Genomic DNA, 457,397 nt, shown 5'->3' with positions numbered 1-457,397 from the left:
GGAAGAGCGTGAAGACGAACCGTGCCGCTACGGCCTGGTCCACCCGACCACCACGCAAAACCCGTTCGTCAACCAGTTCGAACACTGGATCGGCCTGGGCAAGGACATGATCAACGCTGGCAGCCTGCTGAATGCGATCGGTTACCTGCTGATGCCTCCGGGCTGGGCACCGGATGGCAAGGGCCAGACGACGGAAGCCCTGCGGCAGCAGCAAGCAATGGAGCGTGCTGTGGCGGTCAGCGCGAGGTAGACAGGCAGGGCGGAATGAGAAGAAGCGGGCAGCGCAGGCTGCCCGCTTTTTTTATTACACTGAGCCCTCGGCCCGTATTTTGTACCCGAACTTCGACACGTTACCCGCTTCCGGAGAGACCCCCATGAAGGCCTGGATTGCAAAGTCAGTTGGAGCGCTTGGTTGTGCCATGGCATTTCTTGCGGGTCCGGCGAGCGGCGCCGAACCGGCTACGCTGGTCATTTCGGCCGGTACGCAACAACGCAGCTGGACAGTCGATGCGCTGCTAAATGACCGTCGGCTGACCGACGTGACGGTCGACGACGACAACCTGAAACGAAGGCTGACGTTCAGGGCGATTCCGGTCGCCTCCCTGCTGCGCGGCATGCCCGCGGAAGCCGGCGCGACCGCGACGACAGCGGCCAGCGATGGCTATGTCTCTCACCTGCCGCTCCGGATGCTGCTTGCCGATAGCGCCGACGCGCCGCGGGCCTGGCTGGCGGTAGAGAATCCCGCGAAGCCGTGGCCGAAGCTCAAGGGCCAGGGTATCGGGCCGTTTCGCCTGATCTGGACGCTGCCATCGGGGCGCGCCGCGTCCGTGGTCAACGAGAGTCATTGGACCTACAACATCGTACGCATCGATATCACCGCATCGCCCGCGGAGCGCTTTGCGGCCATCCGGCCCGCCTCCGACCAGCCAGCCGATGGCCCCGTCATGCGCGGCTTCGCGACGTTCCAGCGCGTCTGCTTCTCCTGCCACTCGCTGAACAAGGTTGGCGATGCTCACCTTGGCCCGGATCTCAACGTACCGTACAGCGCGGTGGAGTACATGGGCGACGACAAGCTGGCCAGGCTTATCCGCGACCCGCAGTCACTGCGCTGGTGGCCCGGCGCGCGCATGCCGGCAATCGGCGAAAAGACGCTATCCGATGCTGACCTGAAGGACCTGCTGGCGTACCTGCATCATATGGCCGGGCGCAAGGGATCCTGAGTCGGCGCGTTCCTACTGCGCGGGGGCCACCGACGCGCCCTGAATGCCATGCCGCCGCAGGGACGAGGCAACAAAGCCGCTGGCCTTCATGTCCTCGACAAACCGGGCCAGCACGGCGACGGCAGCATGGCTGCGCGCCTTGGGCAATCCCATGGCCTGCGCGATGACCATGAACCGTCCGGGCAGCAGCCTCAGGCCACGCACGCGTTCCGCGTCAGCCTCCAGCTGTTGCCTGACGCCGGCCGCGACGTCCAGTCCCTGCTCGATAAACACATCCACTACCGTGGGAGACGTGGCAGCGCGTACGATCTCGGCGTGCCTGAGTTCCCTCGTCAGGAACAGGTCATAGGCACTTCCCTTGCCCACCGTGACGCGCCGGCCTGGCTGGTCGACTTCGTCGTTGGCCTGGATCGCAGAGTGTTCGCGCACAAGGTATGACCCTTCGATGAGCACGTAGGGCGCGGTGAAGGCAATACCGGCGCCTCGCAAGGGATCGATGGCGAAGAAGCCGAAGTCCGCCTGCTCGTTCGTCACCGCTTCGACGGACTTGCCGGCGGCATCGAAAACGATCAGTTCCAACGCCAGCCCCAGCCGACGCGCGAACTCGCGTGCCAGGTCAATCGAGACGCCAAAAGGTTGCCCGTCGGCGCCCAGGTTGGCGAGGATAGGATTGCCAACGTTGATCGACGCCCGCAGCACGCCCTTGGGCGCCAACTCGGCAACAACGTGAGGGCTGGCCGCGGCAATGGAATTCGAAGAGGTCATGGTGATTGGATGTTCGTCCGGGGAACAGCGCGGCAGCACCCTGCTTGTCCGTGCCGCGCGCAGGTTCGCTCAAGCCGCAAGTTTGCCGGCGTGATGCTTCAGGAGTGACAGGACGGATGCGTCGATCGTAATGCCCTGTTCGCGCAGGCGCGCCATGTTAGACAACTCGATCTCGCCGGGAACGATCACGGGCTTGCCTTCCTCCGCAGCGGGACAGCCGTGCAGGATGGCCGCGAAGTCCTTCATGCGGTCGGCGAGCCATTTTGCGGATCCCAGCCGGCGGGTGTCGATCAGGATAAAGAAGTGCCCCAGGTTCTGCGGCTCGTCCGGTGCGTCGACCCAGGATTTCACGTGTGTCAGGTAGGCCGCGTCGGACAGCAGGCCGGCGAACAAGTCCACCACCAGCGCCAGGCCGTAGCCCTTGTGCCCACCGATTGGCAGCAGGAAACCGTCCAGCGCGGCGGCCGGGTCCGTGGTCTTGCGGCCTTGCTTATCCGTGGCCCATGTATCCGGGATGGCCGACCCCGCCTTGAGCGCATTGCGGATCTTGGCACGTGCGACCACGCTCATTGCCATGTCGAGCATGAAGTGGGCGCCGTTGTGACCCGGCACACCAAAGCCAAGCGGACTGTTGCCAAGGCGAGCGTCACTGCCACCCCAGGGCGCGATGGTCGTCGTGGCATTGCTGCCGATCATGCTGGCGAAGCCCGCCTCTGCCGCGATATGGCAGTAGGGCGATACGGGGCCGAAATGGTTGCTGCCTCGCACCAGCGCCATCCCGATACCGCACTCCCCGGCCACTTCCATGGCGGCCCTCAGCCCCTTCATTCCGACCAATGGGCCCACGCCATTGCCCCCGTCTACCCGCACGAGCGCGCTGGCAACCCGTTCGACCTTGATCGCCGGCCGGGCGGCAATGCCGCCGACTTCCAGTCGCTTGCCGTAAGACTCGATCCGGCTCAGGCCGTGGGTGGAAAGTCCGAAAAGGTCGGCCATCACCAGAAGATCGACAACTTCATCCGCATCGGCGGCGGTCAGCCCCAGGCCCTGGAACGCCTGGCTGCCCAGGGCGCGAAGCGCAGCTTCCGGCAAGGTTGCGCGGCTGTCAGTATGTACATTCATAGAATTACCCAATTGTGCTGGTACAGCGAAAGATGGTGGAAACAGGGAGAAACTGGTGCCGGAGGTCTAGTCGGCCCTGACATTGGCGCTGCGAACCACGGCACCCCAGCGATTCCGCTCGGCCTGGATAAACCGAGCAAAGTCCTCAGGGCCTTGCCCCATCGGTGCGCTGGAATCCTCGGCCAGGCGATGGCGTACCGCGGGACTGTTCAGCGCCTTCACGGCTTCCGCATGCAAGCGCTCGACCACCACGGTTGGCGTTTTGGCCGGGACCAGCAGGCCAAACCACTGCGAACTCTCGAAGCCCGGATAGCCCTGCTCCGCCACGGTCGGAACATCGGGGATCGTGGGAAGGCGCTGGGCAGCGCCCACCGCCAGGATGCGTAGCCGGCCGGCTTTCACGTGAGGAAGAAATCCGGGAAGCCCTGCTGCGGCAGCGTCGATATTGCCGGCCAGCAGATCCGTCATTTGCGCACCGGTCCCCTTGTAAGGGACATGAAGAAGATCGGCGTGCACCGTGACTTTCAGCATCTCGAAGGCCAGGTGACCGGCGCTGCCGTTACCGGCCGAGCCATAAGTCAATTTGCCTGGCTTTGCCTTTGCCAGTGAAACAAAAGCAGGCAATGACCTGGCATTCACGCTCGGGCCAACCGCAAAGACCATTGGCACCTTGGCCAACAGGGTCACGGGCGCATAGTCCTTTCCGGGATCGTAGGGCAATCGGGGCAACATGGCCGGATTGACCGCCAGCGTGCCGACGTGTCCCAGCACCATGGTGTAGCCATCCGGCGCCGCACGCGCTGCGTCCTGCATGGCGACAATGCCCTGGCCACCGCCCTTGTTATCCACGATCACCTGCTGCCCCAGGCCCCTGGACATTTCCGCCGCGATGGCGCGCGCGATAACATCGGAACTACCTCCCGGCCCATAAGGCACGATCAGCCGTATGGGCTTGGCTGGCGTCCACGCCTGAGCCTGCGCCTGCGCAGGCATCGGCATTCCCATGCAGGCCGTCGCGACGCAGAGCGCCAGCATCAGTCCATGGCCTGGCCGTTCACGACGTGCCGGGGAACGTGAAAGTGCACGCCCAGGTGCTGTGATCGTATCGGGTTCTTCAAGATTCATATGCTCTTCTATAGAGATGGATTTCGTGATCAAGCCAGGCCACACATTGCTGCGAGGTTGTCTCCCCCCTCGCAGGCGACCACCAGACGTCGCTGATCTGTGAGGCCATGATCTACGCCGCCAATTTCCGTGTAAAGTGCAAATATTCGATGGATTCTTGCGTATAGCACATGAATTTCGACCTGGCCGATTTGCGCGCGTTTCTCGCCGTAGCCGACCTCGGCAGCTTCCGGGCCGCTTCGGAGGTACTCTTCCTTTCGCAATCAGCGCTGTCACGGCGCGTCGACAAGCTGGAGGAAGCGCTTGGCGTGGAGCTCTTTGTCCGCACGACCCGGAAGATCGAGCTGACCGCCGTTGGACGTGCATTCATGTCCAAGGCGCGCAATGTCCTGAACGACTTGGAAGAAGCAATGCTCGGCATCCGCGATGTTGCCGAGAGACTGTCCGGAGAGGTCACGTTCGCGTGTGTTCCCTCGGCGGTCGGGTACTTCCTGCCATCCGTCGTAGCGGAATTCCATCGGCGCTACCCGCGCATCCGGCTGCGCGTGATGGATGAATCGTCAGCCGACGTCTTGCTCGCGGTGACTCGCGGCAATGCCGACTTTGGCCTGACTTACATCGGCACCCAGGAAGCCGACATCGAGTTCAAGGCGCTGATGGAAGAGGCCTTTGTCGTGGCGTGCCAGGTCGGCCATCCGCTCGCAGCCAGGAAGAAGCTGAACTGGTCGGAACTCGGCCAATACGACTACATCACCCTTGCGCAAGGCAGCGGCAATCGCTTTCTGATCGATCAAGCGCTCGCGCGCGTACCCGCCAAGCCTCGCTGGTTCTGTGAAGTCCATCACGTGCCTGCGCTGGTGAGCCTGGTACAGGCGGGTCTTGGCATTGGCGTGGTGCCGCGGATGGCGCTGCCGCCGGAAGGGCACAAGGCATTGACGGCGATCCCGCTCACGGAACCACGGGTGACGCGCACGCTGGGATTGATAACGCGGCGAGGCCGCGCGCTGCCGGCCGCCGCGAAACTGCTCTACGACCTTTTGGTTGCGTCAAAAGGCGCAGGGGGGAAGGCAACGCCCGTACGCAGCAAGAAAACCTCACCTCCCCCGCCTGGCCTGGGTTTCAGCTAGGTTTTCTCCGGCATCGCCGACGAATGATGGCTTGTGATCAGCCATTGCGAACCAGTCCAGCGATAGGTGTACGTATAGCGAGCCTTAACGACGGCGCCCGTTCGTGCGAACGTGAAGGTATAGATGCCGGCATCCACCGCGTAATTGCAGCCCAGCTCAATATTGCGGAAGTCGATTTTTCCGGAGGGTCGGCTTTGCAGGAATTCTTTGAAATAGTCCAGCTTCTCGGCGGGGGTCAGGCGCGGCTTGTTGGATACCGTCGGCAGCAGGATCGACCGTTCCGCATAATTGGCCACCACCTTGTCGGGATCGCCTGTCTGCAGTGACTGGTTCCATCGATCAAACAGCGCGGCGATTTCCTGCTCTGAAGTCTGCTTGCAGGATTCCGTGCGGGATGCCTGTGGATTGGCCGGCGATCCCTGGTTCATGGCGCATCCGGCAAGTGTGAAGGCCAGGGCGGCAACGCAGGTCAGCTTCATGGCTAGCTCCTTGGATTTTTTGGTTAGAGCCAGAATGCACGCAATGCAGTATGGACTATCCCGCAGGGGTTAGCCATGTCTGCATCGTGCCGGCGCAGCGGAGACAATCCACCTGTTAAGCGACGCCTTAATTCATGCGACGGTGCTAAGCCTGCGCTGCTCCTGCCCGAAGGTCCGTCATGATCTGCTCGGCAAGGAAATCGCAGGGCGGACGCTTCGACTTCGCGCTCCGTGCAAGGATGAGTTCAAGCGGAGGCAGGTCGGGCAAGCCATGCGCCTGTCCCAGCACGGCCAACTGCTGTGGAATCGCGCATCGGGCCAGCGCCGCGACGGCCAGGCCAGCCTCGACCATGCTGAGCAAACCCAGCAGGCTCGGGCTTTCATACGAAGTTCGATGCGGAATCCGTGCCCGATCCAGGCTGCGGATCGCGTTCTCGCGCGCCACGCTCCCCGGCATGAACACGGCAATAGGCAACGGCCTGTCCTCCCAGACCTGCGGCCCGTTCGCCATGGCGGCCCACGCCATCGGCTCGTACCGGATGAAGTCGCCAGACAAGCCCTTCACGCGCGTGCCGCAGACCAGGTCGACCGTGCCGTCCTTGACCAGCGGTGCGAGCGCGCTGCTGGGCAGGCCGACTACCTGGATCTGCACTTTCGGATACGTCGTCGAGAACTTCTTCAACACCGAGGGCAGCAGCGATGACGCGTAGTCGTCGGGCACGCCGATCGCTACCTTACCCGTCACCTCGGGCCGTACGACCGCGGCCCAGGCTTCGTCGTGCAGGGCCAGCATGCGCCGTGCGAAGCCCAGCAGCACTTCACCCTCATGCGTCAGCACAATGCTGCGCGGCCGCCGCACGAACAAAGGCCGGCCCAGTGCCTCCTCAAGTGCCTTGATTTGCATGCTGACAGCGGACTGCGAGCGGTTCACCGCCTCTGCGGCCCGCGTCATGTTGCCGGTCTCGGCGACGGCGACGACCGTGGCGAGAACGTCGTGGTCAAGCATCTTCATAAGTATCAGAAAAACTGAACGCAACAATCAACATTATGCGTTTTTCTTCTTGAAATGGGCATGCGATATTTCGTCAGACAGCAACCAGAGACGTGGCCGCAACCTCGCGCCACGCCTTGACCGCGGGATTCCGGTACCGCCATCCGAGCATGGACAACAAAGCCGCTTCGTCACTCGTCGACCACCCGCTACGCGCCCCCCTGGCCGCTGAACTGCACGCCCGACCCTTTCTTCGGCTCAGCGGCAGCGTGTCATTGACCCACTATGCGATCTACTCGGATGAGGATCCTGCGATCCACGAGTCTCTCGTTCGCACCTTGTGCGAGCAGACAGGCATGCCGCTACCCATGGACGGCGTCACGCACTACGCCATGCAATCTCCCTTCGGCTGGCAGCTGAAGTGGGAGCGGCACACCGAGTTCTCCACCTTCACGTTCGTCAGTCCGCGCGACGACACCGACTACTTCAACGACCTCGCCATCCATGGTGTGCCGGCGGACTGGCTCAGCCTGCTGGCGGGCAAGCGGTTTCATGCGGTCCGCATGGAATTGCTGTCCGGGAATGCCGCGGCTGCCGTGAGCGCGGACTTGCGCCACTGGCTTGACGGGCCGATTCTCGTCGGCAGCGATGTCCTTGGCGGCGGCAAGGTCTATTGCGACTGGAATGTGCGGGCTGACGGCTACATGCGCATCCTTGCGATCGATGAGGACTTCCGCGAGGAACAGGGCGGCAGGCTGCTGCAGCGGCTCTACGAGATTGAGACGTACCGCATGATGGCCTTGCTTGCGCTGCCGGTCGCACGCAGCTTGGGCCGGGAGCTCGACGACATCCACGCGTCGCTCCAGGAACTGATGCGGGCCATGGACGCCCGTCGCGCCGGCGAGGACGATGCGGGACTGCTGGACAGGCTTACCGAACTGGCCGTGCGCGTGGAATCGCTGTCCGGGCACAGCGGGCGCTTCAGCGCTTCGCGTGCGTATGAGCGCATCGTCCTGGCGCGGATCCAGGAGTTGCGGGAACAGCGAATCGAAGGCATGCCGACGATCTCGGAGTTCATGGAGCGACGTTTCGGACCCGCCATGGAGACGTGCAGGAGCGTCTGGTCGCGCCACGAGCAGATCGCGGCACGGGTCGCGCGGGCGGTCGACCTGCTCCGCACCCGCGTCAACCTGACCCAGGAACGCGATGTCACCAGGCTGCTTGCCGGACTGGAGCGTACCGCGCGGAACCAGCTGCACCTGCAGCATGCCGTCGAGGGGCTGTCGGTTGCCGCGATCTCGTACTACGTGTTGTCCATCGCGGCAGCGGGGTTAAAGGCGCTGCATGTCGTAAAGCTACCCGTCGATCCCGAGCTCGCGGAAGGCCTGTTGATCCTTCCCGTGGTGCTGATCGTATTCGGGATCATCAAGCGCAGCCGGACCCAGAAATCCAACGAGAGCCATGTTCAGGCCATTTCAGCCGGCCGCGCGTAACAAGAGCCGTCATTCTGAAGCACTTCCTACCGTTATACGCATATGAACTCCTTCATGGGCATCGACCCCTCACACATATCGTGGCCTGGCGCCACCCGGCAGTCGCCGCAGGCCGGGCCGCGTTCGATGAGCCAGGTCAGATCCGAGTCTCGCGCCCTCGCGCAAAGGACGCCGACAGAAGTGCTGACGGACAACTCAAACGATCGGCCGGACGTCGCGACGATCGCGGTGCTGGGCTACAACTAAAAAAAACGCCCGCCCGGAAACCGGGCGGGCAAGTACTGCCTCTCCTTACCTCTTACTGCTTCAATACTGTCGTTACTACCGCCGCGCTGCGCGCTTCAACGTGCAGCCGCCTTCATCCGTACAGCCGCCGCATCCGCCGCAGCCGGGGTACGGTTCGCCAGCCCCAGCACCACCTGCCAGGCAAACGACACCGCGCCGACGATAAACACCACGTCGCCGAACGTGCGCACCCAGCGCAGCGTCTGCAGGATTGGCTGCTGCATGAATGCCTCGCTGCGCGAATACCACGTGCCATGCTCGACGCTGGCCAGGAACTGGATGATGCCGATGGGCAGCAGGCTGGTGCCGATCATCAGCACCAGGCCGACGTTCAGGCCCCAGAAGGCGGTCTTCATCAGCGCCGGGCTGAGGCGGTAGGCCGGCCGTACATAGCGCAGCACCAGCAGCGTGAAGCCCAGCGCCAGGAAGCCATAGACCCCGAAGAGCGCCGCATGCGCGTGGACCGGCGTGGTGTTCTGGCCCTGGATGTAGTACAGCGCGATCGGCGGGTTGATCATGAAGCCGAAGACGCCGGCGCCCAGCATGTTCCAGAACGCCACCGCGACAAAGCACATCAGCGGCCACTTCAGGTCGGCCATCCACGGCGCGCGCTGCTTCAGGCTCCAGTTCTCCCAGGCCTCATGGCCCAGCACGATCAGCGGCACCACTTCCAGCGCGCTGAACGCGGCGCCGACCGCCATCACCGGCGTGGTGGTGCCGGCAAAGTACAGGTGGTGGAAGGTGCCGGGGATGCCGCCGAGCATGAACAGCGACGCCGAGGCCAGGCTGGCCGTGGTCGCCATCGGGCGCGACACCAGCCCCAGCGTGGCGAAGATGAAGGCCAGCGCGGTGGTGGCGAAGACCTCGAAGAAGCCCTCCACCCACAGGTGCACCACCCACCAGCGCCAGTACTCCATCACCGTCAGGCTGGTGCGCTCGCCGTAGGCCAGGCCCGCACCGTAGAACAGCCCGATCGCCACCACCGACGAGGTCAGCAGCGCCAGCAGGTTGCGGTCGGTGCCGCGCGCGCGCAGTGCCGGCAGGATGCCGCGCATCATCAGCACGAGCCAGATCAGGATGCCGGCGAACTTGCCGATCTGCCACAGCCGGCCCAGGTCGACATACTCATAGCCCTGGTGGCCCAGCCAGAAGTTCAGGTGCGGCGGCAGCTTCTGCGCGATCGCCAGGTAGTTGCCGGCGAACGACCCCACCACCACGACCACCAGCGCCCAGAACAGGACATCGACACCGAGACGCTGGAACTTCGGGTCCTTGCCGCCGTTGATCAGCGGCGCCAGGAACAGGCCCGCGGCCAGGAAGCCGGTGGCGATCCAGAACAGCGCGCTCTGGATATGCCAGGTGCGCACCAGTGCGTACGGGAACCACTGCGACACGTCGACCCCGTAGAACTTTTGCCCCTCGACGGTGTAGTGCGCGGTAAAGCCGCCCAGGAACACCTGGAACACGAACAGCGCCACCACCAGGAACAGGTACTTGCCCAGCGCGCGCTGCGACGGGGTCAGCGCCACCGACAGCAGCGGGTCGCGCGCGGGCGCCTGCGGCGGCGTCTCTTCCTTGCCGCGCAGGAAGGCCCACGCCCAGACCAGGAAGCCGACACCAGCCAGCAGCACCACCACGCTGATCACCGACCACACCACGTTCTCGCTGGTCGGCTGGTTGCCGATCAGCGGTTCGTGCGGCCAGTTGTTGGTGTAGGTGGCCTCATGGCCGGGGCGCGCGGTGGACGCGGCCCAGGCGGTCCAGAAGAAGAAATGCGTCATCTGCTGGCGCCGCTCGGCGCTGGGCAGCGTGTTCTCCTTCATCGCGAAGTGCTCGCGCGTGGTATGCAGCGCCGGCGCGTCGGAGAAGAGCTGGTCGTAGTAGGCCGCGGTGTTGGCGATGGCCTGCGCGCGGCGGTTCGACACGGTCAGCACGTTGTTGGCCGGATCGGTGGCATTGCCGCGGTATTCCGTGCGCAATTGCTCGCGCAGCGCGGCCTGTTCGGGCGCGGCCAGCCTGTCGTACGGACGGCCGTACACGTCCTGCGCCGCCAGCTCGAGCCACGCGGTCAGTTCGCGGTGCAGCCAGTCGGCGGTCCAGTCCGGCGCCTGGTAGGCGCCGTGGCCCCAGATCGAGCCGAGCTGCATGCCGCCCACCGATTGCCAGGCGGTCTGGCCGTCCAGGATCTCGTCGCCGGTGAACAGGGTGCGGCCTTCAGCCGTGACCACCTTGGCCGGTATTGGCGGGGCCTGCCGGTACACCTCGACGCCGTAGTAGCCGAGCAGGGAGAAAGTGACCGCCAGTACGGCGATCAGCAGGAACCAGAGTCTGCGGTAGGAACCCATGATGCGATGTCGTTGGTTGTGATGGCTGGTGCGCGGCTCAGGCGTGGCCCGCGCAGCCGCAACCGGTGGCGGGCGCTGCGGCGTCCACTGCGGACACGATGGCGTTCTCGAACAGCACGTTGTTTTCCAGGTGGATGTGCTCCATCAGGTCTTCGCGCAGCGCGCGCAGGCCCAGGTAGAGCGCGCGCCAGGTATTGCAGGCCGCGCGCGGCAGCGTGATGTCGTTGGTCAGCGTCGCCAGCCGCTGCAGGGCCACGCCGTGGTCGTCATGCTCCATGCGCAGGACCGTGATCGGCCGGCCGGCAGCGGCGTGCATGCCGCGCGTCAGCATCGGGAACAGCACCTGCTCTTCCTTCTGCATATGGGTCTCCAGCTCGCCGAGCATTTCGGTCAGGTGGTCGGCCAGGCCCAGCGGACAATCGGGCCGGTCGCCGTGGACCTGCTCGACCCGGCGCGCCAGCCGGATCAGTTCGGGCAACTCCTCGCGGTGGCGGGCGTGGAAGCGCGTCAGGATGTGGTCGATCAACGCGGCCGGCGTCGCAGTATTCCAGTCCTGGCCGGCCGGTGCGGCGTCGTCGTGCAGGGCAAGAAGCCGGGCTTCGATACTGTCGATGGCGGTGGCATCGAGGCCCTTTTCCAGCGCGGCATCGCGCAGGGTCTGCTTGCCTCCGCAGCAGAAGTCGAGCGCATAGTCATGGAAGATGCGCGTTGCGCCGGGGATGCGGCGGGCCAGTTGGCCGAGCGATTGGTCCTGGAAGGTCATGAGGTGCTCCTGTGTGGAAAGTTGCGTCTGCATGACATAACGCGAAGAGCGTGCCTGAAAAAAACCAAGCCAGATCAATGGGTTGCAACACGAACGGTCATAAATACCCTAGACTCCCAGTGGTATAAATAACCCTATACGGTGTTTTTCACCATGGCCAATCCCGCCATCGTTCCCGAGTTGCTCGCCGACCTGGTCGCCGACCTGCCCCACGCCGTGCGCCTGCAGCGCCTGGTCAGCGGCCTGCGCGCGCATTTCCGCTGCGGCGCCGTGGCGCTGCTGCGGCTGGAAGAAGACCACCTGCGCCCGGTGGCCGTCGACGGCCTGGTCGGCGACGCGCTGGGGCGGCGCTTTGCCGTCGGCCTGCATCCGCGCCTGGCGGCGATCCTGGCGCGGCGCGGCGTGACCTGCTTCCACCACGACAGCGTGCTGCCCGACCCGTACGACGGCCTGATCGACGAGCACGTGGGCGAGCCGCTGCCGGTGCACGACTGCATGGGCACCAGCCTGGAGGTCGAAGGGCAGCCATGGGGCGTGCTGACGCTCGATGCGCTGGCCGTGGGCACCTTCGACACCGCCGCGCAGGCCGAGCTGCAGCGGCTCACCGTGGTCGTCGAGGCGGCAATCCGGACCACCCGGCTCGAGGCCGAGATCCTGGCGCTGCAGGTGGCCCGGGGCAAACCCGTTGCCGATGAAGGCACCGCCGGCGCCGGAGACATCACCGGCGAAATCGTCGGCCAGAGCGCGGCCATCGCCAACCTGTTGCACGAACTGGAAGTGGTTGCCGATACCGAGCTGCCGGTGCTGCTGCTGGGCGAGACCGGCGTCGGCAAGGAGCTGTTCGCGCACCGGCTGCACCGCCAGTCGCGCCGGCGCGCGCAGCCGCTGGTGCACGTCAACTGCGCGGCGCTGCCGGAGTCGCTGGCCGAGAGCGAGCTGTTCGGCCACGCCCGCGGTGCCTTCTCCGGCGCCACGGGCGAACGCCCCGGCCGCTTCGAGGCGGCGGACGGTGGCACGCTGTTCCTCGATGAAGTCGGCGAGCTGCCGCTGTCGATCCAGGCCAAGCTGCTGCGCACGCTGCAGAACGGCGAGATCCAGCGGCTGGGCTCGGACCGGCCGCGCCGCGTCAACGTGCGCGTGATCGCCGCCACCAACCGCAACCTGCGCGAGCATGTGCGCGACGGCTCGTTCCGCGCCGACCTGTACCACCGCCTGTCGGTCTATCCGATCCCGATCCCGCCGCTGCGCGAGCGCGGCAACGATGTGCTGCTGCTTGCCGGCCGCTTCCTGGAACTGAACCGCGCCCGCCTGGGCCTGCGCAGCCTGCGCCTGTCGCCGGCGGCGCAGGATGCGCTGCGGCGCTATCGGTGGCCCGGCAACGTGCGCGAGCTCGAGCACGTGCTCAGCCGTGCCGCGCTGCGCGCGGTCAGCCGCGGCGCCGGCCGCAACGACATCGTCACGCTGGAGGCGGACCTGCTCGACCTGGACGGACTCGACGCGCCGCCTGCGGGGCTGGCGGAAGCCGCTCATGCCGCCCATTCCGCCCATTCCGCGCAGCCAGCAATCGTCCCCGGTACAAGCCTGCGCGACGCCGTCGACCAGACCCAGCGCGCCTGCATCGAGCAGGCGCTGCTGGCCCAGGGCGGTAACTGGGCGCAGGCGGCGCGGCAGCTCGGCGTTGACGCCAGCAACCTGCACAAGCTGGCGAGGCGCCTGGGCTGCAAGTGAAGGCGCGAGCGGCATTGGCGATGGCAAAGCGCGCCTCGTCTGCCTAAGCTAGTCAGACGTCGTTTGCAGTGCAACATGGTGTGGTGTCGCCAACACCCTGCGGCCGGCGCAACCTGTGGACCCCTACCGGAGATGCCCGTGATGATGACCGCAACGCAAGCCTTCTGGCCATTCCCTGCCTTCTTCACGACAGGCTTTGCCAGCCTGCAACAACTCCAGACCATGCAGGCGGATCTCGCCGAGACCTGGCGCCGGATGGCGGAACTGAACCTCGAATTTGCCCGCAGCATGGCAGACGAAATGCGCTTCGACACCGTGGGATTGCTGATGGAACACGATCCCGAGGCCCTGTACGCGCGCGAGATCGCCAGTGAGATGCCGCTGCTGGGCGGCCCGCTGCACTATGCCTCGGCGATGCTGGAACTGCTGGCGCGCGCCCAGCAGAAATGGCTCGATGGCTGGGGCCACCTGTTCATGCAGGGCTCGCTGACGGACTGGACGGCGGGGGCGCAGGCGGTCACCGACATCCCTGCCTGGCTGGTCCGGGAAACCCCGCGCCCGCGGGCGGGCTGACCCGGCAAGGGCGCCGTGGCGGCGCGTGCCCGCACGCCGCGGCCAATTTTTCCTGCGCGCCTTGCCATGACCACGCGCGCACCCCGGTATCATGCAAATCATCACACCCTGGTCCGCCATCCCTGCCGTCCCGGCTGGCGGACCTCCACACAGGACTGGTTCAGGACGCGCCCCGCTTCATGCCCTCATATCCACTGGTCCTGCTGCTTACCGTCGCCGTCGTCTGCTGCATCGGCATGGCCATTGCCACCTGGCCCCGGCGCGACGACCCTACCGTCCAGGCGTTCCTGGTATTGGCCTTCGGCGCGGTGGTCTGGAGCGGCGGACGCCTGCTTGAGATCAGTTCGACCGACCTGCCCGGGCGCATCCTGTGGGCCAAGATCCAGTACATCGGCATCGTCGCGGTGCCGATCGGCTGGCTGGTGGCGATGGTGCACCTGAGCCGCCCGCGCTACGTGGTGCCATGGTCGCGGCTGTGGCTGCCGGTGCTGGCGGCGGTGGTGACGGTGGTGCTGGTCTTCACCAACGAGCGGCACCACCTGGTCTGGACACGCATTACGCTGATGCCGCCCGGGGTCTCGCCCGGCGCGGTGTTCGAGCATGGCGCGGGCTACGTCGTGGTGGCCTTCTGGTCTTACTCGCTGCTGGCGCTGAGCTGGTATTTCCTGATGACGGCCGAAGTGCCCAACGACGCCCTGTCGCGCCGCGGCCGCGTCATCCTGGCCGGCGGCCTGGCCCTGCCGCTGATTGCCCATGTCGCTTACCTGAACCGCTGGACCGGCCCGCTGGGCGGCGACCTGACCCCGGCCACGTTTTCGCTGATGGCGGTGCTGGTGTGGTTCTGCGCGCTGCGCACGCACCTGGACGATATTGGCCACTACGCCCGCCTGCGCGTGTTCGATGCGCTGCGCGAGGGCTGCGTGATCGTGGACGCCAAGGGCGCGGTGGTCGAATTCAACCCGGCGGCAGCCCAGTTGTGGCCGGAGTTGCACCGCGGCAGCCCTGTGCCGGCCGGATGGGAGACGGCGCTGGACTCGGCGCAGGCCGCACCCGGCCTTGCGCCCGCCACGCCGCTGGTGCCGCCGGGTGCCCCGTTCGAGTTGACCGTGGAACGGGTCGAGCGCCTGGACGGCAGGCAGATCGGCAGCCTGGTGTTCATGCGCGATATCAGCCGCTTCCAGTCGCGCGAGCTGGCACTGACCGCGCGCCTTGGCCAGACCGAGGAGCAGCTGTGGCAGGTGCAGGCCGACCTCGACGTCGACGCGCTCACCGGCATCCCCAACCGGCGCTACTTCCAGCGCGAGTCGCTCGCCGCCGTGACCCGCGCCCATGAGCGCGGCCAGGCGCTGGGGCTGCTGATCCTGGATGTCGACCTGTTCAAGCAATACAACGACCTGCACGGGCACCTGGCCGGCGACGACTGCCTGCGCCAGATCGCCTGCGCGCTGGCCGGCACGGTGGCCGGCGAGCAGTTCTGCGCGCGGCTCGGCGGCGAGGAATTCGCGGCGGTGCTGCCCGGCGCATCGCGCGAGGAAACCCGCGACGTGGCGCGTCGCATGGTCGCAGCGGTGCGCGAGCTTGGCCTTGCGCACCGCGGCACGCCGGTGCAGCCCGTGGTGACGATCAGCGTCGGCGCGGTCTGCGCCGTGCCCGAGTCGCCTCGGCTGGACCCGCTGCTGCACCGCGCCGACAGCGCGATGTACCGCGCCAAGCGCGCGGGCCGCAACTGCTACATGCTGGATGGCGAAGCGGCCTGACCGCCTGTGGCCGGGCCATGTCGCCGGCTAACCCGCGCGTACCGCCAGCGCACCCTGCAGCGCCACCAGCCGAACCGCCGCCTGGCTGACCCACGCCGGCCGCGGCGCCGCATCGAGCCAGTACTTGACCTCAAGCCCGAGCGCGGTGTCGCCGCTGATCACCAGCTTGCGCTGGAAGAACAGCGTGTCGGTATCGGCCTCGCCGCCGAGCAGCCGCAGGTAGTCCACCGCGGCGGCGCGCAGCGTCAGCGCGGGTTCGCCGCCGGCAGCGGCGGTGCGGAAGCGCCCGCCTTCGCAGCGGAACGGCACTTCCAGCCCCAGGTCCTGTACCGTCAGCAGGAATACATGGCCTTCCAGCGCAGCCGGCGGCTCCAGCCAGCCGGCGCGGCGCGCCAGCTCCAGCGCCGCCACCAGCGGCAGCGCGCGTGCCCGCGCCGGCATGCGGCGATGCACGCCGGTCATCAGCTTGTGCAACGTGTTCATGCCCGTGCCTCCCACGCAATGCCGGCGCTGCCATGCCAGTAGCCGTTGCACGGCTGCGCTCCCGCCGGCACGATGCCGCTGGGTGCCGGCGCGCGCGCGCCCGCGCGGATCGCCGCCAGTTGCTGTACCACTTCCAGTGTGCCGGTCGAATGCGGGCTGACGCGCAGCAGGTCGACGCCCATCGCGGCCATGGCGAGCGCCTCGCCGCACAGGTCCAGGCAGGTCGCGCTCTGTGTCTGCACGCCGTTGAGCGTGAAAAACGCCTGGCCTTCGCCAGTGGCGGCGACCAGCCCGTCGGGGTAGTCCATGCAACGGAACTCGCAGCTGTCCTTGCGCAGGCGATGGTGGCGCGCGGTGAAGCAGCGCGCCGAGAAGGCCAGCGGCATGCGGCCCCAGACAAAGGCCTCGACCGTGGTGCCGCCCGGCCGCGCCGCGGCCAGCGCGGCCAGCGTGCGGCCGTCCATTTCCACCGGCACGACGCAACCGGCCGCGCCCTGCTTCGCCAGCCAGGCCAGTGTGTCGGCGTGGTAGACGTTCAGGTGCGGGCCGGCGATGAACGGCCGCCCGCCCATGCAGCGCACCGCGCCAAGGTCGTTGGCCTCGACCAGATAGCCGTGCTGATCGCAGGCGCGGCGCATCCAGGCGATGTCGGTATCGGACTCCACCAGCACCGGCGTGGACAGCACCACCTCCTTGCCGGCATCGCGCAGCATCTGCGCGATCTCCAGCCATTGCGCGTGGCGCAGTTCGTGGCGCCGCGTGCAGACGGTCTCGCCGAGGTAGACGCGGTCCACCGGGGCGTCGGCGACCGAGGCGTAGAACTGCAGCACGCGCTCGCGTGGCCAGTAATACAGCAGCGGACCGAGGGAAATGCCAAAGTCCGCGGCGGCGGGTCGTGATGTGGCTTGTGGAGCGGCTTGTGCGGCGGCTTGTGCGGCGGCTTGTGTAGCGGCTTGTGCGGCGGCTTGTGTAGCGGCTTGTGCAGCCGGTTGCGGCACGGTGGCCGCGGCGGTGTCGGGCATGGCAGTGTCCATCGTGGCGAAGGCGGCGGGATCGAGGCAGGTCGCGTCCATTGGCATCACCGCCATGGCCGGTCGTAGGCGCCCTGGGTCACCTGGTCGCCCTCGGCATGGCGGCCCAGCGTGGCCTGCCATTCCTGGCGCGGCGCGAAGCGCGCGGGATCGCCGCAGACGTCGTCGATGGCCGCGCGCAGCACGCCGACCACATCGGCGACATAGCGCGGGCTGCGCTGCCGGCCTTCGATCTTGATCGCGGCAATGCCCATGCCGACCAGCGCGGGCAGCAGCGACAGCGCGTTGAGGCTGGTTGGCTCTTCCAGCACATAGCCGCGCTCGCCCTCCACCTCGAAGCGGCCCTTGCACAGCGTCGGATAGCCGGCCGGCTCGCCGGGCGCGTAGCTGTCGATCAGGATGCCGGACAGGCGCGCCTGCATGGTGCCGTCCTGCTCGGTCCAGCGCACCGCATGCGCCGGCGAGCAGACCCCCTTGTTGTTGGGCGAATCGCCGGTCGCGTAGGAGGACAGCAGGCAGCGCCCTTCGGCCATCACGCACAGGCTGCCGAAGCCGAACACTTCCAGTTCGACACTGGTCTGCCGCGCGAGCTTGCCGATCTGCGCCAGCGACAGCACCCGCGGCAGCACCACGCGGCGGATATTGAAGCGCTCGCGCATCAGTTCGATGGCATCCGCATGCGTGGCCGAGCCCTGCACCGACAGGTGCAGGCGCAGCCCGGGATGGCGTTCGCAGGCATAGCCCATCAGCCCGGCGTCGGCCATGATGACCGCATCGGCACCCAGTTCCGCGGCGGCGTCGACGGCGCGGTGCCACTGCGCCACCGCGCCCATCTGCGCGAAGGTGTTGATCGCGAACAGCACTTCGGCACCGCGGGCATGGGCTTCCGCGACGCCGGTGCGGATGTCGGCCTCGGTGAAATTCAGGCCGCCAAAGTTGCGGGCATTGGTGGCATCGCGCAGGCCCAGGTAGACCGCGTCGGCGCCGTGCTGCAGCGCCATGCGCAGCGCCGCCAGCGACCCGGCGGGTGCAACCAGCTGGGGCCGGCGTGGCGCGCAGGCAGGCGCAACGGTGGCCGCATCCGGGCCAGTACAGGCAGTTGTCATGGTGTGGAAAGCAGGGACAAGGGAAACAGGACAAGAACAGCGGCCGATGCTAGCCACGCGCTGGCGGCAGGGGCTTGATCCCGCGCAAACCGGCACCAACGGCACATGGCTCGCGCCGGCGTATGCCGGTCGGCGTAGGCCGATGGCAGTCAGCGCCCGTGCGCTTGACCTGCGGCAAACGCAGGGTCTTTCCGCTGTGCCACGCTTCGCCAGTCACCCCCGCGCCAGGCCGGCTGCCGGCCACACGCGATTCACCTTCCGGAGATCCCTTTTATGAACGAACACTGGCTGAAGCTGGCCGGCCGCCGCCTGTTGCCCATCGTGCAGGGCGGCATGGGCATCGGCATCTCGGCGCACCGGCTTGCCGGCGCAGTGGCACGCGAGAACGGCGTGGGCACCATCGCCAGCATCGACCTGCGCCACCACCACCCCGACCTGATGGCACGCACCCGCGGCGTGCGCGACAAGGCCGGCATCGAGGCCGCCAACCTGGAGGCGCTCGACCGCGAAATCCGCGCCGCGCGCATGTTGTCGGAAGGCCGCGGGCTGATTGCGGTCAATGTGATGAAGGCGGTGGGCTCGCACGCCTCGCTGGTGCGCCAGGCTTGCGAAAGCGGCGCCGATGCCATCGTGATGGGCGCCGGCTTGCCACTGGACCTGCCTGAACTGGCCGCCGACCACCCCAAAGTGGCGCTGATCCCGATCCTGTCCGAGTCGCGCGGCATCGGCCTGGTGCTGCGCCGCTGGATGAAGAAGGGCCGGCTGCCCGATGCCATCGTGGTCGAGCACCCGGCCCATGCCGGCGGCCACCTTGGCGCCGCGACGATCCAGGACCTGTCCGAGCCGCGTTTTTCGTTCTCGCGCGTGCTGGCCGAATGCCGCGAGCTGTTCCAGTCGCTGGGCCTCGCATGGGACAGCATCCCGCTGATCGTGGCCGGCGGCATCGACAGCCATGCCAAGGTGCGCCACTGGCTCAACGAGGGTGCCGCCGCGGTGCAGCTCGGCACCGCCTTTGCCGTCACCGAGGAATGCGATGCGCATCCGGCCTTCAAGCAGGTGCTGGCCACCGCGCGGCCCGAGACGCTGCGCGAGTTCACCAGCGTTGCCGGCCTGCCGGCGCGCGCGGTGCTGACGCCGTGGCTGTCGCGCTACCTGTCGAGCGAGGCCAGGCTGCAGCGCCGCGCCAAGGTACGCGAGTGCCTGGAAGGATTCGATTGCCTGCAATCGTGCGGCCTGCGCGACGGCATCGCGCGCATCGGCCAGTTCTGCATCGACCTCAAGCTGGCGCAGGCGGTACGCGGCGACGTGGAACGCGGGCTGTTCTTTCGCGGCAAGGGTGCGCTGCCGTTCGGCGAAGCGATCCGCCCGGTGGCCGAGCTGATCCATTACCTGATGACGGGGGAAAAGCCTGCGGCACTGATGCCGGCCAAGGCAGCGGCCACGGCCTGAGCGCTGTTGGCGCGTGCCGGTTCGCCGGCACGCGGCGCCTGACTCCCCGAGCGGCCGTCAGGCCGCCGCCAGCTCGCCCGGGCCGGCCTGGCGCGCCAACCCATCCGGATCGATCAGGTAGATCTTGCCGCGCTCGATCCGCACCAGCCGCTCGGCGCAGAACCTGTGCATCACGCGTGACAGGGTCTCGGGCGTGATCCCCAGCTTTGACGCAATCACGCGCTGCGTGCAGGCCAGCCAGGTGCGCCGCGTGGCGAACGCCTGTTCGCGCAGGAAGCCCGCCACGCGCTGCAGCGCGGTCTGCAGGCTGATCGCCTCGATATCGCGCATCAGCCCATGCAATCGGCCCGACAGGTTGCGCAGCAACTGCGCAGCCAGCAGCGGATCCTGCATGACGGCCTGCCACAGCGCCGTCTTGCCGATCTGCAGCACCAGCGTGCGCGTCTGCGCCTGGCAGGCCATGCGCCCCGGCACGTCGAGGCAGAGCAGGTCTTCGCCGAAGGCCGCGCCCGGGCCGAAGACTTCGATGGCGCGCTCGCCGGCGGCTTCGTCGCCGGCCGGTGGCTGCAGCGCCAGCTTGACCAGGCCCTCCAGCACGATCGTCAGGCCGGCACCTGGCTCGCCGCCACGGAACAGGTATTCGCCCTTGCGCAGGCAGCACAGCGTTGCCGCGGCGCGCAACTGCGCCACCACGGCTGCATCGACGCCGCGGAACAATGGCAGCGCTTCCAGGTTGATGGCTTCACCCATGGTGATGACCTCCTTCGACATGACTGCCTTCAGCATTCCGGGCCGCATGGCGCGGCGGCAGGCCGCCACGGCGGCGCATCTGCCGCATGCAGCGCAACGCGGACAACAATTGCCAGCCCAGCCACGCATTGGCCGCGGCGAGCAGCAGGCCGCCGGCGCGGGCCAGCGGCAGGGGAGCCAGCGGCAGCGCCAGCAGCAGCCCGTAGGCTGCCAGCAGCAACCAAGACTGGCGGCGCTGCCGGGCGGGCACGATGATGGCCTGCATGGCCGGCACGCGCGCGCGCGGCGGCAGCAGCCGGCGCAAATGCAGCCAGACCAGGAACGGCACGATCTTGCCGAGCATCGCCGTGACCGGCAGCACGCCGCTGCCGACCAGCGCCATGGTGCCGGCCCACCACGCCACCGGTACGTCCGAATCCGGCCACACGATCGCCGCCGCGCCCAGCACGGCGGCACCCAGCATGCTGGCGCAGGCCACCGGCCACAGCAGCCACAGCGGATCCTGGCGGCGCCGCGCGCGCAGCGTGCCGGCCAGCCCGCAGGCGGCCACCACGGCGACAAAGGCCAGCCACGCCAGCAGCAACGCCTGGCCAAAGGCAGGTTGCCCAGGCCACAACAGGGTTGCCATGCTGAACAGCGCCAGCGGCACCCAATGCGCCATCGGCAGGCCGCGCGACAGTGCCGCGGGCAGGCGCCGCGTCTGCCAGAACATCGGCAAGACCGTGTTGGCCACGCCGGTCAGCAGCGCCGCCAGCCAGCCGCCCAGCGCCCACGCCATATGCATGCCCAGCACCGGCGCCACCGGCACCTGCCACCAGCCGCCGAAGGTGCCGGCCAGCGCGATGCCGCACAGCGCCGCGGCCAGCAGCGGCGCGCCGATGCCGGCCAGCGTGCGCGTGGTGGCGTCTACCGCGACCACGCGCCGCCCGGCTGCGAGCAACAGCGCGCCAGCCAGCAGCAGCAGCACGCCGGCCGCGGCGGCGGCCTGCATGCCTGCCGGGGCGCCGCCGAGCAGCCCGAAGCCCAGCCCGGCGGCCACGCCGGCACCGGCAACGGCGACAAATGGCGCGAGCACGCCGGCACCCGGCACGGCCACGCCCGCCACCACCGGCATCATCTGGAACAACGCGCCCACCATCACCGGCATCAGCATGCCCAGCGCGAGCACATGGACCGCCACCAGCGTCAGTGGCGCAAAGCGGTCCGGCAAGCCGTCAGCGGGCCCCGCCGCGAGCAGCAGCCCTGCCGCGGCGCCCAGCCATGGCGCCGGCACCAGGCAGCCGAACACAACCGCGGGGCGCGGCGCGCGCTCGTAGTCGAGGTTGGCGGCTTTCATCCCGGTTGCCTTGCCTCGCCAGCGCTACGCGATGCCATGCAGCACGGCATCAAGGTCCGGCACGTGCGCGCGGCACATCGGGAACAGCACGTTTTCTTCCTTGATGTTGTGCTGCTGCAGCAGCACCACCAGCGTGTCGGTCTCTGCCGCGAGCGCATTGCCGTCGCGCAGCGACAGCCATTCGCGCACGTTGTCCATCAGCGCGCGCACTTCATCGTGTTCGTGGCGCATGACGGCGGTTGGGCCGCCGGCCATGCCGGTGGCCTGTTCGAAGGCGGGGAACAGCCGCGCCTCTTCCGCGCCGAAGTTGCCGCCGAGCGCGGCCTCCAGCTCGGCGAACGCCGCGGCGGCCTGTGTCCAGTCGCCTTCGCGCAGCGCGCCTTCCAGGCGTGCGAGCGCGGCGTCGCAACTGCGGTGCTGCTGCACCAGGGTATCGATGCCATCAGACATGGTGTGGATTCTCCGGACCGGTATTGACCGGATGCTAGGGCGCCGCCCGGCGTGGGGATTTGATCGGGGATAAGTCGGCCGTCAATAACCGGTGTAAGGGGGGTCGGCGTGTCGATATATCACAACGTGATATGTGAATCGCGTCGGACGCAGCACCATTTCCGCTCGACGTACACGCAAGGCCGGCCGGAAAATGCGACGCCGCGCGCACATGCGTAAGCGCGAACCTCGCGTTTTGTTGATCTGGCGCAGGTAGTGCGGGGCCTGTCACGCGGAAAATTGCCTTCCAGACGCGCGCGCGACTGACAGACGCCGGCGTTCCCCTGACAGGTAGCCCCCGATACCGAACCCATGCCTTACACCGATCTACCGGCCGATCTACTGGCCGACCCCCCGGCCGATCCCCCGGCCGAAGCGCAGGCCGCCACCCCGCTGCGCCATCGCCTTTCCACGCGCATCATCTCGCTGTCGCTGGCCGTGCTGCTGGTGGTGCTCGGCATGATCTCCGGCACGCTGTGGCTGTCGTGGAAGCTCGAAGGCGCCGGCGCCGCCATCAATGACGCCGGCAGCCTGCGCATGCGCGCCAACCGGGTCGCGATCGAGCTGACACTCGCGCACGCGCAGCGCGGCAATGCGCTGGCGATGCAGGTGCAGGCGCTGGACGGCACGCTGGCGCAGCTGCGCCAGGGCAACCCGTCGCGCCCGCTGTTCCTGCCCGATGAACCCGCCATCCACGCCCAGCTCGAGCGCGTCACCAGGGACTGGCACGCCCACCTGCGCCCGATCGCCATGGCCGGCGCCGACAGCACCGCGCCGGCACGCTATATCGCCGCGCTGCCCGGCTTCGTGGCCCAGGCCGACACGCTGGTCGGCATGATCGAGCGCGACAGCGCGCGCAAGACCGACCTGCTGCGCCTGTCGCAGACGGCGCTGGCGCTGATGGCCTGCGTCGGCACCGTGGCGGTGATCTACCTGCTCTACCTGTGGATCATCCTGCCGGTGCTGCGGCTGCAGGACGGCCTGCGGCGCATGGCCGCGCGCGAGTTCTCGCTGCGCCTGCCGGTGGAGACCCGCGACGAGTTCGGCACCCTCTGCGAAGGCTTCAACCGCATGGCCGGCGAACTGCAGGGCCTGTACAGCGACCTGGAGGCGCGGGTGGCGCAGAAGACCGCCGAGCTGGAGCGCCAGAACCGCGACCTGGAGACGCTGTACGACATGGCGGCGCTTTTGAACCAGGCCAGCGATGCAGACACCATGGTGCGCGGCTTCCTGGCGCGCGTGATGCGCCAGTTCGACGCCGAGGGCGGCAGCGTGCGCGTGCTCGACCCGCGCAACGGCCGCATGCACCTGCTGGCCAGCGCGGGCTTGCCCGTGGCGCTGGCTGAGGCCGCGTCCTGCGCCGCCGCCGATGCCTGCCATTGCGGCGAGGCCACGCGCGAAGCGGTGGTCACGATCGCCGACCTGCGCGGCACGCGCCGCGCAGGCGGCGTGGGGCAACCCGACGCCGGGGCGCAGGACAGCACGCCGTGCGCGCGCAACGGCTTCCAGGCGCTGGCGGCATTCCGCATCGAAAGCCAGCGCGGCGCCACCGGTGTGTTCGCGCTGCATTTCCGCGCCCAGCGCACGCTGCCCGCCTCCGACCGGCAACTGCTCGAAACGCTGGGCCAGCACCTGGGCACTGCGCTGGAGCACCTGCGGCTGTCGGCGACGGCGCGCCAGCTCGCGGTGGTCGAAGAACGCAACCTGGTGGCACAGGGCCTGCACGACAGCATCGCGCAGGGCCTGAACTACCTGAACCTGCAGGTGCAACTGCTCGACGACGCGGTCGCGCGCGACGACCTGGCCGAGACCCGCGAGATCGTGCCGATGCTGCGCCACGGCGTGGAGGAGAGCTACCAGGACGTGCGCGAGCTGCTCAACAATTTCCGCTCGCGCCTGGGCGGCGGCGAACTGCGCCCGGCAGTGGAAGACACCGTGGCGCGCTTCCGCCGCCAGTGCCGCACCGAAGCCACGCTCACCATCGACGAACAAGCCGACGGCATCGGCGCGGGCGGCCGGCCGCTGTCGCCGGAACAGCAGCTGCAGGTGCTCTTCATCCTGCAGGAAGCACTGTCCAACGTGCGCAAGCACGCCCTGGCCGCGCACGTGACGGTGGCGCTCAGCCACGGCCGCGACTTCCGCCTGGTGGTGGAGGACGACGGCGAAGGCTTCGATCCCGCCGAACCGGCCACGCGCGCCGAAGCGCATATCGGCCTGAACATCATGCGCGAGCGCGCCGCCCGCCTGGGCGCGCAGCTGCACGTGCGGGCCGCCCCGGGGCGCGGCGTGCGCATCGAGCTGGTGCTGCCGCGCCGCGCCCCACAGAACCCCGAGACCCAGCCATGACCATCCGCATCCTGCTGATCGACGACCACACCCTGTTCCGCTCCGGCATCCGCGCGCTGCTGCAGCGCCAGACCGACTTCGAGATTGTCGACGAAGCCGCCGACGGCGTGGAGGGGATCAAGCGTGCCAAGCAGCATCGCCCCGACGTGATCCTGCTGGACCTCAACATGCCTGGCCTGTCGGGACTGGAGGCGCTGCAACTGCTGGTGGAAGACCTGCCGCAGACCGCGGTGATCGTGCTGACGGTGTCCGAGGAAGCCGAGGAACTGGCCACCGCGCTGCGCAGCGGTGCGCGCGGCTACCTGATCAAGAACATCGAGACCGAGGCGCTGATCGCCGGCATCCGCCGCGCCGCCGCGGGCGAGCCGGTGATCTCCGACAGCATGACGGCCAAGCTGGTGGCGCAGTTCCGCGCGCCGGCGCCCGCCGCGGCGCCGCGCCACGACGACGCGCCACGCCTGACCGCGCGCGAGCGCGAGATCGTGCAGGGGCTGGCGCGCGGCGAAAGCAACAAGGAGATCGCGCGCGATCTCGGCGTGGCAGAAAGCACGGTAAAGATCCACGTGCAGAACATTTTGAAGAAGCTGAACCTGGCCAGCCGCGTGCAGGTGGCAGTCTACGCGGTCGAGCACGGCCTGACCGAGGCGGGCTGAACGCGCGGCAACAACGTGGCAATGTGCTGCCCCAGCCGCCATGCAGTGCGCCACGAGAGCCTTGCAGTGCCCGGCGTCGTCCGATTCCTACACCGATATCAGTCCCTGCCCGGAGGGACGCGGGCGAGCCTTGACCTAGGCTGAACCTTGAGCAGTGGCCTTTCAGATGCGCGGCCGCTTCGGAACGGAAGCCCCCGGCTTCCCCGATCCACGAACAAGGAGCAAGCCATGGGAATCGGCACTATCCTTCTGATCATTCTTGTCCTGCTGCTGTTGGGTGCCCTGCCGGCCTGGCCGTACAGTTCCGGCTGGGGTTACTGGCCAAGCGGCGGCCTGGGCCTGATCGTCCTGATCGTGCTGCTGCTCGTGGTTCTCGGCCGGATATAGCGTTCCGGCCGTCCAGCGGGCGACGGCGGCTGGCAGGCCCCGGCGTGAGCGGCATCGCTGCGGCGTTGCCGCTCACGCCGGGGCCGATGCCGCGTCGTCCGCATTGTGTTTGTCTATCACCCCACCCCAAGGAGACTGACATGCCAGCCAAATCGAAGGCACAACAGCAGGCCGCCGGAGCGGCGCTCTCCGCCAAGCGCGGGGACACCAAGGCCGGATCGCTGAAGGGTGCTTCGCGCTCGATGTACAAGTCGATGAGCGAAAAGGAACTCGACAAGATGGCCTCGACCAAGACAAAGAAGCTGCCCAAGCACAAATAGAGATTGCCCAAGGAAAAAGTCAGAGCGCTGGCGCGTTCCTGCATCCTGTCGTTCCCGACGCGGGGACGACGCGCCACCGGCGCGTGCATGCTGCCGCGCCGCTTCGGTTCTTCCCTTTTCAGCGCTTCCCCGCCTCGCCGTTCTGTGGCCCGCCGCAATAGCCAGGCAGCCGCCTGGCCTTGCTGCTGCGCGCCAGCTTGATGGATTCCGACAGCGCCAGGCCAAAGCCCGCGATGCTGTGGACATCCTGTACCACCCGATCGCGCAGGAAGCCGGCCCAGCGAAAATCCCCATAGGCGCTGCCCGGCTTGCGGTAGGCACCGGCCTCGCGCGCGAACGCCGCAAGGCTGCGGTATGGGTCGTCGCGCATGCCCATCACGGTGGGCGGCAGCGCCCTGCGGCCCCGGAGCTTGCCGTGCTCGTCGTACGGGTGGACATGGCCGAGCTGGCCCATGCGCTTCCAGAAGGCCGACGGTGCCAGTTTGCTCAGGTCGCGCAGGATGCGCACCGGCGCCCACTGGTATCCCAGTTCAAGCCAGGCGCGGGCCCAGTGATGGTGATCGACGATATAGAGAGCGCCACCGGGACCCACCACGGTCTTGATGCGGTGGCTGCGCATGAAGCGACGCAGCTGCGCGAGGTCATTGCGGTCCGCGTGGCGCCGCGTGACTTCCTTCTTGTGGCTGACGTGGGTATAGCCCAGCGTCAGTTGCGTGGGGCGCAGCCGCGCCAGCTCGGCAATATCCTTGCCGTTCCGGGGGCTGGCGCGGTCGCGCCGTTCAGTTGTGTTCCGCACGCTTCTGGTCAACGAAATGCTCGAGCTCGCTGCCCGGGTCTTCATTGCCGGTGGACTGCTCGGCCACCGATTCCCGTGCCAGCGGCCGCGGCCAGAATTCTCCTTCCCCGTCCCGCACCGGCTCGCCGTGCGCGTTGGGGTCGAAGTCGGTCCACTGGCCGCATTCCCAGCAGCCCTGCGCGCGCTCCAGGTGGCCGGCGCCGGCTTCGCGCAGCACGTCGACCACGACCGAGGACAGGCCATTGCCAACGCAGGCGGCCAGCATCACCTCGCCGGCGTTCTCGTCGGATTGCGCCGCTGCCTTGGCCTCGTCGGGCCGGCGCACCGACATGATGGAAACGTCCCATACCGAGAATCCGCGAGCGAACAAGGTCCGCGCGGCGTCTTCGGCAGTGGCGATGGAGTCGAAGCGACCCGCTACGATCGGTGACATGGTGGCTCCCTGGTTTCGATGAATGGATGCGGTATGAAAGGGTGCGGTACGTCCCCGAGCCGCTCGCAAGAGCCACGCCCGCGCCGGATCTGCACGGCGGCGGCCGTGGTGGTGGGTGGCACGTGCAATTTTTGCAAGCACGGCTCCCGAACTACATGCACGGCCCGCTCGGCACCGGCGCCGGCTCAGCCGTTGACGACCTCGCCACCGTTGATGTGCAGGATCTGCCCCGTGATATAGCTCGCCGCATCCGAGGCCAGGAACACATAGCCGGCCGCCACTTCGAACGGCTGTCCCGGCCTGCCCATCGGCGTCTTCTTCCCGAACTCGGCGACTTCTTCGGCAGTGAAGGTGGACGGGATCAGCGGAGTCCAGATCGGGCCCGGCGCGACGCCATTGACGCGGATGCCGCGTTCGACCACCTGCAACGCGAGCGAACGCGTGAACGACACGATCGCGCCCTTGGTCGCCGAGTAGTCGAGCAGGTGCTTGCTGCCGCGATACGCGGTCACCGAGGTGGTGTTCAGGATCGACGCGCCCGCCTTCAGGTGCGGCAGTACCGCGCGCGTCAGGTGGAACATGGCGAAGACGTTGGTGCGGAAGGTGGCCTCGACCTGGCCTTCGTCGACCTCTTCCAGCGATTCCTTGGGATGCTGCTCGGCGGCGTTGTTGACCAGGATATCGAGCTTGCCGTACTGCTGCAGCGTCTGGCGCGCGACCCCTTCGGCATGGCTGCAGTCGGCAAGGTCGCCTGCGATCGCGAGGCACTTGCGCCCGGAGGCTTCAACCAGTTCGACCGTTTCGCGAGCATCGGCATGCTCGTCGAGATAGGAGATGGCAACGTCGGCGCCTTCGCGCGCGAAGGCCACGGCAATGGCGCGGCCGATACCGCTGTCGCCACCCGTGACCAGCGCCACGCGCCCTTGCAGGCGGCCGCTGCCGACGTAGTCGTCCGCGCCGCTGTCCGGCTGCGGCCGCATGGGCGCTTCCAGTCCCGGCTGGCGATCCTGGTGCTGGGGTGGGACGCTCTTCGGTGTGGACATGGCTGACTCCTGTCTGTGGCGGACACGCGGGCCCATGCGCGTGCCGCGCAAGTTCCATGCCGCTGGGATGTACTCCGCACCCACTCGGCACTTTGGCGCAGCGCTTCGAACACGCCCACGGCGGTGACGTGGCAGGCGCCCGTAACCCTTACATCGCCCGGCAATCCTTACAGCGCTGCGGCACGCTCGGCGCCGAACCGGCGTGGTAGCGAAGGGGCACGGATTTTGCGGGTTGTTGGTTGTTTATTGCGGGTTCATTTTGCGGTTTTCCCGGAGGAAACACCGCACTTCAAACGGCCCGGCGGCGCCGCAGCCAGCTTCTGCGCAGGCACAGCCCAGCCGGACCATTCAGCCAGGAGGCAAGCAATGTTCAACTTCCGCAACGACCGCGGCAGCCGCGGGGGCAATCAGGGCCAGCGCCGCGAGGGCGGCCAGCCATCGGGCATGCGCGACGAGAACCGGGGCAGCGGCTCCGAAGACTGGGGCCGGGAATGGGGTGAAGACTGGCGCGGCGAGCAGCGCAATGAAGGTCGCAATGAAGGCCGCAGGGAGGGACGCAGCGAGTGGCGTGGCGAGGGCCAGGGCCGCTATGGCAGCGAGTCTTACGGCAACGAAGGCCGCGGCGGCGAATCCTCGCGCCACGGCGGACCCTGGTACCAGCAGGACACGCCCGCGGGCCAGACCCGCGGCAGCTGGGGCCAGCCGGGATATGGCGCGTCCGATGCGGGCGGCACCGGCCACCCTTACAGCAGCGGCTATGGCGGCTACAGTCCGTCGGCGCAGGACAGCGGCTATCGCAGCCAGGAGCGCGTATCGGGCTATGGCTATCGCGATGAAGACCGCTTCGGGCCGCGCGGCCGGGGCGGCGAGCGCGACGAACGTGACAGCGGCGCAAGGGACGAACGGGGCGAACGGGGCGAACGGGGCGGCCGTGCCATGCACTGGCGCGAAGGCATGGAGCGCGACCGCAGCCAGCGTGGCGGCGAACCGAGCTATGGTAGTGGCTACTACGGCGATTCCGGCCGCGGTGGCCAGTCGTTCAGCGGCGGGCAGCGGGTCTATCCGGACGATCCCGGCTATCGCCGCAGCCGGGCCTTCGGCCAGCAGGCGGCTACGCAGGGACAGCACGCCGGCCGGCGCGTGACCGGACCCAAGGGCTATCGCCGCTCCGACGAGCGCGTGCGGGAAGACGTGTGCGAACGCCTCGCCATGAACCCGTACATCGATGTCGGCGAGGTCAGCGTGGAAGTCGCCAACGGCGTGGTCACGCTGGATGGCACGGTGCGCGAGCGCCGGGAGAAGTATGTGATCGAGGAAATCGCTGACGCCGTGTTCGGCGTGACCGAAGTCGACAACCGGCTGCGTATGGGAACGCAAGGCGGCCGGGGCTCCGCCTGGGCCGCCGGCTCGGAGGTCGGTGGGGAGGACACTGGCAGCGGCACAGCGGGCAGCGCCGGCATCTCGCCGGAGCGCACGCTGAACAAGAGCTGAGCTGTAGACAACCTGCGCGGCGCGGCCACGCGCCGCGCCGCCCCGCGCCGCCCCCAACATGCCACGCCACCCCCGCAAACTTCGTCCCGGCAGCAAGCTGATGGTGCCCCTGGACGCGCTGCGCCCGACCCAGATCACCGTCGGCGGCTACCACGTCGCGCAAAAGGTCCACGTGACCCGCCGCGTGCCGCCCGAGGCGCGCGCCGCCTTCCTCGACAAGCACCGCGTCCACCTGGTGATCGGGCCGGAACAAGGCCTCTACGTGGTCGACCACCACCACTGGGTGCGCGCCTGGCACGACCTCGGCCTGACCCACGTGCCTGGGCTCGTCCAAGCCGATATCAGCGACCTCGATCCGCCCGCGTTCTGGCGCCACATGGTCGCCAACCACCTGGTCCACCCGTATGACGAGCACGGCCGCCGCCGGCCGCTGACCGAACTGCCCGAGGCCATCCACGACATGCGCGACGATCCCTACCGCAGCCTGGAGGCGTTCGTGCAAATCGCCGGCGGTTATCGCAAGGTCAAGACCGCCTATCCGGATTTCCGCTGGGCCGACTATTTCCGCCGCAACGTGCCGGGTCCGTTCGACACGGCGCATCACTTTGCCATAGCGCTGGCGCAGGCCTTCCGCCTGGCGCATGCTGCGGGGGCACGCGAGCTGCCCGGCTATCTCGGCCCCCTGCCGTGCTGACGCGGGCGTCGGTTGGTGGTCGGTTGGCCGCCGGTTGGCCCGTTGGTTGACCTTTAATCGCCGCGCCCTGCCACGCTCAGCAGCCGCAGCAGGCGGGCCTCGTCCGCGCGCAGCCGGGTCACCGATGGCGCGCGCCCGCCAACTTCCAGCTCGCCGCACAGGTAAGCGTCAATGACGCCCGGATGCACATAGCATTTGCGGCACACCGCCATGGTGTTGCGCAGCTGGTGCGCCACCTCGCGGATGGCGTCGGCCACGGCCTTCTTGCGCGCGGTTTCGCTGGCGGCTTCCGGCAGCTTGCGCAGGATCGCCAGCGCATGCACGCTGCCGGCCCAGGTGCGGAAATCCTTCGCGGTAAATTCGCCGCCCGTGGCCTCCTTCAGGTAGGCATTCACGTCGGCCGAGCCGATCTCGCGGATCTCGCCGTCGCTGTCGCGATACTTGAACAGCCGCTGGCCGGGCAGGTCGGCGCAGTTGCGCACGACCCGCGCCAGGCGCGGGTCGTTGACCGACACATCATGGGTAATGCCGCTCTTGCCGGTGAACTGGAAGCGCAGCCGGCTGCCGCGCACGGTCACGTGCCGGCGCCGCAGCGTGGTCAGGCCGTAGGTACGGTTCTGCTGCGCGTAGCGCGGCGAGCCCACGCGCACCAGCGTGGCATCGAGCAGCACCACCACCGCGGCCACCACTTTCTCGCGCGGCATGCCGTTGCGGCCCAGGTCGCGCGCGGCGCGGGCACGCAGCCGTGGCAGCACCGCGCCGAAGGCCGGCAGGCGTCCGTACTTGTCTGAATCGCGCAGTGCCGCCCATTCGGGGTGGTAGACGTACTGCTTGCGCCCGCGCGCGTCGCGCCCCGTGGCCTGCAGGTGACCGCGCGCGTCCGCGCAGATCCACACCGCCTCGTACGCCGGCGGAATGGCCAGCGCGGCAATGCGTGCCAGCGTGGCCTGGTCGCGCACGCGTTCGCCATCTGGCCTGATATAGCTGAAGCCGGTGCCCTGGCGGCGCCGCGTGATGCCGGAACTGCCGTCCTCGACGTAGCGCAGGCCGGCCTCGCGCAGCACGGCGTCCAGCGCCGCGGTGGGGTCGGTGGAGGGCAGGGTGCTGTCCATGCGGGCTGCGTCCTCGCGGCGGCGCCGCTCTGCACTACTCGGCGCCGGGCGGCGGTGCGCCGGCGGAACCGTAGGCCGTTGCTGGCGACGGCACCCCTTCACCCATGCCGACGGCATCATCGTCGGGCTCCGGCGCCGTGCGCCGCGGCTTGGGCTGCAAGGCACTGTCCGCACTGACCGGGCCGGCACGCGCCAGGGTGATCATCTCGCGCAGCCAGTTGACCAGCAGGCTGCTGTAGGCGCGCTGGCATTCCTCATCGGTCAGCCCGTGGTCGGCGCCCTTGATCACGCGGTAGGTCATCGAGTTGGCATGCACGCATGCGTCGACATAACTCATCACCGCGGCGTGCGGCACCACCTGGTCGTGCTCGGACTCGATCACCAGCACATCGCCGTTGAATTCCGCGCAGGCGCGCACGGCGCGGTTGTCTTCCGGCGGGACCACGCTGCGCCGGTACGCCACCAGGTCCTGTTCGCGGTGCAGCTGGCGCTTGGGCAGCTCCCAGCCGGAATCCATGTACAGCGCCGGCGCGCGGAACCCCATCCACCGCACCGGGCGCATCGTGCTCAGCAGCGCCGCGAGGTAGCCTCCGTAGCTGCTGCCTACCACCGCGATGGCGTTGCGGTCGACTTCCGGCTGCCGTACCAGCGTGTCATACGCGGCGACTACGTCGGCCAGGTTGCGCATGCGGGTGACGGTCTCGTATTGCGACTTGGTGCCGGCGTGGCCGGTCAGGTCGAAGGTCAGGCAGACGCAGCCCAGGCCCGCGACCTTGCGCGCGCGCGCCAGGTATTGCTGCTGGCTGCCGCCCCAGCCGTGCACAAACAGCACGCCGGGCAATCTGGTCTCGGGACTGATCAGGGTGCCGGCAATGGTGCCGCCCTCGCTCTGAATCTGCAGCAGTTCTTCATGGGTTGCCATGGGAATCGGGCTCCAGCCTTGCGTACTTGGTGAGGGGACCGACGTGGCGGTCCTCTCCCTGGAAATAGATCACGGCGTCGGCGGGCACCGGCACGTTGGCGCCGTACACCTCGCGCGTGGACGCCACCACCTGGTTTCGGTCCGGATCGTCCTGCAGCGCCGCCAGCGCCGCCAGCTCGGCACCCGTGGCGCCGCCTACGCGCCATGACTGCTCGAGCACGCCGCCAAGGATCTGCTCGCGGTCGGCGTCGGGGCCCGCGGCCGGGCCAAAGGCCACGTCGTAGTTGCAGCGCGTCAGCATCATGCCGCCATAGCAGCCCAGCGCGGCGTCGTGGTACACCATCGCCGCGCGCACCGCGGCCAGCGTGCGCGCGTCGAACGGCTGCTGCAGCAGCGCGTCGAAGCCGCCGCGCACCACCGTCAGCGTCGAACCGCCGTAGACCTGCTGGCCACGGTTGTTCTCCGTCAGCCCCTGCGTGCCGCAATAGCTGGCGCGCAGTCCCGCCAGTTCCACCTGGCCGACGCTATAGGTCTGCGGCGCGTCCAGGTCACGCTCCACCACGATGCCGTGGGCTTCCACCACTGCATCGGGCATGGCGGCCAGCGCTTCGTCGAGCGCGCGCTCGCTGTCGACCACGCACTGGCCCAGCCCGCCGATGCCGCATGGCTCCTTCAGCCGGACCGGACCCAGTGCCAGCAGGCGCTTTCCGGCCGTGCGCGCATCGGCCATGGTGAACGCAGTGAAGCCCGGCAGGGTCGCGCCGACCACGCGCTGCACGAAGGCTTCGCTCCAGCCTTCGGGAGCGGCGGCGCCGGGCTCGACCAGCCCATGCGTGATCGCCTTGGTGGCGACGAACGCGTAAGGCACCACGCCGCCGAACAGGTCACCCTCCCCATGCACGCCGATGCGCGTGGCAAGCTCCTGCCCGATCAGCGTCTGCGCGGGCACGAGGTAGGGACGCGGCCGGTCGGACGCGGCTTCATCGTAGGCGCCTGCGTAGCCGATCCCCACGATCTCTGCCACCTTGCGCGCGATATTGGCCATGGTGGTGCCAAGGTGGCTGTCGGGCTGCCCGAGTGAATCGCAGCCGTACACCATGACCGCGCGGGACGCAGCGGCGGCCGGTCCCATCTGCTTGCGCTTGCTTGCCTTGTTCGGATCGGACACGGGAGGCTCCTTGCTCGATAACGTGGTTGGCGCGACGGGTTCACGGCGTGCGGCAGGCATCCAGCATGAGCATGCGTACCGCGGTCCGGTGCTGCGGGTTATGGACTGGCCTCGGCGGTGGCATGCGCATCGGCGCCGCTGCCACCGTCCTCGGGGCGGATCTGCCGCGAGGCGCGGGCGTGCTGCTTGGCCGCGTGGTTCTCGCGCGCCTCGTCCAGTGAATGGCTCATCTTGACGCCATCTTCCTTGTCGGCCAGCTCGGCCAGGTGGCGGTAGAAAGTCACCAGCTGCCGCAGCTCTTCCTCGTCGAGGTCCTCGATCGAGACCAGCATGTTGCTGGCTTCCCGGTGCGAGGCCAGCAGTTCGTTGAGCTTGAGGTGGACCGCCACCGCATCCTTGTTCTGGCTCTGCTGGATCAGGAACACCATCAGGAAGGTGACGATGGTGGTGCCGGTATTGATGACCAGTTGCCACGTCTCAGAGAAACCGAACATGGGGCCGGTGATGGCCCAGGCGGCCACCACGCCCACCGCGAGCACGAACGCAGTAGGAGAGCCGGCATGGCGCGTGGCGGCGCCCGCGAACCGGTCAAACGCGTGCAGTACGCTGGCATGCGTGCCGGACGTTGGCCGATGACCGACGCCAGGCAGGATTGGGCTGGACTTGCTCATCGTTGCGCTCCTCGATCGCGCTTGCTCGTTCGCGCTGTTGCCTGTGCGCCGGCGCGGCGGCATGCTGATTTCATTGTATGGAGTGCATGGGGCCGATGTGCAGCGGGCGCAGTCCTACAACGCGCGCAGCACTTGCCTGGCATGCCGTGGCATACGGCTGGCGTTTCTGCATCGCGCGGCGCGCAACGCCGGTGGTCGGTCGCGCGGGAATGCTTCTTGCGCCGGACATGGCTTTCTGTCGAGGAGCCGAGATGAACCAGAATGCCCCTTCCCCTTCCCCTTCCCCTTCCCCATCCGCCGACGACGAAGCGCTGCGCGTGGCGGTGCGCGCCGAGATCGCCGCGGCGTTCGACGGCCGCTTTCCCGACGGCGTGACGCTCGACGTCGCGGATCGCCGGGTCACCGTGCGGGGCTGCGTGGAGGATGTCGACACCGCGCAGCGCATCGAGAAGGCCGCGGCGGTCAGCGCCGGCGTGCTGGGCGTACACAACGCGCTGTCGTTGCGCCACGAACCGCGGCCCGGGACGCCGGCCCAGCCGGAGGACAGCGGCATGCAAGCCGACCCATCGCAGCGCCCATCCGGGCAGATCAACCACAAGGTCTGACGCCACACGGTCTGACTCCCGAAAAAAGAGGCGCCGGATGGAATCCGGCGCCTCGTTCCTCGCTCAGTGGCACACCGCTTTCTCCCGGGTCAGCCCCACGGATCGTAGCGGTCCGCTTCCCAGTAAGGCGAAATGCCGTAGTACTGGTGGATGCTGGTGGCCCACTGCGAATCGGCCATGCTTGGCCAGTGGTCCTTGTCAAACCCGGGCGCGGCCTTGAGCCGGTCTTTCTCGACGCCGAGCACGAAGCACTTGCGGCGCGTGTCCAGCGTCAGCGCGGACCATGGCAGCGCAAACAGCTTCTCGCCAATGCCGAGGAAGCCGCCCATCGCCATCACCGCATACGCGACGCGCCCGCCCAGGACATCGATCATGATGTGGTCGATGGTGCCGATGTCGTCGCCCGCGGGGTCAACCACCTTGTTGCCCTCGAGCGTATCGGCGGCCATCACGAACGGGCCAGGCCCCGGGGAATTGCGGTCGATGCCGCCGACGATCGATGCGCCGCGCGGCTGCTCGCCAGGGGATTCAGGTTGGACTTGGGTCATGGACACCTCCGTTTGGGGTTGGCTGCAACAAGTCGCTGCAAAAAGTCATTCTGTCCGGGGCCGGCTGCCCTGGCCCTGGCGGCGCACATCGGCCGGCACCGGCGGCACCAGCGGGTCGAAATCCACCCAGCGGCCGTCGAGCCATTGCCCGTCGGCACGCTCCACGTCCTGCGCGCCGCCCTGGCGCAGCAGGTCCGCGACCGCGGCGGTATCGCCGCTGGGAACGTGCGCGGCCAGCAGCACGCCGGCGTTGCGCACCGGCGGCTGTCCGGTCACCGGATTGCTCCGCGCATCGCGCGCCAGCGCCAGCGCGCCCGCGAGCGAACCGAGATACGCGCCCAGGCCCACGGCAAACACCAGCACCAGGATCGACAGCGGCGGCACGGCGGACAGCGCCGAGACCAGCATGGCGCCCACGGCAGCACCCACCGCGGCGCCGATCACCACGCCGGCAATGGCACCAACGCCAGACTTGCGCGCACCGGCATCGGCGGCATGGTCTCCACCCAACGCATACGCCGCGTGCTGCCCCGGCGGATTGACGTAGAACAGGCTGAGGTCCTGGTCCGCGAAACCGCGTGCCTTGAGATGGCTGGCAACGGATTCTGCGGTACTGAAGCTGTCGAATCGACCTGCGACGATAGCAGTCATGCTGGCTCCATTTCTTGTTGATCGGAATCGCGCATCGGCTGCGCCCACGCTGCGGGCACGGCGATTACTGCGGCCACACTAGCCGCCACACAAGCGGCCACACTAGCGGCCACACTAGCGGCCGCGCGCGCTGCCCTTGCGCTGGCCTGCCGGCTTGGCCCCCACGGGCTGCTGCTCGCTGCCGCGCTTGAGCTTCCAGTCGACATCGTCACGCGCGGTCTGCATCTTCTTTTCGGCATGCATGGCGGCGCTCGGCGAGATCGGATCGCTGGCCGGGAACGTCATCTCCAACGAGTCGTCGACGGCGGCCTGGTAGGTCCTGGCCTCCTTGCCGCGCTGGGGCTTGTCCGTGCCCATGCCGGACCTGGCTCCGCCGGGACGGGACGCGGTGCCGGACTTGCCGGGCTTGTCGGGCTTGCCGGCGGCGGCGCTGGCACGCATGGCCTGCGGCTTGTCAGCCTTGGAGGCGGCCTTGGCTGCAGGGCGGGCCACGGTCTTCGCGGCTGACTTTGCAGCTGGCTTCGCCGCCTTGGCGGCGGGCTTCGCTGCCGGCTTTGCCGCTGGCTTTGCGGCGCTCTTGGCGGCAGGCTTCGCGGCGGGCTTGGTGGCTGGCTTGGCAGCGGGCTTGGCGGCCGCTCGCGCGCCCGGCTTGGCCATGGATTTTGCGGTGGATGCCGAGGATTTCGCGCCGGACGGCTTGCGGGCAACCTGCGCGGCCTTGTCGGACTTGCGGCTGGCGTTAGGCATGGTTGTTCCCTCCTTGGTTGAGTGACTGACCCATGCAAAGGCCGGGCCAGACTGCGCGACGCGCCGCGTGCCGGCCAAACGCCGCGCCGGGCCCGCCACCGGCGCGCAACTGCCCCCAAGACTGGCGCCCGACCGGGGCGCACAGCGCCTTACATGCCGGTAAAAACTACATCGTCAGGCAAAGGATGGAAGATGCGCGCAACGCGCGGCAGAGGCGGAAAGGGGGACGGGGCGGGAGACGGGGCGGGGGACGGGGCGCGCCCCGTCACGCCATGGCGGGCTGGCGCGGGAACCTGACGGCGATGCAGACGCTGAGCTTGTCGGCTTCGCAGCCCTCGCTTTCGGCGCTGAGCAGGGCGCCATGCATCTCGACCATGCGCCGCGTGAGCAGCAGCGCGGTGCTCTGCCGCGGCGGCATGGCGCCGTCGCCAGCGGGCCTGCGGCCGAAGAAGTCGGTCAGCGCCGCCAGCCGGCTGGCGCTGCGCTGCTGGTCCAGCGGTGGGCTCTCGGTGATGCGCAGCTTCACGTGGGCGGGCTCGCCGACCAGATGCATCGCCACCGAGCCCCCCGCCGGCGCGCGCCAGATGCAGTGCACCAGCAGGTGCCGCAGCAACGGGATCAGGCGGGTTGCATCGCCGTCGATGCCATACGCGCCATCGCCGGCGCCGTCGGTGGTGACGGGGGCCAGCAGCACCCCACGCGCCTCGGCGGCCGGGCGGCGGTCGGTAATGGCCTGCGCGGCTGCATCGAGCAGGTCGACGTGCTGCCAGCTCGGCACGTGCTCGTCCGCCAGCAGGCGCACCGATTCCTCCATTTCCTCGATCAGCGCCAGCTGCTGCTGGGTGCCGGCGCGGATGCCGTCGAGCGCGCGCTGCGCCGGGGCCGGCGCCGCATCGAAGGCGCGGTCCAGCACGTAGGCCCAGCTCTGGATGGCATTGAGCGATGAACGCAGGTCATGGGCCGACTGCTCGATCAGCGTGCTGACTTCCTGCACCGCGCGCACCGCGGCTGCCGCTGCATCGGTGGAAAGGTCGTCAGGAGCGTCCCGCTTGTTGTCCGGTGGCTGCGGTTGCGTCATGGTCGGATGGGGTCTGGTGTGCCAGGTTGGCTGCTGGACGTGGAAGCAAGAAACGTGCTGCGCGCAGCGCTGGGGAGGCCAGCCCGCATGTCGTCCGAGGCCAGTCAACCGGTCGCGGAGGATCCCGTGTCATTGCGCGAGGCGCGCAGCCACTCGGGCAGCTCCCCGCGGGCGGCATAATCTTCCAGCCGGTTGTACAAAGTCTTCAAGCTGATGCCGAGGATCTCGGCAGCATGCTTCTTGACGCCGGCGCACTGCTCCAGCGTGGCGAAGATCAGCTGGCGGTCGGCATCGGCCAGCGACATGCCCACCGGCACCGACACCACCGCCGCGCCCGGAGCCTGCGTGGCCGCCACCTGCAACGGCACCTGCACTTCGGTGATGAGATCCTCGTCGGCCATGATAAAGGCGCGCTGCACGAAATTGCGCAGTTCGCGCACATTGCCCGGCCAGGCATGCAGGCGCAGGCTGTCGAGCACGTTGGGCGCGAAGCGCCGCTGCGTGCCCTGCTCGCCATTGAGCTGGTCCAGCATCAGGTTGGCGATCTGGATCACGTCGTCGCCGCGCGCGCGCAACGGCGGCAGCTCCACCGGGAACACGTTCAGGCGGTGGAACAGGTCGGCGCGCAGCTTGCCGTCGGCCACGGCCTCTTCCGGGTTGCGGTTGGTGGCGGCCAGCACGCGCACGTCGGCATGGCATTCGCGGTTGGTGCCCACGCGCATGAAGGTGCCGGTCTCCAGCACGCGCAGCAGCTTGACCTGCAGTTCGGCCGGCATCTCGGTGATTTCGTCCAGGAACAGCGTGCCGCCGTCGGCGCGCTCGAAATAGCCCTTGTGCTGGCGGTCGGCGCCGGTAAAGCTGCCGCGTTCATGGCCAAACATCTCGCTCTCGATCAGCGTGGGCGAGATCGCGCCGCAATTGACCGCGAGGAAAGGCTGGCGGCGCCGCGACGACAGCTCATGCACGGTCTGCGCGGCCAGTTCCTTGCCCGTGCCGCTCTCGCCGATCAGCAGCACCGTTGCTTCGGTGGGCGCAACGCGCGCGAGCTGGTCATAGACCGACTGCATCACCTCCGAACTGCCCATCAGCCGGCCGAAGCGCCCGTAGCGGCGCAGTTCGCCGCGCAGCGAATGGATTTCTGCGCGCAGTTCGCCGGTGGTGGCCAGGCGCTTGAGCACGGTCTGCAGCCGTGCCACGTTGATCGGCTTGACCAGGTAATCGGTAGCACCGGCGCGCAGCGCGTCGACCGCGCTTTCAACGCTGGCATAACCGGTGGTCAGGATCACTTCGACGCCGGAAGCGCCAACCTCGTCGAACAGCTCCATGCCGTTGCCGTCAGGCAGGCGCAGGTCAGCGACGATTGCGTCCGGCATGTGCCAGCCAAACTGCAGGCGGGCTTCGCGCAGGCTGCCGGCGGTGGCGGAGGTGAAACCTTCCATGGCGACGATTTCCGCCAGCGCGGCACATGCGTTTTCATCGTCATCGACAATCAGGATGTGGGGCATACGATCCGTCAGTGAGACTTAATGGAAACTTCTGCGAAACCAGCAAAAACACCTGTCTGATTCCCCGTCCGGCACCAGGTACCGCAGCCGCCGCTGCGCGCCATGCGAAGCGCGGCAAGGCAGCCAATGCCAGGCAGTTCAGGACAGGGGCGGCACGGTTCCGACTGCGTACTGCCAGTCCACTGCGTAATGCAAGTCTAAGCGGGGCCTGACGTGGTGGTTGCCGGTGTCTGTCTGACACAGCTGTCGGAACTTTCCGCGCAGGACCGCGCGGCTATGGCAAGGCCCTGTGGCAAAGGCTAGCATAGGAACTTCCCACCTTCCCCCCTTTCCACACGTGAAGCTCGCCCAGCCCTGCCTTCGACCGTGCCAGTGACCACCACACCTCCGCGGCGCGCCAGCGCCGTCCCCGCCTCCACTCGCCAGGGCACGCTTTCCCCAGCGGCCGGAGAAGGTGCGCCGCGCCGCGCCGTACCCTCGCAGGTCTCGCTGCTGTGGGAAAGTACCGCGCCGGTCATGCAGCGTTTGATGGCGCAGGTGGAGCGGGTGGCGCCCACCGATGTCACCATGCTTGCGGTGGGGGAAAGCGGCTCGGGCAAGGAGGTGGTGGCCCGCGCCGTGCATGAGCGCAGCGCGCGGCGCAACGGCCCCTTCATCGCCGTCAACTGCGGCGCGATCCAGCCGACGCTGATCGAGTCGGAGCTGTTCGGGCACGAGAAAGGCGGATTTACCGGCGCGATCGAGCAGAAGGCGGGGTACTTCGAGCAGGCGCAGGGCGGCACCCTGTTCCTTGACGAAGTCACCGAAATGCCGCTGGAGATGCAGATCAAATTGTTGCGGGTTCTGGAAAGCCGCACCTTCCACCGCGTCGGCGGGGATACGCTGATCGTCACCGATGTGCGCATCCTGGCCGCCACCAACCGCGACCCGGTCGACGCCGTGCGCACGGGCCAGCTGCGCGAAGACCTGCTGTACCGGCTGGCCGTGTTCCCCCTGCATATTCCGCCACTGCGCGAGCGCCCGGACGATATCGTGCCGCTGGCCCGGCATTTCCTCGCCGAATACAACGCGATGGAACACGCCGACAAGGCCTTCTCGGCGGCTTCGCTGGAGCGGCTGGTGCGCTATGACTGGCCGGGCAACGTGCGCGAGCTGAAGAACGCGGTCTACCGCGCCTTTATCCTCGCCGACAAGATGGTCGAGATCGGCAATCCCAACCTCGCCACGCAGCCGCCGCGGCCCACCACCGTGGATGGCGTGGTCAACGTGCGCGTGGGCACCACGCTGGCCGATACCCAGCGCGAGATCATCATGGCCACGCTGGCGCGCTTCGACGGCGACAAGCGCCAGGCGGCGCGCGCCCTCGGCATCAGCCTGAAGACGCTGTACAACCGCCTGGACGCGTACCGCTCGCTTTAGGACAGCCGGTTCAGGACGGCGCCGTGCGACCGGCGGGCGGATCGGCCAGCGCGCGCGACAGTGCATCGATCGCCAGCGGCTTGGTCAGGTGCGCATGGAAACCGGCCAGCTTGCTGCGCCGCTGGTCTTCCGGGGTACCGCGCCCGGTCAGCGCCAGGAAGCGTACGTCCGCGCCGCACGTCTGGCGCAACGCCTGCAGGACCTCATAGCCCGACATGTCGGGCATCTCCAGATCGAGCAGCACGCAGTCGGGGCGGAAGCTGACCGCCAGCGCCAGCGCCTGGTGGCCGCCATGGGCCGCGCGCGCATCGTGGCCGAGCATGCTCAGCAGTTCGGCCATGCTGTCGGCGGAATCGGCATTGTCGTCGACCACCAGTACGCGCCGCCGTGGCGCCGTTCCCTGCGCTGGCGCGGCGGCTTCGCGGCGCGGCGCGCCGGAGCGCGGCAGGATCACGGTGAAGGTGCTGCCCTTGCCGGGCCCGGCGCTGTCGGCCTGGACCGCGCCGCCGTGCGCTTCGACCACGGCCTTGGCCAGCGCCAGCCCGACGCCGAGCCCGCTGCGGCTGCTCTCGGCTTCCTGCGAGAACAGGTTGAAGATCCGGTCCAGCGCCGCGGGCTGCAGGCCGCGTCCGGTATCGGAGACGGTTGTCACCACGCGCGCAGGCTCGACCTGGACCCGCACGCTGACGGTGCCGCCGCGCGGGGTGTACTTGGTGGCGTTGCTGAGCAGGTTCAGCAGCACCTGTCCCAGCCGGTTGGCGTCGGCGCGCACGTGGGGCGAGGCTGCGGGCAGCTCCGCCACCAGCTGCTGGCCAGCGGCTTCGAGCACCGGCCGGATCGCTTCCAGGCTGGTGCTGACCACGTCGTTGTACGCGGTCGGCGTCAGTTCCATCTTCAACTTGCCCGCGGTCACCCGGCCGACATCGAGCAGGTCGTTGACCAGACGTTCGAGCTGGCGCAGCTGCCGGTCGATGATCGCGGCGCAATGGCGGATGCGGGTATCGGCATCCGGCGTCAGCGCGATTACTTCGACCGCGTTGCGCACCGGAGCCAGCGGGTTGCGCAGTTCGTGCCCGAGGATGGCAAGGAACGATTGCAGGCGCCGGTTGCCGGATTCGAGCAGCTCCAGGCGCAGTGCGTCGCTGATATCGCGCGCGGTCCAGATCAGCCCGACCGGGCAGGCCGCGGCATCGCGCACCAGCACCATGCGGGTCTGGCAGCGCACGATCGTGCCATCCTGGCGGGCCAGGCGCTCGTCGCCGGCCCACTGGCCGCAGGCGCGCGCGGCTTCCAGCGCAAGACGGTCGCGCCCGGCGGCTGCATCCGGGCCGGTGTACAGCAGCGCCAGCGGCTTGCCGATCGCGTCAGCCTCCGCATATCCCGTCACGGCCTGCGCGCCGACGTTCCAGCTGCGGATGGTGCCATCCAGTTCCAGCTCGCAGACCGCGGTGCCGGGCAGGTTGTCGGCCAGCAGTTGGAGGCGCGACTCGGCCAGCCGCACATGATCGGCCGCGGCATCCTGGACGGTGGTATCGCGGCACGCCACCACGAAGCCGCCGGCGATCGCATGCATGACACAGGCGGCCTGCAGCTGGCTGCCGTCCCGCCGCACGCGCCAGCCCCGGTCGCGCGCGCTGCCGGCCCGCGCGGCGGCCTGCTGCCATTGCTGCGGCAGCCCGGCAGCGACGTCGTCGGCGCGATGCAGGCAGGAAAAATGGTGGCCGGCGATGTCTTCCACGCGGTGGCCGAACACGCGCCGAGCGGCCTCGGGCCATGCGACGATGAGGCCGTCGGCATCCGTTTCGAACACCGCGACGTCCTCGACCGCATCCAGCAGGCGCCGGTATTGCTCAGCCGTCGGCTGCCCCGCTTGCGCGGTGGGCACTCCTTCCGCATCTGCCAGATGTGGCGCGCGGGCACCTTTCGCCGCTAGCGGCTCCGACATGGGCACACCCTGTGTGGTTGTGGACGAACATGGCAGGCCGTCCACGACCGCGGATGCGAACGCCCGGCATGCCACCAAGCCCGGCACATGGCACGGCTAAATGCCCGCCAGCGGCGGGCATGCAGAACCATGATAGGTGTTAGTGGCACGGATCGCGACCGCAGCCATACCGCACGCCTGATCCGCGCACGCGCGCACGTCTCACGCGCACTCTCACGCGCACGCCACGCGCGCGCTGGCCGTGGCGCGCCGGACGGCTAGCGGCCCCGGCGCAGCTGGACCATCGCCGCCACCGCGGCGGACGCCCCGACCACCAGCGCGGTGGCCAGTATCGGATACCGGGCCGTGGTCGTATAGGGACATGACTGCAGCGCGGTGCGCGTGCCGCTGCGCTCCTGCAGTCCGCTGCCACTGCCATACAGCGCGTTGTCCTCGAGCGGGCCGGCCGGGTGGCGCGTCTGCTGGGCACGGCCCATGAAACGGCGCATGAAGCGGTCAAAGGTATGCGGTGTGTGATACGCCGCCGCGGAGAAGGCCTTGGCCGCGCCGCCGACGAAGAGGTCGCGGCGCGGGTTCTCGGCGGCGAACAGGATCGCATCGGCGGCCAGCGCCGGATCGTACAGCGGCGGCGGCAGGCGCGGCTCGACATCGAGGAAGTTCTTGGCATGCATGGCCAGCGGGGTTTCCAGGCCGGCGGGCTTGATCAGCGTGACGCTCACCGGCGCCTGCTCCTGCTCCAGTTCCAGCCGCAGCGAATCGGTAAAGCCCTTGATCGCGTGCTGCGAGGCCGCGTAGGCGCTCTGCAGGGGCAGCGGCCCGTCGGAGGCCTCGCTGCCCATGTTGATGATGGTGCCGCCGCATTCGCGCAGGTGCGCGGCCGCCGCCAGCGAGCCATGCACGGTGCCCCAGTAGTTGGTGTCGAACAGCCGCCGCTGGTCTTCCAGCGGCACGTCGCCGTGGCGGCCGAAGATCGTCACGCCGGCGTTGTTGATCCACGTGTCGAAGCTGCCGAAGCGCTCGATCGCGGCCTGCGCGACCTTCGCGACGTCTTCGTGGCGGCCCACATCGGCGGTGATGGTGATGACTTCGGCACCCTGCTCGCGCAACTCTTCGGCGAGCTTGTGCAGCGAATCCTCGCTGCGCGCGACCAGCACCAGCCGCGCACCGCGCGCCGCGGCCTTGCGCGCGGTGATCAACCCCACGCCGCTGGTAGCGCCGGTCAGCACGATCACCTGCGAGCCGATTTTCTTCAGGGTCGGTTTCATCTGCCGCTTCCTCCTCGGGGATAGTCCCGGCACCGCGCCGGACTTAGCGTTAACAATAGCCCTTCGCAAATTACGTTCCTGTTTGCGACGGCTTTGCTTCGGCTTCACGCCGGTTACGCGCCGGTTACGCGTCGGCCTGCGCGCGCCCGGACGTGCCCGGTCCGGGGCGGATGTTCGGCAGATTTACAACGTCCGGTAAGAACCACATGCCGGCCGCCGGCCCTGGGCGAACAGGGCGCCATCCTGCCCTGCTGTAGGACGGGCGCCGATTTCGGCCGCGCCATGTGCTGCCTAAGCTGGATGCATCTTCCCGCAACCGGCGACAGCCATGGCCAAGACGACGCGACAGGAATCCGGCGACGGCCGTACCGCGGCAAAGCGCACCGCCGCGCGCAGCGGCACCTCTGCCCGCAAGCGCTCGCCGCCGGCGGCGCGCAAGGCCGGCGTGGTTGCTCGCAAGCGCAGTCCGGCCAGCGCCGCGCTGGACAAATACCACCGCATGCGCGACTTCGGCGCCACGCCGGAGCCCAGCGGTGCCGCTGCCCGCGCGCGTGGAGCGCCGCGCAAGCGCGCCGGCGAGCTGTCGTTCGTGATCCAGAAGCATGCGGCGCGGCAGCTGCACTACGACTTCCGGCTCGAACTCGGCGGCACGCTGAAAAGCTGGGCCGTGCCCAAGGGCCCGAGCCTGGATCCGGCCGACAAGCGCATGGCAGTCCACGTCGAAGACCATCCGATGGACTACGCCGGCTTCGAGGGCGTCATCCCCGCGGGGCACTACGGCGCGGGCACGGTGATCGTCTGGGACCGCGGCACCTGGGTGCCGGTCGGCGACCCCGACGCCGGCTACCGCGACGGCAAGCTCAAGTTCGAGCTGCGCGGCGAGAAGCTGCATGGCCACTGGACGCTGGTGCGGATGCGCGGCAGCCGGCAGAAGGCGCAGGACGCCTGGCTGCTGATCAAGGAACGCGACGACGCCGCGATGCCGGCTTCGGCGTTCGACGTGGTCGAAGCCCTGCCCGACAGCGTGCTGGGCGGGACGGCGCGCAAGCCCAAAGGTGCCACCAAGGCCGCCAGCCCGGCGCCGAAGAAGGCGAAGGCCAGTGCCGGCAAGAAGGCCGCCGCCGCTGGCTCCGCCAAGGCGCTGAAGCCGCCGACCGGCGCGCCGCGCGCGGCGTTGCCGCTGGCGCTGGCGCCGCAGCTGGCCACGCTGGTCGACAAGCCTCCTGCTGACGCAGCGGCCTGGCGCTACGAGATCAAGTTCGACGGCTACCGGGTGCTGGCGCGCATCGACGGCAAGGACGTGCGGCTGTTCACGCGCCAGGGCAATGACTGGACCGCGAAGCTGCGCGCGCTGGCGCGCGACGTCGGCGCACTCGGGCTGCCAGACGGCTGGCTCGACGGCGAGATCGTGGTGCTCGGCAAGCATGGCGAGACCGATTTCCAGGCCTTGCAGAACGCATTCGATACCGCGCACGCCGAGGCGATCCAGTACTTCGTGTTCGACCTGCCCTTCTATGCCGGCCATGACCTGCGCAAGGTGCCGCTGGTCGAGCGCCGCGCGCTGCTGCGGCATATCTTTGCCGGCAATACCGCGCCGCGGCTGCAGTTCAGCGAGGACTTCGAGGCCGCGCCCGACGAGATGCTCGACGCCGCCTGCCGCATGAAGCTCGAAGGCGTGATCGGCAAGCGCGCCGATTCCAGCTACGTCAGCGCGCGCAGCAACACCTGGATCAAGCTCAAGTGCACCTTGCGCCAGGAGTTCGTGGTGGCGGGCTTTACCGATCCCAAGGGCAGCCGCACCGGCATCGGCTCGCTGCTGCTGGGCGTGCATGACAGCGGCGGCCGGCTGCGCTACGCCGGCAATGTCGGCACCGGCTTCGACACCCGTACACTCGACGAACTGCGCGCGCAACTTGACGCGCTGCGCGCCGGTACGTCGCCGTTCGCTCCTGTGCCGGCGGGTGTGAAGGGGCACTGGGTGCGGCCCAAGCTGGTGGCCGAGGTGTCGTTTGGCAGCTGGACGCGCGAAGGACGCGTGCGCCATGCCGTGTTCCACGGGCTGCGCACCGACAAGCCGGCGGGCACGGTCTCGGTGGAGAAGCCGGCTGCACCGGCCGGCAAGGGGACGAAGACGGGGACAGCTGCGGCGAAGGGGGCGGAGAAGAAAACAGCGGCGAAGAAGACAGTGGCGAAGACAGCGGCAGCGAAGAAGACACCCGCAAGGCGCGCAGCCAGGACCGCTTCGAAGAGCGCCGACAAAGCCCCGGCAAGATCCGCGACAGAAACCGCGGCAGAAACAGAAACCGCATCAAAAGCCAGCGCCCACGGCAGGCAGCCCACCGCGCTCGGCGGAAAGGTCAGGATCAGCCATGCCGAACGGGTGATCGACACCGACTCCGGGCTGACCAAGGGCGACCTGGTGCGGTATTACGAGCAGGCTGCGCCACTGATGCTGCCGCACCTGCGCGGCCGCCCGATCGCGATGGTGCGCGCGCCTGCCGGGGTCGGCGGCGAACAGTTCTTCCAGCGCCATGGCGACACGCTGCGCGTCGACGGTATCAACATCCTGGACCCGTCGCTGTGGCCGGGACACCCCGCGCTGCTGGAGATCGTGTCGGCCGAGGGGCTCGTCTCCGCGGCCCAGCTCAACGTGGTCGAGTTCCACACCTGGAACGCCAGCAAGCGCAGCCTCGACCGGCCCAACCGCATCATCTTCGACCTGGACCCCGGCGAAGGCGTGCCCTGGGACCATATGCAGGAGGCCGCCGCGCTGATGAAGGCACTGCTCGACGAGCTTGGCCTGGCCAGCTTCCTGAAGACCAGCGGCGGCAAGGGGCTGCACGTGGTGGTGCCGATCACGCCGCGCGCCGGCTGGGACGAGGTCAAGGATTTCGCCCTGGACGTGGTGCGCCATGTTGCCGCCACCATCCCGCAGCGCTTCGTCGCCAAGAGCGGGGCGCGCAACCGCGTAGGGAAGATTTTCATCGATTACCTGCGCAATGGTGTCGGCGCGACCACGGTCGCGGCGTTTTCTGCACGCGCGCGCCCGGGGCTCGGCGTATCGATCCCGGTCTCGTGGGAAGAACTCGATACGCTAAAGAGCGCGGCGCAATGGACCGTCGCCAACGTGGGCGCGCGGCTGCAGGCCTTGCAGGCCGACGATCCGTGGGCCGGCTATGCCAGCGTGCGGCAGGCGATCACGCGCGCCGCGGCGCGGCTCGGGCGCGCAGGTTGAGCCGCGCCGCGGCACATTTCTTGCCCCGATTCCATAGACAGCCGGCGTGAGCGCCGCGCCGCAACCTACGGAGAGACCGCAATGATCCACCTCAGCATTCCCGGTACGATCCGCGCCGCTGGCACCGGCACCGGCAGCAGCACCGGCGCGCCGCGCGGCCGGCGCGAGCTGCGCCGCCTGCTGGTTTCCTGCGCCATGCTGTCGTTCGCCGCCGCGCCGGTGCAGGCGCGCCTGCCGGCACCCACGCCCGAGCAGCAGCAGGCAGCTGAAGCCAAGAAGGCCAAGGAGGCGGAAACGGCCAAGCAGCAGGCCGAGGCCCTGACGCGCGTGCAAGACCAGCTGGCCACGCGCTTCGGCAAGGGTGCCACGGCAACGGGCGCCACCGAACCCGGAAAGGTCCCGCAGAAGGCTGCCGAAGCTCCTGGTTCTACAGGCCCGCACGGCGGCACCTCGCCAAGTGCCGAGGCACACAGCGGCGAGGCCGCGCGCCGCTAAGGCCGAGGCGGCGGCCAGATGCCGACCTGATGCCGACCTGATGCCGCCACCGCGCCCGGGATGCCGGCGCGCGAGCCCGGCACGCCTCTTGCCACGGCGAAGCGGAACGGCCTCATCGAAGGCCCGTGGATAAGCCGCCACAAAGGGGGAATGCAATGGACCACTTCTGCATGCGTGTAATAACTACAATCGAGACGTCACCTGGCTTGGCAAGATTTGCAAACCCGGCCCAAGGGCCGGTGCACCTTTACCTGTTTCCGAACCCGCCGCGCGCATGTGCGGCCGCGATCGGCTCCGGACGTGCGCATCCGCGCGCGTCAGCGTGACACCATGAGCCCGCAAGCCAATCGCGCCGCGCTGATCCTCAACGTCGAGGACCGCGAGGGCCCGCGCTACGTCAAGAGCCGCATCCTGCATCGGGGCGAGTTTTCCGTGATCGAGGCGGCCACCGGCCAGTCGGCCCTGGCACTCGTGCGCCAGCATGCGCCGGCGCTGGTGCTGCTGTCGTCGCGCCTGCCAGATATCAGCGGCCTGGAGGTGTGCCGGCTGATCAAGGACGACCCGCAGATCGCGCGCACCCTGGTGCTGCTGACATCGCCCGGCGTGGCCCAGGCGCGCCAGCGGGTCGAGGCGCTGAACTGCGGCGCCGACGGCTACCTGGTCGAACCCGCCGAGCCCGAGGAAGTGCTGTCGAGCATCCAGGCACTGCTGCGGCTGCGTGGGGCTGAAGACGCCTACCACCGCACCACGCAGGCACTGCACGACAACGAAGACCTGTTCCGGCAGCTGGCCGAGTCGCTGGCCGACGTGGTCTGGATCCTCGATCCGGCAGCCCGGCAGCTGCTGTTCGTCAGCCCGTCGTTCGAGGCGCTGTGGGGCCATCGCGCAGAAGACGTGATGGAAGACCCCCGCCGCTGCCTTGACCGCCTGGTCCCCGCCGACCGCCCGCGCGTCGAGGCCGCGCTCGCCAGCATGATGAGCGACGGGCGAATGGATATCGAATTCCAGATGACTCGGCCGGATGGCCAGCTGCGCGAGATCCGCGCGCGCGCCTTCCCGGTGCACGGCGCATGGCAGACAGTCGCGCGCGCCAATGCCGGCGATGTCCGGCCGATGCGCATTGCCGGCATCTGCCAGGACGTGACGCTGCAGAACCGCGCGGGACGCACGCTGCGCGACGAAGAACAGCGCAAGGACCAGTTCCTGGCCATGCTCGCGCATGAGTTGCGCAACCCGCTTGCGCCGCTGCGCAGCGCCGCCGACATGCTGCAGCAGCTGTCGCCGTCGCGCGAGGACATGTTCCGCGCGCGCGACATCATCGGGCGCCAGTTGCACCACCTGACCCGGCTGGTCGACGAGCTGCTCGATATCTCGCGCTTCAACCAGGGCCGCATTACGCTGCGGCAGGATCTGGTGGAACTGCGCGCCGCGCTCAATACCGCGGTGGAAGCCGTGCGGCCGGAGATCGACACGTACCGCCACACGCTGCGCCTGTCGCTGCCCGAGCAACCGCTGCCGGTGCGCGGCGACCTGGTGCGACTGACGCAGATCTTCAGCAACCTGCTGCACAACGCCGCAGCCTACACGCCCGCCGGCGGCCAGATCACGGTCGATGCCACGCTCGACGACGACCCGGCCGGCGCCGAGGCGGGCGGCTACGTCTCGGTACGCGTGCGCGACAACGGCACCGGACTGTCCGAGGCGCTGCAGCGGCTGCTGTTCGACCCGCTGGCCCCGCACGATCCCGCCGCCAGTGCGCCTGTCGGCACCAACAGCGGCAACGACAGCGGCAACGACAGTGGCAACGACACCGGCACCGCGCCCCGCAACGCCTTCCCGCACGACGGGCCCGGCATCGGCCTGACGCTGGTGCAGAAGCTGGTCATCCTGCATGGCGGCACGATCCGCGCCGCCAGTCCGGGTCCCGGCCAGGGCAGCACCTTCACCGTCAGGCTGCCGGTCGAGCCGTGGCACAAGTGGCACCCCGGCACCGGCAAGGGCGCGGCGCGCAGCGGCGTGCCGCGGCGGATCATGGTGGTGGACGACAATGCCGACGCGCTTGAAGCCATGACCATGACGCTGCAGAGCATGGGCCACACCGTGGTGACCGCGCCGGACGGACCCACCGCCGTCGCGCGCGCCACGGAGGCACGCCCGGAAGTCGTGCTGCTGGATCTCGGCATGCCGGCCATGGACGGCTTCGAGACCGCGCGCCGGCTGCGCGCTCTGCCCGAGATGCGCGGCGCCACGCTGGTCGCATTGACCGGCTTCGGCCAGCCCGACGACCGCCGGCGCGCGATGGAAGCCGGCTTCGACCAGCACCTGGTCAAGCCCGCCGACCTGGAGGCGCTGACGCGCCTGCTGGATACTCTGGGCGAGGCCCATGCGTAGCCATGCCGGCCCGCCATCAACCCTGACAAGGAGCCTACGTGCATACCACGCCCGACCCCGAACTGCCCCCGCGAGAGCCGGAAATCCCGCCGCCCGAGCCGCCGCCGGGCCCGCCTGAACCGGTCTCCGACCCGCCACCGGGCGACCAGCCGCCACCGCCGCCGCAACGCGCGCGCGGCAAAGGAGCCGTTACGTGTCCCGCATCATCTGGAAAGGCGCCATTACCTTTGGCCTCGTCAATATCCCGGTAGTCCTGCGGCCCGCATCGCGCAGCCAGACCCTGGACCTGGACCTGCTGGACGCGCGCGACATGGCACCGGTGGGCTACCAGCGCATCAACAAGAGCACCGGCAAGCCGGTCGACAAGGAGCACATCGTCAAGGGCTATCAGTACGCCAAGGACGAGTACGTGCTGCTGAACGACGAGGACTTCCGCCAGGCCAATGTCGAGGCCACGCAGACGGTCGACATCGTCAGCTTCGTCGACGCGCAGAGCATTCCGCCCTACTACTTCGACACGCCCTATTACCTTGAGCCCGACAAGCGCGGCGATCGCGGCTATGCGCTGCTGCATGCGACCATGCGGCGCACCGGCCGCGCCGCGCTCGCGCTGGTGGTGCTGCGCAACCGCCAGCACCTGGCGGCAATGCTGGTGCACGACAACGCGCTGGTGCTCAATACCATGCGCTTCGCCGACGAGGTGCTGCCGATCTCCGACCTGCGCCTGCCGAAGGCGTCAAGCGCCAAGGGCACCGGCGCCCATGCGCGCGAGATCGAGATGGCAACCAAGCTGGTCAAGGACATGACCGAGGACTGGAAGCCGGAGCAGTACCGCGACACCTATCGCGATGACATGATGGCGCGCATCGACGAGAAAGTGGAGTCCGGCAAGACGCACCAGCTGACCCAGCCTACCGAGGACGAAGAGGCGCCGCGCCGCAGCGCCAAGGTCATCGACATGGTGGCGCTGCTGCGCAAGAGCCTGGGCGAGCGCGGCAAGGGCGACGAGGGCAAGGGCCGTAGCCGCGCAAAGGCGGCAGAGGAATCCGAATCGGCGGAGGAAGCCGACGACGACAGCGCCAGCGAAAGGCCGGGCCGGCGCAAGACGCCTGCGCGCCATACCGCGGCGAACAAGGCGACCCAGAAGGCGGCAAAGAAGGCAACGGCTAAGCGGACCACGGCCAAGCGCGCTACCGCGGCCAAGCATGCGCCGGCCAAGTCGCATGCGAAGCCGCCTGCCAAATCACATGCCGTGGCGCGCAAGAGCGCCGGTGCGACACGCCGCAAGGCGGCCTGATCAGCACTGCATGACTGGGAATTCGGCTGGAAAACCGCGGCTGGAAAACCGCGGCTGGAAAAGCGGCCGGTGGCGCCGGTCTCCTGCGGCCCGCAGAAGCAGGGGCACAGGAGACCGGCGCGCCGGCCGCGCGCCCTCAGCGCGTCGAAACCTTCAGGTTGTCGTTCACCGAAGCCACCCCCTCGACACTGCGGATCGCATCCAGCGCGAGGTCATGCTGTTGCTGGCTTGGCACCGTGCCGCCCACCTCGACCGTGCCGTTCTTCGTCTTGACGTGGATACCGGTCGACTTGAGATCCTTGGTGGTCAGCAGCTTGGTCTTGATCCTGGTGGTGATGGCGCCATCCTCGACCGCCTGCTTGGCCTTGTCGGCATTCATGTCGGCGCTGGTGCCGCGATCGGCGTCAGGGCGGCCCGGCATGCCGGGCGCGGAATTCACCGGCGCCACCGGCATATTGTCGGCCGCGACGAACACCAGGCCGCTCTTGTCGAGGGCCTGCGCGCTGCCGGCAGCCGCCGCCAGCGCCGCGGCCACGCAGGCCAGCTTGAGGCTGCGCGCGGAGTATCGGGTAGATCGCATGGCTGTGTCTCCTGGTCAGGGTTCCAGCGCGTTCTCCGCGATGCGCTGCCTGGCAACGCGGGACCACTGGCATCTGTCAGTCCGCAAACTCCGTACCCGCGTGTTCGCCAAACGCCACGCCGTTCGCGCGGCGGCATGGGCGTGTAAATCGGGGCGCCTGTTGTAAAAGCGGGCACCTGCGCCGGGTGCAGCATGCGGCAGCGCCCGCCACGGCAAGCCGGTTGCCGACGCCGGCGCGGTTGGCATGGCGATTGCGATACCGGGAATGCGGCAGTCCGCCGCGTCAAGGAGACTAGCAATGGGACAGCAGCAACAGCCGGGTCAATCGCAGTCGGGCCAAAAGCAGCAGGACAAGCAGCAGGAACAGCAATCTGGCCAACGCGGCGGCCAACAATCCGACATGGAAAAACAACAAGGCGGTGGTCAAATGGGTAACCAGGACCGCGGCCAAGGCCAGCAGCAACAACAGGATCGCGGCAGCTCGCAACCGGGCCAGCAAAGCGGTCAACGCAGTGGCCAACAAGGCGGCCAGGGTGGCCAACAAGGTGGTCAGGGCGGCCAGCAAGGCGGACAACGCCAGCAATAACTTCAGTCGTCAGCTCGCCTGCTGACATAGAGGCAGCTATCCGGGTATGTGCGGCAGCAACATGCGGTGCGGCCGCAGGGGCATACGCCGGAACTTGATCGGCCGGATCTCCCGCACGGGAGCTCCGGCCCTTTTTCTGCGGACTTTTTCTGCGGACTTTTTCTGCGGACTTTTTCTGCCGAGCTTGCCGGTGCCGCCGCGGCTGCGCGCTTGCGCGGCTTACCGTGTATGCTGGCCGTGACGTCTTCCTGCTTGCCTTGCCTGCTACACGGTCTTGTCCAGCCACACCGATCCCGCCGTCTCCCGCCACGCCCCGCGTGAACCCCGCTCGCCAGGACCGGTGGCCAAGGTGCGCGCGCATGCCGGCGCGCACGTGCGCGCGCTGACGCGCAGCAATTCCGGCCTCTCCCTCGACTATGACAACCCGCCCGGCGACCCCGGCCTGTTCGGCCCCGACGCCGTCTGCTGGCGCGTGCATGCGGACTTCCCGGCGATGCTCGCCGGCGGCGTCAGCGCGCTGCTGCTGCAGGCGCTGCATCCGCTGGCGCTGGCCGGCGTGTGGGACCATTCCAGCTTCCGCACCGACATGCAGGGCCGGCTCGGCCGCACCGCGCAGTTCATCGCCGGCACCACCTACGGCAGCCACGACGACGCCATGGCGCTGATCGCGCGCGTGCGGCGCATCCATGCCGGCGTCACCGGCGTGGCGCCGGACGGGCGGCCCTATGCGGCGACGGATCCGGCGCTGCTGACGTGGGTGCATGTGGCCGAGGTGTCGAGCTTCATGGCGGGCTACCTGCGCTACGTCGGGCCGCTGGGCGAGGCCGAGCAGGACCGCTATTACGACGAGGTCGCGCGCATTGCGCTATTGCTCGGCGCGGCCGACGTACCGCGCTCGCGCGCGGCGGTGGCTGCCTACCTGGAAGCGATGCGGCCCCAGCTGCAGGCCAGCGAGCGCACCCGTGAAGTGGTGCGGCTGGTGCGCAAGATGCCGGTGGCAAATCCCATGCTGCAGCCGGCGGTGCGGATCATGGCCGATGCCGGCATAGCCTTGCTGCCACCGTGGGCGCGGCAGCAGCTCGACCTCGACGGGCTTTCGCTGAGGCGTTCCGCCACGCGGGCCGGCATGCGCGTACTTGCCCCGGCGTTGCGCTGGGCGCTGGGCGCGGGGCTGGCCGCGCGCGCGCGGCGGCGCGTGGCGCGCGGCCCCGATGTCGGCGAAGCTGCGGGCTAAGAGATCACAGCGCTGCCTTCATTTCGTTCACTCTGCGGTCGCTGCCACGCTGCCGGTGCTGCCGCGCAGCACCTTCTCCGGCAGCCGCGCCACCAGGAACGGCGCCAGCAGCGAGACCCCCGCGCTCATCAGGAACAGCAGCCGGAAGGCGTGCTCGGCGCCCTGGCGCACCGCCGCGGCATCACCGCCGTCCTGCGTGCCCGCCATGACGCGCTGGAACAAGTGCATCAGCACGTCTTCGCCGCCGCCCAGGTCGCTGACCGTCATGCCGCCATGCCGCAGCAGCGCGATCAGCACCGTGGTCAGCACCGCCACGCCGACCGCGCCGCCGAGCATGCGCGAGAACGCCGTCAGCGCAGTGGCGACCCCAACGTGCTGCAGCGGCACGGCGTTCTGCGTTGCCACCAGCCCGCTGGGCAGCTGCAGGCCAATTGCAAACCCGAGCACCACCATCACCAGTGCGCACAGCCAGACCGCGCGCGGATCGACAAACGCCAGCGCCACGATTGCCAGCGGCGCCACCAGCGCACCGGCCATCTGCAGCGGCTTGTAGCGCCCGCTCCACGACATCAGCCGGCCCGCCGCGAACGCGCCGAACGGGATCGCCAGCGTCAGCGGCACCAGCCGCAACGCGGCCGCATCGGCCTGCGCGCCACCCACCACCTGGAAGCGCAGCGGCAGCAGCACCGACATGGCGATCAGCTGGAAGAAGCACAGGAACAGCGTGATGCAGCAGATCGCCACGGTGGGCACGCGCAGCATCGCCAGCGGGATCACGGGATCGGCCGCGCGGCGCTCCTGCCAGATGAAGAGCGCCAGGCACGCGAGGCCTGCCACCAGCATCGCCAGCGTATCGGGCCGCGACGGCGACTGACCCTGCCCTAGGCGCGTCAGGAACACCAGCACGCCGCTCAGCCCCGCGCCAAACAGCAGCGCGCCCAGGTAGTCGATGCGATGGCGGCGCCCGCCCGCGGGCAGGTGGCGCAGCGCGCGCCGCACGGTGACCAGCGCCAGCAGCGCCAGCGGCAGGTTGATCCAGAAAATCCAGCGCCATGACAGGAAGTGCGCCAGGTAGCCGCCGATCACCGGTCCGGCCATGCTGGCCACCGCCCACACGCCGCTGACATAGCCCTGGTAGCGGCCGCGCTCGCGCAGCGGCACCACGTCGGCGATAGTCGCCTGCGACACCGACAGCAGCCCGCCGCCGCCCAGGCCCTGCAGGATGCGCGCAAGGATCAGCTGCGGCATCGTCTGCGCCAGCGCGCAGGCGGCAGAAGCCAGCAGGAACAGCACGATGGCGAAGGACAGCACGGAGCGCCGGCCGAGCAGGTCGGAGAGCTTGCCGTAGATCGGCGTGGTGACGGTCGAAGCCACCAGGTAGGCGGAGATCACCCACGCCATGTTGTCGAAGCCGTTGAGCTGCAGCGCGATCTCGGGCAGCACCACGGCGACGATCGACTGCTCCAGCGCGCCCAGCAGGATCGCCAGCATCAGCCCGAAGATCACCTGCATGACGGGCACCGGAGGTGTGGGCGCGCCGGTGTTGTGCTGGCCGGTGGGTGGGGTCGTCGAGGCAGGGGCGCCAGCGGCAGGAGCAGCGGCCGCGTGCGAAGGCGGCTGGGAGGGAACGGCGGTCATGGGCACCTGCGGCGGCAGGATCGCGGCAAGGACGCGCGGCGGCGCCGCGCGGTGACCGGTCCTGCTCTTGTTGCGGAGTCAAGGAGAGCGGCTATTGTAGGCGCTTCCCGCCGCCGGTGCTTGCCGTGCCCGGGCGCGCCGGCTCAGCTCAGAACGTCTCCCAGTCGCCGCCATCGGCCATGGCCGGCTGCGCTGCGCGGCGTGTCGCGGCCGGCAGCACTGGCTCCCGGCGGCGGTGGGTGACGGCCGGGCGCGCGCGGGTCGGCACGGCCGGTGTGCGTGCCGGCAGCACCGACTTCTGCGGCTTGCGCTCGATCGGGGCGCGCACCGCCGCGGGCACCGCGGGCTGGCGCGGGGCCGCGGCAGGGGCGCGGGGTGGGCGCGGCGGCGTGGGCGCGGCGGTGGGCTTGAGGGCTTGCGCGGTGTTGGCGGATCCGTTGGCGGGCGCCGTGGCGCGCGCCGGTTCGGCGTGCCGCTTCGCAGTGGCCCTGGCGCGTGGGGCAACGGGGGTAGCGGCCGCTGTGGGCGTGGCACGGGGTGCACGCGGTGCCAACCGGGCGGCCGGCGCGGCCGGCGCGAGTGCGGCAGGCATCACCGCCTTAATAGTTGCCTCAGTAGCCGGCTTAGTAGCCGGCGCCGCCTGTGCCTCCACTTCGAACCGCCCCACTTCCGATACCAGCCCGTCGGCCTGGTGCAGCAGGCTCTGCGCCGCCGCGGCGGCCTGCTCGACCAGTGCCGCGTTCTGCTGCGTCACGCCTTCCATCTGTGTCACCGCCAGGCTGACCTGCTCGATACCGATGGTCTGCTCGGTGCTGGCCGCCGAGATCTCGCCGATGATATGCGTCACGCGCCCGACGGCGCCGACGATATCGTCCATGGTGCGGCCGGCCTGCTCGGCCTGGCGCGCCCCTTCCTGCACCTGCTGCACCGAACCGCCGATCAGGCCGGCAATCTGCTTGGCGGCCGCCGAGGAACGCTGCGCCAGGCTGCGCACCTCCGCCGCCACCACGGCGAAGCCGCGCCCCTGCTCGCCCGCGCGCGCGGCTTCCACCGCGGCGTTGAGCGCCAGGATATTGGTCTGGAAGGCAATGCTCTCGATCACCCCGGTGATCTCGGCCACCTGCGATGACGACCGGGAGATGGTCTCCATGGTCTGCACCATCTCGCGCACGGCACGGCCGCCCTCGGAAGCGACCTCCGAGGCATTGAGCGCCAGCTGGCTGGCCTGGCGCGCGTTGTCGGCGTTCTGGCGCACGGTCGAGGTCAGTTGCTCCATCGACGCCGCGGTCTGCTGCAGCGACGCCGCCTGCTGGCCGGTGCGCACCGACAGGTCGGCATTGCCGCGCGAGATCTCGCGCGTGGCGCCCTCGATCGAGCCCGAGGCGCGCTGGATCCCCTGCACCAGGCCCGACAGGTGGCGGAAGGCGCGTTCCAGCGCCGCGAGCATGCGACCGGTCTCGTCGCGGCTACGCACCGCCACGCGGTAACGCAGGTTGCCCGTGGCCAGCGCCTCGGCGGCCCGCAGCGCCTGCCGCACCGGGCGCGTCACCGAACGCGTAATCGTCAGCCCCAGCAACGCTGCCAGCGCCACCGCGGCGGCCGCCATGCCCAGCAGCATGTTGCGGGCCCAGGCGTAGCGCGCGTCCGATTCCTTGACCGCCGAGACTGCGCCGGCCCGCCCCATCGCCACGATGCCATCGAGCTGCTCGAAATACGGCCCCTGCGCCGCCGGCAGCGTCACCGCCAGCGCCGCCCGCGCCCCGGCAAATTCACCGGCGCCGACCTGCCGCAGCACCATGTCGAGCTGGCCGTCATACGCATGCCGCGCCGCCTCCAGCTCGGCAAAGCGCTTCTGCAGGTCCGGTCGGCCGGAAGCCTCCATCACCTTGCCCATTGCCGCCAGCGTTTCCTGCATCGACTTGCGCAGCGCCTGGATGCGCCCGGCATTCTGCGCCGCCATGGCGGGGTCTTCGGTCAGCGTGGCGTCGCGCACCATGATGCCGACCTCCTGCGCGTCTTCCTTGACCCGGTTCAGGTCCAGCACCTTCAGCAGGCGGCCCTCCACGGTCATGCGCATCGCCTCGTTCATGCCGCCCAGGGCATAGACGCCCGACAAGGCGATGCCCACCAGCAGCACCACCACCACCGAAAAGGCCAGGGACAGCCGGACCCCGATGCCAATGTTGCGAAACCATGCCATCACTACGCTCCCTTCTGAACCGAAGAACTGAATGTTTTGTGTCCGTACGAGCGCGGTCCTGCCGGGGCCGGACGACGGCAATACGGCAGCGCAGTCGCCCTATCGGCGGTCAGCGCACAGTTCTTGAAGGGAAATGAGAATTAGAGGCAAAAACCCACGCAATTCGGTGGATTGCCTGTCCGCAAGGTGGCTTTTAATCACGCTGGGCATCCCGAACGGTCGGTTAATTCATCGACCACAGCGCCACAGAGCGCGACCCAAATGACGTAGGCACCAAAAAAAGAAGCCCACGCGCGGGGTGCTCGTAGGCTTTCCAGGACTACAAGAGCTCGAAACCAAGCTCTTGCCAAGAATATAAACGCGCTTACATGAGGTGTAAATCCCGTTTCTATCAGGGAAATCCCTTATGCCGTTATGAGGTTTTTCGGGCACTTTTGATGTTTTTGGCCCTGACGTCACTTCGGGGCGAATTTTTTTGTTTTTTCAGTTTTTCCTCCAGCTCCGGCCCCATAGGGCTGGCGGACCGGCCGGTACAAGGCCATTGTGCAGTCGCACAAAGTTGCTACAATACCACAGCACCGAGCGCAACAAATTTTGTAGAGCAAAGGCTCTAGGCCCAGCGCGGCACTCTGCCCGTCAACTCTTGTAAAACTTTGTTACTCTCGGCGCTGAAGTATTCCCCTTCTCTTCTGGCAGCGCCCACCGCCGGCATGTGCGCGACGCCCGGGGGCCCGAGCGCGAGGCCAACCGGCGCCGCAGCGCTGACGACCCGACCCGAGGCCGGTTCCGAGAGCGGAAGTTTCCCCTGCCGCCCTGGCCGCGCCGCCCACCCAGCCGCCTGCCAACGGATCGTCATCAGCCGCCAGAACCCTTGCGGGCTCTTCCGGAGTCGTTGTGAAGAAGAAGGAAATCCGGCCCAAGCACCCCAGCCGAAAAGAACTGCAGTACCAGCACCTCGCCGTCCATTCCGCCAGCCGCGCGCCGGTGGTCGTCCATCTGTCCAACGGCACACGGCTGCAGGGAATCGTGCTGGCGGCGGACAGCTACATGGTCCTGCTCGGACGGCGGCTGGACGATCCGCAGCCCACGCTCGTCTACAAGCAGGCGATTTGCCTGGTGACGCCGCTGGACACGCCGGTGGTCGGGATCGACCCGGCAATCGCGGCGGAATTCGTGCCTATCTATATACCGCGTACGCGCAAGCGGCGCTGATTCAAGCCACCCCCACCCTTCCCGCCCGCTGCGCCTACAACGCGGGCGCGGCACCTTGCGTCACGTCAATCTCTCCCGAAACTATCGCGGAGATCACTCTAAATCTTTGTCTTGCCCGGTCGATAACCCAAGCAACGGAGGCACTCTACGCCCTGCAAAGCAGGCCGCCAACGTTACGGCACTAGCCGGAATGCCCAAAACTTTGCATATAGGAGTCGTACCATGGCGCAAGTCATTAACACCAATTCGTTGTCTCTGATGACTCAGAACAACATGAACGCTTCGCAATCGTCGCTGAACACGGCGATTCAGCGTCTGTCGTCGGGCCTGCGCATCAACAGCGCCAAGGACGACGCAGCTGGCCTGGCCATTGCGAACCGCTTCACCTCGAACATCAACGGCCTGACGCAAGCTCAGCGCAACGCCAACGACGGTATCTCGCTGGCTCAGACGACCGAAGGCGCGCTGGCCGAAGTGACCAACAACCTGCAACGTATCCGTACGCTGTCGGTGCAAGCCGCCACCGGCTCGAACTCGGCTTCCGACCTGAAGTCGATCCAGGATGAAATCGGCCAGCGCATGTCGGAAATCGACCGCCTGTCGCAACAGACCGACTTCAACGGCGTGAAGGTGCTGTCGTCGAGCGCCAAGGCCGTGAACATCCAGGTTGGCGCCAACGACGGCCAGACCATCGCGGTCAACCTGCAAGAGATCAGCACCAAGACGCTGAACCTGCAAAGCTTCAACGTGAACGGCCCGCAAGCCACCGCAGGCGCTTCGTTCAACGGCACGGCCTCGATGACCGTGGCCGGCGCCGCCGTCGCTGCCGACTACCAGAAGGCCTACGGCGCGACCACCGCCGTTTCGCTCAACACGGTCGCGGAAAAGACTCCCAACACGCTGGCCACCACCCTGGGCATCGCAGGCGGCAGCGTCTCCATCGGCGCCAACGCCGTGGTCGACAAGAACGGCAACTGGTTTGCTGAAGTCCGGATCACCCCGGCTTCGGCCGCAGAGGCCCAGGCCCTGAAGAACCAAGGCATGTCGGGCGCCGTCAGCGGCACTGCAATGTACGCCTACGTGGCCGTGGACCCGGCTTCCGCCGACACAACGTCCACCGCCGGTACCGCCAAGTTCAGCCTCGACACCAGCAAGCTGACCGCCGCCAACCTGACGGCGGGCGCATCGGCCAACCCGCTGGCTACCCTGGACACCGCCCTGCAAAAGGTGGACGACCTGAAGAGCTCGCTGGGTTCGATCCAGAACCGCCTGGACTCGACCATCGCCAACCTGGGCACGACCATCACCAACCTGTCGTCGTCGCGCTCGCGCATCCAGGATGCTGACTACGCAACGGAAGTGTCGAACATGACCCGCGCCAACATCCTGCAACAAGCTGGCACCTCGGTCCTGGCCCAGGCCAACCAGACCACGCAAGGCGTGCTGTCGCTGCTGCGTTAATTGACTGACGCGTAGCAACGGAGCCGGGCTTCGTGCCCGGCTTCGGCATGGAGTGTTTCCCCAGGACTGCGGTCCTGGGAAAACATTTCAGGAACCCACCGAGTCGAGCCGACCATGGCTACTGCCGCTACCACTCCGACCATGCCGCTTTCCATGCTGGCGGTCCAGCCCACCGAGCAGCCGGACCGCCGGGTGACCGGCGTGCCCGCCGGAGCGGCAGCATCCGCCAAGCCGGGCAACGGCGCAAAGGGCGGCGAACAGCCATCGCCCTCGCTCGATGCGGCGCTCGCGCGCCTGACCGAGGCGCTGCGCACCGCCTCGGTCAGCGTCCAGTTTGAAATCGACAACACCGGCCACCGCGTCATCACCAAGGTGATGGACAAGGCCAGCGGCGAAGTGATCCGGCAGATTCCCACCGAAGAACTGGTGCGGATCTCCGATGCCATGTCGCAGTTGCAGGGCCTGTTCGTGAACCAGACCGCCTGAGCGCCCGCGAGAGCCAGGATTTGAAGTAGCACACTGGAGTAGAAGAATGGCAACAATCTCTAACCTCGGCGTTGGTTCCGGCCTGGACCTGGGCGCACTGCTCGACCAACTAACCGCAGCCGAACAGGTACCGCTGACGGTCATCAAGCAGAAGCAGTCCAGCTACAACACCAAGCTGTCGGCCTATGGCCAGCTGCAGAGCATGCTGGCGGCATTCCAGGGCGCGGCCAACCAGTTGTCAAAGCCAAGCTTCTTCAACGCAGCGACGGCCACCTCCAGCAATACCAGTGTCCTGACCGCCACCGGCAGCAATACCGCGGCCGCCGGCACCTATTCGGTCAACGTCACCGCGCTGGCCCAGGCCCAGTCGCTGGTGGGTGCGGGCCAGGCCAAGCAGGACGCGGCCATCGGCACGGGCACGATCCATATCGATTTCGGTGCCATCACCGGCGGCACGCTCGACAGCAATCCCGCCAGCCCGACCTACGGCAAGTACAGCGGGGCGACCTTCACCGCCAACTCGGGCTCGACCGGCTTCGACATCACGATCGACAGCAGCAACAACACCCTGCAAGGCATCCGCGACGCCATCAACAAGGCCAATGCCGGCGTCACCGCCAGCATCATCAACGATGGTTCCGGCACGCCTTACCGCCTGGTCCTGAACTCGAACAATACCGGCGCGACCAACAGCATGCGCATTTCGGTCGCGTCGGGTGACGGCACCAGCGCGCTGTCCGACCTGGTGGCCAACGACCCCGCGGGCGCGCAGAACCTGCAGCAGACCGTCACCGCCCAGAATGCGACGCTGACCGTCAACAACATCGCCATCCAGAGCGCCAGCAACCAGGTCAGCGGCGCGGTCCAGGGCGTGACGCTGTCGCTGGCGCAGACGGGCACCAGCAACGTCACGGTCCAGCGCGACAATGCGGCGGTGCAGAACGGTGTGCAGGCCTTTGTCACCGCATACAACAACCTGCAGAAGGCTGCCGCCAACCTGTCGGCCTATGACCCCGCCACGAAGACCGGTTCGCCTCTCACCGGGGATGGGGTGCTTCGCGTCATCCAGAACCAGATCCGCGGCGTACTCAACGCGCCGCAGCCGGGCAGCGGGTCGAACGCCATCACCGCACTGGCACAGGTTGGCGTGACGTTCCAGGTCGATGGCACGATGGCCCTGGATACCACCAAACTGACCAAGACAATGGCCGACAATCCGGGCGGCGTTGCGGCATTGTTCGGCAATGACGACGGCAAGAGCGGGTATGGCAACCAACTGAGTACGACCATCACGGCGCTGACCAGCAGCAAGGGTGCCCTGACGGCTGCCACCGATGGCATCAACCGCAGCCTGAAGGACCTGAGCGACCAGTACAGCGCGACCGAACTGCGCGTCAACGCCACCATCGAGAACTACCGTACGCAGTTCACCCAGCTGGACATGATCATGGCCAAGATGAAAAACACCAGCAATTACCTGACGCAGCAGTTCAATGCCCTGAACAACTCGTCAAGCAGCAAGTAATACTGCACGCCTTTACCGGGAGCCTATCGCCATGTTCGCGCGCAATGCCATCAATGCCTATTCCCAGGTCGGAATCCAGACCGGGGCCATGAGCGCCAGCCCCCACCGGCTGATCGTCATGCTGTTTGACGGCGCGCGCGCTGCCATCGCCAAGGCCAGGTTCCACATGGAGGCGGGAGATATCCCGGCTAAAGGCAACGCAATTTCAAAGGCGATCGACATCATCGTCAATGGCCTCAATGCAGTGCTCGACCATGAAGCTGGCGGCGAGATCGCCGGCGACCTGGAAGCACTCTATGACTACATGGTCCGGCGCCTGATGCAGGCTAACCTGCGCAACGACGCGGCACTGCTGACCGAGGTCGACGGCCTGCTTGGCAACCTCGCCTCCGCCTGGGCCGAGATCGGCGAACAACCGCAAGCCGTGGCGCCTGCGCCGTTGGCAGCCGTGGAGAACTGAAATGCATCCGTTTCAAATGAGTGTTTCGGACGCGGTCATCCGCGGCTACGAGGAATTGCTGCTCATCTCCGAGCAGATGCTGGAAGCCGCACGCGCCGGCAACTGGGATGCGATGAGCGAACTGCAGCAAGTCTATGTCGGGGAAGTCGACCAGCTGCGTGCCCTTGGGCCGCACCCGGCGCCATCGGCAGCAGAACGTTCCCGCCGCTATCAACTGCTCGAGCGCATCCTTGCACACGACGCGGCGATTCGCCAGATTGTCATGCCACAGATGTCGCAGCTGGAAGCCCTGCTGGGCAGCACGCGGCGCCAGCGAGAGCTCGGCCAGGCTTACGGCGTCTCGACCTGATCCATAGCGCGGCCGCGGCAGGCGCATGCGCCGCCGCTGCGCCCGCTTGCCGGTAGCACCGCTGCCAGGTCGCCGACAGCCGACCGAGCCATCGCGACCGCGATTCCCCCACTTCCCGGCTTGCACCATGACCGGCCTGCTTCTGCCACCAGACGCCACACCGACCCCGCGTCCCGATACGCAGACGCTACGGCCGACGCTGTCGGTCAACAAGCTTGCCGCATTGCTGCCGTCGCCCGACGTCACCCAGACGAACGCGCGCAACCCCGGCGAAGCCGGCAATGCAGCAATCCAGGCACGCCAGGCGCAGGACGTCGGCGCTGCTGCCCACATCGGCAACCGCCCCGCCGCCCTCACGTCGACCCGCGAAACCCTGAGCTTTGCCGCGCGCGCCATCCTTGACCTGCTGGGCAGAACGGAAGGTGGCGCCGCGCGCGCGTCAGCAACGCTGATGCCGGCGCCGCCGGGGCCGGCCATGGCCAGCGCGTTACCCGCCGCGCTAGCCGGGCTGGTGGAGCATAGCGGCCTGTTCTACGAATCGCATCTGGCTGCCTGGACAAATGGCGCGCGCACGCTGGCGCAAGTCCGGCAAGATCCACAGGCCACATTGGGCCAGCCGGCACAGGACGGCGCGCAGAATGCCGGGCCGGTGCGTCCGGTTGCGCTGCTGCCTGCGCCGGCAGCCGGGACCGTAGCCACGGCCAGCCATGCCACCGGGTACGTTGCTGCCGATGCCTCCATCAGCCCGGCCGACCTTCTCGCACAAGCCCTCGCCCAACGGGCTGGATCGCACAACCTCCAGGGCGACCTGCCTCAAGGCCAGCCATCGGCACCCCGTGATGGGGCCACGCTGGCAAACCCAACGCCCGCGGACCCGGCACCATCGGCATCGCGTAGCCCGATGCCGGCCCCGCACACCGGCACGGGCCCTGCGGCAACGCCACAGCAAGGCGCACAGCGCTACGAGGCCATGGCGCGCGCGGCCGACGCGCCGACACCCGCCGCCCGCGTGCTGCAATCTGCAAGCGACAGCCAGGGCAGCCAGCCAGTCAGCGCGGCACCCGCCGGCCCCGCCGTGCATCCCGGCGCCGAAGGACTGGTCCGCCAGCAACTCGAACTGCTGGCCTCGCAGCAATTTCGCTGGGTAGGCGAGGCATGGCCGGGCACCCATATGGCGTGGGAGATCGCTCGCGAGCCCGTTGAACCTGACGATCAGGGCAGGGGCGGCACCCAGGGCCAGACCTGGTCGACGCGCGTCTTGCTGGAGTTGCCGGAACTTGGGACGATTGAAGCACGGCTTTCCCTGTCGCCAGGGGGGCTGGCAGCGCGGCTGGTTGCAGGCGAGTCCAATGTTGCCAGCCGTTTCGACGATGCCCGCGGCAAGCTGCAGGAACGCCTGACGGCCAGTGGCATTGCGCTGCTGGAATTCACGGCCAGAACCGGTACACCCAGACGGCCGGGAGGTGCCCCATGAACGGCGGCGAGCTGCCGCGCGGCGCGGCCGTGGCGCTGAGCTACGACCACAAGGACAGTGCCCCGCGGGTGGTGGCCAAGGGATATGGTGTCGTCGCGGAGTCGATCATTGACCGCGCCAGGGAGGCCGGGGTCTACGTGCATGATTCGCCGGCGCTGGTAAACCTGTTGATGCAGGTCGACATGGACTCGCACATTCCGCCGCAGCTGTACGTGGCGGTGGCGGAGCTGCTGGCCTGGCTCTACCAGCTGGAGCAGGACAAGGCAAACGACACCGGATTCCAGCCAGTCTCCTGAGCACAGGCGACTGCCCGGTGCGATTGCCGGACACATTTGCCAGATCCTATGCCTCGGTCCTCAAGGGCGTGGCGGCCAGCATGCCCCGCACCGCCCCCGCGGCAACGCGCGCCACATCCCTCGCGTTGAAGGTCGAGCCCGGAGGTTGATGCCCCTCGCCACGCTCGCAACTGCCCCTTCCGAACAAAGCCTCGGCGATGCAACTCACACAGGCGCTGCGGCGCTGAACGCGATTAGCTCGGCCCGCTACTCCGGGACGGGCGACGGCGTTCAAGCCGCATGAAACGGCATGCAGGTCAGGCCTGTTGTCTTCGCGCCACCGGGCCCGCTTCGCACATCAAGAAGATGCTGGCACAGAGATCGGGATACTGCTGCCCAAGCTGGTAGCACCCCTCCAGGTATTCATTGGAGATGATGTCCGTCGCCAGCAACCGGTCCCATTGAAAGTTCGCCAGCGCCTTGAAGAAGATGCCGGAGCGATGCACCACTTTCAGTCCGGCCGCTGCAGCATCGCGTTCCAGCGTGTCGAGCGCATATGTGCGCCTATGCCCGTGCTCGGCCTCGGCCGGTGTCACGGCGGCATTGTGGGAAATCAAGCCCATTTTGACGGCGATCTGCCTGGAAGGCGCGTGGGCATTCGGGCACACCAGGAAGAGCCTGCCGTTCTCCCTCAACCATTCATCATTGATGCGTGCCAGCACACACACGGGGTCGTCCAGGTGCTCCAGCACGTGGGTCATGACGATGTTGTCGTAGCGCTTCGGCAAGGCCGCAGTCTCGAATAACGAGTTGACGAACTTCACGCTGCCGCCCAACCTCTTCCGGGCCTCCTCGATGGCGACGTCTGACGCCTCGACGCAGGTGATGTCATCGAAATATGGCAGCAGTCGGCTGGTGAACTCGCCCGTGTAGCTCCCGAGTTCCAGCAGGCTTCCCTTGTTCAGGAACGGTTCGAACGACCTCACCATGTACGGATGCAGCACATCCAGGTCGAAGCCATAGACATATTTCTCATGCCTGGCATTCTTTGAGTCATCCAGTTCGTTGTTGTAGTTTCGTCCTGCAGTCATTCATTCTTCCTGTCTGTATTCAGATTTCACGGGTGGAGCGGTCGCGTGTCCTTTTCCGTTACTCGTCCAACACCGCAAGACCGAACCCGAGTCGGCCGAATTCATTGCCGTTGTAGAGCATGTAGACCTTCCCATCCAGGTGGAAGGTATGCGGATAGCATTGCATCTGCGAATCCCAGCCATCTTCGGACACATCGATCCCTGCCTGGCTGTCGTCGCGCTCCCAATTGACCAGGTCCTTGGAAAAGGCATAGCCGAGCCTGTATGCGCTATCGCTCTGCTTCCTGAAACCATGTGCCTGCCTGTAGCAAAAGTACATGTGGTAGGTGCCGTTCAGTTGAAAAACTGTCGGCAATGCCTGGCATTCATCGGCGTTCAGCTTGTCGGCAATGATCGGCCGGCCGTCCCGATGCCAATTAATTCCATCGGTGGACCATGCATGCGCGATTTTGTAAACCCGATCGGGTGGGTCTGTGTCCGAGAACTGCTTCCACTGAGTTCCGTAGATGTACCACATGTGATAGAGGCCTTCGCGCACCATCACGAATGCGTCGCCGATCAGAAATGGCTCGTGCAGCGAAGCAGAGAGCACCGGGCCCTTTCCGTGCTTTTGAAAAGTGAGGCCGTTGTCGTTGCTGATGGCCAGACCGATCGAGGCGTCCGCGGAAACCGATACTTTCCTGTTCCAGCCCGTCGTATAGGCCAGAATCCTGTCTCCGTCCCTCACCACATGGACCGGAAATATCCCGTGCTCGTCAAAGCACCCCAGCTCACCCAATGCAATGACCGTGTGGCGCGAGACGTCGAGGACGTTTTGCATGGTCTTGTCGAAATCGACAAAGGCGATGTGGCTCAGGTACTTTCCAACGCTGTCGCGCTCCCTGGCCGAGAAATACACACGCACGCGGTCATTCATGACCAGTGCTTGCGGCGACTGCGCGAATCCGAAGCAATCATTCGGAAGCGCGTGCTCGGTGGGGTCGAAGATCTTTCCCAGCTTGGACCACTTCATAGCGCGGCCCACTTCTGACAGCTGGCCAGTCTCGCCAGACCGATACCCGATCGCCCCATCTCGTTGCCCTGGTACAGCATGTAAGTCTCGCCATCCAGTTCGAACACGTGCGGGTAGTTCACCATTTCCGAATCCCAGCCGCTTTCGGAGACATGCATTCCGGCAACCTCGTCTTGTCTGGTCCAGTTGACCATGTCGAGCGACGAGGCGTAGCCGATGCGGTAGCCGCCTTCCTTGCCCTTGTAGTTGTGGCTGTGGCGATAGGAGAAAAACATGTGGTATTTCCCGTCGCGGAAGATCACGTCGGGACAAGCCTGGCATTCATGCGCGCCCAGCACGTCTTCGATCAGGTCGCAACCCCGCTTGGTCCAGTTGATTCCGTCATTGGAAGACGCCATGCGAATCTTGTAGACAGGCTCTGGCCTGTCGCTGGTCTTCAGCCATTCCTTCCCGGCCACGTACCACAAGTGCCATCTGCCATCGAATTTTCTGATCCTAGGGCTGCCCAGCAGGAATGGCTCGTCCGGGCTGTAGGGAAGAACAGGACCCGGCCCTATTCGGGCGAACGTATGGCCATTGTCCCGGCTCGTCGCGACCCCGATGGTGCCATTGAACGGGACAGACTCGCAGCGGGTCCAGCCAGCGTAGTACACCCGCACTTCTTCCCCGTCGCGGATCACCGAGATCGGGTTGGTGCCGAATTCATCGAATGCTCCGCAGGCTCCAAGCCCCAGGATCGGCGCATCGCAGACATCAAGAATCCTGAGCAGATCGGTTCTGTCGAGATCGATATAGGACAGGAAGCTCCGGTACTGGCCATCCGGCGTCGGCGCCTGGCGAGAGCAGAAATACACCCTCACGAAGTTCTCGTACACCAGCACTGACGGAGATTGCGCGAATTCTTTCATCCAGCTTTCGCCCTGCAAATCTCGCGGATCGAACAACTTGCCTAGTTTTTCCCACTCGAGCATAGTTTGATTCCCTGAAATTTCGAGCCCCATTGCATCAACGAAGCAGGCACTCGATGCCATCCACATCGAAGACAGGGATGCCCAATTTCGTCTTGACCGCGTGGCGGTCGAACCAATAGTTGTCGATGAAGATCGCTCCCGCCGGATCAATGAACGTCGACTTGTCTTCGGATTCCGAGATCTGGATGATTTCCTCGAACACATGCTCGGAGATACCGCAGGCGCGCAGCGTCTCCCTGATGTCGTATCGATGCTTGGTGAGCAGTACCATCTGGATCCCGCGGTTCCGGCACTGGTATAGAAACGCCATCGCAAGCTCATGGACGCGCCGTCCGACCACCAACGTTTCGTCGAAGTCGATGTACACGCGGCGAAAGCTCAGGTCGGCCTTGAATCGGTTGCGCAGGGATCGGTCCAGTTGGACCGCGTAGTCGTTCTGCAGAATCGCGACAGGCACCCCGAGTGCATTGAAGAGAGTGAGCAACGCGAAGTTCACGCCCTTGTGCCTGAACAAGCCCATGGTGCTCGACTGGCGCGGCGCGAATTCCATAAGCTTGAATCTTCCGTCGCGATCCTTCTTGACCTGGAAGAACCAGGCACCATCCAGAGCCACCGTCTCGTTGATGCACTGGGCAATCCGCTTGATTTCGTCGGTGGCTTCGACCGCGGTGGATCGGAACGAGATGCCCATCTGAATCCGTTCCCGGGTCCTCGGGCCGATGAACAAGAGTCTTCCATCATGGGTGGTGAAACAATCGACGCTGAGTTCTTCGCCCGGGAGAAACTCCGTCACCAGCAGCCCAGGATCCTTCTTCAGATAGAAGTCCAGGTCCTCCTGGGTTTCTGCCACATGGGTGCCTTTTCCGCCCTGCCCGTCATTCGGCTTCAGGAACACCGGGAAGCGCATGTCGCGATAGGGCTGCGCGAACACCTCCGGACAGAAATCGAATGACCGGAACAGCTCGTAGGTGTCCCGCTTCATTCGTGCGATGCGATTTGTCTCGGCGCACGAGGTCAACACCCGGGCATTGATCCCGGCCTGATGGGCAGCCAGAAAATTCGCGATGGTGTCGTGTGTCGGATAGACGAAGTCGATTTCCAGCGTGTCGAGCAACCGGTTGAAGCGTTCGATGAAATCAGGCTGATCGACGTAGAGATCGTCCTCCACGTAGTGGTCGGGCTCGTAGATGAACGAAGCGTGGTCGCTCTTGCCGGAAGCACCAAAGATTTCCACATGGTGGCTGTACTTCAGCGAGCTATGAATCTCCAGCCCTATTTCCGAGCCGGCCGGAAATATCAGCACCCGATGTTTTTTCGCGATGTCCATGACGCGATCAGACGGCGTCCGTGAGGCTCAATTCCGCCAGGATGCCGCACGACAGTTCGGGATAGTCGATGGCGGCCTGGCAAAGCGCATCGATGATCGGCTCGTCCAGATTCAACGAGATCATCTGCCGCGTGGTCAACGGCTTCAGATAGATGCCCTCCATGCGCTTGATGGCATAGCCCGCTTCGAGGATGTCGTCGCGCAGGGAATCCACCGTGTAGTAGCGCTTGTGTCCGAGGAGAAAATCATGCTCGGACAGCTGCTGCATATCGGGAAGCAATCCCGCCAGGTGGCCAAGCCTGCGGTTCAGTACCTCGGCATTGGGCACGGTGACGAACATCCTGCCGCCCGGCGCCAGGAATTGCCGAAAGTGCCGCAGGATGCCGACCGGATCATCGACATGCTCCAGGATGTAGCCGAACATGATCACGTCGAATCGCTCGGACGTCTCGAATTCCTCAAAATACGATTCGGCGATTTCCACTTTCGAGTCGGGGAACTGCCGGCGAAAATTTTCGATGACTGCCGGTGACGCGTCGATGACGACATGGCGCTCGAAGTGCTGTTCGAAGACGCTCGACGTGATCCCGTGGCCAAGTCCCAGCTCGAGCAGGGAGCTCGCGCCTTCGGCAGACTGCACCACGCGTTTCGGGTACCACTTCAGCTGGATGACATTGTCGAAGTCGTAGATGTTCGAGCCTTGATAGGCTTGGACGTGATTGTCGAGGCTATTTTCCATGTTCATCTATCTGCAAATCGTCAGAATAGTTCCGTCTCTCAGATCAGCTCAAAATTCTCGACCATTTCCGAAACGACCTTTTCCCTGGGATTAAACATCATCACATCTACAATCGACAGCCAGGGAACGAATTCATTTTCGAATTGAACGTATTCGAGCGTTCTCGATTTGATGAATTTCAAATCGATGCCCTTCCTCTGGAAGGCGTCCTTCGAATACAGGTCCATGCCGCCGATGGCGTTCACATAGGTGGTGGCGCCAACCGCCCCGCACAGTGCCAGCACCTTGTCCTGGCTCTTCAGCCGGTGGTCAGCGTCGATCCCTGAAGCGATCCTGATCGCCGTCGAGATGCCCAGGTACTCGCAGGTCCTGGCGATCGAATGGTGCAGAAAGCCGAACAGGTTCGCGGCTTCATGGCGCACGATCTGTTCGACCAGCGGAAACGCCTGCGAAAAGTACGGCGCCCGACGGTATGCCCCCCTGAATTGGTTGAGCAGTTTGTCGCGATTGAAATCCACCGCCAGTTCGCGGTCGCGCACATCCAGAAAGTCGGAATCGCTTTTCAACGGCAGCGAGAACATCACGTCCTTGCCGTTCTGCAGCATGCGATTGCGGTTGATCCAGCCCTTCTTCGTGTACTTGATGTTGTCGTAGACGATGAACAGATCGGCCGATCCGATGAGCTGGAAATAGCCGATGTAGGGCATGAAGTACGGCTGCATGATGGCCACCTTCATGCAAATGCCTCGATCGGTGCTTCGATAGCTTCCTCAGGCATTGCCGCCCTCGCACCCCACGTCGCGATCAGCGCGGCGATCGCTTCGACCTGCGCGTTCTGCAGGTCAGGATAGATCGGCAGGCAAAGCACCTGCTGTGCGGCAGCGGACGCCACCGGCAAGTTGCCGGGATGGGCCGAGGGCAGGTTCCGGTACATCGGAAAGTCCGCGATCAGCGGGTAGAAGTAGCGGCGGGCGTAGATATCGTGCTCGCGCAACCTTTGGTAGAGCGCATCGCGGCTCAGCGCGTACTCCGGTTCAACTAGGATCGGGAAGTAGGCGTGATTGGCGACCCGTTCGCCGGCATCCAGAAGACAATGGATGCCCTCGGTGCCCTTGAGCAGATCGCGATAGAGCCCTGCGATCTCCGCGCGGCGCGCGAGTGCCTGGTCGATGTACTTCAGCTGCAGCAGCCCGAAGGCGGCATTGACCTCGCTCATCTTGCCGTTGATTCCGGGCGCGACCACCGTCACCTCGCCCACATGGCCGAAGTTTTTCAACCGGTCGATGCGCAGCTTGGTCTTGGCGTCGGGGCAGATGATCGCGCCGCCTTCAAAGGTGTTGAACACCTTGGTCGCGTGAAAGCTCAGGACCGAAAGATCGCCATGCCGCAGGATGCTGCCGCCGGCGTCCTGGACGCCGAAGGCGTGTGCCGCGTCATAGATGACCTTGAGGTTGTAGTTGTCGGCGATGGTCTGGATCGCCTCGACATCGCACGGGTGCCCATACACGTGGACGGGCATGATCGCGGTCGTCTGAGGCGTGATGGCCGCCTCGATTCTGGCCGGATCAAGATTGAGAGTCACAGGGTCGACGTCCGCGAACACTGGCTTGATGCCATTCCACAGCAGCGAATGCGAAGTCGCCACGAACGAATACGGCGTGGTAATGACCTCGCCTTCGATGCGCAAAGCCTGCAACGCAGTGACCAGGGCAATGGTGCCGTTCGTGAAGAGAGCCAGGTGCTGCACGCCCAGGTAGTCGCAAAGGGCCTGTTCGAGCTGATGATGAAACGGGCCGCCGTTGGTCAGCATCTTCTTGGCCCAGATCTCCTCGAGGTAGGGGATGAACTCGTCCAGCGGCGGCAGGTGGGGCTGGGTCACATAGACCGGATCTTTTCCCGATTGCGTCATGCTCGGCCTCCTTGAGCGCGACCGACTTCGAAGGATTCGGCGGACAAGCCCGCGCACCAGCGCCGCCACATCGTGCGCAGGGCACGTTCCAGTCCATCGGCGATCAGTGCGGGCTGGCCGACAGCCGATCGCGCGAAGCGATCGCGCAGCCCGGCGCGCAGTTGTGCCAGCTCGGGCAGGCGCTTTGTCCACGCCGCACCCAGCACCTCAAACGCCACGACATCCTGCGCGATGAATTCATCCAAGCCGACATGCCCGAGGACGCCGGCACCGACGCGGCCCGCCATGGTGCCACCGGCAATCGTCAGCGTTGGCACCCCCATCCACAGCGCATGCAAGCTGGTGGTCCCTCCGTTGTAGGGGAACGTGTCCAGGCACACATCGACCTGGTGGTGCAGCGACAGGTAGTGCTGCATGTCGGAGCGCGAATGGAAGTCGAGACGACTGAGTTCGATGCCCTCTGCACGGAACCAGTCGAGCAGCGCGTCGTAGCCCCCCTCGTGCGGCATGGCGCCCAGCACCATGCGCGAAGTGGGCACGGCGCGCAGCAGTTGCGACCACACGGCAACCACGTCCCGGCTCATCTTGTTCAGCCGGTTGAAGCTGCCGAAGGTCATGTGCCCCGCGCGCAATGCCGGCAGGTCGTTGACCGGGGGCGCCACTGGCGAGGGCAGAAAGGGCGCGTTCGCCGGCAAATACACGAGTTTCTCCGTGAACTGGCTGTCGAATCGTCCAGGTGGCAGCATGAAAGGATCGCCCAGGTAGTAGTCCATGGCCTCGAGGCCGGTGGTTCCTGGATAGCCCATCCAGCTTGCCTGCACCGGCGCGGGCTTGCGGGCGAAGGTCAGCAACCGGTTGTCCGCGGTATGGCCGGAGAGGTCGATCAGGATGTCGATGCCGTCGGCGCGGATCTTCTCCGCCAGTTCGGCCTCATCCATCCCCCCGACCCTGTGCCAGTGCCTCACATACCCGCGCAGGCGTTGGGTCACGTGGTCGTCCGCGACTCTCCGGGTCGAGTAGGCGTGCAGCACCAGGGAATTCCCGCCGGGCAGATGGTTGAGCACCGGCTCGAGAAAGGAGGCGATCGGATGGTTGTACAAGTCGCCTGACACGAAGCCGATCTGCAGCGTCCGCTCCGGGTCACGCGATCCGCCATGGGCACGCCAGGACGCTCGCCGCGGTGTTTCGAATTGCTCACCAAAGCGGAGATGCTCGGCGAAAAGGGACTCTGCCCCCGTCGTCGGGCAAAGGGTCAGGCTGTTCAGCAGGGCGCTGTGTGAAGTGTCCAGGTCGGGCTGGATCTGCAGGGCCCGACGGAAGCAGGCGGCGGCTTCGCCTTGCCGGCCTTGGGTAGTGAGCGATGTTCCCAGGTTGGCATGGAGGTAGCCCAGCGCCGGATTCGCCGCCAAACCACGCCGGTACGCTGCTTCGGCGTCAGCCGATCGGAACTGTTCCTGCAGCAGGATGCCCAGCTCGTTGTACCCGTCGGCCTTTGCCGGTTCGATGTCCAGCGCCTTCCGGTAGCTCGCCTCGGCATCCGCCGGCCGGCCCATGGCGCGGAGAACGCCACCCAACGCCAGGTGGGCATCGACATAGGAGGGCTCTATCTCCAACGCCCGCCGGCAATGCAACTCCGCCTCGGAAAGCCTGGCTTGCCCCCGGAGCACGACACTCAGGTTGCAATGGGCCTTGGCGTAGGCCGGGTCGATTTCCATGGCCCGGCGCATGCTGGATTCGGCCTCTTTCTTGCGCCCGACGCAAGCGAGGGTCAGGCCCAGATTGAGCTGTGCCTCGGCATCCTGCGGCAGCAGTCTCGCGGCCATCTCCATCGGCGGCAGCGCGTCCTGGGGGCTGCCTTCCACACTGGTCACGACGCTCAACATCTTCCAGGCAGCGCCGTGCTGCGGGAACCGCTGGATCAGCGAGCGAGCCAGCGCCTTGACCTCGGCATAGCGCTTCTTCCTGAGGGCCGTGTTGAGCTTGTCGAGCTCCTTAGAGCTCGGTTGCGCCTTGCCGTTCGCACGGCTCGACGCGGGCTTGGGACGCGGCGGCCGTGCCACGGCAGCAGGCGCCTGGGTGTCGCGAATCGAGCGGGCGATCTGCGCGCGAACTTCCAGCTGGCCCGCCAGTGCCTCCACGACTTCACCCTGCAAGCCGTGCTGCAGGCCCAATTCCAGTAATTCCCGTGCGGCGTCGATCTGCTCGGCCTGCATCAGCGCATCGATGTAGCCGAGCCAGTACTCGGTGTTTTCCGGCTGCGCCTCCAATGCCGTGGCGAAGTGGGGAAGCCCCTCGTTCGCCTGGCCCACGCGCACGGCCAGCCGGCCCAGACCGTAGTTCGCCTGCGCGTGCCGAGGTAGAGCTTCGAGAACGCCACGGTAGAGGGTCTCGGCGTCTGCAAGCTGCCCGGCCTGGTGATAGCTCATGGCCAGCTGCAGGGATTCGTCCAGCGCGTGCGCCAACGCCTCGAACACGAGGGTACCGTCCGCGCTGGGAGGTTGCTGCAGCACGGATTCGGCGGTGGAAGTCGACATTGAAGATCTTTCCTGATTCTTGGCGGTGTCAGCCCTGGTTCGGAGTGCAGGTGCGCCCACCAAACGGGTGCCCGAATTATCTGCAGCGGTGCGAAGAGCCAATAGCGGATCAGAAGGCAAATAACCCGTGTGATCCGGTCAGGCCCTTGGACAGGCCCTTACACCGGCATATTCATCATTTCCTGATATGCCTGCACCAGCCGGTTCCGCACCTGCACCCCCGTCTGGAACGAGATATTGGCCTTCTGCAGGTCGATCATCACGTCATTGAGCGCCACCCCCGGCTTGCCCAGCTCGAACGCCTCGGCCTGGCCGTAGGCGCGCTCCTGGGCCGCGTTGATGCGGCCCAGCGAGCGTTGCAGCTCGCTGGCGAAGCCGCCGCCGACCGGCGCTGCCGACTTGCTGGCGTCGTTGCCCGAGGCAACCTGGGACAGGCCGCGCAGTTGCTGCAGCATGCTTTCGATGGAAGAGATCGTGGTCATGTAAGGATTCAAGTCGGTCGGGAGAGCCCCATCAATCACATTCCATCAAGGGCCTGTGCGCGGTTCCCACCCAGTTTTGAGCCCTCGCAGCGTACCCGCCACCCTCCCCCCGCCATCGCCTGAATTCGGACGGAAAACCCGGTTTATTCACCGGATTGTCGGGCTCAAGTCTGGCCGATCATTGCCACCGTGCCGGAGAAGCGCGGGCAGCCGCCCAGCGTCGCTTTCCGGCCCTTGCCAGACCAACCATCGATCCGGGAGTACGCGTGTTTTCTCTGCAGCGTAATGTGAGCCGCGCCGTCAGCCGCGCCATGGGCCGTGCCGACGACCATGGCCGTCATCATCGCCCGAGCCGTCGCGAGCATCGCGGCGCCGGCGCAGGAGCACGCGCGTGACCGCGGCGGTTGCCATGCCTGGCCGGCCGGCCGAGGTGCTGGAACGGCTGAAGGCCAACCCCAAGCTGCCGCTGATGCTGGGCGGGGCGGCGCTGGCCGCTGCCATCGCCGTGGGCGTGCTGTGGTCGCGCGCGCCGGACTACAAGGTGCTGTACAGCAACCTGTCCGAACGCGACGGCGGCTCGGTGATTGCCTCGCTGCAGCAGATGAACGTGCCGTACAAGTTCGCCGAAGGCGGCGGTGCGCTGATGGTGCCGGCCGAGAAGGTCCACGAGACCCGCCTGCGGCTGGCCTCGCAGGGCCTGCCCAAGAGCGGCACCGCGGGCATGGAGCTGATGGACAACCAGAAGTTCGGCATCAGCCAGTTTGCCGAACAGGTCAATTACCAGCGCGGGCTGGAAGGCGAGCTGGCGCGCTCGATCGAATCGATCGCCGCCGTGCAGTCGGCCCGCGTACACCTGGCGATCCCCAAGCCGACGCTGTTCGTGCGCGAGCGCCAGAAGCCGACCGCTTCGATCGTGCTGCAGCTGTACCCCGGCCGCGCCATCGATGAAGGCCAGGTAGCGGCGATCAGCCACCTGGTGTCGTCGAGCGTGCCGGAGCTGACGCCCAAGTCGATCTCGATCGTCGACCAGCACGGCAACCTGCTGTCGAACAGCGGCAACGAGCGCATGCTCGACGCCACCCAGCTCAAATACGTACAGGCGCTGGAGCAGAACTACCTGAAGCGCATCGAGGCGATCCTGACGCCGATCGTCGGCAAGGACAACGTGCGCGCGCAGGTGACGGCCGACGTGGACTTCTCCATCGTCGAGCACACCGACGAGAGCTACAAGCCCAACCAGGACCCCACCCGCTCGGCCATCCGCAGCCAGCAGACCAGCGAGTCGAACCAGCAGGGCGCAACGCCACCGGGCGGCGTGCCCGGCGCGCTGTCGAACCAGCCGCCCGCCGCCGCGGTCGCGCCGGTGACCACGCCGCAGACGCCGCGTGCGGGCCAGGCGCCGGGACAGGCCGGCGCGCCCGCTGCCGGCCAGCCGGGCCAGCCCGGCCAGCAAGGCCAGGCCGTGCAAGGCGCGCAGGCCAGCACCGCCAGCAGCCAGGCAGGCCCCAGCGGCCCGAGCAACAACCGCCGCGATTCCACCGTCAACTACGAACTGGACCGCACCGTGCGCCATGTGCAGCAGGCACCGGGTGGCGTGCGCCGGCTGTCGGTGGCGGTGGTGGTGAACTACCGCCAGGCGGCCGATGCCAAGGGCAAGATGGTGGCGCAGCCGCTGCCGCCGGCGCTGCTGGCGCAGATCCAGAACCTGACCAAGGAGGCGATGGGCTTCTCGTCCGATCGAGGCGACTCGATCAACGTGGTCAACAGCCCGTTCACCGTGGACCGCGAGGTCACGCCGGAAGTCCCGCTGTGGAAGCAACCTGACATGATCGACCTGGGCAAGACCGGTGCGGGCTACCTGCTGCTGGCACTGCTGGCGCTGTTCGCGTGGTTCAAGGTGGCGCGCCCCATCCTGCGCCGCTACACCACGCCGCCGCTGCCGGCACCGGCAACCAAGGAAGAGACCGAGGCGGTGCTGCTGCCGCCGGAAGAGCCGGCCAATCCGGAAGTGCTGCGGCTTGCCGCCAAGTATGAAAGCGACCTCGCGCTGGTGCGCGACGCCGCACAGCGCGACCCGCGCCTGGTCGCCAGCGTGATCAAGAACTGGATTGCCAATGACAACCGCTAAGGCCATCTCCAAGGAAACCTCCGCCGGCGGCCTGCAGAAGAGCGCCATCCTGATGATGGCGATCGGCGAGGATGCCGCGGCCGAGGTGTTCAAGCACCTGTCGCAACGCGAGGTGCAGGAACTGGGCGCTGCCATGGCAGGCCTCAGTTCCGTCACGCGCGAGGAAATGGCCGATGTGCTGGGCGAATTCCGCTCCGAGACCGAGCAGTACCTGGCCCTGAACGTCGATTCCAGCGCCTTTATCCGCAGCGTGCTGAACAAGGCGCTGGGCGAGGAGCGCGCGCAGTCGGTGATCGAGGACATCCTGGAATCGCGCGACCCGGGCAGCGGCATCGACTCGCTCAACTGGATGGACGCGACCTCGATCGCCGAGCTGATCCGCGACGAACACCCGCAGATCATCGCTACCATCCTGATCCACCTGGACCGCCAGAAGTCGTCGGAGGTGCTGGGCCTGTTCACCGACCGCCTGCGCAACGACGTGATCCTGCGTATCGCCACCTTCGGCGGCGTGCAGCCGGGTGCGCTGCAGGAACTGACCGACGTGCTGACCAAGCTGCTGGCCGGCCAGAGCCTGAAGCGCAGCCGCATGGGCGGCGTGCGCACCGCGGCGGAGATCATCAACCTGATGAGCACCGCGCACGAGGAAGCAGTCATCGACGGCGTGCGGCTGCACGACGGCGACCTGGCGCAGAAGATCATCGACGAGATGTTCCTGTTCGAGAACCTGCTCGAGGTCGACGACCGCGGTATCCAGCGCGTGCTCAAGGAAATCGCCACCGAGTCGCTTATCGTCGCGCTCAAGGGCGCACCCTCGGAGCTGCGCGACAAGTTCATCCGCAACATGTCCACACGCGCCGGCGAGATGCTGCGCGAGGACCTCGATGCGCTCGGCCCGGTGCGCGTGTCGCAGGTCGAGGCAGAGCAGAAGGCCATCCTGCAGGTGGTAAGACGCCTGGCGGATGCGGGCGAACTCCAGATCGGCGGAGGCGACGATGCCTATGTCTGATGCATTACCTGAGCGCGGCCTGAACACACAGAACGCACAGAGCACACAGAACGCACTGAGTGCACGCGGCACGCAGCGGGGCGATCCCCCTGACAGCGCGCACGGCGGCGGTTTCGCGCCGTTCGAGCCGCCGCGCCGCGCGCGTGGGGGCGGCGCCGGCTGGCAGCGCTGGCAGATGGGCCCGCTCGACCCGCGCGACATGGCGTCGGAGGCGCCGGCCGACATCTTGCCGGCCGAGCCCGCGCCGCCGCCGATCGATTTCGCGGCGCTGGATGCAATGCGCGAAGGCGCGCGCAAGGAAGGTTATGCGCAGGGCTACACGCAGGGCCAGACCCAGGGCTATGGTGACGGCCACCGTGAAGGCTATTCGCGCGGGCTGGAAGCGGCGCGCAACGAGGCCGCGCAGCTGCAGGCGCTGGCCACGAATTTCCGGGGCGCGCTGGCAGGCGTCGACGACCACGTCGCGCGCGCGCTGGTGACGCTGGCGCTGGACGTGGCGCGCCAGCTGGTGCGCACCACGGTTGCCGAGGATCCCTCGGTGCTGCTGCCCGCCGTGCGCGAGCTGCTGACCAGCGAACCTGCGCTGCAGGGTTCGCCCAGCGTACTGCTGCATCCTGACGATGTGGCGCTGGTCGAGGCGCACCTGCACGGCGAACTCGAAGCCGCGGGCTGGACCGTGCGCCCGGATCCGACGGTCGCGCGCGGCGGCTGCATCGCCAGCGCCGCCAGCGGCGAGCGCGACGCCACGCTGGGCACGCGCTGGACGCGCGTGGTCAAGGCGCTGGGCCGCGACGATCCGTGGGAGCCGCCGCATGACTGAAGCCGTCGCACAAGGCGCCGCTCAAGCCGTCGCACAAGCCATCGCACAAGCCGCGCCGGATGGCGCATCGAGCCGGCATGCGCAACGCTGGATCGGTGCGCTCGAAACCGCATCGGCCGGTATTGCCGGCCTCGACAGCAAGCGCAGTTGCGGCCGCCTGACGCGTGCCGCGGGCCTGGTGCTCGAGGCCGTGGGCCTGCGCCTGCCGGTGGGCAGCGACTGCCTGATCGAGCTGCCCGCCGGGCAGTTCAGCGCCGACAGCAATGCACCCCGCACCGCCGAGGCGGAAGTGGTGGGCTTCGGCGCCGACCGTCTCTACCTGATGCCGCAATCCGACGTGGTCGGCCTGTTGCCAGGCGCGCGTGTTTATCCGCTGGAGCCGTCGCCGCAGCCGGCCGGCACCACCACGCCGCGCGAGCCGGGCTCCAAGCGCCTGCCGGTCGGCGCGGGCCTGCTCGGCCGCGTGCTCGATGCCGCGGGCCGTCCGCTCGATGGCCTGGGCCCGATCACCGCGGCGATGGAAGTGCCGCTGGCCGGCGAGCAGATCAACCCGCTGATGCGCGCCCCCATTGAAACCGTGCTCGATACCGGCGTGCGTGCCATCAACGGCATGCTGACGGTGGGGCGTGGCCAGCGCATGGGCCTGTTCGCGGGCTCGGGCGTGGGCAAGAGCGTGCTGCTCGGCATGATGGCGCGCTACACCAGCGCCGACGTGATCGTGGTCGGCCTGATCGGCGAGCGCGGCCGCGAGGTGAAAGAGTTCATCGAGAACATCCTGGGGCCGGAGGGCCGCCGGCGCTCCGTGGTGGTGGCGGCGCCGGCCGATTGCTCGCCGCTGCTGCGCATGCAGGGCGCCGCCTATGCGACCCGGCTGGCCGAGTATTTCCGCGACCAGGGCCAGCACGTGCTGCTGATCATGGATTCACTGACGCGTTACGCCATGGCGCAGCGCGAGATCGCGCTGGCGATCGGCGAACCGCCCGCGACCAAGGGCTATCCGCCATCGGTCTTCGCCAAGCTGCCGACGCTGGTCGAGCGCACCGGCAACGGCCCCGAGGGCGGTGGCTCGATCACCGCGTTCTACACCGTACTGACCGAGGGCGACGACCAGCAGGACCCGATCGCCGATTCGGCGCGCGCGATCCTGGACGGCCATATCGTGCTGTCGCGCAGCCTGGCCGAGTCGGGGCACTACCCCGCCATCGATGTCGAGGCTTCCATCAGCCGCGCCATGACCGCGCTGATTTCACAAGAGCAGTTCGCCTCGGTGCGCCGCTTCAAGCAGTTGATGTCGCGCTACCAGCGCAACCGCGACCTGATCAGCGTGGGCGCCTACGTGCCGGGCAACGATCCCGAGCTGGATCTCGCGATCCGGCTGCATCCGCGCATGGAAGCCTTCCTGCAACAGGACATCCACCTGCGCGCCGGCTACGACGACGCTATCGCCCAGCTGCACAGCCTCTTCGACAGGAGTGAACATGGCCAAGCCTTCACCGCTTAATACCCTGGCGGACCTCGCCCAGAATGACACCGACGCCGCCGCGCGCGAACTCGGCCGGCTGCAGGGCTCGCGCACGCAGGCGGAGCAGCAGCTGAACCAGCTGACGCAATACCGCCAGGAGTACCGCGCCCGCATGCAGGCTGTGGCGGCAGAGGGCATGACGTCGAGCCGCTGGCAGGATTTCTCGCGCTTCCTCGACTCGCTCGACCACGCCATCCGCCAGCAGACCGCGGCGCTGGCCAAGGCCGAAGAGGACCTGCTGGCCGGGCGCAACCGCTGGCAGCACCAGAAGCGCCGCCTGAATTCGTTCGACACGCTGATTGCGCGTGCCGAGGCCAGGGAAGACCAGATCGCCGCGCGCCGCGAGCAGCGCGCCAATGACGAATACGCGGCCCGGCTGGCACGCTCCGCCGCCAGCCGGCTCAGCTAGCCCGGACCGGTACCGGAAATCCGCAGCAGGACGACATGATCGATATCAGCCAGATTGTCAGCAACACGGCCAATGCCGCCAAGGCAGCAGCCAGTGCGGCCGAAAGCGCCAGGCGCGCCGCCGGCGATACCAGCGGCTTCGGCGACGCGCTGACGCGCGCCCGGGAAAGCAACCCGCAACAAACCCAGGCAACGAAGGCCAGGGACGCAGGCGCCGGGGAGGACAAGTCCGCGAGCAACAAGCAGGCGGCATCGGAGCCAGCGCGTGCCGACACCGGCAAGCCGCAAGCGGCGCCGGCGGGCAAGCCAGCCACCACCGACAAGGCGAAGGAAGACGACGACAGCACCACCAGCGCCGATGCCGCCGCGGCAGCGGCCGCCGCGGCGCTGGCGTTGCTGCTGCCTGCGGCCACGGCCCCGGCCCCGGCCCCGGCCACGGCAGCATCCGCCGCCGCGGGCGCTGCCGCCGCAGCGGTCGGGTCAGCCGCCGACGCGGGCAGCAACGCTGCGCTGCAAGCCGCGCTCGCCGGCGCCGCCCAGCCGACGGCTGCCGACGTTGCCAATGCCCCGGCACCGGCGCTGCAAGGCGACGCCGCCGCGTCACCCGCCACGCTGAAGGTCATCACCGCCGAGGCCAGACCGGCCCAGCCTTCGGTCGCCGACACGCTCGCCACCATCGCCTCGCAGCGTGCCGCGATGCAGGCCAGCACGCCAGCCGCCAGCGACGCCAGGTCCCCTGCCGTCCTTGCGCAATCCGTTCCGGCTGCCGGCATGCCGGCGCAGCAGGACAACGCCGGCCAGCAGCCTGACAGCGGCATTGGCCAGCATCGCGCCGATCCGCTTGCCGCCGCCAATGGCGCCGGGGAAGCGCGCCCGGCCGCTAACTCGTTTGCCGCCGCGCAGGCCGCGGCGCGCGCCAGCGAGGCCACCACCGCCACGACCAGCGCCGACGACGCGCCGGCCCTGGCCGCCGCGCTCGCGGGCCAGCACACGGCCCAGGCACCGGCGGCTGCCGCAGCCGCGGCAGCCGCCGCTCGTCCGGTGGTCGTCCCCGCGCTGTACGACAGCCAGTGGCCGCAGGCCCTCGGCCAGCAGATGATCCGCCTCAGCACGCAAGGCTCGCAAAGCGCCGAGCTGCAACTGAACCCGCCCGACCTCGGCCCGCTGAAGGTCGTGCTCAACGTGGTCAACGACCAGGCCCAGGCCCAGTTCGTCTCGCCGCACCAGGCGGTGCGCGCCGCGGTGGAAGCAGCGCTGCCGCACCTGCGCACCGCGCTGTCCGAGAATGGCATCCAGCTGGGCCAGACGTCGGTCGGCGCGGACGGTTTTGCCAACCAGGCCGGCAATGGGCAGCAACAGCAGCAGGCATCCGGCAACGGGCGCGGGCAACCGGCCTTCGGCACGGGCACGCTGGCCGGCGTGGAGAGCGCCGCACCGGCGGAACCGGTGGTTCGGCCCACGCGGGTGCCGGCGCGCGGCGAGATCGATACGTTCGCCTGATTTTCCAGAGGCGGTGCCGGGCAATCGGCACTTCCGCAACACAAAGGCCGCCTTCTCAGGCGGCCTTTGTGTTGATGGCCTGGGACGGTCGCCAACGTTGACGTAGTGCTGCTAGAATCAGTAATCATTTTTGCTTACCTTTCCAACCGTGATGCGCACGGAGGGAATCGGGTGAAGCAAAGTGAATTCCGGCGTTGGCTCGCCGGTCAGGGCGCTATCTTCCATGACGGTGCCAAGCATCTCAGGGTGTATCTCAATGGCAGGCAGTCCACCCTGCCACCGCCATGCGGCCCGGCATTCGTCGTAAAAGGAGTGTGGATATGTTGCGGTTTCCTGCCGATGTCGTCGCCGACGGTAATGGCTTTGTCGTGTCTTTCCCCGATATCCCGGAAGCCCTGACCAGCGGCGACTCCATCGAACACGCCTGCGCCATGGCAGCCGATGCGCTGGCCACCGCGATGGAGTTTTACTTCGAAGACGGCCGGCAGGTGCCGCTGCCGTCCAAACTCAGGCGGAGCCAGCACCTTGTGGAGTTGCCGGCCAGTATGTCGGCCAAGGTCTTGCTGCTCAATGAAATGCTCGCGCAGGGCGTCTCGCAGGCCGAACTGGCGCGACGCCTGCATACCCGCAAGCAGGAGGTCCAGCGTATCGTCAACCTCGACCACGCCACCAAGATCGACACCATCGAAGCGGCGTTTCGTGCCTTGGGCAAGCGGCTGGAACTGACGGTCGCCTGACCGGCCCGGCATGCCGGTGCCTGACGCGTCTATCTCGAACCATGACCTTCGACCTTTTCGACAACCTCGACGACCCCGCCCCCGCCAACCCCGCGCCCGAGCGCCTGGCCGACGGCGCGGTGGTGCTGCGCGGCCTGGCCCGCGCGGACGCCGAGGCCCTGCTCGCCGATGTGCAGGCGGTCATTGCCGCCGCCCCGCTGCGCCACATGGTGACGCCCGGCGGCCTGACGATGTCGGTGGCGATGACCAATTGTGGCGATACAGGCTGGGTCTCAGACGTCCGCGGCTACCGCTATGACCGCATCGATCCGCTGAGCGGCCAGCCATGGCCGGCGATGCCACCGCGGCTGCGCGCACTGGCGCAAGAGGCGGCGGAACAGGCCGGCTTTGCCGGCTTCGCGCCCGATGCCTGCCTGGTCAACCGCTATGTGCCCGGCACACGCCTGTCGCTGCACCAGGACCGCGATGAACGTGACTTCAGCGCGCCAATCGTGTCAGTCTCGCTGGGGTTGCCGGCGGTATTCCTGTTCGGCGGCATGCGCCGCGCGGAGCGGCCGCAACGCGTGCGGCTGGCTCATGGCGACGTGGTGGTATGGGGCGGCCCGTCGCGGCTGGCCTTCCACGGTGTGGCGCCGCTGGCCGACGGCGATCATCCGCTACTGGGGCGCGCCCGCATCAACCTGACATTCCGCAAGGCGCTGTAGCGCGATACCCGCGCCAGGCGTGTTTGGCACTTTGTGCAGGGTTTTCTACAGTCAAGGGACTGCAGAGAACGCCAACGCGCAAAGGACCCCACCATGCATCTCGAAGGCTCCTGCCATTGCGGCGCCGTCCATTTTTCGCTCGAATCGGACTCGCCGTGCCCGTACATGCACTGCCATTGCTCGATCTGCCGCAAGACCGCCGGCGGAGGCGGCTATGCGATCAATATCGGCGGCGATGCCGCCACCCTGCACGTGCGCGGGCGCAAGTCCCTTGGCATCTACCACGCGGTGATGCGCGAACCCGGCAAGCGCGCGCGGCGTTCGCCGGCACAGCGGCATTTCTGCGTGAAGTGCGGCAGCGCGCTGTGGCTGTGGGATCCGCGCTGGCCGGAGCTGGTGTATCCGCACGCATCGGCCATTGACACGCCGCTGCCGCGCCCGCCCGAGGTGGTGGAGGCCTCGCTGGAATCCGCCGCGCCCTGGGTCGATGTGCCCAAGCGCAAGGGCCACGTGCACTGCGACACCTGGCCGGAGGAATCGCTGGCGGACTGGCATAAGCGCCACCGTCTCTAGTCGCGCTGTAGTCGCGCTGTAGCCGCGCTGTAGCCGCGCTGACGGCGCCGGTCCACCACCGCCTTGCGCGGCGTCGCCGCGGGCCAGCGGCCTCAGGCCGGCAGGAAGCCCTCCACCGTCAGGTAGCGTTCGCCGGTGTCGTAGTTGAAACCCAGCACGCGCGCATTGGCCGGCAGTTCCGGCAGCTTCTGCGCTATCGCGGCCAGTGTCGCGCCGGACGAGATGCCGACCAGGATGCCTTCTTCGCGCGCGCAGCGGCGGGCCATCTCGCGCGCGGGTTCGGCATCGACCTGGATCACGCCGTCAAGCAGCGCGGTGTCGAGGTTCTTCGGGATAAAGCCCGCGCCGATGCCCTGGATCGGGTGCGGTGCCGGCGCGCCGCCGGAGATCACCGGAGAGGCCACCGGCTCGACGCCGAAGACCTTGAGCTGCTGCCACTTGTCCTTCAGCACACGGGCGCAGCCAGTCAGGTGGCCGCCAGTGCCGACGCCGGTGATCAGCACGTCGAGCCCTTCGGGGAAGTCGTTCAGGATCTCCAGCGCGGTGGTGCGTACGTGCACGTCGACGTTGGCGGGGTTCTCGAACTGCTGCGGCATCCAGGCGCCGGGCGTGGCGGCAACCAGTTCCTCGGCACGTGCGATCGACCCCTTCATGCCCTTCTCGCGCGGGGTCAGGTCGAAGCTGGCGCCATAGGCCAGCATCAGCCGGCGGCGTTCGATCGACATGCTGTCCGGCATCACCAGCACCAGCTTGTAGCCCTTGACCGCGGCCACCATGGCCAGGCCGATGCCGGTGTTGCCGGAGGTCGGCTCGATGATGGTGCCGCCCGGCTTCAGCACGCCGCGGCGCTCGGCGTCCTCGACCATCGACAGCGCGATGCGGTCCTTGATCGAGGCGCCCGGATTGCTGCGTTCGGACTTGATCCAGACTTCGTGCCCGCTGCCGAACAGGCGGTTGATGCGGATATGCGGGGTATTGCCGATCGTCTGCAGGATGTTCTGGAACTTCATCGTGTTCTCCGTGGCGGGCGCGGCGCGGCAGGCCCCTGGCGGGGCAATGGCGCTGCTGGATCGAAATGAATGGAAGATTCTAGTGCAAAGCGCCTGCCGGCTCCGTGGCGTATGATGATGCCCGCTGCGCATTACGCTGGCCGCTGGCCGCTGGCCACTGGCCACTGGCCGCTGGCCGCTGTCCGCTGTCACGCGCTTCCGGTTTCGCGCTTCCGGTTTCCCGCCCTCCTTTTACGCCCCGCATTGCCCCATGCATTGCCCCTGCTTTGCCCCCCGCTCCGATGCCTGACCATTCCCTGCTGTCCTCGCTCCTGATCTTTGGCCTTGGCGGTGTGCTCGGTGGGGTGGGCGGGCTGTTTGGCATTGGCGGCGGGCTGATCGCGATCCCGGCATTGGGCCTGATCTACGGCATGGACCAGCAGCTGGCGCAGGGCACCGCGCTGGTGATGATCGCGCCCAATGTGCTGATCGGCTTCTGGCAGTACCGCAAGCGCGCGGACATCGCCCTGCGTACCGCGCTGGTGCTGGGCTTGTCGGCGGTGCTGGCCACGTGGCTGGCGGCGCGCGCGGCCACGGCCATGGACGCGCAGGTGCTGCGGCGCATTTTCGCGGTCTTCATGATCGGGCTGGCGCTGTATTTCCTGTGGCGGCTGTTGCCGGGGCGCGCGGCCACGGTGCAGCAGGCGCGCGTGTCGCCGCGCTGGATTCCATTGGTGGGCGTGGTCGGCGGCGTCTTTTCGGGCTTCTTCAGCGTGGGCGGCGGCGTGGTCGCGGCGCCGGCGCTGGTGGGGCTGTTCGGGCTGCGCCAGGCCGCGGCTCAGGGACTGGCGCTGGCCCTGGTGACGCCCGGCGCCGTGGTGGCGCTGGGCACCTATGCCCACGCCGGGCATGTCGACTGGGCCAGCGGCATTCCGCTGTCGCTGGGCGGCATGCTGACGATCTCATGGGGCGTGGCGCTGGCGCACCGGATGCCCGAGCGGCGCCTGCGTGCGCTGTTTGCCGTGTGCCTGATCGCCACGGCCATCGTGATGATGGTGCGCGGCTGAAAACGCCGCGCGGCGGCTATTTGCGGAACACCAGGCTGAAGTTGTTCGCCGGCATCGGCACCGGTTCGTCGCAGCGCAACCCCTGCGCGGCGCCCAGCGCAATCACATCTTCCATGTCGCGCACGCCCCAGTCTGGGTCCGTGGCGCGCAGTTGTGCGTCAAAGGCGGCATTGCTCGGCGCGGTATGCGCGCCGCCGCGGCGATAGGGACCATACAGGTAGAGCACGCCGCCGGGACCCAGCAGCTTTCCGGCGCCGGCGAACAGCGCCTCGGCCGCGGCCCACGGCGAGATATGGAGCATGTTGATGCAGACCATCGCATCGGCGGCATCGATGCCCCAGGGCTGGCGGCACACGTCAAGGTCCAGCGGCGCACGCACGTTGTGCAGGCGCGCATGGGCGGTCCATGCGGCGATCGACGCGCGCGCGGCATTGTCCGGATCGCTCGGCTGCCAGGTCAGGCCGGGAAACGCCGCGGCAAAGTGCGCCGCGTGCTGGCCGGTGCCGCTGGCGATTTCCAGCACCGTGCCGCTGGCGGGCAGCACATTGCGCAGCACCGCGAGGATGGGCTCGCGATTGCGCTCGGTGGCAGGCGCCATGCGGCGGGCGTCGGGGTCGTGGGTCTGGTCGGTCATGGCGACTAGCTCGTTTTCCGGGGGGAACGGCTAGCGTAGCAGAGTCTGCGCGGACTCGGGATGCACAGGCGGCGGCGAAGCGCCGCCGCCTTCATGCCACGGTGACCGCTTGCACTCAGGCCTTCGCCAGCTTCACGCCAGCCGGGTCCGCCGTCAGGTATCCCACCGCCGCGCCGAAGCGGTCCTTGTAATTGGCACGCACCAGCGGATCCAGCGTCGCCTTGACCTTGTCATGCAGCGGCGATTCCCAGTCGCCCACGTGCTGGAAGTTGCTCATCACGTAGGTCCAGCCGTTGATCTCGTCCACCGCATGCAGCCCCGTCGACTCGGCGCCGGCCGGGCACGACAGCACGCGGCTGAGCACCTTGGTGTCGACGTTGTAGGCCCACAGGAAGTTGTTGACGTGGGTGTTGCTGTCCTCGCCCACGAACAGCGTGCGCAGCTTCTCCGAGAACTTGAGGTTGTCGGGCGTGGCGACCTTGTCCGGGTTGGCGAAGTTGCCGAGCGCGTCCTGCTGCTTCATCTTGCCGCCGCCGAGGTCTTCGCTGATCAGCGCCGGCACCGCGGCCATGTCGACCGGCACCCATTCGCTGTTGATCGCGTTGCCGCTCTTGTCGGCCTGGCCGCCTTTCAGGTTCAGCTCATAGACCGCGCCGGAGTACGGGCCCTCGACCTGGATGTCGCCCTGGTTGGCGGCATTGCCGGTGAGCATGCTCGACTCGATGCGCGACATCGCCGAGTAGGCTTTCTTGTCCTTGATATTGACCGTGGTGCCTTCCATCTTGGTAAAGCCCAGGCTGCCGCCGACCAGCGCGGCGTAGCGGTGGGTTTCCAGGTAGGCGGCGGCCTTCTCCATGCCCGGCACCAGCTTGATCCAGTTGGCCTTGCCGTTATAGAGGATGCGGGTGTAGCTGCTGTCGTTCGGATTGACGGTCTGCACGTCCATGATGTCGGCCAGCCTGATGCCGCCATCGACCAGCGCACGGATCTCGGCACTGGTAGCACTGCCCAGCTTGATCCACGACAGCGTGGCGCTGCCCGGGCCGGCGCCCGAGGTCTGCTGCCACTTGCCCACGTACAGCGAACCGCTGGACAGGTCGCGCGCCTGGTCGGCGATGAACACGAACAGGCCGCCGTTGGTGGCATCGTCACCCATCAGCACGGTGCGCTCGTCGGGCATGACCTGCACCAGCTCGTGCGAGATGCGGCCGAGGCAGTAGTGCTTCCTGATGGTGCCGGTGCCGTCGGGATTGACCGTCACTTCCGGCAGGTGGCCATAGTTGTAAGCGTTGGCCCGGTTGGCGTCGCCGTAGAGGTTCTGGCTGTAACCCTGCAGCTGCGTGACCGCGGCGGCGTCCTTCAGGTCGGTTTCGTACTCTTCGCTCGACAGGTGGGTGTTCCACGGCGACAGGCTCGCGCCGCAGGTGATCCACAGGCCGTTGACGCCGGAGGTATCGACGTTGTGGTATTTCACCGGCGTCAGCTTGCCGGTGGCCGGATCCTGGTCCAGCGTCACGATCGCGATCGGCGACGGCAGCAGGCCGTACATGCTGGTGTTGTTCTGGTTGCGCGAGGTGTACTCGAACTGCACTACGGCGAACACGGTATTGCCCTTCACGCCGGACACGGTCGGATTGGCCAGCTTCAGCAGCGAGCTGCCGTCCGGTGCGTCGGAGAAGAACTGGCGTTCCTTGCCGGCCACGGAGTTGTCCACGATCGGCTGGTTATTGATGTCGTAGTAGCCGCCGGCCACGATGGTGCCGCCCTTGCCGTCGGGCAGCGTGTCGCCGGTGACGAAGAACGGCTGGTAGGCGAGCTTGTAGGTGGTGCTGCTGCCATCGCTGAACGACACCTTCAGGCTCGAACCCACGGTGGTGGTCGCCATCGCGGCGGGATCCGCCAGCGTGGGCGCGTTCATCGGGATGAACTCCGCCGTCGTGAAGGTGGCGCCAGCCGCCGGGCTGGTGGGGGGCGCGGCCACGGCATCGTCGCTGCCGCCGCAGCCGGCCAGCAGGCCGGTGGAAGCCAGGCCAAGCGGTAGCATCGGCGCGCCCGCCAGCAGTTTCAGTGCCTTGCGGCGGCCAGCATCAGGTTTCTGTTGCATGTTTTTATCCGGGGAAAGGGATGGATTTGTGTTTTGACTGCTTGATCGCGCCGGGCACCACGCGGGCGGCCGGGCACCTGTTGGCACAGGCGGGCGGCGGGCGGCATTGCGCCCGACCGCCGCAGATCGTAGGCCGCGTTTGTGACAGGAAGTTGACGATGCAACACTTCGGCCGGAGGCAGGGCCGGACCCGGCGAGCCGCTGCGGTACACTCCCCAGTTCTGTCCGCAGGCCCTTGCGCCGCCCTTTTTCCCGTCCGTCCCGCTTGCCGACCTACACGCTAGCCCACCCCGTCCAGTCCGAAATCGAAATCCGCAAGAGCCGTTTCCTGGCCCTGGCCTTGCCGGTGGCCGACCGCGACGCGGCCATGGCCGCGCTGCACGCGCTGCGCGCGGAACACCCCACCGCTACCCATGTGTGCTGGGCGCTGCTCGCCGGCGGCGCGTCGGGCATGTCCGACGACGGCGAACCCTCGGGCACGGCCGGCCGGCCGATCCTGGAAGTGCTGCGCCACCACGACCTCGACGGCGTGCTGGCCGCGGTGGTGCGCTACTACGGCGGCGTCAAGCTGGGCGCTGGCGGGTTGGTGCGCGCTTACACCGATGCCATCGCCGCCGCGCTGAAATCGGCCGAACGGATCGAGCGCATCGCCTACGCCACGCTGACGATATCGATCGACTACGCCGACGAGCCGCGCGTGCGCCGCTGGATCGAGCAGGCGGCCCAGCAGGGCTGCACGCTGGCCGATACCGCCTACGGTGCGCTGGCGACACTGGTGCTGCGCCTGCCCGCCACGCAAGTGGACGCGGCACGCGACGCCTTGCGCGACGCCACCCATGGGCGCGCGCAGTTTCCGCAGGCAGAGGATTCCGATGGCTGAGCGCGACGCGTCCATGGCCGGCAACGACGGCGAGTTCACCGCGCAGGTGCTGCCGGGCGGCCAGACCTTTGCCGCCTCGCCCGAACTGAGCCTGCTGGAAGCCGCGTTGCTCGACGGCGTGTCGCTGCCCAACTCCTGCCGCAACGGCACCTGCCGGGCCTGTGCCAGCCGGCTGCATGCCGGATCGATCCGCTACCGGATCGAATGGCCCGGGCTGAGCCTGGATGAGAAAGAGGAAGGGCTGATCCTGCCGTGCGTGGCTTGTGCGGTCAGTGATGTGGTGATTGAGCCGTTAACGCTGGGGTGACGCGCCTCACCCACCCACCGCCAGAAAAAACCGCAACGCCAGCTTCAACCCATCCGGCCCCGCCGGGTCCGAGAACGCGTGCCCGCCCGCGCCGCCGCTCCAGGCGTGCCCCAGACCTTCGACCCGCACCATCCGCAAGTAGGGCGCCTTGCCTTCGGTCCAGTCGAATACATCGACCGCCCGCCGCATGCCACGCTGGATGCGCCGGGCCGGCACCGCCGCGAGCGGATGCGCGCCTTCCGGCTGCAGGTGCATCCACAGCGCAGCCGCCGCGGTGGCGTTGCTGAAATCGACCATGGCATCGGCATCGCCATGCAGCAGCAACAGCGGCGGCGGGCGCCGGCCGGCGAGGCCAAGGCGCAGCGCGTGGACGGCGTGGGCGTCGGGCCCGCGCTGGCCGCGCATCGCCCGTGCCGCCTGCGTGGCGTTGGTGGCGCTCCATGGCACGGCGCCGGAATGCGAGCCGACCGCGGCGAAGCGCGCGGGATAGCGCAGCCCGAGCATCAGTGCCATGGCCCCGCCCGCCGACAACCCGAGCACGCTGATGCGATCGGCCGCCACCGGATGGCGGCGGCAAGCCTGGTCGATCAGCGCCATCAGCAAGCCGGCTTCGGCGGCGCCCTGCGCGGCGGGACGGAACCAGTTCCAGCAGCGCTGCGCGTTGGCCTGCGAGCTCTGTTCGGGCATCAGCACCACCCAGCCCGCCTCGCGCGCCACGGCGGCGGCGCGCGTGACGGCGGCAAAGCTGGCGGTGTCCTGCCCGCAGCCATGCAGCAGCACCAGCATCGGCGCGCGGCGCCTGGCATTGACGCCGGCCGGCACGAAGATGCGATAGCGTCGCGGCGCGAGCGGACCGGCGCCCCAGCTGCCCTCTTCCCAGCGTCCGCTGCCACGGCTGCGCGGCGGCTCGGCTGGCGATACCACGCCCGACAGCGCGCGCTGCGTGGCGGCGGTGACTGCAGCGGATTGCTTCACCGCGTTGCGCACGATGGCCTCGGTCATCGGCTTGGTGAAGTTGCGGTTGACCGCGCGCTGCATGCTGCGGGCATTGCGCGTGGCGGCCTTGTTCAGCGTGGACCAGAGCTTTGCACCGGAAGAGTGGGGCATGCGGCGTCCTGTCGGCGTGGGTAACCCGTGCATCATATGCCGAGTCGCGTGCATGGCATGGCGCACAGCATCGGCATTGCATGCAACGCGATCCCGATCACTGCCTACAATGCAAGGGCCGTGTCGCGCCGAGGCACGCACAGGAGGCGAGCATGATCGATGCAACGAGCCAGTTCAGGCCCCTGGATCCGGGCCGCATTAACCTGATGGATCCGCTTGAAGTGCAGTACTGGTGCCGCGAACTTAACTGCAGCGAGCAGGACCTCGAAGCTGCCGTCGATGCCGCCGGCGACCATATCGCCGCGGTGCGGGACCAGCTCGAGTCAAACCCGCCGGGCACCCCGCCACACTGAAGCCCCGGGGCACGGCCGGATCATGCCGGCCGTGCCTGTCATGACCCCGCTTGCCCGATCCAGTGCCTGCGCCGTCGATCAACGGCGCAGGCACTGGTCGTGCGTCTCGACTATCTCGAACGGTTCCGGTGCTGGCGAGCGCTCCAGCGGCGGCCGCATACCCGGAATAAGCGCAGTGCAGACCGGAATTCAGTAATGCTGTGTTCGCGTGGGGCAGGTTTTGCTGCATGATTTCGGGCCCGGGTCAGGCCTGGCAGCAGACCGCGCCGGCCCGGGAGATCCGAGTACATGGGGGTCACCTACACGAGGACGCATCGACATGATCATCAAGCTGCCGGCCATCACCATTTGTGCAGCCCTGCTCGCCCCTGCTGCCTGGGCAGGCAACGACGCCCACTGGAGCTACGCCGGCCCGACCGGCGCCAGCCATTGGGGCGGGCTTGACGCCGGCTACAAGACCTGCTCGCTGGGCAAGCACCAGTCGCCCATCGATATCCGGACCGGCAAGGCCGTGAGCGCGGACCTGAAGCCGATCGGCTTTGGCTACACCGCAACGCAGGCAACCGTGGTCAACACCGGCCATACCATCCAGGTCAACCTGCCGGCAGGCGGGCAGGCCGAGTTCGACGGCGCGGCGTACAAGCTGGTGCAGTTCCACTTCCATACGCCGAGCGAGGAGAAGGTCAACGGCAAGACCTATCCGCTGGTGGCGCACCTGGTGCACCAGAACGCCGAAGGCAAGCTGGCGGTGGTGGCGGTGCTGTTCAAGACCGGGCGCGAGAATGCGGCATTGCAGCCGGTCTTTGCCAGCCTGCCGGCCAAGGCCGGCGAATCGCGCGAGCTGGGGGCACCGATTGACGTGGCGGCACTGCTGCCTGCGCAGCAGTCTTACTGGGCGTTCACCGGCTCGCTGACCACGCCGCCCTGCAGCGAGGATGTGAAGTGGCAGGTGCTGAAGACCCCGGTGGAGATTTCGGCGGCGCAACTGGCGGCGTTCCGCAAGCTTTACCGGATGAACGCGCGGCCGGTGCAGCCGCTGAACGGGCGGGTGGTGCAGGCGGGGCGTTGAGGGTTGTGCGCGCACCCATGACTTTTGCCTAGCCGATTGAGTGCTCCCTCTCCCGCAAGCGGGAGAGGGAGCAGACCAGCGGTATGCGGGAGCGCTGTCAGGAAAGCCCGCGCATCGCCAGCTCGCCGCCCAGCACCAGCAGCCCGCAGAAGAACAGCTTGCGGAAGCGCTCCGCACTGATGCGGTGGCGCAGCCATTGCCCGATGAACATCCCGCCCAGCGCAGGCACCAGCGCCAGCAACGAAGCCCCCAGCACCGGCGTGTGCAGCAACGATCCGCCCAGCGCCAGGCTGACCGCCAGCGCAATGGTCGAAATCGTGAAGGACAGCCCCAGCGCCTGCACCAGGTTTTCCTTTTCGAGTCCCAGCCCCTGCAGGTAAGGCACAGCGGGAATCACGAACACGCCGGTCACCGCAGTGATCGCGCCAGTCACCAGACCGACTACCGGCCCGAGCCAGGCCTCCGCTGCCGGCGGCACGTGCAACTTCACCGCTGCCAGTCCTACCACCGCATACAGGACCAGCGCCACGCCGAGCGCCGAGGTGGCATGGGTCATCATCCCCGCCGGCACCAGCGCCGCGCACAGCCACGTGCCGGCGCAGATCGCCGCCAGCATCGGCCACAGCCGGAGTACCAGTTGCCCGAAGCGCGGACCGCTGAACAGCTGCACCACATTGGTCACCATCGACGGCGCCACCAGCAGCGCCGCGGCCTGCGCCGGCGGCATCACCAGCCCGAGCAGGCCCACCGCGACGGTGGGCAGGCCCAGCCCCACCACGCCTTTGACAAAGCCGGCCAGCAGGAAGGTCAGGCCGATAAAGGCAGCTTGCGTGCCGATTGCTTCCATCGTCATCGCTGGCTCCTTCAGCCGGGCTTGCGGTCGTGCACCGCGCGGCTGTCGGCGGGCGCTTCGTCGCGCGCGTGCATGCCGTAGTCGCGCATCACCTGTGCCACGCGCAGCCGGTAGTCGGCGAACACGCCGCCGCGGCCGGCGGCCTGTGCCTCGCGGTGCGCCACGGTATTGCGCCACGCGATCACCGCGGCCTCGTCGCGGAAGAAGGACAGCGACAGCATCTTGCCGGGGTTGGTCAGGCTCTGGAAACGTTCGACCGAGATAAAGCCGTCGATGGCCTCCAGCTCGGTGCGCAGCCTTGCCGCGATAGCGAGATAGGCATCGCGGCGGCCCGGTGCGGGCTCGACTTCGAAGAGGACGGCGATCATGGGGGGCTCCGTATTTTGAATGGTGGACTCAGCAGAAATGCGGGATGCGGGCGTTCAACGAGGGACGATAACGGAACGCGCGCGCCAGTGCGGCCGGGTCGGCGCCGCGTGCGAGTAGCGCTGTCACCGTGGCGGCGGCGAGCGCCTGCGCCAGCCTGTCGCCAGGGCAAGCGTGGCGGCCATGGCCAAAGGTCCATGCGCGGCCGCCTTCCGCCCTGCCACTGCGCGAAGCCGCGGCCAGCAGCACCAGCACTGCGTCGCCGGCCTTGGCGTCGTGGCCGCACAGGTGTGCGTCGGCGGCGAGGAAGCGGCGCGTGTTCTGCACCGGCGGATCCGACACCGCCACCCGTGCAACCAATTCTTCCGGCGTGGTCCCGGCCGGCACCTTGCCGCGACCGAGATGCAGCAGTGTATTGCCTGCCAGCGCGGCGGTGGCTTCGCAGGCCTGCACCAGCAAGCCGATGGTGTTGGCGGCCACCGCCTGCGCATCGATGCCCGCAACCTGCGCGGCCTGGTGCAGCGACGGCAACGGGCCTGCTGCGGGCGCCGCGTCGGCGAGCCAGATACCAAGCCATTGCGCGGCGTCGGCGCCGGCTTGCACGGCGTTCGCATCGGCGAGCGGCGACTGTGCGGCGGCAAAGGCCGCCACATGGCCGGCCACTGCCGCGGCGGTGGCGCGATCCACGGCGACCGGCAGGCCGAGCAGGTCAGCCAGCGTCACCACCGGCAACACGAACAGGACGCCATTGATGCCTTCGGCGGACAATGCCCTGTCGGCGTCCATCAGCTCAGCCAGCGCAGCCGCCCGGTGCGCGGCTGCGGACGGATCGATGGCGGCCAGCAAGGGCATCAGCAACCCCTTCAACGGCGCGTGCGCAGCGCCGTCGTTCATGCGGATCAGCCGGCCGAACAGGTCCCCGGCGGGGGTGCCTGCCAGTGCGGGCGGCACCGGCTGCGCGGGCGGGCGTACGCGGCAATCGGGATGGGACAGCACCTCCGCGACTTCGCGCGCGCCGGCCGCAACCCACAGCCCGAGCCGCTGGTCGCGGAAGAACGGCCGGTGTGTCGCCAGTTCGCGGTAGTAGGGATAGGGATCGGGGTGCGTGACGGCGCTGATCGGGTCGATGGCATCGTCAGCGTCGGATACGGTGGCAGGCAGCATGGCGGCACATGGGGGCTGGATGTGCTGCCAGTTTGCCGCGTGCGCGGGACAAACGCTTCACGGCGGCGTGAAAGATGGATTGCTGCGTGGCGGTTCCCGGCCACCGGGCCCGCTTGCGCGCGAGCCCGGTGGCTTCCGCCTTTTCAGCCTTCTCCGCCTTTTCCACCTTTTGCAGAGCGTGCTTCAGAACTTCGACGTCACCAGCTCACCGCCATCCTGCGCCGCCTCCGCCACCGGGTCATCATTCCTGTGCGCCAGCCGGTACAGCACCGGCAACACCAGCAACGTCAGCGCCGTCGACGACAGGATGCCGCCGATCACCACCGTGGCCAGCGGACGCTGCACTTCGGCTCCCGTGCCGGTGGCCAGCGCCATCGGAACGAAGCCCAGCGACGCCACCAGCGCGGTCATCAGCACCGGCCGCAGCCGCGTCAGCGCGCCGTCCCGGATCGCCTGGTCGAGCCCCACGCCCTCTTCGCGCAGCGAGCGGATGAACGACAGCATCACCAGCCCGTTCAGCACCGCCACGCCGCACAGCGCGATAAAGCCCACCGCGGCCGAGATCGACAGCGGGATGCCGCGCAGCCACAGCGCCAGGATGCCGCCGGTCAGCGCGAACGGGATGCCGGTGAAGACCAGCAGCCCGTCCTTGACGTTGCCGAACATCGCGAACAGCAGCACGAACACCAGCCCCAGTGCCAGCGGCACCACCACGCGCAGCCTTGCTGTTGCCGACTGCAGCTGCTCGAAGGTGCCGCCCCAGCTGGTCCAGTAGCCGGCGGGGATGCGCACGCGCTCGCGGATCGCAGCCTCCGCCTCGGGCACGAAGCTGCCGATATCGCGCCCGCGCACGTTGGCGCTGACCACGATGCGGCGCTTGCCGTTCTCGCGCGAGACCTGGTTGGGGCCGGGCGCGATCTCCACGGTGGCGACTTCGCTGAGCGGGATATAGCTGGTGCGCGCGCCGGCCGCGGTGTCCTTTGGCAGCGCCACCGGCAGGCGCCGCAGCGCGTCCACGTCTTCGCGCACGGCATCGGGCAGGCGCACGACGATGTCGAAGCGCCGGTCGCCGCTGAAGAACGTGCCCGACACCTTGCCGCCGATGCCGATCGCCACCGCCTCCTGGATATCGCTCAGGTTGAGCCCGTAGCGCGCGGCCTTGTCACGGTCGATATTGACGCTGAGCATGGGCAGCCCGGTGGTCTGCTCGACCTTGACCTCGGCCGCGCCCGGAATGTCCTGCAGCACCGCGGCAATACGGTTGGCGGTGTCTTCCAGCACGGTGTTGTCGTCACCGAACACCTTGACCGCTACGTCGGAGCGCACACCCGAGATCAGCTCGTTGAAGCGCAGCTGGATCGGCTGCGAGAACTCGTAGTTGTTGCCGGGCAGCTTGCCGACCTCTTCGCGGATCGCGGCGATCAGCTCGTCGCGGGTGCGGCGCGGCGCGGGCCATTCGGACTGCGGCCTGAGCATGATGTAGCCGTCCGAGATGTTCGGCGGCATCGGGTCGGAGGCAATCTCGGCGGTGCCGGTGCGCGCGAACACGCGTTCGATCTCCGGGAATTTCTTCTTCAGCGTGGTCTCGACCTGCTGCTGCATTGCCACCGATTGCGTCAGGCTGGTGCCGGGAATGCGCAGGGCCTGGATGGCGAGGTCGCCCTCATTGAGATTGGGCACGAACTCGCTGCCCAGGCGCGTGGCGATCGCCAGGGACAGCGCCACCGCCACGCCGGCCAGCGCCAGCACCACCGGCGTTGCCGACAGCGAGCGGTCCAGCAGCACCGCATAGCGGCGCCGCGCCCAGGCCATCAGCCGGTTCTCGCGCTCGGCCACGCGATTGCCGATGGCCAGCGCCACCGCCGCGGGCACGAAGGTCACCGACAGCACCATCGCGCCCAGCAGCGCCAGCACCACCGTGATCGCCATCGGGTGGAACATCTTGCCCTCGACGCCTGTCAGCGCAAAGATCGGCAGGTACACCACCATGATGATGAGCTGCCCGTACAGCAGCGGCCGGCGAGCCTCGCGCGCGGCGGCAAAGACTTCATGCAGGCGTTCGGTGCGCGTCAGCGCGCGGCCATGCCGTTGCTGCGCATGCGCCAGGCGCCGCACGCAGTTCTCGACGATCACCACCGCGCCGTCGACGATGATGCCGAAATCCAGCGCGCCCAGGCTCATCAGGTTGGCGCTGGTGCGGGTGTGGACCATGCCGGTGAAGGTGAACAGCATCGACAGCGGGATCACCAGCGCGGTGATCAGCGCCGCGCGCAGGTTGCCGAGGAACAGGAACAGGATGGCGATCACCAGCACCGCGCCTTCCAGCAGGTTCTTCTTCACCGTGGCGATGGCCTTGTCGACCAGCGTGGTGCGGTCGTACACCGTGATCGCCTTCACGCCGGCCGGCAGCGTGCGGTTGATCTCCGCCATCTTGCGGTCGACCGCCTGCGACACCGTGCGGCTGTTCTCGCCGATCAGCATGAACACCGTGCCCAGCACCACCTCGCGGCCGTCCTCGGTGGCGGCGCCGGTGCGCAGCTCGCCGCCGGTCTGCACGCTGGCCAGGTCGCGCACGCGGATCGGCTGGCCCTGCGCGGTACCGACGATGACGTCGCGGATGTCGTCGAGCGAGCGCACCTGGCCCGGCACGCGCACCAGGTATTGTTCGCCACGGCGCTCGATATAGCCGGCGCCGACGTTGTCGTTGTTCTTCTCCAGCGCGGTCACCACGTCGGCGAGCGACAAACCGTACGAAGCCATCCGCTCCAGGCTGGGCGCGACCACGTAGGCGCGCGCATGGCCGCCGATGGCATTGATCTCGGTCACGCCCGGCACGTTGCGCAGCTGCGGGCGGATCACCCAGTCCTGGATCTCGCGCAGGTCGGACAGCGTGTACGGCGTGCCGTCGGGCTTGCGCGCATTGGGCTCGGCTTCCACGGTCCACAGGTAGATCTCGCCGAGGCCGGTCGAGATCGGGCCCATCGCCGGCGTGATGCCGGAAGGCAGCCGGTCGCGCGCTTCCTGGATGCGCTGGTTGACCAGCTGGCGCGCGAAATGGATATCGGTGCCTTCGCGGAAGATCACCGTGACCTGCGACAGCCCGTAGCGCGACAGCGAGCGGGTCTGCTCCAGCCCCGGCAGCCCCGCCATCACCGTCTCGACCGGATAGGTGATGCGCTGCTCGGTTTCCAGCGGCGAATAGCCGGGCGCGCCGGTGTTGATCTGCACCTGCACGTTGGTAATGTCAGGCACGGCGTCGATCGGCAGCCGGCTGTAGTTGTACAGCCCCAGCGCGGCCATGCCGGCCACGGCCAGCAGCACCAGCCAGCGCTGCTCGATGGCAAAGCGGATCAGGCGTTCAAACATGGCGCCCCCCGCTCAGTGCTCATGCCCGGCGCTGGCCTTGCCCAGCTCGGACTTGAGGATGAAGCTGTTGGCCGCGGCGTAGCGCGCGCCGGCCTGCAGGCCTTCGGTGATCTCGACCAGCTTGCCGCCGCTGCGGCCGGTCTTGACCGGCTGCACCGCAAACCCGCCCGGCACCGCGACGAACACGGCGCTGTGGCCATCGACCTGCTGCACGGCATCGGCTTCCACCGTCACCGGCACCTGCGTCGCGGCGCCGAGCACGCTGACCGTGACGAACAGCCCGGGCCGCCACGCCATGCCTGGATTGGACAGCGTGACACGGGCCTTGGCGGTGCGGGTCTGCTCGCCGAGCAGCGCGCCGACGTAGGAGACCTTGCCCTCGGCCTGCGTCTGCGAGGCGGTGGAGCGGATCCTGACGGTCTCGCCCACGCGCACCTGGTCGAGGTCGCGCGCCGAGACCACGAATTCGGCCCAGACCGAACTCAGGTCCGAGATGGTGAAGACGCTGGCGTCTTCCTTGACGGCCTCGCCCAGCGACAGGTGCTTCTCGACGATGATGCCGTCGAATGGGGCACGCAGCGCGAACTGGTTCAGGCTGCCGCCCTTGCCGTCTTTGACGTCCTTGCCGGCGCTCTCCGATGCGCCGATCGCGACCAGCTTCTGCCTTGCGTTCTGCACGGCGATCTGCGCTTCTTCCAGCGCTGTGCGGGCCTGCTGGTAGTCCTGTTCGGCGGAAATCTTTTCCTGCCACAGCGTCTTTTCACGCGCGTAGGTGGCGCGCGCCAGCGCCTCGCGCCGCTGCGCCGCGAGCAGTTCGCTGCGCTGCTCTGCCAGTGCCGTGCTGGCAAGCACGGCCAGCACCTGGCCCTTGGCGACCTGCTCGCCCAGGTTGGCCGGCACCGCCTGCGCCACGCCGGCGACGCGGGGCACCACGTGCGCGGTGCGGTCGTCGTTGAAGCGGATCTCGCCGGGGAAATCGACGCTGCCGCGCAGCGGCGCGGGGCCTGCCGTGGCCATGCCGATACCGGCCTGCTGCACCTGCTCCGGCGTCAGCTTGATGACGTGGGGCTGGTCGGCGGCCTGCGCCGGCGCAGCGGCGGCAGCGGGAGCGCTGGCCGAGGTACTTGCCGGCTTGCCGTGCGCGTGGCCATCGTCATGGTCGGCATGGTCGGCATGCCCGCCTTTTTCGGCGTGTTCGCCATGCTCGTGCCCGGCCTCGCCTGAGCCGCCGCCCTTGCCCGTGAACAGGATCGCCGCGCCGCCCAGCAGCCCCGCGACCAGGATGGCCACCACCGCGGCCCGTTGTTGCTTGCTCATTGCCATGCTTGGAGCCTTCCGTATCAGTGTCCGAGGATGCGGTCGATGCTGGCCGCCGCGTCATAGGTGCGGGCCAGCACGTCCAGGTAGCGGATGCGCGCCTGGAACAGGGTGCGCTGGGCATCCAGCACATCGAGGAAATTGAACTTGCCGGCCTCGAACCCGCGCGAAGCGGCGGCATACGCCTGTTCCGCCGCCGGCAGCACCGAGCCCTGCAGCGTCTGTGCGGCTGCGCGCGACACCGACAGCTGCGTCGACGCCAGCTGCAGTTCATTGGCCAGGCGGATGCGGTTGGCGGCATGCACATCCTGCGCGCGGTCGGCCCGGCGCAGCGTCGCGTACAGGTTGCCCTGGTTGCGGTCGAACAGCGGCAGCGGGATCGCTACGCCCAGCACGGCCATGTTGCGGTTGGCCTCGTTGTCGCGCTTGGCGCCGAGGCTGACGGTGACGTCGGGGTACTGGCGGCTGCGCGCCACCGCCACTTCAGCGCGGCTGCGTTCGGCGGAGAGCCGGCTGGCGGCCAGCAGCGGCGAGTCTTCCAGCGCGGTCTCCAGCGCCGCGGGCGCGGGGCGCGACGGCAGCGCGTCGAGGTCGCCTTGCGCCTGCGCGAAGCGCGGCGCGGCGTTGCCCCACAGGGCGGCCAGCGATTGGCGCGCCGACTGCAGCGCGCCGGTGGCCTCGGCCAGTTCCAATTCGGCGTTGGCCTGCTCGACCTGCGCACGGGTCGCTTCCAGCGGCGCAACCTTGCCGGCGGCGACACGGCGCGAGGCGGCCTGCGCCGCGCGGCTGGCGATGCCGACCGAGCCCTCGGCCAGCTTGATGCGCTCCTGCGCGACCAGCACGCCGAAAAAGCGCGCGATCACCGCCGCGCGCAGCCCGGCGCGTACGCCGCCCAGCTCGGCCTGCGCCAGCTCGCGGCCGCGCTCGGCCACGCCGATGCGGGCAGCGCGCTTGCCGCCCAGTTCGATCGGCACGTTGAACTGGCCAGTGGTCGAGCGCGTGGCGCGGCGCGTGTCTTCCATCGACACCGCGAGCTCGGGATTGGGAATCACACGCGCCTGCGTCAGGTCGCCCTCGGTGGCGTCCAGCTCCTTGCCGGCGGCGGACAGCGCAAAGCTGCCGGCTTCGGCCAGCGCCAGTGCGGCGTCCAGCGTCAGGGAGCCGGGTGGCTCTGACACGCCCACACCGGCGGCGTAAGGCGAGGGTGTGATGGCGGATGGTGGCGTCTGGGCGACGCCGGCAAGCGGGCTGGTCAGGATGGCCGCCAGCCCCAGCGGCAGCAAAAGTCTTCGCATCGAATTGCACCAGGAAAGAAACCGGGGAATTCGGCGAGACGCCTGAGTTCAGGAAATCATCGAGAAGTCAGGAAAGCGGGTAGCGTCGTCTCGCCGGCTAGGCGAGACGGGGCCACTGCGGGCGGTCGGGGGCCCTGGCGCTGTGGGAGGAGAAGCCCGGTTGCGGTGGGGCCTGCGCCTGTTCGACGTGCTGGCCGGCCTGCATGTGCGGCGCGTCGGCGCGTGCGAACGGCAGCGAGGCGATATGGCAGACGCCGCAGTCGGGATCGGCGATGCCCAGCGTGTCGCCATCGGCGTCGGCCTTGGCCGCATGCTGGCCGGCATCGGCTTTCTGCTGGGGATGGTGCTGGTGCTCGTGATGCCCCAGATGCGCCTTGGCCGCCGCTGCCACCTCATGCCGGCAATACGCTGCCGCCCCCGCCCAGGCAAACTGGAGCGGCAGGATCAGCGCGAGGAGGATGAGGAGCAGGCGTTGCATGTCGGGAATGGCGGCGAGCCGCAAGTTTAACCGAGGCTGGCCGGTGATCACGCGACGAGCCGATTACATTTGCGTCATGACGTAACAGGGGCACGTCGGCCAAAGCAATGTCAATTTATTTGAATGACTTATCCATACAGATCCCTCTTTGCGCTCGATCAAGACTTCTATAGTTCGTTACATGAACGGCACGCACACGACGCAGAACGTTCTGCCAAATTCAACGAACAATACTGGAGAAATCTCATGACCAAGACCGCCCGCTTTGCTTCCGCCCTGTTCCTGTCGCTGGCCGCCCTCGGCGCCGCGCAAGCCGCCACCGCTTCCGAACGGCTCCCAGGCGACAAGTATGGTTATGAGTTCCGCTCGCACGATGCCTTCACCGATGGCGCCCGCACCGGAAAGCCCGATCCGTATGTGGACGGTGCCCGCACCGTGGCAGGACTAGACCGCAGCGGCGTGTCGGCGGCACCGGCGCGCAGCTTCGACCCGTACAGCGAAGGCAGCCGCGTGGGTGGTTTCGATCCTTACGGCGAAGGTGCGCGGGCGTAATTGCCGTCGGTTTGCTCCCCTCTCCCGCTTGCGACGCTTGCGGGAGAGGGGACGGGGGAGAGGGGAGCCTTTGCCAAGGGTGTCAGCTGGCGTTCGGCGCAATGATGTGCGAACACTGACTACTGACAAAGGTGTTAATCCTCCCGCCCCATTCGCCGCATCGCCTCCCTCATGGTCCGCATCTGCGCGCTGAATACGGTGCAGGCTTCGCAGATCGCCAAATGGCTGCGCACGCGCAGCCGCTCCATCCACGACAACGGCTGGTCCAGACCCTTCATGGTCAGGTGGTGAACCTCTTCGCAGTCCGGCAGCAGGCGGCGGGCGGGGCGGTCGGGCATGGTGGTGGTTGCCGAGGGTTAGGTGGAGGAAGTCGCTGACAAGGCCGTTCAGCCCTTGCCGGCAGCGCCACGCTGCCCGAACCAGTGCAGTTCCAGGCATGCGCGCAGCCGCATGCGGGCCCGGTACAGCATGGCCCATGCATTGGTCGCGCTGATCTGCAAGACCTGACAGATTTCTTCGGTATCCAGCTCCAGCCACTCGCGCATCATGAACAGCCGGCCCAGCCGCGGCGGCAGCCGGTCGACGCATAGCTGCAGGATTTCGAAGAATTCGCGGCGCTCGAAGGCGCGCTCGGGATCGCCCCAGTCGGAAGGCGGATCCTGGTAGTGGCCGTTGCGCGTGAACAGCGCATCCAGCGCCTCCTGCTCCGATGGCGCCTCGCCGTCCTCCGGCGCCACCAGCGCCAGCCGCACCTCGCGCCGCCCGCTGCGCAGGCTGTCGATCAGCTTGTGCTTGAGGATGCCGACCAGGTAGGTGCGCAGCGACGACTGGCCGGCAAAGCGTTCCGGGTGCTCCAGCACGGCCAGCAGCGTCTCCGACACCGCGTCTTCCGCCAGCACTTCATCGCGCAGCTGCAGGCGCGCAAAGCGCAGCAGGTAGGGCCGTAGGGCCTGCAGTTCGGCAGGATCGAGGCTCATGGGGGCGCGTCCGCGGCGTGAGGGATGCGCCATCATACCGCCGGGCCCGCTTCCGGGCACGCGCTTCAGTTCAGCCCGCGGAACTGCCCGCACAAGCGGAACACATCCTCGTTCAGCGGCACCTCCCGCGCGAGGGCATAGCGCGTGGCCAGCTTGAGCAGCTCCTTGATATCGCGCCCGCTGGCCTTGGGGTAGGCCCGCAGCAGCGCCTCGACCAGCCCGTCGCCCAGCTCGGCGCCGAATTGCGCCGCCTGCAGCCGCCACAGGCGCCGCGCATCGTCCTTGCCCGGCGTTTCGTAGTGGATGGTGGCGATGCAGCGCGACAGGATGGCATCGTCGACATCGCCGATGCGGTTGGTGGTCATGAACAGCAGGCCGTTGAAGTACTCCAGCGTGCGCAGGAACTCGGCGACGATGGCGTTGTGCTCGAGGTCGTTGTCGCGGCAGCGGATATAGACGTCGGCTTCATCGAGCAGCAGGATCGCGTTCCAGCGCATGGCGCGCTGCAGGATGCCGCTCAGGCTGGCGCCAACCGACGCCGCCGTGGTGCCGAGCTGTCCCGAATGAACCCGGTACAGCGGCTTGCCGACGACCTCGGCATAGATCTCCGCGGTCAGCGTCTTGCCCAGCCCCGGCGCGCCCTGGCACAGGATGGTGGTGCCGCCCGACTTGCCGGGCACGAAGTCAGGCACCAGCACGTCCATGTGCGAGGTCAGGATATCGATCAGGTCGCGGTGGTGGTCCGGCAGCACCAGCTTGTCGCGCAACCCGGGCTGGTAGCGGTATTCGGACAGGTGCTGTACATGCACCCAGAGATTGCGGTGCCACTCCAGGTGGAAGAGATGCACGTAGCCGTGCAGCGGCACCGCCTCGAAGCCCGCTTCCACCCCGGCCTCGCGCCAGAACGATGCATCGCAGCTCATCTCGAAACGGCGCGCGAGCCGCTCCTCGTCATTGACGCAGCGGGCCGCCACGCCGTCGGGAACGCGCGTCAGCTCGGCCGCGCCCTTGGCATCCAGCGACCACGCCGGCCCGCTGGCGACAAACTGCGCGCCGAAGCGCTGCTGGTAGCGCACGAAGCGCTGCGCGTGGCGCTCGTACTCCTGCCGGAACTCGGCGCACTCCTTGTAGAAGCCGAACTCCGCCAGCAGATCGGGAATGGAGCGGTTGGCGATGTCGTCGCGCGTGATCACCATCGACGTGGTCATGCCGGCGCGGCGCTTGTGGTGGTCGGTCAGCTCGGAGTTGGCTGACTGCATGGTGTTGGCCAGCAGGTCCACCACCACGTACGGCATGCCCTGGTCGGGCGCCACGTAGCGCATGCGCCGTACCAGCCAGGGCAGCAGCACGCCGTCACGGTTGCGCTGGTAGAGCCAGCCGTCGATGGCATCGCGCGACAGGTAGGCCACCAGCCCGCCGATCAGCTGGTCCAGCGCCGGGATGACGCGCGCCTGTGGCGCATTGTGGATATTGTCGAGCGCCAGCATCTGGAACATCAGCGCGCGCTGGTTCTGGCTCTTGCTCAGCGTGTAGAGCGAGTTCAGCGCCTGCGCGTCGAACAGCTTGCTCGACACCAGCATGTCGCCGTGGCACACGCCGTGCTCCTGCAGCTGGCGGGCCAGCGGCGTGCCCGTGCCGATCATGGCGAGCAGCGGGTGGATCAGCGCTTCCGGAATCTCGAAATCCATCGAACACACTCCCGTTGGCCGTGCGCCCCGGGCGGGACGCCGCGGCGATTCACTGCAGGAAGAACGCGATGGCCTGCTCCACCACCGGCGGGTGGATGACATGCAGGCCATCGAATTCCACGTACTCGACCGCGTAGCCGGCGGCCCTGAGCCTGGCCGCATGGGCGCGGCCGCTGGTGGCGATGGGCAACTGCTCGTCGTCGCGTCCGTGCGCGACGAATACCTTCGGCGCGCCTTCCTGCATGAACACCGACATGAAGCCGCCGGAAAACGCCAGCACGTGGCTGGCAATGTCGCCATTGGTGATGCCGACCGACAGCGCGTAGCTGGCGCCATCGGAGAAACCGGCGAAGCCCACACGATCGCGGTCGATGCGGTAGCGCGACGCGACTGCGGCCAGCGCCCGGTGCAGGCGTTCCAGGTCCGGGCCGTTGCCGCCGATCACGATGTCCCAGGTCGGGTAGAGCGACTGCGGCGCCAGCACCAGGAAGCCGTGCCGCTGCGCATGGGGCTCCAGGTGCGGCAGTACCTTTTCGGCATGGCCGCCGGCGCCATGGAACATCACCAGCAGCGGCACCGGCGCACCGGCATCCAGGCCCTCGGGCACGAACAGCACCGCATCGCGCTCGGCCGCCACGGCCAGCCCGTGGCGGCCCGCCGGCAGCGGTGCGGCAGCCGGGCCGGACCGATCGGCGCGGTGCGCCGGATCATCGAAGGTGAAAGACAGGCGACCGAACAGGGAGGGATCGAGCATGGTGGCGGGGGATCCTGATGCGCTGGCGGGCTGAAAGTGCAGCGTCTGCGTCACTGATATTTTGTATATTACATACAAACGATATCTCGCGCCACCACCCGTCCGAGTGCCTGAATATCGATATGGGCTTTCCTTCGTTCCCCCGCCAGTCACCGTTCCCTATGCTGGGCCCCTGCGATTTTGATACGGAGGAATCACCCATGAACGCACCGCTGGCCATCGATGCCCCGCATGCCCGGCATGCGCTGCGCGCCGCGCTGGAAGGCGTACCGGCACTGGCCGGGCAGATAGGCACCGATGCCGCCGCGCGCGAGGCGCAGCGCCTGCTGCCGCATGACGGCTTTGCCCTGTTCCGCCAGTCCGGCCTGGGCCTGCTGCGCATCCCCGTGGAAAGGGGCGGGCTGGGCGGCTCGCTGGTCGACCTGTTCGAAGTGATCGCCTCGATCGCGGCCGAGGAATCGAACGTGGCGCACGCGCTGCGCATCCACTTCGACCAGACCGAATCGCTGCGCCTGTCGCCGCGCTCGGCGTTCAACGATCTGCAGGTGCAGCGCATCGTGGGCGGGGCCATCTTTGGCGGCGCCTCGACCGAGCGCGGCACCGCGCGGCCGGGCGAGATCACCACGGCGCTGCGGCGCGACGGCGCGCACTACCGCGTCAGCGGCAAGAAGTACTACTCGACCGGCACGGCCTTTGCCGACTATGCCCGCATCAACGTGCAGGACCCCGACGGCGAACCGGTCTTCATCATCATCCCGACTGACCGTCCCGGCTTCAGCGTGATCGACGACTGGGACGGCATGGGCCAGCGCATGACCGCCAGCGGCAGCCTGGTGCTCGACGACGTGCCCGTGCTGGCCGACGAAGTCGCGCGGCGCGGCAACACCACGCTGGTCGGCCGCCATTGCGGCGCGCTGCGCCAGCTGCACCTGGTGGCGGTGGCCGCCGGCATCGTGCGCAACGCATGGGCCGACGCCACGCGCTATGTGCGCGAGCACGGCCGCCCGGTGCTGCACAGCCCGGCGCCCACCGCGCGCGAAGACCACTTCATCCAGCAGGTGATCGGCGACCTGGCCGCGCACAGTCACGCCATCGACGCGCTGGTGCGCGAAAACGCGCGCGCGCTTGACCGCTCCGCCGACGCCTTGCACGTCGGCGCCGACGATGCCGAGGCACTGGTGCTGCAAGCCGCGCTGGCCACCGCGCAGACCCAGCTGGTGGTCAGCAAGCTGGCGCTGCATGTGGGCGAGCGCATGTTCGAGGCCGGCGGCGCCTCGGCCACGTCGCGGCAGCACAACTTCGACCGCCACTGGCGCAACCTGCGCACGATCTTCAGCCACAACCCGCTGCTGCACAAAGGACGCGTGGTGGGCGCCTACCACCTCAACGGCGAGACCACGCACCTGACCGAAGGCCGCGTGTTCTGACGCGCCGCGTCCGGAGACCAACCATGACAGCAAGCACCCCGCAGCGCCAGCTGCACCTGAACATCAACGCGCTGCATTCCGGCTTCGTGCCATCGGCCTGGCGGCTGCCGGACAGCAACGTGCGCGCCTTTGTCGACGTGCAGCACTACGTGCGCCTGGCGCGTATCGCCGAAGCCGGAAAGTTTGACGCCATCTTCCTGGCCGACAATGCGTCGATCGCCGACCAGATCTACTTCCGCCCGATCACGGCGCTGGAACCGACGCTGCTGCTGGCCAGCGTGGCGGCGGCCACCACCCATATCGGCCTGGTGGCCACGCTCTCGACCAGCTACAACGAGCCCTACAACATCGCGCGGCGCTTCGCCACGCTGGACCATCTCAGCGGCGGCCGCGCCGGCTGGAACGTCGTCACCACCGCCGACGCGGGCTCGGCGCGCAACTTCGGCCGCAGCGCGCCGATCGAGCATGGCCAGCGCTATGCGCGCGTGGACGAGTTCACCCGCATCGTCAAGGCGCTGTGGGACAGCTGGGAAGACGACGCCTTCGTCGGCGACAAGGACGCCGGCCGCTTCGTCGATCCCGGCAAGCTGGCGCCGGTGGCACACCAGGGCACCTTCTTCGACGTGCATGGCCCGCTGAACCTGCCGCGTCCGCCGCAGGGGCACCCCGTGCTGTTCCAGGCGGGCGGCTCGGCCGATGGCCGCGAACTGGCCGCCCTGCATGCCGAGGCGGTGTTCTCCGCGTCGCAGTCGTTCGAGGAAGCGCTCGCCTACAAGCGCGAGATCAACGCGCGCGCCGAGGCGCACGGGCGCGGGCCGCATGCCGTGAAGATCCTGCCGGGCCTGACCACCATCATCGGCGCCACCGAAGCGCAGGCACGGCAACGCCGCGACGAACTGGTCGAGCTGATCCCGTGGGACTACAGCCTGAACCGCCTGGCCGGCACGCTCGGCATCGCGGTGGAGCGCCTGCGCCTGGATGCGCCGCTGCCAGCCGAGATCGCGCTGCCGGCCGACGGCAACCACACCTTCTTCCGCGCCACGCTGGCGCTGGCGCGGCGCGAGCGGCTGACGGTGCGCGAGTTGATCCGCGAGCTGGCCGGCGGCGGCGGTCATCGCGTGATCGTCGGCACGCCCGAGCAGATCGCCGACGATATCGAGCACTGGTTCCGCCACGGTGCCGCCGACGGCTTTAACCTGATGCCCGATGCGCTGCCCGACGGGCTGCAGGATTTTGTCGACGGCGTGGTGCCGATCCTGCAGCGCCGCGGCATCTTCCGCACCGGGTACGAAGGCGCGACGCTGCGCCAGCATCTCGGCCTGCAGCGGCCGGCCGGACGCACGGCGGCACGCGCGGCGGCTTGAGCGGGCTTGAGCGGGCTTGAGCGGGCTTGAGCGGACAAGCCGCGCCATCGGGCGCGGCGAGCGCTTCGGCATCATCGGCCGCAGCGGCGCCGGCAAGTCGACGCCGCTGCGCACCATCAACATGCTGGAGCGCCCCGACGCCGGCCAGGTCCGCATCGACGGCGCCGACATCGGCGCGCTCGATGAAAACGGGCTGGTGGCGCTGCGCAGGCGCATCGGCATGATCTTCCAGCACTTCAACCTGCTCTCGGCACAAGACCGTCTTCGACAACGTGGCGCTGCCGCTGCGCGTGGCCGGAGTGCCGCGCCAGGAGATCGGCGCGCGCGTCGGCGAACTGCTCGATCTGGTCGGGCTGTCGTCCAAGGCGGATGCCTACCCGGCGATGTTGTCGTCAGTGCTGGTCAATATGTTCCGCTCGATTCCGTTCATCATCCTGCTGGTGGCAATGCTGCCGGTGACGCGGATGATCGTCGGCACCACCATGGGGACATAGCGATGGCTTTCTCCCCTCTCCCGCTTGCGCTTGCCTTTACCCACAACTTGCGGCGGCTTACTCGTCTTTCTGGAAGATCCGATACATTTCGGTGATTTCGTGCAGGGCGAGGAAGCCGCGCCAGAGGACGGTGGCTCCCGGGGGATCGTCGTTTTTGCGACCCAGGTAGCCACCGAGCTTGGCGATCCAAAGGACCGCGTCGCTGAGTTTTGGCGCCTCTTCCGGTGGCTTGGTTGTGCCGTGCGTGCGGCAGTACAAGGCCCGCCATTCGAGCGGTTGCAGTAGCACCGAGCAAGGGATATCGGCTTCGAGCCGGCCCAGCATGGTCGCGTACATAATGCGCCAGCCGATCACGGCGAACAGCGCCGTAGCACGTAGGAACCGCTCCAGCGTCCCGAACTGCCGCGCTTCGATCTGGCAGCCACTCTTCAGGACACGATGCCAGGATTCAATGGTCCAGCGCCGGGCATACCAGCTCAGTCGCTCCAGCGCATCTTCCAGCGTTTGGGTAGGCATTGAACTGAGCAACATCCATTCGAGCGGCTCAACGCCTTGGGGCGGCTCGATCTCCAGCGCGTGAATGGCAAACACTTCGAGACTCGGTAGATCCTCTGCACCGCGGCTGCGCGGCGGTCGCAGTTGGACGGGCACACAACGCAAAGCCAGTCGGGCGCTACGCGCCTGCCTGGCGCCGCTCCTGGGCACGTGCAATACGGTCTCTCCAAGTACAGGAGCCGCAGCAACCGTCTCCCACAGATACTTCTCTGGGTGGTCCACGCCTCGATTCCAGGCGGCCCGCACCAACCAGTCCACCCCCGCTGGGCGCGGCGCCAGGAACACGTCGTACACATCGCCCTCGCGATCGCTGACGGCAACAAGGTGCGTGTCCGGACACTGCATCTTGAGCGGCTCAAGGCATTCCAGCCCCTCCAGCCACTTCACGCTTTCCTTGTCACGAATGGACAGCGCCCGGCGCTGCCCGGCCTTGCCCGATGCTTGCGGCGCACGCACCCACGTCTTCATGCTCAACACGCCCAGTGGCAGGCCTTCAGGCGTCACCGCCAGCACGCTGTGCAACATGAATCCGTGCAAATTGCCGCCCGTGCCGTGACCAAGTCCCTCAGTCGCGGGCAAATTTGCCAGATTGAATTCCGTGGTGTCCTGCACCGCCAGTACGACAGGTACCCGCTGCATGCGACCCACGGTTTGAGCGACGTGGCTCGCCAGGATTCCGTCCGGGTCGACCGCCTCATTATCAAAGAAGCGATATGCCGCCTTGAGTTGGGCACCACTCAAGGCCTGCGGGAACGAAACATGGGCTTTTTGCGCCAGTCCGCGCGCCAATGCCACAAGGCGCTGCGTGCGACGCGCATCGCCCAATTGTGCGCCACTGAATTCGTCGCTGGCCCAGTCTTCGAGATCTTCCGTATCCGGCAAAATTGCCACCACTGATTGTCAACTTCACACGAAGTTAACACCGTCCAATCCGGTTTACAACCTTTCCAATCGAGATGTGGGTAAAGGCAAGCGCTTGCGGGAGAGGGGCCGGGGGAGAGGGCTGGCGCGTGCCAAGCATGAAGACGCTTTACTTCGTGGAGACTCCTGCTTTCTCCCCCGCCCCTCTCCCATAAATGGGAGAGGGGAGATAACATTCGGCATGCGGGCGCATCAGGCCGCTGTCGCCGCAATCGCCGCAATCGCCGGGACCGCCGGGACCGCCGCCAGCAACTCCCGCGTGTACGAATGCCGCGGCGCCGCCCAGATCTGGTCACGATCCCCAGCTTCCACCAGCTGCCCGTCCCGCATCACCAGAACGCGATCCGCGATATAGCGCACCACCCCCAGATCGTGCGAGATAAACAGGCACGCCAGCCCGTATTCCGCCTGCAGATCGGCCAGCAGGTTCAGCACCTGCGCCTGCACCGATACATCCAGCGCCGACACCGGCTCATCGCAGACCAGCAACCGTGGCCGCACCACCAGCGCGCGCGCAATGCCGATGCGCTGCCGCTGCCCGCCCGAGAACTCATGCGGATAGCGCTCCAGCGCCGCGGCCGGCAGGCCGACGCGTTCGATCATGGCCAGCGCGCGTTCGCGACGGACGTGGCGGTCGCGCACGCCGTGGATCTGCAGCGCGTCGCCGAGCAGTTCGCCCACGGTCTTGCGCGGGTTCAGCGAACCGTAGGGATCCTGGAACACCAGTTGCATGGCGCCGCGCCATGGGCGCATGTGGCGCCGGTCAATTGCAGCAAGGTCAGTGCCGTCGAACTCGATGCGGCCGTGTTCGTGGTCGGCCAGCCGGAGCACGGCACGTGCCAGCGTGGACTTGCCGCAGCCGGACTCGCCCACCAGCGCCACGGTCTCGCCCGGGGCGATCTCGAACGATACGCCGCGTACCGCATGCGTCTGGTGCGCGCCGTTGCGATGCACTACGTGCAGGTCGTCGATGCGGATCAGCGGCGCCGTGGCGGTCGCCGCCGCTGGTGCGCGCAGTTCCGGTTGCGTCAGCCGGAACGCGGCGGGCGTACCGTCGGCGCGCCGCGCCACGCGCAGCTCGGGCAGGCGCCCGGTGCGGAAATGCGGCGCCTCGCCGTTGCCGTGCGCGGTGCTCAGCGAAGCGCCAAGCAGCGCCCGGGTATAGGGATGCGCCGGCTGCCTGAACAGCGCGTCCGTCGCCTGCTCTTCCACCTTGATGCCGTCATGCATCACCGCCACGCGGTCGGCCCAGCGCGACACCACGCCCAGGTCGTGCGTGATCAGCAGCATCGCCATCGACAGCTCGCGCCGCAGCGTGTCGAGCAGTTCCAGGATCTGGGCCTGCACCGTAACATCGAGCGCGGTGGTAGGCTCGTCGGCCACCAGCAAGCGCGGCGAGCAGGCGATCGCGATGGCGATCATCACGCGCTGGCGCTGCCCGCCGGAAAGCTGGTGCGGATAGGCGTGGAAGCGCCGCGCCGGCTCCGGCATGCGCACTTGTTCGAGCAGTTCCAGCGCGCGTGCGGCTGCGGCGCGCGCCGACAGGGGCTTGTGCAGCCGCAACGCCTCCACGATCTGCGCGCCCGCGGTCAGCACCGGGTTCAGCGATGTCATCGGCTCCTGGAACACCATCGACACGGCATTGCCGCGCACCGCGGTCATGTCCCGCTCGGACAGCGGCAGCAGGTCGCGCCCTTCCAGCAGGATGCGGCCGCTGGCCTGTGCAGATGCCGGCAGCAGGCGCAGCAGCGCCAGTGCGGTGGTCGACTTGCCGCAGCCCGACTCGCCCACCAGCGCCACGGTTTCGCCCTGGCGGATGTCCAGGTCGAGGGCGGACACCGCGGGCCGTCCGGCGCCCGGGTAGCGGATGGTCAGGTCGCGCAGCGAAAGCAGGGATTGCGTCATCATCGGTCGGGATTCATGTGGCGGCATGCACCTCGGCGGCCAGCAGTTCCGGCTCGACCTGGATTTCCAGCGCCTCGTTGAAGCGCGCGAAGAACGCGCACAGCGCCGCGCGCAAGGTCAGCTCGACCACCTGCGCCTCGGAGAAATGTTCGCGCAGCTTCCCCACCAGCGTGTCGGTGACGCGCTGCGTGGTGACCTGCACGGTGTAGTCGCGCACCAGCCGCTCGACCGGATCCAGCCCGGGCACGTCGGGTTCGAGGATATTGGCCACGGTGTCCGCATCCACGCCCAGCGCTTCGAGCCGTGGCTCGTGATGCGTGATGCAGTAGTGGCAGGCATTGAGCCGCGATGCCGTGACCAGCACGATCTCTAGATGCCGGCGCGTGATCAGCGCATCGCGGGCGGAGTCGAGCAGCAGGCCGAACAGGTGCTCGACGGCGGGCGGCCGGTGGCCGAGCACCTTGAGCATGTTGCCGAAGGCGCCGTACTCGCGCTCCACGCGCCCGTACACGGCGCGGGCATCATCGGGAAGGCGGGAAGCATCGATAGGGTTGACGCGGGCCAAAAGGATTCTCCTGAAGGGAAGGCATAAGGGAAGGCATAAGGCCGCGCGGGCCACCTCAGCGGCTCTCGCGCGGATCGAAGACAGCGGCAAGCCCGTCGCCGATCAGGTTCAGTGCCAGCACCGTGATGCCGATGGCCACGCCTGGCAGCACGCAGACATACCAGTCGGTGCGCAGCACTTCGCGCCCGGCGCCGACCATGTTGCCCCAGCTCGCCACGTTGGGATCGCCCAGCCCGAGGAAGGCCAGGCTCGATTCGGTCAGGATCGCGGTGGCGACCATCAGCGAGGCCGACACCAGCACCGGCGTCAGCGTATTGGGCAGGATGTCGTGGACGATGATGCGGGCGTTGCTCGCACCCAGCGCTTCACTGGCGAGCACCATGTCGCCGTGGCGCAGGCGCAGCACTTCGGCGCGCACCAGCCGCGCCAGCGCCGGCCATGAGGTGATGCCGATCGCCAGCGCGATGCTGGTCACCGACGGCTGCGCGATGGCGACGATGGCGAGCGCGAACAGGAACGACGGGATCGTCTGGAAGAACGTCGTGAGCGCGCCGAACACGCGGTCGGCCCGGCCGCCGTAGAAGCCCGCGGCGATCCCGCCCGCCACGCCCAGGGCGACCGCCAGCGCGGTCGAGACCGCGGCGATCAGCAGCGACGTGCGCGCGCCGTGGAACAGGCCCGCGGCGATATCCCGGCCGAGCATGTCGGAACCGAACGGGAAGGCACGGTCGTGCCCCGGCCACAGCAGTGGCTCGGTGGCCATGTCGAGCGGATCGCCGGGATACAGCCAGCCCGCGCTTACGGCAGCGGCCAGCACCACCAGCAACAGCACGCTGCCGGTAAGCGCGCTCGGCGACGACCACAACCGGCGCCACGCGCCGCGGCGTGGCCGCGGCAGGGCCGGGGCACCGGCATTGGATTCGCCGGCCACCCCGGCCGGCAACGCTTGATAGGACGAAGACACTTCAGTACTCCTAGCGCGGCAGCCGGATACGCGGGTCGATGCGCGCGTAGACCAGGTCGACGATCGCGTTGACCGCGATCACCACCACGGAGCTGCACAGCAGGATGCCGAGCAGCAGGTTGTAGTCGCGCTGGTAGAGCGCGTCGAAGGCGGTGCGGCCCAGTCCCGGCCAGGAGAACACGGTCTCGACCACCACCGCGCCGCCGATCACCGAACTGGCCTGCACGCCGACCATCGTCACCAGCGGCAGCAAGGCATTGCGCAGCACGTGATGGGTCAGCACGCGGCGGCCGGGCGCGCCCTTGGCGACCGCGGTGCGCACAAAGTCCTGGCGGCGCATCTCGATCATGCTGGCGCGCATCAGCCGCACGTAGACGGCCATGTAGAACAGCCCGAGCGTCACCGCCGGCAGCAGCAGGTGCCGCAACACGTCCAGCGCGTAGGCCCAGCCGGTCAGGCCCGATTCGACCGTGAACATGCCGCCCACCGGCAGCCAGTCCAGCCACACCGAAAACACCAGCACCAGCATCAGCCCGATCCAGAACAGCGGCGTGGCAAAACACAGCAGCGCCAGCGACGAGATCACCGTATCGAGCAGGCGCCCGGCGCGGGCGGCCGCCAGCACCCCCAGCGTGGCGCCGGCGACCACCGCGAAGGCGATGCTCGCGCCCATCAGCAGCAGCGTGGCGGGCAGCCGCTGCAGGATCAGGTCGAGCACCGGCATGCCCTGGCGGAACGAAAAGCCCAGGTCGAGCTGCGCCAGGTGCCAGAGATACTTGCCCAGCTGCACCCACAGCGGCTGGTCCAGCCCGAACTGCGCGCGCAGCGCGGCCAGGTATTCCGGCGTGGCGGCGCCGGCTTCGCCGGCCAGCACCTGCGCGGCGTCGCCGGGCGCGAGCCGCAGCAGGAAGAAGTTGACGACGGCCATCGCCGCCACCACCCCGGCCGCCTGCAGCAGCCGCTGCCAGGCGGGCGTGCGCGAGCTCGTGTGCGCAGCCATCGGTCAGCGTGCCCCGTCGGCCTTGCCGGCGGTGGCAACCGTTGCATTACCGCCCGGCGGCACGGCAAACCACGCGTGCTTGAGCGACGCGTAGACCTGGTCGACACCGCTGACGGTATCGCGCAGCTGTGCCGACTGCACCGTGAAGAAGCGCAGCTCCAGCAGCGGCACCGAAGGCAGGTCGGTCTGCACCACGCTCTGGAACTTCCTGAACAGCTCCACGCGCTCGGCCTGGCTGGGCGAGCCCTGGGCCTGGTCGATCAGCCTGTTGGCCTCGTCGCCGCGATAGCCCGAACCGTTCGACCACGGGATGTTCTTGCCCACGGTATCGGCGCGGTAGGCGCGGGTGACGCCCACCAGCGGGTCGGCAAAGCCGGCGAACCAGACCACGGCCAGGTCGAAGTCGCGGTCGCCATAGACGCGCCGGGTATAGGTCGGCGTGTCCTGCGTGCGCACGGTGACGTCGATGCCCACGCGCTTGAGCGCCTGCTTGATGTACTCGGCGCTGCGCTTGTAGTCGTCGCCGTACGGCAGGTAGTCGATCTGGACCTTGAGCCGGTTGCCGTCGGCGCCGCGCTTGAGGCCGGCCGCGTCGAGCAGCGCCTCGGCCCTGGCCGGGTCGTAAGGGTACCTGGGCACATTGCCGTTGAAGAACTGGCCGAGCGTCGACACTACCGGGCTCACCGCCGGCTTGCCGAAGCCGAACCACACCACCTTGTTCAGTGCATTCAGGTCGATGGCATGCGCCAGCGCCTGGCGCACGCGCACATCCTTGAAGTACGGCCGGTCGACGTTGACATCCATGAACAGCCACGGCGACAGCCAGTCATAGCCGCGCGTCTCCAGCTTGAGCGACGGCAGCTGTGCCAGGCGCTGCGCATCCTTCAGCGGCACCGGGTTGAACGGCGCGTACTGCGCCTCGCCCTTCTCCAGCGCGGCGGCGCGTGCGCTCGCGTCGGGGATGACCTTGAAGATGATCTTGTCCAGGTAAGGCTTGCCCTTGTCCCAGTAGTTGGGATTGCGCTCCAGCACGATGTAGTTGCCCTTGCTCCATTCCTTGAAGACAAAGGGACCGGTGCCGACCGGCTTGTTGTTGTACGGGTTGTTGAGGATGTCGGTGCCTTCATACAGGTGCCTGGGCAGCACCTGCGCGCCGTTGCTGTTGAGCGAGCTGAGCACGGCCAGCGATGGCTCCGAGAAGCGCAGCACCACGGTCAGCGCATCCGGCGTGTCGACCTGCGTGACCTTGCCGAACAGGATCTGGTTGCGCGGATGGAGCTTCTTCCACACGTTCTCCAGCGTCCATTTGACGTCCGCGGAGGTGAACGGCTTGCCGTCGTGCCATTTGACATTCGGGCGCAGGTGGAAGGTGAGCGTCTTCGAGTCCTTCGAGATCTCCCAGCGCTCGGCCAGCGCCGGCTTGAGCTTGAAGTCGTTGTCGTATTCGATCAGGCCGTCAAAGACGTTGGCGCTGAAGAAGCCGGTCGGCGCGGCGGAATTCAGCGCCGAGGTCAGGATCACGGGCTCGGGCTGGATGATGGTGGTCAGCGTGCCGCCGGCGCGGGGCTTGTCTGCCGAGGCAGCGGGCGCGGCGCTGGCTTGCGAGGCGGCGCCAAGCAGGCCCAGGGTAAGCACGGCAGGCAGCAGCCACGCAAGCGGCGTGGCCGGCCGGAAGGTCCGGAGGAAGTTCGTCATGGTGGCTCGAAGCAGGACCGCGGCGCCTTGCGGGCGCCAGGGCAATGGAAGTCGCGGAACGACAGGGACCCCCAATATATGAAACGCGTTGCGCGCAGCGAACGAAGGTTTGCGCATGGCGATATGCGCGGCATGCGCCTATGCACATGCCAAAACGGCACTTCCGTCGTGCCACGGCCTGTGCCTGCGGGAGGCAGCCACCCTATATTGGGGGGCGACTTGCCGGGCAACGGCGTTCATCATGCATGGGAGACAGCGCACGCCCCACAGGACCCACGCATGGAACCCATCGCCCCCCAGCCGGCGCAGCGCACGCTGCGCCACACCCGCCAGATCCAGTGCCGCGGCTACCACCGCACCGATGGCCTGTTCGACATCGAGGCGGAAATGCAGGACATCACGCCGCTACCCACGTCACTGCCGTTCGCCAGCGTGCCGGCCGGCGGGCAGATCCACCACATGCGCTTCACCATGACCATTGACGCGGAACTGGTCATCCGCGGCATCGAGGCCCGTACCGAGACCGCGCCAACGCCGTGGTGCGCCGCCATCAATGCCGCCTACGCCGCGCTTGCCGGTCTGCGCATCGGCAAGGGCTTCCACCGCGAGGCCAAGGCGCGCCTGGCCGGCGCCAAGGGCTGCACGCACCTGACCGAGCTGCTGGGCCCGCTGGCGACCACCGCCATGCAGACGGTCATGTCGATCCAGCGCGACGCCACGCCGTGGCACACCAGGCTGGAAGGGCACGGCCCCATGCCGAAGCCGTGGGTCCTGGACAGCTGCCATGCCTACCGGGAATCCGGCGAAGCGGCAGCGGTGGTGTGGCCGCTGCACCGGCGCGCGGCCGCCTAGCGGCGGAAGAGCCGCCGCGCTTGCACGCTATTCGGCGGTGATGTTTCCGTCCTTGATCACCTTTGCCCATGAGGCGAGTTCCTGAGACACGAACCTGTCCAGGGACGGAGGGTCCATGTACGCGGCGAATCCCCCCTGCTCTTCAATCTTTCGTCGATAGTCCGGGCTTTCCACGGTCTTCCTGATCGACGCCGAGAGTTTCCTGACGACGTCAGGCGGTGTTCCTGCCGGTGCGAAAACGGCGAACCACGATTCAACGTTGTAGCTTGGCAATCCCGCCTCGGCAGAAGTCGGGACGTCGGGCATCGAAGGATGGCGCCTGGGACCGGTGTAGGCCAGCGCCTTGATCTTTCCGGCCCTGACCTGGCCGATGACCGATGGCGGCGTGGTCACGAACATGTCCACCTGGCCGCCAATCAGGTCGCTCACCACAGGGCCGGCGCCCTTGTACGGTACGTGCGTCAGCGGCACCTGGGCTTGCTTGCCGAACATGACCCCGGCGATATGTTGAATGGACCCATTGCCAGACGACGCATAGAACACGCCCCGACCATCCTTCTTGCCAAACGCAATCAGGTCGCGAAGGTTTTGTGCGGGAATCTTTCCGCTGACGGCAACCACATGCGGGGCACGCATCACCAGCGCAACGGAAGTAAAGTCAGCTGGCTTCCAGCGCGCCTGGGGAAACAGCGCCGGATTCCCAACGTGGTAGCCCGAGTACTGCATGAGGAGCGTATAGCCATCGGGCCTGGCTCGTGCGACGGCTTCAGTACCGATGTTGCCACTTGCGCCAGGCCTGTTCTCGATCACGACGGGCTGGCCCAGGTCCTTTGACAATTGCTCGCCAATCAGCCGCGCAACAATGTCGGTCGACCCTGCAGGTGCGCTCGGGACGATCATTGTGATGGGCTTGCCCGGATAGGCATCGGCAGCAAACGCCGGCGAGGCCGCCGCGAGCACGAGCGTCATCACGGAGGCTTTCATGCTCCAGTTCATGTTCTGTCTCCTATCGAAGTATTTATCGACATATTTGCCGGAACGGATTTCATCCATCCCGGCTCTTTTGCTGGTTGCCTGTTACTTCCTGAACAGCGCTTCCATTTCCTTGCGTACGCGGTACGCCGGCTGTTCCGCGTCGATGACAACGTCATCCCAGGTCAGGGACTGGTCCTTGGGCACATCCCGACGCAGCTTCAGGTGGTGGGCCAGGCCGAGAGGCAGGCTGCCAACGCGCAGGGATTCCCTGGCGGGGAACAACTTGCCAAAGACCGTGTAGCCGCCTTCGCCATCCAGCATTTCTCCTGCCTTCAGGTCGCGCTTTGCCGTGGCGACCACATCAGCATTGAAGTGCTGGCCTACGCCGGTGGGCTCGCGGCGCAACCCCACGCTTGCCACGGAGATGCCGAGCTCCAGGCCGATGAGGTGCCATTTCTTGTACTGCACCATGCATCGGCCATCGGGGTCGGTAAAGACCTGGTACTCCTTGAAGCAGCGGCGGATGTACTCGGTCGGTGCCTCGACGCAGACCCAGACCCCCTTGCGGATGTCGTAGCCCACCGACGTGCCGTCGGGGTTCAGCGACGACACCACATCGACCACACCTTTCGCCGACAGGACTCCGCCTTCTGACTTGAGCCGCATGACGGTTGGAATCTTCTCGACAGAAGCCGGCGCAAAGGTAATGCCTTCGGCCTGTACCTGGAGCCCGGTGGCATTCGCAATCGCCGTGCTTTCAATAGCCGGCTTCGAGCCGTCGAGGAAGGCATTGAACATCTTCGGGTTCATGCCGCCGATGCGCGCCTGTTCGGCCGTCACGCCCCAGTGGTCCCAGACCGTATCGGGCGTCGATTCACGGAAGTGGGGCAACCATTTGTGGCCGCGGCCCGCAGCGATGACAGGAAAGCCGCAGGTACGCGCCCAGTCGACAAGCTCGCAGGCCAGGCCAGGCTGGTCACCATAGGCAAGCGAGTACACCACCCCAGCCTCGCGGGCGCGATGAGCGAGAAGCGGCCCGCAGAATGCGTCGGCTTCCACGGTTACGTTGATGACGTGCTTACCGTGCCTGAAGGCGGCCAGGCAGTGGTCGACCGCGGCAATGGGGTTGCCCGTGCACTCGATGATGATATCGACGCCAGGGTGTGCGACCAGTGCCTGCCAGTCATCGCCAACGTGCGTCGAGCCCGTGCGCATGGCATCGTCCAGCGAAGCTGCCTGCGCGCGACCAGCTTCCCAACCCACTCGGTCGAGGCTGGCATGGGCGTTGGCGGGCACCAGGTCGGCAATGCCCACCATATGCACGCCAGGCGTGCGCGGCACCTGCGCCAGGTACATCGAGCCAAATTTCCCTGCGCCGATAAGACCGACGCGCACGGGGTTTCCCTGCTCGGCGCGAGCGAGCAGCTGAGGATAAAAGTTCATGGTCAATCCGGTGTGGTTGAAGCGAACAGGTGTCAGCTACGAGGCTGGGCGAGGAAGTCAAGGTCGCAGCCTTCAGGCGCCTGCATGACGGTGCGCTGATAGAGCTCCTGATAGCCACCGCGCTTTCGCGGCAGCGGCTTGCGTTCGGCCAGGCGGCGGGCAATCTCCTCCGGCTCGACCAGCAAGTCGATCGTCTTCTGCGATACCGACAAGCGAATCCGGTCGCCGTTTCTCACCGCTTCCAGGGGACCCCCGGCTGCCGCTTCGGGAGAGACGTGCAGCACGATGGTTCCGTAGGCGGTGCCGCTCATGCGTGCATCCGAGATGCGCACCATATCCTTCACGCCCGCCCTGGCGAGCTTCGACGGAATGGGCAAGTAGCCGGCCTCGGGCATCCCCGCGGCGAGCGGGCCGGCGTTCTTCAGCACCAGGATGTCGTCAGCGGTGACGTCGAGGTCGGGTGAATCGATGCGGTTTGCCAGGTCTTCCAGACCCTCGAACACCACGGCGCGGCCTTCCTTCTCGAACAGGGCGGGCGTTGCCGCGGCGCGCTTGAAGATGGCGCCATCGGGTGCGAGGCTGCCGTGCAGTGCGATCAGGCCACCCACGTGGCTTATCGGTTCAGAGAAAGCGCGGATGACCTTGCGGTCAACCCAGCCGGCAGGCTCGTCAAGGCGTTCACGCAATGTGCGGCCATCAACGGCCAGGCAGTCCAGGTTCAGCAAGGGACGCAGTTCGCGCAGCACGGCTCCCATGCCGCCCGCGGCATGGAAGTCCTCCATGTAGCCCTCGCCCACCGGCTTGAGGTCGACCAACACCGGCGTTTCATCCGAGATTTCGTTGAGGCGTTGCGGGCTGATGCGGATGCCAAGGCGACCCGCCACGGCAGTCAGGTGAATGATGGCGTTGGTCGAACCGCCCAGCGCCATCAGGACACGGAAGGCGTTCTCGACTGACTCCTGCGTCATGATCTGCGAGGGCAGGAGAGGCGAATGCGCAAGCCGTACGGCCGCCCTGCCGCTCTCTTCGGCGGCCACCAGGCGCTGGGAATCCACCGCGGGAATTGCAGCCGTACCCGGCAGCGACATGCCCAGGGTCTCGGCGATGCATGCCATCGTGCTGGCGGTGCCCATGACGGCACAGGTGCCTGCGGTCGTCGCCAGACGTGTCTCCACGGTCTGGATCTCGCACTGGTCGATTTCCCCCGCGCGAAACTTGCCCCAGAAGCGGCGGCAATCCGTACATGCGCCCAGTCGCTCACCCTTGTGCCGCCCCGTGGACATTGGGCCGGTGACCAGCTGGATGGCGGGGCGATTGGCGGAAGCGGCGGCCATCAGCTGCGCCGGCACTGTCTTGTCGCAGCCACCAATGAGCACGACCGCGTCCATGGGTTGCGCGCGAACCATCTCCTCGACGTCCATGGACATCAGGTTGCGGTACACCATGCTGGTCGGGTTGAGGAACACTTCGCCCAGCGAGACGGTGGGGAACATGCGCGGCAGGCCGCCGGCAGCCAGCACACCGCGGGAAACGGCTTCCACGAGTTGCGGCATGTAGCGATGGCAGTTGTTGAAATCGCTGGGTGACGCGGCAATGCCGATTACCGGTCGGGACAGCAGTTCATTGGAGATGCCCATCGAATGCGCCATCGAGCGGCGCAGGTAACGCGCAAAGTCGCGGTCACCGTAGTTGGTCAATCCGTTGTCGAGGCCAAGCGGTTCAGCCATGTTACGTCTCCGTGTGGGGTGCTGCGGCGCTGAACTGCACGGCCAGCATGTCTTCAAAAAACCGAGTCATCGAGCCCTTGTCACTAGCTCCGTGGCCGGTCAACAGGCTCATCTGGTAGGTCGCGGTGGCCGCGGCAAGCACCGGCATCGGGATGCAATGGCGGGCGCCCAGCTCGGCTGCGCTGACCAGGTCCTTGTAGGCGGCCTGAAGCGGATAGCCATCGCTGAAGTGGCGCGCCAGGATGCGAGAAAGGAAGAACTCCGACGCATAGCTGCGTCCCGTGCCGCTATTGATGACCGATGCAATCTTCTCGGCATCAAGCCCCATTCGCCGTGCCATCGGCAGGATCTCCGCCAGCGCCGCGCAGTTGATGTCGAAGAGCAGCTGGTTCACGAGCTTGGTGAGCTGGCCACTGCCGGCGTCCCCCATGTAGAGGATGTTGTTGCCCATGCGCTCAAGCCATGGCTTCACCGTCTCGAACGCCTCCTTCGCACCGCCACACATGACGGTCAGCGTGCCGGCTTCCGCGCGCGATTGCATTCCCGACACCGGGGCATCGAGGAACGCGATACTGGCCGCCGCCAGACGCGAATGAATATCCAGCGTGGCGCCATGCTCCATCGTGCTGGTATCGACCACGACGGCGCCCGGACGCAGCAGGCTTGTCAGCCCGCCCTCGCCGAACAGCACGTCCATCACCGCCGCGGTGCCGGGCAGGCTCAGGAACACAATTCGCGCGTCGGCGATGCCAGCCAGGGACTCGGCCGTCGTGGCGCCAGCGGCCTGCAATGCCGGATAGGCGTCCCGCACTTTCGACGTGACGCGCAGGTCCGTATCGGCATGCAGGAGATTCAGGGCCATCGGCTTTCCCATCTGGCCGAGGCCAACGAAGCCAACGATGGTGCGGTCGGAATTTGCGGCGCTCATGCGTCGGCCCTCTCGGAGATTTCGATCAGGTTGAGGTCGGGGTCGCGCAGGTAGATCGAGCGAATGCGGTAGCTGGCCCCGGTACGGGCCACTGGCCCTTCGATGATTTGCGCGCCCCGGGCATGCAGTCGCGCAATGACTTCATCCAGCGGAACCGCCGCGATAAAGCAAAGGTCCAGGGCGCCTGGTACGGGAAGATGGGCTTTCGGCTCAAACTCCTTGCCCTTCACATGCAGGTTGATTTTCTGCTCGCCGAACTTGAAGGCTTTGCGGCCTTCGCCGAAGGTCTCGAGGGCCATTCCCAACAGGCCGACGTAGAAGTCGACACACGCTTCCTCGTTGCTTGTGGTCAAGACCAGATGGTCCAGGTGATGAATCACCAGCGTCTCCTTTCTTGCAGTTTCGCGAATGGCTCGAATGTATGCGGCCAAAAGGAGGCGGAGGAATGCCTGATTTCGCATGGATCCTTCGCGTTTTGCGAAGGGAGACGGCAGTGCTGACTGCTAAGATGCCTGCATGTCACAGGACCTCATCAATCCTGCCCGTGTTGATTTCGTCACTTTGCGGCTGTTCTGTGCAGTGGCGCAGACGGGCAGCATCACCAAGGGCGCGGAGCGGTGCAACCTGGCGCTGTCGGCCGCAAGCAGACGGATTTCGGACTTCGAGGCCGCGTCCAAGGCAATCCTCATGGAGAGGACGGTTCATGGCATCCGGCTGACACCCGCCGGTCACGTCGCGCTTCAACACGCGATGCGCCTCTTCCAGGGATTCGAGCTGTTCAGCAATGAGCTGAGCGAGTATTCGAATGGGTCGCGGGGGCATGTCCGGCTCTGGGCGAACATGTCCGCCCTGGTCGAATTCCTGCCTTCTGCGCTAGAGAGCTTCCTGCACCTTTACCCAGACACCCGTGTCGAGGTCGAGGAGCAACTCAGCGGTGACATCGTCCGTGCAATCGTGGAAGGAATGGCCGACGTAGGCATATTCGTCGAGGGGCCGCCAACGCACGGCCTGAACGTGCTTCCCTACCGGACCGACCGCCTCGTCGTGCTCTGCTCGAAGACGCACCCGTTGGGCGGCGTCGACGAAATCGACTTTCGCAGCTGTCTTTCCTATGATTTTGTGGGCCTGAATCGCGGAAGCTCTTTGCTCAATACCATCTCCACCGCGGCGCACGACATTGGCTTCCCATTGCGGCTGCGCGTCCAGGTCCGGAGCTTTGATGCCATGTCCGAGATGATTGCTTCGAATCTGGGGATTGGCGTACTCCCCTTCGGCGCATGCTTCAGAAAGCTCGAGCCGCTGGGCCTGAAGGCGATACGCCTCGTGGATGACTGGGCAGAGCGAAGGCTGCTCATCGCCACGAGCGCCTCCCGCGCCCTGTCTGGCTCGGCTGCACTGCTCGTCGAACATTTGGGCAGGGCGCCCGATTGAATGATCAGCCTCAGTTGAGATGGCGCGCCATGTAGTGGGTGCGGGCGCCAAAGCTGCGCAGCAAGTTCAGGGACAATTGCGTCTCGCGAACCAGGCTGTCGACCGGGGTCAGGCTGAACCCATGCCGGGCGAAAAAGCCGGGGTGTTCGTTGGTCAATACCGTGGCGTTCGAGCAGCCGCAGGCGCGCGCTCTCATCAGCAGTGCGCTGACGATGTAGGTAGCCAGCCGGTGTCCGCGAAATTCCGGCAGCACCGCCGCCGTATGGATGGCGAAGGTACGGCCGTACTGCTCCCCATACGCGCAGCCAATAATCCGTCCGCCAAGCTCTGCCACATGGTAGAGCCTGCTGACGCCGCCCGCGTCAGCGAGCGTCAAGCCGCAAGTCTCCAGCACCCCTGCAATGGCTTCCATATCATTTCCCGAAGCCGCACGGAGTCGAACGTCTCTGATCATTTTGAACGCAGCGCTATGGCACCTCGCCTCTTCAGAGAGTAGTCGTTCGACCAGCTTCTGGGGGCAGGCACACCGAAAATCGCAGACTATGCCGTGGTGCAGACATGGCTGTCATCACCCAAACAAGTGGGTAGTGCGGGCTTGCGCACATGATGTGCAGCAGTCTGCACGCTTAGGCCGAGCTTCGGCTGTCATCTGTAAACAGCAGGCGCCTGCACTGTGGAAGGCGTCCAAGTCCTCGATTCGACCAGGCGGGGCAGCTCGGCAACCGTGCCAATGGGTTCTATGCCCAACGCTGCCAGCCGCTCCACCAGTTCCTCGAAGACCTCTTCCTTGCGCAAGCACCAGGTCGAGGCGAAGCAGCGCCAGAACGTCCAGCCCGCGCGCTCCAGAATGCGCTGCCGGTTCATGTCGCCGGCCCAATGTTCCGGGCCATGGTAGGCATCTCCGTCGCACTCGATGGCCAGGCGCGCGTCGTTGGCGCCCTCGACCACCATATCCAGTCGGTACGCCCCGCTCTTCACTTGCGGGATGACCCGGTAACCGCGCTGTACGAGCTTTGTGAAGACCTCGCGTTCGAAGCCGGATTCACACAGTTTGACCAGGCCGTCCTGGTCGCCCACATCTTGCGCGACCTTTGGCTTGCTGAAGTGCTCGAGCAGCGTCATCCGGATGTCCTTGTCGGAAACCTGCTCCGCCGTCACGGAGCGGACCAGGTACATCCGGTCGCGCGCGCGGCTGGCGGCCACGTTGAAGCGCTGGTCGTAGGCGTTCCCCGAGAGCGGGTGGCAGCGTTCGGGGTCAGCCACCATCGACAGGAACATGATGTCGCGCTCGCTCCCCTGGAAGGTACGCGCATCACCGCAGTCGAACTCGCGGCGCAGGAGTTCGGTGGCGGGGCAACGCTCCCGAACCATCGCATCGATGAACTTGGCCTGTTCCATGCCCAGCAGGGAAACCACGCCGATAGTGCGCCCGGCATAGCGCTCGTCTTCCAGGATGGCGCAGATTTCCGCGGCAATCGCTTCCGCTTCCAGCCGGTTGCAGTCGTGCCGGTCCCGCATGCCGCCCGGCACGTGGATGTCGATGAGCGGCGGGTCAAGGCGTTGCGACGCCAGCGGGATGCGCAACGGCTGGATTGCGCCTTTGTAGAACTGGTTGGAGTACGCAATGATGGGCGGCACGCAACGGAAATGCTCGCGCAGCATGACCTGGTCAGCGGCAAAGACCCGCGCAGCCAGGTCGTAGAGCGACTTCTCCGGCGTCATGTCCTGGCCGTAGGGCTGGTCGCTCAGGAACCGGGTGCGCAACTCGTCAATCGCGGCGCTGGACACGAAACCGCCATCCGGAGAGACCTGCTTGTCGTCGCCCACCACCAGGACTTTCTTGGCACGCACGATTGCCGGTAGCGCCCACAGGTCGGACTGGGAGGCCTCGTCGACGATGACCAGATCGAAGGCGCCGATGTCAGCGGGCATCGACTCTGAAATCTTGGCGTGGCTCATGATCCAGCATGGAACCGCGCCCGCGGCGTCCAGCATCGACTGCTGCGCGTCGCGCCGGTAGCGCACGGCATTGGGCCCGGTCCCCTTCCCGATGCGCCGGATGGCCGTCGCGTAGCCGGCCAGCGCCTGCAGCACCTTCGGGCTGGCATTGCGCTTGGTCGCCAGCCAGGCTGCCTTGCCCACGACATCCTTGTACATCTGGGCCAGCGCGGCCTCAAGATCCGTGCGCCGGGCATTCAGCGCCACCAGTTCCTTGCGTGCCTCGATCTTTTCCAGGTGCGTGCGTATGCGAGCCCAGTTCCAGGCCTCGCGCCAGGTGGCAGGGAATGCCGGATCCTCCGCCCCATTGGCCACTGGCACGCATGACACCCTTTCGGCAATGCGCGCACCGCCTGCTGCATGCAAGCGAGCGGCGCACGCCTTCACCCGGCCGATGACAGGGGCGAGCCCGCGCACCCGACGCAGTTCCACCATCAGTTCGGTGTACTCCGCCGCGACCCGCGCGCTTTCCTTCTGCGGACTCCCCAGTGATTCGTCGATGAAGTCCTGCAGCTTCTGCGTGACCGGCCCGCCCTTGCCGGCCAGCCGTTCCTGCAACTGGCTAAGCGCGATTGCTGCCTGCGCCAGTTCCGCGCGTGTCAGGTGCTGCATGATATGGCCGCGAACGACCTCATAGTCCTCATGGCTGCCGAACGCCAGGCCCGCGGGCGGGCGTGCAAAGACGGCTTCGCCTGCCCGGTGCAACAGCGCGTCGAACCGGGTCGCCATGCTGTGCGCCTTCCTGGCTGCCGCGGTGACCAGCTCCACCATGCGCAGTTGAGCGACGCCGCCCAGCAAGCCGGGCAGTTCAAGGACCTCGGCCACGGGATTCCAGCGGCTGGAGAAGGAGAGCACCTGCTCGTGCAGTTTCAGGTAGGACTGGACATGTTGCCAGTCGTCATGGGATGACGGCGTCAGGCCATTCACCTTCACCCTGGCAATATGTTCCTTCGCTTCCCCCGCGCCAAACGCCATGAAGCCGAATGGCTTGCCAGTCGTGGCCGCGCGCCCCACGGCCTCGACCGTCCTGGCATGGGCCAGCGCTTCCGAAGGAAAATCCACCGGCCGCTTCATAAAGGCCGAACGCGCCTCCACCAGACGCGCCGCATCGTCGAAGAGCGCCACCAATGCGCCGATTTCCGTGGCATATGACGGCTGCGCGCACTTGCGGCGCAGTGCCCCGGGCCATTCTGCTTCAGCCTCGGCCATGGCTTTCAGCGCGGCCTGGGCTTCGCCAAGCTGGGCCAGCAGCGCGCGGGCGGACTGCAGCACATCAGGCGTCAGCGCCCGCAGCGCAGGGAGTTCGCCAGTTTGCGTCGCGGCATCAAGCGACTTCAGCTTGCACAGGTGCGTGTGCAGTTGCGCAATATCGGCTGGTTGCGGCAATTCGTCCGGGCTGGGAAGGTCCGCTGCCAGGTAGGCCAGGTCCGCTCCAAGCTGGCGCCGGTCTTCGCGCAACCGCGCCGATTCCTCGGTGGAAAGCGGTGGCGCGTGCTGCGGATCCAGCGACAGTTCATCATCAAACCATGCATATTGCGGTGCGCCCTTGACGACGAGCTCGGCCAGTTCCTCAGCCCGGTAGCTCGCGCCGTCGACCGGGGTCTCGGCCAGCTGCTGCATGGCGATTTCGTCCACGCGCCGGTCAATGCTGACCAGCTCATGGTGCGTGTGGTCGATGGCCCGATGCATCCGGTCGATTTCGTCCCGCGTCGCCTGCGGATCGAGCTGCGAAACCTGATGCTGGATCGCCTCGATGGAAGCCTGGAACTGGCGGATGCCATCGCGATCGCCGGCCAGGAGCGCAACCGTCAGCGGCTGGACTTCCTTGGGAATCTTGCCTTGCAGTACCTCCAGGGCCGGTTCGCCCTTGGACGTCACCAGCACCCGCTTGCCGGTCGCCAGGTAGTGGCAAATGATGTTCGCGATGGTGTGCGTCTTGCCCGTGCCCGGCGGGCCTTGCACCGTCACGCCGGCGGCGCGCTCCAGGCGCTGCACGATGGTGACCTGCTCCTGGTTGTAAGGCAACGGGAAGTACAGCTCCCTGGTCTCGCCCTCGCCTGCCCCACCTGCCCCACCTGCGCCACCGATGCCGCGTCCCGAGAGCCCACGGAAATTGACCGCATGGTGGTCGAGCGGCGTATCCGAAGGCGGCGTCACCAGGGCCAGCGGACCATCGGGAATCTCGCAGCCGGCTTCCAGCTTGCCGCGGATATTCTTCAAATCGGCAACCAGGTAGTTGTTCGATTTCGGGCGAGTGAACAGCACCCAGGAATCGCTGACCACCAGATGCTCCCCGGCACCTGGTGCGTCTTCACCCCTGGCAAGGACCTCCACGTAGCTGCCTCGGCTGTCGAGGTTGCGCGCGACCAGTTTGAGCACGTCGGCGTAGCTTGACGCCGAGAACGGGGAAACCGGTGTGTCCTGGTGCCGGGAAAGATGCGCCTGCATCGCTTTCTCGCACTCCGAAGCGCCGTGGATGCCACATGCGACGAAGCCATCCATTTCACAACCAGGCTCGGCAGCGCGCGGCCGCACCTCCAGGGACATCGATTCCGTGTCCAGCGAGATTTCAAGCGGCTGGGTCAGCAGCGGATACTGGAAGTCAAATGGCTTTCCCTCGAAGCCCAGCTTCCAGCTCGCCATGCCCAGGCCCCAGACAAATTCGACCGGGTTCGCGGTCTGCTCGGCATGCAGCTGGTGTCGCAGCGCAAACAAGTCGCTGTAGAGCGAAATGGTTTTGCGCCGGGGCTTCTCGCGCGCGGCCCACTCCTGCCATTTGCTGACATAGGCGACAAGCGCGGCCTCGGCTTCCACACGCAGGTTGTCCGCCAACGCCAGATGCTCTGCCTCCGGGGCATCCTTCTGTGCGTTGCGAATCAGTGCGTCGAGCGCGGCCTCGATGAGTTGAGGCAGCTTGCCGCCGGGATCCGCATCTATGCGGAAAGCTTTACTGAATCGCCCGGAATCTGGCGTGGGTGGCGCAACTTCTTCCAGGCGTTCGACCTTCAGCCAGATGTGGTCGCCTTCTTCCTGAACGTCAAAGCAGACGCCAGGCAGGTTCGCCAGGTCTTTGGGGAAAAGCCGCGGCAGGGCCGATTTCCCAATCTGGAAGGCCCGCGGGTCGATGTCTTTGAGTTGCTCTTCGATATAGACGAACAGGCGATGGAGCAGCTCGCGCGGCGAAATGGACATGTATTACCTCGAATTTATGATGCGGCCAGCCTGACCGGTGCAGCCTGTCGTCGTAGGGCAGCTATTTGAGCAATATTTCGGCGGCTTCTCAAGGCGCAAGCAGCGTGGCCGGTAAAGCGGAGACATTGCGCTGTTGGTACTTGCAGACTGCGTGGAACGCAGGCCTATTTTCGATGCATCGGCGATGCCGATCGGCGTTACGCCAATTCAAGGTAAAGCTTCTCTGACTCCCGTTGGACAAGGGAGGTTCGCAACCCGCCTGCCCGTCGCCTGGCAGCAGTCCGAACTGACTTCTTCCCCATGTCCGGCTCTATACTGTGCATTGCACCCTTCACCCGGAGCCGAATCATGGATTACACCCCCGGTATCAGCCAGCTGGCCGGCCTGCTCGCCGACCCCGGCCGCGCCGCGATGCTATGGGCCCTGATGGATGGCAGCGCGCGCCCCGCGGGCGAACTGGCGCTGATCGCCGGCCTGTCGGCGTCGTCCACCAGCGGGCATCTGGCGCGGTTGACCGAGGGCGGGCTGCTGGCCGTGGAGACGCGCGGGCGCAACCGGTACTACCGGCTGGCCGCGCCGGAGATCGGCGTGGCGATCGAGGCGCTGGCGTCGGCGTCGCTGGCCAGCCGGCCGCCGCGGCTGCGCGACGTGCCGGTGTCGCGCACCGCGCCGCCGGCGCTGCGGCAGGCACGTACCTGCTACGACCACCTGGCCGGCGAGCTGGCGGTGGGGCTGTTCGAACGGATGACGCTTAGCGGCTGGCTGGTGCTGGACGCGCAGCGCGTGGAGCTGAGCAGCGACGGCACGCAGGCGCTCGCCGGGCTGGGCATCGACATTGCTGCGGCGCGGCGCAAGCGGCGCCAGTTTGCCTGCACCTGCCCGGACTGGAGCGAGCGCAAACCCCACCTCGGCGGCGCGCTGGGTGCGGCGCTGCTGGGCAGCCTGCTGGAGCGCGGCTGGGTCGAGACCACGCGCACATCGCGCGCGTTGCGCGTGACAGCGGCGGGCCAACGCGAGATCATGCGCATCGCGGCATGAATCGCGGCATGAATCGCGGCATGATCAAGCCGCACAGCACCACAGGAGATCTCGCATGGCCACACCTCTGGACGATGACACGCAGGACGCGCTCGCGCGTTTCTTCGCCCTGATCAACCTCGATGACAGCGCGCAGACCGCGGCGCAACTGTCGATGTTCGAAGACGCGCTGCTTGACGCCGAGGACGACGACACCGACGGCGGGGAGCTGCTGTGGGTGGTGCGCGAAGTCATCGACTGGCAATCTGGCTTCTTTGTCGACTGGAAGGACTGCCAGTCCTTGATCGGCTGCCTGAACCAGCTGTGCGAGCGCATCGACCTGGAAATCGACTGGGGCACGGACGAACCCGAGGAAGAGTCGTTCCTGGAAGGCACCAGCGTGCCCGAGCTGATGGAGCTGGCGCATAACCAGCTGCGCGTGGCCGGCTATACGCTGTGGAACTGGGATACCGGCGGCGACGCCTACGCCGGCTGGATCACGCGCAGCGAGGACGATGAAGAGATGCTGGAGCTGGCCGAGCAGCTGCGCTTCGAGGTCCGGCCCGCGGACCAGCCTTACTGAGCCACGCGCCGGGCTATGGCGGCTACGGCGCCAGCGTTTCCCGCTTGCGCGCCGGCGGGCGCCGCGTCTCGGGCACGCCGACGGTCTGCTCCAGCACGTCCAGGAACACGCGCACGCTGGCCGGCATCAGCTTGCGCGCCGGCATGAGCACGTAGACCTTGAGCGGCGACGAGGCATAGGCCGGCAGCACCCGCACCAGCTGGCCCTGCTCCAGCTGATCCTGCACAAAGCGCGGCGACAGCCGCGTCACCCCCAGCCCGTCGATGGCCGCCTTCAGCCGCAGCTCGGCGTTGTGGGTACTCATGCGTGGCTCCACGTCCACGCGCGCGATCTCGACGCCGTCGCGCAAGAATTCCCAGTGCTTGTCATCCGCGTTGCCCAGCGTGGGCCAGCCGTGCAGGTCCTGCGGCGTGCGTGGCAGCCCGCGCGCGCGGATCAGCCCCGGCGCGGCGTAGAAGCCGCGCTCGATCAGCACCACGCGCTTGCTGGCGAACGAGGTGTCGTGCAGCCCGGTATTGGTCATGACGAAGGCCAGGTCGTAGCCATGACGGACCAGGTCGGGCTGGTCCCAGCTGACATCGACCTGCACGCGCAGGCCGGGGTGCGCACGCAACACCCGCGTCAGCGTTTCCGACAGGTGCTGCGAGCCGACTTCATACGGGGTGGAGATGCGCAGCACGCCGCTGACCTCGGCGCTGCCCGAGGCGGCTTCGGCACTGATCTCATGCAGCTCGGCGAACAGCGGCGCGACCCGGTCATACAGTTGCTGGCCGCGCTCGGTGACACGCACCCGGCGCGTGGTGCGCTCGAACAGCCGCGTGCCGAGCTGGCCTTCCAGCCGCGCCACGGCTGCGCTGGCGGATGACTTGGGCACCTGCGCCAGTTCGGCGCCCTGGGTAAAGCCGCCGCCTTCCACCACGCGGCAGAAGACTTCCCAGTCTTTCCAGTCGATTGTCTTCATGCGGGAGTGGGAGCGGTGGGCGCGGTGGGGGTTGGAGGCGGCAGCCATGGAGGGACGGCATTGTCCCACAGTGTGGACAATAGCGCCGATCAATGCAAATGCCCCGCTGCGGCGGCCCCGTCGACGCAAATACACCTTGAGAACTTGCATGTAAACGCTCTAAAACAATCGATACGGTGCAGTGCCTGCAATCCGACGCCCGCCAAGAATCCAGGAGACCCGCGCCATGACCCAGCCCTTCCCGCCCCTGGCCTGCCTGGCCGGCAATTTCGCCCCGATCCTGATGGAGTGCGATGCGCACGACCTGCCGGTCAGCGGCGAGCTGCCGCGCGCGCTGCACGGCACGCTCTACCGCAACGGCCCGAATCCGCAGCACGCGCCGCGCGACGACCACTACCACTGGTTTATCGGCGACGGCATGGTGCATGCCTTCCATATCGAGGACGGCCGCGTGCGCTACAACAACCGCTGGGTGCGCACCAACAAGTTCGAGCGCGAACGCGCCGCGGGACGCGCGCTGTTCGGCAGCTGGGGCAACCCCGCCACCACCGATGCCTCGGTGCAGGGGCAGGAAGACGGTGTCGCCAACACGCATATCGTCTGGCACGCCAACCGGCTGCTGGCACTGGAAGAAGCCGACCTGCCGGTCGAAATGGATCCGCACACCCTTGCCACGCGCGGCAACTGCACCTTCGGCGGCGAACTGGCGGGTGCGTTCACCGCGCATCCAAAGATCGATCCGGTCACCGGCGAGATGGTGTTCTTCGCCTATGCGGCCGCCGGCCCCTTCACGGCGATGATGCGCTATGGCGTGGTCGATGGCGATGGCCGCCTGGCGCGGCTGGAACACTTTGAAGCGCCGTATGCCAGCATGGCCCACGACTTCATGGTGACGCAGCGGCACGTGCTGTTTCCGGTGATGCCGCTGACCGGCAGCATGGCGCGCGCCAGGCGCGGCGAGCCTGCCTATGCGTGGGAACCGCAGATGGGCACGCATATCGGCATCCTGCCGCGCGGCGGCAGCGTGGCTCAGATGCGCTGGTTCCGCGGCGAGGCATGCTACGTGTTCCACGTGATGAACGCGTGGGACGACGGCGAGCGCATTGTCGCCGACGTGATGGAATACCCGCGTGCACCGTTGTTCGGCGCCGCGGAGGGCGCGGACAATCGCGCACGGCTGTGCCGCTGGACCTTCGACCTCGGCGGCAATACCGACACCTTCACGCGCTCCTGGGTCGACGACATGCCGGGTGAATTCCCGCGCATCGACGAGCGCTTTGCCACGCTGCCCTGCCGCCATGGCTACTTCGCCTCGCGCCAGCATGACGCCAGCGTTCCCGGCACCTACGACACGCTGGTGCACCTGGACCTGCGTACCGGCGCGCGGCGCAAACATGCATTGCCGGCCGGCGACCTGGTGTCCGAACCGGTCTTCGTGCCGCGCGCGCCGGACAGCGCCGAAGGCGACGGCTGGCTGCTGGCTACCGTCTATCGCGGTGGCGAGCATCGCAGCGACCTGGCGGTCTATGACGCCGCTGCCATCGAGGCCGGCCCGGTTGCGCTGGCACACCTGTCGCATCGCGTGCCGTTCGGCTTCCACGGCAGCTGGCGGTGCGCCGCGCAGCCCTGAGACAAGCGCTTACCCGACGCTTAGCCGAACGCTTACCCGAACACTTACCCCAAACACCTACTCGAACAGGATTACCGAACGCGCCAGCTCGCCACGGCGCAGTTCGTCGAAGGCATCGTTGATGCGCTCCAGCGGCAGGCGCTGCGCGATCAGCTCGTCCAGGTGCAGCCTGCCGGCCATGTAGAAATCGACCATGCGCGGCATGTCCACCGGGAAGCGGTTCGAGCCCATCAGCGAGCCCTGGATGCGCTTCTCGGCGAGGAAGTCGCTGCCCTTCAGTTCGATCTTGACGCCCGGCGCGATCATGCCGATCACGGTGGCCGTGCCGCCGCGGTGCAGCATGGCAAAGGCCTGCTCGGTGGTCTGCTTCAGGCCGATGGCCTCGAAGGCGTGATGCACGCCGCCGCCGGTCAGCGCGCGCACGGCATCGGGCACGTCGGCATTGCCGGCATCGATCACGTCGGTGGCGCCGAACTTGCGCGCCAGTTCCAGCTTGGCCGGCACGCGGTCGATGGCGATGATGCGGCCGGCGCCGGCTATCGCGGCACTGTTGACCGTGGCAAGGCCAATGCCGCCGCAGCCGATCACGGCCACGGTCTCGCCCGGCTGCACCCTGGCGGTGTGGATCACTGCGCCCATGCCGGTGGTGACGGCGCAGCCGATCAGCGCGGCGCGGTCCAGCGGCATGTCGCGGCGGATCGCCACCAGCGCGTGTTCGTGGATCAGCATCTGCTCGGCAAAGGCCGACAGGTTCAGGAACTGGTTCATGGGTCCGCCCTGCCGTGCCGTCAGGCGCGGCTCCTCGCCTTCCCGGCGGCGGGTATCGGGCTCGACGCACAGTGACAGGTGCCCCGTCAGGCAATGCTCGCAATGGCCGCAGTACGCCGACAGGCAGGTGATGACGTGGTCGCCGGGCCTGACCGTGCGCACCTCGGCGCCAACCTGCTCGACCACGCCGGCGGCCTCGTGTCCCAGGATGGCCGGCATCGGGTACGGATAGGCACCGTCCAGGAAATGCAGGTCAGAGTGGCAGACGCCCACGGCAGCGGTGCGCACCAGCACTTCGCGCGGGCCGGGCTTGCCGATGGCAACGTCTTCGATCACAAGCGGGGTCTTGGGTTGATGCAGGACGGCGGCTTTCATAACGCTCCTTTGCGGCGGGCGTGCCGGGGCGGCACAGTGCAATGAAGCCAAAAACCATATCCGCAATCCATGGTTCAGGGAAGGCGCATGGCAGCAGCGCCACGATGTTTACAACTCTTCCTTGATCGGGAGCACACGCAGCACGCCGATGCCCAGATGTTGCAGCGCACCCATGCCCGGCTCGCTGTCATAGGTGGTGAGCTGCCCGCTCTCGCGCGTGGTCCACGTCAGGCGTGCGTTGTTACCGTCTGCATCGGTGCGCACGCCGATGCGGTAGGCCATGTCGAGCAGGCCGTCCTCGGTGGACTTGATCATGCGCTCGGCAAGTGCCGGGCTGTCTAGCACGATCCCCATCTCGGTGTTCAGCTTGGCCGAGCGCGGATCCATGTTGAGCGAGCCGATGAACACCAGGCGCCGGTCGACGATGTAGTTCTTGGCGTGCAGGCTGGCGCGGCTCGACGACATCCAGGAGCGCGAGCGCGAACCCTTGGCGGCCTTGCCGCGCTGCGCCAGCTCGGCATTGGCGCTGGGCTTGAGTTCATACAGCTCGATGCCGGCGGCCACCAGTGCCTGACGGTGCGGGGCATAGCCCGCATGTACGGCGCTGACATCGGTGGCGGCGAAGGAATTGGTCAGGATGCGCACGCGGATGCCGCGCTTTGCCAGCGCGATCAGCCAGGCCTCGCCGTCGTCGTCGGGGACGAAGTATGGCGAGATCAGCAGGACTTCCTTCTGCGCGCCGCTGATCATCTTCTCCAGGCGGGCGGTGGCATGGCCGGGTTCGTCATGGGTCTGGTGGGTGATCTTGGCGGCCTTGTCCGAGACCACCGTGGCCTTGCCGGTGTAGGCCGGCATATGACCGCTTTCGATGCCCTTGGCCAGGCCCGAATCGAGCAGTTCCTGCACATACTGGCTGGCCTTGGCCTGGTCGCCACGCGCTTCGAGCCGCTTGCGCAGGTTGCGCATTTCCACCGGCGCCTCCTTGCCCTCGGGGATCAGCGCCACCACCGGGTAAGAAGATTCGTCATTCCAGTATTCATCGAAGACCGCCGAAACCTGCGGCACCGCAGGACCGGCGATCAGCACGTCGAGGTCGCTGAAATCCATGTCGGTGCGGGCGGAGAAGTAGGCGTCGCCGATATTGCGCCCGCCCACCACCGACATCTGGTTGTCCACGGTCATCGACTTGTTGTGCATGCGCCGGTCCAGCCGGCTGAAGTCCCCCAGCAATTCCAGCCAGCGCAGGCTGCGGTTGGCGAACGGGTTGAACAGGCGCACTTCGATATTGGGATGCGAATCGACCGCCGACAGGATCTTGTCCAGATCGCCGCCGGTGCGCAGGTCGTCGAGCAGGATGCGCACGCGCACGCCGCGGTCGGCGGCGTCGATGATGTCGCCCAGCACCGCGGCGCCGGTGCCTGTGGGCTCGAGGATGTAGGTCTGCAGGTCAAGGCTGCGCTGGGCGGCGCGGGCCATCGCCAGGCGCGCGGCCAGCGCATCGGGGCCGGACGAGAGCGGGTAGAACAGCGACTCGCCAGGGCGCTGCGCGAGACGCGGAGCCAGTGCCTTGCCCAGTGGCGTGTCGGCGGTGGCGGCCGGCGCGTTGGACGGCGTGCGTTGCGCCGCTGCCGGCAGGCTGGCGCATCCGGTCAGGAGCATGGCCAGCACCACGGCCAGCGTGATCGCCAGCGGCAGCCCGCCCAGCGGCAAGCGCTTGCGGCAGGTCTCGAACGGATAGTGGCAGAAGAAAGTCTGGAACATCCATGGATCTCCCTGCGCCGGGAAGGCGCTGGCCCGGGACGCGCCGTGCAGACGACTGCACACGGACTGCATGTGGCGTGCCAGACCCGCTATCACGACAATACACCGCGCAAACAGGTGACGGCAGCGGTGCCATTCCTTTCCGCGCGGGGTCGTTGTCCTACATGGCTTGTGCAACGCGACATGGATTGCGTTGCGCGCATGTACTGCGGTTGCATCAAGGTTGCGGCTTTTCCTGCGCTGCATTTTCTCTTATGATCCGGCCGCGTAGCCGGGCTGTATATACCGCCCGGTATGCTGCCCGGCAGGCCGCCCGGTAGGCCGCCCGACAGCGGCGCCGGTTGCGGTACCGACGTGGGTACCGACGGCGGCACCGTCTGTGGCCCCCTCGGCCCGCGTTGCCTCCGCACGCGATCCCCGGCATAGTTGCGCGCTTTTGCGCGTCCCGACCCAAGTCCAGATGTCCAGCCAACCTTCCACTTCCGGCGCGCCAGCGCCCACGCTGCGCCGCACGCTGCGCGCCCGCCATCTCACCATGATCGCCATTGGCGGCTCGATCGGCACGGGGCTGTTCGTGGCGTCGGGCGCCACCATCGCGCAGGCCGGGCCCGGCGGCGCGCTGGCCGCCTACATCCTGATCGGCGCGATGGTGTATTTCCTGATGACCAGCCTGGGCGAGCTGGCTGCGTACATGCCGGTATCGGGATCGTTCGCCACCTACGGCGCGCGCTATGTCGATGAAGGCTTCGGCTTCGCGCTGGGCTGGAACTACTGGTACAACTGGGCGGTGACCATCGCGGTGGAGCTGGCCGCGGCGCAACTGGTGATGCTGTACTGGTTCCCGGACACGCCCGGCGTGCTGTGGAGCGCCCTGTTCCTCGGGCTGATGTTCGCGCTCAATGCCATCTCGGTGCGCGGCTTCGGCGAGGCCGAGTACTGGTGCGCGCTGGTCAAGGTGGTGACGGTGATCGCCTTTATCGGCATCGGCACGCTGATGATCTTCGGCATCATGCGCGGCGACATGCCGGCCACGCACGGCCTGGCCAACCTGACCCTCGGCGATGCGCCCTTCGTCGGCGGGCTGCCGGCGCTGATCGGCGTGGCCATGATCGCCGGCTTCTCGTTCCAGGGCACCGAGCTGATCGGCGTGGCCGCCGGCGAATCGGCCGACCCGGCGAAGAACATCCCGCGCGCGGTGCGGCAGGTGTTCTGGCGCATCCTGCTGTTCTATGTGCTGGCGATCCTGATCATCGGCATCCTGATCCCCTACACCGATCCCAGCCTGCTCAAGAATGACGTGCAGACCCTTGGCGTGAGCCCGTTCACGCTGGTGTTCCGCCATGCCGGCCTGGCCTTTGCCGCCGGCGTGATGAACGCTGTGATCCTGACCGCGGTGCTGTCGGCCGGCAACTCCGGCATGTACGCATCGACCCGCATGCTCTACAACCTGGCCACCGAAGGACGCGCGCCGCGCATTTTCGCGCGGCTGACGCGCAACGGCGTGCCGCTGATGGCGCTGCTGGCGACCACCGCGGTAGGCGCACTGTGCTTCCTCACCTCGCTGTTCGAAAGCAAGTCGGTGTACCTGTGGCTGCTGAACCTGTCGGGCATGACCGGCTTTATTGCGTGGCTGGGCATCGCGGTCAGCCACTACCGCTTTCGCAAGGGCTTTGTCGCGCAGGGCCATGACCTGTCGCGCCTGCCCTACCGCTCGCCGTTCTTCCCCTACGGGCCGATCTTCGCCTTCGCGCTGTGCCTGATCGTCACGCTGGGCCAGAACTACCAGGCCTTCACCAGCGGCAAGATCGACTGGGTCGGCGTGACCGCCACCTACATCGGCATCCCGATCTTCCTGGCGATCTGGGCGGGCTACCGCATCGTGCGCAAGACCCGCTTCGTGAGCTATGCCGAGATGGAATTCCCCGCGCTGCCGGCCGGCGGCAATGGCGCCATCATGCGCGACGCCGCCCCGGTGCCGGGAGAATAAGCGCGGTTCCCGAACGCTTCATGACAAGCAGTCAATAAAGCAAACCAGCACAACAACGCCGGAGACCTCGGTCGCCGGCGAGCGGGTGTACGCCACGGACGGCAAGCCCCGAGCGATGGCGCCGCGCTGCCCCTCTGCGGGCAGCGCGCTATCCGCACGCTATGCTTGAGGCAGGCGCGCGGCGCGAAAGCGCCGCGCGCTTTTTTTGTTTCGACGCCATCCATAGCCTGAGGACAGCCCGATGCGTAGCCGCCACCGCCTTTTCTCCCTGGCCCTGCTGGGCGCCCTCGCCGTGCCGGCCGCCAGCGCCGCCAGCTTCGACTGCGGCAAGGCACGCCTGTCCGATGAAATCGCCATCTGCGCGGACCGCTCGCTCAACGACAAGGATGTGGAACTGGCCACCAAGTACAAGCTGCTCAGCGGCCTGTCCGCCATGGGCGCGCGCGGCACCATGCAGGACCAGCAACGCGCCTGGCTCAAGCTGCGGCGCCAGTGCGGGCGCAATGTCGAATGCCTGAAGCAACGGTATAACGAGCGGCTGGGGGAGCTGGACAAGGTCTATGAGGGGATTCAGAAGCCGTTGTAGACAGGCTGGGCCATCGACCATCAGAAGCCCAGTTCGCTGTGCGAGCCCAGCCGGATCAACTGAAGCGTTCCAGCATCGGGCTTCCGATAGATCAGCAGGAGGTCCGGCCTGACATGGCAGTCCCGGCAGTCCCGCAACGCGCCGCCCAGGCCGTGGTCGCGGCATCGCGCAGGCAAGGCCTCGTCGCACGCCAGCAATTCGATAATGGCGGAAAGTTCATTTTCCTGGCCCTGCAGCGCCAATCGGTATGGACCTTTCAGTTCGCGTTTGTAGTCTCGTCTGAACTGGCTCGTCGGTTCAATCATCCTCATCGTTGAGATCCGCCATCAACGCCGCCACGGACCCGAATTTGCGCAGGCCGCCGGCCCGCGCTTCTTTCAGCGCTGCAATGGTTGCAGGGTTCGGAGTCATCAGCCCCGAAGGCAAAGCCTGCTCCAGCGCGATACGGGTCAACAACATGCGAACGGCGTCGGAAACGGTCAGGCCCATCGCTTCCAGCACGGCCGCGGCCTCGTCCTTGATTTGCTGGTCGATCCGGGTGCGAACGAAGGTCGAGGCGGGCATGGCAGGCTCCTGCGGATAATAACGAAGTGGATTATCGATTACTTGCCGGGCGGTGGATTTCAGAAAAATCTAACTCCCGGAAGTACCACAGTGTAGCTCAAACGAGCAACACCCACAGTAGGACTTAATCTCAGCCATGCAAGCACAAGCCACGTTTCGATCACCTGATTGAAAGAAGTCTTCCCGCTTCGTTGCTTTCTCCACGACACCCTTCCGCCTCGCCTTGACGCCGCCTTTCCGCATGTCCATCATTCCGACTTTTACTAAATGCGAATTATTCGCATTTGTATCAACATTTACATACAGGCCTGCCTGTCTTACCGCCACCCATGAATCACGCCGACTTCCGCGCCACCCGCCTGCGCGCACCCAAGCCTCGCCATCTCGCCGTATTGGCGCACCTGGCAGTCCTCATCGGCTTCCCGGCGGCGGCGGCGCTGGCACAGGAGCCCGCGGCGGGAGCCGAGCCGCAATCGCTGCCCGCCGTGACGGTCAGCGCCGCCGCCGTCGATGACGCGGGCCTGCAGCTTCAGAAAAAGGCCAGTACCGGTGCGCTGGGCTCGCGCACGCAACTCGACACGCCGTATTCCACGACCATCGTCACCGGCGAGGACCTGGCCGACCGCCAGGTCGCCAAGCTCGGCGACGTGTTCGCCATGGATGCCTCGGTCACCGACAACAGCAATGCCTACAACAGCTGGTCCAGCTACCTGACCGTGCGCGGCCTGCAGGTCGACTGGCAGAACGGCTTCAAGATCAACGGGCTGCCGTTCGTCGCCTACGGCATCACGCTGCCGTACGAGCATCTGGAGCAGGTGGAACTGCTCAAGGGCCTGCCGGGCTTCATGTACGGCTTTGGCACCCCGGGCGGCATCGTCAACTACGTCACCAAGAAGCCGACCGACACCTTTACCGCTTCGTTCGAGCTGGGCTACCGCGCCGCCAACGTGTGGAGCGAGCACATCGACCTCGGCGGCCGCGCGGGCCCGGACAACATGTTCGGCTACCGGCTTAACTACACGCACGAGGAAGGCACGCCGTACAACGCGCGCAACGTCAACCGCGACACGGTCTCGCTGGGCCTGGACGCACGCCTGACCAGGGACCTGACCTGGACCTTCGACTCGATCTACCAGGACCGCCGCACCGCCGGGCAGATGCCGTCCTTCAGCTTCTGGACCTACACCGGCCAGGCGCTGCCGGCCGCGGTGTCCGGCCGCATCCGCAACTTCGCCGGCAGCGACCAGCACCTGAACACCAACCTGCAGCTGTACACCACGGGCCTGCGCTACCAGGTCAACCCGGAATGGGCGGTCAGCACCAACTACAGCTTCAGCAAGGTCAACCGCAGCCGCAACGAGAGCCTGTATGGCGTGCTGAACCAGGCCGGCGACTACACCGACACGCGCTACGACACCGCGCAGAACCAGCAGGTCGGCTACTGGCAGGCAATGCTGGAGGGCAAGTTCCGCACCGGCCCGTTCGGCCACCAGCTGGTGGCCGGCCTGTCGTGGCAGAAGCAGATCGACCGCTATGACAACAACGGCTTCGCCGGCACGATCGGCACCGGCAATATCTTCGAGCCGAACACCAACACGTACTTCAGCTCGACCGCGTTCAACAAGGTGCGCAACAGCGACATCACGCAGAAGTCGATCTTTGCCAGCGATACCGTGCAGCTGAGCGAGCGCTGGTCGGTGCTGGCCGGGCTGCGCGTGACCAATTTCGAGCAGAACGGCTACGTCCCGGTGGCCAGCAACTACACCAAGAACGGCGTGGTCACGCCGACGCTGGCGCTGATGTTCAAGCCGGTGCCGGCGGCCACGGTCTATGCCAGCTATGTAGAAGCGCTGGAGCCCGGCTCGATCGTGCCGGATGGCTACACCAACGCGCGCCAGCTGCTCAGCCCGCTCCGCAGCAAGCAGTATGAAATCGGCGTCAAGGCCGACCAGCAGAAGTGGAGCGCCACCGCCGCGCTGTTCCGCATCGAGCGCGATGCAGAGTACGACAGTGTCAGCAACGGCCTGCCGACGCGGGTGCAGGACGGCTCCTCGATCTACCAGGGCGTGGAACTGGCCGGTGTGTACCGCCTGGGTTCCCAGTGGGAGTTCGGCGGCAGCGCGATGTACCTCGACACCTACTACGACAAGGGCAATACCAACATCGACAACCGCGTGGCCGGCGCGCCCGAGCTGGTGCTGGCGGGCCGCATCAGCTACCGCGTACCGTTCGTGCCGGGCCTGCGGGTTGGCGTCGACGGCAAGTACACCAGCAACATCAAGCTCAACGCGACCAACACGCTGGAGGCTGGCGGCTATACCGTGTTCAACCTCGGCGCCACCTACAACACGCGCGTGTACGGCAAGGACCTGACGCTGCGCGCGGCGCTGAACAACCTGACCAACAAGCGCTACTGGGGCTTCCAGTATGAAAACTACCTGCAGCCTGGCGATCCGCGCAGCGTGAGCCTGACGGCGAAGATCGCCTATTGAGTTCAGTCCTCCATACCGCCTGATTTTCTCCGCTCTCCCGCGTGCGGCAGAGGGAGAACACAACCGCAGGTTTGACGACCCCGCCCTTGAGCGGGGTCTTTTCATTTGTGCGCCGCCAGGCACGGCAGGTGGCGTCCCCTCCTCCCGCGGTCACCCCGCACCCCTTCCCTTCTTTCGGGAAAACGAATGTTGACAATCATGAATCCTTGATCTACAACATCGTCTACATCTTCCAATTATTTTGTAGACAATTTAGTAGACAGCGCAGCAAGGATTCCCACGGCGCACAAAAGAGCCAGACGGCCATACGTTCGCCTATCGTCAAGACAACCATCTGCCAGGAGACTCAGATGATGCAAACGACCGTAACGCCAGACGCGACCGCCGGCGCCCCGCAGGCAGGGCATGCCGCACACGGCAATGCCCTGATCAAGCCTACCTACGACGAGCGGCTGACCAACGAGGACCTGGCGCCGCTGCGCAAGCAGACCTGGGGCACCTACAACATATTTGCCTTCTGGATGTCCGACGTGCACAGCGTGGGCGGCTACATCACCGCCGGCAGCCTGTTCGCGCTGGGGCTGACCAGCTGGCAGGTGCTGGTGTCGCTGCTGGTCGGGATCGTGATCGTGCAATTCTTCTGCAACCTGGTGGCCAAGCCGAGCCAGATGACCGGCACGCCTTACCCGGTGATCTGCCGGGCTTCGTTCGGCGTGCTCGGCGCCAATATCCCGGCAATCATCCGCGGGCTGATCGCGGTGGCCTGGTACGGGATCCAGACCTACCTGGCGTCCAGCGCCTTCCTGGTGCTGGCGCTGCACTTCTTCCCGTCGCTGGCGCCGTATGCCGACCTCAAGCTGCACGGCTTTGCCGGGCTGTCCACGCTGGGCTGGGCCGCGTTCATGGTGCTGTGGGTGCTGCAGGCGCTGGTGTTCTGGACCGGCATGGAGACCATCCGCAAGTTCATCGACTGGGCCGGACCGGCGGTGTACGTGGTGATGATCGCGCTGGCGATCTGGCTGGTGAACAAGGCCGGCTGGGAGAACGTCAACTTCACGCTGAGCTTCGTCAAGTACACCGGCTGGGAAGCGGTGCCGGTGATGCTGAGCGCGATCGCGCTGGTGGTGTCGTACTTCTCCGGCCCGATGCTGAACTTCGGCGACTTCTCGCGCTATGCCAAGGATTTCAAGTCGGTCAGGCGCGGCAACTTCTGGGGCCTGCCGGTCAACTTCCTGGGCTTCTCGCTGCTGACCGTGATCACCACCTCGGCCACGCTGCCGGTGTTCGGCAAGCTGATCACAGATCCGGTGGAAACCGTCAGCCATATCGACAGCACCTTCGCCATGCTGCTGGGCGCGTTCACCTTCATGACCGCGACCATCGGCATCAACATCGTCGCCAACTTCGTGTCGCCGGCGTTCGACTTCTCCAACGTGTCGCCCAAGCACATCAGCTGGCGCACCGGCGGCATGATCGCCGCGGTGGCCTCGATCTTCATCACGCCCTGGAACCTGTACAACAACCCAGAGGTGATCCACTACACGCTGGACGTGCTGGGCGCCTTCATCGGCCCGCTGTTCGGCATCCTGATCGCCGACTACTACCTGGTGCGCCGCCAGCACGTGGAAGTCGATGACCTGTACACGCTGAACCCGCGCGGCCGCTACTGGTACCGCAACGGCTTCAACCCGGCAGCAGTGGCCACCATGATTCCCGCGGCTGTCATCCCGATCCTGTGCGTGGTGGTGCCGGCCTGGCAGGCGGCGGCCAACTACAGCTGGTTCATCGGCATGGGCATCGCGCTGGTGCTGTACCGCCAGCTGGCGCCGCGCATGATGCCGGGCCACCTGGCCTCGCCTGCCGACCCGGCCGCCAGCAAGGCCTGAACGACCACTCTCCAACGACCGCATCCATCTCAGAGCCGCGTCCATGAAGCTGAAGATCATCAACCCCAATACCACCGAAAGCATGACCGAGAAGATCGGCCAGTGCGCCCGCGCCGTGGCCGAGCAGGGTACGCGCATCAGCGCGGTCAGCCCGCGCATGGGCCCGGCCTCGATCGAGAGCCATTATGACGAGGCGCTGTCGGTGCCCGGCATCCTCGACGAGATCCTGGCGGGCGAGCAGGAAGGCGTCGACGGCTACGTCATCGCCTGCTTCGGCGACCCGGGCCTGTATGCGGCGCGCGAGGTGGCCCGCGGCCCCGTGATCGGCATCGCCGAAGCGGCAATGCACATGGCCAGCATGGTCGGCAGCAGCTTCAGCGTGGTTACCACGCTGGCACGCACCTGCAATATCGCCTGGCATCTGGCCGAGCGCTACGGCATGAAGCGCTTCTGCAGCAACGTGCGCGCCTGCGACCTGCCGGTGCTCGACCTGGAGCGCCCCGGCTCGGACGCGCGCCGCATCATCACCGAGGCCTGCCGCCGCGCGCTGGTGGAAGACCGCAGCGAATGCATCGTGCTCGGCTGCGCCGGCATGACCGATTTGTGCGACGAGATCGCCGACGCCATCGGCGCGCCGGTGATCGACGGCGTGACGTGCGCGGTCAAGCTGGCCGAGTCGCTGGTGTCGGTGCGGCTGGCCACCAGCAAGCGTGGCGACTGGGCGCGGCCGCTGCCGAAGGCGTATGCCGGCATGCTGGCGCCGTATGCACTGAACTGAGGCACTGAACTGATGTTTCGAGAACCTCTTACCCTATCGCGCAACATGCTCCAGACACGTTATCCCCGCGACCTGACCGGCTACGGTGCCCAGCCTCCTCACGCCCGCTGGCCGGGCGGCGCGCGCATCGCCGTGCAGTTCGTCCTCAACTATGAAGAAGGCGGCGAGAACTGCGTGCTGCACGGCGACGCCGCCTCCGAGCAGTTCCTTTCCGAGATCGTCGGCGCGGCGGCCTACCCCGACCGCCACATGAGCATGGAGGGCATCTATGAATACGGCTCGCGCGCGGGTGCCTGGCGCATCCTGCGCGAGTTCGAAAAGCGCGGCCTGCCGCTGACTATCTTCGGCGTGTCGATGGCGCTGCAGCGCCATCCGGAGCTGACGCGCGCCTTCGTCGAACTGGGCCACGAGATCGCCTGCCACGGCTGGCGCTGGATCCACTACCAGAACATGGACGAAGCCACCGAGCGCGAGCACATGCGCATCGGCATGCAGATCATCAGGGAGCTGACCGGCGAGCTGCCGCTGGGCTGGTACACCGGCCGCGACAGCCCCAACACGCGCCGGCTGGTGGTGGAGCACGGCGGCTTGGTGTACGACTCGGACTACTACGGCGACGACCTGCCCTTCTGGACTGAAGTCGAAGTCACCGGCGGCGAGAAGAAGCCGCACCTGGTGGTGCCGTACACGCTGGACTCGAACGACATGCGCTTTGCCACGCCGCAAGGCTTCAACACCGGCGAGCAATTCTTCCAGTATTTGAAGGATGCGTTCGACGTGCTGTATGAAGAAGGCGACCCCGGCGGACAGGACAGCCCCAAGATGCTGTCGATCGGCATGCACTGCCGGCTGCTCGGCCGTCCCGGCCGCTTCCGCGCGCTGCAGCGCTTCCTTGACTACGTGCAGGGCCATGACAAGGTGTGGATCTGCCGCCGTGTCGACCTCGCGCGGCACTGGGCGCAGGTCCATCCGTTCCGCCCCGCAACGACTGCCTCTGCAATTGCCAGCGCTGCCAGCGCTGCCAGGGAAGCCGCCACGGCCTGACCCGCGCCGTCCCCGTCGCCATATTTGTGTACGATATAGCCGTGTTTCGTCGCCACTTCCGGCGACACCCCGACTGTCCGTACCCAGATATGGCAACCACATCGAAGAAGGCGGCGCCCGTCGCGGCGGCGAAAGCGCCGCGACGGCCCGCATCCAGAACCGCGGCCAAGGCCGCCCCGCCAGCCCCGCCGGATGAACCGGCCGGCAACGAGTCCGCCGCCGGCGAGGCTTCCGCCACCGAAGCCATCTATCTTGGCCTGCTGACCGCGATCATGGAGCATCGCCTGCTGGCCGGCACCAAGCTGGTGGAAGAACGCCTGTGCGAAGTCACCGGCGCCAGCCGCGCGCGCATCCGGCAGGTGTTCGCCCGCCTTGCGCATGAAAAGCTGGTCACGCTGGTGCCCAACCGCGGCGCCTTCGTGTCGAGCCCCACGGTCGACGAGGCGCGCGAAGTTTTCCAGGCCCGCCGTGTGGTCGAACCCGCGCTGGCCGCTGAACTGGCGCTGGGCGCCACGCCGGCCAAGGTCCGCAGCCTGCGCCGCCATGCCATGGAAGAGGACAACGCGCGCGCCCGCGGCGACCGCGCCGCGATGATCCGACTGTCGGGCGAGTTCCATATCCTGCTGGCCGAGATGGCCGGCAATGCGATCCTGGAAAAGCTGATCCGCGAGATGGTCTCGCTCACCTGCCTGATCATCACGCTGTACGACCGCCCCGGCGCCCCCGCGTGCGCCGAGCACGAACACCGCCAGCTGATCGACGCCATCGAGCAGCGGGATGCCGCGCGCGCGAGCGCACTGATGGCCGAGCACCTCGAGCATATCGAAGGCTCGCTCGACCTGAGCATGCCCGACAGCGGCGCGCCTGATTTCTACAGCATTTTCAGCAAGGGTTGATCCGCGACTAGACTGCATCCAGGCCTTCCTCCAGGCCTTCGTCAACCGGAGACGCGCCATGGATGCTGTTCCCCCGCCAGCCACACCGCCAGAGCCAGCACCCCAGCTGGTGCCCAGCGGCTACCGCCAGGGCATCATCACCGCCATCACGGTGCTGCTGGGCTTCTCGCTGGCGTTCTGGCGCTTCTGGGGCTTCGAAAGCCCGGGCCACTGGAACGTGCGCGCGGTGTTCGCCGCGATCTCGCTGCTGGCGGCGGTATCGCTGCAGATCGTCGCGCTGTTCCGCGCGCTGCGCATCGAGGACGATGCGGTGGAGGAATACCGCAAGACAGTGCGGTGGTTTATCGCTTCCGCACTGGCGTTGCTGACAGGACTGGCCGTGGCAATGATCGACGCGGCGCTGTCACCCTGAATCCACCCGCACGTTCAGCGCCCCGCATCGCCGATGTCGATGCCGTCGACGCGATCCGGGTAGAAGGCCACGTGCGAGGCAATCGCCGCGACCGCATCGTAAGGCGTCTCGTAGCTCCACACCGCATCGCGCCCACGCTCGCCGGCAGCCGGGATGGAGAAGTAGCTGCAATCGCCCTTGTAGGGGCAGTAGGTGGCGTGATCGCTGCGCGCGAGCTGCGCCATGTCGACATCGGCGCGCGGGATGTACTGCACCGGCGCATAGCTGGCTTCCTGCAGCGTCAGCGCCGCGGTACTGTCGGCGACAACGCGGCCCGCCACCCTGACCACCACGCGCCCTTGCGTCGGCGTGACGGTGATGGGGTGGTCGGGGCCCGGGATCCTGACGGGCTTGCCTGGCATCGTCCTGCTCCTGCGTGGCGGGATGCAGGACATTCTAGGCGCTTGCCGGGCAACCTGCCGGCGCGGCGCAAACTGCGAGTGTCGCGCGCAACTTCCTGTGCGTTTCGAGGGTTACCCCGAGGCGTTTTCGCAAGCTTATGTTGCGTGCCGTTGCGTAGACTGGCTTGCGTTTTTCGCTGCCGGCCACGAATGTAAAAGCCGGGCGAAGCCTGATCACGACAATGCGCGCCGCCACGGCGCAGGAGCACGCAAATGAACTTCAACGGCAAAAACGTACTGGTCACCGGCGCACGCGGCAACCTGGGCCGCGCGGTCGCGCACGCCTTCGCACAGGCAGGCGCGCGCGTGGTGCTGCTGGACCGCCATGCCGCACCGCTGCCCGAAGCCGGCAGCGGCCACCTGGCGCTGCAGGCCGACCTGCTCGATGCGGACAGCCTGGGCAATGCCATCGGCGAAGCCGTGCAGGCGTGCGGGCGCATCGACGTGGTGTGCAACCTGGCCGGCGGCTTCGCCATGGGCACGGGCATCCACGAGACCAGCGCAGCCGACTGGAACCGCCTGTTCGACATGAACGTGGGCACGGTACTGAACATGGCGCGCGCCGTGGTGCCGCACATGCTGTCCGCCGGCGGCGGCGCCATCGTCAACGTGGGCGCCAATTCGGCGGCACGCGGGCTGGCGCAGATGGGCGCCTACTGCGCGTCCAAGGACGCGCTCGCGCGGGTGACCGAATCGATGTCGGCCGAACTGCGCGACCAGGGTATCCGCATCAACGCGGTGCTGCCCAGCATCCTCGACACGCCCGAGAACCGCCAGGCCATGCCGGATGCCGACACCTCGCGCTGGGTCGGCCTGGACGCACTGGCCGACGTGATCCTGTTCCTCGCCTCCGACGCCGCGCGCGCGGTGCAGGGCGCGCTGGTGCCGGTGGTCAACCGCGCGTAATGCGCATTACGGTCGCGCGCGCCGTGCCGGACCCACGGCACGGCACTTGTCGCTTCCGTCAAGACCATAGGATGTTCGCGGCCGGGGCACTATGCTGAATGGCGTTGCGCCACCGTGCCCACGTTTCGCCAAGGAGCAGCCACATGAACATCCTGATGGTGTTGACCTCACATGACCAGCTCGGCAATACCGGCAAGAAGACCGGCTTCTGGCTGGAAGAATTCGCCGCGCCCTACTACGTCTTCAAGGACGCCGGCGCTGGCATCACGCTGGCCTCGCCCAAGGGCGGCCAGCCGCCGATCGATCCCAAGAGCGACGACCCCGACGCGCAGACCGACGCTACCCGCCGCTTCCGCTCGGATGCTGACGCGCAGGCCGTGCTGGCCAGCACGCTGACGCTGGACCAGGTGAAGGCGGAGGACTTCGACGCCGTGTTCTATCCCGGCGGCCATGGGCCGCTGTGGGACCTGGCGGAAGACAAGCGTTCGATCGCGCTGATCGAGCAGTTCGTCCGGCTGGGCAAGCCGGTGGGCGCCGTGTGCCATGCGCCGGGGGTGCTGCGACACGTCAAGGGCGCGGACGGGCAGCCGCTGGTGAAGGGCAAGGAAGTCACGGGCTTTACCAACAGCGAGGAAGAGGCGGTGCAGCTGACCAAGGTAGTGCCGTTCCTGGTGGAGGATGTGCTGAAGGCCAGCGGCGGGCGGTTTACCCGCGGGGAGGACTGGGCCAGCCACGTTGCGGTGGAGGGAAGGCTGGTGACGGGGCAGAACCCGGCTTCGTCGGAGGCGGGGGCCGAGGCGGTGCTGGGGCTGTTGAAGTAAAGCCCGGCGCTTTCACGTCGCCGGCGGTCTGCTCCCCTCGCCCGCTTGCGGGAGAGGGGTGCGTTTGCCTGGGGTGGTAGCTTGCGGCGGACGGCTCAGCTTGCGATACCCCGGTTGAAGGTTCTTACTGCGGCACCAGCTCCAGCCTCTCCTTGCTCGCCTTCTCCACCGCCTTGCGCGTATAGACCAGCGGGAAATACTCCCCCTTGGCCCATAGCGGCGCCAGGTCGCGGTAGCGCGAGCTGGCCGGATTCCCCGACTGCCCCGGCGTGTTGATCACGCGCGAGCCATCCCAGTTGCCGACATCCAGCACCATGCGGAACGACGCCCCGGCGGTCAGCCGGAAATCGCTGTTGCGGTAGCTGGTGTTCATCGGCGTGAAGGCCGAGCCGCCGATCGGCCCGGCGTTGACGTTGAACTGCTGCCGCTCGGCATCGCTCAGGATCGGGTCCATCGGGTGCGCGAACACCGCGGTGTGCAGCTTGCCCCATTGCCAGCCGCGCGGGTCCGGGCCGAGCTTGCCTTCCACCTCCGCCATCGCGGCCTTCAGCGATTCAAGCATCACCGCGTTGCGCCGCGCCACCGGCATCCACGGATCGGGCTGCTCCAGCACCGCGACCACGCGCGCCGCATCGCCGGCGCCGACCAGCCGGGCAGCATCGGCGGGCAATGCCGCGCGCACCACTGCCTGGCGCAGGTGCTTGCTGAACCAGACCTCGAACAGCGCCGCCGCGGCGCTGTCGGCGCGTTCATTGCCGTCCCAGCCGCGCAGCAGGTCGAGCCCGCGCGCCAGTTGCGCGTCGTCGCTGCGCACGTCCTTCAGCAGCGCCACCACGCGCTGTGCCGGCAGCGACACCGTATCGTTCTGCCACGCCATCGAGTCCTGCACCGAGCTGCGCGGATTGGCGCCCACCACCGCCTTCAGGCGCCGCGCGCGCGAGCTGTCGCTCCATTCGTAGCCGACGCCCAGCTTTGCCGCCGGATGCTCGGGCGGGATGTTGTTCTCGTTGGCGGTGACGATATAGCCCGGCGTCGGGTTGTAGGCCCACGGCAGCTCGTCCATGTTGCGGTAGCCGGCCCATTCATAGCGGCCGTCGCCCGGCACCGGCGTCAGCCCGTCCCAGTTGGGGCGCTTGACGGTCAGGCCGCCGGGAATCCAGCCGATATTGCCGCCGGTATCGGCATAGACCTGGTTTTCGCCGGGCGCGCCCCAGCGGTTCATGGCGGCGCGGAACTGGTCCCAGTTGCGCGCGCGCATGTAGTCCATCGAGCCGAAGTACGGCGCCATGCCGTAGTCGAGCCACGCTGCGCGCAGCACCCAGGCGCGCGCGGCGTCGGCGTGCAGCACCGGGCCGTGGCGGGTGAAGTCGACGGTGACCTTGCGCGGCGCGGGCTCGCCCTTGACGACGATCTCCTCGGTGACGGTCTCCATCGGCTCCCAGCGGCCCTTGTACTTGTATTCGCGCGGGTTCGCCGGGTTCAGCTCGTAGCCGTAGAGGTCTTCCTGGTCCATGTAGAAGCGCGTCAGGCCGAACGCGATGGTGCCGTTATGCCCGATCGAGATGCCCGGCAGGAACGGTTCGCCCGCGCCGATCACCGACATGCCGGGCGCGTTCAGGTGGCTGATGTAGCGCAGGCTGGGCGCGCCGTGCGAGCGGTGCGGGTCGTTGGCCAGGATCGGCCGGCCGGTGGTGGTGCGCTTGCCGCCGATGACCCAGTTGTTGGAGCCGAGGCTGCGGCCGGTGTCGCTGCTGGGGTCGACCAGTGCATAGAGCTGGTCGAGCGGGATGCTGGCGGATTGCGCGCCGCTCCACGCGTCCTTGGGGAAGCGCGCGGCGGCGGTGGCCAGTTCATAGGCGCGGCGCAGTTCGGCGGCCGGCACCGTGCAGGGATCGAGGCCGGCGCTGAGCCTGGGTTCGACCGGCGGATCGAGTTCGCGCCGGATCCAGTCGGCGCGGACGGCATCGGCCCTGGCCTGGCAGAAGAGCTGGGCCCGCTCGATCTCGCCGGTGAAGTTCAGCGTCAGGCCGTGGTGGCGGATGCGCACGATGTCCTCGGCCTGCCAGCGCGCGGGCTTGTAGCCGAGCTTGCGGAACTCGGGCGGCAGCAGTTCCGGCTTCTGCTCGGTCAGCGCCACGTAGGCATTCACGCCGGCGACGAAGGCCTCGGCCACGCGCTTGGCGTCGGAGCCGTAGGCCAGCCATTCGCGGTACATGTCGCCGCGGAACAGCACCGCGCGCGCCATGCGGTCGCCGTCGGCGTAGGCGGGGCCGAAGTCCTTCGCCATCTCGCCGAGGCCGCGCTTGCGCCAGAGGTCGATCTGCCACAGGCGGTCGCGCGCCGCCATGAAACCCTGCACGTAGAAGGCGTCGTAGAGCGTGCCGGCGTAGATATGCGGCACGCCCCAGCGGTCGACCAGCACGGTCGCGGGCTTCTCCAGGCCGGGAACGGCCAGGCGGTCGGCGCGCGCGGGTGCCTCGGCCATGGCGGCGGGGATGGTGGTGGCAACGGTGGTGGCAACCAAAGCCAGCGCAGCGGCAAGGCGGCGGGGGGTGCGTCGCATCAGGTCTCCTCGGTTTTGTATTGGCTGCAAATGCTTTGCAGTCCACACCGAAGATAGTGCATGCGCGGCCTGGGCGCGAGTGGGTAAAGGAAGGCGCGGCCGATCTCCGCACGGCGATTGGAGTAATCAGTAGACGTCGCGCCGGTAGCGGCCGTCGTCGGCAAGCTGGCGCAGCGCGGATTCGCCGAGGATTTCCGTGAGCGCTTCGTTGACCCCGCCGGCCATGCCTTGCAGGCTGCCGCAGACATAGATCGCCGCGCCATCCTCTACCCACTCGCGCACCAGCGGCGCCTGCGCGCGCAGCGCGTCCTGCACGTAGCGCGGCGTGCCGCCGTCGCGCGACCAGGCATGGTCGACGTGCTGCAGCGTGCCGTCGGCCTGCCAGGCGGCCAGTTCGTCGGCAAAGAAAGCGTCATGCCGGGCCGAGCGCTCGCCGAACAGCAGCCAGTTGCGGCGCCGTCCCGCCACGGCGCGTGCCTTCAGGTGCGCGCGCAGGCCGGCCAGTCCGGTGCCGTTGCCGACCAGGATCAGCGGCCGGTCGTCGGCGGGCGGGTGGAAGCTGCGGTTGGTGCGGATGCGCAATGCAATATGCGCGCCCACGGCCGCATGCCCGGTCAGCCAGCCGGAGGCCAGCCCGAGCCGGCCGTCATCGCGGCGCGCCTGCCGCACCAGCAGGTCGAGGCGGCCGTCCTGCGGCAGCGAAGCGATCGAATACTCGCGGTGCGGCAGCGGCGACAGCGCATCGACCAGTTGCTGGGCCGGCACGCCCTGCATCGCGGCAAAGTGGGCATCGGGCAGCGGCATGCGCGTGGCCAGCGCTTCGGCCAGGGTCAGGTCGCGGGCGTCGCAGCGCACCGCAGTGGCGCCATCCAGCGCGAGCCGGGCCAGCAGCTGCGCGACCTCGGCCGGTGCATGGCACGGGCCGACCTCGGCGATGTCGCCCGGCTGCCAGTCGAGCGCATCGCGGTCGCGCGGCTCCAGTACCAGATGGAACGCCGGCGCGCCCTGGCTGCCGGGATTCAGGTGCCGGCGCTGCGCCAGCACCCAGTCGCCGTAGCGCGGGCGCTCCCAGTCGGCGATCTCCGCGCCGCCGCTCAGCGCCGACAGATGGTTCTGCCAGTGGCGCAGTGCGCCGGCATCGCCGTTGTCGACCTCGATCAGGTCGAACAGCGGCTGCGCGCGATGGCGCTGCAGCCAGTGATCGAGCGCATGGCCAAAGGCGCAGAAGCGCGCATAGCTGCTGTCGCCGAGCGCCAGGATGCCGTAGCGCAGCTCGCGCAGGCCATCCGCGCCGCCGGCCAGCAGCCGCCGCGCGAAGCCCGACGCGCTGTCGGGCGCGTCGCCCTCGCCGGTGGTGCTGACCACGAACAGCGCCTGCCGGCACGCGGCCAGCCGGCCGGCGTCGACCTCGGCCAGCGACAGCAATTGCACCGGCATGCCGGCGCCCTGCAGCGCGGTCGCGGTCTGCAGCGCCAGCTGCTCGGCAAACCCGGTCTGGCTGGCATAGGCGACCAGCGTGGCGCCGTCCGTGGTACTTGCCAATGCCGCCGCGCGCGCGCGCCGCTGGCGGTGGTGCGCCAGCACCGTGCCGCAGAAACCGGCATAGGCGGCCACCACGCCGGCGGCGATGGCGCTGCGCGAGGGCCCCAGCGCCGACAGCGCCACGCCGCCGGCCAGGGCCAGCCAGCTGGCGCCGGCAAAGGGTGAAAGGATGGAGCGGCTCATGCCAGCATCGCGGCAAAAGCCGGGGAAAGATGTTCGTCGAAGCCGCCCGGCGTGCGCACCAGGAAGCGCGCGGCAATGCCGTGGCGGCGCGCGTGCGCCATGCCGGCTTGCGGGCCGAGCACGGTCAGCGCGGTGGACAGCGCATCGGCCAGCATGCACTGCGGGTGGATCACCGTGACCGAAGCCAGTGCGTGGCTGGCCGGGTAGCCGGTGCGCGGGTCGATGGTATGGGCATAGCGCCGCCCGTCGCTGTCGAAGTAGCGGCGGTAGTCGCCCGAGGTGGCCACGGACAGGCCGTGCAGCGCCACCAGGGTCTGCCCGGCCTGTTTTTCCTGTCCGTCGCTGCCGAGGCCTGGCGGCGCTTCCAGTGCGACCCACCACGGCATGCCGTCAGGCTTGACGCCATGGCCGCGCAGTTCGCCGCCGACCTCGGTCAGGTGGTGTGCCAGGCCCTGTGCATCGAGGTAGCGCGCCACCGCGTCAACGGCAAAGCCCTTGGCGATGGCGCAAAAGTCCAGCGACACGCCGCCGGGCTGGCGTGCGCGCCTTGCATCGGCATCGAGTTCGATGCGCGACCAGCCGCAGCGGCCGCGTGCCGCCTGCACGGCATCGGGCGATGGCGGCGCGCTGCGCCGCGGTGCCGGGCCGAAGCCCCACAGGTCGACCAGCGGCCCCGCGCTCGGGTCATAAGCACCGCCGCTCTCGCGCGCCACCTGCAGCGCGCATTGCAGGACAGCAAAGCAATCTGGCGGCAGGTCTTGCCAGCTGCCCGGCGCGGCGCGGTTAAAGCGGCTGATATCGGAGTCCGCTTCCCAGTTGCTCATCTGCGCTATCACGCCGTCGAGCACGGCGACGATGCCCGCGCCGACGGCATCGGCATCCGCCCCGGGCGGCAGCAGGGCCACGACCGACCAGGTCGTGCCCATGCTCGCGCCGCCCCAGCGGTGCTGCCGGGCATCTTGCGCGGGCGGCACCGGGGGCGCTTGCAGCGCGACAGGGACCAGGATGCGGTTCAACGCGGCGAAATGCTTATTGCGGCAGCACTTCCACCGTCACCGCGTAGGTGGCGCGGCGCGACTTGGCCTGCTTGAAGCTGGCCTTGTCGTCGCGGACCTCGGCTTCCATCCAGTACATGCCCGGCGCCGGCCACTTGACGCTGAACTTGCCGTCGGCGTCGGTGGTGGCGCTGAACTCCTGCAGCTTGTCGCGGTAGCGGATGCCGCCCGGCACCACCTCGACCTTCAGGTTGGCGGCGGGCTTGCCGTCGAGCAGCAGGCGGAAGCTGGCGGTGTCGCCGGCGACCAGGTCATTCGGGTGCGTGATCGGCGCCAGTTCCAGGCCGCGGCCGGTGGTGCGCAGGCCCTTGTCGCTGGGCTTGCCGGCGGTGATGAAGGACTCCACGCGGCCTTCGGCCTGCGTGACCGTCAGCTCCTGCGCATTGGCCGGGACTTCCTTCGCGAAGTTCTCGGCCGACCCGCGCCAGCGCTTGGCCTGGCCATCGACCTTGTAGCTGGCAAACAGGCCCTGGTTGACCACCGCCACGCGGTACGTGCCCGGCTGCGTCAGGTGCAGGTCGAAGGTGCTGCGGTACTTGCCGGTGGCGGCGTTCTCGGCCTTGACGGCGCTGCCGTCGGGGGCGGTCACCTGCAGGTTGTCCAGGCGCAGCGGCACGTGCTCGAAGTAGAACAGGTCGTTGGAGACGGCGGCGTCAACGGTCACCCACGGGTCATTGCCCGACAGCACGGTGGCCGACGGCAGCAGCCACTGGCGGTGCGCGTGCGCGGCCAGCGGCGCCAGCGCGGCGAGGGCGAGCACGGCCACGCGGATGGCCATGCGGGAACGGGTGGGGGACACGATGGCAGACAGGATGGCGGTAGGTTTCATCGTCAGGCTCCGGGAAGGATTACGGCTTCAGGTCGACGGTGACACCGCCGAGTTCGTGGTCGCCCTTGGCGCGGGCGGTCTGTGCGGCTTGCGGCGGCCAGGTGAACGGCACGCGCACCAGTTCGCGCCCGCCGACTTCGCGCGCGGCTTCGACCACCAGCTGGTAGTCGCCCGCCGGCAGCTTGCCCAGCGGATTCTTGCCATCGCGGAAGCTGACCGTGTGCTCGCCCGGCGCGCGGGTCGCGCCCGAGATGCCGTCGGCCGGCATGTTCAGGTCGCGGCCGGCCTTGCGCCACCACTGGCGCATGTCCTTGAGCCACTTGGTGCCCTCGTTTTCCTTGAGCTTGCCGTCGTACCAGACCGCCAGGGTCTGCACCGGGCTCTGGTCGGCGCGCTCGACCCACATCGCCACGTAGGGCTTGTGGTACTCGGCCACGCTGAGGCGCGGGATTTCCACCTTGACGTTCAGGTCGGCGGCCAGCGCGGGACCCGCGAACGGGACCGTGGCCATGCCGGTCAGGGTGACGGAGAGCAGTCGGCGCATATTCGGAGAAACCTCGTCAGTGAGATGCAGCAGGAAAAAGGCAAATGGGGTTGGGTTGCCGGCGGGTCCGGTGATGCTCAGTGAATGCTCAGTGAATGAACAACACCGCCAGCAGCAGCGGCACCACCAGCCCCAGGCCGACCAGCGGCCACGTCGCCAGGCGCCCGCCCGCATGCAGCTTGAGCAGGAACAGGCCGGTAATGCTGAAGACCAGGCAGGCGAACGCGAACACATCCAGGAACAGACTCCATGCCTGGCCGGTGTTGCGGCCCTTGTGCAGGTCGTTCAGGTAGGAGATCGCGCCGCGCGTGGTTTTCTCGTACTGGGCTTCGCCGCTGTCGAGCTCAAGGCTGACCCAGGCATCGCCGCCCGGGCGCGGCAGCGCCACGTAGATTTCATCGGCCGACCATTCGGCCTCGCGCCCGTTGGCATCGACATCGAGCGCCTGTGCCAGCCATGCGGCCAGCGCTTCAGGCACCGGCGCCTTGCGATCGCGTGACTTGCCTTCGCCGGCGGGCTCCTGCGCGCGCAGCGCGTCGAGCAGCGCGGCGGGCGCGGTGGCGTGGCGCGTCTCGACCGCCGGCTTCGCCTCGATCTGCGACGCATGGTTGAGCGTGAAGCCGGTCACGGCGAACAGCATCATCCCGATCAGGCAGATCGCGGAACTGATCCAGTGCCACTGGTGGAGATGCTTGAGCCAGAACGCGCGGCGCTGCTGGCCGGAAGCTGGCTGGGATTCGGTCATTGCGGTGGTAAGCGGGTGGCTCCGGCGGAGCCGGCGGCCGGCCCTGCGCTGGGATCCTTGGAAGCTGGAGCGCCGCCTCGCGCACGTAACGCTGAGGTTGTGCCATTGTCATCACAATGACGGACGCCGCAGAGAAGGATAATCGTTCGCATTTGAATGCGCAAACGGTTCCGCGACGCGGCAGGTTACGACACATTACAAGGGTCAAGCTGGCGCGTGCCGAGGTCTCCCGCAGGCCCGGCAGCAGCCGCCCCTACGGCGACAATTGCAGCGGCTATTGCAGCGGTGCTGCGGCGTTACAGCCACATGCCCGCCGCCCACCCCACCACGCCGCTGGCCAGTACCACCAGCCATGGCGGCAGCTTCCACGCCATCAGCGCCACCAGCGCCAGCGCGACCAGCACGATGTCGAGCGGCCCGCGCACCGCGCCGACCCACACCGGCTGCCACAGCGCCGCCAGCAGCAGCCCAACCACGCCCGCATTGACGCCGGCCAGCGCCGCCTGTGCCCGGCGGTTACGGCGCAGGCTTTCCCAGTAAGGCAGCGTGCCGAGCACCAGCAGCGCGCCGGGCAGGAAGATCGCCACCGTGCACAGCAGCCCGCCAGCCCAGCCGGAAGGCGGCATCTGCGACGAAGCGCCCAGGAAGGCTGCAAATGTAAACAGCGGACCGGGCATGGCCTGCGCCACGCCATAGCCTGCCAGGAAGGTTTCCTTGCCGACCCAGCCGGGCGCCACCACTTCAGCGTCCAGCAGCGGCAGCACCACGTGTCCCCCGCCGAAGACCAGCGCGCCGGCGCGGTAGAAGGCGTCGAACAGGCGCGCGGCCGGATCGGCGCTCAGCTGCGCCAGCACCGGCAGGCCCGCCAGCAGCAAGGCGAAGGCTGCCAGCAGCAACGCGCCGGCCCGATGACCCATCGGCAGCCCGAGTGGCTCATGCGCGCCGGCCAGCGCCGGCCGCAGCAGCGCCGCGCCCGCCAGCGCCGCAACGGTCATCACCGCCACCTGTGTCCATGGCCCCGGCAGCGCAAGCACCGCAACGGTGGCCAGCAACATGATGGCAATGCGCAGCGCGCCCCGGCACAGGGTGCGCGCCATGCCCCACACCGCCTGCGCCACCACGGCCACCGCCACCAGCTTGAGCCCGTGCAGCACGCCTGGCGCGGCGGCCATGCCGTAGTGCGAGACGCCCAGCGCGAACAGGATCATCAGCACCGCCGACGGCAGCGTGAAGCCCAGCCATGCCGCCAGCGCGCCGGCATAGCCCGCGCGCGACAGCCCCAGCGCGATCCCGGTCTGGCTGCTGGCCGGGCCGGGCAGGCACTGGCACAGCGCGACCACATCGGCATACGCGGCTTCGCTCAGCCACTGGCGGCGCCGCACCAGCTCGTCGCGGAAGAACGCCAGGTGCGCGACCGGACCGCCGAACGACGTCAGGCCGAGGCGCAGGAACACCAGGAACACGGCAAGCGGCCCGTCATGGCGGTGGGTGTTTTCGGACGGGCTGGGCAAGGTGGCCATGTGCGCAGGGGACGTTGTAGATGAGAAAGGTTGTGTCGGTGCAACGCGCCGATTCTGCCGGATTTACAGGGACAACGGCGTGACATGAGCCTGCGGCATCACGTCCCGCCTGCCACGAAGAAACATAAGAGCTCGTTACATCACTTATGCGGCAAATGTATTAAAACCAAACAACCACACCACTCCCATGGGCGGTATTACCCCAATCAAGTTAGTTTGCCGCCCCGCCGTTAGCCCGCAGACGCACACGCATGCCCCGACAGGCGTCAACCATGAATGACGCCGCAGATGCGTGTCACCGATGAGCAATGCGCAATGCGCTGAAGGAGGAGTGAGAAGCATGCTGGACAACCTGAGCCTGAAGAAAAAACTGCTGCTGCCGCTGGTGCTGAGCTGGGTCTGCCTGCTCGGCGTCACGCTGTGGAACGCCTGGCACATACGCAGCCTGCGCATGGAAGAGCGCCGGCTGGACCTGATCCATGTCACCGACACGGTCGTCTCGGTGGTGGCCAATTACGAGGCGCTGGCCAAGGCAGGCAAGCTGCCGCAGGAGGAGGCCAGGCAGCAGGCCATCGACCGCGTGCGCGCCATGCGCTTCGGCAGCGATGGTTACTTCACCGTCATGCGTTCCGACAGCGTGGTGCTGATGCACCCGTTCAAGGAAGACATGATTGGCAAGGTGATGGAGGACACGAAAGATCCCAACGGGGTCTACCTGTTCCGCAACATGATCGAGGTCGCCAAGGGGCCGGGCAAGGGCTTCGTCGAGTATGCATGGCCCAAGCCGGGCGCCGAGGCGGCACAGCCCAAGCTCAGCTACGTGGCCACCTTCCGGCCATGGGACTGGGTTTTCGTCGCCGGCTTTTACATGGATGACATCGAAGCGACCTTCCACAAAGAGCTGATGAAAGCCTTCGGCCTGTTGCTGGCGGTCGGCGCGCTGATGTCGCTGGTGATGGTGCGCGTCTCCGCCAGCCTGCACCGCCAGCTCGGCGGCGAGCCGGCCACCACCGCGCAGATCGCCGGCCGCATTGCCGAGGGCGATCTCGGCAGCCATGTCGACGTGCGCCCGGGCGACGAGCACAGCGTGCTGTTCGCGATGCAGCGCATGCAGACGCGCCTGACCGGCGCGATCGGCAGCATCCGCGGCTCGGCCGACTCGATCGCCGGCGCGGCCAAGCAGATCGCCGCGGGCAATGCCGACCTGTCGCGCCGCAGCGAGGAACAGGCCGCCTCGCTGCAGGAAACCGCCGCGAGCATGGAGCAGCTGACCAGCACCGTGCGCCAGAGCGCCGACAATGCGCGCCAGGCCAGTCACCTGGCCGAGGGCGCCTCGGACATCGCCGTGCGCGGCGGCACCATCGTCAACCAGGTGGTCGGGACCATGGGCGAGATCAAGCAGGCCTCGGGCAAGGTGGTCGACATCATCGGCGTGATCGAGGGCATTGCCTTCCAGACCAATATCCTGGCGCTGAATGCCGCGGTGGAAGCCGCCCGCGCCGGCGACCAGGGCCGCGGCTTCGCCGTGGTGGCCGGCGAGGTGCGCACGCTGGCGCAACGCAGCGCCACTGCCGCCAAGGAGATCAAGGCGCTGATCGGCAATTCGGCGCAGCGCGTGGAAGACGGCGCGGTGCTGGTGGAAAGCGCCGGCAAGGCGATGGACGAGATCGTGGCAGCGGTCAAGCGCGTGACCGACCTGATGGGCGAGATGCGTGCCGCCACCGAGGAGCAGACCGGCGGCATCGAGCAGGTCAACCAGGCGGTCTCGCAGATGGACCAGATGGCGCAGCAGAACGCGGCGCTGGTCGAAGAAGCGGCCGCCGCCGCGGCCTCGCTGGAGGACCAGGCCGACATGCTGCACCGGGCCGTCGGCCAGTTCCGGCTGGCGGGGGGCTGATCCCGCCGGCCCAGTCCCGTTGCCGTCATACGCAGCCGCTGGCTGCGTGTATCATGAAGCGCAGCCGGCTGCATCGTGCGGCCGGCGCCCATTCTAAGCAGTCCACTACCGGGAGCGCACCATGATGGCATTCATCGGCACCGTGTTCGTTGGCCTCATCGTCGGACTGATCGCACGGGCGGTGAAGCCCGGCGACGACAAGATGGGCTGGATCATGACCATCATCCTCGGCGTGCTCGGCTCGGTGGTGGCCGGCTACGTCGGCCGCGCGATGGGCTGGTACCAGCCGGGCGAACCGGTGGGCTGGATTGCCTCGGTGATCGGCGCGATCGTGCTGCTGGTGATCTACGGCATGGTCCGCCGCAAGGGCTGACTGGCCTTGCGCACGGTGATCGCATCGTTGGCGTCGGCCAGGCTCGGCGCTTCGGGCTTGGCCGGCTTGGCCGGGGCAGGCGCCGCAGGCGCCGGGGGCTGAGCCACCGCGTCCGCGCGCGGCGGGGCTTCCAGCCCCTGCGCCATGGTGGCGCCCGGCACGGCTTCGACCGGAGCCGCCATGGTCGGCACGCGCGGCGTGCGCAGGCCCGGCGCGGCATCGCGGCAGCGCAGCAGCGCGCGGTCACCGCCTGGCGCCATTGCCGCCACCTGGGGCGCGATCGCTCGCAGCACCCGCACCGCCAGCGCGCTGGTAAAGCTGTAGCGCGCCGCGTAGGGTTCGCGCACGTTGACCACCACGGTGCCGAAGAAGCGCTCACCCAGCGTAAAGACGAAGGTTGCCGAGCGGTTCACCGAGCGCGACGAGATCAACCGACCGCCCGGGCCGTACACCTGGAAGCGCTGGTCGCCGGTGCCGGTCTTGCCCGCCACCGTCATCGATGCACCGTCGCGCCCCGGCACCGTGAAAGCGCCGCGAATCGACTTGGCGGTGCCGCGCTCCACCACATCGAGCATCGAACGCCGCGCCAGCTCGGCCACCTCGGCCGGCAGCACGCGCTTGCCCGATCCCGGCTGCAGCACGTAGCGCGTGGCGTAGGGGGTGCCGTCGGCAAAGGCCAGGCTGCGCACCGCGGCGCTCTGCGTGACCACGCCGCCGGCCAGCAGGATGCCGGCCAGTTCGGCCAGCGCCGCCGGACGGTCGCCCGCCGCGCCGATCGCACTGGCGTACGACGGCGTCAGCGAATCGAACGGGTAGCCGACCCGCTGCCAGCGCCTGGCGATGCGGGTGAAGGCGTCCTGCTCCAGCAGCGTGCGGATGCGGTTGTCCTGGCCCGCCTTGCTGCGCGTCTTGAACAGCCACTTGTACACTTCCTGCCGCTCGGCGGTGCTGGCGCGCAGGACCTCCGTCATCGTCGCCTCGGGGTGCTGGTCCAGGTACTCCACCATCCACAACTCCAGCGGATGCACCCGTGACAGGTAGCCACGGTCGTTCAGGTTGAACTTGTCCTTGCCGTACTTGCGGTACAGCGCGGGCAGGTCTTCCTTGGCCAGCTGCTTGTCGCCCAGGCGCGCGCGCATGATGCGGATATAGTTTTCCTCATCCAGGTAGGGGCGCGCGCTCAGCAGCGTCACCGACATGCGCACCGCGTTGATGTGCGGGATGGTCATGCGCACGCGGCCCAGCAGCGTGTCCAGCCGCTGCTCGGAATTCTTGCCGCGATAGCGCTGGTAGAAGTTGACCATGTAGGCGCTGCCTTCCTGGTCGGCGAAGCGCTCCAGGTACTCGCGCCGGCCGGGGGCATTGCGGTCCTCGAACAGCTCGCCGATATCCGGGCTGGCGTGGAAGGTCTCGTAGCGCACGATGTCGCGCATCATGCGGATAAAGACCAGGTTGACCGAGTGCTGGAACGCGATGCGCACGGTCATGTTGCGCTCGCCCGCCTCGCGCTCGAAGTTGGTGAAGCTCTGCAGCCCGCCGCCGGTGTAGAAGCCTTCACCGGCGCTGCCGGAGTACTTGCGCTCCATCGCGGCCTCGAGCATCGCCATCAGTTCGCGCTCCTCGGGCTTCTTCGTCTTGGACAGGTAATCCACCGCCCAGTGGGCGAGCGCATCCTGCCGGGCCAGCCGCACCCCGGCCAGCTCGGCGCGCCCCATGCCGGCGTACTGCGCGTGCAGCTCGCTGATGATTTCCAGGTAGGTCACCAGCGTGCGCAGCTTGGCGGTCGAGCCCAGGTTCAGGCGCCCGCCACTATTGATGTCGAACGGCTGGTCGATGTTGTCGGCCTGCACCCGCACCACATTGGCGTTGCCGACACGCTCGAACAGCGTGAAACTGGTCATCAGCCTCGACGGGTCGTCGTTATCGCGCAGCAGGTTGTGGCCGTACAGGCCCATGGCGCGCGCATCCGCCTTGTTGTTCACGCGCTGCAGCGTCTCGCTGACGATGCGCTGCGCCTCGCGGTTGACGGTGCTGTCGACCGTCAGGTCGAGCCGGTCCATGTCGTAGCGGCTTTCCACGCCGGTCAGGCGGGTGACGTCGGCACGCACGCGGTTGACGGCCTTGCGCGTGACGAACGGCTCCTGCGGCCCGCGCAACGGCGGCGCGGCCTTGTCCAGCGTCTGCGCCAGTGCCGCGTCGCGCAGCTCGGCGGTGATGATGCCGTTGGCAGCCAGCAGGCGCAGGTAGCTGCCGGTCAGCGCATCCAGGTTGGTGTCGTCGCGACGCAAATGGTAAGACGGGCGGCGCTGCGAGATGATCAGCGACAGCGCGCGCTTGTATACCTGCGCCTGGCGCGGGTCGGGCGCGCGCTGGTCCATTTCCTTGAGCAGCCGGTTAACTTCGCCGAAGTCCTCGCCGTACCAGACCCACAGCGCGTCGCCGATGCCGTTGATCTCGCCGAAGCCCTCGCGCGCCGACAGCGGCACGGTGTTGAGGTAGTCAACCACGATGCGCTCGCGCGCGCGCTGCGTGTCGGGCCCGTCGAGGTAGGCGCGCAGCGACGCCGACGCCATCTGCCGGAACTTCTCGGGGATCGACGCGGTGCGGCCCTCGGGCGAGTGCCGGTACTTCTCGATCTGCGTGGCCAGCGTGCTGCCGCCGGGCGCGTCGTGCGAGCGGTCGGCCAGCCGGATGACCTGGTCGATCACCGCGCGCGACAGCCGGCGCCAGTCCAGCGCCGGGTTCATGTTCGGGTATTCGGGGTTCAGCAGCCCCTGGTTCTCGACGTACAGCAACGCACTCACCAGCAGCGGCGGCACCGTGGCGAAGTCGGGATACTGGCGCTGCGGATAGCGCTCGAACGCCAGCGTCAGCCCGTTGCAGTCGCGCAGCAAGAGGCCGGCCTGGTTTTTCTCGCGGTACGGCGCGAAAAAGCCCTGGTCCATCAGCCTGACCATGTCGGGCGACATGCGCGCCTGCTCGGCCGGAACGTAGCCGCGCTGCTGCAGCCGCTGCGCGAACTGCGGCAGCATGCCGTAGCCCATGCGGGCATCGTACGGACCGGAATGCGGGAAGCGGATGCTGTCGCTGGCGCCGGGCTGGATCTCGAAGGTCAGCCGCTGGCCGAGCTCGCCGATCAGCCGCGCCTGCCAGTGCGAATTGCGCACTTCGCTCGCGACAATGCTATACACGACGTAGACGCCCCCGGTGAGGGCGACCGCCAAGCCAGCGAAGATCCAGCCACGACGCGACACGTTGGGCTTCCCTGTTGGGCCGGCGCTGCGCGCAGAGGCATGCGCGCACCGGCTCGAAGCGCATTATTCTCGCGGCACGCGCAGTGCGCGTGCCGCTTCTCTTGATATTAGTAGGAGTCGGGCCCGCGTGCAGCAAGCATGCGTGGGGTCTTCGCGACGTTCTTCGCGCCGTTGTTAACGCGCGTCATCCGGAGACGCGCTTGCGCCACATGCCGCCGCTGGCTTGCACCGCCGGCGTGCGTCGCTGTCATGCTTTCTGCGCGCGTGCCACCGGCCTTCCCCCGAACGGGTAACCCGGGTCGTTGTAGCCGTGGGTCGACGCATGCCCCGGCACGACCAGCGCATCGATCATGGCCTCTTCGTCCGGCGTGATTTCGACCCCGAGCGCGCCGAAGTAGTCCTCGAACTGCGCCAGCGTGCGCGGCCCCGCGATGACCGACGAGATGATCGGGTTGGCCAGCACCCACGCCGTGGCGAACTGCCCCGGCGTCAGGCCGCGCGCCTCGGCATGCGCCTTGAGTTGCTGCGCGATCACCAGCGATTCCTCGCGGAACTCGGTTTCCATCATGCGGCGGTCGGCGCGGCCGGCGCGGGTGCCCTGTCCCGGCGCCTGGCCGGGCGCGTACTTGCCCGTCAGCACGCCGCGTGCCACCGGGCTGTAAGGCACCACGCCCAGGCCATAGTGCTCGCAAGCCGGCAGGATCTCGACCTCGGGGACGCGGTTCAGCAGGTTGTAGTACGGCTGGCAGGCCACCGGGCGCGGCACGCCCAGCTCGCCGCACAGGCGGGCGATCTCGGCGATGCGCCAGCCGCGGAAGTTCGACACGGCCCAGTAGCGGATCTTGCCGCTGCGCACCAGGTCCCCCATCGCGCGGACCGCCTCTTCCAGGTTCTCGCCGGGGTAGTCGCGGTGCAGGTAGAGGATGTCGAGGTAGTCGGTCGCCAGCCGGTTCAGGCTGTCCTCGACCGCACGCGTGATCCACACGCGCGAGTAGTGCGAGTGGTTGGGCGCGGACTGCATGGCGTTGCCCAGCTTGGTCGCCAGCACCCAGTCGTGACGGTTCGAGGTCAGCAGGCGGCCGACCATCTGTTCCGAAGCGCCCTTGGTGTAGACGTCGGCGGTATCGATGAAGTTGACGCCCTGGTCACGCGCGCTGGCAACGATGCGCGCCGCCTCGGCTTCGTCGGTCTGGTCGGCGAACATCATGGTGCCCAGGCACAGCGCCGAGACGCGCAGGTTGCTGGCGCCGAGGCGACGGTAGGGCATGGTGGTGGCTGGCATGGGGTTCTCCGGATATGGGTGTGACCACGATCCCACATTTTGCCGGCAGTGCGGCAATCGTGCCGGCGAGCACACCGGCAGACGGCGGACAGCGAAACAAACGCGGCTGTCAGGCTCCTTTTATTGCGCCTTTTATTGCACCCCTGCTGCACCATGGCTACCCCACAATTCCGCGCGACAACCGCCTGAAATGGTTTCAAGATGTTGCTGGCACGCCAACTGGCGGCGTTTTGCCGCCATATTCTTGCGTTTGCCGGCGGCCCCACCCCGCCGGCCTGACCAGGAACAAGGATCGGACACCATGCAAACGGAAACCACGGATGTCGTCATCATTGGCGCAGGCCCGGCCGGCTCGGTCGCGGCGGGCCTGCTGCGCAAGCACGGGATCCCGGTACTGGTGATCGAGAAGGAAATCTTCCCGCGCTTTTCGATCGGCGAAAGCCTGCTGCCGCAGAGCATGGCCTATATCGAAAGCGCCGGCATGCTGCGCGCGGTGGTGGAAGCCGGCTTCCAGTACAAGAACGGCGCCGCGTTCTCCCGCGCCGGCCAGCACACTGCCTTCGATTTCCGGGAAAAATTCTCTCCCGGCTGGGGCACGACCTACCAGGTGCAGCGCGCCCGCTTCGACGATGTGCTGATCCGCGAGGCTGCACGCCAGGGCGCTGAAGTCCGCTTCGCGCATCTGGTCGAGAACGTCGACGTCGGCGGCGCGCAGCCCGAGGTGACGGTGCGCGCGCCGGACGGCAGCCAGTACCGGGTGCGCGCGAAATTCCTGCTCGATGCCTCGGGCTTCGGCCGCATCCTGCCGCGCCTGCTCAAGCTGGAGTCGCCGTCGGGCTTCCCGGTGCGCAGCGCGCTCTTCACCCATGTCGAAGACCGGATCGCGCCGGGGACCTTCGACCGCAACAAGATCCTGATCAGCGTGCATCCGCAGCACCCGGACGTGTGGTACTGGACCATCCCGTTCTCGGACGGCCGCTGCTCGCTCGGCGTGGTGGCGGAGAAGGCGTTCCTGGACAACTACACCGGCACCGAGACCGAGCGGCTGCGCGCGCTGGTGGCCGAGGAGCCGGGGCTGGCCAGCCTGCTTGCCGATGCCTCGTGGGACACCCCGGCGCGCCAGATCGCGGGCTACTCGGCCAACGTCAGCTCGCTGTGGGGCAACGGCTACGCGCTGCTCGGCAATGCCGGCGAATTCCTCGATCCGGTCTTTTCCTCCGGCGTCACCATCGCCTTCAAGTCGGCCAGCCTGGCGGCGGACTGCCTGGTGCGCCAGCTCGGCGGCGAAACGGTGGACTGGGAGAAGGATTTCGCGCAGCCGCTGCGTGCGGGCGTCGATTGCTTCCGCGTCTTTGTCGAGGCATGGTATGAAGGCCGCTTCCAGAAGCTGATCTTCCACCCCAACGCCACGTCGGAGATCCGCGGCATGATCAGCGCGGTGCTGGCCGGGTATGCGTGGGACCGCAACAACCCGTTCGTCGCCGATCCACGCCGCCGCATGGCAGTGCTGGAAGAGTTCTGCAACGTCTGACCGCCGCCGAGCCGGCATAGCCCTTATGCAAGGACAACAAGCATGACCAATCCGACCGTACTGGTCACCGGATCGTCGCGCGGCATCGGCCGCGCCATCGCGCTGCGCCTGGCGCGCGACGGCTATGACGTGGTGGTGCACTGCCGCGCACGCCGCGACGAGGCCGAAGCCGTGGCCGACGCGGTGCGCGCCCATGGCAGCAGGTCGCGCGTGCTGTGCTTCGACGTCAGCCGCCGCGACGAGGCAGCGGCCACCCTGCTGGCCGACATCGCCACGCACGGCTGCTACTACGGCGTGGTCTGCAATGCCGGGCTGGCCCGCGACGCGGCGTTCCCGGCCATGACCGGCGCCGAGTGGGACGAGGTGGTGCACACCAACCTCGACGCCTTCTACAACGTGCTCAACCCGGTGGTGATGCCCATGGTGCAGCGCCGCCAGCCCGGCCGCATCGTCACGCTGTCGTCGGTTTCCGGGCTGGTCGGCAACCGCGGGCAGGCCAACTACAGCGCCGCCAAGGCGGGCATCATCGGCGCCACCAAGGCGCTTGCCATCGAACTGGCCAAGCGCGCCATCACGGTCAACTGCGTCGCGCCCGGCCTGATCGACACCGACATGGTCGAGCCGCACGTGCGCGAGGAAGCGCTGCGCCTGATCCCGGCGCGGCGCATGGGCACGCCGGACGAGGTTGCTGCCACCGTGGCCTTCCTGCTGTCGCCCGATGCCGGCTATATCACGCGGCAGGTGATTTCGGTCAACGGCGGGATGTTCGGGTAAGGACGCGAAGATCCAATGAACGCGGTGAGCATCTTCTTCCTGCAGGCCATGCTGGTGGTCGCCCTGCCCTACCTGCTGTGGCGCGGGGCAGGCCTGCAGGCCGCCTTTCCGCTGGTGGCCGTGCAGGTGCTGGCCGGCATCATGCTCGGGCCGTCCGTATTCGGCCAGCTGGCGCCACAGGGCTGGTCGGCGCTGTTCGGCCCCGATCACTTGCCGATGCTGTCCGGCCTGCAATGGCTCGCCGTGACGCTGTTCTGCTTCCTGACCGGCCTGCATTTGCGCGAAGACGCGGCGACGACGCACTGGCATGACACCTTGCGTATCTCGCTGGGCAGCATCGCCGCGCCGTTCGTGCTCGGCGGCGTAACGGGGTGGTGGATGATCCGCGCCGGCTGGCCGGTGGCCGGCGAGCATGCCGATCCTTACTGGTTCGCCTGTGCGATGGGCATCTGCACCGCGGTCACCGCGCTGCCCGTGCTGGGCGCGCTGCTGCGCGAGATGCGGCTCACCGGCACCCCGCTGGGCCAGCTTGCGCTGCGCTGCGCGGCGGTCAACGACGCATGGGTGTGGTTGTTCCTGACGCTGGTGCTGCTGCAGCAGGGCAGCCAGCAAGGCGCCAGCGTGCTGGCCATCGGCGCGCGCGCCGTGGCCTATCTCGCCTTCATGTTCGGCGCGGTGCGCCCCGCGCTCGCCTGGCTGCTGCGCCGCCGCGCGCAGGAGACGGAGCTGCTGCTGGCGGTGGCGTTCTTCCTCGTGCTGGCGTCGGCGTTCCTGGGCGAGCTGGCCGGGCTGCACCACGTGATGGGCGGCTTCGTCGCCGGCCTGGTCTGGCCGTCGCAGGCGGCACAGCGCGTGCGCCAGCAGCTGGAGCCGATGACGGTGGTGGTGCTGTTGCCGTTCTTTTTCCTCGCCGCCGGGCTGCGGACCGAAATTTCGCTGCAGGAGCCGATGACACTGTGGATCGCGGCGCTGTCCCTGGTCGTCGCCATCGCCGGCAAGATGGCCGGCGTTGCGCTGCCGGCGTTGCGCGCGGGCATGGGCTGGCGCAAGTCGCTCGCCCTGGGCGCGTTGCTGCAGACCAAGGGACTGGTCGAGGTGGTGGTGCTGACCGTGCTGCTGGATGCGCGCGTCATCAGCACCACGGCATTCTCGGGGCTGCTGCTGATGGCGCTGGCCAGTACGCTGCTGGCGCGTCCGCTGACCTTGCTGGTGACACATGGCCGCTTGCGCTGAGCGGCTGCGGGTCGCGATTCAGAACACGTGCTTGATGCCCAGCATCGAACCGAACTGCGTACCGCCCACATTGGGCGAGCCACCCGTCGCCGCGCTGCTGACCGACAGCGCCAGTTGCCCGCCGTTGCCGATATAGCCCGCGGTGGCGTACACCGAAGTCCGCTTCGAGAAGGCATAGCTGGCGCGCACCGCGCCGAGCCACGCCTTGTTGGGGCTGTTGCGGTATTTCAGGTAGAACAGCTCGCCGGCCAGGTTCAGCGCCGGCGTGATGTCGTAGGCCACGCCGCCGTAGAACAGGTTGCTGCGTGGCGCCGCCAGCGCTTCGTTGCGGCGGCCGACCCAGCCCAGCCCCGCCTTGGCATTGCCCAGCAACATGTAGCCGCCAAGCGCCAGGCGGTCATCCTTGAGCGCGCTGGAGGTCAGCCCGCCGAACGCGCCAGGGCCGCCGCGCTGCGAGTCATAGACGCCCGAAACGCCCCACCAGTTGGTCTCGTACATCAGCATGGCCGACCATTCGCGGCAGGCGCGGCTGTCGGCGGGGTTCTCGCCGGCGCAGTTGGTGCCCGAGGGACTGGGGCCGGCGTTGATGGTGTCGCGCCCGAGGCTGTAGGTCGCCCCCACCGTCAGGCCGCCGAACTTGCTCTTGTAGGCGACCGCGTTGTCGGCGCGCGCATTGGGGAAGTAGCTGTCGAGCGAGCCGGAACCGTAGGCGTTGGGGCCGAGGATGTCGGTATCGAGCATGGCCCAGAACAGCATGGTGTACTGGCGCCCGAAGCTGACCTGTCCCCACTGGTTCTGCAACCCGACCCATGCCTGCCGCCCGAACAGCCGGCCGCCCTGGTTGGCGCTGCCGGAGTCGGCGCCAAAGCCCGATTCGAGCACGAAGTTCGCCTTCAGCCCGCCGCCGAGGTCTTCGCTGCCGCGCAGGCCCCAGCGCGACGGCACCGTGCCGCTCAGGTTGGGCATGCGCACCACGGTGTCGCCGCCGCCGACGTGGTTCAGGAACTCCACGCCGGTATCCACCAGCCCGTACAACGTCACTGACTGCGCCGCGGCCAGCGCGGGCACGGCGCACAGCGCGGCCAACGCCGATCGCACGACGGGTCGTTTTGCTCTCATCCCTCTCCTCCTGTTGTTGTTATCAATAGGCCCGCCATGCGGCGGGCAGCCGGCTCAATCGATGTAGCGCAAGCCGGCACGCGCCAGCGGCTCGCGCAATCCGTACATGTCCAGGCCCAGCTCGCCCGCGGCAAAGCGGGCGCGCTTGGCTTCCTCGTTGGCGCTGCGCGCGTAGGCAGCGTCGGCCACGGCGGCGGCCAGCGCCTTGGGCACGATCACCACGCCGTCGTCGTCGGCGATCACCACGTCGCCGGGATCCACCAGCCCGCCGGCGCAGACCACCGGCACATTGACCGAGCCGATGGTGGCGCGCGCACAGCCTTTGGCGTGGATGGCGCGGCTGAAGACGGGAAAGCCCATTTCCTTGAGGTCGCGCGCATCGCGCACGCCGCCGTCGATAACAAGGCCCTTTGCGCCCTGGGCGCGATAAGAGGTCGCGAGCAGGTCGCCGAAGAAGCCGTCGGTGCTGTCGGCGGTGCAGGCGGCCACCACCACGTCTCCCGGCTGGATCATCTCGGCGGCCACGTGCAGCATCCAGTTGTCGCCGGGCTGCAGCAGCACGGTGACGGCAGGGCCGCAGGTGGCCGCACCGGCGTACACGGGACGCATATAGGGCTTCATCAGGCCGATACGGCCCATCGCCTCATGCACGGTGGCGACGCCGAAACGCGACAGGCGCGCCACCACCTCGGGATCGGCTCGTTCGATGCGGCGGTGCACGACGCCGATCTGGTTCTGGATGGGTTGCATGGCGGATTCCTTTATCGTCGGATGGCGTGGATTACAACCCGCGCACCTTGAGTTGCGCGTCCAGCCGCGGATAGACGCGGCGCGCGTTGCCCTCGAAGATCTTGTGGCGCTGTTCGTCATTCAGGTTTGCCGTGGCGTCGACATAGCGCCTGGTGTCGTCGTAGTAGTGGCCGCTGCGCGGATCGATGCCGCGTACCGCGCCGATCATTTCGGAGGCAAACAGGATGTTGTCGACCGGGATCACCTCGGTCAGCAGGTCGATGCCCGGCTGGTGATAGACGCAGGTGTCGAAGAACACGTTGTGCAGCACATGCTCTTCCAGCGGCGGCACCTTCATTTCCTGCGCAAGGCCGCGGAAGCGGCCCCAGTGGTAGGGCACCGCACCGCCGCCGTGGGGGATCACGAACTTCAGCCTGGGGAAACGCTGGAACAGGTCGCTGGCCAGGCACTGCATGAAGGCCGTGGTGTCGGCATTCAGGTAGTGGGCGCCGGTCGTGTGGAAGCACGCGTTGCAACTCGTACTCACGTGGATCATGGCCGGCACGTCGTACTCGACCATCATCTCGTAGACCGGGAACCAGTATTCGTCCGACAGCGGCGGCGAGGTCCAGTGGCCGCCCGACGGGTCGGGATTCAGGTTCACACCCACGAAGTTGTATTCGGTGATGCAGCGCTTCAGTTCCGGCAGGCAGGTGCTGACGTCCGCGCCCGGCGACTGCGGCAGCATGGCGGCGCCGACGAAGTTGTCCGGAAACAGTTGCGCAACGCGGGCGCACAGTTCGTTGCAGATCGCCGCCCACGTGGCGCTGGTTTCGAGATCGCCGATGTGGTGCGCCATGAACGACGCGCGCGGCGAGAAGATCGTCAGGTCGGAGCCGCGCTCCTGCATCAGCCGGAGCTGGTTGCCGGCGATGGCTTCACGCAGTTCGTCGTCGGAGATGCGCAGGTCGGAGGGCCTGGGGCCGAGTTCCGGCGTGGCGAGGTTGGCCACCTGCTGTTTGCGCCAGTCTTCCAGCGCCTTGGGCGCGGTGGTGAAGTGGCCGTGGCAATCGATGATCATGGTGTCTCTCAGTCTTGTGGCCATGCGCTGGCCGGCACGAGCACTTCGCCGCGCATGATGGGGCGGGCCGTGCGCACCAGCGCGCTGCGCGCGATCGTGCCGGGCCGCTCGGGGTCGGTTTCGATTTCGACGGTGAACTCGCCGCTGGGGTGTTCGATACTGACGTTGTGCACCGGGCCACTGCCTTGCAACCGGGCGATGCCATCGGCCACCGTGCCGCGCAGCACGCACGCAGTTCCGGCGGTGACCGCGGCCAGCACGCCGATGGCCGCGTGGCATACGTGCGGGATAAAGCAGCGCGTCGCCAGCGTGCCGCCATCGCGCGGTGCGGCGATCAGGCACATCTTGGGATAGCTCTTGCCGCTGGCATCGCCCAGGCCCATGCTGTGGCCGGCGGCAAGGCGCAGCGCTTCCAGCGTCGCTTTCAGCGATGCGTCCTCATTGAGCGCGATTACGCTCTCGTAGCCGGTACGGCCGAGGTCGGTTGCACGCAGCAGCACCATCGGCATGCCGTTGTCGATCAGCGTGGCGTCGACGGCTAGGCCATCGATCACGAGCCGGTCGCGTGGATTGCCGGTGGGCAGCAGCGCGCTGCAGACCGAGCCCGCCGTGTCGAGGAAATCGATCACGATGGGTGCGGCAGTGCCAGGCACGCCGTCGATGCGCGCGTCGCCGCCGTAGCGCAGGCGCCCCCCCGGTGTCGGCACCGTGATGTCGCACAGCATGCCGGTGTTTCGCGTCAGCACGCGCGCCCGCGTGGTGTCGCCGCGCGGCGCGAGCATGCCGGCCTCGAGCGCGAACGGCACCACCGCGGCAAGCATGTTGCCGCAGTTGGGCGCGGTGTCGACGGTGTCGGCATCGGGCTGCAGCTGCGCGAACAGGAAGGCGAGGTCATACTCGCCCGCGATCCCGCCGCTGACGATGCCGGCCTTGCTGGTCAGCGGATGGGCGCCACCCAGCCCGTCGATCTGGCGCGGGTCGGGCGAGCCCATCGCCGCAAGCAGCAAGCGGTCGCGCGCCGCCTCGCCGGCGGGCAGGTCGGCGGCGCGGAAGAACGGGCCGCGCGAGGTGCCGCCGCGCATCAGGATGCACGGCACCGGGCGCAGGTCCGAATCGGGAAAGGCATTCATGGCAGTCGGTCGGTGTGGCGGGGTCGCCAGGGTGAGACGAGTATCGGCGCGGCGACGCCGCGCTGGGTTGCCATCTCGCCTGCCCAGTGTTCCAATCTGCTTATCGGTATGCCGCAGGCGCGGCCCGCGCCAAAGCCATGAATCCTTCCCCGCTCAGCCTGCATCACCTCTACGTGTTCGCTGGCGTGGCCGCGGCCGGCGGCGTGCGCCGCGCCACGGAAACGCTGCACCGCGCTTCATCGGCGATCGCGCGTTCGGTGGCCGCGCTGGAAGGCACGCTTGGCGTCGAACTGTTCGAGCGCAAGGGCCGCGGCATGCTGCTGACGCGCGCCGGCGAGCTGGTGCTGTTGCGCCTGCAGCAGATCGACGCGACCCTGCGCGACGTACGCGAGGAAGCCGTCCGGCTGCGCAGCCGCCATGGCGGCACCGTCGCCAGCTTGGAATCGCTCTACAACGAACGGCGCCTGGAAGTCGCCACGCTGCTGGCCGACGCGCACCATATGCCCAGCGTCGCAGGCGTGCTTGGCGTATCGCAGTCCGCGGTCAGCCAGGCGGTGGCGCGGCTGGAAGAGATACTGGGGCAGCCGCTGTTCCTGCGCACCGCGCGCGGCATGATCCCGACCGACGTGGGCGCGCGCTGGGTCCCGCGCTTTGAACGGGTGCTGGCCGAGCTGCGCCATATCACCGCCGACGTGGCGGCATTGCGCGGCGTGCTCGAAGGCGTGGTCACCGTCGGCGCGCTGCCGCTGGGGCGCACCCAGTTGCTGCCGGCCGCGATCGCGCGGCTGCATGCGCGCCATCCACGGCTGCGCTTCCGCTCGCTGGAAAGCCCGTACGAGGAACTGACCGCGGGGCTGCTGAGCGGGCGCATCGACCTGATCCTGGGCGCACTGAGGCAGGACGCCGCGCAAGGCCTGTCGACCGAGCCGCTGTTCGAGGACCGCATCGCGCTGATCGCCAGCGCCACGCATCCGCTGGCGTCGCGCAAGCGCCTGACGCTGCGCGACCTTGAACCCTATCCGTGGGTGCTGTCTCGGTCGGGTTCGCCGCTGCGCGAGGCGCTCGACGGCTTCTTCACCCGCCATGGCGGGCCCCTGCCCGAACCGCTGGTGGAGACCGGCGACCTGGCGCTGCTGCGCGGCCTGCTGCTGCGCGGCGAGATGATTACCGCGCTGTCCGCGCACCAGCTGCAGTATGAGTTCGACCAGTCCTCCCTGACGGAGCTGAACCTGCCGATGCCGGGCATGCGGCGGGTGATCGGCATGACCACCCGCGCCGGCGCGCGGCTGTCGCCCGGCGCCGACGCGCTGCTGGCGGAACTGCGCGCCTGCAGCACCGCCTGGCACCGCGACGGCGCCGGCGGCACGGCATCGCAATAAGGAAAAGGCAACGGGCCGGCAGCCGAAAGCAATACACCACAGGCGCGCCGAACGTAGACTGCCCTTGCCATGAGCGATGCGCTCGTGGCCTGCGCCGCCATCACACCGGACCGCGCCGATAAGCGGTGGCCGGCACCGGCCAGCGGCCGCATCCCAGCAGGCAACCCAGACAACGATAAAAGGCCCGCGCGCCGGGCCGCAGGAGGAGACGGCATGACCGCACGCCCAAGGCTCGATATCCGGGCCCACATCAATGACCGAAAGATGTCGAGCTACCAGTGGCTGTTGCTCGGCCTGTGCTTCCTGATCGTCGCCACCGACGGCATGGATGTCGCGATCATGGGCTTCCTGGCCCCCGACATCACGCGCGAATGGGGTATCTCGCGCGCCAGCTTCGGCATCGTGATGAGCGCGGCGCCGGTGGGTCTGGCGATCGGCGCGCTGATGGTGGGGCCGCTGTCCGACCGCTTCGGCCGCAAGAAGCTGCTGCTGGGCTCGGTGGCGCTGTTCGGCGTCTTCAACCTGCTGAGCGCGTTTTCCGACAGCGTGGTGACGCTGTCGCTGCTGCGCTTCCTGACCGGGCTCGGGCTGGGCGCGGCGATGCCGACCACCACCACGCTGCTCTCGGAATATGTGCCGGAGCGTTCGCGCAGCACGCTGATCGCGGCCATGTTCACCGGCTTCAACCTGGGCTCGGCGCTGGTGGGCTTCGGCGCGGCCGCGCTGCTGCCGCACTTCGGCTGGCGCGCGGTGCTGATGGTGGGCGGTGCGATCCCGCTGCTGTGCCTGCCGGTCTACCTGCTGCTGATCCCGGAATCGGCGCGCTACATGGTGGTGCGCAAGTTCGCGCCGGAGACAATCGCGCGCACGCTGCGCCGCGTCTGTGGCGGCGACGTGCCGCTTAATGCCGAATTCACCATCAGCGAGCCGCCCGTGCCGGCCACGCAGCCGGTGCGCACGCTGCTCTCGCCGGGCTATCGCGGCATCACGCTGGCGCTGTGGCTGACCTACTTCATGGGCCTGCTGGTGATCTACCTGCTGAGCGGCTGGCTGCCGACGCTGATCAAGGACGTCGGCCTGCCGATCGAGCGCGCCGCCAACCTGACCGCGCTGTTCCAGCTCGGCGGCACCGTTGGGGCGCTGGCAGTGGGCTACTACATGGACCGGCGCGCGGCCAACAAGGTGATCGCGATCGCCTATGTCTGCGGTGCGGCGTGGATCCTGCTGCTGGCCTCGGGCAACGTCAGCTCGGCGGCTTTCGCGTTCTTCGTGCTGATGGCCGGCTTCTGCATGAGCGGCGCGCAGACGGGGCTGAATGCCTTCGCACCGTCGTGCTACCCAACCCCGGTACGCGCCACCGGCGTGAGCTGGATGCTGGGCATCGGCCGCTTCGGCAGCATCACCGGGTCAATGGCGGGCGGCGTGCTGCTGAGCCTGGGCTGGGGATTCAGCGCTGTTATCGCCATCCTGGCGATCCCGGCGACCATCGCCGCAATTTCTATACTGTCCTCACGGGCACAGCAGAGCGCCGTAACGGCGTAACGATGCAGGGCCCGGCGCTGGCCGGGTGTCCCAAGTTTTTCCGAGTTATCTGGGTTTTCGACATGGCTACTATCATCGGCGCGATCGCCTCTTCGCATACGCCCACCATCGGCTTCGCGCTCGATGCCGGCAAGCAGCAGGACCCGGCCTGGGCTCCGATCTTCGCGGCCTACGCGCCCGTCAGCGAATGGCTGAAGGAAGCCAGACCCGATGTGCTGGTCATGGTCTACAACGACCACGTGACGTCGTTCTTCTTCGACCACTACTCGGCGTTCGCGCTGGGCATCGGCGAGTCGTACCACGCCGCCGATGAGGGCGGCGGCCCGCGCGCACTGCCGCCGATCAGCGGCCACGCTGGCCTGTCGCGGCATATCGGCGCATCGCTGATGGCCGATGAATTCGACATGTCGTTCTTCCAGGACAAGGCGCTCGACCATGGCTGCTTCTCGCCGCTGTCGGTGCTGCTGCCGCATGACAGGAACGGTGGCAAGGACGCCTGGCCGGTCAGCATCGTGCCGCTGCAGGTGGGCGTGCTGCAGTTTCCGGCGCCGTCGGCGCGCCGCTGCTTCAAGCTGGGCCAGGCGCTGCGCCGCGCCATCGAAAGCTATCCGGAAGACCTGCGCGTGGCGATCGTCGCCACCGGCGGGCTGTCGCACCAGGTGCATGGCGAGCGGGCCGGCTTCAACAACACCGCGTGGGACCATCGCTTCCTGGACCTGTTCGAATCCGATCCCGAAGCGCTGCTGGAACTGACCCACGCCGACTACGCCCGGCTGGGCGGCTTTGAAAGCGCCGAGGTGGTGATGTGGATGGTGATGCGCGGCGCCATGTCCAGCGGCGTCCGTTGCGTGCATCGCGACTACTACCTGCCGTCGATGACCGGCATCGCGGTGGCGGTGTACGAGAACGCGGCCTGTACCGACCCCGAACGCCACGCCGCGCGCGCGGCACGCCAGCGCGAGCATATCGGCCACCAGTTGCGCGGCATCGAACAGCTCGAAGGGACTTACCCGTTCACGCTGGAGACCAGCGTGCGCGCGTACCGCATCAACCGCTACCTGCACCAGCTGGTGCGGCCCGAATTCCGCGAGCGCTTCCGCACCGACCCGCAGGCCACCTACGACGAAGCCGACCTCAGCGCCGAAGAGCGCGACCTGATCACGCGGCGCGACTGGCGCGGCATGATCCACTACGGCGTGATCTTCTTCCTGCTGGAAAAGCTGGGCGCGGTCACCGGCGTGTCGAACCTGCATATCTACGCAGCGATGCGCGGGCAATCGCTGGAGGACTTCCAGAAGACGCGCAACGCACCCGGCGCGCTGTATTCGGTGGCGGGCAGCGCCGGCAGCGGCACCGCATGGGCTGCACCGGCCAGCGAGAGCAAGGCTGGCTGACCCGGGAACCTCGCTGCGTTCAGTCCCGGTCCGGCGCGCCCGGCGGGAAGAACGAGCGGTACGGCCGCGCCTCGTCGACGGCACGGGCAAAGGACGGGCGTGCCAGGAGCCGGGTGCGGTACCCGCGCACATGGGCGCACGACGCAGGAACGGGATGCACCCAGTCCGCATAAAACAGCGACGGTGCCGCCGCGCAATCGGCCAGCGTGAATGCACTGCCTGCCGCCCATTCACGGCCGGTGAGCCGGGCATCCAGCCAGGCGTAGGCGCTTTCCAGCAGCTTGCGCGCGTCGGCCACGCCATAGGCATCGCGCTGGCCGGCGGGGCGGAGATGGTCGAGCACGATGCGCTGCATCGGCGTCATCACGTACTGGTCGAAGAAACGGTCCAGCAGGCGGACTTCGAGCGCATCATCGGGCGCTTCAGGCAGCCAGCGCACTGCGCCCCGGTGATGCTGGTCGAGGTATTCGATGATGATGCTGGACTCGAACACCGTGCGGGTGCCATCGACCAGCACCGGCATCCGCTGCAAGGGCCATAGCCGCGCATGTTCGGCTGCATGGTCGGGATGGTCGGGCGACAGCATGCGGAACTCGAACGGGATCGCGTTCTCGTACAGCGCGATCAGCGCCTTCTGGCAGTAGGAGGAAAACGGGTGGGCGTAAAGCTGCATCGTGGTCTCCTGTTGGATCGGCTGGCTACGCTGCGGCGAAGCGGTCGGTTGCAGCGATCAGCTGGTCCATGATCCCCGGTTCGGTCCACGCGTGGCCTGCCCCTTCGATCAGGTGGAAATCCGCCTTCGGCCACGCCTTGTGCAGGGCATGGGCATAGCGCACCGGGCACGGCATGTCATAGCGCCCATGCACGATGACGCCGGGGATATCGGCCAGCTTGTATGCATCGCGCAGCAGTTGTCCATCCTCCAGCCAGCAGCGGTGCGTGAAGTAATGGTTCTCCAGCCGCGCAAAGGCCAGCGCGAAGTGGCTGTCGTCATGCTTGGCGCGGTTGTCGGCATCCGGCAGCAGCGTAATGGTCTCGCCTTCCCACACGCTCCAGGCGCGCGCGGCTTCGACCTGCTTGTCCTTGTCGCCGCCGGTCAGCAGCTTGCGATAGGCCGCCATCATGTTGCCGCGTTCCGCTTCGGGCACCGGCGCCTGGAAGCGCTCCCATTTCTCGGGGAACATCTCGGACACGCCGTACTGGTAGTACCAGTCCAGCTCTGCCTGCGACACCGTGTAGATGCCGCGCAGCACCAGTTCGCTGACGCGCTGCGGATGCTTCTGCGCATAGGCCAGCGCAAGCGTCGAGCCCCAGGAACCGCCGAAGACCAGCCAGCGCTCCACGCCGGCAAGTTCGCGCAGCCGCTCGATATCGTCGACCACGTGCCACGTCGTGTTGTCCTCCAGCCCCGCATGCGGCGTCGATCGTCCGCAGCCGCGCTGGTCGAACAGCAGCACGTCATAGCGCGCCGGGTCGAACAGCCGCCGATGGTCGGCCGAGATCCCGCCGCCGGGCCCGCCATGAAGGAACACTGCCGGCTTGGCGCCCGGCGTGCCGACGCGCTCGTAGTACAGGACGTGGCCGTCGCCGACATCGAGCGTGCCGGTATGGTAGGGCTCGACTTCAGGGTAGAGGGTACGGAGGGAGGGCATGGGGTAGGGCTCCGGTGGTCTCGAGGCCACAGTGTACGCCGCCAGAACGGGGGCTCGCGTCAGCCGGCGCCTGATGCGCCATCGAGCCAGATCCGCGAGAGACGGCACAAAAAAAAACCGGCACCCAAAGGTGCCGGTTTTCCTTGCCAGGCAAGTCGCGCTTACCAGCGCGCCCGCGATCAGTCTTCCAGCTTCGGCAGCGAAGCGCTCACCTGCGTCGACAGCAGGCCGGACTTCGCATACGTCTGCAGCTTCTCGCGCGTATCGACGATATCCAGCGTACGCATGGTCAGCTGGCCGATCCGGTCCAGCGGCGTGAACATCGACTCGCCCTTTTCCATCGTCAGCCGTTCCGGCTTGTAGGTCAGGTTCGGCGAGGTGGTGTTCAGGATCGAGTAGTCGTTGCCGCGACGCAGTTCGATGGTGACTTCGCCAGTGATGGCGCCCGCCACCCAGCGCTGGGCGGTTTCGCGCAGCATGATGGCTTGCGGGTCGAACCAGCGGCCCTGGTACAGCAGGCGGCCCAGGCGGCGGCCGTTGTCGCGGTACTGCTCGATGGTGTCTTCGTTGTGGATGCCGGTGATCAGGCGCTCGTAGGCGATGAACAGCAGCGCCAGGCCCGGGGCTTCATAGATGCCGCGGCTCTTGGCTTCGATGATGCGGTTTTCGATCTGGTCGCTCATGCCCAGGCCATGGCGGCCGCCGATGCGGTTGGCTTCCATGAACAGGTCGACGGCGTTGGCGAAGGTCTGGCCGTTCAGCGCGACCGGCTGGCCTTCCTCGAAGCGCACGGTGACTTCCTCGCGCTTGACTTCGACGTCATCGCGCCAGAACTGCACGCCCATGATCGGCTGGACGATGCGGATGCCCGAATCCAGGTGCTCCAGGTCCTTGGCCTCGTGGGTGGCGCCCAGCATGTTCGAGTCGGTCGAGTACGCCTTTTCGGCGGACATCTTGTAGTCGAAGCCGTTCTGGCGCATGAACTCGGACATCTCGGCGCGGCCGCCCAGTTCATCGATGAACTGCTGGTCCAGCCACGGCTTGTAGATCTGCAGGCCGGGGTTGGTCAGCAGGCCGTAGCGGTAGAAGCGCTCGATGTCATTGCCCTTGAACGTGCTGCCATCACCCCAGATATTGACGCCATCATCCTTCATCGCGGCAACCAGCATGGTGCCGGTGACGGCCCGGCCGATCGGGGTGGTGTTGAAGTAGGTGATGCCGGCGGTGGAAATGTGGAACGCACCGCACTGCAGGGCGGCGATGCCTTCGGCCACCAGCTGCGTGCGGCAGTCGACCAGGCGGGCTTCCTCGGCGCCGTAGGCCTTGGCGCGGCGCGGGATGTCATCATAGTCGGGCTCGTCGGGCTGGCCCAGGTTGGCGGTGTAGGCGTAGGGGACCGCGCCCTTCTGGCGCATCCAGAGGAGTGCCGCGCTGGTGTCAAGGCCGCCGGAGAAGGCGATACCGACCCGTTGGCCGGTAGGAATGTGCTGCAGGATGGTAGTCATCGCCAGAAATCTAAGTGAATTTGTCGGCTCTTGGGCGGGCTTCCGCCGCGTTGCCCGGAAGGGCGCCAGCGCGCGCGGAAGCACGGCGACGCGGCCGGCCGAGTCACGGGCCGAGTCAGTGCCAAACGCGAATTGTGACACGGCAGCGCCCACGCGCCAAACGGCCGCCGCCGCGTGGCCGTGGGCGGCACCCCGGAGGAGCGTTGAAAAGCCGCGAACGCGCCCTTCAAAACTCTCGACTGGTTCGCCCCCGGGACCCCTCCCTATACTGCGCCGCATCGTTGTTTTGAGAGCGGAGTCGTCATGCTGCATCGCGCCCTGCAAGGGATCCGGGTCCTGGACCTGTCGCGCATCCTGGCCGGTCCCTGGTGTACCCAGAACCTGGCCGACCTGGGCGCCGAGGTGACCAAGGTCGAACACCCCCAGCGCGGCGACGACACGCGCGGCTGGGGGCCGCCCTACCTGGACGCACCCGCCGGCACCGAAGGCGAGCCGCGCCTGTCGGGCTACTTCATCTGCTGCAACCGCGGCAAGCGTTCGGTGGCGATCGACTACGGCACGCCGGAAGGCGCGGCGCAAGTGCGCGAACTGGCGCGCGAGGCCGACGTGCTGGTCGAGAACTACAAGGTCGGCACGCTGCGCCGCTACGGGCTTGACTACGAATCCCTCAAGGCAATCAACCCGCGGCTGGTCTACCTGTCGATCACCGGCTTCGGCCAGGACGGGCCGATGGCCGACAAGCCCGGCTATGACTACGTGTTCCAGGGCATGGGCGGGTTGATGAGCTATACCGGCCAGCCCGACGGCGCACCGGGCGCGGGGCCCCTGCGTACCGGCGTGGCGGTGGTCGACCTGAGCACCGGCATGTATGCGACCTCGGCGGTGCTGGCCGCGCTGTACCAGCGGCAATCGACCGGCGTGGGCGCGCACCTCGATATCGCGCTGCTCGACGTGGCCGTGGCGATGAACGCCAACCAGGCCGCCAACTACCTGGTGTCGGGCCAGAATCCGCAGCGCAGCGGCAATGCGCATCCCAACTGCGCGCCGTATGAAGTGTTCCGCTGCGCCGATGGCCACCTGATCCTGGCGATCGGCAATGACGGACAGTTCGCGCGCTTCTGCGCGGTGGCAGACATGCCCGGGTTGGCGCAGGACCCGCGCTATGCCACCAACTCGGCGCGCATCGAGCACCTGCCGGCGCTGCGCGCACTGCTGACCGAACGCTTCCCCACCCGCACGCGCGCGGCCTGGACCGATGCGTTCGACGCCAACGGCGTGCCATGGGGCCCGATCCACACCATGGATGAAGTCTTCGCCCACCCGCAGGTGCAGCACCGCGGCCTTATGCAGGTGGCGGAGCACCCCGTCATGGGACGCGTGCCGATGGTGCGCAACCCGATGCTGGCGGGCCACCACGCCCCGCTCGCGCCGCCGCCGCTGCTGGGCGAGCACTGCGCCGCCAACTGATGCCCGGCCCCCTGCAAGACCCCCACAAGACCGACAAACCCTGCTCCGGAGACACCCGATGAAGCCCGTCCTGACCACTGTTGCCCTGTTCGCCGCGCTCGCCTCGGCCGGCGCCGCGCAGTCCAGCCCCTACCCCGACCGCCCGATCAAGCTGATCGTGCCCTACGCCGCGGGCGGCACCACCGACATCATCGCCCGCATTGTCGGCACGCATCTGGGCCCGGTGCTGGGCCAGCCGGTGGTCGTGGAGAACCGCCCCGGCGCCGGCGGCGCGGTGGGCAGCGCCTATGCCGCCAAGCAACCTGCCGACGGCTACACGCTGGTGATGGAGGTGGAAAGCTCGCACGCGGTCAATCCCAACGTCTACGTCAAGACCGCGTATGACCCGGTGAAGGACTTCGCGCCGATCAGCAACCTTGCCGACGTCCCGAACGTGCTGGTGGTCAACCCGTCGTTCCCGGCCGCCGACCTGCAGGCGTTCATCAGGCTGCTGAAAGCCAATCCGGGCAAGTATTCGTTCGGCTCCTCGGGCAACGGCGGCCTGAGCCACATGAATGGCGAGCTGTTCATGAACGCCACCGGCACGCGCATGCTGCATGTGCCCTACAAGGGCCTGGGCCCGGCGCTCAACGATGCGGTCGCGGGCCAGATCCAGGTCGTGTTCGACAACATCCCCTCGTCGTCCGCGCTGATCCAGGGCGGACGCCTGAAGCCGCTGGCGGTCGCGGCGAAGCAGCGCCTGAAGGTGCTGCCCAACGTGCCGACCTACGCGGAAGCCGGCCTGCCGGCAATGAACAATCCGTCGTGGTTCGGCCTGGCCGCGCCGGCCGGAACGCCCGCGCCCGTCCTCGACAAGCTGAACCAGGCCGTGCGCAAGGTGCTGGCCGAGCCCGACGTGATCGCGGCGATCGAGAAGCAGGGGGCGATTCCCGCCCCCACCTCGCGCCAGGCCTTTTCCGAACTGGTGCGCGGGCAGAATGCGCACTGGAAGAAGGTCGTCGACGATATCCAGTTCACCAGGCTCCAGTAAGCAAGCCACCAGCAAGGAACGACATGAGCGAAACCATCCAGGAACAGTACGCAGGCGTGGACATCGACGCGCGCGGCATTGCCACCGTCACCATCCGCGACGCGGGTTCCCTCAACATCCTCGGCACGCCGGTGATCGCCTCGGTCACGCGCGCGATCGAAGCGCTGGCCGCCAACGAGGCCGTGCGCGTGGTAGTGCTGCGCGGCAGCGGCGACAAGGGCTTTATCGGCGGCGCCGACATCAAGGAAATGGCCGCGCTGGACCGCGCCAGCGCGCAGGCATTCATCAGCGGCCTGCGCCGCCTGTGCGACGCGGTGCGCCACTGCCCGGCGCCGGTGATCGCGCGCATGCCGGGCTGGTGCCTGGGCGGCGGGTTGGAACTGGCCCTGGCGTGCGATATCCGCATCGCCGCCGACAATGCGCAGCTCGGCATGCCCGAAGTGAAGGTCGGGATCCCGTCGGTGATCCACGCCGCGCTGATGCCGCGCCTGATCGGCAATGCACGCGCGTCATGGCTGCTGCTGACGGGCGAGATCGCCAACGCCGAAGACGCGCTGCAGTGGGGCCTGGTCAGCCGCGTGGTGCCGCTGGACGCGCTGGACCAGGAGGTGGAGCGCGTGGCCGCTTTGCTGGCGGGCTTCGGTCCCGTTGCCGTGCGCCAGCAAAAGCGCTTGCTGCGCGAGTGGGAAGACGCGCCGGTCGATGTGTCGATCAACAACAGCGTGGCGGAATTCGGCAGCGCGTTCGACACCGGCGAGCCGCAGCAGCATATGGCGACCTTCCTCAACCGCAAGCGCTGATTTGCACTATGGCGCCGTGCTGGCCACGGCGCCGCCCTCGCGCGTGGCCACCACGCGCGGATCGTTGAGCAGGAACTGCGCGAACGCCTCGGCAAATGCCGGCAGCTTGCCATCGGCGCGCACGATCAGGTTGAGTTCGCGCAGTGCCCAGGGCTCGGCCAGCCGCACGCCCACCACGCGCGCCTCGCGCAGCGCCAGCGCCGCCACGCTGCGCGGCACCAGCGCCACGCCCACCCCCGCCTCGGCCAGCGACAGCACCGCATCGAAGCTGTGCGCATGCAGCCGCACGTTTGGGCTCTTGCCCGCGCGCTGCGCCATCTCGCGCAGGAACAGGAAGTTGCTGCTGGTTCGGCTCATGCAGACAAAGTCAAAGGCCAATGCCGCACCGAAGCGGACCTCCGGCTCGCGCGCCAGCGGGTGCTCCGCCGCAACCGCCAGGATCAGCTCGTCGCGCGCATAGCGCACCGAGCGCACGCCGGTAGTCTCGAAATCGCCGGCAAGGATGCCGACATCGGCCTCGTGCGCCGCCACGGCCGTCAGGATCGACTGGCTGGCGCGTTCTTCCAGGTCGATGTTCACGTCCGGGTTGGCCAGCAGGAAGCGGCTCACGCTCGGGATGATGAAGCCGTTGAGCGAGCTACTGTTGGCCAGCAGCCGGATATTGCCCTTCAATCCCGCCGAGAAACGGCCCACTTCGCCGTGCATGCGCTCCACGCCGAGCAGCAGTTCGCGCACGTGCACCAGCAGCGTCTCCCCTGCCGGGGTCAGCTCCATGCCGCGCGCAGTGCGCACGAACAGCGGCGTGCCCATCGCGTGTTCCAGGTTCTTCAGCCGGTAGCTCGCCGCCGACGCGGTGATATGCGTGGCCGAAGCGCCGCCGGAGAGACTTTGTGCGTCGGCAATCGCCTGGAACAGGCGCAGGTCGGTCAGTTCGTAACGCAAGGCAGCCCCAGGTGTCTAAAGTGGTCAGGCGCGAGCCGGATCGAGATGGTTCGCGGGCATTCTAGTGCAGCGCGGCACGCACGCCCCGCCCGCAACCTGGTCTCGCATTGATGTGGACACCGCCCACTTTGTTTGCTAAGGTATTGTGGACGACGTACACAAAAGCGTGCGCCCATTGCCGCCGTCCTCGCCGCGCTCCCCGCCGGATACCCGCGGCTACCGTCTGTCTGTACGGCTACGTTCCTCATGGCTGCCCGCCCGGGCGGCCCACTTACAGGAGTTGTCATGCAAGTCCAGCCCTATCTCTTCCTTGAAGGTCGTTGCGATGAAGCTGTCGAGTTCTACAAGAAGACGCTTGGCGCCAAGGTCAACATGCGGATGACGTTCAAGGAGAACCCCGAGCCGGAAAAGGCCGATCCCGGCTGCCAGGCGCCGCCGGGAACGGAAGACAAGGTCATGCACATGGAATTCCAGATCGGCGACAGCGTGATCATGGCTTCGGACGGCCGCTGCTCGAACCAGCCCAAGTTCGAGGGCATCGGCCTGACGATCAGCTTTGCCGACAAGGCCGGGGTGGAAAAGGCCTTCAACGGCCTGAAGGAAGGCGGCCAGGTGGTGATGCCGCTGGACAAGACTTTCTTCGCCGAGCAGTTTGGCATGGTGACTGACCGCTTCGGCGTCATGTGGATGCTGATCACCGAGCAGAAGTAAGCGCGGCGCGTGCGGTTTCGCCGGCGGCGGGGGCATACGGGATTACAATGCGCGCCGCCAGCCGGAGAAACCGGCGAACCCACGACAGCCACGCACCATGGACGAACGCATCACGGAACTCGAAATCAAGCTCGCCTTCCAGGAAGACCTGCTCGACACGCTCAACACCACCGTGGCGCGCCAGCAGCAGCAGATCGACCTGCTGCAGGAGCAGTTCCGGGCGCTGTACCAGCAGTTGCGCAGCGCCACGTCCACGGCAGCCGAATCCGATCCCCAGCAGGAAATCCCGCCGCACTACTGATGCCGCGCGCTTGCGCGCCTCTGCCATGTGACGGAACGCCATCCCGCCCGCGCGGTCTGACTGGCTGACTCCATTGATGGCGCGCCGGCCAGGCGCGCCCCATCCGCCACATGCGCCTGCGCCCGTCCCAGTTTCTTGCCGCCACGGCCGTCTTTGTGTCCGTTTCTACTGCGGCCACCCCCGCGCTGGCCGGCTACAACGTCTGGACCGGCGAATACACGCTCACCCGCGAGGAACTGCAGGCCGCGCTGGAGCAGCGCTTTCCCGCCACGCTCCGCTATGCGGAAGTGGTGACGGTACAGCTGAGCCACCCCCGGCTGGTGCTCGACGAGGCCAGCAACCGGGTCACCACCCATGTCGACGCACGCCTGACCAATGCACTGCTGCCCTCGCCGCCGGTAGACGGCAAGCTGGCGCTTAACAGCGGCGTGCGCTACGACCCCGGCAAGCGCGCCGTGCTGCTCGACAACCCCACGGTGCAACAGGTGGAAGTCGCCGGCATGGCCCAGTACCGCGAGCAGCTCAATGCCATCGGCGCGGTCGTTGCGCAGCAGCTGCTGAAGGACTATCCGGTCTATACCTTCAAGCCCGAGGAACTGCGCTTCGGCGGCAAGGAGGTCGAGCCGGGGACGATCACGGTCGGCAAGGACGCAGTGCGGGTGGAAGTAAAGAACCGCTAGCGCCGCGCCGGATCGCGCGCGCCGCGGAACACCAGCGCCAGCCCCGCCAGCACCGCCGCCATCCCGGCAACCGCCAGCGGCGCCATCCGGTTGCCCAGCAGCAGGTAGTCCAGCACCGCGGTACCGGCCGGCACCAGGTAGAACAGGCTGGTCACATTCACCAGGTTGCCCGCGCGGATCAGACGGTAGAACAGCAGCGTGGCCCCGATCGAGATGCCCAGCGTCAGCCACAGCAGTGGCAGCGCGAAGGCCAGCGAAAACTCGAACGCGAAAGGCTGGAACGGCAGGCATAGCAGGCATGCCGCAAGGCTGACACCATACTGCAGCGGCAGCACCTGCGTGGGCTTGCGCGTGATGCGCTTCTGCAGGATGGCGCCGACCGTCATGCAAGCCAGCGATGCCAGCCCGCACGACACGCCCGCCAGCGACAGCCGTGCCACCAGCAGGCTGTCCGCGACCACCAGCGCCAGCCCGGCGAGCGCGAGCGCCAGGCCCGCCATGCGGATGGCGCTGTAGCGGCGCTCGGTCAGCAACAGGGTCAGCATCGGTTGCGCGCCCAGCACGGTGGCCAGCACGCCGGGCGTCATGCCATGGTCGAGTGCAAGGAAATAGAACACGGCGTAGCCGCCGATCAGCAGCAGGCCGGTCAGCGCCACATGCAGCCGTTCGCCCCGCGGGGGCAGCGCATGGCCGCGCGCCAGGCCGATGGCGCCAAGCACGGCCAGCGTCAGGGCGAAGCGCAGCGTCAGCAAGGCAAAGGGCGTGGCATGGTCCAGCCCAAGGCGCGCCGCGATGGCGCCGCTGCTCCATAGCAGCACGAACAGCGGTGTGGCCCAGAACGCGGCGGATACCGCATGCCGGGCGTCGGCTGCGGCGCCCAATTGCGCCGCGCAGTCTTTTTCGGTGGTCATGGAATGTCATCTGTCGAAGGCATGGCAGACCCCGGCACGCAGGTGTGCGCAACAACTGACGGCGGCCGGCAGCGGCGCGCAGGCGCGCGGCTACCGTGCCGTCAGGCACGCGCAGGCGTGAAAACCGGGGACGAGAGTGCTAGAGGCGGGCCGCGATGCGCGCCCGTCAGCCGCGTGGCGGCGGGGGCGGATGCGCGCCGCCGGAGAACGGCGGCGGCGGTGCGACAGAGGCGAACGCAGGCTGGCGACGCACGCACGGCATCGCGTCGCACGGCGGCGCGGCGATGACGGGGCGTTGGCGGTCTGCGGTCATGGCGAAATCGGGAAATGGATCCGAAGGTCTGGCGATGCTATGCCTGTGCGGCGGCCGCGTCAACGGGCGGCGTGCATGACCCGGCCGCCGCTCAACATGCGGCGCCTGGATCGAGCTGCGCCACCAGCGCCTCCAGCGCGGGTGCGCAGCCGGCTTCGACCTTCAGCGCCAGCATGCCGTCCGCGCGCGTGGTGCCGAGGTTGAGCGCCGCCACCGGCTTGCCCATCTGCCCGGCCCAGACGCAGAAGCGGTAGCCCGAATAGACCATCAGCGACGAGCCCACCACCAGCACCGCATCGGCGGCCTCGAGCGCCGCACGCGCGGCATCGACGCGCACGCGCGGGACCGACTCGCCGAAGAAAACCACGTCGGGCTTGAGGATGCCGCCACAGCGCCCGCACTCGGGCACGCGGAACTGCGCGAACAGCGGCGATTCGAAATGCACGTCGCCATCGGCGGCCGGCTCGGCAATCACATCGCGCAGCGCGGCGTTCTGTGCCAGCAGCCAGTCCTGCAGGCCGGCGCGGTCATGGCGCGCGCCGCAATCCAGGCAAATGGCGCTGGCCAGGCTGCCGTGCAGCTCGATCACGTCACGGCTGCCGGCGCGCTGGTGCAGGCCGTCGACATTCTGCGTGACCAGCGCGCTCAGGCGGCCCTGCTCGCCCAGCCGCGTCAGCGCATGGTGCGCGCCGTTGGGCCGCGCCTGCCATGCCACCGGCCAGCCCAGCATGCTGCGCGCCCAGTAGCGCTGGCGCCCGGCGTGGGAGCCGAGGAAGGCCTGCAGCGTGATCGGCTGCGAACGCTGCCACTGGCCGCGCGCGTCGCGATAGCCGGGGATGCCGGAATCGGTGCTGATGCCGGCGCCAGTCAGCACGAAGAGGCGCGGATGGCGCCGCACGAAGTCGAGCAGCGCGTTCAACTGGCCCGATCCTCCGCGTGCCGCGCGGCCTGGCGCGCTTCCCACGCGCGCAGCGCCTCGCGGTAGCGGTCCAGTTCCTGGTAGTAGTAGTCGAAGATGCACGGATCGCAGCCGGAGCCGCAGCATTCGTTGTCGCCAGGCCGCTCTGGCGGTAGCGGGCGCGGGTCGTCCACAGGGTTGGCGGCAGGGTTTGCGGGAGATGCTTGGGACACGGACTGCGCGCCGCAACGGGCGCCATTGGCGGATCAGCCGCCAGTATATGCCGCCGGCGCCAACCACGCCGCCGCCCCGCAACGCTGAGGCCGTGGCGCTCAGTAGCTCGCCCAGTGGCTCAATCAGTGGGTCAGCAAGACACTGCCGACCGGGATCACCAGCGCCGTGCCGGACAGGCAGGCAATGTCATCGTCGGCAAGCCAGCGCGCCACCAGGTCGGCCAGCCGCGCGCCGATGCGGGCCAGCTCGGATGGGTCTGCCAGGTAGACGGCATCGATCACGTCCTGGTCGAACGCCAGCGACGCGCTGATGCGGCAACGGCCGGGCGAGCCGGGCGGCTCGGCCTGCCAGCTCACCTGCACCTCGCTGCCGCCGGCACGGTGGTATTCGGCCGACATCGGGAACAGCCGGCAGGTATGTTCGCGGGTCCACTCCACCAGTGCGGTCATGGCGATCCCCCTCGGTGCGATCCGTGCTGCTCGCCGGGTGCGCCGCCGGCTGGTCAGCGGCTCAGAACATGGTAGAGCCAGTCGTGCGCGCGCGGCGGCACGCCCAGCGCGCTGGCGTCGATGCGCCTGCCCCGAACGCAAATTGCGCCGTCGTACAGCGCATCCACCGCTGCCTGGGCATTCGGGTACCGCCCCATCACGCCATTGCCCAGCATCAGCATCCAGTCTTTGTCGCGGGGAATCAGCGTCAGTTGCCCCGCGGCAGTCTGGCAAAAGAAATAGCCGTACATGCAGCCCCCAACCCGCCTTGGCCTGAGTTCATCTTAGTCTCTGCACGCAGCCTGCGCAGTGCGCTTGCGGCTGGGAATGCCGATCTGCACGCTTCCGAGCGGCATGATGAATTGTTTTTACGGCACGCGCGCCAGGCGGCCCGTGCGCCGCGTTTTGCCCGAAGATAGGCCGACGCCCACCGGCGCCGCCTATGCGGCTGCCTGCTGAACGGACGACGACATGAAGGCAGCCACATCCAGACGGTTGCGGATCCTGCGGCTGGCAGCGCTCGTGCTGGCGGCGTGCCTTGCCATGGCCGCCCGGGCCGCACCGGATGCGGCCGCCGTACCGGCGCCAGCGCTCGTGCCCGCAGCGCCTGCCGCGATCGACACGCCCGCCGCCACCGCGCCGGCCCACGGCACGCGTCCGCGCGTCTGCCTGGTGTTGTCCGGTGGCGGTGCGCGCGGTGCCGCGCATATCGGCGTGCTCAAGGTGCTGGAGGAACTGCGCGTGCCGGTGGACTGCATCGCAGGCACCAGCATGGGCTCGCTGGTGGGCGGCGCCTATGCCACCGGCATGTCGCCCGCCGAGATGGAGCGGCTGGTCAGCGGCCTGAGCACCGAAAAGCTGTTCAAGGAACGCCCGCCGCGCCAGGACCTGACCATCCGCCGCAAGCAGGATGACTTCACCAACCTGTTCACGCCCGAGATCGGCGTGCAGGCACGCGGGCTGCTGCTGCCCAAGGGAGCGGTCTCGGGCGTGCAGCTGGAAACGGTGCTGCGCCAGCTGGCACGCACGCCCGGCTACCGCGACTTCGACAAGCTGCCGATCCCGTACCGTGCCGTCGCCACCGACCTGGTCGCCGGCACGCCGGTAGTGTTCAGGGCCGGCGAGCTGGCCAACGTGATGCGCGCCAGCATGTCGGTGCCGGGCGCGGTGGCACCGGCGGAATACGCAGGAAAGCTGCTGGTCGATGGCGGGCTCACCGACAACCTGCCGGTCGGCGTGGCGCGCGCGATGGGCGCCGATGTCATCATCGCCGTGAACCTCGGCACGCCGCTGATGAAGCGCGAGGAACTGACCTCGGTCATCGGCGTGACGGGCCAGATGCTCAACATCCTGACCGAGCAGAACGTGCGCGCCTCGCTGACTTCGCTGGCTCCCGCCGACGTGCTGATCGAACCCGCGCTCGGCGATTTTTCCGCGACTGACTTTGACCACCTGGCCGCCACCATCCCCATCGGCGAAGCGGCTGCGCGCCGGGTGGCCGACCGCCTCGCGCCGCTGGCGCTGCCGCCGGCGCAGTACGCGCAGCTGCGCGTGGCGCAGCAGGCGGTGCCGCCGCCGGACACGCGGCCGGTGGATGCGATCGAGATGGCGCCGCTGCACCGTGTCAATCCCGAGTTTGCGACGGCGGTGATGGAGACCAAGCCGGGCGAGCCGGTCGACCAGGCCACGCTCGACCAGGACATGCGCCGGCTGTTCGGCACCGGCGACTTCGAGCACGTCAACTACGGCATCATGGAAGAACCGGGCAAGCGCATCCTGGTGGTCAACGCGGTCGAGAAGTCGTACGGGCCAGACTACCTGCGCTTCGGCCTCGGGCTCAGCTCGGACTTCCGCGGCGATGCGTTCTTCAACCTGATCGGCAGCTACCGGCGCACCTGGCTGAACTCGCTTGGCGCCGAATGGCGCACCGATTTGCAGGTAGGCCAGACCACTTCGCTGACGAGCGAGTTTTACCAGCCGCTGAACACGCGCCAGTACTTCTTCATCGCCCCGCGCATCGAGCTGGAGCGCCGCCCCGTCAATGTGTTCCAGGGCAGCACCCGCCTGGCCACCTATGACCTGCGCCGCTTCGACGTGGCACTGGACGTGGGCAGCCAGTTCACCAAGTACGGCGAGCTGCGGCTGGGCGTGCAGACCGGCACGCTGGACGCCACGCTGAGCACCGGCCCGGAACAGCTGTCGCCGGGCCCCGGCAGGATCAAGCGCGGCGCCATTACCGGACGGCTCTTCTTCGACCAGCTCGACAGCGTCGACTTCCCGCGCTTCGGCTATGCTGGCTCGTTGCGGGTCTATGCCTCGCAACCGGGACTCGGTGCCGACGATGCCTATATCAAGGCGCAGGCCGACCTGGTGTATGCCCATTCGTTCGGCAACCATACCGTCTCGCTCGGCCTCAAGGCCGGCACCAATGTCGGCAACCCGCTGCCGCGCTATGACCTGTTCCAGTGGGGCGGTTTCCTGCAGCAATCCGGCTATGCGACCGGCCAGCTGCTGGGCGGCAACCTGCAGTTTGCGCGGCTGGTCTACTACAACAAGCTGGCGCGGCAGACGCTGCTGCAGGGCATCTACGCCGGCTTCTCGCTGGAGGCGGGCCGCATGGGCGCGCCGCTGGTGCCGGGCAGCCCGACCGGGCTGCTCAAGTCGGGATCGCTGTTCCTGGCACTGGACAGCCCGCTCGGGCCGCTCTATTTCGCCTATGGCCGGGCCGCGGCCGGGACTTACAGCTTCTACCTCTTCCTCGGCAAGCCGTTCTGACACGTGGGTCCACCGCGGCGTGGGACCCCGCATGTGATGCGTGCGCACCCCACCAAAGTTGTATGTAATGTCTTAATTCAAATGTCTATACTTTTCCCTGTCAGCAAGACCCCCTCTTGATTGACAGACCCTTCCCGGTCGCCGCTGCCCCAGCGGCGACTTTTTTCTGTGCGGTCGCCGCGTGGCCGACACCGGCCGCGAGTGCGTGACACCCTCCGCCTCCCGCCAGTTCTGGCCTCCTATAATCCCCGCCTCGGGCCGCGCTGCCGGCCCCATTCGCGGAGATTTCCATGCAGATTGATTTCACCCATTTCACGCCATGGCTGTCGCTGGCCGGTGGCCTCGTCATCGGGCTGGCCGCGGCGCTGATGATCCTGGGCCTGGGCCGGATTGCCGGCATCAGCGGCATCGTCGGCGGCATGCTGTCGCTGCCGCACGGCGACACCGCCTGGCGCGCCGCCTTCATCGCCGGGTTGCTGCTGGCACCGTGGCTGGCCGGCGCTTTCGGGGCCATGCCGCAGGCGCGCATCGACGCGGGCTGGGGCACCGTGCTGGCCGCGGGGCTGCTGGTGGGCATCGGCACGCGCTATGCGGGCGGCTGTACCAGCGGCCACGGCGTATGCGGCCTGTCGCGCGGGTCGGTGCGCTCGCTGGTGGCCACGCTGACCTTCATGGCGGCGGGCTTCCTGACAGTGCTGGTGCAGCGCCACCTGCTCGGAGGCTGACATGAGGGTCTGGTTCGCGCTGCTGGCCGGCCTGGTATTCGGCATTGGCCTGATCGTGTCCGGCATGGCCGACCCCGGCAAGGTGCTGGGCTTCCTGGACCTGGCTGGAGCCTGGGATCCTTCGCTGGCATTCGTGATGGCCGGCGCCGTGCTGGTGGGCACGCTGGCGTTTGCGCTGGCTCGCCGACGCTCGCGTGCGTGGCTGGGCCAGCCGATGCAGTGGCCCACTGCGTCAGCGATCACGCCGCGGCTGGTGCTGGGCAGCGCCGCCTTCGGCGTAGGCTGGGGGCTGGCCGGCTTCTGCCCGGGCCCGGCGCTGGTGGCGCTTGGCGCAGGCTACGCCAAGGCGTGGGGCTTTGTCGGCGCCATGCTGGCCGGCATGGCATTGTTCGAGGTCGCGGAGCGAGTACGGGAGCGGCGCTGAGTCCGCAGCCTACGGGTAAAGTATCGATCACAAACAGCGCATCGTGCCCACCGGGACACACGTGGATGCACGCAGTGCTGGCCCCTTGCGCCAAGGCGGTTTAAGATTGCGCGATTATCGAACAACGAACCCGGACAGCACAGCCCAATGGAAGTCCTCCGCCCCATCGGTCTCGGTCATGCACAGGCCGACACCGTCCGCGTCGCCCGGCCGCACGCCGATTTGCTGAGCAGCTTTGCCGGCGATCCCAATTTCATGCTGTCGCTGGCGCGCGGGCTGACCGTGCTGGAGGCCTTCTCGGAACGCAAGCGTCCGCTGACCATTTCGCAGGTGGCGCAGCGCACGCAGCTGTCGCGCGCCTCGGTGCGGCGCTGCCTCTATACGCTGGAGCAGCTCGGCTACGTCAGCCAGCAGGACGGCCAGTTCGCGCTGCGCCCGCGCGTGCTGCACCTTGGGCATGCGTATTTCTCGTCGACCTCGCTGGTGTCGCTGGCGCAGCCGATCCTGGACAACCTGAGCGCGCGCATCCACGAGACCTGCGCGCTGGCCATCCTCGACGGCACCGACATCCTCTACCTGGTGCGCTCCGAAGTGCAGCGCGTGCTGAACTATTCGCTGGGCATGGGCAGCCGCCTGCCAGCTTACTGCACCTCCAACGGCCGGCTGCTGCTGGCGCACCAGCCGGCCACGGTGCTCGACGGCTTTTTCGAGCATGCCGAACTGCGCCCGCGCACGCTGCAGACCAAGGTGTCGCGGCAGGAGCTGGAAGCCTGCTTCGCGCGGGCGCGCGAAGTCGACTACGTGATCGTCGATGAGGAGCTGGAGCCGGGCCTGCGCGCGATCTCCGTCCCGGTACGCTCGGCCTCGGGCATCGTGCTGGCCGGCCTGAGCGTGAGCGTGCGTGCCGCGCGCGTGCCGGAAAGCGAGATGGTCACGCGGCTGCTGCCGCCGATGCGCGAAGCCGCCGCGGCGATCGGGCGGCTGATCGGCTCCTAGCCACGCAACCGCGCGGGGCCGAGCATGGCCGCGGTCATGCCATGGTCGGCGATATGCGCCAGCAGGCTCCGGCAGCGGCCGGCCCTGCGCCAGCTATCTGCAATCAGCCCCGGTGTGCCAGCTCCAGCGCGAACACCAGCCGCTGCAGGAAATTCTCCATGCGGCCGTCCGGACTGACAAAGGCGCAGCCAAAGTGGTGGATGGCGTTGTCATCGTGGCCGACCAGCCAGTGGCCAACCACCTGCAGGTCGAGTTCGAGCTTGCCCAGTTCGCGGAAGTCGAGCCGGCACTTGGCCACCGTGGTGCCGACCGGCAGCTGCTCCTCCGTGACGCTCTTCGAGCGCAGCCCGACGCCGGACAGGGACAGGTCGGCGATATCCAGGCACAGCAGGGCATTGTCGGCGCCGCGGATCTCGCAGCGGTAGCCCTTGGTCACCAGCGTGCGCGCGCGGAAATGGCGGCGGCGCTGGAAGTGATAGAGCTTCTCCGGAAACTCGACGACAAAGGCCGGGCCCTGCTCGAAGCGGGTCGCGGCGGGCTGCCCGACCAGGAAATTCACCGGCACGCCACGCAGCAGGCCGGAAAACGCATTCTCTTCCGAGGTCATCAACGACTGCCGCTCGGCATCGGCGTTGCACCAGTCGAACACAAAGGTCCGGTTGACCGGATCGACATGCAGGACCGAGGTGACGAACTGGTGGCCGGTGCGGGTGCGCACGCTCAGCATGCACTTCTGCCACGACAGGTCGCGCAGGACGGTGCCGATCTGGGAGTTGTGCGTGAGGCGGTAACGCTCATCCGCCAGCGGCATGGCGGCGACCGTGTCGATATCGGTATCGGTTCCGGTGCCGGCCCCGGAGGCTTCGTGCTGATTCATAAATTCACGCAACGTCTGGTATAGCGGGATGCCGCCGGGTAGTGGGGGGCGCGGCAGCTAGTCGGCCTGCCGGCCGCGCGCCGCATGTTAAGCGCGTGCCCCCGCGTCCGGCAAGACTCATGGCGACACCTTCGGCAAATCTGTGGCAGAACTTGAGCACAGACTTACGGGGGGTAGCGCCTGCGCCGCTTTCAGGCGTCTGTCGGGGCCGGCGGTGGTGCCTGGGGGAGTGCGCCAGGCATGGCCAGCGTGGCCTGCGCCTCTTCGCGCAGCCACGCCAGCAGCAGCAGCCGGCGCGTGTCGTTCTCGAACGGCGCCGGCGACAACAGATGGTACGCCGATCCATCCGGCGTGAAGCCGAACGGAGCGGCCAGGCGCCCGTCGGCGATCTCGTCGGCGGCCATCAGCCGGGAAGCCATGGCCCAGCCGAGCCCTGCGGCAGCGGCCTGCAGGCTCAGGTAGAAGTGCTCGTACCAGGCATCGCCCTCGAACCTGGCGGCTTGCGCCGCGGGGCCGGCCGCCGCCAGCCAGCGTTGCCACGCATCGGGCCGGGTGCGCGTATGCAGCCGTGCCGGCACGGCTGCGGCGCCCTGGGCCAGCAGCGGGCGGCAGACCGGCCCGACCCATTCCTGCGCCACCTCGCGCGCATGCCAGCGCGCCTCAAAGGCGAAATCATTGCGCCGCAGCGCCAGGTCGGCGCCACTGCGCGCGAAATCGATCGGCCCGCCGGCCGCCATCAGGTGCAGCGGGATGTCGGGGTGGCGTGCGGCAAACCGCGGCAACCGCGGGATCAGCCAGCGCATCGCCACGGTCGGCTCGCACGACAGCACCAGCGCGCGGCCAGGCGGCTGGGTGCGGATGCGCGCGGCGGCGCCGGCCAGGATCTCCATCGACTGCGAGGCGGCGGCAAACAGCGTGCGCCCCGCCTCGGTAAGGAAGACGCCTCGGTTGCGCCGCTCGAACAGCGCCACGCCGAGCGTGTCCTCCAGCTGGCGGATCTGCCGGCTGACCGCGCCGTGGGTCAGGTGCAGCTCCTCGGCCGCGCGCACGAAGCTCTCGTGCCGTGCGGCAGCCTCGAAGAATCGGATCCAGCCCAGCCAGTGCATCGGGGTTTTCAGTCAGTTTTTCTCACGGATTTGCGCGAGTATATATCGGTTGTGGTGGCCCGTTGCCGCACGCAGAATTGGGTACGTTTTGGCCCGCCGGCCAAGAGCTAGTGCGGTAATCCTGCCTCAACCACAACGTAATTTCACAGAAAATGATTCCAGTCGCCGAATCGCTGGCGGTCGCCGCCGTGACCGTGCTCGCGGTGGTCAGCCCCGGCCCGGACTTCGCCATGGTGACCCGCAACAGCTACCTGTACGGCCGCCGCGCCGGGCTGCTCAGTGCCTCCGGGATCGCGCTGGGGGTTCAGGTCCATGTGCTGTACACGATGTTCGGCGTGGCGCTGCTGATGGCGCACGCGCACGGCGTGCTGACGGTTGTGAAGGCGCTGGGCGCGGCCTACCTGGTGTGGATCGGCGTGCAGACACTGCGCCGGCGCGCGCCGCTGGCGGTCGACCTGCACGGCGCGCCGGCACTGCGTCCGGCCGCGGCCTTGAGGATGGGCCTCCTCACCAATGCGCTGAACCCGAAATGCACCCTGTTCGTCGTCAGCACCTATACGCAGGTGGTGGATGCGCATACCCCGGTGCCGGTGCAGTTCGGCTATGGCGGGTTCATGTCGCTGGCGCATCTGGCGTGGTTCAGCCTGGTGGCCTGTGTGTTCACCGCGCCGGCGCTGCGGGCGGCGATGCTGCGCCGGCAGCGGCTGCTGGACGGCGCCATCGGCTCGGCACTGTGCGGGCTGGGGGTGGCGTTGGGGCTCAGCAACCTGGCGTAGCGGCGGGCCGGGCCAGGGGCCACGCCTGCCGCACGAGATGCTCCGCGCCCTGCGGTCCCAGTCGGCTCTCGAACAGCACCAGCCGCTGCACCGGCCAGGGGTCGCTGGCGAGCATGCGCTGTTGATCGAGCCAGGCGCGCAACACGGCCTCCGGCACCGTCGGGCGGCAGCGTGCCAGGGTCAGGTGTGGATGGTAGCGGCGGCGTTCCGGTTCGATCCCGGTGGCCTGCGCCAGCGCCTGCCCCACCGCGGCGTGCAGCGCACGCAGCGCGTCCAGCCCGGGACCCGGCGCGAGACCAGCCCACAGTACGGCCCCCTGGCCGCTGCGGAAGCGGCCAGTGCCCGCAGCCTGCAGCGTAAAGGCCGGCACCGCGAGTCCGTCGAGCGCCGCGTTCATCTGCGCCTCGGGTACGCCGCATTCGCCCAGGAATTGCAGCGTGAGATGGACCTGCTCGGCCGGCACCGGGCGCAGGCCGCTCGTCGACGGCAGGGTCGACAGTAGCCGCGCCGCCTGCGCGGGCGGGACTTCCACGGCAAAAAACAGGCGCGGCATGGCGTCGGCTCAGCCGCCCGCGGGGCCGGCGCCCTCGCGCCGCAGCAGCGCGCGCTTGCGCTCGATGCCGCCGGCGTAGCCGGTCAGCGCGCCGGCGGTGCCGAGCACGCGATGGCAGGGCACGACCACCGACAGCGGGTTGCGCCCCACCGCGCCGCCGACCGCGCGCGCGTGCGTCGGCGGCAGTCCCAGGGCGCGGGCGAGTTCGCCGTAGGACGCCGTCGCGCCACATGGGATGGCCTGCAGCGCCTGCCAGACGCGCTGCTGGAACGGGCTGCCCGCGAAGCGTACCGGCACCGTAAAGGCGTCGCGATTGCCGGCGAAGTATTCGGCCAGCTCCTGCGCGGCGCGCTCGAGCACCGCCGCTTCCTGCGGCGACGCGTCACCGGTGGCCCCGGCCATGTTGGCGGGGTAGTACTTCTGCCCCGCGAAAAAGACGCCGGTCAGGTACGTCCCTTCCGCGCGCAGCAGCATGGTGCCCAGGGGGCTGTCGATCTGGCGATAGCTGCTCATGTCATGGTCTCCGGTTCGCGCGCGACGGGCGCGGCGGGCGCGTCCTTCATGGTCTCATAGCGATGCCACAGGTGGACTGCCGCATAGGCGCGCCACGGCGCCCACTGCGCGGTGCGCACCTGCATCGCGCGGACGGTGTCGACGCCCAGCACCTTGCGCAGCGCGTAGTCGGTGCCGGGAAAGGCGTCGGGCCAGCCGAGCGCGCGCATGGCGACGTACTGCGCGGTCCAGTCGCCGATGCCGTCGATGGCGCGCAGCGCCGCGACGGTCGCTTCCGGCGGCGCATGCGCGTCAAGCGCGAGCGTGCCGTCGGCCACGCATTGCGCCAGCGCCTGCAGCGTGCGTGCCTTGCCCGCCGGCACGCCGGCGTCGCGCAGCTCCTGCAGCGGCATGGCGACGATGGCGGCGGCACTCGGGAACAGGAAGCGCAAACTGCCGGGCAGTGCCTCGGGCAGCGCTTCCGCCGACGCCACGCGCTGTGCCATTGCGGCCAGGATGCGGCGCGCATGCACGACCGGGATGACCTGCCCCACCACCGCACGCACGGCAATCTCAAACCCGTCGACACTGCCCGGCAGCCGCATGCCCGGCATGGCCTGCGCAAGCTCGCCGAGGTGCCGGTCGACCACATCGGGACGGCAGCCCAGGTCGCACAGCCTGCGCACCTTGCCCAGCGCCTGCGGGATCGCACGCGCCAGCGATGCCGACAGGGTCACGCGCAACACCATGCGGCGCGGCCCATGCTCGATGCGAACCCAGCCCGCATACACGGTGCCGCCCGCCTCCACGCGCAGCGTGCGCGCATAGGCGCCGTCGCGGATCTCTTCGATGCCATCCACCGCGCGCGTGGCCAGGAAGCCCAGCAGCGCCTCCCACGCCAGCGGCGGCCGGTAGCCCAGTTCGAACACCAGCCGGTCGCCCACGCCATCGGTGGCGCGCCGGCGCAGCGCGAGCGGGGTCAGGCCGTAGCGCGTCTTCAGCACATCGTTGAAGCGGCGCACGCTGCCGAAGCCCGCCGCCAGCGCCACCTCGGTCACCGGCAGCGCAGTGTCGGCCAGCAGGCGCTTGGCCAGCAGCAGCCGCTGCGTCTGCGCATATTCCAGCACCGAGACGCCGAACTGCGCATCGAACAGGCGCCGCAAATGCCGCTCGGTCACGCCGATGCGCGCGGCCAGCCCGGTGACGCTGCCTTCGGCCATGAAGCCTTCGTCGATCAGCGTGGCAGCGGCCTGCGCGAGCCGGCCCGAGATATCGGCCAGCCCGTGGCCCGGCGCAAGTTCGGGGCGGCAGCGCAGGCAGGGACGGAAGCCGTGCTTCTCGGCGGCGGCGGCACTTTCATAGAAGGTGCAGTTCTCGCGCCTGGGGGTGCGTACCGCGCACACCGGCCGGCAGTACACGCCGGTCGAGGACACGCCTACGAAGAAGCGCCCGTCGAAGCGGCGGTCATGCGACGCCACGGCCTTGTAGCAGGTATCGGGATCGAGGTTCATGCTGGCATGCTACCGCTTCGGCAACCTGGGCACCGGCTGGATTCGGACATTTCCCTCTGGCGTGCAGAGGTGGGCTGCGGCACAGTTCCGGGTACGGGCGGCGGCTAGAATTGCGCTTTACGCCACTGCCCTGTATTCATCACCCGGCAGCCAGCCCACACCGGAGACGCCATGCGCCGTTTTGCCCTGCACCTGTCGATGCTTGCCTCGCTGGCCCCGCTGCCTGCGCCGGCGCAACCCGTGCAGCCGGTGCCTGCGGCATCGCCTTCGCTGGTGCGGCAGGTCGCCACCGTGGAGGGCATCACCGAATACCGCCTCCCCAACGGCCTGCGCATCGTACTGGCGCCGGACGCGGGCAAGCCCACCACCACGGTCAACATCACCTACCTCGTGGGCAGCCGCCACGAGAACTACGGCGAGACCGGCATGGCCCACCTGCTCGAGCACCTGCTGTTCAAGGGCACGCCGTCGCTGCCGGGCAAGGCCATCCCGACCGAATTCGCGCGGCGCGGCATGAGCGTCAACGGCACCACCGCGCAGGACCGTACCAACTACTTTGGCACCTTTGCCGCCAGCGACGAAAACCTCGACTGGGCGCTGCGCATGGAAGCGGACCGCATGGTCAACAGCGTGCTGTCCAAGGCCGATCTCGACAGCGAGATGACCGTGGTGCGCAACGAGATGGAAATGGGCGAAAACAGCCCGTCGCGCATGCTGATGCAGCAGACCATGTCCGCCGCGTACCGCTGGCACAACTATGGCAAGGCGCCGATCGGTGCGCGCAGCGATGTCGAGAACGTCAGCATCGACAACCTGCGCGCGTTCTACCGGCGCTACTACCAGCCCGACAACGCGGTGCTGGTGGTGGCGGGCAAGTTCGATCCCGCCGCCACGCTGGCGCGCATCGAGCGCTACTTCGGCCCGATTCCACGCCCCACGCGCGTGCTGCCGCCGGAGCACACCGTCGAACCGCCTCAGGAAGGCGCGCGCGAACTGGTCATCATGCGGCCTGGCGACAACAGCCTGGTGGCTGCGCAATACCATGTCAGCCCCGGCGCGCATCCGGACACTACCGCCTTGTCGATGCTGACCATCATCCTCGGCGACACGCCCGGCGGGCGCCTGTACAAGGCGCTGGTCGAGCGCGGCCAGGCCGCTTCGATCGGCACCGCGTTCTATTCGATGAAGGATCCCGGCACGCTGCTGGTCATGGCGGAAACCTCCAGGGACCAGTCGCTTGCGGCCGCGCGCGCAGGCCTGATCACGCAGGTGGAAGGCTTTGCCGAGGCCCCCGTGACCGAAGCCGAACTGGAACGCGCGCGCGTGCGCATGCGCAATGCCTACGACCACTACATGAGCGATCCGGGCGCGCTTGGCATCGCCTTGTCCGAGGCCATCGCCAAGGGCGACTGGCGGCTGTTCTTCCTGAACCGCGACCGCATCGAGACCACCACGCTGGCGGACGTGCAGCGCGTGGCGCAGAACTACCTGCAGTCGTCGAATCGCACCGTGGGCCTGTTCGTGCCGTCCGCGCAGCCCAGCCGCGTGCAGGTACCCGCCAAGCCGGATGTCGCCGCGATGGTCAACGGCTACCAGGGCAAGCCCGCGCTGGCCGCGGTCGCGCCGTTCGACCCCAGCCCCGCCAATATCGAGGCGCACACCACGCGCCAGACGCTGGCCAACGGCATGCAGCTGGCCCTGCTGCCCAAGCCGGCGCGCGGAGAGGTGGTGCACGGCGTGCTGGTGCTGCGCATGGGCGACGTGCAGAGCCTGCAGGGACTGACTACGGTCGGGACGCTGACCGCGTCGATGCTGCGGCGCGGCGCCGGCGGCCTGGACCGCCAGCAGATCGCCGACCGCATCGAGTCGCTGCGCGCGCGCGCCAGCATCGGCGGCAGTTCCGAGCGCGTGACCATCAGCTTCGAGACGCGCCGGGCCCAGTTGCCCGAGCTGCTGGCACTGCTGCGCGAGATCCTGCGCGCGCCTGACTTCCCTGAAGCCGAATTCGAGACGCTGCGAAAGACCAGCATCGCTGATATCGAAAGCATCCAGAGCCAGCCGGGCGTGATGGCGTCGAATGCGCTCGGCCGCCACGGCGACCCCTATCCGGTGGGCGATCCGCGCCACGCGCGCAGCATTGCCGAGAATATCGCCGACCTGCGCGCGGCCACGCTGGCGCAGGTGCGGGATTTCCATGCGCGTTTCTATGGCGCGGGCCATGCGCAGCTGAGCCTGGTCGGCGACTTCGACGCGCCGGCCACTGCGGCGCAGGCCGCGCAGCTGTTCGGCGACTGGACCGCGGCGCAGCCGTATGCACACGTCGACCGGCCATTCGTGCCGATTCCGCCGGCCGAGTTCATGCTGCCCGCGCCGGGCAAGGCCAATGCCGTCTACGTGGCCGCTGCGCCTATCGACCTGACCAGCGACTCGCCGGACTATGCGCTGATGATGATCGCCAACCGCGTGCTGGGCGGCGCCAGCCTGCGCAGCCGGCTGGCCGACCGCCTGCGCCAGCAGGAAGGGTTGAGCTACGGCGCCAGCAGCTGGGTACAGGTGGGCGCGCTCGACCGCGCCGGCCGTTTCGGGTTGCAGGCGCAATACGCACCGCAGAACCTCGCGCGCTTGCAGCACGCGGTCGCCGACGAGCTCGAGCGCTTTACGCGCGATGGCATCACCGCACCGGAACTGGCCGAAGCGGTCAGCGGCCTGCTGCAGCAGGGGACGGTCAGCCGCAGCAACGACGCGGCGCTGGCGGGTACGCTTGCCAACCAGCTCTACCTCGGCCGTACCATGGCCTTCACTGCGGAACTCGAAACGCGCTTGCGCGCGGCGACAAGGGAATCGGTCAATGCCGCCATCCGGCGCTATATGCAGGCGGGCGGCCTGTCCCGCGTCTATGCGGGCGACTTCAGTGGCGCGCCAGCCGCGCAGCCGACTCAAGCACGCGATGCGGCCCGAGGCAGCCAGGCAGGCGCCAGTGCGAACACCGAAGCCGCGGGCGCCACGCCGGCCGCGCAGCCCTGACATATCCGGGAAACAAAATTCGGCTGCACTGGCGGAATGCGCAAGACCGCTTTGGGCAGCGTTATGCTGCCCAAGCGGCCAGGCTAACGGCCGGGCGCGGCAAGACCAGCCGGGCAAGCCTGCCACGGTGCATGGCCCTTGCCGCGACCCCGGGTTGACTGTATATTCGTACAGTATAAGTCGATATAAGAGGTGTGGATGTCAATCGTGCGAGCTGGCAGCAAGGCAGAAGCGCTCCGGCTTCTGGCCTCGGAAGACGTGCTGGCGCTGGAGCTGGACTACGAGACGGGCTGGCAGGATGCGGTCGAACTCGGCAGGCTCGGAGAAAAGCGCGGTATCAAGGTGCAGTATCGCGGACAGGAAAGTATTGCCGTCCGCTCCCGCGAAGCCCTGATCGAAGGGCTCGCCAAACCCAAGGGCACGTTCCGCCAACGCAATCTCTATTGCCAGTTCGATCTCGGCACGCTGGCGGACCATGAACTGCTCGAACTCGAAGCCAAGGCCACGCGGCTCGGGGACTACATTCTCGCCGGCCACCTGCTGCGCGATGTCGACGGGGTGTGGCCGCAGCAATAAGCGACCAGATCAGCGCCGCAACCAAAAATAAAGGCCGCCATGCCGGCGGCCTTCGACCTTCACATCGCACGCGGTGCGATCAGTGCCAGACCCGCGTCGCGTTGGCCCATCGCGCGGCGCACGATTGCGTGGCGGCAGCAGCGGCCTCGGCCGCATCCTCGGCTTCGGTGAGCTGGCCGGCATCGGCCAACGACATCTGCGCAGCGTTGTCCAGTGCCGTGCGCCACATGACAGCCGACACCAGCGTCTTGCATTGCCGGCGTTCGCCATGCGCGAGGGCCAGCAAGCGCTCGTAGCCCTCCATCACGATCAGGCGGTCGCCGCGGCACGGCTGCAGTTGCAGCGTGTACAAGTGATCGCACTCGCATTGCAGGATGCCGCCGCTGACCGCCAGCACGATCGCGCCTGGCAGCGCGATACCGCTGGCCTGCACCTCGCCACGCAAGCGCGCCAGGTGCGCTTGCGCACGCGGGTCGCTGGCCTGCGTCCCCTGCGCCATATTGGCCGGCACCGCGCCCAACGCCATCAGCTCAGCGGGCGATACCGCCAGCGTATACGCCTGCAATGCAGGGCGATAGGTCGCCACCACCGCGCGCAGGCGGTGCGGGGTGTCAACGTCACGGCCTGCCGGACCGCGATCCTGCCAATCGTTCATGCCGACTCCTGCCACACCGGGCCGTTGCATGGTCAGTCGCGCAGCAGCTGCTTGGCGATGATGATCTGCTGGATCTGCGTGGTGCCTTCATACAGGCGCAGCAGGCGCACGTCGCGGTAGAAGCGCTCGGCCTTGTACTCGGCGATATAGCCGGCGCCACCGTGGATCTGCACCGCGCGATCGGCCACGCGGCCCACCATCTCGGTACAGAACATCTTGGTGCAGGAGGCCAGCATGCTGACTTCCGGATCGCTCTTGCCGGCGGGCTTGGCATCGTAGCGCTGCGCGCAGTCGCGCACCATCGACAGGCCGGCATAGAGCTCGGCCTGGCTGTCGGCCAGCATGGCCTGGATCAGCTGGAAGTCGCCGATGGGCTTGCCGAACTGCTTGCGCTCCTTGGCATAGGCCACCGCGTCGCTGATCAGGCGATGCGCCATGCCGCAGGCCAGCGCCGAGATATGCAGGCGGCCGCGGTCGAGCACCTTCATCGCGGTCTTGAAGCCCACGCCCGGCACGCCGCCGATGATGTTGGCCGCCGGCACGCGCACGTTTTCCAGCACCACGTCGCAGGTCTTGGTGCCTCGCTGGCCCATCTTCTTGTCTGGCTTGCCCAGCGAGATGCCCGGGGTGTCGGCCGGCACGATAAAGGACGAGATGCCCGAGGCGCCCGGACCGCCGGTACGCGCCATCAGCGTGAAGGCGCCGGCGCGCGGTGCGTTGGTGATAAAGCGCTTGGTGCCGTTGATGACGTAGTGGTCGCCGTCCAGCTCGGCCTTGGTCTGCAGCGAGGCGGCGTCGGAGCCGGCGTTCGGTTCGGTCAGCGCAAACGAGATGATCAGCTCGCCGCTGGCGATGCGCGGCAGGTAGCTTTGCTTCTGCTCCTCGGTGCCATCCATCAGGATGCCCTGCGAGCCGATGCCGACGTTGGTGCCGAACACCGAGCGGAAGGCAAAGGCGGTGTGGCCGAGGTCGTACACCACATCGCATTCCTGCGACATCGACAGGCCGATGCCGCCGTAGTTCTCGGGAATGGAGATGCCGAACAGGCCCATCTCCTTCATGTCCGCGACGATCTCGGCCGGGACGTCGTCGGTCTCTTCCAGCGTGTCCTCGGCGGGCTTCAGGCGTTCATCGATGAAGCGCTGCACCGAGGCGCGCAGCAGGGCAAAGGATTCTTGGTCAAGGGCCATGAGGATTCTCCGGGTCAGGCGGTACGTCTGTCTGGCCGACATGGTACGCCGGCCATGCGATTTGACAATCCACTGCGGATTGGACAGAAGCGTCAATATAATTTGACAATCTTCCGGTGTCAGTTCCACGTCACTGCCAGCAGCCCGGCCAGGCCGAAGGCCAGTGCAGCAAGTGCGTCGCCGGCGATCAGGCCCCCGCCCAGCAGCGACGCGGTGCTCATGTCCTCGGGCAGCGCCTGCTGCGCACGCCTGGCCCCGGGCCTGCGCCTCACCATGGCGCCGCCGATACTGGCCACCACGCCACCGGCGGCCATCCAGCCTGCCGCCGCCAGGTTAACAAAGCCGCCAAAGGACGATGCATAGGGCGACGGCAGCAGCACTGCATCGAGCACAAAATCCGCCACCCTGCCCCGCCGGCCCGATTGGGCGAAGCGCTGCCATGCCGGCCCGCCCAGGACCAGCTTGCGCAGCACTGCCGTGGCCAGCCCCAGCGCCAAGCCGAGCGCCACCGCGGCGTGCTGGGCGGCGCGTGGCTGCGCCAGCCCGTGCAGCACGCCGACGATCTTGTAGGTCATGGCCGAGGTCCAGCGCGCCGGCTGCTGGTCTGCCGGCAGCCGGGTCTGGTCCAGCGCCAGCACCGGGTACGCATGCATGAACAGCCGCGCCATCGCCACGGCCACCAGCGCCCCCACCACGATGCCAGCGACCTGGTAGCCGAACTGCACCATGCGGTCGCTGCCCAGCCGCCAGCCGGTGGAGCGGTCCTGCTGCATGTCGCTGGCTTCAGCGGTCGCCACCAGCAGCACGGTCGCCGCGATCAGGCCCACGTGCGGCGCGCGCAATCCGGCCGCGGCCATCAGGATCACCGTCAGCACGAAGGCGGACGAGATCGGGTTCTGGTCGACCATGCCGACCGAGATGCCGTTGACCAGCGCGAACACCAGCACCAGCAGCACCGCCATCAGCTGGAAGCCCAACGGCTGGCCGAACCACATCACGCCGGCGGCGACCGTGGCGGCTCCCCAGAGCAGCGCCCACGCGGCCACCCATGCCATGCCGGGCCCGCGCCGTGACGGCGCCGCCTGTCCCGACCGGCCGCGCCACTGGCGCCACGCCTGCCCCAGCAGCAGGGCGACATCGAGCGCCGCCGCGCCCATGATCATGCCGAGCGCCACCAGGAAGGTGGCCTTGCGGTACGGTTCGCCGGGCGCGAGCCACCCCACTGCGACGAACCACGGCGTCAGCGCCCAGCCGACCAGGCCGCCTACCAGCGCGGCAATGCCGATGCGCGCCCCGACGATCATGCCGGCGCCGAAAGTTGCCGCGGACAGATCCAGCGCAGCCAGCCACGGCACGCGCGCGGCGCCCAGGCCACTGGCCAGCCCCAGCGCCATGCCGCCGCCCAGCCGGGCCACCGAGCGACGCAGCAGCGCCGGGTCGGTCAGTGCGCGCAGGATATTGGCTACCGCCAGTCCCGACGGGAACGTCAGCTGCATCCGGTCTACCAGCAGCGGCGTGTACAACATGCCGATGCCTACGCCGTACATGCCGATGCACAGCATGTAGAGCACCAGCTGCCACAGCGGCGGCTGCGCCAAACCCAGCCATGCCATCGCCTGCAACACCACCGCCATCCCGCCCATGCCCGCTACCGACGCCGCCGCGGTCTGGATGTAGTTGGCACCGTGCCTGCCCGGCGCGCCATAGCCGGCGGTCACTACAGAACCAAGTATGCCCGCCAGCACCTGGCCACCGACAAAGAATCCCAGCGAGAAATTCATATAGGCCGCGGCAATGCCGCCGAGCGGCCCCAGCACCAGCATGCCGGCCGCGCCCAGCAGCGCGTGGTAGCGCCAGCTGCCGGCAGGGGGCAGCCAGCTGGCGCGGGGCACGGCATCAGTGGGCAGGATCGGCATGGCGAAGGCTAGGCAGTAGCGGGTGCGCTCTGCGAAGCATAGGCCACGGCATGGGGTGAGCGACGTGCGACTTGTCTCCTTTTCCGTAGGAAAGCCTCGGAGCCCGAGCAGCCAATCGGGTAAACACTAGTTTCGTGCGCAACCATCTGATATATAGTTGCGCACACAACCAATTACATCGAGCGAGACCCAGCCATGCCAGACTCCACCGCCCCGCACGCGGCCGTGCCGCCGGCACCGCCTCCTGTTACGCGGCGCCCCTGGCCGCACCACGTACCCGTGCTGATTGCCGGCGGCGGCCCGGTCGGGCTGGCGCTGGCGGCGCTGCTGGCGCGCTACGGCATCGCCACGCTGGTGGTCGAGGCCGACGCTGGCTACTGCGCCGGCAGCCGCGCCATCTGCATGTCGCGCCGCTCGCTCGAGATCCTGGGGTGGGTCGGCGCGGACCAGCAAACGGTCGAAACGGGCCTGCCCTGGGTGGGCGGACGCAGTTACTACCGCGACGCCGAGGTGCTGCACTTCCGCATGCCAAGCGAGTCGGATGAGCGCTTCGCGCCGATGGTCAACATCCAGCAGTACTACCTCGAAGCCTTCGCGCACGAAGCCTCGCTGCGGGGCGACACGCCGGCCGACGTGCGTTTCGGCGCGCGCGTGCGCACGGTGCGACCGCATGACGGCGGCGTGGTGGCGGAAATCGAGAGCGCCGGCGGCGTGGTGCAGGTCGACGCACAATGGCTGGTGGCCTGCGACGGCGGCCGCAGCACGGTGCGCGAGCAACTGGGCCTGCGCATGGAAGGCACGCAGTACGAGGGCCGCTACGTGATCGTCGACATCGTGCAGAAGACCCCGCGCGAGGTGGAGCGGCTGGCGTGGTTCGACCCGCCTTCGAACCCGGGCTCGACCATCCTGATGCACCGCCAGCCCGACGACGTCTGGCGCATCGACTACCAGATCCGCGACGACGAGGACCCTGAGGAAGCGGTCAAGCCGGAGAACGTGCTGCCGCGCGTGCAGAGCCACCTGGACATGATCGGCGAAACCGAGCCCTGGCAGCCGCTGTGGATCTCGATCTACAACGCCAAGTGCCTGACGCTGCAGGATTACCGCCACGGCCGCGTGCTGTTCGCCGGCGACGCCGCGCATCTGGTGCCGATCTTCGGCGTGCGCGGGCTTAATTCGGGGCTGGACGACGCCGGCAACCTGGCGTGGAAGCTGGCCGCGGTAGTGCGCGGTCAGGCCGCGGACAGCCTGCTCGACTCCTATTCGGTCGAGCGCGTCCACGCCACCCGGCAGAACATCGCCTACGGTGCCAAAAGCACCGAATTCATGGCGCCTCCCGACTTTGCCTTCCGCCTGATGCGCGAGGCCACGCTGCGGCTGGCGCAGGGCGACACCGCGGTGCGTTCGCTGATCAACCCGCGCCAGTCGGCTCCGATTGCCTATGCCGGTTCGCCGCTGAATGGTGCCAGCGACTTCGGCGCCGACTGCCCCGGCGCCGCGCCCGGGCTGCCGGCTCCGGAAGCGCGCGTCGCCAGCGCGGAGGGCATCGCCCACCTGACGCAATGCTTCGGGCAGCGCTTCACGTTGCTGTACTTCGGTGATTCGCCGACGCTGCCGGCAACGCTGGCCGCACTGGTGCAAGCCCATCCGCAAACGCTGCAGGCGCGCGTGGTCGTCAGCGGCACCGCCATCCCCGCGGACAACGCGCTCGCCGATGTCGCCGGCCAGGCGCAGGCGCGCTACGGCGCCTGCTCCGGCGCCCTCTACGCGATCCGCCCCGACGGCTACGTGCTGGCGCGCTGGCGCGATCCCGCGTGGGACGACGTCGCCGCGACCCTCGCCCCCCTGATGCAAACCCCGCAATCCCAACCGGCCGGAGCCCGCCATGCAAGCTGATGATCTCGACCTCGCCTATACGCGCCTGTGCGAGGCCATGGGCCGCACCGGCGAGGAACGTTCGCCGCTGCTGCTGGCGATGGTGTGCCTGGGGTTGATGAGCCGGCAGGAAACACTGGCACCGGTGCTCGCACTGATCGACGAGGCGGAGGCGCGCAGCCAGGCGTAGGCACTACAATGCCCACGCCCGACCGGACATCGCCATGAAACCACTGCCACGCCTGGAACAGTTCCTGACCTACCGCCTGCACCAGGTCAACAAGCTCAGCGACAAGGACAGCGCCGCCGCCTACCTGGAGCAATGCGGCCTGCTGCTGAGCGAGGGCCGCTGCCTGGCCGCGATCGGCGCGTTCGCGCCGCTGTCGGTCAACGCGCTGGCGCAGCGTGCCAACCTGACCAAGGGCCAGGCCAGCCGCTCGGCGCAGGCGCTGGTGGAACGGGGACTGGTCAGCAAGGAAGCCAGCGCCGCCGATGGCCGCGGCGTGGTGCTGGCCCTGACCGCGCAGGGCAAGCCGCTGTACCGGCAGGCGATCGCGATGATCGCGCGGCGCAATGACGAGATCTTCGGCTGCCTGAGCGAGGCGGAACAGGCGCTGCTGGGCAGCCTGCTCGACCGGCTGGTGGCGCACGCCGCCCAGCAGGACGGCGCGGCGGACAGCGACGAGGCCTAGCGACCCAAGCCTAGCGCCGCAGGCCGTCCACGTGCGTGCGCGCACCGTCGCGGCGCGCGGCTTCGGCGACCTCATTGCTGACCACGGTCTGGCCGATCGGCGCCAGCGCGATGCCGGCCAGCTTTAGGTGCTGGATCGCGAACGGGATGCCGATGATGGTGACGAAGTTCGCGACTGCCGCCATCACGTGGCCGATCGCCAGCCACACGCCGGCAAACACAAACCACAGCACATTGCCGACCAGCCCGAAGGCGCCGGTGCCGACATCGTCGCGCCCGGTCAGCTCGCGCCGGCTGATGGCCTGCTTGCCGAACGGGAAGAAGGTGAAGCTGCCGATCACGAAGCAGGCCTTGCCCCACGGAATGCCGACGATCGAGATAAAGCAGAGCAGCCCGGCCAGCCACCATGCCAGGCCCATTACCACGCCGCCGAGGATGAACCAGAGGAAGTTGCCGATTGCACGCATGCCAGCCTTTTGGGTGTGAGCAGGAGAGGACACCGATGATACGCGCGGCGCCGGAGCGTACCCGTTTCTGCGTGCCGCGCCAGGACGTGCGAAATGGCGGCGCGCGGGCCTCTGCATGCCCCGTGCGCGCCTCTCGAACGCGCGGCTTCCGCAAGGCAATCGCTGCTGCCAGCCGCTCCCGGCGCGGCTCGCAGCTGCAAAGCGTACCCGTTTCTGCGTGACTGGTTTTGGCCGGCGCCGGGCGTGGCAGCGTTCGGCAAGGTCGCGATGGCGGCGCTAGAATGTGACGCCCGCCGGCCATTTGCCCGGCATCCCGCGATCCGGGAATGCCGGGCGGCCCGGCGCGGCCATCCCCTTCGCAACCCTCACGCTTTTCGCACGCCACGCGGCGCGTCACACCGTTCTCTCCGCCATGAAACCCACGCTGCTGATCCTGACCCAGGTCGCTCCGCACCATCGCGACGCCATCGCCGAACAGTTCGAGATCGTCTACGCGCCCGATGCCGAAGGCCGCGCCGCGCAGATCGCCACCCAAGGCGCGCGCATCCGCGCGGTGCTGACGATCGGCTCCACCGGCCTGACCGCCGCAGAGATCGACGCCATGCCGGCGCTGGAACTGGTGTGCGCGCTCGGCGCCGGCTTCGAGAACATCGCCGTGGCCCACGCCCGCGCGCGCGGCATTGCCGTGGCCAATGGCGCCGGCACCAACGACAGCTGCGTCGCCGACCACGCGCTCGCGCTGCTGCTGGCGACGGTGCGCGGGCTGCCCCAGCTCGACGCTGCTACCCGCGCCGGCACCTGGCGCACGGCGCTGCCGCTGCGGCCCAATGTCTCGGGCAAGCGCATGGGGATCGTCGGGCTGGGCACCATTGGCCGGCGCATCGCCCGGCGCGGCGAGGGCTTCGACCTGGAGATCGGCTACCACAACCGCAAGCCGCGCGAGGATGTGGGCTACCGCTATTTCGACAGCATCGGGGCGCTGGCCGACTGGGCCGATTACCTGGTGATCGCCACGCCGGGCGGCGGCGCGACACGCCATCTGGTGGACGCCGCCGTGCTGGCGGCGCTGGGGCCGTCGGGCTTCCTGGTCAATATTGCGCGCGGCAGCGTGGTCGATACCCAGGCGCTGGCGGCGGCGCTGCGCGCCGGTACGCTCGGCGGCGCCGGGCTGGACGTCTATGAAAGCGAGCCGGCGCCGCCGGTGACGCTGTTCGACTGCCCCAACGTCGTACTGACGCCGCACATGGCAGGCTGGTCGCCCGAGGCGATCACGGCGTCGGTGGTGCAGTTCCTGGAGAATGCGCGCCGGCATTTTGCCGGCGAGGCGCTGCTGACACCTGTGGCTTGACGCCGGTACGCTGACGGCTGGACCTCAGGCGGCCGGAAATGCGACCCTGACGCGCAGCCCCGGCCGCGCGTCTTCGAGCGCCACGCGCGCCCCATGCGACTGCGCGATCTCCGCCACGATCGCCAGGCCCAGCCCGCTGCCGCCGGTCGGCGCATCGGGCACGCGGTAGAAGCGGTCGAACACGCGTTCGCGTTCCTCAGCCGGAATGCCGGGGCCGTTGTCGCGGACCACCAGCTCGACCGAGCGTCCGTCGCCCGCGCGTGCCACCTGCACGTCGATGCGGCTGCCGGCCGGGATATAGACCAGCGCGTTGTCCAGCAGGTTGGTCAGCAGGATGCGCAAGGCATCGGCATCGCCACGCACGATGGCCGGCGCCACGTCGGCCTCGGCATCCGCGTCCGCGCCGGCGTCCACGCCCAGGTCGATATCACGATCCAGCGCGGCCTGGGCCAGTTCCGCCACCACGCCGGTGGCCAGTGCGCGCAGGTCGACCGGCTCGCGCGGTGGCGTGGCCGCCCCGGGTTCCTGCCGCGCCAAAGTGAGAAGCTGCGTGACCAGGTGGGTCAGCCGCTCCAGCCCCTGGCGCAGCTTCGCCACTGCCTCGTCACGTGCCGCGCCGCTGTCGGCGCGCTCGACCAGCTGGGCCTGCAGCTGCAGCGCGGCCAGCGGCGTGCGCAGCGCGTGCGCCGCGTCGGCCACGAAGGCGCGCTGCGTGTCGATGGCGTGCGAGAGCCGCGCCAGCAGCTGGTTCAGCGCGGCGCTGAGCGGCGCGATCTCGTCCGGCATCTGCCGCAACGCAAGCGGCTCCAGCGTGGTGGCGTCGCGCGCGCGCACTTCGGCGGCGATCTCGCGCAACGGCCGCAGGCCGCGCCCCACGGCCATCCAAACCAGCCAGCCCAGCAATGGCAGCAGCAACAGCAGCGGCGCCACGGTACGCAGCGCCATGCGCGCGGCCAGCGTGCGGCGCGCGCTCATCGGTTGCGCGATCTGCACCACGGTGGGCCCCAGCTGCATGCTGTACAGCCGCCATTCGCCCTGCTGCGTGGTCACGTTGGAGAAGCCCAGCTCGGCGCGCGACGGCAGCGCCGCGTGCGAATGCGACAGGTAAAGGCTGCGCCCCGAGCCGTCCCAGATATGGATGACGACGTCCTCGTCGGCATGCGAGAGGTCGCCGGGCGAGCCGATAAAGGGCGGCACCACCGGGTCGGCAAACTGGCTCGGCAGCGCCGCGGCCATCTGCTTCATCTGGTAATCGAACAGCGCATTGGCTTCCTGGCGTGCCTGGCCGTAGATGAGCGCGGTGGCGATGGCTATGCCGGCGAGCAAACCCGCGGCCAGCCACCACAGCAGCGTTCGCTGGATGGAGCGCATCAGCCGGGCTCTCCCTCGCCATCCAGGCGCGGCACCACGTAGCCCACGCCACGGATATTGCGGATCAGCGCGGCGCCGAACTTCTTGCGCAGCGCGTGGATATAGACCTCGACGGTATTGCTGCCCACCTCGTCGTCCCAGCCGTACAGGCGCTCCTGCAACTGCGGCACCGACCACACCTTGCCCGGCCGCGACATCAGCGCCGAGAGCAGCGCGAACTCGCGCGCCGACAGCCGCACCGGCTCGCCGCGGTGCGTGACCTCGCGCGTGGACGGGTTGAGCACGATCTCGCCATTGGCCACCAGCGGCTCGGCCCGCCCCGCGGCGCGGCGCGCGAGCGCGTGCATGCGCGCGGCCAGCTCCTGCAGGTCGAAAGGCTTGACCAGGTAGTCGTCAGCCCCGGCATTGAGGCCCGCGACGCGGTCGGCTACCGCGTCGCGCGCGGTCAGGATCAGCACCGGCGTGGGCACGCCGCGTGCGCGCAGCGTGCGCAGCACGTCCAGCCCCGAGCGGCGCGGCAAACCCAGATCGAGCAGCACCAGGTCGTAGCAGGCCTCGCCCTCCTGCGACGACGTGGCCGCGGCCAGGCCCGCGTCGCCGTCGCGCACCCAGTCGACGGTAAAGCCCTCCTGCCGCAGCGCCTGCCTGACGCTGTCGCCAATCATGGCGTCGTCTTCCACCAGCAGCACGCGCATGGCTAGGCGGTCCCCGCCTCGCGATCCAGGCGGTCGGCCAGCGCCCGCGCCAGCCCCGGCAGCGCCGGGTGGCGCGCGGTGATGACGTGGACCGGCACGTCTTCGAGCCAGCCGCGCATGCGGCCCTTGGCGACGAAGCGCTCGGCGAAGGTGGAGGCCTGCAGCGCCGGCACGAAGCGCGGCAGGATGCCGCCGCCGAGATAGACGCCGCCGCGTGCGCCCAACACCAGCGCGATATCGGCCGCGACCGAGCCCAGCAGCCCGAAGAACGCCGTCATGGCCCGCTGGCACAGCGGGTCGTTGCGCTGGAAGGCGCCGTCGGTGACCTGCTCCGGCAGCAGCGGCGCGAGCAAAAGCGTACCCGTTTCTGCGGCCAGCGCGGCATGGATCTGCGACAGCCCCGCGCCCGACACCAGCCGTTCCGCGGATACGCGCCCGACCTGGCGATGGGCCGCGCGCCACGCCACCCATTCATCGTCGGTGGCCGGCATCAGCTCGATATGGCCGCCCTCGCCGGCCAGCGCCACCATCTGCCCGCCCGGCGCCGGCACCAGCCCCGACACGCCCAGCCCCGTGCCCGGTCCCACCAGCGCCAGCGGCGCGGTCGGGACCGCGGTGCCGGCGCGCACCTGCGCCAGGCCGTCCGCCGGCAGGTGCGGCAAGGCCAGCGCCAGCGCGGTGAAGTCGTTCAGCGCCAACAGCGTCTGCAGGCCGAGCGAGCGGCGCATGCCGTCGACCGAGAAGGTCCAGTTGTGGTTGGTCAGCCTGACCTGGTCGCCGGTAACCGGGTTGGCCAGCCCGATCGCCGCATGGCGCGGCATGGGCTTGCCGGTGCCGGCCAGACCATCCAGGAACTGGCGCAGCGCGGCTTCGAGCGAGGGAAAATCGGCGACCTTGAGCGCGGTCACCGGGCCGATCTGCATCGGCGCGGTCTCCAGCGCGAAGCGCACGTTGGTGCCACCGATATCGCCAAGCAGGCGCGGGAAGGTGGCGGTCGCGGGTGTGGAGGCGGTGTCAGCCATGGCGTCGGTCTCGTCCCCTTCAGGAATTCAGGAATTCAGGAATTCAGAATCAGGCCTTGAACACGTCGAACCCGTGCCGGTGGCGCGACGCCACCAGGCTCACCGGCAGCGCCGGCGTCGGCCCCTGCAGCGCGCGCTCCAGCACCCTGGCCTTGGCTTCGCCAGTGACCGCCAGGAACGCGCGTTCGGCCGCCAGCAGCGCGGCCAGGTTCAGCGTGATGCGCGCATGCGGCGCGGCGCCCGGGTGCACCAGCAGGTAGGCGGGCTGCGGGTCGCTCAGCGCGTCCTGCAGCTCGGGTGCGTCCGGGAACAGCGACGCGGTATGGCCATCCTCGCCCATGCCAAGCACCACCACGTCGGGCTGGCGGAACGCGCGATTCGCGCGCGCCACCGCCGCGGCCGGGTCGGCCACGTCCTGCCCATCGGCCACCAGCGGAATGAAGGCGGCACTGCCGGCGGCCTCGCGCAGCAGGTGCGCCCGCACCAGCGCGGCATTGCTGTCGGGGTGGTCAGGCGGCACCACGCGCTCGTCGACCAGCGTCACCGTCACCGCTTCCCATCGCAGCGGGCGGTAGCGCAGCCGCTCGAACATCGGCACCGGCGAGCGCCCGCCGGAGACCGCCAGCACCGCCCAGCCGTTGACGCGGATGGCGAGCTCGAGCGCATTGCTGATCGAGATGGCCAGGGCCTCGGCCTGGTCCATCGGGGTGGGATGTTCGAACAGGCGCATGTCGTTTCCTCTGGTTCAGGCTTCTTCGTGCCACAGCGCGCCGTCGCGCGACATCAGCGCCGACGACGCGGCCGGGCCCCAGGTGCCGGCGGTGTAAGGCTTGGGCGGGACCGTGCTCGCTTCCCAGGTATCGATGATGGGCTCGACCCAGCGCCACGCCTGCACCTGCTCGTCGCGGCGCACGAACAAACCCAGCCGGCCGCGGATCACGTCCAGCAACAGCCGCTCGTAGGCGCCGGCGCGGCGCACCTTGAACGAGTTGGCGAAGTCGAGGTCGAGCGAGGTCGGCGTCAGCTCGAGCGTGTCGCCGGGCTGCTTGACCAGGCAGTACAGCCGGATGCTTTCCTCGGGCTGCAGCTGGATCACCAGCCGGTTCTGCGGCGACAGCGTCAGCGGGCGCGGGAAGATCGCGTGCGGCACGTCGCGGAAGTGGATCACGATCTCGGCCACGCGCGCCTGCATGCGCTTGCCGGTGCGCAGGTAGAACGGCACGCCTTCCCAGCGCCAGTTGGCGATCTCGGCCTTGATCGCGACAAAGGTTTCGGTACGGCTGTCGGGCGCGATGCCGGCCTCGTCCGTGTAGCCCGGCACCGGCTTGCCGCCGATGGCGCCGGCGCGGTACTGGCCGCGCACGGTTTTCTCGGCGACGTCCTGCGGCGTGATCGGCTTGAGCGCCTTCAGGATCTTGATCTTCTCGTCGCGGATGGCGTCTTCGGAGAGGCTGGCCGGCGGCTCCATCGCCACCATGCACAAGAGCTGCAGCAGGTGGTTCTGCACCATGTCGCGCAGCGCGCCGGTGTGGTCGTAGAAATCGCCGCGCGTTTCCACGCCGAGCTCTTCGGCGATCGTGATCTGCACGTCCTGCACCCACTCGCGCCGCCACAGCGGCTCGAACAGCGCATTGCCGAAGCGGATCGCCATCAGGTTCTGCACCGACTCCTTGCCGAGGTAATGGTCGATGCGATAGATCTGCTCCTCGGCAAAGTAGTTGGCCACCGCCGAGTTGATCGCCTCGTTCGATTCGAGGTCATGGCCCAGCGGCTTTTCCAGCACGATGCGTACGTTAGGCGCCGTGCGGGTGTTGAGGCCCGTACGCGCCAACTGCTCGCAGATCGACACGAACAGGTCCGGCGCGGTGGCGAGATAGCACACCACCACTTCGGGCTTGCGCGACAGCACCTTGTCGGCCAGCGCATCGAAATGCGCCGGCACGCGTGCGTCGGCCTGCACGTAGATGATGCGCTGGCAGAACCTGTCCCATGACTCAGGCGGCGCATGCGCCAGCGCGGGACGCACGGTCTGTTCCAGGGACGCCAGGTAGTCAGCGGTCGACAGCGGCTGGCTGCCGGTGGCGAGAATGCGCGCCGCCGGATTCAGCAGGCCGGCGTGATGCGCATCGAACAGGGAAGGCAGCAGCTTGCGCCGCGCCAGGTCGCCGGTGCCGCCGAACAGCACCATGTCGAAATCAGGCATGCTCACCCTGCGCTCCTTGAGGATTCGAGTTGTCGCGGCCATCGCGCGATGGCGGGCCGTGTTGCGGCCAGTTTACGTGAGTCGCTACGGCTTGGCGAGGCAAGCGTACCCATTTCTGCGTGGATCGCCTGGGGCGGCGCGGGACGCCCTGCGGCGTGCAGCGACCCGCAAAGTGCGCTAGGCTGAAAGCTCCCCCGCAGGAGAACCCCATGCCACGTCATCCAGTGCTCGAGCGGGTCACCGCCCGCATCGTCTCCCGCAGTGCCGCCACCCGCCAGGCGTATCTGGACCGGACCCGCGCCATGGCCGGGCAGAAAGTGGAACGCGCCCAGCTTTCGTGTACCAACCTGGCCCACGCTGTGGCCGCGATGCCTGACGAAGCCAAGATCCGCCTGAAGGCCGACGAGCGCCCCAACCTGGCGATCGTCTCCGCCTACAACGACATGCTGTCGGCGCACCAGCCGCTGGCGGCCTATCCGCAGTGGATCAAGGAGGCTGCGCTGGAGGCCGGCGGCACCGCGCAGTTCGCAGGCGGCACGCCGGCGATGTGCGATGGCGTGACGCAGGGCCAGGACGGCATGGACCTGTCGCTGTTTTCGCGCGACGTGATTGCGCTGGCCGCGGCCGTGGCGCTGTCGCACCAGATGTTCGACGCCGCGCTGTACCTGGGCGTGTGCGACAAGATCGTGCCGGGACTCGTAATGGGCGCGCTGTCGTTCGGCCACCTGCCCGCGGTGTTCGTGCCGGGCGGGCCGATGACCACCGGCATCAGCAACGATGAAAAGGCGCGCACGCGCCAGCTTTACGCCGAGGGCAAGATCGGGAGGGAAGCACTGCTCGAAGCCGAGACCCACTCCTATCACGGCCCCGGCACCTGCACCTTCTACGGCACCGCCAATTCCAACCAGATGCTGATGGAAATGATGGGGCTGCACCTGCCGGGCACCGCCTTCGTCAACCCCGGCACGCCGCTGCGCGAGGCGCTGACGCGCGAGTCGGCGCGCCAGGCGCTCAAGCTGGTGCATGGCGGCGAGCGCTACACGCCGGTGGCCGAAGTGCTGGACGAACGCGCCTTCGTCAACGGCGTCGTCGGGCTGCTCGCCACCGGCGGCTCGACCAACCACACGCTGCACCTGATCGCGATGGCGCGCGTGGGCGGCATCGTGCTGGGGTGGGACGATTTCGATGAGCTGTCGGCGGTGGTGCCGCTGCTGGCGCGCGTGTACCCCAACGGCAAGGCCGACGTGAACCAGTTCCAGGCCGCCGGCGGGCTGCCGGTGGTGATCCGCGGGCTGCTGTCGCTGGGACTGCTGCACGACGACGTGACCACTATCTTCGGCCGCGGGCTGGAGGACTACACACGCGAGCCCGTGCTGCGCGACGGCAAGCTCGGCTGGATCGACGGCCCGGCCGCGCCGCTTGACGACAGCATCGTGCGCGGCGCCGGCCAGCCGTTCTTGCCGGACGGCGGCATCAAGGTGCTCGACGGCAAGCTGGGCCGCGCGGTCATCAAGACCTCGGCGGTCAAGCCCGAGCACCAGGTGGTGCAGGCGCCGGCGATCGTGTTCGAACGTCAGGACGACGTGCTGCACGCGTTCAAGCGCGGCGAACTGGAGCGCGACTTCGTCGCGGTGCTGCCGTGGCAGGGCCCGGCCGCTTGCGGCATGCCCGAGCTGCACAAGCTGACGCCGACGCTGACGGTGCTGCAGGACCGCGGCTTCCATGTGGCACTGGTCACCGATGGGCGCATGTCGGGTGCATCGGGCAAGGTGCCGGCGGCGATCCATGTCTGTCCCGAAGCGCTGCGCGGCGGCGCGCTCGCGCGCGTGCGCACCGGCGACATGATGCGCGTGGACGCGCCCGCGGGCGTGCTCGACGTGCTGGTGCCGGAAGACGAATGGCGCGCGCGCGAGGCCGCCAACCCCGACCTCAGTGCCAACCGGCACGGCGTTGGCCGCGACCTGTTCGCGTCCTTCCGCTGCAACGTGAGCACCGCCGAAAGCGGCGCCTGCACGCTGTTTTCCGACGAAGGCAACGCCGCCTAGCCGAGCCGCTGCACCGGCTGGCGCGGCGCGGCGCCGGCGGTGCGCGCGTGCGCCGCAGGCGCCGACGCGGACGCCGGTGCCGACGCCGGTGCCGGCGCGCCCTCGGACACCTTCACGGCGCCCGGCACTGAGCCCGCACCCGGCACGTGCAACTCCTGGATCGGCACCGCCAGCTTGCTGCCCGCTTGCTCCAGCACCTGCTTGATGCGCTCGTAGAAGGCGAAGCGCACGTTCCAGTAGTCGTCATTCGAGGTCCAGTAGCGCACGTTCAGCGTGATGCCCTGCTGCGTGTAGTTGACCACCATGGCCTCGGGGCGCGGCTCGGACAACAGGCGCGGCTCGCGCGCCAGCATCCCGCGCAGTGCTTCGAGGCTGTGCTGCACATCGCTGTCGAACGTCACCGTGGCCTCGATATCGGCGCGGCGCGTGGCGTTTTCGCTGTAGTTGGTGATGGCGCTGCCCCACAGCTTGCCGTTGGGCACGCGCAGGCAGACGCCATCGAAAGTGGTCAACTCGGTCATGAACAGGCCCGTCTCGCGCACCGTGCCCGCCACGCCCTGCGCATCGATGTACTGGCCGACGCGGAACGGCCGCAGCAGCACCAGCATGATGCCCGCGGCAATGTTCTGCAGCGTGCCCTGCAACGCCAGGCCAATGGCGAGGCCGGCCGCGCCCAGCATGGCGATGATGCTGGCGGTCTGTACGCCGAACTGCGACAGCACCAGCACGATGGTCAGCACGCGCACCATCCACTGCAGTGCATTGGCCAGCAGCGGCCGCATGGTCTCGTCCACGTGTGTACCGCTCAGCGCGCGCCGGGACGCGTTGGCCACGCGTCCGGACAGCCACCAGCCGGCGAGCAGGATCAGGATCGCGGCCAGGCAGTTCATGCCCTGGTTGATGGCGAACTGGACCAGGTAGGCCCAGCCCGCCTCCAGTTTGTTGGCATCGATGAAGTTCAGGTCCATGAGGCGACTCCGTTTGTGGTTTGTTGGTCTCGGCGGCGGCGAGCGTACCCGTTTCTGCGTGCTGCCCCCGGGAATGCGGTGTCTCATCGAGAGCCGATGACTATCAAAACTCCCCGGTAATTAGTGGCTTTTTAGCACCAGATGTCAGACGATCGCCGACAAAGGCGTGGCACGCGCCACAGTGGAGGTGACAGCCCAGGCGACAATTGGTTTCCCACGCAATCTGGAACGAGTGCGCGCGCCGCCGCGCCAGCCCTTATCCGGCAAGGGCTCGCGGCGAATCACACGGAGGGCGACAATGCCGCGCGCCAGGTGCCGGGCGTGACCCCGAACGCGACACGGAAACGGTGGCTCAGGTGGCTGGTCGAGCCAAAGCCGGCGCCACTTCGTTCAATCCAAGGCGCGGTTCGTCCAGCAGGTGACGGGCGCGCTCTAGCCGCGCCCGCAGGATCCAGGTAGACCGACAGGGTGTGGTAACCGGGATGGGCGTAGGCCGTGTCGTCGTCCCGGTTGCTCCACAGCGCCAGGCCCAGGCCGTCGCCCAGCACCGCGGCGCGCTCGAGCGAGGCGCGCGAGCCGGTGAGCGCGGCAAAGACCGCGTGGCGCTGGAGCGGGTCGGACGGGGCGGCCATCTGGCGGGGCGGATCGGCAGTGAGAGGTGTGTCGGGACGGAGCGTGGCGGCGACTTTCAGCGACGAAAGTTGGCGCGGAAGACCGCCGCACACCGCTGGACTATACCGCCGGCAGGGCGCCGCGGGTCACGCAGAAACGGGTACGCTTTGCAGGCTGCCCCGGCTTCAGAATGGCCGCAGCGGCGGATTTCAGGGCGGGCGGCTTGCCCGCCGACTTTCAGGCGACGTGTTCGTGCAGCCGGTCACGCGAGGCCAGCGCCGGGAAGAGCCGCATCCACACCGCCACCACCAGCAGCGTGCCGACCCCACCGAGGATCACGGCACCCACCGGGCCGAACAGCGCCGCGGTCACGCCGGATTCGAATTCGCCCAGCTGGTTGGAGGCGCCGATGAACACCGAGTTGACCGCCCCGACACGCCCGCGCATGTCGTCCGGCGTATCGAGCTGGACCAGCGTCGAGCGCACCACCACGCTGATCATGTCCGAGGCCCCCAGCACCACCAGCGCCACCATCGACAGCGGCAGCCATGTCGATACCCCGAACACCACGGTGGCGACGCCGAACAGCGCAACCGCGCCGAACATGATGCGCCCGGCGCGACGGTTCAGCGGGTGGCGCGCCAGCCACAGCGCCATCACCAGCGCGCCAACCGCCGGCGATGAGCGCAGCAGGCCCAGGCCCCACGGCCCGGTATGCAGGATGTCGCGTGCATAGATCGGCAGCAGCGCCACCGCGCCACCCAGCAGCACCGCGAACAGGTCGAGCGAGATCGCGCCCAGCAGCACCGGCCGGCGGCGGATATAGGCAAAGCCGGCAAACACCGTGCTCACGCTGACCGGTGCGGTCAGCCGCTGCGCGGCCTGGCGCAGCTTGATGCCGCTGACCAGCACCGCGGCGATGACGAAGAGCGTCGCGCTCAGCGCGTACACCACGCCGGGACCTGCCACGTAGGCAAAGCCGCCGATGGCCGGGCCGATGATGATCGCGGTCTGCCCTGCGGAACTGGCCAGCGCCACCGCGCGCGGCAGCTGGCGCGGCGTCACCACGCTGGGCAGCAGCGCCTGCAGCGTGGGGTTCTCGAACGCGCGCGTGGCGCCGATCAGCGCGACGAAGACAAAGATGTGATGGCTGTCGATCCAGCCGGTGAGGCTGGCCACGGCCATGCCGGCGGCCAGCAGCGCCTCGATCGACTGGCAGGAGCGCACGATGCGGCGCCGGTCAAAGCGGTCGGCAACGTGGCCGGACATCAGGATCAGCACCACCGACGGCAGGAACTGCACCAGCCCGACCATGCCCAGCATCAGCGGGTCGCGCGTCAGGTCGTACATCTGCCAGCCGACTGCCACGGTAAAGATCTGATAGCCGATGGTGGTGCACAAGCGGGCGAACCAGTAGCGGCGGAACGTGGCATCGCCGAAGACGCTATCCGGCTCGGCGGCCGGGACGGTGGCAGGGGAAGACATGAATTGCGAAAGGCGGGGTCAGACAGCGAGGGGGCGCCATGCAGGCGCCACAGCGATACCGAAGGCAAGCGCGGCCGCAATCGCGGCGGTGCAATCGCGACGGCAATCATGGCGGCAAGGCGACGGCATAAAGCCTCGATTTTACGGTGACCGCTGAATTAGTGCATACACATGCATGCGTCACGATCCAATAGCCGGTAGACGTGCTCTTTTTGCCACATTTTGTGCTGCAAATGTATCAATCGTGATGCATGGATGCGACAAACGCCCCGAGTTTGATCTGACTAATCGCATCTGAGAATCACTCGCACCTATAATCCGGCCCCATTCGGCGCATCCGTCCGGTGGAATGCGCTGCCTTTCCAGGACTCTCATCTTGCAGCCCGCATTCCGTCTCACCGCCGGTGCCTTCGGCGCCGCCCTGCTGTTCGCCCTCCCCGCCCACGCCCAGACTGCCGCCACGGCCACCACCGCTGGCAACGCCAATGCGGAAACCACCCTCAACGCCGTCACCGTGGTGGGCAACTGGCTCGACAACGCGGATGAAGCCAAGGTGCTGGAGCACCCCGGCGCCCGCACCATCGTCGACCGCGTGACCTTCCAGGAAGCCGGCGCCAACAACGTGCGCGAGGTGCTGCGCCGCGTCCCCGGCGTGCAGGTGCAGGAGAACAACGGCACCGGCGGCAGCGATGTGTCGCTGAACGTGGGCGTGCGCGGACTGACTTCGCGCCTGTCGCCGCGCTCGACCATCCTGATGGACGGCGTGCCGCTGGCGGTGGCGCCCTATGGCCAGCCGCAGCTGTCGATGGCACCGCTGTCGCTGGGCAACCTGGAAAGCATCGACGTGGTGCGCGGCGCGGGTTCGGTGCGCTACGGCCCGCAGAACGTGGGCGGCATCATCAACTTCGCGACGCGGTCGATCCCGAAGACCTTCGCGGCCGATGCCTCGGTCTCGACCGACATCTACAGCCACGGCGGCAACGTCAAGACCAACCCGACGGCGTTCATCGGCGGCACCAACGACAACGGGCTGGGCGGCGCGCTGCTGTACTCGGGCATCCATGGCAACGGTTATCGCGAGAGCAACGACCACGTCAATATCGACGACCTGATGCTCAAGGGCAACTACCGGATCTCGAAGACCGACGAACTGACCGCGGCCTTCCATTACTACGAGGGCAGGGCCGGCATGCCCGGCGGCCTGACGCCGGCGCAGTACGCGGCCGACCCGTTCCAGTCGGTGCGGCCCTACGACAATTTCGACGGCCGCCGCAACGACTTCAGCCTGAAGTACAGCCACAACGACAACAACCGCAAGTTCGAGGTGCTGACGTACTACACCGACAGCTTCCGTGGCAGCAATATCGAGCAGCAAGGCACCGGCGCGCAGGCCAACCTGCGCCGCCTGACCTCGGCGCCGCGCAACTACCACACGTTTGCGATCGAGCCTCGCTACTCGCAGCTGTTCCGCGGCGAGAACATGAGCCATGAGGTCAGCGTCGGCTACCGCTTCCTGCGCGAAGCCAGCGACGAGAAGGCCTCGCGCACGGTGTTCTACACGCCGGGCACCATCGATCCGACCACGCTGCCGTCGCCGGTGTACCAGTCGCGCACCGGCGGCACCACCGCCAATGCCGTCTACATCGACGACACCATCAACGTCGGCAGCTGGACCATCACGCCTGGCCTGCGCTACGAGTTCATCCGTTCGTACGTGACCGACAACTTCACCGGCGCGCGCAACGACGTCTCGTCAAACGAGCCGCTGCCGTCGCTGGCGGTGATGTACCACGTCAGCGACCAGTGGAAGCTGTTCGCCAACGCGGGTGTTTCGTTCGGACCGCTGCAGTACTTCCAGATCGCGCAGACCACCAACGGCCTGACGCCCGAAAAGGCGAAGACGTACGAAATCGGCACGCACTTCAACGCCAACGGCTGGGGCGGCGAGCTGACGCTGTTCAACATCGACTTCGACGACGAGCTGCAGCTGCGCGGCGGCACCGGCGGCGCGCCGGATGCGTGGACCAACCTCGGCGCCACCACCCACCGCGGCGTGGAATCGTCGCTGCGCTATGACTTCGGCGCGCTCGACAAGTCGCTGGCCGGCCTGTCGGCGTACGCCACCTACACCTTCACCGAAGCAACCTACAACCAGGGTAACTTTGCCGGGCGCGACCTGCCGTTCTATTCGCGCCATGTGGCCACCGTGGGCATGCGCTATGCGCGCAACCGCTGGGCCTTCAATGTCGACGGCTATGCGCAGTCCAAGCAGCATTCGCCGGGCGACCCGAGCACGTCGACCACGTACCAGACCGCCGAGAGCGCCAATGGGGCGCTGGGCGATATCCCGGGCTACGCGCTGCTGAACATGCGGCTGGGCTACGACTTCGGCAAGTCGGCGCAGAACCTGAAGGTGGCCGTGGGGGTGAAGAACCTGTTCGACAAGCGCTATTTCACGCGCTCCACGGACAACAATGCGGGCAAGTACGTGGGGATGCCGCGCACGTTCTATATCCAGGCGTCGCTGGCGTATTGAGTCGACGCCTGGCTGAGGGGTGGCTCCCCTCGGAAAAGCAAAACGGCTCGCCATGGCGAGCCGTTTTGCTTTCTCCGGGATGGGATCGTCAGACGATCTCGCGCGTTTCCAGGAACTGCAGCTCCGGGAACCGCTCCTGCGTCAGCCGCAGGTTCACCATGCTCGGCGCCAGGTACACATGGTCGCCCGCGCCGTCCAGCGCAACGTTGTGTCCGGCCTTGGCGATCAGCTTCTCGATTTCCGCGGGAGTGCCCTTGAGCCAGCGCGCGGTGGCGCACTCGTGCGATTCGAAGATGGCATCGACGCCATACTCGTGCTCAAGCCGGTGAGCGACCACGTCGAACTGCAGGATGCCGACCGCACCCAGCACCAGGTCGTTGGAGACGAGCGGACGGAACATCTGCGTCGCGCCCTCTTCCGCCAGCTGCTGCAGGCCCTTCTGCAGCTGCTTGACCTTGAGCGGGTTGTTCAGGCGCGCGCGGCGGAAGAATTCCGGGGCGAACGACGGGATGCCGGTGAACTTGAGCGGCTCGCCCTCGGTGAAGACATCGCCCAGGCGGATGGTGCCGTGGTTGGGCACACCGATGATGTCGCCGGCGTAGGCCTCTTCGGTCGTGTTGCGGTCCTGCGCCATGAAGGTGATGGCGTTGTTGATCGCCACGGTCTTGCCGGCGGAAACGTGCAGCAGCTTCATGCCACGCTCGAAGCGGCCCGAGCACACGCGCACGAAGGCGATGCGGTCGCGGTGGCGCGGGTCCATGTTGGCCTGGATCTTGAAGACGAAGCCGGTGAACTTGCCTTCGTTGGGCTCGACCACGCGCGTGTCGGTATTGCGCGCCAGCGGCGGCGGCGAGAGCTCGCACAGCGCGTCCAGCAGCGACTGCACGCCGAAGTTGTTGATCGCCGAGCCGAAGTAGACCGGGGTCTGCTTGCCGTTGAGGAAAGCTTCCTTGTCGAAGGTATGCGAGGCGCCGCGCACCAGCTCGATCTCGACGCGCAACTCGTCGGCCTGGCTGCCCAGGATGCGGTCCAGCTCCGGGTTGTCCAGGCCGTCCAGGATCGCCGCGGTGCCCTTGTCGCCCTTCGGGTCGAACAGTTGAACCTTGTCGTCAATCAGGTGATACACGCCGCGGAACTGCTTGCCCATGCCGATCGGCCAGGTCATCGGCGCGCACTGGATCTGCAGCACCTCCTCGATCTCGTCGAGCAGTTCGATCGGCGAGCGGCCCTCGCGGTCGAGCTTGTTGATGAAGGTGAGGATGGGCGTGTCGCGCAGGCGGCAGACGTTAAGCAGCTTGATGGTCTGCGCTTCCACGCCGTTGACCGAGTCGATCACCATCACGGCCGAGTCGACCGCGGTCAGCGTGCGGTAGGTGTCTTCCGAGAAGTCCTCGTGGCCCGGCGTGTCGAGCAGGTTGACGATGCTCTCCTGCGCGCTGCCGTCGGCGCTGCTGCTGTCACCCCCGCGGCGGTACGGGAACTGCATCACCGACGAAGTTACCGAGATGCCGCGCTGCTTTTCCAGCTCCATCCAGTCGGACGTGGCATGGCGGTCGGCCTTGCGCGCGCGCACTTCGCCGGCGACCTGGATCGCGCCGCCGAACCACAGCAGCTTTTCGGTCAGGGTCGTCTTGCCCGCGTCGGGATGGGAGATGATGGCAAAGGTGCGACGACGCGCAATTTCGGATACGAGCGAGCTCACGGCAGCGGATTCTGGCTGGGAATAAGTGGAGGGTGCGGCATGAGCCGGCACCCGGACCGGCGCCGCCGCAGGCGGCACTTGCGCCGGGCCCTGCGGGACTTACGGAAGGAATGGGGCGCTATTTTACCGGTTCACGGGCCAGGCCGGGGGTTTGCCTTCACCCTTGCCGCCCGCCTCCCCCGCCATGCCTGGCACGCCGCGCAGGCTGCCGAACTGCAGCGCGTACTGGCGTGTCAGCTCGGCGCCGAAGAAGAAGATCTGCGCCGAGTAGTAGATCCACAACATCAGCGCCACCACCGAGCCCGCCGCGCCATACGAGGAGGCCACGGCACTATTGCCCAGGTAGAGACCGATCAGCCGCTTGCCCACCGAGAACAGCAGCGCGGTAATGATGGCGCCCATGGTCACGTCCCGCCAGGCAATACGCGCGTTGGGCAACATCTTGAATATCACCGCGAACAGCGCGGTCACGACCGCAAAGGAAAACGCCGTCGAGATCACGTCGGCCACCGGGGCGAACCAGGACTGCGTCCACAGCTCGCCCCAGATGCGCTCGACCACCGCCAGCGCGGCATTGACGATCAGCGACACCAGCAGCATGAAGGCCAGCACCAGCACCAGGCTGAACGACAGCAGCCTCGCCCGCAGCAGTGTCTGCCAGCCGGCGGTCTTGGGCACCGGCACATGCCAGATGTCATCGAGGCTGCTCTTGAGCTCGGCAAAGGCGCTGGTGGCGCCGACAAACAGGATGCCCATGGCGATCAGGGTGGCCATGCCGCTGCCGCCGGCGCGGTGTGTGGCTGCCAGGATCTGCTGGATCGCCACGGCGCCTTGTTCGCCGACCAGCCCTTCGATCTGGGTGAAGATCTCGCCGCGCGCCGCCTCGGCGCCGAAGAACAGACCGGCGATCGAGATCACCAGCACCAGGATCGGCGCCAGCGAGAACAGCATATAGAAGGACAGCGCCGCGCCCTTGCTGGCGGCGCGGTGGTCGAACCAGGAGGTGACCGCCGCGGTGACCACGCGCAGCGTGCGCGCGGCGGTGTGGCGGTCCGGCAGCCAGAGCGGGCGGTGGGGTCGCGGCTGCGGAGTGCCGCTGCCAGAGGATGATGCGGGTTGGTGTTCGGTGTTGTCGTTCACGGCCTGGGTTTGCCCGGTTCGGAGCCCTGCTGCGCAGGGGCGGGTAGCCGGAACGCCTGGCGCGAGCGGCCACGGGACGCTCCGGCAGCGAGGGTGCTTGCGTTCATCATACTGCGCATTGCGCGGCTTGCCCAAGGCAGCGCCCCCAAGGCGACCTGCTACAGTAAGACCAGGCACACCTGCCGGCGCATCCCGTGCCGCGCGCCGGCGCAAGGAGGCATCCGTGACCCGTTTCCTCTCCGCACGACCGGTGGCCGCCATGCTCGTGGTCGGGATGCTCGGCGTTGCCGGCTGTGAGCGCAGCCAGCCCGGACCCAAACCCATCTCGGGCACTGCCACGACCTCGTCCTCCGCTGCCCCCACCCCGCCGGCGGCACCCAGCCCGCCGGGCCAGTCTCGCTGACGATCGCGGCAGCGGCTGCCACGAGGGACGCCTGCGGCGTACCCGTTTCTGCGTACCGCGCCGGGAATTGCCTCGCTAACGCGGGGCCGGCGCGGGGCAGTACGCTCGTCGCTGTTCCAGGCTGTTACGCCAATGCAAGACTGACGTAACGCCGGTTTCAAACATGCAACTCGGTGCAGTGCGGCGAATTCGCCCCTCCGTGGGCGTGTTATCCCGCACCCGGCGCGCGTGTCAGGCGACCGAGCCCGCACATGCGCGCGCCCGGCCAGCGGTGGCGCTCGGCGCACGCGTTGCAACGGCGAAACCGAATGGTTCCCTGACGCCGTCTCAGCCGTGCGTGGCGCCCGCAGGCAGGCCGCAAACCCGCATGGCACAAGCCTTTGCGGCCCTTGGCACACTTGTCGCTCAGCATCGGCAGGGACGCCGCACGCGTCATTACCATCAACCAGCCACTACTGCGGAGAGAGACCAGCCATGCGTCATCCGCCCTCACGCATGACGGCGCGCCGGCGCTCATACCGGTTGGCGGGCCCCCCGCCTTCGGTGACGGACCTGCTTTCGCCGCCACTTCTGCCCTACCCGCGCGAGCGGGTCGAGCCGGCGCAACTGGCCACGGCGAGCGCACCCTGCCCCGGGGGTGCGCGCCGGGCCAGGGATCCGGCCTGCACGCGCGCAGCCTGCGGACGCCCGGCCGGGAAGCGGCGCGCCTGAGCGGGAGTTGTTCCGGAATCATGCGGGCATGCCGACCGGTGTGTCCGCGCGGATTTGTGCTCCGTCCCCCGGCGGGCACTTTTTTCCACAAGGAGGAGATGCCATGAGAGCCGCAATTCCTGCCGCAAGCGCGCTGGCCGCCGGGGCCACCCTGGCTGCCCTGGCAGTCTTCTCGGCCCCTGCCGTGGCAGCCAGCTACGCCTGGTTCGACCGGCCTGACGACGCCAGCGCCAACAGCCACGCGGCGGTCAGCAACGATGTCTACGTGCGCGGCTTCGGCTGGGCCTGGGGCGAACTGCATATGCAGCAGGACACCACGCCAGGCGCGGCCGCGCCTGGGACTCCGCAAGGCGGCCGGCAGGCGCGCGACTACCCGGACCGGCGCGACGCGCCGCCGTGGTTGCAACGGGATGACAACAACCCGCCGCGCACGCCACGCGGCAAGATCAGCATGAACCTCGCGGCCGCCCCGGCGGATGGGGCCGGCGGCGGGAGCGGGGCCGGCCAGGCCCGCGCGGTTGTGCGCTGACGTGCCAGCGGGCACGAGGAAAGGCGGAACCGGCGAGCGGACGTCGGCGGTTCCCCTTTCCTGTGGCGCGCTGCCTGGCGCACCGCCGCCAAGGGCGGCGACGGGCCGCGAGCCTAGTCGCCAGCGGCCGGCTGGCTCTCCACGCGGATATTGTGCTTGTGCATCAGCCGGTACAAGGTCACGCGCGACACGTTGAGCTCGCGCGCGGCCGGCACCACGTGGAAGCCATGACTGGCCATCACGTTGCGGATCGCCTCGCGCTCGGCCTCCTCGCGGATCGCGTCGAGGGTCTTGCGCGGCAGCTCTGCGCCGCCATGCAGCTGCAGATCCTCGGCCGTGATCTTGCGGTTGTCGGTCATCACGATGGCCCGGCGCACGCGGTTGATCAGTTCGCGCACATTGCCCGGCCACGCGTACTGCATCATGGCCTGGGTCGCGCATGCCGAGAATCCGCGGATGCGCCGGTGCGCCTCGTGGCCGTGCTCGGTCAGCACGGCGTTGGCCAGCTGCAGGATGTCCTCGCCGCGCTCGCGCAGCGCCGGGATGCTCAGCGTCAGCACGCACAGCCGGTGGAACAGGTCAGAGCGGAAGCGTCCGTCGGCCTGCGCCGCCACCAGGTCCACGTGCGTGGCCGAGATGATGCGCAGGTTCAGCGGGATCGACTGGTGCCCGCCCAGGCGCGTGATGGTGCCCTGCTGCAGGAAACGCAGCAGCGCCACCTGGCTTTCCAGCGGCAGGTCGCCAATCTCGTCGAGGAACAGCGTGCCGCCCTGCGCCTGCTCGATCCAGCCGACCTTGCGCTGGTTGGCACCGGTGAACGCGCCCTTCTCGTAGCCGAACAGTTCCGACTGCACCAGGTGCGAAGGGATGGCGCCGCAGTTGATGGCGATGAACGGCCCCTTGCGCCGGCTCGAGGCATCGTGGATCGCCTGCGCGGCCAGCTCCTTGCCGGTGCCCGATTCGCCGGAGATAAACACCGGCGCCTCGTTGTGCGCTACCTTGGCCAGTGAGCGGAACATGGCGCGCATGGTCGCGCACTCGCCGATCATGGTGCCGCGCGACGCAGTCTCCTGCACGCGTGCACCATGCAGCGATGCCATGCCGTGCGCGTGCTTGAGCGTGTAGATCAGCTCCTGCACCGAGAACGGCGTGCGCACGTAGTCCACGCAGTAATCGCGGATCAGCCGGCGCACGCGCTCGTCGGCAAGCATCGCGTCGCAAGTGATGGCCACCCAGGTGACATGCAGATGCTGCAGCGCGAGTTCGAGCTGGCCGAACTCGGCATCGCTGTATTCCGCCTGCAGGTCGATCACGGCAGCGGTGGGCGGGCTCGCGCGCACCACGCGTTCGACGTCGCGGATCTGCTGCACGCGGCGGAATTCCCATCCCGGGCCGAAGCTGGACGGGTCAAAACCAAAATCTTCATGACGCGACACGACCACGATCTGTGCAGTGCGTGACGCCTTGCACAGTCGGTCCATCACGATCTCCCGGACGTTTGGCTTGTTCTTTGTTCCGGCACCCGTGGACTGCGCCGGGGCCTGTGGCCGTGGCGCGGACTGGGGCTGGACTGGCTGCGGGTTGGCGCCCGCGAGCAACGTCGGTATCACGAGGTGGACAGACTGCGGGACTGCTCCTCGGGCGCGGCGAGATAGCCGGTGCCCCCCTGGAGCTGATCGCGGATGCGTCGCCGCACCGCTTCCTTTTCGCGCATCAGCTCTACGCGCGGCGCCTCGGGCGTCTGTCCCGAGTACTGGTAGTAGAGCGTCTTGTAGGTCAGCTGGCTGAGGATCCATTCCTGCAGCATGGCGCGCTGGCGTGCCAGCTCGCCCTCCAGCAGGCGATGGCGGCGCAGCAGGTTTTCCACCGCGGCGCGAGCGCTGTCGGTGAGCGCGCTGTCGTCCGCCAGCAGGGCCGCCACGTCGGCGGTAGCGCCGTCACGGCTGGCGTGGTTTGCGGGCGCTTCGCCTGCGGCTTCCCCCAGAGTAGCCCAGGCGTGGTGAATGGATCGGCTAGTGGATCGGCTTATGGACTCCCTGACGGGCCCGATGGCGGGTCGCCGGATCTCTCCTGCGGTCATGATTATCCCCGTTGAACAACATCCCCCGGCACTACACGTCTGCGGATACCACTTGTCAGTCTTGGAATATTTGTGTCTGCGTGGCGCACGTGTTTCCGCACGCTCCCTGGTCGTGGCCCTGCCGCCTTGCCTGGCGGTCTCATCCGAGCTGTCCCCGGACTGGCGGACGGCGCCAAAGGCGCGCTCGGTGTGCTCCGGCAATCCAGCCGCATGCACCGGAGTCAAGAAGGGGCGCCTTGCCGCGCCCCTCTTTGCCACGCCTATAGTTCAGTGCATTTGGGGCGGTTTGTCCAGCCCTGAGTGGGTGACCTACACCCAATCTCATACTTTCGTATGAGCCGGCCTGCACACCACCTATTTGTCCTGCGAAAAGCCGTTTACTGGTGTTATTCGTGCCGGATTTCGAGCCGGATTTCGGACTAAATTTCGGACTAAATTTCGAGTTGGCTTGCAACCCGTTTGCCCTGTTGCCGGACTACCGTACCCACGCTTGCATGCTACGCAGAAACGGGTACGCTTTCGCACCCCGAACGGGTGATGGCAGCAACCTCGGTGGCGCGCTCCAGCCGGTGCGCGAGGCGGCAAGCGCAGGCGGCAGATGCAAGCGAACCGCGGCCCGCAGAAACAGGTACGCTGCGTGCTGCTCGTGCGATCCCGAGCAGCCCGCAGAAACGGGTACGCCTTGCGCGCGTTCCGTCGAATCGGCAACGCGGGCACGCAAAAAAATGGGCGGCCTGGGCCGCCCACGTCTGGTCTTGCTGTACAGGACGCTTAGTGGCCCGGCAGGTAATAGAACTTGAAGACAAAGACCGCCGCGATGATCCACACCATCACCGGCACGCTGCGCGCGCGCCCGGTCAAGAGCTTGAGCGCCGCGTAGCTGATGAAGCCGAATGCCACCCCGTTGGCGACCGAGTACGTAAACGGCATGCCCAGCGCAGTCATGACCGCCGGCACGACTTCGGTGACGTCGTTCCAGTCGATTTCCAGCAGTTCGCGCAACATCAGGCATGACACATACAGCAGCGCCGGCGCGGTGGCATAGGCCGGCACCGTGCCCGCCAGCGGCGCGATGAACAGCGCCGCCAGGAACAACACCGCCACTGTCACCGCGGTCAGCCCCGTGCGCCCGCCGGCCTGCACGCCGGAAGCGCTTTCGATATACGCAGTGGTCGATGACGTACCGAGGAACGAACCGGCCATGATGGCGGTGCTGTCGGCCATCAGCGCCTTGTTCAGCCGGTCCATGCGGCCAGCCTTGAGCAGGCCGGCGCGGTTGGCCACGCCCATCAGCGTGCCGGTGGCATCGAACAGTTCGACCAGGAAGAACACCAGGACGACATTGATGATCCCGATCGACAACGCCGCCGAGATATCGAGCTTCAGCAGCGTCGGGCTCAGCGAAGGCGGTGCGGAAAACACGCCGTGGAAGGTATTGCCGGCAAAGACGAAGCTCAACAGCGTGGTCAGCAGGATTCCGATCAGGATCGCGCCCTTCACGCGCAGGTGGTCCAGCGCGACGATCACGAAGAAGCCGACAATGGCCAGCACCGCCGGGGGCTGGTGCAGGTCGCCGATGGTGACCAGCGTTGCCGGGCTCGCGGCCACGATGCCGGCATTCTTCAGCGCGACGATCGCCAGGAACAGGCCGATGCCCGCGGTGATCGCCACGCGGATGGAATGCGGGATGCCGTTGACGATCATCTCGCGCACGCGGAACAGCGTCACCAGCAGGAACAGGCAGCCCGAGATAAAGACCGCGCCCAGCGCCGCCTCCCACGGAAAGCCCATGCCCTTCACCACGGTGTAGGCAAAGTACGCATTCAGGCCCATGCCCGGCGCCATCGCGATGGGGTAGTTGGCATAGAAGCCCATGATCAGCGTACCGATCGCCGCGGCCACGCAGGTCGCGACGAACACCGCGTCCTTGGGCATGCCGGCATCGCCCAGGATCGACGGGTTCACGAAGATGATGTACGCCATCGTCAGGAACGTGGTGATGCCGGCGAGAACCTCGGTGCGGACATCGGTCTGGTGCTCGCGCAGCTTGAACAGGCGCTCGAGCAGCGACGGCTGGCCGCGCGAGGGGTTGACGGAAGGGGTACCCGGCTTGGAAGCGGGTTCCGGCATCGACATGACTGGTCTCCTGGTATCGTTATCGTGTCCGCGGCAGGCAGCGTCGCGGCGCGGCCGTGGCCGCGTGGCGCGCCACCAGGCGGCAAGCGTACTCTCGTCCAGCATGGGCCGGATACGTCACGGCGTACACGAATAAGCGATATGCAAAAGGCGTGATGATCCCACAGTGGATACACAGCGCACAGGGGCCACGCGGCGCCGCGGCCCGGGCCTGGGACAGACTGCTCGGGGCTGGCCCCAGCTTGACGCTGGCCCCATTCCCCCGTATAAAGCCGGCTAGATTCAAGCGACGAGGCAACAGTTCATTCGTTAGCCACCGTCTGGTACTTCGGTTGTCCATGGTGTCCTTTCCTTGAGTTCCCCTGTCGGATGGCGCGTGCGTCATGCGACCTTTTACATCCTTTTTCTGGAAAGCAGATCATGCAAACCGGTATCGTCAAGTGGTTCAACGACGCCAAGGGTTTCGGCTTCATCAAGCCGGACGCAGGTGGTGACGACCTCTTCGCCCACTTCTCGGAAATCCGCGCCGACGGCTTCAAGTCGCTGCAGGAAAACCAGCGCGTGCAGTTCGAAGTCAAGAACGGCCCGAAGGGCCTGCAGGCAGCGAACATCACTCCGCTGTAAGCGTTGCCAGATGGCGCGCCACGTGCGCGCCACGCAACGGAAAAACCCCGCCTCGGCGGGGTTTTTTGTTTTTCGGCCGCTCGCGCCGGCATGCGGCACCGGGTTCGCCAGACGCGCAGGCCTGCCGCTCATCCCCTTCCCCCGTTCCATGCGCTAGTCCTGGCGCACACCCACCTGTCTCAAACCGGCCGGCCCGCAGAAACAGGTACGCCTTGCCGCGCCGCAAGCCGGACCGCCGGCGCCGCTTCCCTTACGCAGAAACGGGTACGCGCACCGCGGAGATGGCGCTCCACTCACGTCGGCGACCACGCAGAAATGGGTACGCCTGACGCAGATCTGCCTCCTCCGCGTCACCACAACGTCCGCAGAAATAGGTACGCCCTTGATCTTGCGGCGCGCGGCGATCCGCCGGCGCCGCCAGATCAAGGGCGCGTCGACGTGCAGCCTGGCGCTGAGATATCCACACAGCATGGCGCGGGCGCCACGCAGAAACGGGTACGCCTCGTGCTGCAGCGCGCAAATTCCTGATGCTGTCTTGCCTTGAAGGAAGCCACGCAGAAACAGGTACGCCTCGACGTCTTTTCCATGCTGACTGCTCCCGCAGAAACGGGTACACCACCCGGAATCCCCTACGAAGGGGGCCTGCTGGGAGGGGAGCGCTACCCACATTGGTTCGCAGAAACGGGTACGGCCGTCCAGATGGCGGCGCATTGACCTATACGTTGAGTGTAAGCGCTAGCTTGTTCTGCATGATCCGTGTATAATGGAAACTTGGCGATGCGTCTATTCATAGGGCACCTCCCATTGACGCAGAAACGGGTACGGGCGCGGCCAGGACTGCGCGGCGCGGGTGCGCAGAAATGGGTACGCTGCCACGGGCCAGGCGAACTCAGATGCCGGCGCAGAATTGGGTACGTCGCAGAAATGGGTACGCAAGGGCGAATACATGGCGGTTTTTCTTCGCCACGCAGAATCGGGTACGGCTTCGGAGGGTCAGCCGCAGAAACGGGTACGCTTTTGCCCCTGAGCGGCTGACGGCGATCCCGGCTTCGAACCCTTTTCTGCGGGGATAACCCCCGCCGCGGGCCCGCCAGCGGCGTACTTCGGTGGTAAGCGGGGCGTAAACCGCGTATACCGCCCCGCCTGGCGCAGAAACAGGTACGCTTTGCGCGATCGCCGTTGTGGAAAAGCTTGTGGAAACACGGAGTTATCCCCGCAGAAACCAGTACGCGCACTCCGCAGATACAGGTTCGGTCTTTCGCAGATACGGGTTCGGCCCTTCGCAGAATCGAGTACGTTTGTCCGCAGATTCGGGTTCGCTGGGGTTGTTTTTTCCCTTACGAATCAAGGCGCTGAACTTCACGTATACGGTTTACAAGTAGTTAACCCGTATCGGTATCGTTTACTGGTAGTCACAGGGTTGCGCACCGTGGACAACCCTGCCGGGTTGCCCACCGTCCGCACCCCAGCTGCCAGTCGGGAGAGTCCCGACACGGCAAAACCCCGGCAAGCAAGGCTAAGCTTCAGCGTACCTGTTTCTGCGTGACAACCTTTGCGGCTTCGAGTACAAAGGCGGGTATTCCGAAGCACGCCAATATGCCCATCAAACGCTCCCCGGCCGCCACGGGGGATCGAAGTGTCCTCAACCTGGATGCCGAGCCCTCCCGCATCATTGTTCCCGGCAACGAGAACAGCCTGATTCCGTCCGAGAAATTCCAGCGTCTGTTTGACGAGGCGCAGGCCATGGAACGCGAAGACGCCTGGCAAAGCGGCGAAGTTGGCTTCCTGAGCCGCGCCAGCGTCCAGGTCACGCTGCCATATCGCGCGCCCAAGGGCGCGCCGCCGGTATGGACGCGCACAAGCGGCAATATCTCGCTGATGATCCAGCCCGGCTACTTCACGCAGCAACGCTCCGAGCGGGCCGCCAACGGCCGCCAGAAGCTGGTGTCGGAGACGGTCTCGCTGGGCTATCCCTATGGCTCCTATCCGCGCCTGATGCTTGCCTGGATCGGCAAGGAAATCATGGCGAAGAAGAAGCGTGGGGAGTTCACCGGGACGGTGGAGGACCGCCGCATTTCGCTGGGCAATTCGTTGTCCGAGTTCATGTACAACCTCGGCATCCCGATGGCTACCGGGGGCAAGCGCGGCACCATGACGCTGGTACGCCAGCAGATGATCCGGCTGTTCTCCGCGACCATTGCGATCGTGCAGAACAAGTCCACGCCCAGCCAGAACCAGAACCCCAACCACGAGCCGTTGTCGATCGACCGTGTCGGCTACCTGCTGGCCGACCAGCTGTCGACCTGGTGGGACCCGATGCAGCCGGGGCAGGGCTCGATGTTCGAGAGCTTTGTGGTGCTGTCCGAGCCGTTCTTCAACGAACTGGTGAACCGCCCGGTTCCGGTGGACATGCGGGCGCTGAAGGCACTGAAACAGTCGCCGTTCGCGCTGGATGTCTATTCGTGGCTGACCTACCGGTTCTTCACCATCCAGCGTCGCACCGAGATCCCGTGGGAAGCGCTGCAGATGCAGTTCGGCACGGAAACCGAAAGCGAGCGCAAGTTCCGCGCCCTGTTCCGCAAGGCGCTGAAGGACGTGCTGGTGGTCTATCCTGGCGCAAAGGTCGATGCGGACTCGTCCAAGGCGCTGATCCTGCAGCCGTCCCGTACCAGCGTGCGCAAGCTGGGCTGACCGCGTGGCCGCGATGGCCAGATGCAAAAAAGGCAAGCGTTGAACGCTTGCCTTTTTGTTTGTCCGCCGCGGCAGGCTGCTGCAGCGGGCAAAACAGCTGGATCAGGCCGGCTTGATGGCCGAAGCCTGCAGGCCCTTCGGACCCTGCTTGACTTCGAACGTCACGCGCTGCCCATCCTTCAGGGTCTTGAAGCCAGAGCCCTGGATTTCGGAGAAGTGCGCGAACAGATCTGCACCACCGTCGTCCGGGGTAATGAAGCCAAAGCCCTTGGTCTCGTTAAACCACTTGACCGTACCGGTTGCCATAAGAAATTTCCTTTTCGAAGCAAGTTCTAGTACACCACGCAAACAACCGTTCAAGCACGTTGAGTTCTCGTAGATACCGAACGGAAGCCGACGAGGTTGACACGACTTGACTCGACTGTAGCGCGCATCATAACCACTTTGGATTGCGGTGTCATGTGCGGCGTAATGCGCACTACAAATACTTTAGACACAGGGGCCGCCGCATATCAAGCAAATTTATTGTAGGAACGCCATTGCCTGGCGAAATGCCGTGTGTCGCTCGACACATCTTAATAAAACATTTGTAAATTTGTAAAACGGTTGAAGCGTCACCTGCTTTTGGCTACAGTTGCGCCTTAAGAGTCAACTGCGCTTTCAGCGCTGAAAGAGAGGTCCCAGTGGCAGCCAAAATCATCACCGTCTTCAACCAGAAGGGCGGTTGCGGGAAGACCACGGTCAGCATGCATCTGGCGGGAACGCTTGGCCTGCGGGGCGCCCGTTCCATGCTGGTCGACATGGACGAGCAAGGCACCGCCACCCGCTGGGCCGCTCAGGCCAGCGATGAGCGCCCGTTTCCCGCGTCGGTGATCGGGCTGGCGCCGTCGGGCGGAGCCATGCACCGCGAGGTTCGTAAATTCGTGCAGGACTACGATTACATCTTCGTCGACTGCCCGCCTGCGGTCCATTCGGCGGCGCCGTCCAGTGCGCTGCTGATTTCCGACCTTGCCATCATCCCGGTGGTGCCGTCGCCTCCGGACCTCTGGGCTGCGGTTGCCGCAAAAACGCTGGCACAACATGCGCAAGTCCAGAATGAAACGCTGCTGATTCGCGTGATGGCAAATATGGTGCAGCGGCGCGTGTCGATCGCACGGCAGGCAATCGAGATCCTCGGAGACGATGGCGAGGTGCCGTTGTTGAATTCAATGATTGGATCGCGCTCGGCATTCCGTGAATGCCAGGCGATCGGCTGTACCGTCCATGGCGTTGCCGGGGCGCGCGAGGCGGTACAGGAGGTCGACATGATGGTCGACGAAGTGTTGTCTTTGATTGAGCAATAAGGCATGGCTACAAAACTGAAGAGCCTCAAGGCCGGCATGCTCGCCGGCATGGTGGCGGAGAAGCACCGCAACGACACGCTGGACAGGTTCGCGCGGGCCGAGGCAGCGATTTCGCAGCATCCGAACGGCCTGCTGCAGGGCAGGGCAAACGATGGCGCCACCGTTTTCAGCGCTGAAAGTGCGGGCGAGATGGCATCCGGCCGGCAGCTGATGCGGATTCCGCTGGCGCAGCTCCATGACAATCCGCTGAATGCGCGCCGGATCTATGATCCCGCTGTCGTGCAGGAGCGCGCGGCGTCGATCGCAACGCATGGCCAGAAGACCCCGGGCCTTGCTGCCCCGGACCCGTCGCGTCCCGGCCACTACATCCTGATCGACGGCCACTACCGTAAACGAGCACTGGCGTCGGCCGGCAAGCTCGAGATGGAGTGCTTTGTCGAGGACGACCTGAGCGACCTGGACTTCTATCGCCTGTCGTTCATGCTCAATGAGCAGCGCTCGGATCAGTCGGCGCTCGACAATGCGATCGCCTGGCGCCAGTTGCTTGACGAAGGCAAGGTTCAAAAGGAAGAAGAAATTTGCGAACTGACCGGGATGTCCGCCGGAACGGTCAACAAGACGCTGGCGCTGTTGCGCCTGCCGGAATCCGTGCTTGGCGTCATGCGCGAGCGGCCGAGCGCGATCGGCATTGCCGCGGGCTATGAGCTGACTTTGTTCTGCAAGCTGGCAGGGGAGGAGCGGACCCGCGAACTGGCGGCGCGGATCATCAACGATGGCCTGTCGAGCCGTGAAGTCGAGGCGATCCGCAAGCACGCCCAGGAAGGCAAGGCGCGCAAGGTCAAGGAAATCAGCCGGCAATACAAGATCCGAACCGACGGCGGCCAGTTGCTCGGGACCATCAAGGAGTGGGACTCGGGGCGTGTCGTCCTCGATGTCCAGCTCGGCGACCGCAGCGCCCGCGAGGATCTGGTCGAACTGCTCAAGGCTCGCTTCGGGCTGGACAAGACCTTGCTCTGAATTACCGTCGAACCGGGGTGTGGTGGAGCATGGCGGGCCACCACAGCCCCGGGACATCCGTCCCCGGCCCTGCCAGGAATGGTCGATAAGATCCTGCTGCGTACCAAGTTCTTCGGTGGCAGCATCGCCACCAATCCCGCTTTCTACTGCCGATCCCCTACGGCAATTCTCCCTCCGTACCAACTTCTTCGACAGGCGCCAACGTTGCCCGGCAACGCTCCGAGTCGCGCACGAGGTCACGTGGCGACCGGACCGGGAACGCCGCATCCAACCTCCGATATCGGGTAATCGCCATCGACAGCAATGCATGCAGCCCTCGCACCGAGTAGGGCGGGTGGGGCGTGCTGGCCAGCTTGCGCTGTGCCCGCCGCGTGGGGGGCGCAGCGGGCGGGCCAAGCAAGGGCACATCCACCGCGGCCGGCGCATCCAGGTCCAGCCCCCGGTCCTGCCAGTGGCGACGTAGCGCGGCCAGCGCAGAATCGCTGAGCGCAAGCCGCCTATCGGCTGGCGCATCCGTCACCGTCGTTGCCGGCGCGTGATCGAGGATCGGCAGGTCATCCCAGCGCAATGCCACCAGCCCGGTGAACCGCGGCCGGCATTCACGCAGCAGCGCGACCGCCGCCGCCGCGGCACGATAGCGCATGCCGCCCGGCTGGCTGCCTTCACTCTCCAGCCAGGCGGTAAAGCGCACCAATGCCATCTCGTCGACAATCCCCTCGCCGGTGGCATCGTCCGTGTCCAGCACGGATGACACAGCCTCGGCCGTCGCCATATCGACATCCACCGCTGCAGTCCTTGCCGGCCCGCCCATTGGCAGCCACTGCGCGGCCGCGCCGTACCCATTGCGCGCCATCCAGCCCCACAGCGCGCCCAACACACGCATGCTATGGCGCACGCTGGCGTCACCCAGCGGCCCGGTAAAGGGCCGCCAGGCCCCGACTTGCCTGGGAGCCCGCGGTCCGCACCAGCGCGCCGCCGGCTGCGGGTCCGCAAGAAAGGCCAGGTATGCCTCGCGATCCTGCTCGTCCAGTGCAGAGAGATCCTTGCGGCGTTCGATCGCCGACCACAACAGCAACCGTTCGGCTTCCTTCCGGTACGCCGCAAACGTGGCGCCAGCGGGAGAACCGCTGGCATGCAGCCACTTGCGCACCACGTCGACGCCGCGGGCAAACGGACAATCGGGTGGCGCCCCGGCGCTGTTGGCGAGAAATTCCAGTGGCAGCAGGCGTGGCATGTCAGGCGCCAGCGCGCCAGGCGCCAGCGGCGTGCGGTTGCCCAGATGCGCGGCCAGCATTGGCTGGCCCTGGGCAGTGCGAACCAGTCCGCGATGCTCCGCCAGCCAGCGATTGATAGCCTGGCCAGCGAGTGCGCCGATCCGGGGCACTCGCCGCCACCATCCCGCGCCGCGAACATTAGCCAACCCTATAAGTGCTTTAATCGTAACAATTTCTGCGTTGCGAAGGCGCCGCGCCAGCGATGGCCCGAACCATAGTTCGACGCCGTGCTCCGCCCGCGGCGCCGCCGTGCCGAGCCGTTCCAGTTCCGCCAACGCGTCGACACGGCGATCCATGCCCCGGTTGGAACGGCCCGGACCGGCCACCAGGAGTTCGGCCAGATCCGCCCGGCCGTGGAGATGCGCCAACTGGACCATGCGGTCGCGCAGGCCCAGCAGCGTGCGCAGCGCCGACTCTCCGGCATCGTCGTCATCCCCGTCGTCGGCAAGATAGCGGCCGACGACCATCGCCGCAGGCATGCCCTGGACATAGGCGCGGACCGCAGCGAATTCACTGCGAGTCAGGCTGACGGGGTGCGATCCGGGCAACATGGTCAGCGGCGTGGGACGGTCGGTGGGGGAGGGCACATAGCTTGGCGATAACTTCTTGATTTATAAGGCACTTGAAGCCAGGCCAAATTGATCCGGCCGGAAATGCACACCAAAGCGCAATGCCGATAATTTTATGCGAGGTAAGCGGCATTCCGCCAGCCCCTGCGCCACCCGAACGCCTGTTTGCCCGGTTAAGCTCGTTGCCAGGGTCGCAGTGGACCGGCCGGAACGAGGTTCCGGGGCAAGGGGAGGGTCCCCCTCGGGAATACCCGCTGCAACGCAACAGAGGCTTGCTTTCGACGCCCCTGTTTAATAAGCTGAAGATCAGAATTAGATTCTTTTAAATCTGATTGAGAAGTTACTAAAGCGTCAGTCATGAACTGCGCGGCCCGGCAATGCCGGTCCGGAGCGGCTCGAACGGCGCAAACGGGGCGATTCGGCACTCCAAGGGAAGGGACAGGCGCGGCAACCGACGGGACGCCGTACCAGGCCAGGAACAAGCCGGACCGTATGGATCGACGCGAGCCGCAGCATAGTGGAAGCCGGTCCAACAGCAAGAACGGGTTGTCGCAGGACCTGGGCTTGCCGCAATAAGAAGGAGAGCGGCCATGGCCAGCATCCTCTTGATCGAACACCATCCACTCCTGCGCCTGGGTCTTCGCCACCTCCTGGCCCAAGCGCATATCCCAGGCGACCTGATCGATATCGATCCGCTCGCGCCAATCGACTCCGACCTCTGGCTGACGGAGCCCGACTTGCTGGTCTATGGGCTACCGCCCGACGCCGCGGCAGGCTGGGCGCAGCTCGATGACCTGTGCGAGCGCCTGCGGCCCCGGCGCGTGCTGCTGCTGACCGAGCAGCCCGCCGCGGCACTGTCCCGACCGGCCCTGCCGGAGTCTGTACGCGGCTGCCTGCACAAGGCCGCGAGCGCCGAAGCGCTCGACGCCGCGGTGCGGCTCGTGCTGGCCGGCGGGGAGTGCTTCCCTTCCGTGCTGCTGTCCGAGCCGGCCGCCGGGCGCGGCGACGAAGGGCGCATGCAAGCCACACCCGCACCGACCAGTCACACCTCCGCCCCGGTCGTGGTACCGCTGCATGCGGTGCGCGGCGAAATGCCGCCTGCGCCCGCGAACGAAACGCCGTCGAGCGGCGCGCACCTGCTCAATATCACCGAGCGGCAGTACGAGGTGCTGGCCTTGCTCGCGCGGGGCTATCCGATCAAGACCGTCAGCCGGATGCTCAATATCTCCGTCGCCACGGCCAAGACCCATGCCTGCACGCTTTACCAGCGTCTGCATGTCCGCAACAAGGGTGAAGCGGTCTACGTGGCGCTGCAGCGCGGCGCTACGCTGGACTGGGCCGGCCCGCCGGCGGTGCGGCCGCTTGGCGCCTGCCAGGCCGCCTGATCCCTGCATGACTGGTCGGGGGAGCATCGGTCGCAACTATGCCGGCGCCGGGCGGATCCGGTGCCGGGGCCGTCCCCCGCAGGTCATCCTTTTGACGTGGCGGCCTCCACCAAAAGCATGAGGCGGTGGCAGGTAGCGCTTGCTACGTTGAGAAGGAGGCGTTCGCCGCCGCCTGCCGCACGCCATGCGGCGGGTGCCGACAGGCAGGGCGGCGCGCTTGCCGCGAGGCTCGCCAAGTTCACCACGGCGGGCCATTCCGGCCACCTGACCTACTGACCCTGCGGGCCCATCGCGCCGTGATCCGGCCGTGGGCGCCATTGCTGAATCGATGCCGACCTACCTGATTGCCAGCAACGAAATGATGTGCCGCACGCTGGTGCGGCGCCTGGAAGCGCTAGGCCTGCCGCGACCGATCCGGTGGCGCGCGCCGCAATGGCTGCAGGAGAGCGCTGCCAGGCGGCAGCGGCACCCCGACGCGGATGACCTCGGCAGCGACCCGACCGACGTGGCGCTGATCGATTGCAGCGGCCTGGAAGGCGATCCGCGCAAGCTGCTCGACCAGATGCAGGCCCGGCTCGCGCCGCGCCGATGGCTGGTGTTGTCCGATCGGCTGGACGCGACGCTGATCGTCCACGCTGCGCTGCTCGGCGCCAGCGGTTGCCTGGCAGTGCCGGCACCCGCCGAGCTGGTCTGCGCCGCGACCGCGCTGGTGTGGGCCGGCGGCCAGTGCTTCCCGCGCATGGCGCTCTCGCTGATGCCCGCAGCGTCCCAGGACATCGTCGGCGCTGCCTGAGCCTGCGTAACCCTCGCACGCTTCCTTCCATTGGCCACGACAGGATTACAGCCTGCGGATGAGGGCGCGCTGTGCATGCAAGCACTATGCTTGAGATGCCCGGCGCGCGAGTGGCCCCGTTTCAAGAGGCAGGCCGCCCCGGGATGCTAGGGGGTCGTATGGAAGGCGGGATGGATTACCTGGTCGTGCATGGCTTCGCCGTGCGCGAGGGCCGGGGCAAATGGGCTTGCTGCTTCGAGATCCGGTTGGCTGGCGCGGGTGAACAGCCACTGCTGTATCGCGGAGAACTGCATGGCCGCAGATTCGATTGCGAGCACGCTGCAGCGCAGGCCGCGCACGAAGCAGGACAGCGTGAAGCGGTATTGCGCGTGGAGAGCCTGCGCGCGCTGATCCTGGCGCAGCATCGCCTGCGCCTGCCGGCGGCCACGCTGCCCTGAGCTACGGCGCCACAGAGCGCCTTTCCGGTTTCCGCATGCCTCGCCAGCGCCAGGGTGGGGCGCGACCGGAACTGCCGTGGCGCAACGGCAGTGCAGCCATGCGGCCTGCATCCAGCCACGCTGCTTCCGCCGAACCTTGCCGTGCATCCACAGGTCATGCGCGCACCTGCGCGTCGCCCGCGACGGCGATCGTCTTCGCGCGAGCGATGCCATGCCCCAAAAAAAGAAGCCCGCCGACCGGGGGACCATGCGGGCTTTGAAGGCGTGCGGGCAATACTGCCCGCCCACACGTCCTCTTGACGATATCCAATCGGCACGCGCGCCTGTATCCACCAGAAGCATCATGCGCGTCACGCATGCGGCTGAATGCCACTAAACCGACTCAACCGGACTCAACCTCTCAAGCGATTTCCGGTACCTGCGGCGATCCGCGGCAGAACCATCATAGCCTTCTGCGCATCCCATCGATGCCATTGGCGTGCGCCGCTTCGGGCCGCGTCCTGACGCCCTGGCGTCATGGCCCGTGCAAGGTTTGTGCGCCGTCCAACAGACTGTCCTGAACCACGCGCGCCAAGATCGCCATCACGACCGATGACGCAAGCATTTGGCTCGGTGCAGGGAGAAGGCGGGCATGACAACAGTCAGTGCACGGCGGCCGGATCGCAACGCGCCTTGGCGCGCATCCGGCGCGGACCGTGCATACCCGCAAACGGATCGGCATGGCAGGCGCGGAGGTCTCTAGTGTACGGCGACACCAAAATGCGTGGACGTGGCGGGCCCGGGTTGCGTGGCGGCAATCCGGTGTGGTCGCACGTCAACTGCCATATCGACCTGTGGATCGAGTTGCTGCACGGACTCGAGTTGCCACCGGTCGCCGCGCTGCCGTGCGCAGTGCGCCAGGATTTCGAAGCCGACCATTTCACGCAGTGCCGCTTCCCGGCCGCGGACCTGGAGCGGCTCTACGGGCTGACCGCCCATGCGCTGACACTGTACGACACGCTCGAGTCGCACGTGGCGGCGCAGACCGCGCGCGGCCATCTGGTCGTGATCGAGCTGGACAGCAGCCAGTTGCCACCGGCGCCCGGCGCGGGCTACCAGCGCCACCGCACGCCGACCTGCATTGCCGTCGACGTGCTGATCCCCGAGGCGGGCGCCGTCGGCTATTACCACACCGACGGCTACCACACCGCCAGCGGCGAAGACTACGCCGCGATCTTCCGGCTGGCGCCGGGTGCGCGCAGCGCCGAGACGCTGCCGTTCGTGCATGCCGACGTGGTGCGCCGCGATGGCCGCCTGTGCGGGCGCGAGCCGCTGCTCGATGCTTCGCTCGCACTGCTGCGCAAGCACCTCGGCAACCGTCCGCAGCAGAATCCCGTCACACAGTTCCGCGCCGTGTTTCCCGCGCACCTTGAGCGGTTGATGGCGCGCGGCGAGCCGGGCTTCCACCACTACGCCTCGGGCGTGCTGCGCCAGCTCGGCGCCAATTTCGAGCTGCTCGCGCGCTACCTGCGCTGGCTGATGATGCAGGGACAGGATATTCCCGAGAAGGCGACCGAAGCTTGCTACACGATGGCGTCGGAAGCGATGGTGATGCAGTTCCGGCTGATGCGCGCCGTGATCAGCCGCAAGCCCGACCGCTGCGAAGATTGCCTGGACCAGCTCGAGGCCTCATACCAGGCCAGCGTGCCGGCGCTGGCCCGGCATTTTGGCGAGTATGTGCCATGACCGCCGATGCCGATGCCGATGCCGATGCCGCGGCCACGGGCCGGGCCGCCACTGCCCCCGCCACCGTCTCGACCGTCACCACCATCACCCCCGTCAGCGCCGTCACAACCTTCACCGACGTAACGTCGTGCGTGCCTTGCGGCCCGTGGCGATGGCTGCAGACGCTGCCGGGCGCGGCAAGGTCCCCTGCGGTGCTTGACGACGGCGCGTGCTGGCTGCCGGCACCGGTGCCCGGTTCGGTCGCGATGGCCATGCGCGCGGCGGGCCGCTTGCGCGAAGGCGCACCGGTGCCGCTGCACTGCCACGACTACTGGTACCGGCTGCGCTTTGCCGGACACGGGCCGCGGCTGCTGCGCCTGCGCGGCCTGGTGCGCGGCACCGAAGCGTGGTTCAACGGGCGCCTGATGATGGCTGTCGAGGATGCGATCGGTTGGGGAGCCGGGGTGCACGAGGTGCACGAGGCCGCGATCGAACTGTCAGGCGTGAACACGATCGACCTGTGCTTTCGCGCGCCGCGCGTGCTGCATCCCGCCGCGGCGGCAGCGCGCGGCTGGCGCTGCACCACGATCGCCGGCGCCGGTCACCTGGTCGGCTTCCTTCCGCGCGCATTGCCGCTGGATGCGATCGGGCCATGCCAGCCCGTCGAACTGATCGCGCCCTTTCCGTCGCTTCCGTTACCAGTGGTTTCCTCCTGTCGCCCCGCACTTCATCCCGTCTCCGACTTTTGCACGAGGACCCGGCGCCTGCCGGCCCCGCTGCCCCGCGCCGCACGCTGAACGCGGCGCGCAAGCGCGCCGCTCGGCTTTCCGGCCAACCTCCCGATGGATGAGCGCTTCCCCACCATTCGCCTACTGTCGGAACGTCTCGCCATGACGCTAAATAGAGTCACTGGCTTGCAGTCAGCGCCGCAGCAGGGTCAACGGCGTAGCCAGGCAGTCGGATACCAGTCATGCCGGCCACGCTGGCGCTGAACGGGGGGCCGGCAAGGCCAAAGCCCGTTTTCCCGAGTGGCGTTCGCCGTGCCGGCAGGACGTTGTTCCCGAAAACGGGTTTGGACAGGGGGTACGAAAAATGATTACGCATCGGTCGGATCTGCATGTCAATCATCTGCTCAGCGCACTGCCGCGCGGCGAGTGGGAAACGCTGGCCCAGCATTTCGAGCTGGTCCGGCTGCGCGCCGGGGAGTTGCTCACGGATTCCGGCCAGCGCATCGTCCACGTCTACTTTCCAACCACCGCAGTGGTTTCGCTGCTGTCGCTGCTCGAAGACGGCGCCACCGTCGAGATCGCCGCGGTCGGCCATGAAGGGCTGGTCGGGATCCCCGTGGTCACCGGTGGCGACACCATGCCCAGCCGCGTCGAAGTGCGCAGCCCCGGCCTCGCCTACCGCATCCCCGCGCGCATGCTGCGCACCGAACTGCCGCGCCTGCCCACGCTGCAGCGCGTGACGCTGCTGTACGTGCAGGCGATGCTGACGCAGATCGCGCAGACCGCTGCGTGCAACCGCCACCACTCGCTGAACAAGCAGCTGTGCCGCTGGCTGCTGCTGGCGATCGATCGCCTCAGCTCCAACGAGCTGGTGATCACGCAGCAGGTCATCGCCAACATGCTTGGCGTGCGCCGCGAAGGCGTGACCGAGGCCGCGGGTAAGCTGGAGGACCTGGGATTGATCCACCACAGCCGTGGCCACATCACGGTGCTGGATCGCTGCGGCCTGGAGAAGCATTCATGCGAGTGCTACAAGCTGGTCAAACGCGAATATGACCGGCTGCTGCCCGCGCTCGCCAGCGCCTGAGCGGCGCAGCTGGCCGCCCCTGGCGGCGTGCGGCTGACCACGCGCGGCGCAGGACGCCGCGCTGATCCCATTTGAGGAGCGGTACCCGTGAGCAGACTGTCATATGCCGGTGCACCGGCGGAAGGTGCGGCCCCCCGGCGCGAAGCCCAGCCCGCCGGCACGCGCCAGGCGCGCGCACTGATGGACCATATGGGCTGGATCGTCGCTGCGGGCGTCGTGGGCGCCGGCTTCGGCGCGCTGGTGGCGTTCTCTGAGCCCCCGCAGTACCGCGCCCAGGCGCTGGTGCAGGTGGAAGGCCGTGACGGCGGCGTGCGCAACGTGGCGCAGACGCAGGGCGTCGCCGGCTTCGACGCGGGGCTGCTCAAGAGCCGTGCCGTGGTCGGCCCCGTGGTCGAACGGCTGCGCCTGGATATCACCGCGCAGCCGCTGCGCGCGCCGCTGGTGGGCGCGCTGGTGGACCGCTTCTCCACCCCCGGTAACGTGCGCGGCACCTGGCCCGCCAGCCAGGGCTATGCCTGGGGTGGCGAACGCCTGGTGATCGACACCATGACCGTGCCGGAAGATCTGGTGGACCAGCCACTGCTGTTCGAGACGCGCCGCGATGGTGCCTACCGCCTCTTCAACCAGGACACGCTGCTGCTCGAGGGGCGTGTCGGCGAGACCGCCAGCGGCAACGGCGTCACGCTGCGCGTGGACAGAATCGAGGCCGCGGCCGGCACGCGCTTCGCGCTGACCCGGCATGACCTCGCGCGCACCGCCGAGTCGGTGCGCCGGGGCCTGCAGGTCGAAAGCGAGGGCGCACAGGCATCCGCCGGTTTTGGCGGCACACCGGCGCAGCCGGGCGGCACGGTGCGCGTGAGCTGGCAGTACCCTGACCGCCAGCTTGCCGCCGAGCTGGTCAACGGCGTCACGCGTGCCTATATCGACGGACAGACCACCAAGCGCCGCGAAGACGCCGCCGGCACGCTGGCCTTCCTGTCGAACGAACTGCCGCGCGTGCAGGCAGAACTGACCCGCGCCGAAGAGGCGCTGACGCGCTACCGCGCGCGTACCGGCTCGCTGGCGCCCAGCCGCGATGCGCAGTCGTTCCTGAACAACAGCATGGAATACCAGCGCCAGATCGCCGGGTTGCGGCTCGAGCGCACGCGGCTGCTGCAGCGCTTTACCGCCGAGGCCAATGAAGTGCGCATGGTCGACAGCCAGATCCAGCAGATGACGCGCGAGCGCGCCGAGATCGATGCGCGCATGCAAAGCCTGTCGACCTCCGAGCGCGAATCGGTGGCACTGACGCGCGACGTCAAGGTGGCCGAGGACATGTACATGACCCTGCGCAGCAAGGTCGAGCAGCTGTCGCTGATGCTGTCCGACAGCTCCAGCCAGCTGCGCGTGATCGACGCCGCGATCGCGCCGGTGACGCCGGTCGGGATCGGCACGTGGCCGTTCGCTTCCGTGGGCGCGCTGCTCGGGCTGTGCCTGGGCGTGGCCGGCGTCAACCTGCGCCAGCGCCTGCGGCCGTCGGTGGCCAGCGCGGCCGATGCCGAAGAGCGGCTTGGCATGGCCATGCTCGGTGACATCGCCTTCAGCAACGAGCAGGCCGAGCTGGAACGCCAGATCGAAACCAAGCGCCGCCTGGGCATTGCCGCGGGCTTTACGCTGCCGACCGAGGCGCGCCTGGGCTGGCCCGAGCCCGGCACCGAGGTGATCGATGCCGACACCGCCGCGGCACCCGAGGACGATCACGCGCGCGCCGAACGGCTGCTGCGCCAGGGCCTGCACGACCAGTTCCTGCTGGCGCGGCGCGCACCGCATTCGCTGGCGGTGGAGGGCCTGCGCACCTTGCGCGCGGCGCTGCACTTCGCGTTGCGCGATGCGCCCAATTGCGTGGTGGCGGTCACCAGCCCGGCCAGCGGCGCGGGCAAGACCTTTACCGCGGTCAACCTCGCGGTGCTGTTCGCCGAGGCCGGCCAGCGCGTGCTGCTGATCGATGCCGACCTGCGCCGCGGGCGCGTCGCGGACTGGTTCGACCAGCCTGTGGAACCGGGCCTTGCGGAAGTGCTGGCCGGGCGCGCGGCAATCGCCGATGCGGTCAGGCCGAGCGTGGTCAGCGGCCTGTTCCTGCTCAACCGTGGCGCGGCACCGGCGAATCCGTCCGAACTGCTGATGCTGCCGGCGCTGGCGGAAACGCTGCGCCTGTGCGCGGGCCGTTTCGACCTGGTGCTGGTCGATACCCCGCCGGTGCTGGCCGTGGCGGATGCCACGCTGGTGGCGAACCTGGCGGGCTCCACGCTGGTGGTGGTGCGCGCGGACGTGACGGCGGCGGGCCAGGTCGACGACACCCTCAAGCGCCTGGCGCATGCCAATGCGCGGCTTGCGGGCGGGATCCTGAACGGGGTCATGCCACGGCGCAGCAACCGTTCGGACTTCAATACGATCAATCCCTACCTGGGCATGCCGTTGCCGGTGCCGCAGAGCAAGCACCTCGCCCTGGAAAAGGCAGAAGCACCCCGGCGATCCTGAGCCGAGGCACGCGCGGCGTACCCGTTTCTGCGGGTGGTCCGCGCGTGCCGGTTCCAGGGATGGGGCGCACCGCCGGGAAGGGCGGTGCGGTGGTCGGTGCGGCGGATGGTGCGGTGGTCGGCAAGCAGGCCGCTATTGCGCGAACAGGATGTGCGCGCCAACGTTGTTGTTCGCGGTATCGGCCCCTGGGCTTACCTTGATCGTGTAGCTTCCGCCAGTCAGGTCTGTGGTGATCGAGTTGTTCCTGAACGTGGATGCCTTGATAAAGCCGACCACGGATTTGGTGCCGAAATTCTGCTGGGGATAGACGATCTTGTTGCCGGAGAAGGTGGCAACGCCAGCCCGGATATTGGGGAAATCGTCGCGATAGTCCGGCTTGTGCGTGCTGATGAGCGTGTTGTTCTCGATCAGGACCCTGGCCCCGGCATCGAGTGCCTGCAGCCCGACGCCACTGCTCTTGATGGTGTTGCCCCTGACAATCGTGTTCACCGTCTTCATGTCGCCCATGCCCTCAGAAAACGCGGGATAAACACCGCCATCGATGGTATCGATCACGTTGTTCTCAATGACCGATCCGGGCGCTGACAGGATCATGACGTAGGGATGCTTGTTGCCGGCGCGGCCCACGATTTCCGAGTTCCGGATCGTGACGTTTTCGGTGTTCCTGCCATTGTCGCCACCGACGAACTGCGAGCCCTTGTTGTTCACGAAGCGGCAGGCATCGAAGACGATATCGCCTGTTCTCGCGGTCACGCGCTCGGCAGGCGCGTCGGGTTCGATATCCACCCCGGCAGCGGGGGCGTGGGTCGGGTAGGAACCGTCGGTAATACCCGTGTTGCGGAACGAGGACCTGGTGATCCGCAAGGTCCTGGCCTGCATGATGCTCATTCCCTGCCGCGCATTGTTGTAGGAATCCACATTGTGGATGACGCCATTGCGATCGGCGTTGAACTCCCCGCCGATGTACAGGCCGTCGCAGGCAAAGTGATGGATTTTCAGGTGGCTGAGTTCATAGTTGGAACTCGCGTTCGTCTGGATGCCGTGTGAAGACGTTTCACTCAGGGGTTTGCCATCCGGCGAAGGCGGCCGCGACATCTTGTCCACGTTGCCGTAAAGCTCCAGGCCAGAGATCCTGAAGTTGGTGGAATGCCTGACCTCGAACCCGAGCTGGTGCCTGTAGGAATACCAGGATTGACCGCTGCTCTTGTCGTTGGTGATGGTGAAGTCCCCCTTAAAGGAAACCACGGAACCGGTGCAGCCGATCAGGCTGAAGTTGCTGGCTTTCGAGAGCAGGATATTCTGGATCCCGTTCGCAGCGGGGCCGGCGATCGCGAAGCGATCGATGTTGTAGGTGCCTTTGGGGAAATAAACGATCTTGCGCTTGATATACCTGTAGTTGGATATCTCTGCCGCCATTCTCTGGAAGGCAGCATAGTCGTCCGTCACGCCATCGCCCCTGGCCCCGTAGGCGGTGATGGACTTCACGATCGCGCCCGGATAAGCCCGTTTCTCGGCAGTCAGCAGAGGACAAGGGTCTCCGGCTTCATTCGGGCTCCTGGCGGCCGCCTGGAAGCCTGTCTGTGCACAGCCGGGAAGGGGCAGGAATACACAACAGACGGCTGCTGCGATGGAAGTCCGGAACAGCTTCGGCTTCGTTCGCCTCTGCGAAGCAGGCATATCGGTTCCCCTTCAGTGATGCCGTGGTTGAGCCGGGTCCGGCCCGAAGCCGGCAGCGGCGTTGCGGATGAATCCTTGCAAGCAGTCTGCTGGCCCGGTTGCCATGGTCGCGTGCCGCCGCGAGCGCTAATGGCAAGCCCTCCGGTCCGGCATCGGACGGAGGGCAGCCAAGCCGGCAAGGAGCGGGAGGCCACGGACAGTTTCCTGTCCTGCGGCCTGCTCAATGTTGCCGTTCTCAGGCGCGCTTGGCGGGTTTGGCTAGCTTGGCGAGCTTGGCGGGCTTGGCGCTGTACTCGCCGAGGTAACGGTACTTGCCGAAGTAGTAATGCGCCCGGTACCAGCGGCCCTCGATGCGCAGCCCGTTGAGCAGTACGCCCTTGACTTCCGCCCCGCTCTGCAGGAGCGCTCGCTGCGACGCCTGCAGCTCGCTCACCGTGGTCTTTTCCGCGAGCGCGACGAGGAAGACCGCGGCCGCCTTGCTGGCCAGGATGCCGGCGTCGGTTGCGGCCAGGATCGGCGGGGTGTCGATCATGACCAGGTCGTAGCGCATCGTGAGCGTGTTGATCAGGTTCTCCATCGCCGGGCTGAGCAGGACGTCCGCCGCATGCGGCGGCTCGCTGCCGGTCGAGATAAAGTCCAGGCCGGGCGCAACTTCCCTTTGCACGACCTGCTCGAATGGCGCCCCCAGCAGCAGTTCGGTGAGCCCCGGCGTGCGCCGGGCGCCAAAGCGGCGATGCAGTGATCCGCGCCGCAGGTCGGCATCGATCAGCACCACGCGCTTGCCGCTGGCGGCGATCGCCGAGAAGTTGGCGCAGATAAAGGACTTGCCGACACCCGGCGCCGGGCCGGTGATGACCACGGTGCGGTTCTTGTTGCCGGCCAGGGCGAACTGCAGCGCGGTGCGGAAGCTGCGCAGCGTCTCCACGGCAGGATCATCCGGCTGCCGGCGAACCAGCAGCCCGTCGCCGTTGGGGACCTCCTGCGAATGTGCTTCCTCCGGGGTGAAGGGGATCGTGGTGTAGACCACCATGCCCGTGCGCCGCTCGATCTCGTCGGCGTCCGCCACGCCGCCGTTGAAGGCATGGCGCAGGACGACCGCCGCCAGGCCGGCGAGCAGGCCGAGCACGACCGCCAGCGTGGAAATCACCTCGCGGTTCGGGCGGATCGGGCTGATCGGCACTTCCGCCGCGTCAACCAGGCGCGAGGTGCCTACCTTGCTGGCCTTCATCAGCCTCAGCTGCTGCATGTCGTTCAGCAGCGACTGGAGCATCTCGGTGCTGACCTTCACGTCGCGCATCAGGCGCAGTACGTTCTGCTCGACGTCAGGCAGCTTCTGGATGCGGCCAGTCAGGCCGTTGATCTGTGCGTTGACGCTGGCGATCTGGCCGTCGATCAGCGAGATGATCGGATGGTTTGGCGTAAAGCGGGCGTCCAGTTCCTGCCGCTTCTGGCGCAGCTCCTGCACTTTCGTCTGGAGCTGCACCGACTGGTTCAGCATCAGTTTCGATTCCTCGGTCAGGTCAACGGTGCCGCGCTGGTTGCGCATCGCGTTGTAACGGGTCTCCGAGGTTTCAACCTGCTGCTTGAGCTGCGGCAGCTGCTGCTCCAGGAAGGCCAGCGACTTCTCTGCTTCGGCGGCCTTGCGCAGCAGGTTCTGCTCGACATAGGCATTGCCGATCTCGTTGAGCGTGGCCGCCACCATTGCCGGGTTGCTACCTTCCAGCGAGATGCCGATCACGCCGCTTTGCCGGCCGCGCTCGGTGATCACCAGCCTGCTCTGCAAGCTCGAGATCGCGGTGCTGCGCGGCACGCGGCGCAGGTCGAACCTGGCGCCGCTGTTCCCGTCGAGCTCCCTGACCAGCAGGCGCACGGGACCGGCCGGCGTGGCGATCGCGAGGGGCGCGCCGACCTTGCCGGTGCCCTTGACGCCGTCGCCGAACGACACCGTGTAGCCACCGTTGCCGGTCGCCGTCAGCAGGATCTTGCTGCCCTCCATCGATGCAGGCACATCCAGTTGCTGCACGGCAATGGCTTCACGCCCCCAGGCATAGCCACCCCATCCGAACAGGCCCGGCCTGGACAGTTCCGCGTTGAAGTTCGCAATGGTCGATCCGATCACCGGGAAATAGCGCGGCTGCGCCTCGATATCGAGATTCAGGGCAGCGATGGCCTTGCCCACCACCATCCGCGAACGCAGCAGCTCCATTTCCGCCGAAGCGGCCGGCTTGATGTCCAGCCCCGGCGATATCGACGTGGACAGCTTGCTGGCGTTGTTCAGCGGACTGTTGCTCTCTTCCACCTGGACCACGACGTCGGAGCGGTAGACCGGCGAGGCGACCATCGCGTAGAGCAGGCCCAGCGCGACGATGACGATGGCGGTGCCGAGGAACGTCCAGCGGTAGCGGACCAGGATGTCGACGTACGAGGTCAGGTCGACGGCTTTTTCGCGCTCGACGCTTTCCTCGATGGCATCGTCCCGTTTGCTTATCGTTCTCATGTCGCCTCCCTGTGGCATTCAGTCGCTGCAACCGGGTACTCCTTTTCCAGTTGCGACGACCATGACGAGATTCCCTGCTTGATCAATTCCAGGACGATGCTGAACATCTGCTGCGAGCAGCCGTACGGGTCGGGTACGTCAAGATCGAGGCCTTCGCAAAGCCTGAACGTCTTGCCGCGCGACTGTGGGAAGCGCTCCTCCAGCGTTTCGCGCTGGAGGCTCTCCATGACCAGTACCAGGTCCGCGGATTCCACCAGAGCTTTGTTCACGGCCTGGGCGCGGTGTCCGGCAAGGCTGCAGCCTTCGTTGGCCAGCAAGCGCACGACGCGCGGATCGGCCGAGGCGCCGACTGGCGGCGCGAGCCCGGCCGAAGTCACCCGGCAATCGGGCAGGGCGCGGTTGAGCAGCACGGCCGCCATCGGGCTGCGGCAGACATTGCCGAGGCAGACGACGAGGATGGTTCTGGGCATACCTGTATCACTCACTTATTTGATCCCTGATGCCGTGCCGATCAGCGACGTGGACGGCAGCAGCAGGTTCATCACGCGACTCCAGCGAACCAGGTCGCGGGCGTCGACATAGACCACATCCTTCGGCTCCAGGTCGAAGCCCTCGGCGATGGCCAGCGCGGCCGGCGAAGTGCCGTCCAGATGGAACACCTTGGGTTCGCCGTTCGCCTCCTTGCGGATGACGAAGATCTGCTCCGCGTTGGCTGTGCCGGGATTGACGCCGCCTGCGTCACCCAGCGCCTCGTTCAGTGTCATGCGGCCATTGCGCATCAGCAGCGACGACGGCTTTGCCACTTCGCCAGTCACGAAGATCTTGTTGTCCTCGCGCTGCTCCACGCGCACGATGTCGCCGGAGCGCAGCATGATGCGCGCCGGATCGACGCCCTTGGTCAGCAGGGCCGGGATGTTGACGTACCAGCTGCGTTCGCCGCGCGTGACCCGTATGCGGCTGTTGTCGCCGGTCAGGTTCAGCACGCCGCCGGCGCGATTGAGTGCTTCAACCAGCGTCATCGGCGCATCGTCGATGGCGAGCATGCCGGGCGTGCGCACTTCGCCGTCGACGTAGACGCGCTGGCTGCGGAAGCCCAGCACGCGCACCGTCATCTGCGGATCGCGCACCACCCGGGACAGGACGCGGGCCATCTCGTTGCGCACCTCGTTGGCGGTCTTGCCGGAAACCTTCATGACGCCGGCATACGGAAACTGGATGTCTCCCTGCGGGCTCACCACGTAGCCGGGCAGGTTGGAGCCGCCACTTGACTGCGGGATCTCGAGGCTGGCGGCGGGGCTGTAGGTCTGGGTCGGGAAGACCAGTTCCGGGTGGTCCCAGACCACCACGGAAATAATGTCGCCCGGGCCGATCCGGTACGGCTGCGCCTTGGCGAACAGCTCTTCGACGCGTTCATTGGCGGGCTTGCTCTTGCTGCGCAGCTCGCGCACGAGATCAAGCGTGATCGGTGTCACGCTAGGCATTGCGTCGGGCCCGACCGCCTTGACCGGTGCCTTGCTGTCGAAAACCATGCCGGGAGAGGCGGCGCATGCCGACAGCAGCGCAGCGCTCAAGAGGGACAGCATCAACGCCGCAGGACCGCGGCGCTTGGCCTGGTCGGGACGCTGGGTATTACAACTGCAGATTGATCTCACGACGATCTCCTCGCGAAGCGGGCAGGCACCCAAGCCGATACTGCACCCACGATGCGCTGATCGTAGGAACGGTGGCTGAAAAGCTCGGTGCGCTGACACACATTGCTTTCGAGCGGAGATACCCCAACACTGCCGGAGCGAAGGCAGCACGGCGCGGACCGCGACCCATCTCCTCCATCAGGAGGAGATGGGCCATCTGGACGATGCCGCTGCCAGGGCAAGGCTGTAATCTGCGGAAACATACCGCCGGTACGGCAACATGTCTGGTCAGCGAGTCGAGCATAGGCAATGGCTCGGAAAACCGACATGGCAGGATGCGCTGCAGTGTGCGGGGGGCAACAATGAGCGCGGCGGCGGCGCTGCCAGAATGCTTAGAATCGGTGCAAACAATCGGGCGACGGCGCAATGCGCAACCGGGGGGTTGGGCATTCAGAGCCAGAGGCGCATCAGCGCGCCTTGTGCAGGACTCGTGGCCAAGGACGACAAGGCTTGCACTGCAGGCCCGCGCAACGACGCCTGATTGATTTCTTACTTACATAAGGGGTTCCAACGAAGACCGGCTGGACCGGCAGGCCGAGAGGTTGTTTCACCCAACGGCACTGCAGGCGACGACTCTACCGATCTTCTTTCCGGAGAAACCTGGCATGCGTATGCAGATCGCCCGCAATGTGCTCTGGCTGGTGCTGGAGCGGGGCCTTCAAGTAGTGTTCGGCATCGTCAGCGTGGCCTTGATCGCGCGCGCCGTCGGTCCCGAGGGCTTTGCGGAGTTCCAGTACGCGCAGTCACTGGTGCTGATCGCCTCGGCGTTCGCGCTTATCTGCGGCAACGAAGTGGTCATCCCGCGCCTGGTCGCCGACCAGGCGCCAGCCGCGCAGCACAGGCTGCTGGCCCATGTGTTCGGCTTGCGCGAGCTGGCCGCGGTGGTGGGCTACGTGCTGCTCGTACTGGTCGTGGCAATGACGGAAGAGGACCAGGTCATTGTCGTGATCGTCATCATCGTCGGCATCCCCATGCTGTTCCGCGAACCGTTCGGCGCGGTCCGCTCATGGCTGCAGGCGCGTACCGACAGCCGCCCCGGCGTGATCTTCGGCATGGTCGGCCTTGCCTTCCGGATGGTTGCGGTTGGAGCGCTCTACCTGGCAGGCACGAAATCTGCCCCGGACTATGCCTGGGTGGTCGCCGTGGAGTCCCTGTTGTTTGCCGTGCTGCTTGCCCGCTATTACCGCAAGCGCAGCCCCCGCGTCGCGGTGCAGTTCGACTGGTCGCTGGCCCGGACACTGCTGCGTGACGGCACGGTCTTCTGGATGGGCATGATGCTGATGCTCTGCGCGAAGCGCATCGATCAGCTGCTGCTCAAGCCGCATATCTCTCTCTACGAGCTGGGCGGCTACGCGGCCTGCATGCAGGTCCTGGACAACTTCATGATGCTCAGCGCGATCGTCGCGAGCTCGGTGGCGCCGTTGATGATCTACGCGCAACCGAACCTGGCGCTGGTACGGCGCAACGTGATGTATGTTGCGGCCGGCATGATCGCGATGGGGGCGGTGGGAGGCGCGGTGCTGGCCTACTGCGCGCCCTGGATCATCGAGCTGATCTACGGCTCCCACTATGACGCTGCCGCAAGCCTGCTGCGGCTCTCCGCGATGGCATCCGGGCTGGTGTTCGCAGATGCGGCGCTGTCGCTGCTGGTGATCTATCTGCGCAAGCCGAACTGGCTGGTGGAGAAATGGCTCCTGGTGCTGTCCACCATGGTCGTGGTGGACCTCATCGCCATCCCGACCTACGGTGCCCAGGGCGCCGTCTATGGCTATATCGCGGGCAACGCGGTGGCTGTCCTCGCCGGCATCGGATTCTTCCTGCGGTCCCGCGAGCCGGTCGCCGTGGAGCAGGCGGCCGCGTGAGCGCGGCACGCCTGTAGTGGCCAACACTCTCGCTTGGGGCTTCGACCATGGAATATGCATCTTCCGCGTGGCATGTAATCAGCGCGACACTCGTACTGCTGATAGGCGTGCAAGTGACGCTGAGCGTGGGCCGCAAGTTCGGCACCCGGCCGAAATGGGCGCTGTTGCTCTATGCCTGGCACACGATCTTCTGCATCGTCTACGCGAAGCTGGTGATGGAGACCGGCGGCGACGCAGCGGACTACTTCGAGGCTTCGCTGTTGCCGTCACCGGAGTTTTCGATCGGCACGCGCGCCGTGACCTACTTCACGCATATCTTCTCGAACTACCTCGACTTCTCGTACCTTGGGGTGTTTTTTGTCTTCAATATCTTCGGGACGATCGGCCTGCTGGCCTTCGACGCGGTGCTGCGCACGGTGACCCGCGGCCGGAGCCGGTTCCTGCGGGGCCTGGCCATGGTGATCGTGCTGTTGCCCTCGGTCAGCTTCTGGACCGCCGCCCTTGGCAAGGATTCGGTTGCCTTCATGGCAACCAGCCTTGCGCTGTGGGCAAGCTTGTCCATGCCGCGCCGCAGCTGGCTCATGATCATCGCCATCACCTGCATGTTCCTGGTGCGGCCACACATCGCGGCGGTGATGATCCTGTCGCTCACGGGCGCGATGGTGATTTCGGCGAAGATGCCGTGGAAGTGGCGGGTCGCGCTGGTCAGCGTGGCGTTGGTCGCAACCGCGGCCATCGTGCCGTTCACCATGCAGTACGCGGGTCTGGGCGAGGCGAAGGACGCCGCCACCATCGAGGCGTATGTCGAGACGCGCCAGGGCTACAACCAGCAGGGCGGGGGCGGTATCGACATCGCCAGCATGTCGCTGCCGATGCAGCTCTTCACCTATGTCTTCCGGCCTTTGCCGCACGAGGCGAACGGCATCTTCGGCCTGGCGGCGTCGCTGGACAACGTGGTGCTGCTGCTGCTCGCCGTGCGTGGCGTGTGGGGCATGATCCACCGCCGGGGCAGCCACGTGGTGCTGAAGAACCGCGCGTTTCTCTGGATCTACTGCATCGGCGCCTGGCTGATCCTGGCGCCGATGACCGCGAACCTGGGCATCTCGGTGCGGCAGAAGTGGATGTTCGTGCCGATGCTGGTCTGCCTGCTGTTCTGCAGTATCAGGGAGAGGCGGGTCAGCCGCCGCGCGCCGGCGGCAGATTACCAGCCGCTGAATACCAGCCGCTAAATACCAGCCGCTGATTTGCTGATTTCCAGCCGCTGACCACCTGCCACTGATTCCAGCCACTGACTACCAGCCACTGACTACCAGCCACTGACTACCAGCCACTGACTACCAGCCGCCAGGCCCGCCGGCGGCTGTGCAACGCTCCGTCCCGCAAATCAGGTGCGGGCCAACTGCCTGGCCTGCAGCGCCTTCCCGTTGATCCGACGATTGATATAGGCGCGCATCGGCTTCTCGATGACGAGATGAAGCAGGATGGCGAGGCTGACGGTCAGCGCCAACAGCAACATTGCCTGCACTCCCCCTGGCAGGGTGGCCACGTCCATCGCCCGGCCGCGCACGAATTCGAACAGGTATTGGGGAATGCGTTGCACGATGTAGAGGCAGTAGGAGATCTCACCGAGGAACACCAGGCCGCGCAGCGAAAACAGGCGGGTCAGTACATCCTTCTCGTAGGAGAGGAAGAACACCAGCCCGGCGGCGCCGGCCACGAACAGGACATCCAGGCCCAGTTCGACGCCGAGCACGCAGACGCCTATTGCCAGCAAGCCGCCGGCGGCCAGGCCATGATGGCCAGGCAGCGCTTCGCGCAGCCGGCAGAGCAGGACCCCCAGCAGGAACTCGGGAACCAGCCGCGCCACGCCGCCGCTCAGCGACAGATGCTCGGGAGAGGTGGCTTCCACCACCGCCAGCGCCGCCAGGGCGATGCCGCTGGCCAGCAGGATGCGGGTCCTGTTCAGCCGTGGCGCTACCAGGAGGAACAACGGGAAGAACACATAGGCGAACCACTCGGCACTGACTGACCAGCCGACGTCATTCCATCCGCTCTCGCCCGCGTAGCGCCACGCGCCCAGCATCAGCATTTCCGGCAGGAAGTTGGACACGGTATAGCCGCCTGCGCCTACGCTGTGCGTGTGCAGCAGCAGATCCCGGGCGATCACGGCGAAGGCGAAGGAGAGCAGGCAGACCAGGTAGACCGGGTAGATGCGGGCGATTCGCGCCACGATGAACCGCTTCCACGAAATCGACTTGCCCGGCGCCGGATCGTAATTGTAGGCGAGGATGAAGCCGCTGAGGATAAAGAAGCCGTCGACGCCGAGGTAGCCGTGGTCGAACCAGGTGCTGGTGAAGCCGATGTTGAAGAAGGTGCCTTCCGCTCCGTAGACATGGAACCAGTGCCTGCACAGCACCCATAAGGCCAGGAACAGCCGCAGGCTAGTAAGAGGTTTGAATTGTTGCATTGCAGGGCTCTGTGCTCTCGATGCCAGGGCCGCGGCACCCGGGTCGCGGGTGCCGCGGCATGGGCCATGGCAGGCTTGCAGGGGCCCGGCCTGTCCTAGTCGGCCGGGAGCTTCGCTTCCTGGAACGCCGCCGGGGGGTGCGTCAACGCGCCGGGGTTGCCTTCGGCACGGGCCTGCGGCACGCCATGCGGCTCGATGTGGCGGCTGCCGCCCTCCCCGGCATGGCGGCGACTGACATGCTGCGCAATGCGCGGCGCGGCAAACTTGGCACCGTAGACAAAGCGCAGCACCGGGCCGAAGCTCATCGCCGTCGCGGGTCCGGTGACGTAGAGGCCCGGCACGCGGGATTCAAAGTTGCGCGACACGTCGGGCCAGCCATCGACGAGCGAAAGCCCGGCGACGATATCCGGTGACAGGAAGGGATGTTTTGCCAGATCGACCCGGAAGCCGGTGGCGACGACGACGTGGTCGCCGGTGACGGTTGACGGGCCGCTCTCGCTGCTCACCTCCAGCACGACCTCGCCGTTGCGCACCGCGCCACGCCGGACAGTGGTCTGCATCCGGATGTCGACCTTGCCCACCACGCGGTCACGCAGCCACCACGCGCCGGAGGGTCCGAACGAAGTCTCGGCGATACGCCTGCGCAGCCGCTGTCCGAGCGGGCGGAACAGAGACGGGAATTCCGAAAGGACGTACGGATACCAGCCCTGGGCCAGTCCGCCCTCGGGATTGAGCACCCGCGAGACCAGGCTGCGGTCGACTTCCGGATCCTTGTTCCAGGTAATGATGCTGTCGCGGACCAGCACGCGGACATGCGCGCCCAGCTCGTTGAACAGCGCTGCGAGGCCGAGGGCCGACTGCCCGCCGCCGACGATCACGATGCGCTTGCCTCGCGCCCACATCAGGTTGCCGATCTCGCCGGAGTGCAGGACCTGCGGCCTGGGCAGCCCTTGCAGGGCAGGCGGCATGTGCTCGAACCCCTTGAGCCCGAGGGCAATGACCGCGCGCCGCGCCAGCAGCGCGCCCCCGTCGCTCAGGGACACGCGGAAGCCGCCGTCCTGGCGCCGCAGTTCCGTGACTTCCACCGGGCGCACGTGGCTGACCAGCTGCGACTGGAACCAGAGCCCGTACTCGACAAACCTTTCCAGCGGCAAGCGCATGCCGATCGGGGCATACGGCAGGTGCATGCGGCGGCTGTAATCCTCCAGCCTGTAGCCAGCAAGGGGCGCATACAGGTCCGAGGCGAAGGCCTCGGAGCGCATCAGCATCCCGGGCGGCATGAAATTGCGCCAGGCCAGCATCGGCTCGCCGAGCACCTGGTGAGGTACGCCAAGATGGCTCAGGTGGGCCGAGATCGACAGCCCATATGGGCCCGCCCCGATGATCGCGGTATCTGTGGTCGAGATCATTGCTGTTCCTGTTGGACCTGCTCGCGACGATTGGAAGGAAACCAGCCGCTCCACCACTGACGCAGGCGGGTGAGCGGAGGGCTCAGGCAGTATTGATGGAGGGCCGGCAACGGGTCATCCCAGCGGAAGTAGCCGTCGAAGGTTCGTGCGCCGGGTGGCATCAGCCCGCCCGGTGCCCCGCGGATGAAGGTTGCGCGCCAGACCGAGCCCGGCTGGGCGGTGGCCGCAGGCAAGTCAGGCAGGTCCAGTTCATGGCGATACGCCGCCAGCGGGATGTTGACCCCGCACAGTGTGGCGATTTCCTCCTGCCAGTCGATCCGCCCCACGGTTGGCTCGATCATCACGAAGCGCTGGTGGTTGTCGTCCCACTTGTACTCCATGCTGCCCATGCCGTCGAAGCCGGCACACCTGGCAAAGTCGAGCGTGATCCGTTCGAGTTCGGCGTGCGCCTCCGGCGCGGCGACGCAAACCGCGGTGCTGCCGATATCGGGCGGCCAGCACGCCAGTTTCCTGCCGGTAAACACGGCCGCCGCCTTGTCATCCTTGCCGCGGTAGAAGAGGGTGAAATAGATATTGCTCTGCGGGCCTTCGATCCACTCCTGCGCCACGATGCCGCCGGGAGTGCGCAGCATGGCGCGGGCGTGCTCCTGCCCCTCGGCCAGCGCTTCCACGCGGATGGCGCGTTCCTTGTCTCCGCTCAGGGCCTGGCGCTTGTCGTCGGGCTTGATCACGCAGGGAAAGCGCAGGGAAGCCAGCTGGGGCACGTCGAACTGGCCGTTCAGGATGACCGTGCGGGGCACCGGGAAGTCATGGTCCTGCGCAAAGCGGTGGAACGCCGCCTTGCTGCTGAGCATGCGCACGCCCTGCGCGGACGGCATGCGCAGCCGGTACCACAGCGACAATTCCTCCCGCGCTTCGGAGACACTGTGGACGGCATCCTCGTCAGTCAGGAACAACACGGGACGGTGCCCCAGCCGGCGCGCGAGCGCAATCATGTCGTCGATGAAATCGCGCCCAACGAAGCTGCGAACGCCATGCCGGCGGACATGGCGGGACCACAGCGCCGGCGCGGCGTGCTTCGTTTCCGCCACGATGACGGGGATCCCCTGGCTCGACAATGACCGCACTAGTCCAAGCCCGCCGAGTTCGCCGCCGACGACTACCGCCGCGGGCATCTCTGCCGCATCGAGCCTGCTTTTCATCATGATCTCCAGGAGGGATAAGCGCTGTACCGGACAGCGGGTGCGGAGAGGATTCAGGTTGGGTCCGCGCGCCCGTCGGGCGACGCACGCTAGGCGTCGTGCACCGGGTCGACATCGCAAATCTAGATCGACGCAAACGGGGTATCCGTACGGGGCCACACATACGTCGACTTTGAAACAGAGGGGCGCCACGACTGGCCTCCGGGTGGCCTCCTACCTACCTACCGAAGCATGAAGGCGGCTACGCCCTAAGGCTACTGTCCGCGCCGTGCATGGTGATGCTAAATACAGGTCAGGTGGCGTTGCGCCCAATCGCCAAGGGGGAGAGATGTCCTGTCGGTTTCCAGAGGCCGCCGCGCCGCAGGGCCCGGTCGTCGTGATCGTGGTGACTGCGCACGCGCCCGCAAGCTGGGAGGCATCTGTCATACAGCGCCTGCGGGATTCGGGCGCCAGCCGCATCGTCGTGCGCGCGCTGGATGCGATGCGCATGCCCGGCATGCCCGGCAAGCCCGGCGATGGCAAGCATGCGCAGCAGATGGGCGGGCCGGTGACGGCGGTCGTCGACCTTACCGGCGAACTCGATCCGGGCTGGCACGGCCACGCCGTGGAGGGCGTGTGGTGCCTTTGCGACCGGCGCGGGCTCCCCCTGGGACATCCGCACCACGGCCTGGAGACGCACGCCAACGGCGCCGGCATCGTGCTGGAACTCGTGGCCTGGAAGGACTCCGGCGTGTTCCTGGTCGACACGGCCCGTGGCTACGCCGAACCCTGCGAGACGGTTCCGCGCGAACGCCTTGCCATCATGGGCGCGTCGTTGCTCGACGGCGCGCTGCGCGAGATCCGAGCCCTGGGCAGCCTCGCAGGGCGTGCGGCGTGGCAGGGTCGCCGCGTGGACCCCACCGCATGGCAGCGCCTGATCTGGCGCACGCGTGCGCTCGCGGCGCACGCCGCGATCCAGTTCAAGGGGTTCGTGCTGGTCGAGCACTGGATGGTCGGGCTGGTCGACATGACGTTCGCCGAGGCCGTGCGCGCGCAGCGGCTGCCGGTGCGCTGGCTCGGCACCCGCATGTTTTCGCATTGCTGGGCCGATCCCTTTGGCGTGCCAGGCAGGCGGGACGAAATCTATTGTGAAGAAGTCGACCTGCGGCAGGGCCTCGGCCGCATCATCAGGCTGAAGCTGGATGCGCATGACGTGCCGTCCGGCGCCGGGCAGGTCGACCTGGGGCTGCCGGGGCATCTGTCGTTTCCGTACCTGTTCCGCCACGACGGCGCGCTGTATTGCGTGGCCGAGTCTTCGCAAAGCCGGCGCTGCGTGCTGAACCGCCAGGACGAGGCAGGCGGCTGGCAGCAGGTCGCCGTGCTGCTGGAAGACGTCGAGGCGGTCGACCCGACCATCTTCGAGCATGACGGCCGCTTCTGGCTGCTCTACACCGATGTCGCCATGGGGCAGTTCGACAACGTCTGCCTGTGCTATGCCGACAGCTTGCTCGGGCCATGGCAGCCGCACGCGCAGAACCCGGTCAGGTTCGACAACGGTTCGGCGCGCGCGGCCGGCTCGGTCGTGCGCGATGGCGGCCAGCTGTTGCGCGTGGCGCAGGTGTGCGAGAGCGGCTACGGGCAGGCCATCGCGGTCAACCGCATCGTGCATTGCACGCCGGAGTTCTATCGGGAAGAGACTGTGGGATGCGTCAGCCCCAAGGGCGATCGCCTCAACCCGGATGGCCTGCATACGATGTCAGACTGGGGCGACCGCGTCGTGGTCGATGGCAAGCGCTACCTGTTCCACGCAGGCTCGCTCTGGCACCGGATCGTGACCCGTGCCAGCCGTGCCTTGCGCCTGCCGGCGCCTACTCGAAGCCCATCTCGCGAAGCATCACGGCGTTGACCTTGTGCACGTCGTACTTGGTCTCGGCGATCTGGCGGGACCGTTGGCCCATGCGCACGACGCGCTCCCAGTCCTCGATCAGCTGCATCATGGCCTGCTCCAGCGCGCCGACGGACTTGACCGGCACCAGCACGCCGTTGTCGCCGTCGACCACGGTTTCGCGGCAGCCTGGGGCGTCCGTGGTGATGACCGGCCGGCCCATTGCCATCGCTTCGAGCACGGAGCGCGGCGTGCCTTCGCCGTACGAGGGCAGCACATAGACGTTGCAGCCGGCAATGGCGGGCCGGACATCCGACAGGCGCCCGAGATAGTCGACGGTGCCGTCCGCGATCCACGCGTCCAGCTCGTGCTGGGCGATGGCATCGGGACTGGCATCGATAAAGCCCGCCAGGCTGAAGCGTGCGCCGGCGCGGCGGGCCCGAACCCGCCGCGCGGCCTCGGCATACTCGCGCACGCCCTTGTCGCCAAGCAGCCGCGCGATCAGCAGGAAGCGCGGACCGTCGTCGGGCAGGGGGGCCACCTGGAAGCTGCCGACGTCCACGCCGGAGCCATTGACGATGCACGAACGCCCGCCAGCCGGCAGGATGTTCAGCCGGCGGAAGAGCGCCTCGTCGTCGGGGTTCTGGAAAAAGGTCGTATGCGCGCGGCCGAGGGCCAGCGCATAGAGCCGCTGCACCACCGCCCGCAGCCTGCTTCTGCCGCTGTCCTCGCGGAACGCGTAGCCAAGCCCGGTAATCAGCGCGAAGCGGCGCGGCACACGCGCCAGCCAGGCGGCCAGCAAGCCATAGATCACCGGCTTGATGGTGTAGCACATCACGCTGTCGGGCCGGACCCGCCGCATCAGGCGATGCAGCCCGAGCAGCGAGCGCGCGTCGGCCAGCGGGTTCATGCCGGTACGTTCGAGGGCGACGTCATGCACGATCACGCCGCGCGACTCCAGCGCGGTGCGCACCGGCGCTCCCGCGGGCAGGCCCGGCGCCGCCACATGCATTTCCACGCCCTTTTCCTGCAAGGCAGCGATGAGCGGACCGCGAAAATTGAGCAGTGACTCGCCGAAGCTGGCGATCATCAGGAAGCGCATGCCGGTCTCCCGCTAGGCAATGGCCTCGCAGGCCTGGTCTTCAATGATTGGCTGCTGTGCGCGCTCGTGCGCCAGCCAGGCCTGGAACATCAGCACGCACCACAGCGGATGCTGCCAGTTGCGCCGCCCGGACAGATGCTCGGCCCAACGGCTGCGGATCGGTTCCGGATTCAGGAAGCCCTGCTGGCGCAGGCGCCGTTCGTCGAGCAGGTCCTCGGCCCAGTGGCGCAACGGTCCGCGCAGCCATGCGTCGATCGGGATGCCGAAACCCATCTTCGGCCGCTCGATCAGCGTCCTGGGTACATAGCGGTCGAGTACCTGGCGCAGCACCCATTTGGTCGTGTAGCCGCCGGCTTCCTTGCGCACCTTGCAGGCCAGCGGCAGGCGCCAGGCGAACTCGACCACACGGTGATCCAGGAATGGTATGCGCGTCTCCAGGCTGTGCCGCATGGCCGCGCGGTCGACCTTGGTCAGGATGTCGTTGGGCAGGTAGCCCAGCATGTCCAGCGCCATCATGCGCTCCACATCGGTCAGGGCGCCGAGGGGCTGCAGGGCGCTGTCCAGCACCGTGTCCGGCTCGGTGCCGCCGATGACAAGCGTCTCCGGGTGGTGCCAGTGGGACACCATGCCACGATACAGCTCGGCCGACGAGCGCGCGGCCATGACGCCGGCTCCCTTGTGGACCTTCTCGCCGAGATTGTTCCAGCGTGAGGCGACGGGGAGCGTGGCGGCGAGCTGGTCGATGCGCTGCGGCGAGAAGCGCGTCAGTCCCCATGCCGCGGCGGCGCGCATCGGGGAGGGGATGCGCGACAGCCGTTGCCACAGCTCGGCAGTGATCTGGTAGCGGTTGTAGCCGCCGAACAGCTCGTCGCCGGCGTCGCCGGACAGCGACACCGTGACATGGCGCCGCGCCAGCTGGCTGACCAGCAGCGTCGGGATCTGCGAGGAGTCGGCGAACGGCTCGTCGTAGCTGCCGGGCAATTCCGGGATCACCGCCATCGCATGTTCCGGCGTGACGTATAGCTCCGTGTGGCTGGTTCCGAGATGCTGCGCGACCGCCTTGGCGTACGCGGCCTCGCTGTAGTCCGAATTGTGGAAGCCGATGGAGAAGGTGCGGACCGGCTGCGACGATTGCGCCTGCATCAGCGCCACCACCGTCGAAGAATCGACGCCACCTGACAGGAAGGCACCGAGCGGCACGTCTGCCATCATCTGGCGGCCAACCGCCTCGTGCAGCAGCGTCTCCAGGCTGTCCACGGCCTCCTCGGGGGTGCCGGTGAACGGATCCCGCACGCCATCGAGCGCCGCCGCGGCGCCCGACCAGTAGGGGCGCAGCACGGGCTCAGGGGCCCGCAGCGAGACCGTCAGCAGATGCGCCGGCGGCAGCTTGGCGACGTTCTGGTAGATCGAATGGCTGCCGGCCACATTGTTGTGGCGCATGAACAGGCACAGCGCGTCGCGGTTGATGCCGCCCTCGAATGCCGGATGGCGCCGCAGCGCCTTCAGTTCCGAGCCGAACAGGAAGGTACGGGCCTGGCCTGTCCCCTGCCAGCCGTAGTAGAGCGGCTTCTCGCCGAGGCGGTCGCGCGCCAGTGTCAGGGTGCCCGTCTGCCGGTCCCACAACGCGAACGCGAACATGCCCTGCGCACGCCTGACGGTGGCATCGGCGCCCCACGCGTCGATGCCGGCAAGCAGCGTTTCGGTGTCGGAGTGGCCCCGCCACCGCGGCGCGGCCCCCGTACGTTCCAGTTCGGCGCGGATATCCAGGTGGTTGTAGATCTCGCCGTTGTACGCGATCACATAGCGGCCGCTGGCTGCCGTCATCGGCTGCTGCCCGGCCGCGGAAAGATCGACGATGGCCAGGCGCCGGTGCGCCAGGCCGAACGGCTTGTCCGGATCGCACCAGGTGTCGCCGTGGTCCGGTCCGCGATGGCGGATCTGCCTGGCCATCGCGGCCAGCAGGGCCGCCCGGTCGGCCAGGGGAGTGGGTAAGCCGCCGAGAAATCCTGCGAGTCCGCACATTGTCGTATTCCGGTTGTGCTCAGGCCTTCAGTGCCTGCTGCATCTGCACGTACCAACGCATCGCTTCGGCCAGCCCGTCGCGGATGCGGTGCGTGGGCTCGTATCCCAGCAGGCTCTGCGCCTTGCTGATGTCGGCCTGGCTGTGGCGCACGTCGCCCACCCGGAAGCCGCGATAGACCGGCTCGGTACTGGCGGCAACGCCATAGGGCAGCAGCCCGTCGCGCAGCAGCTCGAACAGCGTAGTGAGCGTGGTGCGATCGCCGACCGCGACGTTGTAGACCTGGCTGGCCGCCTCGCGGTGTTCGCTGGTTGCGGCCAAAAGGTTGACCTGCACGGCGTTCGCGACGTAGCAGAAGTCGCGGCTGGTCTCGCCGTCGCCGTTGATGCAGACGGCCTCGCGCCGCAGCAAGGCCGCGATCCATTTCGGAATCACGGCCGCGTAGGCACCGTTCGGATCCTGGCGCGGGCCGAACACGTTGAAATAGCGCAGGCCGACGGCATGCACGCCGTAGCAGCGGTGGAAGACGTCGGCATACAGCTCGTTGGCGTACTTGGTGACCGCGTAGGGGCTCAATGGCTTGCCGATCAGGTCTTCCACCTTGGGCAGGCCCGGATGGTCGCCGTAGGTGCTGCTGCTGGCCGCGTAGACGAAGGTCTTGACCTGCGCGTCGCGGGCGGCGACCAGCATGTTCAGGAATCCGGTGATGTTCACGCTGTGGGTCGAGACCGGATCCTCCAGGCTGCGGGGCACGGAGCCGAGCGCCGCCTGGTGCAGCACGAAATCCACGGGATGCAGGCCGGCGGGCGTGCCCGCGCGCGCCGGCGCACTGAACAGCATGGCGTTGCGGCAGTGGTCGGGGTTGCGGATGTCGCCCTCGATGAACTGGAAATTGGCCCACTGCCTGGGCGGCACCAGCGACTCGACCTCGCACAGGTTGCGGCGGTGCCCGGTGGAAAAATTGTCCAGGCCGACCACGCGCTGGTCAAGCCGCAACAGGGCTTCTAGCAGGTTGCTGCCGATGAATCCGGCGACGCCGGTAATGAGCCACGTGCGCGGCGTGGCGGCCAGGCGGGCCTTGAGGTGCGCGTAGGCGTTCTCGTGCATGTTCTGTGCTTCCATGGCGCGGGTTCCGGTGGGCTTGCGTGCGTGACTACAGGCGTCCGTCAACCTCGCTGCGCGGCAGGATGCCCTTCACGTCGAACAGCACCGCGTGCTCCTTGCCGAAGGACTTGATCGCCCGCACGCCCATGGTGACGAACTGGTGGTGCGCGACGGCCAGCACGATGGCATCGTAGTGGTCGTGCCGCGGGGGGTGGCGCAGGCATGCCAGCCCGTACTCTGCCTCGGCGTCCTCGACATTGATCCAGGGGTCGTAAATGTCGATCTCGGCGTTGTAGCCGCGCAGCGTCGTCACGATGTCCACGGCCTTGGTGTTGCGCACGTCCGGGCAGTTTTCCTTGAACGTCAGGCCGAGCACCAGCACGCGGCTGCCGAGCACCGGAATGCCCCGGCGCAGCATCAGCTTCACCACCTCGTCGGCGACATGGATCGCCATGCGGTCGTTGATGCGCCGGCCGGCAAGGATGACCTGCGGGTGGTAGCCGACCTCCTGCGCCTTGTGCGTGAGATAGTAGGGGTCGACGCCGATGCAGTGCCCGCCGACCAGGCCCGGGCGGAACGGCAGGAAGTTCCACTTGGTGCCGGCGGCCTTGAGCACTTCGAGCGTGTCGATATCCAGCTTGTGGAACAGCAGGCTGAGTTCGTTCATCAGTGCGATGTTCACGTCGCGCTGGGTGTTCTCGATGACTTTCGCGGCTTCCGCCACGCGGATGCTGCTGGCCCGGTGCGTGCCGGCCACGATGATCTTCCGGTAGAGCGCGTCGATGGCTTCGCTGACCTCGGGCGTGCTGCCGCTGGTGACCTTGCGGATATCCGGCAAGCGGTGCTCCTTGTCGCCGGGGTTGATGCGCTCCGGGCTGTAGCCGCAGAAGAAGTCTTCATTGAATTTCAGGCCGCTGTGCCGCTCCAGCACCGGCACGCAGATTTCTTCGGTAGCGCCCGGATACACGGTCGATTCGTAGATCACCACGGCGCCCGCCGCCATCGCCTTGCCCACGGTCTCGCTGGCCAGGATCAGCGGTGTCAGGTCGGGGCGCTTGGCCCGGTCCACCGGCGTGGGCACGGTCACGATAAAGACCTGGCAATCCTTCAGTGCGTCGGGATCGCTGCTGTAGCGCAGGTGTCGTGCGCCGCGCAGTTCGTCCGCACTGACCTCCAGCGTGGCGTCATGGCCGGAGCGCAGCTCTTCGATGCGCGCGGTATTGATATCGAAGCCCACGACTGGCTGCTGCTTGCCGAACTCCACCGCGAGCGGCAGGCCGACATAGCCCAGCCCAATGATGGCGACTTGTGCGTGACTGAAGTCCATGACAGTGATCTTCCGTGTTTTACGAGCCTGTTGGAGGGGCATGGAAAGCCAGGCTCGTGAAAATTATCATGCGCAGGAAGCACGCCGTGCGCGGGGGTTCGTGTCTTGGCGTACACAATCCCGCACCCGCGCGGCGGTCGCAGCCCGCGTCATGCCACGCCGATTTCCTTCGTGCCTGTTTCCCCCGAGATGCGGGACAGCAGCTGTTCCCAGCGCATGGCGATCTCGCCCGGCGCGAACTTGTGTACGTTCCGGCGGCCGGCGTCGGCCAGCCGCGCGGCAAGCTCGGGACTGGCGATCACCGCCGCGATCTCGCGCGCCAGCGCGGCGGGATCGTCGACCGGGCTGAGCCGGGCGTTTTCGCCGTGGGTGAGCAGGGCCCTGACGCCGGTCTCGCAGTTGGTGGCGACGATCGGCAGGCCGTACGCCATCGCCTCCACCAGCACCAGCGAGAAGCCTTCATACCGGGAGCTGAGGCACAACATGGCAGCGTCGCGGTACACCGATTCGATATCGCTGCGCGCCGGTTCGAGGCGCACGCATTCCCGCAGGCCGAGCCGGTCGCGCAGCTGGGTCAGCGAGGCCAGCAGTTCGCCGCTGCCCACGATTCGCAACGTCCAGTCGGGAAAGGCCCTGGCGATGGGCACCCATGCCTGCAGCAGCACGTCGAAGCCCTTGACGTCGGTCAGGCGCCCCACGGCGATGGCCGTGCGCGACGTGCGTGCGGCCGGCTGGGCGGGAAGGGGAATCGGCAGCGAGTTGGGGATGACCTCGACGTTGCTGCAGCGCAGGCTGCGTACCCATTTCTCGCGGTCCAGTTCGGTCAGCACCACGATCCGCCGGCAAGTGCGTGCGCTCAGGCGGCGCGCCAGGCGGCGCAACGGCAGCCCCAGGTCCTGGTCGAGATTGCAGTGCTCCCAGGCAATGCGGCGTACGCCAAGTCCCAGGCATGCCGGCAGTGTGAACAGGGTCAGCAGCGGGTCGACTTCCACCAGCAAGGTAATCCCATGCTGCCTGACATAGCGGCGAATGCCGGCTACGGTGTGCAGGAAGTGGGTGCGGAAGGAGGGACATTCGTCGAACAGCGCCTCATGCCGGACCGCGGGGTCGAGCGGGAAGCAACTGCGGGGATCGCTCAGGCTGAGGATGTGGATACGGTGCCCGCGCCGGGCCAGCTCGTTCGCCACCGTGGCCGTCATGCGCTCGGCGCCGCCGAATACGTTCAGCGTTCCGGTCAGGAAGCAGATCGCCGGCCCTTGCGTCGCGCCGGCCTGCGGCTGCCGGCCGGCCTTAGCGGTAGTGCGCGGCGGCATCGGGGGCCTCCATTTGTGCCGGCGCGCTGGCGCGTGCATACCTGCCGTACAGGCGCAGCCAATCGCGCGCGATGAGCTCGATATTGAACTTGGTCGCGATGTGCTTGTGCCGTGCCGCCTCGTCGGCAATATCTCCCCGGCCTTGCGAGACGGCGTCGCGCATGGCTCGTGCCAGCGCCGGCGTGTCTCCACGGGGAACCAGCGTGCCGATACCGCGGACCATGGCGGGAACACCCGAGGCATCCGTGGCGACCACCGGGCAGCCGCTCGCCAGCGCCTCTCCCACCACCAGCGGCATGCCTTCGATCAGGGAGGACAGCACGAACAGGTCTGCCGCATTCAGCAGTGCTGGCACGTCCATCCGCTTGCCAAGGAGGATCACGCGTCCGGTCAGCCCGTGCTGCTCGATGCGCTGCGTCAGTGCATCGCGCTGCGGCCCTTCGCCGGCGATCATCAGGACGGTGCGGTCTCCGAGGGATGCCTGCGCGAAGGCATCGATCAGGGCGGTCTGCGCCTTGTCCGGTACCAGCCGGCCCACGTTGAGGATGAGCCGGTCGTCCGGGCGCAGCCCGAGCTCGGCACGGGTGGCGGCGCGCAGCCCGGCGCTGGGCCGGTAGCGGGTCGTATCAAAGCCGTTGGGCACGTAGATGATGCGCGACGCGGGGGCCGCGCGCACGTCGATCATGCGCTGCCGGCCCTCTTCGCTGACCTGGGTGGTGAGATCGGCGCAGCGGTCGGTGAGTCGATACGCCAGCATGCGCAACGTCCCGCCCTCGAAGTAGTTGTGTGCCGTGCAGATCGTTGCCGGGACCGTGCACACGCGCGTCAGCAAGCGTGCCATCAGGTTGGCATGAACCAGATGGGAATGGACGACGTCGGGGCGCCAGCGCAGCACGAACCGACGGATCTGCATTAGCGTGGACAGCAACGCCGCTGGCGTCTTGCGCATGTTCAGCATCAGGATTTCGATGCCTTCCGGGAGGGTCAGCTCGCAGCCCGGCATCAGGCTAACCACAGAGACAGCGTGTCCCAGCGAGCGGTATTGCGTCGCGAGCGCGGCCACTTGCTGCTCAGCGCCGCCCAGCTGCATGCAGGTAATCAGCAGCATGATTCGCATCGGTATGGCGGCGCTTCCGTTTTGACTCTGGTCCATCAGGACTCCGGCGGGAGGGTTTGTGCAGTTCCGGTTACGCTACCGCACCCGCACCGCAGCATCCGTTCGGCGTCGAACGCAAGGCTCGCCCGGCGCTGCGCAGGCCCGCGGAACCTGCCGGATCACGGTCCGTGCGCAGTGGCAGCGGGGACGCCAGGTGGAATGCCGCGCCGGTGCGGCTGCAGTCCGCATACAGTCGCAGCCAGGTGCGGGCGACGGCCTCGATGCTGAAGGCGGAATCGATGTGCCGATGCCGCGCCGCTTCGTCCGCGGCCGCACCGCGTCCTCGCGCGAGCGCGTCACCCATGGCTCGCGCCAGTGCCGGCGGATCGCCGCGCGGCACGACGGTGCCAACGCCGTCCACCATCGGCGTCACGCCGGAGGCGTCCGTGGCCACGACCGGGCAGCCGCACGCCAGTGCTTCGCCCACCACCAGCGGCATCCCTTCGACCTGTGACGACAGCACGAACAGGTCCGCTGCGTTCAACAGCGACGGCACGTCCTGCCGCCTGCCCAGCAGGCGCACCCGACCGTCCAGACCATGTCCGGCAATGCACTGCGCCAGCGTGTCGCGCAGCGGGCCGTCGCCGGCGATCATCAGCACCGTGCCGGGCGCCGGGGACAGTTGCGCAAAGGCATCGATCAGGTCCGTCTGCGCCTTTTCCCAGACGAGCCGTCCCACGTTGAGGATGAGCCGATCGTCGCCATGCAGCCCGAGCGCGGCCCGCGCGACGGAACGGGTTTGCATATCCGGGCGGTAGATAGCCGTGTCGATGCCGTTGGGGACGACGATGATCCGTTGCTCGGGCGCCGCGCGGGACTCGATCATGATCTGGCGGCCCTCGGCGCTGACGTGGGTGCTGAGATCGCTCCATCGATCGGTAAGGCGGTAGGCCAGCATGCGCAGCGCGCCGCCCTGGAACACGCTGTGCGCGGTGCAGATCGTGGCCGGGACCGGGCACACGCGCGTCAGCATGCGGGCGAACAGGTTGGCGTGGATCATGTGGGCGTGGACGACATCCGGGCGCCATTGCAGCACGAAGCGGCGCACCCGCATGAGCGCGGCCAGCAATGTCTGCGGCGTCTTGCGCATCGACAGCATCACGGTTTCGACGCCATCGGGCAGCGTTACCTCGTTGCCTGGCAGCAGGCTGACCACCGATACCCGGTGACCCAGCGCCACGTACTCGCGCGCGAGCGCCGCCACTTGCTGCTCCGCGCCGCCAAGCTGCAGGCAGGTGACGAGCAGCATGATCCGCATCGATCCGCTGTGCTCCCCGTGTTGACGCTGCTCCATTGTGCCTCCCGCGGCATGATCTGGCGCACGCACCCTATCGCACCGCAGTGCCCGCATCTGTTCGCTGCCGAACCCACGCAGACGACCGTCGGAAGATTGTGGTGCAAGCCACGTTCCGACGGCCCTGGGCGCTTCACAGGGACGGACGAATCCGATTAGATATCTCCCGATACAGTTCAGAAGTGGGAAAGGATCATGAAGCGTGTTCTTGATGTCGTGCTCGCGTCTGTGGCGCTGCTGGTGCTGGCGCTTCCTCTTCTGGTCGTGATGGGCCTGGTGCGCTTCAAGCTTGGCAGTCCGGTCTTCTTTCGGCAGACACGGGCCGGCCTCGATGGCAAGCCCTTTGAAGTCATCAAGTTCCGCACCATGACGGACGAGCGCGGCGCGGATGGCGAGCTGCTGCCTGACGCCGAACGCATCACGCCCTTCGGCTGGGTGATCCGGCGCACCAGCATCGACGAGCTCCCCGAGCTCTGGTGCGTGCTGAAGGGAGAGATGAGCCTGGTCGGGCCGCGCCCGCTGCCTACGTTCTACCTGCCGCTTTATTCCGCGGAGCAGGCGCGGCGGCTGGCCGTCAAGCCGGGCATCACGGGTTGGGCCCAGGTCAACGGGCGCAATTCACTGAGTTGGGAGGAGAAATTCCGGCTGGACGTCTGGTACGTCGATCACCAGTCGACCTGGCTGGATCTCAGAATCCTGTGGCGCACGATCGGCACGGTGCTTGCCAAGGAGGACATCAGCGCTGAAGGCGAAGTCTCGGCGACCCGCTTCTGCGGGAGCGAGAAGACGCCATAGGCACCGTGCCCCGCAACGCAAACCTTGGAAATCGGCGATGCTCAATTCCGGATTCTCACCCTGGCCGAGCTTCAGCCAGGAGGAAGCGCAGGCAGTGCAGCGCGTGCTGCTCTCGAACCGTGTCAACTACTGGACCGGCACCGAGTGCCGCGACTTCGAATCGGAGTTCGCGGCCTGGTGTGGCGCCGCGCACGCCATCACGCTGGCAAACGGCACGCTGGCGCTCGATGTGGCGCTGCGCGCGCTGGATATCCGGCCGGGCGACGAGGTGGTTGTGGCGCCCCGTACCTTCCTGGCCAGCGCATCCTGCGTGGTCAACGCGGGGGCGACGCCTGTGTTTGCGGACGTCGATGCCGACAGCGGCAACCTCAGCGCCCGAACCATCGCCGCCGTGCTGACGCCGCGCACGCGCGCCGTCATCTGCGTGCACCTGGCGGGCTTGCCATGCGACATGGACCCCATCATGGCGCTGGCACGCGAGCACGGGTTCAAGGTGATCGAAGATTGCGCGCAGGCGCACGGGGCCGCCTACAAGGGACGCATGGTTGGCACCATCGGCGATGTCGGCGCCTGGTCCTTCTGCCAGGACAAGATCATGACCACCGGGGGCGAGGGAGGCATGGTCACCACCAACGATCCCGCGCTGTGGTCGCGCATGTGGTCGTACAAGGATCACGGCAAGAGCTGGGAGGCCATGTATGACCGGGCGCATCCGCCGGGCTACCGCTGGGTGCACGACTCTTTCGGCACGAACTGGCGCATGACCGAGATGCAGGCCGCGATCGGCCGCATCCAGCTGCGGCGCATGGCGGACTGGCACGCCCGGCGTACCGCCAACGCGATGGCACTGGCAGACGCGCTTGGCGCATGCAACGGCCTGTACGTGCCGTTGCCGCCTGCTGGCGTGGAGCATGCCTGGTACAAGTTCCATGCGTTCGTGCAGCCGCAACGCCTCGCCGAAGGCTGGAGCCGCGACAGCATCATGGCTGCCATCAACGCGGCGGGGGTGCCTTGCTATACGGGCGGCTGTGCCGAGGTCTACCTGGAAAAGGCGTTTGACGGAACCGGATGGCGTCCGGCCGCACGCTTGCCGGTGGCGCGGGCGCTGGGCGAAACCAGCCTGATGTTCCTAGTGCATCCCACGCTGACGCAAGAGGAAGTGCACAAGACCGGGCAGGTGGTGCGCAGCGTGATGGAGCAGGCGACGCGCGCGGCAGCTTGATGACGAATTTCCTGTGGAACCATTACCTCTATTTTGGCGAGAGCCGTCTGGCACTGCCGCTGGCGGTCTGGATCGCGGTTTGCCTGGCGGTGGCAGGCCAGGGCGCGCGCGCGTTGCGCTGGTCGGTATCGTTCGGCATCGGTGCCGCGCTGGTGATGGCGGCCAAGTCCGCGTTCAGCTACTCGGGCTGGTCGCTCCCGTCGATCGGCGTCTACAGCGTCAGCGGGCATGCGTTGCTGACAGCCGCGGTGTATCCCGTGCTGCTGATGTTGCTGGGCTCCGTGCTGGGCAGGTACACGGCCTGGCTCGGGCTGGCGACGGGAGTGGGGCTGGCGCTGTTCATGCCGGTGGTGCTGGTGACGGATTTCCACCATACGGTGGGCGAGTCGCTGATCGGGCTGTGTGTCGGCCTCTTGGTTGCCGGCCTGACGCTGTGGCGCTGGCAGCCGGTGCGGTGGCACCACGCCGGCGCGACCGTGGCCATGCTGTTGCCATTGGCGCTGCTGATCGATCCGCGCGACGCCGTTGAAGACATGCAGGACGCGCTGCACAGCCGCGCCATGACGTGGAGCGGCGCTGATGGCGAATACTGGCGCAGCATCGACCCCGATCCCGCCACGGGGCGGCGGGTCGTCTCCGTCGGGTTTTTCAAGGCGGGAGGCGCGTAAGGCCGGCCGTGCCATGGGCGTCGGCCCTCCCGGTACCGGCCGCGACAGGCTGATGCCGATGCCCCTCAGGCCGGAATTCTCATTGAGCACGCGGGATAACCCATGAAACCTGCCTCGGAATTCGGCTCATTCTTTCACCTCGATCCTGCGGCCCCGCTGGGCGGGGTGCCGTGGCTGCGCCCGGGCGACCTGCTGACCGGCACCGGGCGCGATGCGCTGCGCGCGATCGTGGCGCAGGGACGCTCGCGCGGCTGGCGGCGGCTCTACGCGCCGAGCTACTACTGTCATGCGGTACTGGACGACGTTGCCGGCGACATCGACGTCCGCATGTATCCGCACGCGCCGTTCGGCGACCCCATGATGCTCTGGCTGGCGTCGGACGAGGCTGCGATCGTTCCCGAATACTTCGGCCTGCGGGCGGGCGTTGAAGTGCAGGGCGGCAGCGTCCTGCTCGACCGCTCGCACGATCTGCTTGCCGACTGGTCGTATGCGCGTGCGCCGGACTATGTGTTCGCGTCGCTGCGCAAGACCTTGCCCGTGCCCGACGGGGGGCTGGTGCGGCCGCCGGCCGGGCAGCCGTTCACGCACGTGCTTGCGCCTGCTTCCGGGCACGTGCGCGCCGCCGCCAGCATGGCCGCCGCCATGTCGATGAAGGCCGCTTACCTGGCAGGCGCTCAGGCCGCCAAGGCAACCTTCCTGGCACTTGCGGGCGAAGCGGAATCCACCCTGCGCACCGATGCCGAAATCTCCGGGCCCTCGGCGCTCACGCACGCGCTGGCGCCGGCGCTTGATCTGGGCCGGATGCGGCAGCGGCGGCGCGATAACCTGGCGCTGCTGGGTGCCTGCATGGCCGGCCTGCCCGCCGGCCTGCAATGGCAGGAAACGCCGGCGTACGGCATCCTGCTGTGCGCCGACGCGCCACAGCGCGATCGCATCCGGCAACGGCTGATCGCGAAGGATGTCTACCCGGCGGTCCTGTGGCCCATGACCTGGCCCGGCGCCACCGAGGACAACCGCCGGCTGTCCGAACGCATCCTGGTGGTGCATGCGGACCATCGCTACGGCCCGCGCGACATTGAGCGCCTGGGCGAAATCATCCTGCACATTGCCGCCAATCCCGATACTTCCGACGAGGATCGATGATGATGAACACGAATCTGCTGGAGACTTCCAGCGCCGAATGGCTCGCGGTGCTCCAGCGTTGCCGGCATGACAGCCACCACATGCCGGGCTGGCTGCGCGCGTCGCAGCATGAAGGCGGCGGCAAGCCGTTTGCCGTCCACGTCACGGACGGCAGCCACGAGCTGTTCCTGCCGCTGCTGAACCGGGACATCAACGGCAAGGACTGGGATGCAAGCTCGCCCTACGGGTTTGCCGGCCCGCTGGTCAGCGACGACGCCCCGGCCTCGTTCGCTGACGAGGCCTTGGCGGCGGCCATGGAGGTGCTGCGCGGGCAGGGGTGTGTCTCGTGCTTTATCCGGTTGAATCCGATCGTCAATGCGCAATGGAGCAGTTCCATCGGAACGCTGATCGAGCATGGCCAGACGATCTCGATCGACCTGTCCAAGAGCGAGGCCGAGCACTGGCGGGACACCTCGCACGGGCACAGGCTGGAGATTTCCAAGGCAATGCGGGCTGGGGTCACGGTGCGCCTGGACGAGACGCTGGAAACGCTGCCGCATTTCATCCGTCTCTACAACGCGTCGATGGACAGGCTGCGCGCGTCCGACTACTACTTCTTCGACGACGCCTACCACTACAGCCTGGCCCAGGAACTCGGTGACCGGCTGCGGCTGTTCGTGGCAGAGGAGGAGGGCGTCATCATCGGCGGCGCGACGGTCATGGTGTCCGGCGACGGCGGCATCCTGCAAGGCCACCTGATGGGCATCGACGCGCGATACCGGCACCGGCAGCCCAGCAAGATCATGCTGCACGCCATCCGGCAGTGGGGACGGGAGCAGGGGCACCGGTACTACCACCTCGGCGGCGGCCTGGGCGGATCGGCGGAGGATTCGCTGTTCCGCTTCAAGCGCGGGTTCTCGCCGGACACCCATGTATTCTGCACGCAGCGCGTGGTGGTGGATCCTGACCGGTACCAGGCACTGTGCGGCGATACGCCCTCGGTGCTGGAGGACCTGAGCGGGTTTTTCCCGGCTTATCGTAAGGCAGACAATGCAGATAAGGCAGATAAGGCAGATAAGGCAGATAAGGCAGATAAGGCAGAGAGGGCCGGTTAGCGCTCCGGCATAAGCAGCGAAGGCCGCCCGTTGAGGCGGCCTTCTTTTTATGCGCGCGCCAGGGAGGGTTGCCCCCTGGCCGTGAGCGGATCAGAGCAGCTTGCCCGAGCCCAGCAACCCAGCCGGTTCGACTTCGCTGCCGGCTTCGGGCTGGCTGCCCGCCTGGAACGCGACCCGGCGCAGCGCGACCGGCAGCGGCCCGAGCTGCCGCGGTGCCCTGGCTTCTTCCTGCACATCGTGGCTGCCGTGGCTGCCGTGACTGCTGTCTGCCGGCACGGTCCGCTCCGGCTTGCGCGAAGACTCGCCGAGCGAGGAGTATGGTGCATATTCCGGCACGATCGACTGCACCGCCGTCTGTATGCTGACCTCGTCGCGGGAGTCGCAGGCCGCGTAGAGCCTGGCCAGCTTTTCCCGTAGTTCCGTCTCCTCCAGGCGCGGCTCCTCCGAGCACATGATGCGTTCGTGCTCGCTCGGCGTGACTTGCCCGCCGATCAGCAGCTCTTCGTAAAGCTTTTCTCCGGGGCGCAGGCCGACGAACGCGATCTCGATGTCCCCGTTCGGGTTCTTGCTGGTGCGTTCCACCAGCCCCGCCATCTCGATCATCGTCCTGGCCAGGTCCACGATGCGCACCGGCTGCCCCATGTCCAGCACAAACACCTCGCCGCCGCGCGCCATGGCGCCGGCCTGGATCACCAGTTGCGAGGCCTCGGGGATCAGCATGAAGAAGCGGATGACATCCGGGTGGGTGATCGTGATCGGCCCGCCCGCTTCGATCTGGCTGCGGAACAGCGGAACCACCGAGCCGGAAGACCCGAGCACATTGCCGAAGCGGACCATCGCATAGACCGTGCGGGTACCGGGCCGGGCCGCGGCGGCCTGGAAGATCAGCTCCGCGATGCGCTTGCTCGCGCCCATCACATTGGTAGGCCGGACGGCCTTGTCGGTCGAGACCAGGACGCAGGTCTGCACGCCGAAGCGATCGGCCATGTTGGCGATGGTGAGCGAGCCCAGCACGTTGTTGCGAATGCCTTCGGGCATGTTGTCCTCGACCAGCGGAACGTGCTTGTACGCCGCGGCGTGGTAGATCGTGTCGACCTGCTGGCCCTGCATGGCCGCGGCCACCGCATTGGCGTCGCACACCGAGCCGATGCGCGCCATCAGCTGCACCCCGGGGAAGGTGCGGCGCAGGTCCTGCTCGATCATGTACAGCGCCCACTCGGAATGGTCGAGCAGAATGATCTTGCGTGGCTGCTGCGAGGCGACCTGGCGGCACAGCTCACTGCCGATGGAACCACCTGCGCCAGTCACCATGACAACCTTGCCGTGCGTGCACTTGGCGAACAGCGCCTCGCGCGGCGGCACGGGAGGCCGGCCGAGCAGGTCCTCCAGCTTGACTTCGCGGATCGACTGCATGGTGATCTTGCGGTCTACCAGTTCCAGCAGCGTGGGCAGGGTGCGCACGCTCACGCCACACCGGTGCAGCTTGTCCAGGATCCGCTTGCGCTGCTCCGGCGACAGCGATGGCACCGCCAGCACGACTTCGTCGACGCCCAGCCGCTGCAACTCTGCCTTCAGGCGCGAGGTATGGAACACCGGCAAATCGGCGAACGTGTGGTTGCCGAGCGAGCGATCGTCATCGAAGAAGCAGACGGCCTCGTGGTCGACGCTGGCGCGCATGGCGCTGGCGAGCTGGAAGCCGGCCTCGCCGGCACCGTAGATGGCGACATGCCGGGTCGGATGGCCGCGGGAGGTGCGCCACAGCTGGGTGCGCCGTACCAGGGCGCGGATCAGGAAACGCGAGATCACCACGTAGGCGAAGGCAATGAACCAGTAGATCAGCAGGCCTGCGCGCGGCAGGCGGCTATCGTTGATCAGGAACGATACGGCGTAGGTCAGCCCGACCAGGGCCGCCATGCTGATGCCGGCCGCCCATAGCACCTTCAGGTCGATATACCGCAGCACGGTCCGGTAGAGCCCGCTGAAGGCCAGCACCGGGATCGTCAGCACCGCGATGAACAGCGGCGGCAACATCCCGTACTGCAGGATCAGTCCGCCGTCGCCGGCACGCAGCAGCAGCGCCAGCGTGAAGCACAGCGGCAACGCGAGCAGGTCGACCGTCATCATCACGACGATCTTCTGCCGGCGCGTCAGGGACACGGGACTTGGCAAGCGCATGCCGGTCATGGGCGCACCTCCTGCCACGTCAGTCGGGCCACGCCGTCCGGCATCGCCTCCAACATCGTCATTGCTGTCCGCACGCCCTGGGACCGGCAGGGGGCGGGTACCGCTCTAAGCATCCATATCGGTGTGTTCATGGCACGGCTCTTCTTGTTCCCGTTCAGGGCGAACGCCACCCGCCGGTACGTTGCGTGCCGGCTACTGGCGGCGCTTCACGCGGCACGACGTGCCGGTGTGAATCGCTTTACTGAAAGCTATCGTGTCTGCACGGGGTGGCGCAATTAGGCTACGTGCGCTGCCGAACGCGGATACGGCGAAGGGTGGGGCGAAGGGCGGGGCGCGCGGCGCGTGTGCGCAGAAACGGGTACGCATGCCGGCCGGGGGAGAGGACTCGCGGGGCCGCAAGGCGGCGTTGCAGGCCCTGCCAGGCGGGAGAACGGGCACCGCCGAGGCATCGACGGACGATACGCAGGCGCTTGTTTGTGGCCCGCAGAAATGGGTACGCCCGGGTCATGGCCCGGGCTTGCATGTCGCTCAGTCGCGCGGCAGCGGGGTGCCCAGCCCCGCGGTGCCGGCACGCTCGCCCAGTTCGGCGCGCGGCCCGCGCAGCAACTGCCACAGGCAGCCCGCGGTGGCGTAGAAATCGCCGGCGCCGCGCGCGCCTGCGGTGCGCAGGTCGCGGCCCAGCGCGTGCGGCAGCGCCAGCAGCAGGAACAGGGCCGCCTTCACCGGGCGCCGGTGGCCGCGCCGGTAGCGCTGGCAGGCCACATACAGGCGCGCGGCTTCGCAGGCGGGGCCGGCGCGCTCTGCGCGCGCCGCGGGGCGTGTGGCAGGCAGGCGCTGGTTGACCGCGCTTGTGACCAGCTCGATGCGGTAGCCCAGCTCCTGGACCGCACGGCCGGTCAGCTCGAACTCGTCATAGCCGCCGGCAAGCTGCTCATCGAAGTGCACGTGCTCGAACAGCTCGCGCGGGAACACCGCGCTGTGCAGCAGCACCGAGCTCAGGCGTTCGCCGCGCCGGTAGTCCTGCGTGGGGTCGCCCAGGAACGCCGGCTTGCGCGGGCGTCCCGGCTGGCCCTGGCACACCTCGGTGCCGGTCAGGATCAGCGGCGTTGCGCAGCCGGCCATGGCACGGCGGATATGGTCGTCGGCAATGCACTCGGTCATCTGCTGCAGGAAGGTCGGGCCCAGCAGGGTCCAGTCGTCCAGGAACAACACGTGCGAGCCGGTGGCCGCGCGCAAGGAGCGGTTCCGGTTGGCAGCCCCGGAGCGGCGCGGGCCTTCCAGGTAAGTGATGTCCGGATAGTCGCGGCGCATCATCTCGCGCGTGGCGTAGCCGCTGCTGTCGTCGGTGACGATCAGCTGGTGCGGCGGCATGGTGGATTCGGCGACCGACTGCAGCGCGCGCTGTAGTCCCTCGGGATGGTCGCACGTAAGGATGCACACCGAAAAGGTGGGCAGGAAAGTGCTTGCCGGCATGGTTGACCCCTCCGATGTTCGGCGTGAGGCTGGCACGCGCGCCGGCGCCGTCTGGCGCGGGCACGGCGCGGTGCCAGTGAAGCTGCTACAGCGTCTGGCTGGTGCTGCGGAACGGGGCTTCTGCGTGCGGCGAACCCACCACCGAGCGGCTGCTGTCGCGCGTGAACGGTTCGTCGCCGCTGACCCACTCCAGCGTCGCGCCGCGCTGCAGGGCGGCGTAGACCGCTTCGCCCTTGTTGCGCACCTTGAGCCGCTGGTACAGCGTGCAGGCGTGGCTCTTCACCGTCGCCACCGAGATGTTCAGCATGCGGCTGACCGTCTTGATCGGGTAGCCGCGTGCCAGCAGCACCAGCACTTCGTACTGGCGCGGCGTGATCTTGAGCATTTCGGCTTCGCCGTAGCTCGGCTCTTCCTCGGCCATCGGCACTGCGCTGGGGGCAGCTGGCGCGGCCAATGGCTGGCCCGGCCTCAGGTCGGTCAGGTCGCGCACCGCCACGGCAGCGCGCGGCATGCTGCGCGGCGCACTGGCGCAGGAGGCGAGCGAGAGCGAATCGGTGGGCAGGCTCGCCGGCAAGGGCAGCGGCGCTGCCGAGGCGAGCGACTGCACCGCCGGCATGGCTGAACGCGAGGCAGAAGGCGTGGCTCCGGTCTCGGCCGAGAACAGCAGGCCTTGCACTCCCGATATGGCCAGGCGGATGGCCGCCTCGATTACCGCCAGCGAGGCAGTTTTCGGCAGGCAGCCGCACACCCCGCGGGCACTTTCCGGATTGGGCACGTGCAAGGGCAACACGTCGGCCAGGATCAGCACACGCTGCGGCTGCAGCAAGGTCTGGGCCTGTTCGAGTTGTGCCCAGCCCGGACCGGGTTCGGCGGGCATGCCGAACACGAGCAGGTCTGCATGGTGGTGCCGGCTATCGAGCCTGGCGATGTCCGCGGGCGCAATGGCTGCCACCTGGGCGGATTCCTGGATGTTCTCGAGCATCTGCAACAGCCCGAGCCGGAGCAGCGGATGCTCCTCGATCAGCAACGCGTTCATTGACTTCACTCCCCGTTACTCGGGAGCGGACTGCGGGACGCTTTGCGTATGGAGGACAGTGCAGGACGGCAGCCACCATTAGTGTCTGACCGTGTGTATGACCCCCATGCTTCCATGCCCCGGCAGTCCCGTTCTTCTGGATGGAACTTGTCGATGGCTGGATGGTTGACCCGAACCCGAACCCGAAAGATTCTCGCTCCTAAATCGGCTTAAATTCATCTTATGGGCTGGTTGAGTGGATTGCAAGCGAGCTGAATTGGGACGAGACAGGGTGGGAATGACAGGCCCGTCATAATCCTTTAAGAATTCACCCGAATGCGCCATACCAGGTTCCGCAAACGCCGCCCTGGCAGCGGGTTTCGGCAGTTTCACCGATGTGACACTTGTTTTTAAAATGGTTGCAGCACTGAAACAGATCGCATTATTCGAAGCCCTCATGAGAGGGTTTGGTAACCCTATAGTGGGGTGTACGGAATATATGGTGCATGCAGGTGACGCAATTATGAAACGGCAGCTTGATACGATGTTTCGTAATATATCTGCGCGATAAATGACCCGCTCGGGCGCATGGCCTAGTGCTTCTGGATGAGGGGGTGCTACACCCTCGGAATGAGACCTGGAACGGCTCGTGCACCGGCCTGCACCGGGCTTGCCACCAACTGCGTCCGACAGGGTGGCAAGCCGGTACCGGGACCCTGGTCCGTCAGCGGGTTCGTCAGCGGGTCCAGTAGCCGGGGCGCATCACCCAGCCCTGCGGTCCGCGCACCCAGCGGTCGGGCACGAAACGGTGACCCGGGCGCTGCGCCTGCCAGTAGCCGGGGCGCCAGTCGTAGCGGCCGCGCGCGCCGGCCCAGTGGCCGGGCACCCAGACCTGGCCGCGGCGTGCGGCGGGATGCGGCTCATAGCGCGGCGGCGGCGGCGGATGGCCATAGCCGCGGGCCTCGGCGGTGGGATGGGCTTCGGCGGGGGCGATGAGGCCGAAGGCGCCGCCCGTGGCGAGGACGGCTGCGGCAAGCATGAGCTGGCGTTTCATGGGAAGGCTCCTTGTGGGCGGTCGTTAAGGCAGACAGTCGATCAGTCAATCGGTTTGTGGATCAATCCGTGGATCAATACCGGTCGTAGTGATGGTGGTAGCGGGGCGGCGGTCCGCCGCGCGGCGGCACGACGATGCAGGCGGAAAGCAGTGCGGCCGTGGTGGACAGCAGCACGACCAGGGAGAGGGCGCGTTTCATTTCTTGGGCTCCTGCGGGATCGCGTTGGACACGGCTTCAATGTAGCGACCGGCCCCCTCGCTGCGTGCTTGCACTTGTAAGGCTGTCTCACATGGCGCTGAATCGCGCGAGATCGGGCGCGCGGTGCCTGGCGATGCCTGCGGAGCCTTGCGCGGCAAGGCTCGCGGGGCGCGGGAGCGGCACTGCCGAAGGGTGCGGCAAGCGCACGGATGGCGTAATGTGACGTTACATCGGAAATAGATCTTGCAAGCAAACGGGAGCCCGCTGGCGGCGCCAGGGTAGCGGCGTGATGGTGGCGGGCGCATTGCCGCGGCGACGCAGAAACGGGTACGGTCGGCGGGTTTGCCGGGGTCTTGCGCAGATGGGCCCGGACGGTGCAGCATGCTTCAGCATGGCTCGCGCTGCGTACCGGATGGGTTCGTTACGGTGCGCGCGGGATCCCGGAAGGCCGGGGTACGGCCGCTCCGGGCCACCGCGCCAATGGCACGAAGCTTGCGCCTGGGCCATTGCCAGACGGAGCCCGGTCGGGCCAGGAAGCGGAATCTGCCACGTGTGCTTGAAGGAGGCGCCATGCCAATCATGCTCATCGTGCTTGCCTTGCAGTTCTTGCAGGGACTGTCGCCACCCGCCGCGGCGCTGTTCGCGCTGCCCCAGGAGTTGGAGGCGCCGGATGCCACGGCCACGGTCGAAACCGCGCTGACTCGCTGACCTGCCGCCAACGGGCGGTGGCGCTCCGCATGGCTTCGATCCATCCACGCCATTGTCACGGAGTCAGCATGAACCGCAGCGAAGTCACCGATCTCATCATCGAAGCCAAGGTCCGGCGCGGCATTACCTGGGCGCAGGTTGCCGAGCGCGTCGGCCGCAGCAAGGAATGGACGACGGCCGCGTGCCTCGGCCAGATGGCTTTCGACGCGGCCGGGGCGCGCGCGGTGACGGAAATCTTCGGGCTGCCGCCCGAGGCAGAGGCCTGGCTGCGCGAGGTGCCGTACAGGGGCTCGCTGCCAACGGCGGTGCCGACCGATCCGCTGATCTACCGCTTCTACGAACTGATCAGCGTGTACGGCACCACCTTCAAGGCACTGATCCACGAGGAGTTTGGCGACGGCATCATGAGCGCGATCGATTTCCGCATGGACCTGCAGCGCGAAGCCGACCCCAACGGGGATCGGGTGCGCATCGAGATGTCGGGCAAGTTCCTGCCCTACAAGACTTACTGAGGGCTGTCAGCGGCGGCGCGCGCCGTGACCGCGGACGCCGGCGCGGCATAAGCCGCGCCATAGCCGGCCGGGTCCAGCCGCAGCGTCAGCACGCCCACCAGCGCGGCGCAGCCCAGGTGGTACCACCAGCCGGCGGCAAAACCGCCGGTATGGGCCTGCAGCATCGCGGTCAGCCACGGCGCCAGTGCCGCCAGCAGGAAGCCGCCGCCCTGCATCAGCGCGCTCAGCGTGCCGGCGCTGTCCGGGTCGGGCAGGTGGTCCAGCGCCACCACAAGGTACAGCGCAAAGCAGCCGCCCAGCCCCGCGCCGCCGATCATGGCCCAGGCATAGGGTGCCGCGTCGGGCCAGAGCGCCAGCCCGGCAAAGCCTGTCACCTGCATCGCCAGCGCCAGCACCATCCACCCGCGCCGGTCCACGCGCCGTGCCGCCAGCGCCGGCAGCAGCAGTGCCGCGCCGGCCTGCGCCACGGCCATCAGCGCCACCAGCGCGCCACTGGCGGGCGCGCTCCAGCCATGCCCCTGGTAGAACGGCGCCAGCCACGCCACCAGCGAGGCATAGCCGCCGTTCATCACGCCAAAGCATCCCATCAGCAGCCACGTGCGCGGCCGGCGCAGCAAGGCGCGCGTGGCGCCGCGCGACGGTTGGCGCGCCGCGGTGGCCGTGGCAGTCGCGGTGGCGCGAGGCAGCGCCACCCATGCCAGCGCCAGCGCGGCCAGCGCCGGCAGCGACCACAGCGCCAGCGCCTCGCGCCAGCTGCCGGACAGCTCTGTCACGTACGGCGAGAGCTGCGCCCCCAGCGCACCGCCGCCCATCAGCGCGGCCGAGTACAGCCCCATCACCGGGGCCACGCGGCCCGGGAATTCCTGCTTGACCAGTCCCGGGCAGGCCGCCTGCACCACGGCCACGCCCAGCCCGCACAACGCCGCCGAGGCGATCAGCCAGCCGCCGCCGGTCACGCCGAGGCGCAGCGCGCAGGCCGTGCCCAGCAGTGCCAGCGCCCCCAGCACCGCGTTGCGCGCGCCCAGGCGTGCACGCAGCGCGGGGCCGAAGAACGCGCCCACGCCCATCAGCAGCATCGGCAGCAACGTCAGCCAGGCCATGCCTTGGTACGTAAGCCCGGTGCCCGCGCGGATCGACGGCGCGAGCGGCCCCACCGCGGTCAGGAACGGCCGCAGGTTCAGGCCGATGCCCGCCACTGCCGCCAGCACCAGCCAGCGCGCCGGGGCTCCCCTGCTGCGAGCGCACGCCGGGGCGCTGGCGAGGTCGGATGCCTGTGCCATGTCCGCCATGTCAGCCGCGCGGGGAGCGCGGGCCGTAAAGCTGGGCGGCGGACAGTTCCACCGCCACGCGCGTCAGCGGCAGCGGCGGCGGATCCAGCGGCAGGCGCAGCGCCTGGTAGGCGGCTTCACTGGACATGCCGTAGGGCGCGGCGTCGTTGTTGTCGAAGGCGTAGTAGACCGCCTGCACGCCGGCCATGGTCATGGCCGCCAGGCACATCGGGCAGGGGTGGCCGCTGGCGTAGACCACGCTGCCGCGCAGATCCGGACGGCCCAGCTTGCGCGCCGCGGCCCGCACCGCTTCCATTTCGGCGTGGGTGGTCGGGTCGTGGCTGTGCACGATATCGTTGACGCCGGTGGCAATGGCCTGGCCGTCGATGGCCAGCACGGCACCGAAGGGACGCCCGCCGCGGTCGCGGTTGGCCGCGGCAAGGCGCACCGCCTCGCGCATGAATTCCTGGTGAGTGGTCATGGTTTTGCAGGGATCCGAATAAGTGAGTCCACGCTCGCAAGACTTGCGGCATGGCTGTTGGCAGGCTGCACACTCTACGCCGGGGCTTGGTGATTGGGAAATTAAATGATGAAATCGCCTGCAGTGGAAAACCCAATGAAAGGCCGGCCATGCAGGACCCCCGACTCGATCCCGTGCTGTTGCAGAGTTTTGTTGCCGTGGCGGAAAGCGGCAGCTTTACCCGCGCCGCGCAGCGCGTGCACCTGACGCAATCGACCGTCAGCCAGCAGGTGCGCCGGCTGGAAGACCAGCTCGGCTGCGTGCTGCTGGATCGCGGCGGACGCTACGTGGTGACGACGCCGGAAGGCGAGCGGCTGCTGGGCTACGCGCGCCGCCTGCAGCAGCTGATGGCCGAAGCGGTCGGGCAGTTGCGCCAGAGCGCCGGCCAGGGCGAGATCCGCATCGGGGTGCCGGAAGATTTTGCCGCGCGGCCGCTGACGCCGGTGCTGGCCGGGTTTGCCGACGACTGGCCCGGGGTTCGGCTGGAAGTGACCAGCGGCATGAGCCACGAGCTGTGGCAGCGCTTCCAGGATCGCGAGCTGGACCTGGTGCTGGTCAAGCAGCGCGTGGCGCAGGCACCGGGCATGGCCAGCTGGCCCGAGCCGCTCTGCTGGATCGACAGCCGCAGCCGCCCGGCGGTGACGCGCGATCCGGTGCCGCTGGTGGCGTTTCCCGCCGGCGGGCTGTACCGCGGCGAGATGACGCACGCGCTCGATGCCGGCGGGCGGCGCTGGCGCATCGCCTTTGTCAGTGCGAGCCTCGCCAGCATCCTGGCCGCGGTGGCGGACGGGCTCGGCATCACACTGCTGCCGCGGCGGCTGGCCACGGCGCACCACCAGGTGCTGGACGGCGGCGGCTGGCCGGCACAGGTGCCCGACGTCGAACTCAGCCTGCACGCGCAGCCGGACCTGCAGGCCCCGGCGCGCGACATGGCCGCACGCCTGGCTGCGCTGTGTGACCGCGTGATGGACCCCAACCCGGCCCCCGGCGCCGCGGCGCCGGAAGCAGGCTAGCGCAACGGTCAGCCGAAGAATTCGTTGTAGTAGCCGGTGCAGGTGCCGGACGGACGGAAGGTGTACGGCAGTTCGGCGAGCGCGGCGGCCTCGAGCGAGCCGAAGGGGATGTCGGGCGCGTTCAGGCTGGCGGCGTCGGTGGCGTCGGATTGGTGGGCAGGGTGCAGGGCAAGGGCTTGCGAAGTCATTTTCAGTGCGTCGAAGGGCCGGCCGGGCCGGCGGTTGGCAACGCAACAATCCTAATGCGCCAGGCGGCCGGGATCAGCCCCCCTGCCTTGAACACACTGTTGCGCAATCGCATCCAATCATGGCGCCTTGGGTGACGTTGACGGCGGATGAGAACAACTCGCGAGTTGCGCCGACGCCTTGCGCGGCAGGGTCTATATTGGCCGAAGGGCCACCCCGGCCGGGAACCCTCCCGGCCGGCCAGCCAGCCAACCGGGAGCGCGCCATGCCAGTCCCACCGTGCTTTGCCGATCGCCGCGAAGCCGGCCATTACCTCGGCCGCCACCTGGCGGAACTGGGCTTCGGCGCCGACAAGCTGGGCCAGCCGGCGCTGGTGCTGGCGCTCCCGCGCGGCGGCGTGCCGGTCGCCTTCGAGGTGGCGCGCGCCCTCGCGGCGCAGCTTGACGTGCTGCTGGTGCGCAAGATCGGCGCCACCGGTTACCCGGAGCTGGCGCTGGGCGCCGTAGTCGAGGGCGATGCCGGCGGCGGCGGGCCGCATACGGTGGTGAACGACGATCCCTGGGCGCGCCGCGCGGTGGAAAGCGGCAGCTTCGATGCCGAACGCGGGCGCCAGCTCGACGAGATCGCCCGGCGCCAGCAGCGCTATCGCGGTGGGGCGCCGGTGCCGACGCGGGCCGGGCGTACCGTGATCGTGGTCGATGACGGCGTTGCCACCGGGGCGACCATGCGCGCCGCACTGGAAGGCGTGCGCATGGCCGGCGCCGCGCGCGTGATCGCGGCCACGCCGGTTGGCGCGCTGGAAGGGCTGGCCAGCCTGCAGCCCGCCGCCGACGAGGTGATCTGCCTGAACACGCCGCCCAACTTCGGCGCGGTCGGCTCCTTCTACCTGGATTTCACCCAGACCAGCGACGACGAGGCACTCGGGCTGCTGCGCCAGGCGGCCACGACGCGCGCCGGCTGACGCACAGGCCGGCACAAGCAGGCCGGCACAAGCAGGCCGCCTCAGTTCCGGGCGGCCAGGCGCCGCTTCAGGTGCGGCACCAGCCCGCCGGCGGCGAGGATCTCGCGCAGGAAGCCCGGGATCGGCTCGCACGCCAGCGTGCTGCCATCGTCCAGGCGCAGCAACGCGGTCTCCAGGTCCAGCGCCGCCCGGGCGCCGTCGGCCAGCCGGCCGGCGTCCGCGCATACCAGCACCGGCAAGCCCAGGTTGATCGCATTGCGGTAGAACAGCCCGCCGAACGACAGTGCTACCACCGCGCCTACGCCCAGCTCGCGCAGCGCCTGTGGCGCCTGCTCGCGCGAGGAGCCGATGCCGAAGTTGGCGCCCGCTACCACCACATCGCCCGGTCGCACGCTATCCGGAAACTCCGGGCGCAGTGACGCCAGGCAGTGCCGCGCCAGCACGGGCAGCGGCGATTTCATCAGCACGGCAGGGGCCATGGCATCGGTGTCGACGTTATCGCCGAAACGCCAGATGCGGCCGGCCGGGGCGGGGCCCGGGGTTGGGATGGTAGGGGCAGTCATGCAAAGAGATCTGGCCCGCCTGCGCGGGCACGTGGTCAGGCTGCGTCGTTATTGATGATTTATGCCAGCAAGGTGCGCGGGTCGGTAATGCGGCCGGTGACGGCGCTGGCGGCCACGGTCATCGGCGAACCCAGCCACACCGCGCTGCCCGCATCGCCCATGCGTCCGGAAAAATTGCGGGCGGTCGAGGCGATGGCACGGCTGCCGGCGGGAAAGCGCGCGGCGCCATAGCCGGCGCAGGCGCCGCAGGCATTGGGCAGCAGGCTGGCGCCGGCCTCGGCCAGGATGGCGAGCGTGCCTTCGCGTTCGGCCTGTTGCTGGTCGCGGCGCGAGGCGGCGGCCACCTGCAGCGTGACGCCCGGTGCAACGCGGCGGCCGCGCAACACGCGCGCGGCCATGCGCAGGTCTTCGAGCTTGGCGCCGGTGCAGGCGCCAAGGTAGGCGATCTGCACCGGCTCGCCGGCGGCCTGGTCGACCGGCGCGCTGTTGGCCGGCGAATGCGGCGCGGCCACCTGCGGCGCCAGCGCGGCGGAGTCGAAGCGGTGGTGCGCCAGCACCGGCGCCTGCGCGTCAGTGCGCCAGTGCGCCAGGTCGATCTGCGCCAGCACGTGCGCCGGCACGCCGGCCTGGGCCAGCCAGTCCAGCGTGACCGCATCGGGTGCGACCAGGCCGGTCTGCGCGCCCAGTTCGGCGCTCATGTTGGCCAGTGTCATGCGCTCCTGCAGCGGCAGCGCGGCGACGGCGCTGCCGGTGAATTCAAGCGCTTCGTAGCGTCCGCCACCCATGCCGAGCGTGGCGCACAGGAACAGCATGATGTCCTTGGCGCAGACCCCGGGTGCGAGCACGCCGTCCCATTCCAGCCGGATCGTATGCGGCACGCGCAGCCAGATCTCGCCGGTGGCCAACACGCCGGCCATCTCGGTGGCGCCCACGCCGAACATATAGGCGCCGAACGCGCCGCCGGTCGGGCTGTGGCTGTCGCCGCCGACGATCAACCGGCCCGGCAGCACATGCCCGCGTTCGGGCAGCACCACGTGGCAGATGCCCTCGGCATCGATCAGCTCGGCGCCGGCCTGGCGCGTCCAGTCGCGGGTGAAGCGCAGGATCGATTCGGCCTGTGCATCGCCACCCGGCACGAAGTGGTCGGTCACCACGACGTAGCGCGACGGGTCCCACACGCCCACCCCAAGCTCCTGCAGCAGTGGCGCGACGCGGCGCGGGCCGCTGGAGTCATGCGACATCGCCAGGTCGACCCGGCACATCGCCACCGTGCCGATCTCGGCGTAGTCCAGCGCGGCCGCGCGGGCGACCAGCTTCTGGGCCAGCGTCGCCGGCCTCGTGGTTGCCGGCCTGGCAGTTGCCTCGGCGCAAGGGGAGTCCGCAAGCATGCTCATTCCGGCGATGCCCCCGAATACTTGACCACCGAGGCCCAGCGCTTCACGTCCTGGCGGACAAAGCCGGCGAACGCCTCGGGCGCCATGCCAACCGGCTGCGCGCCGTCGTTTTCCAGGCGCTTGCGCACCGCCGGCGATTCCAGTCCCTTGCGGGCTGCCTGGTAGAGCGCCTGGGTGAGTTCGGCCGGCATGCCGGCCGGCCCGAACAGGCCGAACCACGCGCTCGACTCGAAGCCCTTGACGGTCGCGCCGATCGGCGCGGCGCCCGGGAACTGCGGCAGCGGCGCCGGGCTGGTCACGCCCAGCACCTTGAGCTTGCCGGCGCGCACGTGCGGCAGCACGTTGATCGTGCTGGCGAACATCAGGTCGCACTGGCCGGCCAGCACGTCGGTGAGCGCCGGCGCGGTGCCCTTGTACGGGATGTTGACGATATAGGTGCCGGTCATCATCTTGAACATGTCGCCGGCCATGTGCAGCGACGAGCCGACCGAGCCGATGGCGAAGTTCAGCTTGCCCGGCTGCGCGCGCGCCAGCCGGATCAGCTCGGGCACGTTATTGGCCGGCAGCCTGGGCGTGGCTACCAGCACGCTTGGCACGGTGGCGACCAGGGTGATCGGCGTGAAATCCTGCACGGGGTCGAACGGCAGCTTCTTGTACAGCGTGGCGTTGATGGTGTGGCTGGTGAAGCTCATCAGCAGCGTGCTGCCGTCCGGCGCGCTCTTGGCGACCAGGTCGGCGGCGATATTGCCGCCGGCGCCGGGGCGGTTCTCGACCACCACGGACTGCTCCAGCAGTTGCGACATCTCCTGGGCGATGGTGCGCGCCAGCGTGTCGGTGGTGCCGCCGGCGGGGGCGCCCACCAGGATCCGGATCGGCTTGCCGCCGGCAATCCCCTGCCCGTGGCCCTGCCCCTGGGCGGCGGCGGCGAGCGGCAGGATCAGCCCGCAGGCGGCCATGGCGGCAACCCGGCGCAGCGCGGTGCGGCGAGCGTGCGCGGGCGGAGACAAACGGGTCGGGCTGGACGAAACCAGGCGGAACACTGGCATGACGACTCCTCGCTTGATGTGATCAGGAGAGCGCAGTATCGCCCGACTCCGGGTGCCCGCGCATCCTTTGCCTTAGCGGCGCGCGGGCAGGCTTAGTCGCGCAGGCCCGGGCGGGTTTCGCTTTCCACCCAGACGTTGGCGCTGTCCACGCCGGCGGGCGACAGTTCCATGCGGTACTCGTAGCGGTCGGGACGGTACTGGCCGAGCAGCAGCTGCACCGGGCGGCCGGCCTGGTCTTTCACCACGCGGCGCACCGCCAGCAGCGCGCCGCCGACCGGCACGTCCAGCAGCGGCGCCACCACCACGTCGGCCAGGCGCGCCGACAGCACCTGGCTGGCACGGCCCAGCTTGACGCCGCCGGCTTCGAGCAGGCGCAGCACCGGCGTTTCCTCGAGCGCCTTGCGCGAGATCGGGCGGCCCAGGTCCGCGGGCAGGTAGACCGTGATATGCGACAGCGGCCGGTTGCGGTAGTGGCGCACGCGCACGATCTTGATGACAGGGTCGCCCGGCTGCAGCCCCAGCGACTCTGCCACGTCGGGCGTGGCATGGACTTCGTCGATCGAAATCACCTTCACGGACGTCTTCTGGCCCATGTCGATGATGTTGTCGAGCAGGCTGGAGCCGCGCTCCTCGGTGGCCGATGCGGGGCGCACCGGGTGCGGATTGACGAAGGTGCCGAGACCGCGGTGGCGCCGCACCAGGCCTTCCTGCACCAGGCGGTCAAACACGCGCCGCATGGTCACGCGAGAGGCGTGGAACTGCTTGGCCAGGTCGATCTCTCCCGGGAGGGGACCCTGGCCGAAGCGGCCTTCGACGATCTGCTGGCGCAGTACCACGTAAATCTGGTGATACAGGGGAACGACGGCTTCACTCATGGTTTCCCTTGTGGAGAGATGACAAGTCTGTAATGCCTCTAATGTACTGTAAATCAGACATAGAGCCTAGCAAGGATCGCGGCTGAGACGCTTCGGATACAACCTCCGCGCGCGGCGCTGCAGCATGACCGCCCCTTTGCGCCAAGCCTGTGGCCGATCACACGCCATCGGCCGCGCGCGTGCCGGTGGCGCCGCGCCGGGGCCGGGTGGCACCCCGCCCGGGTGAAGGCAACGATGGCCGGAACCGTGCGGCGAAAAACGGACATCACCGCTATGTGTGGGAGCCCACATGGGCGGCGGGGGCGGCACCTCGGGGATCGTGTTTCAGGCCCGATACGTGGCATGGCGCCTCGGGCAAATCCTAGGTCCGTCGGTAAGGCTTTGAAAATTAATGGGTTTTTTTAGGGTCTTGGCGTTACCCCTGAGCCGCGTCAGGGGGCGCTGTCACACCGATGTGACATGTCGTTTGCCGTGCACAGCGGCCGGGCCCCCATTGATGGCGCAAGCGGCCAGAAAGTTCCCCGGCTGGCGGCAGGCAGGCCTTGTATTACAAGGGTTTGCCGTCCGACGTGGAGAAGCTGGCACCGATTATGCGCAAGGGCTGGTCGGTTTGGCAGGTGCCGGACCTGAACCTCCAGCCGTCGTTCCGGACTTGAGCGCCGGCCGGAGGCTGAGCCGCAGTGACACTGTGAATACTCCTGGGAGCTAGGAATGAAAAAGACCTTACTGGCGTCGGCAATTGCCATGGCATTTGCGAGTTCCGCGTGGGCAAATCCGACCACCAACAACGATGGCGTAAGAGGCGGTGGCGATAACAATCAGAGCGCTACGGCAACCTCGACGCAAAGCGGGTCCGGAGCGTCGGCGAATGAATATTCGAAGGCTATCCAGGCGAACGACAACAGCTCGCGTACGTTCACCGACAGCAGCACGAGCACGAAGACCAACACCGTCACGGTCGGCATCGACAAGTCTGGCTCGAATAACAAGACCAAGAGCAATTCCGACAACGTAACGAAGGCTTCGGCCTCCGGTCTCGGCAGCGCCGCTGCCGTCGGCGGTGCCGCATCGTCCAGCATTGCCAGCTCCTTCAACAAGACCACGGCAATCGCGCTCAGCAAGCTGAACGGCGCCGTGAGCGGCAACAATGTCTATGGCATCGGCAACATTGCCACTAACAGCGGTAACGCCAACGGCGGCACTGGCTACGGTGGCAAGGGTGGCACGGGCGGCGCCGGTGGCACCGGCCAGGGTGGCTCGGGCGGCAACGGCGCAGTCGGCGCCGCGGGCGGCAGCGCCAGCGCTTCCAATGGCAGCGCCACGGCTGATTGGGCCAAGGCCGGCTCGGCCAAGGCCGGCGATGGCGGCGACGGCGGACGTGCCTCCAACTGGGGTGCCAATGGCGGCGACGGCTATGGCAAGGGTGGCAGCGCGCTTAGCGCGGCGGGCGCCAAGGGCGCCAGCGGCGGCGACGGCTACGGCAAGGGCGGCGGCGCGCTTGGCGCGGCAGGTGCCGCGGGCGCCAGCGGTGGCGACGGCGTTGGCAAGGGTGGCGGTGCTCTGAGCGCTTCGCTCGGTGCAGGCGGCCGCGGCGGCAGCGCCGGTGCGATCGGTGGTGATGCCCTGGGTGCCAGCGGCGCCCTTGGCGGTCTGGCCGGTGCGGCAGGTGGCTCGGGTGGTGCGGGTGGCAGCGCCAATGGCCGCGGTGCCGACGTGGGCGGTGCGGGCGGTGCGGGTGCCGGCGCAGGCGCGACCGGGACCAATACGGCTGGTGCTGGCTCTGGCACGGGCGGCGCCGCGGGCGCTACCGGTGGCACAGGCGGTGCCGGAACCTCCAGCGCATCGGCGACCGGTGGTGCGGGCAGCGGCTCCGGCGGTGCCGGTGGCACGAACGGTGCGGGCGCCACGGCAGCTGGCGGCGCGGGCACGGGCAGTGGCGGTGCCGGCGGCACGAACACCGCGGCCTCGTCGTCGACTGGCGGCGCGGGTTCGGGCACTGGCGGTGCCGGCGGCACGCAGACTGCTTCCGGTGGCGCCGGTGGCGCTGGCGGTGCGGCATCTGCAGGCAGCGCCAGCACTTCAGCCTCGAACGGCAGCGCTACCACGGGTAGCGGCGGCGCCGGCGGTTCCGGTGGTGCTGGCGGTGCGGGCACCGGCGGTACCGGTGGCGTTGGCGGTGTCGGCAACGGCGGCGCTGGCGGTGCTGGTGGTGCTGGCGGCTACAACTACGTCGACGCGGGTACGTTCAATATGTCCAACGTCATGACCAGCGTTGGTCAGACCGCGGCGGGCGTCATGATGGCGAGCCAGAACAGCGGCGCCGCCTCGCTGACGCAAATGAGCGTGAACGTTCAGGCCAACGTCAACGCGGGCAGGTAAGACGCGCGCAGCATCGGCCCGGCCTGAGCCTTGTGCCAGGACGGGCCGCCACTTCGAAGTCTTGCCGGCAGGACTGGCGCCCGCATCCTGTGCGCGGGCGCCAGGTTCCTGTCCATGCCTACGCAAGCCTAAATGTCTTCGCTGCCGCCCGGATGGCGCGCGCGCGGGGCTGGGGAGGATGACACCATGCAAACGGTCCGCTTTGCCGTCGGAGCACTCACGACGGTCCTGCTGGCCTGGCCAGCACTGCAGGCTCACGCAGAGCCGCCGGGGCTGGAAGCCGCCATGGCTGCCGCAAGCAGTGCTGCGGCAGGCACTCAGCAGGCGGCGACAGATACAACGCCTCCCGCCGCAGTCAATACTTTGTTTGGCGGGGTGGCGAAAGCTGTACCCGTGTCTAAACTAGACGATATCCGCGGTGGCGCCGAGGTCACCGTGAACGATATGCGCCTGCACGGCACGGTCGCTGAAAACGCCGCGGTCAATGTCGTATCCGGCGCAAACCGGATCACCGAAGGAGCTTTCGCGAACGCGGCCGGCATACCTACCGCGATCCAGAACTCCGGCTCCAACGTGCTGATCCAGAACGCAACGATCGTCAACGTCCAGTTCAGATGATGAAGCTGCTGCGCAACCTGTTGGCGTCTGTTCCGTTCGCACTGGCGGCGGGGCTCATCCCCTGTGCCAACGCCGCGGATGTCTATCTCTACGGTCCGGTCGGCGAACCCTACAGCGTCAGGGTCACCAGCGTTCGCGAAGCGCGCTTCAAATCCACGATTCGCCAGCAATACGATTTCAGCTGCGGCTCGGCCGCGGTGGCCACGCTGCTGACTTACCAGTACGGCCATCCGATGAACGAGGCCACGGTGTTCCAGAACATGTACCTCAACGGCGACCAGGAAAAGATACGTGCCGAAGGGTTCTCGCTGCTGGACATGAAACGTTTCCTGGGCGCGCTGGGCTATGAGGCGGACGGCTATGAGCTGCCGCTGTCCAAGCTCGAGGAAACACAGATCCCTGCCATCGTGCTGATCGTGGAAAACGGTTACCACCATTTCGTGGTGGTCAAGGGTGTGAAAGGCAACCGCGTACTCGTCGGCGATCCCGCGCGCGGCACGAGAGCGCTTTCACGCGAGCACTTCGAGAAGATCTGGCAGAGCCAGTTGTTGTTCGTGATCCACAACCGCACGGACAACGCACGCTTCAACGTGGCTGCGGACTGGCGCCTGGCGCCCAGCGGCCCTTACTGGATGGGAGTCAACCGGGATAGCCTGTTCTTCACCGTCATGCCCAAGCATGGCGTTGGCGACTTCTGAGGAATGCATCATGTTGCAGACTTCCCTCCCGACCCCTGCTGCACCGCGAACCGCCATTTCGGCGGCGGCGATGCTGCTCGGTGCCGGTCTGGCCTGTGCCGGCGTGGCGCATGCCGGTTCGCTAGCGCAGCCCGACAGCCTTGACCCGTCGGCGCTGCCGTCGCAGGCGGCCACGTCGGCCCGCGACCAGGACAACTCACCCGTGGCTGCCGCGCGCGGCAGCATGGCCGGCTGGAAGCCGGTCGCACAAGAAAAGCTCGACGACATGCGGGGCGGCTTCGAGATGCCGGGCCTGCAAGTTGCGTTCGGTATCGAACGCGCGGTGTACATCAACGGGGCCCTGGTCGTCGCAACCAGCATTAACATCCCGGACGTCAGCCGCATCACAGCGGACCAGGCGGCTCGGCTGGCAACTTCGCTCGGTCCGGCAATCGTCAATGCCACCAACGCGTCGGTCAACGCCGCGCTGGCCAGCAATCCAGTCACCGCAGGCACGCAACTGGGCTCCAGTGGCGGCAGTGCGAGTGCAGGCAGTGCAGGCAGTGCAGGCAGTGCCGGCGCTTCGGCGTCGGCAGCGGGCGCTGCCGGAGGTAGCTCGTCCTCAGCCTCGGCGGCCGCGGGTGGCAGCGCCAGTGCCAGCGGGGCTGCCGGCCTGCCCGGCACGGTCGTCAGTACGGGCACTGGCCAGGTGACGACCAACGGGTTGCTCAATGTCATCCAGAACGGCGCTGGCAACGCGGCCGCGGTGGGATCGCTGGCCGGCACGCCCACCACGGTGATTCAGAACAGCATGGACAACCAGAGCATCCGGAGCCTGATGACAATCGACGCAAGCGTGAATACGCTGCAGGCTTTCCGGTCGCAATTGGCTAACTCGACGCTGCAGGATGCGTTGATGCGGGCCGCCAGCATGAGGTAATCGTAGCGCAGCAGAGGGCAGTACAGGTTGCGGGCTCCTGACCAACAGCCCGCCCGTCCCGGGGGAGGAAGACGTGATGAAGAAGCGGTCGATGCAGGGCATCCGGAATGCCGGATGCTCGACGTTGCTGTTGCTCGGCGGCCTGGCACAGGCCCAGACGCCGACCGATGCGGGCGTCCCCGCAGCGGGCCTGGAAACGTTGCAAAGGGAACTCGCCGATCAGGCCACCCAGCTCGACGCCATGAAGCGGGCACTGGCCGAACAAGAGGCAGTCATCCGCGAGCTGCGCAGCGTCATCAGCAACGAAGTGCTGGCCACCAAGCGCGGCGGCCAGGGTGTCGGCGGCGGTGTGTCGCCGTCCAACAACGCCACCAATGCCGCCACCGCTGCAGCGGCGGCCAGCGCGGCGCAGAGCGCGCCCAATGCGGTCAACAACCCGCAGCAGATCACGCTGCAGCCGCCGCAGGATGTCGCGCAGGGCCCGCAGGCGGGCGAGTCCGCCAACCCGCAGACCGTGGCCGTGGAAGAGCCCGTGGGCCGTCCGCCCGAGCGCGAGACCCGGCCGCCCGAGATCGCGCCGATCATCGACCAGCCCGGCGTGCTGACCGCGCAGGGCAAGCTGGTGGTCGAGCCTGGCTTCCAGTACGGCTACTCGTCAAACAACCGCGTGGCGCTGGTCGGCTACACGGTCATCCCCGCCATCCTGATCGGCCTGCTCGACGTGCGCGAGGTCAAGACCTCGACCTACATCCCGTCGATCGCGCTGCGCTATGGCGTGACCAAGCGGTTTGAAATCGAAGCCAAGGTGCCTTACGTGAAGACTTCCGGCTCGACCATCAGCCGCGAGGTCTTTACCGGCACCGCCGTCGACAACGTGTTCAATGCCAGCGGCGCCGGCCTGGGCGACGTCGAAGCGACGGTGCGCTACCAGCTCAACTACGGCAACGAGAAGATGCCGTACTTCGTCGGCTGGCTGCGCTACAAGTCGGCCACCGGCAAGGATCCGTTCGAAGTGGTGACCGATTGCGTGACGCGCTGCGTGGGCAATACCACCGGCACCGGCCTGCCGCTCGGGCTGCCGACCGGCACCGGCTTCCAGGCGCTCCAGCCGGGTATCACCTGGCTGCTGCCAACCGATCCGGCGGTGTTCTTCGGCACCTTCAGCTACCTGCACAACTTTGCGCGCAACAACGTCAGCCGCACCGTACTCAACGGCCAGACCGAAAACCTTGGCAAGATCGCCCCGGGCGATATCTTCGAGTTCAGCTTCGGCATGGGCCTGTCGCTCAACGAGAAGGCGTCGTTCAGTATCGGCTATGACCAGGCCATCATCTGGCCGACCAAGCAGAACGGACAGACCGTGCCGGGCTCGGTGCGCATCACGCAGGGCACGCTGCTGGTGGGCTATTCGTATCGTTTCAATGACCGCTACACGCTGAACCTGTCGGTGGGTGCGGGCCTGACGCGCGACACTCCCGACCTGCAGGTCAACCTGCGCCTGCCGATCACTTTCTGAGGCGCTTTCGCTGCGCCTGTCGAGGCGCTTTTCGGAGCGCTTTTCGGAGCGCTATTCCAGGCGCTTTCCCGCCGTATTTCGCTCACGTGACGCGTGCCTTGCACCAGCAGGGCACGCGCGCGCATCACATGCGCGCGCGCATGCCAAGCGCTCCAGAAGTTGCCTTGCGCTTGCCCCCCGAACGGCGTACAACGAAATAACCCCGCGCCGTCAGCGGTACTTTCTCACCGGTCTACCCACACCATCGGCGCGGCCTGAACAAGGAGAGAGACATGCGCAAACGCATCTTCTGGTTGTTGCCCGACCTGGCGAGCGCCCGCCGCACGATGGACGACTTGCTGCTCGCCCGCGTCGAGAACCGCCACATCCACTTCGTGGCGCGCGACGGTGCCGACATGACGGGCTTGCACGAAGCCAACCTGTTCCAGACGTCCGACATCGTCCATGCCGCGGAAATGGGCCTGGTGGTCGGCGGCGGCGTGGGCGTGGTGGCTGGCGCGGTGGTGGCGATGTTCCCGATCGTCAGCGATACGCCGCAATGGGGCCTCGTCGGCGTGCTGGCGGTGCTCGGCGCGGTGTTCGGCGCCTGGGCCGCGAGCATGATCGGCAGCTCGGCGCCCAACAGCCGCCTGCGCGCGTTCGAGAAGGACATCGAGTCGGGCAAGATCCTGCTGATGGTCGACGTGCCGCGCGGGCGCGTCGAGGAAATCGAAACGCTGCTGCAGAACGCTCACCCGGAAGCCCGCTTCGCCGGCCTCGATCCGGCAGTGCCGGCCTTCCCCTGATCGGTCCGCAGCAAGCCTTGCCGTCCTGACGGCAAGGGCTTTCGCAGTCTCTCTCGCGCGCCCGTGCGGCGCGCCCTCACGCGCATCTCTTAGCGCGTAGGTGGCCACGCCGGAACCGCCATCCGGTTCCGGTGTGATGCCGCTGCAACACCCCTCCACCTCTTGTTTGCCCTGACGTGACGCATGCGGTAATTTGCGCTACGGCGCATTGTCTTTACAGTGCGCAGCGCGCCCAGGCGCGCAACAGAATAACGACAGACAAGAGGGGACAATCGATGAAAGCGAAATGGATCGTGTGCGGCGTGCTGGCCGCCACGCTGGGATGGGCTGCGCAAACGGCGCAGGCGGAGCCGGGCGTGACCCGCAATACCATCCGCATCGGCCAGTCGGCGGGTATCACCGGCCCGGTGGCCGGTTCGGTCAAGGAACAGATCGCCGGCGCACAGGTTTACCTGCGTAGCGTCAACGCCAGCGGCGGCGTGGGCGGACGGCGCATCGAGCTGGTCACCTACGACGACGGCTTCGATGCCAAGCGCACGCCGGACAACGTGCGCAAGCTGCTCGACGAAGACAAGGTGTTCGCGCTGTTCATGGTGCGCGGCACGCCGCAGAACGAGAGCATCCTGCCGCTGGTCGCCGAGCACAAGGTGCCGCTGGTGGCGCCGCTGACCGGCGCGATCACGCTGCACCGCCCAGTGAACCGCTACGTGTTCAACGTGCGTGCCAAATACCAGGATGAAGTCGCGCGTGCGATCAACCACCTGGCCACCACCGGCATGAGCCGGATCGGCATCTTCCACACCACCGACGGCTTCGGCCAGGACGTGCTCGAAGGCTTTACCACCGCGCTCCAGGCGCGCGGCGTGCAGCCGGCGGCGAGCGTCAGCTTCGCGCGGCCGATGGGCGACATCAGCCAGGGCGTTGCCGCCATGAACAAGGCCAACCCGCAGGCGGTGCTGGTGATCGGCTCGGGCTCGGAAGCCGCGCGCATCATCCGCGAGCTGCGCCGCGCCGGCAGCCAGGCGCAGTTCGTCACGTTGTCGAACAACGCCGCCGACTCCTTTATCCGCGAACTGGGCGACGATGCGCGCGGGCTGATCATCACGCAGGTGGTGCCGGGGACCAACTCCAGCCAGATGACGCTCGCCAGCGAATACCGCAGCCAGGCCCGGCAGCAGGGCGTGGAGCCGTCCAACGCCGGCATGGAAGGCTTCATGTCGGCCAAGGTACTGGTCGAAGGACTGCGCCGCGCCGGGCCCGAGCCGACGCGCGAGCGCCTGGTCAGCGCACTCGAAGGCCTGCGCGACTACGATCTCGGCGGCATCCTGATCAGCTACAGTCCCACGCGCCACACCGGCTCGTCCTTCGTCGAGATGTCGATCGTCTCGTCCACGGGCAAGCTGATCCGCTGATGCGCTGATCCGGCGGGCGTGGCCACGTGGCGCACGCCGGCGCGCGCAATGTGGCCCGGCCTGCTGCGGTATATTCGCCCGCATGGCTACTCCTACCTCATCCCCCGATGCCGGCGTGCCCCAGGCAGCCGGCCGTACCCCATTCTCGTTGCAGGGCCGTGTCGCGCTGGTGACCGGTGGCGCGCAGGGCCTGGGCCTGGCGATCGCCGCCGGGCTGGCCGATGCCGGTGCCCACGTGCTGGTGGCGGCGCGCAGCGAGGCACGCGTGCATGACGCGGTCGCCACGCTGGCCGCGCGCGGCGGCAGCGCCGAGGCGCTGGTGCTGGACATCACCGACGAAGCAGCGGTCGAGGCCGCGTTCGCGCGGATCGACGCCGCCCACGGCCGGCTCGACATCCTGGTCAACAACGCCGGCGCGCGCAACCGAAACTCGATGGCGCATCTCGATGCCGGTGACCTGCGCGCCATGCTCGAGACCAACCTGGTCGCGCCCTACACGCTGTGCTGTCATGCCGCGCAACGGATGCAGCGCGGGCAGTACGGCCGCATCGTCAACGTCAGCTCGATCGCGGGCCAGGTGGCGCGCGCGGGCGACGTGCTCTATCCCGCCACCAAGGGCGGCCTGGATGCGCTGACACGCGCGCTGGCCGCCGACCTGGGCCGCTTCGGCGTCACCGTCAACGCGATCGCGCCCGGCTACTTCGCCACCGAACCGAACCAGCCGATGGTCGATGACGCGAGCGTGGCCGAGTGGCTGCGCCAGCGCACCTCACTGGGCCGCTGGGGCCGCCCGGACGAGATTGCGGGGGCGGCGGTGTTCCTGGCATCGCCGGCGGCGTCGTACATCACCGGGCATGTGCTGGCGGTCGACGGCGGCTACCTCGGCCACTTCTGACAGGCCGCCAGCGGCCAAGCGTACCCAATTCTGCGTGCCACCCCGAGACGGTGGTGGCGGCATTCCGGTGGCATTTCAGCGCCGCGTTGGTGTCTTGCCGCCGCGGTAAAACGCCTGCAGGCTTTCGATCATTGCAGCGGCCGCCGAGGAGTCGCCGCGGTCTTTCATCCGCACCAGGCAGATATCGCGCACCAGTGACGGCAGCTGCAGCGGCCGGATCGCCAGGCCCTCGCGCCGGAACTGGAACAGCGCCAGCGACGGCACCGCGCTGATGCCCAGTCCCGCCTGCACCAGCGCCGCCACGGTCGCCAGGTGCTCCACCTCCATCACGCTGTGCAGCCGCAGCGGGTGCAGCGCCGCGTCGAGATGCTGGCGCACGCTGGTCGTGCGCGACAGCTGGATAAACGGCTCGCCCGCCAGCGCCTGCGGCGCGATGCGGCGCTTGCGTGCCAGCGGATGGCCGGCCGGGCACACCAGGTGGAAGGTGTCGCGCACCAGCGGCTCGACGCGCAGGTCGTCGTCCTGCGCCGGCGCCGGTGCCAGCGCAAAGTCGGCGCGGCCTTGCCGGACCAGTTCGATGCAGCCATCGGCCAACTGGTCGAACAGCTCCAGCACGATGCCCGGATAGCGCTCGCGGAACTGCGCCAGCAGCGGCGGCAGGTCGCCGCCTGCCAGCGACGGCAGCGCGGCGATCGACACGCGGCCCTTGCGCCGCTCGGCATGCGCGCGCAGGTCTTCGAACGCCGCTTCGAAGTCCGCCAGCAGCCGCCGCGCGGTCTGCTCGAAGCGCACGCCGTCAGTGCTCAGCTCCACGTGGCGCGTGGTGCGCTCGAACAGGCGGCTGCCGGCCTGCTCTTCCAGGGTCTGCACCAGCGCGCTGAAGGCCGACTGCGACAGGTGGCAGGCGCGCGCCGCGCGGGTGAAGTTGCGGTAGGTCGCCAGCGCCACGAAGGCGCGCAGGTGCTTGGCCGACAGGTTCATCATCGTGGATTCGTATTTATCCAGCAAGTCGATAGATTAATCCAAATAATCCATTTTTTGGCTGGACGGGTGCGGCCTAGAATGGCTTCGACCCCGCCAACAACCTTGCCCCCCGACCATGACTGCTTCCTTGCTCATCGGCTCCGGCGCCGGCTTCTCCGGCGACCGCACCGACGCCGCGCTGCCGGTGGTGCGCACGCTGATCGCCGCCGGCCAGCCCGCGGCGCTGATCTTCGAGACGCTGGCCGAACGCACGCTGGCGCTGGCGCAACTGGCGCGGCGCAACGATCCCGCGCACGGCTACGAGCCGCTGCTCGATGCGCTGCTGGTGCCCGTGCTCGGCCTGTGCCTGCAGCACGCCATTCCCATCGTGGGCAATTTCGGCGCGGCCAATCCGCACGCGGCGGCGCGGCGCGTGCTGCAGCTCGCCGCCGAACTCGGCCTGCCGGCGCCGCGCGTGGCAGTGGTGGAAGGCGACGATCTCTCGCACGACGCCGGCCGTTCGCTGCTGCAGGGCATCCTTGGCGACGCTTTCGATGCCGAGCGCTTTGTCTGCGCCAATGCCTATATCGGCGCGCAGGGCATCGCCGCGGCCCTGGCCGACGGCGCGCAGGTCGTGGTGTGCGGCCGCGTTGCCGACCCGGCGCTGGTGGTGGGGCCCGCGATGGCGCATCACGGCTGGTCGTGGGACGACTGGGACCGGCTGGCCGCCGCCACCATGGCCGGCCACCTGCTTGAATGCGGGGCCCAGGTCACCGGCGGCTACTTTGCCGATCCCGGCATGAAGGACGTACCCGACGTCCACGCGGTCGGCTTCCCGATCGCGCAGCTCGCCGCCGACGGCAGCATCGAGATCTTCAAGGCAGCCAATACCGGCGGCTGCGTCGACCTGCGCACCGTCAAGGAGCAATTGCTGTACGAAGTCCACGATCCGGCTGCCTACCTGACGCCGGACGTGGTCGCCGACATCGGCGCCGTCACTGTCACGCAGCTCGGTCCCGACCGCGTGGGGGTGTGCAATGTGCGCGGCCACGCGCGGCCGGCGCAGCTCAAGGCCAATGTGTTCAGCCACGGCGGCTGGCTGGCCGAAGGCGAGATCTCCTATGCCGGCCCCAACGCCGCCGCCCGCGCGCGCCTGGCGGCCGATATCCTGCGCCGGCGCATGCAGATGCTGGGCCATGACGTGCCGATCCGCTTCGACCTGATCGGCGTGCTCAGCGTCCTGGCCGACGACGCCGGCGCGATGTTCGCCCAGCGCCAGCCGAATGAGGCCGACGCGCAGGACGTGCGCCTGCGCGCGGCGCTGGCGCATGACGATGCCGCGGTGGCCCAGGCGCTGCTGCGCGAGGTCAACGCGCTCTACACCTGCGGCCCCGCCGGCGGCGGTGGCGTGCGCACGGGGCAGCGCGCGCGCCTGAACGCCGTGTCGTGCCTGGTGCCGCGCGAAGCCATCACTGCCACGCATCGCTTCATCGCCTGAGGAGGACGACGCCATGAACACGATCGACGCCATGACCGGTGCCCCCACCGGCGCCCCCACCGGCGCCACCGCCGCGCTCTACCAGTTCGCCCACGGCCGCACCGGCGACAAGGGCGACCGTTCCAACATCAGCGTGATCGCCTACGACGCGCGCGACTACGAGCACCTGGTCGCCCACGTCACCGAGGACGCCGTGCGCGCGCTGTTCCGCGAACGCCGGCCCAGCGCCGTCACGCGCTACCTGGTGCCGTCGCTGCAAGCGATGAACTTCGTCATCGACGGCGTGCTCGACGGTGGCGTCAACGACGCGCTCAACCTCGATACCCACGGCAAGGCGCTGTCGTTCCGCCTGCTGCAACTGCAGATACCGCTGCCGCCGCGGCTGGCGCATGCGCCAGCCGCAGCCTGAATCCGCACCAACAACGATTTCGACAGGAGACAACGATGCACCGATTCCTCAAGCCACTGGCAGCCGTCGCGCTGTGCGCACTGGTCCTGCCCGCCGGACAGGCGTGGGCCGAATTCCCCGACAAGCCGATCCGCTTCGTGGTGCCGTTCGCCGCCGGCAGCGCCACCGACCAGCTCGCGCGTGCCATCGGCCAGGCCATTACGCTGGACAGCAAGGTCACCGTGGTCGTCGACAACAAGCCGGGCGCCAATGGCTTTATCGCGGCGTCGGACGTCGCCAAGGCCGCGCCCGACGGCTACACCGTGCTGATCAGCACCAACACCACGCATGCCGCCAACGAGCACTTGTTCAAGAAGCTGCCCTACGACCCGGTCAAGGACTATGCGCCGTTGACCGCGCTGGGGCGCGGCGGCCAGATCATGGTGGTCAATCCGCAGGTGCCTGCCAGGACCGTGGGCGAGTTCATCGCGCTGGCGAAGAAGCAGCCGGGCAAGCTCAGCTTCGGCAGCGGTAGCTCGTCGTCGCGCATCGCCGGCGAGCTGTTCCAGCAGATGGCGCATGTCGAGCTGCTGCACGTGCCGTACAAGAGCAACCCACTGGCGATCACCGACCTGCTTGGCAACCAGATCCAGATGATGATCACGGACACCGCCACGGGCCTGCCGCAGGTCAAGAGCGGCAAGCTGCGCGCGCTGGGCGTGTCGGGCAAGGCGCGCTCGCCGCTGGCGCCCGACGTGCCGACCATCGACGAGGCCGGCGTCAAGGGCTACGAGATGAGCTATTGGTTCGCGGCCTATGCGCCGGCCGGTACGCCGCAGCCGGTAGTGGCCAAACTCAACGCGATCATGGTGAAGGCAGCGCGCAGCGAGACCGCGGCAAGCTTCTACCAGTCGACAGGGACCGAGGTGTTTACCAGCACGCCCGCCGAGCTGGCGAAATTCCAGGCGCAGGAGTCCGGCAAGTGGGGCCGCATCATCAAGGCGGCGAATATCCAGCCTGAATGACGATGGGCCGCTGCAAGCTCGCATGAATGGAAAACGGGGCCACGTGGCCCCGTTTTTTACGCAGAAGTAGGTACGCTTTTGCTGGGCGTACCCATTTCTGCGTGGCTTCGCTGTGTCGTTCCTGGTTTCTGATTGTCGCTGTCCGCCGCGTCCGGCCTGCGTTTCCGGTGAGTCGCCATCCGGCTTAACATACGCCTTCGGCCGGTGTACTCGCCGGCCCACGCTGTCTCCCTCGACAACAACCAACAACAATCAACAACAAGGAACCAGACATGACGCTGCAGTCCGCCGCGCGCCACGCCAGGCACAAGGTCCCGCGCCTGCCGGCATTCGCCATGGTCGTCGCAACGGCCACCGCGATGGCCACCACCATGCTGCCGGCCACGATCGGCACCGCCCATGCCGCGGCGGCGCAGCAGAAGACCCAGGTGCCGGGCTACTACCGCATGATGATCGGCCAGCTGGAGGTCACCGCGCTGTACGACGGCTACATCGACCTCGATCCGCGGATCCTCAAGTACACCAGCGCGCGCGAGGTGCAGAGCCTGCTGGCACGGATGTTCGTCGAATCGACACCGGGCATGCAGACGGCGGTCAATGCCTACCTCGTCAATACCGGCGGCAGCCTGGTGCTGGTCGATTCCGGTGCGGCGGCATGTTTCGGTCCCACGCTCGGGCGCATCGGCGACAACCTGCGCGCGGCGGGCTATGCGCCGGAACAGGTCGACGCCGTGCTGCTGACGCACCTGCACGGCGACCATGCCTGTGGCCTCGCCGCCAACGGGCAGCCGGCCTTCCCGAACGCGACGGTCTATGTCGACAAGGCCGACGCCGACTACTGGCTCAGCGAAGCCAATGCCGCAGCGGCGCCGAAGGAAGCACAGGGACTGTTCGCGATGGCACGCGCCGCGGTCGCGCCGTACCAGGCGGCGAACCGGTTCCGCACCTTCCATGGTAGTAACGGCGCCGAACCGATCCCGGGCGCGCGCGCGCTGCCCGCCTACGGGCATACGCCGGGCCACAGTGGCTACCTGTTCACCTCGGGCAAGGACACCCTGCTGCTGTGGGGCGACATCATCCACAGCCATGCGGTGCAGTTCCGCCGCCCGCAGGTGGCGATCGAGTTCGATACCGACAGCCACGCCGCGGTGATCACGCGCAAGCGCATCCTGGCCGATGCGGCCAAGGGCAAGCTGTGGGTGGGCGGCGCGCACCTGCCGTTCCCGGGGCTGGGCCATGTGCGTCGCGACGCCGCCGGCTATACCTGGGTGCCGGCCGAGTACGGGCCGATCCGGGCGGATCGATAGTCCGGGGCGCACGCCTGCGCCTTGGGCGCCATCGGCGGACTGTGGGTCAAGGCCGGATTCCCCGTGCTGTCCGCCTCGCGCCACCCGGTGAAACCCTCAGGCCGATGGCCGCAGAAATGGGTACGCTTGCCCGCGCCGGGCGGCCCGCTGTTCAGGCAGGTTGGTACGGCCGAGGAATTCCGGCGCAAGATGGGCGCGCAGTGAGGCGCGCGAGGATCATTCGAGGATGGCCGGCACAGGTCAGGGCCGGCGCCGCTCCATCGCCACCATCGACGGCGTAAAGCCGAGCTGGCCGAAGAACGCTGCTTCGGAAGAGCGCGCCGCGCGCAGCACCCAGGTGATATCGGGATCGTTGCCCATGACGTAGCGCACCAGCGCGCGGCCGATGCCGCGACGGCGGTGGCTCGGGGCCACGGCAACCATCGACAGGAAACCGTCGGAGACGTCGTCGCACAGGGCCCGGGCGAAGCCGACGATCTCGCCGTCTTCCACCGCCACGGCCACGCGCTGGGAATTGGCCACCAGCCGCGCGAACTTGTCGGGACCGCCTATCCGGTTGGACCAGCCATTGGCGATCAGTAGTTGTCTGGCTGCCTCGATGTCTCCGGGCAACAGGTTACGGATTTCCATTGGCGGCTCTCCCAGTAAAGCATGTACGGCCCCTCGCCGCCCCTTGCCACCAGGGGCGCCGCGAGTCGAGAACGGCACGGGAACCCGTGCCGCACAATTGGCGGAGTGTAGCGAGCGGGCGCGGGCGCGTCAATTTGGCTTCCGGCTGGGTGGGGGTGCTGCTCACGCCAGCGCGCGGGCGCGGTATCATGGCCTGCATGAATGCCCCCGTCTTCTCCTCAGCCCATCCGGCCGACCAGCTCGCCGAATTTCCTGACGCGGATGCGGCGCTGGCGCGCATCCGCGACATCTACGACGCTTCGGTCGGGGCGGTGCGCGCGCGCTTCGAAGCTTTCGCCAGCGGCAAGCCGCTGCCATCGGCCGCGCACGCGTGCTATCCGTACCTGGGGATCTCGGTCAATATCGAGACCATGGTCACCGACAGCCGCCCCTCGTGGGGCACGGTGGCCTACCCCGGGGTGTATGGCACCACGGTGACCCGTCCCGACCTGTTGGCGGACTACTACCGCGACCAGATCGAACGGCTGATGCGCTACCACCGGGTTCCGGTGGTCGTGGGCCTGAGCCGGCGCCCGATCCCGCTGCCGTTCGTGATCGAGGCCTCGACCACCGACATCAGCTACACCCAGGCGCGCGAACTGGAGGCCTCGTTCGTGCTGCCCGAGCTGAGCCGCATCGACGATGGCATCGCCAACGGCACCTACGAGCCGATCCCGGGCGAGGCCTGGCCGCTGTCGCTGTTCCCCGCCGAGCGCGTGGACCTGGCGCTGCAGCGGCTGTACCACTACACCGGCACGGCGCCGCAGCATTTCCAGCGCTTTGTGCTGTTCACCAACTACCAGCGCTATGTCGATGAATTCGTCGCGCTGGGCCGCGGGCTGATGAGCAGCAGCGACGGCGGCGGCTACACCCGCTTCGTCGAGCCCGGCGACGTGGTGCAGGACCTCGGCGGCGCCGAGCCGGACGATGCGACCCGCCCGCGCGCGCTGCCGCAGATGCCGGCCTACCACCTGGTGCGCGAGGACAAGCTGGGCGTGACGCTGGTCAATATCGGCGTGGGCCCGTCCAACGCGAAGACCATGACCGACCATCTCGCCGTGCTGCGCCCGCATTGCTGGCTGATGGTCGGCCACTGCGGCGGCCTGCGCCGCTCGCAGCAGCTGGGCGACTACGTGCTGGCGCACGCCTACGTGCGTGACGACCACGTGCTCGATCACGACCTCCCGCCCTGGGTGCCGGTGCCGCCGATCGCCGAAATCCAGGTGGCGCTGCAGGAAGCGGTGGCGCGCGTCACCGGCCTGTCGGGCAACGAGATGAAGACACGCATGCGCACCGGCACCGTGGTCTCCACCGACGACCGCAACTGGGAGCTGAAGTCCAAGTCGCTGTACGCACGCTTCAACCAGTCGCGCGCGATCGCGATCGACATGGAAAGCGCCGCGGTGGCCGCCAACGGCTTCCGCCTGCGCGTACCCTACGGCACGTTGCTGTGCGTGTCGGACAAGCCGCTGCATGGCGAGCTCAAGCTGCGCGGCATGGCCAATGCGTTCTACCGGCAGCGTGTCAGCCAGCACATGACCATCGGGCTGGAAGCAATTCGCATCCTGCGCGAGAACGGCGTCGAGCAGCTGCATTCGCGCAAGCTGCGCAGTTTCGACGAGCCTGCGTTCCGCTAGGTCGCGACGTTTTCCCACGGCCAACGTAAAAAGGCCGGCGCCCGATGGCGCCGGCCTTTTTTTACTGTCGCAGTGGCCGCTCAGAAGCGGTAGCCCACGCCCATGCTGAACAGCCACGGGTCCAGGCTCACCTTGGACACCTTGACGTCGCCGGCCTTCACATCGCTCGACAGCCAGATCTTCTTGATGTCGGCATTCAGGAACCAGTTCCTGGTCAGCTTGTAGTCCATGCCGATCTGCAGCGCCGGACCCACGCTCCAGCTGTCGAGTTGCAGCGCGTTGTTGGCGAGGTTCTCGCCCCAGATACGGGTGAAATTCAGGCCCGCGCCGATATACGGGCGGAAAGTACCGTTGGGGATGAAGTGGTATTGCACCAGCAGCGACGGCGGCAGATGCTTGAAGGTGCCGATCTTGCTGCCGTCGAGGTAGACATTCTGCTTCTGCGGTACGGTCAGGACCAGCTCGGCGGCGATATTGGGGGTGAAGAAGTAGGTGACGTCGAGTTCGGGGATCCACTTGTTGTTGACCGTGATGCGATCCGATGCGCCCACGCCGCCGACCGGATCCGAACTGTTGGCCATGTCGAGGTAGGTGCCGCGCAGGCGCACCATCCAGTTGCCTTGCGCATCGTCGGCGGCCATCGCGGGCGCGGAGAACGCGCCAAGCATGGCGCAGGCGGCGATGGCGGAGCAGGTAACCCGGGTACGGAGAGAGAGCTTGTTCATGATGTTTTGTCTTGGTCTGGTAAGGAGTCCGCGGCCAGTTTGGCCGAGCGGCTCCGTGCGGACCTTGATGCAGAACAAGTCGGGAAGCCGCCACACACGGTGCGTCGCGATCGCGCGACAACGGTATTGGGGCAGCAATCCTCCGCTAATAACCACATGCGGAATCATTCGTGGCGCGCCGGCGCGCCAGCCCTTACGCTGTGCAGGAAATCAGCGTCCGCAAGCTTCCAGGCGAGGCGGGCGCCGACGCACCGAGCATGTCGTGGGCGTCCGCAAGGGCGTCTTTCCGGGTGTGCCCCGTGGGGGCGGGGCACACCGGTTTTCTTCGGATCCCCTTGCGGCAAGCGTGGTATCAGGCCGCGGCGGCCTCGTCTGCCGGCTGGCGCCGCGCCACGCCAAAGCCGGCCTGCAGGTGCCGGTTCACGCCCGAGACTACCGCGCGCAGCGACGCCGTGACCAGGTTCGCATCGATGCCCGCGCCGAATCCCGTCGGCGAATCGCCCACCCGGATTTCCACATAGCACGCCGCGCGCGCGTCGGCGCCGGCGGTCATCGCGTGCTCGTGGTAGTCCATCACGCGCACCGGCAGGTCCAGCGCATTGACGAAAGCATCGATGGGTCCGTTGCCGCTGCCGCGCACGCTGCAGGGCTGGCCGTCGCGCACCATCTGCACTTCGATCTCCACCGCCCCGCCGCTGTCCGACACCAGTTGGTGCGAAACATAGCGCAACGGCGCTTCCTGCTCCAGGTACTCGCGGCTGAACAGCGCATACAGGTCGTCCGCGCTCGCTTCCAGCCCGGTATCGTCGGTCATGGCCTGCACCGCGCGGCTGAACTCGATCTGCAGCCGGCGCGGCATGTAGATGCCATGCACCTGCTCGAGCAGGAAGGCCATGCCGCCCTTGCCCGACTGGCTGTTGACGCGGATTACCGCATCGTAGCTGCGGCCCAGGTCGGCGGGATCGATCGGCAGGTACGGCACTTCCCAGACCGCCCCGGGCTGCTGCTGCGCGAAGCCCTTGCGGATTGCATCCTGGTGCGAGCCGGAGAACGCGGTGAAGACCAGGTCGCCCACGTATGGATGTCGCGGATGCACCGGCAGCTGGTTGCAATGCTCGACGCACTGGCGCACTTCATCGATATCGGAAAAATCGAGGCCGGGCGCCACGCCCTGCGTGTAGAGATTCAGCGCCAGCGTCACCAGGTCGACGTTGCCGGTGCGCTCGCCATTGCCGAACAGGCAGCCTTCCACGCGATCGGCCCCCGCCATCACCGCCAGTTCGGCGGCAGCCACCGCGGTGCCACGATCGTTGTGCGGGTGGACCGACAGCACGATGTGTTCGCGCCGCGCCAGGCGCCGGTGCATCCATTCGACCTGGTCGGCAAACACATTGGGCGTGCTGCATTCCACCGTGGTCGGCAGGTTCAGGATCAAGGGGCGCCCAGGACCGGCTGCCCACGTCGCGGAGACCGCGTCGCTGACCTCCAGCGAGAAATCGAGCTCCGCCAGGCTGAAGGTCTCGGGCGAGTACTCGTAGGTCCATGCGGTCTCGGGCATGGCGTCGGTCAGGGACTTGATCAGGCGCGTGCCCGAGACCGCTACTTCCTTGATCTCCTCGCGTGTGGCATTGAAGACAATGCGCCGCCACGCCGGCGCGATGGGATTGTAGAGATGCACGGTGGCGCGCGCGGCGCCGCGCACGGACTCCACCGTCCGGTGGATCAAGTCTTCGCGCGATTGCGTCAGCACCACGATGCTGACGTCGTCGGGGATGCGTTTTTCTTCGATCAGCATGCGCACGAAGTCGAAGTCGGTCTGCGACGCGGCCGGGAAGGCCACCTCGATTTCCTTCAGGCCGATCTTCACCAGCTGCTCGAAGAAACGCAGCTTGCGCGCGGTGCTCATCGGCTCGATCAGCGACTGGTTGCCGTCGCGCAGGTCGGTGCTCATCCAGGCCGGCGCACGCGTGATGCGGCGGCTGGGCCAGGTACGGTCGGGGATGTCTACGGTGGCGGCGGGCTGGTACTTGGTGGCGGGATGGCTGAGCATGGGCATGAGCGGACTCCTTCCTCGCTAAGGAAGATAAGGAAGATACAAAAAAAGAAAAACGGAAAAGGGTGGCGAAAGGCTGCCGAACTGCCACGGGGCGCTAGGCCCGGCAACCGATCGATAGGCTTAGCAGTAGCGAGGAAGCGCGCAGGGCGCGGCCCGATGCCAGGGCAGCCAGCACGCGCGCGCGGACAGCGATGCGGGTCGCATCGGCAGCCTGGCGGAGGGTACTGGCGTAGAGGTTCATCGAGCCGGAATGATGAGGGCAGGAGCCGCTCTTCGGTGTTGCGCACGCGGCGGGCGCGGCATGACCTGGCAAGGTTAGACGACAAGGCCGGCGGCGGTCAAGCGCGCTGAATTGCGGTCAAGCGCCTGCCACGCGTCCGAACCCGGTCGGGGGAAGGGCTGCGCCAAACGGCGGTGACATGCCGGCCCGATGCATCCCTCGCGCTTGTCCGCCTCACCCGAAAGACGGTCGCCTGTGCTCTGAATGGATGAGTCAGACGCCGATTCCGTACGTTATGCCTCAGTCATCTGGCCGGTATTGCGCTGGCAGCGTTGCGCCTAGGCTGGTAGCGCGGGAAAAAACATACGGGGGAACATCATGAGACTGAGAACGTGGGCAACCTGGTTGGCAGGCACTGCCATGACATTCTTGCTGGCCGCGTGTGGCGGTGGTGGCGGTGGCTCGAGTACGCCCGCCACCCCGGCCGCGGCCACGCCGCTGACCTTCAGCGTCAAGATGAGCGCGACCGCGGGCGAGGTGGGCGTCGGCCGCTCGCTGACGATCAGCGCGATGACCGTCGACAGCAACGGCAACGACGCAAGCGGCAATACGGTGTTCACCTGGAGCAGCATCGACCGTGGCGTTGCCACGGTCGAGCCCGTCGCCGCGACGCCCGCCAGTGCCGTGGTACATGGCATCGCCACCGGCACCACCACCGTGCAGGTGGTCGCGACGGTCAAGAACGCCGACAACACGACGACCACGCTGCCGGCGCAGACGGCCACCATTACCGTGGTGCCGGCTTCCGCGGTCAGCTACAGCCTGTCGATCCCCAATACCAGCCTGTCGATGAGCGATGGCCAGGAGTTGCCGGTCAAGGTGTCGCTGATCGACAGCAATGGCAATGACGTCTCGGCCAGCGTCAACAGCTGGGCGTGGGCAAGCAGCGCTACCGCGGTCCAGGTCACGGCCAACCAGAACAGCGCCACGCTGAAGGCGAGCAACAGCTCGACCACCGCGGCGGCGACGGCTGACGTGTCGGTGTCGGTCACCGCGCCGGATGGCCGCGCGATCGGCGGCCTCATCGTGGTGACGGTCGCGAAGAACGGCTCGGCGACCTATCGCGTGGTGACCACTAGCAAGGGCCAGCCGGCGGATGCGCTGCAGGTGTTCAGCGAACGCCCGGCCAACTTCACCTCGCGCGTGCTGCGCAACGACGGCCAGGACGTGACGGCCGACTTCGACGGCACCTGGACCTACACTGCCACCTCGCCGACGCTGTCGACGACGGAAGCCGCGGGTACGCACGACGCCACGGTCAGCAGCAGCCTGGTCAAGGGCACTGGTCCGGTTCAGAGCACACTGACGGTGACCGCCGTCAGCACCAAGCTGGGCGTGCGTCCTTCGGCCGGCCTGTCCGTGACCGAGAATCCGACCTGGGCGCTGGTCAGCGACACCCAGCAACCGCTGACGCTGCTGCAAGCGCTGCCGATCGAGGTAACCGCGCGCATGAAGCACCTGGGCGATGATGCACAGGCTGCCACGTGCCAGAACTGGGCATGGGTCAGCACCGGACCGGTATCGCTGAGCCCGGCTCTGCTGCCAATGCCGAACCAAATGCGCGCCACTGGAACGGCTCCCGGCGACTTCACCATCACCGCGACCTGCACGGTGATCGCCGACAACATGCAGCTGAAGCTGGTCTTCGTCGGTACCGTCAAGTAAGCAGCAACGTTCCCGCGCGCAAGTGAAGCGCCCTCCGATCCGGAGGGCGTTTTGCATTGGCGCGGCATCGGCGGCCCCGCGTCACCACTGGTTTGCTCCCCTCCCACGCTCGCGGGAGCGGGCCAGGGGGTGAGAGCCGGCGGCTCCAGGACGACGGCATTTCTCCCGAAGCGTACCCATTTCTGCGTGACGGCGAAAAGCATCTTCCGTCCGCAACATCGCCCGCCGAACAGGCCCCACAACCGCGCGCTTTACCAGCATCGGAGCCCACGCCGGCCATGCCTCGCACGCAAAGCGTACCCATTTCTGCGCCCCACTCAACAGGCCGGCACGGCCTGCGACACACGCTCGCTAGCCCGCTCAGGGAGCCCCCAGGGACACGCACGAATGCGTGCAAACCGCTGCCAGCGCATCCCGCGCGAGCAGCGGGCGTACCCATTTCTGCGTGACGGAGTAAACGAACCCCGAGAGGGGGAATGGAGGGAAAAGGAGAGGGAAAGGACGGGGGAAGGAGAGGAAAAAGACGCGCCGTTCAGCGCTTGCGCACGAAGCGCACGACCTGCTCGGCAGGCTTGTCCTGCGCGTCAGTGGCCCTGGCGGTGTTGGACCCGCAGGTGTTGCAGCCGCCGTCGTCGCAGCCACTGGCGCAGCCTGAGGCAGCCTGCGGCGCGAGCCAGCGTACCAGTCGGCCGCGCCAGCCGCTCGCGGCGCCGCCGCCCAGGCGCGACGCGAGCGCGCCCTTGACGCGCTCGCGCGTGCGCGGCGCATAGCGCGCCAGCACCGATACCGCGCACGCCAGCACGATCAGCGGGACCAGCAGCGTTTCGATGGCGTGGTAGAGCGTCATGGCGGCGATGGTGTCAGCTGAACAGCAGCGCGACGCGATAGGTCACAAACGCGGCCAGGTAGGCCAGCCCGGTCAGGTACACGACCGACGCGGCCATGACCTTCCACGAGTTGGTTTCGCGCCGGATCACGGCCAGCGTCGAGATGCACTGCGGCGCGAACACGAACCACGCCAGCAGTGCCAGCGCTGTGGCCAGCGACCACTGCGAGGCGATCATCGGAGCCAGCTGCGCGGCCATGGCGTCTTCACTGCCAGACAGCGCGTACACCGTCGCCAGCGCGCCCACGGCCACTTCGCGCGCGGCCAGGCCCGGCACCAGCGCGATGCAGATCTGCCAGTTGAAGCCCACCGGCGCGAACACCTTCTGCAGCGCGTGGCCGATCATGCCGGCGAAGCTGTAATCGATGGCTGGCGCAGTCGCGCCTTCCGGCGGCGCCGGGAAGGTCGACAGGAACCACAGCAGCACGGTCAGCGTCAGGATCACCTTGCCCACCCGCGACAGGAAGATGCGGGCACGCTCCCAGAGGCCGATGGCCACGTCGCGCACATGGGGGATGCGGTACGACGGCAGCTCCATCAGCAGCGGATGGTCGGTGCGGTCGCGGCGGAAGAACTTGAGCGCATAGGCCACCACCAGCGCGCTGACGATGCCGGCCACGTACAGCGCGAACAGCACCAGCCCCTGCAGGTTGAACAGGCCCAGCACGGTGCGCTCCGGGATGAAGGCGCCGATCAGCAGCGCATACACCGGCAGCCGTGCCGAGCAGGTCATCAGCGGCGCCACCAGGATGGTGGTGAGGCGGTCGCGCGGATCCTGGATCGTGCGCGTGGCCATGATGCCGGGGATCGCGCAGGCAAAGCTCGACAGCAGCGGGATGAAAGAACGGCCAGACAGGCCCGCGCCCATCATCAGCCGGTCCAGCAGGAATGCCGCGCGCGGCAGGTAGCCCGATTCCTCCAGCGTGAGGATGAACAGGAACAGGATCAGGATCTGCGGCAGGAACACCACCACACTGCCCAGGCCAGCGATCAGGCCGTCGACCAGCAGGCTCTTGAGCAGGCCGTCGGGCATATGCGCGCCGAGCAGTTCGCCGGCCCAGTGCACACCGCCCTCGATGCCGTCCATCAGCGGCTCGGCCCACGAGAACACTGCCTGGAACATCAGGAACAGCAGCACCGCCAGCAGCAGCAGGCCGAACACCGGGTGCAGCACGATGCGGTCGAGCCGGTCGTCCAGCGCCGCGGTGCGCGCCGGCATGCTGACCGCCGCGGCCAGCATGCGGTTGACTTCGGTATGCACGTCGACATCGTTGGCGGGCTCGGGCGTGGACGGCGGCGCGGCGGGCAGGGCGCCGTCGAGCACAGCCAGCAGCGCTGCCGCGCCGTCGCGCCTGACCGCCACGGTGCTGACCACCGGCACGCCCAGCGCGGCAGCCAGCTTGTCGCGGTCGATCTGGATGCCGCGGCGCGCGGCGGCGTCGCTCATGTTGAGTACCACTACCATCGGCAGGCCCAGCCGGCGCAGTTCCAGTACGAAGCGCAGGTGCAGGCGCAGGTTGGTCGCATCCACCACCGACACCAGCAGGTCGGGCCGCTGCTCGCCGGCGCGCACGCCCATGCAGACGTCGCGCGTGATGGCTTCATCCAGGCTGGCCGCATGCAGGCTGTAGGCACCCGGCAGGTCCAGGATGCGCACCTGGCGTCCGGCCGGCGAGACGAAATGGCCTTCCTTGCGCTCGACGGTCACGCCGGCGTAGTTGGCCACCTTCTGCCGGCTGCCGGTCAGTCGGTTGAACAGTGCGGTCTTGCCGCAATTGGGATTGCCTACCAGCGCGATGCGCAGGGCAGGAGTCGGGGAAGCTGCTGCAGACATATTCCGGAAGGGCTCAGGCGGTCCGCTTGGTCCGCTCGTTCGGTGTGGACGCCGTGGCGCCGGCCTGTTCGCCCGCCTCGGCGGGCGCGATGCTGGTCACCGAGGCGCTGGCAAGCTCGATGCCGATGCGCGCCGCTTCCACGCGGCGCAGCGCAAAGCGCGTAAAGCCGATCTGCGCGACCAGCGGATCCATGCCGAAGGGGCCATAGGCGATGACCTGGACGATCTCGCCGGGCACAAAGCCAAGCTCTCGCAGGCGGCGCGCAACCGGGTCGCCGGGCGTGGCGTCGTCCACCGATTGCACTACGGCGGGCGTGCGCCGTGGAAGTTCAGACAACCGCATCATGCTTCCAGTCCGTTGGCGCGGTCGTCCGACGCGGCCGTGATGCGGCCGGCATGACCTCGCCGGGTACGTAAATGAAAATCGTTTTCATTGTATCGCAAATAGGGCATGACGATGCCCCACAAGTGGCGGGCACGCCAGCCGCCATGCCGCTGCGCGGCAGGAGGCGAATGATAACCGGTGACGGCGCGCGCGGAGGGGCCAAGCTTAAGGCCGCGCGGTGGCCATGTCCGCGCGGTGGCACACATGCGCGCCATCGTTGCAAAGTTCGGCTGTCCGAAACCTAATGCAACAGGTTTCATGCAGCGCGATGCAATTACTGCATTTGCGTTATTGGATGCCGCAAGCCTGCGGAGTTAAGCTGCAAGCACGCTGAACACCCCGTTCCACGCGTACTTCACAAGCCATCGGCCATCGTGCCGGTGGCTTTTTCTTTGATGCGTTGCCTCTTTGGACGTTGCCTCCGTGGACGCTACCTGCGCGGCCACCATCGCCACAAAGTTGTCGCGGGCGGGATGGTCGGGCGCCGTCTTCCACACGCAATAGACTTCGGAGCGTACCGCCGTGCCCGCCAGCGGCCGGAACGCCGCGCCTGCCATGCCCGAGCGCGCCAGCGCCGCCGGCACCACGGCCACCCCCATTCCCTGCGAGACCAGGGACACCACCGAGAGCCAGTGGCGCACTTCGTGCCGGATCTGCGGGTAAAAGCCCTGGGCCGCGCACATATCGAAGATACGACTGTAGTAGTCGGGCGAGGCCTTGCGCGAGAACAGCACGAAGGCCTCGCCGCGCAAGTCCGCCAGCGCCAGTTCCGGCTGCGCCGCGAGCGGGTGGTCTGCCGGCAGGCAGCAGACGAACGGTTCGGCGTGCACCCGCGTTGCCTGCAGCGGGTCGGGCACGCGGCCGGTGTGGATAAACGCTGCGTCGAGTTCGTCATGGAGCAGCGCATCGATCTGCTCCTGCGAGTTCAGTTCGGTCAGCGCCACCTGGATGCCTGGGTAAGCCGCCTCAAAGGCGCGCAGGGTTTGCGGCAGGCCGCGATACAGCATCGAGCCGACAAAGCCCACCCGCAGCCGGCCGATGGCGCCCGCTTCGATCTCGCGCGCCAGCAGCCGCGCCGCCTCGGCCTGCGCCAGCAAAGCCGTGGCCGATTCGCGAAAAGCGCGTCCGGCCGCGGTCAGGCGCACGCCGCGGCTGTCCCGGTCGAACAGCCGGGCCCCGACGGAGGCTTCTAGCTGCTGGATGTTCAGCGACAGCGGCGGCTGCGAAATGGCGAGCCGGCGCGCGGCCCGGCCGAAGTGCAGTTCCTCTGCCAGCACAAGGAAATAGCGCAGGTGGCGGAATTCCATGACGATACAAAAATTATATGGATCGAGCCAATTTTAGAATTAGACGCAAATCCTTGGGGTTTGAATAATGCAGATCAAAGGGCCGCAGCGTGTTCGTCAACCATGCCGGTCCACCCGACCAGGAGACCCGACATGCCGAACAGCGCCGTGCGCGATACCGCACCTCACGCCCAGCCCGACAGCCCCGCCGCCGCCCATCCCGTGCCCGACCGCCAGGGCGGCAGCCTGTTCGCCGCCGACCCCGAGTTGCGTGCATTACTGCCGCTCTACCTGCCGGCGGATCTGTTCAACCATCTGCTGCCACACCTGGAGCGCATGGGCGCACTGGCCGGCGGCGTGCTCGACGAACTGGCCGCCGTGGCCGACCACAATCCCCCGACGCTAAGCTACCGCACCCGCAGCGGCGTCGACGCGCAGCGCATCGACAAGCATCCTGCCTACGTGGAACTGGAGCGCGTGGCGTTCGCCGAATTCGGGCTGGCCGCCGCTTCGCACCGCGGTGGCGTGCTCGGCTGGGACAAGCCCATGCCGCCGGCGGCGAAGTACGCACTCACCTATCTGTTCGTGCAGGCCGAGTTTGGCCTGTGCTGCCCGCTGTCGATGACCGATTCGCTGACGCGCACGCTGCGCAAGTTCGGCGATCCGGCACTGGTCGGGAAATTCCTGCCCAACCTGACCACGCAGGTGTTCGACGACCTGTACCAGGGCGCCATGTTCATGACCGAGCAGGGCGCCGGTTCCGACGTGGCCGCCACCGCCACGCGAGCGGTGCGCGATGCCGGCGCCGAGGGCGGCTGGCGCCTGCTCGGCGACAAGTGGTTCTGCTCCAACCCCGACGCCGCGCTGGCTATGGTGCTGGCGCGCGTGGAAGACGAAGCCGGCAACGCCGTCTCCGGCCACAAGGGCGTGTCGCTGTTCCTGCTGCCGCGCAAGCTGGCCGACGGCAGCGACAACCACTACCGTGTCATCCGGCTCAAGGACAAGCTCGGCACGCGCTCGATGGCCAGCGGCGAGATCCGCCTCGAAGGCGCGCACGCTTATCTAGTCGGCGAACCCGGCCGCGGCTTCGTGCAGATGGCCGACATGATCAACAACTCGCGCCTGTCCAACGGCGTGCGCGCCGCCGGCCTGATGCGCCGCGCGCTGACCGAGGGCCTGTTCATCGCGCATGAACGCCGCGCCTTCGGCAAGCGCCTGGAAGACATGCCGCTGATGCGCCGCCAGCTGCTCAAGCTGACGCTGCCCACCGAGCAGGCCCGCACCATGGTGTTCCAGACCGCCGAGGCGCTGCGCCGCGCCGATGCCGGCGAAGCCGACGCCTACCCGCTGATGCGCATCCTGACACCGCTGATCAAGTTCCGCGCCTGCCGCGACGCGCGCAAGGTCACCGGCGACGCGATGGAAATCCGCGGCGGCTGCGGCTACATAGAGGAATGGAGCGACCCGCGCCTGGTGCGCGACGCCCACCTCGGCTCGATCTGGGAGGGCACCAGCAATATCGTCGCGCTCGACGTGCTGCGCGCGATCCGCCGCGAAGGCGCGCTGCCGGTGCTGCAGGCTCACCTGGCCGGGCTGCTGGCCGATACGCCGATGCACGCGCACGCACGCGCCACGTTCGAAGGCGCCATCGCCGCTGCCGCGAAACTGGCCGCGCACGCCGCTGAGGCCGGCGCCGACGGCGACCTGCTGGCGCGCCAGGCCGCTTCCGCGCTGTACCACGTGACCACTGCGGTGGCGATGGCGTGGGAAGCCGGCCGCATCGGCTCGGTGCGCCGCATGCGCCTGGCGCAGCTGGTGCTGCGCCACCGTGTGCTGCCGCAGGATCCACTGGCGGCAAGCGTCGAGCCGGAATGGCTGGCCGAAACGGTGGCGCCCCCCGCCGATGGCGTGGTGCGCGCAGCCGGCGCGGTCGCCGACGTCAACGTGTTCTGACGCCACCAAGAAGAACCCATTGTTTGCCCCCCCTCCCGCTGGCGGGAGAGGGAGCACCCCGCCCCGAAGATGCCCCAACCATCCCGCCCCCGCGGGAGACGTCCTACACCAGGAGACAACGCCATGAAACTCTGGCACCGCTTCGCGGCCATTGCCGCGTGCTCGCTCTGCATCGCCCCCGCCTTCGCGCAGAAGGACTTCCCGACCAAGCCCATCATGATGGTCGTTACCTACCCGCCGGGCGGTCCGACCGACGCCATGGCGCGCACGCTGGCCGCCGCGCTCAAGACCAGCCTGGGCCAGCCGGTGGTGGTGGAAAACCGCGCAGGCGCCGGCGGCAATATCGGCGCGGAAGTGGTCGCGCGCGCCGAGCCTGACGGCTACACGCTGATGTTCGGCACCTCGGCGCCGCTGGCGATCAACGTCAGCCTCTATCGCAAGATCAACTACGACCCGGTCAAGAGCTTTGCCCCGGTCATCCAGATCGGCCAGCTGCCCAACGTGCTGGTGGTGAACCCCTCGGTGCCGGCGAAGAACGTCAACGAGCTGATCGCCTACGGCAAGGCGCATCCGGGCAAGCTGACCTATGCCTCGTCCGGCAACGGCGCGTCGTCCCACCTCGCCGGCGTGCTGTTCAACAACGTCACCGGCACCGACTTCCAGCATATCCCGTACAAGGGCACCGGCCCGGCGCTGAACGACCTGCTCGGCGGCCAGGTCAGCATGACCTTCACCGACGTGCTGACCGCGATGCCCTTTATCAAGAGCGGCAAGGTGCGCGCGCTGGGCGTCACCACCAAGGCGCGCTCGCAGGCGCTGCCGGATGTGCCGACTGTCGCCGAACAGGGAGTGCCGGGTTTTGACGTCTCGGTCTTCTTCGGCGTGGTGGCGCCGGCGGGCACGCCGCCCGAAGTGATCGGCAAGCTCAACCGCGCCTTCGCCGATGCGCTCAAGCAGCCCGAGGTGCGCAAGACGCTGCAGGCGCAAGGCCTGGAATTCGCGCCGTCGACCACGCCGGAGCAGCTTGGGGGCTTCGTCAAGGCCGAGGTCGGCAAGTGGCGCGCCGTGGTGCAGAAGTCCGGCGCGCAGCTTGACTAGGTGACCAAGCGACCAAGCGACTAAGCAAAGAGGAGCCAGCCATGACCCAATCCAGCCCCGGCGCGCTTGCCGGCATCCGCGTGGTCGACCTGTCGCGCATCCTGGGCGGCCCGTACTGCGGCCAGATTCTCGGCGACCACGGTGCCGACGTGCTCAAGATCGAACCGCCCCAGGGCGACGACACCCGTACCTGGGGCCCGCCGTTCAAGGACGGCGTGGCGTCGTACTACTTCGGCCTGAACCGCAACAAGCGGGTGATGCGGCTGGACCTGACCACGGAAGGCGGGCGCGAAGTCCTGCTGGCCCTGCTGGCCGATGCCGACGTACTGGTCGAGAACTTCAAGACCGGCACGATGGAGAAGTGGGGGCTGGGCTATGACGTACTGTCGGCGCGCTTCCCGCGGCTGGTGCATTGCCGCGTGTCGGGCTTCGGCGCGGATGGCCCGCTGGGCGGCCTGCCCGGCTACGATGCAGCGATCCAGGCGATGTCCGGCATCATGAGCATCAACGGCGAAGCCGATGGCGATGCGTTGCGCGTGGGTTTGCCGGTGGTCGACATGGTCACCGGACTGAATGCCGCGATCGGCGTGCTGCTGGCGTTGCAGGAGCGAGCGCGCAGCGGGCGCGGGCAGTTCGTCGAGGCGGCACTGTATGACTCCGGCCTGTCGTTGCTGCATCCGCATGCGGCCAACTGGTTCATGAGCGGCAAGACCCCGCAGCGTACCGGTAACGCGCATCCGAACATCTACCCGTACGACACCGTGGCCACTGCCACCGACCCGATCTTCCTCGCGGTCGGCAATGACCGGCAGTTCCGCATCCTGTGCGAACACCTGCAGGTGCCGGTGCTGGCAGATGACGAACGCTATGCCACCGCGGGTGCGCGTTCGGTGAACCGCGTGGCGCTGAAGGCCGAACTGGAGACACACCTGCGCAAGCACGATGGCAAGACGCTGGCCGACACGCTGGTCGCCGCGGGCGTGCCGTGCGCACCGGTGCTGTCCGTTGCCGACGCCCTGCAGCATCCACATACGCTGCACCGCGAGATGGTGGTGGAAATGGAAGGCGGCTACAAGGGCCTGGGCGCGCCGGTCAAGCTGAGCCGGACGCCGGCGAGTTACCGGTATGCGCCGTTGAGCGAGGGGGACGCGTTTCTCTCGGACGGCCAGTAGGTCCCTACGGCCTGCGGCGCCTGCAGGCCGCGGCTCAGTGCCGGCGCCACAGCCTGGTCAATGGCACTTGAGCCGCAGCTTCTTTGGCACACCTCAGCCCGGAATCATCCCCGGCAACAGATAGGCCTGTACCACAGTGATGATTCCGATGATCACCGCAAACAGCAGGCTGTGCTTCACGGTAAATCGGAACAGCTCCGACTCCTTGCCAACCAGCCCCGTCGCCGCGCAGGCCACCGCGATCGATTGCGGCGAGATCATCTTCGCGGTCACGCCGCCGGTGGTGTTGGCCGCCACCATCAGCGTGTCCGATACACCGATCTGATGTGCCGTCGTGTTCTGCAGTGCGCAGAACAGCGCGTTGGACGACGTATCCGATCCTGTCAGGAACACGCCCAGCCAGCCGAGGAACGGCGAGAAGAACGGGAACGCGGCGCCGGTGCCGGCCAGCAGCAGCGCCAGCGTCGAGGACATGCCGGAGTAGTTGGCGACGAAGGCAAAGGCCAGCACCAGCCCGATCGACAGCACCGGGCGCGCCAGTTCCACCAGCGTCTCGCCGAAGGTGGCAACCAGGTCGCGCGGCTTCATGCGCAGCAGCACCGCCGAGATCAGCGCGGTCAGCAGGATCGCGGTGCCCACGGCGGACAGCAGGTCCAGCTTCAGCACGGCGTCATACGCCTTGGGCGTCGCCACGATCGGCGCGGCCTTGATCACCATCTGGTCCAGCCCCGGCACCTTGAACTTCAGCACCGTGCCCGCCAGCACGCCTTTGGCGGCGAACAGTGCCTTGAACGGCTGCAGGCTCCATACCGTGACGATAGCCGTCAGGATGCCAAACGGTGCCCAGGCCCGCAGCGTTTGCGCCAGCGTGTAGGGCGATGCCTTGCGGCTCACCGGGGCAGCGCCAAAGCCACCGCCGAAGCCGGCCAGCGCCACGGTGCCGCCGCTGGCCGTGCCGCCCGCGCGCTGCGAAGCGCTGCGCGGCTGCCAGACCTTCAGGAACGCCGCCAGCGACACCAGGCTGACCAGCGCAGAGGTGATGTCCGGCAGTTCCGGCCCGATATGGTTGGAAGTGAAGTACTGCGTCACGGCAAAGCTGCCGCCGCACACCAGCGCCGCCGGCCAGGTCTCGCGCACGCCCTTGGCGCCGTCCATCATGAACACCAGCCAGAACGGCACCAGCAGCGACAACAGCGGCAGCTGGCGGCCGGCCATCGCGCCGATAAGGAAGGGATCGATGCCCGTGACCTGCCCGGCCACGATGATGGGAATTCCCATCGCGCCAAACGCCACCGGCGCGGTATTGGCGATCAGGCACAGGCCCGCGGCATACAGCGGATTGAAGCCCAGGCCGACCAGCAGCGCTGCGGTGATCGCCACCGGCGCGCCGAAGCCTGCCGCACCTTCCAGGAAGGCGCCGAAGGCAAAGCCGATCAGCAGCATCTGCAGGCGCTGGTCGTCGGTGATCGACAGCACCGAGGCACGGATGATGTCGAACTGGCCCGTCTTGACCACGATCTTGTAGAGGAACACCGCGGTCACGATGATCCATGCGATCGGCCACAGCCCGTAGGCAAAGCCGAAGCCGGCCGCGGCCAGCGCCTGCTGCACCGGCATGCCGTATGCGAAGATCGCCACGCCGAGCGCCAGCAGCAACGTCACCGCGGCGGCGGCATGGCCCTTCATGCGCCACACGGCCAGCGCGAAGAAGAAGAACAGGATGGGAATGGCCGCCGCCAGCGCCGACAGCCACAGGCTGCCTAGCGGCGTATAGAGTTGGGTCCAGGGTTGCACGGCTTAGTCTCCTACTTCAATGGTGTTTCGAAAAATCTTTGTAGTTCTGGCAATCGCGGCGGCATGAGAGCAACCGCTGGTGTGCTCCCTCTCCCGCAAGCGGGAGAGGGAGCACACAATCGACAGCTGACAAACTCAGGGCGGCGCCTACTCCGGCTGCCCCTTTTCCTTGAGCAGATCCGCCAGGCTCTTCGCCGCCGGCTTCAGCGGCGTGCGATGCTGGGTCCATCCCATCTGCTTCGACGGCGCGAGCGCACGCAGCCGCGTGGCCGCCCAACGGAACAGCCGGTAAGTGGCCGGGTGCGAATACGCCCCGCTCCAGAACCGCCACACCAGGTGCTCACCCTTGCTGTACTTCGCGCCCTGGCCGCGCAGCGGATTGGCCACCTGTTCCTCGGGATCGCGGTTGGCTTCGGTACGCAGGCGCACCAGCAATTGCGGGATCGGGATGCGCACCGGGCATACCTCGCCGCAGGCCCCGCACAAGCTGGATGCGGTGGGCAGGTCAGCGGTGGCCTCGAGTCCCAGCAAATGCGGCGAGATGATCTTGCCGATCGGCCCGGGATAGGTGGTGCCATAGGCATGGCCGCCGATGCGCGTATAGACCGGGCAGTGGTTCATGCACGCGCCGCAGCGGATGCACTGCAGCGTGGCGCGCAGCTGTGCATCGGCATAGGCCTGCGTGCGGCCATTGTCGAGCAGTACCAGGTGCACTTCGCGCGGGCCATCGCGCTCGCCGTCGCGGCGCGGGCCGGAGATCAGGTTGAAGTACGTGGTAATGGCCTGGCCCGTGGCCGAGCGCGTCAGCAGGCTCGACAATGGCACGATGTGCTCGAGCTTCGCCACCACCTTTTCCATGCCCATGATGGCGATATGCACATCGGGCACCGTGGTGGAAAGCCGGCCGTTGCCTTCGTTCTCGACCAGCCACAGCGTGCCGGTATCCGCCGCGGCGAAGTTGACGCCGGACAGGCCAATGTCGGCGCCGACGAACGCGTGCCGCAGCGCGCGGCGGCCGGTCTGGATCAGCGCGTCGACGTCCTCGGTATAGGGCGTGTCGGGGATATGCTGCTCGAACAGCGTGGCGATGTCGCCCTTGGTCTTGTGGATCGCCGGCATCACGATATGCGAGGGCTTCTCGCCCGCCAGCTGGACGATGTACTCGCCCATGTCCGACTCGATGCATTCGACGCCGCGCTCCGCCAGGTAATGGTTCAGCTCGATTTCCTCGCTGGCCATCGACTTGCCCTTGATCACGCGCCTGGCCTGCCTTGCTGCCGCGATGCCGTGGATGATGCGGTTGGCGTCGTCGGCGGTCTCCGCCCAGTGGACATGCACGCCGGCGGCGGTGAGCTTGTCTTCCAGCTGCACCAGCAGGTCCGGCAGGTTGGCGAGCGCGTGCTGGCGTACCGCTTCGCCCAGGTCGCGCAGCCGTTCCAGTTCATCGGCATCGGGAAACTGAGCCAGCCGTTTGCCCTGCAGGAAGTCCATCGCGCCGCGGAAGCTCTGGCGCAGCTTGGGGTCGTCCAGCGCCTCGCGCGCACGCGCCTTGAAGTCTTGCGGCGCGACGAAATGCAGCGTGCTCTGGCTCATTGCGCGGCCTCCGTATGGTCGATGTCCTGCACGATGACGACCCACAGCCGGCGCGGGCCGTGCGCACCGTAGGCAAGCGTCTGCTGGATATCGGAAGTCTTGGACGGGCCCGAGATCATCACCAGGTTGGTCGGCATGCCGTCGCGCCAGCGTTCGGCGCGCGCGGCCAAGTGCAGGTCCTGGTGCAGCGTGGATGCGCGCACCAGCGCCACATGCAGCGGCGGCACCAGCGATACCGTGCGCGGTGAACCCGCATCCGGTGCAACGATCAGCGTGCCGGTGGCCGCAATGCCCGAACGCGCCACGGTGAAACCGGCGTCGACGGTGTCGAACAGTTCTGCTTTCCAGGCTTCGATGGGACGGTCGTAGCCGATGGCTTCGACCTGCGCCGGCAGTGCGGCGGCGAGCGCCGCGCCGGCGCGGCTTGACGGATCGAGCAGCAGGCGCCGGACGCCGGCTTCGGCCAGCGCCGTGGCCAGCAGCGCGGGCCAGGCTTGTTCATCGGTGCACCAGACTTCCGCGTGCGAGGCTTCCAGTGCGGTGCGCATTGCGTTGACCAATGCATTGACCAGCTCGTCGACGGTCGGAGCGCCGTGCCGGCGCGCCTCGAAATGGCCATCGATGCGGCGATCCAGTTCAGCGGTGGAGGACGCAGGTGCGGGGGCGGCGGCACGCAGCCGGCCGAGCATGCGTTCGCGGGCGCCGGGCGTGCTCATGCGGCACCTCCGGTACGACGCCACAGGAAGCTGGCCAGGTGCTCGACCTGCAGCGGCGCACCGTCGTGCGCGGCGGTGTGGCCGATATTGAGCAGGCAGCCGCAGTCGGCCGACACCAGCCGCTCGCAGCCGGTGGCGCAGGCGGACGCAACCTTGTCGCGCACCATCGCGCCGGAGATATCGGGATGCTTGAGCGAGAACGTGCCGCCGAAGCCGCAGCATTCCGATTCGCGCGCATGCTCGACGCGGGTCACGCCCGGCAATGCATCGACCAGCGCCACGCCATGCTGGCGCGTACCCATTTCGCGGCGGGCGCCGCAGGAGGTATGCAGCACGATCCGCTCAGCCGCCTGGCCCGGCGGCGTGGCATCGTGGAAATCGACATGGAGCACATGGAGCAGGAATTCGCCCAGCTCGTAGATGCGCTCGGCCAGTGCGCGCGCCTTTGGGCCGGCCACCGGATCGTCGGCGAACAATTGCGGCCAGTGGTGGCGCATCATGCCGGCGCACGAACCCGACGGCACGATCACCGGCCACGGCTGGCTGAACAGGTCCAGCTGCGCGCGCGCCACTGCACGGGCGGCATCGGGGTTGCCGCTGCTGTAGGCCGGCTGGCCGCAGCAGCTCTGCGCACGCGGGAAGTGTACGGTGAGGCCTTCGCGTTCGAGCAGCCGCACGGCGTCGAGCCCGGCCTGCGGCACGAACAGGTCGACCAGGCAGGTGGCAAACAGGTAGGCCTGCGTGGGGGCAGGGCCGGTGGGGTACTGACGATCCTTCATGTCTCGCTCCGGATGTGCTGGGGTTGCGCTGCTGGCGTCGCACATTTGGGCGCATAATTCCCGCTTCCGAGCGGCGGTTCAAATTGGTTGGACCAATCTGCGGGGCGAGGGGAACGGGGCGGACGGCATGACGGTGGCGGCACAAAGGAGCGGGCGCACCCGCGGGCGTGTGGAGGCGGTCATGCGCCAGATGGAAACCGCGCTGCTCGACGGCACCTGGCCGCCGGGTACGCGGCTGCCGGCCGAGCGCGTGCTGGCGGAGCAGTACGCGGTGGCGCGCAACACCGTGCGCGAAGCCATCCAGCGTCTGGCCGCGCGCGGCCTGCTGCAAAGCCGGCACGGCGCGGGCGTCTATGCCACCGACCAGCTGCGTGCCGGCATCGCGTCGCCATGGGGCCAGCTGGTGGCCGACCATCCCGCGCTGCGCGACGACATCCTGGAATTCCGCCGCGTTCTGGAAGGCGCGACTGCCTACTTCGCCGCGCTGCGCGCCGACGCCGCCGACGTCAAGCGCATCCGCACCCTGATGGCCGAACTCGAACGCGCCCGCACCGCCGACGACAAGGAAGCCGAGGCCGATGCCGATGCGCGCCTGCATGACGCCATCGCGCTGGCCTCGCACAACACCATGTTCCTGCACCTGCATACCAGCGTGATCGGCATGCTGCGCGAACACATCACCATCAACGGCACCGGGCTGCGCGAGCAGGACGACAGCGCCTCGGAACTGTTGCTGCTGCAGCACCGCACGCTATGCGACGCGATCTGCGCGCGCCGGCCGGAAGAGGCACGCACGGCCATGCAGACGCATATCGATTTCGTGCGCAGCCGGGTGGAGCAGGACGGCAGCTGAGTCTGCGAAATTGGTCCGACCAGCGCGCGCTACGGCGCGGGAATCGGCACTGTCTCCAGTGCCAGCGACGGCTGCAGCACTTTGCTCCATGCCTGCGTGACCGCTTTGTCCCGCTGCGTTGTCCTGCGGGCAAAGGCCAGGGCGCCGGTCATATCAGGCCGGCACCGGCCAATTCCCGTTTCAGGTAGGCGTAGAAGATCGGCCCGGCAATCACGCCGGGGATGCCGAACAGCGTCTCCATCAGCAGCATCACCATCAGCAGCTCCCACGCCGCCGCCTGGATGCGCGCCCCGATGATGCGGGCGTTCAGGAAATACTCCAGCTTGTGGATCACCACCAGGAACACCAGCGATGCCACCGCGATCGGCAGCGACACTGACAGCGACGCCACCACGATGGCCGTGTTGGAAATCAGGTTGCCCAGCACCGGGAGCAAGCCGGCCACGAAGGTTATGACCACCAGCGTCTTCGACAGGGGCAGGTGCACGCCGAACAGCGGCAGCACCAGCAGCAGGTAGAGCGCGGTCAGTACGGTATTGATCGTCGAGATCTGGATCTGCGCAAAGATGAACTGCGAGAACGCCTGCTGCAGCGTTCGCGCCCGCGCTACCAGCGCCGCTGCCAACGGCCGGCGGTTCGGCCGCGCCACCGCGCGGTAAAGCGCCACCATCGCGCCGATCACGAGGCCGATCAGGATATGCACCAGCGTGCGCAACACCTCCGCCCCCAGCTTCTGCGCCATGGCCGCATGCGCGCGCAGTGCTTCGATCAACGCATTGGCCAGTTCGTCCACGCCGTTGGGCAGCGCATCACTGAGCCACGGCGGCAACTGTCCGCGCGACTGGTCGATGATGTCCGCGACATGATTGAGCAGGCCATCCAGCGTATTCCCTTCCCCGCTGACAAAGCGCACCAGCAGCCAGCCGGCCAGCGACAGACCAAGCAGGATTAACGCCGACAGGATCGCCACCGCCAGCGCATCGTGCCGCTGGTTCAGCCGCTTCAGCCGCGGCGCCAGCACATCCACTAGCGAATACAGCAGGAGCCCGGACAACAACGCTGCCACCAGGTTGACATGGAGCACCGTCCAGAGCGCCAGAGCGGTCAGGACATAGGCGACGGCACCGACGCTATACCACGCGGCCGGCAGCAGACGCGGGGCGTTGGTCGGGTCGGGGTCTTTCATGTTTACGGTCCCTCCGGCATTGATGGGATTTGGCCAGGCTAGCGCTCGATTGTCGGGGCGGTGGCGGGGTTAGGCAAGTAGCGGGACGATTGCCCCAGAGCCGGTCGGTGTTGGCCGGCCGGATGGTGGGGACGACCAGTTTGCTGCAGGGCCCGGAATGCCCGGGGCGTGCGGGATGATCGCGTCCGCTATATTAGGGGCATCGGCCCCGATATCGGAACGGCATTCCCATGGCATATATCCACACCATTGGCAGCCAGCGCCATGTCTTCGACGACCTGCGCACGTTGCTGGCCAAGGCCAGCCCGGCCCGCTCCGGCGATGCCCTGGCCGGCATCGCCGCCGCCAGCGAGCAGGAGCGGATGGCCGCGCGCCTGGCGCTGGCCGACGTGCCCCTGGCCCGGTTCCTCAACGAGGCGCTGGTGCCCTATGAACAGGACGAAGTCACGCGCCTGATCGTCGACCGGCACGATGCCTCCGCGTTTGCCGCGATCGGTGCCACCACGGTCGGCGACCTGCGCAACTGGCTGCTGCGGCACGAGACCGACACCGCCACGCTGGCGCGCATCGCACCGGGCATCACCCCGGAGATCGCGGCCGCGGTCAGCAAGCTGATGCGCAACCAGGACCTGGTGGTGGTGGCGCGCAAATGCCAGGTGGTGACGCGCTTTCGCAGTACTGTCGGCCTGCCGGGGCGGCTGGCGGTGCGGCTGCAGCCCAACCATCCTACCGACGACCCCAAGGGCATCGCCGCTTCCGTCATCGATGGCCTGCTGTACGGCTGTGGCGACGCCACCATCGGCATCAACCCGGCATCGGACAACCTGGGCGCCATCGTCTCGCTGTTGCACATGATCGATGCGCTGCGCAGCCGCTTCGATATCCCGACGCAGTCCTGTGTGCTCACCCATGTCACCAACACGCTGCGCGCGATCGGGCAGGGCGCGCCGGTCGACCTGGTGTTCCAGTCGGTGGCGGGCAGCGAACGCGCCAATACGGCCTTCGGCATCAGCCTGGCGCTGCTGGCCGAAGCGCACGACGCCGCGCAGGGACTGGCGCGCGGCACCGTCGGCGATAACGTCATGTATTTCGAAACCGGGCAAGGCAGCGCGCTGTCGGCCAATGCGCACCATGGGGTCGACCAGCAGACCATGGAGGCGCGCGCCTACGCCGTGGCGCGCGCCTTCTCGCCGCTGCTGGTCAATACGGTGGTGGGCTTTATCGGGCCGGAATACCTGTACGACGGCAAGCAGATCATCCGCGCCGGACTGGAGGACCACTTCTGCGGCAAGCTGATGGGCGTGCCGATGGGCTGCGACGTCTGCTACACCAACCATGCCGAGGCCGACCAGGACGACATGGACACGCTGCTGACGCTGTTCGGCGTGGCCGGCATCAATTTCATCATGGGCGTGCCGGGTGCCGACGACATCATGCTGAACTACCAGAGCACTTCGTTCCACGACGCGCTGTACCTGCGCGAAGTGCTGGGCCTGCGCCCGGCGCCGGAGTTCGAGCAATGGCTGCAGCGCATGGGCATTGCCGATGCCACCGGCCGGCTGCTGGAGCCTTCCGCACGCCAGCCGTTGCTGCAGATGGCGCACAACCTCTAGGGCCGGCCTGTTGGATGCCGGTGCCAAGCCATTTTTCCCGCCACGCCGTGTTTCCCGCCACGCCATGACCGAGCCCACTTCGCCCGCCGCCAACACCCCCGATTCGCACGATGCCGATCCATGGCAGCGCCTGCGCCAGTTCACCCGCGCACGCATCGCGCTGGGCCGCACCGGCCACAGCCAGACCACCGATGCCGTGCTGGCGTTCGGGCTGGCCCATGCGCAGGCGCGCGATGCCGTGCACCTGCCGCTGGACCTCGACGCCATGAGCAAGGTGCTGCTGCAGGCCGGGCTCGACCACGTGCTCGTCCACAGCGCGGCGCCCGACCGCACGCATTACCTGCGGCGCCCGGACCTCGGCCGGCGTCTCGATGACGGCAGCAGGCAGCGCCTGGCCGCTGCGCGCCCGCAGCAGGCGCCCGATGTCGTGTTCGTGATCGCCGACGGACTCTCGGCACTGGCCGCGCAGACGCACGCCGTGGCGGTACTGGAAGCGACGCGCCAGCGGCTGCCGCAGGACTGGCGCATCGGACCGGTGGTGGTGGCGGAGCAATCGCGTGTCGCGCTGGGCGACGACATCGGTGCCGCGCTGGGTGCGCGGCAGGTGGTAATGCTGATCGGCGAGCGGCCCGGGCTGAGTTCGCCCGACAGCCTCGGCATCTACCTGACCTACGCCCCGCAGCTCGGCCGCACCGATGCCGAGCGCAACTGCATCTCCAATGTACGGCCCGAAGGGCTGTCCTACGCGCTGGCCGCGCAACGCCTGGCGTTACTGCTGCGCGGTGCCGCGGCGCTGGGGCGCTCGGGCGTGGACCTGAAAGACGACAGCGAGCATGCACTGCCCGGCGAGGCGCCGCCGGCGGCACCGCTGCAGAATCGTCCATAGAGAAAAACGGCCACCGGGGAAGGATCCGCGGTGGCCGCAGCGCAACATAGCCGCGCTACATCATGCGGCGCGAAAATTTGCCGGGCGTGGCATCCGACATCAGGTCCATGAACTGGTCCCGTGTCATGTGAACCAGTTCCTGGTGGTCGCCGCCTTCGAAATACACCTCGGGCTGCTGCATCAGGCTGTCGTCCACATAGGTCTGCATGCCATAGGCCATGGCGACCGGCGGAATCGCGCCGAGATCGCAATCCTTGAAGATCTCGCGGATTTCATCCTCATGCGCGAGCACCAGGTTGCGGCCGGTCTGTTCGCAGATGGCTGACATCTGCAGGTGATGGCTCGAAGGGATCACGGCAGCGACATAGCCGCGCTCGTCCTCGAGCAACAGGGTCTTGGCCAGACGGTCTCCGGGAACGTGCGCCGCCTCGGCAGTGGCCATGCTGCTGAGGGTGTAGGGGTGGCGGATAATGTCGTACTGGGTATTCTTGCTGCTCAGGCAGTTTGCGAGCGTGCTAGACAGGGCCATGGTTGCTCCTCAGGACAGGGATACACCTACAGTTATCCTTGTGCTCCTAATATAGTGCCTGGCGCCGTGCCCAACGGCTCCGGGTGCCCGATGGGCGGAACCCGGGTCCGCCATGCGCCGCTAGGCGTGCAGCCGCGGCCACACCGCCTGCAGTTCGGTTTTCAGGAAGTTCAGCAGATAGCGCGTGGCCAGCGTCTGGTAGCGGTTTGGCATGGTCAGCATGTACAGCCGGCTGCCGAACACGCTGATGCGGTAATCCGGCAGCAACTGCACCAGCCCGCCGTTCGCCAGCTCTTCGCCGATCGCGTAGATCGGCGTGATGCCGACGCCCAGGCCGGCCACCACCGCTTCCTTCAGGAATCCGAAATTGTCGGAACTGAGCGTCGGTTCCAGCACTACCTGATCGCGGGCTTCCGCGTCGCTGCCGGGCCGCGTTCCCGCGACCTTCAGCTTTTGCCCGACCGGCGAGGCGCACACGATCCCATGCGCCTGCAGGTCGGCGAGCGACTGGGGTGCGGGATGGTTGGCCAGGTAAGCGGGCGACGCGCAGATGACCCAGTCCACCGCGCCGATCTCGGTGGCGATGACCGAATCGGGCGGCGTGGAGATGATGCGCAACGCCACGTCCACATCCTCGGACACCAGGTTGTGCACGCGGTTGTCGAAGACCACGTCGAGGGTGATATCGGGATAGCGCTGCTTGAACTGGACCAGCAGCGGCGACAGCAGCGTATGGCCCAGGCCCGTGGGCACCGACAGCCGCACATGGCCCTGCAGGCTCTTGCCCATGTTGCTGATCAGCGCATTGGCGGCCGCCACCTCGCCAAGGATATTGCGGCCGTGCTCGTAGAGGCCCGCGCCCACGGGCGTGGGCTCGACATGGCGGGTGGTCCGGCGCAGCAGCTGCACGCCCAGCTCTTCTTCGAGCGCCTTCAGCCGGTAGCTGACATTGGCGCGCGTCATCTTGAGCTTGCGCGCGGCCGCGCTCAGGTTGCCGGCGTCGACGATGTCGACGAACAGGCGCAGGGCGTTGAGGTCCATGGCTCGAAAGAATGAAAATGGGCCGGCAGCGCCGTGTGGCAGCTGCCGGCCCCGTATATTGCCATGCCGGCGCGCGCGGTTGCCGTGCGCGCCGCCTTGGCCGGGCTCAGTGCTCGTGGTGCAGGTACTTTGCCTGGCGCGGCAGGCGCAGGCTCACCAGGAAGGCGATCGCCATCATCGCCGTCACGTACCAGTAGAACGAGGTCTCGTGGCCGAGGGTCTTCATGCCGAGCGCCACGTATTCAGCCGAGCCGCCGAAGATCGCATTGGCAATGGCGTAGGCCAGGCCCACGCCGAGCGCGCGCACTTCGGCCGGGAACATCTCGGCCTTCACGATGCCGCTGATCGAGGTATAGAAGCTGACGATGGCCAGTGCCACGGCGATCAGCACGAAGGCCAGTTCGGGGCTGCTCACCGAGCCGAGTGCGGTCAGGATCGGCACCGTGAACAACGTGCCGAGCGCACCGAACATCAGCATGTTGCTGCGCCGGCCGATGCGGTCGGACAAGGCGCCGAACACCGGCTGCATGCACATGTACAGGAACAGGCATCCGGTCATCACGTAGCTGGCGGTCTTGATCGACATGCCGGCGGTATTGACCAGGTACTTCTGCATGTACGTGGTGAAGGTGTAGAAGATCAGCGAACCGCCGGCGGTATAGCCCAGCACCGTGAAGAAGGCCGCCTTGTGGTTGCGGAACAGCTCGGCGACGCTGCCGGCCTCCTTGCTGCCGCGGCTGGCCGCCGAGGAGGTCTCGTGCAGCGTGCGGCGCAGGAACAGCGCGACGACCGCGGTGATCGAGCCGATCACGAACGGGATGCGCCAGCCCCAGGCCTTCAGCTCGGCCTCGTCCAGCAGCTGCTGCAGGATCACCACCACCAGCACCGCCAGCAACTGGCCGCCAATCAGCGTCACGTACTGGAACGACGAGAAGAAGCCGCGCCGCCCGCGCAGCGCGACCTCGCTCATGTAGGTGGCGGTGGTGCCATACTCGCCGCCCACCGACAGGCCCTGGATCAGGCGCGCGAGCAGCAGCAGCGCGGGAGCCCAGTTGCCGATGCTGTCATAGGTTGGCAGGCCGGCGATCAGCAGCGAGCCGGCGCACATCATGACCACCGAGATCAGCATCGAATTCTTGCGGCCGTGGCGGTCGGCGATGGTGCCGAACAGCCAGCCACCGATGGGCCGCATCAGGAAGCCGGCGGCAAACACGCCGGCGGTGTTCAGCAGCTGTGCGGTGGGATCGGACTTGGGAAAGAACGACGGCGCGAAATAGATCGCGCAGAACGCATAGATGTAGAAGTCGAACCATTCGACCAGGTTGCCCGATGATGCGGCGACGATCGCATAGATGCGCTTGCGCACTTCATCGCGGCTCGGGCCGCCGGTCTGGGCGGAGGTTGCAGAGAGATCGGTCATGTTGTTGTGTTGCAGTCAGGGCGGAGCGGAGCAACCGCGGGTCAGTCGCAATTGCAATGCGGCGGCGCAAGGGCCAAAAGCAGGACCATGCCGGCGAGGGCCGGCGCGAATGGCGGACCTTGGCATGGGGAACACGGGGAAGGCCGGGCGTGAAAAGCCCGTCGGTCTGGGGCGTGAACTGCGCGCGCTGCGGCGCATTTGCCAGTCAAGCGTAGCGCGCTGGCCAGGTCCTGCCCACCCCTGGCCTGTGCTGCGGTGCATCATGCGACGAGGCCCGGCACGGTGCCATCAGGGTTTGCGGGCGATTGTCCAGCCAGCGGGACAGTGTATCCCGCGCTTCGGCCGCCCGTGACGGCTTTCCAGGCGCCGCCTCCCTTGCACAGAACGCGGCTCTGGGCAATGATGCGAGGCATATCTTCAACTGGCCTGACGCGCCCCCGTTTGCCATGCACCGCTTGATGCGCCGCTGGTTGTGCCTGCTTTTGCTCGTTGCCGGCGCCAGCGCGTCCGCCCAGGACCTGGTCGAATGCAAGCGGATCGAGCATGACCAGCTGGTTGCCGCCACGCAGGAGACGCTGCTGTTCCTGCGCTGCCGCGCGCGCCAGGTCGCCTACGAAGCGCCGCGCCTCAAAGGCGTATCGCAGCGTTTCAAGGACGACCTGGTGTTCGCGTGCCTGGACCAGGCCGACGCCGTGGAGCACCAGTTGCGCGTACGCCATGGCTATTCGCGCGACTCGCTCGCGCGCCAGCGCTGCGACTTGTCGGCCAGCGCGCCGGGCTAAACACCCGGCCGGCGCCCCGTTTCAGGCGAAGCCGCCGTTGACGCGCACCACCTGCGCGTTGACCCAGCCGCCCTCCGGACCGGCCAGGAACGACACCGCGCCGGCAATGTCCTCGGGCGTGCCCAGCCGCTCCAGCGGCGCCGCCTTCGACAATTGCTCGATCTGCACCTCGGTCTTGCCTTCCAGGAACAGTTCCGTGGCGACCGGCCCAGGCGCGACCGCGTTCACGCTAATGCCGCGCCCGCGCAGCTCGTTGGCCAGCACGCGCACCAGGCCTTCTACGCCGGCCTTGGCCGCGATGTAAGGCCCGTAGCCGGGCAACGCACGCGCGATCACGCTGGTGGACAGCGCGACGATGCGGCCGCCCTGGCCCAGGCGCGCGCCCGCTTCGCCCAGCACCAGGAATGCGCCGCGCAGGTTGGTGGCAATGGTCTGGTCGAAGGCGTCGAGGCTGCCGGGGGCCACCGGCGCCATCGGCATGATGCCGGCGCTGTGGACGACCACGTCGAGGCGGCCGAACGCCTGCTGCGTCGTGTCGAACAGGCGCGCCACGTCCTGCGGCTGCGCCACGTCGCCCTGGATCGCGACGGCATTGACGCCGGCTTCGCGTGCCGCGGCCACGGTTTCATCGGCGCGCGCCGTGCTGCCGGCGTAGCCGATGGCCACGTCGAAGCCATCGGCCGCCAGGCGCAGTGCGATGGCGCGCCCGATACCGCGCGAAGCGCCGGTCACAAGGGCGGCACGGCGCGGGGTGGCACTGGTTTGTTGGTCTTGATCGCGTTGCATGATGGGCTCCGTGTTGAGATGCCTTCATCATGGATGTTGGCGACGATTGGATAAATGCGCCTAAAGCAAAAGGATCAGGCAACAGCGATCAACAATCGCCCGGTTGATGCGTCTTACATCCCCGCCTCATCCCTTCCAGGTCGATCCATTGCCGGAATTGCTCCTCGGTCACATGTCCGGACGCGATGGCCGCTTCCCGCAGCGACAGGTTGCGCTGCACCGCCAGCTTGGCTATTTCGGCGGCCTTGTCGAGCCGATGTGCGGGTTGAGCGCCGTGACCGGCATCAGCGAGCGTTCCAGCAGCTCGGCTATGCGTTCGCGGTCGGCCTCGACGCCCTCGACCATATGCTCGGCAAAGCTCGACGCCGCCCCGGCCAGCAGGCTCACCGACTGCAGCAGGCTGTAGATGATCACCGGCTTGTACGCATTCAGCTCCAGCGTGCCCAGGCCGTTGGCCAGCGTCACCGTCGTGTGGTTGCCGATCACGCGGCAGCACACCATGGCCAGCGCCTCCGCCTGGGTCGGATTGACCTTGCCCGGCATGATCGACGAGCCCGGCTCGTTGGCCGGCAGGATCAGCTCGGCGAAGCCGGCGCGCGGCCCGGAGCCCAGCAGCATGAAATCGCGCGCGATCTTCAGGAATGACGAGGCGGTGGTGTTGAGCGCGCCCGACAGGTCGGCCAGCGCGTCATGCGAGGCCTGCAGCGCGTAGCGGTTGGGCGCGGGCTCGAACGGCAGGCCGGTGTAGTCGGCCAGCGCGCGCGCGAAGGCCGCGGCGAAGCCGTGCGGCGCGTTCAGCCCGGTGCCGACCGCGGTGCCGCCCTGCGCCACCGGCATCGCTCGCAGCATGGCCTGTTGCAGCCGCGATTGCGCATCGGCGACCTGCGTCATGTAGCCCGAGAACTCCTGGCCCAGCGTCAGCGGCACCGCGTCCTGCAGGTGCGTGCGGCCCACCTTGACGATATCGGCGAAGGCCTCCACCTTGCGCGCGAAGGTCTGCTGCAGCTGCTCCAGTGCCGGCAGCAGCTGTTCCAAGGGACGCCGCTGCGGGCGTCCGCTATTGCCAAATGGAAGGAACGTGGCGGAATGCGGGCACCGGCATGTCAGGCTGCCTGACGCCGGGCCGCGCACCGACCGCGCGTGCGGTCCGCCAGATTACGCCGCAGGTGCGCAGCGCGCGGTCAAGTCCATGCTGTCCGCCGGGTCAACCGCGAGGGCGGCCGACACGGCAGGCCGGAGGCCGGAACGAGGCTGCGCCGGGCTACGCTGTCATCTTGAGGCACTGCTCCATGCATACCGCGCAGGCCCGCGCGCATTCCTGGCAGTGTTCGGCGTTATGGTGCTCGCATTCTTCCTTGCACCACTTGCAGACTTCGGCGCAGTCCTCGCAGACCAGCTGCGCGAACTCGCTGTTGCGCAGCATGTACGAGGCGGCCAGTTGCGCGATGCCGGCGACATCCATGTCCAGCGCGATGCAGCGCGCCATCCTGCGCACGTCCTGCTCTTCCAGGCAGGCCGCGGCGCACTTGAGCGCGGCGGCCGCACAGGCGTTGCACGCGGCGATGCAGTCGGCGTAGCGGGCGGCGTTTTCCTGCACGGTGGGTCGGATCATCGGGGCGTCCTCCTTCGGGGGTAGGTGGGATGGAACCGTGAATGCCGGCGCGTTGCCCGCGGGCGCGGACCCGCCCCGCGCCGCCCGGCGGCGGCGAGCGCGGTTCCATGGGATGTCCCGCGGTGACGCGGTCGCCGCAAAGGCGCCGGCACGGGGCATCGTTATCCACAATAGCAGGCGCAAGTCGATCCTGCGGGCCCGGTACTTGCAGCGCCGTGCTGGTTACAATGCGACCTGCGCGAAGCGTTCCCGATGGCAGGCCACGGGTATCGTGCCCGGCACCCGGCGCGGCCGTCGGGCACCACCGTCCCCCCAACCGCATCTAACAGGAAGCCGCAACAACAACGCAAGCCCGGGCCCTCCGGCAGGGCGCGCGACAGGCCGGCAGATGGCCACCCAACAACACACCGCACCGCGCGGCCGCCGTGGCCGCGCCGGGGCAAGCACACCGGCAGCACGGGAAGGAAGGACATCATGGGCGAGGCAAAGAAACGGGGCACCCCCGAAGAGCGTGCGGCACAGGCGCGCGCGAAGATCGAGGCCTTGCGTCCGGCGCAGCTGGTCTGCGGGCACTGCAAGACTGCGTTCAAGCAGTTCGACACCCTGAACGTACCGGGACTGCCGGGCATCGACGCCGTGTTCGGCGGCGAATGCCCCGGCTGCGGCAACGACGTGGTGGTGTTCAAGGGCGCCCCCGAGGCCGTGGCGCAGGCCATGATTGCCTGGGAAAAAATGCTGGGCGCCGACGCCCAGCTCGGCTACCAGTCCAGCGACGGGCGCCATGTTCCGTTCGAGCCGGAAGGCAGCGGTGCGGCAACTGCCGATGCCATGCCCGGCAAGCCCGGCGGCACACTGCACTGACGGGCCTCCGGGCCTCCCGCCTCACTGGCGGCTGAGTTCGCCGGCCAGTTCCGGCGGACCGATTTCGTAGCGTCCGCGCCCGGCGCCCTTGGCCTGGTACAGCAGCACGTCCGCGAGCCGCATCAGCTCGCGGTCCTGCGCCGGCCCGCCATGGTAAAGCGCGACGCCGATGCTGACGTCGACGTCAGCCGACACGCCTTCGACGCTGAACGGCTCGTCCATTGCGTGCAGGATCGCCTGCGCCACGCGGCGGGCCGCCGCCGGCTGCGCAAGGTCTTCCAGTACCACGGCAAATTCATCGCCACCCAGCCGGGCGACGGTGTCGGCCGCCCGCACGCAGGCGCGCACGCGTTGCGCGAACGCCTGCAGCAGCTGGTCGCCGGCGGCATGGCCGTGGATGTCGTTGACCGCCTTGAAGCGGTCCATGTCCAGGTACAGCAGCGCCATCAGGCTGCCGTGCTCGCGGCTGCGCGCCATGGCAGCCTGCAGCTGGCCTTCGAAGGCGCTGCGGTTCATCAGCTGGGTCAGGTGATCGGTGCGGGACATGCGCGCCAGGCGCAGGGTTTCGAGCTTGCGCTGGGTGATGTCCTGCACGTGGATATGCACGCCGACCACTTCGCTGCCGTCCGCGCTCCATTCCGGCCGCAGGCTGGTCTCCATGCAGTGGTACTCCGGGTCCTGGTCCTCGGACTCGAAGGTCACCGCGGTGCCGGCCAGCGCGCGCTGCAGAAAGGGCTGCGCGCGCGCGTAGCGGGCTTCGCCCAGCACCTCGCGCACCGCCTTGCCGCGCAGCTCGTCGAGCTTGAGGCCGAACACATGCTCATAGGCGATGTTGTTGAAGACGTAGCGCTCGTCAGGATCGATAAACGCCAGCAGCGACGGCAGCGTGTCGGTCACCGCGCGTAGGCGCCGCTCGCTGCGATCCAGCGCCTGGCGGCGCTCGCGCACGTCGCGCATCAGCTTGACGAAGGCGCGCGACAGGTCGCCGATCTCGTCGCGCTGCGGTCGCGCCGGCAGCCGCTCGAACGCCGACAGGTCGTTGGCGCTGGCCAGCACCACCTTGTGCAGGCGGGTCAGCGGTGCCAGCTGGCGCCGCACCGCCAGCCAGATCAGCATGGCCACGAGCGCCAGCGCCAGGCCGGCCAGCCCAAGGAAGCGCTGCTGCATCTGCCGCAGCGGGGCATAGGCTTCGCGCGCCGGCAGCAGCGCCACCAGTTCCCAGCCTGTGCTCGACATCAGGTAGCGCGCAATCACCGGGCGCACCGGCGTCAGGAATTCCAGCGGCGCCGGGCTGTCGTCCTCGCCGCAGCTGTCGCCCACGCTCAGCGCCGGCTGGCGCGCCTGCGCGGGGTCCGGATGGCGGATATAGACCGGGTCGCGTCCGGCCGAGACCAGGCAGTAGTAGCCCGTGGTGCCGAGCCGGTTGTGCAGGATCTCGACCATGAAGTTGGCACTCGCCATGTCCAGCCAGCCTCCCACGATCCCGACGAAGGTCTTCTGCGGCGACAGGACCGGCACGGCCACCATGATGCCGACCTCGCCGGTGGTGCGCGAGCGGATCGGCGGCGAGACCACCGGCGCGAGCGTGCGCGCGGCTTCGCGGAAATAGCCGCGATCGCTCACTTCCGCGCCGGAACCGATATTGTTGACGATATTGCCTTGCACGTCCGCGACCAGCAGCGCATTGAAGGCGGCCGGCACGGGGATCGCCTTGGACAGCGTCTGCAGCGCCTGCTGCCGTATTGCGCCGGCTTGCGCGCCGTGCGCCTGCGCCAGCAGGCCGCCGAGCTGCGTGGCCTGGTGCGACAGCAGCATGATGCGGTCCGACATGGCGGTGTCGAGCTGGTCGGCGGTGAGCTTGACCACCGAGTCCTGCTGGTCCTGCAGCGCATCATGCAGGTCGCGGTGCGCGTCATACAGCGCAACCAGCACGATACCGGTGCCGAATACCGCGGCCAGCACGGTGGTGATGAGGGCAATGCGCGCTTTCAGCGTTGGCGTATAGACAGGCATGTGGGCGCGAGGTGAATCGCGAGGTGGGCGCAAGGCAAGCGCCAGGTCGATTGCAGGATGGCGCGGCACGCCGGGTGGGGCGCCGGCGAGGCATGGCTACAAGCTACCATAGCGCATCGCGGCATGGCCGGCACGCAATGTGGGGCTGTCGGGACATGCGTAGCCGTGGGGCTTGCACCCTTCACCCGTTTGGGAAATCGCTGGCACAGGGGGCTGTGCCTGGTGCATCGGGCGCGGTATAGTGCCGCGTTATCGCCAGGCACGCAGCCGTTTCCCGGGCGCTGGCCAGCCTCGCGGCAGGCGCGTCGCCGGCGTCAGACGCTATCGAAGACCATGAGACTGACTGCGCTTCCCCCTGCCTTGATGTCGCTGCTGGTCGCGGCAGGCGGGGCGCTGCTGACTGCGGGGGCATGGCGCCAGGTACAGCAATTCGAGCAGCGGCTCGCCCAGCAGCATTTCGATGCGCAACTGAGCCAGGCCAGCAGCGCACTGCGCGAGCGCATGCTCGAGAACGAACGGCTGCTGCGCGGCGTGGCTGGCCTGATGACCGCCAATCCGGCAACCTCGCGCGCGCAATGGCGCAATTATCTCTATACCGCCCAGCTCGATGAACTGCCGCCCGGCACGCAGTCGATCGGCTACGCACCGCTCACGGCACCGCCGCAGGTCGAACCCCTGATCGCGGCCGCGCGCGCCGATGGCCTGACCGATTACTGGATCCGTCCCGCCGGCCCGCGCAGCCTCTACGCGCCCATCCTCTATGTGGAGCCGCTGGCCGGGCGTAACGCCCGCGCCGCCGGCTTCGACTTGTTGTCCGATCCGTCCCGACGCGCCGCGCTGGAAGCGGCGCGCGACAGCGGCGAGCCCCGGCTGACGCGCGGGCTGGACCTGGTGCGCGAGTCCGAGGCGGTGGAACGCCAGCGCGGCGCGCTGCTGTTCCTGCCGGTCTACGGTGGCGGTGTGGCCGCCAGCACGCTGGCGCAGCGGCGCCAGGCGGTGGTCGGCTATGTCTATGTATCGCTGCGCCTGGGCGACCTGATGCGCGGGGTCGGCGCGCCGGCACAGGCGGACCTGGAGCTGTCGCTGCATGAGGGTACGCCTGCCACGCCCGGCCCGCTGCTCTCGGACACGGCTGGCATCGCGCATCGCGATGACGGCAACGACCCGCTGCTGCGCGGCGAGCGCCAGGTCCACTACGGTGGCGCCGCGTGGACGCTGCGCGCGGCCACGCGTCCCGCCTTCGAGGCGGCATATGGCCCGCGCCACGGTTATATCGTGCTCGCCGCGGGCGCGCTGGCCTCGCTGGCGCTGGCCGGCCTGATCTATGCGCTGGCCCGCCAGCGCCGCACGGCCCGGCAACGCGAGGCCCAGGCAGTCCACGCCTGGGAGGATGACAACGCCATGCTGCAGGCATGCATGGCGCAATCCGCTGATGCCTTTGTCCTCACCGATGCCAACGGCACGGTCGTGCGTGCCAGCGAACGCGCCGGCAAGCTGTTCGGCATCGCGCCGGCTGACCTGGTCGGGCGCAACCTGGATATGCTTGCGCCCGGTGCCACCGGTGTCGCGGGCGGTGCCGATGGCGCCGGCGTGGTGCGCGGCGCCGCGCAGCGCGAACTGACCGGTGTGCGCAGCGACGGCAGTCGTTTCCCGCTGCGCGCCGGCGCCGCGCACCTGCCCGCCGCCGAGGGCGGCGCTCACTGGCTGTGGGCCATCACGGACCTGGAGCTGCAGCACCGCGCGCAACAGGCCGCCGCTCACCAGGCGGCGCGCTATGCCGGGCTGGTCGACCATGCCAGTTTCGGCGTCATCACCTTCGGCGACGACGGCGTGGTCACCAGCGTCAATGCGGCGGGCACCCGCATGCTGTGGTACGCCACTGCCGAGCTGGTCGGCCGCATGCCGGTCACCGGCCTGCATCTCGCCGACGAACTGGCCGCGCACGCGCGCGCGCTCAGCCAGGAGCTGGGCGAACCGGTAGCGCCCGGCATGTCCGCGCTGGTCGCCAAGGCGCGGCTCGGCCTGACCGACGAACGCGAATGGACGTGGGTGCGCAAGGGCGGCTCGCGCCTGCCGGTGCAGGTAGCGGTGTCGGCACTGGCCGCGCAGCCGGACGGCGCGCCGGCAGGCTACCAGGCCATCGCCTACGACCTGACCGAGCGCCGCCGCGTCGACGAATATATCCGCCACCTGGCGCTGCACGATCCGCTGACCGCCCTGCCCAATCGCGCCGAGCTCAACGAACGCGCGCAACCCGTGCTGCTGCACGCGCGCCGCCATGGCGAACGCGTGGCATTGTTGCTGCTGGACCTGGACCACTTCAAGCACATCAACGATTCGCTTGGCCACCCGGTCGGCGACGACGTGCTGCGTACCATGGCCGACCGCCTCAAGGGCGCCGTGCGCCAGGGCGACCTGGTGGCGCGCATGGGCGGCGACGAATTCGGCGTGGTGCTGGGCGGTCTGCGCGACGACAGCGAAGCCGAATTGATCGCCGCCAAGATCCAGGCGCGCGTCAATGAAGAACTGCAGGCCGGCGGGCAGCGTCTGCGCGTGACCCCGTCGATCGGCATGGCGATCTTCCCCGACGACGGCGATTCCCTGACCGAACTGATGAAGTCCGCCGACGCCGCGGTCTATGCCGCCAAGCAGGGTGGCCGCGCGCAGCTGTGCCGCTTTGCCGCGTCGATGGCGGAAGCCTCGCTGGCACGCTTCACCATAGAAGGCCTGCTGCGCCGTGCACTGGCCGGCAACGAATTCCGGCTGCGCTACCAGCCCATCGTCGATACCGCCACGCTGGCGATCACCGGCGTCGAGGCGCTGGTTGCCTGGGAAACACCCGAGCGCGGTCCGATGAAGCCGTCCGAGTTCATCCCCATCGCCGAGCAAAGCGGCCTGGTCGCGCCGCTGGGCGAATGGACGCTGGCCACCGCCTGCCGCGAAATCCAGGCGCTGCGCCAGGCGCTGGGCCGCGATATCGAGGTGGCGGTCAATATCTCACCGCTGCAGCTGCGCCAGGCCGGCTTCCCGGACACCGTGGCGCGCTGCCTGGAGCAGGCTGGGCTGCCGCCGCAGCAACTGGTGATCGAGGTCACCGAAGGCATTCTCGTCGACGGCGGCGAGACCACTATCGAAACCTTCCGCCGGCTGCGCGCGCTTGGCGTGGCGCTGTCGATCGACGATTTCGGCACCGGCTATTCCGGCCTCAACTACCTGACCCGGCTGCCGATCGACCGGCTCAAGATCGACAAGTCCTTTGTCGACGACGTAGCTACGCCCGGTCACGACCAGGCGGTGGCCGCCGCGATCATCGCGCTCGGGCACCAGCTGCACCTGAAGGTGGTTGCCGAAGGGGTCGAAACCGCGGCGCAGTTCGAGTTCCTGCGGTCGCAGGGCTGCGACGGCGTGCAGGGCTTCCTGTTCTGCCAGGCGGTGCCGCCGCCGGCCTTGCGCCAGTTGCTGGAGACTGGCCTGGGATCGCCGCTGGCCAACGAGGCCACACTGCGGCAATAGGCTGCCCGCGCCGGACGGCGAGCCCGCAGAAACGGGTACGCTCAGGCTTGGTGGACGCGTGGGAACGCGCAAACTGGTCAGGCTTGGCGCGGCGTGTCGGGAGTGGGAACGTCTGCGTGCAGGCGGCGATACAGTTCGTCGATGCGCTGGCGGCTGGCCGCCAGTTCCTCGCGGCCGCGCTCGGTCAGCAGGTAGACGCGGCCAATGCCGTCGCGCAACACGCTTTCGAGGTAACCCTCCATCTGCAAGGCGCGCAGCAAGGGTCGCACAGTGCCAATGTCGACCTGGAAGCCGTACTCCAGCAGCATGTCGGCGAGCATGGCGACCGTGGCGGGGACTTCCAGGGCAAATTGCAGGACGTAGACGCGGGCAAGCAAGCCCAAAAACTGTCGTTTCATGAAATCTGGCAACGCGGCAGCCGTCCCGGCGGTTGACGCGGGCGGCGGGCAGGATGTTTGGGTTTGCAGACGTTGTGCCGGCAACTGCAGCAGCGGTGCCGCGATTTTACCGTGCCGTGATGCCTGATAGCGCACTTTAAGCCGGGCGGGCAAAAAAGAAGCCGCCAGGGTTCCTGGCGGCTGTCGGGAATGCGTCGGAGGGGTCAATTAACTCTGGCGCAGACCAGAGTTTAATTTAATTGAATACGGGTTGTCACCTGTCTGTTTCGGCACCCCTCCTAGGGAGGGGTATGGGTGAAGGCAGTTCGACAGGAACGTTGGGAAATTGTCTGTCATTGTGCCCAAAAGGGCGCGCTAATGTGAGGTAGATCCGTCAACTGCGGCGAAAAAGCCACGATTCATGTGCAGCATGAATCGCATGTGAACGGATGCACATGTCCGGATCCGGCTTGCGTCCGTGCCGTCACCGGCGTCAAATCGCGACACCCCTATCTCGCCGTGGCGCCACAGTCCGCCATCGCCTTCCGTGAAACCCGCCGATCTCGCACGTTTGGTCGCGCTGGCCGCCATCTGGGGCGCCAGCTTCCTGTTTATCCGCATCGGCGCACCGGTGCTCGGTCCAATGCCGGCCGCTTTCCTGCGCGTGCTCATTGCCGCCGTCACGCTGGCTGCGTGCCTGCCTTTGCTGGGCCTGCGCTGGGACATGCGCGGCAAATGGCCGGCCGTACTCGTGCTGGGCGTCATCAATTCGGGGATTCCGTTCGTCATGTACGCGGTGGCGGCGCTGTGGCTGCCGGCGGGGTATTCGGCGGTGTTCAATGCCATGACGCCGCTGATGGGCGTCGTGATCGGCGCGCTGGCCTTTTCCGAACGGCTGACGCGCGCCAAGGCGCTGGGCGTGATGTTGGGCGTGGCTGGCGTGGCGGTGCTGACGCGCACCGGCCCGGTCGCGTTCTCGACCGAGCTGCTGCTTGGTGCGCTGGCTTGCCTGGTGGCGACCGCCTGCTACGGCCTGGCCGGCTTCCTGGCGCGGCGCTGGATCACCGAGCGTGGCGGCCTGGACAGCCGCCTGGTCGCCGCCGGCAGCATGGTCGGCGCGACGCTGTTCCTGCTGCCGTTCAGCGCAGTCGCGCTGTGGCGCCACAACACGCTGCCCGATGCCGGCGCCGGGGTGTGGTGGGCCATGGCGGGCGTCGGCGTGCTCTGCACGGCGCTGGCTTACATCCTCTATTACCGGCTGATTGCCGACCTTGGCCCGGTGCGCTCGCTGACTGTGACTTTCCTGATTCCGCCGTTCGGCATTGTCTGGGGTGCGCTGTTCCTGGGCGAAGCGCTGTCGTTGGCCCACGCCGTGGGCGGTGCGTTGATCGGCCTGGCGGTGTGGCTGGTGCTGCGGCCCGTAGCGGCCGATGCGCCGACGGCCGCGGCGATGCAGGCGGCAAAGCGCTGAGCTGTCAGCAAGCCGCCCTTGAAGGCGCCGTCGCTGCCGCGGCGACGTTGTACTGCTCCCGCACCATCATCACGACGCGGCGCGCCTGGCGCCAATGACGGATGGCGTCGGCTTCGGTGCGTTCGGGGAAATCGACCTCGGCGCTCCAGTTGCAGCCGGTGTGGTCGGGCCGGTGTACACACACCGCCCGCAGCTGGCAGTCCTGGCAGCCGGGTTCCTGCCTCAGGTACACGCTGAGCAGGCGTTTCAGTTCGGATAGCGGCTTGGTCAGGCGCTCCATGGTTGGCTCCGTCAGGGCGCGGCATCGAAATTTCAAATGCGGACCTCGGGCGTGCTCAGGCTTGCGTGGGTAGCACGGCGGACAGGTGCGTTTCGTCCGCCGCACTGGCACGGCATTCGGGGCAGACGCCGTACAGCACCAGCATGTGCTCGCGCAATACAAAGGCGTTGTCGGCGGCTACCTGGCGCTGGCGCTGCTCGATGCTTTCATCGCGGAATTCCTCCACGCGGCCGCAGGCAACACAGATCAGGTGGTCATGGTGGCCGCCTTCATTGAGTTCGAACACGGCGTGGTCGGACTCGAAGGTGTGGCGCAGCAGGATGTCGGCCTGCACCAGCTGGTTCAGCACCCGGTACACGGTAGACAGTCCGGCATCCTCGTCCTGCGTCAGCAGGATGCGATAGACATCTTCCGCACTGAGATGGCGCCGTGCGCTGGTGCGGAACACTTCAAGGATCCGCATCCGCGGCGACGTGGCCTTCAGGCCGGCGCGCTTGAGGTGGATCGGGCTGGACCGTTCGGATGACATGGCGGATGACATTGGGATGCTGCTGTTGCCCTGCCTCGGGCAGGGCGGCACCGTGCCCGGCGCCACGCACGGGCGGCGTCAAGGGCTTGGCGGGATTATTCAGGCTGGAAGCGCCAGGGCCGGCCGCGCGCTGCGCTGGCGTCCCTGGCGGCGCGCCGTGCCTGCACGACGCGCTGAATAAAAAGGCGGCCTGGCTTGCCTCCGGAAGACGCGATCGGGAAAGCGGGGTCTGGTTGCTTTCCCGATCTTCCGAAGACTGGCTACTGCCAAACGCTCCGCGTGACGGAGCGGTCCCCACAAAAGTCGGTATCGAATGCCGCGTGGGATTGCCACGTTGCGGCGTCCGGAAATTCTGTGCCTGCCAGGGTTCGGGGCATTGCCGCTTGCCGCGGCGGCCTCGATGCTGGCCGGGCTGCCTGGCTGGTGAAGCACCGTGCGTCAGGCAGTGATCGAATAGTAAATGGGAATCGATCTCATTACAAGTGAAATTTTCACCGGCTTCGCATTTTTTTGGGTGCGGTCTCAGACAGTGCCCATGTGCCTAATGTATACCATTGAGCAGCTTAATGCGAATTGTTATCATTCGTAACTATTCCGATTCACATTCCCGTCATGCGTCGCACCCCTCGCCGCCGTCCGGCCGGCCGCTCAATCCCTTCGTTCCTGCCACGCGCGCGCGCCCTGCATGGCGCGCCGGAGGGCAGCACATGAGCAAGACCCATCCCATCGGCTGGCGCTACCGCGCGGGCGTGGCATCGCGCGCGGTCGCGGCGATCGCCGGCGGCTATGCCCTGGCTGCGCTGTCGACCGCCGCGCTGGCGGTGTCGCTGCCGCTGCCGCGTCCGGAAGCCGTGACCGCCGCCACGCTGCTGTCGTTTGCCGTCTATGCCGCCGCGGCGGTCTGGGTGTTCGCGGTCCGCAACGCATGGCGCGCCTGGGCCGGTCTGGCGCTGCCGGCCGGACTGCTGTGGGGATTGCTGGCATTGGGGCAGGGTGCGTGATGCGGACAGGCTTCCGACAATCGATGGCGTGGCTCCACACCTGGACTGGCCTGCTTGTGTGCTGGGTGTTGCTGCTGATGTTCTGCGGCGGCACCGCCAGCTATTTCAAGGACGAGATCTCGCTGTGGATGCGGCCCGAACTGCATCGCAGCGCGGCCGCCGCTTCCAAAGTGCCGGCAGCCCAGGCGACGGAAGGCGCGGTACGCTACCTGAACAGCGCGGCGCCCGATGCCACGCGCTGGTTTATCTCGCTGCCTGACGAGCGCCAACCCTATACCAGCGTGCTGTGGGTCTACCAGCCGGGCAAGGGGCCGAGCGATGCCCAAGGCAAGCCGCGCCGCTTCGACACGCGCCTGCTCGATCCTGTCACCGGCGCGCCGCTGCAAGCCGCGCGCGAGACTCGCGGCGGCGAGTTCCTGTACCGGCTGCATTTCGACCTGCACTACATGCCGGCCAAGTGAGCGCGCTGGATTGCCGGTTTCTGCGCCATGTTCATGCTGGTGGCGATCGTCAGCGGCGTGATCACGCACCGCCGCATCTTTGCCGACTTCTTCACCTTCCGCCGCAGCAAGGGCCAGCGTTCCTGGCTCGATGCGCATAACGCGCTGGCGGTGCTGGCGCTGCCGTTCCACCTGATGATCACCTACACCGGGCTGGTCACGCTGCTGTTCATGTACATGCCGTGGGGCATCGAAGCCGCCTATCGTGGCGACCAGCGCGCGTTCCAGGCCGAGGCGATGCAGCGGCCGCCGCAGCGCAAGCCGGCCGGCACGCCGGCCGAACTGGCGCCGGTCGGCGCGATGGTGGCGCAGGCGCAGCAGCGCTGGCAAGGCGCCGAGCCGCAGCGCGTAGTGGTCAGCCTGCCGGGCGATGCCAATGCCACCGTGTCGGTCATCCGCGCCGAGCCACGCGCGCTGGCGCACGATGCGCCGACGCTGGAGTTCTCCGGCAAGGACGGCACCCTGATGCAGGCCTATGCCGACGACCAGCCCGGCGCGGACCTGACCCGCAGCGTCATGACCGGCCTGCATATCGCCGGCTTCGCTTCGCCGGGCCTGCGCGCGCTGTTCTTCCTGTGCGGGCTCGCCGGCTCGGCCATGGTGGCGACCGGCGCGATCCTGTGGGCCGTGCGCACGCGCCAGCAACAGGCCAGGGCGATTGCCGCGGGCGCGCGGCCCAGCTTCGGGCTGCGTCTGGTCGAGGCGCTCAATATCGGCGCCATCGCCGGGCTGCCGGTCGCCTTCGCCAGCTACTTCTGGGCCAACCGGCTGCTGCCGGTGGAGATGCTGCAACGCCAGGAGACCGAGATCCGCTGGTTCTTCATCGCCTGGGGCGCGTGCGCGCTGCTGGCGCAGCTTCGCCCGAGCCGCGCGATGTGGCGCGCGCAGCTGTGGGCCGGCGCGGTGCTGTTCGGCGGCATTCCGCTGCTCAACGCGTTGACCACGGATTCGCACCTCGGCGTAACGCTGCTGCAAGGCCGGGGCCCGGCCGCCGTGGCGGGGTTTGATCTGGTCACGCTGGCACTGGGCATCGCGCTGGGCGCCGCGGCTTGGATGACGGGACGCCGGCAGCCTGCCGCACGCAGCGCGCCCCAGCCGCGCGCACAGGCACGCGGCGCCAAGGTGGCCGCTGGCCAGGAGGCCGCATGAACGCGCTCGCTGTGGTAGCCGCGCTGGCCTTGTCGATGGCTGGCTTCGTCGCGCTGGCGCTGTCGCTCGATCGCCATCATGCCGACCTGCACGGACGCGCAAGCGTGCCGGCGCCGGCCGCGGTGCTGCGCCTGCGCGCCGCCGGTGCGTTGGCGCTGGCCCTGGCCTGGTCGGTCCATATCGGCGCCGACGGCTGGCCGCTGGGCACGGTGTCGTGGCTCGGCACGCTGACGGCCAGCGCGTTCGCCGTGGTGATGGGCCTGTGCTATGCGCCGCGCCTGGTGCAGCGGCTGCTGCCAGGCATGGCCGGCGTTGGCGTGGCCGCGCTGGCCGGCGCCCGCCTGTTCGCCGGCTGACGATGCCGGCCTGACCCCCTCCCTTGCCGTGCCGCCGTCGCAAGGCGGCAACGCGCCTCCTGTCGCGCCGATCAAGGAGCAGCGCAACCGCGGCATCGAGCTGAGCGGCTTCGGCGAGCCGCTGCGCGGCGTGCGCGTGATCGCAGGCATTGCTTATATCGACAGCAAGCAGACCAATACCGGCGTGGCTGCGACGGAGGGCAAGCATGGCGTGGGCGTGCCGAACTACACCTTCAACGCCGAATGGGACCTGCCGTGGCTGGCCGGGCTGACCCTGTCGGGCCGCTACCTGCAGACCGGCGCGCAATATGCCGATGTCGCCAACCGGGTGCGGGTGCCGTCGTGGAACCGCTTTGACCTGGGCGCGCGCTACAGCTTCAAGGCGGCGCAGCAGCGCTACACGCCGCGCGCCGCGGTGGAGAACGTGGCCAACAAGGCCTACTGGGCCTCTGCCTACGGCGGCTACCTGGTGCAGGGCGCGCCGCGTACAGTCAAGCTGTCGATGACGGTCGACTTCTGAGCGCTGCGCCGCCCTCCGCCCCCTCCGCGCCCTGCACCAGGTCCAGCAGCGCTTGCGGCGCATACGGCTTGCGCAGCACCGTCGCGTCGCCCAGCACCTGGTGCTGGGCCGGCGTCAGCACCAGCGGATAGCCGGTGGCAAACACGACGCGCAGATGCCGCTGGCGCTGGCGTGCGGCCAGTGCCAGCTCCACGCCCGAACCGCCGGCGCCGCCGTGCAGCGCGACATCGGTCAGCAACAAATCAAAGGTGCCGGCGGCAAGCAGCGCCAGCGCCTCGATGTCGCTCTCTGCCTCGGTCACTTCGGCGCCGCAGGCGCGCAGCAGTTCCGCCGTGCTGGCGCGCACCAGCGCATCGTCGTCGACGCACAGCACGCGCGTGCCAGCACTTACCTGCACCTGTGCGCGGTCCGCTGGCGGCGCACCGGTTGCCGCCGCGGTACGTTGTTCCCGGTTGGCCAGCACGTGGCGCACCTTGCGCGCGAGCGCTTCGTGCGTATAAGGCTTGCTGAGCAGTTCGACGCCGGGATCCAGCCTGCCGCCGTGGACGATGATGCTGTCGGTATAGCCCGACGTGAACAGCACGCCGATGCCCGGCACCCGCCCACGCACCTTGTCGGCCAGCTCGGTGCTGCGCAACGGCCCCGGCATCACGACGTCGCTGAACAACAGGTCAATGTGCGCGCCCCGCTCGACGATGGCGAGCGCGCCCTGTGCATCGCGCGCGCGCAGTACGTGATAGCCCAGGCTGGCCAGCATCTCGACCACGGTGGCGCGCACATTCTCGTCGTCCTCGACCACCAGCACCGTTTCGCCGCCGCCGCGCGCGTGGTCCGCTTCGGGTTCGGTATCCGGATCCTCCGCCACGCGCACGCGCGGCAGGTAGAGCTTTACCGTGGTGCCGCGGCCGGGCTCGCTCACGATCTTCACGTGGCCGTCGGACTGGCGGATAAAGCCATACACCATGCTCAGGCCAAGGCCCGTGCCCTGGCCTTCGGGCTTGGTGGTGAAGAACGGCTCGAACACCTGTTCCTGCACCTCGGGCGTCATGCCCACGCCAGTGTCGGTGACCGCCAGCAACACATACTGCGCCGCGAGCCGCGGCGGGCGTCCGCGCGGCGGCTCTTCCAGCGCCTCGTCCAGCCACGCGTTGCGTGCCTCGATGGTCAGGCGGCCCTGCCCGTGCATGGCGTCGCGTGCGTTGATCGCCAGGTTCAGCAGCGCGTTCTCGACCTGGAACGGGTCGACCAGCGTGTTCCACAGGCCGTCGGTGACCACGGTATCGATCTCGATGCCGTCGCCCAGCGCGCGCCGCAGCATGTCGTCCAGCGTGCGCACCAGCCTGCCCAGGTTGACCACGCGCGGCGCCAGCGGCTGGCGCCGCCCGAATGCCAGCAGCTGCGACGACAGCTTGGCGCCGCGCGCCACGCCGGCCAGCGCATTGCGCAGCCGCGGCACGGCCTCGCTGTTGCCGGCCAGGTCGCGCGCCAGCAGCTGCAGGTTGCCGCCGATCACCTGCAGCAGGTTGTTGAAGTCATGGGCGACGCCGCCGGTCAGCTTGCCGATGGCTTCCATCTTCTGCGCCGTGCGCAGGGCCTCGTCGGCATGGCGCAGCGCCGCCTGGACTTCGCGGTCGCCGGTGACGTCGCGGCCGACGCCGTGCAAATGGCCGTTGGCGGGATCCATCGCCACGGTCCAGGCCAGCCAGCGCAACGCGCCGTCCGCGCGCGGCTGGCGGCATTCGAAACGCACCGGCGTGCCGTCGTGGCGCAGCGCCGCCAGCTGCGCGGTCACCAGCACCAGATCATCCGGGTAGATGAACGACAGGTAGGGCCGGCTGAGCGCCTCGTGGGGGGCATGGCCAAGCGTGCGCGTCCACGCCGGGCTGACACGCTGCAGGGTGCCATCGAAACCGGCCACGATCAGCAGGTCTTCGCTCAGTTCCCACAGCCGGTCATGATCGGCCACGGCCTGCGTGATGCGCCGCTCGAGCGAGGCATTGAGATCCTGCAGGCGGCGCTCGGTGGCGCGCCGCAGTTCTGACAGGCGCAGGTTGCTGGCCACGCGCGCCAGCAGTTCGCGGGCCGAGAAGGGCTTGACCAGGTAATCGTCGGCGCCGGAACCCAGGCCGCTGACGCGCGCTTCTTCGCCGGCGCGGGCCGAGAGCAGCAGCACCGGCGTTTCACGCAGCGCCGGATCCGCGCGCACGGCCTGCACCAGGCCGAAGCCGTCGAGCCGGGGCATCATCACGTCCGACACGATCAGCGCGGGCGACTGGCGCCGCGCCACCTCCAGCGCGGCCACGCCGTCGGGCGCCACCTCGACGCGGTGGCCCGCGGCGTTCAGCAGCCGGCGCATGTAGTCGCGCAGGTCGTCGTTGTCGTCCACTACCAGCACGGTGGCGGGGGCCGCGGCTTCGCCGTCCGGCGCGGGCGCATGCCGGGCGTGTTGGGCGTGTTGGGCTTTTGGGTCGTATTGCGCATCCTCGGCGGCCATGGTCATGGCCGGTGTTTCGGCACGCGGCCAGCGGAGGGTTGCGTCGACGTAGGCGCGGGCTTGCGCACTGCTGGCGGCCGGCGCCGCATCCACCGGCACATCCCCGGCGGACGCCACCGGCAGCGTGACGGTGAAGCAGGTGCCCTGGCCCTGCACGCTGTCGACTTCGACGGTGCCGGCATGCAGGCGCACCAGTTCCTGCACCAGCGCCAGGCCGATGCCGCTGCCTTCGATCGAGCGCCCCTGCGCGCCCTCGACGCGGTGGAAGCGCTCGAAGATGCGCGGCAGCTCGCCGGCCGGGATGCCGATACCGGTGTCGCGCACGCGCAGCACCGCGCTGCCCCCCTGGGCCGCGACGCTGACGGTGATGCTGCCGGCAAACGTGAACTTGAATGCATTGGAGACCAGGTTCAGCACGATGGTCTCCCACATGTCGCGGTCTACCGCTACCGGGTGCGGCAGCGTCTCGCATTCGACCAGCAGCGCCAGGCCGGCATTCTCGACGCTGGCGCGGAACAGCGAGGCGAGGTCGGCGGTGAAGGCTGCCAGGTCGGTGGGATGGCGCTGCATGCGGATGCGGCCGGCCTCGATGCGCGAGAAGTCGAGCAACGCGTTGACCAGCTTGAGCAGGCGCAGGCCGCTGCGGTGGGTCATTTCGAGCAGCGAGCGTTGTTCGTCGTCGGCGCTGTCGCCGCCGTCGCCGCCGTCGCCGCCGGCGCGCCGCAGCAATTCTTCGAGCGGCCCCAGCATCAGCGTCAGCGGCGTGCGGAACTCATGGCTGATATTGGAAAAGAAGGTGGTCTTGGCGCGGTCGATCTCGGCCAGCGCCTCGGCACGCTTGCGCGCTTCCTCGTAAGCCTGCGCCGAATGCATCGCCGCGCCGATCTGGCCGGCCACCAGGTTCAGGAAGCTGCGGTAGCGCTCGCCGAACAGCCGGTATGGGTTCAGTCCCACCACCAGCACGCCGCGATGCGAGGCGCCGCCCGACGGCGCCACCGGGATCACCGCGGCCGCATCCGTGGGCACGCCCCATGCGCCGGTGGGCAGCGGTGCGGCAAAGCGCGTTGCCAGCTGCCCGACCAGCGCCGGCTGTTGCTGCTGCAGGACCTCGGCCACCGGCCACGGCGCCACCGCTTCCAGCGAGATCGCGGGCGGCGCGGCGGGATGACTGGGGTCGATGCCGCTGGCCACCACGCGCTGCAGATCGGCGGCGCCGGGCTCGGCAATGTAGAGCAGCGCAAAGACGATGTCGCGCGGATCCGATGCCAGCGCGCCCATGGTGCGCTCGCAGGCCTCGCGCCAGGAGCGCGCGTCGGTGGCGGCCGCGGCCACGTCGCGCAGCACATTGAGCTGCCGCTCGGCCAGCACGCGTTCGGTATCGTCGCTGTTGGCGCAGATGATGCCGCCGGTGCCGCCATGGTCGTTCGGCACGGGGCTGTACGAAAAGGTGTAGTAGGTCTCTTCCGGATACCCGTTGCGCTCCATGATCAGGAGCTTCTGCTCGACAAAACTGCCCTCGGCACGGGTCATCGCGGTGTCGAGCAGGGGGCTGATTTCCGGCCAGATTTCATGCCAAACCACCGCGGTCGGCTGGCCCAGCGCGCCAGGGTGCTTGCCGCCGATGATGGATTTGTAGGCGTCGTTGTAGAAGTAATGCAGCGCCTCGCCCCAGCCGATCCAGATCGGCTGGCGCGAGGTCAACATGATGCGGATTGCGGTCTTCAGGCTGTGGGGCCACCCCTGCGGCGGCCCCAGCGGGTTTGAGGACCAGTCGTGCGCGCGGATCAGCGCGCCCATCTCGCCACCCCCGGCGAGAAAGCCAGGCATGTCTGCGGAGGCACTGCCGCTGGCCGCGCCGGGCGCTTGCGGCACGGTGCCGTCGGATCTGCTCATGGTGGTCTCCCGAGCCGCGCCGGCGTTGCGCCGCGCGTGCGTCTCGCAAGACTGTGCCTAGCCTGGCGGCGCAATGCAAGCCTGCGCCGCGGCCTACAGCGGCGGGTTCACCCAGTACGGGTCGCGCCCATAGTACTCGTGCAGCGACTTGCCCCATTGCGGATCCGCCATGGCCGGCCAGCTGTCCTTGTTGAAGCCGGGCGCGGACTTGATCCGATCCGCCGTCACGGCAATCCGGAAGCACTTTTCGTCGGTGTCCATCACCAGGGCGCTCCATGGGATGGCATGCAGCGTATCGCCCATACCGAGGAAGCCGCCGGTGGTCAGCACCGCGTAGGCGATGCGGCCGTGCGGCACGTCCAGCATGATCTCGGAGATCTTGCCGACGTGTTCGCCGTCGGACGAGTACGCCTTGGTACCGTCCAGGCTGGATGCCGCCATGACTTCCGGACCGGGGCCTTCGCCCACGCCCGAACCGACGATGGCCGCGCCTTGACTGCTGGTAGCTTGGGTTTGCATGTTGGGCTCCTTATGCAAATGAACGCAGGAACATAAGGCGTGCGCAATGACCATGCCTGAACCGCAAGCAGCGCCACACCGGGCTGCGCAAGGCCGTCCCATCGCGTTCGGGCACGCGGCAAAGTAATTCTTTCGCGCCAGGTTGCAAAAAAAGCGCGCCCGGACTGCCGGGTTCAGAACTGGTGGCGCATCCCCAGCATGACGCCCGCGCGCGTGCTGCTATCCACGCCGGCGGCCGGGGTGCCTGCCCAGTACTCGGTCTCGCGGCCGACCGCGCCGCCGCGCGCATGCACGGCGTCCGCCTCCAGGTACACGCTGGTGCGTTTGGACAGCGCGTAGTCGGCCACCACGGCAAGACTGTCGGCGTTGCCGCTGCCGGGCAGCGCCGGCACGTCCTGGAACTGCGTGGTCACGTCGCCGCCCTGCCAGTAGCGGTAGTAGGCGCCCGACAGGTGCAACGCCGGCGTGAGCTGGTAGCCCAGCCCGGCAAAGGCGATATTGAAGCGCGCGTCGCCCGCCGATTCGCGCCGGCCCATGGCAGGCATCCCGGAATAGTGCTGTATCGGGCGCTACGCTAGCGGGTGTCGTCAGCCTTCGGAACTGTCGACCGGCATGTCGCGCGACAGGCCCAGGATCCAGCTCCGGAACGCCGCCAGCGCTTCCGATTCCGGCCGGCCGTCGGGATAGGCGAAATAGTAGCCCTGGTGGCCCTGGTAGCCCTGGTGCTCGTCCAGCATGCCGGCCAGCGGGATCACCAACTGGCCGGTCTGCAGCTCGCGCTCGATCAGCAGCCGCGGCGCCAGGCCGATGCCGAGCCCCGCGGCGGCGGCGGCTGTCATCATCGTGAACAGCTCATAGCGCGGCCCGCGCGAGGCCGCCAGGCTGAAGTCCCAGCCCTGCGCCGCGTACCAGTCGCGCCAGGCGTTGGCGCGCGTGCTCAGATGCAGATGACGGCAGCGTGCCAGACTGGCGGCATCGGTGAGGGGATGGCCGGCATGGTCGGCAAGAAAGGCCGGGCTGCACACCGGCACCATGCCGCCTTCGCGGAAGATCACGCCGCCGCGCGTGCCGGGCCAGAACTGGTCGCCGAAATAGATGGCGGCGTCGTAGGCGCATTCCTGGAACGAGAACGGCTGCGAACGCGCCGACAGGTTGACGGTGACGTTGGGGTGGCGCCGCGCAAAGTCCGGCAGCCTCGGGATCAGCCACTGCGTGGCGAAGGTGGGCACCACCGCCAGTTCCAGCGTGAAGCCCATGGCGCGGCCGGTGCTGATTTCCAGCGTGTCGCGCTGCAGGTGGTCCAGGTGGCGGCGGATGCGCGCGGCGTATTCGCGTCCGGTCTCGGTCAGCGCCAGGCGCCGCCGCACGCGCGTGAACAGCGCCACGCCCAGGCGTTGTTCGAGCTGCGCGACCTGCCGCCCCACCGCGCTGTGCGTCAGCGCCAGCTCGGCTGCGGCGCGGGTAAAGCTGCCCAGCCGCGCCGAGGCCTCGAAGGCTTGCAGCGCGCCCAGGTTGGGGATGTCGTTTCTCATGGGGCGGCGGAGAAGGAGGTCCGACAGTATAAACAGCGGCCCGGAACCGGAGTTCGTGCGCCCCGCGCACAACGTTGTGCGCAATGCGCGCTTGTGCTGGGGCTGCGCGGGCCACTATCCTGCCCCGCGGATCGGTGTCCGCCATATTCGTACTGCCCCGCCCGGGGCAGGCGCCGGTTCACGTTGCCAAATCAAGCGCCCATGCCATCCAATATCTCCACGCTCCTCACCGAAAACGTCGGCGCCGCCCGCGCCGCGCATCTGATGTTGCTGGTCACGCTCCCGGCCAGCCTGCCGCAAGACCCGCAAGGCCGCGCCACCCGCGCCGAGATCGCCCAGGCGCTGAACATGGTGCTGTTCGGCGGCATCCTGGAACGCGTGCCGAGCGGCCGTGCCTACACCGACGATGTCGCCGCCGCCGGCGGCAAGGTCACCTTCGACCACGGTGCGCTGCGCACGGTCAAATGGCGCAACAACGGCGCGCTGCCCGAAGGCGAGGCCGCCTTTACCCGCATCCTGCGTCCGCTGGGCTACGTGCTCAACGGCACCTATCCGCTCGACCGCATCGGCATGACCGGGCGCTCGTACGCGCACGCCGACGCACCGGAAGAGATTGCCCAGTTCTTCGTCAGCGAATTCCACCCGGAGCGTTTCAGCGAAGACTTCCGTGCCGCGGTCGGCCGCGTCACCGGCAGCTCCGTCGATCCGCTGGCGCCGCGCGCGCAGACGCTGCTGTGGCAACTGGAGCGCGACGGCGCGCTGGCAGTGGCCGACGGCGCCGAACTGGTCGGCCTGCTGGTGCCTTGCTTCGAGCGCCAGCACGCAGCGCCGCGGCTGGCCGACTACGAAGTGCTGCTGCGCGAATCGGCCGAAATGGCATGGATCGCTACCGAAGGCAACGCCTTCAACCACGCCACCGACCGCGTCGACGACGTGTTCGCGCTGGCCGAGCAGCAGAAGCAGCTGGGCCGGCCGATGAAGGACAAGGTGGAAGTGTCGGGCAGCGGGCGCGTCAAGCAGACTGCTTTCCGCGCCGATACCGTGCGCCGGACGTTCGTCGGTGCGCAGGGCGAGGCCGTCGAGCGCGAGGTACCAGGATCGTTCTACGAGTTCATCACGCGCGAGCGCTTTGCCGAAGCGCAAGCTGCGCCACAGCGTTATGACCTCGGGTTTGACGCGGGGAATGCGCAGGGGATTTTCAGGATGACCGCGGCTGCGTGTTGAGCTGCGTGTTGAGCTGTGAGTTGACTTGCGTGTTGAGCGCGGACTAGTGGATAGGTGTCGATTCTGCAGATTGTGTGCCGCTGGCGTCGGTCGATATGTACCGCACGACCGGCGCCCTCAAGCCTTCGCCAGGGCACAGAGGGTGCTGAAGTCAAGTGGAGCGGCGGCGCCGTTCCCCTGAGCGAACGGCAGTCCAAGATCATTCGGCGGTTACCGCGTCGATTACTTTGAGCCAACGGGCGCGCTGCTGCCCCAGCCCGAGACACTGGCGCCCGTCACCGCAAAGCCGTCCCACGTCAACGTTGAATCGTGGGACGTGCTGAGTTATCTGTGCGAGTGCCGCGCGCACTGAGCTTATTCGAGCATAGAATCGCAATGGCGTACCGTGGAATTGATAGCGCTCGCGGTGTAGAGTGCTACCTCGTCTTCCCGCCTCGCCACGAGACCCGCAAAAACTACCCCACCGGACTTAAAATTACCCCAATAGCTGGCGCGTGGATAGCGTTGATATCGGGCGATAAAATATATTTACGTTGGCGAGATGAGGTGATTCTGGTGCTAAGGCGAATCGGAGTCAATGCGGCGATAAGCACATCGTTCGATTGCGCAAAAGCCAGCGGCAAGACCGAATTAGCTATTTGCGACTCTCGGGAGCTGGCCGGTTTTGATAGAAGCATCTCGCAAGCATATAAACATCACCTGAATAACGCAAAAAATCTCGATCTCAGTGACGCAAATATTGCGTGCGATCAGCGGCTTTGGATAAGAAAAAAAACGTCCCTGGTGGGTCAGAGATTGGAGCGTGTGTAGTTCATGTGGTAGCAAAGTTGACCCGGTCACCTTCGCGGAGTTCTCCGAACTGCGCGAAGGGGGCTTGTTTGCCTGGCAGGAGACGAATATGGAAGTCCAGGGCTGAACCGATGCGCGACTGTCTGGGGCTAAGAAACTCGCCGTCGAAACCGTCAGGATCGCGCATGGTGGCATTGCCGACTGCAATCAGGCGCGATGTTCGACCCGGAGTTCGGGCAATGGGATTTCGTACCCATGCCTTCGAAGCCAGATGAAGGCGGGGAACTCAACGGCAGGTCGACATGATTTCAAGGAATCAAGCATGAACCAGCGCCATGACATCCGCGACAGCGACACGACCACGACGAACGGGAGGGTCAGCGCGACCTCACGAACCGATATGCTGAACGGTCGGGCGGTCGCGTATGAAGGCGATCCGGTGTGGTGCCAGCAATGCAAGACTATGGGCAGGATTGCCTGCGTGGGCGAACGCCTGCCCAATCGCGGGCCGGATGGCCGTGAGCAGGCGTTGAGCTATGACAAACCACCGCTATCCCAGCCGCTTCGCCGATATCACCGCTTCAGCCACGTTGGCCGGCGCTTCGGCATAGTGCTTGAACTCCATGGTGAACGTCGCGCGCCCCTGTGTCAGCGAGCGCAGCGTGGTCGAATAGCCGAACATCGTCGCCAGCGGCACTTCGGCGCGCACGATCTTGCCGCCGCCACCGGCGATGTCTTCCATGCCGTGCACCATGCCGCGGCGCGATGACAGGTCGCCCATCACGTTCCCGGTGAATTCCTCCGGCGTTTCCACCTCGACCGCCATCATCGGCTCCAGCAGCGCGGGCCGGGCCCGGCGCATGCCTTCCTTGAAAGCCATCGAGCCCGCCATGCGGAAGGCGTTCTCGTTCGAGTCCACGTCGTGGTACGAGCCGAACACCAGCGTGGCCTTGATGTCGACCACCGGATAGCCGGCCAGCACGCCGGCCTGCAAGGTCTCGCGGATGCCCTTGTCCACCGCGGGGATAAACTCGCGCGGCACCACGCCGCCCTTGATCGCATCGACGAATTCATAGCCGCCGCCATGCGGCATCGGCTCGAGGTTCAGCACCACGTGGCCGTACTGGCCGCGGCCGCCGGACTGCTTGATGAACTTGCCTTCCACGTCCTTGACCGACTGGCGGATGGTCTCGCGGTAAGCCACCTGCGGCTTGCCGACCGACGCCTCCACGTTGAACTCGCGGCGCATGCGGTCGACCAGGATTTCCAGGTGCAACTCGCCCATGCCGGAGATGATGGTCTGGCCGGATTCCTCGTCGGTGGTCACGCGGAATGACGGGTCCTCCTGCGCCAGGCGGTTCAGCGCAATGCCCATCTTTTCCTGGTCGGCCTTGGTCTTGGGCTCCACTGCCTGCGAGATCACCGGCTCGGGGAAACTCATGCGCTCCAGGATGATGACCTTGTCCGGATCGCACAGCGTATCGCCGGTGGTCGCTTCCTTCAGGCCGACTGCCGCGGCGATGTCGCCCGCGCGCACTTCCTTGATTTCCTGGCGCACGTTGGCATGCATCTGCAGGATGCGGCCGAGGCGCTCGCGCTTGGACTTGAGCGGGTTGTAGACCGTATCGCCGGACTTGACCACGCCCGAATACACGCGGAAAAAGATCAGCTGGCCGACGAAGGGGTCGGTCATGATCTTGAACGCCAGCGCCGAGAACGGCTCGTCGTCGCTCGGATGGCGCTCGGCCTCGCGGTCGTCCTCGGTGTGGCCGAGGATGGCCGGCACGTCGGCGGGCGAGGGCAGGTAGTCGATGACCGCATCGAGCATGCTCTGCACGCCCTTGTTCTTGAAGGCGCTGCCGCACAGCATCGGCACGATCTCGTTGGCGATGGTGCGCTTGCGCAGGCCGCGCTTGATCTGCTCTTCGGTCAGCGCCTCGCCGGAAAGATAGTGTTCGAGCAGGCTTTCATCGGCTTCGGCAGCGGCTTCCACCATCTTGTCGCGCCACGCCTGCGCGGTGGGCAACAGCTCGGTGGGAATTTCCTGGTACTCGAAGCGCACGCCCTGGCTGGCATCGTCCCAGACGATGGCCTTCATCTTGACCAGGTCGATCACGCCCAGGAAATGGTCTTCGGCGCCGAGCGGGATCTGGATCGGCACGGCGCGTCCCTTGAGGCGGTCGGCGATCTGCGTCTGCACGCGGAAGAAATCCGCGCCGACGCGGTCCATCTTGTTGACGAAGGCAATGCGCGGCACCGCGTACTTGTTGGCCTGGCGCCAGACGGTCTCGGATTGCGGCTGCACGCCGCCGACCGCGTCATAGACCATGCAGGCGCCGTCGAGCACGCGCATCGAGCGCTCGACTTCGATGGTGAAGTCGACGTGTCCCGGCGTATCGATGATGTTGATACGGTGTTCGGGGTAGTTGCCGGCCATGCCTTTCCAGAAGGCGGTGGTGGCAGCCGACGTGATGGTGATGCCGCGCTCCTGCTCCTGCTCCATCCAGTCCATGGTGGCAGCGCCATCGTGCACCTCGCCCAGCTTGTGGTTGACGCCCGTGTAGAACAGGATGCGTTCGGTCGTCGTGGTCTTGCCGGCGTCGATATGCGCGCTGATGCCGATGTTGCGGTAGCGCTCGATGGGGGTCTTGCGAGGCACAGTGTTCTCCTGGGTGACACCACCGGAATAGAGTAGCACCACTGGACCTTTGCCGTTGTCCCTGCCGCGTGCAGGGGAACGCCGGCATGCGGTGCGCGGGCCGGGCATGCAACCCGGTGCGCTGCGTCTGAGGCGAGCCTAGGGGCGAGCCGTAATAGCTTGCGGAATCCTCCCATCCTGCGCGCTGCCGGGCCTCCATATACTGGGCCTGCATCGCGCCAGCCGATGCCTCCGACATTACCATCCACGCGAACCGAAGCATGACCACCATCCTGATCGTTGACGACCACCCGGCGATGCGGCTGGTTCTCAAGACCCACCTGCTGCAGCTGCTCGGCGTTGATGAAGTGATCGAAGCTGACAACGGGCAATGCGCGCTCGAGCTGGCGCGCGCACGCATGCCCGACCTCGTGCTGCTCGACCTGGACATCCCGCGCTCGAGCGGACTCGACGTGGCGCCGCGGCTGCGGGCGATCCATCCGCAGGTGCGTTTGCTGGTGGTGACGGCGCTGGATCCGGCGGTGTTCGTCAGCCGCTCGTGGCAGGTCGGCGCGCAGGGGTTCGTCAGCAAGACGCAGGACCTGAAGGAAATCCTGCGCGCGGTCGAATCGGTGCTGGCCGGCTACACGGTGTTTCCGGCGATGGGCCGGGATGGCGGCTCGCGCCACGCCATGTCCGCCGACGACGAGATGCTGCGCCGGCTTTCCGACAAGGAACTGGTGGTGCTGCAGATGCTGGCGCGCGGGATGTCGTACAAGGCCATCAGCGCCAGCCTGTTTATCAGCAACAAGACCGTCAGCAGCTACAAGGCGCGCATCATGGCCAAGCTGCAGGTGTCGTCCCTGGTGGAACTGGTCGACTTCGCGCGCCGCTGCCGACTCGCCTTGTAGGCGCCGGCCGCGGCCAGTTGTTCGGACATCGTATGACTTGCGGCGGTAGGATACGCCCCGCGGGGCGTCCGGGCGTCAGGCCTGCGCGCCGCCGGAGCCCGAGGCCTTGCGCAGCCGCTCGCGGCTGTTGGTCAGGTGCATGCGCATCGCCGCCTTGGCCGCGTCCGGGTCGCGGCGCTCGATCGCGTCGTAGATGTTCTCATGCTCGAACTGGACCCGCTCCAGGTACTGCTCGCGCTCCGGCGTGTTGACCTGCAGCCGGCTGCGCGGGATCAGCATGGTGCCCAGGTGGCCCATGATGTCGGTGAAGTAGCGGTTGCCGGTGGCCCGGGCGATGGCGAGGTGGAAGGCAAAATCGCTGTCCACCGCGTCGTTGCCGGCCCCGGTATTGCGCTTGAGATCGTCCAGCGCCTGGCGCATCGCGGCTAGCTGGGCGTCGCTGCGGCGGGCGGCGGCCAGTCCGGCAGCCTCGGCCTCCAGGCTGACGCGGAATTCCAGCATCGCCATCACATCGATCGCGGTTCCCAGCGTGTCCGGCCCGATGCGGAACGGCGAGGGCGCTTCCGTCGCGCGCGCCAGCACGAAGGTGCCGATGCCGTGGCGGGTTTCGACCAGGCCGCTGGCCTGCAGCCGCGACAAAGCTTCGCGCACCACGGTGCGGCTTACGCCCTGCGTCGCCATGATTTCCGATTCGGTCGGCAGCTTGTCGCCGGGCTTTAGCTGGCCCTGGTGGATCTCTTCAGAGAGCGCCTGCACCACTTCTTCGGCCAGGGTGCGGCCGCGGCGGCGCAACGGCACGGCCGGGGCGGCGCCGGGCGCGCCGGCGGCAGCAAGAGACGGATCGGGCAGGGCAGAGTTGCGTGCGGTAGGCATGGCGGATACGGGCGGGGTTTCCCGGACTTGACCGGTTCGAGATGGCCTCATTATACTGGGTTATCAGTCATACGATGACCGATAACATAGCAATGCCGGAGACCTGACCAGAATGACCCATCCCGCCACTTCCGCCGCCCCCGCCACGCACGCCGGTGCCGGCCAGACCCCCGTGGTGACCGAACTCACCGTGGTGCCCGTGGCCGGGCACGACAGCATGCTGATGAACCTGTCGGGCGCACATGGCCCGTACTTCACGCGCAATATCGTGATCCTGCGCGACAGCGCCGGCCACACCGGCGTGGGCGAAGTGCCGGGCGGCGAAGGCATCCGCCAGACCCTGGAAGACGCCCGCCCGCTGCTGGTCGGCCAGCCCATCGGCCAGTTCCAGGCCATCCTGAACCGCGTGCGCGCCACCTTTGCCAGCCGCGACGCCGGTGGCCGGGGCCTGCAGACCTTCGACCTGCGCATCACCATCCACGCCGTCACCGCGCTGGAAGCCGCGCTGCTCGACCTGCTCGGCCAGCACCTGCAGGTGCCGGTGGCGGCACTGCTGGGAGAAGGCCAGCAGCGCGACGCCGTCGAGATGCTGGGCTACCTGTTCTATATTGGCGACCGCCAGCGCACCACGCTGGACTACCGCACCGAACCCGATGCCGACAACGCCTGGTTCCGCCTGCGCAATGAGGTGGCGATGACGCCCGAGGCGATCGTGCGCCTGGCCGAGGCCGCCTATGAGCGCTACGGCTTCAACGATTTCAAGCTCAAGGGCGGGGTGCTGCGCGGCGACGAAGAGATGGAAGCGATCATTGCGTTGCACGAGCGTTTCCCCAAGGCTCGGGTGACGCTGGATCCGAACGGCGGCTGGCTGCTGGCCGATGCGATCCGCCTGTGCCGCGACAAGCACGGCATCCTGGCCTATGCCGAGGATCCGTGCGGCGCCGAGGACGGATATTCGGGGCGCGAGATCATGGCCGAGTTCCGCACCGCCACCGGCCTGCCCACCGCAACCAACATGATCGCCACCGACTGGCGCCAGATGGGCCATGCGGTGCGCCTGCAGTCCGTCGACATCCCGCTGGCTGACCCGCACTTCTGGACCATGCAGGGTTCGGTGCGCGTGGCGCAGATGTGTGCCGAATGGGGGCTGACCTGGGGCTCGCACTCGAACAACCACTTCGATATCTCGCTGGCGATGTTCACCCACGTGGCCGCCGCCGCGCCGGGCCGCGTTACCGCCATCGACACGCACTGGATCTGGCAGGACGGCGAGAACCTGACCAAGTCGCCGCTGAAGATCGAGAACGGCCTGGTACAGGTGCCCAAGACGCCGGGCCTGGGCGTGGAACTCGACATGGATGCGCTGGGCCGCGCGCATGCGCTGTACCAGAGCAAGGGCCTGGGTGCGCGTGACGACGCCATCGCCATGCAGTTCCTGATCCCCGGCTGGAAATTCAACAACAAGGCGCCCTGCATGGTGCGCTGAGCCGGCACGGCAGTCCGATCCGATCGGTCCGATCTCCCGGCGCGCCGCCGCAACGCCTGCGCGCCGGTACACAGAAGATAAAGCAGGAGACAACGATGTATCCCTTTCAACGCACGGGCGCGCTGCGCCTGCAAGACTGGCTGCGCGCCGTTGCTGTCGGCTCGGTGCTGACCGTCGCGGTGCTGGCTGCCGGCCACGCCCGGGCCGCGCAGGACTGGCCGCAACGCCCGGTTTCGGTGGTGGTGCCGTTCCCCGCGGGCGGCTCCACCGACACCATCGCGCGCATGCTGACGGCGCCGCTCAATGAAAAGCTGGGCCAGCCGTTCGTGGTCGACAACAAGCCCGGCGCGACCGGCGCCATCGGCGCGACCTTCGTCAAGCGCGCGCCGGCGGACGGCTACACCATGCTGGTGGCGTCGATCGGCGTCTTTGCCGTCAACCCGTTCCTGCAGAAGAACCTGGGCTACGACCCGGTCAAGGACTTCGACCTGCTGACGGTGGCGGTGCGCGCGCCCAACGTGCTGGTGGTCAATCCGCAGTTCCCGGCGAAGAACGTGCAGGAACTGGTGGCGCACATGAAGAAGAATCCGGGCAAGGTCAGCTTTGCCTCGTCCGGCGCGGGTTCGTCCGACCACCTGACCGCGGCGCTGTTCTGGCAGAAGACCGGCACCGACGGCCTGCACGTGCCGTACAAGGGAGGCGCGCCTGCGATCTCCGACCTGCTCGCCGGGCAGGTGGACGTGTCGTTCCAGAACATCAACGCGGTGCTGCAGCACATCCGCACCGGCAAGCTCAAGGCGCTCGCGGTGACGGCGGACAAGCGCTCGACCGTGTTGCCCAACGTGCCGACCATGGCGGAAGCCGGCGTCAGGGAGGTCGAGGTCTATTCGTGGCAAGGCGTGGCCGCGCCGCGCGGGCTGCCCGCCGACGTGAAGACGCGCCTGCATGGCGCGCTGGTCGGCGCGCTGAACGATCCCAAGATGCGCCAGAAGCTGTCGGAGAACGGCTTCGAGGTAGTGGCGAACACGCCCGAGCAGTTCAGCCAGTTTGAAGCGCAGGAACTGCAGCGCTGGAAGACCGTGATCGAGAAGGGCCGCATCGTGCTCGACTGAGCGCAAGCGGCATCCAGCTGAACTCACCAACACATTGACCGCGCCGGCGGCCGCACGACCACCGTGCCGCGTCGGCGCCTCTGCAAACGCCAACGGAGACACAACATGACCCAGGGACGCCGCATCTTCCTCAAGCAGACTTCCGCGCTGGCCGCGGGCATCGCCGCCGGCCCGCTGGCCGGCCTGGCCACCGGCGCGCACGCCGCGCAGCCCGCCTGGCCGACGCGCCCGATCCGCCTGGTGGTGCCGTACACCGCCGGCGGCTCGTCCGACATCATCGCGCGCCTGATCAGCAAGCAGCTGGGCGAGGCCCTGGGCCAGTCCGTGGTGGTCGACAACAAGCCGGGCGCCAACGGCAACGTGGGCGCGGCCATGGTTGCGCAGGCAACCGACAACCACACGCTGATGCTGTGCGATATCGGCGCGCTGGCGATCAGCCCGTCGGTCTATACCAAGCTCAGCTTCAATATCGCCAAGGATCTCAAGCCGGTGACGATGCTGGCCTATTCACCGCACCTGCTGGTGGTGCATCCGTCGGTGCAGGTCAGCAACCTGAAGGAACTGGTCGAGCTGTCCAAGCGCAGCCAGCTGAACTTTGCCGTGACCGCGATCGGCAGCGCGCCGCACCTGGCCGGCGTGGCGGTGGAACAGGCCACCGGCGCCAAGTGGCAGTACGTGCCGTACAAGGGCGGTTCGCAGGCGATTGCCGATACCGTTGGCGGCAGCGCGCAGGTGCTGATGAACGGCATGCTGGCCACGCTGCCGCATGTGCAGTCGGGCAAGCTCAAGCTGATCGCCCAGTCCAAGCGCACGCGCATGCCGCTGCTGCAGAACGTGCCGACCATTGCCGAGCAGGGCGTGCCCAACTTTGAGTCGGGCACTTGGCAGGGCGTGATGGCGCCGGCCAGCATGCCGGATGCGCTGGTGACGCGGCTGAACGCCGAGCTGATCAAGATCATCCGCGCGCCGGAGCTGCGTTCGCAACTGGTCCAGCAGGGCGCCGAGGTGGTGACGATGACGCCGGCGGAAACCGGCAAGTTCTTCGTTGCCGAGCAGGCGCGCTGGGCGGGCGTGGTGAAGCAGGCGGGGATCAAGCTGGACGCTTGATCGGTAAGGTTTCGCGCGCCCGGGCAGGGCGCTTCAACGCTCTGAACGACATGCGGCCCGCGTGACGAACGCGGGCCGTTTTTCTTTTTGCGGTGGCTCCTTACAACAAAAAGCCCCGCACAAGGCGGGGCTCGTCACGGCAAGCGTAGCGCTTATCCCTGCAGCGCCGCCGGCAGCAACCCTTGCGGCAGGTTCTGGTAGCAGACCGGACGCAGGAAGCGATCGATCGCCGTGGCGCCGACCGAGGTCGAGCGCACATCCGACGTCGCCGGGAACGGCCCGCCATGCACCATGGCATACGCCACTTCCACGCCGGTCGGATAGCCGTTGCACAGCACGCGCCCGGCCTTGCGCTCCAGCACCGGCAGCAGGCGGCGCGCGGCGTCGAGGTCGGCGTCATCGAGCTGCATGGTGGCGGTGAGCTGGCCTTCGAGCTGGTTGGCCAGCGCCAGCATCTCTTCCAGGTCGCGGCATACCACCAGCACGGTCGACGGGCCGAACACTTCGGCCTGCATGCGGTGGTCGGCCAGGAACTGCGCGGCGGTGGTCTCGAAGATCACCGGACGGGCCTGGTTGACACCCGTGGCGGCCACGCCGTCGCCGATGCGCTGCAGGCCATCCAGCGACGACAGCTGCGCCACGCCCTTTTCATAGGCGGCATGGATGCCCGGCGTGAGCATGGTGGCCGCCGGCTTGCCGCCCAGCGCGTCGAGTGCCGCGGTGCGGAACTGGTCCAGCGCCGGGCCTTCGATGCCGATCACCAGGCCGGGGTTGGTACAGAACTGACCCACGCCCAGCACCAGCGAATCCACCAGGTGGCGGCCGATCTCGGCGCCGCGCGCCTGCAGCGCGGCGGGCAGCAGGAACACCGGGTTGATGCTGCTCATCTCGGCGTACACGGGAATCGGCTGCGGGCGCGCGTTGGCCGCCTGCATCAGTGCCATGCCGCCCGAACGCGAACCGGTGAAGCCAACCGCCTGGATCGCGGGATGCGACACCAGCGCCGTGCCGACGACATTGCCCGCGCCGACCAGCAGCGAGAACACGCCTTCCGGCAGGCCGGCGTCCTGCACGGCCTTCTGGATCACGCGGCCAACCAGTTCGGACGTGCCCAGGTGCGCCGAATGCGCCTTGACCACCACCGGGCAGCCGGCGGCCAGTGCGGAAGCGGTGTCGCCGCCAGCGACCGAGAAGGCCAGTGGGAAGTTGCTCGCGCCAAATACCGCCACCGGGCCCACTGCGATGCGCTGCATGCGCAGGTCGGGGCGCGGCGGGGTGCGCTCGGGCAAGGCGGCGTCGAAGGTGGCGTCTTGCCAGCGGCCTTCGCGCAGCACGGTCGCGAACAGGCGCAGCTGGCCGGCGGTGCGGCCGCGCTCGCCCTGCAGGCGCGCGATCGGCAGGCCGCTTTCCTGGTGCGCGCGCTCGATCAGCGTGTCGCCCAGCGCCTCGATGCCGGCGGCGATCGCTTCCAGGAAGGCCGCGCGCTGCTCGGACGAGGTATTGCGATAGGTGTCGAAGGCCGCTTCGGCCAGCGCGCAGGCGCGCTCTACATCGGCCTGGCCGCCGCCGTGGAAGTCGGGGCCCAGGACTTCACCCGTGGAGGGGTTGATCGCCTGCAGCGTCGATTGCGCGCCGCGCACGGCTTGCGCGCCGATCAGCATGTCGCCGGTGATGTGCATGGATGGATTCCTTGTCAGCGTTTGGGTGTGGCAGAAGAGGACAAGCCGGCCGGAGGGCAAAGTGCCCCGCGGCCGGCCTGTCGCTGTGCAATGGCAGGACGGATTACTGCGGGCCGAGCTTGTTGATCAGCGTGCCCAGCATTTCCATTTCTTCGCCGGTCAGGTCGGTCAGCGGTGCGCGCACCGGGCCGCCGTCGCGGCCGACGATGCGGGCGCCGGCCTTGACGATGCTCACGGCGTAGCCGGCCTTGCGGTTGCGGATGGCCAGGTACGGCAGGAAGAAGTTGTCGATCAGGCGGCCCACGGTCTCCTGGTCGTCCGCGGCGATGGCGCGGTAGAAGTCCATCGCGGTCTTCGGGATGAAGTTGAATACCGCCGACGAGTACACCGGCACGCCCAGCGCCTTGTAGGCGGCGGCGTAGACCTCGGCCGTGGGCAGGCCGCCCAGGTACGAGAAGCGGTCGCCCAGCTTGCGGCGGATGCTGACCATGGCCTCGATGTCGCCCACGCCGTCCTTGAAGCCGATCAGGTTGGGGCAACGGTCGGCCAGGCGGGTCAGCTGGTCGGCATTCAGCTTGGAGTTGGCGCGGTTGTAGACGATCACGCCGATGTCGACCGCCTTGCAGACTTCTTCCACGTGGGCGGCGATGCCGTCCTGGCTGGCTTCGGTCAGGTAGTGCGGCAGCAGCAGCACGCCGGCGGCGCCCAGGCGCTGGGCTTCCTGCGCATAGGCGATGGCGGTGCGGGTCGGGCCACCGGCGCCGGCCAGGATGGGCACCTTGCCGGCGCAGGTCTTGACCGCGGTGTCGACCACGGCGGTGTAGTCGGCCGGGGTCAGCGAGAAGAACTCGCCGGTGCCGCCGGCGGCGAACAGCGCGGTGGCGCCATACGGGGCCAGCCATTCCAGGCGATCAGCGTAGGACTTGGCGTTGAAGTCGCCCTTGGCGTCGAAGTCGGTGATGGGAAAGGACAGCAGGCCATCGGAGACGATCTGCTTGAGTTCGTTGGGTGCGAGCATTGCGAAATCCTGATCGGGCCGGCGGCCCAGGGTGGTGACGGCGGTGACCTGCCGATTGGCGGGTCATCCGAGTTATCAGTCATCGTACGACAACGATCAGGCAAAGGCAATAGGGCGGGAGGGTGCCCCCGGGTTTACCGGGAGAAATGTCCCGCGCACGCCCGGCCCGTCCACATTGGAGGTCAATGCAGGAGGTACAAGCGTCACTCCACGCGGCTTTAACGGTGGTCGCAAGGTTGTAGGACAACGTAAGTGACGGGCAATCAGTAGTTTTGATGCTCCCATGCAAAGACGCCCGTGCACCAGTTGCCCCTGGCTGGCACACTGGCACCTGAACCAAGGGGGGAAATACGGTGGGAGAGTTACAAGCCTTGCTGGAAAACCACGGGCTGATGCTGGTGTTCCTGAACGTGCTGGTGGAACAGGCGGGCCTGCCGGTGCCGGCGTACCCGATGCTGTTCGTCGCCGGCGCGCTCGGCATGCAGGAAACCGGCCCGTCGATCGGCGCGGTGCTGGCCGCGGTGATCGTCGCCTGCCTGATCGCCGATACCGGCTGGTACTTCGCCGGCCGCCGGCTGGGGCAGCCGATGCTGCGCACCATCTGCAAGGTATCGATCTCGCCCGATTCCTGCATCCGCCAGACCCAGTCGCTGTACCTGCGCGTGGGGCCCCGCTCGCTGGTGTTCGCGAAACTGCTGCCCGGTGCCGGCGCGCTGTCCACCGCGATGGCGGGCATGACCGGCACGCCGCTGCCGGTGTTCCTGTTCTACGACGCGATCGGTGCGCTGGTGTGGGCCGGCAGCGGCCTGCTGATCGGCGTGGTGTTCAGCGACTTTATCGATGCCATCCTGGAGGGTTTCAGCACCTACGGACATATGGCCGTGGTGACGGTGGTGGCGGCGTTCCTGGTGTTCCTGGCGTGGCGCTCGTGGCGCCGCTTCCGGCTGCTGCGCATCACGAAGCGCGTGCCGCGCATGAGCGTGGATGAACTGGAATCGCGCCGCGTGGCCGGCACGCTGCCCGTCGTGATCGACGTGCGCGCCCATGGCGACATGCCGATGGAACGCATCCCCGGTTCGATGGTGCTCGACATGCAGGGCGCGCTCGACAGCCTCGACGCGCTGGGCGTGCCGCCCGCCGAGGCCGACATCGTGGTCTATTGCGCCTGCCCGAACGAGATGTCCGCGGCGCTGCTGGCCGAACGCCTGCGTGTTGCCGGCTATCCCAGGACCTGGGCGCTGGCCGGCGGCTTCGACGAATGGAAGCGGCGGCATGGCGAGACCGTACCGCCTGCCGTCACGCATCCCGATCCGGGCAAGGTGACGGCACGCTGACCCGCAAGGCTCAGCGCTTGCCCGCGGTCTGGAATACCGACAGGTCCGGATAGATCGCGCGGATCTTTTCCCACTCGGCGGCAATGAAGAACTGGCACTTGCCGACGCCGAAGCGCTTGGCCACCTCCACGCAGAAGCGCACCGCCTCGGCGATGTCGATCTCGTGGTTGGCCGAGGTGGCGCTGCCCGACACCACCGACTGCGCGGTCACGGCCACACCCACCACCGGGGCCGCCGTGGCCACGTGCGGCTGCATGATGCTGTTGAAGTGGTACAGGCCGTTGTGGTACGGCGTGATGTCCTGCAGCGAGATCGGGAAGGTCACCGCCGGGCAGCCCGTGGTCGATTCCATCGTTGCCACCAGGTCCGGCGCCACGCGCAGGATGTAGCCCTGCATCGCCGTCGGCGAGATGGCAAAGCCGCGGTGCTTGATGATGCTGTTGCCCTTGGACGCATCGATCGACAGGATCGCGTCCATTTCCGGCAGCACCTGGTAGTCGTTCATGGTGTCGGAGGACACCGGCATGCCCATGAACGGCACCGGGTCGTGCGGCACCATCGAGACATCGGTCGACAGGTGCGTGGTCACGATCACGTCGCCGTCGAGGTGGTCGCCGCGCGCCTTCATCTGCGCCAGCTTCAGCGCCACCGCCAGGCAGCCGATCGGGCCGTCGGCGTCGGAGACCAGGCCCACCAGTGCCGGGCGCGCGCCGATGGCGCCGTTGCGGCCGATCACGCCCAGCGTCGGCGCCTTGCCGCCGCCGCGCTTGCCGGCGCTGCCGGGGATCACGATGGTGATGAAGTCGGTGGTATTGGCCGTGTTTTCGGGTGGGGCGTTGTTCACGGTGGTGACTTGCACGGTCACGCCGGCGCCGGCATAGGGCGCGAACAGTTCGCTGACGACCGCACCGTTGGCGTGCGGGCTGTCCAGGGCTTCGTGAATGACCAGCGTCTGCTGCAGGGCCATGGCTTTCTCCAGATGATGTGCCCGGCCCGCGCGATGCGGGCGGGGCGTCGGTTGAATCGTTAGAACTGGTGGCGCAGGCCGACCATTACCGTGGCCTGGCTGTCGCGCCCGTCCAGCGGCGTGCCGCTGCCGCCGGTCCAGTTGGTGGTGTTGTTGCCGAACAGGCCCGACCAGTCGCCATGCACGCGCTCGTAGGCCACTGCCAGGTAGGTGTCGGTGCGCTTGCTGAAGGCGTAGTCGGCCACGGCATACGCGGTGGTGCGGTTGCCGCTGAAGCTGTCGGCGCGGGTGCGGTTGTGCATCACGCTGCCGGTCAGGGTCACGTTGCCGGTCATGGCGTAGCTCGCGCCCAGCGTGAAGAAGTCATCGTGGCGGCTGCTGCCGAACACCGAGTTGATCGCTGCACGGTTGGTCGGCGTGGCCGCGGTCGACATGCTGGTGATGGTGGCCGTATCGGTGCCGCCCTTGGACGAGTCGAAGCCCGCGTCGCGGTCGCTGTGGATGTAGTTGGCGAACAGGCTGGCGCGGCCGACCGCGGCTTTCAGGCCCGCCAGGTAGATGTTCGCGGAGCGGCTCTGGCTGTCGCGGGTCTGCTGGAAATCGCCGATCGCGGTGATCGGGCCGGCTGCGTATTTCAGGCCGAACGACATCGACGAGGTGGCCCGGGTGTTGCCCGCGGTCTCGCCCAGCGCGTACTCGGCGATCAGCGACACCGGCCCGAAGTTGCCGGTGTAGCTGACGGCGTTGTCGTAGCGCTGGCCGGTCAGGTACACCATCCACGAGTTCGACGGCGCCGCGCCCACACCGAGCGGATCGACGTAATACAGCATGGTGTTGGCCGTGGTGTATTGCCGGCCCAGCGCCAGCTCGCCCCACTGGTTGCCGATCTTCACGTACGCCTGGCGGCCGAACAGCTGGCCCTGCTGGTCGAACCTGCCGGTGTCGGCGAGGAAGCCGTTTTCCAGCACGAAGCCGGCCTTTACCCCGCCGCCGAGGTCTTCGATGCCCTTCAGGCCGAAGCGGCTGCCCGACAGGAAGCCTTCGCCGCCTTGCTGCAGGCCGACCTGCGCATCGCCGGCTGGGTTGGAATGGGTCTGGTACGTCAGCGCGGTATCGATGACGCCGTAGAGCGTCACGCCGGACTGTGCCATCGCGGCGGCCGGCAGGCCCAGCAGCACGGGAAATGCCAGGCGAACGGCGCGGCGAAGGGTTTGGCTCATTGTATTTCTCCTCCAGAGGGCAAAAAGGGGGCCGCGCGGGCGGCGCAGCGCGGCCCGCGGGCGGGTTTTTGTTTGTTGTGGCCGGGTCGGGCCCGGCGTCAGCGCATCAGCAGATCAGGCAACTCAGGCTGCAAAGCCCGGCCAGTCCTGCATGCCGGCAGGCCCGGTGATCTGCGACAGCGGGAAAGGCTCGCCCTCGCGGAGGGTCTCGACCTTGCCTTCGGCCGGGAACCACAGCGCATTGCGCTCGCCCAGCACGGTGCCGGTGGTGCCGTCCGAGTACAGCGCCGAACCTTCCGGCAGCGCGAACACCTGTTCCGGCGCATTGATGTTCAGGAACTCGGCGAGGCGCTCCTCGCGGCTTTCGCCGTTGTGGCCGGCAGGCTTGCCGCTGATGAAATGCGGGTTGATCTGGAACGGCACCAGCCCCAGCGCGCGCAGCGACGGCGGCTGCACGATCGGCATATCGTTGGTGGTGCGGATGGTCGGGCAGGCCACATTGCTGCCGGCGCTCCAGCCCACATACGGCGTGCCCGCGCGCACCCTGGCGCGGATCGCATCGACCATGCCGGCGTCATACATGCGCCTGAGCAGCGCGAAGGTATTGCCGCCGCCCACGGCGATGGCCTCGGCTTCCTGCACCGCGAGCAGCGGGTCGGCGCTGTGGTGGATCGACTCCAGCGCGTAGCCGAGCTTCTCGAACACCGGCTTGACCATGCCTTCATAGGTATCGAAGCTGAAGGTCACGCCCGCGAACGGCACGAACAGCACCTTGCGCGGCTCGCGCTTCAGCAGCGTGTGGATCTGCTCGCCGGCGTGCTCCAGGTAGCCGAGGTTGTCCTTGCGCGAGCTGCTCATCAGGAGGATGCGTTGGGTCATGTCTTGGTTTCCGTCTGTTCGGTGTGGCTAGGTTCAGGCTCAGGGATTCAGGCTCAGGCGATGGCGGCGCGGACCAGTCCGGCGACACGGTCGATCTCTTCATGCGTGTTGAAGTAGTGCAGCGACACGCGCGCCATGGTCGACACGCCGTAGCGCGCCAGGATCGAATCGGCCATGAAGTTGCCCGCTTCGATGATGCATTGCTGCGTTTCCAGCGCGGCCACGATGCGCGCCGGGTCGACGCCGCGCACGTTGAACGGCACGATGCCGATGCGATGCGTCACGTCGGCCGGGCCGTACAGCTCGAAGCCGGGGATCGTGGCGAACTTCGCCACCGCGTACCCGGTCAGGTCGCGCACGCGCGCCTCGATGGCATCGATGCCGATGGCGGTGGCGTAGTCGATGGCGGTGCCCATGCCGAGGATGGCCGGCACGATCGGGCAACCGGCCTCGAAACGCTTCGCGCCCGCCACCAGCGACAGCGCGCCGGTATTGCGGTCGTACGCGCCGTTCCACCAGCCCACCAGCATCGGCTCGACCTGCCCGATCAGCGCGCGGCGCACATACAGGAAGCCCGAGCCCTCGGTCGCACGCAGCGCCTTGCGCCCGCAGCCGGCGAGGAAGTCGCAGTCCAGCTCCGCCACATCGGAACGCAGCACGCCCACGCTCTGCGCGGCATTGACCAGCGACAGCACGCCATGCTTGCGCGCCACCGCGCAGATCTGCGCGGCGGGCTGCACCGCGCCAGTGGAATTGGGCAGGTGCGAGAACGTCAGCAGGCGCGTGCGCGGCGTGATCGCGGCTTCGAACGCCTGCGCGCTCAGCAGCCCTTCGGCATTGGCCGGCACCATCTTCACCACGACGCCGTGCGATTGCTCCAGCCGGCGCCATGGCAGCAGGTTGCTCAGCATCTCGGTGTCGGCCACCAGCACTTCATCGCCGGCTTGCCAGGCGATGCCGCGCGCGGCGATGGAAATGCTTTCGGTGGCGTTCTTGGTGAAGGCGATCTCGTCGGCCGCGCAGTTGAGCAGTCCGGCCAGCTTGCCGCGCACGGCTTCCACGCGTGCATAGGTCTCCTTGCGGAACGCCGGCAGGTAGATGCCGACGTGCCCGGTATCGAGCAGGTAGCTGCGCACGGTGTCGAGCACGGCGTCGGGCGGAATCGAGGCCGCGGCCGTGTCGAGATAGATGGTGGAAGCCGTCAGCGGAGTGTCGGCGCGGATTGCTTGGATATCCATGGAACGTCTCGGGTAATGACAGGCGGGGCGCAGCGCATGCGCCCCGGGATGGCTTGCCGCAGGGCTTACTTCTTCAGCTTGGTGACGGAGCCGAAGAAGCTGAAGAGGGCATCACCGGCGATCACGCCGCCGGCAAAGGCGCTCATCTCGGCCAGGTGTTTGTCGCCGCGCAGGCGCTGCACCACGAAGCGGATCAGCAGGCCAGCCAGCACCGCCCAGCCGGCCAGCGGCGAAGCGATCAGCATGCCGGTGGAAAGCAGGATGCCGAGCTGGCGCTTGGAGCCGCCGAGCCACTGCAGCAGCGCGCCGGGGATGGCCCAGATCACCAGGTTGCGCGCGATCTCGGCCGACGAGCCGGCCTTGATCGATGCCGCATAGACCCGGTCCACCGGCGGGATCAGGCCCTGCGAGAAGAAGGTGCCGTGGAACACCAGCACCACCACGGCGGCTACGCCGAAGCCGACCATCGCCGCCAGGAACTGCTGCTTGCGGCCCGCGATTTCAGCTTCCATGTCGCGGCCCTCGCCGCGCAGCAGGTAGCCGGTCTTGAGGTCATAGCCCATGTCGGCAAAGGCCGGGCCGGTGGCGGCCGAGAAGCCCACCAGCACCGCCAGCGCCGTCGGCGGGAAGCCGATCAGGATGCCGATGGTCAGCGTGATCAGCGCCACCGCGAAGGCCGGGAACCAGCCGGAGTGCATCGCCGCGATGCCGACGATCAATTCGTGCACATAGGCGGCAAAGGCGGCGTACAGCACGAACACGACCAGCATGCCCAGCGACATGTCCGACACGTGCCCGGCCAGCAGCGAGATCAGCAGCGCGATCGCCAGGTAGACGACAAAGCCGCCCGACAGGATGCGGCTGGCGCGCGAGGCCGGGACTTCGATGGTGCGCGCATCGGCCGCTGGAGCGTTGCGCGCACGGCGGATTTCCGTGGCCACCTGGAACAGCGCGACGATGCCCGCGCCGATCATCAGCCCGTGCGGGATATAGGCCTTGGCGATATCGATGCCGGTCACCGCCACCGAATAGCCGCGCACCAGCAGGCCGATGCCGAACATGGTCAGCGCTGCCAGGTTGCCCAGGAACGCCGCGCCGAATGCCGACATTGGCACGCCCAGCCAGGCGCCGCCCACGCCAACGGCAATGCCCAGCCCCAGGAACGCGGCCTTGCGGCCGCCGCGGTCGCCCGCCCAGATTGCCTCGGCGGTGGCGATGCCCGCCGGCCAGGTGCCGGTGGCGGGGAAGATCTTGCTGCCGAACAGGAAGTACAGCATCGCCCCGTCGACAAACATGGCAATCACCGCGCCGATCAGCATCGGCGTGGCCAGCTCGGGCATGCCCATCGCGTACGGAACGCCGATCGGGATCATCAGCGAGTTGGCGGCGCCGAAGGTGGCCGACGAGATCGCGGTCTGCACCAGGTTCTGCCGCTCCAGCACGCGGAAGCGCCGCGTGATCTCCAGCGGGATGCGCGAGAACACGATCGCGATCAGCGCGCCGATGATCGACGTATTGGCCGAAATCCCCAGCGACACGATCAGCTGCATGCCGATCATGGCGCCGAACACCGACAGCCCCACGGAGACCAGCAGCAGCAATGGCTCCATAAAGCGCGTCCGTGTCGCGGGCTGCGCCGCAATCGGCGCGTTCAGTTGTGTTGGCATGGTCATGTTGTCCACCGCTCCCCGTAGTGTTGTCTGGTTTTGTGTGTCGTGTGTGCGCGATTGCGTTGGCCGGCGATCCCGACCTCCTATCGCCCCCTATCGCATGAAGCCCGCCACCGGGCCGATCGTCTTCCTTGCCGCGCGCAGCGCTTCCAGCAGCCGCGGCACGGCCTCGCGCGTCAGCCGCTGCAACGGGCCGGCGATGGCGAGGGATCCCACCACCGCCTGGGTCTCGCGGTGGTGCAGCGGCAATGCCAGCCCGGCCACCGTGGCCGCGGATTCCTGGCAGGTATAGGCAAAGCCGTCGGCGCGGACCTGGGCCAGTTGCGCGGCCAGTTCAGGCGCGTCGCCGATGAGCTGGCGCCGGAATGCTTCCGGCTGGAATGCCAGGATCGCCTTGGCATGCGCGCCGGCGTCCAGCGTGAAGCGCTGGCCCACCTCGATTGAAAAGCGCAGCTGGTGCTGGCTCTGGGCGATGTCCGTGCACAGGCCTTCGTGACCGTCCAGCCAGGACAGGAACACGGTTTCGCCGCTCTCCTGCGCCAGCGCCTCCAGCGCGGGCTGGACCACCTCTGCCGGCGAAAACGTCTTGCGCATCACTTGCCCCAGCTCAAACCAGCGCAGGCCAAGCCCATAGCGGCCGGCGACGTCCTGCGTCAGGAAGCCGTTGGCGGCAAATGTGGCGAGTACGCGATGCACGACGGCGTGGTGCACGCCGCTTTCGCGCGCCAGCTCGCGCACGCCCCAACTGGGCTGGCGAGCGGTGAAATGGGTGAGCAGCGCCAGGGCGCCATCCAGGGTCTTGAGCATGACTGACTGCTTTGTGTCTCTATTTAAGAGACAACGTCTCTGATACAGAGAAATGCTAGGCCTCGGCCTGACCCGTAACAATCAGGGTTAACACGCAGTCGTATCCGGGCTCTGGGCGAATATCGGCCATGCGCCGCCGCCTATACTTGGCGCAGACCGACTGCTAGGGGGAGGCGCCCATGGCTGCGGAAGACCACGGATCCGGCGACGAAGCGGCCCGCATCGCGCATCGCCGCCGCCAGCTCGGCATCGCACCGCGCACGCATGACGGCCAGCGCAACTGGGCGCTGGCGCTTTCCGGCGGCGGCATCCGCAGTGCCACGTTCTGCCTGGGCGTGATGCAGGCGATGGCGGGCACCGACATGCCGGCCAACACCGCAGCCACCACCGCAGCCAACCCCGCGGACACCGGGGCTCCCCCCACTCCCGCAGCCAGTACCGCCGCGGCGGCGCAGACCGTGCCCGGGCTGGCCTCGCTGCTGGCGCAATTCGACTACCTGTCCACCGTCAGCGGCGGCGGCTACCTCGGGGTCTTCTTCGTCAGCCTGTTCGTGCCGGGGCGCCTGGGCCGCGGCACCGGCCCGGTCCAGGCCGCGGCAGACGCCTACCACACCCTGCAATGCGAGCCGCCCGGGCGCATCCACACCTCGGTCTCCTATGCCGCCGATCCCGGCCGCGGCGCGGTCGCGTGGCTGCGCGAGAACGGGCGCTACCTGTCGCCTACCGGCGCGGGCGACAACCTCTATGCCGCCGCGCTGGTGGTGCGCAACTGGCTGGCCATGCATTTCGTGATCGGCAGCGCGCTGCTGGTGTTGCTGTCCCTGCTGGCGCTGCTGCTGCATGGCGCCGCGGGAGCCTGGTACGGGTTCGGACGCTATGAAATGGACTTGCTGCACGACGCGCGGCAGGCTTTCAACCAGGGCGAGTGCGCGATCTGGTGGAGCCCCTGGCTGTGGCTGCCGCTGGCCACCGCGGTGATCGGCGGGGTGCCGCCCGGCGTGGCGTACTGGCTGGTCAATCCGCGCGCCAGCGACCCGCAGGCGCCAGCGCGCTTTTTCAGCCCTGCGCCGATGGTGGCAACGCTGCTGGGGCTGCTGTTGCTGGCCGCTGCGCGCTGGTCGGAATGGCTTGGCGCCGAGCTGGTCTCGGCGCAGCTATTTGCCGCGCTGGGCGTGCTGACGTGGCTGGGCGTGCTGAGTTGCCTGGTGATGCGGCAGGGCGAACCGCGCACCGTGGCCGGCTACCGCGTGCGCGCCACGCGTGCGTTGCGCACGGCGGTCACGCTCACGCTGTGGCTCGCGGCATTGGGCGTGGCCGATACCGCCGCGCGAACCGCCTACCTGTATGCCCATGCCGCGCACCCTCCGTGGGGTGCGGCGCTGCCCGCGAGCGTACTGGGCGTGTTGGGCGCGCTGGTCTGGCTGGTGCGCTACGGTGCGGGCTGGCTCGACGAAGGCCGCAAGGGCAGCGCCGATACGCCCTGGCGCGCGCTGTACGCGCGGCTGCCGGTCTCGCTGCTGGCGGGCGCGGCCGCGGCGGTGCTGGCGCTGCTGCTGTTCGTGTTGTGGTCGTGGCTGGTGCTGTGGGTGCGCTGGGACGGCCGCGAGCCGGTCGACTGGCTGGTGTACGGCACGGCCCACACCGGCCCGGCGCTGGCCACGCTGACGGTCGTGGCGCTGGTGCTGGCGCTTGTCGCCGGCCGCTTTACCGGCTTCCTGAACCTTTCCACGCTGCAGCCTTTCTACGCGGCTCGGCTCACGCGTGCCTACCTGGGCGCGTCCAATGGCGAGCGCTTTGCCGCGCCCGATCCCGATCCGGTCGCGGACCGCCGCCGGCGCGCGCGCTTCAGCGTGGCGGAGCCCGTGCCCGGCGACCAGCTCAGCCTCAATGCCTACTACGATCCGCGCGTGCTGGCGCCGCTGCACCTGATCAACGTGACGCTGAACCTGACCGTCGATCCGGCCGAGCAACTGGTACAGCGCGACCGCAAAGGCAAGCCGCTGTGCCTGGCGCCCGGCGCCAGCGTAGCCCAGCCGGGCGCCGCGACCACCTTCGCGCCGGATGCCTATGCGCGCTTCACCATCGATGGCTGGCAATGCTGCCCGGACGCGTCATGGCCTGCATCGGGCAAGCTGGCGCAATCGCTCACGGTAGGGGACTGGATCGCCATCTCGGGGGCGGCGGTGTCAACGGGGCTGGGCCGCGCCACCACGCTCGGCACCTCGCTGCTGCTGGGCCTGGCCAACCTGCGGCTGGGCACGTGGTGGCCCTCGTATCCGGCGACGTACGCGCGCCAGGGCGGGCGCGAGGGCAAGCAGTGGCGCCATCCCGAACGCGCCACGCATCCATGGCTGGCCGCCGGCATGTTTCGCACGCAGTACTACCTGGGGTGCGAGCTGAGCGCCCGCTTCCACGGCACGCGGCGCGGCTGGCAGTACCTGTCGGACGGCGGGCATTTCGACAACACCGGTGTCTACGAGCTGCTGCGTCCGGGCCGGGACGTAGCGCTGATCGTGCTGTGCGACTGTGGCGGCGACCCGGACTATCGCTTCGGCGACCTCGCCAACCTGATCCGCATAGCGCGCATCGACCATGGCCTGGAGATCGTGGTCGATATTGGGGCCGCCACCACGCACCCGGTGCTGAGCCGCGTCTTCGGCGTGCCGGACGATTTCCTGCCGGGCGGGGCGGCCAGCGACCCGGACGCCGACAAATGCGCGGTGCTGCTCAACGTGTACCGCACCGGCCCGGCATGCGCGGCGCCGCGCGCGCGGGTCTGCCGCATCGTGCTGCTCAAGCCGCGGCTGGTGTCATGGGCGCCGGCAGACGTGCGGCACTATGGCGCCACGCACCCGGCCTTTCCGCAGGAAGGCACCGGCGACCAGTTCTTCGATGAAGCGCAATGGGAAAGCTATCGCGCGCTGGGGCATGCGATCGGCCAGCGCGTGCTGGGCGGCGAAGTGGGCAAGGCGCTGCTGGCGTGATCGGGTGGCCTGAACGTCGGCGTCAGCGCACGAAGCCGATCACGTCCTCCAACCGGCCGCTGGCGTCGCGCAATGCCTCCAGCAGCCGCGGCACGGCGGCCTCATCCAGGCGCTGCTGCGGCCCGGCAATCGCCACCGAGCCCACCACCGCGCTGCGGTCGCGCGACCACAGGGGCAGCGCCAGCCCGGCCACGCTGGCCGCGGCTTCCTCGCGCGTATGGGCCCAGCCGCGTTCGCGCACCTCGGCCAGCTGGTGCTCGGTGCGCTCGCGGTCCAGCGTGCTGTGCGGGCCCATGCGCGCCATGCCCTGGCGATAGACTTCGTCGCGGAAGGCATCGTCCTGGAAGGCGAGCATCGCCTTGGCATGCGCCCCCGCGTACAGCGGAAAGCGCTCGCCCAGCTCGATCGAGAAACGCAGCTGGTGCTGGCTCTGCACCAGCCCCACGCACAGGCCTTCATGGCCGTCGAGCCACGACAGGAACACGGTCTCGCCGCTTTGCGCGGCCAGTTTCTCGAGTACCGGGCGGACGATCTCGTCCGGCGAGAAGCTCTTGCGCAGCACTTGTCCCAGCTCGAACAGCCGCAGCCCCAGCGAATACTTGCCGGTAGCCGCGTCCTGCACCAGGAAGCCATTGGCGGCAAAGGTCGCCAGCACGCGGTGCACCACGGCGTAGTGCACGCCGCTGTGCTTGGCCAGTTCGCGCACGCCCCAGGTGGGCTGGCGCACGGTGAAGTGGGTCAGCAGGGCCAGCGCGCCGTCCAGTGTCTTGAGAGTCATCGATCGTTCCTTCGCATCGGGCTGAATGGTACGGGCAAGCGGCGCGCGGCTCAATCTTTCCGCCCGGAGGCTGCATTGGCCCGCGTCGGCCCGATCGGCCCGCATCGGCCCGCATTGCCCCGCATCGGCAGATACCCACGCCGCCCGCAGGGCCGCGAATCCGTCGCCAGCACGATCCGCGCGGGCTCACTAACATAGCGATCCATCCGCATTGCCGCGGGACTGCGCACGTGTGGCGTACGCCGCCCGCCAACGACAACATGAATCGCGACTCTCTCCCCACCGCCACCGGCATCGCTTACTCGGTGCTGGACCTGGCTCCCATTCCGCAGGGCAGCGACGCCGGCCAGGCCATGCGCAATTCACTCGACCTGGCGCGCCATGCCGAGCAACTGGGCTACCACCGCTACTGGCTGGCCGAGCACCACAACATGCCCGGCATCGCCAGCGCAGCCACCGCGGTGCTGATCGGCTATGTCGCCAACGGCACGCAGACCATCCGCGTCGGCTCCGGCGGCGTGATGCTGCCCAACCATTCGCCGCTGGTGATCGCCGAGCAGTTCGGCACGCTGGCCTCGCTGTATCCGGGCCGCATCGACCTGGGCCTGGGCCGCGCCCCCGGCACCGACCAGGCCACCGCGCGCGCGTTGCGCCGCCATCTGACCAGCGACAGCGCCGATACCTTCCCGCAGGACGTGGAAGAGCTGCAGGCGTATTTCGATGACGTGCGCCCCGGCCAACGCCTGCGTGCCGTGCCCGGTGCCGGCCTGAAGGTGCCGATCTGGCTGCTGGGCTCAAGCCTGTTCAGCGCGCAGCTGGCCGCGGCGATGGGCCTGCCGTTCGCATTTGCCTCGCACTTCGCGCCGGGCTTCATGCGCCAGGCGCTCGATCTTTACCGCCGCACCTTCCGGCCCTCTGGAACGCTGGATCGCCCGTACGTGATGCTCGGCTTCAACGTCTTCGCCGCAGACAGCGCCGACGAGGCGCGCCGCCTGTTCAGCTCGCTGCAGCAGCAGTTCCTGGCGCTGGTGCGCGGCACGCCGGGGCAGCTGCGCCCGCCGGTGGACGACATCGAGTCGCTGTGGACCGAGAGCGAGGCCGACCATATCCGCCGCTCGCTGGCGTGCTCGGTGGTGGGCGATCCGGAGTCGGTGCGCGCCGGCATGCAGCGCTTTGTCGATGACCTGCAGCCGGACGAACTGATGCTGACCGGCCAGATCTATGACCACCAGGCGCGGCTGCGCTCCTTCGACATCGCCGCAGGCGCGGCACGCAGCCTCAAGGCCAACGCCGCACTCTGAGCATCCGGTATGGCGCACGCCGCACTTGCGGCGTGCGCTTGCCGCCGTCTCGTGACTCCTGTCTGCCATTCTGGTTTGCATCCCGCCGATGCGCTCGGATACATTAGAAGGCCGAGACCAGACAGAGGCGCGGCCACCCAGGCACGCGCCCGCACAGTCCGCCCGATCCACCGCCCCCTCAGAGAGACTCCCGGGGCCGACGGCAGCGACGACCAGGAGACAGCGATGGACCTGCGGCAACGCGAGCACATCGAGACGGTGGTCCAGGCCACCACATACCTAGCCCCGCCCGCCGTGCTGGCGGACCGGATCGCGCACGACGCCATCATCCAGAACTCATGGCGGCGCTGCGTGCACCAGTACGGGCTCGATCCTTCGCGCATGCAGGAAGCGCGCATTTTGCCGCAGCCGCGGCTGCGCGAACACCAGGAACGCATCGACGATTTCGCGCGCATCGCACGCCACGGCCTGCAGAGCCTGTACGGCCAGGTGGCGGCGCTGGGGTACGTGGTGCTGCTGACCGATGCGCAGGGCGTGACGGTCGACTATATCGGCGATGCGCGCACCGATGCCGCGCTGCGGCACGCCGGCCTCTATCTCGGCGCGGAATGGAGCGAAAGCGGCGCCGGCACCTGTGCAGTGGGGACGGCGCTGGTCACCGGGCAAGCCCTCACCGTGCACCAGGCCGACCATTTCGACGCGACCCATATCCCGCTGACCTGCACCGCCGCGCCGCTGTTCGACACGCACGGCAACCTGCACGCCATCCTCGACATCTCCGCGCTGACCTCGCCGCATGCCAAGGACAGCCAGGGGCTGGCGTTGCAGCTGGTGCGCATCTATGCCGCCCATATCGAGAACGCCAACTTCCTGCGCGCGCACCGGCGCGACTGGATCCTGAAGCTGAACGTCGCGCCGGAGTTCGTCGACGTCAACCCCGAATACCTGCTGGCGCTGGACGAGGCCGGCCGCATTGTCGGCCACAACCACCGCGCCCGGCTGATGCTGGAGAGCGAGCTGGGCGGCGCGGCCGGCGCCACCGTGCTCGGCCAGCGGTTCGAGGCACTGTTCGGCGCCCGGCTGGAAGAGCTGGGCAACTATGTCTACTCCCGGCCCAGCGAACAGCGGCTGGTGGCGCTGAACCGCAGCGGCGGGCTGCTGTACCTGAGCGTGATGCCGCCCGCGCTGCGCTGGCAGGCACCGGCGAAGGAAGCGCCGGTGGCCATGCCCGACGCGCTGGCCGCACTGACCGGCGGCGATATCGCGCTGCAGCAGCAACTGCAGCGCGCCGCGCGACTGGTCGATTCGCCGATCAACCTGCTGATCCACGGCGAGACCGGCAGCGGCAAGGAGTTCTTCGCCAAGGCCCTGCACCAGGCCAGCTCGCGCCGCAGCGGCCCGTTCATCGCGGTGAACTGCGCGGCGATCCCGGAAACGCTGATCGAGAGCGAGCTGTTCGGCCACCTGCCCAACAGCTTCTCCGGCGCCGGCCCGCGCGGCAAGCGCGGGCTGATCCAGGAAGCCGACGGCGGCACGCTGTTCCTGGACGAGATCGGCGACATGCCGCGCGAGCTGCAGTCGCGGCTGCTGCGCGTGCTGGCCGAGGGCGAGGTGCTGCCGGTCGGCGCCGCAAGGCCCGTGCCAGTGCGGCTGCGCGTCATCTCCGCGACGCACCACGGCCTGGAGCAACTGGTCGCCGAAGGCCGCTTCCGCGAGGACCTCTTCTACCGCCTCAATGGCGCCCGTTTCGAACTGCCGCCACTGCGCGCACGCAGCGACCTCGACTGGCTGATGGCCAAGCTGCTGCAGGAAGGCGCCGGCCAGGCCGTGACGTTGTCGCCGGCGGCACGCGAGCGGCTGCATCGCCATCGCTGGCCGGGCAACCTGCGCGAGCTGCGCAACGTGCTGGAATACGCGCGCGCCGTCTGCGCCGGCGGCTATATCGATGAGCAGGACCTGCCCGACGGCCTCGGGACCGCGGCCATTCCCGCTGCACCCCCGCAAGCTGCGCCGGTTGCCGGCGACAGCGCCGCCGCGCCATTCGACCCGCACCAGCTGCCGCCCGAAGGCATGCTGCTGATGCAGTACCTGCGCGCTTCCGGCTGGAACCTGAGCGCGGTTGCGCGCCAGATCGGCATCAGCCGCATGACCCTGTACCGTCGCATGGAACGTTACGGCATCCAGTCGCCTAACCGGCGCGACGGGGCCGACGACGAGGGCGGCAAGCCCGCCCACTGAGCGGGCTCGCGATACGGCTGTCCACCCGCTGTACACCTGTGCTGTGACACCTGTCACATCGCAGCGCTCCGCTTTGCCTTTCCGCTGCGGGTAATCCCTTGGTTTTTGCGCATTTTTTGCCCTGCGCGCACTGGCACAGCCATTGCAATTTGCCTGTCACCACAATCACAACAGGAGACAGGCAATGGGGCACGCAGCCGGCGCCGGCACGCCACTGGTCGGTATCATCGCCAACCCGATTTCCGCGCGCGATATCCGCCGCGTGATCGCCAACGCCAATAGCCTGCAGCTGGCCGATCGCGTCAATATCGTGCTGCGCCTGCTGGCCGCGCTGGCGTCATGCGGCGTGGGCCGCGTGCTGATGATGCCGGACCGCGAAGGGTTGCGCGTCATGCTGGCGCGGCACCTGGCGCGTCGCCAAGGCCCCGACTCCGACCTGCCCGCCGTCGAATACCTCGACATGCCCGTGACCGCACGCGTCGACGACACGCTGCACGCCGCGCGCTGCATGGCCGACGCCGGCGTGGCCGCGATCATCGTGCTCGGGGGTGACGGCACGCATCGCGCGGTGGTGCGCGAATGTGGCGGCGTTCCGATCGCCGGCCTGTCGACCGGCACCAACAACGCCTACCCCGAGATGCGCGAGCCGACCATCACCGGCCTCGCCACCGGCCTCTACGCCACCGGGCGCGTTCCCGACAAGCACGCGCTTGCCTCCAACAAGCGGCTCGACATCGTCATCCGCGACGGCGACGGCGGCTTTCGCCGCGACATCGCGCTGGTGGATGCGGTGATCTCGCACGAACACTTCATCGGCGCGCGCGCCTTGTGGAAGACCGACACGCTCGCCGCGGTCTATGTGTCGTTCGCCGATCCGCAGGCCATCGGCCTGTCAGCCATCGCCGGCCTGCTCGAACCGCTCGGCCGGCGCGATCCCGGCGGCCTGGCGATCGAGCTGGCCGCGCCGGGCGAAGGCGAATTCGACCTGCGCGCACCGATCGCGCCGGGACTGCTGTGCACGGTGCCGGTGGCCGGCTGGGAGCGCCTTGAACACGGCCGCCCGCACCGCGTGCGCCAGCGCAGCGGCATCGTCGCGCTCGACGGCGAACGCGAGCTGGCGTTCGGCCCTGACGACGAAGTCACCGTGACCCTGCATGAACACGCTTTTCGCAGCATCGACGTGGCGGGCTGCATGCGCTATGCCGCGCAGCATCGGCTGATGCGCAGCAGCAACCCGTTGCTTACCTGCCTTTCCTGAAGTGCAAACCTTGATAGAACGAAGGAGACAGACATGACAGCCAGAGCTTCGAAGGATCCCGGCGCGCTGCCGCTCGACAAGGAGACGCTGCTGACGGTGTACCGGAAGATGCGCACCATCCGCGATTTCGAGGAGCGCCTGCACGTGGACTTCGCGCGGGGCGACATCCCGGGCTTCGTCCACCTGTATGCAGGTGAAGAAGCCGCGGGCGTCGGCATCCTGCACCACCTGAACGATGGCGACCGCATTGCCAGCACGCACCGCGGCCATGGCCACTGCATTGCCAAGGGTGTGGATCCGGTGGCGATGATGATGGAGATCTATGGCAAGAAGGGCGGCTCTTGCAACGGCAAGGGCGGCTCGATGCATATCGCCGACCTGTCCAAGGGCATGATGGGCGCCAACGGCATCCTGGGCGCGGGCGCGCCGCTGATCTGCGGCGCAGCGCTGGCGGCCAAGTTCCGCGGCAAGGGCGAGGTCGGCATCACCTTCTGCGGCGACGGCGCTTCCAACCAGGGCACCTTCCTGGAAAGCCTGAACCTGGCCGCGGTGTGGAACCTGCCGGTGATCTTCGTGATCGAGAACAACGGCTATGCCGAGTCGACCTCGCGCGAATATGGCACGGCCGTGGACAGCTATGTAGACCGCGCCGCCGGCTTCGGCATTCCGGGCGTGACCGTGGACGGCACCGATTTCTTTGCCGTGCACGAGGCCGCCGGCGAAGTCATCCGCCGCGCGCGCGAAGGCGGCGGCCCGTCGCTGCTCGAATGCAAGATGGTTCGCTTCTACGGCCACTTCGAGGGCGATGCGCAGACCTATCGTGCCGCCGGCGAGCTCGACGATATCCGCGCCAACAAGGACTGCCTGAAGCTGTTCGCCCGCACCGTGACGCAGGCCGGCGTGGTCGCGCGCGAGGAACTCGACACCATCGACCGCGAAGTCGCCGCGCTGATCGATCACGCCGTGCAGGAAGCCAAGGCCGCGCCGCTGCCCGGGCCGGAGGACCTGCTCACCGACGTCTACGTCAGCTACTGATCCGCCTCTCGCCAACAAGACGGCTAACCGAACTATCAGGAGACAAACATGGCTCGCAAACTGAGCATCAAGCTGGCGATCAACGAGGCGATCGACCAGGAAATGACCCGCGACCCCAGCGTCATCATGCTGGGCGAAGACATCGTTGGCGGCGCCGGCGCGGATGGCGAGAAGGACGCCTGGGGCGGCGTGCTGGGCGTGACCAAGGGACTGTACGCCAAGCATGGCGACCGCCTGCTCGATACGCCGCTGTCCGAATCGGCCTACGTGGGCGCGGCCATCGGCGCCGCGGCGTGCGGCATGCGTCCGATCGCCGAGCTGATGTTCATCGACTTCATGGGCGTCTGCTTCGACCAGATCTTCAACCAGGCGGCCAAGTTCCGCTACATGTTCGGCGGCAAGGCCGAAACCCCGGTGGTGATCCGCGCCATGGTCGGCGCTGGCTTCCGCGCCGCCGCGCAGCACAGCCAGATGCTGACGCCGCTGTTCACGCATATCCCCGGGCTCAAGGTGGTGTGCCCGTCGACGCCATACGACACCAAGGGCCTGCTGATCCAGGCGATCCGCGACAACGACCCGGTGATCTTCTGCGAGCACAAGAACCTGTACGGGCTGGAAGGCGAGGTTCCGGAGGGCGCCTACGCGATCCCGTTCGGCGAGGCCAATATCGTGCGCGACGGCAAGGACGTGTCGATCGTCAGCTACGGGCTGATGGTGCACCGCGCGCTGGAAGCGGCGGCCACGCTCGCCAGGGAAGGCATCGAAGCGGAAGTGATCGACCTGCGCACGCTGTCGCCGCTGGACATGGACACGGTGCTGGAATCGGTCGAGAACACCGGCCGCCTGGTGGTCGTTGATGAAGCCAGCCCGCGCTGCAACATCGCCACCGATATCTCCGCGCAGGTCGCGCAGCAGGCCTTCGGCGCGCTCAAGGCAGGCATCGAGATGGTATGCCCGCCGCATACGCCGGTGCCGTTCTCGCCCACGCTGGAAGACCTGTATATCCCCAGCGCCGCGCAGATCGCTGCCGCCGCGCGCAAGACCGTGAAGGGAGGCAAGCACTGATGGCAACGGCACAATCCCCCACCATCACCCCGATCGTGATGCCCAAATGGGGCCTGTCGATGAAGGAAGGCACGGTCAATGCCTGGCTCGTCGACGAGGGCACCGAGATTACCGTGGGCATGCCGATCCTCGATGTGGAAACCGACAAGATCGCCAATGCGGTGGAGGCGCCGGACGCCGGCACGCTGCGCCGCAAGGTGGCGCAGGCCGGCGACATGCTGCCGGTCAAGGCGCTGCTTGGCGTGCTGGCTCCGGCGGAGGTGAGCGATGCGGATATCGACGCGTATGTATCGGCTTATGAAGCGCCCGCGGACGACGGCGACGAGGAAGACGCCGCAGCCGCGTACCAGTTTGCCGACGTGGACGGCGTCCGCGTCCGCTACGCCCGCAAGGGCAGCGGCGCCGAGGCGGTGCTCTTCATCCACGGCTTTGGCGGTGACCTGGACAACTGGCTGTTCAACCTCGATCCTCTCGCCGACGCGTACACGGTCGTGGCACTGGACCTTCCCGGCCATGGACAGTCGTCGCCGCGGCTCGCGGGCACGACGCTGGCGCAGATGGCCGGCTTTGTAGCGCGCTTCATGGACGAGACCGGTCTCGAAGCGGCGCACGTGGTCGGCCATTCGATGGGCGGCGGCGTGGCGGCGCAGCTTGCCGTGGACGCGCCCCAGCGGGTGCTGTCGGTGGCGCTGGTGTCGCCGGTGGGCTTCGGCGAAGCGGTCAACAGCGGCTATACCGAGGGCTTCGTCAATGCGCAGTCGCGGCGCGAACTGAAGCCGGTCATTGAACTGCTGTTTGCGGATGCCGGGCTGGTCAGCCGGCAGATGCTGGACGACCTGCTGCGCTACAAGCGGCTGGACGGCGTGACCGAAGCACTGACCGCGCTCGGGCAGGACCTGTTCGGCGGCGGCAGGCAGAAGGAGCAGCCCGGCCAACGTCTGGCCGACAGCGGCAAGCGCGTGCTGGTGGTGTGGGGCGGACAGGACCGCATCATCCCGGCAGGGCATGCCGAGGCGGCGCCGCCTGACGCTACCGTCAAGGTCTTTGCCGATGCCGGCCATATGAGCCAGATGGAGAAGGCCAACGACTTCAACGCGCTGCTCCGGCAGCACCTCGGCGGCTGATGCCGCGGCGCGGGCGGCGGCATGCGCTGCCGCCCGCGTGAGCTTTCCTTCCACCGAAACACGACGACCGTTTCCATGAGCACAGAACTGAAGACCCGCCTCGCCCAGATCAACAAGCAGTTCGGCGCGCTCGCGCACGCCCAGCCCGCCGCGATGAGCGCATTCCAGGGCCTGATGAAGGCCGCCACGCAGGAAGGCAGCCTGCCCGCAGCCATCAAGGAGCTGGTCGCGGTCGCGCTGGCCGTGCAGAAAGGCTGCGACGACTGCGTGCTGTTCCACACGGCGCAAGCGCTGCGGCACGGCGCCGCGCGCGAGCAGCTGGGCGAAGTGCTGGCGCTCAATATCGAGATGGGCGGTGGTCCGGGCGCCATGTATGCGTCGAAGGCGCTGGCCTATTTCGATGCGCTCAACGGCTAGCCTTGCTAGACTCGGCCCTATCGTTTATTGAGCGGCCCACCGGCCGCTGCCGCGCCATGCCTTTTGTGATCGTCGAACCCGCGCCTGCCGGACCGCAGCATGCGGATCCGCTGCAGGAAGAGCTGGCGCTGCTCGAGTTCGCCGCGCAGGGCCGGCAGGTCGCGCAACTGTGGGAAGCGCCGCTGTCGCTGGTGGTGCCGCGTACCTACCAGCGGCATGCCGGCTTCGAGGCCGCGCGCGCCGAGTTCGCGCGGCAAGGCTGCCCCGTGTTCCTGCGCATGTCGGGCGGGGGACTGGTGCCGCAAGGCCCGGGCATCCTCAACCTGAGCCTGGCCTATACCGTGGGCCAGCCGCCCGGTGCGCTCAGCGATGCGGTCTACCTGCACCTGTGCGAGGTCATCGGCAAGGGGCTGCAGGCGCTCGGCGTGCCGACCCATTGGCAGGCGGTGGCCGGGTCGTTCTGCGACGGCCGCTTCAACCTGGCGTGGGGGCCGCCGGAGGCGGCGCGCAAGATCGCCGGCACCGCGCAGTACTGGCGGCGCGCGCCGGCGGCGACGCAGTCTGCGGATGGCCAGCGGCACCTGGTGCTGGCCCATGCGGTGCTGCTGGTGAGCGCTGACCCGGAGCAGATCAACGCGCGCGCCAATGCTTTCGAGGCGGCGATCGACAGCGGGCGCCGCTATGATCCCCGCAAGGTGGTCAGCGTGCGCGAGGCGCTGCTGGCGCAGGGACACGTTCCCGCCGACGGGGCCGAACTGATGGCGCAGGTTTCGCAGGCACTGCGGCACAGCGCCGCGCAGACGCCGCCGCCGGCCTAGTTGGCAGGCAGGAAGCGGATGTCGCCATACCAGGCGCGGGCGGTGCCCTGGGTGTTGTCGGTGTCGGTCAAGATGCCGTACGCCTTGAGCGGGCCCGGTTGCTCATGGAACACGCGTTGGTAGTCCTGCACCACATTGCGGCGCAGGCTTTGCCATTTGCCGGCATCGCCTTGCGCGCCGGAGACGACGATCATCTGCACGCGGCCGCTATGCGGGTTCGGGATGACGCTGCCCGGCTCGGCGCTGTCGGACCACACATACATCAACGTGGCGTAGGGCAGCTCTTCACCGCCGAGGCGCTTGGCCATCTGCATCGTCGCGCGATCCCCGAGCGAGAGCTTGCTCATGTCGCCCTCGAAGAAAAACACCAGCCGGGCGGGCGCATCCTCATGCGCGCTGTCGCTGTTGTCGGCGCCGGGAATCGGGCCTTGCGCCTTCCAGCGCCACGCCACCACGGGTGTGCGGGAGAGATTGACATCCCCCGAGTGCATCAGCGCCGAGGCGGAGTGTTCGGCGTCGGCCTGCAGCACGGTGGCACGGCCATCGGCCACCAGCTGATAGCTGGTCTGCGCCTTGCCGTTGGCCACCGGTAAATTTTTCCAGCCGTCTGGCAGCGCTGCACCCGGTTTGCGCGCGGACACCGAAAGTCCGGGCTGTTCGTCCGCGGCCTGCACGGCAAGCTGCGGCAGCAGCAGCGCGGCACACAAGGCAAGGCGCAGGGCAGGCGTGGCGATCATGGTCGATCCGGAGGGAATATGGCCACGGGGCGTGATGCAAGGCTCGTGCCTATCACGGTGCCAATCACGGTGCCAATCGCCATGCCATCGCCATGCCGAATCGCGCGCCGGCCGCGCAAAAAATTGCGGCCCACGTTGGGGCCGCCAATCGGGAATGCGAGGAGGTCAGTTTCCTCAAGAGACGTTATCGACACCATATGGCCCTGCAAGACCCTACTTTGGTGGGGCGCATTCATCGCAACCTGCCAGGCGAGTGATCGCTTACGCGATAAGGTAGGTGCCACGCGAATCCGGTTCCGCTGCCGCCTTGATCTTGCGGACGTTGGCCTCCAGTTCGGCATGGGCGGCGTCCAGCCATCCCACGCGATGGCGCACCGGATCCTTCGGCGAGAGGTCGCTGGCAGTCAGTTCGCGCAGGAAATAGCGCACCATGCTCCCGGCCCGAGCGGGTACGGGCATCATGCCCAGCAACTGGTCGCGCGCGAGCAGCCGCCGGCTGACGGCATGCCGGAGTCCGGCCCAGGCGGTGCGGCCCAGCGCGATATAGAACGCGTCGGGGCGCATCTGCCGGACGGCGTCGAGAAACTGGTTTTCGAAGACTTCGCGAAGCATGGGTGCCGCCATCAAGTCTTCAAAGGGGCCGTCGAACGCGAGCCCGCGCCGGGTGGTGGCATGCGGCAGCAACGCCAGCGGCTGCAGCCGCTCGAAGCCGTCGTTCCATAGCGCCGCGGCATGCGGCAGGCCGACCAGCTCGGGTACGCGGAAGTGGTCGAGCATGCGGATCAGGTTCGGACGAACCAGCTTGCCGCCCAGCTCCACCCGCCGCTTGTTCTCGCGCTGGATCACGCGGCCCGGCGTGTGGTCGCGCATCAGCTCCTCGGTAACCGACGCTGCCAGCCGCACATGGGCATGGCCGGGGGTGGTGCTGACCAGCACCAGCTGCGCCTGCGGGTTCAGGTATTCGCACGGTACGTAGTGCATGGCGTACGTACCGTCTTGCGCGACCAGGACTGGTCTGGCAATGACACCGGTTGCGCCCGCAAGCCGTACCTGCGAGCAATATGCTTCGATGAAATTGGTCAAGGATTCCCCCCGCGCGCGACGCTTCTGGATACGTTTTTCTTGTTTTGCTTTTCGTTCATGGTAAGCCGGGGCTGCATGGCAGACAAAGCGCGCGGTGCCGGATTAGCCTGAATACGACGGGACCTTCGTGGGACAGCCAACACACTGGCGGCGGCACCCCTCGATCGGGTGGGGGGCGTGGTCCTGAGCCTGCACTGTAGCTCGGGGCTGGCGTCAGGACGATGACATGCCAATGCATGCGAGCGGGTCAGCAGCCCTGGTTCAGGGACGAGCGGGAAGAAAAAACCGGACACGAAGCGTGTCCGGTAACCCATTTGCTGACTCAGGTCGTGTCAGAACCCGAGGACTCAAATAGTAACGATTATCATTTGCGACGACAACAGAAATCCGTTGCTTCTTAGCCGATCGACGTCTCGATCGCGATCTGCCCGGACAGCGTCTTGTGTACGGGGCAACGGTTGGCGACCCGCAGCAGGTCGTCCAGGATCTGGGGCGTCAGTTCACCGCTGACCTTGACCTCGCGTTTCAGCGTATAGGTTCCGTTGGCGTCTTCATGGGCGACCGACACGTCGATGCTGGCTATGGCGTAGCCCTTTCGCTTGGCATAGAGCTGCAGAGTCAGGGTCGTGCACGCGGCCAGCGCGGAGTCGAGCAAGTCGTGCGGGCTCGGGTTGCTGGTATCACCGCCGGCGGAGGCATCCAGGTCGGCCTGCCATTTGGCGGTGCCGTTGCTCAGGTGGCAGATGGTGTTGCCCTGGCTGGGCTGCCAGGTCGCTTGGATAGTCATCGGTCGTCCCCATCTAATAAGGAAGCGGCCCGGCGGGCCGGAGCAGCCCATTCTATACAGCGTATTGCATGTCATTGGAAGCGGCGCAAGCGGCGCTTTTTCCGGGGTTTCGGACTTTTCCGAAAAAGTGCTTGCCAACCCTGTCACGCTCCCTTAATATTCGCCCCCTCGCAACACAACGCGGCGCTGCAAAGCAGCACTGGCAAGGGTTGCGGGGTCGACCGGGAGGTTGGCGCAGCGAAGTTTGCAGCGCTGACCGCAGCAAAAAAAGCTTGCTGAAACGGTTGACGAAACGAAGAAAGCTCTGCATAATCTCGTTTCTCTGCTGCAGACAACGCAGCGCGCTGAACGGCGAAGCCGGGAAGCGAAGTTCTTTAACAAACAAACAACCGATAAGTGTGGGCGCTGGGTAGCGGACGCCACTGTCTTCGGACGGTGCTGCTTCACAAGTTATACAGTGCTCGCACAGCAAAACGTGACTGGGTCTTCGGATCTGGTCAGTCAGTTTTCTGAGAGTGAGCGACCGCTCGAAAGAGCGAGGGAGCCGCGAGGCTTCCACACAGAGATTGAACTGAAGAGTTTGATCCTGGCTCAGATTGAACGCTGGCGGCATGCCTTACACATGCAAGTCGAACGGCAGCACGGGCTTCGGCCTGGTGGCGAGTGGCGAACGGGTGAGTAATACATCGGAACGTGCCCTGTCGTGGGGGATAACTAGTCGAAAGATTAGCTAATACCGCATACGACCTGAGGGTGAAAGCGGGGGACCGGTAACGGCCTCGCGCGACAGGAGCGGCCGATGTCTGATTAGCTAGTTGGTGGGGTAAGAGCCTACCAAGGCGACGATCAGTAGCTGGTCTGAGAGGACGATCAGCCACACTGGGACTGAGACACGGCCCAGACTCCTACGGGAGGCAGCAGTGGGGAATTTTGGACAATGGGGGCAACCCTGATCCAGCAATGCCGCGTGTGTGAAGAAGGCCTTCGGGTTGTAAAGCACTTTTGTCCGGAAAGAAATGGCTCTGGTTAATACCCGGGGTCGATGACGGTACCGGAAGAATAAGCACCGGCTAACTACGTGCCAGCAGCCGCGGTAATACGTAGGGTGCGAGCGTTAATCGGAATTACTGGGCGTAAAGCGTGCGCAGGCGGTTTGATAAGACAGGCGTGAAATCCCCGAGCTTAACTTGGGAATGGCGCTTGTGACTGTCAGGCTAGAGTATGTCAGAGGGGGGTAGAATTCCACGTGTAGCAGTGAAATGCGTAGAGATGTGGAGGAATACCGATGGCGAAGGCAGCCCCCTGGGACGTCACTGACGCTCATGCACGAAAGCGTGGGGAGCAAACAGGATTAGATACCCTGGTAGTCCACGCCCTAAACGATGTCAACTAGTTGTTGGGGATTCATTTCTTCAGTAACGTAGCTAACGCGTGAAGTTGACCGCCTGGGGAGTACGGTCGCAAGATTAAAACTCAAAGGAATTGACGGGGACCCGCACAAGCGGTGGATGATGTGGATTAATTCGATGCAACGCGAAAAACCTTACCTACCCTTGACATGCCACTAACGAAGCAGAGATGCATCAGGTGCCCGAAAGGGAAAGTGGACACAGGTGCTGCATGGCTGTCGTCAGCTCGTGTCGTGAGATGTTGGGTTAAGTCCCGCAACGAGCGCAACCCTTGTCTCTAGTTGCTACGCAAGAGCACTCTAGAGAGACTGCCGGTGACAAACCGGAGGAAGGTGGGGATGACGTCAAGTCCTCATGGCCCTTATGGGTAGGGCTTCACACGTCATACAATGGTGCGTACAGAGGGTTGCCAACCCGCGAGGGGGAGCTAATCCCAGAAAACGCATCGTAGTCCGGATCGTAGTCTGCAACTCGACTACGTGAAGCTGGAATCGCTAGTAATCGCGGATCAGCATGCCGCGGTGAATACGTTCCCGGGTCTTGTACACACCGCCCGTCACACCATGGGAGTGGGTTTTGCCAGAAGTAGTTAGCCTAACCGCAAGGAGGGCGATTACCACGGCAGGGTTCATGACTGGGGTGAAGTCGTAACAAGGTAGCCGTATCGGAAGGTGCGGCTGGATCACCTCCTTTCTAGAGGCTTGTGTCTCAAGCCTAGCGTTCACACTTATCGGTTTGTTTGCTGTTACAGCCAAGGGTCTGTAGCTCAGGTGGTTAGAGCACCGTCTTGATAAGGCGGGGGTCGTAGGTTCAAGTCCTACCAGACCCACCAAGTTATCCATGCGGGGGATTAGCTCAGCTGGGAGAGCACCTGCTTTGCAAGCAGGGGGTCGTCGGTTCGATCCCGTCATCCTCCACCATCGCTTCGATGGGCCTGGTTACCTTGGATTGGTGGTCAAATGCAAGCGCTTAGGATTGAGCGTTTGCATTTGGCATTGCCAAGCGATCGCAAGATCGGCTGTTCTTTAACAATATGGGATGTAGTAAAGGTGTCGCGCGAGCGTTGATGAGACGCTGCAGTACCAACGCGATACCGGGTTGTGATTGTATCAACCAAAATGTATTTAAGTGATCGAAAGATGACTTGGAATACGGCACAAATGCGAGAACTCAACCTGTAGTGAGCGGTGTCATAGAGCGCAAGCTTGAGACACACTTGTTATAGGGTCAAGCGAACAAGTGCATGTGGTGGATGCCTTGGCGATCACAGGCGATGAAGGACGCGGTAGCCTGCGAAAAGCTTCGGGGAGCTGGCAAACAAGCTTTGATCCGGAGATGTCCGAATGGGGAAACCCGGCCCGAATGGGTCATCCCACACTGAATTCATAGGTGTGGGAAGCGAACGCGGCGAACTGAAACATCTAAGTAGCTGCAGGAACAGAAATCAACCGAGATTCCCAGAGTAGTGGCGAACGAAATGGGAACAGCCTTGTACTCTTTAGCAGCATTGTTAGCAGAACGGGATGGAAAGCCCGGCCGTAGCAGGTGATAGCCCTGTATGCGAAAACAGCGTTGTGGAACTAGGTGTACGACAAGTAGGGCGGGACACGTGAAATCCTGTCTGAAGATGGGGGGACCATCCTCCAAGGCTAAATACTCGTGATCGACCGATAGTGAACCAGTACCGTGAGGGAAAGGCGAAAAGAACCCCGGGAGGGGAGTGAAATAGATCCTGAAACCGCATGCATACAAACAGTCGGAGCCTGGCAACGGGTGACGGCGTACCTTTTGTATAATGGGTCAGCGACTTACATTCAGTGGCAAGCTTAACCGATTAGGGCAGGCGTAGCGAAAGCGAGTCCGAACAGGGCGTTGAGTCGCTGGGTGTAGACCCGAAACCAGATGATCTATCCATGGCCAGGTTGAAGGTGCGGTAACACGTACTGGAGGACCGAACCCACTAACGTTGAAAAGTTAGGGGATGAGCTGTGGATAGGGGTGAAAGGCTAAACAAATCTGGAAATAGCTGGTTCTCTCCGAAAACTATTTAGGTAGTGCCTCGTGTCTCACCTTCGGGGGTAGAGCACTGTCATGGTTGGGGGGTCTATTGCTGATTACCCCGCCATAGCAAACTCCGAATACCGAAGAGTGCAATCACGGGAGACAGACATCGGGTGCTAACGTCCGGTGTCAAGAGGGAAACAACCCAGACCGCCAGCTAAGGTCCCCAAATATAGCTAAGTGGGAAACGAAGTGGGAAGGCTAAAACAGTCAGGAGGTTGGCTTAGAAGCAGCCACCCTTTAAAGAAAGCGTAATAGCTCACTGATCGAGTCGTCCTGCGCGGAAGATGTAACGGGGCTAAGCTATATACCGAAGCTGCGGACGCACAGCAATGTGCGTGGTAGGAGAGCGTTCTGTAAGCCTGTGAAGGTGTCTTGTAAAGGATGCTGGAGGTATCAGAAGTGCGAATGCTGACATGAGTAGCGATAAAGGGGGTGAAAGGCCCCCTCGCCGTAAGCCCAAGGTTTCCTACGCAACGTTCATCGGCGTAGGGTGAGTCGGCCCCTAAGGCGAGGCAGAGATGCGTAGCTGATGGGAAGCAGGTTAATATTCCTGCACCGTCGTATGATGCGATGGGGGGACGGATCGCGGAAGGTTGTCCGGGTGTTGGAAGTCCCGGTCCCTGCATTGGAGAAGGCGCTTAGGCAAATCCGGGCGCGGAATTCAAGGATGTGGGGCGAGCGGCCTAGTGCTGCGAAGCAATTGGAAGTGGTTCCAAGAAAAGCCTCTAAGCTTCAGTCATACGAGACCGTACCGCAAACCGACACAGGTGGGCGAGATGAGTATTCTAAGGCGCTTGAGAGAACTCGGGAGAAGGAACTCGGCAAATTGGTACCGTAACTTCGGGATAAGGTACGCCCTGGTAGCTTGACTGGCCTGCGCCAGAAGGGTGAAGGGGTTGCAATAAAATGGTGGCTGCGACTGTTTAATAAAAACACAGCACTCTGCAAACACGAAAGTGGACGTATAGGGTGTGACGCCTGCCCGGTGCCGGAAGATTAAATGATGGGGTGCAAGCTCTTGATTGAAGTCCCGGTAAACGGCGGCCGTAACTATAACGGTCCTAAGGTAGCGAAATTCCTTGTCGGGTAAGTTCCGACCTGCACGAATGGCGTAACGATGGCCACACTGTCTCCTCCCGAGACTCAGCGAAGTTGAAGTGTTTGTGATGATGCAATCTCCCCGCGGCTAGACGGAAAGACCCCATGAACCTTTACTGTAGCTTTGCATTGGACTTTGAACCGATCTGTGTAGGATAGGTGGGAGGCTTTGAAGCGTGGACGCTAGTTCACGTGGAGCCGTCCTTGAAATACCACCCTGGTTTGTTTGAGGTTCTAACCTTGGCCCGTGAATCCGGGTCGGGGACAGTGCATGGTAGGCAGTTTGACTGGGGCGGTCTCCTCCCAAAGTGTAACGGAGGAGTTCGAAGGTACGCTTGGTACGGTCGGACATCGTACCTAAAGTGCAATGGCAAAAGCGTGCTTAACTGCGAGACCGACAAGTCGAGCAGGTGCGAAAGCAGGACATAGTGATCCGGTGGTTCTGAATGGAAGGGCCATCGCTCAACGGATAAAAGGTACTCTGGGGATAACAGGCTGATACCGCCCAAGAGTTCATATCGACGGCGGTGTTTGGCACCTCGATGTCGGCTCATCTCATCCTGGGGCTGTAGCCGGTCCCAAGGGTATGGCTGTTCGCCATTTAAAGAGGTACGTGAGCTGGGTTTAAAACGTCGTGAGACAGTTTGGTCCCTATCTGCCGTGGGCGTTGGAATCTTGACGGGGGCTGCTCCTAGTACGAGAGGACCGGAGTGGACGTACCGCTGGTGTACCTGTTGTCTCGCCAGAGGCATCGCAGGGTAGCTATGTACGGAAGAGATAACCGCTGAAAGCATCTAAGCGGGAAACTCGCCTGAAGATGAGGATTCCCTGGAGGCTTGACCTCCTTGAAGGGTCGTTCGAGACCAGGACGTTGATAGGCTGGGTGTGGAAGCGCAGTAATGCGTTAAGCTAACCAGTACTAATTGCCCGTAAGGCTTGATCCTATAACCAGTGTGTTTCACCTGGTGTGTGTGATCGTGTCGGTGCCCTCGGTTGGCACAATACGCACAACCCAAGACTACATCCCGATTCGCAGCGTTGGCCTCAACCTCAGCGCTGCACCCCCTTATGCCTGGTGACCATAGCGAGTTGGAACCACCCCTTCCCATCCCGAACAGGTCCGTGAAACGACTCCGCGCCGATGATAGTGCGGATTACCCGTGTGAAAGTAGGTCATCGCCAGGCTCTTATTGTGCAAAACCCCTCGACAGCGTGTGCTGCGAGGGGTTTTTGCTTTGGAGCTTCCGCATTACCCGCTTGGCCTTTCGTGCCTCGCATCGACGTAATACCATCAGGGCTGGATTAGCATCTTTCTCTTCATGTCAGCCGACGACGCCTGGTATCTCTATTTGCTCGAATGCACAGGTGATTCCATCTACACCGGAATCACGACCGACGTTGCCCGTCGTTTCGCCCAGCATCTGTCGGGAAAAGGCGCCAAATATACCCGCTCGCGCAAGCCGATCCGGGTCATGGCCCAGCTCCGTTTTGAAACCAAATCGGAAGCGCTGAAGGCGGAAATCGAGATCAAGCGAATGAGTTCGGCGCAGAAGCGTGCTTTTTGCGCGCAGTACGAGAGCGAAAAGTAAAGCGGCCAGGACCAAAATGCGATCCTGGCCGTTTTGGCTGACGCGTCGCCTCAGACTACCGTCAACGTCACGTCGATATTGCCGCGGGTGGCATTCGAGTACGGGCAAACCTGGTGAGCCTGTTCCACCAGCTTCTCCGCCGCTTCGCGCTCGAACCCAGGCAGCGAGATCTTCAGTTCCACCTGGATGCCGAAGCCTTGGGGGATCGGTCCGATGCCAACGGCGCCTTCGATCGAGGCGTCTGCCGGCACATTGATTTTTTGCTGGCCGGCCACATACCGGATTGCGCCCAGGAAGCAGGCCGAGTAGCCGGCGGCAAACAGCTGTTCCGGGTTCAGTCCGTTGCCGGCGCCACCCATCTCCTTGGGCACTGCCAGCTTGACGTCCAGTTGGCCATCGGAGGTCGTGGCCCGGCCATCGCGGCCGCCGGTGGCTTTGGCATTGGCGGTATAAACGACTTTTTCGAGTTTCATTTAAGGCTCCGGTTTGGTTGTCCGCAGGGGACTATCAAGGCTTGCCGTCATGCGGCAGTGGGAAATCGGTACGCGCTGATTCCAGCGTGGACCGCAGTTCATGCAGGCGCTGCGTCAGGGCCTGGATCTCTTCGATCGGGCACTGCGTCGCGCACAACATCTGTTCGGGAATGCGTTCGGCCGTTTTGCGCAGAGCCAGGCCGGACTCGGTCACCGCCACCAGCACCCGGCGCTCGTCGCCGGTGTCACGGTTGCGTGTGACCAGCCCGGCTGCTTCCAGGCGCTTCAGCAGCGGCGTCAGGGTGCCGGAATCCAGCGCAAGGCGTGCGCCCAGATCCGATACCGTCAGCGTTTCACTCTCCCACAATACAAGCATCACCAGATATTGCGGATAAGTGAGTCCAAGCTCACCAAGCATGGGCTTGTACAGCTTGGTCATCGCAAGCGATGTCGAATACAGAGCAAAGCATAGTTGCCGATCGAGCAGCAGCCAATTCGGGGTGGCGTCATTGTCGCGTTCCATGGCTATATCTTATACGCAATTAGATTGTGCGCAATATAAATTAGGAAGTCGCAATGAAAGTTTCGAATGAGGCACACAAGACCTTAAGTCTGTTTTAAGTCTGGGTCGCTAGCATGATCCCGTCGCGTCGCAAAGTGCCGACGCCAGATCTTCTACGAAAGGACCTGACATGATTCGCCAGACCATTGCTCGCACGGCCGTCGGTATCGCCGCCCTCGCCGCCCTGGGCGGCGGGTATGCCTATCTGCAGAAGGAAGTCATCACGCCCGGATATGCCGCCCCCACGCCGGCGCCCGTCGCGGCCACGCAGCCGGCCGCCGCCATAGCCACGCCGGGGGACTTCTCCGGCATCGTTGCCCAGTACGGGCCCGCCGTGGTCAATATCAGCGTGACCGCGCGCGCGCAGCGCACTGCGGCGCAGATGCCGCCGGGAATCGATCCGGACGATCCGTTGTTCCAGTTTTTCAAGCGATTCGGCCCGCAGTTCCAGGGCCCGCAAGGTGGCCAGCAGCAACTGGTACGCGGTTTGGGCTCCGGCTTTATCGTCAGTCCCGACGGGCTGATCCTGACCAATGCGCACGTCGTCGACGGGGCGCAAGAGGTGACCGTCAAGCTGACTGACCGTCGCGAGTTCAAGGCCAAGGTGCTGGGCACCGATCCGCAGACCGATGTGGCGGTGATCCGCATCGATACCAAAAACCTGCCGACGGTTCGGCTGGGCGACCCGTCGCGGGTACGCGTCGGCGAGCCGGTGCTGGCCATCGGTTCGCCGTATGGCTTCGAGAATACCGTGACTGCCGGCATCGTCAGCGCCAAGTCACGCTCGCTGCCGGATGACACCTACGTGCCGTTTATCCAGACGGACGTGGCCGTTAACCCGGGCAACTCAGGCGGCCCGCTGTTTAACCAGCGTGGCGAGGTGATCGGCATCAACGCGCAGATCTACAGCCAGACAGGCGGCTACCAAGGGCTGTCGTTCGCGATTCCGATCGACGTGGCCACCAAGGTGCAGCAGCAACTGGTGGCGACCGGCAAGGTCACGCGCGGCCGCCTCGGCATCAGCGTGCAGGAAGTCAACCAGGCGCTGGCGCAATCCTTCGGCTTGCCCAAGCCGACCGGGGCGCTGGTCAACTCGGTCGAACCGGACAGTCCCGCTGCCCGCGCCGGCCTGAAGCCGGGCGATGTGATCGTGCAACTGGGCAATGACATGATCGACCATTCGGGCGACCTGCCCGAGCATGTGGCCGACCTGAAGCCCGGCACGCAAAGCTCGCTGAAGATCATTCGCAAGGGCGAGCCGATGACCTTGTCGGTGAAGATCGGCACGGCCAGGGACCGGGCGGTGGCGCAGAAGGGCGGCGCCAACGAGGCCAGCGGCCGGCTGGGGCTGGCAGTGCGTCCGCTGTCGCCGGCGGAAAAGCGCGATAGCGGCATCGAAGGCGGCCTCGTGGTAGAAGACGTGACCGGACCCGCGGCGCGGGTCGGCATCCAGCCCGGCGACGTGATCCTGTCGCTCAACGGCACGCCGATTGCTTCGGTCGAGCAGCTGAAATCGCTGGTGGCAAAGTCCGGCAAGCAGGTAGCGCTGCTGGTGCAGCGCGACGATGCCCGCATCTTCATTCCGCTCGATATCGGTTGACACCGAGCGCTGCGGGCACTGCCCGCTAATCGTTAACAGACAAGGCTTTTGCGTAAACGCGGGCCGTATACCTCGACCGGTATACGGCCCGCTAAGCCTTATGGGAAGCGGCATTCCGAACAACCAACTACTTACAGAAGGCGCGCCAACAGGTATTATCTCGACTGCGATGCACGAAGCATGCGGCGGTAGCCCCCGCCGGCCCTGGTTCTGCTGAATCGACAAAGAGGAAGTCTATGCAGTTGGATTTCACCCGCGCCACAACGCCGGGTACCGATAGAGTGCGGCGACTGACGTCAACGACGTCGGCGGCCGGCTCCGCGCCGAAGCCCCGGCGGCGCAAGAAGGTGGTCGCCCCACATTGGGAACGCGGCTACCGCTCGCATTTCTACCGCAATGAACGCGGCGACAAGCTTGGCGAAGTGCGTTTGTCCGAGCGCGGCGAAGTTCCCGTGGTCTACCACTGGGCCGCCGGCAATTACTCTGGTGCAGAAGGGGCGCTGGCCCACGCACGCGCGCGCGTCGAGGAAACCATCGGTTTCGGCATGCGCCAGCTGTCGTTGTTCTGAGCAGGCTTTTCGCCGATGCCGCGTCCGCCGGCACTGCGACCCGTCCGCGCCACCATCAGCTTGCGCGGCGACTCCGCACCTCCCCGATATCTCGCACTGCAGTTTCTCCAGCGTTCTGCCTCTGATGGCGCGCAAACCTGAGCGTTTCAGGCCAGACGCCGCTGCAGCAGCATGAACGCCGCCGCGCCAAGCGCGAGCACCGCAATCAACCGGTAGATATCCTCGCAGGCAATCAGCCTGGCCTGTTGCTCGACCATCGTGGCAAGCTGCGCCAGCGCGCCCTGATGCGCCTGTGCCATATCGAAGGAACTCCTCGCCGGTGGCCAGCGCCAGCATCATCAGCAGCGTCTGCCGCTGGCGGTGGCCGAGCCAGCGCAACCAGCGCAACCCGCGCATGCCGACACGCAGCCGCAGCCGCGATAGCGGCTGCCAGGACGTGCCGGTCGTCATGGCTGCTGGGCCTGCAGGGTGTGGTGCAACTGCGTCAGCGCGCGGGTGGCACCGGCGAGGCCGCTCGCGCCCAGCGGTGCCCAGGCCGCGCCGTAGGCGGCATGGACTACCGGCGCAGCCCGCTCCAGCAGGCGCCGGCCGGCCGCGGTCAGGGTCAGTTCGAGGCTGCGCCGGTCCTGCGCCGATACCTGGCGGCGCAGCAGGCCGCGCGCTTCGAGCCCGTCCAGCAGCCGCGTCATCTGCGTGCGGGTGGCGTCCAGCGTCGTACCCAGCTCGGACGGCATGCTGGGCTGGCCTTCGTCGGCCGACAGCATGCTCATCAGCAGGTACTGGTTCATGTCCAGCTCAAAGGGGGCGAGGGCCTGGTCGATATGCGCGCGCAGCAGGCGCGCGGTACGCAGCAGCAGGCGCGATGCCAGGATCAGGTCGCGCGGCGCTTCATTTTTGCCGGCGCAGCGCGCCGGCGATGTCCCGCGTGCCCGCTCGCATGCGCTCCGCCGCCTGGCGCGCGTGCGTCGGATCGCCCTTACCAGCCTTGCCGCCCTCGCCACCCTTGCCATAGCGCTGCCCGATGTAGGCCGCGGCAACCGCCGCGATGGGCGCGGCAGCCTGCGGCAGTCGGGCGCTGGCGCGTGCGGCGAAGTCTTGCGGGCCTTCGGCGGGTGCGCGCACGCAGCCGTGCCGGGCCAGCAGTTCGCAAAAGCGGTCGTACGCGGCGTCGAGCGGATCGGCCTGCTCCCGGCGTCGCCACAGTGGCACCAGCGCGAGCAGGCACAGCACGCCCAGCGCGCCGGCCAGCAGTTGCCCGGCACTGGCGCCAGTGCCGAGGGTGGCCAGCAGGCGCGCCTGTTGCGCGTGGTCATACTGCAGGACCCAGCGCTGCCAGCGGTAGACCATGCCCTCGTAGGCCCAGCGGACATCCTGCATCCAGCCCGGCTGGTGGGCCGGGCGCCATGCCGCGGCCTCGGCGCCAAGGGCGGCGTCCAGGCCTTGCTCGATCCGGCTGGGCGCGACCGCGCTGGTGGGGTCCACGCGCACCCAGCCGCGGCCGTCCAGCCAGACTTCGGCCCAGGCGTGGGCGTCGGACTGGCGCACCACGTAGTGGCCGCCGATCGGATTGTATTCGCCGCCCTGGTAGCCGGTGACGACCCGTGCCGGCACGCCTGCGGCGCGCATCAGGAAGACGAAGCTGCTGGCGTAGTGCTCGCAGAAGCCGCGCCGGGTGTTGAACACAAAACTGTCGACCTGCTCCGCGCCGAGCGGTGGCGGGCTGAGCGTGTAGGCAAACGGCGCGGCGGCAAACAGGCGCAGCGCCGCCTGCACGCGTGCGGCGGGATCGGCGTGCTGCGCGGCCCATGTGCCTGCCAGCGCGCGGGCGCGCGGGTTGCCGGCGGGCAGTGCCAGCGCCAGCCGGCGCGTGGCGGCATCCAGCGCCTCCGGTGCCGGAACGAGCATCGATCTCGCCTGGTAACGCAGGCGCTGGTCCACCGGCCTGCGCGCCATGAACTCGCCGTCGGGCGTGACGGCGGCATCGGCCGACGGCGACACAGCCTGCCCGCGGTCCAGCACCAGCAGCCAGTGCTGCGAACTGGGCTCAAGCGTGATGCTGTAGTCGATTCCGTGCCCGCCGGAGACAGCAGCCGGCGCAGGTGCCAGCGCGTGCAGGCGCTGGCGTGCGGGGCGCCAGGTGATGCCGTCGTACTCCCACAGCACCAGCGCGCGCCAGTACAGCGCCGCGGCAGGCAGCGGCGGGCCGGCGACCTCGGCGCGCAGCGCCAGCGCCGGCGAGCGGATCAGCTTACCGACGCTGCCGGGCCGCATGCTATCGCTGAGTCCGGTGGTTCCGGTGGGCGCGGATTGCGGCAACTGCCACAGCGGATGCTCCAGCCGCGGGAACAGCACGAACATGGCCACCGCCCACGGCAGGCCGAGCAGCGCCATGCGGCCCAGCATCGGCCAGATCGCCAGCCGGCTGCGCGCCTCCGGGTGGTGCAGCAGCAGCCAGTTGCGCAACACCCAGGCGCCAATCGCCAGGCTGTACAGCGCCAGCCAGAAGGGCTGGTCCGACAGGTACAGCGTCAGCAGCAGGTAGAAGGACAACTGCGTGACCAGCGTGGCATCGGCCAGCGCGCGGCACTCGAGCAGCTTGAGGATGACGAACGCACCCAGCAGCGCCACCGCCAGCTCTCGCCCAACGCCGCCGCCGGCCTGCCAGGCCAGCGCACTGGCCACCAGCAGCACCAGCAGCGCGGTCGTGCCGAGCATCCAGCGCGACGGCAGCGGCGCGCGCCGGCGCCACAGCAGCCAGCGCCAGCCCAGCAGCAGCACCAGCAGCAGGCTGACCGACACCGGCAGCGTGCGCGCCTGCGGCGCCAGCACCAGCGCCAGCTGGCCGAGCAGCATGCCGTGGTCTTCATGCCGCAGCGGCCGTGCCACGGCGTTCATGGGCGGGCTCCGGGCCGCGTTGGATGCTGCGGCCACAGCGCCAGTGCCTCCAGGCAGGCGCGCCGATGGCTCGCGCCGCATGCGGGTGGCAGTTCAAGACCCGGCAGGCGCAGGCCGATTTCCGCATCGTCCGGTGCGGCCAGCAGCCACGCGCACAGCCGCGATAGCCGCGCTTCGGCGTCCATGCCCGCCGGCATCGCCTGCCAGTCGAGCCAGCGCGCAGGGCGTTGCGGTGGATCGCCGCTGCGGCTGAGCCAGCGGCCGGTGCGCGCGCTGTGCTTCCACGCGATCCGGTGCAACGGGTCGCCGCTGCGGTAGCGCCGCAACTGGTCGATGCCGTCGTCGCTCGGAACGGCGGCCGCGGCATGTCCCGCGTCGTCCGCGCCTGGGCGATGCGCGGCGGGCGGGGGTGGTGCATTGGCCTCCGGCGCCGGATAGACCAGCGTCGACAGCGGCAGGTCCGCATGGCTCCAGACGCGGAACAGCCCGAACGGGAAGCGGCTGCTGATCACCACGCGCGGCAGCACCAGCCGTCCGCGCCGCGGCGCTGGCACGTGCAGGGCCAGCGTGCCGCTGGCGTGGCCGTCGAGTGTCAGGGTGGCGGGCAACACTTCGGGCAGCGCCGGCACGCGCGCCTCGATGCCGATGCGCGCCTCGGCTTCGGCGTTGTCGGCGCGCAGCGCAAACACCGCCAACTGGCCGGCATGCACTGGCGCCACCGTGCCCGCGCTCACCGACAGTTCGAGCAGGTTTCGGTAAGCCAGCCACATGCACGACATGCCGATGCCGGCCAGCAGGAAGGTCAGCGCGAAGCCCAGGCTGATGTTGTAGTTGAGCGAAGTCAGCAGCATCGCGCCGAGCAGCGCGGCAAAGCCGATGCCGCCCCGCGCGGGAAGGATATAGAGATGGCGCCGGTCCAGCCGCACGGTACCGCCGGACGGCCGGCGCGCGGCAATGCGCTGGCGGAAGAGCCTGGCGGACGCGAACAGCCCCGGCCTGGGCAAGCGATGTTGTCCGGCGGCGTTTCCGTGTTTGTGCGGCGCCGCCAGCGGATCGCTCGCCATGGGCGTCAGGGGATGGCCACGCCGGCAAGCAGCGCCGCCAGCTCGCCGTCCACCCCCGCAGGCCCGCCCCCGCCCGCCGGCAGCAACCGGTGCGCGGCTACGGCGGTAAAGACCGCCTGCACATCTTCAGGCAGCACCAGCTCGCGCTGCGCCAGCAAGGCCCAGGCGCGTGCGCAGGCCAGCAGCGACAGCCCGGCGCGCGGCGACAGGCCCGCGGCAAAGCCGCCGTGCTGGCGCGTGGCTTGCACCAGCGCCAGCACATAGTCGACCAGCGCGGGGCTGGCGTACACCTGCGCGGCGGCCTGCTGCAGGGCCAGTACCTGCGCGGCATCCATCACCGGCGTGGCTTCCGCCGCGCTGGCGCCGCCAAGGTACAGCACGCGCTCGAAGGCCGGATCGGGGTAGCCCAGCGACACGCGCATGGTAAAGCGGTCGAGTTGCGACTCGGGCAGCGCATGGGTGCCGAGCTGCTCCAGCGGATTTTGCGTGGCGATGACGAAAAACGGTGCCGGCAGCGCATGCGTGGTGCCGTCATGCGTCACCTGCTGCTCGGCCATGGCTTCGAGCAGCGCGCTCTGGGTCTTGGGCGGCGCCCGGTTGATCTCATCAGCCAGCACCACTTGCGCGAACACCGGGCCGCGGTGGAAGCGGAATTCGCCCGCGTCGCGCATGAACACCGAGACGCCGATCAGGTCCGCCGGCAGCAGGTCGCTGGTGAACTGCACGCGCTGGTACTGCAGCCCGAGCGTACGCGCCAGCGCATGCGCCAGCGTGGTCTTGCCCACGCCGGGCACGTCTTCCAGCAGCAGGTGGCCCCCCGCCAGCATGCAGGCCAGCGCCAGCCTCACTTGCTGCGGCTTGCCAAGGAGGATGCGGCCCAGCTGGGCCTGGGCCTCGGCGAGCGAAGCGACGATGCGTGGGCGAGCAGTCACGTTGGACCTCGGCGCAAAGGAGTGAAAGGGAGCCGGATTGCCGGCAAGAATGGGGACGCAGTCCAGCGCATTGTAGCGGCGTGCGCGGCACGCGGCACCGTCTGTTTCCGAACGGAGACACCCCGGGCCAGCGGCGCTGCACCTGAATGGCGCAGCGGCTGCTGCCAGACCACGCCAGATAGCGCCGGTTCTGGCATCATGAGCCTGTCGGGCCACCGCCGGCCCACCCGTGTTTCCCTCTCCTTCCGCTGCCCGCTGCAATGACTGCCTCGCTGGACTCCCCTGCCGACCTGCCTGCCGACCTCCCTGCCGCTGCCGTGCTGACCCCCGACGCTGCCGATTCCGATGCGCTGCTGCGCCTGGCGCAGGCCTTCCATGCCAGTGGCTTCGCGATCCTGCGCGGCTTCGGCAGCGAGGCAGACTGCGCCGCGCTGGAAGCGGTGGCGCGCAGGCACCTGGCGGCGGCGGTGCCGCCGGTGGAGTTCGAGGCCGACCTGGGCTATCCCGGCGCCCCCGCCGCGCGCGACGCCGCCGGCGGCGGCACCGTCAGGCGGCTGCGCCAGGCCTACGGCCGCGACGACGTGTTCCACGACTGGGCCACCGACCCGAAGCTGGTGTCGGTGGTGCAGGCGCTGCTGGGCGAACCCGCGTGCCTGACGCTGGCGCACCACAACTGCGTGATGACCAAGCACCCGCACTACGGCAGCCAGACCGGCTGGCACCGCGATACCCGCTATTGGTCGTTTGCCAAGCCCGAGCTGGTGACGGTGTGGCTGGCGCTGGGCGACGAGGACGAAAGCAACGGCGTGCTGCGCGTCATCCCGGGATCTCACCGCGCGGCGCTGGAGCCGGGCCAGCTGGATCCGGCCGAGTTCCTGATCGAGGCGCACCCCGCCAGCCTGCCGCTGCTGCAGGCGGCGCGCCCGCTCGCGCTGCATCGCGGCGATGTGCTGTTCTTCGACAGCCGGCTGTTCCACGCGGCGGGGCGCAATGCCTCCAACGCGGTCAAGCTGTCGGTGGCCTTTGCGTATTTCGGCGCCAGCAACCGGCCGCTGGACGGTACGCGCTCGGCCGAGTTCGGCAGCGTGGCGCTGCCGGTGGCCGGCTGAGCCTGCCGGAGCGGGTGTCGGGAGCGCCGTTCAGGTACGCAGCCCGACCAGCCCCGAGATCTTTTCCGAGGCTTCGAGCAGCGGCGGCAGGAAGCGCTCCAGCATTTCCTGCGCGCTGGTGCGGTTGGCCTGGCCGCTGATATTGATGGCGGCGATGGTCTGGCCGGCACGGTTGCGGATCGGCGCCGCCAGCGACACCAGTCCCTCTTCCAGCTCCTGGTCGTTGAGTGCCCAGCCGCGCTTGCGGATGTCGGCGACGACGGCCTTCAACGCATCGATGTCGGTCACGGTGCGGCTGGTGCGCGCGCGCAGCTCGCTGGCGCGCAGCACGCTGTCCAGCTCGGCTTCATTCAGCCCCGCCATCAGCACGCGGCCCATCGACGAGCAGTACGCCGGCAGCCGGCTGCCGATCGACAGGTTGATGGTCATGATCTTGCGCGCCGGCACGCGCAGCACGTAGACGATCTCGGTTCCGTCCAGCACGGAGATCGAGCAGCTTTCATGCACCTGCTGCGACAGCGTCTCCATGATCGGCTCGGCCAGGTTCCAGAACGGCATCGAGGTCAGGTAGGCAAAGCCGAGGTCGAGGATCTTGGGCGTCAGCCGGAACAGCCGCCCATCGGCCTGCACATAGCCCAGTCCCACCAGCGTCAGCAGGATGCGGCGCGCGCCCGCGCGCGTGAGGCCGCTGGCCTGGGCGATTTCCGTCAGCGTTTGCGCCGGGTGCTGGGCATTGAAAGCACGGATGACCGACAGCCCGCGTGCAAAGGACTGCACATAGCTGTCGCTTGGCTTCTCGGGCGCGGCGGCGCTGCCTGCGCTCTGGGGCGCCTGCGCGTCGCGGGGGGAGTCGGTGGAACTGGCCATCGGCGTAGCACCGGCGTGGGCCGCCGGATTGGCACGGAAAGGCCGAAAGGGTAGAGGAAATGCCGGCACAACGCCAGTACCGGCCCCGCCAGCGGCCGGACGGCGGCATGGGTCTTGCGGTGCCCCGCGGGGCGCCGCCATGCTGTCTCCTGCACCGGCTCTTTTGTTATAGGAAGCAGGTGGGGCGTCTGTGGAAGGTGAGACCTTAGCGGAAGCTGCGCTGCACCAGCACGAACACCGCGCCGAGCACGCAGATCACCGCGAAGCCGTGCAGAATGTCCATGCCGGCCAGCAGCGTGGCCTGCCGGTCGATTTCCAGCGAGATCTTCGCCAGCCCCGCGGCCGACAGCGCATCGGGGGCTTGCAGCGCCGGGTTGAAGCGCGTGACCTGTTCGACCAGGTGGGTGCGGTGCTCGGCCAGCCCGTCCTGCATGAACACGCTGGCCAGGCCGGTGCCCATGGCCGAGGCAATCTGCTTGCACACGTTCTTGAACTGGTAGGCGTGCGAGAAATCCTCGACCGGCACATCCAGATAGGTCATCGATGCCACCTGCACCATCAGCAGCACCGGCGTCAGCCCTTCCAGCAGCACCACCGGCACCAGCGCATAGTCGGGCGCGCCCGGCATCAGCTGGTGCGAAAACAGCATCGCGGCGCAGGCATAGACGATAAAGCCGAGCGCGATCACGCGCCGCTTGCGGAACACCAGCGCCATGCCCAGCGTGATAAGGACAGCGCCGATGGTCGCCACCGTGCCGCTGGTTGCCAGCAGCATGCAGGTGGTGCGGAACGTCAGGCCCAGGCCGGTCTGCGTCAGCGACGGCAGCAGGAAGGCCCATGCCGACGACATCAGGTAATACAGCGTGTAGAAGCCCAGCCCATAGAGATACTGGCGCCCGGCCAACCGCGACAGGTCGATCCACGGGTCCGGATGGCGGTACAGGCGCCAGCCGGCGAAGGCGAACAGCGCCAGGCCGCACAGCGCGGCCAGCGGCATTTCCAGCGAACTGAAAAAGCGCGTGTAGCGCATCTCCTGCAGCGTGTGCAGGAATACCAGCGCGCCGGCCGCGGCGGCGATCGCCACGGGCCAGTCCAGCGTCGACACCGGGGGATGCGGGTCGCGCGGCGCACGCGTGGGGTAGGTCAGCGCCACCGACAGCAGCACCGGCAAGGCAATGCCGGCCTGGAACAGGAACACCGCGCGCCAGCCGATATCGTCGAGGAAAATGCTGGTCAGCCATGGCGTGATCGCCAGCATCGAGAACGCGCCACCGCCGAAGCGCAGCATCAAGGCACCACGTTCGGCCGGCGTCGACACCAGTTGCACCAGGATGCGCGAGGCCGCGAACAGGCCGCCGGCGCCCAGGCCCTGCACCGCCTTGCCGGAGATCAGCCCGGCGGGGCTGGCAAATTCGGCACAGATCAGCGAACCCAGGATGAACACCACCAGCGACGCCAGCGTAAAGCGCTTGTACGTGGTGCGGCGCGCGACCTGGTCAAGCACCATGTTCATCAGCACCGCGGTCGCGGCATAGGCCGAGACCGCGTACAGGTAGTCTTCGGGCGCGGCGCCGACGCCGCCCTGGATATGCTGGCTGGCCACGCCCATCATCAGCGTGGAAGAAAAGTCGATGCCGGTGACCAGGCCGAGCGTCAGGCCGAACAATGAAAGACGCCAGTGACCCATTTCGGGGTGACTGGCGAGTTGCATGCGGGGGCGCGCTGGGGCGGTGGCCGGTGTCGTTGCGGGGGCGAGGGCTGCCGGGACTGATGTTGCCAGCGCTGGGGCTGAGCTGTCCGGTGCAGCCGGGACAGGCGTTTGTTGCATCGCTCAAGCATAATGTCGCCTGCCGAAGAGAACTACAGGCTGTCAGGGAAACATTGTCCGGTGAATCAAACAATTCAATGGAACGACTGGGAGGCGTTCTGCTGCGTCGTTGAGCAGGGTACGTTCACGGCCGCGGCGGAGCAGCTCGATTGCCCCAAGTCGCGCGTGTCGGCCGCGGTGGCGCGGCTGGAAACCGCCATCGGCGCCAAGCTGCTGGAGCGCACCACGCGGCGCATGCGCCTCACCGATGCCGGCAAGGCGGTCTATCGTGACGTCGCGCCGCTGTTCGCGCGGCTGCGCGAGATCCGCCAGGAAACGCTGGCGCGCGAGGAGCGCGTGCAGGGCGTGCTGCGCATCGCCACGCCATATGAATTTGGCGCCCAGCAACTGGGCGGGGTGATCTGCCGCACGCTGGCGGCGCATCCGGCACTCGACGTGGCGGTGGAGATCACGCAGGGACTGGTCGATCCGATCCGCGACGGGTTTGACGTGGCCTTCGTCATCGTCGATGCCGACCTGCCCGACTCCGGCACGGTGGCCCGCCGCATCTACCACGTCGAGCGCGGGCTGTTCGCCGCGCCGTCGCTGGCGGACAGCCTGCCGGCGCAACTGCGTCCGGAAGACCTGGCCAACATGCCGACGCTGACCACGCCGGGCGACACCGTCTGGGAATTCACCCGCGGCGGCGAGACCGTCTCCGTGCCGATCCGCCCGCGCATGCAGACCTTCAACGCCGAGTTGCGCCTGCAGGGCGCGCTGGCGGGCCTTGGCATCGCGCGCCTGTCGGTGAACTACTGCGAAGCCGAGGTCGCGCAGGGCCGCCTGGTGCGGGTGCTGCCGGACTTCCCGCTGCCGCCGCTGCGCGTGTTCGCGCTGCTGCCGGACCGGCGCCTGCAGCCGCGCAAGGTGCGCGTGTTCATGGAAGCGATCGAGTCGATGATGGTGTCGGAGCTGGGGCCCGAGTCAGGCCTGGAAGGGATCGAGCCAGGCGAGTGGGCGAGGGAGGGTGCCGGGCCCGCGGGCGACGCGCAGGCGGAAGGAAGCGGCCTGGCAGAGGGAGAGGCCCGGCCGGCGGGTTGAGGATGCCGGCGGGCCACCACGGCGCAAGGCCGTGGCAAGGGAAAACGCAGAAGCTCAGGCGCCTTCGGTGAAGCTGTCGCGGCGGTCGGTGATGCTTGCGCCGTCGGTGAACGGATCGGCCTTGCCTTGCCTGGCGCCGTCGGTGTACGGATCGCGGCGGCCATCTCGGAACCCATGGGCGCCGTCCAGGAACGGGTCGACCTTGCCGACGTGGGCGATACCGCCGTCGAGGCGGGCGATGTCGGAAACCGGTTCAGAGGCGTGGGCGGCAACGGCGGCAAACGACAGGCCGGCCGCGCAGAGCAGGGAAAGCGCCAGGCTGCGGCGTTGTGCGAGGGTCTTCATGGTGTGTGGTCCTTCTTGGCAGGGTGCGTGGCTGCATCGCCACGTCGCCTGTAATGTAGGACTTCACACTAAGCAGAAAAAGCGTCAATAAGCGAAACACTGTCCAGGCGCCTGGACAATGCGCCGGCTGGCACCGGCGCCATCGCAGCTGCCTGCAATCCTCAGAAATGCATGTTGAACACGCTCGCCCCCAGCCGGGCGATCACCATCAGCAGGATCTGCGCGATCAGGAACAGCACCAGCGGCGAGACATCGAAGCCCCCCAGGCGCGGCACCACGCGCTGGATCGGGCGCAGCACCGGCGCGGTCAGGTGGTCGATGGCGGGGGTGACCGGCGAATGCGGGTTGACCCACGACAGGATCGCCATCAGCAGCGTGACCCACATCACCAGGCTGATCGCCCACTTCAGCACGTACAGCAACGCAGTGAGCAGCACCGCCGGCAGGAATGCCAGCAGGTCGGCGTTGCTGAACAGCGCAACCAGCAGCAGGAACACGACCGCCGTCAGCCAGGCCGCCACCACCGTGGCCCAGTCGATGCCGCCCACGCCCGGGATGATCCGGCGCAGCGGCCGCACCAGCCAGTCGGTGATCTGGAACACGCCCTGCGAGACCGGGTTGCGTGTCGGCAGCCGCGTCAGCTGCATCCAGACGCGCAGCAGCAGGGCCATGCCGAACAGGGTAAAGACGGTATCCAGCAGGAAGAGGGCGATTTCCGTAAACATCGATGCGGTTTCCGGTGACGGGTGAAGGTGTCTGCAACCGCACAGATTCTGCCATAGCCCGGCGTCACATCGGCGCATTCGGGGTACATGCCTGTGTCGCGTCCAACATGCCGGCGCCGCCCTATAATTGCGGGCGCCCGCGGCCGCACTGCGCCTGCGGCGGGTGTGTTCCCGTCTTTTTCGCGCTTTCCGTCGTTCTTCCGCTTAGTCCTATGCCCAGCAAGCCAGCCTCGTCCCGCAACTCTGCGCCACTCACCAAGGCCGACTTCGAGGCGCTCTCGGACTTCCGCTACCAGCTGCGGCGTTTCCTGCGGTTCTCCGAGGACGCGGCGCGCGAGGAAGGGCTGACCGTGCAGCAGTACCTGCTGCTGCTGCATGTCCGCGGCAGCGCCGACAAGGACTGGGCCTCGATCGGCGAGCTGGCCGAACGCCTGCAGGCCAAGCAGCACGGCGTGGTGGCGCTGGTCAATCGTTGCGAGGCAGCCGGGCTGGTCAAGCGCCGCCTCAATCCCGATGATCGCCGCGTGGTACAGGTACACCTGCTGGCCAAGGGCGAGCGCAGCCTGAACCGGCTCGCAATGCTGCATCGGACCGAGCTGGAATCGCTGCGCAACACCTTCCGCGTGGCCCGCATCACGCAGTTCAACGACGACGGCGCGGAGCGCGGCTGAGCATTGCAAACCGGCCGCGGCGCGGCCCGGTTACAGGCAGTTACCAATCAAAAGCTCCGGTGACACCCGCCGCCCGCAGGCGGCCCTAGACTCGCGCGCATTCATCAATACGCGCAGTGCGCAGGAGTCGAGCCATGTCCATCCCCTTTCGTTCGGTTGTGCTTGCGGTGCTTGGCGCCGGTGCGCTGGCCGGGTGTGCCACGCCGTATGGCTACGACAACGGCTATGGCGGGGGCTATGGGGGCGGCTATGGCAGCTACGGCAGCAATAGCGGCTATGGCGGCGGCTATGGTGGAAGCTATGGCGGCAACTACGGCAGCGGCACCAGCGGCACCACCATCAGCGGCTACCCGCAACAGCAATATCCACAGCAGGGCTACCCGCAACAGCAATATCCGCAGCAAGGCTATCCGCAGCAGGGGTATCCGCAGCAGGGGTATCCGCAGCAGCAATATCCGGACGGCGGCTACGACTCCAACAACAGCTACGGCAACGACAACTACGGCAACCAGGCCTACGGCGTGCGCTACGGCTGGGTAGAGGCCATCGAAGTGGTGGCCGGCCAGCCGCCCTCGACCAGCGGCGCCGGCGCGGTGGTCGGCGGCATCGTCGGCGGCCTGCTCGGCCACCAGGTCGGCCGCGGCCGCGGCAATACGGTGGCCACCATCGGTGGCGCCGTGGCCGGTGCGGTGGCCGGCAACGAGGTCGAGAAGCGCACCGGCAGCAGCGCACCGGCCTACCGCGTGCGCGTGCGCACCAGCGACAACGCCTACCTGACGCTGACGCAGGCCAACGCCTACCAGATGCGCATTGGCGACCGCGTCAAGGTCGAGAACGGCGTCGCGGTGCCGTACTGACCGATGCCGGCGCTGGCCGGCTAGGCTCCGGCGTTGAACAGTTGCGCGTAGTCTTCGCGCAGCTGGCGCTTGAGCAGCTTGCCCGCCGTATTGCGCGGCAGGTCGTCGACGAAGACGATGCGCTTGGGCACCTTGAACGGCGCCAGCGCCTGGCGCGCATGCGCGACCAGCGCGTCTTCGCTGGCCTCCTGGCCGCGCTTGCGCACCACGCACGCGGCCACTGCCTCGACCCACTTCGGGTGAGGCAGCGCGAACACCGCGGCTTCGGCCACCGCGCCATGCGTGTACAGGCACTCTTCCACTTCGCGGCTCGATACCAGCACGCCGCCTGAATTGATCACGTCCTTGATCCGGTCGACCACGTACAGGTAGCCCTCGGCATCCAGGTAGCCGAGGTCGCCGGAATGGAACCAGCCGCCGGCAAACGCTTCGGCGGTCTGTTCCGGCTTGTCCCAGTACTCGGTCAGCAGCTGCGGCGAGCGATGCACGATCTCGCCAAGCTCGCCGGGCGGGACGTCCTGCATGGTCTCGTCGACGATGCGCGTCTCGACATTCAGCACCGGCCGCCCTGCCGACGCGGGGCGCGCCGCATGTTCGTCGGGACCCAGCACCGTCGCCAGCGGCCCGATCTCGCTTTGCCCGTAGCAGTTATAGAAGCGCAGCGCCGGCAGCTTCTGCTGCAACTCCAGCAGCACCGGCACCGGCATGATCGACGCCCCGTAGTAGGCCTTGACCAGCGCGCCGAGCCTGGCGGGATCGAACTCGGCGTGGCGCAGCAGCGAGATCCAGACCGTGGGCGGGGCAAAGAAGCTGGTGATGCCTTCCGCGTGGATGGTACGCAGGCAGTAGCCCGCCTCGGGACTGCCGGCGATCAGCGTGGTGCCGCCGCACAGCAGCAGCGGCATCAGGAACACGTGCATCTGCGCCGAGTGGTACAGCGGCAGCGCGGCCAGCGAATAGTCCGAGGCGCGGATGTCGCAGGCGGCGATGGTGCTGACATACTCGGCCAGCAGCGCGCGGTGGGTCAGCACCGCGCCCTTGGGCGCGGAGGTCGTGCCAGAGGTGTACAGGATCTGCGCCGGCATGGTATCGGCAAGGCTCTCGAGTACCGGTGCCTCGGGGCCGCTGGCCGCCGCAGCCAGGATATCGCGCGCCGGGTTGCCGCCATGCAGCGTGCCGATGATCCGGCATGGCAGGCCCTCGATGCGCTCGGCCAGTGCCGGGTCGGCAAAGACCGCGCTGGCGCCCGATTGCGTGACGAGATATTCCACCTCCGGCCGCGTCATCGAGAAATTGACCGGCACATGGACCAGCCCGCTGCGCAGGCAGGCCAGCCACAGCAGCACGTACGCATCCGAGTTCTTGCCGAAGGCGGCCACGCGGTCACCGGGGCGCAGCCCCCATTGCACCAGCGCACCGGCCACGCGCGCGGCGGCGAGGTCGAGTTCGCGATAGCTCCAGGACCGTTCGCCGAAGCGGAGCGCGGTCTTGGCGGGGCTGCGCCGCACCGCGCGGGCGATGGCATCGGGGATGGTGTTGCGCAGGGCGCGCTGCTGCTCTGACTGCATGGTGGTCTCCGTCGTTATGGTTTGAGGGTCCAGCAAGTCTTTGAAGCCAAGCGCCGAGGATAAGGGCAGCCGCCTCGCCATGGCAAGGCGGCAGCGGGGCGCGCAGGGGCGCCCCCGGGGCTGTTACAGCGCCTGCGCCAGGAAGGCCAGCGCGCGCCCGTGTGCCAGCGCGGCACTGGGCTGGTGGTACGAAGCACGCGCCCAGCAGTTGAAGCCGTGGTCGGCGTTGTCGTAGACGTGGATCTCGCTGCCGGGCTTGCCCGCCATGGCGTCGCGCACGCTCTGCACGGCCTCCGGCGGGATGTGCGCGTCGAGCGCGCCGTAGTGGAACTGCACCGGCACGCGGATGTTCGCCGCTTCCTGCAGCTGGTTCTGGATGCCGCCGCCGTAGTACGGCACCGCGGCGTCGACCAGCCCGCGCGCCGCGCTCAGGTACGACAGCAGGCCGCCGAAGCAGTAGCCCACCGTGGCGACCTTGCCGGCGCCGGTGCGCTGGCGCAGCGCCTGCACGGTGGCGGCGATGTCGCCGAGCGCGGCTTCGACGTCGACCGATTTGCGCAGCGCCATCGCACGCGTCATGTCATCGCCGGCATAGCCCAGCTCGACGCGCGGCGCCTCGCGCCAGAACACGTCGGGCGCGAGTACGGCATAGCCATCGGCGGCGTACTGGTCAGCCACCGCGCGGATGTGTTCGTTCACGCCGAAGATTTCCTGCAGCAGCACGATGGCGGGCGCGCCCGGCCTGGCGCCTGCGGGGGGCAGGCTGAGGTAGGCGTCGAAGCTGCCCGCGTCGCTGTCGACGCGGATCCATTGGCTGTCGGGAATGGCTGTCATGGCAAGGGCTCTCCGGAATGGCTCACAACGGGTAGGCGGAATGCGCGGCACGTGCCGCGCGCCAGCCGCAAGTTTGCCACCGCGCGCGCCACCGTGCTGGCGCGCGCCACTTGCCGGGTCCGGCGCGCGCTCAATAAGCGCGCTCAATAAGCGCGCGATTGCCGGTAGCGCTTGTGCCAGTTGTCGGTATAGGCCTTCACCACCGCCGCATCGCCGCGGATCAGCATGCCGTTCTCGGCATTGCGCTCCTGCGCGGACTTGGTGAAGTTGAACGAGCCGGTGAACACCGCCTGGTCGTCGAACACCATCACCTTGTTGTGGGCGATCGCGGGCTTGTTGTCGATCACCACCGGCACGCCCGCGTGCTTGAGGTACGTGGCGCTGGTATAGCGCTCCGACTCCTGGCTCTTGTCCAGGATCACGCGCACGTCCACGCCGCGCCGGTGCGCCTGCGCCACGGCCTCGGCGATCGGCGCGCTGGTGAACGAGTAAGCCTGGACCAGCAGCTGCCGCCGCGTGCTGCGGATCGCATTGACCAGCAGCGCCTGGCAGCTCGCGCCGTCGGGCACGAAGCAAAGCGTGTAGCCGCTGCCCTGCGCGAACGCCTTGCTCGGCGCGGGGCTGGCCTCGGGCGGCTGGGCCGGCTTGCCGGACCGCGAGGGCAGGTGCTTGGCCACCGCGTCGCTGAAGGTGTCGCTGATGCTGCTGGTGATGGACTCGGTGACCTGGTCGAAGCCAGACGCCGAACGCGCATGCGCGAGCAGCGCGAAGGGGCTGAACGAGGTAAAGGCCGATACGGCGGCGGCGAGGGCAAGGCCCAGTACGGTACGGCGGAACATTCGGTAAGTCAGGGCGCGTTGGTCGCGACGGTTATGCTGGCTTCGGTCAGGGACAGCCTGCGCGCGCCGCGCGGCGCGGGCTGTGATGCGCGGGACCGCAGCGTAGCAGCCGCTTACGCCACTGGCAAAGGGCGATGTGTAACAGGATTTGTGCCGGCGGCACCGGCCTTGGGACTATCGGCGCATGGCGCCTATGATGGATGGAACCCCGCGGGCTTGCCCACCAAGGAGAGGGACATGTCGAACCATACCTACAAGCTGGTCGAAATCGTCGGCTCTTCGCCGGATGGCTGCGACCAGGCCATCCGCAGCGCCATCGCCAAGGCTGGCGAAACCATCAAGAACATCGACTGGTTCGAAGTGGTGGAAACGCGCGGCCATATCGAAAACGGCAAGGTCGCACATTACCAGGTCACGCTGAAGGTCGGCTTCCGCGTGACCTGAGCGCGGCGCTGTAGCAGCGGGGCATCCCTGGCCGCAGCGTCGCGGGCTGGCGGCGCGCCCGCTGCTTGCGCCGCGTATGGTTCCTGACTGCGCTGGCGGTGAAAACAAGGCCGGCGCTGTAGCGCCGCCGGCCTGGTGCCCGCGCAGCGCAGCGCCAGGGCCGCTCAGGGCAGGCGGATCTCCTTCACGTCGAAGTGCGATTCGCCGATCAGTTCCTTGTCGTACTCGCCGACCAGTTCCACCGTGGTGTTGGCGTCGACAGGCTTCTGCGCCGGCCATACCTTCTGCTTGATCTTTACCTTCATCTGGCCGGTGCCGTCCGCGAACAGGTAGCGCTCGTCGCCGGCGCTGCTGACGATCTTGCCGCGCAGCACCGCGTGCTGGTCGTCCTTGCCGTCGGCCTGCAACGCCTTCACGGTCATCGCCGGGATCGACGAGGGCCCGGTGTACTGCGCGCTGGCGCCGGCGGCGGCAAGTCCAAGGGCGAGGGCCACGGCGGTGGCGGTGAGGATGTGTTTCATGTGCGTTCTCCATCAAGGTTGGGACCCGGGGGCGATGGCATGCATGATGCGCCGGCACGGCTGAACCGTCGCTGAACGGCGGCGCGGGCGCCGCGACGCTTTATCATTCGGGATTCGCGTGCCGCGCGCGCTGCCGCATTCACCCATCCACCGGATCCCAGATTGCGTTTCCTGCACACCGCCGACTGGCATCTCGGCCGGCTCTTCCATGCCCGCAGCCTGCTGGAAGACCAGGCCCATATCCTCGGCCAGTTCGTTGAACTGGTCAAAGCCGAACGACCCGACGCCGTGCTGATCGCCGGCGACGTCTATGACCGCGCCGTGCCGCCGCCCGAGGCGGTGGCGCTGCTCGACGACGTGCTGGCCCGCATCGTCGTCGATGCCGGAGTGCCGGTGGTGATGATCGCCGGCAACCATGACAGCGCCCAGCGGCTGGAATTCGGCGCGCGCCTGATGCGCGCGCAGGGCCTGCACGTGGCCGGCCGCACGCTGGCCGATGCCGCCAGCGTGACGCTGCACGACGCGCACGGCGAAGTGCGCCTCTACGCGCTGCCCTATGCCGAGCCAGCGGTGGTGCGCGACGCCATGGGCGCGGAGCTGGTCTCGCACGAAGCCGCGCTGCGCGCGCAGCTCGACGCGATCCGTGCGGTCCATCCGCGGGGCGTGCGCGCGGTGGTGGTCGGCCATGCCTTCGTGGTCGGCGGTGCGGCCAGCGAATCGGAGCGGCCGCTGTCGGTCGGCGGCAGCGGCGCCGTGGCGGCGGACCTGTTCGCCGGTTTCGACCTGGTGGCGCTGGGCCACCTGCACCGGCCGCAGACGCTGGGCGGCGGGCGTATCCACTACGCCGGCTCGCTGCTCAAGTACTCGCTGTCCGAGTGCGCGCACGACAAGTCGGTGTCGCGCATCGAACTGGATGCCGACGGCGCCGTGTCGATCACGCCGGTGCCGCTGCAGCCGCTGCGCGACGTGCGCGTGGTGGAAGGCGAACTGGCCGCGCTGCTTGCCGCCGGCGCCAATGACCCGCAGCGCGACGACTATATCCACGCGCGCCTGACCGATGCCGGTGCGCTGCTCGACCCGATGGCCAAGCTGCGCCAGGTCTATCCCAACGCGCTGGCGATCGAGCGCACGGTGCTGGCGCGCAGCGGCACGGCTTCGGAAGCCGGCCGCCAGCTGCGCCAGCTTGGCGCCGGCGAGCTGTTTGCCAGCTTTTTCCGCGAGGTGGCCGATGCCGAGCTGGAGCCGGGCCACCGCGAAGTGCTCGACCAGGTGCTGGCCGGCATGGCGGCGGCGGAACGGGAGTCGGCATGAGACCGTTGCAACTGACCCTGCAGGCCTTCGGGCCGTTTGCCGCGACCGAGCAGGTCGATTTCACGCGGCTCGGCGACCAGGCCTTCTTCCTGATCCATGGCCCCACCGGCGCCGGCAAGACCACGCTGCTCGACGCCATCTGCTTCGCGCTGTATGGCGATACCTCCGGCGGCGAGCGCAGCGCGCAGGCCATGCGCAGCGCCAATGCCGCGCCGGGACTGCGCACCGAAGTCACGCTGGAATTCAGCCTGGGCGCGCAGCGCTGGCGCGTGGTGCGCTCGCCCGCGCAGGAGCGGCCCAAGCAGCGCGGCGAAGGCTGGCTGACGGAGCCGGCCAAGGCGCAGCTCGACCAGCATGACGGCAACGGCTGGGTCAGCAAGGCCGGCCAGCCGGGCAAGGTCAGCGATGCCATCCGCGATCTGCTCGGCTTCGACAGCGCGCAGTTCCGCCAGGTCATCGTGCTGCCGCAAGGGCGCTTCCGCGAACTGCTGACCGCCAGTTCGCAGGCGCGGCAGGCAATTCTGGAGCGATTGTTCCGCACCGAGCTCTATCGCCGCGTGGAAGAACTGCTGAAGGCGCAGGCGGCCGGCATCCGCCGCGATGCCGAGCGCATCGGCATCCAGCGCGACGAAGCGCTGCGGCAGGCCGGCATGGAGAGCGCGCAGGCGCTCGCCGACGGCATCGCCACGCTGCACGCGGAAATGCATGCGCTGCAGGCGCAGGAGCAGGGCGCACGCCAGTCGCTGGCCGCGGCGCAGGCGGCACTCGGCGCGGGCGAACAGGTGGCGGCACGGCTGCGGGAACGCCAGCAGGCCGAGGCCGCGCACGCTGCGCTGCAGGCACAGCAGCCCGCGATGGAGGCCGAACGTGTGCGGCTGCAGGCCGCGCAGCGCGCGGCGCGCGTCAGCCCCGCGCTGCAGCAGTGGCAGCTAGCGCGGCGGGACCACGCGGCGGCCGGGACAGCGCTTGAGCAGGCCGACGCGGGCGCGGCGCGCACCGCGCAGCAGGCCGCGCAAGCCGCTGCCGCATTGCAGGCCGAGACCGCCCGTGCCGACTTGCGCGCGGCCGCCCAGCAGCGCTGCACGGAACTTGACGCCATGCTGCCGCGCGCGCGCCAGCTCGGCACGCTGCGGCAGGCCCTGGAGGCGGCACAGCAGAAGCAAGCTGCCACCGTCGTGGCGCGCGAGCGTGGCGCCGCCAGGCTGGCCGCGAGCCAGGTCGACGCAGCGGCGGCGGAGACCGCGCTCGGGCGGGCGCAGCTTGCTGCCGCGCAACTACAAGGCACGCAACTACAGCTTGCCGCGTTGCAGGAAAAATCGCGGCAGTTCAGCCGCCATGCCCAGGCGATGCAGGCGCTTGCCAACGCCGTTGCGCAGGCCGCCGACGTGGAAGCGGCTCAGCAACTGGCTGACCGCATGCGCGAGCGCCGCCGCGACGCACTGGCCGAAGCCGAAGCCGCATGGCGCGCCGGCCAGGCGGCACGGCTGGCGGCCGCGCTTGCCACCGGCGAGGCTTGCCCGGTATGCGGCAGCAGCTCGCATCCGACCCCGGCGCAGCATGTCGACACGCCGCTGTCGGACGACGCGCTGGAGCAGGCGCGCGGGGCCATGCTCGAAGCCGAGTCGCAGGCGGTGCGTTGCGCCGCCCAGCTGCAGGCCGCGCAGGCCGCCACCACGCAGGCGCGTGAGCGTGCCGACGAACTCGCGCAGGCCCTGGGCGACGTCTCGGACGAGGCCGCGCACCAGCTGAAGACCGAGATCGCCACGCTCGCGGCCGCGCTGGCAGCAGGCCAGCAGGCAGCTGCCAGCGTCGGCCAGTGCGAAGCCGCCATTGCCGCCAGCCGCGCCGCGCGCGAGGCGGCCGAACTCGCCAGCCGCGATGCCGCCGCCGCAGCGGAAGCGTCTGCGCAGGCGCTGGCGCAGTGCCAGGTCGCATGGCAGGTGGCCTGCGCGCAGGTTCCCGAGGATTCGCGCGATCCGGTGGCGCTGGCCGAAGCCTTGCGCCAGGCGCAGGCCGATGCCGCTGCGCTGGAGCGCGCCCTTGCCACCGCGCAGGCGGCGGACCGGCAAGCCGCCACGGACGCCGCCGCCGCGCAGGCCGCGCTTGGCTCGGCCCGGCAGGCACAGGCGCAAGCCACCACGCGCCTCGCCGAGGCGCAATGCGCGCTGGTGCAAGCTTTAGAGCGGGAAGGTATTGCCGATATAGCGGCGCATGCCGCGGCCAGCCTGCCCGATGCCGACATGGCGCGCATTGACCAGGCGCTGCGCGCCTTCGATGCGGAGCTGGTCGCCGCCGCCCGACTGCGCGAGCGCGCCGAGGCCGCGGCGCAAGGGCTCGGCGTGCCGGACCTGGATGGATTGCGTGCTGCCGGGCAGGCCGCCGCCGACGCGGTGGAAGCGCTGGTCCGGCAACAGGCGGATCGCGGCCGCTCGCGGGGCCTGCTGCAGCAATGCCAGCTGCGCCTGCAGCAACTTGATGCGCAGGGCCGCGACATCGAAGCCCGCTATGCAGTGCTCGGCCGGCTGGCCGAGGTCGCCAACGGCAACAACCCGCGCCGCATGACGTTCCAGCGTTTCGTGCTGGCCACGCTGCTCGATGAGGTGCTGGAAGCCGCGTCGGCGCGGTTGCTGGCGATGAGCCGGGGCCGCTATGTGCTGCAGCGCGTGCGCGAGCAGGCCGACCAGCGCAGTGCCGGCGGGCTGGATATCGAAGTGTTCGACCACGACACCGGTGCGCCGCGGCCGGCCAATACGCTGTCAGGCGGCGAAGGCTTCCTGGCGTCGCTGTCGCTCGCGCTTGGCCTGGCCGACGTGGTGCAGTCGCGCGCGGGCGGGATCCAGCTCGATACGCTGTTCGTCGATGAAGGGTTCGGCACGCTGGATCCGGAAAGCCTGGACTTTGCCATCCGCACGCTGCTCGACCTGCAGCAGGCCGGTCGGCTGGTCGGGATCATTTCGCACGTGGCTGAGCTGCGGGAGCGCATTGATGTGCGGCTGGAAGTGCGGCCGGGGGTGGGTGGCAGCCGCGCGGTGCTGAGCGGCGTGGCAGCCATGGCCTGAAATTCTGCCGGCCAGTCTGGCTGGTCTGGCTGGTGGCAGCGGGTAGCAGGTGGCAGCGGGTAAAGTGAGGTGTTCCGCGAGGTGTTCCGCGAAGTGTTCCTTAGTCAGGCGACAAACACCTGCCGGCAGCGGATCGCCATGACCTGCGCCTCGAACGCCCGCGCGGCGGCCAGGGCCAGGCGCGCGCGGCGCGACAGCGCGGGCGCGCGCTTTGCGGGTGCGGCCTGCGCGGCGTGCGCGGCCTGTGCAGTGGCGGCGCAGGGTACGATGCCGTCCTGGCCCAGTCCCCACGCCTGCTGCGTAACCTGCAGGATGCGCGCAAGGGCTGCGGCATGTTGCGTGGATGCATTCGGGAGGTTGGCGGTGGCCATGGTGGGCTCCTGTTTCTTGTCTGTATTTCGTGTTTCTAGCTGGGCGGCGCGCCTGAGCCGGTGGTCCGGGGACTGCTGTATGGGCGCTGCCTTCTTCTGATTCCAAGATAGCCGCCGCGACCGCGGCGCAACATCGACAGCGAACCGATTCCCCTGTCGGCCCTGTCCTACACGGGACGCCGCCGTCACCCCGCGCGGTGATCGCCCATCGTCTGCATCCCTTGCCGGCCGACCGGTTGACCGTCGCCCGCGCGCAGGTGTAATCTGTTCATTCTGCGAATTCAAGTTCTAATAGCGAACAAAAGCCGGCCAACCACCGGCCGCATTTCGGATCGCGGCTGTGCCGGACGGCACAGCACCAAACAACACCACGCAGACTGCTGGACCGTTCAACGGGCGGTACAGGCGGCACCAACGCCGCCCGGCCGTATATGAACATCCTTCCGGCGGGCATCTGGAGACAGTCTTTCATGCGCCGCGCCTTGCGGCCCGCTCCGGTAGCCTGCGGATCTTCCGACCTGGAACGCAAGTGATCAACAAGCTATACGACACGGTGGAAGCGGCGGTGGCCGGCATCCACGACGGCGCCACCATCCTCATTGGCGGCTTTGGCCTCGCAGGCATGCCCGCGGAACTGATCGACGCGCTCATCGAGCAAGGCGCGCGCGACCTCACCATCGTCAACAACAACGCCGGCAACGGCGACACCGGCCTGGCCGCGCTGCTGAAGACCAAGCGCGTGCGCAAGATCATTTGCTCGTTCCCGCGCCAGACGGACTCGTACGTGTTCGACGCGCTGTACCACGCCGGCGAGATCGAGCTGGAACTGGTGCCGCAGGGCAACCTGGCCGAGCGCATCCGCGCCGCCGGCGCCGGCATCGGCGGCTTCTTTACCCGCACCGCCTACGGCACGCCGCTGGCCGAGGGCAAGGAAACCCGCATCATCGACGGCCAGGGTTACGTGTTCGAGACCCCGATCCACGCCGACTTCGCGCTGATCAAGGCCGACACCGCCGACCGCTGGGGCAACCTCACCTACCGCAAGACCGCGCGCAACTTCGGCCCGATCATGGCGATGGCCGCCAAGTGCGCCATCGTGCAGGTCAACAAGGTAGTGGAGCTGGGCGAAATGAATCCCGAACACATCGTCACGCCGGGCCTCTTCGTCAAGCGCGTCGTCAAGATCGCCAAGTCCGCATAAACGCGACAGGCAACAGGAGAAACAGCATGCAACGCCTGACCCGCGATCAGATGGCCGCCCGCGTGGCCAAAGACATTCCCGAAGGTGCCGTGGTCAATCTCGGCATCGGACTGCCGACGCTCGTCGGCAACCACCTGCCGGCAGACAAGGAAATCCTGCTGCACAGCGAGAACGGCCTGCTCGGCATGGGCCCCGCGCCCGCTGCCGGTGAAGAAGACGGCGACCTGATCAACGCCGGCAAGCAGCCGGTGACGATCAAGCCGGGCGGCTCGTACTTCCACCACGCCGATTCGTTCGCGATGATGCGCGGCGGCCACCTCGACTTCTGCGTGCTGGGCGCGTTCCAGGTGTCGGAGAAGGGCGACCTGGCCAACTGGCACACCGGCGCACCCGGCGCCATCCCCGCCGTGGGCGGCGCGATGGACCTGGCGATCGGCGCCAAGCAGGTGTTCGTGATGATGGAACACCAGACCAAGCAGGGCGAAAGCAAGGTCGTGCCGCAGTGCACTTATCCGCTGACCGGCATCGGTTGCGTGACGCGCATCTACACTGACCTTGCCACCCTCGACGTGACCGCCGACGGTCTGGTCGCGCGCGACCTGGTGGAAGGGCTGAGCTTCGAAGAACTGCAGCGCCTGACCGGCGTGCCCCTGAAGCAGGCCTGAGCGCCGGCATCGCCACCGCATCCGTACCGCACCGATACCAACCAGACGAGAGAGACACACCATGACCGAAGCCTTTATCTGCGACGCCATCCGCACGCCCATCGGCCGCTACGGCGGCAGCCTGTCCGCCGTGCGCGCGGACGACCTTGGCGCGGTGCCGCTGAAGGCGCTGATGGCCCGCAATCCCAATGTGGACTGGAAGGCCATCGACGACGTGATCTACGGCAACGCCAACCAGGCCGGCGAAGACAACCGCAACGTGGCGCGCATGTCGTCGCTGCTGGCGGGCCTGCCGCAGGACGTGCCGGGCGCGACCATCAACCGCCTGTGCGGCTCCGGCATGGATGCCACCGGCACCGCCGCGCGCGCCATCAAGGCGGGCGAAGCGCAACTGATGATCGCCGGCGGCGTGGAAAGCATGAGCCGCGCCCCGTTCGTGATGGGCAAGGCCACCAGCGCCTTCTCGCGCGATGCGCAGATCTTCGACACCACCATCGGCTGGCGCTTTGTCAACCCGGCCATGCGCGCGGCCTACGGCGTGGACTCGATGCCCGAGACCGCCGAGAACGTCGCCACCGACTACAAGATCAGCCGCGAAGACCAGGACCTGATGGCGCTGCGCAGCCAGGAGAAGGCTTCGCGCGCGCAGGCCGACGGCACGCTGGCGCAGGAAATCACCGCGGTCACCATCGCCCAGAAGAAGGGCGACCCGATCGTGGTCGAGGGCGACGAGCACCCGCGCGCCACCAGCATGGAATCGCTGGCCAAGCTGCGCGGCGTGGTCCGCCCTGACGGCACCGTCACCGCCGGCAACGCCTCGGGCGTGAACGACGGCGCCTGCGCGATCCTGCTGGCGAGCGAAGCCGGCATCAAGCAACACGGCCTGACCCCGCGTGCGCGCATCGTCGGCATGGCCACCGCAGGCGTGGCCCCGCGCGTGATGGGCATCGGCCCGGCACCGGCGACGCAGAAGCTGCTCAGGCAACTGGGCATGACGCTGGACCAGATCGACGTGATCGAGCTGAACGAAGCGTTTGCCGCGCAAGGCCTGGCCGTGCTGCGTGAACTGGGCGTGGCCGACGACGACAAGCGCGTCAACCCGAACGGCGGCGCGATCGCGCTGGGCCACCCGCTGGGCATGAGCGGCGCGCGCCTGGTCACCACCGCGATGTACCAGCTGCACCGCACCGGCGGCCGCTTTGCGCTGTGCACGATGTGCATCGGCGTGGGCCAGGGCATCGCCATGGTGATCGAGCGCGTTTAACAGCAGAACGGCAAGGCGCCCTCTCGCATCAGGCGAGAGGGCGTTTGCCTGCGGTAGTCTTGAAAGTGAGTCAAAGATGTCCCTCCCCGTAGCCACCCTCGTCACCGGCGGCAGTTCCGGCATCGGCCGTGCCATTTGTGAAATGCTGCTGGCCGATGGCGTGAGCCAGGTGGTCAATGTCGACTACGCCGCGCCGGCCTGGTCGCATCCCGGCATGACCTTCTTCCAGGCCGACCTGACCGACGCCGAGGCGACCCGCGCCGTGGCCGAGCAGGTCACGTCGCGCTTCGCCGTCACGCGCCTGGTGAACAATGCCGGCGCCACGCGCCCCGGCACCGCCGACAGCGCCACCGTTGCCGACCTGGACTACGTGAGCGGCCTGCACCTGCAAGCGCCGCTGCTGCTGCTGCAAGCCTGCCTGCCCGCGATGCGCGCCGCAGGCTTCGGCCGCATCGTCAACATGGCCTCGCGCGCGGCGCTGGGCAAGCCCGAGCGCGTGGTGTACTCGGCCACCAAGGCTGGCCTGATCGGCATGACCCGCACGCTCGCGATGGAACTGGGCGGCGACGGCATTACCGTCAACGCCGTGGCCCCGGGCCCGATCGCCACCGAGCTGTTCCGCAAGAGCAATCCGGAAGGCGCGGAGCAGACCAGGCGCATCCTCGCCAGCATTACGGTCAAGCGCATGGGCACCCCGGAGGATGTCGCGCGCGCCGCGCTGTTCTTCCTGTCGCCCGACAACGGCTTCGTCACCGGCCAGGTGATGTACGTATGCGGCGGCACCACGCTGGGCGTTGCGCCGGTTTAAGCGCGCCCCCGGCACTCAAAGATTCGACAAGAAGAGACGTTAACCAAACGTCACGCATGGCGGCCCAGAGCCGGGCCGCCAACCAGGATGCGCGCGAGTGCGCAGCATCCGTTCGGGAACGGCAATCACGCCATTTCAGCACAACGTCCTGCACGGGCCCCAATCTCCGTCGGGACAGCTTTACCGGAGTAATACCGATGAGACACGATTCCCAGACCTCCACCACGCGCCGCCGCCTGCTCGCCGCCGGCGTGGCGCTGGCCACCACCTTTGCCGGCTTCGCTGGCGCCGCGCACGCACAAGGCGGCTACCCGACCAAGCCGATCACGCTGATCGTGCCGTTCTCGGCCGGCGGCACCACCGACATCCTGGCGCGTATCGTCGGCCTGCAGCTGGGCAAGGCGCTCGGCCAGCCGGTGGTGATCGACAACCGTCCGGGCGCGGGCGGCAATATCGGTGCCTCGCTGGCGGCCAAGGCGCCGGGCGACGGCTACACGCTGTTCATGGGCACCATCGGCACGCACGCGATCAACCAGTCGCTGTACTCCAAGCTGCCGTATGACCCGGTCAAGGACTTCGCGCCGATCTCGCGCGTGGCGATGGTGCCGAACCTGGTGGTGGTGAACCCCAAGGTGCCGGTCAACAACGTCAAGGAACTGATCGCCTACGTGAAGGGCAATCCGGACAAGCTGTCGTATGGTTCGTCGGGCAGCGGCTCGTCGATGCACCTGTCGGGTGAGCTGTTCAACTCGATGACCGGCCTGCATATCCAGCACATCCCCTACAAGGGCAGCGCGCCGGCGGTGAACGACCTGCTGGGCAACCAGATCGGTCTGATGTTCGACAACATGCCGTCGTCGTATCCGCACGTGAAGGCGGGCAAGCTGCGCGCAATCGCCGTGACCTCGGCCAAGCGCTCGCCGGCGCTGCCGAACGTGCCGACCGTGGCCGAGTCGGGCGTGCCGGGCTATGAAGCGACTTCCTGGTTCGCGCTGTACGCGACGGGCGGCACGCCGCAGCCCATCGTCGATCGCCTGAACGCTGAAGTGGTCAAGATCCTGGCCATGCCGGAAGTGAAGAAGCAGATGGCTGACCAGGGTGCTGAACCCAATCCGGAAAAGCCGGCGCAGCTGGCCGCATTCATGAAAGCCGAAACCGCCAAGTGGTCCAAGGTCGTGAAGGCCTCGGGCGCTACGGTGGACTGAGCCTGAAGTTTTCGTTGCCTGGATAATCGCCGGTTCCGTCGGGCCGGCCAGATGGCTGATGACCCCACATTCTTCGGAATGTGGGGTTTTGTTTTTTGGTGGCCCAGTGCGAGGCGCCTGGCCTTTCGGCAACGTCGCGCTCCTGCTTCATTTATGTACGTACATATTGCCTACTGAACAGAGCGGCAGCGACGGTGGCGGATGCTGTCGTCCGAAACTGTCTGGGTATGCAGGCAGCCGTTCTTGCAGGGATATTGTCGAAATGCTCCAACCCGGTTCGGGTGGGTGGCTGAGATAAGGCTTGCCACCCCCCCTGGCATTCGCACTATTATGTACGTACATTATCGCCGCCATTACGGCGCAGCCAGGAGTGCAAGGTGCGAAAACTGACTGTAAGGCCACCCATGACCAGGGTGGCAGCGTGAACGCGGGGGGTGCCATGACGCACGCCGTTGCGCCGACCGTGACCGCGCGCGCCGCCAGCTTCGCGGTTGACCGCACGCTGTGCTTTCCGGCCGATGCGCTCGACATCGCCCGGCTTTCCATTTATGACTGCCTGGCCGTGGCGATTGCCGGCACGCGGGAGCCGGTCAGCCAGGCCGTGCGCGAGCTGGTGCGCCAGGAAGGCGGCGCGCCGCAAGCCAGTGCCTTCGGCCTGTCCGCGCGTATCCCCGCCCGCGCCGCGGCGCTGCTCAATGGCGCGGTGGCGCATGCGCTGGACTACGACGACACGCATTTCGATTTCGTCGGCCACCCGAGCGTAGCCGTGCTGCCAGCCGCGCTGGCCGTGGCCGAACAGCAGCAGGCCGGCGGCAAGGCGCTCCTCGAAGCCTTCCTCATCGGTGTGGAGATCACCTGCCGGGTGGGCGGATGGCTGGGCCGGCCGCACTACAACGCCGGTTTCCACCAGACCGCCACCTCGGGCGCGTTTGGCGCCACCGCTGCCAGCGCCCGCCTGCTCGGCCTCGACGCCGGACAGGCCACCCACGCGCTGGGCCTGGCGGCCACGCGGGCATCCGGCCTGAAGTGCCAGTTCGGCACGATGGCCAAGCCATTTCACGCGGGCATGGCCGCCTCCACCGGCGTGGAAGCGGCCGCGCTCGCCGCGCTGGGCTTCATTGCGCGCCCGGATGCCATCGAATGCCCGGGCGGGTTTGCGGCCACCCATGGCGCGGCGCAAGGCTGTGCGGACGAACCGTTCGCCGGCCTGCCCGAAGCCTTCCGCTTTGTCGACGTCCAGCACAAGTTCCACGCCTGCTGCCACGGTACGCACCCGGCATTGGAAGCCCTGAAGACCCTGCGCACGCGGCACGGGCTGCAGCCCGGCGACATTGCCGGTGTTTCGCTCGACATCGCGCCGCAGTGGCTGCCGGTCTGCTGCATCCCGCAGCCGGCGACTGCACTGGAAGCCAAGTTCAGTCTTTCGCTGACGGCTGCCATGGTGCTGGCCGGTGTGGACACGGCCGCGCTGGCGTCGTTCTCCGACGCCGCCTGCCGCGATGCCAGCCTGGCGGAACTCGCCCGACGCGTCGAGATCTGCCCGGATCCGGCTGTCGCGGATACCGCTTGCCGCGCCACCGTGCTCACCCGCTCGGGCGTCTCGCTGGCCTGCCAGGTCGAGCTGGCCGACCCGATGACGTATGAAACCCGGGCTACCCGCCTGCGCGGCAAGGTCGCGGCCTTGCTGGGCACGCAGCCGGCGCAGGCCTTGTGGGTCTTTGTTGAGACCCTTGACGCGCTGCAGGCACCGGACCTGTATCCACGCCTGCACGCCTGGATGGCCGGCGAGGCCGCCTGAGCAGGCCAGTCTGGCCCGGGCAAAACCCATTCAGGACGCTGCCATGGATGCAGCGCAAATCAAGGAGACAGGCATGAAAAAATGGATCGTCGCCGCCGTGCTGGGCGGACTGGCCGGGCTCGCCGGTGCGTCGGACAACTACCCCTCGCGGCCCATCAGGCTGATCGTGGGCTATGCGGCCGGCGGTCCGGTCGACAGCGCGGCGCGGGTCTATGCCCAGCACCTGGGCAACGCGCTGGGGCAGCCGGTCGTGATCGACAACCGCGCGGGCGCCGGCGGTGCCATTGCCGCGACCCAGACTTCCCGGTCAAGCCCGGACGGCTATACGCTCTTCTTCGTCGGCAGCCCGACGCTGACCATGGCCCCGCTGGTCCAGAAGACGGCGACCTACAAGCCGCTCAAGGACTTTACGCTGGTCGGCCTGCTCAATACGTATACCAACGTGCTGCTGGTGCCGAACGAGTCTGCGCTGAAGAGCGTGGATGACCTGGTCAGCTATGCCAGGAGCCATCCCGACGCCATGGCGTTCGGTTCGGCGGGCGTCGGCGCATCCAACCACCTCGCCGCGGAACTGCTCGCCCAGCGCGGCGGCGTCCGTTTCCTCCATGTGCCGTACAAGGGCAATTCCCCGGCCGTCACCGACCTGATCGGCGGGAAGATCGGCTTCATGTTCGACGTGACCGGCACCGCGATCGGCTATGTGCAGGGCGGCAAGGTGCGGGCGCTGGCCGTGACTTCCCAGGCGCGCAATGCCGCCTTGCCCGGCGTGCCGACCGTCGCCGAGTCCGGGCTCAAGGGCTTCGACGTGAGCGGCTGGTTCGGCCTGATCGGCCCGCCCGGGCTGCCGCCGGCCGTGGTCGAGCGGCTGGTGGCGGCCAACCGCGAGGTCGGCAACAACGCCGCGTTCCGGCAAAGCCTGGCGCGGGGCGGCTACACGCCCAGCATCAGCGGCCCCGCCCAGTTCACCGAGCGCCTGCGGCAAGACCTGGCGCTGTGGAGCGAGGTCATCACGAAGGCAAAGATCGAGGCGCAATGATCGCCACGCAGGCCTGCCAAACGAGAAGACACAGGCGATCGCGCTCTACTCCGAAGGGATCAACGACGGCGACGGCCTGGTGGCGGCACTGGACGCCGCGCGCCGGGCGCGCAAGCCGGTCGTGATGATGAAGGTAGGGCGCAGCGAGGTGGACGGCGCGGCGGCGCGCTCGCACACTGCCTCGATTGCCGGCGACGATGCGGTGGTTGACGCGGTGCTGGCCGAGCTCGGCGTGGTGCCCGCGCGCGCTGCGGAACGCAGGCCTGCTCACAAGCCTCAATCGCTTCCCACCTGCGGCCCGCCCCCTTGCCGTTTCTCGGTCGCAGACTTGAGCAGTGCCGCGCTTCGATAAATCCCGTGCGCAAACTTCCCGTACGGCAGCGTCGCAAACAATGCCATCACCACGCCAAGGTGCACCGCCAGCAGCAACGGCATCGCCAACGTGTCGCGCAATGCCAGCAACCCGAGCCCGGTGGCACTGGTCAGCAACAGCAGCGCGATGAAACCCCGATCCATCGGCCGTTGCCGCACATCTCCCTGCATCGGATGTCGCCGGAGATTCAGCCATAGCAAGCCAGCAGGCCCGATCAGCAGCCCGACCCCGCCAGCGACACCCAGCAGCACCGGCAGGCTCGCAACCGGATACGGCGCATGCCAGCCCAGCAGGTAGTGGTACGCCGTAGCCACCGCCGTCGAGGCAAAGCACAGCATGAAGCCGTAGAACGTGAAATGGTGGAAACGCCGCCGTGCCAGCGTAAAGCCATCGCTGGTCTCGTTGCATCCGTCGCCATGCCCACCATCCAGGTAGGTCAGCGCCAGCACGTTCTTCGCGGCCTCGGCCACCGCAGGCGCTGACGCCGTGCCGGCCGACACGTCGCGCCAGAACCGCCGCACGCCAACCCCAAGCGCAAGCACCGAAAACCCGAACACCGCACCAAACATCGCAGCCAGCGTGTTGTGCGGGAACACTGCGTAGAAGTTGCCGCCGGCATGCCGCTGCCACAGGGCACCACCCATCATCACTGCCAGCACCAGGAACAATGCCAGCCCCAAGGCAAGCGCAACCGACACCGTCAGGCCGTTGCGCTTGTACAGCTTGCCCAGCGGCGCCGGCCACGCATATTCGCTGTACGTCTCCAGCCGCACCTTCGCCATCGCCTGTGGCACATTGACGCCGAAATCATGCGGCGGCGCGTACTGGCAGGCGTGATAGCACGCCCCGCAGTTGTGGCACAGGTTCGCCAGGTAGTTGACGTCGGCCTTGCCGAACTCCAGCCGCCGCGTCATCGCGGGGAACACCGCGCAGAAGCCTTCGCAGTAGCGGCAGGCATTGCAGATCTGCATCTGCCGCGCGACTTCGGCTTCGTTGTCGGTCAGCGGCAGAATGCGAATCACGCGACCGGCGCCAGGCGTGGCAATCGTGCCTGCATCCTCGCCGGCCAGTTGCGCGGCCTCGCGCGCCAGGGCTTCAAGCTTCTGCATGAACCGCTCCCGTCTTGATGCCAGCCGCTCGCGCGGCTTGCGTGCCAGCGATACGTCCGAACGCCGTGCCGATCGACATGCCGACCCCGGCCGTATATCCCTTGCCGAGCACGTTGCCCGCCATCATTTCCCCTGCCACGAACAGATTCCCGCTCGGCCTGCCGCCGAAATGCACCTGGGCCCGGTCGTTGACCTTGAGCCCCAGGTAAGTGAAGGTGATGCCCGGCCGCAGCGCGTAGCCGTAGAAAGGCGCCTGGTCCAGCGGCCGTGCCCAGTGCGTCTTGGCCGGTACCAAGCCCTCGGTATGGCAATCGTCCAGCGCGGTATGGTCGAAGGTGCCGACGCGGCACGCCGCGTTGTAGTCCTGCACGGTGCGAACGAACTGCGCTTCCGGCAGCCCGAGCTTGCGCGCGAGTTCAGGCAGCGTGTCGGCCTTCTCGCCGGGGAACACCGGCGGCATGAAGCGGCCGATGGCCTGGCTGTCGATGATCGAGTAGCCGATCTGCCCGGGCTGCTGCGCCACCAGACGGCCCCAGATCGCATAGCGCTTGGGCCAGAAGTCCTCGCCCTCGTCATAGAAGCGCTCGGCGTCGCGGTTGACGACAATGCCCAGCGACACGCAGTCGATGCGCGTGCAGATGCCGCCGTCATAGAGCGGTGCGCGCGCATCGATGGCGACACAGTGCGACTGCGACGGATCGCCGATGGCATCGGCACCGGCTTCAATCATGTGGCGCAGCAGCACGCCCTGGTTGAAGCGGGTGCCGCGGATCAGGAAGTTGTCGGCGGGCCATTCGCCGCGTTCGTTCTGGCCCCAGGCCTCGCGCAGCCATTCGCGGTTGGACTCGAAGCCGCCCGCGGCCAGCACGCAGGTGCGCGCGGTAAAGCGCTGGCTGCCGCTGCGTGCGGCGACGAAGCGGTCGCCATCCATCTCGATCGCGTCGACCGGGGTTTCATAGCGGACCTGCACGCCCATCGCTTCGGCGCTGCGGTAATACGCATTGACCAGCGCCTTGCCGCCGCCCATGAAGAAGGCGTTGGTGCGGGCCACATGCAGCGCGCCCGACAGCGGCGGCTGGAAGCGCACGCCATGCCTGCGCATCCATGGCCGGCAGCCGGACGAGGCGCGGATTACCAGCCGCGCCAGGTGCTCGTCGGTGATGCCGCCGGTGACCTTGAGCAGGTCCTGCCAGTACTCTTCTTCGGGATAGGCATCGACCAGCACGTCTTGCGGCGCGTCGTGCATGCAGCGCAGGTTGCGGGTGTGCTGGGAATTGCCGCCACGCCAGGCGCGCGGCGCGGATTCGAGCAACAGCACCGAGGCCCCGGCTTCGCGCGCCATCAGCGCCGCGCACAGGGCCGCGTTGCCGCCGCCGATTACCAATACATCGACCAATTCGTCTGCCATCGGATTGCCTCCTTGCTGGCGCCATCTTGGCCGGCAAGGCGAAAAGCCGCCATCAGGGCCGCGGCAAGGGGGCTTCAGCTTTCGTGAAGCCCTGGCGGGGACAACCCCCAGAGGCGTCAGCGCGGCCGCAGCGTGGCGCCCGGCCAGCGCCCTTCGCGCACCAGCGTGGCGGCCACGTCGGCCAGCACCACGCGCGCGGCCAGTCCCGCGGGCGACAGTTCGTCGTCGGACAGGCTGACCAGCAGGTTGGGGCGGGTCGCGCCGGTGTCGGTGAGCAGCACGCTGCGGTAGGGCGTGCCCTGGCTGCGCGCCAGCGCCGCGCCGGGCTGGATGGTGGCGCCCAGGCCACCCTGCACGGCATCCATCAGGATGGCCAGGCCGTCGATCTCGGCCACCACCTGCGGCTCGCGCCTGGCCTGCCGGAAGCAGGCGGCGACCAGCGCGCGCAAGCCGTGCGAGCCGCTGGGCAGGATCAGCGGCAGCTTGCCCAGCGCCGCCACCGAGGTGCTTTCGCCGCGCGGCATGCCGGCCAGGCCCTCGGCGCCGATCACGAACAGGCGCTCGTCGAGCAGCGGCAGCACGCTCCAGCGCTGCGCCGGCTCCTCGCTGAACAGCACCGCGAGGTCGATCTGGCGCGCGCTCAGCATGGCGCCAAGGTAGCCGGACAGGCTTTCCACCATGCGCAGCCGCACGTCGGGGTAGCGCTCGCGCATGGCCTGCATGAAGGGCAGCGCGAGCACGCCGGCGGTGCTGGGCGGCAGCCCGACGCTGACGTGGCCCGACAAGCGCGCCTGGCGTGCGGCCAGCGCGGCGTCGTCGATATGGCGCAGCGCCAGCTGGGCCTGGCGCCAGAAGGCCAGCCCGGCATCGGTGGCGACCACGCCGGTGGAGGTGCGCTGCAGCAGCCGCGTCGACAGTTCGCTTTCCAGCCGGCTGATCTGCTGGCTCAGCGCGGAGGTGACCACGCCCAGCTCCAGCGCCGCCTTGCCCATGCTGCCATGCTCGATCACGCTGACGAAGTAGCGCAGTTGCCTCAGTTCCATGTCGCGTCCCCGCTGCCGCAATTTGCCGGCATGGTAGCGGAAATCCTGTCGCGGTTCACGAATCCTGAAGACCCCTTAACGTCCGCCCGATGGCGCGCGCCGCGGCGGCTGCGTAGAGTCGCACCACCAGAAGCGGGCGCCTGCCCGCCGTCCGATAACAACATGACAACATGACTTCCCGCAAAGGAGACTGCATGCCTTCCGTTTCGCGCATCCGCCGCGGCGTGCTTGCCGCGCTGGCCGCCGCCGCCGTGCTGGGCAATCCCGCCGCCATCACCGCCGCATTCGCTGCCGACCCCTGGCCGACCAAGCCGATCACGCTGGTGGTGCCCTTCGCCAGCGGCGGCACCACCGACATCCTCGCGCGCACCGTCGGCCAGAAGCTGGGCGAGGCGCTGCAGCAGCCGGTGGTGATCGACAACCGCCCCGGCGCCGGCGGCACCATCGGCGCGGCCAACGTCGCGCGCGCGCAGCCCGACGGCTATACCTTCCTGCTCGCCACCGTGGCGCACACCATGGCGCCGGCCATCTACAAGAGCCTGCCGTACGAGTTCACGCGCGACCTTGACCCGGTGGGGCTGGTGGCGCTGACGCCCAACGTGCTGGTGGTCAATCCCGCCATCCCGGCGCGGTCGGTGCCGGAGCTGATCGCCTATATCAAGGCGCATCCCGGCAAGGTCAACTACGGCTCGGCCGGCATCGGGAGCACCGAGCACATGTCCGGCGAGCTGTTCCGCTCGCTCACCGGGACCGATATCGCGCACGTACCGTACAAGGGCGGCGCGCCGATGATGACCGACCTGATCGCGGGCCAGATCCAGATGGCGATCGAGACCAGCCCGTCGGCGTCGCAGCACGTGCGCAGCGGCAAGGTCAAGGCGCTGGCCGTCACCACCGCGAAGCGCTCCGGCGCCTATCCGGGCGTGCCGACGCTGGCCGAGAGCGGCGTGAAAGGCTATGAAGTCACGACGTGGTTCGCGCTGATGGCGCCGCGCGGCACGCCGGCGGGGATCGAGCAGCGTGTGTCGGCCGAACTCGGCAAGCTGCTGAAGGCCCCCGACGTGCAGAAGCGCTTTGAAGAGCAGGGCGTGACCGCCGGCGACATGGCGCCGCCCCAGCTCGCCGCGTTTATCCGCGCCGAAACCGACAAGTGGGTCAAGGTCGCGCGCGAATCGGGAGCGAAGGCGGAATAAGCGAGGGCCGCGCGCATTCACCTACATTGAGGCGGGGACCTGAACACCTGCTGCCTGCCGGAGTCCAATGGTATGTCGCCAGCCTGGACCCGGAGGCAAGCCATGCATGACCTGACCTTTGTTCACGCTGACGCCGCGCATACCGAGTGGCAGGTCGCGCTGGCCGACTGCCAGCGCCAGCTCGACACGCAGGACCTGCTGCGCCAGGCGCGGCTGGACCATGCGCCGCCGCTGACGCTTGGCTGGTGCTACCTGAGCGACTACTACGCGCTGGCCGCGGAGGCCATTCTTGCCGCATTGCAACAGAACTGGCCCGGGGTGTCGTGGATCGGCACGGTCGGGCTGGGCGTGTCGGCGAGCGGCGTGGAGTACTTCGACCAGCCGGCGATGGTGCTGCTGGCGGCGCCGTTCCCGCGCGGCAGCTTCCAGCTGTTCTCCGGGCGCCAGCCCTTGCCGGCCGCGTCTTCCGGCTTCGTCCCGCATACCGCGCTGGTGCATGCCGAGGGCAGCACGCCGGACGTGCAGGAGCTGCTGCACGAGCTGAGCGCCCGCACCGCCACCGGCTACCTGTTCGGCGGGCTGAGCTCGGCACGCAACCGTACCCTGCATATTGCCGACGGCGTGTATTCCGGCGGGCTGTCGGGCGTGCTGTTCGGCCCGGAAGTCGAACTTGTCTCCCGCGTCACGCAGGGCTGCCAGCCGATCGGGCCGGCACGCGCGGTGACGCGCAGCGAACACAACCTGCTGTTCGCGCTGGACGGCAAGCCGGCGCTGGATTGCGTGCTGCAGGACCTGGGCGTCGAGCGCGATGCGCCGGTCGAAGCCATGGCGGCAGCGTTGTCGGGAACGCTCGCCGGCTTGAACGCTTCCACCGACGATGCACCGGTGCAGCCGGGCAGGTTCGGCTCGGATACGCTGGTGCGCCACCTGATCGGACTGGATGTGCAGCATCGCGTGCTCGCGCTTGCCGACCAGGTCGAGCCTGGCATGCGGCTCGCGTTCTGCATGCGCAACGCAGCCGCGGCGCGTGCAGACTTGGAACGCATCGCCACGGAAGTCCGCGCGGATATTGAACAAAGCGGCGGCCACGCGCGTGGCGCGCTCTACATCAGCTGCTCAGGCCGGGGCGGGCCGCATTTCGGCGCACCGCATGCCGAGCTGCAGACCGTGCGCGGCGCGCTGGGTGACCTGCCGCTGGCCGGTTTCTTTGCCGGCGGCGAGATCGCGCGGGATCACCTCTATGGCTATACGGGAGTGCTGACGGTCTTCACCAGTCACTGAACGGGCACGGCGCACTTCAGCGAATGACGGCTTCGATGCTGCGCACCTGGCGCGTGAACCAGCTGCGCAGCAGGCCGTTCGACCAGACCATCGGCAGCGAAGACGCCACCATGCGGTAGACCTCGCGGCGCGGCATCTTCGAGGCCCTGGCCGGGTCCAGCCAGTGCGCGTTGCGCACCAGCAGCAGCAAGGTCTCCATGCCGATCAGGATTGGCCACAGGCAGGCCAGCCGCAGCCGCACGAAACGCCGCGGGATGGCCAGCGTGTAGGCCATCGCCTCGTGGAAATGCGCCAGCGTCATGCCGGCGAGCGACCGCATCAGGGCATGCGCGCGCACCGAGGCGTCCGGCAGCAGCAAGTCCTGCGGACCCAGCCCGTGCTGCACCAGCAGCGACGCCGGCAGGTAACAGCGGCCGATGCGCAGGTCCTTGCCGCAGTCGCGCAGCACATTGGTCATCTGCAACGCCTTGCCGAAGCGAACCCCACTGCGCAGCATGGCGCCGAGGTCGCCGTTGATCGCACCCGGCACGTGCGCCGCGGTCATGTGGGTCCAGAATTCGCCGACGCATCCGGCGACCATGTAGGTGTAGTGGTCCAGCGCCGCCAGGTCGGGCAGCGCCACGATGCGGCCGGCGCGCTCGTCGGGGAACGTGCGCAGGTCGAACTCCATGCCTTCGCTGAGGGTGGAAACGATCTGCCTGACCGCTTGCCGGTCGGCTGGCTCCAGTTGCGTCAGCACCGCCAGCGCCGGATCGAGCGACTCCAGCAGGATCCGCTCATCGGATTGCTCCTGGTGGCGAGCCATCTCCGCCGCAATGCTGAGGGCCGGCGCCGCGCCATCCGTGTTGGCGTTGACCTGGTCACGCAAGGACAGCAGCAATGCCAGCCGCCTTTCCGGCGCAACCAGCGCCGTATCCGCAATCGTGTCGGCGGCGCGCGCCAGCAGGTAGGCCAGCCCTACCGGGTCGCGCATCCGCGCGGGCAGCACGCGCAGCGTGAGATAGAACGAACGCGAGACGCCCTTGAGCAGCGGACCGAGGAGGAACGCCCGGCTGGGTTCGCGCATGAGTGGTGTCTGTTCCCTGAGAGGTTTGCGGAATGGCACGGCCCGCCTGGGCCTCAGGCCGGGCCCGGGGATTGTACCTTCGGCGCGAGGGACAGGTCCCGGATCCGCAGATCCTGGTCAGGGCGAGGCCTTGCCCAGATAGCGCTCGAACCACTGCGCCGCCAGGCGCGCGACCGATTCCAGTGCGCCGGGCTCCTCGAACAAATGGGAGGCGCCGGGCACGATCACCAGCTTCTTCTGGCACTTGAGCTGGGCAAAGGCGAGCCCATTCCGTTCAATGACGCTCACATCCAGCCCGCCGACGATCAGCATGGTGGGCGCGAGCAGTCTGGCCAGGGCGTCGGCGCCCGCCAGGTCGACCCTGCCGCCTCGTGAGACGATGGCGTGTATCGGGATCGGCGACTGGCTCGCGGCACGGATCGACGCGGCGGCACCAATGCTGGCGCCGAAGTAGCCCAACCGCGGTGGCACGCCTTGCTGCCGCGTTACCCAGTCGGTCGCCTGTGCCAGCCGCATGGCCAGCAGCCCGACGTCGAAGCGGATCGCCTGCACCTGGTCTTCCTCGGGCATGAGCAGGTCCATCAACAGCGTTCCCATGCCGCAGCGGTTGAGTTCTGCGGCCACATACTGGTTGCGCGGGCTATGCCGGGAACTGCCGGTGCCGTGCGCAAACAATACCAGGGCGCCAGCGCCTGGCGGCAAGGTGAGTATGCCTTGCAACGCCACGCTACCCGCGGGGATCACAACCTCGATGGCATCTGCACTGCTGCTGCGCATGACCGCCCTCCGGAAGATGGTGCTGAATGATGGTGCTTCGGCGCTGCCCGCGTTGCAATCGGCCCCATCGCAGTCCACTATAGGGCGAGCGTAGCGGCGAGGCCAGCCGCCGTGCGCTGGTCCGCTGACGCGCGGAATCGAGCGGCAATCCACCAATAATCCACCAATAATCCACCAACCATCGACCAGCATCCCGATGCATCAGGAGGGGCCATGAAGACCCTGTTTCTCGTCCGCCACGCCAAGTCAAGCCGCGATGACCCCTCCTTGCCTGACCGCGAGCGCCCGCTGGACGATCGCGGCCTGCGCGACGCCCCGGAAATGGGCAAGCGCCTGGCCGAGCGCAAGGTAAAGCCAGACCTGCTCGTGTCGAGTCCGGCCGTGCGCGCGTTGACCACGGCGCACCTGATCGCCGACGAACTCGGCTATGCCCGCAAGGACATCGTGATCGATGACCGGCTGTACGCCAGCAGTGCGGATGATCTGCTGGCCGTCGTCCGTGCGCTCGACAAGAAGCTTGGCAGCGTGATGCTGTTCGGTCACAACCCCGAGTTCACTGACTTCGCGCAGCGCCTGTCGGGCGAGATCACCGACATGCCGACCTGCGCCGTCGCCAAATTCCGCTTCGACACGAAGGCGTGGGCGGATATCGGGGAAATCTCCCCGTCGAAAGTCTCGCTGGATTCGCCCAGGAAGTCGTAGCCGAATGCGGGGCGTGGGCATTGCAGCGATATCTCCGGCTTGACCATCCGGGGCGAAGCGATAAAAATTTGTGATCGCAGGCGAAAGCCCGCCTTCATGCATTTCTGTCCCTTCGTCCCATCGCCCGCCCCATGATCCCACCCGTCAGCACCCTTCACGGCCGCCTCAAGATGCAGCACCTGCGCCTGCTGCTGGCGGTGGAGGAGCGAGGCTCGCTGCGCCAGGCGGCCGAGTCGCTGACGCTCACCCAGCCAGCCGTCAGCAAGATGCTGCAGGACATGGAGGACCTGCTGGGCGTGCCGCTGTTCGAGCGCCATGCGCGCGGGCTGCGTGCCACGCGCTTCGGGATGGCGGCCACGCGCTATGCCCGGCTGGTGTTTGCCGACATGGATGGCTTGCGCGATGAGCTGGTGGCGCTGGAGTCGGGCAAGATCGGGCGCGTGCGTGTCGGCGCGGTGATGGCGCCTACGCCGGGCCTGCTGGCCGGGGTGATACGGCGGCTGAACCGCGACCATCCGCGGCTGGAGGTGGCGGTGCAGGTGGAGACCAGCGACCTGCTGGTGCCGCTGCTGGAGCGCGACCAGCTCGATATCGTGCTGGGCCGCGTGCCCGATGGCTGGGACAGCAGCGGCCTCGAGTTCGAGCAGCTTGGCGACGAGGGCCTGGCGATCGTGGTCGGGCCGCAGCATGCCCTGGCGCGGCGGCGCAAGCTGTCGTTCGAGGAGCTGACCCGCTACCCGTGGATCATGCAGCCACGGCCGAGCCCGATGCGCGCGCTGATCGACCGCTCGTTCGAGGATGCCGGCGTGCCGGCGCCGCCGTCGACCATCGAGACCGCCGCGGTGCTGATGACCACGTCGTTGCTGGCCGACAGCGAGCTGGTCGCGGTGCTGCCGGAGTCGGTGGCGGCGTATTACGGCCGCCTCGGCGCGCTGGCGGTGCTGCCACTGCCACTGCCGCGGAAACTGGGGCCGTATGGCATCGTCACGCGGCGCGGGCGCCCGCCGACCGCATCGATGAGCCTGCTGATCGATACGCTGCGGGCGCTGTCGCGCTAGCGCTGCAGCTTGCCGTCAAGACGCCACGCGTGGCGCTGCTCGCTGTCGGGGCGCAAGGACGGCGGCAGCAGGTCCGCCGGCATGTCCTGGTAGCTGACCGGCCGCACGAAGCGCGCGATGGCGAGGCTGCCGACCGAGGTCGAGCGGCCATCCGACGTGGCCGGCCAGGGGCCGCCGTGGACCATGGCGTGCCCGACGTCGACGCCGGTGCCGAAACCATTGACCAGGATGCGGCCCGCCAGGCGCTCCAGCGCGGGCAGCAGCGTGCGCGCGGCGTCGTGGTCGGCGGGGTCGATATGCAGGGCCGCGGTAAGCTGTCCTTCCAGCGATTCGACCACGCGCCGCATCTCCGCCGCATCGCGGCAGCGCACCACCAGCGACGACGCGCCGAAGACTTCGTGGCGCAGCGTCTGGTCGGCCAGGAAGGCCTCGGCGCTGGTGCTGAACAACGCCGCTTGCCCTTGCAGCGCACTGCCTGCCTTGCCGCGCGCCACCACCTGTACCTTCGGATGCTGCGCGAACGTGCCCACGCCGTTGCAGTAGGCGCGCAGGATGCCGGAGGTCAGCATGCTCTGCGCGCCGATGTCCGCCAGGCTTGCCGCCGCCGCTTCCAGGAACTGGTCCAGGCCTTCGCTTTCCACCGCCAGCACGAGTCCGGGGTTGGTGCAGAACTGTCCGGCGCCCAGTGTCAGCGAACCGGCAAAGGCCGTGCCGATGGCGTGCGCGCGGTTGGCCAGCGCATGCGGGAACAGCAGCACCGGATTGATGCTGCTCATCTCCGCATAGACGGGAATCGGTTCCGGGCGCGCCGCGGCGATCGCCATCAGCGCCTGGCCGCCGGCGCGCGAGCCGGTGAAGCCGACCGCCCTGATGCGCCGGTCCGCCACCAGCCCCTGGCCGATTTCCAGCCCGGTATCGAAGAGCAGGGAGAAGGTGCCTTCGGGCAGGTCCAGGTCCGCCACCGCTTTCTGGATGGCGCGGCCGACCAGTTCGGAGGTGCCGGGGTGCGCGGGATGCGCCTTGACGATGACGGGGCAGCCGGCGGCCAGTGCGGACGCGGTATCGCCGCCCGCCACCGAGAACGCCAGCGGGAAGTTGCTGGCGCCGAACACCGCGACCGGGCCCAGCGGGATATGGCGCAGGCGCAGGTCGGGGCGCGGCAGGGGCTGGCGTTCGGGCTGGGCCGGGTCGACGCGCAGCTCCAGGAAATCCCCCTGGCGCAGCATGCCGGCGAACAGCCGCAGCTGGCCCACGGTGCGCCCGCGTTCGCCCTCGATGCGGGCGCGTGGCAGGCCCGATTCGCTGACGCAGCGCTCGACGAGCGCATCGCCCAGCGCCAGGATGTTGCCGGCGATGGCTTCGAGGAAGTCGGCGCGCCGCGCGGGCGCGATCTCGCGATAGGTGTCGAAGGCCTGCCATGCCAGTTCGCAGGCTTCGTCGAGCTGTGCCGGCGTGGCGCCGCCGAAGGCGGGTTCGAGGGTGGCGCCGGTGGCGGCGTCGATGGCGTGCAGGGTGCCGTGGGTGCCGCGTACCGCGCGGCGGCCGATCAGGAGTTCGCCTGAGAGCGTCATGTCTTGTCCTCCTTGAGGTTCAACGGGCCCAGCGCAACACCAGCGGATCCAGCCGCCGCGCAATCTTCATCAACCCCTCGCGCGTGGCCGGATGCATCGGCTGGAGCGGATGGCGCACGGCGTCCGACGCAATCACCCCACCTTCCTTCATCAACACCTTGCTGGTCGCCAGCCAACCCTGCCGGTTCTCGTAGTTGATCAGCGGCAGCCACTGCTGGTAGCGCTGCGCCGCCAGCTCGGCGTCGCCAGCCTGCCATGCGTCCAGGATCTGGCGGATGCCGTCCGGGAAGCCCGCGCCGGTCATCGCGCCGGTGGCGCCCGCTTCCAGGTCGGCCATCAGCGTGATGGCTTCTTCGCCGTCCCACGGGCCGACGATGGCGTCGCCGCCCAGTTCGATCAGTTCGCGCAGCTTGGCCGCGGACTGCGGCACTTCGATCTTGAAGTACGAGACATTGGCCAGCTCGCGTGCCATGCGGGCGAGGAAGGGCGCGGACAGCGTGGTGCCGCTTACTGGCGCATCCTGGATCATGATCGGGATATCGATGGCACCGGAGACCGTGGCGAAGAAGTCGTAGATGCCGCGCTCGGGCACGCGGATGGTGGCGCCGTGGTAGGGCGGCATCACCATCACCATGGCGGCGCCGGCGTCCTGCGCGGCGCGGCTGCGCTCGGCGCAGATGCGCGAGCTGAAATGCGTGGTGGTGACGATCACCGGCACGCGCCCGTCCACGTGCTCCAGCACGGTCTTCATCAGCACGTTGCGCTCGTCGTCGGTCAGCACGAACTGCTCGGAGAAGTTCGCCAGGATGCAGATGCCGTCCGAACCGGCGTCAATCATGAAGTCGATGCAGCGGCGCTGGCCGTCGAGGTCGAGGCCGCCTTGCTCGTCGAAGATGGTCGGCGCTACCGGGAAAACGCCTTGGTAGACGGCGCCGCGATAGACGGGCGGCTGGGATCGGGTCATGGTCTCCTCCTTGCGGCTGGCACGCGGCCGGCGCGGGTTCTGGGCAGTCAATCGGGTCGGGCCAATATACGAGCGGGGCAGCGGCGCTGTATATTGAAACCTTTCCATCTGGTGATCGCTTTTGCGACTCATCTGGTCCCAACATGAAATCCACCCTGGACACCCTCACCGGCCGCCTGCGCATGAAGCAGCTGCAGCTGCTGATCGCCCTGGACGAGCACCAGTCGCTGCACCAGGCCGCCGCCGCGATGGCGATGACCCAGTCGGCCGCCAGCAAGTCGCTGCAGGAACTGGAAGGCATGCTGGAAGCGCCGCTGTTCGAGCGCTCCAGACGCGGCATGCGCCCCAACGCCTTCGGCCATTGCGTGATCCGCCATGCCCGGCAACTGGTGGCGGACCTGGGCGCGATGTGCGAGGAAGTGGCCGGCATCCGCGCCGGCAGTGGCGGGCGCGTCGCGGTCGGCGTGATCATGGGCGCGGTGCCGGATGTGCTGGTGCCGGCGCTTGAGCAGCTGCGGCAGGCGCATCCGGACCTGGCGCTCGAGATCATCGAGGACACCAGCCTGCGCCTGCTCGGTCAACTCGACGACGGGCATCTGGACCTGGTGCTTGGCCGCGCGCTGGTCAGCGACCAACCCGGCAAGTACCACTACCACCCGCTTGGCGACGAACAGGTGTCCGTGGTGGTTGGCCACGCTCACCCCGCGCCCCGCGCGCGCGCCATGGGCCTTGCCGACCTTGCCGGTTATCGCTGGATCACATACGCGGGGCACATGCCGATGCATGCGCTGCTGCAGCGCGAGCTGGACCATGCCGGCGTCAGCTTTCCCGCCAATGCGATTTCCACGTCGTCGGCGCTGATTACCGTCGCGATGCTGCAGCGCGATCCCGGGCTGGTGTCGCTGCTGCCGGCCAGTGTGGCCGAGTTGTTCGTCCGCCAGAAAATGCTGCGCATCCTGCCCGTGCCGCTGCAATCGCGGCAGGAAACCTTTGGCATCGTCACGCGGCGCGGCGGCGCCTTGTCAGCCTCGGCGCGGCAGCTTGTGGCGATCCTGAAGGCCCGGGCCGGGAAGCCGGCGGGGGAGGCATGATCGAGGCATGATCGAGGTATAAGCGAGGTATAACCCCAGGTAATCGCCAGTTCAAAAAACGTCAGTAGTAGTGAATCGCTGATGCCCATATAGTCTGCTCATCCGCGCCATCAGAGCCGGACAGCAAACGGAGACAGCGATGAAGACATGGATCGCCGGCGCATTCGCCGGCATGGCCACGGTGGCCGTTGCGGTGACCACCAGCGCCTGGGCGCAGGACACCCGGCCGGTGCGGCTGATGGTGGGCGCCGCGCCCGGCGGCGGCACCGACGTGATGGCGCGCATCGTCTCCGACAAGCTTGCCGCACAGCTCAAGCAACCCGTGGTGGTCGATAACCGCCCCGGCGCGTCCAACACCATCGCCGCGGACATCACCGCCAAGGCCGCGCCGGACGGCAACACGCTGCTGATGGGCGTGGTCACCTCGCAGGCGATCGCGCCGCACCTGCTCAAGCTGCAGTTCGACCCGCTCAAGGACCTGGCGCCGGTGGCGCTGGTGTCGTCGGTGCCTAACGTGCTGGTGGTCAACAACCAGGTCACGGCGCGCGACGTCAAGGCGCTGGTGGCGCAGATCCAGGCCAGCCCGGACAAGTTCCGCTACAGCTCGTCGGGCGTCGGCAGCACCCAGCACCTGGCCGGCGCCGCATTTGCGCGACAGATCCAGGGCAAGCTGCTGCATGTGCCGTACAAGAGCAGCAGCAGCGCGCTGGTCGACCTGATGGGCGGCCAGGTGGACATGAGCTTCGAGACCATGCCGTCGGTGATCAACCATATCAAGGCCGGCAAGCTGCGCGCGCTGGCGGTGACGGCGGACAAGCGCTCGGCGCTGCTGCCCAATGTGCCGACGCTGGCCGAAGCCGGGGTGCCGGGCATCCAGATGAATGCCTGGTATGGCGTCTATGCGCCGGCCGGCACGCCGCCCGCCACGCTGCAGAAGCTCGGCGCGGCGCTGACCACCGTGATCAAGGATCCCGATACCGTGCGTCGCCTTGGTGAAGTCGGCGGCGTGCCCGGCACGCTGACGGCGGCGCAGTTCGATGCCTTCTCGCGCGCCGAGTACGCGCGCTATGGCAAGCTGATTGCCGAGCTTGGCGTCAAGCTCGACTGAGCCTGTATTACACGAGAATTCCATGACATCACGTCCAAGAATCGCGATGGTGCTGGGCGATCCCGCCGGCATCGGCCCCGAACTGATTGCCCGCCTGCTGGCCGACCCGGCCACCAGCGAACAGGCCGACATCCTGCTGATCGCCGACCGCGACGAATGGCGCCGCGGCATGCAGGTGGCGGGCGTCGAGCTGGCGCTGGCAGAGACCGATACCCTCGCGTTTGCACCAGGCGCGCCGCGCCTCTACCACTGGGAACTGGACGGCAAGCCCGCGTATCCGCGCGGCGCGTCCAGTGCCGAGGGCGGCCGTTACAGCCTGGGCACGCTGTCGCTGGCGCTGGAGCTGGCGCAGTCGGGCCAGGCGGACTCGATCCTGTTCGGGCCGCTCAACAAAAGCTCGCTGCACGCTGCCGGCATGGACCACAGCGATGAACTGCACTGGTTTGCCGAGCAGCTCGGCTACCACGGCGCGTTCTGCGAGTTCAACGTGCTCGACGGCCTGTGGACCTCGCGCGTCACCTCGCATGTGGCCCTGAAGGACGTGCCGGCGATGATCACACCGGAACGCGTCGGTGCTGCCATCGACCTGATCGACCAGGCGCTGCGCCGCGCCGGCATGGCCGGGCCGCGCATCGCCGTGTGCGGCCTGAACCCGCACAACGGCGACAACGGTGCCTTTGGCCGCGAAGAGATCGACGTGATCGCCCCGTCCGTGGCCGCGGCCCGCGAGCGTGGCGTGAATGCCGAGGGCCCGTTCCCCGCTGACACCATCTTCCTCAAGGTGCAGGGCGGTCCGTCGCAGCGGCAGTTCGACGCCATCGTCACCATGTACCACGACCAGGGGCAGATCGGCATCAAGCTGATGGGCTTCTCGCGAGGCGTGACGGTGCAGGGCGGGCTGCCGGTGCCGATCACCACGCCGGCGCACGGCACCGCGTTCGATATCGCGCAGCAGGGCCGCGCCGATCCCGGCGCCACGCAGCAGGCATTCCAGATCGCCTGCCGCATGGGTGCGCAACGGCGCGCCGCCGCCAGCGCCTAGCCACTACCCAACATCCAACACCGGATCGAGCGTGACCGCCCCCGGCGCAGCCAGGGGCAGGGGAGCGCTCGCGCCTACGCAACGCCATCAGGAGCTGAATATGAAGATCACCAACGTCCGTGCCCGCGTCTTTGAATGGAAGGGCAAGACCGTGCCGCCGCAGGCGCATTTCTGCACCAACGCCACCGACATCCTGTTCGAACGCGGCGATGCCATGGGTTCGTTCCGCTTCCACGGCTGGATGGTGGTCGAGATCGAGACCGACACCGGCCTGGTCGGCATCGGCAACTGTGCGCTGGCCCCGCGCGTGGCCAAGCAGATCGTCGATGAGTACCTGGCGCCGGTGGTGATCGGCCAGGATCCCTTCGACAACGAATACCTGTGGCAAAAGATGTACCGCCGCACGCACGCCTGGGGCCGCAAGGGCATCGGCATGGCGGCGATCTCGGCGGTCGATATCGCGCTGTGGGACCTGATGGGCAAGGCCGTCGGCAAGCCGGTGTTCAAGCTGCTGGGCGGGCGCACCAAGGAAAAGATCTGGTGCTATGCCTCCAAGCTCTACAACAACGATGACCGCGACGCCTTTCTGGCCGAAGCGCAGGGCTACCTGGACCAGGGCTTTACCGCGATGAAGATGCGCTTCGGCTACGGCCCCAAGGATGGCCCCGCCGGCATGCAGAAGAATATCGAGCAGGTCAGGCTGCTGCGCGAGCTGGTTGGCGACAGCGTCGACATCATGCTGGAGTGCTACATGGGCTGGACGCTGGAGTACGCGCGCCGCATGCTCCCGCGCCTGGCCGAGTTCAATCCGCGCTGGCTGGAAGAGCCGGTGATCGCCGACGATATCGAAGGCTATGTCGAACTGAAGAAGGCGAGCCCGTTCCCGATCTCCGGCGGCGAGCACGAGTTCACCTCGTACGGCTTCAAGGACCTGCTGGAGCGCCGCGCGGTGGACGTGATCCAGTACGACACCAACCGCGTCGGCGGCATCACCGCGGCGCAGAAGATCAACGCGATGGCCGAGGCCTGGTCCGTGCCGGTGATCCCGCACGCGGGGCAGATGCACAACTACCACCTGACCATGGCGTCGACCGCTTCGCCGATGTCGGAGTACTTCCCGGTGCACGACGTCGAGGTCGGCAATGAGCTGTTCTATTACATCTTCAAGGGCGACCCCGCGCCGGACAACGGCTACCTGCAGCTGGACGACAACCTGCCGGGCCTGGGGCTGGAACTGAACGAGGAATATTTCAGCCAGTTCAACATCATCGGCTGATCAACATCATCGGCTGATTGGCCTGAAGACGGGCGCCGGTTCACGCCGGCGCCCGCTTGTATCGGATGCGGCATCTGCCAACCATGGCAACCCACGCCCACCGGCCTTTGCCGGACTAGAATCAAGAGGCGAAAAACGCTTGTCCTGGAGTTCGCCATGGCCAGATCCCTCCGTCTGCTGGCCGCCTGCGCGGTGCCGCTCGCGCTGAGCGCCCTTGCCGCGCCGCCTGCCGGCACCCTGTCACTTACGTTCGTTCATCCGGAGACCTACACCGACGCCGCGTACCGCAGCGACTACGGCAGCGACAGGGAGCGGGGGCAGGTGATGAACGATATCCGCCGCCACTTCGACAAGCTGGCGGCGCGTTACCTGCCGGAGGGCTATGCGCTGAGCATCGAAGTGCTCGACGTCGACCTGGCGGGGCATTTCGAGCCGTGGCGCAGGCAAGCCTACGACGTGCGCATCGTGCGCGATGTCACCTGGCCGCACATGACGCTGCGCTACGAACTGCGCGGCAGCGACGGTGCCGTGATCGGCAGCGGCGAGCAGCGTATCGCCGACCAGACTTTCAATTTTGGCGTCAACATCTACGATCCCACCGACAGGCTGCGCTACGAAAAGGCGATGATGGACCGCTGGTTCGACCAGGCCGTGACACGCCGCATCGCGGCGCACCAGACTGGGCAAGGATGACCGACCACGGCACTACTGGCCGTAGATGTGCTGCGCTGTCTCGCGCAGCGCATCCGCGACCAGCAGCGCGCCGGGCGACATCAGCCGGTCGGTCGGCGTGATCAGGCCGAAGTCGTCCATATGGCAGGGCATGGCCATCGGCAGCACCTCCACCATGCCGAACGCCGCGTAGTACTGCGCCACATCCGCCGTCAGCACCGCGATCATGTCTGACTGCGTCACCATGCGCGTCAGGAACAGCAGCGCGGCGGTTTCCACCACGTTGGTTGGCGGCGCCAGGCTGGCACGCTGGAACATCAGCTCGAAGCGGTGCCGCAGCACGGTGCCGGCCGGCGGGATCAGCCAGGCGGCGTCGGTGGTGTCGGCCAGCGACAGGCCGGGCGCCGCCAGCATCGGATGGCCGGGCCGCACCACGGCGCAGACCGGCTCCTCCGCCATCGGCTCGTAGCGCAGCCGTCCCTTGTCGTGCTCGGGAAACAGGCGCGCCACTACCATGTCCAGCTTTTCCTGCCCCAGCCGGTCGAGCAGCACGTTGCTGTTGTCGATCTCCACGAACACGCGCAGCCCGGGGTAGTTCGCCTTCACCCGCGCGATCGCCGGCGGCAGCAGCCGCACGCCGGGCGAGGTGATCGCGCCGATCGCCACGTGGCCGAGCCGGCCCGCCTTCAGCGCCAGCACTTCCTCGCGCGCCTGGTTCAGGCTGCCGATCACCGCGCGCGCATGCCGGATCATCGCGCGGCCATAGTCCGTGGGCGCCATGCCGCGCGGCAGGCGTTCGAACAGCGGGACCGACAGCATTTCTTCCAGTTCGCGCAGCAGCTTGGACGCGGCCGGCTGCGTCATCGCCAGCCGTTCCGCGGCACGGTGGATGCTGCCCTCGTCGGCGACGGCCAGCAACAGCAGCAGCTGGCGCGTCTTGAGGCGGGTGTGGCTGTGCCAGGAGGGTGCCGCGGGTGGTGCATCAGCCGCGGCGGAAAGGTTGGGGGTGTCCATAGGGTAAGTACCAATGCCGATATAGATATCGAAAATGCCGAACTATTCATTAGTAGCATATCAGCAAGCTGCATACACTCCGTCCGACAAAACAACAACGACCGGAGACAGTGTGGCGCCCGCCATGCCGCGATGCCGCTGGATCCGTCGTCCCTGCCATCCCCGCCGCCGGCTCCGGCGGCCCTCGCCACAGGAACAACATGTCGGATTCCAAGGACAAGCAACGCAGGCCGCTGCGCTCGGCGGCGTGGTTCGGCACCGCCGACAAGAATGGCTTCATGTACCGCAGCTGGATGAAGAACCAGGGCATCCCCGAGCACGCGTTCGACGGCCGCCCGGTGATCGGCATCTGCAATACGTGGTCGGAACTCACCCCCTGCAACGCGCATTTCCGCAAGCTGGCCGAGCACGTCAAGCGCGGCGTGTACGAGGCCGGTGGCTTCCCGGTGGAATTCCCGGTGTTTTCCAACGGCGAATCGAACCTGCGCCCGACCGCCATGCTGACCCGCAACCTGGCAGCGATGGACGTGGAAGAAGCGATCCGCGGCAACCCGATCGATGCGGTGGTGCTGCTGACCGGCTGCGACAAGACCACGCCGGCGCTGCTGATGGGCGCGGCCAGCTGCGACGTGCCGGCCATCGTCGTCACCGGCGGGCCCATGCTCAATGGCAAGCTCGACGGCAAGGACATCGGCTCGGGCACGGCGGTGTGGCAGCTGCATGAATCGCTGAAGGCGGGCGAGATCAACCTGCACCAGTTCCTGTCGGCCGAAGCCGGCATGTCGCGCTCGGCGGGCACCTGCAACACCATGGGCACCGCGTCGACCATGGCGTGCATGGCCGAGGCGCTGGGCACGTCGCTGCCGCACAACGCGGCGATCCCGGCGGTCGATTCGCGCCGCTACGTGCTGGCGCATATGTCCGGCATCCGCATCGTCGAGATGGCGCGCGAGGACCTGACGCTGTCGAAGATCCTGACGCGCCAGGCATTCGAGAATGCGATCCGTGTCAACGCGGCAATCGGCGGCTCGACCAACGCCGTGATCCACCTGAAGGCGATCGCCGGGCGCATCGGCGTGCCGCTGGAGCTGGAAGACTGGAGCCGCGTGGGCCGCGACACGCCGACCATCGTCGACCTGATGCCGTCGGGCCGCTTCCTGATGGAAGAGTTCTACTACGCCGGCGGCCTGCCCGCGGTGCTGCGCCGCATGGGCGAGGCCGGGCTGCTGCCGCATCCGGGCGCGCTGACCGTCAACGGCAAGGCGATCTGGGACAACGTCAGGGATGCGCCGATCACCAACGACGAAGTCATCCGCCCGCTCGACCAGCCGCTGATCCGCGACGGCAGCATCCGCATCCTGCGCGGCAACCTGTCGCCGCGCGGCGCGGTGCTCAAGCCGTCGGCGGCGACGCCGAAGCTGCTGCGCCACCGCGGCCGCGCGGTGGTGTTCGAGAACCTGGAGCACTACAAGGAGCGCATCGTCGACGAGTCGCTCGACGTCGACGAGAATTCCGTCCTCGTTCTCAAGCGCTGCGGCCCGCGGGGCTATCCCGGCATGGCCGAGGTCGGCAACATGGGCCTGCCGCCCAAGCTGCTGCGCCAGGGCATCAAGGACATGGTGCGCATTTCCGATGCGCGCATGAGCGGCACCGCCTACGGCACCGTGGTGCTGCACGTGGCGCCGGAAGCCGCCGCCGGCGGCCCGCTGGCGATCGTGCGCGATGGCGACTGGATCGAGCTGGACTGCGAGGCCGGGCGCCTGCACCTGGATATCGATCCCGCCGAGTTCGAGCGCCGCATGGCCGACGTGCAGCCGCTGCAGGCACCCGCCGATGGCGGCTATCGCAAGCTCTACGTCAACCATGTGCTGCAGGCGGACGAGGGCTGCGACCTCGACTTCCTGGTCGGCTGCCGCGGCCGCGAGGTGCCGCGCCACTCGCACTGATCCATCCGGATGCACTGAATGCGCGCAGCCCCTGCGGCGCGCGCGACCCCTTACAAGAACAGAGGAGACTAGCCATGCAAGGCACACAGACCGCGCCGCTGGAGCGCGCCGTCACAGGGCAGGAAAGCGGCGCACAGGCGCAGGAAGAGACCCGCATCGTCGGCATGCTGGTGCGCCGGCTGATCCCGTTCCTGGCGCTGATTTACGTGGTGGCGTATATCGACCGCTCGGTGGTCGGCTTTGCCAAGCTGCACATGAACGCGGCGCTCGGCATCAGCGACGCGGCCTATGGCCTGGGCGCGGGTTTGTTCTTCATCGGCTATTTCCTGTGCGAGGTGCCGAGCAACCTGGCGCTGGAGCGCTTCGGCGCGCGCCGCTGGTTTGCGCGCATCCTGCTGACCTGGGGCCTGATCACCATGGCGATGGCGTTCACGCAGGGCGCGCACAGCTTCTACGTGCTGCGTTTCCTGCTGGGCGCGGCCGAGGCCGGACTGTATCCGGGCATCCTGTACTTCCTGACCAAGTGGTTCCCGATGCGCCATCGCGCGCGCATCATCGGCCTGCTGGTGCTGGCCCAGCCGATCGCGCTGATCATCACCGGACCGATTGCCGGCCTGGTGCTGTCGACGCAGGGACTGCTCGGCATGTCCAACTGGCAGACGCTGTTCGTGCTGAGCGGCCTGCCCGCCGTGCTGCTGTGCCTGCCGACGCTGCGGATCCTGCCGGAGTCGCCTGCCAGTGCCAGATGGCTGGCACCGGCCGACCGCGCCTGGATCGAACGCGAACTCGCCGCCGACCAGGCCGCCTATGCGCTCAAGCCGCACGGCAATCCGCTGCAGGCGCTCAGGGACAAGCGCGTGCTGCTGCTGTCGCTGCTGTTCCTGCCGTTCCCGCTGAGCATCTACGGGCTGTCGCTGTGGCTGCCGACCATCATCAAGCAGTTCGGCGTGACCGATGCGACGACCGGCCTGCTGTCGGCGGTGCCCTACCTGTTCGCCGTGGTCGGCCTGTACCTGGTGCCGCGCCACTCGGACCGCAAGGGCGAGCGCTATGGCCACATCGTGGTGGTGTCGGGGATGGCCGCGATCACCATGGCGCTGAGTGCCTGGGTGCAGTCGCCGGTGCTGCAGTTCCTGTTTATCTGCCTGACCGCGTTCTCGATCTATTCGATCCAGGCGGTGGTGTGGGCGCTGCCCGGTGAATTCCTGACCGGTGCCAGCGCGGCGGTGGGCATTGCCACGATCAACTCGCTGGCCAACCTGGGCGGCTACTTCGGGCCGTATGGCATCGGCGTGATCAAGGATGCGACCGGCAGCCTGGCGGCAGGGCTGTACTTCCTGGCGGCGATGCTGGTGTTCGCGGTGGTGATGGCGTTCGTGGTGCGCGCCGCGCTGCGGCCCGCTGCGCGGGCCGGTGCAGCGCGGGCCGGTGCCTGATCGCTGGCGTCACGGCCGCCGTTTCTTCCACTCATAGTCGGGCGGCGGATCCGCCGCGCCGGCGCGGCCGACCGAGTTCGGGTTCTCCGAGCACAGCGTGACAAAGCTCACCGGCTCGCCCGCATGCTGGCGCTGGCGCAGCGCTTCGGCGAAGTGCAGCGCCTCGCGCATCGCGTCGCTCGGGAACGACTGCGCGTGCGGCGTAAGTCCGGTGCCGTGGGCCTCGGACCAGTAGACCATATACATAAGGCATTCCTCTCGATTGCGCCGGTCATCACGGGATGCTGCAACCTTCGTTCCCGGCCCCGGGCGGCAGGGGCACGACGGCAGGGTTCGCCGTGCACGCCGATTGCAATCCCTTCCCCGGCATTTTGCAAGCTCTGGCATGCCACAGGCACAATGGGCGCTTCTGGCACAGTTGCGCTTCAGGTGCCCCGCGCTTTGCCGCGAGGCACCTGAACCTGCTGTGCGGTTCCCGTCTCGTCCCGTCACCCATGCCTGACATTGCGCTGATTCCCGCCACCGCCGCCGATGCCGACCGGCTCGCCGCCATGCACACCGCCAGCTGGCAGCACACCTATCCCGGCATGCTGCCAGACGCATTCCTGCGCGAGCAGGCCTACCCGGAGCGGCTGGCCGCCTGGCGCGCGCGCATGCATGACGGCGCGGACGGCCCCGTGGAGGCCACGCTGGCGCTGGTCGATGGCGCGGCCGCCGGCTTCGCCTGCCTGCTGCCTGAGGCCGACCCCCAGTTCGGCATTTACCTGGACAACCTGCATGTCCTGCCGGCTTTCCATGGCCAGGGACTGGGCAAGCGGCTGCTGGCCCATTGCGCGCAGCGCGTGGCGCAGCGCTGGCCGGGGCAGCCGCTGTTCCTCTATGTGCTGGAGGCCAATACGCAGGCGCGTGAGTTCTACCAGCGACTGGGCGGCGAGGCATCGGAGCCGTTCGAGGACGATTTCCACGGGCCCGGGCTGCGCGTCATGGTGCGGCGCGTGACCTGGCCCGACGTGGCGGCGCTGGCCAGGCGGCTGGCGTGACGCAGGATGGCGGATGCGGCAAGCGTTGCCGTCCCGCTTTCCTCTGGCCTACCATCGCCGACATGCCAACCGGAGACGACCCGCCATGATCCCATCGACCGCAAGCCTGCCGCAGCCCGCCCGTTCGCGCCTGGCCCAGGCCCTGGCCGCCGCAGCCACCATTGCGGTGCTGGCCGGCTGCGCCGGCACGCCGGCAGCCCCGCCTGCCGCGGGCAAGCCTGCCGATGCCGCGGCGGCCGCGCCGCACTGGCAGCGTGTGCACCTTGGCGTCGGCGCCGGCTATGACTTCCCGGTCTATGCCAACCACCGGCTCGACGGCGACCTGTCGCGCATCCGCGAGGTCGTGTTTGTCCAGCATGGCCTGCAACGCAACGGCGACGACTACTACGCCGCCGGCGCCGAGTTGCTGAAGGCCAGCGGCCGCAAGCCGGACGAAGTGCTGCTGCTCGCGCCGAATTTCCCCGGCACGCCCGACCAGAAGAAGGGCTTTACCGGCATGCCGCACTGGTCGGTGCAGGGCTGGATCAGCGGCGAGGATGCGGTCGACGGCGCCGCTCGCGTCAGTTCGCTGCAGGTGCTGGACGACTTGCTCGCCTTTGTCACCGACAAGGCGCGGCTGCCGCAGGTCGGCAAGGTGACGGTGGCCGGCCATTCCGGCGGCGCGCAGATCGTGCACCGCTACGCGGTGCTGAACAATGTCGATGAGCGCATCCGCGCGGGCGGCATCGACCTGCGCTACGTCGTGGCCAATCCTTCGTCCTATCTCTATTTCACGCCGGTACGCCCGGCTGGCGCGGATGGCAAGTCGTTCGCGCCGTATGACAAGGCCATCTGCCCCGACTACGACAAATACCGCTACGGCGTGCAGGACATGGTGCCGTACGCGAAGGGGGCTGACGGCATGGCGCTCTACAAGCGCTACGCCGGGCGCCAGGTGACCTATCTTGCCGGCACCGAGGACAACGATCCCAACCACCGCGTGCTCGACAAAGCCTGCGGCGCCGAGGCCGAAGGCCCCACGCGGCTGCAGCGTGCGCGTGGTTACCTGCGCTACGAGCGCTACCTGGCCAGCCCCGGGCTGGCCATCCGCCACCAGGCATATGAAGTGGTGGGCGTGGGGCACGACCAGGCGCGCATGTTCGGCTCGCAGTGCGGCGCGCTCGCGGTGTTCGGCATGGCGGAAGCCGCCAATGCCGGCGGCGCGGCCTGCCGTGCGCCACAGCTCTGAGGCGGGCGCGCCGGACACCGTCACGGCAAGAAAAAACCCGCGGCAACCGCGGGTTCAAGTCCGTGCCCGCAGGATCGGGCTTGGAGGAGACAACCACAGGAAGAACCTGGGCGGCGACGGGTCAGGTCAGGCTGTATTTGACGACCTGTTCCTCGACGCCGACAAAACGTACAAGCTGGCGTAAGCCGCTGGCGTATTCCTTGATGTGGTGCCCGTCAGGCGTATCGGGCAGCCGGTAGTAGATCGGGGCCTTGTCGCGCAGCGGCTGCAGCAAGCCGAGCGGGCGTTCGCCGGCGTCGGCTTCCCAGGCGACGTCGCGCTCTTCGGCAAGCATGGTTTTTCCGGTCATGGACATACTCCAGATTCGGTGCATGGTGCGGCCGGGGACGGATTTTTCTTGCTCGCACAGGGTTTCAATGTATGGAATGTATGGCAGGCGGCGCAAAAATGCCATTCAGCATTATTTAATTCTGTTTGCCGAGAAATTTCGAAACTGCCAAATTTGCTGAATATATGGCGGGGCCTGCAGAAATTGCAGGAAGGCGGCGATGCTTGCATCACGCCTTGCCGACTGCGTG

General features: G+C 67.7%; 399 protein-coding genes, 2 tRNA genes, 3 rRNA genes and 7 pseudogenes (1 of these 411 cut by a window edge). 194 read left to right on the top strand and 217 right to left on the bottom strand.

Translation table 11 applies throughout. The annotated features are described in order from the left end of the window. Both LPA45_RS27275 and LPA45_RS27270 read left to right on the top strand, forming a co-directional pair. Positions 1-250: the end of a sterol desaturase family protein gene (locus LPA45_RS27275; protein ID WP_317922864.1), read on the top strand. Its footprint begins 665 nt before the window's first position; the window shows 250 of its 915 coding nt (coding positions 666-915); its start codon lies beyond the left edge, outside the window; the stop codon is at positions 248-250. Positions 251-374: 124 nt separating this feature from the next. Further along, on the top strand, positions 375-1,220 hold the full coding sequence (locus LPA45_RS27270) for a cytochrome c (RefSeq protein WP_317922921.1): 846 nt from the start codon (positions 375-377) through the stop codon (positions 1,218-1,220). 12 nt (positions 1,221-1,232) lie between these two features. Here LPA45_RS27270 and LPA45_RS27265 read toward each other — a convergent pair whose 3' ends face one another. The 3 genes from LPA45_RS27265 to LPA45_RS27255 form a co-directional block, all read right to left on the bottom strand. Beyond that, positions 1,233-1,985 (bottom strand): ABC transporter substrate-binding protein, encoded by a 753-nt coding sequence (locus LPA45_RS27265; RefSeq protein WP_317922865.1) that lies wholly within the window; start codon positions 1,983-1,985, stop codon positions 1,233-1,235. 69 nt (positions 1,986-2,054) lie between these two features. Continuing rightward, positions 2,055-3,107: an Ldh family oxidoreductase gene (locus LPA45_RS27260; protein WP_317922866.1), complete on the bottom strand. Its 1,053-nt coding sequence runs from the start codon at positions 3,105-3,107 to the stop codon at positions 2,055-2,057. A gap of 66 nt (positions 3,108-3,173) precedes the next feature. After that, a complete protein-coding gene (locus tag LPA45_RS27255; protein WP_317922867.1) occupies positions 3,174-4,232 on the bottom strand; it encodes a tripartite tricarboxylate transporter substrate binding protein in 1,059 nt (352 codons plus the stop codon). A 170-nt stretch (positions 4,233-4,402) separates the two neighbouring features. Between LPA45_RS27255 and LPA45_RS27250 the strand changes: the two genes are divergently transcribed. Further along, on the top strand, positions 4,403-5,359 hold the full coding sequence (locus tag LPA45_RS27250) for a LysR family transcriptional regulator (RefSeq protein WP_317922868.1): 957 nt from the start codon (positions 4,403-4,405) through the stop codon (positions 5,357-5,359). Here the strand turns inward: LPA45_RS27250 and LPA45_RS27245 are convergent. Next, the gene (locus LPA45_RS27245) at positions 5,356-5,838 is read right to left on the bottom strand and encodes an SgcJ/EcaC family oxidoreductase (RefSeq protein ID WP_116318996.1); all 483 of its coding nucleotides are present in this window, start codon (positions 5,836-5,838) and stop codon (positions 5,356-5,358) included. The genes LPA45_RS27250 and LPA45_RS27245 overlap by 4 nt on opposite strands. Positions 5,839-5,983: 145 nt before the next feature. Beyond that, positions 5,984-6,850 (bottom strand): LysR family transcriptional regulator, encoded by an 867-nt coding sequence (locus tag LPA45_RS27240; RefSeq protein ID WP_116318997.1) that lies wholly within the window; start codon positions 6,848-6,850, stop codon positions 5,984-5,986. A 149-nt stretch (positions 6,851-6,999) separates the two neighbouring features. Here LPA45_RS27240 and LPA45_RS27235 point away from each other — a divergent pair, with 149 nt between their 5' ends. Beyond that, positions 7,000-8,322, top strand: a complete 1,323-nt coding sequence (locus LPA45_RS27235) for a DUF3422 domain-containing protein (protein ID WP_317922869.1) — start codon at positions 7,000-7,002, stop codon at positions 8,320-8,322. Positions 8,323-8,663: 341 nt separating this feature from the next. Here the strand turns inward: LPA45_RS27235 and LPA45_RS27230 are convergent, their stop codons facing one another. Continuing rightward, entirely contained in the window at positions 8,664-10,952 is a 2,289-nt protein-coding gene (locus LPA45_RS27230; RefSeq protein WP_317922870.1) for a nitric-oxide reductase large subunit, read from the bottom strand. A gap of 37 nt (positions 10,953-10,989) precedes the next feature. Then, entirely contained in the window at positions 10,990-11,715 is a 726-nt protein-coding gene (ytfE, locus tag LPA45_RS27225; RefSeq protein WP_317922871.1) for an iron-sulfur cluster repair protein YtfE, read from the bottom strand. A gap of 153 nt (positions 11,716-11,868) precedes the next feature. On the opposite strand from ytfE, the gene norR reads away from it, so the two are divergent. The 3 genes from norR (at position 11,869) to LPA45_RS27210 (ending at position 15,773) form a co-directional block, all read left to right on the top strand. Next, positions 11,869-13,443 carry a nitric oxide reductase transcriptional regulator NorR gene (gene norR, locus LPA45_RS27220; RefSeq protein WP_317922872.1) on the top strand — a complete coding sequence of 525 codons (1,575 nt, stop codon included), beginning with the start codon at positions 11,869-11,871 and terminating at the stop codon, positions 13,441-13,443. A gap of 141 nt (positions 13,444-13,584) precedes the next feature. Next, positions 13,585-14,016, top strand: a complete 432-nt coding sequence (locus tag LPA45_RS27215; protein WP_116319003.1) for a phasin family protein — start codon at positions 13,585-13,587, stop codon at positions 14,014-14,016. Positions 14,017-14,195: 179 nt separating this feature from the next. Beyond that, positions 14,196-15,773 (top strand): histidine kinase N-terminal 7TM domain-containing protein, encoded by a 1,578-nt coding sequence (locus LPA45_RS27210; RefSeq protein ID WP_116319004.1) that lies wholly within the window; start codon positions 14,196-14,198, stop codon positions 15,771-15,773. Between the two features lie 27 nt (positions 15,774-15,800). Here the strand turns inward: LPA45_RS27210 and LPA45_RS27205 are convergent, their stop codons facing one another. From LPA45_RS27205 to LPA45_RS27195, 3 genes are read right to left on the bottom strand one after another with little or no spacing between them, the layout of a single operon-like run. Continuing rightward, the gene (locus tag LPA45_RS27205; RefSeq protein ID WP_317922873.1) at positions 15,801-16,256 is read right to left on the bottom strand and encodes an SCP2 domain-containing protein; all 456 of its coding nucleotides are present in this window, start codon (positions 16,254-16,256) and stop codon (positions 15,801-15,803) included. Then, on the bottom strand, positions 16,253-17,329 hold the full coding sequence (locus tag LPA45_RS27200) for a U32 family peptidase (RefSeq protein WP_317922874.1): 1,077 nt from the start codon (positions 17,327-17,329) through the stop codon (positions 16,253-16,255). Before LPA45_RS27200 ends, LPA45_RS27205 begins: the two co-directional genes overlap by 4 nt. A 5-nt stretch (positions 17,330-17,334) precedes the next feature. After that, positions 17,335-18,288, bottom strand: coding sequence for a peptidase U32 family protein (locus tag LPA45_RS27195; protein WP_317922922.1), 954 nt, complete (start codon positions 18,286-18,288; stop codon positions 17,335-17,337). 378 nt (positions 18,289-18,666) lie between these two features. On the opposite strand from LPA45_RS27195, the gene LPA45_RS27190 reads away from it, so the two are divergent. Continuing rightward, complete coding sequence (locus LPA45_RS27190; protein WP_317922875.1) at positions 18,667-19,842, top strand: nitronate monooxygenase family protein; 1,176 nt, start codon at positions 18,667-18,669, stop codon at positions 19,840-19,842. A 57-nt stretch (positions 19,843-19,899) separates the two neighbouring features. Here LPA45_RS27190 and LPA45_RS27185 read toward each other — a convergent pair whose 3' ends face one another. From LPA45_RS27185 to LPA45_RS27175, 3 genes are read right to left on the bottom strand one after another with little or no spacing between them, the layout of a single operon-like run. Then, positions 19,900-20,613 carry a Crp/Fnr family transcriptional regulator gene (locus LPA45_RS27185; RefSeq protein ID WP_233528087.1) on the bottom strand — a complete coding sequence of 238 codons (714 nt, stop codon included), beginning with the start codon at positions 20,611-20,613 and terminating at the stop codon, positions 19,900-19,902. Then, complete coding sequence (locus LPA45_RS27180; protein WP_317922876.1) at positions 20,585-21,928, bottom strand: hypothetical protein; 1,344 nt, start codon at positions 21,926-21,928, stop codon at positions 20,585-20,587. Before LPA45_RS27180 ends, LPA45_RS27185 begins: the two co-directional genes overlap by 29 nt. A gap of 24 nt (positions 21,929-21,952) precedes the next feature. After that, a complete protein-coding gene (locus tag LPA45_RS27175; protein ID WP_317922877.1) occupies positions 21,953-22,378 on the bottom strand; it encodes a hemerythrin domain-containing protein in 426 nt (141 codons plus the stop codon). A 351-nt stretch (positions 22,379-22,729) separates the two neighbouring features. Here LPA45_RS27175 and LPA45_RS27170 point away from each other — a divergent pair, with 351 nt between their 5' ends. From LPA45_RS27170 to LPA45_RS27155, 4 genes are all read left to right on the top strand, one after another. After that, positions 22,730-24,763 carry a type IV pili methyl-accepting chemotaxis transducer N-terminal domain-containing protein gene (locus LPA45_RS27170; RefSeq protein ID WP_317922878.1) on the top strand — a complete coding sequence of 678 codons (2,034 nt, stop codon included), beginning with the start codon at positions 22,730-22,732 and terminating at the stop codon, positions 24,761-24,763. Next, complete coding sequence (locus LPA45_RS27165; protein WP_116319011.1) at positions 24,760-25,416, top strand: response regulator transcription factor; 657 nt, start codon at positions 24,760-24,762, stop codon at positions 25,414-25,416. Before LPA45_RS27170 ends, LPA45_RS27165 begins: the two co-directional genes overlap by 4 nt. A gap of 228 nt (positions 25,417-25,644) precedes the next feature. Beyond that, positions 25,645-25,803: a DUF3309 family protein gene (locus tag LPA45_RS27160; protein ID WP_084254457.1), complete on the top strand. Its 159-nt coding sequence runs from the start codon at positions 25,645-25,647 to the stop codon at positions 25,801-25,803. A 140-nt stretch (positions 25,804-25,943) separates the two neighbouring features. Next, positions 25,944-26,123, top strand: coding sequence for a DUF3008 family protein (locus LPA45_RS27155; RefSeq protein WP_116319012.1), 180 nt, complete (start codon positions 25,944-25,946; stop codon positions 26,121-26,123). A gap of 118 nt (positions 26,124-26,241) precedes the next feature. Here the strand turns inward: LPA45_RS27155 and LPA45_RS27150 are convergent, their stop codons facing one another. The 3 genes from LPA45_RS27150 to LPA45_RS27140 form a co-directional block, all read right to left on the bottom strand. After that, on the bottom strand, positions 26,242-26,919 hold the full coding sequence (locus tag LPA45_RS27150) for a ParB/Srx family N-terminal domain-containing protein (RefSeq protein WP_317922879.1): 678 nt from the start codon (positions 26,917-26,919) through the stop codon (positions 26,242-26,244). Continuing rightward, positions 26,903-27,352, bottom strand: a complete 450-nt coding sequence (locus tag LPA45_RS27145; RefSeq protein ID WP_317922880.1) for a hypothetical protein — start codon at positions 27,350-27,352, stop codon at positions 26,903-26,905. The genes LPA45_RS27150 and LPA45_RS27145 overlap by 17 nt, the downstream gene beginning before the upstream one ends. A 185-nt stretch (positions 27,353-27,537) precedes the next feature. Next, on the bottom strand, positions 27,538-28,395 hold the full coding sequence (locus LPA45_RS27140) for an SDR family oxidoreductase (protein WP_116319015.1): 858 nt from the start codon (positions 28,393-28,395) through the stop codon (positions 27,538-27,540). A 366-nt stretch (positions 28,396-28,761) separates the two neighbouring features. Here LPA45_RS27140 and LPA45_RS27135 point away from each other — a divergent pair, with 366 nt between their 5' ends. Together LPA45_RS27135 and LPA45_RS27130 are read left to right on the top strand one after the other, a co-directional pair. Then, positions 28,762-29,886, top strand: a complete 1,125-nt coding sequence (locus LPA45_RS27135; protein ID WP_317922881.1) for a BON domain-containing protein — start codon at positions 28,762-28,764, stop codon at positions 29,884-29,886. 58 nt (positions 29,887-29,944) lie between these two features. Then, a complete protein-coding gene (locus tag LPA45_RS27130) occupies positions 29,945-30,580 on the top strand; it encodes a ParB-like protein (protein ID WP_317922882.1) in 636 nt (211 codons plus the stop codon). 53 nt (positions 30,581-30,633) lie between these two features. On the opposite strand, the gene LPA45_RS27125 is transcribed toward LPA45_RS27130, so the two are convergent. From LPA45_RS27125 to LPA45_RS27110, 4 genes are all read right to left on the bottom strand, one after another. Beyond that, complete coding sequence (locus LPA45_RS27125; protein WP_317922883.1) at positions 30,634-31,692, bottom strand: DNA topoisomerase IB; 1,059 nt, start codon at positions 31,690-31,692, stop codon at positions 30,634-30,636. Between the two features lie 34 nt (positions 31,693-31,726). Continuing rightward, complete coding sequence (locus tag LPA45_RS27120) at positions 31,727-32,614, bottom strand: S9 family peptidase (protein WP_116319019.1); 888 nt, start codon at positions 32,612-32,614, stop codon at positions 31,727-31,729. Next, a complete protein-coding gene (locus LPA45_RS27115) occupies positions 32,601-33,782 on the bottom strand; it encodes a DUF3182 family protein (RefSeq protein WP_116319020.1) in 1,182 nt (393 codons plus the stop codon). Before LPA45_RS27115 ends, LPA45_RS27120 begins: the two co-directional genes overlap by 14 nt. Before the next feature lie 98 nt (positions 33,783-33,880). Continuing rightward, the gene (locus LPA45_RS27110; protein ID WP_233528090.1) at positions 33,881-34,453 is read right to left on the bottom strand and encodes a low affinity iron permease family protein; all 573 of its coding nucleotides are present in this window, start codon (positions 34,451-34,453) and stop codon (positions 33,881-33,883) included. Positions 34,454-34,704: 251 nt separating this feature from the next. Between LPA45_RS27110 and LPA45_RS27105 the strand changes: the two genes are divergently transcribed. Beyond that, complete coding sequence (locus tag LPA45_RS27105) at positions 34,705-35,058, top strand: BON domain-containing protein (protein ID WP_317922884.1); 354 nt, start codon at positions 34,705-34,707, stop codon at positions 35,056-35,058. An 89-nt stretch (positions 35,059-35,147) separates the two neighbouring features. On the opposite strand, the gene LPA45_RS27100 is transcribed toward LPA45_RS27105, so the two are convergent. The 5 genes from LPA45_RS27100 to LPA45_RS27080 form a co-directional block, all read right to left on the bottom strand. After that, the gene (locus LPA45_RS27100; protein ID WP_116319022.1) at positions 35,148-35,606 is read right to left on the bottom strand and encodes a PRC-barrel domain-containing protein; all 459 of its coding nucleotides are present in this window, start codon (positions 35,604-35,606) and stop codon (positions 35,148-35,150) included. A 45-nt stretch (positions 35,607-35,651) separates the two neighbouring features. Beyond that, positions 35,652-36,257 (bottom strand): hypothetical protein, encoded by a 606-nt coding sequence (locus LPA45_RS27095; protein WP_317922885.1) that lies wholly within the window; start codon positions 36,255-36,257, stop codon positions 35,652-35,654. A gap of 114 nt (positions 36,258-36,371) precedes the next feature. Continuing rightward, positions 36,372-37,004, bottom strand: a complete 633-nt coding sequence (locus LPA45_RS27090; protein ID WP_317922886.1) for a hypothetical protein — start codon at positions 37,002-37,004, stop codon at positions 36,372-36,374. Positions 37,005-37,269: 265 nt separating this feature from the next. Continuing rightward, positions 37,270-38,082, bottom strand: coding sequence for a sensor histidine kinase KdpD (locus LPA45_RS27085; protein WP_233528092.1), 813 nt, complete (start codon positions 38,080-38,082; stop codon positions 37,270-37,272). A 104-nt stretch (positions 38,083-38,186) separates the two neighbouring features. After that, on the bottom strand, positions 38,187-39,587 hold the full coding sequence (locus LPA45_RS27080) for a sigma-54 dependent transcriptional regulator (protein ID WP_116319024.1): 1,401 nt from the start codon (positions 39,585-39,587) through the stop codon (positions 38,187-38,189). A gap of 366 nt (positions 39,588-39,953) precedes the next feature. On the opposite strand from LPA45_RS27080, the gene LPA45_RS27075 reads away from it, so the two are divergent. Next, positions 39,954-41,006, top strand: coding sequence for a sigma-54-dependent Fis family transcriptional regulator (locus tag LPA45_RS27075; RefSeq protein ID WP_116319025.1), 1,053 nt, complete (start codon positions 39,954-39,956; stop codon positions 41,004-41,006). Between the two features lie 10 nt (positions 41,007-41,016). Here LPA45_RS27075 and LPA45_RS27070 read toward each other — a convergent pair whose 3' ends face one another. Both LPA45_RS27070 and LPA45_RS27065 read right to left on the bottom strand, forming a co-directional pair. Beyond that, entirely contained in the window at positions 41,017-42,891 is a 1,875-nt protein-coding gene (locus LPA45_RS27070; RefSeq protein WP_317922887.1) for an ATP-binding protein, read from the bottom strand. Positions 42,892-43,208: 317 nt separating this feature from the next. After that, positions 43,209-44,216 carry an SDR family oxidoreductase gene (locus LPA45_RS27065; protein ID WP_116319027.1) on the bottom strand — a complete coding sequence of 336 codons (1,008 nt, stop codon included), beginning with the start codon at positions 44,214-44,216 and terminating at the stop codon, positions 43,209-43,211. Between the two features lie 328 nt (positions 44,217-44,544). Here LPA45_RS27065 and ligD point away from each other — a divergent pair, with 328 nt between their 5' ends. From ligD to LPA45_RS27045, 4 genes are all read left to right on the top strand, one after another. Further along, positions 44,545-47,451, top strand: coding sequence for a DNA ligase D (gene ligD, locus LPA45_RS27060; protein WP_317922888.1), 2,907 nt, complete (start codon positions 44,545-44,547; stop codon positions 47,449-47,451). A gap of 81 nt (positions 47,452-47,532) precedes the next feature. Continuing rightward, complete coding sequence (locus LPA45_RS27055; protein WP_317922889.1) at positions 47,533-47,946, top strand: hypothetical protein; 414 nt, start codon at positions 47,533-47,535, stop codon at positions 47,944-47,946. 330 nt (positions 47,947-48,276) lie between these two features. Next, a complete protein-coding gene (locus LPA45_RS27050) occupies positions 48,277-50,337 on the top strand; it encodes a response regulator (RefSeq protein ID WP_317922890.1) in 2,061 nt (686 codons plus the stop codon). Positions 50,338-50,530: 193 nt separating this feature from the next. Further along, positions 50,531-51,634 carry a Ku protein gene (locus LPA45_RS27045; RefSeq protein ID WP_317922891.1) on the top strand — a complete coding sequence of 368 codons (1,104 nt, stop codon included), beginning with the start codon at positions 50,531-50,533 and terminating at the stop codon, positions 51,632-51,634. Positions 51,635-51,770: 136 nt separating this feature from the next. On the opposite strand, the gene LPA45_RS27040 is transcribed toward LPA45_RS27045, so the two are convergent. Next, positions 51,771-52,214 carry a BON domain-containing protein gene (locus LPA45_RS27040; RefSeq protein ID WP_317922892.1) on the bottom strand — a complete coding sequence of 148 codons (444 nt, stop codon included), beginning with the start codon at positions 52,212-52,214 and terminating at the stop codon, positions 51,771-51,773. Positions 52,215-52,506: 292 nt separating this feature from the next. After that, on the bottom strand, positions 52,507-52,779 hold the full coding sequence (locus LPA45_RS27035; RefSeq protein ID WP_199414566.1) for a hypothetical protein: 273 nt from the start codon (positions 52,777-52,779) through the stop codon (positions 52,507-52,509). A gap of 295 nt (positions 52,780-53,074) precedes the next feature. Between LPA45_RS27035 and LPA45_RS27030 the strand changes: the two genes are divergently transcribed. Continuing rightward, entirely contained in the window at positions 53,075-54,034 is a 960-nt protein-coding gene (locus LPA45_RS27030) for an oxygenase MpaB family protein (protein ID WP_317922893.1), read from the top strand. Between the two features lie 27 nt (positions 54,035-54,061). Here the strand turns inward: LPA45_RS27030 and LPA45_RS27025 are convergent, their stop codons facing one another. Beyond that, positions 54,062-55,672: an MDR family MFS transporter gene (locus LPA45_RS27025; protein ID WP_376790660.1), complete on the bottom strand. Its 1,611-nt coding sequence runs from the start codon at positions 55,670-55,672 to the stop codon at positions 54,062-54,064. A gap of 148 nt (positions 55,673-55,820) precedes the next feature. Next, entirely contained in the window at positions 55,821-57,872 is a 2,052-nt protein-coding gene (locus LPA45_RS27020) for a methyl-accepting chemotaxis protein (RefSeq protein ID WP_317922894.1), read from the bottom strand. Between the two features lie 894 nt (positions 57,873-58,766). Here LPA45_RS27020 and LPA45_RS27015 point away from each other — a divergent pair. The 8 genes from LPA45_RS27015 (at position 58,767) to LPA45_RS26980 (ending at position 65,135) form a co-directional block, all read left to right on the top strand. Then, positions 58,767-59,084: an RNA chaperone Hfq gene (locus LPA45_RS27015; protein WP_317922895.1), complete on the top strand. Its 318-nt coding sequence runs from the start codon at positions 58,767-58,769 to the stop codon at positions 59,082-59,084. Between the two features lie 222 nt (positions 59,085-59,306). Then, complete coding sequence (locus LPA45_RS27010; RefSeq protein ID WP_317922896.1) at positions 59,307-60,545, top strand: FliC/FljB family flagellin; 1,239 nt, start codon at positions 59,307-59,309, stop codon at positions 60,543-60,545. A gap of 114 nt (positions 60,546-60,659) precedes the next feature. Further along, complete coding sequence (locus tag LPA45_RS27005; protein WP_317922897.1) at positions 60,660-61,031, top strand: flagellar protein FlaG; 372 nt, start codon at positions 60,660-60,662, stop codon at positions 61,029-61,031. A gap of 46 nt (positions 61,032-61,077) precedes the next feature. Further along, positions 61,078-62,556 (top strand): flagellar filament capping protein FliD, encoded by a 1,479-nt coding sequence (gene fliD, locus LPA45_RS27000; protein ID WP_317922898.1) that lies wholly within the window; start codon positions 61,078-61,080, stop codon positions 62,554-62,556. 31 nt (positions 62,557-62,587) lie between these two features. Beyond that, positions 62,588-63,016, top strand: coding sequence for a flagellar export chaperone FliS (gene fliS / locus LPA45_RS26995; RefSeq protein ID WP_317922899.1), 429 nt, complete (start codon positions 62,588-62,590; stop codon positions 63,014-63,016). 1 nt (position 63,017) lies between these two features. After that, complete coding sequence (locus LPA45_RS26990; RefSeq protein ID WP_317922900.1) at positions 63,018-63,365, top strand: flagellar protein FliT; 348 nt, start codon at positions 63,018-63,020, stop codon at positions 63,363-63,365. 127 nt (positions 63,366-63,492) lie between these two features. Continuing rightward, positions 63,493-64,839: a flagellar hook-length control protein FliK gene (locus LPA45_RS26985; protein WP_317922901.1), complete on the top strand. Its 1,347-nt coding sequence runs from the start codon at positions 63,493-63,495 to the stop codon at positions 64,837-64,839. Further along, positions 64,836-65,135, top strand: coding sequence for an EscU/YscU/HrcU family type III secretion system export apparatus switch protein (locus LPA45_RS26980; RefSeq protein WP_317922902.1), 300 nt, complete (start codon positions 64,836-64,838; stop codon positions 65,133-65,135). The genes LPA45_RS26985 and LPA45_RS26980 overlap by 4 nt, the downstream gene beginning before the upstream one ends. 296 nt (positions 65,136-65,431) lie before the next feature. Here LPA45_RS26980 and LPA45_RS26975 read toward each other — a convergent pair whose 3' ends face one another. From LPA45_RS26975 to LPA45_RS26930, 10 genes are all read right to left on the bottom strand, one after another. Next, positions 65,432-66,205 (bottom strand): bifunctional 2-polyprenyl-6-hydroxyphenol methylase/3-demethylubiquinol 3-O-methyltransferase UbiG, encoded by a 774-nt coding sequence (locus LPA45_RS26975; protein WP_317922903.1) that lies wholly within the window; start codon positions 66,203-66,205, stop codon positions 65,432-65,434. Positions 66,206-66,263: 58 nt separating this feature from the next. After that, the gene (locus LPA45_RS26970) at positions 66,264-67,217 is read right to left on the bottom strand and encodes a hypothetical protein (RefSeq protein WP_317922904.1); all 954 of its coding nucleotides are present in this window, start codon (positions 67,215-67,217) and stop codon (positions 66,264-66,266) included. Beyond that, positions 67,214-68,188, bottom strand: a complete 975-nt coding sequence (locus tag LPA45_RS26965) for a hypothetical protein (protein WP_317922905.1) — start codon at positions 68,186-68,188, stop codon at positions 67,214-67,216. Before LPA45_RS26965 ends, LPA45_RS26970 begins: the two co-directional genes overlap by 4 nt. 34 nt (positions 68,189-68,222) lie before the next feature. Continuing rightward, positions 68,223-69,515, bottom strand: coding sequence for an ATP-grasp domain-containing protein (locus tag LPA45_RS26960; protein WP_317922906.1), 1,293 nt, complete (start codon positions 69,513-69,515; stop codon positions 68,223-68,225). Positions 69,516-69,522: 7 nt separating this feature from the next. Further along, on the bottom strand, positions 69,523-70,254 hold the full coding sequence (locus LPA45_RS26955; protein WP_317922907.1) for a class I SAM-dependent methyltransferase: 732 nt from the start codon (positions 70,252-70,254) through the stop codon (positions 69,523-69,525). Positions 70,255-70,292: 38 nt separating this feature from the next. Continuing rightward, positions 70,293-70,991 carry a WbqC family protein gene (locus LPA45_RS26950; protein WP_317922908.1) on the bottom strand — a complete coding sequence of 233 codons (699 nt, stop codon included), beginning with the start codon at positions 70,989-70,991 and terminating at the stop codon, positions 70,293-70,295. Then, entirely contained in the window at positions 70,988-72,163 is a 1,176-nt protein-coding gene (locus LPA45_RS26945; protein WP_317922909.1) for a DegT/DnrJ/EryC1/StrS aminotransferase family protein, read from the bottom strand. The genes LPA45_RS26950 and LPA45_RS26945 overlap by 4 nt, the downstream gene beginning before the upstream one ends. Beyond that, positions 72,160-74,697, bottom strand: coding sequence for a tetratricopeptide repeat protein (locus tag LPA45_RS26940; protein ID WP_317922910.1), 2,538 nt, complete (start codon positions 74,695-74,697; stop codon positions 72,160-72,162). Before LPA45_RS26940 ends, LPA45_RS26945 begins: the two co-directional genes overlap by 4 nt. Positions 74,698-74,855: 158 nt before the next feature. After that, entirely contained in the window at positions 74,856-75,179 is a 324-nt protein-coding gene (gene fliE, locus LPA45_RS26935) for a flagellar hook-basal body complex protein FliE (RefSeq protein ID WP_317922911.1), read from the bottom strand. A 164-nt stretch (positions 75,180-75,343) separates the two neighbouring features. Further along, positions 75,344-75,523, bottom strand: coding sequence for a hypothetical protein (locus LPA45_RS26930; protein ID WP_147316205.1), 180 nt, complete (start codon positions 75,521-75,523; stop codon positions 75,344-75,346). A 47-nt stretch (positions 75,524-75,570) separates the two neighbouring features. Here LPA45_RS26930 and fliF point away from each other — a divergent pair, with 47 nt between their 5' ends. The 10 genes and pseudogenes from fliF to LPA45_RS26880 all read left to right on the top strand — a co-directional run bounded on the left by fliF (position 75,571) and on the right by LPA45_RS26880 (position 84,580). Continuing rightward, positions 75,571-77,307 carry a flagellar basal-body MS-ring/collar protein FliF gene (gene fliF, locus LPA45_RS26925; protein ID WP_317922912.1) on the top strand — a complete coding sequence of 579 codons (1,737 nt, stop codon included), beginning with the start codon at positions 75,571-75,573 and terminating at the stop codon, positions 77,305-77,307. Next, positions 77,294-78,316, top strand: coding sequence for a flagellar motor switch protein FliG (gene fliG / locus LPA45_RS26920; protein ID WP_317922913.1), 1,023 nt, complete (start codon positions 77,294-77,296; stop codon positions 78,314-78,316). The genes fliF and fliG overlap by 14 nt, the downstream gene beginning before the upstream one ends. Then, positions 78,303-79,136, top strand: a complete 834-nt coding sequence (gene fliH, locus LPA45_RS26915) for a flagellar assembly protein FliH (protein WP_317922914.1) — start codon at positions 78,303-78,305, stop codon at positions 79,134-79,136. The genes fliG and fliH overlap by 14 nt, the downstream gene beginning before the upstream one ends. Further along, positions 79,129-80,637 (top strand): flagellar protein export ATPase FliI, encoded by a 1,509-nt coding sequence (gene fliI, locus LPA45_RS26910; RefSeq protein ID WP_317922915.1) that lies wholly within the window; start codon positions 79,129-79,131, stop codon positions 80,635-80,637. The genes fliH and fliI overlap by 8 nt, the downstream gene beginning before the upstream one ends. Then, a complete protein-coding gene (gene fliJ / locus LPA45_RS26905; RefSeq protein WP_317922916.1) occupies positions 80,615-81,067 on the top strand; it encodes a flagellar export protein FliJ in 453 nt (150 codons plus the stop codon). Before fliI ends, fliJ begins: the two co-directional genes overlap by 23 nt. A gap of 35 nt (positions 81,068-81,102) precedes the next feature. After that, a complete protein-coding gene (locus LPA45_RS26900) occupies positions 81,103-82,566 on the top strand; it encodes a flagellar hook-length control protein FliK (RefSeq protein WP_317922917.1) in 1,464 nt (487 codons plus the stop codon). A 171-nt stretch (positions 82,567-82,737) separates the two neighbouring features. Then, positions 82,738-82,845: pseudogene (locus tag LPA45_RS26895) on the top strand (mRNA interferase); the annotation flags it as partial. A gap of 41 nt (positions 82,846-82,886) precedes the next feature. After that, positions 82,887-83,303, top strand: coding sequence for a type II toxin-antitoxin system HicB family antitoxin (locus LPA45_RS26890; protein ID WP_116319050.1), 417 nt, complete (start codon positions 82,887-82,889; stop codon positions 83,301-83,303). Between the two features lie 41 nt (positions 83,304-83,344). Then, positions 83,345-84,007 (top strand): DNA oxidative demethylase AlkB, encoded by a 663-nt coding sequence (alkB, locus tag LPA45_RS26885; protein WP_116319051.1) that lies wholly within the window; start codon positions 83,345-83,347, stop codon positions 84,005-84,007. A 93-nt stretch (positions 84,008-84,100) separates the two neighbouring features. Continuing rightward, complete coding sequence (locus LPA45_RS26880; protein WP_116319052.1) at positions 84,101-84,580, top strand: GFA family protein; 480 nt, start codon at positions 84,101-84,103, stop codon at positions 84,578-84,580. A gap of 92 nt (positions 84,581-84,672) precedes the next feature. Here LPA45_RS26880 and cysK read toward each other — a convergent pair whose 3' ends face one another. After that, the gene (cysK, locus tag LPA45_RS26875) at positions 84,673-85,590 is read right to left on the bottom strand and encodes a cysteine synthase A (RefSeq protein WP_317922918.1); all 918 of its coding nucleotides are present in this window, start codon (positions 85,588-85,590) and stop codon (positions 84,673-84,675) included. Between the two features lie 281 nt (positions 85,591-85,871). Between cysK and LPA45_RS26870 the strand changes: the two genes are divergently transcribed. Further along, positions 85,872-86,636, top strand: a complete 765-nt coding sequence (locus LPA45_RS26870) for a sulfite exporter TauE/SafE family protein (protein ID WP_317922919.1) — start codon at positions 85,872-85,874, stop codon at positions 86,634-86,636. Between the two features lie 16 nt (positions 86,637-86,652). Here LPA45_RS26870 and LPA45_RS26865 read toward each other — a convergent pair whose 3' ends face one another. Together LPA45_RS26865 and LPA45_RS26860 are read right to left on the bottom strand one after the other, a co-directional pair. Continuing rightward, positions 86,653-87,270 (bottom strand): DUF938 domain-containing protein, encoded by a 618-nt coding sequence (locus LPA45_RS26865; protein WP_116319054.1) that lies wholly within the window; start codon positions 87,268-87,270, stop codon positions 86,653-86,655. 115 nt (positions 87,271-87,385) lie between these two features. Beyond that, positions 87,386-89,374 carry a PhoX family phosphatase gene (locus LPA45_RS26860; RefSeq protein WP_116319055.1) on the bottom strand — a complete coding sequence of 663 codons (1,989 nt, stop codon included), beginning with the start codon at positions 89,372-89,374 and terminating at the stop codon, positions 87,386-87,388. Positions 89,375-89,639: 265 nt separating this feature from the next. On the opposite strand from LPA45_RS26860, the gene LPA45_RS26855 reads away from it, so the two are divergent. Together LPA45_RS26855 and LPA45_RS26850 are read left to right on the top strand one after the other, a co-directional pair. Next, positions 89,640-90,254, top strand: a complete 615-nt coding sequence (locus tag LPA45_RS26855) for a YigZ family protein (protein ID WP_116319056.1) — start codon at positions 89,640-89,642, stop codon at positions 90,252-90,254. Beyond that, a complete protein-coding gene (locus LPA45_RS26850; protein ID WP_116319057.1) occupies positions 90,247-90,561 on the top strand; it encodes a 2Fe-2S iron-sulfur cluster-binding protein in 315 nt (104 codons plus the stop codon). The genes LPA45_RS26855 and LPA45_RS26850 overlap by 8 nt, the downstream gene beginning before the upstream one ends. Before the next feature lie 6 nt (positions 90,562-90,567). Here the strand turns inward: LPA45_RS26850 and LPA45_RS26845 are convergent, their stop codons facing one another. Next, positions 90,568-91,668, bottom strand: a complete 1,101-nt coding sequence (locus tag LPA45_RS26845; protein WP_317922920.1) for a PHB depolymerase family esterase — start codon at positions 91,666-91,668, stop codon at positions 90,568-90,570. Between the two features lie 152 nt (positions 91,669-91,820). On the opposite strand from LPA45_RS26845, the gene LPA45_RS26840 reads away from it, so the two are divergent. Together LPA45_RS26840 and LPA45_RS26835 are read left to right on the top strand one after the other, a co-directional pair. After that, positions 91,821-92,021: a DUF3606 domain-containing protein gene (locus LPA45_RS26840; RefSeq protein WP_116319059.1), complete on the top strand. Its 201-nt coding sequence runs from the start codon at positions 91,821-91,823 to the stop codon at positions 92,019-92,021. 319 nt (positions 92,022-92,340) lie between these two features. Then, positions 92,341-93,090 (top strand): carbonic anhydrase, encoded by a 750-nt coding sequence (locus LPA45_RS26835; RefSeq protein WP_116319060.1) that lies wholly within the window; start codon positions 92,341-92,343, stop codon positions 93,088-93,090. Positions 93,091-93,187: 97 nt separating this feature from the next. On the opposite strand, the gene LPA45_RS26830 is transcribed toward LPA45_RS26835, so the two are convergent. From LPA45_RS26830 to czcI, 7 genes are all read right to left on the bottom strand, one after another. Beyond that, positions 93,188-93,943: a sulfite exporter TauE/SafE family protein gene (locus tag LPA45_RS26830; protein WP_317924551.1), complete on the bottom strand. Its 756-nt coding sequence runs from the start codon at positions 93,941-93,943 to the stop codon at positions 93,188-93,190. An 11-nt stretch (positions 93,944-93,954) separates the two neighbouring features. Then, positions 93,955-94,311, bottom strand: a complete 357-nt coding sequence (locus tag LPA45_RS26825) for an antibiotic biosynthesis monooxygenase (RefSeq protein ID WP_116319062.1) — start codon at positions 94,309-94,311, stop codon at positions 93,955-93,957. A 28-nt stretch (positions 94,312-94,339) separates the two neighbouring features. Continuing rightward, entirely contained in the window at positions 94,340-95,473 is a 1,134-nt protein-coding gene (locus LPA45_RS26820) for a cytochrome P450 (RefSeq protein ID WP_116319063.1), read from the bottom strand. Positions 95,474-95,656: 183 nt separating this feature from the next. Beyond that, positions 95,657-98,839, bottom strand: coding sequence for a CusA/CzcA family heavy metal efflux RND transporter (locus LPA45_RS26815; protein WP_317924553.1), 3,183 nt, complete (start codon positions 98,837-98,839; stop codon positions 95,657-95,659). A 12-nt stretch (positions 98,840-98,851) separates the two neighbouring features. Further along, entirely contained in the window at positions 98,852-100,162 is a 1,311-nt protein-coding gene (locus LPA45_RS26810) for an efflux RND transporter periplasmic adaptor subunit (protein ID WP_116319065.1), read from the bottom strand. A gap of 17 nt (positions 100,163-100,179) precedes the next feature. Next, complete coding sequence (locus LPA45_RS26805; RefSeq protein ID WP_116319066.1) at positions 100,180-101,451, bottom strand: TolC family protein; 1,272 nt, start codon at positions 101,449-101,451, stop codon at positions 100,180-100,182. 97 nt (positions 101,452-101,548) lie between these two features. Then, on the bottom strand, positions 101,549-101,980 hold the full coding sequence (gene czcI, locus LPA45_RS26800; RefSeq protein WP_376790659.1) for a cation efflux protein, CzcI family: 432 nt from the start codon (positions 101,978-101,980) through the stop codon (positions 101,549-101,551). Positions 101,981-102,175: 195 nt separating this feature from the next. On the opposite strand from czcI, the gene LPA45_RS26795 reads away from it, so the two are divergent. Beyond that, positions 102,176-102,481 carry a hypothetical protein gene (locus LPA45_RS26795; protein ID WP_116319068.1) on the top strand — a complete coding sequence of 102 codons (306 nt, stop codon included), beginning with the start codon at positions 102,176-102,178 and terminating at the stop codon, positions 102,479-102,481. Positions 102,482-102,615: 134 nt separating this feature from the next. Here the strand turns inward: LPA45_RS26795 and LPA45_RS26790 are convergent, their stop codons facing one another. From LPA45_RS26790 to LPA45_RS26775, 4 genes are all read right to left on the bottom strand, one after another. Continuing rightward, complete coding sequence (locus LPA45_RS26790; RefSeq protein ID WP_116319069.1) at positions 102,616-102,819, bottom strand: zf-HC2 domain-containing protein; 204 nt, start codon at positions 102,817-102,819, stop codon at positions 102,616-102,618. Between the two features lie 48 nt (positions 102,820-102,867). After that, on the bottom strand, positions 102,868-103,458 hold the full coding sequence (locus tag LPA45_RS26785) for a sigma-70 family RNA polymerase sigma factor (protein WP_116319070.1): 591 nt from the start codon (positions 103,456-103,458) through the stop codon (positions 102,868-102,870). 65 nt (positions 103,459-103,523) lie between these two features. Continuing rightward, entirely contained in the window at positions 103,524-105,146 is a 1,623-nt protein-coding gene (locus LPA45_RS26780; protein WP_317924556.1) for an ATP-binding protein, read from the bottom strand. Between the two features lie 49 nt (positions 105,147-105,195). Beyond that, on the bottom strand, positions 105,196-105,900 hold the full coding sequence (locus tag LPA45_RS26775) for an alpha/beta hydrolase (RefSeq protein WP_317924557.1): 705 nt from the start codon (positions 105,898-105,900) through the stop codon (positions 105,196-105,198). 200 nt (positions 105,901-106,100) lie between these two features. Between LPA45_RS26775 and LPA45_RS26770 the strand changes: the two genes are divergently transcribed. From LPA45_RS26770 to LPA45_RS26760, 3 genes and pseudogenes are all read left to right on the top strand, one after another. Then, a complete protein-coding gene (locus LPA45_RS26770; protein ID WP_317924558.1) occupies positions 106,101-107,327 on the top strand; it encodes an acyl-CoA dehydrogenase family protein in 1,227 nt (408 codons plus the stop codon). Between the two features lie 23 nt (positions 107,328-107,350). Then, positions 107,351-108,691 (top strand): LLM class flavin-dependent oxidoreductase, encoded by a 1,341-nt coding sequence (locus LPA45_RS26765; RefSeq protein WP_317924559.1) that lies wholly within the window; start codon positions 107,351-107,353, stop codon positions 108,689-108,691. Positions 108,692-108,737: 46 nt separating this feature from the next. Continuing rightward, positions 108,738-109,083: pseudogene (locus tag LPA45_RS26760) on the top strand (ATP-binding cassette domain-containing protein); the annotation flags it as partial. 159 nt (positions 109,084-109,242) lie between these two features. On the opposite strand, the gene LPA45_RS26755 reads toward LPA45_RS26760, so the two are convergent. The 6 genes from LPA45_RS26755 to LPA45_RS26730 form a co-directional block, all read right to left on the bottom strand. Next, a complete protein-coding gene (locus tag LPA45_RS26755; RefSeq protein WP_271815723.1) occupies positions 109,243-110,634 on the bottom strand; it encodes an IS4 family transposase in 1,392 nt (463 codons plus the stop codon). Positions 110,635-110,853: 219 nt separating this feature from the next. Next, positions 110,854-112,569, bottom strand: a complete 1,716-nt coding sequence (locus tag LPA45_RS26750) for an ABC transporter ATP-binding protein (protein ID WP_376790658.1) — start codon at positions 112,567-112,569, stop codon at positions 110,854-110,856. 10 nt (positions 112,570-112,579) lie between these two features. Beyond that, positions 112,580-113,131 carry a carboxymuconolactone decarboxylase family protein gene (locus tag LPA45_RS26745; protein WP_116319075.1) on the bottom strand — a complete coding sequence of 184 codons (552 nt, stop codon included), beginning with the start codon at positions 113,129-113,131 and terminating at the stop codon, positions 112,580-112,582. Between the two features lie 55 nt (positions 113,132-113,186). Continuing rightward, the gene (locus LPA45_RS26740) at positions 113,187-114,062 is read right to left on the bottom strand and encodes an ABC transporter permease (protein WP_376790682.1); all 876 of its coding nucleotides are present in this window, start codon (positions 114,060-114,062) and stop codon (positions 113,187-113,189) included. A gap of 43 nt (positions 114,063-114,105) precedes the next feature. Continuing rightward, positions 114,106-115,095 (bottom strand): ABC transporter permease, encoded by a 990-nt coding sequence (locus LPA45_RS26735; protein WP_317924682.1) that lies wholly within the window; start codon positions 115,093-115,095, stop codon positions 114,106-114,108. A 3-nt stretch (positions 115,096-115,098) separates the two neighbouring features. After that, complete coding sequence (locus LPA45_RS26730) at positions 115,099-116,790, bottom strand: ABC transporter substrate-binding protein (RefSeq protein WP_317924684.1); 1,692 nt, start codon at positions 116,788-116,790, stop codon at positions 115,099-115,101. A gap of 279 nt (positions 116,791-117,069) precedes the next feature. On the opposite strand from LPA45_RS26730, the gene LPA45_RS26725 reads away from it, so the two are divergent. Further along, on the top strand, positions 117,070-117,642 hold the full coding sequence (locus LPA45_RS26725) for a DUF2889 domain-containing protein (RefSeq protein WP_116319077.1): 573 nt from the start codon (positions 117,070-117,072) through the stop codon (positions 117,640-117,642). Between the two features lie 27 nt (positions 117,643-117,669). Here LPA45_RS26725 and LPA45_RS26720 read toward each other — a convergent pair whose 3' ends face one another. From LPA45_RS26720 to LPA45_RS26700, 5 genes are all read right to left on the bottom strand, one after another. Continuing rightward, positions 117,670-118,638: a tripartite tricarboxylate transporter substrate binding protein gene (locus LPA45_RS26720; RefSeq protein WP_317924711.1), complete on the bottom strand. Its 969-nt coding sequence runs from the start codon at positions 118,636-118,638 to the stop codon at positions 117,670-117,672. Between the two features lie 81 nt (positions 118,639-118,719). Further along, a complete protein-coding gene (locus tag LPA45_RS26715; RefSeq protein WP_116319079.1) occupies positions 118,720-120,060 on the bottom strand; it encodes an NAD(P)H-dependent oxidoreductase in 1,341 nt (446 codons plus the stop codon). Positions 120,061-120,092: 32 nt separating this feature from the next. After that, on the bottom strand, positions 120,093-121,787 hold the full coding sequence (locus tag LPA45_RS26710; RefSeq protein ID WP_317924687.1) for an IlvD/Edd family dehydratase: 1,695 nt from the start codon (positions 121,785-121,787) through the stop codon (positions 120,093-120,095). 1 nt (position 121,788) lies between these two features. Beyond that, positions 121,789-122,715 (bottom strand): NAD(P)-dependent oxidoreductase, encoded by a 927-nt coding sequence (locus LPA45_RS26705; protein WP_317924689.1) that lies wholly within the window; start codon positions 122,713-122,715, stop codon positions 121,789-121,791. After that, entirely contained in the window at positions 122,712-123,095 is a 384-nt protein-coding gene (locus LPA45_RS26700; RefSeq protein WP_116319082.1) for a VOC family protein, read from the bottom strand. The genes LPA45_RS26705 and LPA45_RS26700 overlap by 4 nt, the downstream gene beginning before the upstream one ends. Before the next feature lie 136 nt (positions 123,096-123,231). Between LPA45_RS26700 and LPA45_RS26695 the strand changes: the two genes are divergently transcribed. Further along, the gene (locus LPA45_RS26695) at positions 123,232-124,146 is read left to right on the top strand and encodes a LysR family transcriptional regulator (RefSeq protein ID WP_116319083.1); all 915 of its coding nucleotides are present in this window, start codon (positions 123,232-123,234) and stop codon (positions 124,144-124,146) included. A gap of 10 nt (positions 124,147-124,156) precedes the next feature. On the opposite strand, the gene LPA45_RS26690 is transcribed toward LPA45_RS26695, so the two are convergent. Both LPA45_RS26690 and LPA45_RS26685 read right to left on the bottom strand, forming a co-directional pair. Continuing rightward, positions 124,157-124,558: a GNAT family N-acetyltransferase gene (locus LPA45_RS26690; protein WP_233528099.1), complete on the bottom strand. Its 402-nt coding sequence runs from the start codon at positions 124,556-124,558 to the stop codon at positions 124,157-124,159. 233 nt (positions 124,559-124,791) lie between these two features. Next, a complete protein-coding gene (locus tag LPA45_RS26685; RefSeq protein WP_317924693.1) occupies positions 124,792-129,336 on the bottom strand; it encodes an AAA domain-containing protein in 4,545 nt (1,514 codons plus the stop codon). A gap of 348 nt (positions 129,337-129,684) precedes the next feature. Between LPA45_RS26685 and LPA45_RS26680 the strand changes: the two genes are divergently transcribed. Both LPA45_RS26680 and LPA45_RS26675 read left to right on the top strand, forming a co-directional pair. Beyond that, a complete protein-coding gene (locus tag LPA45_RS26680) occupies positions 129,685-130,374 on the top strand; it encodes a helix-turn-helix transcriptional regulator (RefSeq protein ID WP_116319086.1) in 690 nt (229 codons plus the stop codon). Positions 130,375-130,429: 55 nt separating this feature from the next. Beyond that, the gene (locus LPA45_RS26675; RefSeq protein ID WP_116319087.1) at positions 130,430-130,936 is read left to right on the top strand and encodes a hypothetical protein; all 507 of its coding nucleotides are present in this window, start codon (positions 130,430-130,432) and stop codon (positions 130,934-130,936) included. Between the two features lie 22 nt (positions 130,937-130,958). Here LPA45_RS26675 and LPA45_RS26670 read toward each other — a convergent pair whose 3' ends face one another. Then, a complete protein-coding gene (locus tag LPA45_RS26670) occupies positions 130,959-131,897 on the bottom strand; it encodes a LysR family transcriptional regulator (protein ID WP_116319088.1) in 939 nt (312 codons plus the stop codon). A 226-nt stretch (positions 131,898-132,123) separates the two neighbouring features. On the opposite strand from LPA45_RS26670, the gene LPA45_RS26665 reads away from it, so the two are divergent. Continuing rightward, positions 132,124-133,527 carry a carotenoid oxygenase family protein gene (locus tag LPA45_RS26665; RefSeq protein ID WP_317924696.1) on the top strand — a complete coding sequence of 468 codons (1,404 nt, stop codon included), beginning with the start codon at positions 132,124-132,126 and terminating at the stop codon, positions 133,525-133,527. 57 nt (positions 133,528-133,584) lie between these two features. Here the strand turns inward: LPA45_RS26665 and LPA45_RS26660 are convergent, their stop codons facing one another. Beyond that, a complete protein-coding gene (locus tag LPA45_RS26660; protein ID WP_116319090.1) occupies positions 133,585-134,670 on the bottom strand; it encodes a Zn-dependent alcohol dehydrogenase in 1,086 nt (361 codons plus the stop codon). 108 nt (positions 134,671-134,778) lie between these two features. Continuing rightward, positions 134,779-136,431: a phospholipase D family protein gene (locus tag LPA45_RS26655; protein ID WP_116319091.1), complete on the bottom strand. Its 1,653-nt coding sequence runs from the start codon at positions 136,429-136,431 to the stop codon at positions 134,779-134,781. 460 nt (positions 136,432-136,891) lie between these two features. Here LPA45_RS26655 and LPA45_RS26650 point away from each other — a divergent pair, with 460 nt between their 5' ends. Together LPA45_RS26650 and LPA45_RS26645 are read left to right on the top strand one after the other, a co-directional pair. Beyond that, the gene (locus LPA45_RS26650) at positions 136,892-138,418 is read left to right on the top strand and encodes an amino acid permease (RefSeq protein WP_317924700.1); all 1,527 of its coding nucleotides are present in this window, start codon (positions 136,892-136,894) and stop codon (positions 138,416-138,418) included. A gap of 241 nt (positions 138,419-138,659) precedes the next feature. Further along, complete coding sequence (locus LPA45_RS26645; RefSeq protein ID WP_116319092.1) at positions 138,660-139,004, top strand: lysozyme inhibitor LprI family protein; 345 nt, start codon at positions 138,660-138,662, stop codon at positions 139,002-139,004. 20 nt (positions 139,005-139,024) lie between these two features. Here the strand turns inward: LPA45_RS26645 and LPA45_RS26640 are convergent, their stop codons facing one another. After that, positions 139,025-139,315 carry a type II toxin-antitoxin system YafQ family toxin gene (locus LPA45_RS26640; protein WP_116319093.1) on the bottom strand — a complete coding sequence of 97 codons (291 nt, stop codon included), beginning with the start codon at positions 139,313-139,315 and terminating at the stop codon, positions 139,025-139,027. Further along, complete coding sequence (locus LPA45_RS26635) at positions 139,302-139,568, bottom strand: type II toxin-antitoxin system RelB/DinJ family antitoxin (RefSeq protein ID WP_116319094.1); 267 nt, start codon at positions 139,566-139,568, stop codon at positions 139,302-139,304. The genes LPA45_RS26640 and LPA45_RS26635 overlap by 14 nt, the downstream gene beginning before the upstream one ends. Positions 139,569-139,897: 329 nt before the next feature. Between LPA45_RS26635 and LPA45_RS26630 the strand changes: the two genes are divergently transcribed. The 6 genes from LPA45_RS26630 (at position 139,898) to LPA45_RS26605 (ending at position 147,076) form a co-directional block, all read left to right on the top strand. Continuing rightward, a complete protein-coding gene (locus LPA45_RS26630; protein WP_317924703.1) occupies positions 139,898-142,060 on the top strand; it encodes a TonB-dependent siderophore receptor in 2,163 nt (720 codons plus the stop codon). A gap of 350 nt (positions 142,061-142,410) precedes the next feature. Next, on the top strand, positions 142,411-143,946 hold the full coding sequence (locus LPA45_RS26625) for an NCS1 family nucleobase:cation symporter-1 (RefSeq protein WP_317924704.1): 1,536 nt from the start codon (positions 142,411-142,413) through the stop codon (positions 143,944-143,946). A gap of 43 nt (positions 143,947-143,989) precedes the next feature. Continuing rightward, the gene (locus tag LPA45_RS26620; protein ID WP_116319097.1) at positions 143,990-144,724 is read left to right on the top strand and encodes an aspartate/glutamate racemase family protein; all 735 of its coding nucleotides are present in this window, start codon (positions 143,990-143,992) and stop codon (positions 144,722-144,724) included. A 45-nt stretch (positions 144,725-144,769) separates the two neighbouring features. After that, positions 144,770-145,768, top strand: a complete 999-nt coding sequence (gene puuE / locus LPA45_RS26615) for an allantoinase PuuE (RefSeq protein ID WP_317924705.1) — start codon at positions 144,770-144,772, stop codon at positions 145,766-145,768. A gap of 89 nt (positions 145,769-145,857) precedes the next feature. Next, positions 145,858-146,664 (top strand): GntR family transcriptional regulator, encoded by an 807-nt coding sequence (locus tag LPA45_RS26610; RefSeq protein ID WP_116319099.1) that lies wholly within the window; start codon positions 145,858-145,860, stop codon positions 146,662-146,664. 58 nt (positions 146,665-146,722) lie between these two features. Further along, a complete protein-coding gene (locus LPA45_RS26605; protein ID WP_116319100.1) occupies positions 146,723-147,076 on the top strand; it encodes a hypothetical protein in 354 nt (117 codons plus the stop codon). Positions 147,077-147,090: 14 nt separating this feature from the next. On the opposite strand, the gene LPA45_RS26600 is transcribed toward LPA45_RS26605, so the two are convergent. Further along, positions 147,091-147,477 carry a DUF427 domain-containing protein gene (locus LPA45_RS26600; RefSeq protein ID WP_116319101.1) on the bottom strand — a complete coding sequence of 129 codons (387 nt, stop codon included), beginning with the start codon at positions 147,475-147,477 and terminating at the stop codon, positions 147,091-147,093. A gap of 252 nt (positions 147,478-147,729) precedes the next feature. Here LPA45_RS26600 and LPA45_RS26595 point away from each other — a divergent pair, with 252 nt between their 5' ends. Together LPA45_RS26595 and LPA45_RS26590 are read left to right on the top strand one after the other, a co-directional pair. Further along, positions 147,730-148,422 carry an SDR family NAD(P)-dependent oxidoreductase gene (locus LPA45_RS26595; protein WP_116319102.1) on the top strand — a complete coding sequence of 231 codons (693 nt, stop codon included), beginning with the start codon at positions 147,730-147,732 and terminating at the stop codon, positions 148,420-148,422. Positions 148,423-148,565: 143 nt separating this feature from the next. Next, complete coding sequence (locus LPA45_RS26590; protein ID WP_317924706.1) at positions 148,566-149,243, top strand: type 1 glutamine amidotransferase domain-containing protein; 678 nt, start codon at positions 148,566-148,568, stop codon at positions 149,241-149,243. A 124-nt stretch (positions 149,244-149,367) separates the two neighbouring features. On the opposite strand, the gene LPA45_RS26585 is transcribed toward LPA45_RS26590, so the two are convergent. The 7 genes from LPA45_RS26585 to chrA form a co-directional block, all read right to left on the bottom strand. Next, the gene (locus tag LPA45_RS26585) at positions 149,368-151,806 is read right to left on the bottom strand and encodes a penicillin acylase family protein (protein ID WP_317924707.1); all 2,439 of its coding nucleotides are present in this window, start codon (positions 151,804-151,806) and stop codon (positions 149,368-149,370) included. A 126-nt stretch (positions 151,807-151,932) separates the two neighbouring features. Beyond that, positions 151,933-153,531: a sulfite reductase flavoprotein subunit alpha gene (locus tag LPA45_RS26580; protein ID WP_199414567.1), complete on the bottom strand. Its 1,599-nt coding sequence runs from the start codon at positions 153,529-153,531 to the stop codon at positions 151,933-151,935. Beyond that, positions 153,528-154,547, bottom strand: a complete 1,020-nt coding sequence (locus LPA45_RS26575; protein WP_116319105.1) for an FAD:protein FMN transferase — start codon at positions 154,545-154,547, stop codon at positions 153,528-153,530. The genes LPA45_RS26580 and LPA45_RS26575 overlap by 4 nt, the downstream gene beginning before the upstream one ends. 13 nt (positions 154,548-154,560) lie before the next feature. Next, positions 154,561-155,364, bottom strand: a complete 804-nt coding sequence (locus tag LPA45_RS26570) for a DUF4198 domain-containing protein (protein WP_376790681.1) — start codon at positions 155,362-155,364, stop codon at positions 154,561-154,563. Between the two features lie 70 nt (positions 155,365-155,434). Beyond that, entirely contained in the window at positions 155,435-155,959 is a 525-nt protein-coding gene (locus LPA45_RS26565) for a DUF2271 domain-containing protein (protein WP_116319107.1), read from the bottom strand. An 88-nt stretch (positions 155,960-156,047) separates the two neighbouring features. After that, positions 156,048-156,704, bottom strand: coding sequence for a PepSY-associated TM helix domain-containing protein (locus tag LPA45_RS26560; RefSeq protein WP_116319108.1), 657 nt, complete (start codon positions 156,702-156,704; stop codon positions 156,048-156,050). A gap of 296 nt (positions 156,705-157,000) precedes the next feature. Beyond that, complete coding sequence (gene chrA / locus LPA45_RS26555; RefSeq protein WP_317919717.1) at positions 157,001-158,224, bottom strand: chromate efflux transporter; 1,224 nt, start codon at positions 158,222-158,224, stop codon at positions 157,001-157,003. 340 nt (positions 158,225-158,564) lie between these two features. Here chrA and LPA45_RS26550 point away from each other — a divergent pair, with 340 nt between their 5' ends. Together LPA45_RS26550 and LPA45_RS26545 are read left to right on the top strand one after the other, a co-directional pair. Further along, positions 158,565-160,121, top strand: coding sequence for a methyl-accepting chemotaxis protein (locus LPA45_RS26550; RefSeq protein WP_317919716.1), 1,557 nt, complete (start codon positions 158,565-158,567; stop codon positions 160,119-160,121). Between the two features lie 121 nt (positions 160,122-160,242). Then, complete coding sequence (locus LPA45_RS26545; protein WP_116319111.1) at positions 160,243-160,494, top strand: GlsB/YeaQ/YmgE family stress response membrane protein; 252 nt, start codon at positions 160,243-160,245, stop codon at positions 160,492-160,494. Here the strand turns inward: LPA45_RS26545 and LPA45_RS26540 are convergent. Both LPA45_RS26540 and LPA45_RS26535 read right to left on the bottom strand, forming a co-directional pair. After that, positions 160,467-163,748 (bottom strand): transglycosylase domain-containing protein, encoded by a 3,282-nt coding sequence (locus tag LPA45_RS26540; RefSeq protein ID WP_317919714.1) that lies wholly within the window; start codon positions 163,746-163,748, stop codon positions 160,467-160,469. The two genes, LPA45_RS26545 and LPA45_RS26540, sit on opposite strands and share 28 nt — an antisense overlap. 247 nt (positions 163,749-163,995) lie before the next feature. Further along, positions 163,996-165,030, bottom strand: coding sequence for an aldo/keto reductase (locus LPA45_RS26535; RefSeq protein WP_116319113.1), 1,035 nt, complete (start codon positions 165,028-165,030; stop codon positions 163,996-163,998). Between the two features lie 301 nt (positions 165,031-165,331). Here LPA45_RS26535 and LPA45_RS26530 point away from each other — a divergent pair, with 301 nt between their 5' ends. The 3 genes from LPA45_RS26530 to LPA45_RS26520 are packed head-to-tail and all read left to right on the top strand — an operon-like array spanning position 165,332 to position 168,568. Then, positions 165,332-166,561, top strand: a complete 1,230-nt coding sequence (locus LPA45_RS26530; protein WP_116319114.1) for an NAD(P)/FAD-dependent oxidoreductase — start codon at positions 165,332-165,334, stop codon at positions 166,559-166,561. Positions 166,562-166,603: 42 nt separating this feature from the next. Beyond that, complete coding sequence (gene fabG, locus LPA45_RS26525) at positions 166,604-167,335, top strand: 3-oxoacyl-ACP reductase FabG (RefSeq protein WP_116319115.1); 732 nt, start codon at positions 166,604-166,606, stop codon at positions 167,333-167,335. A gap of 15 nt (positions 167,336-167,350) precedes the next feature. Beyond that, positions 167,351-168,568: a cation:proton antiporter gene (locus LPA45_RS26520; protein WP_317919712.1), complete on the top strand. Its 1,218-nt coding sequence runs from the start codon at positions 167,351-167,353 to the stop codon at positions 168,566-168,568. Positions 168,569-168,586: 18 nt separating this feature from the next. Here LPA45_RS26520 and LPA45_RS26515 read toward each other — a convergent pair whose 3' ends face one another. Genes LPA45_RS26515 through LPA45_RS26500 form a run of 4 tightly spaced genes read right to left on the bottom strand, consistent with a single transcriptional unit; the run spans position 168,587 to position 172,627 of the window. Next, entirely contained in the window at positions 168,587-169,687 is a 1,101-nt protein-coding gene (locus LPA45_RS26515; protein WP_317919710.1) for a porin, read from the bottom strand. Positions 169,688-169,741: 54 nt separating this feature from the next. Next, complete coding sequence (ligK, locus tag LPA45_RS26510; RefSeq protein WP_317919709.1) at positions 169,742-170,437, bottom strand: 4-carboxy-4-hydroxy-2-oxoadipate aldolase/oxaloacetate decarboxylase; 696 nt, start codon at positions 170,435-170,437, stop codon at positions 169,742-169,744. A 31-nt stretch (positions 170,438-170,468) separates the two neighbouring features. Further along, complete coding sequence (locus tag LPA45_RS26505; RefSeq protein WP_116319119.1) at positions 170,469-171,497, bottom strand: amidohydrolase family protein; 1,029 nt, start codon at positions 171,495-171,497, stop codon at positions 170,469-170,471. An 8-nt stretch (positions 171,498-171,505) separates the two neighbouring features. After that, on the bottom strand, positions 171,506-172,627 hold the full coding sequence (locus LPA45_RS26500) for a 4-oxalomesaconate tautomerase (RefSeq protein ID WP_317919707.1): 1,122 nt from the start codon (positions 172,625-172,627) through the stop codon (positions 171,506-171,508). Between the two features lie 137 nt (positions 172,628-172,764). Between LPA45_RS26500 and LPA45_RS26495 the strand changes: the two genes are divergently transcribed. From LPA45_RS26495 to LPA45_RS26485, 3 genes are all read left to right on the top strand, one after another. Beyond that, positions 172,765-174,006: a LysR family transcriptional regulator gene (locus LPA45_RS26495; protein ID WP_317919706.1), complete on the top strand. Its 1,242-nt coding sequence runs from the start codon at positions 172,765-172,767 to the stop codon at positions 174,004-174,006. Positions 174,007-174,219: 213 nt separating this feature from the next. Further along, positions 174,220-175,548: an aromatic acid/H+ symport family MFS transporter gene (locus LPA45_RS26490; protein WP_116319121.1), complete on the top strand. Its 1,329-nt coding sequence runs from the start codon at positions 174,220-174,222 to the stop codon at positions 175,546-175,548. 62 nt (positions 175,549-175,610) lie between these two features. Further along, positions 175,611-176,942, top strand: a complete 1,332-nt coding sequence (locus LPA45_RS26485) for a gallate dioxygenase (RefSeq protein ID WP_116319332.1) — start codon at positions 175,611-175,613, stop codon at positions 176,940-176,942. Between the two features lie 19 nt (positions 176,943-176,961). Here the strand turns inward: LPA45_RS26485 and LPA45_RS26480 are convergent, their stop codons facing one another. From LPA45_RS26480 to argG, 3 genes are all read right to left on the bottom strand, one after another. Then, a complete protein-coding gene (locus LPA45_RS26480) occupies positions 176,962-177,615 on the bottom strand; it encodes a glutathione S-transferase family protein (RefSeq protein WP_116319122.1) in 654 nt (217 codons plus the stop codon). 25 nt (positions 177,616-177,640) lie between these two features. Next, positions 177,641-178,594 (bottom strand): prolyl aminopeptidase, encoded by a 954-nt coding sequence (gene pip, locus LPA45_RS26475; RefSeq protein ID WP_317919703.1) that lies wholly within the window; start codon positions 178,592-178,594, stop codon positions 177,641-177,643. Between the two features lie 179 nt (positions 178,595-178,773). After that, positions 178,774-180,099 (bottom strand): argininosuccinate synthase, encoded by a 1,326-nt coding sequence (gene argG, locus LPA45_RS26470; RefSeq protein WP_116319124.1) that lies wholly within the window; start codon positions 180,097-180,099, stop codon positions 178,774-178,776. A 303-nt stretch (positions 180,100-180,402) separates the two neighbouring features. Here argG and LPA45_RS26465 point away from each other — a divergent pair, with 303 nt between their 5' ends. The 3 genes from LPA45_RS26465 to LPA45_RS26455 are packed head-to-tail and all read left to right on the top strand — an operon-like array spanning position 180,403 to position 183,396. Further along, complete coding sequence (locus tag LPA45_RS26465; protein ID WP_317919699.1) at positions 180,403-181,566, top strand: CaiB/BaiF CoA-transferase family protein; 1,164 nt, start codon at positions 180,403-180,405, stop codon at positions 181,564-181,566. Positions 181,567-181,624: 58 nt separating this feature from the next. Next, positions 181,625-182,596, top strand: coding sequence for a tripartite tricarboxylate transporter substrate binding protein (locus LPA45_RS26460; protein ID WP_317919698.1), 972 nt, complete (start codon positions 181,625-181,627; stop codon positions 182,594-182,596). Positions 182,597-182,619: 23 nt separating this feature from the next. Next, positions 182,620-183,396: an enoyl-CoA hydratase gene (locus LPA45_RS26455; RefSeq protein ID WP_317919696.1), complete on the top strand. Its 777-nt coding sequence runs from the start codon at positions 182,620-182,622 to the stop codon at positions 183,394-183,396. Between the two features lie 6 nt (positions 183,397-183,402). Here LPA45_RS26455 and LPA45_RS26450 read toward each other — a convergent pair whose 3' ends face one another. Next, positions 183,403-184,338, bottom strand: coding sequence for a LysR family transcriptional regulator (locus tag LPA45_RS26450; protein ID WP_116319128.1), 936 nt, complete (start codon positions 184,336-184,338; stop codon positions 183,403-183,405). A gap of 285 nt (positions 184,339-184,623) precedes the next feature. Between LPA45_RS26450 and LPA45_RS26445 the strand changes: the two genes are divergently transcribed. The 3 genes from LPA45_RS26445 (at position 184,624) to LPA45_RS26435 (ending at position 186,030) form a co-directional block, all read left to right on the top strand. Beyond that, positions 184,624-185,049 carry a VOC family protein gene (locus LPA45_RS26445; RefSeq protein WP_116319129.1) on the top strand — a complete coding sequence of 142 codons (426 nt, stop codon included), beginning with the start codon at positions 184,624-184,626 and terminating at the stop codon, positions 185,047-185,049. A 97-nt stretch (positions 185,050-185,146) separates the two neighbouring features. Continuing rightward, entirely contained in the window at positions 185,147-185,350 is a 204-nt protein-coding gene (locus LPA45_RS26440; protein ID WP_116319130.1) for a SlyX family protein, read from the top strand. A 110-nt stretch (positions 185,351-185,460) separates the two neighbouring features. Then, on the top strand, positions 185,461-186,030 hold the full coding sequence (locus LPA45_RS26435; protein WP_116319334.1) for a DUF1439 domain-containing protein: 570 nt from the start codon (positions 185,461-185,463) through the stop codon (positions 186,028-186,030). Here the strand turns inward: LPA45_RS26435 and LPA45_RS26430 are convergent. From LPA45_RS26430 to LPA45_RS26410, 5 genes are all read right to left on the bottom strand, one after another. After that, complete coding sequence (locus LPA45_RS26430) at positions 186,027-186,941, bottom strand: DMT family transporter (RefSeq protein WP_317919693.1); 915 nt, start codon at positions 186,939-186,941, stop codon at positions 186,027-186,029. The two genes, LPA45_RS26435 and LPA45_RS26430, sit on opposite strands and share 4 nt — an antisense overlap. 404 nt (positions 186,942-187,345) lie before the next feature. Beyond that, positions 187,346-188,173, bottom strand: coding sequence for an NAD-dependent protein deacetylase (locus LPA45_RS26425; RefSeq protein WP_317919692.1), 828 nt, complete (start codon positions 188,171-188,173; stop codon positions 187,346-187,348). Beyond that, positions 188,170-188,385 (bottom strand): oxidoreductase-like domain-containing protein, encoded by a 216-nt coding sequence (locus LPA45_RS26420; RefSeq protein ID WP_317919691.1) that lies wholly within the window; start codon positions 188,383-188,385, stop codon positions 188,170-188,172. Before LPA45_RS26420 ends, LPA45_RS26425 begins: the two co-directional genes overlap by 4 nt. 123 nt (positions 188,386-188,508) lie before the next feature. Beyond that, positions 188,509-188,835, bottom strand: coding sequence for a hypothetical protein (locus LPA45_RS26415; RefSeq protein WP_116319134.1), 327 nt, complete (start codon positions 188,833-188,835; stop codon positions 188,509-188,511). Between the two features lie 53 nt (positions 188,836-188,888). Next, a complete protein-coding gene (locus LPA45_RS26410) occupies positions 188,889-189,125 on the bottom strand; it encodes a hypothetical protein (RefSeq protein ID WP_116319135.1) in 237 nt (78 codons plus the stop codon). Positions 189,126-189,345: 220 nt separating this feature from the next. Here LPA45_RS26410 and LPA45_RS26405 point away from each other — a divergent pair, with 220 nt between their 5' ends. The 4 genes from LPA45_RS26405 to LPA45_RS26390 all read left to right on the top strand — a co-directional run bounded on the left by LPA45_RS26405 (position 189,346) and on the right by LPA45_RS26390 (position 193,794). Continuing rightward, complete coding sequence (locus LPA45_RS26405) at positions 189,346-191,649, top strand: patatin-like phospholipase family protein (RefSeq protein ID WP_317919689.1); 2,304 nt, start codon at positions 189,346-189,348, stop codon at positions 191,647-191,649. 290 nt (positions 191,650-191,939) lie between these two features. Next, on the top strand, positions 191,940-192,374 hold the full coding sequence (locus tag LPA45_RS26400; RefSeq protein ID WP_116319137.1) for a YeeE/YedE family protein: 435 nt from the start codon (positions 191,940-191,942) through the stop codon (positions 192,372-192,374). Position 192,375: 1 nt separating this feature from the next. Beyond that, positions 192,376-192,798, top strand: a complete 423-nt coding sequence (locus LPA45_RS26395) for a YeeE/YedE family protein (protein ID WP_317919687.1) — start codon at positions 192,376-192,378, stop codon at positions 192,796-192,798. A gap of 147 nt (positions 192,799-192,945) precedes the next feature. Beyond that, positions 192,946-193,794, top strand: coding sequence for an IclR family transcriptional regulator C-terminal domain-containing protein (locus LPA45_RS26390; RefSeq protein ID WP_116319139.1), 849 nt, complete (start codon positions 192,946-192,948; stop codon positions 193,792-193,794). A 103-nt stretch (positions 193,795-193,897) separates the two neighbouring features. Here LPA45_RS26390 and LPA45_RS26385 read toward each other — a convergent pair whose 3' ends face one another. Together LPA45_RS26385 and LPA45_RS26380 are read right to left on the bottom strand one after the other, a co-directional pair. Beyond that, positions 193,898-194,671 carry a flagellar brake protein gene (locus LPA45_RS26385; RefSeq protein WP_116319140.1) on the bottom strand — a complete coding sequence of 258 codons (774 nt, stop codon included), beginning with the start codon at positions 194,669-194,671 and terminating at the stop codon, positions 193,898-193,900. A 191-nt stretch (positions 194,672-194,862) separates the two neighbouring features. Further along, positions 194,863-195,777 (bottom strand): LysR family transcriptional regulator, encoded by a 915-nt coding sequence (locus tag LPA45_RS26380; protein WP_317919686.1) that lies wholly within the window; start codon positions 195,775-195,777, stop codon positions 194,863-194,865. 152 nt (positions 195,778-195,929) lie between these two features. Between LPA45_RS26380 and LPA45_RS26375 the strand changes: the two genes are divergently transcribed. Continuing rightward, positions 195,930-196,553, top strand: coding sequence for a LysE family transporter (locus tag LPA45_RS26375; RefSeq protein WP_317919685.1), 624 nt, complete (start codon positions 195,930-195,932; stop codon positions 196,551-196,553). Here LPA45_RS26375 and thpR read toward each other — a convergent pair. The 3 genes from thpR to LPA45_RS26360 are packed head-to-tail and all read right to left on the bottom strand — an operon-like array spanning position 196,537 to position 199,109. Continuing rightward, positions 196,537-197,106: an RNA 2',3'-cyclic phosphodiesterase gene (gene thpR / locus LPA45_RS26370; RefSeq protein ID WP_116319143.1), complete on the bottom strand. Its 570-nt coding sequence runs from the start codon at positions 197,104-197,106 to the stop codon at positions 196,537-196,539. The genes LPA45_RS26375 and thpR overlap by 17 nt on opposite strands. 9 nt (positions 197,107-197,115) lie before the next feature. Next, positions 197,116-197,619 carry a methylated-DNA--[protein]-cysteine S-methyltransferase gene (locus tag LPA45_RS26365; protein WP_116319144.1) on the bottom strand — a complete coding sequence of 168 codons (504 nt, stop codon included), beginning with the start codon at positions 197,617-197,619 and terminating at the stop codon, positions 197,116-197,118. Further along, the gene (locus tag LPA45_RS26360; protein WP_116319145.1) at positions 197,616-199,109 is read right to left on the bottom strand and encodes an AlkA N-terminal domain-containing protein; all 1,494 of its coding nucleotides are present in this window, start codon (positions 199,107-199,109) and stop codon (positions 197,616-197,618) included. The genes LPA45_RS26365 and LPA45_RS26360 overlap by 4 nt, the downstream gene beginning before the upstream one ends. 171 nt (positions 199,110-199,280) lie before the next feature. On the opposite strand from LPA45_RS26360, the gene LPA45_RS26355 reads away from it, so the two are divergent. Then, positions 199,281-202,133 (top strand): pitrilysin family protein, encoded by a 2,853-nt coding sequence (locus tag LPA45_RS26355; protein WP_317919684.1) that lies wholly within the window; start codon positions 199,281-199,283, stop codon positions 202,131-202,133. 198 nt (positions 202,134-202,331) lie between these two features. Then, positions 202,332-202,709, top strand: a complete 378-nt coding sequence (locus LPA45_RS26350) for a hypothetical protein (RefSeq protein ID WP_029045162.1) — start codon at positions 202,332-202,334, stop codon at positions 202,707-202,709. Positions 202,710-202,788: 79 nt separating this feature from the next. Here LPA45_RS26350 and LPA45_RS26345 read toward each other — a convergent pair whose 3' ends face one another. The 3 genes from LPA45_RS26345 to LPA45_RS26335 all read right to left on the bottom strand — a co-directional run bounded on the left by LPA45_RS26345 (position 202,789) and on the right by LPA45_RS26335 (position 206,470). Then, positions 202,789-203,364: a hypothetical protein gene (locus tag LPA45_RS26345; protein WP_116319149.1), complete on the bottom strand. Its 576-nt coding sequence runs from the start codon at positions 203,362-203,364 to the stop codon at positions 202,789-202,791. Between the two features lie 32 nt (positions 203,365-203,396). Continuing rightward, complete coding sequence (locus tag LPA45_RS26340; protein WP_116319151.1) at positions 203,397-204,554, bottom strand: acyl-CoA dehydrogenase family protein; 1,158 nt, start codon at positions 204,552-204,554, stop codon at positions 203,397-203,399. Positions 204,555-204,673: 119 nt separating this feature from the next. After that, a complete protein-coding gene (locus LPA45_RS26335; RefSeq protein WP_116319152.1) occupies positions 204,674-206,470 on the bottom strand; it encodes an OPT/YSL family transporter in 1,797 nt (598 codons plus the stop codon). Positions 206,471-206,665: 195 nt separating this feature from the next. Here LPA45_RS26335 and LPA45_RS26330 point away from each other — a divergent pair, with 195 nt between their 5' ends. Genes LPA45_RS26330 through LPA45_RS26320 form a run of 3 tightly spaced genes read left to right on the top strand, consistent with a single transcriptional unit; the run spans position 206,666 to position 209,037 of the window. Beyond that, a complete protein-coding gene (locus LPA45_RS26330) occupies positions 206,666-208,366 on the top strand; it encodes an FAD-dependent oxidoreductase (protein WP_317919682.1) in 1,701 nt (566 codons plus the stop codon). Continuing rightward, positions 208,356-208,535 carry a hypothetical protein gene (locus LPA45_RS26325; RefSeq protein ID WP_116319155.1) on the top strand — a complete coding sequence of 60 codons (180 nt, stop codon included), beginning with the start codon at positions 208,356-208,358 and terminating at the stop codon, positions 208,533-208,535. Before LPA45_RS26330 ends, LPA45_RS26325 begins: the two co-directional genes overlap by 11 nt. Positions 208,536-208,569: 34 nt before the next feature. Continuing rightward, entirely contained in the window at positions 208,570-209,037 is a 468-nt protein-coding gene (locus LPA45_RS26320; RefSeq protein WP_116319157.1) for a MarR family winged helix-turn-helix transcriptional regulator, read from the top strand. Positions 209,038-209,047: 10 nt separating this feature from the next. On the opposite strand, the gene LPA45_RS26315 is transcribed toward LPA45_RS26320, so the two are convergent. Further along, a complete protein-coding gene (locus LPA45_RS26315; RefSeq protein WP_116319158.1) occupies positions 209,048-209,503 on the bottom strand; it encodes a YccF domain-containing protein in 456 nt (151 codons plus the stop codon). Positions 209,504-209,915: 412 nt separating this feature from the next. Here LPA45_RS26315 and LPA45_RS26310 point away from each other — a divergent pair, with 412 nt between their 5' ends. Then, entirely contained in the window at positions 209,916-210,851 is a 936-nt protein-coding gene (locus LPA45_RS26310) for a 2-hydroxyacid dehydrogenase (RefSeq protein WP_116319160.1), read from the top strand. A 24-nt stretch (positions 210,852-210,875) separates the two neighbouring features. Here LPA45_RS26310 and LPA45_RS26305 read toward each other — a convergent pair whose 3' ends face one another. Genes LPA45_RS26305 through zwf form a run of 5 tightly spaced genes read right to left on the bottom strand, consistent with a single transcriptional unit; the run spans position 210,876 to position 216,142 of the window. Continuing rightward, positions 210,876-212,222: a HAMP domain-containing sensor histidine kinase gene (locus LPA45_RS26305; RefSeq protein ID WP_317919679.1), complete on the bottom strand. Its 1,347-nt coding sequence runs from the start codon at positions 212,220-212,222 to the stop codon at positions 210,876-210,878. Beyond that, entirely contained in the window at positions 212,222-212,917 is a 696-nt protein-coding gene (locus tag LPA45_RS26300) for a response regulator transcription factor (RefSeq protein WP_317919678.1), read from the bottom strand. Before LPA45_RS26300 ends, LPA45_RS26305 begins: the two co-directional genes overlap by 1 nt. 2 nt (positions 212,918-212,919) lie before the next feature. After that, the gene (gene glk / locus LPA45_RS26295; protein ID WP_317919676.1) at positions 212,920-213,939 is read right to left on the bottom strand and encodes a glucokinase; all 1,020 of its coding nucleotides are present in this window, start codon (positions 213,937-213,939) and stop codon (positions 212,920-212,922) included. 49 nt (positions 213,940-213,988) lie between these two features. Continuing rightward, positions 213,989-214,669 (bottom strand): 6-phosphogluconolactonase, encoded by a 681-nt coding sequence (gene pgl / locus LPA45_RS26290; protein WP_317919674.1) that lies wholly within the window; start codon positions 214,667-214,669, stop codon positions 213,989-213,991. Positions 214,670-214,684: 15 nt separating this feature from the next. Beyond that, entirely contained in the window at positions 214,685-216,142 is a 1,458-nt protein-coding gene (zwf, locus tag LPA45_RS26285; RefSeq protein ID WP_116319170.1) for a glucose-6-phosphate dehydrogenase, read from the bottom strand. Positions 216,143-216,351: 209 nt separating this feature from the next. Between zwf and edd the strand changes: the two genes are divergently transcribed. Further along, the gene (edd, locus tag LPA45_RS26280) at positions 216,352-218,187 is read left to right on the top strand and encodes a phosphogluconate dehydratase (protein ID WP_116319172.1); all 1,836 of its coding nucleotides are present in this window, start codon (positions 216,352-216,354) and stop codon (positions 218,185-218,187) included. Here the strand turns inward: edd and LPA45_RS26275 are convergent. The 3 genes from LPA45_RS26275 to LPA45_RS26265 all read right to left on the bottom strand — a co-directional run bounded on the left by LPA45_RS26275 (position 218,184) and on the right by LPA45_RS26265 (position 221,252). Next, positions 218,184-219,155, bottom strand: coding sequence for a mechanosensitive ion channel family protein (locus LPA45_RS26275; protein ID WP_317919671.1), 972 nt, complete (start codon positions 219,153-219,155; stop codon positions 218,184-218,186). The two genes, edd and LPA45_RS26275, sit on opposite strands and share 4 nt — an antisense overlap. A 281-nt stretch (positions 219,156-219,436) precedes the next feature. Next, positions 219,437-219,787, bottom strand: a complete 351-nt coding sequence (locus tag LPA45_RS26270; protein WP_317919669.1) for a hypothetical protein — start codon at positions 219,785-219,787, stop codon at positions 219,437-219,439. A gap of 217 nt (positions 219,788-220,004) precedes the next feature. Beyond that, positions 220,005-221,252: an MFS transporter gene (locus LPA45_RS26265; protein ID WP_116319176.1), complete on the bottom strand. Its 1,248-nt coding sequence runs from the start codon at positions 221,250-221,252 to the stop codon at positions 220,005-220,007. Between the two features lie 376 nt (positions 221,253-221,628). Between LPA45_RS26265 and LPA45_RS26260 the strand changes: the two genes are divergently transcribed. Beyond that, positions 221,629-223,788: a TonB-dependent siderophore receptor gene (locus LPA45_RS26260; protein ID WP_317919666.1), complete on the top strand. Its 2,160-nt coding sequence runs from the start codon at positions 221,629-221,631 to the stop codon at positions 223,786-223,788. An 88-nt stretch (positions 223,789-223,876) separates the two neighbouring features. Here LPA45_RS26260 and LPA45_RS26255 read toward each other — a convergent pair whose 3' ends face one another. Both LPA45_RS26255 and LPA45_RS26250 read right to left on the bottom strand, forming a co-directional pair. After that, positions 223,877-225,490, bottom strand: a complete 1,614-nt coding sequence (locus LPA45_RS26255) for a peptide chain release factor 3 (RefSeq protein ID WP_116319180.1) — start codon at positions 225,488-225,490, stop codon at positions 223,877-223,879. 123 nt (positions 225,491-225,613) lie between these two features. Continuing rightward, positions 225,614-226,549, bottom strand: a complete 936-nt coding sequence (locus LPA45_RS26250) for a YihY/virulence factor BrkB family protein (RefSeq protein WP_116319336.1) — start codon at positions 226,547-226,549, stop codon at positions 225,614-225,616. Between the two features lie 1,298 nt (positions 226,550-227,847). Between LPA45_RS26250 and LPA45_RS26245 the strand changes: the two genes are divergently transcribed. After that, entirely contained in the window at positions 227,848-228,273 is a 426-nt protein-coding gene (locus LPA45_RS26245) for a hypothetical protein (protein ID WP_116319185.1), read from the top strand. A 113-nt stretch (positions 228,274-228,386) separates the two neighbouring features. Here LPA45_RS26245 and LPA45_RS26240 read toward each other — a convergent pair whose 3' ends face one another. From LPA45_RS26240 to LPA45_RS26230, 3 genes are all read right to left on the bottom strand, one after another. Next, positions 228,387-229,754 (bottom strand): sigma-54 dependent transcriptional regulator, encoded by a 1,368-nt coding sequence (locus LPA45_RS26240; RefSeq protein WP_317919661.1) that lies wholly within the window; start codon positions 229,752-229,754, stop codon positions 228,387-228,389. A gap of 125 nt (positions 229,755-229,879) precedes the next feature. Continuing rightward, on the bottom strand, positions 229,880-230,194 hold the full coding sequence (locus LPA45_RS26235) for a hypothetical protein (RefSeq protein ID WP_317919660.1): 315 nt from the start codon (positions 230,192-230,194) through the stop codon (positions 229,880-229,882). A gap of 930 nt (positions 230,195-231,124) precedes the next feature. Beyond that, entirely contained in the window at positions 231,125-232,489 is a 1,365-nt protein-coding gene (locus LPA45_RS26230; RefSeq protein ID WP_317919659.1) for an NCS2 family permease, read from the bottom strand. Positions 232,490-232,909: 420 nt separating this feature from the next. Here LPA45_RS26230 and LPA45_RS26225 point away from each other — a divergent pair, with 420 nt between their 5' ends. Next, positions 232,910-233,113, top strand: coding sequence for a cold-shock protein (locus LPA45_RS26225; RefSeq protein WP_010811149.1), 204 nt, complete (start codon positions 232,910-232,912; stop codon positions 233,111-233,113). Positions 233,114-234,709: 1,596 nt separating this feature from the next. Continuing rightward, a complete protein-coding gene (locus tag LPA45_RS26220; protein ID WP_116319192.1) occupies positions 234,710-235,804 on the top strand; it encodes a replication protein RepA in 1,095 nt (364 codons plus the stop codon). A 102-nt stretch (positions 235,805-235,906) separates the two neighbouring features. Here the strand turns inward: LPA45_RS26220 and LPA45_RS26215 are convergent, their stop codons facing one another. Then, positions 235,907-236,110: a cold-shock protein gene (locus tag LPA45_RS26215; protein ID WP_006159056.1), complete on the bottom strand. Its 204-nt coding sequence runs from the start codon at positions 236,108-236,110 to the stop codon at positions 235,907-235,909. 377 nt (positions 236,111-236,487) lie between these two features. Between LPA45_RS26215 and LPA45_RS26210 the strand changes: the two genes are divergently transcribed. Together LPA45_RS26210 and LPA45_RS26205 are read left to right on the top strand one after the other, a co-directional pair. Then, on the top strand, positions 236,488-237,147 hold the full coding sequence (locus LPA45_RS26210; RefSeq protein WP_116319194.1) for an AAA family ATPase: 660 nt from the start codon (positions 236,488-236,490) through the stop codon (positions 237,145-237,147). A gap of 3 nt (positions 237,148-237,150) precedes the next feature. Then, complete coding sequence (locus tag LPA45_RS26205; RefSeq protein ID WP_116319196.1) at positions 237,151-238,164, top strand: ParB/RepB/Spo0J family partition protein; 1,014 nt, start codon at positions 237,151-237,153, stop codon at positions 238,162-238,164. 157 nt (positions 238,165-238,321) lie between these two features. On the opposite strand, the gene LPA45_RS26200 is transcribed toward LPA45_RS26205, so the two are convergent. After that, positions 238,322-239,989, bottom strand: a complete 1,668-nt coding sequence (locus LPA45_RS26200; RefSeq protein ID WP_367395055.1) for a phage integrase family protein — start codon at positions 239,987-239,989, stop codon at positions 238,322-238,324. A gap of 608 nt (positions 239,990-240,597) precedes the next feature. Here LPA45_RS26200 and LPA45_RS26195 point away from each other — a divergent pair. From LPA45_RS26195 to LPA45_RS26165, 7 genes are all read left to right on the top strand, one after another. After that, on the top strand, positions 240,598-241,392 hold the full coding sequence (locus LPA45_RS26195) for a LuxR C-terminal-related transcriptional regulator (RefSeq protein ID WP_116319200.1): 795 nt from the start codon (positions 240,598-240,600) through the stop codon (positions 241,390-241,392). A 328-nt stretch (positions 241,393-241,720) separates the two neighbouring features. Next, positions 241,721-242,185 carry a response regulator transcription factor gene (locus tag LPA45_RS26190; protein ID WP_116319202.1) on the top strand — a complete coding sequence of 155 codons (465 nt, stop codon included), beginning with the start codon at positions 241,721-241,723 and terminating at the stop codon, positions 242,183-242,185. A gap of 158 nt (positions 242,186-242,343) precedes the next feature. Then, the gene (locus LPA45_RS26185; RefSeq protein WP_116319203.1) at positions 242,344-242,622 is read left to right on the top strand and encodes a hypothetical protein; all 279 of its coding nucleotides are present in this window, start codon (positions 242,344-242,346) and stop codon (positions 242,620-242,622) included. Between the two features lie 741 nt (positions 242,623-243,363). Beyond that, complete coding sequence (locus LPA45_RS26180; protein WP_376790657.1) at positions 243,364-244,347, top strand: DUF1839 family protein; 984 nt, start codon at positions 243,364-243,366, stop codon at positions 244,345-244,347. Beyond that, complete coding sequence (locus LPA45_RS26175; protein ID WP_317919651.1) at positions 244,344-245,123, top strand: hypothetical protein; 780 nt, start codon at positions 244,344-244,346, stop codon at positions 245,121-245,123. The genes LPA45_RS26180 and LPA45_RS26175 overlap by 4 nt, the downstream gene beginning before the upstream one ends. 295 nt (positions 245,124-245,418) lie before the next feature. Further along, on the top strand, positions 245,419-246,141 hold the full coding sequence (locus tag LPA45_RS26170) for a Crp/Fnr family transcriptional regulator (protein WP_116319207.1): 723 nt from the start codon (positions 245,419-245,421) through the stop codon (positions 246,139-246,141). 87 nt (positions 246,142-246,228) lie between these two features. Further along, complete coding sequence (locus LPA45_RS26165) at positions 246,229-248,658, top strand: polysaccharide biosynthesis tyrosine autokinase (protein ID WP_116319209.1); 2,430 nt, start codon at positions 246,229-246,231, stop codon at positions 248,656-248,658. 132 nt (positions 248,659-248,790) lie between these two features. On the opposite strand, the gene LPA45_RS26160 is transcribed toward LPA45_RS26165, so the two are convergent. The 4 genes from LPA45_RS26160 to LPA45_RS26145 all read right to left on the bottom strand — a co-directional run bounded on the left by LPA45_RS26160 (position 248,791) and on the right by LPA45_RS26145 (position 254,484). Next, the gene (locus LPA45_RS26160; RefSeq protein ID WP_317919648.1) at positions 248,791-250,335 is read right to left on the bottom strand and encodes a glycosyl hydrolase family 28-related protein; all 1,545 of its coding nucleotides are present in this window, start codon (positions 250,333-250,335) and stop codon (positions 248,791-248,793) included. A gap of 235 nt (positions 250,336-250,570) precedes the next feature. Then, the gene (locus LPA45_RS26155; RefSeq protein WP_317919646.1) at positions 250,571-252,832 is read right to left on the bottom strand and encodes a polysaccharide biosynthesis tyrosine autokinase; all 2,262 of its coding nucleotides are present in this window, start codon (positions 252,830-252,832) and stop codon (positions 250,571-250,573) included. After that, entirely contained in the window at positions 252,829-253,302 is a 474-nt protein-coding gene (locus LPA45_RS26150; protein WP_116319213.1) for a low molecular weight protein-tyrosine-phosphatase, read from the bottom strand. The genes LPA45_RS26155 and LPA45_RS26150 overlap by 4 nt, the downstream gene beginning before the upstream one ends. A 15-nt stretch (positions 253,303-253,317) precedes the next feature. Continuing rightward, complete coding sequence (locus LPA45_RS26145) at positions 253,318-254,484, bottom strand: polysaccharide biosynthesis/export family protein (RefSeq protein WP_116319215.1); 1,167 nt, start codon at positions 254,482-254,484, stop codon at positions 253,318-253,320. A gap of 644 nt (positions 254,485-255,128) precedes the next feature. Here LPA45_RS26145 and LPA45_RS26140 point away from each other — a divergent pair. Then, positions 255,129-256,385 (top strand): lipopolysaccharide biosynthesis protein, encoded by a 1,257-nt coding sequence (locus LPA45_RS26140; protein WP_317919645.1) that lies wholly within the window; start codon positions 255,129-255,131, stop codon positions 256,383-256,385. A 47-nt stretch (positions 256,386-256,432) separates the two neighbouring features. After that, on the top strand, positions 256,433-257,614 hold the full coding sequence (locus tag LPA45_RS26135; RefSeq protein ID WP_116319219.1) for a hypothetical protein: 1,182 nt from the start codon (positions 256,433-256,435) through the stop codon (positions 257,612-257,614). 155 nt (positions 257,615-257,769) lie between these two features. On the opposite strand, the gene LPA45_RS26130 is transcribed toward LPA45_RS26135, so the two are convergent. From LPA45_RS26130 to LPA45_RS26120, 3 genes are all read right to left on the bottom strand, one after another. After that, on the bottom strand, positions 257,770-258,852 hold the full coding sequence (locus LPA45_RS26130) for an acyltransferase (protein WP_317921674.1): 1,083 nt from the start codon (positions 258,850-258,852) through the stop codon (positions 257,770-257,772). A gap of 95 nt (positions 258,853-258,947) precedes the next feature. Further along, entirely contained in the window at positions 258,948-260,261 is a 1,314-nt protein-coding gene (locus tag LPA45_RS26125; RefSeq protein WP_116319223.1) for an NAD(P)-binding domain-containing protein, read from the bottom strand. Continuing rightward, complete coding sequence (locus LPA45_RS26120; protein WP_317921767.1) at positions 260,258-261,463, bottom strand: carboxylate--amine ligase; 1,206 nt, start codon at positions 261,461-261,463, stop codon at positions 260,258-260,260. The genes LPA45_RS26125 and LPA45_RS26120 overlap by 4 nt, the downstream gene beginning before the upstream one ends. A gap of 328 nt (positions 261,464-261,791) precedes the next feature. On the opposite strand from LPA45_RS26120, the gene LPA45_RS26115 reads away from it, so the two are divergent. Beyond that, a complete protein-coding gene (locus tag LPA45_RS26115) occupies positions 261,792-263,348 on the top strand; it encodes a hypothetical protein (RefSeq protein ID WP_367395054.1) in 1,557 nt (518 codons plus the stop codon). Here the strand turns inward: LPA45_RS26115 and LPA45_RS26110 are convergent. From LPA45_RS26110 to LPA45_RS26080, 7 genes are all read right to left on the bottom strand, one after another. Continuing rightward, positions 263,311-264,429, bottom strand: a complete 1,119-nt coding sequence (locus LPA45_RS26110) for a glycosyltransferase family 4 protein (protein ID WP_317921676.1) — start codon at positions 264,427-264,429, stop codon at positions 263,311-263,313. The two genes, LPA45_RS26115 and LPA45_RS26110, sit on opposite strands and share 38 nt — an antisense overlap. Positions 264,430-264,441: 12 nt before the next feature. Then, positions 264,442-266,451 carry an asparagine synthase (glutamine-hydrolyzing) gene (asnB, locus tag LPA45_RS26105; protein ID WP_317921677.1) on the bottom strand — a complete coding sequence of 670 codons (2,010 nt, stop codon included), beginning with the start codon at positions 266,449-266,451 and terminating at the stop codon, positions 264,442-264,444. A 19-nt stretch (positions 266,452-266,470) separates the two neighbouring features. Further along, positions 266,471-267,556 carry an NAD-dependent epimerase/dehydratase family protein gene (locus tag LPA45_RS26100; RefSeq protein ID WP_317921769.1) on the bottom strand — a complete coding sequence of 362 codons (1,086 nt, stop codon included), beginning with the start codon at positions 267,554-267,556 and terminating at the stop codon, positions 266,471-266,473. Positions 267,557-267,602: 46 nt separating this feature from the next. Further along, the gene (gene tviB / locus LPA45_RS26095; protein ID WP_317921678.1) at positions 267,603-268,880 is read right to left on the bottom strand and encodes a Vi polysaccharide biosynthesis UDP-N-acetylglucosamine C-6 dehydrogenase TviB; all 1,278 of its coding nucleotides are present in this window, start codon (positions 268,878-268,880) and stop codon (positions 267,603-267,605) included. 149 nt (positions 268,881-269,029) lie between these two features. Further along, the gene (locus tag LPA45_RS26090) at positions 269,030-270,193 is read right to left on the bottom strand and encodes a glycosyltransferase family 4 protein (RefSeq protein WP_317921679.1); all 1,164 of its coding nucleotides are present in this window, start codon (positions 270,191-270,193) and stop codon (positions 269,030-269,032) included. Continuing rightward, positions 270,171-271,301: a glycosyltransferase gene (locus LPA45_RS26085; protein ID WP_367395053.1), complete on the bottom strand. Its 1,131-nt coding sequence runs from the start codon at positions 271,299-271,301 to the stop codon at positions 270,171-270,173. Before LPA45_RS26085 ends, LPA45_RS26090 begins: the two co-directional genes overlap by 23 nt. A gap of 79 nt (positions 271,302-271,380) precedes the next feature. Further along, on the bottom strand, positions 271,381-272,643 hold the full coding sequence (locus tag LPA45_RS26080) for a glycosyltransferase (RefSeq protein WP_233528106.1): 1,263 nt from the start codon (positions 272,641-272,643) through the stop codon (positions 271,381-271,383). 195 nt (positions 272,644-272,838) lie between these two features. Between LPA45_RS26080 and LPA45_RS26075 the strand changes: the two genes are divergently transcribed. The 5 genes from LPA45_RS26075 to LPA45_RS26055 all read left to right on the top strand — a co-directional run bounded on the left by LPA45_RS26075 (position 272,839) and on the right by LPA45_RS26055 (position 277,565). After that, positions 272,839-273,438: a sugar transferase gene (locus LPA45_RS26075; RefSeq protein WP_116319238.1), complete on the top strand. Its 600-nt coding sequence runs from the start codon at positions 272,839-272,841 to the stop codon at positions 273,436-273,438. A 37-nt stretch (positions 273,439-273,475) separates the two neighbouring features. Further along, positions 273,476-274,660, top strand: coding sequence for a DegT/DnrJ/EryC1/StrS aminotransferase family protein (locus tag LPA45_RS26070; protein ID WP_317921681.1), 1,185 nt, complete (start codon positions 273,476-273,478; stop codon positions 274,658-274,660). Beyond that, a complete protein-coding gene (locus LPA45_RS26065; protein WP_233528107.1) occupies positions 274,660-275,328 on the top strand; it encodes a phosphatase in 669 nt (222 codons plus the stop codon). Before LPA45_RS26070 ends, LPA45_RS26065 begins: the two co-directional genes overlap by 1 nt. A gap of 102 nt (positions 275,329-275,430) precedes the next feature. Continuing rightward, positions 275,431-276,471 (top strand): hypothetical protein, encoded by a 1,041-nt coding sequence (locus LPA45_RS26060; RefSeq protein WP_116319241.1) that lies wholly within the window; start codon positions 275,431-275,433, stop codon positions 276,469-276,471. Continuing rightward, entirely contained in the window at positions 276,468-277,565 is a 1,098-nt protein-coding gene (locus tag LPA45_RS26055) for a GNAT family N-acetyltransferase (RefSeq protein ID WP_367395052.1), read from the top strand. The genes LPA45_RS26060 and LPA45_RS26055 overlap by 4 nt, the downstream gene beginning before the upstream one ends. Positions 277,566-277,655: 90 nt before the next feature. Here LPA45_RS26055 and LPA45_RS26050 read toward each other — a convergent pair whose 3' ends face one another. The 5 genes from LPA45_RS26050 to LPA45_RS26030 form a co-directional block, all read right to left on the bottom strand. Then, a complete protein-coding gene (locus tag LPA45_RS26050) occupies positions 277,656-279,749 on the bottom strand; it encodes a polysaccharide biosynthesis protein (RefSeq protein WP_376790656.1) in 2,094 nt (697 codons plus the stop codon). Between the two features lie 528 nt (positions 279,750-280,277). After that, positions 280,278-281,222: a glycosyltransferase family 2 protein gene (locus tag LPA45_RS26045; RefSeq protein WP_317921683.1), complete on the bottom strand. Its 945-nt coding sequence runs from the start codon at positions 281,220-281,222 to the stop codon at positions 280,278-280,280. Positions 281,223-281,307: 85 nt separating this feature from the next. Next, complete coding sequence (locus LPA45_RS26040; protein ID WP_116319246.1) at positions 281,308-282,258, bottom strand: LuxR C-terminal-related transcriptional regulator; 951 nt, start codon at positions 282,256-282,258, stop codon at positions 281,308-281,310. Between the two features lie 715 nt (positions 282,259-282,973). Then, on the bottom strand, positions 282,974-283,291 hold the full coding sequence (locus LPA45_RS26035; RefSeq protein WP_116319248.1) for a YXWGXW repeat-containing protein: 318 nt from the start codon (positions 283,289-283,291) through the stop codon (positions 282,974-282,976). Positions 283,292-283,364: 73 nt separating this feature from the next. After that, positions 283,365-283,490 (bottom strand): hypothetical protein, encoded by a 126-nt coding sequence (locus LPA45_RS26030; RefSeq protein ID WP_255519748.1) that lies wholly within the window; start codon positions 283,488-283,490, stop codon positions 283,365-283,367. Positions 283,491-284,060: 570 nt separating this feature from the next. Here LPA45_RS26030 and LPA45_RS26025 point away from each other — a divergent pair. Next, positions 284,061-284,198, top strand: a complete 138-nt coding sequence (locus tag LPA45_RS26025) for a hypothetical protein (RefSeq protein WP_199414570.1) — start codon at positions 284,061-284,063, stop codon at positions 284,196-284,198. A 68-nt stretch (positions 284,199-284,266) separates the two neighbouring features. Next, the gene (gene cynS, locus LPA45_RS26020) at positions 284,267-284,710 is read left to right on the top strand and encodes a cyanase (protein ID WP_116319250.1); all 444 of its coding nucleotides are present in this window, start codon (positions 284,267-284,269) and stop codon (positions 284,708-284,710) included. On the opposite strand, the gene LPA45_RS26015 is transcribed toward cynS, so the two are convergent. Beyond that, positions 284,704-285,990, bottom strand: a complete 1,287-nt coding sequence (locus LPA45_RS26015; protein WP_116319348.1) for a cyanate transporter — start codon at positions 285,988-285,990, stop codon at positions 284,704-284,706. The two genes, cynS and LPA45_RS26015, sit on opposite strands and share 7 nt — an antisense overlap. A gap of 10 nt (positions 285,991-286,000) precedes the next feature. After that, complete coding sequence (locus LPA45_RS26010) at positions 286,001-286,459, bottom strand: nucleoside deaminase (RefSeq protein ID WP_116319252.1); 459 nt, start codon at positions 286,457-286,459, stop codon at positions 286,001-286,003. Positions 286,460-286,608: 149 nt separating this feature from the next. Between LPA45_RS26010 and LPA45_RS26005 the strand changes: the two genes are divergently transcribed. After that, positions 286,609-287,511 (top strand): LysR family transcriptional regulator, encoded by a 903-nt coding sequence (locus LPA45_RS26005; protein WP_116319254.1) that lies wholly within the window; start codon positions 286,609-286,611, stop codon positions 287,509-287,511. Positions 287,512-287,519: 8 nt separating this feature from the next. Here LPA45_RS26005 and LPA45_RS26000 read toward each other — a convergent pair whose 3' ends face one another. After that, complete coding sequence (locus LPA45_RS26000) at positions 287,520-287,699, bottom strand: hypothetical protein (protein ID WP_116319256.1); 180 nt, start codon at positions 287,697-287,699, stop codon at positions 287,520-287,522. A 263-nt stretch (positions 287,700-287,962) separates the two neighbouring features. On the opposite strand from LPA45_RS26000, the gene LPA45_RS25995 reads away from it, so the two are divergent. Continuing rightward, a complete protein-coding gene (locus tag LPA45_RS25995) occupies positions 287,963-288,658 on the top strand; it encodes a phosphoribosyltransferase (protein ID WP_116319258.1) in 696 nt (231 codons plus the stop codon). A gap of 41 nt (positions 288,659-288,699) precedes the next feature. Here the strand turns inward: LPA45_RS25995 and LPA45_RS25990 are convergent, their stop codons facing one another. The 5 genes from LPA45_RS25990 to LPA45_RS25970 form a co-directional block, all read right to left on the bottom strand. Next, the gene (locus LPA45_RS25990; protein ID WP_116319260.1) at positions 288,700-289,221 is read right to left on the bottom strand and encodes a 3-isopropylmalate dehydratase; all 522 of its coding nucleotides are present in this window, start codon (positions 289,219-289,221) and stop codon (positions 288,700-288,702) included. Between the two features lie 59 nt (positions 289,222-289,280). Beyond that, on the bottom strand, positions 289,281-290,609 hold the full coding sequence (locus tag LPA45_RS25985) for a 3-isopropylmalate dehydratase large subunit (protein ID WP_116319262.1): 1,329 nt from the start codon (positions 290,607-290,609) through the stop codon (positions 289,281-289,283). 2 nt (positions 290,610-290,611) lie between these two features. Beyond that, positions 290,612-291,661 carry a tripartite tricarboxylate transporter substrate binding protein gene (locus LPA45_RS25980; RefSeq protein ID WP_116319263.1) on the bottom strand — a complete coding sequence of 350 codons (1,050 nt, stop codon included), beginning with the start codon at positions 291,659-291,661 and terminating at the stop codon, positions 290,612-290,614. Between the two features lie 92 nt (positions 291,662-291,753). After that, positions 291,754-292,536, bottom strand: a complete 783-nt coding sequence (locus LPA45_RS25975; RefSeq protein ID WP_116319265.1) for a GntR family transcriptional regulator — start codon at positions 292,534-292,536, stop codon at positions 291,754-291,756. A gap of 818 nt (positions 292,537-293,354) precedes the next feature. Then, complete coding sequence (locus LPA45_RS25970) at positions 293,355-293,615, bottom strand: hypothetical protein (RefSeq protein WP_317921687.1); 261 nt, start codon at positions 293,613-293,615, stop codon at positions 293,355-293,357. A 55-nt stretch (positions 293,616-293,670) separates the two neighbouring features. On the opposite strand from LPA45_RS25970, the gene LPA45_RS25965 reads away from it, so the two are divergent. The 8 genes from LPA45_RS25965 to LPA45_RS25930 all read left to right on the top strand — a co-directional run bounded on the left by LPA45_RS25965 (position 293,671) and on the right by LPA45_RS25930 (position 301,758). Beyond that, positions 293,671-294,915 carry a hypothetical protein gene (locus LPA45_RS25965; protein WP_317921688.1) on the top strand — a complete coding sequence of 415 codons (1,245 nt, stop codon included), beginning with the start codon at positions 293,671-293,673 and terminating at the stop codon, positions 294,913-294,915. Positions 294,916-295,101: 186 nt separating this feature from the next. Next, positions 295,102-295,533 carry a hypothetical protein gene (locus LPA45_RS25960; protein WP_116319269.1) on the top strand — a complete coding sequence of 144 codons (432 nt, stop codon included), beginning with the start codon at positions 295,102-295,104 and terminating at the stop codon, positions 295,531-295,533. Further along, the gene (locus tag LPA45_RS25955) at positions 295,533-296,231 is read left to right on the top strand and encodes a C39 family peptidase (RefSeq protein ID WP_116319270.1); all 699 of its coding nucleotides are present in this window, start codon (positions 295,533-295,535) and stop codon (positions 296,229-296,231) included. The genes LPA45_RS25960 and LPA45_RS25955 overlap by 1 nt, the downstream gene beginning before the upstream one ends. Positions 296,232-296,241: 10 nt before the next feature. Continuing rightward, the gene (locus tag LPA45_RS25950; RefSeq protein ID WP_317921689.1) at positions 296,242-297,150 is read left to right on the top strand and encodes a flagellin; all 909 of its coding nucleotides are present in this window, start codon (positions 296,242-296,244) and stop codon (positions 297,148-297,150) included. Positions 297,151-297,226: 76 nt separating this feature from the next. After that, positions 297,227-298,666: an acetate kinase gene (locus LPA45_RS25945; RefSeq protein ID WP_116319274.1), complete on the top strand. Its 1,440-nt coding sequence runs from the start codon at positions 297,227-297,229 to the stop codon at positions 298,664-298,666. Between the two features lie 272 nt (positions 298,667-298,938). Then, positions 298,939-299,451 (top strand): DUF1269 domain-containing protein, encoded by a 513-nt coding sequence (locus LPA45_RS25940; protein ID WP_116319276.1) that lies wholly within the window; start codon positions 298,939-298,941, stop codon positions 299,449-299,451. A 275-nt stretch (positions 299,452-299,726) separates the two neighbouring features. Continuing rightward, entirely contained in the window at positions 299,727-300,863 is a 1,137-nt protein-coding gene (locus LPA45_RS25935; protein ID WP_317921690.1) for an ABC transporter substrate-binding protein, read from the top strand. Positions 300,864-300,945: 82 nt separating this feature from the next. After that, positions 300,946-301,758, top strand: coding sequence for an SDR family oxidoreductase (locus LPA45_RS25930; protein WP_116319280.1), 813 nt, complete (start codon positions 300,946-300,948; stop codon positions 301,756-301,758). Positions 301,759-301,833: 75 nt separating this feature from the next. On the opposite strand, the gene LPA45_RS25925 is transcribed toward LPA45_RS25930, so the two are convergent. Continuing rightward, a complete protein-coding gene (locus tag LPA45_RS25925) occupies positions 301,834-302,739 on the bottom strand; it encodes a LysR family transcriptional regulator (RefSeq protein ID WP_116319350.1) in 906 nt (301 codons plus the stop codon). A gap of 118 nt (positions 302,740-302,857) precedes the next feature. Here LPA45_RS25925 and LPA45_RS25920 point away from each other — a divergent pair, with 118 nt between their 5' ends. The 4 genes from LPA45_RS25920 (at position 302,858) to LPA45_RS25905 (ending at position 306,939) form a co-directional block, all read left to right on the top strand. Beyond that, positions 302,858-304,219, top strand: a complete 1,362-nt coding sequence (locus LPA45_RS25920) for an acyclic terpene utilization AtuA family protein (protein ID WP_116319281.1) — start codon at positions 302,858-302,860, stop codon at positions 304,217-304,219. Between the two features lie 13 nt (positions 304,220-304,232). After that, complete coding sequence (locus LPA45_RS25915) at positions 304,233-304,628, top strand: hypothetical protein (RefSeq protein ID WP_376790655.1); 396 nt, start codon at positions 304,233-304,235, stop codon at positions 304,626-304,628. Positions 304,629-304,663: 35 nt separating this feature from the next. Further along, positions 304,664-305,632: a tripartite tricarboxylate transporter substrate binding protein gene (locus LPA45_RS25910; protein ID WP_116319283.1), complete on the top strand. Its 969-nt coding sequence runs from the start codon at positions 304,664-304,666 to the stop codon at positions 305,630-305,632. A gap of 272 nt (positions 305,633-305,904) precedes the next feature. Further along, on the top strand, positions 305,905-306,939 hold the full coding sequence (locus LPA45_RS25905) for an MBL fold metallo-hydrolase (protein WP_376790654.1): 1,035 nt from the start codon (positions 305,905-305,907) through the stop codon (positions 306,937-306,939). 240 nt (positions 306,940-307,179) lie between these two features. On the opposite strand, the gene LPA45_RS25900 is transcribed toward LPA45_RS25905, so the two are convergent. Next, entirely contained in the window at positions 307,180-307,569 is a 390-nt protein-coding gene (locus LPA45_RS25900; protein WP_116319286.1) for a GNAT family N-acetyltransferase, read from the bottom strand. Positions 307,570-307,757: 188 nt separating this feature from the next. Between LPA45_RS25900 and LPA45_RS25895 the strand changes: the two genes are divergently transcribed. Beyond that, entirely contained in the window at positions 307,758-309,245 is a 1,488-nt protein-coding gene (locus LPA45_RS25895; protein ID WP_317921693.1) for an AMP nucleosidase, read from the top strand. An 80-nt stretch (positions 309,246-309,325) separates the two neighbouring features. On the opposite strand, the gene LPA45_RS25890 is transcribed toward LPA45_RS25895, so the two are convergent. Both LPA45_RS25890 and leuA read right to left on the bottom strand, forming a co-directional pair. Then, positions 309,326-309,970 (bottom strand): OmpW family protein, encoded by a 645-nt coding sequence (locus tag LPA45_RS25890; protein ID WP_116319288.1) that lies wholly within the window; start codon positions 309,968-309,970, stop codon positions 309,326-309,328. Positions 309,971-310,322: 352 nt separating this feature from the next. Next, positions 310,323-312,020 (bottom strand): 2-isopropylmalate synthase, encoded by a 1,698-nt coding sequence (gene leuA / locus LPA45_RS25885; RefSeq protein ID WP_199414575.1) that lies wholly within the window; start codon positions 312,018-312,020, stop codon positions 310,323-310,325. Positions 312,021-312,666: 646 nt separating this feature from the next. Between leuA and LPA45_RS25880 the strand changes: the two genes are divergently transcribed. Further along, complete coding sequence (locus LPA45_RS25880; protein ID WP_317921695.1) at positions 312,667-313,971, top strand: hypothetical protein; 1,305 nt, start codon at positions 312,667-312,669, stop codon at positions 313,969-313,971. A 532-nt stretch (positions 313,972-314,503) separates the two neighbouring features. On the opposite strand, the gene LPA45_RS25875 is transcribed toward LPA45_RS25880, so the two are convergent. Genes LPA45_RS25875 through LPA45_RS25855 form a run of 5 tightly spaced genes read right to left on the bottom strand, consistent with a single transcriptional unit; the run spans position 314,504 to position 318,383 of the window. Then, positions 314,504-314,818, bottom strand: a complete 315-nt coding sequence (locus tag LPA45_RS25875; RefSeq protein ID WP_116319294.1) for a DUF6587 family protein — start codon at positions 314,816-314,818, stop codon at positions 314,504-314,506. A 13-nt stretch (positions 314,819-314,831) separates the two neighbouring features. Beyond that, positions 314,832-316,691, bottom strand: coding sequence for a ferrous iron transport protein B (feoB, locus tag LPA45_RS25870; protein ID WP_317921697.1), 1,860 nt, complete (start codon positions 316,689-316,691; stop codon positions 314,832-314,834). 13 nt (positions 316,692-316,704) lie between these two features. Beyond that, positions 316,705-317,034, bottom strand: a complete 330-nt coding sequence (locus LPA45_RS25865; RefSeq protein ID WP_317921776.1) for a FeoA family protein — start codon at positions 317,032-317,034, stop codon at positions 316,705-316,707. Then, on the bottom strand, positions 317,034-317,336 hold the full coding sequence (locus LPA45_RS25860) for a hypothetical protein (protein WP_317921699.1): 303 nt from the start codon (positions 317,334-317,336) through the stop codon (positions 317,034-317,036). Before LPA45_RS25860 ends, LPA45_RS25865 begins: the two co-directional genes overlap by 1 nt. A 54-nt stretch (positions 317,337-317,390) precedes the next feature. Next, entirely contained in the window at positions 317,391-318,383 is a 993-nt protein-coding gene (locus LPA45_RS25855; protein WP_317921701.1) for a LysR substrate-binding domain-containing protein, read from the bottom strand. A 132-nt stretch (positions 318,384-318,515) separates the two neighbouring features. On the opposite strand from LPA45_RS25855, the gene LPA45_RS25850 reads away from it, so the two are divergent. The 3 genes from LPA45_RS25850 to LPA45_RS25840 all read left to right on the top strand — a co-directional run bounded on the left by LPA45_RS25850 (position 318,516) and on the right by LPA45_RS25840 (position 322,585). Beyond that, on the top strand, positions 318,516-320,315 hold the full coding sequence (locus LPA45_RS25850) for an acyl-CoA dehydrogenase family protein (protein ID WP_116319300.1): 1,800 nt from the start codon (positions 318,516-318,518) through the stop codon (positions 320,313-320,315). Between the two features lie 123 nt (positions 320,316-320,438). Continuing rightward, positions 320,439-321,413 (top strand): tripartite tricarboxylate transporter substrate binding protein, encoded by a 975-nt coding sequence (locus LPA45_RS25845; RefSeq protein ID WP_116323672.1) that lies wholly within the window; start codon positions 320,439-320,441, stop codon positions 321,411-321,413. A 41-nt stretch (positions 321,414-321,454) separates the two neighbouring features. Further along, positions 321,455-322,585, top strand: a complete 1,131-nt coding sequence (locus LPA45_RS25840) for a CaiB/BaiF CoA-transferase family protein (protein ID WP_317921704.1) — start codon at positions 321,455-321,457, stop codon at positions 322,583-322,585. Between the two features lie 93 nt (positions 322,586-322,678). Here the strand turns inward: LPA45_RS25840 and LPA45_RS25835 are convergent, their stop codons facing one another. The 4 genes from LPA45_RS25835 to LPA45_RS25820 all read right to left on the bottom strand — a co-directional run bounded on the left by LPA45_RS25835 (position 322,679) and on the right by LPA45_RS25820 (position 327,467). Beyond that, a complete protein-coding gene (locus LPA45_RS25835; protein WP_317921706.1) occupies positions 322,679-324,379 on the bottom strand; it encodes a lactate permease LctP family transporter in 1,701 nt (566 codons plus the stop codon). A 147-nt stretch (positions 324,380-324,526) separates the two neighbouring features. Then, the gene (locus LPA45_RS25830; RefSeq protein ID WP_317921707.1) at positions 324,527-325,972 is read right to left on the bottom strand and encodes a LutB/LldF family L-lactate oxidation iron-sulfur protein; all 1,446 of its coding nucleotides are present in this window, start codon (positions 325,970-325,972) and stop codon (positions 324,527-324,529) included. Then, positions 325,969-326,688 (bottom strand): LUD domain-containing protein, encoded by a 720-nt coding sequence (locus tag LPA45_RS25825; RefSeq protein ID WP_116323676.1) that lies wholly within the window; start codon positions 326,686-326,688, stop codon positions 325,969-325,971. The genes LPA45_RS25830 and LPA45_RS25825 overlap by 4 nt, the downstream gene beginning before the upstream one ends. Beyond that, positions 326,685-327,467, bottom strand: coding sequence for a (Fe-S)-binding protein (locus tag LPA45_RS25820; RefSeq protein ID WP_317921710.1), 783 nt, complete (start codon positions 327,465-327,467; stop codon positions 326,685-326,687). Before LPA45_RS25820 ends, LPA45_RS25825 begins: the two co-directional genes overlap by 4 nt. A gap of 181 nt (positions 327,468-327,648) precedes the next feature. Between LPA45_RS25820 and LPA45_RS25815 the strand changes: the two genes are divergently transcribed. After that, positions 327,649-328,320 (top strand): FadR/GntR family transcriptional regulator, encoded by a 672-nt coding sequence (locus LPA45_RS25815; RefSeq protein ID WP_317921711.1) that lies wholly within the window; start codon positions 327,649-327,651, stop codon positions 328,318-328,320. 148 nt (positions 328,321-328,468) lie between these two features. Here LPA45_RS25815 and LPA45_RS25810 read toward each other — a convergent pair whose 3' ends face one another. After that, positions 328,469-329,506 carry an AI-2E family transporter gene (locus LPA45_RS25810; protein ID WP_116323679.1) on the bottom strand — a complete coding sequence of 346 codons (1,038 nt, stop codon included), beginning with the start codon at positions 329,504-329,506 and terminating at the stop codon, positions 328,469-328,471. A 230-nt stretch (positions 329,507-329,736) separates the two neighbouring features. Between LPA45_RS25810 and LPA45_RS25805 the strand changes: the two genes are divergently transcribed. Continuing rightward, the gene (locus LPA45_RS25805) at positions 329,737-331,119 is read left to right on the top strand and encodes an ethanolamine ammonia-lyase subunit EutB (RefSeq protein ID WP_367395051.1); all 1,383 of its coding nucleotides are present in this window, start codon (positions 329,737-329,739) and stop codon (positions 331,117-331,119) included. 64 nt (positions 331,120-331,183) lie between these two features. Beyond that, positions 331,184-332,005, top strand: a complete 822-nt coding sequence (eutC, locus tag LPA45_RS25800; RefSeq protein WP_317921714.1) for an ethanolamine ammonia-lyase subunit EutC — start codon at positions 331,184-331,186, stop codon at positions 332,003-332,005. A 55-nt stretch (positions 332,006-332,060) separates the two neighbouring features. Here the strand turns inward: eutC and LPA45_RS25795 are convergent, their stop codons facing one another. The 3 genes from LPA45_RS25795 to LPA45_RS25785 form a co-directional block, all read right to left on the bottom strand. Continuing rightward, complete coding sequence (locus LPA45_RS25795; protein ID WP_116323682.1) at positions 332,061-332,534, bottom strand: aminoacyl-tRNA deacylase; 474 nt, start codon at positions 332,532-332,534, stop codon at positions 332,061-332,063. 120 nt (positions 332,535-332,654) lie between these two features. Continuing rightward, positions 332,655-333,575 (bottom strand): LysR family transcriptional regulator, encoded by a 921-nt coding sequence (locus tag LPA45_RS25790; RefSeq protein WP_116323683.1) that lies wholly within the window; start codon positions 333,573-333,575, stop codon positions 332,655-332,657. Between the two features lie 106 nt (positions 333,576-333,681). Further along, positions 333,682-334,995, bottom strand: coding sequence for an MFS family transporter (locus tag LPA45_RS25785; RefSeq protein ID WP_116323684.1), 1,314 nt, complete (start codon positions 334,993-334,995; stop codon positions 333,682-333,684). Positions 334,996-335,441: 446 nt separating this feature from the next. On the opposite strand from LPA45_RS25785, the gene LPA45_RS25780 reads away from it, so the two are divergent. Then, positions 335,442-335,777, top strand: a complete 336-nt coding sequence (locus LPA45_RS25780; RefSeq protein WP_317921715.1) for a hypothetical protein — start codon at positions 335,442-335,444, stop codon at positions 335,775-335,777. A gap of 21 nt (positions 335,778-335,798) precedes the next feature. Here the strand turns inward: LPA45_RS25780 and LPA45_RS25775 are convergent, their stop codons facing one another. From LPA45_RS25775 to LPA45_RS25765, 3 genes and pseudogenes are all read right to left on the bottom strand, one after another. Beyond that, complete coding sequence (locus LPA45_RS25775; RefSeq protein ID WP_317921716.1) at positions 335,799-336,563, bottom strand: SDR family oxidoreductase; 765 nt, start codon at positions 336,561-336,563, stop codon at positions 335,799-335,801. A gap of 88 nt (positions 336,564-336,651) precedes the next feature. Then, positions 336,652-337,595, bottom strand: a pseudogene (locus LPA45_RS25770) (lyase family protein); the annotation flags it as partial. Positions 337,596-337,824: 229 nt separating this feature from the next. Then, on the bottom strand, positions 337,825-338,175 hold the full coding sequence (locus LPA45_RS25765; RefSeq protein WP_116323686.1) for a four-helix bundle copper-binding protein: 351 nt from the start codon (positions 338,173-338,175) through the stop codon (positions 337,825-337,827). A gap of 474 nt (positions 338,176-338,649) precedes the next feature. On the opposite strand from LPA45_RS25765, the gene LPA45_RS25760 reads away from it, so the two are divergent. Continuing rightward, positions 338,650-339,036: a hypothetical protein gene (locus LPA45_RS25760; protein WP_116323687.1), complete on the top strand. Its 387-nt coding sequence runs from the start codon at positions 338,650-338,652 to the stop codon at positions 339,034-339,036. A gap of 21 nt (positions 339,037-339,057) precedes the next feature. On the opposite strand, the gene LPA45_RS25755 is transcribed toward LPA45_RS25760, so the two are convergent. Then, complete coding sequence (locus tag LPA45_RS25755; protein WP_116323688.1) at positions 339,058-341,049, bottom strand: diguanylate cyclase domain-containing protein; 1,992 nt, start codon at positions 341,047-341,049, stop codon at positions 339,058-339,060. 333 nt (positions 341,050-341,382) lie between these two features. Between LPA45_RS25755 and LPA45_RS25750 the strand changes: the two genes are divergently transcribed. Continuing rightward, positions 341,383-344,562, top strand: a complete 3,180-nt coding sequence (locus LPA45_RS25750; RefSeq protein ID WP_317921719.1) for an EAL domain-containing protein — start codon at positions 341,383-341,385, stop codon at positions 344,560-344,562. Between the two features lie 77 nt (positions 344,563-344,639). Here the strand turns inward: LPA45_RS25750 and LPA45_RS25745 are convergent, their stop codons facing one another. After that, a complete protein-coding gene (locus tag LPA45_RS25745; RefSeq protein ID WP_116323690.1) occupies positions 344,640-344,960 on the bottom strand; it encodes a PadR family transcriptional regulator in 321 nt (106 codons plus the stop codon). Between the two features lie 526 nt (positions 344,961-345,486). Between LPA45_RS25745 and LPA45_RS25740 the strand changes: the two genes are divergently transcribed. Continuing rightward, positions 345,487-346,410 carry a DMT family transporter gene (locus LPA45_RS25740; RefSeq protein ID WP_317921720.1) on the top strand — a complete coding sequence of 308 codons (924 nt, stop codon included), beginning with the start codon at positions 345,487-345,489 and terminating at the stop codon, positions 346,408-346,410. 4 nt (positions 346,411-346,414) lie between these two features. Here LPA45_RS25740 and LPA45_RS25735 read toward each other — a convergent pair whose 3' ends face one another. Next, complete coding sequence (locus LPA45_RS25735; protein WP_116323692.1) at positions 346,415-346,690, bottom strand: hypothetical protein; 276 nt, start codon at positions 346,688-346,690, stop codon at positions 346,415-346,417. Between the two features lie 55 nt (positions 346,691-346,745). Further along, complete coding sequence (fur, locus tag LPA45_RS25730) at positions 346,746-347,231, bottom strand: ferric iron uptake transcriptional regulator (protein WP_317921723.1); 486 nt, start codon at positions 347,229-347,231, stop codon at positions 346,746-346,748. A gap of 695 nt (positions 347,232-347,926) precedes the next feature. Between fur and LPA45_RS25725 the strand changes: the two genes are divergently transcribed. The 4 genes and pseudogenes from LPA45_RS25725 (at position 347,927) to LPA45_RS25710 (ending at position 350,745) form a co-directional block, all read left to right on the top strand. Next, complete coding sequence (locus LPA45_RS25725) at positions 347,927-348,220, top strand: DUF3649 domain-containing protein (protein WP_317921725.1); 294 nt, start codon at positions 347,927-347,929, stop codon at positions 348,218-348,220. Next, positions 348,220-349,869: pseudogene (locus LPA45_RS25720) on the top strand (PepSY-associated TM helix domain-containing protein). The gene LPA45_RS25725 and the pseudogene LPA45_RS25720 overlap by 1 nt, the downstream one beginning before the upstream one ends. Beyond that, positions 349,866-350,225: a DUF3325 domain-containing protein gene (locus LPA45_RS25715; protein WP_317921729.1), complete on the top strand. Its 360-nt coding sequence runs from the start codon at positions 349,866-349,868 to the stop codon at positions 350,223-350,225. Before LPA45_RS25720 ends, LPA45_RS25715 begins: the two are co-directional and overlap by 4 nt. Next, positions 350,182-350,745, top strand: a complete 564-nt coding sequence (locus LPA45_RS25710; protein WP_317921731.1) for a TonB-dependent receptor domain-containing protein — start codon at positions 350,182-350,184, stop codon at positions 350,743-350,745. The genes LPA45_RS25715 and LPA45_RS25710 overlap by 44 nt, the downstream gene beginning before the upstream one ends. Here the strand turns inward: LPA45_RS25710 and LPA45_RS25705 are convergent. The 4 genes from LPA45_RS25705 to LPA45_RS25690 form a co-directional block, all read right to left on the bottom strand. Beyond that, positions 350,717-355,132: a response regulator gene (locus LPA45_RS25705; protein WP_317921733.1), complete on the bottom strand. Its 4,416-nt coding sequence runs from the start codon at positions 355,130-355,132 to the stop codon at positions 350,717-350,719. The two genes, LPA45_RS25710 and LPA45_RS25705, sit on opposite strands and share 29 nt — an antisense overlap. A 93-nt stretch (positions 355,133-355,225) precedes the next feature. After that, entirely contained in the window at positions 355,226-355,651 is a 426-nt protein-coding gene (locus LPA45_RS25700; RefSeq protein WP_116323697.1) for a PRC-barrel domain-containing protein, read from the bottom strand. Positions 355,652-355,824: 173 nt separating this feature from the next. After that, positions 355,825-356,196, bottom strand: coding sequence for a porin (locus LPA45_RS25695; RefSeq protein ID WP_367395050.1), 372 nt, complete (start codon positions 356,194-356,196; stop codon positions 355,825-355,827). Positions 356,197-356,238: 42 nt separating this feature from the next. Further along, a complete protein-coding gene (locus LPA45_RS25690; protein WP_317921738.1) occupies positions 356,239-357,183 on the bottom strand; it encodes a LysR substrate-binding domain-containing protein in 945 nt (314 codons plus the stop codon). A gap of 201 nt (positions 357,184-357,384) precedes the next feature. On the opposite strand from LPA45_RS25690, the gene LPA45_RS25685 reads away from it, so the two are divergent. Beyond that, on the top strand, positions 357,385-358,407 hold the full coding sequence (locus LPA45_RS25685; RefSeq protein ID WP_317921740.1) for a DUF1338 domain-containing protein: 1,023 nt from the start codon (positions 357,385-357,387) through the stop codon (positions 358,405-358,407). Positions 358,408-359,218: 811 nt separating this feature from the next. Here the strand turns inward: LPA45_RS25685 and LPA45_RS25680 are convergent. After that, positions 359,219-359,383 (bottom strand): hypothetical protein, encoded by a 165-nt coding sequence (locus LPA45_RS25680; protein ID WP_317921742.1) that lies wholly within the window; start codon positions 359,381-359,383, stop codon positions 359,219-359,221. Positions 359,384-359,467: 84 nt separating this feature from the next. On the opposite strand from LPA45_RS25680, the pseudogene LPA45_RS25675 reads away from it, so the two are divergent. After that, positions 359,468-359,620 (top strand): annotated as a pseudogene (locus tag LPA45_RS25675) (hypothetical protein); the annotation flags it as partial. 126 nt (positions 359,621-359,746) lie between these two features. Here the strand turns inward: LPA45_RS25675 and fusA are convergent. Beyond that, complete coding sequence (gene fusA / locus LPA45_RS25670; protein ID WP_116323641.1) at positions 359,747-361,855, bottom strand: elongation factor G; 2,109 nt, start codon at positions 361,853-361,855, stop codon at positions 359,747-359,749. 260 nt (positions 361,856-362,115) lie between these two features. Between fusA and LPA45_RS25665 the strand changes: the two genes are divergently transcribed. Further along, positions 362,116-362,745: a response regulator transcription factor gene (locus LPA45_RS25665; RefSeq protein ID WP_116323640.1), complete on the top strand. Its 630-nt coding sequence runs from the start codon at positions 362,116-362,118 to the stop codon at positions 362,743-362,745. Between the two features lie 75 nt (positions 362,746-362,820). On the opposite strand, the gene LPA45_RS25660 is transcribed toward LPA45_RS25665, so the two are convergent. Beyond that, complete coding sequence (locus tag LPA45_RS25660) at positions 362,821-363,618, bottom strand: FadR/GntR family transcriptional regulator (protein ID WP_116323639.1); 798 nt, start codon at positions 363,616-363,618, stop codon at positions 362,821-362,823. A 112-nt stretch (positions 363,619-363,730) separates the two neighbouring features. On the opposite strand from LPA45_RS25660, the gene gudD reads away from it, so the two are divergent. The 3 genes from gudD to LPA45_RS25645 all read left to right on the top strand — a co-directional run bounded on the left by gudD (position 363,731) and on the right by LPA45_RS25645 (position 367,323). Continuing rightward, positions 363,731-365,104 carry a glucarate dehydratase gene (gene gudD, locus LPA45_RS25655; RefSeq protein WP_116323638.1) on the top strand — a complete coding sequence of 458 codons (1,374 nt, stop codon included), beginning with the start codon at positions 363,731-363,733 and terminating at the stop codon, positions 365,102-365,104. Between the two features lie 95 nt (positions 365,105-365,199). Further along, positions 365,200-366,216, top strand: a complete 1,017-nt coding sequence (locus LPA45_RS25650) for a tripartite tricarboxylate transporter substrate binding protein (RefSeq protein WP_116323637.1) — start codon at positions 365,200-365,202, stop codon at positions 366,214-366,216. A 105-nt stretch (positions 366,217-366,321) separates the two neighbouring features. Further along, positions 366,322-367,323: a tripartite tricarboxylate transporter substrate binding protein gene (locus tag LPA45_RS25645; RefSeq protein ID WP_116323636.1), complete on the top strand. Its 1,002-nt coding sequence runs from the start codon at positions 366,322-366,324 to the stop codon at positions 367,321-367,323. 152 nt (positions 367,324-367,475) lie between these two features. Here LPA45_RS25645 and LPA45_RS25640 read toward each other — a convergent pair whose 3' ends face one another. Together LPA45_RS25640 and kdgD are read right to left on the bottom strand one after the other, a co-directional pair. Then, the gene (locus LPA45_RS25640; protein WP_116323635.1) at positions 367,476-369,002 is read right to left on the bottom strand and encodes an aldehyde dehydrogenase (NADP(+)); all 1,527 of its coding nucleotides are present in this window, start codon (positions 369,000-369,002) and stop codon (positions 367,476-367,478) included. Positions 369,003-369,105: 103 nt separating this feature from the next. Beyond that, a complete protein-coding gene (kdgD, locus tag LPA45_RS25635; RefSeq protein ID WP_116323634.1) occupies positions 369,106-370,020 on the bottom strand; it encodes a 5-dehydro-4-deoxyglucarate dehydratase in 915 nt (304 codons plus the stop codon). A gap of 353 nt (positions 370,021-370,373) precedes the next feature. Here kdgD and LPA45_RS25630 point away from each other — a divergent pair, with 353 nt between their 5' ends. Then, the gene (locus tag LPA45_RS25630) at positions 370,374-371,354 is read left to right on the top strand and encodes a DedA family protein/thiosulfate sulfurtransferase GlpE (RefSeq protein ID WP_116323633.1); all 981 of its coding nucleotides are present in this window, start codon (positions 370,374-370,376) and stop codon (positions 371,352-371,354) included. A gap of 10 nt (positions 371,355-371,364) precedes the next feature. Here the strand turns inward: LPA45_RS25630 and LPA45_RS25625 are convergent, their stop codons facing one another. The 6 genes from LPA45_RS25625 to LPA45_RS25600 all read right to left on the bottom strand — a co-directional run bounded on the left by LPA45_RS25625 (position 371,365) and on the right by LPA45_RS25600 (position 378,135). Further along, positions 371,365-372,321, bottom strand: coding sequence for a DUF1177 domain-containing protein (locus LPA45_RS25625; RefSeq protein WP_317921750.1), 957 nt, complete (start codon positions 372,319-372,321; stop codon positions 371,365-371,367). A 59-nt stretch (positions 372,322-372,380) separates the two neighbouring features. Next, positions 372,381-373,541, bottom strand: a complete 1,161-nt coding sequence (locus LPA45_RS25620; protein WP_116323631.1) for a porin — start codon at positions 373,539-373,541, stop codon at positions 372,381-372,383. Positions 373,542-373,664: 123 nt separating this feature from the next. After that, a complete protein-coding gene (pepE, locus tag LPA45_RS25615; protein WP_317921752.1) occupies positions 373,665-374,420 on the bottom strand; it encodes a dipeptidase PepE in 756 nt (251 codons plus the stop codon). A 53-nt stretch (positions 374,421-374,473) separates the two neighbouring features. Then, a complete protein-coding gene (locus LPA45_RS25610) occupies positions 374,474-375,658 on the bottom strand; it encodes an aminotransferase class V-fold PLP-dependent enzyme (RefSeq protein ID WP_317921754.1) in 1,185 nt (394 codons plus the stop codon). Positions 375,659-375,723: 65 nt separating this feature from the next. Continuing rightward, a complete protein-coding gene (locus tag LPA45_RS25605; protein WP_116323628.1) occupies positions 375,724-377,331 on the bottom strand; it encodes an OPT/YSL family transporter in 1,608 nt (535 codons plus the stop codon). A gap of 90 nt (positions 377,332-377,421) precedes the next feature. Then, positions 377,422-378,135, bottom strand: a complete 714-nt coding sequence (locus LPA45_RS25600; protein WP_317921757.1) for an IclR family transcriptional regulator — start codon at positions 378,133-378,135, stop codon at positions 377,422-377,424. 179 nt (positions 378,136-378,314) lie between these two features. On the opposite strand from LPA45_RS25600, the gene LPA45_RS25595 reads away from it, so the two are divergent. Then, positions 378,315-381,119: a hypothetical protein gene (locus tag LPA45_RS25595; protein ID WP_317921759.1), complete on the top strand. Its 2,805-nt coding sequence runs from the start codon at positions 378,315-378,317 to the stop codon at positions 381,117-381,119. A 22-nt stretch (positions 381,120-381,141) separates the two neighbouring features. Here the strand turns inward: LPA45_RS25595 and LPA45_RS25590 are convergent, their stop codons facing one another. Next, entirely contained in the window at positions 381,142-381,897 is a 756-nt protein-coding gene (locus LPA45_RS25590; protein WP_317921761.1) for an IclR family transcriptional regulator, read from the bottom strand. A gap of 260 nt (positions 381,898-382,157) precedes the next feature. Between LPA45_RS25590 and LPA45_RS25585 the strand changes: the two genes are divergently transcribed. The 8 genes from LPA45_RS25585 (at position 382,158) to LPA45_RS25550 (ending at position 391,153) form a co-directional block, all read left to right on the top strand. Then, the gene (locus LPA45_RS25585; RefSeq protein WP_116323624.1) at positions 382,158-383,198 is read left to right on the top strand and encodes an LLM class flavin-dependent oxidoreductase; all 1,041 of its coding nucleotides are present in this window, start codon (positions 382,158-382,160) and stop codon (positions 383,196-383,198) included. Between the two features lie 225 nt (positions 383,199-383,423). After that, entirely contained in the window at positions 383,424-385,436 is a 2,013-nt protein-coding gene (locus LPA45_RS25580; protein ID WP_367395049.1) for a sigma-54-dependent Fis family transcriptional regulator, read from the top strand. Between the two features lie 184 nt (positions 385,437-385,620). After that, positions 385,621-386,694: an ATP-NAD kinase family protein gene (locus LPA45_RS25575; protein WP_116323622.1), complete on the top strand. Its 1,074-nt coding sequence runs from the start codon at positions 385,621-385,623 to the stop codon at positions 386,692-386,694. A 33-nt stretch (positions 386,695-386,727) separates the two neighbouring features. Continuing rightward, entirely contained in the window at positions 386,728-387,729 is a 1,002-nt protein-coding gene (locus LPA45_RS25570) for a thiamine pyrophosphate-dependent dehydrogenase E1 component subunit alpha (protein WP_116323621.1), read from the top strand. Positions 387,730-387,777: 48 nt separating this feature from the next. Beyond that, a complete protein-coding gene (locus tag LPA45_RS25565) occupies positions 387,778-388,794 on the top strand; it encodes an alpha-ketoacid dehydrogenase subunit beta (protein ID WP_116323620.1) in 1,017 nt (338 codons plus the stop codon). Beyond that, positions 388,794-389,918 carry an acetoin dehydrogenase dihydrolipoyllysine-residue acetyltransferase subunit gene (locus LPA45_RS25560; protein WP_317925488.1) on the top strand — a complete coding sequence of 375 codons (1,125 nt, stop codon included), beginning with the start codon at positions 388,794-388,796 and terminating at the stop codon, positions 389,916-389,918. Before LPA45_RS25565 ends, LPA45_RS25560 begins: the two co-directional genes overlap by 1 nt. Before the next feature lie 75 nt (positions 389,919-389,993). Continuing rightward, positions 389,994-390,335, top strand: coding sequence for a carboxymuconolactone decarboxylase family protein (locus LPA45_RS25555; protein ID WP_116323618.1), 342 nt, complete (start codon positions 389,994-389,996; stop codon positions 390,333-390,335). 56 nt (positions 390,336-390,391) lie between these two features. Then, complete coding sequence (locus LPA45_RS25550; RefSeq protein ID WP_317925491.1) at positions 390,392-391,153, top strand: lipoate--protein ligase family protein; 762 nt, start codon at positions 390,392-390,394, stop codon at positions 391,151-391,153. Here LPA45_RS25550 and LPA45_RS25545 read toward each other — a convergent pair. From LPA45_RS25545 to LPA45_RS25535, 3 genes are all read right to left on the bottom strand, one after another. Then, on the bottom strand, positions 391,150-391,890 hold the full coding sequence (locus tag LPA45_RS25545; protein ID WP_317925493.1) for a DUF3047 domain-containing protein: 741 nt from the start codon (positions 391,888-391,890) through the stop codon (positions 391,150-391,152). The two genes, LPA45_RS25550 and LPA45_RS25545, sit on opposite strands and share 4 nt — an antisense overlap. A gap of 261 nt (positions 391,891-392,151) precedes the next feature. Next, positions 392,152-392,973: a hypothetical protein gene (locus LPA45_RS25540; RefSeq protein ID WP_116323615.1), complete on the bottom strand. Its 822-nt coding sequence runs from the start codon at positions 392,971-392,973 to the stop codon at positions 392,152-392,154. A 397-nt stretch (positions 392,974-393,370) separates the two neighbouring features. Further along, the gene (locus LPA45_RS25535) at positions 393,371-393,760 is read right to left on the bottom strand and encodes an OsmC family protein (protein ID WP_116323614.1); all 390 of its coding nucleotides are present in this window, start codon (positions 393,758-393,760) and stop codon (positions 393,371-393,373) included. A gap of 568 nt (positions 393,761-394,328) precedes the next feature. Between LPA45_RS25535 and LPA45_RS25530 the strand changes: the two genes are divergently transcribed. The 6 genes from LPA45_RS25530 (at position 394,329) to LPA45_RS25505 (ending at position 399,920) form a co-directional block, all read left to right on the top strand. Beyond that, positions 394,329-395,862: ribosomal RNA gene (locus LPA45_RS25530) — 16S ribosomal RNA — on the top strand. Between the two features lie 62 nt (positions 395,863-395,924). Beyond that, positions 395,925-396,001: transfer RNA gene (locus LPA45_RS25525), tRNA-Ile, on the top strand. 12 nt (positions 396,002-396,013) lie between these two features. Next, a tRNA-Ala gene (locus LPA45_RS25520) sits at positions 396,014-396,089 on the top strand. A gap of 305 nt (positions 396,090-396,394) precedes the next feature. Continuing rightward, positions 396,395-399,275 (top strand): 23S ribosomal RNA (locus tag LPA45_RS25515). Positions 399,276-399,402: 127 nt separating this feature from the next. Further along, positions 399,403-399,516, top strand: a 5S ribosomal RNA gene (rrf, locus tag LPA45_RS25510). Together the 16S, 23S and 5S rRNA genes with 2 tRNA genes alongside form the textbook arrangement of a ribosomal RNA operon. Before the next feature lie 134 nt (positions 399,517-399,650). Next, positions 399,651-399,920, top strand: a complete 270-nt coding sequence (locus LPA45_RS25505; protein ID WP_317921834.1) for a GIY-YIG nuclease family protein — start codon at positions 399,651-399,653, stop codon at positions 399,918-399,920. Between the two features lie 50 nt (positions 399,921-399,970). Here the strand turns inward: LPA45_RS25505 and LPA45_RS25500 are convergent, their stop codons facing one another. Both LPA45_RS25500 and LPA45_RS25495 read right to left on the bottom strand, forming a co-directional pair. Then, positions 399,971-400,393 carry an organic hydroperoxide resistance protein gene (locus LPA45_RS25500; RefSeq protein WP_116318936.1) on the bottom strand — a complete coding sequence of 141 codons (423 nt, stop codon included), beginning with the start codon at positions 400,391-400,393 and terminating at the stop codon, positions 399,971-399,973. A gap of 34 nt (positions 400,394-400,427) precedes the next feature. Continuing rightward, on the bottom strand, positions 400,428-400,916 hold the full coding sequence (locus LPA45_RS25495) for a MarR family winged helix-turn-helix transcriptional regulator (protein WP_116318935.1): 489 nt from the start codon (positions 400,914-400,916) through the stop codon (positions 400,428-400,430). A 169-nt stretch (positions 400,917-401,085) separates the two neighbouring features. On the opposite strand from LPA45_RS25495, the gene LPA45_RS25490 reads away from it, so the two are divergent. Together LPA45_RS25490 and LPA45_RS25485 are read left to right on the top strand one after the other, a co-directional pair. Continuing rightward, the gene (locus LPA45_RS25490; protein ID WP_317921833.1) at positions 401,086-402,555 is read left to right on the top strand and encodes a DegQ family serine endoprotease; all 1,470 of its coding nucleotides are present in this window, start codon (positions 401,086-401,088) and stop codon (positions 402,553-402,555) included. 236 nt (positions 402,556-402,791) lie between these two features. Beyond that, positions 402,792-403,124 (top strand): hypothetical protein, encoded by a 333-nt coding sequence (locus tag LPA45_RS25485; RefSeq protein ID WP_116318933.1) that lies wholly within the window; start codon positions 402,792-402,794, stop codon positions 403,122-403,124. A gap of 146 nt (positions 403,125-403,270) precedes the next feature. Here LPA45_RS25485 and LPA45_RS25480 read toward each other — a convergent pair. The 5 genes and pseudogenes from LPA45_RS25480 to LPA45_RS25460 all read right to left on the bottom strand — a co-directional run. Then, positions 403,271-403,441 (bottom strand): annotated as a pseudogene (locus tag LPA45_RS25480) (MFS transporter); the annotation flags it as partial. A gap of 129 nt (positions 403,442-403,570) precedes the next feature. Next, positions 403,571-403,999: a MarR family transcriptional regulator gene (locus LPA45_RS25475; RefSeq protein ID WP_317921841.1), complete on the bottom strand. Its 429-nt coding sequence runs from the start codon at positions 403,997-403,999 to the stop codon at positions 403,571-403,573. 13 nt (positions 404,000-404,012) lie between these two features. Beyond that, positions 404,013-406,019 (bottom strand): DUF3488 and transglutaminase-like domain-containing protein, encoded by a 2,007-nt coding sequence (locus LPA45_RS25470; protein ID WP_317921831.1) that lies wholly within the window; start codon positions 406,017-406,019, stop codon positions 404,013-404,015. After that, a complete protein-coding gene (locus LPA45_RS25465) occupies positions 406,016-407,023 on the bottom strand; it encodes a DUF58 domain-containing protein (RefSeq protein WP_367395048.1) in 1,008 nt (335 codons plus the stop codon). The genes LPA45_RS25470 and LPA45_RS25465 overlap by 4 nt, the downstream gene beginning before the upstream one ends. Before the next feature lie 65 nt (positions 407,024-407,088). Beyond that, entirely contained in the window at positions 407,089-408,015 is a 927-nt protein-coding gene (locus LPA45_RS25460) for a MoxR family ATPase (RefSeq protein WP_317921829.1), read from the bottom strand. A gap of 260 nt (positions 408,016-408,275) precedes the next feature. Between LPA45_RS25460 and LPA45_RS25455 the strand changes: the two genes are divergently transcribed. After that, on the top strand, positions 408,276-409,124 hold the full coding sequence (locus tag LPA45_RS25455) for a phytanoyl-CoA dioxygenase family protein (protein ID WP_116318929.1): 849 nt from the start codon (positions 408,276-408,278) through the stop codon (positions 409,122-409,124). A 30-nt stretch (positions 409,125-409,154) separates the two neighbouring features. On the opposite strand, the gene LPA45_RS25450 is transcribed toward LPA45_RS25455, so the two are convergent. Both LPA45_RS25450 and LPA45_RS25445 read right to left on the bottom strand, forming a co-directional pair. Next, positions 409,155-409,991, bottom strand: a complete 837-nt coding sequence (locus LPA45_RS25450; RefSeq protein WP_116318928.1) for an IclR family transcriptional regulator — start codon at positions 409,989-409,991, stop codon at positions 409,155-409,157. A gap of 205 nt (positions 409,992-410,196) precedes the next feature. Next, complete coding sequence (locus tag LPA45_RS25445; protein ID WP_317921826.1) at positions 410,197-411,819, bottom strand: MFS transporter; 1,623 nt, start codon at positions 411,817-411,819, stop codon at positions 410,197-410,199. A gap of 60 nt (positions 411,820-411,879) precedes the next feature. Between LPA45_RS25445 and LPA45_RS25440 the strand changes: the two genes are divergently transcribed. Continuing rightward, the gene (locus LPA45_RS25440) at positions 411,880-412,899 is read left to right on the top strand and encodes a LysR family transcriptional regulator (protein ID WP_116318926.1); all 1,020 of its coding nucleotides are present in this window, start codon (positions 411,880-411,882) and stop codon (positions 412,897-412,899) included. Positions 412,900-412,953: 54 nt separating this feature from the next. Here the strand turns inward: LPA45_RS25440 and LPA45_RS25435 are convergent, their stop codons facing one another. Then, a complete protein-coding gene (locus LPA45_RS25435) occupies positions 412,954-413,244 on the bottom strand; it encodes a hypothetical protein (protein WP_116318925.1) in 291 nt (96 codons plus the stop codon). Between the two features lie 161 nt (positions 413,245-413,405). Beyond that, positions 413,406-413,969, bottom strand: coding sequence for a YggT family protein (locus tag LPA45_RS25430; protein WP_116318924.1), 564 nt, complete (start codon positions 413,967-413,969; stop codon positions 413,406-413,408). 212 nt (positions 413,970-414,181) lie between these two features. Here LPA45_RS25430 and LPA45_RS25425 point away from each other — a divergent pair, with 212 nt between their 5' ends. Together LPA45_RS25425 and LPA45_RS25420 are read left to right on the top strand one after the other, a co-directional pair. Beyond that, complete coding sequence (locus LPA45_RS25425) at positions 414,182-414,640, top strand: MarR family winged helix-turn-helix transcriptional regulator (protein ID WP_116318923.1); 459 nt, start codon at positions 414,182-414,184, stop codon at positions 414,638-414,640. Between the two features lie 134 nt (positions 414,641-414,774). After that, positions 414,775-415,497, top strand: coding sequence for a glycine zipper 2TM domain-containing protein (locus LPA45_RS25420; RefSeq protein WP_317921823.1), 723 nt, complete (start codon positions 414,775-414,777; stop codon positions 415,495-415,497). 20 nt (positions 415,498-415,517) lie between these two features. On the opposite strand, the gene LPA45_RS25415 is transcribed toward LPA45_RS25420, so the two are convergent. The 3 genes from LPA45_RS25415 to LPA45_RS25405 form a co-directional block, all read right to left on the bottom strand. Continuing rightward, a complete protein-coding gene (locus LPA45_RS25415) occupies positions 415,518-417,065 on the bottom strand; it encodes an acyl-CoA synthetase (protein ID WP_116318921.1) in 1,548 nt (515 codons plus the stop codon). A 123-nt stretch (positions 417,066-417,188) separates the two neighbouring features. Next, positions 417,189-417,899: a dienelactone hydrolase family protein gene (locus LPA45_RS25410; RefSeq protein WP_116318920.1), complete on the bottom strand. Its 711-nt coding sequence runs from the start codon at positions 417,897-417,899 to the stop codon at positions 417,189-417,191. Positions 417,900-418,042: 143 nt separating this feature from the next. Then, positions 418,043-418,738, bottom strand: coding sequence for a phospholipase D family protein (locus tag LPA45_RS25405; RefSeq protein ID WP_116318919.1), 696 nt, complete (start codon positions 418,736-418,738; stop codon positions 418,043-418,045). A 237-nt stretch (positions 418,739-418,975) separates the two neighbouring features. On the opposite strand from LPA45_RS25405, the gene LPA45_RS25400 reads away from it, so the two are divergent. Further along, entirely contained in the window at positions 418,976-419,182 is a 207-nt protein-coding gene (locus tag LPA45_RS25400) for a dodecin (RefSeq protein ID WP_116318918.1), read from the top strand. A gap of 164 nt (positions 419,183-419,346) precedes the next feature. On the opposite strand, the gene LPA45_RS25395 is transcribed toward LPA45_RS25400, so the two are convergent. Next, positions 419,347-419,703: a YgiW/YdeI family stress tolerance OB fold protein gene (locus LPA45_RS25395; RefSeq protein WP_116318917.1), complete on the bottom strand. Its 357-nt coding sequence runs from the start codon at positions 419,701-419,703 to the stop codon at positions 419,347-419,349. 162 nt (positions 419,704-419,865) lie between these two features. On the opposite strand from LPA45_RS25395, the gene LPA45_RS25390 reads away from it, so the two are divergent. Both LPA45_RS25390 and LPA45_RS25385 read left to right on the top strand, forming a co-directional pair. Further along, on the top strand, positions 419,866-421,014 hold the full coding sequence (locus LPA45_RS25390) for an exonuclease SbcCD subunit D (RefSeq protein WP_116318916.1): 1,149 nt from the start codon (positions 419,866-419,868) through the stop codon (positions 421,012-421,014). Next, positions 421,011-424,073, top strand: a complete 3,063-nt coding sequence (locus LPA45_RS25385; RefSeq protein ID WP_317921820.1) for an SMC family ATPase — start codon at positions 421,011-421,013, stop codon at positions 424,071-424,073. Before LPA45_RS25390 ends, LPA45_RS25385 begins: the two co-directional genes overlap by 4 nt. Positions 424,074-424,177: 104 nt before the next feature. Here the strand turns inward: LPA45_RS25385 and LPA45_RS25380 are convergent, their stop codons facing one another. Beyond that, complete coding sequence (locus LPA45_RS25380; protein WP_317921818.1) at positions 424,178-424,444, bottom strand: hypothetical protein; 267 nt, start codon at positions 424,442-424,444, stop codon at positions 424,178-424,180. Positions 424,445-424,973: 529 nt separating this feature from the next. Here LPA45_RS25380 and LPA45_RS25375 point away from each other — a divergent pair. From LPA45_RS25375 to LPA45_RS25340, 8 genes and pseudogenes are all read left to right on the top strand, one after another. Then, complete coding sequence (locus LPA45_RS25375; RefSeq protein ID WP_317921817.1) at positions 424,974-425,645, top strand: 3-oxoacid CoA-transferase subunit A; 672 nt, start codon at positions 424,974-424,976, stop codon at positions 425,643-425,645. Between the two features lie 26 nt (positions 425,646-425,671). Further along, on the top strand, positions 425,672-426,310 hold the full coding sequence (locus tag LPA45_RS25370; protein ID WP_116318912.1) for a 3-oxoacid CoA-transferase subunit B: 639 nt from the start codon (positions 425,672-425,674) through the stop codon (positions 426,308-426,310). A gap of 61 nt (positions 426,311-426,371) precedes the next feature. Then, positions 426,372-427,574, top strand: a complete 1,203-nt coding sequence (pcaF, locus tag LPA45_RS25365) for a 3-oxoadipyl-CoA thiolase (RefSeq protein ID WP_317921816.1) — start codon at positions 426,372-426,374, stop codon at positions 427,572-427,574. Between the two features lie 76 nt (positions 427,575-427,650). Next, positions 427,651-428,382 carry an SDR family NAD(P)-dependent oxidoreductase gene (locus tag LPA45_RS25360; RefSeq protein WP_317921815.1) on the top strand — a complete coding sequence of 244 codons (732 nt, stop codon included), beginning with the start codon at positions 427,651-427,653 and terminating at the stop codon, positions 428,380-428,382. A gap of 197 nt (positions 428,383-428,579) precedes the next feature. Continuing rightward, entirely contained in the window at positions 428,580-429,587 is a 1,008-nt protein-coding gene (locus LPA45_RS25355) for a tripartite tricarboxylate transporter substrate binding protein (protein ID WP_116318909.1), read from the top strand. Positions 429,588-430,026: 439 nt separating this feature from the next. Then, positions 430,027-431,385 carry an MmgE/PrpD family protein gene (locus LPA45_RS25350; RefSeq protein ID WP_317921814.1) on the top strand — a complete coding sequence of 453 codons (1,359 nt, stop codon included), beginning with the start codon at positions 430,027-430,029 and terminating at the stop codon, positions 431,383-431,385. Between the two features lie 73 nt (positions 431,386-431,458). Beyond that, complete coding sequence (locus LPA45_RS25345) at positions 431,459-432,421, top strand: tripartite tricarboxylate transporter substrate binding protein (protein WP_317921813.1); 963 nt, start codon at positions 431,459-431,461, stop codon at positions 432,419-432,421. A gap of 28 nt (positions 432,422-432,449) precedes the next feature. Beyond that, positions 432,450-432,677: pseudogene (locus LPA45_RS25340) on the top strand (CoA-binding protein); the annotation flags it as partial. Between the two features lie 20 nt (positions 432,678-432,697). On the opposite strand, the gene tcuB reads toward LPA45_RS25340, so the two are convergent. The 3 genes from tcuB to LPA45_RS25325 all read right to left on the bottom strand — a co-directional run bounded on the left by tcuB (position 432,698) and on the right by LPA45_RS25325 (position 436,354). After that, positions 432,698-433,903 carry a tricarballylate utilization 4Fe-4S protein TcuB gene (gene tcuB / locus LPA45_RS25335; RefSeq protein ID WP_317921812.1) on the bottom strand — a complete coding sequence of 402 codons (1,206 nt, stop codon included), beginning with the start codon at positions 433,901-433,903 and terminating at the stop codon, positions 432,698-432,700. Next, complete coding sequence (tcuA, locus tag LPA45_RS25330) at positions 433,890-435,299, bottom strand: FAD-dependent tricarballylate dehydrogenase TcuA (RefSeq protein ID WP_317921838.1); 1,410 nt, start codon at positions 435,297-435,299, stop codon at positions 433,890-433,892. Before tcuA ends, tcuB begins: the two co-directional genes overlap by 14 nt. A gap of 128 nt (positions 435,300-435,427) precedes the next feature. Beyond that, on the bottom strand, positions 435,428-436,354 hold the full coding sequence (locus LPA45_RS25325; RefSeq protein WP_317921811.1) for a LysR family transcriptional regulator: 927 nt from the start codon (positions 436,352-436,354) through the stop codon (positions 435,428-435,430). Positions 436,355-436,548: 194 nt separating this feature from the next. Here LPA45_RS25325 and LPA45_RS25320 point away from each other — a divergent pair, with 194 nt between their 5' ends. Further along, positions 436,549-437,547, top strand: coding sequence for a tripartite tricarboxylate transporter substrate binding protein (locus LPA45_RS25320; RefSeq protein WP_116318904.1), 999 nt, complete (start codon positions 436,549-436,551; stop codon positions 437,545-437,547). Between the two features lie 102 nt (positions 437,548-437,649). Further along, a complete protein-coding gene (locus LPA45_RS25315; protein ID WP_317921810.1) occupies positions 437,650-438,828 on the top strand; it encodes an FIST N-terminal domain-containing protein in 1,179 nt (392 codons plus the stop codon). 16 nt (positions 438,829-438,844) lie between these two features. Here the strand turns inward: LPA45_RS25315 and LPA45_RS25310 are convergent, their stop codons facing one another. After that, on the bottom strand, positions 438,845-439,894 hold the full coding sequence (locus LPA45_RS25310; protein ID WP_317921809.1) for a phytoene/squalene synthase family protein: 1,050 nt from the start codon (positions 439,892-439,894) through the stop codon (positions 438,845-438,847). A gap of 117 nt (positions 439,895-440,011) precedes the next feature. Then, positions 440,012-440,671, bottom strand: coding sequence for a dienelactone hydrolase family protein (locus LPA45_RS25305; RefSeq protein WP_116318901.1), 660 nt, complete (start codon positions 440,669-440,671; stop codon positions 440,012-440,014). Positions 440,672-440,884: 213 nt separating this feature from the next. Between LPA45_RS25305 and LPA45_RS25300 the strand changes: the two genes are divergently transcribed. Both LPA45_RS25300 and LPA45_RS25295 read left to right on the top strand, forming a co-directional pair. Then, the gene (locus LPA45_RS25300) at positions 440,885-441,373 is read left to right on the top strand and encodes a histidine phosphatase family protein (RefSeq protein ID WP_116318900.1); all 489 of its coding nucleotides are present in this window, start codon (positions 440,885-440,887) and stop codon (positions 441,371-441,373) included. Positions 441,374-441,504: 131 nt separating this feature from the next. After that, entirely contained in the window at positions 441,505-442,431 is a 927-nt protein-coding gene (locus tag LPA45_RS25295) for a LysR family transcriptional regulator (RefSeq protein ID WP_116318899.1), read from the top strand. Here the strand turns inward: LPA45_RS25295 and LPA45_RS25290 are convergent. After that, a complete protein-coding gene (locus tag LPA45_RS25290) occupies positions 442,428-444,002 on the bottom strand; it encodes an aldehyde dehydrogenase (NADP(+)) (protein WP_317921808.1) in 1,575 nt (524 codons plus the stop codon). The two genes, LPA45_RS25295 and LPA45_RS25290, sit on opposite strands and share 4 nt — an antisense overlap. A 19-nt stretch (positions 444,003-444,021) precedes the next feature. Next, positions 444,022-444,966 carry a dihydrodipicolinate synthase family protein gene (locus LPA45_RS25285; protein WP_116318897.1) on the bottom strand — a complete coding sequence of 315 codons (945 nt, stop codon included), beginning with the start codon at positions 444,964-444,966 and terminating at the stop codon, positions 444,022-444,024. A 143-nt stretch (positions 444,967-445,109) separates the two neighbouring features. Here LPA45_RS25285 and LPA45_RS25280 point away from each other — a divergent pair, with 143 nt between their 5' ends. The 5 genes from LPA45_RS25280 (at position 445,110) to LPA45_RS25260 (ending at position 450,176) form a co-directional block, all read left to right on the top strand. Further along, positions 445,110-446,057 (top strand): LysR substrate-binding domain-containing protein, encoded by a 948-nt coding sequence (locus tag LPA45_RS25280; protein ID WP_116318896.1) that lies wholly within the window; start codon positions 445,110-445,112, stop codon positions 446,055-446,057. Between the two features lie 139 nt (positions 446,058-446,196). Then, positions 446,197-447,165 carry a tripartite tricarboxylate transporter substrate binding protein gene (locus LPA45_RS25275; protein WP_116318895.1) on the top strand — a complete coding sequence of 323 codons (969 nt, stop codon included), beginning with the start codon at positions 446,197-446,199 and terminating at the stop codon, positions 447,163-447,165. Positions 447,166-447,187: 22 nt separating this feature from the next. Continuing rightward, positions 447,188-448,207, top strand: coding sequence for a 4-hydroxythreonine-4-phosphate dehydrogenase PdxA (locus LPA45_RS25270; RefSeq protein ID WP_116318894.1), 1,020 nt, complete (start codon positions 447,188-447,190; stop codon positions 448,205-448,207). Positions 448,208-448,307: 100 nt separating this feature from the next. After that, positions 448,308-449,483 carry an L-rhamnonate dehydratase gene (locus LPA45_RS25265; protein ID WP_116318893.1) on the top strand — a complete coding sequence of 392 codons (1,176 nt, stop codon included), beginning with the start codon at positions 448,308-448,310 and terminating at the stop codon, positions 449,481-449,483. Between the two features lie 156 nt (positions 449,484-449,639). Then, positions 449,640-450,176, top strand: coding sequence for a DUF3016 domain-containing protein (locus LPA45_RS25260; protein ID WP_116318892.1), 537 nt, complete (start codon positions 449,640-449,642; stop codon positions 450,174-450,176). 12 nt (positions 450,177-450,188) lie between these two features. Here the strand turns inward: LPA45_RS25260 and LPA45_RS25255 are convergent, their stop codons facing one another. Beyond that, positions 450,189-451,169 (bottom strand): LysR substrate-binding domain-containing protein, encoded by a 981-nt coding sequence (locus LPA45_RS25255; RefSeq protein ID WP_317921802.1) that lies wholly within the window; start codon positions 451,167-451,169, stop codon positions 450,189-450,191. 200 nt (positions 451,170-451,369) lie between these two features. Between LPA45_RS25255 and LPA45_RS25250 the strand changes: the two genes are divergently transcribed. After that, complete coding sequence (locus LPA45_RS25250) at positions 451,370-453,115, top strand: IlvD/Edd family dehydratase (protein ID WP_317921800.1); 1,746 nt, start codon at positions 451,370-451,372, stop codon at positions 453,113-453,115. Between the two features lie 74 nt (positions 453,116-453,189). Beyond that, positions 453,190-454,551, top strand: a complete 1,362-nt coding sequence (locus tag LPA45_RS25245) for an MFS transporter (RefSeq protein ID WP_317921798.1) — start codon at positions 453,190-453,192, stop codon at positions 454,549-454,551. Positions 454,552-454,560: 9 nt separating this feature from the next. Here LPA45_RS25245 and LPA45_RS25240 read toward each other — a convergent pair whose 3' ends face one another. After that, the gene (locus LPA45_RS25240; protein WP_116318889.1) at positions 454,561-454,797 is read right to left on the bottom strand and encodes a hypothetical protein; all 237 of its coding nucleotides are present in this window, start codon (positions 454,795-454,797) and stop codon (positions 454,561-454,563) included. Positions 454,798-455,045: 248 nt separating this feature from the next. Between LPA45_RS25240 and LPA45_RS25235 the strand changes: the two genes are divergently transcribed. Further along, positions 455,046-455,591, top strand: coding sequence for a GNAT family N-acetyltransferase (locus LPA45_RS25235; RefSeq protein WP_116318888.1), 546 nt, complete (start codon positions 455,046-455,048; stop codon positions 455,589-455,591). A gap of 85 nt (positions 455,592-455,676) precedes the next feature. Continuing rightward, entirely contained in the window at positions 455,677-456,819 is a 1,143-nt protein-coding gene (locus tag LPA45_RS25230) for a hypothetical protein (protein ID WP_116318887.1), read from the top strand. Positions 456,820-456,940: 121 nt separating this feature from the next. Here LPA45_RS25230 and LPA45_RS25225 read toward each other — a convergent pair whose 3' ends face one another. Next, on the bottom strand, positions 456,941-457,168 hold the full coding sequence (locus LPA45_RS25225) for a hypothetical protein (protein ID WP_116318886.1): 228 nt from the start codon (positions 457,166-457,168) through the stop codon (positions 456,941-456,943). Between the last annotated feature and the right edge of the window lie 229 nt (positions 457,169-457,397).

Source organism: Cupriavidus sp. Agwp_2 (assembly GCF_040784895.1).
Lineage (GTDB): Bacteria > Pseudomonadota > Gammaproteobacteria > Burkholderiales > Burkholderiaceae > Cupriavidus.
Note: the sequence above shows the minus strand (reverse complement) of the source record. Positions and strands in the feature narration are given on the sequence as shown.

Coding starts and splice junctions, on each gene's coding strand:
- LPA45_RS26270 (WP_317919669.1), bottom strand. CDS start 219,787: ATGGCCGCCCCGTCCGACCCGCTCCAGCGCCACGCGGTCTTTGCCGCG.
- LPA45_RS25875 (WP_116319294.1), bottom strand. CDS start 314,818: ATGACGCTCTACCACGCCATCGAAACGCTGCTGGTCCCGCTGATCGTG.
- LPA45_RS25495 (WP_116318935.1), bottom strand. CDS start 400,916: ATGGAACGCGACAATGACGCCACCCCGAATTGGCTGCTGCTCGATCGG.
- LPA45_RS25940 (WP_116319276.1), top strand. CDS start 298,939: ATGCGCAAACGCATCTTCTGGTTGTTGCCCGACCTGGCGAGCGCCCGC.
- LPA45_RS27010 (WP_317922896.1), top strand. CDS start 59,307: ATGGCGCAAGTCATTAACACCAATTCGTTGTCTCTGATGACTCAGAAC.
- edd (WP_116319172.1), top strand. CDS start 216,352: ATGCCACGTCATCCAGTGCTCGAGCGGGTCACCGCCCGCATCGTCTCC.
- LPA45_RS25400 (WP_116318918.1), top strand. CDS start 418,976: ATGTCGAACCATACCTACAAGCTGGTCGAAATCGTCGGCTCTTCGCCG.
- LPA45_RS25310 (WP_317921809.1), bottom strand. CDS start 439,894: ATGCGCGAACCCAGCCGGGCGTTCCTCCTCGGTCCGCTGCTCAAGGGC.
- LPA45_RS25585 (WP_116323624.1), top strand. CDS start 382,158: ATGAATCGCGACTCTCTCCCCACCGCCACCGGCATCGCTTACTCGGTG.
- LPA45_RS25625 (WP_317921750.1), bottom strand. CDS start 372,321: ATGGCCCTGCAGCAGACGCTGGTCATTCACGAAGCCCTGGACAGCCCG.
- LPA45_RS26810 (WP_116319065.1), bottom strand. CDS start 100,162: ATGGCAATGAGCAAGCAACAACGGGCCGCGGTGGTGGCCATCCTGGTC.
- fliE (WP_317922911.1), bottom strand. CDS start 75,179: ATGACCACGATCTCTTCCATCGAAAGCATGCTGCAGCAACTGCGCGGC.
- LPA45_RS25930 (WP_116319280.1), top strand. CDS start 300,946: ATGGCTACTCCTACCTCATCCCCCGATGCCGGCGTGCCCCAGGCAGCC.
- LPA45_RS26655 (WP_116319091.1), bottom strand. CDS start 136,431: ATGTTCCAGACTTTCTTCTGCCACTATCCGTTCGAGACCTGCCGCAAG.
- LPA45_RS27085 (WP_233528092.1), bottom strand. CDS start 38,082: ATGACGCAACCGCAGCCACCGGACAACAAGCGGGACGCTCCTGACGAC.
- LPA45_RS26840 (WP_116319059.1), top strand. CDS start 91,821: ATGATCGATGCAACGAGCCAGTTCAGGCCCCTGGATCCGGGCCGCATT.
- LPA45_RS26300 (WP_317919678.1), bottom strand. CDS start 212,917: ATGCGCGTGCTGCTGGTGGAAGACGACGCCATGATTGGCGACAGCGTC.
- LPA45_RS25985 (WP_116319262.1), bottom strand. CDS start 290,609: ATGCTTGCGGACTCCCCTTGCGCCGAGGCAACTGCCAGGCCGGCAACC.
- LPA45_RS26430 (WP_317919693.1), bottom strand. CDS start 186,941: ATGACCACCGAAAAAGACTGCGCGGCGCAATTGGGCGCCGCAGCCGAC.
- LPA45_RS26720 (WP_317924711.1), bottom strand. CDS start 118,638: ATGAACTGGAGCATGAAAGCCTCCGTGATGACGCTCGTGCTCGCGGCG.
- LPA45_RS26750 (WP_376790658.1), bottom strand. CDS start 112,569: ATGATGACGCAATCCCTGCTTTCGCTGCGCGACCTGACCATCCGCTAC.
- LPA45_RS25650 (WP_116323637.1), top strand. CDS start 365,200: ATGTATCCCTTTCAACGCACGGGCGCGCTGCGCCTGCAAGACTGGCTG.
- LPA45_RS26980 (WP_317922902.1), top strand. CDS start 64,836: ATGAACGGCGGCGAGCTGCCGCGCGGCGCGGCCGTGGCGCTGAGCTAC.
- LPA45_RS25775 (WP_317921716.1), bottom strand. CDS start 336,563: ATGCAACGCGATCAAGACCAACAAACCAGTGCCACCCCGCGCCGTGCC.
- LPA45_RS25415 (WP_116318921.1), bottom strand. CDS start 417,065: ATGCAGTCAGAGCAGCAGCGCGCCCTGCGCAACACCATCCCCGATGCC.
- LPA45_RS26460 (WP_317919698.1), top strand. CDS start 181,625: ATGAAGCCCGTCCTGACCACTGTTGCCCTGTTCGCCGCGCTCGCCTCG.
- LPA45_RS26360 (WP_116319145.1), bottom strand. CDS start 199,109: ATGAACCTCGATCCCGATACCTGCTACAAGGCCGTGGCGTCGCATGAC.
- LPA45_RS27185 (WP_233528087.1), bottom strand. CDS start 20,613: ATGTCGAAGGAGGTCATCACCATGGGTGAAGCCATCAACCTGGAAGCG.
- LPA45_RS26965 (WP_317922905.1), bottom strand. CDS start 68,188: ATGCTCGAGTGGGAAAAACTAGGCAAGTTGTTCGATCCGCGAGATTTG.
- LPA45_RS26090 (WP_317921679.1), bottom strand. CDS start 270,193: ATGCCGCCGCGCACTACCGCTAAGGCCGGCCGGCAGCCGCAGGCCGGC.
- LPA45_RS25595 (WP_317921759.1), top strand. CDS start 378,315: ATGGCTGCGGAAGACCACGGATCCGGCGACGAAGCGGCCCGCATCGCG.
- LPA45_RS26900 (WP_317922917.1), top strand. CDS start 81,103: ATGATCGATATCAGCCAGATTGTCAGCAACACGGCCAATGCCGCCAAG.
- LPA45_RS27200 (WP_317922874.1), bottom strand. CDS start 17,329: ATGGACGCGACCTGCCTCGATCCCGCCGCCTTCGCCACGATGGACACT.
- LPA45_RS26670 (WP_116319088.1), bottom strand. CDS start 131,897: ATGAAGACAATCGACTGGAAAGACTGGGAAGTCTTCTGCCGCGTGGTG.
- LPA45_RS25275 (WP_116318895.1), top strand. CDS start 446,197: ATGAAGACATGGATCGCCGGCGCATTCGCCGGCATGGCCACGGTGGCC.
- LPA45_RS27125 (WP_317922883.1), bottom strand. CDS start 31,692: ATGGACAGCACCCTGCCCTCCACCGACCCCACCGCGGCGCTGGACGCC.
- LPA45_RS25780 (WP_317921715.1), top strand. CDS start 335,442: ATGCACCGCTTGATGCGCCGCTGGTTGTGCCTGCTTTTGCTCGTTGCC.
- LPA45_RS25580 (WP_367395049.1), top strand. CDS start 383,424: ATGGACCTGCGGCAACGCGAGCACATCGAGACGGTGGTCCAGGCCACC.
- LPA45_RS26200 (WP_367395055.1), bottom strand. CDS start 239,989: ATGTTGCCCGGATCGCACCCCGTCAGCCTGACTCGCAGTGAATTCGCT.
- LPA45_RS26155 (WP_317919646.1), bottom strand. CDS start 252,832: ATGAGAACGATAAGCAAACGGGACGATGCCATCGAGGAAAGCGTCGAG.
- LPA45_RS26955 (WP_317922907.1), bottom strand. CDS start 70,254: ATGGAAAATAGCCTCGACAATCACGTCCAAGCCTATCAAGGCTCGAAC.
- LPA45_RS26715 (WP_116319079.1), bottom strand. CDS start 120,060: ATGAACTTTTATCCTCAGCTGCTCGCTCGCGCCGAGCAGGGAAACCCC.
- LPA45_RS25380 (WP_317921818.1), bottom strand. CDS start 424,444: ATGGCCACCGCCAACCTCCCGAATGCATCCACGCAACATGCCGCAGCC.
- LPA45_RS26505 (WP_116319119.1), bottom strand. CDS start 171,497: ATGATCATCGATTGCCACGGCCACTTCACCACCGCGCCCAAGGCGCTG.
- ligD (WP_317922888.1), top strand. CDS start 44,545: ATGGCCAAGACGACGCGACAGGAATCCGGCGACGGCCGTACCGCGGCA.
- LPA45_RS26775 (WP_317924557.1), bottom strand. CDS start 105,900: ATGCTCGATCCCTCCCTGTTCGGTCGCCTGTCTTTCACCTTCGATGAT.
- LPA45_RS25410 (WP_116318920.1), bottom strand. CDS start 417,899: ATGACAGCCATTCCCGACAGCCAATGGATCCGCGTCGACAGCGACGCG.
- LPA45_RS25425 (WP_116318923.1), top strand. CDS start 414,182: ATGCCCAGCAAGCCAGCCTCGTCCCGCAACTCTGCGCCACTCACCAAG.
- LPA45_RS26545 (WP_116319111.1), top strand. CDS start 160,243: ATGATGGCATTCATCGGCACCGTGTTCGTTGGCCTCATCGTCGGACTG.
- LPA45_RS25945 (WP_116319274.1), top strand. CDS start 297,227: ATGAAGAAGCGGTCGATGCAGGGCATCCGGAATGCCGGATGCTCGACG.
- LPA45_RS25325 (WP_317921811.1), bottom strand. CDS start 436,354: ATGGAACTGAGGCAACTGCGCTACTTCGTCAGCGTGATCGAGCATGGC.
- LPA45_RS26930 (WP_147316205.1), bottom strand. CDS start 75,523: ATGATGACGGCCATGGTCGTCGGCACGGCCCATGGCGCGGCTGACGGC.
- LPA45_RS26385 (WP_116319140.1), bottom strand. CDS start 194,671: ATGAATCAGCACGAAGCCTCCGGGGCCGGCACCGGAACCGATACCGAT.
- LPA45_RS25705 (WP_317921733.1), bottom strand. CDS start 355,132: ATGAGCAGATCCGACGGCACCGTGCCGCAAGCGCCCGGCGCGGCCAGC.
- LPA45_RS26205 (WP_116319196.1), top strand. CDS start 237,151: ATGGCTACAAAACTGAAGAGCCTCAAGGCCGGCATGCTCGCCGGCATG.
- LPA45_RS26830 (WP_317924551.1), bottom strand. CDS start 93,943: ATGACGATGGAAGCAATCGGCACGCAAGCTGCCTTTATCGGCCTGACC.
- LPA45_RS26690 (WP_233528099.1), bottom strand. CDS start 124,558: ATGGAAGCCATTGCAGGGGTGCTGGAGACTTGCGGCTTGACGCTCGCT.
- LPA45_RS26815 (WP_317924553.1), bottom strand. CDS start 98,839: ATGTTTGAACGCCTGATCCGCTTTGCCATCGAGCAGCGCTGGCTGGTG.
- LPA45_RS26880 (WP_116319052.1), top strand. CDS start 84,101: ATGCATCTCGAAGGCTCCTGCCATTGCGGCGCCGTCCATTTTTCGCTC.
- LPA45_RS25905 (WP_376790654.1), top strand. CDS start 305,905: ATGACGCTGCAGTCCGCCGCGCGCCACGCCAGGCACAAGGTCCCGCGC.
- LPA45_RS25695 (WP_367395050.1), bottom strand. CDS start 356,196: ATGCCTGCCATGGGCCGGCGCGAATCGGCGGGCGACGCGCGCTTCAAT.
- LPA45_RS27065 (WP_116319027.1), bottom strand. CDS start 44,216: ATGAAACCGACCCTGAAGAAAATCGGCTCGCAGGTGATCGTGCTGACC.
- tviB (WP_317921678.1), bottom strand. CDS start 268,880: ATGGACTTCAGTCACGCACAAGTCGCCATCATTGGGCTGGGCTATGTC.
- LPA45_RS26110 (WP_317921676.1), bottom strand. CDS start 264,429: ATGCGCTTCCTGATGATCGCCAGCTTCGGCGAGTCACTGCTCAATTTT.
- gudD (WP_116323638.1), top strand. CDS start 363,731: ATGACCCATCCCGCCACTTCCGCCGCCCCCGCCACGCACGCCGGTGCC.
- LPA45_RS25795 (WP_116323682.1), bottom strand. CDS start 332,534: ATGGCCCTGTCTAGCACGCTCGCAAACTGCCTGAGCAGCAAGAATACC.
- LPA45_RS25760 (WP_116323687.1), top strand. CDS start 338,650: ATGGGCGAGGCAAAGAAACGGGGCACCCCCGAAGAGCGTGCGGCACAG.
- LPA45_RS25745 (WP_116323690.1), bottom strand. CDS start 344,960: ATGAAACGACAGTTTTTGGGCTTGCTTGCCCGCGTCTACGTCCTGCAA.
- LPA45_RS27240 (WP_116318997.1), bottom strand. CDS start 6,850: ATGAAGATGCTTGACCACGACGTTCTCGCCACGGTCGTCGCCGTCGCC.
- LPA45_RS25420 (WP_317921823.1), top strand. CDS start 414,775: ATGTCCATCCCCTTTCGTTCGGTTGTGCTTGCGGTGCTTGGCGCCGGT.
- LPA45_RS25230 (WP_116318887.1), top strand. CDS start 455,677: ATGATCCCATCGACCGCAAGCCTGCCGCAGCCCGCCCGTTCGCGCCTG.
- LPA45_RS25355 (WP_116318909.1), top strand. CDS start 428,580: ATGAGACACGATTCCCAGACCTCCACCACGCGCCGCCGCCTGCTCGCC.
- LPA45_RS25950 (WP_317921689.1), top strand. CDS start 296,242: ATGTTGCAGACTTCCCTCCCGACCCCTGCTGCACCGCGAACCGCCATT.
- LPA45_RS26770 (WP_317924558.1), top strand. CDS start 106,101: ATGAACGCACCGCTGGCCATCGATGCCCCGCATGCCCGGCATGCGCTG.
- LPA45_RS26735 (WP_317924682.1), bottom strand. CDS start 115,095: ATGGCTGCGCACACGAGCTCGCGCACGCCCGCCTGGCAGCGGCTGCTG.
- LPA45_RS27170 (WP_317922878.1), top strand. CDS start 22,730: ATGCCTTACACCGATCTACCGGCCGATCTACTGGCCGACCCCCCGGCC.
- LPA45_RS25840 (WP_317921704.1), top strand. CDS start 321,455: ATGACCCAATCCAGCCCCGGCGCGCTTGCCGGCATCCGCGTGGTCGAC.
- LPA45_RS26050 (WP_376790656.1), bottom strand. CDS start 279,749: ATGACCGGCATGCGCTTGCCAAGTCCCGTGTCCCTGACGCGCCGGCAG.
- LPA45_RS25490 (WP_317921833.1), top strand. CDS start 401,086: ATGATTCGCCAGACCATTGCTCGCACGGCCGTCGGTATCGCCGCCCTC.
- cysK (WP_317922918.1), bottom strand. CDS start 85,590: ATGAAGTTCCAGAACATCCTGCAGACGATCGGCAATACCCCGCATATC.
- LPA45_RS26015 (WP_116319348.1), bottom strand. CDS start 285,990: ATGGCACAGGCATCCGACCTCGCCAGCGCCCCGGCGTGCGCTCGCAGC.
- leuA (WP_199414575.1), bottom strand. CDS start 312,020: ATGCTCAGCCATCCCGCCACCAAGTACCAGCCCGCCGCCACCGTAGAC.
- LPA45_RS26485 (WP_116319332.1), top strand. CDS start 175,611: ATGGCTACTATCATCGGCGCGATCGCCTCTTCGCATACGCCCACCATC.
- LPA45_RS26825 (WP_116319062.1), bottom strand. CDS start 94,311: ATGATCGCCGTCCTCTTCGAAGTCGAGCCCGCACCGGGCCGCCGCGAT.
- LPA45_RS25890 (WP_116319288.1), bottom strand. CDS start 309,970: ATGAACAAGCTCTCTCTCCGTACCCGGGTTACCTGCTCCGCCATCGCC.
- LPA45_RS26345 (WP_116319149.1), bottom strand. CDS start 203,364: ATGAACGATTGGCAGGATCGCGGTCCGGCAGGCCGTGACGTTGACACC.
- LPA45_RS26415 (WP_116319134.1), bottom strand. CDS start 188,835: ATGACCGCACTGGTGGAGTGGACCCGCGAACATACCTGCCGGCTGTTC.
- LPA45_RS26970 (WP_317922904.1), bottom strand. CDS start 67,217: ATGAAGTGGTCCAAGCTGGGAAAGATCTTCGACCCCACCGAGCACGCG.
- norR (WP_317922872.1), top strand. CDS start 11,869: ATGGCCAATCCCGCCATCGTTCCCGAGTTGCTCGCCGACCTGGTCGCC.
- LPA45_RS25370 (WP_116318912.1), top strand. CDS start 425,672: ATGCAACGCCTGACCCGCGATCAGATGGCCGCCCGCGTGGCCAAAGAC.
- LPA45_RS25250 (WP_317921800.1), top strand. CDS start 451,370: ATGTCGGATTCCAAGGACAAGCAACGCAGGCCGCTGCGCTCGGCGGCG.
- LPA45_RS26985 (WP_317922901.1), top strand. CDS start 63,493: ATGACCGGCCTGCTTCTGCCACCAGACGCCACACCGACCCCGCGTCCC.
- LPA45_RS26135 (WP_116319219.1), top strand. CDS start 256,433: ATGGAATATGCATCTTCCGCGTGGCATGTAATCAGCGCGACACTCGTA.
- LPA45_RS25935 (WP_317921690.1), top strand. CDS start 299,727: ATGAAAGCGAAATGGATCGTGTGCGGCGTGCTGGCCGCCACGCTGGGA.
- LPA45_RS26495 (WP_317919706.1), top strand. CDS start 172,765: ATGAATCCTTCCCCGCTCAGCCTGCATCACCTCTACGTGTTCGCTGGC.
- LPA45_RS26085 (WP_367395053.1), bottom strand. CDS start 271,301: ATGCTGCTGATTACCTGCATGCAGCTGGGCGGCGCTGAGCAGCAAGTG.
- LPA45_RS27260 (WP_317922866.1), bottom strand. CDS start 3,107: ATGAATGTACATACTGACAGCCGCGCAACCTTGCCGGAAGCTGCGCTT.
- LPA45_RS26265 (WP_116319176.1), bottom strand. CDS start 221,252: ATGTCTTCCCCTGCCACCGTCCCGGCCGCCGAGCCGGATAGCGTCTTC.
- LPA45_RS26230 (WP_317919659.1), bottom strand. CDS start 232,489: ATGTCGATGCCGGAACCCGCTTCCAAGCCGGGTACCCCTTCCGTCAAC.
- LPA45_RS26890 (WP_116319050.1), top strand. CDS start 82,887: ATGTTGCGGTTTCCTGCCGATGTCGTCGCCGACGGTAATGGCTTTGTC.
- LPA45_RS26190 (WP_116319202.1), top strand. CDS start 241,721: ATGCCGACCTACCTGATTGCCAGCAACGAAATGATGTGCCGCACGCTG.
- LPA45_RS25975 (WP_116319265.1), bottom strand. CDS start 292,536: ATGAGTGAAGCCGTCGTTCCCCTGTATCACCAGATTTACGTGGTACTG.
- LPA45_RS26610 (WP_116319099.1), top strand. CDS start 145,858: ATGGCAACCACATCGAAGAAGGCGGCGCCCGTCGCGGCGGCGAAAGCG.
- LPA45_RS25915 (WP_376790655.1), top strand. CDS start 304,233: ATGAACACGATCGACGCCATGACCGGTGCCCCCACCGGCGCCCCCACC.
- LPA45_RS26400 (WP_116319137.1), top strand. CDS start 191,940: ATGCAGATTGATTTCACCCATTTCACGCCATGGCTGTCGCTGGCCGGT.
- LPA45_RS27040 (WP_317922892.1), bottom strand. CDS start 52,214: ATGCGATCTACCCGATACTCCGCGCGCAGCCTCAAGCTGGCCTGCGTG.
- LPA45_RS27135 (WP_317922881.1), top strand. CDS start 28,762: ATGTTCAACTTCCGCAACGACCGCGGCAGCCGCGGGGGCAATCAGGGC.
- LPA45_RS27175 (WP_317922877.1), bottom strand. CDS start 22,378: ATGTCTGATGGCATCGATACCCTGGTGCAGCAGCACCGCAGTTGCGAC.
- LPA45_RS25805 (WP_367395051.1), top strand. CDS start 329,737: ATGGCATATATCCACACCATTGGCAGCCAGCGCCATGTCTTCGACGAC.
- LPA45_RS27265 (WP_317922865.1), bottom strand. CDS start 1,985: ATGACCTCTTCGAATTCCATTGCCGCGGCCAGCCCTCACGTTGTTGCC.
- LPA45_RS26640 (WP_116319093.1), bottom strand. CDS start 139,315: ATGAGGATGATTGAACCGACGAGCCAGTTCAGACGAGACTACAAACGC.
- LPA45_RS26055 (WP_367395052.1), top strand. CDS start 276,468: ATGATGATGAACACGAATCTGCTGGAGACTTCCAGCGCCGAATGGCTC.
- LPA45_RS26215 (WP_006159056.1), bottom strand. CDS start 236,110: ATGGCAACCGGTACGGTCAAGTGGTTTAACGAGACCAAGGGCTTTGGC.
- pgl (WP_317919674.1), bottom strand. CDS start 214,669: ATGCGCCTGTTCGAACATCCCACCCCGATGGACCAGGCCGAGGCCCTG.
- LPA45_RS25285 (WP_116318897.1), bottom strand. CDS start 444,966: ATGACCCGATCCCAGCCGCCCGTCTATCGCGGCGCCGTCTACCAAGGC.
- chrA (WP_317919717.1), bottom strand. CDS start 158,224: ATGGCCACCTTGCCCAGCCCGTCCGAAAACACCCACCGCCATGACGGG.
- LPA45_RS25980 (WP_116319263.1), bottom strand. CDS start 291,661: ATGCCAGTGTTCCGCCTGGTTTCGTCCAGCCCGACCCGTTTGTCTCCG.
- LPA45_RS25550 (WP_317925491.1), top strand. CDS start 390,392: ATGCCTTTTGTGATCGTCGAACCCGCGCCTGCCGGACCGCAGCATGCG.
- zwf (WP_116319170.1), bottom strand. CDS start 216,142: ATGCCTGATTTCGACATGGTGCTGTTCGGCGGCACCGGCGACCTGGCG.
- LPA45_RS25620 (WP_116323631.1), bottom strand. CDS start 373,541: ATGAGCCAAACCCTTCGCCGCGCCGTTCGCCTGGCATTTCCCGTGCTG.
- LPA45_RS27105 (WP_317922884.1), top strand. CDS start 34,705: ATGAACCAGAATGCCCCTTCCCCTTCCCCTTCCCCTTCCCCATCCGCC.
- LPA45_RS26820 (WP_116319063.1), bottom strand. CDS start 95,473: ATGCTGCCTGCCACCGTATCCGACGCTGACGATGCCATCGACCCGATC.
- LPA45_RS26315 (WP_116319158.1), bottom strand. CDS start 209,503: ATGCGTGCAATCGGCAACTTCCTCTGGTTCATCCTCGGCGGCGTGGTA.
- LPA45_RS26160 (WP_317919648.1), bottom strand. CDS start 250,335: ATGCCTGCTTCGCAGAGGCGAACGAAGCCGAAGCTGTTCCGGACTTCC.
- LPA45_RS25360 (WP_317921815.1), top strand. CDS start 427,651: ATGTCCCTCCCCGTAGCCACCCTCGTCACCGGCGGCAGTTCCGGCATC.
- LPA45_RS25570 (WP_116323621.1), top strand. CDS start 386,728: ATGACAGCCAGAGCTTCGAAGGATCCCGGCGCGCTGCCGCTCGACAAG.
- LPA45_RS27025 (WP_376790660.1), bottom strand. CDS start 55,672: ATGACCGCCGTTCCCTCCCAGCCGCCTTCGCACGCGGCCGCTGCTCCT.
- LPA45_RS26390 (WP_116319139.1), top strand. CDS start 192,946: ATGGAAGTCCTCCGCCCCATCGGTCTCGGTCATGCACAGGCCGACACC.
- LPA45_RS26435 (WP_116319334.1), top strand. CDS start 185,461: ATGCGCCTGCGCCCGTCCCAGTTTCTTGCCGCCACGGCCGTCTTTGTG.
- LPA45_RS25995 (WP_116319258.1), top strand. CDS start 287,963: ATGCCAGTCCCACCGTGCTTTGCCGATCGCCGCGAAGCCGGCCATTAC.
- LPA45_RS25435 (WP_116318925.1), bottom strand. CDS start 413,244: ATGAAGACCCTCGCACAACGCCGCAGCCTGGCGCTTTCCCTGCTCTGC.
- LPA45_RS25320 (WP_116318904.1), top strand. CDS start 436,549: ATGCCTTCCGTTTCGCGCATCCGCCGCGGCGTGCTTGCCGCGCTGGCC.
- LPA45_RS26805 (WP_116319066.1), bottom strand. CDS start 101,451: ATGCGAAGACTTTTGCTGCCGCTGGGGCTGGCGGCCATCCTGACCAGC.
- LPA45_RS26940 (WP_317922910.1), bottom strand. CDS start 74,697: ATGTCGACTTCCACCGCCGAATCCGTGCTGCAGCAACCTCCCAGCGCG.
- LPA45_RS25265 (WP_116318893.1), top strand. CDS start 448,308: ATGAAGATCACCAACGTCCGTGCCCGCGTCTTTGAATGGAAGGGCAAG.
- LPA45_RS25855 (WP_317921701.1), bottom strand. CDS start 318,383: ATGGAATTCCGCCACCTGCGCTATTTCCTTGTGCTGGCAGAGGAACTG.
- LPA45_RS26565 (WP_116319107.1), bottom strand. CDS start 155,959: ATGCGCCGACTGCTCTCCGTCACCCTGACCGGCATGGCCACGGTCCCG.
- LPA45_RS27145 (WP_317922880.1), bottom strand. CDS start 27,352: ATGTCACCGATCGTAGCGGGTCGCTTCGACTCCATCGCCACTGCCGAA.
- LPA45_RS27165 (WP_116319011.1), top strand. CDS start 24,760: ATGACCATCCGCATCCTGCTGATCGACGACCACACCCTGTTCCGCTCC.
- glk (WP_317919676.1), bottom strand. CDS start 213,939: ATGGCTGACACCGCCTCCACACCCGCGACCGCCACCTTCCCGCGCCTG.
- LPA45_RS26705 (WP_317924689.1), bottom strand. CDS start 122,715: ATGAGCGCCGCAAATTCCGACCGCACCATCGTTGGCTTCGTTGGCCTC.
- LPA45_RS25790 (WP_116323683.1), bottom strand. CDS start 333,575: ATGGACCTCAACGCCCTGCGCCTGTTCGTCGACATCGTCGACGCCGGC.
- LPA45_RS27020 (WP_317922894.1), bottom strand. CDS start 57,872: ATGGCATGGTTTCGCAACATTGGCATCGGGGTCCGGCTGTCCCTGGCC.
- LPA45_RS26580 (WP_199414567.1), bottom strand. CDS start 153,531: ATGAGCCGCTCCATCCTTTCACCCTTTGCCGGCGCCAGCTGGCTGGCC.
- LPA45_RS25690 (WP_317921738.1), bottom strand. CDS start 357,183: ATGAGAAACGACATCCCCAACCTGGGCGCGCTGCAAGCCTTCGAGGCC.
- LPA45_RS26950 (WP_317922908.1), bottom strand. CDS start 70,991: ATGAAGGTGGCCATCATGCAGCCGTACTTCATGCCCTACATCGGCTAT.
- LPA45_RS25600 (WP_317921757.1), bottom strand. CDS start 378,135: ATGCTCAAGACCCTGGATGGCGCCCTGGCGCTGCTCACCCATTTCACC.
- LPA45_RS26060 (WP_116319241.1), top strand. CDS start 275,431: ATGAAACCTGCCTCGGAATTCGGCTCATTCTTTCACCTCGATCCTGCG.
- LPA45_RS27210 (WP_116319004.1), top strand. CDS start 14,196: ATGCCCTCATATCCACTGGTCCTGCTGCTTACCGTCGCCGTCGTCTGC.
- alkB (WP_116319051.1), top strand. CDS start 83,345: ATGACCTTCGACCTTTTCGACAACCTCGACGACCCCGCCCCCGCCAAC.
- LPA45_RS25565 (WP_116323620.1), top strand. CDS start 387,778: ATGGCTCGCAAACTGAGCATCAAGCTGGCGATCAACGAGGCGATCGAC.
- fliH (WP_317922914.1), top strand. CDS start 78,303: ATGCCTATGTCTGATGCATTACCTGAGCGCGGCCTGAACACACAGAAC.
- LPA45_RS25910 (WP_116319283.1), top strand. CDS start 304,664: ATGCACCGATTCCTCAAGCCACTGGCAGCCGTCGCGCTGTGCGCACTG.
- LPA45_RS25555 (WP_116323618.1), top strand. CDS start 389,994: ATGAGCACAGAACTGAAGACCCGCCTCGCCCAGATCAACAAGCAGTTC.
- puuE (WP_317924705.1), top strand. CDS start 144,770: ATGCTCCAGACACGTTATCCCCGCGACCTGACCGGCTACGGTGCCCAG.
- LPA45_RS26785 (WP_116319070.1), bottom strand. CDS start 103,458: ATGAGCCTCGATCCTGCCGAACTGCAGGCCCTACGGCCCTACCTGCTG.
- LPA45_RS26185 (WP_116319203.1), top strand. CDS start 242,344: ATGGAAGGCGGGATGGATTACCTGGTCGTGCATGGCTTCGCCGTGCGC.
- LPA45_RS26320 (WP_116319157.1), top strand. CDS start 208,570: ATGAAACCACTGCCACGCCTGGAACAGTTCCTGACCTACCGCCTGCAC.
- LPA45_RS26625 (WP_317924704.1), top strand. CDS start 142,411: ATGATGCAAACGACCGTAACGCCAGACGCGACCGCCGGCGCCCCGCAG.
- LPA45_RS25385 (WP_317921820.1), top strand. CDS start 421,011: ATGAGACCGTTGCAACTGACCCTGCAGGCCTTCGGGCCGTTTGCCGCG.
- LPA45_RS27215 (WP_116319003.1), top strand. CDS start 13,585: ATGATGACCGCAACGCAAGCCTTCTGGCCATTCCCTGCCTTCTTCACG.
- LPA45_RS25245 (WP_317921798.1), top strand. CDS start 453,190: ATGCAAGGCACACAGACCGCGCCGCTGGAGCGCGCCGTCACAGGGCAG.
- LPA45_RS26685 (WP_317924693.1), bottom strand. CDS start 129,336: ATGTCCATTTCGCCGCGCGAGCTGCTCCATCGCCTGTTCGTCTATATC.
- LPA45_RS27055 (WP_317922889.1), top strand. CDS start 47,533: ATGATCCACCTCAGCATTCCCGGTACGATCCGCGCCGCTGGCACCGGC.
- LPA45_RS26730 (WP_317924684.1), bottom strand. CDS start 116,790: ATGACGAACTTCCTCCGGACCTTCCGGCCGGCCACGCCGCTTGCGTGG.
- LPA45_RS27190 (WP_317922875.1), top strand. CDS start 18,667: ATGAACGAACACTGGCTGAAGCTGGCCGGCCGCCGCCTGTTGCCCATC.
- fliS (WP_317922899.1), top strand. CDS start 62,588: ATGTTCGCGCGCAATGCCATCAATGCCTATTCCCAGGTCGGAATCCAG.
- LPA45_RS26465 (WP_317919699.1), top strand. CDS start 180,403: ATGCTGCATCGCGCCCTGCAAGGGATCCGGGTCCTGGACCTGTCGCGC.
- LPA45_RS25685 (WP_317921740.1), top strand. CDS start 357,385: ATGCCATCCAATATCTCCACGCTCCTCACCGAAAACGTCGGCGCCGCC.
- LPA45_RS26650 (WP_317924700.1), top strand. CDS start 136,892: ATGTCCAGCCAACCTTCCACTTCCGGCGCGCCAGCGCCCACGCTGCGC.
- LPA45_RS26445 (WP_116319129.1), top strand. CDS start 184,624: ATGCAAGTCCAGCCCTATCTCTTCCTTGAAGGTCGTTGCGATGAAGCT.
- LPA45_RS25430 (WP_116318924.1), bottom strand. CDS start 413,969: ATGTTTACGGAAATCGCCCTCTTCCTGCTGGATACCGTCTTTACCCTG.
- LPA45_RS27090 (WP_317922886.1), bottom strand. CDS start 37,004: ATGCCTAACGCCAGCCGCAAGTCCGACAAGGCCGCGCAGGTTGCCCGC.
- LPA45_RS26000 (WP_116319256.1), bottom strand. CDS start 287,699: ATGACTTCGCAAGCCCTTGCCCTGCACCCTGCCCACCAATCCGACGCC.
- LPA45_RS25270 (WP_116318894.1), top strand. CDS start 447,188: ATGACATCACGTCCAAGAATCGCGATGGTGCTGGGCGATCCCGCCGGC.
- LPA45_RS26455 (WP_317919696.1), top strand. CDS start 182,620: ATGAGCGAAACCATCCAGGAACAGTACGCAGGCGTGGACATCGACGCG.
- LPA45_RS27100 (WP_116319022.1), bottom strand. CDS start 35,606: ATGACCCAAGTCCAACCTGAATCCCCTGGCGAGCAGCCGCGCGGCGCA.
- LPA45_RS25575 (WP_116323622.1), top strand. CDS start 385,621: ATGGGGCACGCAGCCGGCGCCGGCACGCCACTGGTCGGTATCATCGCC.
- LPA45_RS26620 (WP_116319097.1), top strand. CDS start 143,990: ATGAAGCTGAAGATCATCAACCCCAATACCACCGAAAGCATGACCGAG.
- LPA45_RS26870 (WP_317922919.1), top strand. CDS start 85,872: ATGCCTGACCATTCCCTGCTGTCCTCGCTCCTGATCTTTGGCCTTGGC.
- LPA45_RS26860 (WP_116319055.1), bottom strand. CDS start 89,374: ATGCAACAGAAACCTGATGCTGGCCGCCGCAAGGCACTGAAACTGCTG.
- LPA45_RS26440 (WP_116319130.1), top strand. CDS start 185,147: ATGGACGAACGCATCACGGAACTCGAAATCAAGCTCGCCTTCCAGGAA.
- LPA45_RS26115 (WP_367395054.1), top strand. CDS start 261,792: ATGTCCTGTCGGTTTCCAGAGGCCGCCGCGCCGCAGGGCCCGGTCGTC.
- pcaF (WP_317921816.1), top strand. CDS start 426,372: ATGACCGAAGCCTTTATCTGCGACGCCATCCGCACGCCCATCGGCCGC.
- fliG (WP_317922913.1), top strand. CDS start 77,294: ATGACAACCGCTAAGGCCATCTCCAAGGAAACCTCCGCCGGCGGCCTG.
- LPA45_RS26410 (WP_116319135.1), bottom strand. CDS start 189,125: ATGTACGGCTATTTCTTTTGCCAGACTGCCGCGGGGCAACTGACGCTG.
- LPA45_RS25820 (WP_317921710.1), bottom strand. CDS start 327,467: ATGAAGGATCGTCAGTACCCCACCGGCCCTGCCCCCACGCAGGCCTAC.
- LPA45_RS26675 (WP_116319087.1), top strand. CDS start 130,430: ATGGCCACACCTCTGGACGATGACACGCAGGACGCGCTCGCGCGTTTC.
- fliI (WP_317922915.1), top strand. CDS start 79,129: ATGACTGAAGCCGTCGCACAAGGCGCCGCTCAAGCCGTCGCACAAGCC.
- LPA45_RS26175 (WP_317919651.1), top strand. CDS start 244,344: ATGACCGCCGATGCCGATGCCGATGCCGATGCCGCGGCCACGGGCCGG.
- LPA45_RS25260 (WP_116318892.1), top strand. CDS start 449,640: ATGGCCAGATCCCTCCGTCTGCTGGCCGCCTGCGCGGTGCCGCTCGCG.
- LPA45_RS27160 (WP_084254457.1), top strand. CDS start 25,645: ATGGGAATCGGCACTATCCTTCTGATCATTCTTGTCCTGCTGCTGTTG.
- pepE (WP_317921752.1), bottom strand. CDS start 374,420: ATGACCCAACGCATCCTCCTGATGAGCAGCTCGCGCAAGGACAACCTC.
- LPA45_RS26780 (WP_317924556.1), bottom strand. CDS start 105,146: ATGGATTTCGAGATTCCGGAAGCGCTGATCCACCCGCTGCTCGCCATG.
- LPA45_RS26275 (WP_317919671.1), bottom strand. CDS start 219,155: ATGGACCTGAACTTCATCGATGCCAACAAACTGGAGGCGGGCTGGGCC.
- LPA45_RS25280 (WP_116318896.1), top strand. CDS start 445,110: ATGAAATCCACCCTGGACACCCTCACCGGCCGCCTGCGCATGAAGCAG.
- LPA45_RS26375 (WP_317919685.1), top strand. CDS start 195,930: ATGATTCCAGTCGCCGAATCGCTGGCGGTCGCCGCCGTGACCGTGCTC.
- LPA45_RS26765 (WP_317924559.1), top strand. CDS start 107,351: ATGACAGCAAGCACCCCGCAGCGCCAGCTGCACCTGAACATCAACGCG.
- LPA45_RS26075 (WP_116319238.1), top strand. CDS start 272,839: ATGAAGCGTGTTCTTGATGTCGTGCTCGCGTCTGTGGCGCTGCTGGTG.
- LPA45_RS25825 (WP_116323676.1), bottom strand. CDS start 326,688: ATGAGCACGCCCGGCGCCCGCGAACGCATGCTCGGCCGGCTGCGTGCC.
- LPA45_RS25535 (WP_116323614.1), bottom strand. CDS start 393,760: ATGACTATCCAAGCGACCTGGCAGCCCAGCCAGGGCAACACCATCTGC.
- LPA45_RS25815 (WP_317921711.1), top strand. CDS start 327,649: ATGCGCCAGATGGAAACCGCGCTGCTCGACGGCACCTGGCCGCCGGGT.
- LPA45_RS27230 (WP_317922870.1), bottom strand. CDS start 10,952: ATGGGTTCCTACCGCAGACTCTGGTTCCTGCTGATCGCCGTACTGGCG.
- LPA45_RS26125 (WP_116319223.1), bottom strand. CDS start 260,261: ATGATCTCGACCACAGATACCGCGATCATCGGGGCGGGCCCATATGGG.
- LPA45_RS25680 (WP_317921742.1), bottom strand. CDS start 359,383: ATGCGCGATCCTGACGGTTTCGACGGCGAGTTTCTTAGCCCCAGACAG.
- LPA45_RS26645 (WP_116319092.1), top strand. CDS start 138,660: ATGCGTAGCCGCCACCGCCTTTTCTCCCTGGCCCTGCTGGGCGCCCTC.
- LPA45_RS25850 (WP_116319300.1), top strand. CDS start 318,516: ATGCCGAACAGCGCCGTGCGCGATACCGCACCTCACGCCCAGCCCGAC.
- LPA45_RS26355 (WP_317919684.1), top strand. CDS start 199,281: ATGCGCCGTTTTGCCCTGCACCTGTCGATGCTTGCCTCGCTGGCCCCG.
- LPA45_RS25960 (WP_116319269.1), top strand. CDS start 295,102: ATGCAAACGGTCCGCTTTGCCGTCGGAGCACTCACGACGGTCCTGCTG.
- LPA45_RS25560 (WP_317925488.1), top strand. CDS start 388,794: ATGGCAACGGCACAATCCCCCACCATCACCCCGATCGTGATGCCCAAA.
- LPA45_RS26695 (WP_116319083.1), top strand. CDS start 123,232: ATGTCACAGGACCTCATCAATCCTGCCCGTGTTGATTTCGTCACTTTG.
- LPA45_RS26975 (WP_317922903.1), bottom strand. CDS start 66,205: ATGACTGCAGGACGAAACTACAACAACGAACTGGATGACTCAAAGAAT.
- LPA45_RS27255 (WP_317922867.1), bottom strand. CDS start 4,232: ATGAATCTTGAAGAACCCGATACGATCACAGCACCTGGGCGTGCACTT.
- LPA45_RS25505 (WP_317921834.1), top strand. CDS start 399,651: ATGTCAGCCGACGACGCCTGGTATCTCTATTTGCTCGAATGCACAGGT.
- LPA45_RS27110 (WP_233528090.1), bottom strand. CDS start 34,453: ATGAGCAAGTCCAGCCCAATCCTGCCTGGCGTCGGTCATCGGCCAACG.
- LPA45_RS27005 (WP_317922897.1), top strand. CDS start 60,660: ATGGCTACTGCCGCTACCACTCCGACCATGCCGCTTTCCATGCTGGCG.
- LPA45_RS25445 (WP_317921826.1), bottom strand. CDS start 411,819: ATGCAACAAACGCCTGTCCCGGCTGCACCGGACAGCTCAGCCCCAGCG.
- LPA45_RS25860 (WP_317921699.1), bottom strand. CDS start 317,336: ATGAAACCTGTTGCATTAGGTTTCGGACAGCCGAACTTTGCAACGATG.
- LPA45_RS27050 (WP_317922890.1), top strand. CDS start 48,277: ATGAGCCCGCAAGCCAATCGCGCCGCGCTGATCCTCAACGTCGAGGAC.
- LPA45_RS25880 (WP_317921695.1), top strand. CDS start 312,667: ATGACATTCTTGCTGGCCGCGTGTGGCGGTGGTGGCGGTGGCTCGAGT.
- LPA45_RS27140 (WP_116319015.1), bottom strand. CDS start 28,395: ATGTCCACACCGAAGAGCGTCCCACCCCAGCACCAGGATCGCCAGCCG.
- LPA45_RS26225 (WP_010811149.1), top strand. CDS start 232,910: ATGCAAACCGGTATCGTCAAGTGGTTCAACGACGCCAAGGGTTTCGGC.
- LPA45_RS26030 (WP_255519748.1), bottom strand. CDS start 283,490: ATGAAACGCGCCCTCTCCCTGGTCGTGCTGCTGTCCACCACGGCCGCA.
- LPA45_RS26560 (WP_116319108.1), bottom strand. CDS start 156,704: ATGACCGAATCCCAGCCAGCTTCCGGCCAGCAGCGCCGCGCGTTCTGG.
- LPA45_RS26635 (WP_116319094.1), bottom strand. CDS start 139,568: ATGCCCGCCTCGACCTTCGTTCGCACCCGGATCGACCAGCAAATCAAG.
- LPA45_RS25485 (WP_116318933.1), top strand. CDS start 402,792: ATGCAGTTGGATTTCACCCGCGCCACAACGCCGGGTACCGATAGAGTG.
- LPA45_RS25255 (WP_317921802.1), bottom strand. CDS start 451,169: ATGGACACCCCCAACCTTTCCGCCGCGGCTGATGCACCACCCGCGGCA.
- LPA45_RS25295 (WP_116318899.1), top strand. CDS start 441,505: ATGATCCCACCCGTCAGCACCCTTCACGGCCGCCTCAAGATGCAGCAC.
- LPA45_RS25900 (WP_116319286.1), bottom strand. CDS start 307,569: ATGGAAATCCGTAACCTGTTGCCCGGAGACATCGAGGCAGCCAGACAA.
- LPA45_RS25735 (WP_116323692.1), bottom strand. CDS start 346,690: ATGGAGCGCCTGACCAAGCCGCTATCCGAACTGAAACGCCTGCTCAGC.
- LPA45_RS25590 (WP_317921761.1), bottom strand. CDS start 381,897: ATGACTCTCAAGACACTGGACGGCGCGCTGGCCCTGCTGACCCACTTC.
- LPA45_RS26520 (WP_317919712.1), top strand. CDS start 167,351: ATGAACGCGGTGAGCATCTTCTTCCTGCAGGCCATGCTGGTGGTCGCC.
- LPA45_RS26335 (WP_116319152.1), bottom strand. CDS start 206,470: ATGCCGATCCTGCCCACTGATGCCGTGCCCCGCGCCAGCTGGCTGCCC.
- LPA45_RS25920 (WP_116319281.1), top strand. CDS start 302,858: ATGACTGCTTCCTTGCTCATCGGCTCCGGCGCCGGCTTCTCCGGCGAC.
- LPA45_RS26535 (WP_116319113.1), bottom strand. CDS start 165,030: ATGCCAGCCACCACCATGCCCTACCGTCGCCTCGGCGCCAGCAACCTG.
- LPA45_RS26680 (WP_116319086.1), top strand. CDS start 129,685: ATGGATTACACCCCCGGTATCAGCCAGCTGGCCGGCCTGCTCGCCGAC.
- LPA45_RS26080 (WP_233528106.1), bottom strand. CDS start 272,643: ATGGAGCAGCGTCAACACGGGGAGCACAGCGGATCGATGCGGATCATG.
- LPA45_RS26850 (WP_116319057.1), top strand. CDS start 90,247: ATGGCTGAGCGCGACGCGTCCATGGCCGGCAACGACGGCGAGTTCACC.
- LPA45_RS26130 (WP_317921674.1), bottom strand. CDS start 258,852: ATGCAACAATTCAAACCTCTTACTAGCCTGCGGCTGTTCCTGGCCTTA.
- LPA45_RS26710 (WP_317924687.1), bottom strand. CDS start 121,787: ATGGCTGAACCGCTTGGCCTCGACAACGGATTGACCAACTACGGTGAC.
- LPA45_RS26515 (WP_317919710.1), bottom strand. CDS start 169,687: ATGAGAGCAAAACGACCCGTCGTGCGATCGGCGTTGGCCGCGCTGTGC.
- LPA45_RS25350 (WP_317921814.1), top strand. CDS start 430,027: ATGACGCACGCCGTTGCGCCGACCGTGACCGCGCGCGCCGCCAGCTTC.
- LPA45_RS25305 (WP_116318901.1), bottom strand. CDS start 440,671: ATGCGCAGCAGCAGTGCAGATGCCATCGAGGTTGTGATCCCCGCGGGT.
- LPA45_RS26600 (WP_116319101.1), bottom strand. CDS start 147,477: ATGCCAGGCAAGCCCGTCAGGATCCCGGGCCCCGACCACCCCATCACC.
- LPA45_RS25290 (WP_317921808.1), bottom strand. CDS start 444,002: ATGACGCTCTCAGGCGAACTCCTGATCGGCCGCCGCGCGGTACGCGGC.
- LPA45_RS26070 (WP_317921681.1), top strand. CDS start 273,476: ATGCTCAATTCCGGATTCTCACCCTGGCCGAGCTTCAGCCAGGAGGAA.
- LPA45_RS25610 (WP_317921754.1), bottom strand. CDS start 375,658: ATGGATATCCAAGCAATCCGCGCCGACACTCCGCTGACGGCTTCCACC.
- LPA45_RS26660 (WP_116319090.1), bottom strand. CDS start 134,670: ATGAAAGCCGCCGTCCTGCATCAACCCAAGACCCCGCTTGTGATCGAA.
- LPA45_RS26005 (WP_116319254.1), top strand. CDS start 286,609: ATGCAGGACCCCCGACTCGATCCCGTGCTGTTGCAGAGTTTTGTTGCC.
- ligK (WP_317919709.1), bottom strand. CDS start 170,437: ATGCAACCCATCCAGAACCAGATCGGCGTCGTGCACCGCCGCATCGAA.
- fur (WP_317921723.1), bottom strand. CDS start 347,231: ATGTCATCCGCCATGTCATCCGAACGGTCCAGCCCGATCCACCTCAAG.
- LPA45_RS25470 (WP_317921831.1), bottom strand. CDS start 406,019: ATGAACGCCGTGGCACGGCCGCTGCGGCATGAAGACCACGGCATGCTG.
- LPA45_RS25785 (WP_116323684.1), bottom strand. CDS start 334,995: ATGACCGATCTCTCTGCAACCTCCGCCCAGACCGGCGGCCCGAGCCGC.
- LPA45_RS26405 (WP_317919689.1), top strand. CDS start 189,346: ATGAAGGCAGCCACATCCAGACGGTTGCGGATCCTGCGGCTGGCAGCG.
- LPA45_RS25755 (WP_116323688.1), bottom strand. CDS start 341,049: ATGCCTGTCTATACGCCAACGCTGAAAGCGCGCATTGCCCTCATCACC.
- LPA45_RS26790 (WP_116319069.1), bottom strand. CDS start 102,819: ATGCCCGACCGCCCCGCCCGCCGCCTGCTGCCGGACTGCGAAGAGGTT.
- LPA45_RS26990 (WP_317922900.1), top strand. CDS start 63,018: ATGCATCCGTTTCAAATGAGTGTTTCGGACGCGGTCATCCGCGGCTAC.
- LPA45_RS25725 (WP_317921725.1), top strand. CDS start 347,927: ATGAGCAAGACCCATCCCATCGGCTGGCGCTACCGCGCGGGCGTGGCA.
- fliD (WP_317922898.1), top strand. CDS start 61,078: ATGGCAACAATCTCTAACCTCGGCGTTGGTTCCGGCCTGGACCTGGGC.
- LPA45_RS26150 (WP_116319213.1), bottom strand. CDS start 253,302: ATGCCCAGAACCATCCTCGTCGTCTGCCTCGGCAATGTCTGCCGCAGC.
- LPA45_RS27235 (WP_317922869.1), top strand. CDS start 7,000: ATGGACAACAAAGCCGCTTCGTCACTCGTCGACCACCCGCTACGCGCC.
- LPA45_RS25700 (WP_116323697.1), bottom strand. CDS start 355,651: ATGCAAACCCAAGCTACCAGCAGTCAAGGCGCGGCCATCGTCGGTTCG.
- LPA45_RS25970 (WP_317921687.1), bottom strand. CDS start 293,615: ATGCTGGACGATGCGGCACCGCCGACGGCAGCGGCGCTGCCGAGACCG.
- LPA45_RS25300 (WP_116318900.1), top strand. CDS start 440,885: ATGAAGACCCTGTTTCTCGTCCGCCACGCCAAGTCAAGCCGCGATGAC.
- LPA45_RS26170 (WP_116319207.1), top strand. CDS start 245,419: ATGATTACGCATCGGTCGGATCTGCATGTCAATCATCTGCTCAGCGCA.
- LPA45_RS26570 (WP_376790681.1), bottom strand. CDS start 155,364: ATGGCCATCCGCGTGGCCGTGCTCGCCCTCGCCGCGCTGGCGCCGCTG.
- LPA45_RS27245 (WP_116318996.1), bottom strand. CDS start 5,838: ATGAAGCTGACCTGCGTTGCCGCCCTGGCCTTCACACTTGCCGGATGC.
- ytfE (WP_317922871.1), bottom strand. CDS start 11,715: ATGACCTTCCAGGACCAATCGCTCGGCCAACTGGCCCGCCGCATCCCC.
- LPA45_RS27120 (WP_116319019.1), bottom strand. CDS start 32,614: ATGGCAACCCATGAAGAACTGCTGCAGATTCAGAGCGAGGGCGGCACC.
- LPA45_RS25715 (WP_317921729.1), top strand. CDS start 349,866: ATGAACGCGCTCGCTGTGGTAGCCGCGCTGGCCTTGTCGATGGCTGGC.
- LPA45_RS25665 (WP_116323640.1), top strand. CDS start 362,116: ATGACCACCATCCTGATCGTTGACGACCACCCGGCGATGCGGCTGGTT.
- LPA45_RS26365 (WP_116319144.1), bottom strand. CDS start 197,619: ATGAGCAGCTATCGCCAGATCGACAGCCCCCTGGGCACCATGCTGCTG.
- LPA45_RS26350 (WP_029045162.1), top strand. CDS start 202,332: ATGTCAATCGTGCGAGCTGGCAGCAAGGCAGAAGCGCTCCGGCTTCTG.
- LPA45_RS25545 (WP_317925493.1), bottom strand. CDS start 391,890: ATGATCGCCACGCCTGCCCTGCGCCTTGCCTTGTGTGCCGCGCTGCTG.
- LPA45_RS25750 (WP_317921719.1), top strand. CDS start 341,383: ATGAGACTGACTGCGCTTCCCCCTGCCTTGATGTCGCTGCTGGTCGCG.
- LPA45_RS25240 (WP_116318889.1), bottom strand. CDS start 454,797: ATGTATATGGTCTACTGGTCCGAGGCCCACGGCACCGGACTTACGCCG.
- feoB (WP_317921697.1), bottom strand. CDS start 316,691: ATGTCTGCAGCAGCTTCCCCGACTCCTGCCCTGCGCATCGCGCTGGTA.
- kdgD (WP_116323634.1), bottom strand. CDS start 370,020: ATGCTCGCACCCAACGAACTCAAGCAGATCGTCTCCGATGGCCTGCTG.
- LPA45_RS26835 (WP_116319060.1), top strand. CDS start 92,341: ATGATCATCAAGCTGCCGGCCATCACCATTTGTGCAGCCCTGCTCGCC.
- thpR (WP_116319143.1), bottom strand. CDS start 197,106: ATGCCGCGCCTGTTTTTTGCCGTGGAAGTCCCGCCCGCGCAGGCGGCG.
- LPA45_RS25990 (WP_116319260.1), bottom strand. CDS start 289,221: ATGACTGCCCCTACCATCCCAACCCCGGGCCCCGCCCCGGCCGGCCGC.
- LPA45_RS25925 (WP_116319350.1), bottom strand. CDS start 302,739: ATGAACCTGTCGGCCAAGCACCTGCGCGCCTTCGTGGCGCTGGCGACC.
- LPA45_RS26025 (WP_199414570.1), top strand. CDS start 284,061: ATGCCAATCATGCTCATCGTGCTTGCCTTGCAGTTCTTGCAGGGACTG.
- LPA45_RS26395 (WP_317919687.1), top strand. CDS start 192,376: ATGAGGGTCTGGTTCGCGCTGCTGGCCGGCCTGGTATTCGGCATTGGC.
- LPA45_RS26530 (WP_116319114.1), top strand. CDS start 165,332: ATGCAAACGGAAACCACGGATGTCGTCATCATTGGCGCAGGCCCGGCC.
- LPA45_RS26725 (WP_116319077.1), top strand. CDS start 117,070: ATGGAACCCATCGCCCCCCAGCCGGCGCAGCGCACGCTGCGCCACACC.
- LPA45_RS25660 (WP_116323639.1), bottom strand. CDS start 363,618: ATGCCTACCGCACGCAACTCTGCCCTGCCCGATCCGTCTCTTGCTGCC.
- LPA45_RS26665 (WP_317924696.1), top strand. CDS start 132,124: ATGACCCAGCCCTTCCCGCCCCTGGCCTGCCTGGCCGGCAATTTCGCC.
- LPA45_RS25395 (WP_116318917.1), bottom strand. CDS start 419,703: ATGAAACACATCCTCACCGCCACCGCCGTGGCCCTCGCCCTTGGACTT.
- LPA45_RS26240 (WP_317919661.1), bottom strand. CDS start 229,754: ATGGACCGACTGTGCAAGGCGTCACGCACTGCACAGATCGTGGTCGTG.
- LPA45_RS25895 (WP_317921693.1), top strand. CDS start 307,758: ATGGCCTGCATGAATGCCCCCGTCTTCTCCTCAGCCCATCCGGCCGAC.
- LPA45_RS26010 (WP_116319252.1), bottom strand. CDS start 286,459: ATGACCACTCACCAGGAATTCATGCGCGAGGCGGTGCGCCTTGCCGCG.
- LPA45_RS25455 (WP_116318929.1), top strand. CDS start 408,276: ATGACTGCCTCGCTGGACTCCCCTGCCGACCTGCCTGCCGACCTCCCT.
- LPA45_RS27095 (WP_317922885.1), bottom strand. CDS start 36,257: ATGACTGCTATCGTCGCAGGTCGATTCGACAGCTTCAGTACCGCAGAA.
- LPA45_RS26040 (WP_116319246.1), bottom strand. CDS start 282,258: ATGAACGCGTTGCTGATCGAGGAGCATCCGCTGCTCCGGCTCGGGCTG.
- LPA45_RS26865 (WP_116319054.1), bottom strand. CDS start 87,270: ATGACCGACCAGACCCACGACCCCGACGCCCGCCGCATGGCGCCTGCC.
- LPA45_RS26340 (WP_116319151.1), bottom strand. CDS start 204,554: ATGGCCCTTGACCAAGAATCCTTTGCCCTGCTGCGCGCCTCGGTGCAG.
- fabG (WP_116319115.1), top strand. CDS start 166,604: ATGACCAATCCGACCGTACTGGTCACCGGATCGTCGCGCGGCATCGGC.
- LPA45_RS26585 (WP_317924707.1), bottom strand. CDS start 151,806: ATGCGACGCACCCCCCGCCGCCTTGCCGCTGCGCTGGCTTTGGTTGCC.
- LPA45_RS27080 (WP_116319024.1), bottom strand. CDS start 39,587: ATGCCCCACATCCTGATTGTCGATGACGATGAAAACGCATGTGCCGCG.
- LPA45_RS25605 (WP_116323628.1), bottom strand. CDS start 377,331: ATGACCATGCCAACACAACTGAACGCGCCGATTGCGGCGCAGCCCGCG.
- LPA45_RS25315 (WP_317921810.1), top strand. CDS start 437,650: ATGCATGACCTGACCTTTGTTCACGCTGACGCCGCGCATACCGAGTGG.
- LPA45_RS26605 (WP_116319100.1), top strand. CDS start 146,723: ATGGATGCTGTTCCCCCGCCAGCCACACCGCCAGAGCCAGCACCCCAG.
- LPA45_RS26845 (WP_317922920.1), bottom strand. CDS start 91,668: ATGCCCCACTCTTCCGGTGCAAAGCTCTGGTCCACGCTGAACAAGGCC.
- LPA45_RS26380 (WP_317919686.1), bottom strand. CDS start 195,777: ATGCACTGGCTGGGCTGGATCCGATTCTTCGAGGCTGCCGCACGGCAC.
- LPA45_RS26045 (WP_317921683.1), bottom strand. CDS start 281,222: ATGCCGGCAAGCACTTTCCTGCCCACCTTTTCGGTGTGCATCCTTACG.
- LPA45_RS26100 (WP_317921769.1), bottom strand. CDS start 267,556: ATGCACGAGAACGCCTACGCGCACCTCAAGGCCCGCCTGGCCGCCACG.
- LPA45_RS26500 (WP_317919707.1), bottom strand. CDS start 172,627: ATGAATGCCTTTCCCGATTCGGACCTGCGCCCGGTGCCGTGCATCCTG.
- LPA45_RS26590 (WP_317924706.1), top strand. CDS start 148,566: ATGAACATCCTGATGGTGTTGACCTCACATGACCAGCTCGGCAATACC.
- LPA45_RS26795 (WP_116319068.1), top strand. CDS start 102,176: ATGACCAAGACCGCCCGCTTTGCTTCCGCCCTGTTCCTGTCGCTGGCC.
- argG (WP_116319124.1), bottom strand. CDS start 180,099: ATGACTACCATCCTGCAGCACATTCCTACCGGCCAACGGGTCGGTATC.
- LPA45_RS26945 (WP_317922909.1), bottom strand. CDS start 72,163: ATGACGCAATCGGGAAAAGATCCGGTCTATGTGACCCAGCCCCACCTG.
- LPA45_RS25645 (WP_116323636.1), top strand. CDS start 366,322: ATGACCCAGGGACGCCGCATCTTCCTCAAGCAGACTTCCGCGCTGGCC.
- LPA45_RS27195 (WP_317922922.1), bottom strand. CDS start 18,288: ATGGCGCTGCAGCACGGCGCCGACGCGGTCTACCTGGGCCTGCGCGAT.
- LPA45_RS26325 (WP_116319155.1), top strand. CDS start 208,356: ATGCAAGCTGATGATCTCGACCTCGCCTATACGCGCCTGTGCGAGGCC.
- LPA45_RS25765 (WP_116323686.1), bottom strand. CDS start 338,175: ATGATCCGACCCACCGTGCAGGAAAACGCCGCCCGCTACGCCGACTGC.
- LPA45_RS27250 (WP_317922868.1), top strand. CDS start 4,403: ATGAATTTCGACCTGGCCGATTTGCGCGCGTTTCTCGCCGTAGCCGAC.
- LPA45_RS27180 (WP_317922876.1), bottom strand. CDS start 21,928: ATGAAAGCCGCCAACCTCGACTACGAGCGCGCGCCGCGCCCCGCGGTT.
- LPA45_RS26245 (WP_116319185.1), top strand. CDS start 227,848: ATGAGAGCCGCAATTCCTGCCGCAAGCGCGCTGGCCGCCGGGGCCACC.
- LPA45_RS26305 (WP_317919679.1), bottom strand. CDS start 212,222: ATGCGCTCCATCCAGCGAACGCTGCTGTGGTGGCTGGCCGCGGGTTTG.
- LPA45_RS25955 (WP_116319270.1), top strand. CDS start 295,533: ATGAAGCTGCTGCGCAACCTGTTGGCGTCTGTTCCGTTCGCACTGGCG.
- LPA45_RS25225 (WP_116318886.1), bottom strand. CDS start 457,168: ATGACCGGAAAAACCATGCTTGCCGAAGAGCGCGACGTCGCCTGGGAA.
- LPA45_RS25845 (WP_116323672.1), top strand. CDS start 320,439: ATGAAACTCTGGCACCGCTTCGCGGCCATTGCCGCGTGCTCGCTCTGC.
- LPA45_RS26195 (WP_116319200.1), top strand. CDS start 240,598: ATGGCCAGCATCCTCTTGATCGAACACCATCCACTCCTGCGCCTGGGT.
- LPA45_RS26960 (WP_317922906.1), bottom strand. CDS start 69,515: ATGGACATCGCGAAAAAACATCGGGTGCTGATATTTCCGGCCGGCTCG.
- LPA45_RS26595 (WP_116319102.1), top strand. CDS start 147,730: ATGAACTTCAACGGCAAAAACGTACTGGTCACCGGCGCACGCGGCAAC.
- LPA45_RS27270 (WP_317922921.1), top strand. CDS start 375: ATGAAGGCCTGGATTGCAAAGTCAGTTGGAGCGCTTGGTTGTGCCATG.
- LPA45_RS25345 (WP_317921813.1), top strand. CDS start 431,459: ATGAAAAAATGGATCGTCGCCGCCGTGCTGGGCGGACTGGCCGGGCTC.
- LPA45_RS25640 (WP_116323635.1), bottom strand. CDS start 369,002: ATGCACATCACCGGCGACATGCTGATCGGCGCGCAAGCCGTGCGCGGC.
- fliJ (WP_317922916.1), top strand. CDS start 80,615: ATGGCCAAGCCTTCACCGCTTAATACCCTGGCGGACCTCGCCCAGAAT.
- LPA45_RS26480 (WP_116319122.1), bottom strand. CDS start 177,615: ATGCAGCTTTACGCCCACCCGTTTTCCTCCTACTGCCAGAAGGCGCTG.
- LPA45_RS26140 (WP_317919645.1), top strand. CDS start 255,129: ATGCGTATGCAGATCGCCCGCAATGTGCTCTGGCTGGTGCTGGAGCGG.
- LPA45_RS27205 (WP_317922873.1), bottom strand. CDS start 16,256: ATGAACACGTTGCACAAGCTGATGACCGGCGTGCATCGCCGCATGCCG.
- LPA45_RS27155 (WP_116319012.1), top strand. CDS start 25,944: ATGCCAGCCAAATCGAAGGCACAACAGCAGGCCGCCGGAGCGGCGCTC.
- LPA45_RS25235 (WP_116318888.1), top strand. CDS start 455,046: ATGCCTGACATTGCGCTGATTCCCGCCACCGCCGCCGATGCCGACCGG.
- LPA45_RS25405 (WP_116318919.1), bottom strand. CDS start 418,738: ATGTTCCGCCGTACCGTACTGGGCCTTGCCCTCGCCGCCGCCGTATCG.
- pip (WP_317919703.1), bottom strand. CDS start 178,594: ATGCCCTCCCTCCGTACCCTCTACCCTGAAGTCGAGCCCTACCATACC.
- LPA45_RS26490 (WP_116319121.1), top strand. CDS start 174,220: ATGACCGCACGCCCAAGGCTCGATATCCGGGCCCACATCAATGACCGA.
- LPA45_RS25830 (WP_317921707.1), bottom strand. CDS start 325,972: ATGAGCCAGAGCACGCTGCATTTCGTCGCGCCGCAAGACTTCAAGGCG.
- LPA45_RS26630 (WP_317924703.1), top strand. CDS start 139,898: ATGAATCACGCCGACTTCCGCGCCACCCGCCTGCGCGCACCCAAGCCT.
- LPA45_RS26330 (WP_317919682.1), top strand. CDS start 206,666: ATGCCAGACTCCACCGCCCCGCACGCGGCCGTGCCGCCGGCACCGCCT.
- LPA45_RS27130 (WP_317922882.1), top strand. CDS start 29,945: ATGCCACGCCACCCCCGCAAACTTCGTCCCGGCAGCAAGCTGATGGTG.
- eutC (WP_317921714.1), top strand. CDS start 331,184: ATGACCGAGCCCACTTCGCCCGCCGCCAACACCCCCGATTCGCACGAT.
- LPA45_RS25865 (WP_317921776.1), bottom strand. CDS start 317,034: ATGCGGTTGTCTGAACTTCCACGGCGCACGCCCGCCGTAGTGCAATCG.
- LPA45_RS26120 (WP_317921767.1), bottom strand. CDS start 261,463: ATGAAAAGCAGGCTCGATGCGGCAGAGATGCCCGCGGCGGTAGTCGTC.
- LPA45_RS25810 (WP_116323679.1), bottom strand. CDS start 329,506: ATGAAAGACCCCGACCCGACCAACGCCCCGCGTCTGCTGCCGGCCGCG.
- asnB (WP_317921677.1), bottom strand. CDS start 266,451: ATGTGCGGACTCGCAGGATTTCTCGGCGGCTTACCCACTCCCCTGGCC.
- LPA45_RS25500 (WP_116318936.1), bottom strand. CDS start 400,393: ATGAAACTCGAAAAAGTCGTTTATACCGCCAATGCCAAAGCCACCGGC.
- LPA45_RS26310 (WP_116319160.1), top strand. CDS start 209,916: ATGAAACCCACGCTGCTGATCCTGACCCAGGTCGCTCCGCACCATCGC.
- LPA45_RS26035 (WP_116319248.1), bottom strand. CDS start 283,291: ATGAAACGCCAGCTCATGCTTGCCGCAGCCGTCCTCGCCACGGGCGGC.
- cynS (WP_116319250.1), top strand. CDS start 284,267: ATGAACCGCAGCGAAGTCACCGATCTCATCATCGAAGCCAAGGTCCGG.
- tcuB (WP_317921812.1), bottom strand. CDS start 433,903: ATGCAGAAGCTTGAAGCCCTGGCGCGCGAGGCCGCGCAACTGGCCGGC.
- LPA45_RS25450 (WP_116318928.1), bottom strand. CDS start 409,991: ATGGCCAGTTCCACCGACTCCCCCCGCGACGCGCAGGCGCCCCAGAGC.
- LPA45_RS26220 (WP_116319192.1), top strand. CDS start 234,710: ATGCCCATCAAACGCTCCCCGGCCGCCACGGGGGATCGAAGTGTCCTC.
- LPA45_RS26550 (WP_317919716.1), top strand. CDS start 158,565: ATGCTGGACAACCTGAGCCTGAAGAAAAAACTGCTGCTGCCGCTGGTG.
- LPA45_RS26065 (WP_233528107.1), top strand. CDS start 274,660: ATGACGAATTTCCTGTGGAACCATTACCTCTATTTTGGCGAGAGCCGT.